The 461,373-nt window shown below is 70.2% G+C and carries 363 protein-coding genes, 3 tRNA genes and 4 pseudogenes (1 of these 370 only partly in view); 200 read left to right on the forward strand and 170 right to left on the reverse strand.

The features are described 5' to 3' along the window. Positions 1–22: 22 nt before the first annotated feature. From sctQ to VZQ01_RS30435, 7 genes are read left to right on the forward strand one after another with little or no spacing between them, the layout of a single operon-like run. Entirely contained in the window at positions 23–1,171 is a 1,149-nt protein-coding gene (sctQ, locus tag VZQ01_RS30405) for a type III secretion system cytoplasmic ring protein SctQ (protein ID WP_223781814.1), read from the forward strand. Between the two features lie 8 nt (positions 1,172–1,179). Continuing rightward, a complete protein-coding gene (locus tag VZQ01_RS30410; RefSeq protein WP_223748238.1) occupies positions 1,180–1,593 on the forward strand; it encodes a flagellar biosynthetic protein FliO in 414 nt (137 codons plus the stop codon). Further along, entirely contained in the window at positions 1,590–2,315 is a 726-nt protein-coding gene (gene sctR / locus VZQ01_RS30415) for a type III secretion system export apparatus subunit SctR (RefSeq protein ID WP_223748239.1), read from the forward strand. The genes VZQ01_RS30410 and sctR overlap by 4 nt, the downstream gene beginning before the upstream one ends. 4 nt (positions 2,316–2,319) lie before the next feature. Continuing rightward, entirely contained in the window at positions 2,320–2,589 is a 270-nt protein-coding gene (locus tag VZQ01_RS30420; RefSeq protein WP_223748240.1) for a flagellar biosynthetic protein FliQ, read from the forward strand. Continuing rightward, entirely contained in the window at positions 2,586–3,380 is a 795-nt protein-coding gene (locus VZQ01_RS30425; protein ID WP_426745363.1) for an EscT/YscT/HrcT family type III secretion system export apparatus protein, read from the forward strand. The genes VZQ01_RS30420 and VZQ01_RS30425 overlap by 4 nt, the downstream gene beginning before the upstream one ends. Continuing rightward, the gene (locus VZQ01_RS30430) at positions 3,377–4,426 is read left to right on the forward strand and encodes an EscU/YscU/HrcU family type III secretion system export apparatus switch protein (RefSeq protein ID WP_426745364.1); all 1,050 of its coding nucleotides are present in this window, start codon (positions 3,377–3,379) and stop codon (positions 4,424–4,426) included. The genes VZQ01_RS30425 and VZQ01_RS30430 overlap by 4 nt, the downstream gene beginning before the upstream one ends. Continuing rightward, a complete protein-coding gene (locus tag VZQ01_RS30435; RefSeq protein ID WP_223748243.1) occupies positions 4,423–6,498 on the forward strand; it encodes a flagellar biosynthesis protein FlhA in 2,076 nt (691 codons plus the stop codon). The genes VZQ01_RS30430 and VZQ01_RS30435 overlap by 4 nt, the downstream gene beginning before the upstream one ends. 7 nt (positions 6,499–6,505) lie before the next feature. Here the strand turns inward: VZQ01_RS30435 and VZQ01_RS30440 are convergent, their stop codons facing one another. The 6 genes from VZQ01_RS30440 to ligA all read right to left on the reverse strand — a co-directional run bounded on the left by VZQ01_RS30440 (position 6,506) and on the right by ligA (position 15,157). Continuing rightward, positions 6,506–6,856 carry an HU family DNA-binding protein gene (locus VZQ01_RS30440; RefSeq protein ID WP_046715538.1) on the reverse strand — a complete coding sequence of 117 codons (351 nt, stop codon included), beginning with the start codon at positions 6,854–6,856 and terminating at the stop codon, positions 6,506–6,508. 125 nt (positions 6,857–6,981) lie between these two features. Then, the gene (locus VZQ01_RS30445; protein ID WP_370640359.1) at positions 6,982–8,370 is read right to left on the reverse strand and encodes a YhjD/YihY/BrkB family envelope integrity protein; all 1,389 of its coding nucleotides are present in this window, start codon (positions 8,368–8,370) and stop codon (positions 6,982–6,984) included. Positions 8,371–8,982: 612 nt separating this feature from the next. Next, entirely contained in the window at positions 8,983–11,838 is a 2,856-nt protein-coding gene (locus VZQ01_RS30450; RefSeq protein ID WP_426745365.1) for an Rne/Rng family ribonuclease, read from the reverse strand. A gap of 553 nt (positions 11,839–12,391) precedes the next feature. Continuing rightward, positions 12,392–12,835: a DUF3052 family protein gene (locus VZQ01_RS30455; RefSeq protein ID WP_046715536.1), complete on the reverse strand. Its 444-nt coding sequence runs from the start codon at positions 12,833–12,835 to the stop codon at positions 12,392–12,394. Then, positions 12,832–13,119 (reverse strand): acylphosphatase, encoded by a 288-nt coding sequence (locus VZQ01_RS30460; protein WP_267699889.1) that lies wholly within the window; start codon positions 13,117–13,119, stop codon positions 12,832–12,834. The genes VZQ01_RS30455 and VZQ01_RS30460 overlap by 4 nt, the downstream gene beginning before the upstream one ends. Before the next feature lie 19 nt (positions 13,120–13,138). Beyond that, positions 13,139–15,157, reverse strand: a complete 2,019-nt coding sequence (gene ligA, locus VZQ01_RS30465) for an NAD-dependent DNA ligase LigA (protein WP_223748246.1) — start codon at positions 15,155–15,157, stop codon at positions 13,139–13,141. A gap of 596 nt (positions 15,158–15,753) precedes the next feature. Between ligA and rho the strand changes: the two genes are divergently transcribed. Both rho and VZQ01_RS30475 read left to right on the forward strand, forming a co-directional pair. Then, positions 15,754–17,388 carry a transcription termination factor Rho gene (gene rho, locus VZQ01_RS30470; protein WP_223748247.1) on the forward strand — a complete coding sequence of 545 codons (1,635 nt, stop codon included), beginning with the start codon at positions 15,754–15,756 and terminating at the stop codon, positions 17,386–17,388. A 27-nt stretch (positions 17,389–17,415) separates the two neighbouring features. After that, positions 17,416–17,727, forward strand: a complete 312-nt coding sequence (locus tag VZQ01_RS30475; RefSeq protein WP_046715533.1) for a hypothetical protein — start codon at positions 17,416–17,418, stop codon at positions 17,725–17,727. 15 nt (positions 17,728–17,742) lie between these two features. Here VZQ01_RS30475 and VZQ01_RS30480 read toward each other — a convergent pair whose 3' ends face one another. The 5 genes from VZQ01_RS30480 to VZQ01_RS30500 form a co-directional block, all read right to left on the reverse strand. After that, a complete protein-coding gene (locus tag VZQ01_RS30480; protein ID WP_223748248.1) occupies positions 17,743–18,987 on the reverse strand; it encodes an AI-2E family transporter in 1,245 nt (414 codons plus the stop codon). 138 nt (positions 18,988–19,125) lie between these two features. Then, a complete protein-coding gene (locus VZQ01_RS30485) occupies positions 19,126–19,581 on the reverse strand; it encodes a hypothetical protein (RefSeq protein WP_223748249.1) in 456 nt (151 codons plus the stop codon). Between the two features lie 15 nt (positions 19,582–19,596). After that, the gene (locus tag VZQ01_RS30490) at positions 19,597–20,388 is read right to left on the reverse strand and encodes a lipase family alpha/beta hydrolase (protein WP_426745366.1); all 792 of its coding nucleotides are present in this window, start codon (positions 20,386–20,388) and stop codon (positions 19,597–19,599) included. Positions 20,389–20,493: 105 nt separating this feature from the next. Then, on the reverse strand, positions 20,494–20,979 hold the full coding sequence (locus VZQ01_RS30495; protein WP_426745367.1) for a hypothetical protein: 486 nt from the start codon (positions 20,977–20,979) through the stop codon (positions 20,494–20,496). Between the two features lie 20 nt (positions 20,980–20,999). After that, positions 21,000–21,737, reverse strand: a complete 738-nt coding sequence (locus tag VZQ01_RS30500; protein ID WP_426749004.1) for a glutamine amidotransferase — start codon at positions 21,735–21,737, stop codon at positions 21,000–21,002. A 106-nt stretch (positions 21,738–21,843) separates the two neighbouring features. Here VZQ01_RS30500 and VZQ01_RS30505 point away from each other — a divergent pair, with 106 nt between their 5' ends. The 3 genes from VZQ01_RS30505 to VZQ01_RS30515 are packed head-to-tail and all read left to right on the forward strand — an operon-like array spanning position 21,844 to position 26,040. After that, complete coding sequence (locus VZQ01_RS30505) at positions 21,844–23,334, forward strand: aldehyde dehydrogenase family protein (protein ID WP_223748252.1); 1,491 nt, start codon at positions 21,844–21,846, stop codon at positions 23,332–23,334. A gap of 31 nt (positions 23,335–23,365) precedes the next feature. Continuing rightward, a complete protein-coding gene (locus VZQ01_RS30510) occupies positions 23,366–24,832 on the forward strand; it encodes a glutamine synthetase family protein (RefSeq protein WP_223748253.1) in 1,467 nt (488 codons plus the stop codon). A gap of 23 nt (positions 24,833–24,855) precedes the next feature. After that, positions 24,856–26,040, forward strand: coding sequence for an iron-containing alcohol dehydrogenase (locus VZQ01_RS30515; RefSeq protein ID WP_141325637.1), 1,185 nt, complete (start codon positions 24,856–24,858; stop codon positions 26,038–26,040). Between the two features lie 167 nt (positions 26,041–26,207). Here VZQ01_RS30515 and VZQ01_RS30520 read toward each other — a convergent pair whose 3' ends face one another. From VZQ01_RS30520 to VZQ01_RS30535, 4 genes are all read right to left on the reverse strand, one after another. Further along, positions 26,208–26,804, reverse strand: a complete 597-nt coding sequence (locus VZQ01_RS30520) for a hypothetical protein (protein ID WP_223748254.1) — start codon at positions 26,802–26,804, stop codon at positions 26,208–26,210. 193 nt (positions 26,805–26,997) lie between these two features. Beyond that, positions 26,998–28,278 carry an Nramp family divalent metal transporter gene (locus VZQ01_RS30525; RefSeq protein WP_426745368.1) on the reverse strand — a complete coding sequence of 427 codons (1,281 nt, stop codon included), beginning with the start codon at positions 28,276–28,278 and terminating at the stop codon, positions 26,998–27,000. Between the two features lie 17 nt (positions 28,279–28,295). Beyond that, positions 28,296–28,790: a hypothetical protein gene (locus tag VZQ01_RS30530; RefSeq protein ID WP_223748256.1), complete on the reverse strand. Its 495-nt coding sequence runs from the start codon at positions 28,788–28,790 to the stop codon at positions 28,296–28,298. Between the two features lie 74 nt (positions 28,791–28,864). Then, complete coding sequence (locus VZQ01_RS30535) at positions 28,865–30,061, reverse strand: macrolide family glycosyltransferase (RefSeq protein ID WP_426745369.1); 1,197 nt, start codon at positions 30,059–30,061, stop codon at positions 28,865–28,867. A gap of 118 nt (positions 30,062–30,179) precedes the next feature. Here VZQ01_RS30535 and VZQ01_RS30540 point away from each other — a divergent pair, with 118 nt between their 5' ends. Continuing rightward, positions 30,180–30,791, forward strand: coding sequence for a TetR/AcrR family transcriptional regulator (locus VZQ01_RS30540; protein ID WP_223748258.1), 612 nt, complete (start codon positions 30,180–30,182; stop codon positions 30,789–30,791). Positions 30,792–30,804: 13 nt separating this feature from the next. Here the strand turns inward: VZQ01_RS30540 and VZQ01_RS30545 are convergent, their stop codons facing one another. Further along, on the reverse strand, positions 30,805–31,455 hold the full coding sequence (locus VZQ01_RS30545; RefSeq protein ID WP_223748259.1) for a hypothetical protein: 651 nt from the start codon (positions 31,453–31,455) through the stop codon (positions 30,805–30,807). A 331-nt stretch (positions 31,456–31,786) separates the two neighbouring features. On the opposite strand from VZQ01_RS30545, the gene VZQ01_RS30550 reads away from it, so the two are divergent. After that, the gene (locus VZQ01_RS30550) at positions 31,787–32,515 is read left to right on the forward strand and encodes an HAD family hydrolase (protein ID WP_426745370.1); all 729 of its coding nucleotides are present in this window, start codon (positions 31,787–31,789) and stop codon (positions 32,513–32,515) included. A 146-nt stretch (positions 32,516–32,661) separates the two neighbouring features. Continuing rightward, on the forward strand, positions 32,662–33,138 hold the full coding sequence (locus VZQ01_RS30555) for a hypothetical protein (RefSeq protein ID WP_426745371.1): 477 nt from the start codon (positions 32,662–32,664) through the stop codon (positions 33,136–33,138). A gap of 58 nt (positions 33,139–33,196) precedes the next feature. Here VZQ01_RS30555 and VZQ01_RS30560 read toward each other — a convergent pair whose 3' ends face one another. The 6 genes from VZQ01_RS30560 to VZQ01_RS30585 form a co-directional block, all read right to left on the reverse strand. Next, the gene (locus tag VZQ01_RS30560; protein ID WP_426745372.1) at positions 33,197–35,041 is read right to left on the reverse strand and encodes an ArnT family glycosyltransferase; all 1,845 of its coding nucleotides are present in this window, start codon (positions 35,039–35,041) and stop codon (positions 33,197–33,199) included. Further along, the gene (locus VZQ01_RS30565) at positions 35,038–35,988 is read right to left on the reverse strand and encodes a hypothetical protein (RefSeq protein ID WP_426745373.1); all 951 of its coding nucleotides are present in this window, start codon (positions 35,986–35,988) and stop codon (positions 35,038–35,040) included. The genes VZQ01_RS30560 and VZQ01_RS30565 overlap by 4 nt, the downstream gene beginning before the upstream one ends. Continuing rightward, the gene (locus VZQ01_RS30570; protein ID WP_046715518.1) at positions 35,975–36,487 is read right to left on the reverse strand and encodes a hypothetical protein; all 513 of its coding nucleotides are present in this window, start codon (positions 36,485–36,487) and stop codon (positions 35,975–35,977) included. The genes VZQ01_RS30565 and VZQ01_RS30570 overlap by 14 nt, the downstream gene beginning before the upstream one ends. A 59-nt stretch (positions 36,488–36,546) precedes the next feature. Continuing rightward, a complete protein-coding gene (locus tag VZQ01_RS30575) occupies positions 36,547–37,515 on the reverse strand; it encodes a CarD family transcriptional regulator (RefSeq protein WP_426745374.1) in 969 nt (322 codons plus the stop codon). 73 nt (positions 37,516–37,588) lie between these two features. Continuing rightward, positions 37,589–37,801 carry a hypothetical protein gene (locus VZQ01_RS30580; RefSeq protein ID WP_046715516.1) on the reverse strand — a complete coding sequence of 71 codons (213 nt, stop codon included), beginning with the start codon at positions 37,799–37,801 and terminating at the stop codon, positions 37,589–37,591. A gap of 87 nt (positions 37,802–37,888) precedes the next feature. Then, the gene (locus VZQ01_RS30585; protein ID WP_426745375.1) at positions 37,889–40,219 is read right to left on the reverse strand and encodes a serine/threonine-protein kinase; all 2,331 of its coding nucleotides are present in this window, start codon (positions 40,217–40,219) and stop codon (positions 37,889–37,891) included. A gap of 175 nt (positions 40,220–40,394) precedes the next feature. Between VZQ01_RS30585 and VZQ01_RS30590 the strand changes: the two genes are divergently transcribed. Together VZQ01_RS30590 and VZQ01_RS30595 are read left to right on the forward strand one after the other, a co-directional pair. Then, a complete protein-coding gene (locus tag VZQ01_RS30590) occupies positions 40,395–41,339 on the forward strand; it encodes a phosphatase domain-containing protein (RefSeq protein WP_426745376.1) in 945 nt (314 codons plus the stop codon). A gap of 217 nt (positions 41,340–41,556) precedes the next feature. Continuing rightward, the gene (locus VZQ01_RS30595; protein WP_408889518.1) at positions 41,557–42,336 is read left to right on the forward strand and encodes a hypothetical protein; all 780 of its coding nucleotides are present in this window, start codon (positions 41,557–41,559) and stop codon (positions 42,334–42,336) included. Between the two features lie 3 nt (positions 42,337–42,339). On the opposite strand, the gene VZQ01_RS30600 is transcribed toward VZQ01_RS30595, so the two are convergent. Continuing rightward, positions 42,340–42,966 carry a hypothetical protein gene (locus VZQ01_RS30600; RefSeq protein ID WP_426745377.1) on the reverse strand — a complete coding sequence of 209 codons (627 nt, stop codon included), beginning with the start codon at positions 42,964–42,966 and terminating at the stop codon, positions 42,340–42,342. A 319-nt stretch (positions 42,967–43,285) separates the two neighbouring features. Here VZQ01_RS30600 and VZQ01_RS30605 point away from each other — a divergent pair, with 319 nt between their 5' ends. Further along, complete coding sequence (locus VZQ01_RS30605) at positions 43,286–45,088, forward strand: acyl-CoA dehydrogenase FadE (protein WP_426745378.1); 1,803 nt, start codon at positions 43,286–43,288, stop codon at positions 45,086–45,088. Positions 45,089–45,101: 13 nt separating this feature from the next. On the opposite strand, the gene VZQ01_RS30610 is transcribed toward VZQ01_RS30605, so the two are convergent. Continuing rightward, on the reverse strand, positions 45,102–45,809 hold the full coding sequence (locus VZQ01_RS30610; protein ID WP_141326194.1) for a PilZ domain-containing protein: 708 nt from the start codon (positions 45,807–45,809) through the stop codon (positions 45,102–45,104). A 264-nt stretch (positions 45,810–46,073) separates the two neighbouring features. On the opposite strand from VZQ01_RS30610, the gene mraZ reads away from it, so the two are divergent. The 19 genes from mraZ to ftsZ all read left to right on the forward strand — a co-directional run bounded on the left by mraZ (position 46,074) and on the right by ftsZ (position 78,854). Further along, entirely contained in the window at positions 46,074–46,526 is a 453-nt protein-coding gene (gene mraZ, locus VZQ01_RS30615) for a division/cell wall cluster transcriptional repressor MraZ (protein WP_046715510.1), read from the forward strand. Between the two features lie 46 nt (positions 46,527–46,572). After that, a complete protein-coding gene (locus VZQ01_RS30620) occupies positions 46,573–46,959 on the forward strand; it encodes an STAS domain-containing protein (protein WP_223748271.1) in 387 nt (128 codons plus the stop codon). 6 nt (positions 46,960–46,965) lie between these two features. Continuing rightward, positions 46,966–47,880, forward strand: coding sequence for a 16S rRNA (cytosine(1402)-N(4))-methyltransferase RsmH (gene rsmH / locus VZQ01_RS30625; RefSeq protein WP_223781833.1), 915 nt, complete (start codon positions 46,966–46,968; stop codon positions 47,878–47,880). After that, positions 47,877–48,281 (forward strand): cell division protein FtsL, encoded by a 405-nt coding sequence (gene ftsL / locus VZQ01_RS30630; RefSeq protein WP_223748273.1) that lies wholly within the window; start codon positions 47,877–47,879, stop codon positions 48,279–48,281. The genes rsmH and ftsL overlap by 4 nt, the downstream gene beginning before the upstream one ends. Further along, positions 48,278–50,299, forward strand: coding sequence for a penicillin-binding transpeptidase domain-containing protein (locus VZQ01_RS30635; protein ID WP_426736463.1), 2,022 nt, complete (start codon positions 48,278–48,280; stop codon positions 50,297–50,299). The genes ftsL and VZQ01_RS30635 overlap by 4 nt, the downstream gene beginning before the upstream one ends. A 54-nt stretch (positions 50,300–50,353) precedes the next feature. Further along, complete coding sequence (locus VZQ01_RS30640; protein WP_223748275.1) at positions 50,354–51,877, forward strand: UDP-N-acetylmuramoyl-L-alanyl-D-glutamate--2,6-diaminopimelate ligase; 1,524 nt, start codon at positions 50,354–50,356, stop codon at positions 51,875–51,877. 32 nt (positions 51,878–51,909) lie between these two features. After that, positions 51,910–53,313, forward strand: coding sequence for a UDP-N-acetylmuramoyl-tripeptide--D-alanyl-D-alanine ligase (locus VZQ01_RS30645; RefSeq protein WP_426745379.1), 1,404 nt, complete (start codon positions 51,910–51,912; stop codon positions 53,311–53,313). After that, on the forward strand, positions 53,313–54,491 hold the full coding sequence (gene mraY, locus VZQ01_RS30650) for a phospho-N-acetylmuramoyl-pentapeptide-transferase (protein WP_046715503.1): 1,179 nt from the start codon (positions 53,313–53,315) through the stop codon (positions 54,489–54,491). The genes VZQ01_RS30645 and mraY overlap by 1 nt, the downstream gene beginning before the upstream one ends. Before the next feature lie 24 nt (positions 54,492–54,515). Beyond that, positions 54,516–55,883, forward strand: coding sequence for a UDP-N-acetylmuramoyl-L-alanine--D-glutamate ligase (murD, locus tag VZQ01_RS30655; protein ID WP_426745380.1), 1,368 nt, complete (start codon positions 54,516–54,518; stop codon positions 55,881–55,883). Between the two features lie 4 nt (positions 55,884–55,887). Further along, positions 55,888–57,051: a putative lipid II flippase FtsW gene (gene ftsW, locus VZQ01_RS30660; RefSeq protein WP_223748279.1), complete on the forward strand. Its 1,164-nt coding sequence runs from the start codon at positions 55,888–55,890 to the stop codon at positions 57,049–57,051. Then, positions 57,048–58,193 (forward strand): undecaprenyldiphospho-muramoylpentapeptide beta-N-acetylglucosaminyltransferase, encoded by a 1,146-nt coding sequence (murG, locus tag VZQ01_RS30665; RefSeq protein ID WP_426745381.1) that lies wholly within the window; start codon positions 57,048–57,050, stop codon positions 58,191–58,193. The genes ftsW and murG overlap by 4 nt, the downstream gene beginning before the upstream one ends. Beyond that, positions 58,190–59,608 (forward strand): UDP-N-acetylmuramate--L-alanine ligase, encoded by a 1,419-nt coding sequence (murC, locus tag VZQ01_RS30670; RefSeq protein ID WP_223748281.1) that lies wholly within the window; start codon positions 58,190–58,192, stop codon positions 59,606–59,608. Before murG ends, murC begins: the two co-directional genes overlap by 4 nt. A gap of 6 nt (positions 59,609–59,614) precedes the next feature. Next, positions 59,615–60,550, forward strand: coding sequence for a UDP-N-acetylmuramate dehydrogenase (gene murB, locus VZQ01_RS30675; RefSeq protein WP_426745382.1), 936 nt, complete (start codon positions 59,615–59,617; stop codon positions 60,548–60,550). Further along, complete coding sequence (locus tag VZQ01_RS30680) at positions 60,547–61,503, forward strand: D-alanine--D-alanine ligase (RefSeq protein WP_426745383.1); 957 nt, start codon at positions 60,547–60,549, stop codon at positions 61,501–61,503. The genes murB and VZQ01_RS30680 overlap by 4 nt, the downstream gene beginning before the upstream one ends. 941 nt (positions 61,504–62,444) lie before the next feature. Beyond that, complete coding sequence (locus VZQ01_RS30685) at positions 62,445–66,293, forward strand: Ig-like domain-containing domain (RefSeq protein WP_426745385.1); 3,849 nt, start codon at positions 62,445–62,447, stop codon at positions 66,291–66,293. Positions 66,294–66,670: 377 nt separating this feature from the next. Further along, positions 66,671–67,525: a cell division protein FtsQ/DivIB gene (locus VZQ01_RS30690; RefSeq protein WP_141326182.1), complete on the forward strand. Its 855-nt coding sequence runs from the start codon at positions 66,671–66,673 to the stop codon at positions 67,523–67,525. A gap of 44 nt (positions 67,526–67,569) precedes the next feature. Beyond that, a complete protein-coding gene (gene ftsA / locus VZQ01_RS30695) occupies positions 67,570–68,802 on the forward strand; it encodes a cell division protein FtsA (RefSeq protein WP_046715495.1) in 1,233 nt (410 codons plus the stop codon). Positions 68,803–69,213: 411 nt separating this feature from the next. Continuing rightward, the gene (gene agmC / locus VZQ01_RS30700) at positions 69,214–77,259 is read left to right on the forward strand and encodes an adventurous gliding motility protein AgmC (RefSeq protein ID WP_426745386.1); all 8,046 of its coding nucleotides are present in this window, start codon (positions 69,214–69,216) and stop codon (positions 77,257–77,259) included. A gap of 371 nt (positions 77,260–77,630) precedes the next feature. Next, positions 77,631–78,854: a cell division protein FtsZ gene (gene ftsZ, locus VZQ01_RS30705; protein WP_046715493.1), complete on the forward strand. Its 1,224-nt coding sequence runs from the start codon at positions 77,631–77,633 to the stop codon at positions 78,852–78,854. Between the two features lie 13 nt (positions 78,855–78,867). On the opposite strand, the gene VZQ01_RS30710 is transcribed toward ftsZ, so the two are convergent. Continuing rightward, positions 78,868–79,215, reverse strand: a complete 348-nt coding sequence (locus tag VZQ01_RS30710; RefSeq protein ID WP_046715492.1) for a hypothetical protein — start codon at positions 79,213–79,215, stop codon at positions 78,868–78,870. 251 nt (positions 79,216–79,466) lie between these two features. Here VZQ01_RS30710 and VZQ01_RS30715 point away from each other — a divergent pair, with 251 nt between their 5' ends. After that, positions 79,467–80,243: an enoyl-CoA hydratase/isomerase family protein gene (locus VZQ01_RS30715; RefSeq protein WP_426745388.1), complete on the forward strand. Its 777-nt coding sequence runs from the start codon at positions 79,467–79,469 to the stop codon at positions 80,241–80,243. A 34-nt stretch (positions 80,244–80,277) separates the two neighbouring features. On the opposite strand, the gene VZQ01_RS30720 is transcribed toward VZQ01_RS30715, so the two are convergent. Then, positions 80,278–80,871 carry a response regulator gene (locus VZQ01_RS30720; protein WP_046715490.1) on the reverse strand — a complete coding sequence of 198 codons (594 nt, stop codon included), beginning with the start codon at positions 80,869–80,871 and terminating at the stop codon, positions 80,278–80,280. Positions 80,872–80,971: 100 nt separating this feature from the next. After that, positions 80,972–82,753: an FHA domain-containing protein gene (locus tag VZQ01_RS30725; RefSeq protein WP_267699914.1), complete on the reverse strand. Its 1,782-nt coding sequence runs from the start codon at positions 82,751–82,753 to the stop codon at positions 80,972–80,974. A gap of 66 nt (positions 82,754–82,819) precedes the next feature. Between VZQ01_RS30725 and VZQ01_RS30730 the strand changes: the two genes are divergently transcribed. After that, on the forward strand, positions 82,820–84,496 hold the full coding sequence (locus tag VZQ01_RS30730) for a rhomboid family intramembrane serine protease (protein WP_426745389.1): 1,677 nt from the start codon (positions 82,820–82,822) through the stop codon (positions 84,494–84,496). Here VZQ01_RS30730 and VZQ01_RS30735 read toward each other — a convergent pair. The 3 genes from VZQ01_RS30735 to VZQ01_RS30745 form a co-directional block, all read right to left on the reverse strand. Then, positions 84,480–85,481: an RNA ligase family protein gene (locus VZQ01_RS30735; protein WP_426745390.1), complete on the reverse strand. Its 1,002-nt coding sequence runs from the start codon at positions 85,479–85,481 to the stop codon at positions 84,480–84,482. The two genes, VZQ01_RS30730 and VZQ01_RS30735, sit on opposite strands and share 17 nt — an antisense overlap. Before the next feature lie 96 nt (positions 85,482–85,577). Continuing rightward, positions 85,578–86,456 carry a hypothetical protein gene (locus tag VZQ01_RS30740; protein WP_426745391.1) on the reverse strand — a complete coding sequence of 293 codons (879 nt, stop codon included), beginning with the start codon at positions 86,454–86,456 and terminating at the stop codon, positions 85,578–85,580. Positions 86,457–86,462: 6 nt separating this feature from the next. Continuing rightward, the gene (locus VZQ01_RS30745) at positions 86,463–87,758 is read right to left on the reverse strand and encodes a hypothetical protein (protein ID WP_426745392.1); all 1,296 of its coding nucleotides are present in this window, start codon (positions 87,756–87,758) and stop codon (positions 86,463–86,465) included. Between the two features lie 433 nt (positions 87,759–88,191). Here VZQ01_RS30745 and VZQ01_RS30750 point away from each other — a divergent pair, with 433 nt between their 5' ends. From VZQ01_RS30750 to VZQ01_RS30765, 4 genes are all read left to right on the forward strand, one after another. Further along, a complete protein-coding gene (locus VZQ01_RS30750; RefSeq protein ID WP_223745201.1) occupies positions 88,192–90,501 on the forward strand; it encodes an ArnT family glycosyltransferase in 2,310 nt (769 codons plus the stop codon). Then, complete coding sequence (locus VZQ01_RS30755; protein ID WP_223745202.1) at positions 90,498–91,415, forward strand: ABC transporter ATP-binding protein; 918 nt, start codon at positions 90,498–90,500, stop codon at positions 91,413–91,415. Before VZQ01_RS30750 ends, VZQ01_RS30755 begins: the two co-directional genes overlap by 4 nt. A gap of 2 nt (positions 91,416–91,417) precedes the next feature. Further along, the gene (locus tag VZQ01_RS30760; RefSeq protein WP_046715484.1) at positions 91,418–92,218 is read left to right on the forward strand and encodes an ABC transporter permease subunit; all 801 of its coding nucleotides are present in this window, start codon (positions 91,418–91,420) and stop codon (positions 92,216–92,218) included. 218 nt (positions 92,219–92,436) lie between these two features. Then, positions 92,437–93,480: an SPFH domain-containing protein gene (locus VZQ01_RS30765; RefSeq protein WP_223745203.1), complete on the forward strand. Its 1,044-nt coding sequence runs from the start codon at positions 92,437–92,439 to the stop codon at positions 93,478–93,480. Positions 93,481–93,601: 121 nt separating this feature from the next. On the opposite strand, the gene VZQ01_RS30770 is transcribed toward VZQ01_RS30765, so the two are convergent. Then, complete coding sequence (locus VZQ01_RS30770) at positions 93,602–95,338, reverse strand: gluzincin family metallopeptidase (protein WP_426745393.1); 1,737 nt, start codon at positions 95,336–95,338, stop codon at positions 93,602–93,604. 30 nt (positions 95,339–95,368) lie between these two features. On the opposite strand from VZQ01_RS30770, the gene epmA reads away from it, so the two are divergent. The 3 genes from epmA to VZQ01_RS30785 are packed head-to-tail and all read left to right on the forward strand — an operon-like array spanning position 95,369 to position 97,802. After that, positions 95,369–96,373, forward strand: a complete 1,005-nt coding sequence (gene epmA / locus VZQ01_RS30775; protein ID WP_223745205.1) for an EF-P lysine aminoacylase EpmA — start codon at positions 95,369–95,371, stop codon at positions 96,371–96,373. Further along, a complete protein-coding gene (locus VZQ01_RS30780; RefSeq protein WP_046715480.1) occupies positions 96,370–97,113 on the forward strand; it encodes a lysophospholipid acyltransferase family protein in 744 nt (247 codons plus the stop codon). The genes epmA and VZQ01_RS30780 overlap by 4 nt, the downstream gene beginning before the upstream one ends. Continuing rightward, positions 97,110–97,802 carry an inorganic pyrophosphatase gene (locus VZQ01_RS30785; protein ID WP_223745206.1) on the forward strand — a complete coding sequence of 231 codons (693 nt, stop codon included), beginning with the start codon at positions 97,110–97,112 and terminating at the stop codon, positions 97,800–97,802. The genes VZQ01_RS30780 and VZQ01_RS30785 overlap by 4 nt, the downstream gene beginning before the upstream one ends. A 53-nt stretch (positions 97,803–97,855) precedes the next feature. Here VZQ01_RS30785 and VZQ01_RS30790 read toward each other — a convergent pair whose 3' ends face one another. Then, complete coding sequence (locus tag VZQ01_RS30790; protein ID WP_426745394.1) at positions 97,856–98,890, reverse strand: hypothetical protein; 1,035 nt, start codon at positions 98,888–98,890, stop codon at positions 97,856–97,858. Between the two features lie 159 nt (positions 98,891–99,049). Between VZQ01_RS30790 and VZQ01_RS30795 the strand changes: the two genes are divergently transcribed. After that, on the forward strand, positions 99,050–99,553 hold the full coding sequence (locus VZQ01_RS30795) for a hypothetical protein (RefSeq protein WP_223745208.1): 504 nt from the start codon (positions 99,050–99,052) through the stop codon (positions 99,551–99,553). A gap of 4 nt (positions 99,554–99,557) precedes the next feature. Here VZQ01_RS30795 and VZQ01_RS30800 read toward each other — a convergent pair whose 3' ends face one another. Continuing rightward, a complete protein-coding gene (locus tag VZQ01_RS30800) occupies positions 99,558–100,412 on the reverse strand; it encodes an energy transducer TonB family protein (protein ID WP_223745209.1) in 855 nt (284 codons plus the stop codon). Between the two features lie 767 nt (positions 100,413–101,179). On the opposite strand from VZQ01_RS30800, the gene VZQ01_RS30805 reads away from it, so the two are divergent. Both VZQ01_RS30805 and VZQ01_RS30810 read left to right on the forward strand, forming a co-directional pair. Further along, positions 101,180–102,625 carry a nicotinate phosphoribosyltransferase gene (locus VZQ01_RS30805; RefSeq protein WP_426745395.1) on the forward strand — a complete coding sequence of 482 codons (1,446 nt, stop codon included), beginning with the start codon at positions 101,180–101,182 and terminating at the stop codon, positions 102,623–102,625. A gap of 9 nt (positions 102,626–102,634) precedes the next feature. Continuing rightward, positions 102,635–103,606 (forward strand): nicotinamidase, encoded by a 972-nt coding sequence (locus VZQ01_RS30810; protein ID WP_426745396.1) that lies wholly within the window; start codon positions 102,635–102,637, stop codon positions 103,604–103,606. Positions 103,607–103,840: 234 nt separating this feature from the next. Here the strand turns inward: VZQ01_RS30810 and VZQ01_RS30815 are convergent, their stop codons facing one another. The 3 genes from VZQ01_RS30815 to VZQ01_RS30825 all read right to left on the reverse strand — a co-directional run bounded on the left by VZQ01_RS30815 (position 103,841) and on the right by VZQ01_RS30825 (position 107,038). Then, a complete protein-coding gene (locus VZQ01_RS30815; protein ID WP_408889536.1) occupies positions 103,841–104,959 on the reverse strand; it encodes a glycerate kinase in 1,119 nt (372 codons plus the stop codon). Positions 104,960–105,202: 243 nt separating this feature from the next. Next, complete coding sequence (locus tag VZQ01_RS30820) at positions 105,203–105,697, reverse strand: YkgJ family cysteine cluster protein (protein ID WP_223745213.1); 495 nt, start codon at positions 105,695–105,697, stop codon at positions 105,203–105,205. A 30-nt stretch (positions 105,698–105,727) separates the two neighbouring features. Next, a complete protein-coding gene (locus VZQ01_RS30825; RefSeq protein WP_223781853.1) occupies positions 105,728–107,038 on the reverse strand; it encodes a class I SAM-dependent rRNA methyltransferase in 1,311 nt (436 codons plus the stop codon). 42 nt (positions 107,039–107,080) lie between these two features. On the opposite strand from VZQ01_RS30825, the gene VZQ01_RS30830 reads away from it, so the two are divergent. Together VZQ01_RS30830 and VZQ01_RS30835 are read left to right on the forward strand one after the other, a co-directional pair. Beyond that, positions 107,081–107,587 (forward strand): hypothetical protein, encoded by a 507-nt coding sequence (locus tag VZQ01_RS30830; RefSeq protein WP_426745397.1) that lies wholly within the window; start codon positions 107,081–107,083, stop codon positions 107,585–107,587. 79 nt (positions 107,588–107,666) lie between these two features. After that, on the forward strand, positions 107,667–108,221 hold the full coding sequence (locus tag VZQ01_RS30835; protein ID WP_408889537.1) for an FxsA family protein: 555 nt from the start codon (positions 107,667–107,669) through the stop codon (positions 108,219–108,221). Positions 108,222–108,230: 9 nt separating this feature from the next. Here the strand turns inward: VZQ01_RS30835 and VZQ01_RS30840 are convergent, their stop codons facing one another. Beyond that, complete coding sequence (locus VZQ01_RS30840; RefSeq protein WP_426745399.1) at positions 108,231–109,334, reverse strand: acyltransferase family protein; 1,104 nt, start codon at positions 109,332–109,334, stop codon at positions 108,231–108,233. Between the two features lie 119 nt (positions 109,335–109,453). On the opposite strand from VZQ01_RS30840, the gene VZQ01_RS30845 reads away from it, so the two are divergent. The 12 genes from VZQ01_RS30845 to VZQ01_RS30900 all read left to right on the forward strand — a co-directional run bounded on the left by VZQ01_RS30845 (position 109,454) and on the right by VZQ01_RS30900 (position 122,569). Next, positions 109,454–110,284 carry a YfiM family protein gene (locus VZQ01_RS30845; protein WP_426745400.1) on the forward strand — a complete coding sequence of 277 codons (831 nt, stop codon included), beginning with the start codon at positions 109,454–109,456 and terminating at the stop codon, positions 110,282–110,284. Between the two features lie 225 nt (positions 110,285–110,509). Beyond that, positions 110,510–111,610: a cytochrome-c peroxidase gene (locus tag VZQ01_RS30850; RefSeq protein ID WP_426745401.1), complete on the forward strand. Its 1,101-nt coding sequence runs from the start codon at positions 110,510–110,512 to the stop codon at positions 111,608–111,610. A 19-nt stretch (positions 111,611–111,629) separates the two neighbouring features. Continuing rightward, entirely contained in the window at positions 111,630–112,028 is a 399-nt protein-coding gene (locus tag VZQ01_RS30855) for a hypothetical protein (RefSeq protein ID WP_046715465.1), read from the forward strand. A 403-nt stretch (positions 112,029–112,431) separates the two neighbouring features. After that, positions 112,432–113,277, forward strand: a complete 846-nt coding sequence (locus VZQ01_RS30860; protein WP_141323812.1) for a c-type cytochrome — start codon at positions 112,432–112,434, stop codon at positions 113,275–113,277. Next, complete coding sequence (locus VZQ01_RS30865; RefSeq protein ID WP_223745220.1) at positions 113,274–113,906, forward strand: respiratory nitrate reductase subunit gamma; 633 nt, start codon at positions 113,274–113,276, stop codon at positions 113,904–113,906. Before VZQ01_RS30860 ends, VZQ01_RS30865 begins: the two co-directional genes overlap by 4 nt. Further along, on the forward strand, positions 113,903–114,526 hold the full coding sequence (locus VZQ01_RS30870; protein ID WP_223745221.1) for a cytochrome c3 family protein: 624 nt from the start codon (positions 113,903–113,905) through the stop codon (positions 114,524–114,526). Before VZQ01_RS30865 ends, VZQ01_RS30870 begins: the two co-directional genes overlap by 4 nt. A gap of 13 nt (positions 114,527–114,539) precedes the next feature. Then, on the forward strand, positions 114,540–117,524 hold the full coding sequence (locus VZQ01_RS30875; protein ID WP_426745402.1) for a TAT-variant-translocated molybdopterin oxidoreductase: 2,985 nt from the start codon (positions 114,540–114,542) through the stop codon (positions 117,522–117,524). Continuing rightward, entirely contained in the window at positions 117,521–119,005 is a 1,485-nt protein-coding gene (gene nrfD / locus VZQ01_RS30880) for an NrfD/PsrC family molybdoenzyme membrane anchor subunit (protein WP_408889542.1), read from the forward strand. Before VZQ01_RS30875 ends, nrfD (VZQ01_RS30880) begins: the two co-directional genes overlap by 4 nt. Further along, entirely contained in the window at positions 119,002–119,523 is a 522-nt protein-coding gene (locus VZQ01_RS30885; protein ID WP_141323807.1) for a DUF3341 domain-containing protein, read from the forward strand. Before nrfD (VZQ01_RS30880) ends, VZQ01_RS30885 begins: the two co-directional genes overlap by 4 nt. Next, a complete protein-coding gene (locus VZQ01_RS30890) occupies positions 119,520–120,092 on the forward strand; it encodes a c-type cytochrome (protein ID WP_223745225.1) in 573 nt (190 codons plus the stop codon). Before VZQ01_RS30885 ends, VZQ01_RS30890 begins: the two co-directional genes overlap by 4 nt. After that, the gene (locus VZQ01_RS30895; protein ID WP_223745226.1) at positions 120,089–121,285 is read left to right on the forward strand and encodes a hypothetical protein; all 1,197 of its coding nucleotides are present in this window, start codon (positions 120,089–120,091) and stop codon (positions 121,283–121,285) included. The genes VZQ01_RS30890 and VZQ01_RS30895 overlap by 4 nt, the downstream gene beginning before the upstream one ends. A 186-nt stretch (positions 121,286–121,471) precedes the next feature. Continuing rightward, positions 121,472–122,569, forward strand: coding sequence for an oxidoreductase (locus VZQ01_RS30900; RefSeq protein WP_426745403.1), 1,098 nt, complete (start codon positions 121,472–121,474; stop codon positions 122,567–122,569). A gap of 51 nt (positions 122,570–122,620) precedes the next feature. On the opposite strand, the gene VZQ01_RS30905 is transcribed toward VZQ01_RS30900, so the two are convergent. Then, entirely contained in the window at positions 122,621–123,751 is a 1,131-nt protein-coding gene (locus VZQ01_RS30905; RefSeq protein WP_267699931.1) for a hypothetical protein, read from the reverse strand. Positions 123,752–124,013: 262 nt separating this feature from the next. Further along, complete coding sequence (locus VZQ01_RS30910) at positions 124,014–124,766, reverse strand: hypothetical protein (protein ID WP_426745404.1); 753 nt, start codon at positions 124,764–124,766, stop codon at positions 124,014–124,016. A gap of 173 nt (positions 124,767–124,939) precedes the next feature. Between VZQ01_RS30910 and VZQ01_RS30915 the strand changes: the two genes are divergently transcribed. Continuing rightward, positions 124,940–126,226: a YecA family protein gene (locus tag VZQ01_RS30915; protein ID WP_223745229.1), complete on the forward strand. Its 1,287-nt coding sequence runs from the start codon at positions 124,940–124,942 to the stop codon at positions 126,224–126,226. Positions 126,227–126,515: 289 nt separating this feature from the next. Here the strand turns inward: VZQ01_RS30915 and VZQ01_RS30920 are convergent, their stop codons facing one another. Further along, entirely contained in the window at positions 126,516–127,130 is a 615-nt protein-coding gene (locus VZQ01_RS30920) for a TetR/AcrR family transcriptional regulator (protein ID WP_223745230.1), read from the reverse strand. A gap of 165 nt (positions 127,131–127,295) precedes the next feature. Here VZQ01_RS30920 and VZQ01_RS30925 point away from each other — a divergent pair, with 165 nt between their 5' ends. Then, positions 127,296–128,528 carry an acetyl-CoA C-acyltransferase gene (locus tag VZQ01_RS30925; protein ID WP_426745405.1) on the forward strand — a complete coding sequence of 411 codons (1,233 nt, stop codon included), beginning with the start codon at positions 127,296–127,298 and terminating at the stop codon, positions 128,526–128,528. Between the two features lie 86 nt (positions 128,529–128,614). On the opposite strand, the gene VZQ01_RS30930 is transcribed toward VZQ01_RS30925, so the two are convergent. After that, positions 128,615–129,199, reverse strand: a complete 585-nt coding sequence (locus VZQ01_RS30930) for an SRPBCC family protein (protein ID WP_426745406.1) — start codon at positions 129,197–129,199, stop codon at positions 128,615–128,617. Between the two features lie 332 nt (positions 129,200–129,531). On the opposite strand from VZQ01_RS30930, the gene VZQ01_RS30935 reads away from it, so the two are divergent. From VZQ01_RS30935 to VZQ01_RS30945, 3 genes are all read left to right on the forward strand, one after another. After that, complete coding sequence (locus VZQ01_RS30935; protein WP_223745233.1) at positions 129,532–129,954, forward strand: YciI family protein; 423 nt, start codon at positions 129,532–129,534, stop codon at positions 129,952–129,954. A gap of 138 nt (positions 129,955–130,092) precedes the next feature. Then, positions 130,093–130,908: a hypothetical protein gene (locus tag VZQ01_RS30940; RefSeq protein WP_426745407.1), complete on the forward strand. Its 816-nt coding sequence runs from the start codon at positions 130,093–130,095 to the stop codon at positions 130,906–130,908. Between the two features lie 291 nt (positions 130,909–131,199). Further along, on the forward strand, positions 131,200–132,168 hold the full coding sequence (locus VZQ01_RS30945; RefSeq protein WP_426745408.1) for a hypothetical protein: 969 nt from the start codon (positions 131,200–131,202) through the stop codon (positions 132,166–132,168). Between the two features lie 79 nt (positions 132,169–132,247). Here VZQ01_RS30945 and VZQ01_RS30950 read toward each other — a convergent pair whose 3' ends face one another. Both VZQ01_RS30950 and VZQ01_RS30955 read right to left on the reverse strand, forming a co-directional pair. Next, positions 132,248–134,011, reverse strand: coding sequence for a DUF885 domain-containing protein (locus tag VZQ01_RS30950; RefSeq protein ID WP_426745409.1), 1,764 nt, complete (start codon positions 134,009–134,011; stop codon positions 132,248–132,250). Between the two features lie 74 nt (positions 134,012–134,085). Further along, positions 134,086–134,787: a sulfite exporter TauE/SafE family protein gene (locus VZQ01_RS30955; RefSeq protein WP_223745237.1), complete on the reverse strand. Its 702-nt coding sequence runs from the start codon at positions 134,785–134,787 to the stop codon at positions 134,086–134,088. 48 nt (positions 134,788–134,835) lie between these two features. Here VZQ01_RS30955 and VZQ01_RS30960 point away from each other — a divergent pair, with 48 nt between their 5' ends. The 8 genes from VZQ01_RS30960 (at position 134,836) to VZQ01_RS30995 (ending at position 144,206) form a co-directional block, all read left to right on the forward strand. After that, positions 134,836–137,343 carry a heavy metal translocating P-type ATPase gene (locus VZQ01_RS30960; RefSeq protein WP_426745410.1) on the forward strand — a complete coding sequence of 836 codons (2,508 nt, stop codon included), beginning with the start codon at positions 134,836–134,838 and terminating at the stop codon, positions 137,341–137,343. After that, complete coding sequence (locus tag VZQ01_RS30965; RefSeq protein WP_046715444.1) at positions 137,340–137,534, forward strand: hypothetical protein; 195 nt, start codon at positions 137,340–137,342, stop codon at positions 137,532–137,534. The genes VZQ01_RS30960 and VZQ01_RS30965 overlap by 4 nt, the downstream gene beginning before the upstream one ends. Positions 137,535–137,538: 4 nt before the next feature. Next, complete coding sequence (gene ccoN / locus VZQ01_RS30970; protein ID WP_223745240.1) at positions 137,539–139,905, forward strand: cytochrome-c oxidase, cbb3-type subunit I; 2,367 nt, start codon at positions 137,539–137,541, stop codon at positions 139,903–139,905. Further along, complete coding sequence (locus VZQ01_RS30975) at positions 139,905–140,084, forward strand: cbb3-type cytochrome oxidase subunit 3 (RefSeq protein WP_074950417.1); 180 nt, start codon at positions 139,905–139,907, stop codon at positions 140,082–140,084. Before ccoN ends, VZQ01_RS30975 begins: the two co-directional genes overlap by 1 nt. Further along, positions 140,077–140,628 carry a cbb3-type cytochrome c oxidase N-terminal domain-containing protein gene (locus VZQ01_RS30980; protein WP_141323792.1) on the forward strand — a complete coding sequence of 184 codons (552 nt, stop codon included), beginning with the start codon at positions 140,077–140,079 and terminating at the stop codon, positions 140,626–140,628. Before VZQ01_RS30975 ends, VZQ01_RS30980 begins: the two co-directional genes overlap by 8 nt. A gap of 28 nt (positions 140,629–140,656) precedes the next feature. Beyond that, a complete protein-coding gene (gene ccoG / locus VZQ01_RS30985) occupies positions 140,657–142,078 on the forward strand; it encodes a cytochrome c oxidase accessory protein CcoG (RefSeq protein WP_426745411.1) in 1,422 nt (473 codons plus the stop codon). Between the two features lie 118 nt (positions 142,079–142,196). Continuing rightward, a complete protein-coding gene (gene hemN, locus VZQ01_RS30990) occupies positions 142,197–143,561 on the forward strand; it encodes an oxygen-independent coproporphyrinogen III oxidase (RefSeq protein WP_223781873.1) in 1,365 nt (454 codons plus the stop codon). A 102-nt stretch (positions 143,562–143,663) separates the two neighbouring features. Next, a complete protein-coding gene (locus VZQ01_RS30995) occupies positions 143,664–144,206 on the forward strand; it encodes a peroxiredoxin family protein (RefSeq protein ID WP_223781874.1) in 543 nt (180 codons plus the stop codon). 63 nt (positions 144,207–144,269) lie between these two features. On the opposite strand, the gene VZQ01_RS31000 is transcribed toward VZQ01_RS30995, so the two are convergent. The 5 genes from VZQ01_RS31000 to VZQ01_RS31020 form a co-directional block, all read right to left on the reverse strand. Then, entirely contained in the window at positions 144,270–144,965 is a 696-nt protein-coding gene (locus VZQ01_RS31000; RefSeq protein ID WP_426745412.1) for a proline and serine-rich protein 1 family protein, read from the reverse strand. Between the two features lie 86 nt (positions 144,966–145,051). Next, the gene (locus tag VZQ01_RS31005; RefSeq protein ID WP_223781876.1) at positions 145,052–145,660 is read right to left on the reverse strand and encodes a 2,3-bisphosphoglycerate-dependent phosphoglycerate mutase; all 609 of its coding nucleotides are present in this window, start codon (positions 145,658–145,660) and stop codon (positions 145,052–145,054) included. A gap of 57 nt (positions 145,661–145,717) precedes the next feature. Further along, positions 145,718–146,428, reverse strand: a complete 711-nt coding sequence (locus VZQ01_RS31010) for an iron-containing redox enzyme family protein (protein ID WP_426745413.1) — start codon at positions 146,426–146,428, stop codon at positions 145,718–145,720. Then, positions 146,398–147,318 carry a GNAT family N-acetyltransferase gene (locus tag VZQ01_RS31015; RefSeq protein WP_426745414.1) on the reverse strand — a complete coding sequence of 307 codons (921 nt, stop codon included), beginning with the start codon at positions 147,316–147,318 and terminating at the stop codon, positions 146,398–146,400. The genes VZQ01_RS31010 and VZQ01_RS31015 overlap by 31 nt, the downstream gene beginning before the upstream one ends. Continuing rightward, on the reverse strand, positions 147,315–148,289 hold the full coding sequence (locus VZQ01_RS31020) for a DUF3419 family protein (protein ID WP_426745416.1): 975 nt from the start codon (positions 148,287–148,289) through the stop codon (positions 147,315–147,317). Before VZQ01_RS31020 ends, VZQ01_RS31015 begins: the two co-directional genes overlap by 4 nt. A gap of 64 nt (positions 148,290–148,353) precedes the next feature. On the opposite strand from VZQ01_RS31020, the gene VZQ01_RS31025 reads away from it, so the two are divergent. From VZQ01_RS31025 to VZQ01_RS31035, 3 genes are all read left to right on the forward strand, one after another. Next, the gene (locus tag VZQ01_RS31025; protein ID WP_426745417.1) at positions 148,354–149,289 is read left to right on the forward strand and encodes a fatty acid desaturase family protein; all 936 of its coding nucleotides are present in this window, start codon (positions 148,354–148,356) and stop codon (positions 149,287–149,289) included. After that, entirely contained in the window at positions 149,282–150,178 is an 897-nt protein-coding gene (locus tag VZQ01_RS31030; RefSeq protein WP_426745418.1) for a phosphatase PAP2 family protein, read from the forward strand. Before VZQ01_RS31025 ends, VZQ01_RS31030 begins: the two co-directional genes overlap by 8 nt. 154 nt (positions 150,179–150,332) lie before the next feature. Then, on the forward strand, positions 150,333–150,731 hold the full coding sequence (locus tag VZQ01_RS31035; RefSeq protein WP_223781881.1) for a hypothetical protein: 399 nt from the start codon (positions 150,333–150,335) through the stop codon (positions 150,729–150,731). On the opposite strand, the gene VZQ01_RS31040 is transcribed toward VZQ01_RS31035, so the two are convergent. Then, positions 150,726–150,965 (reverse strand): hypothetical protein, encoded by a 240-nt coding sequence (locus VZQ01_RS31040; protein WP_426745419.1) that lies wholly within the window; start codon positions 150,963–150,965, stop codon positions 150,726–150,728. The genes VZQ01_RS31035 and VZQ01_RS31040 overlap by 6 nt on opposite strands. A 281-nt stretch (positions 150,966–151,246) precedes the next feature. On the opposite strand from VZQ01_RS31040, the gene VZQ01_RS31045 reads away from it, so the two are divergent. Further along, entirely contained in the window at positions 151,247–152,860 is a 1,614-nt protein-coding gene (locus VZQ01_RS31045) for a flavin monoamine oxidase family protein (protein ID WP_426745420.1), read from the forward strand. A 319-nt stretch (positions 152,861–153,179) separates the two neighbouring features. Here VZQ01_RS31045 and VZQ01_RS31050 read toward each other — a convergent pair whose 3' ends face one another. Next, entirely contained in the window at positions 153,180–154,994 is a 1,815-nt protein-coding gene (locus VZQ01_RS31050; protein ID WP_426745421.1) for a Hint domain-containing protein, read from the reverse strand. Positions 154,995–155,291: 297 nt separating this feature from the next. Here VZQ01_RS31050 and VZQ01_RS31055 point away from each other — a divergent pair, with 297 nt between their 5' ends. Next, complete coding sequence (locus VZQ01_RS31055; protein WP_426745422.1) at positions 155,292–156,209, forward strand: RluA family pseudouridine synthase; 918 nt, start codon at positions 155,292–155,294, stop codon at positions 156,207–156,209. Positions 156,210–156,254: 45 nt separating this feature from the next. Here VZQ01_RS31055 and VZQ01_RS31060 read toward each other — a convergent pair whose 3' ends face one another. Continuing rightward, complete coding sequence (locus tag VZQ01_RS31060) at positions 156,255–156,743, reverse strand: hypothetical protein (protein ID WP_426745423.1); 489 nt, start codon at positions 156,741–156,743, stop codon at positions 156,255–156,257. 229 nt (positions 156,744–156,972) lie between these two features. On the opposite strand from VZQ01_RS31060, the gene VZQ01_RS31065 reads away from it, so the two are divergent. Continuing rightward, positions 156,973–157,638, forward strand: a complete 666-nt coding sequence (locus VZQ01_RS31065) for a cyclase family protein (RefSeq protein WP_223781887.1) — start codon at positions 156,973–156,975, stop codon at positions 157,636–157,638. Positions 157,639–157,648: 10 nt separating this feature from the next. Here VZQ01_RS31065 and VZQ01_RS31070 read toward each other — a convergent pair whose 3' ends face one another. The 4 genes from VZQ01_RS31070 to VZQ01_RS31085 all read right to left on the reverse strand — a co-directional run bounded on the left by VZQ01_RS31070 (position 157,649) and on the right by VZQ01_RS31085 (position 163,702). Further along, complete coding sequence (locus VZQ01_RS31070; RefSeq protein ID WP_426745424.1) at positions 157,649–159,703, reverse strand: hypothetical protein; 2,055 nt, start codon at positions 159,701–159,703, stop codon at positions 157,649–157,651. Then, entirely contained in the window at positions 159,690–160,811 is a 1,122-nt protein-coding gene (locus VZQ01_RS31075; RefSeq protein WP_408889570.1) for a DUF3142 domain-containing protein, read from the reverse strand. The genes VZQ01_RS31070 and VZQ01_RS31075 overlap by 14 nt, the downstream gene beginning before the upstream one ends. Positions 160,812–160,986: 175 nt before the next feature. Next, positions 160,987–161,622: a hypothetical protein gene (locus VZQ01_RS31080; protein ID WP_223781890.1), complete on the reverse strand. Its 636-nt coding sequence runs from the start codon at positions 161,620–161,622 to the stop codon at positions 160,987–160,989. A gap of 64 nt (positions 161,623–161,686) precedes the next feature. After that, positions 161,687–163,702, reverse strand: coding sequence for a YgiQ family radical SAM protein (locus VZQ01_RS31085; protein WP_426745425.1), 2,016 nt, complete (start codon positions 163,700–163,702; stop codon positions 161,687–161,689). Between the two features lie 387 nt (positions 163,703–164,089). Here VZQ01_RS31085 and VZQ01_RS31090 point away from each other — a divergent pair, with 387 nt between their 5' ends. The 3 genes from VZQ01_RS31090 to VZQ01_RS31100 all read left to right on the forward strand — a co-directional run bounded on the left by VZQ01_RS31090 (position 164,090) and on the right by VZQ01_RS31100 (position 169,361). Then, the gene (locus tag VZQ01_RS31090; RefSeq protein ID WP_223781892.1) at positions 164,090–164,719 is read left to right on the forward strand and encodes a hypothetical protein; all 630 of its coding nucleotides are present in this window, start codon (positions 164,090–164,092) and stop codon (positions 164,717–164,719) included. Further along, positions 164,712–165,692 (forward strand): type VI immunity family protein, encoded by a 981-nt coding sequence (locus VZQ01_RS31095; protein WP_426745426.1) that lies wholly within the window; start codon positions 164,712–164,714, stop codon positions 165,690–165,692. Before VZQ01_RS31090 ends, VZQ01_RS31095 begins: the two co-directional genes overlap by 8 nt. A gap of 156 nt (positions 165,693–165,848) precedes the next feature. After that, positions 165,849–169,361, forward strand: coding sequence for an AAA family ATPase (locus tag VZQ01_RS31100; protein WP_426745427.1), 3,513 nt, complete (start codon positions 165,849–165,851; stop codon positions 169,359–169,361). Positions 169,362–169,428: 67 nt separating this feature from the next. Here the strand turns inward: VZQ01_RS31100 and VZQ01_RS31105 are convergent, their stop codons facing one another. From VZQ01_RS31105 to VZQ01_RS31120, 4 genes are all read right to left on the reverse strand, one after another. After that, positions 169,429–169,980: a hypothetical protein gene (locus VZQ01_RS31105; protein ID WP_223745266.1), complete on the reverse strand. Its 552-nt coding sequence runs from the start codon at positions 169,978–169,980 to the stop codon at positions 169,429–169,431. Positions 169,981–170,013: 33 nt separating this feature from the next. Then, the gene (locus VZQ01_RS31110; RefSeq protein WP_426745428.1) at positions 170,014–172,956 is read right to left on the reverse strand and encodes a CHAT domain-containing protein; all 2,943 of its coding nucleotides are present in this window, start codon (positions 172,954–172,956) and stop codon (positions 170,014–170,016) included. Next, entirely contained in the window at positions 172,953–173,528 is a 576-nt protein-coding gene (locus VZQ01_RS31115; RefSeq protein WP_141333011.1) for an RNA polymerase sigma factor, read from the reverse strand. The genes VZQ01_RS31110 and VZQ01_RS31115 overlap by 4 nt, the downstream gene beginning before the upstream one ends. A gap of 192 nt (positions 173,529–173,720) precedes the next feature. Next, a complete protein-coding gene (locus VZQ01_RS31120) occupies positions 173,721–174,905 on the reverse strand; it encodes an alanyl-tRNA editing protein (RefSeq protein WP_408889574.1) in 1,185 nt (394 codons plus the stop codon). A 141-nt stretch (positions 174,906–175,046) separates the two neighbouring features. On the opposite strand from VZQ01_RS31120, the gene VZQ01_RS31125 reads away from it, so the two are divergent. After that, positions 175,047–175,694, forward strand: a complete 648-nt coding sequence (locus VZQ01_RS31125) for a DsbA family protein (protein WP_426745429.1) — start codon at positions 175,047–175,049, stop codon at positions 175,692–175,694. Between the two features lie 7 nt (positions 175,695–175,701). Here VZQ01_RS31125 and VZQ01_RS31130 read toward each other — a convergent pair whose 3' ends face one another. Genes VZQ01_RS31130 through VZQ01_RS31140 form a run of 3 tightly spaced genes read right to left on the reverse strand, consistent with a single transcriptional unit; the run spans position 175,702 to position 178,982 of the window. Continuing rightward, entirely contained in the window at positions 175,702–176,934 is a 1,233-nt protein-coding gene (locus VZQ01_RS31130) for a cytochrome P450 (RefSeq protein ID WP_426745430.1), read from the reverse strand. A gap of 30 nt (positions 176,935–176,964) precedes the next feature. Further along, positions 176,965–178,290 (reverse strand): sensor histidine kinase, encoded by a 1,326-nt coding sequence (locus VZQ01_RS31135; RefSeq protein WP_426745431.1) that lies wholly within the window; start codon positions 178,288–178,290, stop codon positions 176,965–176,967. After that, positions 178,290–178,982 (reverse strand): response regulator, encoded by a 693-nt coding sequence (locus VZQ01_RS31140; protein ID WP_223745272.1) that lies wholly within the window; start codon positions 178,980–178,982, stop codon positions 178,290–178,292. Before VZQ01_RS31140 ends, VZQ01_RS31135 begins: the two co-directional genes overlap by 1 nt. A gap of 109 nt (positions 178,983–179,091) precedes the next feature. On the opposite strand from VZQ01_RS31140, the gene VZQ01_RS31145 reads away from it, so the two are divergent. The 4 genes from VZQ01_RS31145 to VZQ01_RS31160 all read left to right on the forward strand — a co-directional run bounded on the left by VZQ01_RS31145 (position 179,092) and on the right by VZQ01_RS31160 (position 183,033). Further along, on the forward strand, positions 179,092–180,573 hold the full coding sequence (locus VZQ01_RS31145; protein ID WP_223781899.1) for an ABC transporter substrate-binding protein/permease: 1,482 nt from the start codon (positions 179,092–179,094) through the stop codon (positions 180,571–180,573). Beyond that, on the forward strand, positions 180,570–181,397 hold the full coding sequence (locus VZQ01_RS31150) for an amino acid ABC transporter ATP-binding protein (RefSeq protein WP_223781900.1): 828 nt from the start codon (positions 180,570–180,572) through the stop codon (positions 181,395–181,397). The genes VZQ01_RS31145 and VZQ01_RS31150 overlap by 4 nt, the downstream gene beginning before the upstream one ends. Position 181,398: 1 nt before the next feature. Further along, entirely contained in the window at positions 181,399–182,154 is a 756-nt protein-coding gene (locus tag VZQ01_RS31155; protein WP_223781901.1) for an alpha/beta fold hydrolase, read from the forward strand. Positions 182,155–182,229: 75 nt separating this feature from the next. Next, on the forward strand, positions 182,230–183,033 hold the full coding sequence (locus VZQ01_RS31160) for an SGNH/GDSL hydrolase family protein (RefSeq protein ID WP_223745276.1): 804 nt from the start codon (positions 182,230–182,232) through the stop codon (positions 183,031–183,033). 15 nt (positions 183,034–183,048) lie between these two features. Here VZQ01_RS31160 and VZQ01_RS31165 read toward each other — a convergent pair whose 3' ends face one another. Both VZQ01_RS31165 and VZQ01_RS31170 read right to left on the reverse strand, forming a co-directional pair. Then, positions 183,049–183,927: a GspE/PulE/PilB domain-containing protein gene (locus tag VZQ01_RS31165; RefSeq protein ID WP_408889578.1), complete on the reverse strand. Its 879-nt coding sequence runs from the start codon at positions 183,925–183,927 to the stop codon at positions 183,049–183,051. Between the two features lie 73 nt (positions 183,928–184,000). Beyond that, positions 184,001–184,369 (reverse strand): Spx/MgsR family RNA polymerase-binding regulatory protein, encoded by a 369-nt coding sequence (locus tag VZQ01_RS31170; RefSeq protein WP_141328238.1) that lies wholly within the window; start codon positions 184,367–184,369, stop codon positions 184,001–184,003. A gap of 68 nt (positions 184,370–184,437) precedes the next feature. Here VZQ01_RS31170 and VZQ01_RS31175 point away from each other — a divergent pair, with 68 nt between their 5' ends. Continuing rightward, positions 184,438–185,703 carry a right-handed parallel beta-helix repeat-containing protein gene (locus VZQ01_RS31175; RefSeq protein ID WP_267699975.1) on the forward strand — a complete coding sequence of 422 codons (1,266 nt, stop codon included), beginning with the start codon at positions 184,438–184,440 and terminating at the stop codon, positions 185,701–185,703. Between the two features lie 2 nt (positions 185,704–185,705). Here VZQ01_RS31175 and VZQ01_RS31180 read toward each other — a convergent pair whose 3' ends face one another. After that, entirely contained in the window at positions 185,706–186,596 is an 891-nt protein-coding gene (locus VZQ01_RS31180) for a LysR family transcriptional regulator (RefSeq protein ID WP_223745279.1), read from the reverse strand. Between the two features lie 228 nt (positions 186,597–186,824). On the opposite strand from VZQ01_RS31180, the gene VZQ01_RS31185 reads away from it, so the two are divergent. From VZQ01_RS31185 to VZQ01_RS31205, 5 genes are all read left to right on the forward strand, one after another. Beyond that, positions 186,825–187,478: a hypothetical protein gene (locus tag VZQ01_RS31185; protein ID WP_223745280.1), complete on the forward strand. Its 654-nt coding sequence runs from the start codon at positions 186,825–186,827 to the stop codon at positions 187,476–187,478. Between the two features lie 170 nt (positions 187,479–187,648). Beyond that, entirely contained in the window at positions 187,649–188,935 is a 1,287-nt protein-coding gene (locus VZQ01_RS31190) for an SBBP repeat-containing protein (RefSeq protein WP_426745432.1), read from the forward strand. Between the two features lie 155 nt (positions 188,936–189,090). Further along, entirely contained in the window at positions 189,091–189,804 is a 714-nt protein-coding gene (gene rpiA / locus VZQ01_RS31195) for a ribose-5-phosphate isomerase RpiA (RefSeq protein ID WP_426745433.1), read from the forward strand. Between the two features lie 327 nt (positions 189,805–190,131). Then, positions 190,132–191,745 carry a DUF1588 domain-containing protein gene (locus tag VZQ01_RS31200; protein ID WP_426745434.1) on the forward strand — a complete coding sequence of 538 codons (1,614 nt, stop codon included), beginning with the start codon at positions 190,132–190,134 and terminating at the stop codon, positions 191,743–191,745. Positions 191,746–191,750: 5 nt separating this feature from the next. Further along, positions 191,751–193,190 (forward strand): DUF1552 domain-containing protein, encoded by a 1,440-nt coding sequence (locus tag VZQ01_RS31205; RefSeq protein ID WP_426745435.1) that lies wholly within the window; start codon positions 191,751–191,753, stop codon positions 193,188–193,190. Between the two features lie 270 nt (positions 193,191–193,460). Here the strand turns inward: VZQ01_RS31205 and VZQ01_RS31210 are convergent, their stop codons facing one another. Continuing rightward, on the reverse strand, positions 193,461–194,477 hold the full coding sequence (locus tag VZQ01_RS31210) for a metal-dependent hydrolase (protein WP_223745285.1): 1,017 nt from the start codon (positions 194,475–194,477) through the stop codon (positions 193,461–193,463). A gap of 103 nt (positions 194,478–194,580) precedes the next feature. After that, on the reverse strand, positions 194,581–195,888 hold the full coding sequence (locus tag VZQ01_RS31215) for a pectin acetylesterase-family hydrolase (protein WP_223781906.1): 1,308 nt from the start codon (positions 195,886–195,888) through the stop codon (positions 194,581–194,583). 168 nt (positions 195,889–196,056) lie between these two features. Here VZQ01_RS31215 and VZQ01_RS31220 point away from each other — a divergent pair, with 168 nt between their 5' ends. The 3 genes from VZQ01_RS31220 to VZQ01_RS31230 all read left to right on the forward strand — a co-directional run bounded on the left by VZQ01_RS31220 (position 196,057) and on the right by VZQ01_RS31230 (position 199,446). Continuing rightward, complete coding sequence (locus VZQ01_RS31220; RefSeq protein WP_426745436.1) at positions 196,057–196,749, forward strand: hypothetical protein; 693 nt, start codon at positions 196,057–196,059, stop codon at positions 196,747–196,749. Positions 196,750–196,839: 90 nt separating this feature from the next. Then, a complete protein-coding gene (locus VZQ01_RS31225; protein WP_223745288.1) occupies positions 196,840–197,670 on the forward strand; it encodes a sensor histidine kinase in 831 nt (276 codons plus the stop codon). 99 nt (positions 197,671–197,769) lie between these two features. Then, on the forward strand, positions 197,770–199,446 hold the full coding sequence (locus VZQ01_RS31230; protein ID WP_248542061.1) for a sensor histidine kinase: 1,677 nt from the start codon (positions 197,770–197,772) through the stop codon (positions 199,444–199,446). Here VZQ01_RS31230 and VZQ01_RS31235 read toward each other — a convergent pair. Then, a complete protein-coding gene (locus VZQ01_RS31235; protein ID WP_426745437.1) occupies positions 199,409–201,538 on the reverse strand; it encodes an ATP-binding domain-containing protein in 2,130 nt (709 codons plus the stop codon). The genes VZQ01_RS31230 and VZQ01_RS31235 overlap by 38 nt on opposite strands. A 93-nt stretch (positions 201,539–201,631) precedes the next feature. Here VZQ01_RS31235 and VZQ01_RS31240 point away from each other — a divergent pair, with 93 nt between their 5' ends. The 6 genes from VZQ01_RS31240 to VZQ01_RS31265 all read left to right on the forward strand — a co-directional run bounded on the left by VZQ01_RS31240 (position 201,632) and on the right by VZQ01_RS31265 (position 209,725). Beyond that, complete coding sequence (locus VZQ01_RS31240; protein WP_248542062.1) at positions 201,632–202,555, forward strand: spermidine synthase; 924 nt, start codon at positions 201,632–201,634, stop codon at positions 202,553–202,555. Positions 202,556–202,654: 99 nt separating this feature from the next. Continuing rightward, a complete protein-coding gene (locus VZQ01_RS31245) occupies positions 202,655–203,272 on the forward strand; it encodes a gluconate 2-dehydrogenase subunit 3 family protein (RefSeq protein ID WP_426745438.1) in 618 nt (205 codons plus the stop codon). Beyond that, complete coding sequence (locus VZQ01_RS31250; RefSeq protein ID WP_223745293.1) at positions 203,269–204,831, forward strand: GMC family oxidoreductase; 1,563 nt, start codon at positions 203,269–203,271, stop codon at positions 204,829–204,831. Before VZQ01_RS31245 ends, VZQ01_RS31250 begins: the two co-directional genes overlap by 4 nt. A gap of 166 nt (positions 204,832–204,997) precedes the next feature. Continuing rightward, the gene (locus VZQ01_RS31255) at positions 204,998–207,709 is read left to right on the forward strand and encodes a M16 family metallopeptidase (protein ID WP_426745439.1); all 2,712 of its coding nucleotides are present in this window, start codon (positions 204,998–205,000) and stop codon (positions 207,707–207,709) included. A gap of 122 nt (positions 207,710–207,831) precedes the next feature. Next, positions 207,832–208,713, forward strand: coding sequence for a KPN_02809 family neutral zinc metallopeptidase (gene ypfJ / locus VZQ01_RS31260; protein ID WP_426745440.1), 882 nt, complete (start codon positions 207,832–207,834; stop codon positions 208,711–208,713). A gap of 97 nt (positions 208,714–208,810) precedes the next feature. Further along, positions 208,811–209,725 (forward strand): hypothetical protein, encoded by a 915-nt coding sequence (locus VZQ01_RS31265; protein WP_426745441.1) that lies wholly within the window; start codon positions 208,811–208,813, stop codon positions 209,723–209,725. A gap of 16 nt (positions 209,726–209,741) precedes the next feature. On the opposite strand, the gene VZQ01_RS31270 is transcribed toward VZQ01_RS31265, so the two are convergent. The 3 genes from VZQ01_RS31270 to VZQ01_RS31280 are packed head-to-tail and all read right to left on the reverse strand — an operon-like array spanning position 209,742 to position 214,100. Next, positions 209,742–210,077: a hypothetical protein gene (locus VZQ01_RS31270; protein ID WP_223781910.1), complete on the reverse strand. Its 336-nt coding sequence runs from the start codon at positions 210,075–210,077 to the stop codon at positions 209,742–209,744. 23 nt (positions 210,078–210,100) lie between these two features. Continuing rightward, complete coding sequence (locus tag VZQ01_RS31275; protein WP_426745442.1) at positions 210,101–213,658, reverse strand: DUF2135 domain-containing protein; 3,558 nt, start codon at positions 213,656–213,658, stop codon at positions 210,101–210,103. A gap of 58 nt (positions 213,659–213,716) precedes the next feature. Then, the gene (locus VZQ01_RS31280) at positions 213,717–214,100 is read right to left on the reverse strand and encodes a hypothetical protein (RefSeq protein ID WP_223745299.1); all 384 of its coding nucleotides are present in this window, start codon (positions 214,098–214,100) and stop codon (positions 213,717–213,719) included. Between the two features lie 97 nt (positions 214,101–214,197). On the opposite strand from VZQ01_RS31280, the gene VZQ01_RS31285 reads away from it, so the two are divergent. The 5 genes from VZQ01_RS31285 to VZQ01_RS31305 all read left to right on the forward strand — a co-directional run bounded on the left by VZQ01_RS31285 (position 214,198) and on the right by VZQ01_RS31305 (position 219,298). Continuing rightward, complete coding sequence (locus tag VZQ01_RS31285; RefSeq protein WP_141332274.1) at positions 214,198–214,386, forward strand: hypothetical protein; 189 nt, start codon at positions 214,198–214,200, stop codon at positions 214,384–214,386. 534 nt (positions 214,387–214,920) lie between these two features. After that, complete coding sequence (locus VZQ01_RS31290) at positions 214,921–215,289, forward strand: ATP-dependent DNA helicase (RefSeq protein ID WP_426745443.1); 369 nt, start codon at positions 214,921–214,923, stop codon at positions 215,287–215,289. A gap of 80 nt (positions 215,290–215,369) precedes the next feature. Continuing rightward, on the forward strand, positions 215,370–216,689 hold the full coding sequence (locus VZQ01_RS31295) for a DUF418 domain-containing protein (protein WP_426745444.1): 1,320 nt from the start codon (positions 215,370–215,372) through the stop codon (positions 216,687–216,689). 37 nt (positions 216,690–216,726) lie between these two features. Further along, entirely contained in the window at positions 216,727–218,292 is a 1,566-nt protein-coding gene (locus VZQ01_RS31300; protein WP_426745445.1) for a hypothetical protein, read from the forward strand. Positions 218,293–218,329: 37 nt separating this feature from the next. After that, positions 218,330–219,298, forward strand: coding sequence for a hypothetical protein (locus VZQ01_RS31305; RefSeq protein WP_426745446.1), 969 nt, complete (start codon positions 218,330–218,332; stop codon positions 219,296–219,298). 49 nt (positions 219,299–219,347) lie between these two features. Here the strand turns inward: VZQ01_RS31305 and VZQ01_RS31310 are convergent, their stop codons facing one another. Continuing rightward, positions 219,348–219,974, reverse strand: a complete 627-nt coding sequence (locus VZQ01_RS31310) for a LysE family translocator (protein ID WP_046715388.1) — start codon at positions 219,972–219,974, stop codon at positions 219,348–219,350. A 355-nt stretch (positions 219,975–220,329) separates the two neighbouring features. On the opposite strand from VZQ01_RS31310, the gene VZQ01_RS31315 reads away from it, so the two are divergent. Continuing rightward, positions 220,330–220,731, forward strand: a complete 402-nt coding sequence (locus tag VZQ01_RS31315) for a GFA family protein (RefSeq protein ID WP_426745448.1) — start codon at positions 220,330–220,332, stop codon at positions 220,729–220,731. A gap of 52 nt (positions 220,732–220,783) precedes the next feature. On the opposite strand, the gene VZQ01_RS31320 is transcribed toward VZQ01_RS31315, so the two are convergent. Next, positions 220,784–221,347 carry a nuclear transport factor 2 family protein gene (locus VZQ01_RS31320; protein WP_426745449.1) on the reverse strand — a complete coding sequence of 188 codons (564 nt, stop codon included), beginning with the start codon at positions 221,345–221,347 and terminating at the stop codon, positions 220,784–220,786. A 152-nt stretch (positions 221,348–221,499) separates the two neighbouring features. Here VZQ01_RS31320 and VZQ01_RS31325 point away from each other — a divergent pair, with 152 nt between their 5' ends. The 7 genes from VZQ01_RS31325 (at position 221,500) to VZQ01_RS31355 (ending at position 229,712) form a co-directional block, all read left to right on the forward strand. Then, positions 221,500–222,441: a LysR family transcriptional regulator gene (locus VZQ01_RS31325; protein WP_426745450.1), complete on the forward strand. Its 942-nt coding sequence runs from the start codon at positions 221,500–221,502 to the stop codon at positions 222,439–222,441. Between the two features lie 123 nt (positions 222,442–222,564). Then, the gene (locus tag VZQ01_RS31330; RefSeq protein WP_426745451.1) at positions 222,565–224,019 is read left to right on the forward strand and encodes a M28 family metallopeptidase; all 1,455 of its coding nucleotides are present in this window, start codon (positions 222,565–222,567) and stop codon (positions 224,017–224,019) included. Between the two features lie 424 nt (positions 224,020–224,443). Beyond that, positions 224,444–225,004, forward strand: a complete 561-nt coding sequence (locus VZQ01_RS31335; RefSeq protein ID WP_426745452.1) for a gamma-glutamylcyclotransferase — start codon at positions 224,444–224,446, stop codon at positions 225,002–225,004. Between the two features lie 120 nt (positions 225,005–225,124). Beyond that, positions 225,125–226,492: a DNA/RNA non-specific endonuclease gene (locus VZQ01_RS31340; protein ID WP_426745453.1), complete on the forward strand. Its 1,368-nt coding sequence runs from the start codon at positions 225,125–225,127 to the stop codon at positions 226,490–226,492. 216 nt (positions 226,493–226,708) lie between these two features. Further along, on the forward strand, positions 226,709–227,551 hold the full coding sequence (locus VZQ01_RS31345; RefSeq protein ID WP_426745454.1) for a DJ-1/PfpI family protein: 843 nt from the start codon (positions 226,709–226,711) through the stop codon (positions 227,549–227,551). Positions 227,552–227,783: 232 nt separating this feature from the next. Continuing rightward, positions 227,784–228,566: an MbnP family copper-binding protein gene (locus VZQ01_RS31350; RefSeq protein WP_426745455.1), complete on the forward strand. Its 783-nt coding sequence runs from the start codon at positions 227,784–227,786 to the stop codon at positions 228,564–228,566. Between the two features lie 9 nt (positions 228,567–228,575). Continuing rightward, a complete protein-coding gene (locus tag VZQ01_RS31355) occupies positions 228,576–229,712 on the forward strand; it encodes an MbnH family di-heme enzyme (protein ID WP_426745457.1) in 1,137 nt (378 codons plus the stop codon). Positions 229,713–229,736: 24 nt separating this feature from the next. Here VZQ01_RS31355 and VZQ01_RS31360 read toward each other — a convergent pair whose 3' ends face one another. The 3 genes from VZQ01_RS31360 to VZQ01_RS31370 all read right to left on the reverse strand — a co-directional run bounded on the left by VZQ01_RS31360 (position 229,737) and on the right by VZQ01_RS31370 (position 232,475). Beyond that, positions 229,737–230,810: a cytochrome-c peroxidase gene (locus VZQ01_RS31360; RefSeq protein WP_426745458.1), complete on the reverse strand. Its 1,074-nt coding sequence runs from the start codon at positions 230,808–230,810 to the stop codon at positions 229,737–229,739. Continuing rightward, a complete protein-coding gene (locus tag VZQ01_RS31365) occupies positions 230,807–231,883 on the reverse strand; it encodes an MbnP family protein (RefSeq protein ID WP_426745459.1) in 1,077 nt (358 codons plus the stop codon). The genes VZQ01_RS31360 and VZQ01_RS31365 overlap by 4 nt, the downstream gene beginning before the upstream one ends. Positions 231,884–232,046: 163 nt before the next feature. Continuing rightward, positions 232,047–232,475 carry a FixH family protein gene (locus VZQ01_RS31370; RefSeq protein ID WP_426745460.1) on the reverse strand — a complete coding sequence of 143 codons (429 nt, stop codon included), beginning with the start codon at positions 232,473–232,475 and terminating at the stop codon, positions 232,047–232,049. A 211-nt stretch (positions 232,476–232,686) separates the two neighbouring features. Between VZQ01_RS31370 and VZQ01_RS31375 the strand changes: the two genes are divergently transcribed. Then, on the forward strand, positions 232,687–233,289 hold the full coding sequence (locus VZQ01_RS31375; protein ID WP_426745461.1) for a hypothetical protein: 603 nt from the start codon (positions 232,687–232,689) through the stop codon (positions 233,287–233,289). A 55-nt stretch (positions 233,290–233,344) separates the two neighbouring features. Here VZQ01_RS31375 and VZQ01_RS31380 read toward each other — a convergent pair whose 3' ends face one another. The 15 genes from VZQ01_RS31380 to uvrA form a co-directional block, all read right to left on the reverse strand. Continuing rightward, complete coding sequence (locus VZQ01_RS31380; protein ID WP_426745462.1) at positions 233,345–233,761, reverse strand: helix-turn-helix domain-containing protein; 417 nt, start codon at positions 233,759–233,761, stop codon at positions 233,345–233,347. A gap of 19 nt (positions 233,762–233,780) precedes the next feature. Further along, a complete protein-coding gene (locus VZQ01_RS31385; RefSeq protein WP_426745463.1) occupies positions 233,781–234,200 on the reverse strand; it encodes a hypothetical protein in 420 nt (139 codons plus the stop codon). 10 nt (positions 234,201–234,210) lie between these two features. After that, positions 234,211–235,422 (reverse strand): hypothetical protein, encoded by a 1,212-nt coding sequence (locus tag VZQ01_RS31390; protein WP_426745464.1) that lies wholly within the window; start codon positions 235,420–235,422, stop codon positions 234,211–234,213. Continuing rightward, complete coding sequence (locus VZQ01_RS31395) at positions 235,419–236,045, reverse strand: c-type cytochrome (protein WP_426745465.1); 627 nt, start codon at positions 236,043–236,045, stop codon at positions 235,419–235,421. The genes VZQ01_RS31390 and VZQ01_RS31395 overlap by 4 nt, the downstream gene beginning before the upstream one ends. Continuing rightward, positions 236,042–236,575, reverse strand: a complete 534-nt coding sequence (locus tag VZQ01_RS31400; protein WP_426745466.1) for a DUF3341 domain-containing protein — start codon at positions 236,573–236,575, stop codon at positions 236,042–236,044. Before VZQ01_RS31400 ends, VZQ01_RS31395 begins: the two co-directional genes overlap by 4 nt. Continuing rightward, the gene (gene nrfD / locus VZQ01_RS31405) at positions 236,568–238,004 is read right to left on the reverse strand and encodes an NrfD/PsrC family molybdoenzyme membrane anchor subunit (RefSeq protein ID WP_426745467.1); all 1,437 of its coding nucleotides are present in this window, start codon (positions 238,002–238,004) and stop codon (positions 236,568–236,570) included. The genes VZQ01_RS31400 and nrfD (VZQ01_RS31405) overlap by 8 nt, the downstream gene beginning before the upstream one ends. After that, the gene (locus VZQ01_RS31410) at positions 238,001–241,060 is read right to left on the reverse strand and encodes a TAT-variant-translocated molybdopterin oxidoreductase (RefSeq protein WP_426745468.1); all 3,060 of its coding nucleotides are present in this window, start codon (positions 241,058–241,060) and stop codon (positions 238,001–238,003) included. Before VZQ01_RS31410 ends, nrfD (VZQ01_RS31405) begins: the two co-directional genes overlap by 4 nt. Beyond that, positions 241,057–241,719, reverse strand: a complete 663-nt coding sequence (locus VZQ01_RS31415; protein WP_426745470.1) for a cytochrome c3 family protein — start codon at positions 241,717–241,719, stop codon at positions 241,057–241,059. Before VZQ01_RS31415 ends, VZQ01_RS31410 begins: the two co-directional genes overlap by 4 nt. 57 nt (positions 241,720–241,776) lie before the next feature. Next, a complete protein-coding gene (locus tag VZQ01_RS31420) occupies positions 241,777–243,090 on the reverse strand; it encodes a c-type cytochrome (protein ID WP_426745471.1) in 1,314 nt (437 codons plus the stop codon). A 34-nt stretch (positions 243,091–243,124) separates the two neighbouring features. Continuing rightward, positions 243,125–244,585 (reverse strand): c-type cytochrome, encoded by a 1,461-nt coding sequence (locus VZQ01_RS31425; RefSeq protein ID WP_426745472.1) that lies wholly within the window; start codon positions 244,583–244,585, stop codon positions 243,125–243,127. Positions 244,586–244,691: 106 nt separating this feature from the next. Next, positions 244,692–245,345: a hypothetical protein gene (locus VZQ01_RS31430; RefSeq protein WP_426745473.1), complete on the reverse strand. Its 654-nt coding sequence runs from the start codon at positions 245,343–245,345 to the stop codon at positions 244,692–244,694. A 14-nt stretch (positions 245,346–245,359) separates the two neighbouring features. After that, positions 245,360–245,932 carry a response regulator transcription factor gene (locus tag VZQ01_RS31435; RefSeq protein ID WP_426745474.1) on the reverse strand — a complete coding sequence of 191 codons (573 nt, stop codon included), beginning with the start codon at positions 245,930–245,932 and terminating at the stop codon, positions 245,360–245,362. Beyond that, positions 245,929–247,302: an ATP-binding protein gene (locus tag VZQ01_RS31440; protein WP_426745475.1), complete on the reverse strand. Its 1,374-nt coding sequence runs from the start codon at positions 247,300–247,302 to the stop codon at positions 245,929–245,931. Before VZQ01_RS31440 ends, VZQ01_RS31435 begins: the two co-directional genes overlap by 4 nt. Before the next feature lie 412 nt (positions 247,303–247,714). Further along, a complete protein-coding gene (locus VZQ01_RS31445) occupies positions 247,715–248,611 on the reverse strand; it encodes a glycoside hydrolase family protein (RefSeq protein ID WP_426745476.1) in 897 nt (298 codons plus the stop codon). Positions 248,612–248,649: 38 nt separating this feature from the next. Next, positions 248,650–251,193, reverse strand: a complete 2,544-nt coding sequence (gene uvrA, locus VZQ01_RS31450; RefSeq protein WP_426745477.1) for an excinuclease ABC subunit UvrA — start codon at positions 251,191–251,193, stop codon at positions 248,650–248,652. Positions 251,194–251,876: 683 nt separating this feature from the next. Here uvrA and VZQ01_RS31455 point away from each other — a divergent pair. Then, positions 251,877–252,674 carry a transcriptional regulator gene (locus tag VZQ01_RS31455; protein ID WP_426745478.1) on the forward strand — a complete coding sequence of 266 codons (798 nt, stop codon included), beginning with the start codon at positions 251,877–251,879 and terminating at the stop codon, positions 252,672–252,674. Beyond that, a complete protein-coding gene (locus VZQ01_RS31460; protein WP_426745479.1) occupies positions 252,671–255,721 on the forward strand; it encodes a protein kinase domain-containing protein in 3,051 nt (1,016 codons plus the stop codon). Before VZQ01_RS31455 ends, VZQ01_RS31460 begins: the two co-directional genes overlap by 4 nt. Positions 255,722–255,855: 134 nt before the next feature. On the opposite strand, the gene VZQ01_RS31465 is transcribed toward VZQ01_RS31460, so the two are convergent. After that, positions 255,856–258,924 (reverse strand): DEAD/DEAH box helicase, encoded by a 3,069-nt coding sequence (locus VZQ01_RS31465; RefSeq protein WP_426745480.1) that lies wholly within the window; start codon positions 258,922–258,924, stop codon positions 255,856–255,858. A gap of 74 nt (positions 258,925–258,998) precedes the next feature. Further along, on the reverse strand, positions 258,999–260,834 hold the full coding sequence (locus VZQ01_RS31470) for a fibronectin type III domain-containing protein (RefSeq protein WP_426745481.1): 1,836 nt from the start codon (positions 260,832–260,834) through the stop codon (positions 258,999–259,001). A 306-nt stretch (positions 260,835–261,140) separates the two neighbouring features. Between VZQ01_RS31470 and VZQ01_RS31475 the strand changes: the two genes are divergently transcribed. The 4 genes from VZQ01_RS31475 (at position 261,141) to VZQ01_RS31490 (ending at position 271,155) form a co-directional block, all read left to right on the forward strand. Continuing rightward, entirely contained in the window at positions 261,141–261,563 is a 423-nt protein-coding gene (locus VZQ01_RS31475) for a YciI family protein (protein WP_141322932.1), read from the forward strand. A 391-nt stretch (positions 261,564–261,954) separates the two neighbouring features. Continuing rightward, entirely contained in the window at positions 261,955–263,469 is a 1,515-nt protein-coding gene (locus VZQ01_RS31480) for an SDR family oxidoreductase (RefSeq protein ID WP_426745482.1), read from the forward strand. 24 nt (positions 263,470–263,493) lie between these two features. Continuing rightward, positions 263,494–270,048 carry an SDR family NAD(P)-dependent oxidoreductase gene (locus VZQ01_RS31485; RefSeq protein WP_426745483.1) on the forward strand — a complete coding sequence of 2,185 codons (6,555 nt, stop codon included), beginning with the start codon at positions 263,494–263,496 and terminating at the stop codon, positions 270,046–270,048. A 24-nt stretch (positions 270,049–270,072) separates the two neighbouring features. Next, positions 270,073–271,155 carry a fatty acid desaturase family protein gene (locus VZQ01_RS31490; RefSeq protein ID WP_426745484.1) on the forward strand — a complete coding sequence of 361 codons (1,083 nt, stop codon included), beginning with the start codon at positions 270,073–270,075 and terminating at the stop codon, positions 271,153–271,155. Positions 271,156–271,164: 9 nt separating this feature from the next. Here VZQ01_RS31490 and VZQ01_RS31495 read toward each other — a convergent pair. After that, positions 271,165–271,754: pseudogene (locus VZQ01_RS31495) on the reverse strand (DUF6766 family protein). Between the two features lie 105 nt (positions 271,755–271,859). Between VZQ01_RS31495 and VZQ01_RS31500 the strand changes: the two are divergent. Together VZQ01_RS31500 and VZQ01_RS31505 are read left to right on the forward strand one after the other, a co-directional pair. After that, positions 271,860–272,933 carry an NADH:flavin oxidoreductase gene (locus VZQ01_RS31500; RefSeq protein WP_426745485.1) on the forward strand — a complete coding sequence of 358 codons (1,074 nt, stop codon included), beginning with the start codon at positions 271,860–271,862 and terminating at the stop codon, positions 272,931–272,933. Positions 272,934–273,192: 259 nt separating this feature from the next. After that, on the forward strand, positions 273,193–273,951 hold the full coding sequence (locus VZQ01_RS31505) for an outer membrane beta-barrel protein (protein WP_267700009.1): 759 nt from the start codon (positions 273,193–273,195) through the stop codon (positions 273,949–273,951). 74 nt (positions 273,952–274,025) lie between these two features. On the opposite strand, the gene VZQ01_RS31510 is transcribed toward VZQ01_RS31505, so the two are convergent. The 3 genes from VZQ01_RS31510 to VZQ01_RS31520 form a co-directional block, all read right to left on the reverse strand. After that, the gene (locus tag VZQ01_RS31510; protein WP_426745486.1) at positions 274,026–275,372 is read right to left on the reverse strand and encodes an alpha/beta hydrolase family protein; all 1,347 of its coding nucleotides are present in this window, start codon (positions 275,370–275,372) and stop codon (positions 274,026–274,028) included. Positions 275,373–275,608: 236 nt separating this feature from the next. After that, entirely contained in the window at positions 275,609–276,022 is a 414-nt protein-coding gene (locus VZQ01_RS31515; RefSeq protein ID WP_426745487.1) for an SDR family oxidoreductase, read from the reverse strand. Positions 276,023–276,101: 79 nt separating this feature from the next. Continuing rightward, positions 276,102–276,980 (reverse strand): alpha/beta hydrolase family protein, encoded by an 879-nt coding sequence (locus VZQ01_RS31520; RefSeq protein WP_223745324.1) that lies wholly within the window; start codon positions 276,978–276,980, stop codon positions 276,102–276,104. 250 nt (positions 276,981–277,230) lie between these two features. On the opposite strand from VZQ01_RS31520, the gene VZQ01_RS31525 reads away from it, so the two are divergent. Together VZQ01_RS31525 and VZQ01_RS31530 are read left to right on the forward strand one after the other, a co-directional pair. Beyond that, on the forward strand, positions 277,231–278,619 hold the full coding sequence (locus VZQ01_RS31525) for a hypothetical protein (RefSeq protein ID WP_426745488.1): 1,389 nt from the start codon (positions 277,231–277,233) through the stop codon (positions 278,617–278,619). A 172-nt stretch (positions 278,620–278,791) separates the two neighbouring features. After that, positions 278,792–279,022, forward strand: a complete 231-nt coding sequence (locus VZQ01_RS31530) for a hypothetical protein (RefSeq protein ID WP_141322921.1) — start codon at positions 278,792–278,794, stop codon at positions 279,020–279,022. A gap of 216 nt (positions 279,023–279,238) precedes the next feature. On the opposite strand, the gene VZQ01_RS31535 is transcribed toward VZQ01_RS31530, so the two are convergent. The 7 genes from VZQ01_RS31535 to VZQ01_RS31565 all read right to left on the reverse strand — a co-directional run bounded on the left by VZQ01_RS31535 (position 279,239) and on the right by VZQ01_RS31565 (position 288,174). Further along, positions 279,239–279,790, reverse strand: coding sequence for a cell wall protein (locus VZQ01_RS31535; protein WP_426745489.1), 552 nt, complete (start codon positions 279,788–279,790; stop codon positions 279,239–279,241). 682 nt (positions 279,791–280,472) lie between these two features. Further along, positions 280,473–280,549, reverse strand: a tRNA-Asp gene (locus tag VZQ01_RS31540). Between the two features lie 7 nt (positions 280,550–280,556). Beyond that, a tRNA-Val gene (locus VZQ01_RS31545) sits at positions 280,557–280,628 on the reverse strand. Positions 280,629–280,769: 141 nt separating this feature from the next. Next, positions 280,770–284,060 (reverse strand): IPT/TIG domain-containing protein, encoded by a 3,291-nt coding sequence (locus tag VZQ01_RS31550; RefSeq protein WP_426745490.1) that lies wholly within the window; start codon positions 284,058–284,060, stop codon positions 280,770–280,772. A 6-nt stretch (positions 284,061–284,066) separates the two neighbouring features. Next, on the reverse strand, positions 284,067–284,915 hold the full coding sequence (locus tag VZQ01_RS31555; RefSeq protein ID WP_141322919.1) for a sugar ABC transporter permease: 849 nt from the start codon (positions 284,913–284,915) through the stop codon (positions 284,067–284,069). Then, entirely contained in the window at positions 284,915–287,089 is a 2,175-nt protein-coding gene (locus VZQ01_RS31560; protein WP_426745491.1) for an extracellular solute-binding protein, read from the reverse strand. Before VZQ01_RS31560 ends, VZQ01_RS31555 begins: the two co-directional genes overlap by 1 nt. Then, positions 287,086–288,174, reverse strand: a complete 1,089-nt coding sequence (locus VZQ01_RS31565) for an ABC transporter ATP-binding protein (RefSeq protein ID WP_223745330.1) — start codon at positions 288,172–288,174, stop codon at positions 287,086–287,088. The genes VZQ01_RS31560 and VZQ01_RS31565 overlap by 4 nt, the downstream gene beginning before the upstream one ends. A gap of 268 nt (positions 288,175–288,442) precedes the next feature. On the opposite strand from VZQ01_RS31565, the gene VZQ01_RS31570 reads away from it, so the two are divergent. From VZQ01_RS31570 to VZQ01_RS31610, 9 genes are all read left to right on the forward strand, one after another. Beyond that, positions 288,443–290,851 (forward strand): glycogen debranching protein, encoded by a 2,409-nt coding sequence (locus tag VZQ01_RS31570; protein WP_223745331.1) that lies wholly within the window; start codon positions 288,443–288,445, stop codon positions 290,849–290,851. A gap of 39 nt (positions 290,852–290,890) precedes the next feature. Beyond that, on the forward strand, positions 290,891–292,390 hold the full coding sequence (locus tag VZQ01_RS31575; RefSeq protein ID WP_223745332.1) for a carbohydrate porin: 1,500 nt from the start codon (positions 290,891–290,893) through the stop codon (positions 292,388–292,390). Then, positions 292,381–294,858 carry an alpha-amylase family glycosyl hydrolase gene (locus VZQ01_RS31580; RefSeq protein WP_426745492.1) on the forward strand — a complete coding sequence of 826 codons (2,478 nt, stop codon included), beginning with the start codon at positions 292,381–292,383 and terminating at the stop codon, positions 294,856–294,858. Before VZQ01_RS31575 ends, VZQ01_RS31580 begins: the two co-directional genes overlap by 10 nt. A 13-nt stretch (positions 294,859–294,871) precedes the next feature. After that, complete coding sequence (gene hemE, locus VZQ01_RS31585) at positions 294,872–295,918, forward strand: uroporphyrinogen decarboxylase (protein WP_426745494.1); 1,047 nt, start codon at positions 294,872–294,874, stop codon at positions 295,916–295,918. A gap of 245 nt (positions 295,919–296,163) precedes the next feature. Then, positions 296,164–297,654, forward strand: a complete 1,491-nt coding sequence (locus VZQ01_RS31590) for a hypothetical protein (protein ID WP_223745335.1) — start codon at positions 296,164–296,166, stop codon at positions 297,652–297,654. A 203-nt stretch (positions 297,655–297,857) separates the two neighbouring features. After that, positions 297,858–299,159 (forward strand): acetyl-CoA C-acyltransferase FadI, encoded by a 1,302-nt coding sequence (gene fadI, locus VZQ01_RS31595; RefSeq protein WP_223781928.1) that lies wholly within the window; start codon positions 297,858–297,860, stop codon positions 299,157–299,159. Beyond that, on the forward strand, positions 299,159–301,390 hold the full coding sequence (gene fadJ / locus VZQ01_RS31600; RefSeq protein WP_426745495.1) for a fatty acid oxidation complex subunit alpha FadJ: 2,232 nt from the start codon (positions 299,159–299,161) through the stop codon (positions 301,388–301,390). Before fadI ends, fadJ begins: the two co-directional genes overlap by 1 nt. Before the next feature lie 65 nt (positions 301,391–301,455). Then, entirely contained in the window at positions 301,456–302,589 is a 1,134-nt protein-coding gene (locus VZQ01_RS31605; protein ID WP_141322909.1) for a mannosyltransferase family protein, read from the forward strand. After that, a complete protein-coding gene (locus VZQ01_RS31610; RefSeq protein ID WP_223781930.1) occupies positions 302,586–303,257 on the forward strand; it encodes a methyltransferase domain-containing protein in 672 nt (223 codons plus the stop codon). The genes VZQ01_RS31605 and VZQ01_RS31610 overlap by 4 nt, the downstream gene beginning before the upstream one ends. A 234-nt stretch (positions 303,258–303,491) precedes the next feature. Here VZQ01_RS31610 and VZQ01_RS31615 read toward each other — a convergent pair whose 3' ends face one another. After that, a complete protein-coding gene (locus VZQ01_RS31615; protein WP_426745496.1) occupies positions 303,492–304,340 on the reverse strand; it encodes a ChbG/HpnK family deacetylase in 849 nt (282 codons plus the stop codon). A gap of 7 nt (positions 304,341–304,347) precedes the next feature. Continuing rightward, positions 304,348–305,136, reverse strand: coding sequence for a glycosyltransferase family 2 protein (locus VZQ01_RS31620; protein ID WP_141322906.1), 789 nt, complete (start codon positions 305,134–305,136; stop codon positions 304,348–304,350). 522 nt (positions 305,137–305,658) lie between these two features. Between VZQ01_RS31620 and VZQ01_RS31625 the strand changes: the two genes are divergently transcribed. From VZQ01_RS31625 to VZQ01_RS31635, 3 genes are all read left to right on the forward strand, one after another. Further along, complete coding sequence (locus tag VZQ01_RS31625; RefSeq protein WP_408889622.1) at positions 305,659–306,210, forward strand: GGDEF domain-containing protein; 552 nt, start codon at positions 305,659–305,661, stop codon at positions 306,208–306,210. A 168-nt stretch (positions 306,211–306,378) separates the two neighbouring features. After that, on the forward strand, positions 306,379–307,959 hold the full coding sequence (locus VZQ01_RS31630; RefSeq protein ID WP_141322904.1) for an ATP-binding protein: 1,581 nt from the start codon (positions 306,379–306,381) through the stop codon (positions 307,957–307,959). Next, positions 307,956–309,416, forward strand: coding sequence for a sigma-54-dependent transcriptional regulator (locus VZQ01_RS31635; RefSeq protein WP_141322903.1), 1,461 nt, complete (start codon positions 307,956–307,958; stop codon positions 309,414–309,416). Before VZQ01_RS31630 ends, VZQ01_RS31635 begins: the two co-directional genes overlap by 4 nt. A gap of 78 nt (positions 309,417–309,494) precedes the next feature. Here the strand turns inward: VZQ01_RS31635 and VZQ01_RS31640 are convergent, their stop codons facing one another. Next, the gene (locus VZQ01_RS31640) at positions 309,495–310,829 is read right to left on the reverse strand and encodes a replication-associated recombination protein A (protein WP_426745497.1); all 1,335 of its coding nucleotides are present in this window, start codon (positions 310,827–310,829) and stop codon (positions 309,495–309,497) included. A gap of 118 nt (positions 310,830–310,947) precedes the next feature. Between VZQ01_RS31640 and VZQ01_RS31645 the strand changes: the two genes are divergently transcribed. After that, on the forward strand, positions 310,948–311,793 hold the full coding sequence (locus VZQ01_RS31645) for an NAD(+)/NADH kinase (RefSeq protein WP_223745343.1): 846 nt from the start codon (positions 310,948–310,950) through the stop codon (positions 311,791–311,793). A gap of 10 nt (positions 311,794–311,803) precedes the next feature. Beyond that, positions 311,804–312,577: a YdcF family protein gene (locus tag VZQ01_RS31650; RefSeq protein WP_267700027.1), complete on the forward strand. Its 774-nt coding sequence runs from the start codon at positions 311,804–311,806 to the stop codon at positions 312,575–312,577. Positions 312,578–312,581: 4 nt separating this feature from the next. On the opposite strand, the gene VZQ01_RS31655 is transcribed toward VZQ01_RS31650, so the two are convergent. Both VZQ01_RS31655 and VZQ01_RS31660 read right to left on the reverse strand, forming a co-directional pair. Beyond that, positions 312,582–313,640 (reverse strand): 2-oxoglutarate and iron-dependent oxygenase domain-containing protein, encoded by a 1,059-nt coding sequence (locus VZQ01_RS31655; RefSeq protein ID WP_426745498.1) that lies wholly within the window; start codon positions 313,638–313,640, stop codon positions 312,582–312,584. Between the two features lie 227 nt (positions 313,641–313,867). Then, positions 313,868–315,481, reverse strand: coding sequence for a bifunctional metallophosphatase/5'-nucleotidase (locus VZQ01_RS31660; RefSeq protein WP_426745499.1), 1,614 nt, complete (start codon positions 315,479–315,481; stop codon positions 313,868–313,870). 244 nt (positions 315,482–315,725) lie between these two features. Between VZQ01_RS31660 and VZQ01_RS31665 the strand changes: the two genes are divergently transcribed. Beyond that, on the forward strand, positions 315,726–317,621 hold the full coding sequence (locus VZQ01_RS31665) for an alpha-amylase family glycosyl hydrolase (RefSeq protein ID WP_426745500.1): 1,896 nt from the start codon (positions 315,726–315,728) through the stop codon (positions 317,619–317,621). 53 nt (positions 317,622–317,674) lie between these two features. On the opposite strand, the gene VZQ01_RS31670 is transcribed toward VZQ01_RS31665, so the two are convergent. The 7 genes from VZQ01_RS31670 to VZQ01_RS31700 all read right to left on the reverse strand — a co-directional run bounded on the left by VZQ01_RS31670 (position 317,675) and on the right by VZQ01_RS31700 (position 323,552). Further along, positions 317,675–318,421 carry an MBL fold metallo-hydrolase gene (locus VZQ01_RS31670; RefSeq protein WP_223781937.1) on the reverse strand — a complete coding sequence of 249 codons (747 nt, stop codon included), beginning with the start codon at positions 318,419–318,421 and terminating at the stop codon, positions 317,675–317,677. Then, positions 318,418–318,915 carry a pantetheine-phosphate adenylyltransferase gene (coaD, locus tag VZQ01_RS31675; protein WP_426745501.1) on the reverse strand — a complete coding sequence of 166 codons (498 nt, stop codon included), beginning with the start codon at positions 318,913–318,915 and terminating at the stop codon, positions 318,418–318,420. Before coaD ends, VZQ01_RS31670 begins: the two co-directional genes overlap by 4 nt. After that, positions 318,912–320,228 (reverse strand): MFS transporter, encoded by a 1,317-nt coding sequence (locus VZQ01_RS31680; protein WP_426745502.1) that lies wholly within the window; start codon positions 320,226–320,228, stop codon positions 318,912–318,914. Before VZQ01_RS31680 ends, coaD begins: the two co-directional genes overlap by 4 nt. 166 nt (positions 320,229–320,394) lie before the next feature. Further along, entirely contained in the window at positions 320,395–320,991 is a 597-nt protein-coding gene (locus tag VZQ01_RS31685; RefSeq protein WP_223745351.1) for a TetR/AcrR family transcriptional regulator, read from the reverse strand. Between the two features lie 82 nt (positions 320,992–321,073). Next, positions 321,074–321,910, reverse strand: a complete 837-nt coding sequence (locus tag VZQ01_RS31690; protein ID WP_223781940.1) for an alpha/beta fold hydrolase — start codon at positions 321,908–321,910, stop codon at positions 321,074–321,076. Between the two features lie 104 nt (positions 321,911–322,014). After that, positions 322,015–322,569 (reverse strand): adenine phosphoribosyltransferase, encoded by a 555-nt coding sequence (locus tag VZQ01_RS31695; protein WP_223781941.1) that lies wholly within the window; start codon positions 322,567–322,569, stop codon positions 322,015–322,017. Further along, entirely contained in the window at positions 322,566–323,552 is a 987-nt protein-coding gene (locus VZQ01_RS31700; RefSeq protein WP_426745503.1) for a 2-hydroxyacid dehydrogenase, read from the reverse strand. Before VZQ01_RS31700 ends, VZQ01_RS31695 begins: the two co-directional genes overlap by 4 nt. Before the next feature lie 134 nt (positions 323,553–323,686). Here VZQ01_RS31700 and VZQ01_RS31705 point away from each other — a divergent pair, with 134 nt between their 5' ends. From VZQ01_RS31705 to VZQ01_RS31720, 4 genes are all read left to right on the forward strand, one after another. Continuing rightward, positions 323,687–326,959, forward strand: a complete 3,273-nt coding sequence (locus tag VZQ01_RS31705) for a DEAD/DEAH box helicase (RefSeq protein ID WP_408889628.1) — start codon at positions 323,687–323,689, stop codon at positions 326,957–326,959. Between the two features lie 145 nt (positions 326,960–327,104). Next, on the forward strand, positions 327,105–328,844 hold the full coding sequence (recN, locus tag VZQ01_RS31710) for a DNA repair protein RecN (protein WP_223745356.1): 1,740 nt from the start codon (positions 327,105–327,107) through the stop codon (positions 328,842–328,844). A 60-nt stretch (positions 328,845–328,904) separates the two neighbouring features. Continuing rightward, a complete protein-coding gene (locus VZQ01_RS31715) occupies positions 328,905–329,702 on the forward strand; it encodes a Stp1/IreP family PP2C-type Ser/Thr phosphatase (protein WP_046715334.1) in 798 nt (265 codons plus the stop codon). 219 nt (positions 329,703–329,921) lie between these two features. Next, positions 329,922–330,833 carry a M23 family metallopeptidase gene (locus tag VZQ01_RS31720; RefSeq protein ID WP_141322888.1) on the forward strand — a complete coding sequence of 304 codons (912 nt, stop codon included), beginning with the start codon at positions 329,922–329,924 and terminating at the stop codon, positions 330,831–330,833. A gap of 364 nt (positions 330,834–331,197) precedes the next feature. Here the strand turns inward: VZQ01_RS31720 and VZQ01_RS31725 are convergent, their stop codons facing one another. After that, positions 331,198–331,905: a nucleotidyl cyclase domain-containing protein gene (locus VZQ01_RS31725; protein WP_267700037.1), complete on the reverse strand. Its 708-nt coding sequence runs from the start codon at positions 331,903–331,905 to the stop codon at positions 331,198–331,200. Between the two features lie 57 nt (positions 331,906–331,962). Beyond that, complete coding sequence (rlmM, locus tag VZQ01_RS31730; protein WP_426745504.1) at positions 331,963–332,985, reverse strand: 23S rRNA (cytidine(2498)-2'-O)-methyltransferase RlmM; 1,023 nt, start codon at positions 332,983–332,985, stop codon at positions 331,963–331,965. 343 nt (positions 332,986–333,328) lie between these two features. Between rlmM and secA the strand changes: the two genes are divergently transcribed. The 6 genes from secA to VZQ01_RS31760 all read left to right on the forward strand — a co-directional run bounded on the left by secA (position 333,329) and on the right by VZQ01_RS31760 (position 340,874). Beyond that, complete coding sequence (secA, locus tag VZQ01_RS31735; RefSeq protein ID WP_426745505.1) at positions 333,329–336,178, forward strand: preprotein translocase subunit SecA; 2,850 nt, start codon at positions 333,329–333,331, stop codon at positions 336,176–336,178. Between the two features lie 366 nt (positions 336,179–336,544). Continuing rightward, positions 336,545–337,522: a 30S ribosomal protein S2 gene (rpsB, locus tag VZQ01_RS31740; protein WP_370640295.1), complete on the forward strand. Its 978-nt coding sequence runs from the start codon at positions 336,545–336,547 to the stop codon at positions 337,520–337,522. Positions 337,523–337,681: 159 nt separating this feature from the next. Beyond that, positions 337,682–338,335: a translation elongation factor Ts gene (tsf, locus tag VZQ01_RS31745; RefSeq protein WP_223745361.1), complete on the forward strand. Its 654-nt coding sequence runs from the start codon at positions 337,682–337,684 to the stop codon at positions 338,333–338,335. A 215-nt stretch (positions 338,336–338,550) separates the two neighbouring features. After that, positions 338,551–339,303: a UMP kinase gene (gene pyrH, locus VZQ01_RS31750; protein ID WP_223745362.1), complete on the forward strand. Its 753-nt coding sequence runs from the start codon at positions 338,551–338,553 to the stop codon at positions 339,301–339,303. 45 nt (positions 339,304–339,348) lie between these two features. Further along, entirely contained in the window at positions 339,349–339,906 is a 558-nt protein-coding gene (frr, locus tag VZQ01_RS31755) for a ribosome recycling factor (RefSeq protein ID WP_141328206.1), read from the forward strand. Then, positions 339,906–340,874, forward strand: coding sequence for a diguanylate cyclase (locus tag VZQ01_RS31760; RefSeq protein WP_223745363.1), 969 nt, complete (start codon positions 339,906–339,908; stop codon positions 340,872–340,874). The genes frr and VZQ01_RS31760 overlap by 1 nt, the downstream gene beginning before the upstream one ends. On the opposite strand, the gene cyaY is transcribed toward VZQ01_RS31760, so the two are convergent. Beyond that, positions 340,862–341,194 carry an iron donor protein CyaY gene (gene cyaY / locus VZQ01_RS31765; protein ID WP_223745364.1) on the reverse strand — a complete coding sequence of 111 codons (333 nt, stop codon included), beginning with the start codon at positions 341,192–341,194 and terminating at the stop codon, positions 340,862–340,864. The two genes, VZQ01_RS31760 and cyaY, sit on opposite strands and share 13 nt — an antisense overlap. Positions 341,195–341,210: 16 nt before the next feature. Further along, on the reverse strand, positions 341,211–341,705 hold the full coding sequence (locus VZQ01_RS31770; RefSeq protein ID WP_141328200.1) for a SixA phosphatase family protein: 495 nt from the start codon (positions 341,703–341,705) through the stop codon (positions 341,211–341,213). 282 nt (positions 341,706–341,987) lie between these two features. Here VZQ01_RS31770 and VZQ01_RS31775 point away from each other — a divergent pair, with 282 nt between their 5' ends. Next, on the forward strand, positions 341,988–342,572 hold the full coding sequence (locus VZQ01_RS31775; protein WP_426745506.1) for a hypothetical protein: 585 nt from the start codon (positions 341,988–341,990) through the stop codon (positions 342,570–342,572). Positions 342,573–342,588: 16 nt separating this feature from the next. On the opposite strand, the gene VZQ01_RS31780 is transcribed toward VZQ01_RS31775, so the two are convergent. From VZQ01_RS31780 to VZQ01_RS31795, 4 genes are all read right to left on the reverse strand, one after another. Further along, a complete protein-coding gene (locus tag VZQ01_RS31780) occupies positions 342,589–346,368 on the reverse strand; it encodes an FAD-dependent oxidoreductase (RefSeq protein ID WP_426745507.1) in 3,780 nt (1,259 codons plus the stop codon). Positions 346,369–346,774: 406 nt separating this feature from the next. Continuing rightward, complete coding sequence (locus tag VZQ01_RS31785) at positions 346,775–347,605, reverse strand: glycosyltransferase (RefSeq protein WP_223745367.1); 831 nt, start codon at positions 347,603–347,605, stop codon at positions 346,775–346,777. A 409-nt stretch (positions 347,606–348,014) separates the two neighbouring features. After that, positions 348,015–348,851, reverse strand: a complete 837-nt coding sequence (locus tag VZQ01_RS31790; protein WP_223745368.1) for a hypothetical protein — start codon at positions 348,849–348,851, stop codon at positions 348,015–348,017. Further along, the gene (locus VZQ01_RS31795; protein WP_223745369.1) at positions 348,848–351,082 is read right to left on the reverse strand and encodes a glycosyltransferase family 4 protein; all 2,235 of its coding nucleotides are present in this window, start codon (positions 351,080–351,082) and stop codon (positions 348,848–348,850) included. The genes VZQ01_RS31790 and VZQ01_RS31795 overlap by 4 nt, the downstream gene beginning before the upstream one ends. Before the next feature lie 29 nt (positions 351,083–351,111). Here VZQ01_RS31795 and VZQ01_RS31800 point away from each other — a divergent pair, with 29 nt between their 5' ends. The 3 genes from VZQ01_RS31800 to VZQ01_RS31810 all read left to right on the forward strand — a co-directional run bounded on the left by VZQ01_RS31800 (position 351,112) and on the right by VZQ01_RS31810 (position 353,572). Then, positions 351,112–352,215 (forward strand): glycosyltransferase family 4 protein, encoded by a 1,104-nt coding sequence (locus tag VZQ01_RS31800; protein ID WP_223781949.1) that lies wholly within the window; start codon positions 351,112–351,114, stop codon positions 352,213–352,215. A 69-nt stretch (positions 352,216–352,284) separates the two neighbouring features. Next, positions 352,285–352,812, forward strand: a complete 528-nt coding sequence (locus tag VZQ01_RS31805) for a hypothetical protein (RefSeq protein ID WP_426745508.1) — start codon at positions 352,285–352,287, stop codon at positions 352,810–352,812. A gap of 34 nt (positions 352,813–352,846) precedes the next feature. Further along, positions 352,847–353,572, forward strand: coding sequence for a hypothetical protein (locus tag VZQ01_RS31810; protein WP_426745509.1), 726 nt, complete (start codon positions 352,847–352,849; stop codon positions 353,570–353,572). On the opposite strand, the gene ybiA is transcribed toward VZQ01_RS31810, so the two are convergent. The 3 genes from ybiA to gmd all read right to left on the reverse strand — a co-directional run bounded on the left by ybiA (position 353,569) and on the right by gmd (position 356,064). Continuing rightward, positions 353,569–354,078: a riboflavin biosynthesis intermediates N-glycosidase gene (gene ybiA, locus VZQ01_RS31815; RefSeq protein ID WP_223745373.1), complete on the reverse strand. Its 510-nt coding sequence runs from the start codon at positions 354,076–354,078 to the stop codon at positions 353,569–353,571. The genes VZQ01_RS31810 and ybiA overlap by 4 nt on opposite strands. Positions 354,079–354,156: 78 nt before the next feature. Further along, positions 354,157–355,089: a GDP-mannose 4,6-dehydratase gene (locus VZQ01_RS31820; RefSeq protein WP_223745374.1), complete on the reverse strand. Its 933-nt coding sequence runs from the start codon at positions 355,087–355,089 to the stop codon at positions 354,157–354,159. Further along, the gene (gmd, locus tag VZQ01_RS31825; protein WP_223745375.1) at positions 355,090–356,064 is read right to left on the reverse strand and encodes a GDP-mannose 4,6-dehydratase; all 975 of its coding nucleotides are present in this window, start codon (positions 356,062–356,064) and stop codon (positions 355,090–355,092) included. Positions 356,065–356,203: 139 nt separating this feature from the next. Here gmd and VZQ01_RS31830 point away from each other — a divergent pair, with 139 nt between their 5' ends. The 3 genes from VZQ01_RS31830 (at position 356,204) to VZQ01_RS31840 (ending at position 359,950) form a co-directional block, all read left to right on the forward strand. After that, positions 356,204–357,493 carry a myxosortase-dependent phytase-like phosphatase gene (locus VZQ01_RS31830; RefSeq protein ID WP_426745510.1) on the forward strand — a complete coding sequence of 430 codons (1,290 nt, stop codon included), beginning with the start codon at positions 356,204–356,206 and terminating at the stop codon, positions 357,491–357,493. 46 nt (positions 357,494–357,539) lie between these two features. Then, positions 357,540–359,333, forward strand: a complete 1,794-nt coding sequence (locus tag VZQ01_RS31835; protein ID WP_426745511.1) for a bifunctional metallophosphatase/5'-nucleotidase — start codon at positions 357,540–357,542, stop codon at positions 359,331–359,333. Between the two features lie 224 nt (positions 359,334–359,557). Then, positions 359,558–359,950 carry a hypothetical protein gene (locus tag VZQ01_RS31840; protein ID WP_141332656.1) on the forward strand — a complete coding sequence of 131 codons (393 nt, stop codon included), beginning with the start codon at positions 359,558–359,560 and terminating at the stop codon, positions 359,948–359,950. A gap of 366 nt (positions 359,951–360,316) precedes the next feature. Here the strand turns inward: VZQ01_RS31840 and VZQ01_RS31845 are convergent, their stop codons facing one another. From VZQ01_RS31845 to VZQ01_RS31860, 4 genes are all read right to left on the reverse strand, one after another. After that, on the reverse strand, positions 360,317–363,094 hold the full coding sequence (locus VZQ01_RS31845) for an Hsp70 family protein (protein WP_223745378.1): 2,778 nt from the start codon (positions 363,092–363,094) through the stop codon (positions 360,317–360,319). Positions 363,095–363,119: 25 nt separating this feature from the next. Then, positions 363,120–364,982 carry an Hsp70 family protein gene (locus tag VZQ01_RS31850; protein WP_223745379.1) on the reverse strand — a complete coding sequence of 621 codons (1,863 nt, stop codon included), beginning with the start codon at positions 364,980–364,982 and terminating at the stop codon, positions 363,120–363,122. A 61-nt stretch (positions 364,983–365,043) separates the two neighbouring features. Beyond that, positions 365,044–365,652, reverse strand: a complete 609-nt coding sequence (locus VZQ01_RS31855; RefSeq protein WP_426745512.1) for a DUF2760 domain-containing protein — start codon at positions 365,650–365,652, stop codon at positions 365,044–365,046. A gap of 106 nt (positions 365,653–365,758) precedes the next feature. Further along, positions 365,759–365,834, reverse strand: a tRNA-Ala gene (locus VZQ01_RS31860). Positions 365,835–366,027: 193 nt separating this feature from the next. Here VZQ01_RS31860 and VZQ01_RS31865 point away from each other — a divergent pair. From VZQ01_RS31865 to VZQ01_RS31885, 5 genes are all read left to right on the forward strand, one after another. Beyond that, positions 366,028–368,391, forward strand: coding sequence for a tetratricopeptide repeat protein (locus tag VZQ01_RS31865; protein WP_223745381.1), 2,364 nt, complete (start codon positions 366,028–366,030; stop codon positions 368,389–368,391). Between the two features lie 287 nt (positions 368,392–368,678). Then, positions 368,679–369,563, forward strand: coding sequence for a heme o synthase (cyoE, locus tag VZQ01_RS31870; RefSeq protein WP_223745382.1), 885 nt, complete (start codon positions 368,679–368,681; stop codon positions 369,561–369,563). A 31-nt stretch (positions 369,564–369,594) separates the two neighbouring features. After that, complete coding sequence (locus VZQ01_RS31875) at positions 369,595–370,584, forward strand: ABC transporter ATP-binding protein (RefSeq protein WP_223745383.1); 990 nt, start codon at positions 369,595–369,597, stop codon at positions 370,582–370,584. After that, positions 370,581–371,438, forward strand: a complete 858-nt coding sequence (locus VZQ01_RS31880; RefSeq protein ID WP_426745513.1) for an ABC transporter permease — start codon at positions 370,581–370,583, stop codon at positions 371,436–371,438. Before VZQ01_RS31875 ends, VZQ01_RS31880 begins: the two co-directional genes overlap by 4 nt. Positions 371,439–371,521: 83 nt before the next feature. Then, positions 371,522–372,361, forward strand: a complete 840-nt coding sequence (locus VZQ01_RS31885) for a carboxypeptidase regulatory-like domain-containing protein (RefSeq protein ID WP_426745514.1) — start codon at positions 371,522–371,524, stop codon at positions 372,359–372,361. Between the two features lie 117 nt (positions 372,362–372,478). On the opposite strand, the gene VZQ01_RS31890 is transcribed toward VZQ01_RS31885, so the two are convergent. From VZQ01_RS31890 to VZQ01_RS31905, 4 genes are read right to left on the reverse strand one after another with little or no spacing between them, the layout of a single operon-like run. Beyond that, a complete protein-coding gene (locus VZQ01_RS31890; RefSeq protein WP_426745515.1) occupies positions 372,479–374,074 on the reverse strand; it encodes a sensor histidine kinase in 1,596 nt (531 codons plus the stop codon). Next, positions 374,074–374,754 carry a response regulator transcription factor gene (locus VZQ01_RS31895; RefSeq protein WP_046715302.1) on the reverse strand — a complete coding sequence of 227 codons (681 nt, stop codon included), beginning with the start codon at positions 374,752–374,754 and terminating at the stop codon, positions 374,074–374,076. The genes VZQ01_RS31890 and VZQ01_RS31895 overlap by 1 nt, the downstream gene beginning before the upstream one ends. 14 nt (positions 374,755–374,768) lie before the next feature. Then, entirely contained in the window at positions 374,769–375,011 is a 243-nt protein-coding gene (locus tag VZQ01_RS31900; protein WP_408889644.1) for a hypothetical protein, read from the reverse strand. Between the two features lie 36 nt (positions 375,012–375,047). After that, on the reverse strand, positions 375,048–375,563 hold the full coding sequence (locus VZQ01_RS31905; RefSeq protein WP_426745516.1) for a periplasmic heavy metal sensor: 516 nt from the start codon (positions 375,561–375,563) through the stop codon (positions 375,048–375,050). A 351-nt stretch (positions 375,564–375,914) separates the two neighbouring features. Here VZQ01_RS31905 and VZQ01_RS31910 point away from each other — a divergent pair, with 351 nt between their 5' ends. Beyond that, complete coding sequence (locus tag VZQ01_RS31910) at positions 375,915–376,118, forward strand: cold-shock protein (protein ID WP_046715299.1); 204 nt, start codon at positions 375,915–375,917, stop codon at positions 376,116–376,118. A 203-nt stretch (positions 376,119–376,321) separates the two neighbouring features. Next, positions 376,322–376,690, forward strand: coding sequence for a cupin domain-containing protein (locus VZQ01_RS31915; protein WP_267700052.1), 369 nt, complete (start codon positions 376,322–376,324; stop codon positions 376,688–376,690). Positions 376,691–376,699: 9 nt separating this feature from the next. Here the strand turns inward: VZQ01_RS31915 and VZQ01_RS31920 are convergent, their stop codons facing one another. Continuing rightward, entirely contained in the window at positions 376,700–377,128 is a 429-nt protein-coding gene (locus VZQ01_RS31920; protein ID WP_426745517.1) for a hypothetical protein, read from the reverse strand. A 166-nt stretch (positions 377,129–377,294) separates the two neighbouring features. Between VZQ01_RS31920 and VZQ01_RS31925 the strand changes: the two genes are divergently transcribed. After that, positions 377,295–378,428 carry a hypothetical protein gene (locus VZQ01_RS31925; protein WP_223745389.1) on the forward strand — a complete coding sequence of 378 codons (1,134 nt, stop codon included), beginning with the start codon at positions 377,295–377,297 and terminating at the stop codon, positions 378,426–378,428. 21 nt (positions 378,429–378,449) lie between these two features. Here VZQ01_RS31925 and VZQ01_RS31930 read toward each other — a convergent pair whose 3' ends face one another. From VZQ01_RS31930 to VZQ01_RS31940, 3 genes are read right to left on the reverse strand one after another with little or no spacing between them, the layout of a single operon-like run. Then, positions 378,450–379,520 carry a hypothetical protein gene (locus VZQ01_RS31930; RefSeq protein ID WP_426745518.1) on the reverse strand — a complete coding sequence of 357 codons (1,071 nt, stop codon included), beginning with the start codon at positions 379,518–379,520 and terminating at the stop codon, positions 378,450–378,452. A gap of 39 nt (positions 379,521–379,559) precedes the next feature. Then, positions 379,560–380,684 (reverse strand): hypothetical protein, encoded by a 1,125-nt coding sequence (locus tag VZQ01_RS31935; protein ID WP_426745519.1) that lies wholly within the window; start codon positions 380,682–380,684, stop codon positions 379,560–379,562. Between the two features lie 13 nt (positions 380,685–380,697). Beyond that, positions 380,698–381,426, reverse strand: coding sequence for a hypothetical protein (locus VZQ01_RS31940; protein ID WP_426745520.1), 729 nt, complete (start codon positions 381,424–381,426; stop codon positions 380,698–380,700). Positions 381,427–381,575: 149 nt separating this feature from the next. Between VZQ01_RS31940 and VZQ01_RS31945 the strand changes: the two genes are divergently transcribed. Both VZQ01_RS31945 and VZQ01_RS31950 read left to right on the forward strand, forming a co-directional pair. Next, positions 381,576–382,484 carry a hypothetical protein gene (locus VZQ01_RS31945; RefSeq protein WP_426745521.1) on the forward strand — a complete coding sequence of 303 codons (909 nt, stop codon included), beginning with the start codon at positions 381,576–381,578 and terminating at the stop codon, positions 382,482–382,484. Between the two features lie 267 nt (positions 382,485–382,751). After that, entirely contained in the window at positions 382,752–383,108 is a 357-nt protein-coding gene (locus VZQ01_RS31950) for a putative metal-binding motif-containing protein (RefSeq protein WP_426745522.1), read from the forward strand. Between the two features lie 62 nt (positions 383,109–383,170). Here the strand turns inward: VZQ01_RS31950 and VZQ01_RS31955 are convergent, their stop codons facing one another. Further along, the gene (locus VZQ01_RS31955) at positions 383,171–388,276 is read right to left on the reverse strand and encodes a CARDB domain-containing protein (RefSeq protein ID WP_426745523.1); all 5,106 of its coding nucleotides are present in this window, start codon (positions 388,274–388,276) and stop codon (positions 383,171–383,173) included. Positions 388,277–388,516: 240 nt separating this feature from the next. Next, positions 388,517–389,944, reverse strand: coding sequence for a gliding motility protein (locus VZQ01_RS31960; RefSeq protein WP_426745524.1), 1,428 nt, complete (start codon positions 389,942–389,944; stop codon positions 388,517–388,519). Positions 389,945–390,127: 183 nt separating this feature from the next. Here VZQ01_RS31960 and VZQ01_RS31965 point away from each other — a divergent pair, with 183 nt between their 5' ends. The 3 genes from VZQ01_RS31965 (at position 390,128) to VZQ01_RS31975 (ending at position 391,431) form a co-directional block, all read left to right on the forward strand. Then, complete coding sequence (locus VZQ01_RS31965) at positions 390,128–390,409, forward strand: hypothetical protein (protein WP_223745396.1); 282 nt, start codon at positions 390,128–390,130, stop codon at positions 390,407–390,409. A 212-nt stretch (positions 390,410–390,621) separates the two neighbouring features. Then, complete coding sequence (locus tag VZQ01_RS31970) at positions 390,622–390,969, forward strand: hypothetical protein (protein ID WP_223745397.1); 348 nt, start codon at positions 390,622–390,624, stop codon at positions 390,967–390,969. A gap of 129 nt (positions 390,970–391,098) precedes the next feature. After that, positions 391,099–391,431: a hypothetical protein gene (locus VZQ01_RS31975; protein ID WP_267700059.1), complete on the forward strand. Its 333-nt coding sequence runs from the start codon at positions 391,099–391,101 to the stop codon at positions 391,429–391,431. Between the two features lie 17 nt (positions 391,432–391,448). On the opposite strand, the gene VZQ01_RS31980 is transcribed toward VZQ01_RS31975, so the two are convergent. Beyond that, complete coding sequence (locus tag VZQ01_RS31980; RefSeq protein WP_223745399.1) at positions 391,449–392,246, reverse strand: helix-turn-helix transcriptional regulator; 798 nt, start codon at positions 392,244–392,246, stop codon at positions 391,449–391,451. Between the two features lie 235 nt (positions 392,247–392,481). Between VZQ01_RS31980 and VZQ01_RS31985 the strand changes: the two genes are divergently transcribed. The 6 genes from VZQ01_RS31985 to VZQ01_RS32010 all read left to right on the forward strand — a co-directional run bounded on the left by VZQ01_RS31985 (position 392,482) and on the right by VZQ01_RS32010 (position 400,265). After that, positions 392,482–393,198, forward strand: a complete 717-nt coding sequence (locus VZQ01_RS31985; RefSeq protein WP_426745525.1) for a hypothetical protein — start codon at positions 392,482–392,484, stop codon at positions 393,196–393,198. Positions 393,199–393,354: 156 nt separating this feature from the next. Beyond that, on the forward strand, positions 393,355–393,846 hold the full coding sequence (locus VZQ01_RS31990) for a hypothetical protein (RefSeq protein ID WP_426745526.1): 492 nt from the start codon (positions 393,355–393,357) through the stop codon (positions 393,844–393,846). A gap of 87 nt (positions 393,847–393,933) precedes the next feature. Continuing rightward, positions 393,934–395,565: an LVIVD repeat-containing protein gene (locus tag VZQ01_RS31995; RefSeq protein WP_426745527.1), complete on the forward strand. Its 1,632-nt coding sequence runs from the start codon at positions 393,934–393,936 to the stop codon at positions 395,563–395,565. A 228-nt stretch (positions 395,566–395,793) separates the two neighbouring features. Then, complete coding sequence (locus VZQ01_RS32000; RefSeq protein ID WP_426745528.1) at positions 395,794–397,632, forward strand: DUF1549 domain-containing protein; 1,839 nt, start codon at positions 395,794–395,796, stop codon at positions 397,630–397,632. Then, positions 397,632–398,675 (forward strand): hypothetical protein, encoded by a 1,044-nt coding sequence (locus VZQ01_RS32005; RefSeq protein WP_223745404.1) that lies wholly within the window; start codon positions 397,632–397,634, stop codon positions 398,673–398,675. The genes VZQ01_RS32000 and VZQ01_RS32005 overlap by 1 nt, the downstream gene beginning before the upstream one ends. Before the next feature lie 12 nt (positions 398,676–398,687). Beyond that, complete coding sequence (locus tag VZQ01_RS32010) at positions 398,688–400,265, forward strand: DUF1501 domain-containing protein (protein WP_223745405.1); 1,578 nt, start codon at positions 398,688–398,690, stop codon at positions 400,263–400,265. Between the two features lie 252 nt (positions 400,266–400,517). Here the strand turns inward: VZQ01_RS32010 and VZQ01_RS32015 are convergent, their stop codons facing one another. From VZQ01_RS32015 to VZQ01_RS32030, 4 genes are all read right to left on the reverse strand, one after another. Further along, entirely contained in the window at positions 400,518–401,642 is a 1,125-nt protein-coding gene (locus VZQ01_RS32015) for a hypothetical protein (protein WP_426745529.1), read from the reverse strand. A gap of 100 nt (positions 401,643–401,742) precedes the next feature. Further along, the gene (locus tag VZQ01_RS32020) at positions 401,743–403,566 is read right to left on the reverse strand and encodes a bifunctional metallophosphatase/5'-nucleotidase (RefSeq protein ID WP_426745530.1); all 1,824 of its coding nucleotides are present in this window, start codon (positions 403,564–403,566) and stop codon (positions 401,743–401,745) included. A gap of 88 nt (positions 403,567–403,654) precedes the next feature. Then, entirely contained in the window at positions 403,655–406,459 is a 2,805-nt protein-coding gene (locus tag VZQ01_RS32025) for a TonB-dependent receptor (RefSeq protein WP_426745531.1), read from the reverse strand. 29 nt (positions 406,460–406,488) lie between these two features. Beyond that, entirely contained in the window at positions 406,489–407,430 is a 942-nt protein-coding gene (locus VZQ01_RS32030) for a hypothetical protein (RefSeq protein ID WP_223745409.1), read from the reverse strand. Positions 407,431–407,629: 199 nt separating this feature from the next. Between VZQ01_RS32030 and VZQ01_RS32035 the strand changes: the two genes are divergently transcribed. Continuing rightward, complete coding sequence (locus VZQ01_RS32035) at positions 407,630–408,364, forward strand: PaxA (protein WP_223745410.1); 735 nt, start codon at positions 407,630–407,632, stop codon at positions 408,362–408,364. A 25-nt stretch (positions 408,365–408,389) separates the two neighbouring features. Here VZQ01_RS32035 and VZQ01_RS32040 read toward each other — a convergent pair whose 3' ends face one another. Continuing rightward, the gene (locus VZQ01_RS32040; RefSeq protein WP_223745411.1) at positions 408,390–410,141 is read right to left on the reverse strand and encodes an NBR1-Ig-like domain-containing protein; all 1,752 of its coding nucleotides are present in this window, start codon (positions 410,139–410,141) and stop codon (positions 408,390–408,392) included. A 245-nt stretch (positions 410,142–410,386) separates the two neighbouring features. Here VZQ01_RS32040 and VZQ01_RS32045 point away from each other — a divergent pair, with 245 nt between their 5' ends. Next, positions 410,387–411,400: a type IV pilus twitching motility protein PilT gene (locus VZQ01_RS32045; protein WP_248542168.1), complete on the forward strand. Its 1,014-nt coding sequence runs from the start codon at positions 410,387–410,389 to the stop codon at positions 411,398–411,400. Between the two features lie 54 nt (positions 411,401–411,454). On the opposite strand, the gene VZQ01_RS32050 is transcribed toward VZQ01_RS32045, so the two are convergent. Beyond that, complete coding sequence (locus VZQ01_RS32050; protein ID WP_223745412.1) at positions 411,455–411,958, reverse strand: hypothetical protein; 504 nt, start codon at positions 411,956–411,958, stop codon at positions 411,455–411,457. 394 nt (positions 411,959–412,352) lie between these two features. Here VZQ01_RS32050 and VZQ01_RS32055 point away from each other — a divergent pair, with 394 nt between their 5' ends. Continuing rightward, positions 412,353–414,455, forward strand: a complete 2,103-nt coding sequence (locus VZQ01_RS32055; protein WP_426745533.1) for a S8 family peptidase — start codon at positions 412,353–412,355, stop codon at positions 414,453–414,455. 58 nt (positions 414,456–414,513) lie between these two features. Here VZQ01_RS32055 and VZQ01_RS32060 read toward each other — a convergent pair whose 3' ends face one another. The 6 genes and pseudogenes from VZQ01_RS32060 to VZQ01_RS32085 form a co-directional block, all read right to left on the reverse strand. Next, the gene (locus VZQ01_RS32060) at positions 414,514–416,097 is read right to left on the reverse strand and encodes a hypothetical protein (protein WP_223745413.1); all 1,584 of its coding nucleotides are present in this window, start codon (positions 416,095–416,097) and stop codon (positions 414,514–414,516) included. A gap of 100 nt (positions 416,098–416,197) precedes the next feature. Next, on the reverse strand, positions 416,198–417,328 hold the full coding sequence (locus VZQ01_RS32065) for a cysteine desulfurase family protein (RefSeq protein WP_426745534.1): 1,131 nt from the start codon (positions 417,326–417,328) through the stop codon (positions 416,198–416,200). A gap of 139 nt (positions 417,329–417,467) precedes the next feature. Then, positions 417,468–419,132: a hypothetical protein gene (locus VZQ01_RS32070; RefSeq protein WP_426745535.1), complete on the reverse strand. Its 1,665-nt coding sequence runs from the start codon at positions 419,130–419,132 to the stop codon at positions 417,468–417,470. Between the two features lie 310 nt (positions 419,133–419,442). Beyond that, positions 419,443–419,631 (reverse strand): annotated as a pseudogene (locus VZQ01_RS32075) (DUF6531 domain-containing protein); the annotation flags it as partial. 170 nt (positions 419,632–419,801) lie between these two features. Then, positions 419,802–421,259: an FG-GAP repeat domain-containing protein gene (locus VZQ01_RS32080; protein ID WP_426745536.1), complete on the reverse strand. Its 1,458-nt coding sequence runs from the start codon at positions 421,257–421,259 to the stop codon at positions 419,802–419,804. A 232-nt stretch (positions 421,260–421,491) separates the two neighbouring features. Then, entirely contained in the window at positions 421,492–423,627 is a 2,136-nt protein-coding gene (locus tag VZQ01_RS32085; protein WP_426745537.1) for an FG-GAP repeat domain-containing protein, read from the reverse strand. A gap of 446 nt (positions 423,628–424,073) precedes the next feature. Here VZQ01_RS32085 and VZQ01_RS32090 point away from each other — a divergent pair, with 446 nt between their 5' ends. Both VZQ01_RS32090 and VZQ01_RS32095 read left to right on the forward strand, forming a co-directional pair. Further along, positions 424,074–425,249: an NHL repeat-containing protein gene (locus VZQ01_RS32090; protein ID WP_426745538.1), complete on the forward strand. Its 1,176-nt coding sequence runs from the start codon at positions 424,074–424,076 to the stop codon at positions 425,247–425,249. A gap of 36 nt (positions 425,250–425,285) precedes the next feature. Continuing rightward, on the forward strand, positions 425,286–426,476 hold the full coding sequence (locus VZQ01_RS32095; RefSeq protein WP_426745539.1) for a serine hydrolase domain-containing protein: 1,191 nt from the start codon (positions 425,286–425,288) through the stop codon (positions 426,474–426,476). Positions 426,477–426,480: 4 nt separating this feature from the next. Here VZQ01_RS32095 and VZQ01_RS32100 read toward each other — a convergent pair whose 3' ends face one another. The 4 genes from VZQ01_RS32100 to VZQ01_RS32115 all read right to left on the reverse strand — a co-directional run bounded on the left by VZQ01_RS32100 (position 426,481) and on the right by VZQ01_RS32115 (position 433,626). Continuing rightward, entirely contained in the window at positions 426,481–427,140 is a 660-nt protein-coding gene (locus VZQ01_RS32100; protein WP_408889671.1) for a pentapeptide repeat-containing protein, read from the reverse strand. Between the two features lie 386 nt (positions 427,141–427,526). Then, on the reverse strand, positions 427,527–431,399 hold the full coding sequence (locus tag VZQ01_RS32105) for a G8 domain-containing protein (protein ID WP_426745540.1): 3,873 nt from the start codon (positions 431,397–431,399) through the stop codon (positions 427,527–427,529). Positions 431,400–431,503: 104 nt separating this feature from the next. Next, on the reverse strand, positions 431,504–433,015 hold the full coding sequence (locus VZQ01_RS32110) for an ankyrin repeat domain-containing protein (protein ID WP_426745541.1): 1,512 nt from the start codon (positions 433,013–433,015) through the stop codon (positions 431,504–431,506). Continuing rightward, a complete protein-coding gene (locus VZQ01_RS32115) occupies positions 433,012–433,626 on the reverse strand; it encodes a hypothetical protein (RefSeq protein WP_426745542.1) in 615 nt (204 codons plus the stop codon). Before VZQ01_RS32115 ends, VZQ01_RS32110 begins: the two co-directional genes overlap by 4 nt. Before the next feature lie 139 nt (positions 433,627–433,765). Between VZQ01_RS32115 and VZQ01_RS32120 the strand changes: the two genes are divergently transcribed. Continuing rightward, positions 433,766–434,317 (forward strand): hypothetical protein, encoded by a 552-nt coding sequence (locus VZQ01_RS32120; RefSeq protein ID WP_426745543.1) that lies wholly within the window; start codon positions 433,766–433,768, stop codon positions 434,315–434,317. Positions 434,318–434,538: 221 nt separating this feature from the next. On the opposite strand, the gene VZQ01_RS32125 is transcribed toward VZQ01_RS32120, so the two are convergent. Next, entirely contained in the window at positions 434,539–434,988 is a 450-nt protein-coding gene (locus VZQ01_RS32125; RefSeq protein ID WP_426745544.1) for a hypothetical protein, read from the reverse strand. 62 nt (positions 434,989–435,050) lie between these two features. Here VZQ01_RS32125 and VZQ01_RS32130 point away from each other — a divergent pair, with 62 nt between their 5' ends. After that, on the forward strand, positions 435,051–435,731 hold the full coding sequence (locus VZQ01_RS32130) for a class I SAM-dependent methyltransferase (protein ID WP_426749005.1): 681 nt from the start codon (positions 435,051–435,053) through the stop codon (positions 435,729–435,731). An 8-nt stretch (positions 435,732–435,739) separates the two neighbouring features. Here the strand turns inward: VZQ01_RS32130 and VZQ01_RS32135 are convergent, their stop codons facing one another. Then, the gene (locus VZQ01_RS32135; protein WP_426745545.1) at positions 435,740–438,388 is read right to left on the reverse strand and encodes a glycosyltransferase; all 2,649 of its coding nucleotides are present in this window, start codon (positions 438,386–438,388) and stop codon (positions 435,740–435,742) included. A 374-nt stretch (positions 438,389–438,762) separates the two neighbouring features. Then, the gene (locus VZQ01_RS32140) at positions 438,763–439,014 is read right to left on the reverse strand and encodes an SDR family NAD(P)-dependent oxidoreductase (RefSeq protein ID WP_426745546.1); all 252 of its coding nucleotides are present in this window, start codon (positions 439,012–439,014) and stop codon (positions 438,763–438,765) included. Positions 439,015–439,323: 309 nt separating this feature from the next. On the opposite strand from VZQ01_RS32140, the pseudogene VZQ01_RS32145 reads away from it, so the two are divergent. From VZQ01_RS32145 to VZQ01_RS32160, 4 genes and pseudogenes are all read left to right on the forward strand, one after another. Beyond that, positions 439,324–439,368, forward strand: a pseudogene (locus VZQ01_RS32145) (hypothetical protein); the annotation flags it as partial. A 95-nt stretch (positions 439,369–439,463) separates the two neighbouring features. Further along, positions 439,464–439,649 (forward strand): annotated as a pseudogene (locus VZQ01_RS32150) (cupin domain-containing protein); the annotation flags it as partial. Between the two features lie 74 nt (positions 439,650–439,723). Then, on the forward strand, positions 439,724–440,056 hold the full coding sequence (locus VZQ01_RS32155; RefSeq protein ID WP_324289160.1) for a helix-turn-helix domain-containing protein: 333 nt from the start codon (positions 439,724–439,726) through the stop codon (positions 440,054–440,056). Between the two features lie 249 nt (positions 440,057–440,305). Beyond that, positions 440,306–441,508 (forward strand): M57 family metalloprotease, encoded by a 1,203-nt coding sequence (locus VZQ01_RS32160; protein ID WP_426745547.1) that lies wholly within the window; start codon positions 440,306–440,308, stop codon positions 441,506–441,508. A gap of 35 nt (positions 441,509–441,543) precedes the next feature. Here VZQ01_RS32160 and VZQ01_RS32165 read toward each other — a convergent pair whose 3' ends face one another. Further along, positions 441,544–441,855 (reverse strand): hypothetical protein, encoded by a 312-nt coding sequence (locus VZQ01_RS32165; protein ID WP_426745548.1) that lies wholly within the window; start codon positions 441,853–441,855, stop codon positions 441,544–441,546. Between the two features lie 49 nt (positions 441,856–441,904). Beyond that, entirely contained in the window at positions 441,905–442,837 is a 933-nt protein-coding gene (locus tag VZQ01_RS32170; RefSeq protein WP_223781979.1) for an AraC family transcriptional regulator, read from the reverse strand. A 145-nt stretch (positions 442,838–442,982) separates the two neighbouring features. Between VZQ01_RS32170 and VZQ01_RS32175 the strand changes: the two genes are divergently transcribed. Further along, positions 442,983–443,399: a DUF4267 domain-containing protein gene (locus VZQ01_RS32175; protein ID WP_426745549.1), complete on the forward strand. Its 417-nt coding sequence runs from the start codon at positions 442,983–442,985 to the stop codon at positions 443,397–443,399. Positions 443,400–443,424: 25 nt separating this feature from the next. Here the strand turns inward: VZQ01_RS32175 and VZQ01_RS32180 are convergent, their stop codons facing one another. After that, a complete protein-coding gene (locus VZQ01_RS32180; RefSeq protein ID WP_426745550.1) occupies positions 443,425–446,325 on the reverse strand; it encodes a PQQ-dependent sugar dehydrogenase in 2,901 nt (966 codons plus the stop codon). Positions 446,326–446,727: 402 nt separating this feature from the next. On the opposite strand from VZQ01_RS32180, the gene VZQ01_RS32185 reads away from it, so the two are divergent. Then, entirely contained in the window at positions 446,728–447,507 is a 780-nt protein-coding gene (locus tag VZQ01_RS32185; RefSeq protein ID WP_223745433.1) for a DNA/RNA non-specific endonuclease, read from the forward strand. Between the two features lie 27 nt (positions 447,508–447,534). On the opposite strand, the gene VZQ01_RS32190 is transcribed toward VZQ01_RS32185, so the two are convergent. Both VZQ01_RS32190 and VZQ01_RS32195 read right to left on the reverse strand, forming a co-directional pair. Continuing rightward, positions 447,535–448,125, reverse strand: coding sequence for a hypothetical protein (locus VZQ01_RS32190; protein ID WP_223745434.1), 591 nt, complete (start codon positions 448,123–448,125; stop codon positions 447,535–447,537). Between the two features lie 125 nt (positions 448,126–448,250). After that, a complete protein-coding gene (locus VZQ01_RS32195) occupies positions 448,251–449,942 on the reverse strand; it encodes an LVIVD repeat-containing protein (RefSeq protein ID WP_426745551.1) in 1,692 nt (563 codons plus the stop codon). Between the two features lie 574 nt (positions 449,943–450,516). Here VZQ01_RS32195 and VZQ01_RS32200 point away from each other — a divergent pair. The 6 genes from VZQ01_RS32200 to VZQ01_RS32225 all read left to right on the forward strand — a co-directional run bounded on the left by VZQ01_RS32200 (position 450,517) and on the right by VZQ01_RS32225 (position 457,353). Next, on the forward strand, positions 450,517–452,277 hold the full coding sequence (locus tag VZQ01_RS32200) for a chemotaxis protein CheA (RefSeq protein ID WP_426745552.1): 1,761 nt from the start codon (positions 450,517–450,519) through the stop codon (positions 452,275–452,277). A gap of 2 nt (positions 452,278–452,279) precedes the next feature. Next, positions 452,280–453,941: a methyl-accepting chemotaxis protein gene (locus VZQ01_RS32205; protein ID WP_426745553.1), complete on the forward strand. Its 1,662-nt coding sequence runs from the start codon at positions 452,280–452,282 to the stop codon at positions 453,939–453,941. A gap of 15 nt (positions 453,942–453,956) precedes the next feature. After that, the gene (locus VZQ01_RS32210; protein ID WP_426745554.1) at positions 453,957–454,532 is read left to right on the forward strand and encodes a chemotaxis protein CheW; all 576 of its coding nucleotides are present in this window, start codon (positions 453,957–453,959) and stop codon (positions 454,530–454,532) included. Positions 454,533–454,536: 4 nt separating this feature from the next. Then, positions 454,537–455,421, forward strand: coding sequence for a CheR family methyltransferase (locus tag VZQ01_RS32215; protein ID WP_426745555.1), 885 nt, complete (start codon positions 454,537–454,539; stop codon positions 455,419–455,421). A 76-nt stretch (positions 455,422–455,497) separates the two neighbouring features. Next, a complete protein-coding gene (locus VZQ01_RS32220; RefSeq protein WP_426745556.1) occupies positions 455,498–456,634 on the forward strand; it encodes a hypothetical protein in 1,137 nt (378 codons plus the stop codon). Between the two features lie 44 nt (positions 456,635–456,678). Further along, positions 456,679–457,353, forward strand: coding sequence for a DUF2306 domain-containing protein (locus tag VZQ01_RS32225; protein ID WP_223745440.1), 675 nt, complete (start codon positions 456,679–456,681; stop codon positions 457,351–457,353). Positions 457,354–457,380: 27 nt separating this feature from the next. Here the strand turns inward: VZQ01_RS32225 and VZQ01_RS32230 are convergent, their stop codons facing one another. Together VZQ01_RS32230 and VZQ01_RS32235 are read right to left on the reverse strand one after the other, a co-directional pair. After that, on the reverse strand, positions 457,381–457,584 hold the full coding sequence (locus tag VZQ01_RS32230; protein WP_223745441.1) for a YjzC family protein: 204 nt from the start codon (positions 457,582–457,584) through the stop codon (positions 457,381–457,383). Between the two features lie 162 nt (positions 457,585–457,746). Next, the gene (locus VZQ01_RS32235) at positions 457,747–458,577 is read right to left on the reverse strand and encodes a hypothetical protein (RefSeq protein WP_426745558.1); all 831 of its coding nucleotides are present in this window, start codon (positions 458,575–458,577) and stop codon (positions 457,747–457,749) included. 666 nt (positions 458,578–459,243) lie between these two features. Between VZQ01_RS32235 and VZQ01_RS32240 the strand changes: the two genes are divergently transcribed. Further along, complete coding sequence (locus VZQ01_RS32240; protein WP_223745443.1) at positions 459,244–459,729, forward strand: carboxymuconolactone decarboxylase family protein; 486 nt, start codon at positions 459,244–459,246, stop codon at positions 459,727–459,729. Here VZQ01_RS32240 and sigJ read toward each other — a convergent pair. Both sigJ and VZQ01_RS32250 read right to left on the reverse strand, forming a co-directional pair. Continuing rightward, on the reverse strand, positions 459,717–460,613 hold the full coding sequence (sigJ, locus tag VZQ01_RS32245) for an RNA polymerase sigma factor SigJ (RefSeq protein WP_426745559.1): 897 nt from the start codon (positions 460,611–460,613) through the stop codon (positions 459,717–459,719). The two genes, VZQ01_RS32240 and sigJ, sit on opposite strands and share 13 nt — an antisense overlap. A gap of 109 nt (positions 460,614–460,722) precedes the next feature. Then, on the reverse strand, positions 460,723–461,373 hold the 3' portion of the coding sequence (locus VZQ01_RS32250) for a hypothetical protein (RefSeq protein WP_426745560.1). 342 nt of this gene lie beyond the right edge of the window; the window shows 651 of its 993 coding nt (coding positions 343–993); the start codon falls outside the window, past its right edge; it ends in the stop codon at positions 460,723–460,725.

Below are 461,373 nucleotides of genomic sequence, written 5' to 3' on the forward strand. Positions count from 1 at the left end.
CTCCCCCCAAGAGCCTTCTTCGATGAACCTGGACACCGAACCGTCGATTCCACCCGAGCCGCGCAGACTGCGCCGGCTGGGGGCACGCAGGATGAGCCGGGCGCACCTCGTGCTCGCCGCGCGTCCCCGTGTCGCGAACCAGGGGCGTCAGGCCTTGGGGGATGTCTGCGAGGCGCTCGGCCGTGAGCTGGGTTGCTCCGTGACGGCCGAGGCCCGGTTGTTGGACGCGGTGGTCTCTCCGCTCGGTGGGCTGATGCGGCCGGCGGTCTTCGTCCTGTTGGAGCTGTCGGCGGTGGGCGGCGTGGCGGTGCTGGAGTTGGAGCCCGCGCTGGCCATCGCGGCGCTGGAGCGTATCGCGGGCGCGGGTGGCCGGGCGGGTGTGGTGACGGAGCTGTCCCGTCTGGAGGACGCGACGCTGGCGTACCTCGTGCTGGTGGGGCTCTCGGCGGTGCGTGCCCGGTCGGAGCTGTATCCGGTGCTGGCGCCGCGCCTGGTCGCGCTGACGATGCGGGGCGAGGACATCACGGCCCGGCTGCGGGGCCGGCAGCCCCTGGTGGGCGTGGAGCTGCGTGTCACGGTGGGGCAGGTGAGCGCGGGGGCCCGGTTGTTGTTGCCGGCGCCGCTGCTCCAGAGCGTGTTCCTGGAGTACCCGGTGGAGCGCGGCGCGAGTGTCGCGCCCGAGGTGCTCGCCGCATCGCTCGAGCTGAGGTGTCTGGTGGGGCGCATGCCGCTCACGAACCAGGCGCTGGACGCGCTCGCGGTGGGGGACGTGGTGGTCTTCGAGGGTGTGCGCCGTGAGAACGCGCGCCTCCTGGGAGACGGACGGCTGGTGGGCCGTGGCTTCTCGCTCGCGGGGACGTTCCATCCCGAGGGCTTCTGTCTGACGCGCGCGCAGGTCCGTGCGCCCTTCCCGGAGTCGAACATGCAGGCCTCGAATGAACGCAGCAGCGACGCAATGCCCCCGCTCCCCGTGGACGTGGAGGTGGAGCTGACGCGGGTGCTCGTGCCGCTCTCGGAGCTGGCGGCGTTGAAGTCGGGCGTGGTGCTGCCGCTGCACATCAACGCGAGCACGCCGGTGTTGTTGCGCGTGGGCGACCGGGTGGTGGCGCGCGCCGAGCTGGTGGACATCGAGGGCGAGGTTGGTGCCCGCATCCTGGCCCTGCTGCCGTGAGCGCGCCCATGAATGCCCGTCGGTTCTCGTTCTCCCCGCGCGCTCGCTTGCAGGTGGCGACGCTCCTGGTGCTCGCGCTGGCCCTGCTGGGGCCGATGGGAGGGGTGTCCATGGTCTCGGTGGCCCGGTGCGTGCTCCTCGTGGGCGCACTGGGGGGGCTTGGATGGTGGTGGAGACGGAGGGCGAGGGGGACGAGCGCGGCGGGCCTCGAGCGCTTGAAGGTCGTCTCCCGGGCGGGGCTGTCACCGCGGTGTGGTCTCGCGCTGGTGGAGGTGGAGGGGCGCGACTTCCTGGTGACCTTCGGGGATGCGTTCGCGCACGTGCATGCGCTGCCCGAGCGGCGACAGGCGGCTCCGTTCGTCCTGGCGCCGGCCCGTCGGCCCCGTCCGGGACGTGGGATGCGCAGGGGGATGCGGTCATGAGCGGCGGACTGGGGTGGCTCGTGCCGTTGGTCGCCGCGGCGTCCCCGGAAGGGATGCTCGGTCAGCAGTCCTACGCGGGCAGTCCGCTGTCGATGATGGGGATGCTCGCGCTGATGTCGCTCTTGCCGTTCGCGGTGCTGATGCTGACGAGCTTCTCGAAAATCGCGGTGGTGTTGTCGCTGGCGCGCTCGGCCATGGGGACGCAGCAGGCGCCGCCGACGTTGGTGCTGACGGGGCTGGCGGCGGTGCTGACGGGCCACATCATGGCCTCGGTGATGGAGCGGATGTACGACGCGGGGCAGCTCGCCTACCAGGAGCTCGAGTCCGGCTCCGGTGCGCGGATTCTTGACTCGGCCGCTCGGGTAGCCGAGCCCCTGCGCGAGTTCCTGGTGAAGCATGGCAGCGCCGAGGAGCGGGCCCGCTTCGTGGACCTGGCGCGTGAGCTGCGGCCGCCGGAGGAGGCGGAGGCGGTCCAGGAGACGGACCTCTTCGTCATCATCCCCGCCTTCGTCATCACCGAGCTGAAGGAGGCCTTCCAGATTGGCTTCCTCGTCTTCCTCCCGTTCCTGGTGCTCGACATGGTCATCGCCAACGTGTTGCTCGCGCTGGGGATGCAGACGCTGTCGCCCAGCCAGGTGAGCCTGCCCTTCAAGATCCTCCTCTTCGTGGCGGTGGATGGTTGGTCGCTGCTCGCGCGCGGCCTCATCCTCGGATACCGGTGACGCGATGACCCAGGACGTGTTGCTGTCGCTGGGCCGTGAGGCCTTGTTGTTGATGGTGCTCGCGTCGCTGCCGCCCGTCGGGGCCAGCCTGCTGGTGGGCTTCCTGTCGGGGCTGTTCCAGGCGACGACGCAGCTGCAGGAGAGCACCCTGTCGGTGGTACCCAAGCTGTGCGCTGCGGTGTTCGCCCTGGTGCTCGCGGGGCCGTGGATCGCCGCGCAGCTCACGCGCTTCACCCACCAGCTCCTGACGCTCATCGCGGAGGTCTCGGTATGAACCTGGAGCTGGTTCGCTCGTCGCTGGAGGCGCTCGGGCCGGACGCCGCCGTGGTGGCGCTGTGCTGCGCGCGGCTCGTGCCCGTGGCCTTCCTGTGCCCCGTGCTGGGTGGGCAGGTCACGCCGCCGACGGTGCGGTTGGGGCTGGTGCTCTCCCTGGCGTTGTTCCTCCGCGTGGAGGGAGGCGTGGAGTTGCCGGCGCCTGTGACGTCGTCGTGGACGCTGGCGGGCTGGTTGCTGCGGGAGCTGGCCTATGGCGTGTCGGTGGGGATGGTCTCCGCGCTGCCGTTCGACGCGGCGCGGATGGGGGGACGGTTCATCGACCTGTTGAGGGGCACGTCCGCGGAGGCGAGCCTGCCGGTGTCGGGGAGCCGTGAGTCCGCCACGGGCGAAGGGCTGTATCAGCTGCTCGTGGGGCTGGTGATGTCGGGCGCGGTGGCGCCGCTCGTGTTCGGCGCCTGGGTGCGTGGGTTCGGCGTGGTGGGGTTGGGGGCCTTCGTGCCGACGGAGGCCGCGACGCTGCACGTGGTCGTGCTCGCGGGAGGCGCGCTGGCCACGGGCCTGGCGGTGGGCGCGCCGATGGCGGCGGCGATGCTGACGGTGGATTGCTTCCTGGCCATGGCGTCGCGCGCGGCGCCGCAGCTGAACCTGCAGGAGCTGGGAGCGCCGCTGCGCATCCTGGGGGGCGGCGCGGTGTTGTGGTTGGGGACAGGCGTGTTGTGTGAGCGATTGCTGGCGGAAGTCGTCTCCACGGGCGGGGCGCTCTCGGTGTTGGGGGAGCTGGCCCGATGAGTGGGGAGAAGACGGAGCAGCCCTCCGCGAAGCGTCTGCGCGAGGCTCGCCGCAAGGGTCAGATTCCGCGCAGCCGACTGTTGTCCTCCAGCGCGGTGACGTTGGGAGGCGTGCTCGGCTTCATGGCGGGCTCGGCGCCGCAGGTGGCGCGGCTGCGGGACTGGACGTCGCGGTTGTTCCTCGAGCAGCAGGGGGCGGGCGCCTGGGAGGAGGGGCTCTGGATTTTCATGGGCATGAGCGGGCCCGTGCTCGGCGGCGCGCTCATCGCGTCGCTGGGCGTCAGCGTGGCCACCGTGGGGTTCGAGATGAATCCCGAGCACGTGGCGCCCCAGTGGGAGCGTGTCAGCCCCGCGGCTGGGATGAAGCGGCTGTTCAGCGTGAAGCCGTGGCTGGAGCTGGGCAAGGCGCTGGTCGTGGTGGCCGTGGTCGCGATGTTCGTGTGGAGCGAGGTGGAGGAGCTGGGGCCGCAGGTGCTGCGGACCGCGTGGCTCGCGGGCGGCGAGGGGCTGCCGCTCTTGCTGGGGCGCATCGAGGGGCTGGTGCACACCCTGGCCTGGGTGCTGGTGGTGTTGGGAGTGGGGGACTACCTGCTCGCCCGACGGAGCCACTTTCGTGAGCTGCGGATGAGCCGGGAGGAGATCAAGCGCGAGCACAAGGAGAGCGAGGGAGACCCGCGCCACAAGGGACAGCGCAAGGCGTTGCACCGGCAGCTCGCGCAGGGCGGACCGGCTCGGGGCGTGGCCCGGGCCACCGCGGTGGTCGTCAATCCCACGCATCTCGCGGTGGCGCTCCGTTACGACACCCAGGAGTGCGAGGCGCCCTACCTCGTCGCGAAGGCGCGTGAGGAGGAGGCGCTCGCGCTGCGCGAGGAGGCACGTCGGCTCGGCATCCCCGTGGTGCGGGACGTGCCGCTGGCGCGGAGCCTCATCCACTACGACCTGGGGGAGCCCATCCCCGAGGAGCTGTACCAGGCGGCGGCGGTCGTCCTCCGCACGGCGATGGAAGCGCGGGACGCGGACGAATCATCTCGGAGACGGACTTCATGAAGGCCCTGACGTCGTGGTTGTCGAAGGTGAAGAGCTCATCGGACCTGGTGCTCGCGGTGGCGATGGCCGCCGTGCTGGGCGCGCTCATCATCCCCCTGCCGGCGTGGCTGCTGGACGCGGGCCTGGCGCTGAACCTTGCGGCGGGCGTGGCGCTGCTGGTGGCGGCGCTGCGAGCGAAGGACGCGCTGAAGGTGACGTCCTTCCCGACGTTGCTGTTGTTCACCACGCTGTTCCGACTGGCGCTCAATGTCTCGTCCACGCGGCTGGCGCTCGCGGAGGGGCACGCGGGCGACGTCATCCAGGCGTTCGGTGAGTTCGTGGTGCAGGGGGACTACGTGGTCGGCGGCGTGGTGTTCGCCATCCTCTCGCTGGTGCAGTTCCTGGTGGTGGCGAAGGGCGCGGAGCGTGTCGCGGAGGTGTCCGCCCGGTTCACCCTGGACGCGATGCCAGGCAAGCAGATGTCCATCGACGCGGACCTGCGCGCGGGGGCCATCGACCAGGCTCAGGCCCGCAAGCGCCGGAGGGATTTGGAGCGCGAGTCGCAGATGTTCGGCGCGATGGACGGCGCGATGAAGTTCGTGAAGGGCGACGTCATCGCGGGCCTCGTCATCGTCGCGGTGAACCTGCTCGGTGGCTCGCTCATCGGCGTGTTGCAGGGAGGGTTGTCGCTCTCCGAGGCGGCCGCGACGTTCGCGCTCATCGCCATCGGTGACGGGCTCGTGTCGCAGGTACCCTCGCTCTGCATCACCGTGGCGGCGGGGCTCGTCGTCACGCGGGTGGCCTCGGAGCGCGAGGAGGACTCGCTGGGCGCGGAGATCGGCGCGCAGTTCTTCGGCGAGGCCCGGACGCTCTGGGTCGTCGCGGGACTGTGTGGCGTCCTCGCGCTGATGCCGGGCATGCCGCACCTGACGTTCCTGGTGCTGGCGGCGGCCCTGGCGGGACTCGGGTATGCCCTGTCACGCGGCGCGGCCCGTCCGGTGGCGGCGGCAAGCGAGTCGGAGGCGTCGGGCGAGAAGGCGGGGGCTTCCGGGAAGGAAGCGGCTCCGCCGATGAGCGCGGCGCTCCCCGTGGGTGTGTCCCCGCTCACCCTGGACCTCGCGCCGGACCTGACGGTGCTGACGCAGTCCTCCGGGGGCGCGTTCGTGCATGAACAGCTCAACGCGGTTCGGGACGAGCTCTTCTTCGAGCTGGGCATCCGTGTCCCCGGCATCCGCGTGAGGACCCAGGCCGCCTATCTGTCCCCGGGGGAGTATCGAATCCTGGTGGACGAGGTCCCCGCGGGCGGCGGGCAGCTGACCCCGGGCGTGCTCTATGCCCTGGCGCCTCCGGACGAGCTCGCGTTCCTCCAGGTGAAGGCGGAGCCGGCGGTGGAGCCCTCGACGGGGAGGAGCATCAGTCGGATTCCGGAGTCGGGCCGCGGCCCGGTGGAGCTCGCCCAGGTCCAGGTGCTGCGCCCCGAGGCGCTGCTCGCCGAGCACCTGCGCGTTGTGCTGCGGAGCCGGGCGGCGGAGCTGTTGGGGCTCCAGGATGTCCAGGGCCTCCTGGAGGGGCTGGAGCCGCGTGCGCCGATGCTGGTGAAGGAGGCGCTCCAGAAGGTGCCGTTGCCGCTGTTGACGGACGTGCTGCGCAAGCTGCTCCAGGAGGGCGTGAGCATCCGGGACTTGAGGGCCATCCTGGAGGCGCTCGTGTCACCCACCACCGAGGGGGACGCCACCGCGCTCGCCGAGCGCTGCCGACAGGCCCTGCGTCGCTACCTCAGCCACAAGTTCGCGCCCACGGGGCCGCTGTATGCGTACCTGGTGGACCCCGAGGTGGAGGAGATTCTCCGGGCCGCCGGGCCCAGGGGGCTCGCGCCGGACCCGGAGCGGGTGGCGGAAATCCTGGAGGGGGTGCGTCAGGTCGCGACGGGCGGGAAGGCCGTGCTGCTCACCGCGCCGGATGTGCGCAGGTCACTGCGCAGGCTGTGCGAGGGGGCGTTCCCGGACGTGGCGGTGCTCACGTACGGCGAGCTGGATGGCGCCCTGCAGATTCGTCCCATTGGTCGGCTGTCGCCGGTGTCCCATGGGATGTGAGGGTGGGTCAGAGGCCGGTGCCGGTGCTGCCGGGGCCCTTGCTCTCGGGGGACGCCAGGTCCGCCTGGGCCTGCTGGGGGGCGGGGCGGTTGACCCTGTCGCGCAGCTCCTTGCCCGTGCGGAAGAGCAGGCCCCGCTTGGGCTTCACCGGGATGACCTGGCCCGTCTTCGGGTTGCGACCCTGGTAGCCCTGGTAGTTCTTCACGTGGAAGGCACCGAGGCCGCGAATCTCGATGTTCTCGCCGCGACAGAGGGCATCCTTCATCGACTCGAAAATCGTCTCGATGGTGGCCTCAGCCTGCTTCTGCGTCACGCCCCGCTTGGCCACGAGGATGTTGATCAGATCGGACTTGAGCATCGGACGCTCCCGCAAACCCGGTGACCCCTTCGCAACAGGGCACTCTGGCCCGTGGTCGAATCAGGAAAACATAACAGAACGCGCCGGCACTGCAAGCAGGGTGGACTCCCAACCACCTAGAAACTTTACGGATTTCCGCTGGCTGCCATTCGGGGGGGCTCCGAGGGGGCCTCCTGGGCGACTTCAGGCCGCAGGGGCGCCACCAGGTCCGTCCAGCGCGTGCGTCGCAGGCGCTCGACGCCGAGGCAGTCCGCCTCCTGGAAGAAGTGCTCCACCTGCTCGAAGCCGGTGGCCTTGGGGCCATCCCAGGTGTCCGCCCCGCCGGAGATCATCACCCCGTGCACGGCGAGGGTGGTGTCGGCCAGGGTGAGGGAGGCGGGGTCCCTGGCGGGCCTCAAGCCCCCCCGGCGCAGGCGCTCCAGGAGGCCGGCGGTGACCATGCGGTCGACCACCTCGTGGACGAGCGATTCGGGGACGCGAAGCCGGGTCGCCAGCACCCGGGGCGTGGGAGCTGGACCTCCGTCCACCCACGTCAGCGTCGTCTCCTGGGCGATGCGCGAGGCGACCAGCTCATGGGCGCGTGGGTGGGTGCCGAAGGCGAAGAGGGAGTCGCGGAAGGCGGTGTGCTCGACGGCGTAGGCGAGCCGCGCTCCAAAGAGGAGCACGAGCCAGCTGACGTAGACCCAGGCGAGGAAGAGGGGCAGGGCGCTCAGCGAGGCGTAGAGCAGGTTGTAGCGGAAGCTGCGCGCGGCGAACTCGGCGTACACCGACTTGGCCAGGATCCAACCCAGGCCCGCGACGAGCCCTCCCGCCAGGGCGGAGCGGACCCGGACATGGGCGTAGGGGGTCCAGAAGTAGAGCAGCGTCAGGCCCACCACGGCGATGAGGGTGGTGCCGAGCGCGATGAGGACGCTGGCGAAGGGCAGGCTCTGGAGGACGCCGCGCACGGCCCGCGTCCCGGTGAGCGAGGCCGCGAGGAAGACGGGGCCCAACAGGAGCAGGCCCGAGTAGATGAGCAACCGGGTGCCCCAGGGGCGCTGGCGGCGGATGCCCCACAGCTCGTTCACCGCGCCGTCGATGTGGCGCAGCAGGGAGCCCGCGGACAGGAGGATGGCCAGGAAGCCGACGCTGCCGATGGCCACGGAGTTGCTCTGCTCGAGGAGCTGGTTGAGCACCGCGGCGGACTTCTCCTGGACGCCGGGGGCGAGCATCTCCCTCACGACGAAGCGCAGCCGCTCCTCGAAGCGGTCCTGGTGGAACGCGTTGAGCAGGACGAGGCCCACCGTCAGCAGCGGCACCAGCGAGAACATGCTGATGTAGGTGAGCGCGGCGGCGCGGAGTCGGAGGTTCTCTCCGCGAAAGCCCTGGGCCACGGTCCTCGCGGCGAGGAACGTGTCGGTCGCGAAGCGGCCCACCTGGGTTCCCTGCACGGGTTCCCAGACGCGCAGCGCCCAGTCACGGGCACGCTCGCGCGTGCTCCGCCACCACGACGCTGGAGTCGAGGGCGTGGCCAACCTCAGGCGCTCCTGCCCATGCGCTGGTGCACCGCGCGGTGGCTCGGTGGGCGGTGAGGGCGCTGGAGTGGAGCGGAGGTGGGTGTCATCCGAGGCGGAAGCAGACCGGGAGCCGACGACGCTCCGCGACATGGAGTCGTAAGGCTAGCCAAACCTGTACCTCCAGGGCCAGCCCACCTCCCGTGGATAGGCGCCTGTCGCGGCACATTGACCGACATCCAGGAGGCCTCGTGCGAGCCAGGGCCGGACGCAGGCCTCATCGTTGAGAAGAGGGAGGCGCGCGCATCCGTCACGGGACGTCATGCGTGATTCGACGGTGCCTGCTCCCACAAGCGCGATTCTTCCGGCTCCTGGCCGAGGATTGGGGCGACGCGGAGCCTGATGGCTGGCCCCTCCCAGCGGTCCGGACCTGGCACCGGGCCCAGACCACTTCGCACCCATGAAGGGGCGGCAGTTCCAGTCCGTGATGCCAGAGGAGGGTGCTGCCGTTCCAATCCCGAGGGTGAGGAAGTGGGCCACTACGGAGCCCACTCCACTTGGCTTCCATGGGATGGCTGATGCCTGGGTGAGAAGGGCGGTCACCTAAGCGCCGCCCCGCCTCACCTCGCGGAATCAGGTCGAGCTACCGCCCGACGGCTCCGAGCCACCCTGGCCCGATGCCGGAGGCGTCGAGCCACCACTGCTCTCGCCGCCGTTGCCTCCCGCGGAGCCCTGGTTGCCACCGCGCTCGCCACGCTCGCCGCCCCGGTCACCGCGCTCGCCGCCTTGTTCGCCGCGAGGACGGTCACCGCGTTCGCCGCGCTCGCCCCGTGGGCCGCGGTCACCACGCTCACCGCGTTCGCCGCGCTCACCGCCACGGTCGGCACGCTCACCGCGCTCGTTGCGCTCACCACCCCGGTCGCCGCGCTCACCGCCCCGGTCACCACGCTCGCCGCCACCGCGCTCACCGCCCCGGTCACCGCGCTCACCGCCACCACGCTCACCGGCCCGGTCACCACGCTCACCGCGCTCGCCCCGGTCACCACCCCGCTCACCGCGAGGACGGTCTCCGCCACGGTCCGGACGACGGCCGTCACGGCGGTCATCGCGCCGGTCTCCGCCGCCACCACCACCACCACCACCACCCCGGTCCCTGTCGCGATCCCTGCCGCCACCACCGCCCCGGCGGTTCTGGTCCTGCCGCCCGAAGCCGCCGCTGTCCGGCTTGCGCTGCTGCATCGCCAGCTCGCCGTCACCCGAGCCAGGGGACGAGGCCACCTTGTGCTCGGGGCCCGTCGCCGAGCGACCATAGATGTCGTACTGCTCGCGGTGGTAGTTCTGCTGCGCCTTGACCTGGATGGACTTGTTGTAGCGGTCCATCAGGTGCCGCAGCTCGTTGCGCTCCTCGCCCTGGAGCAGGCGCGCGACCTCCGCGTTGCAGTTGATGACCAGCGTGGAGTCCTTGTAGCCCGGCGCCTCCCGGCGAATCTCCCGGAAGATCTCGTACGCCACCGTCGTCGCCGTCTTCACGAAGCCGTTGCCGTCGCAGTACGGGCAGTCCTCGTGCAGCACCCGGCCGATGGACTCTCGCACGCGCTTGCGCGTCATCTCCACCAGGCCCAGCTCGGAGATGCGCAGCACGTTGGTCTTCGCCTTGTCGCGCCCCAGCGCCTCCTGCAGCGCCTTGAAGACCTTGTCCCGGTTCTGCGCCTTCTCCATGTCGATGAAGTCGCAGATGATGATGCCGCCGATGTTGCGCAGCCGGAGCTGGTACACAATCTCCTTGGCCGCCTCGACGTTGATCTTGGTGATGGTCTCCTCGAGGCTCTTCTTGCCGACGTAGCGTCCCGAGTTGACGTCGATGGCCGTGAGCGCCTCGGCCTGGTCGATGATGAGGTAGCCGCCGCTCTTCAGCCACACCTTGCGCTGGGTGGCCCGCTGCAGCTCCTGCTCGATGCCGTACGCGTCGAAGACGGTGTCGTCGCCCTCGTGCAGCGCCACCCGGTCGCGCAGCGCCGGGTCCTGCGCCGTCACGAAGCCCAGGATGCGCTCGTACTCCTCGCGGTCGTCGACGACGAGCTTCTCCACGTCGTGCGCGAACAAGTCGCGCGTGGCGCGCAGGATGAGGTCCAGGTCCGGATGCAACAGACCGGGGCCGCCCCGCTTCTCGTTCTTGCGCACCACCTGGTTCCACACCTCGATGAGGAACCGGATGTCGCTCTCGAGCTTCTCCTGCGGAACGTTCTCCGCCACCGTGCGCACGATGAAGCCCGTGCCGGGCGGACGCAGCCGGTCCACGATTTCTCGCAGCCGCCGGCGCTCCTTCTCGTTGGAGATGCGGCGGCTGATGCCCACGTGGTCCACCGTGGGCATGAACACCAGCTGACGGCCCGGAATCGAGATGTGCGAGGTGAGCCGCGCGCCCTTGGTGCCGATGGGGTCCTTGGAAATCTGGACCACCACCTCCTGGCCCACCTTGAGCAAGTCCTCGATCTTGTCCGTCCGGCGCTGCTTGACCTTCTCCTTGCCGTTGCCGTCGTCATCGCGCTTGTCGCGGCGCTTCTCGTCCTGCTTGTGACGGCCCTTGTCCTTCTCCTTCTCCCGGCCGCGCGGCTCGCGCGCCTCCCGGGCCTCGCGCGGCGTGCGGCGCTCACCGGAGACCTCGGCGGGACGGGCCACGGCCAGCGCGCCCTCCTCACCGGCGGGCGGCGGAATCAGCTCGCTCAGCGCGGTGGCCGCGGCCGGCGGCGGCTCGGGCTGCTGCTGCGCCGCCGCCACACCGTCCTCGGACACCGGCGCCTGGGACGCGGCCTCGGCCGACTCCGACGCGGGGGAGGGGACCTCCTGCACCGCCACTGCCACGGACGCGGTCTCCACCGAGGCCGTCGCGCCCTCCACGGACACCGACACCTCGCTGGCCACCACCGTCACGGAAGGCTCGCTGGCGGACGGCGCGGCCTCGGACGTCGTCGGCGCGGCCTCGGCCACGGCGGACTCCGTCCCGGAAGCCACCTCCACCGACGGCGCGTTCGCCGCCAGCTCCAGGCGGGTGTCCTTCGGCAGGCCCTCGAGGTGCGCGGGAGCCTCGGCCGACAGCTCCTCGACCTCCGCCTCCGCCGCGTGCTCCACGGGGTGGTGGTGCTGCGGACCCCCGTTCCGGGCGGCGGCCTCGGCGGCCTCGGCCTCGGACTCGGTGGGAACGTCGGGCGCGTCCTCGTGCTCGCCCTCGGTCAGCTCGAACTGCGCCCGGGCGAAGTCCGGGTCGTAGACGACGTCGCTGACGTAGAGGAACGCGGCCTTCTCCAGGCCGATGTCCACGAAGGCCGCCTGCATGCCGGGCAGCACCCGGACCACGCGACCCTTGTAGATGTTGCCGACGACGCCCTTGTCCTTCTTACGCTCGAGATAGAACTCCGCGATGTGCCCGTTCTCGACGAGCGCCACGCGGGTCTCCCGACCCGCGGCGTTGATGACGAGGATGCTGCTCATGGACGAATCCTGGACGCGCGCGCGGTAGGGCGGACCTCACCGGACGGGAGGCGGCAAGACGCCGCGCCTGCGTGCACGCTGCGAAAGGAGAGGCGGCCTCCGGAGGCCCTCCAGTCAGGACGTCCTCCCCGGTCTGTCCGGGAACGGCACACGTCACGCTGTCGAGGGCCAAGGGGACCACCGCCTGCTCCTCCGAGTTCAATTGCTCCGCTTTGCCACCGGCACCCTGCCGGGCGGAGCCTTGTCTTCAACCGCGTTCGAGGTCCTCCACCACGCGCGTGCCGCCCGCTCCTTCCTTCCACACCCGGTCGGTGCCCTGCAGTGGGTCACCTTGGGGGGGCGACTTGGAGCCCCGGCGCAGCCGACGCGCCCGGAGGTATCCGGGAACGCAACCCGTCAAAAATTCAAGACTGGGCGTGACCTTCGCCAATGCGGAGCGTCACACAAGCGCCCAGAAACACGGGGAGTTTTTCACGCCCCCGGCACACGTGTAAAGCCGAGAAACGGCATCCATCCACTGTCGGGCAGATGCCGGGTGCCTCCCTGGCAGGTCTCAGGCCTGGGCGGGGGCCTGCTTGCGGCCCTCGGGCTTGTCCAGCCGCCCGCGGGGCCTGCGCACCAGCCTCAGGCCCGTCCAGGTGGCGTCGATGGTGCAGATTTTGTTGTCCACCAGGCCGATGTCGAGCGCCGCCTGGCGCACGAAGTCCTCGGAGAGGGTCGTCTTGACGCCCTCGCCGCCGGGCCAGCAGACCCAGATGCCCCCGGTGAGGGCCATGGCGCGCGCCAGGGCGGGCAGCCGCTGCACCAGCTCCGTCGCGTCCTGGGAGAAGAAGAGGATGACATCCAGGCCCGTCTGCGCGGTGATGAGGAACTCCACCCCGTCCGGCAGCGGATTGAGCTTCTGCACGAAGCCGCGCGGCGGGTTGATGACGGAGACCTTGGACCCGGCCCGGATGCCCAGCATGGCCGGCAGGGATGCCAGCGCGTAGGGCGTCATGATGTGCGCTCCACGATGAAGTGACGGTACTCGCCGGTGGCCTCGCCGTCCGTGCGCTCGACGCCGGTGACGCGCGCCTGCTCGGGACCTCGGTGACACCACCGGATGAACTCCTCCAGCATCTCAGGCTCTCCCTCCGCCACCGCCTCCACCGAGCCCTCCGAGCGGTTCCTCACCCAGCCCGACAGCCCCAGGCGCGTGGCCTCCACGCGGGCGCTCTCCCGGAAGAAGACGCCCTGCACCTTGCCCTGGATGCGCAGGGACACCCGCCTGGAACCGCTCATGAACCGAATGCCTCACCCTCTAGGCGTCCGCTCGCAACAGCCCGAGGAACGCTTCCTCATCCAGGATTCTTACCCCGAGTTCCTGGGCCTTCTTCAGCTTGCTGCCCGCATCGTCGCCGGCCACCACGAAATCGGTCTTGCGCGAGACACTTCCGGCGACCTTCCCACCCCGCCGCTCGACCTCCTCCTTCGCCTGCTCCCGCGTCATACCCGTCATCGAGCCGGTGAGCACCACCGTCTTACCAATGAACGGGCCTCCCGTGGCCACCTGGGGCGGGGCGGGTGCGACCCCGGCGTTGAGCAGCGCGAGGATGGCCTCGCGGTTCTGGGGCTCCTGGAAGAAGGTGTGGATGACCTGTGCCATGACCGCGCCCACGTCCTTGACGCGGGAGACGTCCTCCAGGGACGCGTCGAAGAGCTGCTTGACCTGGGGGAAGGCCTCCGCGAGCGCCTTGGCGGTGGCGTCCCCCACGTGGCGGATGCCCAGCGCGTAGAGGAAGCGGCGCTGGGTGGTCGTCTTGGAGCGCTCGATGGAGGCCAGCAGGTTCTCCGCGCTCTTGTCGCCCATGCGCTCGAGCGTCATCAGCTTGGGCTTGGTGAGCGCGTACAGGTCCGCGAACGTCTTCACGGTGCCGGTGGCCACCAGCTGCGCGGCCAGCTTGTCGCCCAGGCCCTCGATGTCCATGGCGATGCGGCTGGCGAAGTGGCGGATCTTCTCCACCAGCTGCGCGGGGCAGGACGCGCCGGTGCACCGGATGACGGCGCCGTCCTCGTCCTTCACCGCCACCGCGCCGCACACCGGGCAGTGCTTGGGGAACTCGAAGGGCCTGGAGTCCTCGGGGCGCTTGGAGAGCACCGTGGAGACGATCTCCGGAATCACGTCCCCCGCGCGGCGCACGAAGACGGTGTCGCCCTTGCGCACGTCCTTGCGCCGCAGCTCGTCCTCGTTGTGCAGCGTGGCGCGCGCCACGGTGACGCCGCCCACCTTCACGGGCTTCAGGTGCGCCACGGGCGTGAGGGCGCCGGTGCGGCCCACCTGGATGCCGATGTCCTGCACCAGCGTGGACTCCTCCTCGGGCGGGAACTTGTACGCCACCGCCCAGCGCGGGCTCTTGGAGACCTGGCCCAGGCGCTTGCGCTGGTCCTCGTCGTCCACCTTCACCACCATGCCGTCCACCTCGAAGGGCAGCTCGTGGCGGCCCTTCAGTGAGGCGTCATAGGCGGCGCGCACCCCGTCGATGCCCGCCGCGCGCACGTAGCGGTTGATGGGCAGGCCCAGTGACTTCAGGTACTCGAGCTTCTCGATGTGCGTCTTGAAGGCGGGCACGCCCTCGGTGGGGACACACTCGTAGAGGTAGACGGAGAGCGGACGCTGCGCGGTCTCCTTCGGGTCCAGCTGGCGCAGGCTGCCGGCGGCCGCGTTGCGCGGGTTGGCGAAGAGCGGCTCGCCCTCCTCCTCGCGCTTCTCGTTGAGCTTCTGGAAGTCCGCCTTGCGGATGAAGACCTCGCCGCGCACCTCCAGGAGCTCGGGCACCTTCACCCCGTCCTGGGGGAACAGCTCCATGGGCAGGCTGCGGATGGTGCGCAGGTTGCCCGTCACGTCCTCGCCCGTGGTGCCGTCGCCGCGGGTGGCGCCCTGCACGAAGAGGCCCTTCTCGAAGCGCAGGGCGATCGCGAGCCCATCCAGCTTGGGCTCGCAGACGTAGTGGACGGCGGGGATGCCGAGCATCTTGCGGATGCGCTCGTCGAACTCCACCAGCCCCTCGTCCTCGAAGAGGTTGGCGAGCGACAGCATGGGGACGCGGTGGACCACCTGGCCGAACTCGTCCGCGGCCTGGCCGCCCACGCGCTGGGTGGGCGAGTCCGGCGTCTGCAGGGTGGGGTGCTGCTCCTCCAGCCCCTGCAGCTCGCGCATCAGCGTGTCGTACTGGATGTCGCTGATCTCCGGCGAGTCGAGCACGTAGTAGCGGTGGTTGTGGTGGGCCAGCTCACGACGGAGCTCGCGGGCTCGGGCTTCGGCTTTCTGGAAGTCGTCCACGGTGGGCGGTCCTTACCCCAAAACGCCCCCGCGTGAGGGCGTGTCCATGGCGCGCAATCTAGAGCGACACCCCGACATCGCGTCGACTGCCTCCCGCCATGTCCGCCGCGTGCACGGGGCCACACGCCCCGCCACGTAGGCCCCGCCTCATGCCGGCGGTGAGGCGCGCCCGCGTGATGCCCGTCGTGCGGGGCGGGGTGGGGGGGCGTCAGTCCTGCCCGCGCGGGCCCACCCCCAGCGAAGAGACTCGTCGGGTCCTGGCGTGGGGAGCCACGACGCCCCGTGGCGGGTGGGAAATGTCCGCCGCCGGGCTCATGTTGCTCATCAGGAAGAGTCCGGAGGGTGGCCCTCAAGATGCCTTGACAGGCCTGGAGGGGGTCAATAACGTCCCTCGGCGGTTCACTGGCGCAGGAATTTCGACGGCGCCATCTCTTCCCCAAAACCAATCGGCCCGCGCCCGCGCAGTCCCCTCCAGGGATTCCGGTAAGGGTCGCTCCTCACTGGAGAAGGTGCTTCCGAGGCCGAGCGGACATCTCCCCCGGCAATCGAGCGTCCGAGTCCTCGGGCACCCCACACCTCCCCAAGCGTTCCCAGCCATGCGCAAAGCCCGTACTTCGAGAGAGAAGGCCGCCGACGTCGCTGTTCCAGTCGAGGCCGACGACAAGCCCCGTCGCAAGCGCGCGGCGGCGAAGACCGCCGACAGGGAGGAAGCCGAGAAGCCGTCCCGTTCGCGCCGCGCCCCTCGCCGTGACGAGGACACGGGCACCGAGGTGGAGGGCGACGCCGCCGAGGCGAGCGCCGAGCCGCCCCGCCCCGTGCTGACGCCGATCTCCCGTCCGGTCCGCGACGACGACCTCCAGGAGGCTCGCATCTCTGGTGAGGACGAGTCCCCCGCGGCCTCGCTGCCGCCCCCGCCGGAGGCCCCCGAGGCCCCGACCATCACGGAGGTCAGCCGCGACGGCGCTCCCATGCAGGTCATCAAGCTCAATGACCTGAAGCGGATGAAGATCACGGACCTGTCCCGGATGGCCCACGACGTGGGCATCGAGAACTACCAGGGTCTGAAGAAGCAGGACCTCATCTTCGCGCTCCTGGGTGGCATCGCGGACAAGCGCTTCGAGGTCCACGCCGAGGGCGTGATGGAGCTGCTCAGCGACGGCTTCGGCTTCCTGCGCAGCGCGGACAGCGACTACCAGCCCAGCCCGGACGACATCTACGTGTCCCCGTCGCAGGTGCGCCGCTTCAACCTGCGGCCCGGCGACACGGTGACGGGCCCCATCCGCCAGCCCCGCGAGGGCGAGCGCTTCTTCGCGCTCCAGAAGGTGGACAAGGTCAACTTCACGGACCCGATGTCGGACGCGGCGCGCGAGCGCATCCTGTTCGACAACCTCACGCCGCTGTATCCGACGCGCAAGCTCAAGCTGGAGCACGAGTCGTCGGAGATGACCACGCGCATCATCGACATGTTCTGCCCCATCGGCCTGGGCCAGCGCTGCCTCATCGTGGCGCCCCCCAAGGCCGGCAAGACGGTGCTCCTGCAGAACATCGCGCACGCCATCAGCCGCAACCACCCGGACGTCTACCTCATCGTGCTGCTCGTGGACGAGCGACCCGAGGAAGTCACGGACATGGAGCGCAGCGTGCGCGGCGAGGTGGTCTCCTCCACCTTCGACGAGCCCGCCACGCGCCACGTGCAGGTGGCGGAGATGGTCATCGACAAGGCCAAGCGCCTGGTCGAGCAGAAGTACGACGTCTGCATCCTGCTGGACTCGATCACGCGGCTCGCGCGCGCCTACAACACGGTGGTGCCCGCGTCCGGCAAGATCCTCTCCGGCGGCGTGGACGCCAACGCGCTCCACAAGCCCAAGCGCTTCTTCGGCGCCGCGCGCAACATCGAGGAGGGCGGCTCGCTGACCATCATCGGCACCGCGCTCATCGACACCGGCAGCCGCATGGACGAGGTCATCTTCGAGGAGTTCAAGGGCACGGGTAACTCCGAAATCGTCCTGGACCGCAAGCTGATGGAGAAGCGCATCTTCCCCACGCTGGACATCAACAAGTCCGGCACGCGCAAGGAGGAGCTGCTGCTGGGGCCCGGAGACCTGGTCCGCATCACCGCGCTGCGCCAGGTGCTGCACCCGTTCACCCCCATCGACGCGATGGAGTTCGTGCTCAAGCACATGCGCCCGACGGCGACGAACGCCGACTTCCTCGGCTCGATGAACCGCTAGAGGTAGCCATTGGCCCGGGGAGGACCCATGTTGGGTCCCATGCTCGTCCGCCTGCTTCCCCTCCTCGTGGGGGTGACACTCGGAACCGTGGGATGCGATGTGGACCCCCTGGGGCCACTGCTGGACCCGCCGCCGGTGCTGTCCAGCCGCACCTGTTACACAGACGACGATTGCGTCGCGGACGCGTGCTGCGGGCTGGGAACGGCCGTCACGCACGCGGACGAGGGGCCCAACTGCCGCGGCGTGAGCTGCACCAGCGGCTGCCCCGAGGGCTCCATCGACTGCGGGCGCTGCATGCCCATCTGCCGCGGAGACCGCTGCGCCGCCGCCTGTCAGTGAGGCCGTGCCTCTCCCTCAGGCCGCGGGCGTCTGCTGCCCCGGGGTGGCGACGGCCGGCTGCGGCTCGGCGCCCGGCAGCGTCACCACGGCCTGGGGCTGCGCCTTGAGGCGCGCGTAGTCGAAGCACGCCACGAGGATGGCGGTGATGGGCACCGCGAAGAGCGCGCCGATGAGCCCGAAGAGCCGCTCGCCCGCGATGAGCGAGAAGGCCACGATGACCGGGTGGATGCGCGCGGCCTGGCCCATGATTTTCGGGTTGAGGAAGTACGCCTCCACCGCGTGGATGCCGATGATCCACAAGAGGATGGCCACGCCCTTCTGGAAGCCGTCCGCCAGCGCGATGAGGACGATGGGCACCGAGCTCAGGATGGTGCCGAAGATGGGGATGAGGCTGAAGAACGTGGCGATGGTCGCCAGCAGGAACGCGAACTTCACGCCGAAGAGCAGGAGCCCCACGAAGGTCAGCGCGCCGTTGACGACGCAGATGGTGACCTGGCCGCGCACCACGCCGGACAGCGAGCGGTCCAGGCGCTCGGCGAGCTGCCGCGCGTCCTGCGCGTACTCGGGAGGCACCAGCGTGCCGCAGTAGCGGCGGATGGCCTGCCCGTCGATGGAGAAGAAGGCCGCCACCATCAGGATGAAGAACAGCATGAAGACGCCCGCGGCCACGCTGGCGACGATGCGGCGCGACACGTTGACGATGTCGCCCAGGTTCTCCTGCACCAGGGACGCCACGCGCTTCACCGCGTCCCCCATGAGCTGCTCCAAATCCAACGCCAGGCTGAACTGCCCCGCGCCGGCCGCGTCCGCGCCCTCCAGCGCGCGGTTGGACAGCGCCACGGGGATGCCCTGGGCACTCAGCCACGTCTCCGCGCGCTGCGCGAGCACCTGCACCTGCTCGGGCGTCAGCGTGTTGGCCAGCGCCATGAGGTCGCGGCTCACGCGCGCCATCTCCCGGTACAGCTGGGGCACCAGCGCGACGAAGAACAGGTACACGCCGACGAAGAAGCCCGCGTAGATGAGCAGGATGGCCACCCAGTGCGGCACCTGCCGCCCGGCCACCTTCACCCGCGTGATTCGCGACACCAGCGGCTGCACCAGATAGGCGATGAGCGCCGCGCCCGCGAAGGGCATCACCACCGAGCGGAACGTCACCAGGACCAGGGCCACCACGAGCCACAGGGCCCCCAGTACCCACAGGCGATGGCGACGGTCGACGATGGGCGTCGGAGGCGGAGAGTCCACGGGCTGCGGCGACATGTCTCGGGCTTATGGCACCGCCCGCGCGCTGACAAGGCCCGCTCGCCCACGTTCTCGTTCGTGCCCCAAGCAGGGGCTCGCCCGGGTGCCGGGGTGACGGAAAGTTTCCCCCATCCCCGGTCCAACCGGCGGGGCTGCTCAGGCGGAGGGCTGCTGGAGGCGGAGCTTCCGCTCCAGCCGGTCCAGGCACTCGTGCATGTGCTTGCGCTTCACCCGCCCCTCGGTGGCCTCGCCCAGCCCGTGCATCTGCTCCGTCAGCCAGCGCGACAGGAACAGCAGGGCCAGCCTGTCGTCGGGGCCCAGGCCGCGCTCCAGGTAGCGCTGGTGGCGCATGTAGTCGTCATACGCGTCCGTCTCGTGGGACAGCTCCCAGCGCGTCAGCCGCAGGGCCTCCGTGTAGACGGAGGGGGAGGGGCGGGGACGGGGCTCGGTGAACAGGGGCGCGAAGTGGCCTCCGGTGTCCAGGTCCACCTCCTGCACCGGCGGCGGCCAGCGCTGCAGGTCCTGCGCGAGCAGCTTCGCCACCTCCTCCACCAGGTGCTCCAGGAGGGTGACGGGCTTCAGGTCGAAGAGATGGTCCCACCGCGAGGGCATGTCCCCCTCTCTACCTCAAGAGGCGGAGGGCGGCAGCGCGCGCAGCGCCGGGGCGTGCTCGCCATACCCCGCGGCCAGCTCGCGCCGGATGACCTGGTAGACGGACTTGCGGGTGAGCAGCTCCCCATGGCCCGCGTCGGGCAGCTCGTGGTTGAAGACATTGGGCTGCCCGTCGACCTTCAGACGCGCGGAGGTCCACGGCGTCACCTCGTCCGTGCGTGAGTAGAGCGACGACACCCGCACGTTCCGGGGGAACGCGCCGGTGGAGAGCTGGCGCAGGAAGGGGGACACGGGCGTGAGCTGCCACATGCTGCGGCTGAACCAGCCGAGCGTCGCGCATCCCAGGTACGCCAGGGGGCACCCCTGGTGCGGCGTGCCCAGCGTCACGAGGTTCTGCACCCGTTGGTCTCCACCCAGGCGCTTCACGTAGTACGTGCCGATGAGGCCGCCCTTCGAGTGGCCGATGATGCTCAAGGGCCCCATGTGCGGGTAGCGCGCGTACATGCGCTCCACCTTCTCGCGCACCTTCTCGGCCAGCGCGTCGATGCCGTGCGTGTTGAAGCGGTCCAGCGCGCCGCCCAGGTGGATGGACCACACGGCGTAGCCCTCGCGCCGCAGCCGCTGCTCGAGGACCTCGAACACCCGGCGCGTGCTGAAGAAGCCATAGAGCAGCAGCACGGGCCTGGGGCAGTGGGCGAAGTCCGTCCTCCGGACGATGCGGTTGGCGTCCGCGTCCAGGTGGAGCTGGCCGATGAGGCTCTTGAGCCGGCGGCTCCACCGGCGATAGCGCGGCAGGAAACGTTTCATGGCGCACTCGAGCGACGCGCGAGGCGCCGTCCGGGCTCAACCTGTGGATTCCCGCCACCCGATGCAGGCGGTGCGGGGCGCTCGCGAACCGCGAACGCTATCTGCTCAACGTCCCGCGTCCGCGCCTCCCGGGCCCGCGTCGGGAATCCCACCATCCCCCGTCCCCGCGTCCGTGCCACCATCCCCGGGGCCGGTGATGCAGCAGGCGGGCACCTGGTCGAAGTACAGCGCCGACTGCGAGCAGAAGACCCGGATGTCCCGGCGGTGCGCGCCGCAGCCGGTGACGAAGCGCCCGTCCTCGCACACCGGCTCGGGCGCCGTCGCCGGGTCACACGCCGTCAGGCTCAGCGCGCACACGGCCCGTGAGCGATAGAAGCGCGCGTCGCTCCGGTCTCCGGCGACGACGGTGCACGTGGCGCCCCGGTCGCACTGCTGGAAGACGGGGCCGGTGGAGCAGGGGCCCACGGTGCAGGCCGTCTCACAGTTGAGCGCCTCCCCCTCGTCACAGCGAGGCGCCTGGTCGCACGGGTTCCCATCCGAGCAGGAGGTGACGAGGAGGGCGAGCAGGATGGACAGGAGGATGCGTGGCAAGGGAGGCCTCGGGAAGCGGGTCAGGTGAAGCGCTCCAGGAAGTTCATCAGGATTCGGCGCCCGAAGGGAGTGGGAGCAAGGCCCGCCAGCAGCCTCGGCACCTCCTCGCCGGGCGCACGCCCCCGCGCCAGCGCCTCCTTCTCCAGCCCCTCGCGCCGGGCGTCGATGACGGCGCGCAGTGCGTCGGGGCCCGCCTCCGGGTGGAACTGCACGCCCCGGACCTTGGGGCGGAAGGCGAGCGCCTGCGTGGCCGTATTGTCGTTGCCCGCGAGCACCCTCGCGCCCTCGGGCATGCGCGTGACGATGTCCTCGTGCGTGGCCTGGGTGGCGAAGAGCTCCGGCACGCCGTCGAACAGCGCGTCCCGGCGTCCCTCCTCGGTGAGGCGCACCTGCACCGTGCCCGTCTCCCGGCCGCGCGGATTGCGCGCCACCTGTCCGCCGTACGCATGCGCGAGCAACTGGTGACCGAAGCACACGCCGAGCACCGGCGTGCCCGCCTCGGCGGCGCTCAGCATGAAGTCCGCGGCGCGCTCCATCCAGGGCTCGAGCTTCGTCACCGACAGCGGTGAGCCCGTCATCATCACCGCGTCATACGCGCGCGCGTCGCGGGGCAGCGGCGCGTCGCGGTGCACGGGGAGGATGTCGAAGCGATGACCCTCCAGTCCAATGGTGCGCAGGAACCACTGCTCGTAATCACCCACACTGAGGCGCACGGACACGGCCGCCTCGCCGGCTTTCAGCAACAAGACGTTCTTCACCGCCGCAGGTTGCCGCGTCTGGACGTCATTCCTACCCTGTCGTGCCACCTGTGTTCGCTCCTGGCCAATCCGTCTGGAACGCCCCCGTGCGCCCCGAGGAATCCCCATGATTGATGCACGCTCCCTCTCCCCACGGCTTCCCGTCCTGCAGCTGCTCATCGACGGACAGGGTGTGGACCCCATCGAAGGGGGCACCTTCCCGGTGGTGAACCCCGCCACGGGTGAGAAGGTGTGCGACGTGCCCAGCGCCACCGCGGCGGACGTGGACCGCGCGGTGAAGGCCGCCCGGCGCGCGTTCGAGTCCGGCCCGTGGAGCAAGATGTCCGCCCGCGAGCGCGGCAAGCTCATCCGCAAGCTCTCCGACCTGCTCTGGCAGCGGCGCGAGGAGTTCGCGCTCGTCGAGTCGCTCAACAACGGCAAGACCTTCCGCGACGCCATCCGTGGGGACGTGGCGCCGGGCGCCGGCACGCTCGCGTACTTCGCGGACTGGGCGGACAAGGTGCATGGCGAGGTGCTGCCGGTGGACGGGCCCTTCCACACCTACGTGCTCAAGGAGCCGGTGGGCGTGGCGGGCCTGATTGTCCCCTGGAACTATCCCACGTGCATCCTGTGCTGGAAGCTGGGCCCCGCGCTCGCCGCCGGCTGCACCGTGGTGGTGAAGCCCTCCGAGATGACGCCGCTCACGGCGATGAAGCTGGGCGCGCTGGCGCTGGAGGCGGGCTTCCCGCCCGGCGTGCTCAACGTGGTGCCCGGCTACGGAGACCCCGCGGGCGAGGCGCTCGCGCGCCACCCGGACGTGGACAAGATTTCCTTCACCGGCTCGGGGCGCACCGCGCGCCGGCTGATGCAGGCGTCGGCGGGCAGCAACCTGAAGAAGCTGACGCTGGAATTGGGCGGCAAGAGCCCCCAGGTCGTCTTCGCCGACGCCGACATGGACCGCGCGGTGGAGGCGTGCTTCTGGGGCATCTTCGGCAACAAGGGTGAGACGTGCAACGCGGGCAGCCGCGTGCTGGTGCAGGACAGCGTCTACGACGAGTTCGTGGGCCGGCTCGCCGAGCGCGCGAAGAAGCTGCGCGTGGGTGACCCGCTGGACCCGTCCACGGAGATGGGCGCGCAGGTGAGCCAGAAGCAGCTCGACACCATCCTGGGCTACGTGGAGAGCGGGCGTCAGCAGGGCGCGCGGCTGCTCGCGGGCGGCGAGCGCGACACGGAGAGCGCCAAGGCGAAGGGCTGCTTCATGAAGCCCACCGTCTTCGGCGACGTGAAGCCGGACATGAAGATCGCCCAGGAGGAGATCTTCGGCCCGGTGCTCGCGTGCATGCGCTTCAAGGACGACGCGCAGGCGCTGGAGCTGGCCAACGGCACGCTCTACGGGCTGGCCGCGTCGCTGTGGACGCGCGACGTGGCGAAGGCACACGCGCTGGCTCGCAAGGTGAAGAGCGGCGTGGTGTGGATCAACTGCTTCAACGAGTTCGACGATGCCGCGCCGTTCGGCGGCTACAAGGAGTCCGGCTGGGGCCGTGACTTGTCGCACCACGCGCTGGAGGGCTACCTCCAGACGAAGGCGGTGTGGACGAAGCTGCCCACGGACACCTGAGCATTCCCTCACCCCACGAAGGAAGGTCCCGATGCCGACCCGTTCCAAGGCGAAGGTACTCACGCACCCGGCCGTGGCTCGCAGGGCTCGCGCGAAGGAGCGCGGGGGGCCGGTGCGCGGCGCCGCCGTGCCCCGGGACTCGGGTGGCGCGGACTCGATGCGGCGCTGGCTGGACGAGCGCGGCGCGAAGAAGGTGAAGGTCGGCGCCGTCGACATCGATGGCGTCTGGCGCGGCAAGTACATCTCCGTGGACAAGTTCCTCAGCGCCGCCAAGAGCGGGCTGGGCTTCTGTGACGTCGTCTTCGGCTGGGACTTGAGCGACGAACTGCTCGACAACACGCAGGTGACGGGCTGGCACACCGGCTACCCGGACGCGCACGCCACGGTGGACCTGTCCACGGGGCGGATGATTCCGTGGGAGCCGGACACCGCGGCGTTCCTGCTGGACTTCGTCAACCCGGACGGCACCCCGTTCGAGGCGAGCCCGCGGCAGCTGCTGCAGAAGGTCGCGGCGCGCGCGCGGGAGCAGGGCTACCTGCCGCGCTTCGGCGCCGAGTACGAGTTCTTCATCTTCAAGGAGCAGCCGCACACGCTCCGGGAGAAGGGCTTCCAGGAGCTGACGCCGCTGACGCCGGGCATGTTCGGCTACTCGTGGCTGCGCACGTCGCTCAACGCGCCGCTGGTGCACTCGCTCATCGACGGATGCAACGGCTTCGGGCTGGACATCGAGGGCTTCCACACGGAGACGGGCCCCGGCGTGTTCGAGGCGGCCATCCGGTATGACGACGTGGAGCGCTCGGCGGACAAGGCGGCGCTCTTCAAGACGGTGGTGAAGGAGCTGTGCGCGCGCCAGGGCCTGTCCGCGTGCTTCATGGCGAAGGTGAACGCGAAGCTGCCGGGCTGCTCGGGGCACGTGCACCAGTCGCTGTGGGACCCGAAGGGTGAGCGCAACCTCTTCCATGAAGAGGGCGCGCCGCACGGGATGAGCCGGCTGATGCGGCACTACATCGGCGGGCAGATTGCCCTGATGCCGGAGCTGACGGCGCTCTACTGGCCCACCATCAACAGCTACAAGCGCAGCGTGGAGAACACCTGGGCGCCCACCACCGCGGCGTGGGGCCTGGAGAACCGCACCTGCGCGGTGCGCGTCATCGGCGAGAGCGCCAAGGCGATGCGCATCGAGTACCGCCAGCTGGGCGCGGACATGAACGCGTACATCGGCATGGCGGTGAGCCTGGCCGCGGGCCTGTGGGGCATCGAGAACGAAATCGAGCCGCCACCCGCGTGCAACGCCAACGCGTACGCGTCCCACGAGGCCGCGCCCCTGCCGCGCAACCTCAAGGACGCGGTGACGCTGCTGAAGCAGAGCGAGCGCGCCCGGGAGCTGCTGGGCGAGGGCTTCGTGGACCACTTCGTGCGCACGCGCGAATGGGAGGTGCGCCAGTACGAGCGCGCCGTCACCAACTGGGAGCTGGAGCGCTACCTGGAGCTCATCTGATGAGCCCGAGGGAGGAACCCGAGATGAAGCCGTTCGACATCCCCACCGAGCCCCGTGTCACCGAGATGGCGTGGCCCACCCGCATCGTGCTCGGCGCGGGGGCCCTCCAGCGGCTGCCCGCCCAGGCGCAGCGGCTGAAGATGAAGCGCCCGCTGCTGGTGACGGACGCGGGCGTGGTGAAGGCGGGCCTGGTCTCCCGCGTGCTGGAGGTGCTCAAGACGGCGGGCCTGCCGTGCGCGGTCTTCGACAAGGTGGAGCCCAACCCCACGGAGAAGGACGTCTTCGCGGGCCTGGAGGTCTACCGGAAGAACGACTGCGACGGGCTCATCGCCCTGGGCGGAGGCAGCGCGCTGGACGCGGGCAAGCTGGTGCAGCTGCTCACCACGCACGAGCCGCCGCTCAGCCGCTACGACGACGCCAAGGGCGGCGACCAGTACGTGAAGGACGACCTGCCGCCGCTCATCGCCATTCCCACCACCGCGGGCACGGGCTCGGAGGTGGGGCGCTCGGGCGTGGTGACGCTGGAGGACACGGGGCGCAAGACGGTCATCTTCAGTCCGCACCTGCTGCCGGGCGCCGCCATCGTGGACCCGGAGCTGACGCTGGGGCTGCCTCCGGGAGTCACCGCGGCCACGGGCATGGACGCCTTCACGCACTGCCTGGAGGCGTACCTGTCGCAGGGCTTCCATCCGCTGGCGGACGCGGTGGCCATCGACGGCATCCACCGCGTGAGCCGCTCGCTGGTGACGGCGGTGCGCGAGGGGACGAACCTGGCGGCGCGCACGGACATGATGGTGGCCGCGATGCAGGGGGCCATGGCCTTCCAGAAGGGCCTGGGCGCGTGTCACGCGCTGGCGCATGCGCTGACGCCCATCTCCGGCGTGCACCATGGCCTGGCCAACGCGGTGGTGCTGCCGGTGGTGATGGAGTTCAACCGCGCGGCGAGCACGGCCAGGCTGGCCCGCGTGGCGGTGGCGATGGGCGATACGTCCAACGCGCGCGAGGAGGTGCTCGCGAGCAACGCCATCGAGCAGGTGCGCAAGCTCAACGCGGCCATCGGCATCCCCGCGCGGCTGCGGGACGTGGGCGTGCGCGAGGAGGACCTGCCGCTCATCGCGCAGAAGGGCTTCCTGGACGCCTCGCACCTGAGCAATCCGCGCAAGGTGACGGAGGCCGACCTGTTGGCCATGGCCCGCGAGGCTTGGTGATTCAGGGGAGGTGACTCGGGGAGGCCTGCGTCCTCCTCGGGTGATGTGCCCCGGCGCCCGTGTGGCTCGACGTGAGCGATACGCGCCGAGCCGTGCGTCCGGCTCGCGTGGCGCTCAGGCGGTGTGACACGCGTCGAGGAGGTCTCGCGTCCTCCTCGGTGCCGGGCTCAGGTCCCTTCGTCCGCGGCCGCCGGCTGTGCGCCTGCGGTGCCTCCGTCGCCGAGCACCGTGGCGCCCAGGTCCTGGTCCGGCGCGGCGCCGGAGCCCGAGTCCGTCACCTCGCCGTGGGTGCCCACCACCGCGCCGGTGATCTCCGCGGTGCCTTCCTCCGGGACGAAGTCCATCGTCTCCACGAACACGCGTCCCGGCAGCCGCAGGTCCATGGCGCTGATGCGGTCCTGTCCGCGCAGGTCGTAGAGCTGCTGCGCGACGGGGCCCGCGGGGATGCGCTCGTCGGAGAAGAAGATGTAGACCTTGACCTTCCCCTCCTGTGTCGGGACGCGGAAGCTGGTGTTGGCGACGGGCTTGTTCGCGTCGCAGCGGATGGAGCGGTTCTCCCGCGTCAGCGTGAGCTGCCGGATGACGCCCTTCTCCGACACCGTGTAGAGCATGCAGTACGGAAGCTGTCCGGCGGAGGGGATGACCTCCATCGTCGCGGGCCCCGTCTTGCGGACCTGCGCCCGTGTGCCGCGGTCCTCTTTCTTGCCGTTCTGGCAACCCACGCTCATCGCCGCCACTGCCAGCACCATGCTCCAGCGCTTCATGTGTCCCTCCCGGGGCGTGGAAGATCCACCATCCGCGTTCGAAAGCCTACTCCGAGCGTCATGCTCGGGGGATGGGCTGTCGCCCGCCCGCCTGGAGGCCGCGCGACACAAAGACCGTAAGTGCACATCCGTGCGCTTCGACACCGGAGCCCGAACCCTCGTTCATTCCAGTGTCCCGCCGCGCGCACCGCTCTCAGCGGATCCTCAGTTTGCGCAGCGCGTCGACCGCTTCGTCAAACCCTACGATGACGAACAGCACCAGCGTGGCGACGAGCGCGGCGTTGACGAGCCAGCCGTTGCGCAGCGAGCCCACCCAGTCCCGCCGGTTGTTCATCCACAAAAGGGCGGCGGCGAGCAGTGGCATGAACAGCGCCCCCACCACGGCATACGCGAGCTGTGCGCGCTGCAGCGGCGCCCAGAGCATGGGCAGGGGCACGAGCGAGAGCGCCACCAGATACAGCTTCCACGCGCGCGTCGTCCGCAGATCCACGAGGCCCCGGGCCTCTCTGCGCTGGATGCGCAGGAAGTCCGCGAAGAGGTAGGGGACGCCCTCCCAGACGCCCAGCAGGCTGGAGAACACGGCGCCCCAGAAGCCGGCCAGGAACACCCAGTAGCCCACCGGCCCGATGATGGCCTCCAGCCGCGTCGCGAGCACGGTGGCGACCCGCAGGCCCGTGCCCTCCAACTGGAGCGTCGAGCCGATGATGACCATGGCGGCGCCGAACATCCCGGTGAGCGCGTAGCCCACGGCCAGGTCCGTCTGACAGATGCGCAGACCGCGCGGGCCCTCGCGCCCCTTCTCCCGAATCCAGTAGCCGTAGGAGAGCATCGTCACCGTGCCGCCCACGCCGCCCAGCAGCCCCAGCACCCAGGGCGCGCCCTGGTCCGGCAGCGAGGGGACGACGAGTCCGCGCGCGGCGGCGGCCCAGTCCGGCTCCGAGGCGAGCGCGGTGAAGAGCACCGCGCCGAACATCAACGCGATGCAGGCGGCCATCAGCTTCTCGAAGAGCCGGAAGCCGCCCAGGCCCACGAGCGCCAGGCCCACCAACGAATGAATCACGCCCCACAGCCGGCGCGAGGTCTCCGGGTCACTGGCCAGGGGCCACAGCGCATCCCCCGCCGCGCCGCACGCGGAGATGAGGGCGCCACCGGTGAAGAAGCTCCAGCCGAGCAGGTAGATGAAGAAGACGTAGCGCAGGCCCGCGCCCAGGCGGGCCCAGCCCTCCAGCACGGTGGTCCCGGTGGCGAGCTGCCAGCGGGCCACGCCCTCGTTGAGGAAGCCCTTGAGCACCGAGCCCACGGCGGCGGCCCACAAGATGGACACACCCACCGCGGAGCCTCCGAGGCTGGCGGTGAGCAGGTCTCCAGCGCCGACACCCGTGGCGGCGACGAGGATGCCAGGACCGAAGCGCGCGAACAGCCCGGGCTTGTCACTGGCGAGCGGCTGCGCGGAGGACGGTGCGTTGCTTTCCATGGCGGTGGCGCAGGAGGCTACCACCCCCATTCGAGCGACACGTCCACGTCACCCGTGCAACCCAGGAGAGGAGGTCGCGGGCCGTCTCCCCCCGAGCCGAGCTGGCGGAGAATCGTCGCCCACGCATCGAGGAAGGCTCGTGGAGCCAACACCTTCTGGAGCGCGAGGGAGTGAGCGAAACCGGGCTCGGCCAGCTTGTCCTGGAGACGCTGTGCCTGCTGGTGGACCTCGTTCGCCGCGCTGGCGAGCCGCTCGACGCTGAGCTGACGAGGGTGGGCCCGGTAGGGCTCCGGCGTCGCATGACAGTCCTCGACGCGCGCGAGCAGCTCACCCAGGCTCGCGAGGGTGCTCTCCGAGAAGGTGAAGCGGAAGTAGGTGTTGGGGGTCGTCGACAGCTCGGTCATCGCCTCGAGCAGCTCCGCCAGCGAGGACCAGCCGAGCCACAGGTACAGCTCCCGCGGCTCATCCACCAGGTTCACGACCCACTTCGGATGGATGTCCCGCGCGTCCATGCCCACAAGTCTGCCACGACTCGTCGTCGCGCGTGTCGGGAGTCACGGCGACGGCCGGTGGAGCACGTCGCGCCTCACCCACCGAGCGCCTGCTCGATGAGGTCCGCGGCGCGCTTCGCCCCTCCCTCGTCGCGAAGCTCGCGCTGAATCGCGGCGGCCCGCTCGGCGAAGCGGGGCTCCGTGGTGAGTCGCTGGAACGCCTCGCGCAGCGCCGCCGCGGTGGCCTGCTCCGTGTCCAGCCGCAAGCCGACGCCCAGCTCGACGATGCGGTCCGCGTTGGCGAACTGGTCGGTGGCCTGGGGCACGGCCAGCATCGGCTTGCCGCACCACAGCCCCTCCTGCGTGCTGCCCATGCCCGCGTGGGTGAAGAAGACATCCGACTGCTTCAACACCGAGAGCTGCGGCAACCACGCGTGCACCTCGAAGTGGGCGGGGACCTCCCCCAGCTCCGAGCGCTGGACATGTCGACCGATGTTCAGCACCACGTGCCAGTCAGGCAAATCTCCGAACGCCGCCATGCATTGGCGATAGAACGCCGGCTGGTTCGTGAACGTCGACCCCAGCGAGATGAGCAGCACCTTCTTCGCGTGCGCGGGCCTGCTCCACGTCCCCTGGTGGGCGCGCTGCTCGTCCAGACACGGTCCCACGAAGGTGAAGCGCCGCGTGTCCACGCGGTCCGCGTTCGGCTGCATCGCGCGCGGGATGAGCACGAGCGAGCGCGGCGGCAGACCGACGAACAGCGTGGAGTCCGTCTCCGCCACGCCGCAGTCCCTCAGCCACTCGGAGAAGCGACGGTAGTAGTCCGCGCCACCCGGGGCCGCGCGCAGCGCCTCCATCATCGGCGCCATCTCCTCGGTGTAGCCCTCCCACGCGACGAACGTGGGGGAGAGCTGGAGGGCGGGCTTCCCCCAGTTCTCCGCGAGGATGCGCGCCGTGTAGCCCGCGATGTCGTAGAGGAACAGGTCCGGCCGGTCCTGCTCCCAGGCCGCGCGCAGCCTGGGCAACTGCTCCTGCGCGTCCTTCAGGAACACCTCCAGCTGACCAATCGTGTCCTCCGGCCACTGCCGGTCCGCGACGCCTTCTCGCGGCAGCGTCGACGGATAGGGCACCAGCTTCGCGCCCGTCTGTTCGATGGGCTCCGCGAAGGAGGCGTCGTTGGCGTAGCTCACGCGATGGCCCCGGGCCACCAGCTCTCGCAAGACCTCCAGGCTCGGGTTCACATGGCCGTGCGCGGGGATGCTGACCATCGCGATATGGGCGCGTCGCTTCATGGAAGGGCTCCTGGATTGAGACGAGACGGTCCGTCTCGTTTGGCCACCATGAGGCCCGGGGTGCTTGTTGTCAAGACGAGACGTTGCGTATCGCCACCGCCCCGCTAGCGTGTGCCCCATGAGTGAGGCGAAGACGCCGGACACGGGGCGGCGCAGTGAGCGCTCGCACCAGGCCATCCTGAAGGCGGTGGTGGAGCTGGTGGGGGAGCAGGGCTACACGCGGCTGACCATCGAGGCCATCGCCGCGCGGGCGGGGGTGGGCAAGCAGACCATCTATCGCTGGTGGCCGACCAAGGGCGCGCTGGTGCTGGACGCCTTCGCCGCGCTCATCGGGGACGTCGCGCCGCTGCCGGACACGGGCGACGTGGTGGCGGACCTGAAGGGCGTGATTCGGGCCACCGTCGCCGAGCTGGGCTCACCGCGCTTCGAGGTGCCCTCGCGCGCGCTCACCGCGGAGTCGCAGATGGACCCGACGCTGGCGAAGCAGTTCGTGGACACGCTGCTGCGGCCGAACCTGGAGGTCACCAAGGAGCGGCTGCGCGCGGCGCAGAAGGCGGGGCAGGTGGCCCGGGACGTGGACCTGGACGTCGCCGTGGAGCTGTTCTTCGGCCCGCTGTTCCACCGTTGGCTCTTGCGCACCGCGCCGCTCTCCGAGTCCTACGCGGACACGGTGGTGGACTACGCCCTGGCCGCGCTGCGCCCCCGGAAGTCGCCGGGGGGCAGGGGCTGACAGAAGGCGCGGCTCACATGCCCGGGCACTGGCCGGGCTTCATCTCGTTCGCCGTCTGGTGGACCTCGCTGCTGAGCTGCTGCTGCTGGGACGGGTCCATCGCCGTGTAGACGATGACCACGCCATCCGGCGTGTCCTGGACGCTCGCGCTGGAGGGCATCGTCGGCGCGCCCGCCATGCCGGCGCCCCCCGTGCCGCTGTCATCGCGGCCGTACTGCTCCTCGGTGTCGCTGTCGCCCAGGTCCTCGCGCTGCACCTCGTCCAGGACGGAGGTCTCCTGCGCGCGCTGGGTGCTGGCGGCCTGCTCGTGCAGCATGCGGCGGCTGCGCTGCTGCAGCTCCGCCACCTGCGTGGGCTCCGGCGTGCTGAGGACCAGCGCCACGCCCTCGGGCACGTCCTCGGCCCGGGCCACCGCGCCGGGGACGGCCATGGGGCAGTTGGCCTCGGAGACGCCCTTGTGGTGTTTGCCATGGTGCTTGCCGTGGGCGTCGTCGGGCGGCGGCGCGCCCTGTGCCATCGAAGGTGGCGGCTGGGGTGGGGCCGGAGGCTGCGTGCTGGCCTGGGGCTCGGCGCCCTGGGACTGCGAGCCCCGCTTGGAACAGCCGACCGAGAAACACAGCGCCGCGGACACGGCGAGAATCGACGGAAGCCTGAACAGCTGCATGTGGATGTCCCCCTCCGGGCGAGAGCCCGACTCGCGGAAGGTGGACAGGGGGGCGGAGGCCGCCAACGTCGTCCCCACCGCGCCCGGGTCGCCCGCCCCGCCCTGGAGACGGGGGTTCCATCCTCGAGGGGACGCAGCATCGTGCCGGGCGACACCTGGGAGGCCTCAGGTGATGACTCGCGGACGCCAGGACGGTGTTCGACGGGGTTGCTCGTCCGATGAGCAACACGTCGCGCTCCGAGCCGACATCCAGGGGAGGAGGTCCTCCGTCCTGGTTCGTGGAGGAGCCAGGGACTCCGACAGGGGCCCTGCCCGACAGGAAGGATTGTGTATGAGAAGGCTCGCGGTGCTCGACCTGGATGGGACGCTCACCCCGGACACGCTCGGGGCCTTGCTGGTGCGTGAGCTGACGGCGCGCGGTGTCTGTGATGGGACGGTCGTGCGCGAACTCCTGGCGGCGGTCGAACGCCATGACGTGGGCGGACAGGACTTCTTCGACGCCGTCGCGGATGTCTACCGGGGCTGGGAGCGGCTCTTCGCGGGTGTGGCGGTCCCCAGCGTCGAGCGCGCCGCGGAGGATGTCTGGGCCCAGGCGCGAGGTCGCCTGTTCGGGTTCGTCCGGCCGCTGCTCCGGATGCTCGAGGCCGAGGGGTTCCTGGTGGCTCTGGTCTCCGGAGGGCCTATCGAGATGGTCCATCTGGTCGCGGAGGACCTGGGCATCGACGTGTACCGGGGCGCGCAGATGGCCATCCAACGCAATCGCTATACGGGACAGGTGCTCCAGGGGCCTGGCCGCAGCGGGGGCAAGCCGGGCATCCTCCAGGAGCTGGCGTCGCTCCACCGCGCCTCGCTGGAGCGCTCCCTCGCGATGGGCAACTCCCTCTCCGACGGGGAGATCCTCGCGCTGGTGGGCTTCCCCCTGGCGTTCGAGCCCTCACCGGAGCTGGCCGACCTGGCGGTGACTCGCGGGTGGAGCCAGGTCGACCGGCACGATGTGCTGCATGTGCTCCCGGTGCTCCTCGCGGGGGAGCAGGGTGGGGAAGGTGTGCCCAGCGCGTGAGGGGTGTTCCCGGGTTGCTTTTGCATCCGGGTTGGATGTTTGTGCTGGAGGTGAGGAGGCGCTTCGGGTGTGGGTGTGAGGGTTTGCGGTCGTCCTTTGTCCGGTGGTTAGGATGGACTGTTTCCCTTCACCCCGAGGAGCGTCGAATGAAGCGATGGACTCGTGTCTGGATGGCCGTGGTGTCGTTCGTGGTGTTGTCGGCCTGTGGTGGTGTGGATGCGCAGGCTCCGCTGGAGCAGGAACTGGGGGAGCAGGAGGCCCGCATCGATGTCTGTGGTAACGGCCTGTGTTTCCGGCTGGAGCCGCAGTCCTGTCCCGAGGACTGTCCGTACAGTGGCTACTGCGGCGACGGCGTCTGCCAATCATCCTACGAGTCCAGCGCCTGGTGCTCGGATTGCTCGGCGGGCCCAGGGTGTCTGGCGCCGGAGGCCGCGCGGCCAAGTGAGCCGGAGGGGCTCATCGATGTCTGTGGTAACGGCCTGTGCTTCCGGCTGGAGCCGCAGTCCTGTCCCGAGGACTGTCCGTACAGTGGCTACTGCGGCGACGGCGTCTGCCAATCGTCCTACGAGTCCAGCGCCTGGTGCTCGGATTGCTCGGCGGGCCCGGGGTGTCTGACTCCGTAGCGCCCGCGTCACCCGTGAGCGAGGGCCCCGTGGGTCATCACGGGGGCCTCGTCGCGGCTCAGCGAGGCTCGGGCCGCACGTAGACGATGACCTGCGGGGTCTCGTCCAGGTACAGCCCCGTCGCCGGCGTGCGCGTGTTGAACGCCTGCCACGTCTGGAACTCGTACTCGCGGAACTCCTGGTGGTACTGGTACGCGACGATGTCCGCCTCGAAGGGGCTGCCCACCGCGCGCAGGTCCGGCCGGAGCATCCCGTTGCGCTGGTAGTCGCGGAACGAGCCGCCGTGCACCTCATGCAGGAATAGCCGTGCGTTCGGCTTCGCGTGCTCGTTGATCCACGGCAGCACGCCGGTGACGTGGCTGGACCAGAACTGCCGCTGCATCCCCAGCGTCGCCGCGCCGGGCAGCCCTCCGGCCAGCTCCGAGTACGCCGCCGTCCCGTAGGGGAACACGCGCGCCGAGTACACCAGCGCGGGCGCCAGCAGCACCGCGAACACGGGCGCGAGCACGGCGAGCGCGGGCACCGAGGGCTTCTTCTCGCGCAGCCGCTCCAGGAGCGCCGTCGAGCCGCGCGACACCGCCTGTCCCGCGAGCAGGCCCAGGAACACCATGGACGGGAACCAGTGCTTCACCCCGCCGAAGTGCGGCACCTGGGGGTGGCTGATGATGAGGATGGACGTCACCGCGTTCACCCCCACCAGCGCCTCCACCATCGTCACCGGCCGCACCCACGCGCGCGTGCGCTCCCATTGCCCCAGCACCCCCCGGCCCGCGAGCGCGAGGAAGCCCGTCACCATGGGCGCGAAGAGGCTGGTGGGCACCGTGAGCGCCGTCTTCACCAGCACGTACGCGAGCGGGAAGGGGGGCTCGCGCAAGAGCGTGCCCAGGTAGAACCAGGCGTAGTGGTTGTGCTTCGCGTGGAAGGCCAGGTACCACGCGGTGCGGTCCACCGGGTGGTGCCAGAGGTAGGGCCAGTGCAGGTAGAAGATGATGGGGCCGAGCACCGCCATCGCCGCGATGGGGACGAGCGCCCGCGTCACCTGTGCGTTCACCTTCTCCACGCCCTTGAGCAGCCACGTGCCGCCGACGGCCAGCCCCATGAACAACAGCGTGTGGGGGCTGAGCAGGAAGAACTTCCGTTGGAAGCCCTCGCCGCCGCCCAGCGACAGGATGAGCAGCCCGTAGAGCACCGCCACCGAGGCGAACAGGCCGACGAAGCGCAGCAGCCACCCGCGCGCCTGGGGCTCCGTCCCGCTCGCCTCCCACGCGCGCCACAGCGCGAAGGGCGTCAGCACGAAGGGGAGGAACAGCGCGTTGTGCTTGGCCGTCAGCGCCAGGCCGAAGGCCACGCCGCACGCCACGCCCCAGCGCACGTCCTCCAGCGCGCGCCAGAAGCAGTACACGACGAGCAGCCACAGCGCGGCCACCGGCACGTCGAAGCACGCCAGCTCCGCGTTGAAGTACTGGCGCGGCACCAGCATGAACGCGAGCGCGGCGAACAGCCCCGCGGCGCGGCCGTACAGCGCGCTGCCGAACAGGAAGCTCAGCGCGGGCACCAGCGCCGCCAGCGCGAACGCCGGCAGCCGGAACGCGGCGGCCGAGCGCATCCACCCCAGCGTGTCGTGGAAGAGCAGGTGGCTCAGCCCGAACAGCGTCTTCATCAGGACGGGGTGCTCGTGGTTGTAGTCCCACGCGCGGACGATGGCCGCGTCCGTCAGCGCCCGCGTCGGCGACTGGAACAGCTGGCGGAACCAGCCCGCGTACCCCTCCGCCGCGGCGAAGTAGACGCTCTCGTCGCGAGTGAAGCCCACGTGGCCTTCGGTCCACCACAGCGCCACGAAGGCCAGGGCCCACAGCGCCCACGCCCAGCGCTTCTCCTCGCGGGTCGCCGGCCTGCCCGTCATCCCTTCACTCCCACCGCCGGCTCCACCGCCAGCACGTCCAGACACACCTGCCGCCGGTCCGGATTGCGCGAGCGGACCCACACCTTCACCGTGCGCGGCGCGCCCGGGGGCAGCCGCACCTCGGCCTTCTTCATGCCCTCCTGGCCCGGCGCGATCGCCACGTCCAGCAGTCGCTCGCCGCTCGCCGCGTCGTCCACGCCCAGCAGCGCCGTCGTCAGCTGCGCGTCCTTGGGGAAGGCGTACTCGAAGATGATGCCGCCCTCGAGCCGCAGCCCCACGTCGCCGGGCACGCCGTCGAACTCCGCCACCAGCTTCTGGTCTCCCGGCGGCGCGGGCATCCACAGGCAGTGGCGCGGCTCATAGAGGACCTCGTGCCACTCGGCTGCCACGTAGATATTGCCCTGGCCGGGGCAGCGGTGCGCCGAGCCGTTGAAGGGACACGCCTGTCGCGCGCCGTCGTCCGACTCCAGGTACACCCGCGCGCGGGAGACGACGTCGGAGGCCGTGAAGCGGCGCGGCCGGTGGCGCCCGTTCTCGTAGAGCGTCAGCGTCAGCGAGCCCTCGCGCTCGGGTTCCCCCAAAGCGCGGCGCTGGGGCAGGAAGTCCTTCAGGAAGGCCGCCTCGTCCGAGCGCGGCAGCTCCGGCTGTCCCAGCACCCAGACGCGCGGGTGCGCGGACAGGTCGTCGGTGTCCGAGCCCAGGTAGCCGTAGACGGGCAGGCCCGGAGGCACGAACAGGCGCGCGCGCTCCGTCCACCAGGGGAACAGCAGCACCGCGTCACCGGGGCGGGCCTGCGACTGGAGCCGCCGGGCCACCGCGCGATAGCCCTCCTCGGTGGGGAGCTTGCCCGGCAGCCGCAGGTGGAAGAGCAGGCACAGGAGCGCGACGAGCAGCAGGCCCCCCAGCTCCAGGAGGGGCAGCGCGCGTGGGAGGCTAGGACTTCGCAAGACGAATCTTCTGCTCGCTCTTTTCCCGGCAGAAGGTGCAGAAGATGGGCTCACCCTGGGAGAACGACGGCGTCCAGGGCGGATACATCGAGCACCGCGGGTCCAGGCAGTGGTGCAGCTCCCACAGGTGGCCGAGCTGGTGCAGCGCCTGCCGCGCCACGGGCTTGAAGCCCGTCTCCAGGTCCTTGTGCGGCTGCAGCGAGATGATGGAGCGGTCCTTGCCCTGGCGCGCGAAGCCCGGGGTGGGGGCCACGCCGCTGGGCAGCTCGCGCTCCTTGAGCTTGCGCGTGGTGAGCAGCAGCACCTTGTCGTCCTGATAGGCGCGGATGCCCTTCACCTGGTCCAGCAGCTTCTCGGCGTCCAGCGGCTCGCCCAGCCCCGGGGGGATTTCGGCGCTGCCGGAGTGCTCGCTGCCCACGCCGAACGCCGTGTAGAGCGTGCGGTTGAGCTTGGCGAGCTGCTTGTCGTCGAAGGGGTCCAACGTCACGACGCGAATCACGGGGAATCACCTCGGCGCGAAGAGGGCCCGCGTCAGGGCCCCCTGGATGGTGTTGGCGGTCAGTCCTCGCTGTCGGCGGGCTTGGCCTTGGGCGGACGGCCGCGCTTCTTGGGCGCGGCGGGCGCCGCTCCCTCCACTTCGGGCGGCTTCGGCTTGGGAGGACGGCCGCGCTTCTTGGGCGCGGCGGGCTCGGCGCCCTCGGGGGGCGCCTCCGGCTTCGGCTTGGGAGGACGGCCGCGCTTCTTGGGCGCGGCGGGCTCGGCGCCCTCGGCCTCCGCGGGCCTGGCCTTGGGAGGACGGCCGCGCTTCTTGGGCGCGGAGGACTCCTCATCGCCCTTCTCCTCGGACGACTCCTCGCCCTCCTCCTCGGAGGCGCTCTCCTCGTCGGACTCGGACTGCGGCTCCTCGTCGGAGGGCAGGTCCAGGTCTCCGTCGAGCCCCAGCAGGTCTCCGTCGAGCCCCAGGTCGTCCTCGTCGCCCTTCGCGAACTCGGCGGCGGTGCGCTTGGGGCGCTCGCGGCCGGGCGGGAAGAGGACCAGGTCGATGGCGTCCTCCGCGTTGACCTCGGCGGTGCCGAGCGCGGTGGCGACCTCCGACACCAACAGGTGCCGGGCGTTGTCGTACAGCTCACGCTCCTTGGTCGGCAGGGGGCGCAGCTCGCTCAGGACCTGGAGGTCCTTGACCACCTCGGCGAGCCCCAGGATTCCGCCCTGGGTCATGCGCTCCTGGTTGGTGCGTGCGCGCTGCTTCCAGTCCAGGTCGGCCTTGTCGCCGTCGGAGCGCAGGAACGCGAAGAGGTTCTTCACGTCGTCGGGGCTGGCGACCCGGCGCACACCGATGGCCACGACCTTTTGCTGGGGCACCATCAGGAGGGCGTTGTCCTCCTCGCGGCGCATCGTGACGAAGATGAGCTTCTGTCCCGCCACTTCCTTGGTGTCGATGGCGGTGACGCGGCAGACACCCTGATTCGGGTAGACGACCCGGTCGCCGACCGCGAGCTGGTTGAGTGACGCGGACCCTTCAGGCATGTCCCCCTCGCGGGCAGGTAGACGTCAAACGGAGGCCCGGGCTTAGCACCGAGTCGCGCTCGACGCCACGAGATTACCGGTGAACCGACGCCGTGCGTTCGCCCGTCCGCTGAGCCTCCAAAAGGATGCCCAGCAGCTCCTTCTGCCGCGCGTCCAGCGCCGCCTCCACCTGCGCCTGCGTCGGCTCCGCCTCGCTGCTCCCGGGACGCGCGTCCACGCGGCCCGACAGCCCCACCGTCCCGAGCACCACCGCTCCCACCACGGCCACTGCCACCAGCTTCAACATGTTGAGCCCTCCTTGTCGCTCAGGGTAGGGGGAGCGACTGGAGGATCAACTTTTCGGCGACAGGCCGCTGCACGGCTGTAGCAGGGCTCACTGCGCCGTGCGGCCGTGGCGGTGCTCGGCGGGGGCCGTCTGGCCGCCGGTGGGGTGGACCACGGGGATGACCTCCAGGAGGAGGGTGCCGGTGTTGTCGGCCAGGTTGTCGTCCGGGAAGGCGAGCTGGAGCCACGACGCCCCCCTGAGCCGGGTGGGCTGCCCCACCTCCAGGAGCGCCAGGCCGCTGGGCGAGCCCTCGGGACCGGGGCCGGTGCCCACCAGGCCGAGCACCCGGCCCACCGGGCCTCCGCCCAGGCCGCGGGTCCGGGCGGGCTCGGCGGTGTAGCGCAGCACCACGTCGTACGTGGTGCCCGGGTCCAGCGCGCGGAGCACGAAGCGGTCCGCGCGTGACAGCTTCACCGCGTGCTGGCGCGAGTCCAGGCGGAAGGGCGCGAGGCTCGCTCCCCCCAGCTCGCGGATGCACACCTGGAGCCCGCCCCGGTTGTCGTCCCGGCGGGCATCCAGCGCGAAGACGTGGAGCACGGACGCGTGGCGCACCAGCTGCTCGTCGGGGCCGAGCACGCCGAAGGAGTCGTGCGCGGGCAGGTTCGCGTCGCCCTCCAGGAAGTAGCCGGCGTGCTCCACGGACATGGGGCCGCCCAGCGACATGCGCCCCTCGGTGTGCACCAGGTACGTGCGGGCCGGGTCCAGTTGCACGCGGGCGGCGTTGGTGACGGGGACGCGGAAGGCGTGGCTCACCGCGGACAGGCGGATGCCGCCCGGGGCCCAGTCCATCTCCGGTACGGGGGGCGCGTGGTGCGCGCGGGCCGACATGGCGGACGCGGCCGGAGTGTTCATCCGAGGACGAAGCCGCGCGTGCACGGCCAGGGTGGTGCCCCGCTCGGCGCGGACCACCTGGCTCCAGGGCACCATGCCGGGGATGTGGACCTCCAGCAGGTGCTCGGCGTCCGCGGGCAGGTGGGTGAGGAGCGCGGGCGTGAGCGTGTCCAGCGGGCGGCCATCCACGCGGATGTTGGCGCCCGGCGGCGACGAGCTGAGCTCCACGGAGAAGGTGCCGTTGCGCCCCAGCATCATCACCACCAGCGCCACGCCCATGGCCGCGAGCACCGGCGTCCCCAGCGCCATGGCGTTCGGCACGCGAGGGCGGAGCGGCACTGGCGCGTCGGTGGTCGGCGCGGGCTCGGGAGGAGGGGCCTCCGCGGTGGGCGCGTCGGAGGACGGGCCGGGGACGGCGGGGATGGGCTGGGTGGTGCGCTCGCGGCGGCCCTCGGGCGGGCGGGGCGCGGCGGGCGACTCCAGCGGCGTTTCGAGGGGCGCGGACGGCAGCTCCCGGAGGAGGGTGCGGCGCTCGGCGAGCGGGCGCGTCCAGCGGGCCATCTGCCCCAGGAACTCGCGCGGCAGCAGCACGGGGCGACCGTCCGCGACGAGCTCGGTCTCGAACAGGTAGCCCATGAAGTGGGCCAGCGCGCTGGTGGAGACGTCGGGCGTGGCGGTGTGCAGGTAGCGGGTGAGGACCTCCGCGAAGGCCTCGGCGGTGGGGTAGCGCTGCTCGCGCTCCACCGCGAGCGCGGTGAGGAGGATGCGCTCCAGGGCCGGCGGGATGTCCGGCTCCAGCTCGCGCGGCCGGGGGAAGTCGCCCACCGCGATTTTCCGCATCACGTCGGTGACGGAGCCCTCGAAGGGCAGTCGCCCGCACAGCGTCTCGTACAGCAGGGTGCCCGCGGCGAAGATGTCCGCGCGCGCGTCCAGCTCCCGGCCCCGGGCCTGCTCCGGCGCGAAGTAGGCGTACTTGCCCTTGGCGTCGCCCGCGTCGGACTCGTAGCCGCCCGCCATCCGCGCGCGGGCGATGCCGAAGTCCACCAGCTTCACCTGACCCTCGAAGCTGAGCAGCACGTTCTGCGGGCTGACGTCGCGGTGGATGATGTGCAGCGGCCGGCCCCGGTCATCCAGGCGCGTGTGCGCGTATGCCAGCCCCTTGAGCACCTCCACCGTCACCAGCAGGGCGAGCGGCTGCGGGAGCGTGTACAGTCCCTTCTCACGCGCCCGGCGCAGCACGCGCGACAGCGGATGCCCGTCCACCCACTCCATGGCGATGAAGTACTGGCCGTCGACCTCGCCGAAGTCGAAGACCTGCGCGATGTTGCCGTGGCTCAGCCCCGCCGCGATGCGCGCCTCGTTGACGAACATGGAGACGAAGGCGCTCTGGTCCGCGTAGCCGGGGAGGATCTTCTTGATGACCACCGGCTTGGTGACACCCGCCACCGCCGTCATCCGGGCGCGGTAGATCTCCGCCATGCCGCCCGTCGCGATGCGCTCGAGCAACGTGTACTTGCCGAAATCGCGCCCTTCGGACGGGTGCTCCACGTGTCTTCCGGCTCCTCTGGGCGCACCGGGCCGATGTGCTACCCCACCACGACGCCCTTCGATGACCGCGTGAAGCTATCATCAAGGTCTCCGTAAACATTAACACGGGAAAATTCCGTTGAACACGCTTGCTCGATGGTTTGTCCTGCTTGGATTTCTCTGCGCGCCCCGCGTCATGGCGGCGCCCGCGGTGTTGCTGACGCCGGTGTTGGGGCAGCCGGAGCGGGTGATGTTGCAGGGGCGGGTGCTGAAGGAAGCGCCCGGTGACGGCAGCTCGGCGTTGACGCGCAACGTGCGTCGCCTGGCGGCTCGCAACTGGGAGGGCGCGAAGGTGTCGGTGCGCTTCCAGGGGGTGACGGCGACCCTCACCAGCGGGCATGACGGTGGGTTCGAGGTGAACCTCCTGCCGCCCGAGGGCAAGGCCTTCGAGGTGGGGGCGTTCGAGGCGGAGGCGTGGGTGGAGGGCGCCGCCACGTCGGCGCGGGTGGAGGTGGTGCCGGCGGCGACGCCGCTGCTCGTCGTCTCCGACTTCGACGACACGGTGGTGGTGACGCAGGTGACGAAGCCGACGAAGCTGGTGCAGACGGCGCTGCTCAAGGACGCGGACGAGCTGGAGGTGGTGCCGGGCATGTCGGCGCTCTACGGGTGCCTGCGGGGCGGCGTGCCCTCGGCGTTCGCGCTGGTGAGCGGCTCGCCCGTCCAGTACCTGCCGCGCGTGAAGTCGTTCCTGACGCGGCACGGCTTCCCGGCGGGGTTCGGCGTGTACCTGCGGGACCTGGGGCCCGGCTCGCTGTCCGACTACAAGCAGCCCATCATCCGACGGTTGCTCACGCAGTTCCCGCAGCCGGTGGTGCTGGTGGGGGACTCGGGTGAGAAGGACCCGGAGGTCTACGCGCAGATTCGCGAGGAGTTCCCCGGACGCGTGAAGGCCATCTACATCCGTGACGCGGGGCGCACGAAGGACCCCCAGCGCTTCACGGACATGGTGCTCTTCCAGGACGCGCGCCAGGCGGCGGAGCACGCGGTGGGCCTGGGGCTCGCCGACGCGGCCTGTGTCGCGAGCACGCTGCCGAAGCCCGCGCAGACGCCGCCCGCGACGGCCAGCCCGTCACCCCCGTGACGTCTTGCGTTGAGGTCATGACGCGCGGCTGGATTCATGACGCACCGGGATGTCGCATGCGAGTGTTTCAAGGCGGGGAGGTGGGCCGGTCGTCGGAGGTGTCCTCGGGGACGCGGGCGGGGGTGACGTCGTGAGGTTCGGGGCGGTGATGGCGCGCGGATGCATTCATCGAGCGGCGCGAGTCTCGGGGCGACGATGGCTCGGGGGCCTTTTGTGCATGGGGCTCGCGCTCACGGGCTGTCGTGAGGAGAAGCCCGCGCAGCCCCTGCAGTCGCTGAAGCCCGAGCCGCTCCCGTCGCTGACCCCGGGGACTCGGGCCACCGCCGCCGACGACGGGGGCGCGCGGCCCCGGGTCGATGCTCCGGTCTACGGAGAGAAGCTCCCCGCTGGAGCGCTGCGGATGGCGCTCGCGGGTGAGCAGGTGCGCGTGGACGCGGAGACGTTCGAGCCGATGAACCCGGACTCCCTCGCGCGCCTGGCCTCGCGGGTGAAGGGCCGGGACGTGCTGCTCGTGCCGGACGCGGACACGTTCCTGGCGCAGGTGTCGGAGCTGTTCGCGGTGCTGCGGGACTCGGCGGGCTCGGTGTGGCTCGCGCATCCGGACGCGCCCGTCGCCTATCGGTTGGTCCTCCGCGACGAGGAGGGCTTCCGCGAGTGGCTGGCGGAGGTGGCCCCGGGGAAGCTGCGCATCATCCAGCGCGCGGATGGGTTCGAATTGAGCACGAGCGTGGGCAAGCTGCCCGGCCCGGACGCGAACGGCCCGTCGGTGCCGGTGCGCGAGGGGCGTCAGGACCTCGCGATGCTGCGCCGGGGCCTGGGGCTATTGAAGGGGCGCTTCAAGCAGTCCGAGGACATCTGCCTGGTGCCCTCGTTCGGCACCGAGGTGGCGCAGGCGGCCAGGGCGCTCGGAGCCGTGTACACGTCCCCGGGCGAGCCCCTGTTCGAGACGCTGTGCCTCGTCTACCCGACGCCTCGGCGCGCCGGGGACGCGGGCTGAGCCTCAGGGCTCGAAGCCGAACTGGAACAGGTCCGACAGGCCGTTCGCGGTCCACGCCCGCGAGCCGACCCGCAGCGTGTCGTGGAAGCGTCCCATGACCGCGGGCCTGCCATCCGGGGTGACGGCGACGGTGCCCTCATCCAAGCCGGGGCTGCCGCGGTCCTGTCCGCCGGGGAAGGTCCGCACCCAGCGCCACGAGCCGTGGATGCGGTCGAGCTTCGCGACGTAGACGTTGGCGGCGCTCGCCGCATTGCCATCAGGAACTCCCAGGGCCGCCGTATCCGGGCTGAGGCCCTGGTAGCCGCCAATGAGGGTGACGCCGTCGTTCAGGTCCATGGCGATGGCGTCGATGTCGAAGGCGAAGTTCCACGCCCAGCGCTCCTCGCCGTCGCGTGTCCAGGCGGCGACGAAGGCGTCCTGGTCGATGCCGAGGTTGGCGGTGGATGAGTGCTCCCGTGCCGCGAAGGTGAAGGTGTTGGCGAACGTGCCGACCGCCACCACGCGGTTGCCGTGCGTGGCCACGCCGAGCGCGAAGCCGACGGCGCCGTCCAGCCGGCGGCGCCACTGGGGCTGCCCGGTGACGACACCCGCGACGAACAACGCCACCAGCACGCTCGCGCTCGTTCTCATGACAGCCACCCTTCCCTGGAGGCGGAGCGCCTCCGGCCTGGAGTGAGGGGCCATGGGTGGTCATCGTGAGCGGTGTCGACGTCTGCGGGACCCCTGTGACTGTCGCTCACGCCACAGGCACGGGGCCCCGCACGTTCCGCTGCGCGGAAATACCGGACGCGAAGTGCGGAAAGCCGCGGGGAACGGACAGGCCCGCAGCGAGAAAAGGGCTGGCCCGCTTGCTTCTCCCCCTAAGATGGCGCGCTTCATAGCTTGCACGGTGGGCCGTGTGCCCGCCGGCGGAAGGGGTGTTCCTTCCGTTCACCTTGGGAGGTCTTGGATGGCCGCAGTGAATGAGCCCGCCGCGTCGAAGGAAAACCCCACCGGAGGTGCCTTCCTGTTCCAGGAGGTCGGCGCTGCCCGCGTCCTCACGCCGGAGACCTTCACGGAGGAGCAACGGCTCTTCTTCCGCACCGCGCTCCAGTTCAGCCGCGAGCAGGTGGTGCCGCAGTCCGAGCGCATCGAGCACAAGGACAACGCGCTGCTGCGCGAGCTCTTGCGACAGGCGGGCGAGCTGGGCCTGCTGAGCACGGACATCCCCGAGGCCTACGGCGGCACGGGCCTGGACAAGACGACCTCGCTGCTGCTCGCGGAGGCGATGGGCCTCAACGGCTCCTGGTCCGTGACGTTCGGCGCGCACGTGGGCATCGGCACGCTGCCCATCGTCTGGTTCGGCAACGCGGCCCAGAAGGCGAAGTACCTGCCGAAGCTCGCCACGGGCGAGTGGGTGGCGGCGTACGCGCTCACCGAGCAGGGCAGCGGCAGCGACGCGCTGGGCGCGAAGACGAAGGCGGTGCGCTCGCCGGACGGCAAGCACTGGGTCCTCAACGGCTCCAAGCTCTACATCACCAACGCGGCCTTCGCGGACGTGTTCGTCGTCTTCGCCAAGGTGGACGGTGACAAGTTCACCGGCTTCATCGTGGAGAAGGACACCCCGGGCTTCAGCGTGGGCCCCGAGGAGCACAAGATGGGCATCCGTGGCTCGTCCACGTGCCCGCTCTACTTCGAGGACGCGAAGGTGCCCGCGGAGAACCTGCTGGGCGAGGTGGGCCGAGGCCACAAGATTGCCTTCAACATCCTCAACTACGGCCGGCTGAAGCTGGGCGCGGGTGTGCTCGGCAGCATGAAGCTCAACCTGGCCAACGCCCTGCGCTTCACCCAGGAGCGCAAGCAGTTCGGCACGGCCATCGCCGACTTCCCGCTGTCGCGCGAGAAGCTGGCGCGCATGGCGATGCTCGTCCACGCGGTGGAGAGCATGACCTACCGCACTGCGGGCCTGGTCGACGCGCGCCTGGCCTCGCGGGACAAGAGTGCCCCGGACTTCGAGGCGCACCTGCTGGCTGCGGTGGAGGAGTACGCCATCGAGTCCTCCATCATGAAGGTCTACGGCTCGGAGGCCCTGGGCCACCTGCTGGATGACGCCGTGCAACTGCACGGTGGCGCGGGCTTCATCGAGGAGTACCCCATCGAGCGCGCCTACCGCGACGCGCGCGTCAACCGCATCTTCGAGGGCACCAACGAGATCAACCGCATGCTCATCACGGGCATGATCCTCAAGCGCGCGGTGAAGGGTGATTTGCCGCTGTTCTCCGTGGCGAAGAACATCGCGGACGAGCTGTCGCGCGGGGAGCGCCCCCGCGCCCGCACGGAGGACGCGCTGGCGGCGGAGGAGGTCGCCGCGGAGAGCACCAAGCGCCTGGCGCTGCACGCCCTGCGCATCGCCGCGGAGAAGTTCGGCCCGGAGCTGGAGAAGCACCAGGAGGTGCTCGCCGCGCTCTCCGACGTGATGATGGACGCGTTCGCGCTGGACTCGCTCGTCACGCGCACCCGGCAGGTGGCCGCGGGAGGGCAGGTGGACCCGGTGCGGCTGGCGCTGGTGCGCCTGTTCGCGTTCGACAGCGCCCCGCGCGTGTACGAGCGCACCCGCCGCGCCCTGTGCGCCACGCTGGAGGGCGACGCGCTGGACAAGGAGCTGACGCGCCTGCGCACGCTGGACGTCTTCACGCCGTACAACCCGGCCCAGTTGCGTGAGACGGTGGTGACCGCCGTCGAGGCCGCCGGCGGCTACCCCTTCGCGGAGTAGCCTCCCGCCGCCCTCACGGCATCCGCGTCACCGCGTCCATGCCGAAGCTCACCCGCGCCTTCCACGGCGCGGGGGGCAACGAGCTCAAGGCCAAGAGCGCGTCCAGCCGCTCCTGCATGGGCGCGCGCAGCCGGCCGAACGTGGCGCCGAAGCCCGGCGTCGCCTCGGTGGCGTTCTTGCGCGGCGTGGACGCGGTCCACACCACCTCGCCGTGCAACAGCAGCGCGCCGCCCGTCAGGTCCATCTCCAACAGGAACGGCGTGCCCACGCGCACGTGGCGGGGCAGGGCGGGCGCCATCACGTCCAGCCCCACGCCGCCGCGCGAGATGTCGCGCACCAGGAAGGCCGGCGACAGGGGCGTCGCCTCCACCGCGCGCAGGTGCAAGGGCAGCCGGGGGAAGCGGCGCAGCCCCTCCTTCTCCTGCACGGAGAAGATGCGCTGGAGCACCGCGTCCAGCGCGGAGCGGTCCTCGGTGGCGCCGTACCGCACCGTGAGCAGGTAGTCGCGCTCCGGGCGCGGCTCCACCTGCACCACCTCGCCCAGCACCTCCACGGGCCGCAGCGCGCCTCCGGCGTGCAGCTCGAAGGTGAAACGGGTGCCCAGCGGCAGGCTGCGCCGCGTGTGGAGGGTGGCGCCGCCTTGACCCACGCTGCGCGTGTACTCCCCCACCAGGGACTGCGGGCTCTTGTAGGCCACCTTCAGTCGCACGTTCGTGTTCACGCACCCGTCACTCTGCGCCCTTCTCGGGGGGAGCTCAAGTTTACCCCAGCGCCACGGGTAGGGCGCCGCGCCGCGCCAAACACCTGACCTTCCAGGTGTGACGGGTTGTCCGGATGTCGGCGTTGCACTGGCGGCGTGTTCCAACCTGTTGCGCTTTCTTGACCCCCCCCATGTGGGCGCGTATGAATGCCGCCCGGTAGTGGCAAGAAGTGGGAAGGAGTGGAGCTTCATCCCTTGATGGGCTGAAAAGGTGGATCGCCCCCCGTGTTCCGAGGCGTCTATGAGCACCAGATCGACGCGAAGGGGCGGACCAGCCTCCCGGCGAAGCTCCGGGAGACCCTGGTGGGGGCCTACGACGAGCGGCTCATCGTCACGACCGCGCTGGACCGGTGCCTGCACGCCTACCCGGTGCGGGAGTGGGAGGCGCTGGAGACCTCCCTCGCGCGGCGAAATCCCATGGAGCCCGGGGTGAAGACGCTGATGCGCCTGTACGTGGCCAGCGCCCAGGAGTGCCCGCTGGACCGGCTGGGACGGCTGCTCATCCCGCCGTCGCTCCGGACGTACGCGGGGCTGGAGAAGGACGTGGTGTGGGCGGGGATGGTGAAGGTCATTGAGCTTTGGAGCCGCGAGGGCTGGGCGAAGGCCCAGGAAGAGGCCCGCCAGGAGGCGGCCTCCGCGGACGTGATGAAGGTGCTCTCCGAGCTGCGGCAGCCGTAGTCCGGAAAGTCGACAGAGGGCTGAAGTCCCCAGAGGGTGACACCGTATGAATCAGGTTCTGGAGGTGCGGCGAGGAGCGGCGAGCGCGCTGGCGGGTGCCGGGCGCGTGGAGACGCTCATGCTGGAGGGCGAGCTGAGCGAGCAGGACCTGCTGACCCTGTGCGACGAGCTCACCCAGCGCATGCACCGGGGCCTGCGTCAGGTGGTGCTGGACCTGTCCGACGTCGGCCACCTCAACTACAAGGGCGTCAAGCCGCTGATGGCCCGCGCCGAGGCCTTCCGCCGCACCGGTGGAGATTTGAAGCTGTCCGGCCTGTCGCCGTACCTGGCGGCCATCTTCCGGGCCGCCGGCGCGCACGACGCCTTCGAAATCTACCCGCACATGAACGACGCTCGCGCCGCCTTCGGCCTCGCGCGGGCTCCCTTCGTCTGAGTGCTCGTGGGGGCCTTGGAATTCCAGCACCACACCGTCCTGCTGCGTGAAGCGGTGGAGCTGCTGCGACCGGGAGCGGGCAAGGTGATCATCGACGGCACACTCGGGGGTGGTGGCCACACGGAGGCGCTCCTGGCCCAGGGCGCGTCCGTCGTCGGCGTGGACCGCGACCCGGTGGCGCTGGCGGCGGCCACCTCCCGGCTGGGCCCCAACCCCCGCTTCCAGGGCCGCGCCGGCAACTTCGCCGACCTGCCCCGCGTCACCCAGGACCTGCTGCCGGTGGACGGCGTGCTCGTGGACCTGGGCGTGTCCTCGCCCCAGCTGGACGTGGCCGAGCGCGGCTTCTCCTTCAACAAGGACGGCCCGCTGGACATGCGCATGGGCCCGGACGGCCCCACCGCCGCGGAGCTCATCGCCACGCTGGACGAGCGCGAGCTCAAGCACATCCTCGAGGAGTACGGCGAGGAGCCCTTCGCCCGGCCCATCGCCCGCGAGCTCAAGCGCGCGCTGCCCACGCGCACGCTGGAGGCCGCCGAGGTCGTCAAGCGCGCGGTGCCGCGCAAGGCGTGGCCCAACCGCATCCACGTGGCCACCCGGACGTTCCAGGCGCTGCGCATGGCCGTCAACCAGGAGCTGGAGGCGCTGGACGCGCTGCTCTCCGCGTTGCCGGGCCTGCTCAAGGTGGGCGGGCGCGCCGCCGTCATCTCCTTCCACTCGCTGGAGGACCGGAAGGTGAAGGAAGCCTTCCGCGCGCTGGAGGGCCGCTGCACCTGCCCTCCGGGCCTGCCCGTCTGCGTCTGTCAGAGCGTGGGCAACTTCAGCGTGGTGACGAAGAAGGCCGTGTCCGCCTCGGAGGAAGAGGTGGAGGTCAACCCCCGCTCTCGGAGCGCGCACCTGCGCGTGGTGGAGAAAGTGCGATGAGCAAGGCGTCGTCCCAGCGTGGCTCCGTCTCGGTGACGGGCGTGCTGCTGCACCTGCTGCCCGCGGTCCTGCTGTTCACCCTGTTCGCGGCGGTGGGCATCCTCCACGTCACCAGCCGGGTGATGGTGGTGGACATGGGCTACCGGCTGTCGCGCGAGGAGGCCGAGAGCCGCTCGCTGACGCGGGAGAACGACCGGCTCAAGCTGGAGCTGGCCACGCTCAAGGCCCCCGGTCGGCTGGAGCGCGTCGCGCGTGAGCAGCTGGGCATGAGCATGCCCGCCGGCAGCGCGGTGGTGTCGCTGTCCGCGGAGAAGCCCTCTCGCGCCAGCGCCTCCGCCCAGGCGCCCCAGGACCCCAAGCCCGCCGTACGCGTGGCTGGCCGTGGAGGCGCGGGCCGGTGAGGGACTTCAAGGCGACCCGGGCTCCGGAGCCCAACGCGAAGGGGCTGAAGCTGCGGGTGCAGCTCTTGTTCGGCCTCTTCCTGCTCCTCTTGGGAGTCGCCTTCGGTCGCGCCGTGCAGCTGCAGGTCTTCGAGCAGGAGAAGCTGCGGGGGATGGCGCAGGACCAGTACGTCCGCCAGATTGAGATTCCCGCCCGGCGCGGCGACATCTTCGACCGGCGCGGCACGCCGCTCGCCCAGAGCGTGGAGGTGGACTCCGTCTGGGTGGACCCGTCGATGCTGCCCGACGTGCGCCAGGCCTCGAAGCAGCTGGCCAAGGCCCTGAAGGTGGACGCGGACGAGCTGGCCGCGCGCCTGGCCCGCTCCAAGCGCTTCGCCTGGGTCAAGCGCCAGGCCAAGCCCCAGGAGGTCGCCGCGGTGAAGGCGCTGGGCCTGCCCGGCCTGGGCTTCACCAAGGAGCCCAAGCGCTTCTATCCCCAGCGCGAGCTGGGCGCGCACGTGATGGGCCTGGTCGGCATGGACGGCAAGGGCCTGGAGGGCCTGGAGAAGGCCTTCGAGGACGAGCTGTCCGGGCAGAACTCGCGCATGTCCGGCTTCCGCGACGCCAAGGGCCGCAAGCTGCTGGTGCAGGGCGCCACCGACCCCCTGGAGCGCCAGGGCGCCGCCGTCACGCTGACCTTGGACCGCCACCTCCAGTACGTGGCCGAGAAGGCCCTGGCCAAGGCGGTGGAGGAGGCCAAGGCCGTCGCCGGCATGGTGGTGGCGCTGGACCCCAAGACGGGGGAATTGCTCGCGGTGGCCAACCACCCGCGCTTCAACCCCAACACGCCCGAGTCCAGCTCCCGCGGCGGCATGCGCAACCGCGCCGCGCTGGACACCTTCGAGCCCGGCTCCACCACCAAGCCCTTCGTGGTGGCCACCGCGCTGGAGGAGAAGGCGATTACGCCCGACAGCGTCTTTTTCTGCGAGAACGGCGCCTGGCGCGTGGGGCGCCACACCATCAACGACACCCACTCCTACGGGTGGCTGGCGCCGCAGGGCATCCTCCAGGTGTCCTCCAACATCTGCATGGCCAAGATCGCCCAGGTGCTGGGCCGCGAGAAGATGGTCGCCGGCTACCACGCCTTCGGCTTCGCCGAGCGCACGGGGCTGTCGCTGCCCGGCGAGGGCCGGGGCGTCATCCCCTTCCCGAAGGCCGAAGTGTCCCTGGCCACCCAGTCCTTCGGTCAGGGCATGACGGCCACCGCGGTGCAGATCGCCGCCGGCTATGGTGCGCTGGCCAACGATGGCGTGATGATGCGCCCCTACCTGGTGTCGAAGGTGGTGGACCCGGACGGGGTGGTTCTGCTGGAGAACCGTCCCACGGAGGTCCGCCGGGTCGTGTCCAGCAAGGTCGCCCGGCAGGTGGTGGGCATGCTCGAAAGCGTGGTCGTCAAGGGAGGCACCGCGCCCCGGGCGGCCATGGATGAATACCGGGTGGCGGGCAAGACGGGCACCGCCCAGAAGGCGGACCCCGTGGCCCGGGGCTACTCGGACAAGCGTATCGCCTCCTTCGTCGGCATGGTGCCGGCCGAGGATCCTCGCATCGTCATCCTCGTGGTGGTGGACGAACCCAAGACAGACGTGTACGGGGGGCTCGTGGCTGCCCCTGCTTTCAAGGAAATTGCGACCGCCGCCATGGCCCACCTGGCCGTGCCTCCGTCTCGGACGGTGGCACCCGGGACGGCCGTGGCCGCCGCGTCCCCCGCGCCTGGCGCGGCGAAGCCGGTGGCCCGAGCGGCCGTCGAGCCCGCCCGCCCGGCGTTGGAGGAAGCGGTCTCGGAGAGCCCTGAGCCCGGCACGGTGCGTGTGCCGGACGTCCAGGGGGCCGGGGGGCGTGAGGCCGTGGTGAAGCTGCTCGCCGCGGCGTTGGAGCCACAGGTACTGGGAAGTGGTCGTGTGGTGTCTCAAACCCCCGCCGCCGGCTCGCTGGTGGAGAAGGGGGCCCGGGTGACGCTGGAGATGGCGACGCGGCAATGAGGCCGCGCTTGCTCCAGGCCCCGCGCTTGCAATGCGTGTGAAGAAGGGGAAGAGATGAAGCTGACGGATGTCCTCGCAGGGTGTGGTGCCGAGCAGACCTCGGGTGGTCGTTCCGCGGTCGACGTCACCGGTGTGACCCAGGACTCGCGGCATGTGAAGCCCGGCGACTTGTTCGTCGCCATTCCCGGCACCAAGGAGGATGGTGCCCAGTTCATCGGGGAGGCCGTGTCACGCGGAGCCGTGGCGGTGGTCTCCGAGAAGCCGGTGCCCTCCTCGCAGGTGCCCTTCTTCAAGGTGGGCAGCGCGCGCAAGGCGCTGGCCCTCATCGCGGCGAACTTCCATGGCCGTCCGGCCGACAAGCTGACGTTGCTCGCCGTCACCGGCACCAACGGGAAGACGACGACGTCCTTCCTGCTGGAGGCGATGAGCGCGGCGGCCTACGTGTCCACGGGTGTCATCGGCACGCTGGGCTACAAGTTCGGCGGCAAGACGGTGCCGACGGCGAACACGACGCCGGACCCGCTGGAGCTGCACCGCATCTTCAAGGAGATGGTGGACGCGGGCGTGGAGACGGTGGTGATGGAGGTCTCCAGCCACGCGCTCGCGCAGGAGCGCGTGCACGGGCTGACCTTCAAGGCCGCGGGCTTCAGCAACCTGAGCCGCGACCACCTCGACTACCACAAGGACATGGAGGACTACTTCCAGTCCAAGCGGAAGCTCTTCGCGGAGAACCTGTCCGCCTCGGGCGTCGCGGTGGTGAACGGCGACGACACCTACGCCAGCCGCATCTACAACGAGCAGCGCGGCCAGAAGAAGATGGCGTGGAAGTTCAGCCGTCAGGGCAGCGGTGAAATCTCGGCCTCGGACGTCACGTTCTCGCTGGATGGCATCAAGGGCACGCTGAAGACGCCCTCGGGTGACATCGCGCTCAAGAGCAAGCTGTTGGGCCCCCACAACCTGGAGAACATCCTCCTGGCGGTGGGCATCGGCATCGGCGCGGGCTTCTCGCGCAGCGACGTGAAGGTCGGCATCGAGCGGATGACGCCGGTGGAAGGCCGCATGGAGCGCGTGGAGAACTACGGCCCGGGCGGAGCGCCCGCGGTGCTGGTGGACTACGCGCACACGGACGACGCGCTCAAGCGCGCGCTCGAGGCGGCGCGCTCCTTGGCCAAGGGCCGCGTCATCGTGGTCTTCGGCTGCGGTGGGGACCGGGACAAGGGCAAGCGCCCGCTGATGGGGCAGGTGGCCGCGGAGGCCGCCGACGTCGCCGTCATCACCAGCGACAACCCGCGCACGGAGGACCCGGACGACATCATCGCCCAGGTGACGCCGGGCCTGGAGAAGGCGGGGCTGCGCCGCATCTCCGCCGCCAAGGTGAAGTCCGGTGAGAAGGGCTACCTGGTGGAAGCGGACCGCCGCGCCGCCATCGAGCAGGCCATCGGCCTGGCGACCGGGGAGGACGTGGTGCTCATCGCCGGCAAGGGCCATGAGACCTACCAGCAGGTGGGCCAGGAGAAGCACAAGTTCGACGACCGGCAGGTGGCCGCCACGGTGCTGGCCGCCCGCAAACCCAGCTGAGACAAGGCGCGCGAGGCGGGCCCTCACACCCCATGGCAGCTCGATTCAGCGACGAAGAGGTGGTGCAGGCGACCGGGGCGACCCGGCGCCTGGGGCCCGGACCGACCGCCTTCGAAGCGGTCTGCACGGACACGCGGGCACTCACCCCGGGCTGCCTGTTCGTGGCGCTCGTGGGTGAGCGCTTCGACGCGCACGCCTTCGTGGACGCCGCGGCCAGGGGTGGCGCGGCGGGCGCGGTGGTGGGAAGGGGCCGCGCGCTGCCGGCGCTGCCCGAGGGCTTCGTGCTGTACGAGGTGGAGGACACGCTGATGGCGTTGGGGGCCCTGGGCCGCCACCACCGTCAGCGCTTCCGCATCCCCATCTGCGCGGTGGGCGGCTCCAACGGGAAGACGACCACCAAGGAGATGGTGGGCGCCATCCTGGCCACGCGCGGGCCTGCCCTGAAGACGGAGGGCAACTTCAACAACGAGATTGGTGTCCCCCTGACGCTGTTCCGGCTGGAGCCCCAGCACGTGGCGGCCGTCATCGAGGTGGGGATGAACCGCCCGGGTGAAATCGAGCGGCTCACCCGCATGGTGCGCCCCGACGCGGGCGTCATCACCGTCGTCCAGCCCGAGCACCTGGAGGGGCTGGGCAGCCTGCAGGGCGTGGCGGACGCGGAAGGGGAGATGTTCCAGGAGATGGGGCCGGGCACCACCATCGTCGTCAACGCGGACGACGCGCTCATCCCCGCGCAGGCCGAGCGCAGCACGGCGAACCGGCTGACGTTCGGCCGGACGGACGGCGCGGACGTGCGGCTGGTGTCGGTGGAGACGAAGGGCCGCGACGGCATGGTGGCCACGGTGCGTCACCTGGGCCGCGAGTGGCCGGTGCGCCTGGCGTTCATCGGCCCGCACAACGCGCAGAACGCCACGGCGGCCTTCGCGGTGGCGCTGGCGCTGGGCTACACGCCCGAGGAGTGCGTGCGGGGGCTGGAGGCGGCGCGGCCGTACTCGCGGCGGCTCAACGTGCTGGACGGGCAGGGCGGCGTGACGGTCATCGACGATTGCTACAACGCCAACCCCGCGTCCATGGACGCGGCGCTGGAGACCCTGGGCACGCTGGTGCCCTCGGGCGGCCGGGCGGTGGCGGTGCTGGGCGACATGTTGGAGTTGGGCCCGGGCGAGCTGGAGGAGCACGCGCGCCTGGGCGAGCAGGTGTCGGGCAAGGCGGCGCTGGTGGCGTTCTTCGGCCCGCGCTCGGCGGAAGGCTTCAAGCGCGCGGGGCTGGCAGAGGCCGCGGCGCATTTCACGGAGGTGGAGCCGCTGGTGGCGTGGTTGACGCCGCGGCTGCGCCCCCAGGACGTGGTGCTGGTGAAGGCGAGCCGCGGCATGCGGCTGGAGCGGGTGGTGGCCGCGTTGACGGGCACCCCGACGTCCTCCGGAGGAAACCACTAGTGCTGTACCTGCTCTACGAGCTCATCCAGAACACGGAGGCGGGGCGCATCCTCAACTTCTTGCGCTACCCCACCTTCCGCATCATCGCCGCCGGGGTCTTCGCGCTCGTGCTGGGCATGCTCATCGGCCCGCGCCTCATCGCGAGGCTCAGGCTCAAGCAGCACGGCCAGAGCAACGTGCGGGAGGACACGCCGGACTCGCATCAGAAGAAGAAGGGCACGCCCACCATGGGTGGCGCGCTCATCCTCATCTGCATCGCGGCGGGCACCCTGTTGTTCGCGGACCTGAAGAGCCGCGTCGTCTGGGTGGTGCTGCTGCTCACCTTCGGCTACGGCTTCATCGGCTTCCTGGACGACTGGCTCAAGCTGTCCAAGCGCAACTCCAAGGGCCTGGCGGGCCGCAAGAAGATGGTGCTGCAGACCTTCTTCTACCTGGTGGCGGTGTTCGGCCTGCTCACCACGTGGACGCAAGCAGACGGCTCGTTCGGCCCCACGCTGCTCATCAACACGCGGCTGACCTTGCCCTTCATCCCCTCGCACTGGTTCAACCTGGACCTGGGGTGGTTCTACGTCGTGTTCGCGTGGGTGGTGGTGGTGGGCACGTCCAACGCGGTGAACCTCACCGACGGCCTGGATGGCCTGGCCATCGTGCCGACCATCGTCTCCGCGATTACGTTCGCGGTGCTCTGCTACGTGGCGGGCACCACGCTGAGCATCGCCGACTCGGTGACGGTGGGGGGCACCACGAAGCTGGTGGCCACGCCGCTGTACCAGTACCTGGGCATCCTCCAGGTGAAGGGCGGCGCGGAGCTGGCGGTGTTCTGCGCGGCCATCGTCGGCGCGGGCATCTCCTTCCTGTGGTTCAACACCTACCCGGCCTCCGTGTTCATGGGCGACATCGGCTCGCTGGCGCTGGGTGGGGCCCTGGGCGGACTCGCCGTGCTGTCCAAGAACGAGGTCGTCTCCGCCATCATCCACGGCATCTTCTTCGCGGAGGCGCTGAGCGTGATGATTCAGGTGGCCTCGTTCAAGATGACCGGCAAGCGTGTGTTCAAGATGGCGCCGGTGCACCACCACTTCGAGCTCAAGGGCCTGGCCGAGCCGAAGATCATCGTCCGTTTCTGGATCGTCTCCATCCTCTGTGGTGGCGTGGCGCTCCTGTCGCTGAAGCTGCGCTGATTCCCCCAAGGGGTGGTGCCTCCCATGTCGCTCTCGCTGTCCGGGCAGAAGGTGTTGGTGTACGGGCTGGCGAAGAGCGGCGTCGCGGCGCTCCGCCTGTTGTGTCGGCAGGGCGCGAGCGTGACGGCGCTCGACGCTCGCAGCGAGGAAGCCCTGGGCGACGTGGCCCGTGAGGTGAAGGCGCTGGGGGCCGCGCTCGTCACCGTGCCCGCGCCGCCGGGCCTGTTGGAGTCGCAGGCGCTGGTGGTGGTGAGCCCGGGCGTGCCGCTGGCGCTGCCGGAGCTGCGCGCGGCCGCCGCGGCCCGGGTGCCCATCTGGGGCGAGGTGGAGCTGGCGTGGCGTGCGCTCACCGCCGTACCGCTGTTCGGCATCACCGGCACCAACGGCAAGAGCACCACCACGGCGCTCACCGGGGAGCTGTTCGCCAAGGGCGGCCGGCGCACCTTCGTGGGCGGCAACCTGGGGCGGCCCTTCAGCGAGGCGGCGCTCACGCCCTCGGACTGGGACGCGCTGGTGGTGGAGCTGTCCAGCTTCCAGCTCGAGGGCATCCAGTCCCTGCGCCCGCGCGGCGCCGCCATCCTCAACCTCACGCCGGACCACATCGACCGGTACGCGAGCCACCAGGAATACGGCGAGGCCAAGGCGCGCATCTTCCAGCACCAGCGCGACGGCGACTTCGCGGTGGTGAACGCCGACGACGCGGCCGTCATGGGCCTTGCGACCCAGGCCCGCGTGCCGGTGTACGGCTTCAGCGTCACGGGCCGGCCGGTGGTGGACGCGCCGAAGCTCGCGGGGCTCGCGGTGGCGAAGGACGGCGGCTTCCGGCTGGAGTTCCTGGGCGAGTCGTACCGGCTGGACAACCGCGCGCTGCGCGGCGCGCACAACGCGCAGAACGCGATGGCGGCGGCGCTCCTGGCGCGGCTGGGCGGTGTGCCGGCGGACGCGGTGCAGGCGGGGCTGGACAGCTACCCGGGCCTGCCCCACCGGCTGGAGAGCGTGCGGGTGCTGGACGGGGTGGAGTGGGTGAACGACTCGAAGGCCACCAACGTGGACTCGGTGCTGGTGGCGCTGCGCGCCTTCCGGGACGGGGTGTGGCTGATTGCCGGCGGCAAGGGCAAGGGCGCGCCGTACGCGCCCATGGTGGAGGCGGGGCGGGGCAGGGTGAAGGGCGTGCTGACCATCGGCGCGGATTCGGAAGCACTCGCCCGGGCCTACGAGGGGCAGGCGGCGGTGCATGCGTGCGGCACGCTGTCGGCGGCGGTGGCGAAGGCGCGCGAGCTGGCGAAGGCGGGGGACACGGTGCTGCTGTCGCCCGCGTGTGCGTCGTACGATCAGTTCAAGAACTTCGAGGACCGGGGCGACAGCTTCAAGCGCCTGGTCGGAGCGCTGTGACGGCATGAAGACCTCTCCTCCGTCGAACGCTCCCGTGCGGTTCGACCCCATCCTCCTGTGCGCGGTGCTGGCCCTGGTGACGATGGGGCTGGTGATGGTGTACTCGGCGAGCGCGGTGCTGGCGCAGGACAAGCTCGGCGACAGCCTCTACTTCTTCAAGCGGCAGGTGACGGCGGCGGGCATGGGCCTGGTCGCCATGGCCGTGGCGATGAAGGTGGGGTGGCGCAAGCTGGCGCGCTGGGCGTATCCGCTGCTGCTGGCGGCCATCGTCCTGCTGGTGCTGGTGGCCATCCCCGGCATCGGCTCGACGGCGGGCGGCGCGCGCCGCTGGATTCGGCTGCCGGGCTTCAGCCTGCAGCCGGCGGAGGTCGCCAAGTTCGCGTGGGTGGTCTACCTGTCGTACTCGCTGGCGAAGAAGCGCGAGAAGGTGGCGACGTTCTCCGTGGGCTTCCTCCCGCACCTGGCGCTGTGCGGCATCCTGGTGATGCTTTGCATGCTGCAGCCCGACTTCGGCAGCAGCGTGCTGCTGGTCTTCATGCTGTTCGTGCTGCTGTTCGCCGCGGGCGCGAAGCTGAGCTACCTGGTCGGCTCCATCCTGCTCGCGCTGCCCCTGGCGTACGTGGCGATTGCGTCCAGCCCGTACCGCATGAAGCGCATCCTGGCGTTCCTGGACCCTTGGGCCCACCGGCATGACGTGGGCTACCAGGTGGCCGAGTCGCTGATGTCCATCGGCTCCGGCGGCGTGTCCGGCCTGGGCCTGGGCGACGGTCGGCAGAAGCTCTTCTTCCTGCCGGAGGCGCACACCGACTTCATCTTCGCCATCCTCGGCGAGGAGACGGGCCTCATCGGCGTGGGTGTGCTGGTGGTGCTCTACGCCATCGTCCTGTGGCGCGGCGTGCGCGCGAGCCTGGCGGCGGGCGAGTCGTTCGGCACGTACCTGGGGCTGGGCATCTCCTCCATCATCGCCTTCCAGGCCACGGTGAACATGTGCGTGGCCATGGGGCTGCTGCCCACGAAGGGGCTGACGCTGCCGTTCGTCTCGTACGGCGGCTCGTCGCTGGTGGTGCTGATGGGCGCGGCGGGCGTGTTGTTGTCGCTGAGCGCCAGCGCGCAGGGGGCGCCGAGGGGCGCCCGGTCGGGCTCGGAGCTGAGGGAGGTGGCGGCGTGAAGGTGCTCATCGCGGGAGGCGGCACGGGAGGGCATCTGTTCCCGGGCATCGCCCTGGCGGAGGAGGTGGTGACGCGTCACCACGCCAACGAGGTCGTCTTCGTGGGCACCGAGCGGGGCCTGGAGGCGCGGGTGGTGCCGCGCGAGGGCTATCCGCTGGAGCTGGTGAAGGTGCAGGGCCTCAAGGGCAAGGGCTTCTTCTCCCTGCTCAAGGCGCTCATCGCGCTGCCCCTGGCGTTCATCGAGTCCTTCCGCATCCTCGCCCGGCAGAAGCCGGACGTGGTGGTGGGCGTGGGTGGCTACGCGAGCGGGCCGGTGGTGCTGGCCGCGTGGCTGATGGGCATCCCCACCGCCATCCAGGAGCAGAACGCGCTGCCGGGCCTCACCAACAAGGTGCTGGGCAAGGTGGTGCGGGTGGTGTTCATCGCCTTCGAGGAGGCGCGCCAGTTCTTCCCCGAGAAGAAGGTGCAGCTCATCGGCAACCCCATCCGTCGCAAGCTGATGGACAACTACCTGCGCAGCCACGTGGCGCACGAGCACTTCTCGGTGCTCGTCTTCGGCGGCAGCCTGGGCGCGCGGGGCTTGAACCAGCGGATGCTGGAGGCGCTCGACTCGCTGGGGGACTTGAAGGGCGAGCTGCGCTTCGTGCACCAGACGGGCAAGAACGACCTGGAGATGGTGCGCAAGGGCTACCAGGACAAGGGCTTCGACGCGGAGGTGGTGGAGTTCATCGACGACATGTCGAGCGCGTACGCGAAGGCGGACCTGGTCATCTGTCGCGCGGGCGCCACCACGCTGGCGGAGCTGACGGTGTGCAAGAAGGCCAGCATCCTGGTGCCGTTCCCGCATGCGACGGATGACCACCAGACGGTCAACGCGCGGGCGCTGGTGGACGCGGGCGCGGCGCTGATGTTCCAGGAGTCGGAGCTGACGGGCGCGAAGCTGGCGGAGACCCTGCGCGCGCTCAAGGCGCACCCCGAGCGGCTCAAGGGGATGGAGAAGAAGGCGGCGCTGCTCGGCCGTCCGGAGGCGGCCAAGGAGTTGGCCGACGTGTGCGTGGATTTGATGGTGCAGACCTGGGGCCCCAGTGGCCGCGAGCGCGCCACACCCGAAGCGAAGAAGGCGCCCAGGAGCGAGTCGTGACGAGGAACAAGCCCCCCAGTCTCTTCAAGACGCGGCACGCCGCGCAGGTGCACTTCGTGGGCATCGGCGGCATCGGCATGAGCGGCATCGCCGAGGTGCTGCTCAACCTGGGCTACCGGGTGTCCGGCAGCGACTTGAAGGAGAGCGACATCACCCGGCGCCTGACGCGCATGGGCGCCACCATCTTCGAGGGCCACAAGGCCGAGAACCTGGTCCAGGCGGACGTGGTGGTCATCTCCTCGGCGGTGCGCAAGGACAACCCCGAGGTCGTCACCGCGCGCCAGCGCAAGATTCCCGTCATCCCCCGCGCGGAGATGCTCGCGGAGTTGATGCGGCTGAAGTACGCGGTGGCCGTCGCCGGCAGCCACGGCAAGACGACGACGACGTCCATGGTGGCCACGGTGCTGAGCGCCGCGGGCCTGGACCCGACGGCGGTGGTGGGCGGCAAGGTGAACGTGCTCGACTCCAACGCCAAGCTGGGCAAGAGCGAGCTGATGGTGGTGGAGGCGGACGAGTCCGACGGCAGCTTCCTCAAGCTGCACCCGTCCATCTCCATCGTCACCAACATCGACCCGGAGCACATGGACCACTACGGCTCGCTGGAGGTGCTCCAGTCGGCCTTCGTGGAGTTCTGCAACCGGGTGCCCTTCTACGGCCTCAACGTGCTGTGCCTGGACAACCCCAACGTCCAGGCGCTCCTGCCGCGCATCGAGAAGCGCTTCGTCACCTACGGCAGCTCGCACATGGCGGACTACCGCCTGGAGAGCATCACCCTGGATGGGTTCACCACCACGTTCCAGGCGTTCCGCCGGGACGAGGCGCTGGGGGAGTTCCGGGTGCGCATGGTGGGTGCGCACAACGCCTTCAACGCGCTGGCGGTCATCGCGGTGGCGGAGGAGATGGACATCCCGCTGGAGACGGTGCGCACGGCGCTGGCCGAGTTCGGCGGCGTGCAGCGGCGCTTCACGGTGAAGGGCGAGGCGAAGGGCATCACCGTGGTGGACGACTACGGGCACCACCCCACGGAGGTGCTGGCCACGCTCGCGGGCGCCCGGCGCGCCTTCGGTCGCCGGCTGGTGGTGGCCTTCCAGCCGCACCGCTACACGCGCACGCACGACTTGTTCAAGGACTTCACCACCGCGTTCAACGACGCGGACCTGCTCTTCGTGACCAACGTCTACGCCGCCGGTGAGGAGCCGATTCCCGGCGCCACGGGTGACGCGCTGGCGGACGCCATCCGCGCGCACGGCCACCGCGACGTGACGTTCGTCCCCAAGCGCACGGACCTGCCGGCGGCGCTGCTGCCCCGGCTGCGCGAGGGGGACCTGGTGCTGACCTTGGGCGCGGGTGACATCACCCACGTGGGGCCGGACCTGCTCGGCCTGCTGGGCCATGCGGCTCCGACGAAGGGCTAGCGCGATATGGTGGAAGCAGGCGTGAAGACGGCGCTGGCCCTGCGCGCGGAGCGAGTTCCGGACTGTGACGTGAAGGCGGGCGAGCCCCTGGCTCCGCTCATCAGCGTCCGGGTGGGCGGCGCGGCGGAGGCGCTGGTGCGGCCCCGCTCCGGCGATGCGCTGGTGGAGGTGCTGAAGCTGGCGCGTGACGAGGGCGCGCCCTTGAGCATCCTCGGTGGTGGCGCGAACACGCTGGTGGGGGATGGCGGTGTGCCGGGGGTCACGGTGAAGCTGCCCGGGGACCTGTTCCCGGAGCTCATCGACGTGGGGCCGGAGGGTGGGCTCATCACGTTGGGGGCGGGCGCGGCCATCGTGAAGCTGGTGAACGTGATGCGCTCGCAGGGGCTGGTGGGCGCGGAGTTCCTCGCGGGCATCCCCGGGACGCTGGGTGGCGCGGTGGCGATGAACGCGGGCACGAAGAACGGCGAGGCCTTCCGTGTCATCGAGGCCGTCGAGGTCGCGACGCCGGACGGGGTGGGGTGGCTGACGAAGGCGCAGGTGCCGCATGCGTACCGTCACTCGGAGCTGCCTGCTGGAGGGGTGGTGACGCGGGTTCGCTTCCGGTTGCCGCGCGGGGACGTGGCGGCGTCCAAGGTCGCGATGGACGCGGACCTGGGGTACCGCAAGCGCACGCAGCCGTTGAGCCAGCCGAACTTCGGCAGCGTCTTCACCAATCCGCCGGGTGACCATGCCGGGCGGCTCATCGAGCTGGTGGGCCTGAAGGGGCACACGCTCGGGCGGGCGCAGATCTCCACGCTGCACGCCAACTGGATTGTCAACCTGGGCGGGGCGACCGCTCGGGACGTGCTGGGGCTCATCACGCTGATGCAGACGCGCGTGAAGGAGGCCACTGGCGTCGACATGAAACCCGAAGTCAAACGCGTGGGAGTCTTCCTGCCATGACAGTCAATCGCGGCGCCTTCACGAAGGACGAGCTGAAGCACAAGCGCGTGGGCGTGTTGTTCGGCGGCCTGTCGTCCGAGCGCGAGGTGTCCCTGCGCACGGGGGCGGCCGTGTCGGGCGCGCTGCGCTCGCTGGGCTACGACGTGGTGGACATCGACGTGGGCAAGGACCTGCCCGCGCGGCTCGTCGCCGAGAAGGTGGACGTGGCGTGGCTGGCGGTGCACGGCCGCTACGGCGAGGACGGCAGCCTCCAGGGGCTGCTCGAGTCCATGTTCATCCCGTACACGGGCAGCGGTGTGCTCGCGTCAGCGATGGCGATGGACAAGGTGTACGCGAAGCAGATCTTCCTGGCGCATGGCATTCCCACGCCCGCGTATCGCGCGTTCCAGGACGAGGCGTCCGCATTGGCCGCGGGGGACTCGCTGCCGTTCCCCTTCCCGGTGGTGGTGAAGCCCAGCCGCGAGGGCAGCAGCGTGGGCGTGCACATCTGCAAGACGCGGGATGCGTACGATGCCGCGGTGAAGGACGCCGCGAAGTACGCGGGCACGCTCATGGTCGAGCAGTTCGTGAAGGGGCGTGAGGTTCAGGGCGGCGTGCTGGACGACGAGGCGCTGGGCGTCATCGAGGTGCGTGCCGCGCGCGAGTTCTACGACTACGACGCGAAGTACAAGGCGGGGACGGGTACCCAGTATCTCTTCCCCGCGCCGCTCCCCGAGGCACAGTACGCGCGGGTGAACGAGGTGTGCCTGGGCGCGCACCGGGCGCTGGGCTGCGCGGGTGGCTCGCGCTCGGACGTCATCGTCACCGAGAGTGGCGATGTGTTCTTGCTGGAGACCAACACGCTGCCGGGCATGACGGCCACCAGCCTGTTGCCCAAGATTGCGGCGGGACGTGGCATCGACTTCCCGGCGCTGTGCGAGCGGCTGCTCGTGGGTGCATGTCTCAAGGCTTGAGCGGGCGGCTCGCCCCCTGAGTGGGGGCGGCTCGGGATGCCGGTGCTGCTAGCGCCTCGCTGATGCGGGGCGCTGACGCAAGGCGGCTCCTTCAGCTGCACTGCGCGTTGGCGCTCCTTCATGCACGCGGCGACGCGATGGCGGCGCTGCTTGATTCCGCTGATGCGGGGCGCTGACGCAAGGTGGCTCCCTTCAGCTGGGTTGCGCCTGGTCCCTGTGACGAGCGTGAGTTGGCATGACGGTGGAACTGCGCGCACTCGATGCTGAGGGGGGATGCAAGGTGGCCGCGCTCCCGCTGGGCTGTGCGTGGCCTCTGTGGTGAGCGCGAAGCGGCATGACGTTGGTGCTGCGTGCTCTCACTGCTGCGGGGCCTTGATGCGAGGTGGCGCATTTCGACTGGGCTGCGCCTGGCCCCTTTGACGAGCGTGAGTTGGCATGACGGTGGCGCTGCTGCGGGGGGAAGTTGAGGTGAAATGGCCGCCCTTCAACAGGGCTGCGCGTGGTCCCTCCACTGAGCGCTCGGCGACAAGGTGGTGTCACTGCCGCCGATGCGGGCACTGAGTCGAGGTGGTCCCGCCAGTTGGCCTGCGCGTGGGCATTCCTCCGTGTGCGTGGCGACGCCGGACGTCTTGGTGGAACGCGCTGTCCTGTGCGTGGCCCTCATGCCGCGCGCGTGAAGACTTCGGACGATTCGGCCGGCACGTTCGCTTCGGCGCGACCTGTCCACCTCGACCACCCCTGTCGTCCGCCACTGTGTGCCGTGGTGAGAGTGGAGGCGTCGTCGCGTCCTCTTTCCCAGGACTCTCAGTCTCCGCGTAGGCGAGACGTGATGGCAGATGCAACGGAATGTGCGACTTTTTCGGCGCCATCCGTTCTTGAGCAGGGGCTGGATTGGGTCCGCAAAAGTGGCCCGTCGGTTCTTCACCGCGCCCCCACCTCTCATGAACGCGAACGCTCCGTGGAAGCGCAGTGTCCTGCTCATCCTGTCCCTCTGGCTGGGAGTCTCCGCCTGCAAGGATTCCGAGTCCGACGACCCTCCGGTGGACGTCGTCGACTCGGGCTCGGATGCGGGGAGTCCTGACGGAGGTTCACCCGATGCCCATGTCCCGGACGGAGGAGAGGAGCCGACGGACGGAGGCGGGCCCACGTCGGATGGCGTGGGCTTCATCGACTACACACTCCCCATGCAGGACGCGGAGCAGGTGCCTCGCAACACGCGCATCCATGTGGCCTTCGTCGATGCGCTCGACGACACCACCGTGGGACCCGCGAGCCTTGCTGTGACGGAGAACGGTGTGGCGGTGGCGGGCGCCGTCACCCATGACGCCGCCACGCGCTCCCTGGCCTTCGTCCCCGCGCGAACCTTCGCGGCCGACACGCTGGTGACGGTCACGGTCGCGACCGCGCTGCGCACCACGACAGGCAACAGCTTGCCCGGGCCCTATGTCTTCCGCTTCAGCGTGGGCGCGGAGACGGACACGAGGGCACCGACGGTGTCCTCCACCCGACCCACGCATCAGCAGCGGTACGTGGCGGTGGGCTACCCCGTGTACTCGCTCACCTTCGAGGAGCAGATGGACCCGCGGACCCTCAACGCGGAGACGCTCCGCTTCGAGCAGAAGCTGGACGACTCACCAGCCGCGCCGCTCACGGGGGCCATCTCGTACGAGCCCAGCTCCCGAACGGCCTACTTCCGGCTGAACCCGCTGCCCGCGCCGGGCGCCGTCGTCACCGGCACGCTCTCCACCCAGGCGAAGGACCTGGCGGGCAACGCGCTCACGAGCAGCTTCAGCTATTCGTTCACCCTGAGCATCGTCGCGGACAACGGAGCGCCGAGCCTCGCATCGACCTTCCCCGCATACGGGGCGACGGGTGTCCCCGTACGCATCGCCGCCATCGAGGGCATCTTCGCGGAGCCCCTGCGCCCCACCACGGTGAGCGTGGAGCGCTTCTATCTGGAGGAGATGGACGAGATTGGCGCGAAGCCCGTCCGCAAGGTGCCCGGCACCGTGCGCTACGATGACCGACGGATGGCGGCCATCTTCACGCCGACCTCGCCCCTCGCGTACCAGACGCGCTACCGGGTGACCATCGACGACGTGGAGGACCTCGCGGGTAACGGCTACCCGTGGATGGGCTCCAACCCATTCTGGTTCGTCACGGAGCTCCAGCCCGCACCTCCCCAGGTGACGGGCGCGCTGCCCGTCGGGGACGCGCGCTTCGTCTCGCGCGACGGCGCGCTGCGCGTGAGCTTCGACCGTCCGCTGGACCCGGCCTCCGTCAACACCACGACCTTCTCGGTCGCGGGGCATTCGGGCCTGGTGAACTACGAGGCCTCCACCCGCACCGCCGTATTCCGTCCGGTGCCGCCGTTCGCGCCGGCCACCGTCTACACGGCCACGGTGAAGGACGTCCGCACGCCCCAGGGACAGACGCTCGCCGCGCCCTTCACGTACACCCTCCGAACGGTGGACACGCGCACGCAGGTCAGCGGCGCCACGCACGGGCAGCCCGGCGGCCTGGTGTTCGCCACCGGCCCCCTGGGCACGCTGGCCGTCTGGAACGAGGACACCGGCGAGGGCGTCCAGGTGCGCGCGGCGCTCGACTCCGGCGGCGGCTACGGTGCATCACGGCTGCTCGGAGTGAGCACCTCGGCGGCGGTGGTTCCTCAGGTCGCCGTCTGGGACAACCGCTTCGCCATCTCCTGGCCGGATGCGACGGGCATCAACCAGCGCGTGGTCGCCTTCGATGGGACGACGCTCACGACCGCCGGGCCCAACACCACCGGGCGCCTGTTCAGCGCGGCCGGGCGCCTGTTCATGGTCGAGTCGAATCGCATCCGTGCCCTCTCCGGCAACCAGTGGGCGGAGGTCTTCGCCACCGGCACGCTGGGGGCGAACCCCACGTTCCTCCACAACGGCGGCGCCGTGCTGATTGCCTCCACGCCGGGCGCCAACCCCCGCGTCGCCGTCACCTACGACGGCGTCCAGTGGGTGCAGAGCTCCCTCTCGTCCCGCGCGGACGCCGACTACCTCCGCGTGGGAGACACCTTCGTCCGCGCGTGGGTGAGCGACCGGGGCACGGAGTTCTCGCGCTTCGACCGGGCCACGCGGCAGTGGAGCGCCCCGGAGCTCATCTCCACCTCGGACTCGGACGCGGTGAAGCTCGCCACGGACGGACAGGGCATCACCGCCGTCTACGTCCACGCGAACGGCTTCCCGTACGCGGCGGACCGCGTGGGGAGCACGTGGCAGCCGGAGGTCCGGCTCGCGGAGAACTCGGTCAGCACGTTGTGGGGCGTCGCGCGGAGCCACGGCAACTTCGTGGCGCTGTGGACCGCCAGCGTCAGCACGAGCCAGCTGCGCGCCACGTACCAGACGGGCGGCTCCTGGTCCTCGCCGGTGACGGCCACCGTGGTGACGGGGATGAGCCGCGTCCGCGACCTGCGTGTGCAGGGCGACGACCTGCTCGTCCTCACCGAGACGGGCAGCGCCACCGCCAACCATCAGGTGTGGGGCACAGCGCTCACGCTCCAGGGCTGGCGACCCGCGGTCCTGCTGCGCGACTCCACGGCGGGCCGTGCCTCGTTCATTCCCATCGACTCAGGACAGGGCGTGGTCTTCGCGGCGCCCGGACAGCTCACCGTGCGCGCGTACCAAGGGGCGGGCGAGTGGGCCGAGCCCCGGCCGCTCGCGGCGCCCGCCGCCACGGGCACGGTGGGGGTGAGCTCCATCGACTTCCTGCCAGACGGGCGGGGCGTGGCGGCCTGGGAGCAGTTCGACGCCGGGGAGTGGAGCGTCTTCCTCGCCGAATACGACGGGACGTCCTGGGGGCAGCCCGTGCACGTGGCCCGTCCCGCGCGCAAGCCGCGTGTCGCGCGCCACGAGGGCCGCAGTGTCGTCGCCTTTCAGCAGCCGGTGACGGACGGGAAGCTGGACGTGCGGGTGGTCAGCTACGAGGACGACCAGTTGGGCACCGCCGTCCTGCTCGACAGCGTGACGGCCACCCAGCTTCACCTGGACGTGGACCAGAGCGGTGGTGGCTTCCTCGTCGCGTGGGGCATCGCGAACGTGCGCACTTCCTACAGCGCGGATGGCCTGTCGTGGTCGGCGGCGACGACCACCCTTCCCGCGGACACCATCAACAACTGGCAGATCGACCGGCTGGATGTCGACGCGGTGGGCAGCCAGCTCGTGGTGTCCGCGCGCCGGTACATCAACTTCCTCGCGAGGGTGAGCATGGGCGGCATCTTCCAGAACACCTACGGGAGCTCGGCCCACATCGATGACGAGCAGTACGTCGTCCACGGCAACACGCTGATGATGGTGGAGGGACTCTCCGACGAGATTGGCTGGCGGGCCTTCAACGGCGAGACCTGGAACCACACCTTCACCCGCATCCCGGGGCAGGGGGGCTATGCGCTGGTGGGCCCGTCCCCCCAGGGCCTGCGCCTGCACACGGGCAAGGCGTGGTTCCGCTGGGATGGCGCGAACTGGGTGCACGTCGCGGCGAGCAGCCGCCCCGCCAACGCCAACGCGGGCCGCATGGTCTGTGACGACAAGGGCTGTGGCGCGGTGGCGGCGTCGCCCCGGGACTTCGCGGGCGTGCTCGCCCTGTCCTACGCGGTGGGCACCGGCCCGCTCCACGCGGGGGCCACTCCGGGCGAGACCTCTACCGGCGTTCAGTACGACAGCGCGACGCTGGACTTCGAGGCGGGCACCTACCGCCTCACATGGCACCAGCTCGTCGAGGACCGCGTCACCGTGCTCCAGGCCAGCACCCGGCTGTGAGGTCCGCCACCGGGTGGGCCTCCCCCGCCCGCCCGGTGCAGGGACATCGTCCCGAAGTCCAGGAGGCCGGGGCGCCCTCCCGCATGAGCCCGTCCGGTCGGGCCGCGGGAGGGCGGCGAGCGTTTCGAGGCGGGGATGAAAGCTCCGGTACTCGCCGTGAGTTCACCCGCTGACGCTTCCGCGCGCGGGCTTGATAAAAGTCCCCTTGAAATCCAGCCGCTTGAAGATCAAGGTCCGCCGCCCTTCGCCAGGGGCCCGCTTGGGGCGGGAGCCTTGTTTCCTCAGGGGTGTTTCACGCGCTACAGCAACGTGGCTGTTGCCAAAAACTGGCGTGGAGATCCATCCGCGCGCAGCATGCGTGACACCGTTCCCTCACCATGGCCTTCGGACGAAGCAAAAACCGCCGCCGTCAAGACTCCGCCCAGCGAAATGAGGCGGTGAAGAGCGCGGTGCGTTCGAAGGGCCCGGGCGTCGTGAAGGTGCTGGCCCTGACGCTGACGACGGGCCTGTTGGTGTGGGGCGGGGTGGAGACGCGCAAGTGGGCGTTGTCGTCGCCCCGCTTCGAGCTGGCGGCGGTGTCCTTCACCGGCCTGGAGCGCGCCTCGCGCGTGGAGCTCTTGCGGCTGGCGGCGCTGACGAAGGGTCAGAACCTCTGGACGTTGGACACGGGGGCGCTGGAGCGCGCGATGCGCCAGCACCCGTGGGTGAAGAAGGTGGAGGTGACGCGGCGCTTCCCGAACCGGGTCTCGGTGCAGGTGTCCGAGCATGTCCCGGAGGCGCTGGCGGTGTTGGGCGAGCTGTACGTGCTGGACGAGGAGGGCGAGCCCTTCAAGCGGGTGACGCCCGGCGACGGGCTGGACCTGCCGCTGGTGACGGGGGTGGACAGGGACGGGTACGTGGCGGACCCGCAGGTGGCGCGCCAGCGGTTCCAGGCGGCGCTGGAGGTGGCGCGGGCCTACACGAGCGCGTCCCCGGGCAAGCCCGAGCGGCTGTCCGAGGTGCGGATGGAAGGGCGGGAGGTGACACTGGTGGCCGCGTCTGGCCAGGAAGTGCGCCTAGGCGAAGGAGATTCCGAGGTCAAGCTGCAGCGGTTGGCCCGTGTTCGTCGCGAACTGAGCGCGAGGGGGCTTGCAGCGGAGATCATTCACCTGGATAACCGGGCCCGGCCCGGCTGGGTGGCGGTGAAGATTTCGAGCCCCGCGTCCGAGAGGAGCGGGAGCCCGAAGCCGTAAGAGGACGCCCCTTTCACGAGAGTGGGGGGCCTGGGAGGGTTGTCATGGCGAAGCAGAAGTCGGGGGAGATCATTGTCGGCCTCGACATCGGCACGACGAAGATTTGCGCCATCGTCGGTGAGCTGACCGACAGCGGTATCGACATCATCGGTATCGGGACGCATCCGTCGAAGGGGTTGCGCAAGGGCGTGGTGGTCAACATCGAGGCGACCGTCTCCTCCATCCGCCGCGCCATCGAAGAGGCGGAGCTGATGGCGGGCGCGGAGATTTCCCACGTCTACACGGGCATCGCCGGTGGCCACATCAAGGGTTTCAATTCCCAGGGCATCGTGGCGGTGAAGGACAAGGAGGTCCGCGAGGCGGACATCGCGCGCGTCATCGACGCGGCGAAGGCGGTGGCCATCCCCCTGGACCGGGAAGTCATCCACGTGCTGCCCCAGGAGTTCATCATCGATGACCAGGGCGGCATCAAGGAGCCCCTGGGCATGGCGGGCGTGCGCCTGGAGGCCAAGGTCCACATCGTCACGGGCGCCGTGTCCAGCGCGCAGAACATCGTCAAGTGCGCCAACCGCACGGGCCTGAATGTCTCCGACATCGTCCTGCAGCCCCTGGCGAGCGCCGAGGCGGTGCTGGGCGAGGACGAGAAGGAGCTGGGCGTGTGCCTCGTCGACATCGGCGGCGGCACCACCGACATCGCCATCTTCTCCGGCGGCTCCATCGTCCACACGGCGGTGATTGCGCTGGGCGGCAACAACCTCACCAGCGACATCGCCATCGGCCTGCGCACGCCCGCGCACGAGGCCGAGCGCATCAAGCAGAAGTACGGCTGCGCGCTGGCGTCGCTCATCAACAAGGACGACACCATCGAGGTCCCCAGCGTCGGGGGCCGTCAGCCGCGCGTGCTCGGCCGCCAGATCCTCTGCGAGATTCTGGAGCCGCGCGTGGAGGAGATCTTCCAGCTCGTGCACCGCGAGATCCAGAAGTGCGGCTACGAGGACCTGCTCGCTTCGGGCGTGGTGATTACGGGGGGCTCCACGCTGCTGGCGGGCATGCCGGAGCTGGCCGAGGAGGTGCTTGGGCTGCCCGTGCGTCGCGGCATGCCGCGCGGCATCGGCGGGTTGGTGGACGTGGTGAAGAGCCCCATGTACGCCACGGGCGTGGGCCTGGTCGTCTACGGTGCCAAGCACCTGGACCGGCGCATGTTCCGCATCCGCGAGGAGAACGTGTACAAGAAGGTGAAGGGCCGCATGCGCGAGTGGCTCGAGGAAATCTTCTAGCGCCTGGGACGCAGCGCGCGTCCTGTCGTAACGCGAGGGGCTCTTCCGGAAGGAGGGCCCCTCGTCGCTTTCTGGCGGCATGCGTCAGCGGTGCCCCCTTCGTTGACGTGTCAGGGCGGCTGCCCCGCAGGGTCCTGACAGGTCAGCCCGAGGGAGACGTGAGGGGTGGGTCATCCGGTTTCCAGAATCCGGATCCGTGATTCGGATCCGCGGGCCTGGAGGGAGGGGGGCGTCCGAGTGAACCCCCCTGAAACAGGGCGTGGACCGGAAGTGGACGGAGTGTGGCTCCTGGATTGCTATGGGCGTTCACTGCCGCACGGGCCAGTCCCTACACCCCGCGGCCCCGGTCCTATGACTCCCACATCCAAAACTCCCACTTCGCAGGTCGCGGCACGTCGTGGACGCGCTGGCTTGCCCGTCGTCGGTCTGCTGGCGCTCCTGTGTGCCGCGCTGGCGGCGCCCGCGGCTCACGCGGAGCCCGACCGCTTCCACCTCGGTAACGGAACGACGGCGCTGACGGTCAACGTCCCCAACACCGTCATCAACACCTATACCCGGGTGTCGTCGGGGACGGTCCAAGTTGGACAGACCTTCGTCAACGTCGCGTCCACCACCGGGTTCGCGGTGGGCAACCTGGTGATGGTCTACCAGCCGGCCGGGCTCACGGCGCCGGCTTCAGGCAACCAGACGCCCATCGACATGAGCACGGCGGCGAACGCCCCGGTTGGGCGTTGGGAGTTCGCGCGTGTCACTGCGCTGACCGCGACGCGCCTCTCCTTCGCGACTGGGTTCACGGTGTCCTTCGCGTCCAGCAGCACTCTTCCCATCCAGGTCATCCGCGTCCCCGAGTACACCACGGTGACGGTGAATGCCGCAGGCTCGATCGTCGCAGCGCCTTGGGACGGCGCCACGGGCGGCGTGCTCATCTTCCTGGCCACTGGCGCGGTGACGAACAACGGCGCCATCCACGCGGATGGTCGAGGCTTCCGCGGCGGCATCTTCTGGAACGGCTCGGGTGACGGCTGCACTGGCATCAACCAGGCGTATCCGGGTGGCGCGCAGAAGGGTGAGGGCGTGGTGCTGTCGGCCTACGACAACACCGACCCGTTCGTTGCGGGCTCCTCGGGCTACGGCAACGTCGCGAACGGCGCCGGTGGCGGCATCTGCCACAACTCAGGAGGAGGTGGTGGCGGCGGCGCGGGCGCGGGTGGCAAGGGCGGCCGGACGTGGAGCGGTGACGAGCCTCCCTCCCGTGACGTCGGTGGTCGCGGTGGTACCCAGATGATCTACTCGCCCGTGAGCACCCTGCTGTTCGGCGGTGGTGGCGGCGCGGGTCACAGCAACGACGACTTCGGTGGTGGTGGCAGCGCGGCGGGCGGCATCGTGTACATCCGCGCGGCCTCGCTGTCGGGCACGGGCCGTGTCTCGGCCAACGGTGTGGCGGGCGAGAACGCCCGGGACGACGCCAACGACGCCGCGGGTGGCGGTGGCTCCGGCGGCACGGTCTCCGTGCGCACCACCGGAAACCTGATCTGCAACAACAACCTCGTCACGGCCAACGGCGGCAACGGCGGCAGCACCACCTTCGCCGAGCACGGCACGGGTGGTGGTGGCGGTGGTGGTCGCATCCTGTTCCAGGGCGCCAACGTGGCTTGTACGGCGACCGTCACGGGTGGACTTCCGGGGACGCAGCCCACGGCCGGCGCTCCGGACGGGCTGACCTACGGCGCCATCGCGGGCGGCGTGGGTGTCATCACCACGCTCCCTGGCGCTTTCGTGACGCCGGCGGCTCCGGTGGTGGTGACGCCGGCCAACGGCTCCATCACGGGCGTGCGTCCTCCCATCTCCGGCACGGCGACGCCCAACTCGTCCGTCGTCATCTCCGTCGATGGTGTGGTGCTGGCCACCGTCCCGGCGGATGCCTCGGGCAACTTCACGTACACGCCGACCGCGGACCTGGCGGTAGGCAACCACACGGTGAACGCGGTGTCCGTGCTGAACGGCGCGACGAGCGCGGTGAGCAACACGAACACCTTCACCGTGCAGAACGCCCTGCCTCCCCCGGTCATCTCCACGCCGGCCAACGGCGCGGTGCTCCTCGCGTCTCCGACGCAGATCACCGGCACGGCGTCCGGCGGCGCCACGCTGGTCGACCTGACCATCAACGGCACCACGTACACGAACATCCCGGTCTCCGGCGGCAACTGGACCTTCACGGTGCCGGGTACGCTGGCGGACGGTCTCTACAACCTGTCGGCCGTGGCTCGCGACGCGACGCGCACCAGCACGGCGACGACCTCGAGCTTCACGGTGGACACGCAGACGGTGGTCGCCGTCACGACGCCGGCCGAGGGTGCGGTGCTGACGAACCCGGTGGTGACCTACTCCGGCACGGGTGAGCCGGGCGCCACCGTGACGGTGGTGGTGGACGGCACCACGGTGGGCACGGTGACGGTGAGCGCCGGTGGCACGTGGTCGGTGCCGGTGGCGGCGCCGCTGGCCGACGGTCCGCACACGGTGACGGCCACGGCCGAGGACGCGCAGGGCCACACCGCCACGGACACGAACACCTTCACGGTGGACGCGGGCACGTCCGTTGCTGTGACGACGCCCGCCGAGGGCGCGGTGCTGACGAACCCGGTGGTGACGTACTCGGGTACGGGTGAGCCGGGCGCCACGGTGACGGTGGTGGTGGACGGCACGACGGTGGGCACGGTGACGGTGGGCGCGGGCGGCACCTGGTCGGTGCCGGTGGCCACGCCTCTGGCGGACGGGCCGCACACGGTGACGGCCACGGCGCAGGACGTCAGCGGCAACACGGCCACGGACACGAACGCGTTCGTGGTGGACTCCGGCACGTCGGTCGCTGTCACCACGCCCGCCGAGGGCGCGGTGCTGACGAACCCGGTGGTGACGTACTCGGGTACGGGTGAGCCGGGCGCGACGGTGACGGTGGTGGTGGACGGCACCACGGTGGGCACGGTGACGGTGGGCGCGGGCGGCACGTGGTCGGTGCCGGTGGCCACGCCGCTGGCGGACGGGCTGCACACGGTGACGGCCACGGCGACGGACACGAGCGGCAACACGGCGACGGACTCGAACACCTTCACGGTGGATGCGACGACGTCGGTGGCGGTGACGACGCCGGCCGAGGGCGCGGTGCTGACCAACCCCGTGGTGACGTACTCGGGTACGGGTGAGCCGGGCGCGACGGTGACGGTGGTGGTGGACGGCACCACGGTGGGCACGGTGACGGTGGGCGCGGGCGGCACGTGGTCCGTGCCGGTGGCCACGCCGCTGGATGACGGGCCGCACACGGTGACGGCCACGGCGACGGACACGAGCGGCAACACGGCGACGGATACGAACACCTTCACGGTGGACACGGGCACGTCCGTCGCGGTGACGACGCCGGCCGAGGGCGCGGTGCTGACCAACCCGGTGGTGACGTACTCGGGTACGGGCGAGCCTGGCGCCACGGTGACCGTCACGGTCGACGGCACTGTTGTCGGCACGGTGACGGTGGGCGCGGGCGGCACGTGGTCGGTGCCGGTGGCCACGCCGCTGACGGATGGTGCTCACTCCGTGACGGCCACGGCCGAGGACACGAACGGCAACACCGCGACGGACACGAACACCTTCACGGTGGATGCGACGACGTCGGTGGCGGTGACGACGCCGGCCGAGGGGGCGGTGCTGACCAACCCCGTGGTGACGTACTCGGGTACGGCCGAGCCGGGCGCCACGGTGACCGTCACGGTCGATGGCACTGTCATCGACACGGTGACGGCGGGCCCAGATGGCAGCTGGTCGCTGCCGGTGGCCGCGCCGCTGGATGACGGCTCGCACACGGTGAGCGTCACGGCGACGGACACGAGCGGCAACACGGCGACGGACTCGAACACCTTCACGGTGGACACGGGTACCAACGTGGCGGTGACGACGCCCGCCGAGGGCGCGGTGCTCACCACGGGCACGGTGACGTACTCCGGCACGGCCGAGCCGGGCGCCACGGTGACGGTGAGCGTGGACGGCAACACGGTGGGCACGGTGACGGCGGGTCCGGACGGCAGCTGGAGCATCCCGGGCAACTCCTCGCTCAACGACGGCCCGCACACGGTGACGGCCACGGCCGAGGACGCGCAGGGCCACACCGCGACGGACTCGAACACCTTCACGGTGGACACGAGCACCCGCGTGGCCATCACCACGCCCGCCGAGGGCGCGGTGGTGAACACCGCCGAGGTGACGTACACGGGCACGGCCGAGCCGGGCGCCGAGGTGACGGTGACGGTGGATGGCACCGTCGTCGGCACGGTGACGGCGGGGCCGGACGGCAGCTGGAGCGTCCCGGGCAACTCGTCGCTGGCGGATGGTTCGCACACGGTGTCGGTCACCGCGGAGGATGAGCACGGCCACACCGCGACGGACACGCACACCTTCACGGTGAACACCGCCACCACGGTGGCCATCACCACGCCCGCGGAGGGCGCGGTGCTCGACAACGGCGTCGTCACGTACTCCGGTACGGGCGAGCCGGGCGCCACGGTGACGGTGGTGGTGGACGGCAATACGGTGGGCACGGTGACGGTGAGCGCGGGCGGCACTTGGTCGGTGCCGGTCGCCGCGACGCTGGCGGATGGCTCGCACACGGTGACGGCCACGGCCGAGGACGAGGACGGCAACACCGCCACGGACACGCACACCTTCACGGTGGACACGAGCACCCTGGTCGAAATCACCACGCCCGCGGAGGGCGCGGTGCTCGACAACGGCGTCGTCACGTACTCCGGTACGGGCGAGGTCGGCGCCACGGTGACCGTCACGGTCGACGGCACCGTCGTCGGCACGGCGACGGTGGGCGCGGGCGGCACCTGGTCGCTGCCGGTGGCCACGCCGCTGGCGGACGGCTCGCACACGGTGACGGCCACGGCGGAGGACGCGCAGGGCAACACCGCGACGGACACCAACACCTTCACGGTGGACGCGGAGACGTCGGTGGCCATCACCACGCCCGCCGAGGGCGCGGTGCTCACCACGGGCACGGTGACCTACTCGGGCACGGGTGAGCCGGGCGCCACGGTGACGGTCGTGGTGAACGGCACCACGGTGGGCACGGTGACGGTCGGTGTGGACGGCACCTGGTCGGTGCCCGTGTCGACGCCGCTGGCCGACGGGCCCCACTCGGTGACGGCCACGGCGGAGGACGCCAACGGCAACACCGCCACGGACACCCACAGCTTCACGGTGGACACGGTGCCTGACACGCGCATCACCGCGAGCCCGCCCGCGAGCTCCGGCAGCGCCACCGCGGACTTCAGCTTCGAGACCGTGTTGGCCGACCCGAACGCGACGTTCGAGTGCTCCATCGACGGCGGCGCCTTCACCCCCTGCACCAGCCCCACCCAGTACACGAACCTGGCGGACGGGGAGCACACCTTCCAGGTGCGCGCGGTGGACGCGGACGGCGACGTGGACCCCACGCCGGCGACCTTCACGTGGACCATCGGCCTGGACTCGGACGGCGACGGACTGACGGACGCGGACGAAATCGCGCGCGGCACGGACCCGAACAACCCGGACACGGACGGCGACGGCATCTCCGACGGCATCGAGGTGAACGTCGGCGGGACGGACCCGCTGGACGACGACTCGGATGACGACGGCATCCTCGACGGCAACGAGGACAAGAACCACGACGGCATCGTCGACCCGGGCGAGACCGACCCGAACAAGGCGGACACGGACGGCGACGGGCTGCAGGACGGCACGGAGCTGGGCATCACCGAGCCCCAGGGCACGGACACGGACTCGAGCGTGTTCATCCCGGACGCGGACCCGACGACGACGACGGACCCGCTCAACCGGGACACCGACGGCGGCAGCGTGTTCGACGGCAACGAGGACACCAACCACAACGGCCGCGTCGACCCGGGCGAGACGGACCCGAACGTGGCCGCGGACGACCTGGACTCCGACCTGGACGGCGTGCCCGACGCGCGCGAAATCGAGCTGGGCATGGATCCGCATGACGCGGACTCCGACGACGACGGCGTGCCCGACGGCGAGGACGGCCTCACCGACACGGATGGGGACGGCATCATCGACGCGCTCGACCCGGACAGCGACAACGACGGGCTGAACGACGGCACCGAGCGCGGCGTGACGCGCGAGACGGCGGGCCCGGGCACCAACATCGACTCGCCGAACTTCGTGCCGGACGCGGACCCCTCCACCACCACCGACCCGAAGAACCCGGACACGGATGGTGACGGCCTGCGCGATGGCGAGGAGGACAAGAACCACGACGGCCGTCGTGACGCCACGGAGACCGACCCGAACGACGCCGACTCGGATGACGACGAGCTGAGCGACGGCGTGGAGGTGAAGGGCTCCAACGCCACCGACCCGCTCAACCCGGACACGGACGGCGACGGCCTGCGCGATGGCCAGGAGGACGCCAACCACAACGGCGGTCTCGACAACGGTGAGACGAACCCGAACGACGCCGACACCGACCGTGGTGGGGCGAGCGACGGTGACGAGGTCGAGGGCGGCTCCAACCCGCTCGATGGCAACGACGACTTCGTCGTGGTGGGCCGTGGTTGCAGCACGGGCGGGGCGGGCACCTTCGCGCCGCTGGCGCTGCTGCTGCTCGCGCTGCCCCTGTTCGGTCGCCTCCGCCGCTCGTCGCGGGCGGTGGCGGCGGGCGTCGCCGGAGGCCTGGTCCTCGCGGGGACGCTCGCGGCCCAGCCTGCCCACGCGCAGGTGACGCCGCCCCGGGGCGCGTCGCAGTCCATCGACGTGCAGCGCTACAAGCCGGGCCCGGGCGCCGAGGACATCCTCGGTCTGCACAGCGCCCGCGTGCAGCGCCACCTGGGCCTCAACCTGGGCCTGTCGCTGAACTACGCCAGCAAGCCGCTCAACTTCCTGGACCCGCGCTCGGACCGGTTCATCACCGCGGTGGTGAGCCGTCAGGTGGGCATCGACCTGATGGGCGCGGTGGGTCTGTTCGACCGCTTCGAAATCGGCGTGGTGCTGCCGGTGACCATCCAGGGCTCGGACCCGGCGCCGCAGGTGGACGCCTCGCTGGCGGATGGCGTGAGCTCCGGCGGCATCGGTGACCTGCGGCTGGTTCCGAAGGCGCGCATCATCGACGGGGAGGACTTCGGGCTCGCGCTGGCGGTGCCGGTGGTGCTCCCCACGGCGGGCGGCAACGACTTCCTCGGGGGCTCGGGGGTGGCGGTGCAGCCGAAGCTGGTGGCCGAGTACGGGCAGCGGGTCCGCTTCGCCGCCAACGTCGGCGTGGACCTGCGCGAGAAGCAGGTGCTGCGCAACCTGACGGCGGGCAACGCCTTCACCTACGGCCTGGGCACGGAGATTCCCTTCACGCTGGGCCGCGTCCCGCTCGCCGCCGAGGCGACGGTGATTGGCGCCATCGGTCTGGACGAGCAGGACACGGAGGAGAGCCCGCTGGAGCTGCTCGCCGCGCTGAAGTACCGCTCGGCGAAGGGCTTCTCGGCGCACCTCGGCGGTGGCCCGGGCCTGACCCGAGGCTACGGCACGCCCGGCTACCGGTTGCTGGCGGGCTTCAGCTTCAGCCCGCCGCCGTCGCCCACGCCGACGGCGCCGCCTCCGCCGGTGGACACGGACGGCGACGGCCTCTACGACCCGGACGACCGCTGCCCCACGCAGCCCGAGGACAAGGACGGCTTCGAGGACGCGGACGGCTGCCCGGACCCGGACAACGACCAGGACGGCATCCTCGACGGCGACGACCAGTGCATGAACGAGCCGGAGACGAAGAACGGCTTCCAGGACGAGGACGGCTGCCCCGACGTGGCGCCGCCGGTGGACACGGATGGCGACGGCATCTTCGACCCGGATGACCGCTGCCCGAACCAGCCCGAGGACAAGGACGGCTTCCAGGACGAGGACGGCTGCCCGGACCCGGACAACGACAGGGACGGCATCCCGGACGTGGCGGACAAGTGCCCGCTGGAGCCGGAGACCATCAACGGCGTCCAGGACGAGGACGGCTGCCCCGACAAGGGCAAGGTGAAGGTCCAGGTGGATGGCGAGCGCATCCTCATCCTGGAGAAGGTCTACTTCGCCACGGGCAAGGACATCATCCTGCCGCGCAGCTTCCCGCTGCTGAAGCAGGTGGCCGCGGTGCTTCGCGCCAATCCGCAGGTGGAACTGCTGCGGGTGGAGGGCCACACGGATGACCAGGGCAACGACGCGGCCAACCTGGACCTGTCGCGCCGCCGCGCCGCCAACGTCCGCGCGTTCCTGGTGAAGGAGGGCATCGACGCCGGCCGCCTGGAGTCGCAGGGCTTCGGCGAGGCGAAGCCGGTGGACACCAACAAGACGGCGAAGGGCCGCGAGAACAACCGCCGCGTGGAGTTCACCATCCTGCGCGTCGGCAAGGTCGAGGTGGAGCGCGAGAGCCCCTGAGCTGACCTGAGCTGGCGCTGAACCCCGAGGGTGGTCCCGGAATCCTGTCCGGGGCCACCCTCGGTTTTTGTCGTGAGGCGCGTCCTCCACCATGAGTCCTGGGCGCCTGACGGTGCGTGAAGACCCGTCACGCCGGGGTGGGGGACCCGCCAGGGCGCGCCGCCTTTCGCGAGTCAAGGGGCGAAGTGGACCCTCCACGCCACGCTGCTTGCTGCCGACGCCGCTGCGTAAGTGCGCGTCAGGACTCGGTGCCGCCTCATCCCGCTACATGTGCGTAGCGGAATACTTGCCAAAGATCGGGACTTGCTGATGATTGTGGAGGTTGGAGGCCCGCGCGCTGCATCGCGCGACGCCTGCCGAAAGGACCGCGTATGGACCAGTTCGATCAGAACAAGCAGGCCGCCAAGATTCGGGTCGTCGGGGCAGGTGGGGCAGGCTGCAACGCGGTCAACACGATGATCATGTCCAAGCTGGACCGCGTGGACTTCATCGCCGCCAACACCGATATCCAGGCGCTCGCCGCCAGCAAGGCGCCCACGCGGCTGCAGCTGGGGCAGACGCTGACCAAGGGTCTGGGCGCCGGCGCCAACCCGGAGATGGGCCGCGAGGCCGCGCTGGAGTCGAGGGACCAGATTGCCGCGGTGCTCGAGGGCGCCGACATGGTCTTCGTGACGGCGGGCATGGGCGGTGGCACCGGCACGGGCGCCGCGCCCATCATCGCGGACATCGCCAAGAGCCTGGGTTGCCTCACGGTGGGCGTCGTCACCAAGCCCTTCCTCTTCGAGGGCAACAAGCGCCGCAAGCAGGCCGAGCAGGGCATCGTGGAGCTCAAGGCCGCGGTGGACACGCTCATCACGATTCCGAACCAGCGGCTGCTGTCGCTCTCCAACGAGCCGATGCCGCTCCTGGAGACCTTCAAGCGCGCGGACGAGGTGCTGCTGAACGCCGTGCAGGGCATCAGCGACCTCATCCAGTACCACGGCTACATCAACGTCGACTTCGCCGACGTGAAGACCATCATGAGCGACAAGGGTCTGGCGCTCATGGGCACGGGCAACTCGTCCGGTGACAAGCGCGCGCTGACGGCCATGCAGCAGGCCATCTCCAGCCCGCTGCTCGAGGACGTCTCCATCGACGGCGCCACGGGCCTGCTCATCAACATCACGGGCGGCCGGGACATGACGCTCCAGGAGGTCAACGAGGCGTTGACCCTGGTGCACGACGCGGCCGACAGCGAGGCGGAGATCATCTTCGGCTCGCTCATCGACGAGAACATCCAGGACGAGGTGAAGATCACCATCATCGCGACGGGCTTCGTGCACCGCGATGCGCCCAAGGTCCGCAACGTGGCGCCGGTGGTGCAGGTGCCGCTGTCCCGTTCGCCGCAGCAGTCGGTGCTGATTGGCGCGCGCGAGGAGGTGGCCAGCCTGGTCCCCGCGAAGGGCAGCGCGCCGCGTCCGCTCGCTCCGGTGGAGTCCAGCAAGAGCATCAGCAACCGCACGTCCGTGGTGAAGGAGTCGGCGCTGCCTCTGGACGAGGACCAGTTCGACATCCCCACGTTCCTGCGCCGGCAGGGTCAGACGGAGCTGCCGTAGTCCCCGCGAAGGACTAGCGGGCGGGGAGCTGGGCCACGCTGGCCTCGTCCCGCCCGGCCAGCTTGTCCGCGCGAGCGAAGAGCGTGTCCAGCTCTTCGTACAGCGCGTCGATGCGCTCCTGCTTGCGGGGCGCCGGAATCACACCGCTCCCCGACAGCTCCTCCAGTCGCGCGCCGGCCCGCTGCAGCAGCTGCAGGGCCTTGAGCAGCGACAGGCCGCGGCGCGTGCCGTCCTGGGTGAAGAGGGTGCCGCTCTGGGTGAGTGCTTCGAGCGTGCCTCGGACTCCGCGGACGCGGTCCGCGTGACGGCCACGGTAGAGGTCCATCCGCCGCGCGCGACGCGCGCCATGGAGGTCGACCACACCAACACCAGTGCCTGAGGAAGAGGAGGGCTTCACGGTGTGACAAGGTACGCCATGCCCTCCTACAGCCGCAAATTTACTGGATTGTAGGGACCTGTTGCACGGTGTCTCGCCCGTCGAGCGGGCAGGGGAGCAGGGCCCGCGCGACGAGGTGTGGATGCGCGCGGACGGCCGTATTTGCTGAGGCATCCCGGGGCGGAAGCGTGGGAGGTTCGCGCGCGAAATCCGTGTGTGGAGGCGAGTCGAAGCCCATGACGATGGAGAAGTCACCCGGGGTGGAGGTGGAGGACCGGGAGGACGGCGTGCGGGTGCTGACGGTCTCCAACCTGGCCCGCCGCAATGCGCTCAACGACGCGATGCTGGCGCGGCTGGACGCGGCGCTGGAGCCCGCGCCGCACGTGCGCGCCTTGCTGGTGCGAGGCGCGGGCGGGACGTTCTGCGCGGGCTATGACCTGACGCACCTGGGGCCTCCCGGGGAGGACGGGCGGCTCCCGGACGACATCCTGGTGGACTGCCTGCTCAAGCTGGAGCGGCACCCGGCGCCCAGCGTGGCGCTGGTGCGCGGCGCGGCGGTGGGGGCAGGGTTCGACCTGGCGGCCTCGTGTGACTTCCGCGTGGGCGCGCCGGAGACGGTCTTCCTCATGCCTCCGGCGAAGCTGGGCATCGTCTACTCGCCGGAGGGCCTGGCGCGGGCCACGCGGCTGGTGGGGTTGTCGCGAGCCAAGCAGCTGTTCCTCACGGCGCGGAAGCTGGACGCGCGCGAGGCGCTGGACTGGGGGCTGCTGGACGTGTGCGAGGAGGACGCGGAGGCGCGTGCGGACGCGCTGTGCGCGACGCTGGCGGGCCATGCTCCCGGGGCGGTGTCGGGGATGAAGGAGTCCTTCGGGCTCTTGGGTCGCTCGCCGCTCGGGGACTCGGAGCGGGCGCGGCTCCGGGAGCTGCGCGCGAGGGCGTTCGCCAGCGAGGACGCGAAGGAGGGGCGGGCGGCGTTCCTGGAGAAGAGACCGCCCCGCTTCACCGGCCGCTAGAGACTGGAGCGGCCGGCGAGGCGGTGGGGGTGCTTCAGGTGTCGCCGAACAGCTCGCCCATGCGCAGCTGGAGCGCGGAGGCGATCTTGTAGAGCGACGAGATGGACGCCGAGGACTCGGCGCGCTCGATTTGCGACAGCAGGGACACGGACAGGCCCGTGCGCCGCGCGAGCTGCTTGAGGGTGAGCTCCTGCGTCTTGCGGGCGTCGCGGATGGTGCGACCGATGGCGCGGTGGAGATCCGCCTCCGGGTCCTGCGACAGGCCCTTCTTCTGGAGGGCGTTGCGGACGGCGGAGATGAACTGCTCGGGCTCCATGGGCTTCTTGACGTAGTCAGAGGCCTGGGCCTTGAGCGACGCGACGGCCGTGTCCACCGTGGGGTACGCGGTGGCGACGATGACGGCGACGTCGGTGTCGTACTTGCGGATCTGCTCCAGCACCTCGGTCCCCGACATCTGCGGCATCATCATGTCGAGGATGACGAGGTGGAAGTCGGAGCCACGGAGGATCTCCACCGTCTGCGTGGGGTCCGTCGTGGTGACGACCTCGTAGCCTTCGCGGGTCAGCACCAGCTTGAGGTAGTCGCAGTTGTCCTGCTCGTCATCAACCACCAGGATGCGAATCTGCACAGCGTCTCCTCGCTGCAGGTGAACGTCGTCGAGCTGGGGCTCGGGGAGGGGGCGAGCACGCGCAGCCAATGGGGGATGGTCCGCCTCCCTTGAGCTTCTGCTATCGGTTGCTGTCGTACGCCTTCAGGAGATCCGTAACGCCCTTGCGAGAGGGGTGATTCGCCGGGGCGAGCTCCAGGAACTTTCGGTAGTGCTTGGCCCCCTCGTCGATTTCGTTGAGCCGTGCGCGGGTGATTCCCAGCACGAGGTGGCAGTCGGCGTTCGAGTCGTTCACCCTCGCGCACTTCTCCGCGAAGGTGAGCGCCTCGCGGTAGTTCTGCTGCTTGAGGAGCTCGCGCGTCTTGCTCACCAACTCGATGGTGGGGTCTTCGACGTTCGCCTTGTCGGGCTCCTTGGCGTTCGCGGGCGGGGTGTTCGCGGGGGGCTTCTGGGCCTGGGCTGCCGCCTGCGCCGCCGCGGCCTCATCCTGCTGCTTCTTCTCGAGCGCCCCGACCTGCTTCCTCAGCTCCGCGTAGCGGTCCTTGAAGAACTCGGTGCTGGCGGCGGCATCCAGCGACTTCTTGGCGTCCTCGAGCTTGCCCGCGCCCAGTGAGTTCTGCGCGTTCTCGAGTTGAGCCTGCGCATTCTTCTCGGAGTCGACCTTGCCCTGCAGCTGCTTGGCCTCCTTCCGGGACTTGTCGCCCTCGGGAAGCTCCGCCAGGGTGCTCTCGGCCAGCTCCAGGTCCTTGCTGTCGAACGCGGCCCGGGCCTTGTCCATCAGCTCCTTGTAGGTCGGCTTCGCCGGCGCGGCAGGCGTCTCCGGCTGCGCCACCGTCTCCGGCGGCTTGACGTCCTCGGGCGGCTGCTTCACCGGAACCACCGGGGGCGGATCCACGGGCTTCGTGTTCGGCACCACGGCCACGGGGTCGACAGGCTGGGGAGTCCCCCCGCCAAGCTGACCCTGCTTGTACATCCAGAAGATGACGCCGCCACCCAGCAGCAGCGCGACGAGCCCGGCGACCAGCGGCAGCTTCGACATGCCGCCTTCGCTCGCGCCCTGCTCCTCGGCCTCGTCCGCGGCATCACCGGCGGCCAGGAAGCGCAGCTTCACGTGGCCCAGCTCCACCACGTCGCCGCTGTTCAGCGTCGCCTGGGCGTAGCTCTCGCCGTTGACCGTCATCCCGTTGGCGGACTGCATGTCGATGACACGCCACTCGCCGGTGTTCTCGCGCACCAGCTTGGCGTGCGTGCGCGACAGCGAGCGATGATCCAACGTGATGTCGTTGTCGTCCGTCCGGCCGATGCGCAGCTCCGTCCGGATGCACGCGAACTCCTGACCGCGCAGCTCGTCCGGGGTCAACACCACCAGACGCGGCGCGTCCTTGGTGTCGATGTCCTCCAGCTTTCGCGGGCGGTCCGCCTCCACATGATCCAACCGGATGATGGAGGTGGAGTTTCGACGCTTGTCCGCGCCGTCCAGGGACGGAGGAGTGTGGTCGTTCTCCTCCCCGTCGCCGGGCGACTCGTCCTCGGAGCCCTCAGGCTCGTCGGGCTCTGATTCCTGCCGGCGCGCGGGCACCTTGGTCGTGATGGGGCCTACGGCGTTCGCGGCGCCCTCGGCCTGGAGTGCCAGGTCGTAGTCGCCGATCTGGATCAGGTCGCCCTCATTCAGGGGCGACTGACCCGCGATACGCTCGCCGTTGATCCGGGTGCCGTTATAGCTACCCAGGTCCTCCACCACGACATGGCCGTTCAACCGCACCAGTCGTGCGTGACGACGAGACACGTTACGTTCCGTCAGGCGGATGGTGTTTCCCTCCTGACGGCCGATGGTGATCTCGTCGCGCACGAAGGGAACAACGGTCTTGCGCCCCTCGTCGTCTTCGATGATGAGCTTCAGCACGGGTCCGATCCGCGTACAGTCATAGCAGAACGCCCTTTCAAACCACAAGTCATGCATCCCCCTCAAATGACAGGACTTTCTCCCCAGCAGGTGGGGCAGCCGGGCCTGTTGTCCATCGGTCAAGCGGCCGGGCAGGGGGGCGCTCGGGCGTTTCCCTGGGTCACGCTGACCCTGGTGGGGGTCCTTCTGGGGGTCCATGGCGCCCTGGTGATGCGGGGCCCCGTCGACGTGGACGCGCTGGTGCGCTGGGGCGCCAAGGCGGGGCCGCTCGTCCTGGAGGCGGGGCAGGTGTGGCGCCTGGCGACGGCCAACCTGCTGCACCGGGATGCGCTGCACCTGGCCCTCAACGTCGTCGTGCTGGTGGCCGCGGGCGTGGCGCTGGAGAAGGTCTGCCGACGTCGCGACTATGTCGCGCTGCTCGTGGCCGCGGGGCTCACCACCATGGCGAGCTCGCTTGCCTGGTCTGGCGCGGTGAGCGTGGGCGCGTCGGGGCTCGTCTATGGATGCATGGGCGCGCTGCTCGTGCTCGGACGCCGTCACCGATCACACGCCGCCTTCCGCGTGCGTTGGCTCTCCGGGGAGAGCGCGATTCCCACGGTGCTCGTGTTTCTCTGGATGGGCTGGACATCCGTGGGCGTGGACAACGCCGGGCACCTGGGCGGCCTGGTGACGGGGCTGCTCGCCGGAGCGTTCCTGGAGCCGCGCGAGCTGGAGGGCATGACGCGGCCGGGAGTGGCGCGGCCGGTGGTCGGCGTCCTGGCGGCCATCGCGGTGGCGACGGCGGTGGTGGCGGAGCGCTCGGGCTGGCGGATGGAGCGGGATGACGGCTTCGGCGTCGCTGTGATGATGCCCCAAGGATGGAGTGGCGAGGTGGACGGGCAGGGGCGGCGCACGTTCTCCAACGGGCTGCCGGGACTGGGGCGCGCCACGTTCTCCGCGGAGGCCATCGAGGCGGGGGAGCCTGGCGACGGACTCGCGCAGGCGCGGCATTTCAAGGAGGAGACGCTGCCGCTCGGTGTGCCCGGACCCGAGGGACGGACGCTCTCTATCCAGGGCCCCCAGCGCACGCAGATAGGCGGCAGGCTCGCGCTGAGGCTGCGCGCGGAGCTGGACGGGCCGGCGGGAGGAAGGCGGCTCATCGCCTTCTTCGTGCCGCGCGGCGAGTGGGTCTACCGGCTGGTCTTCATCTGGCCCGCGCAGTGGCCCGCGTACCAGGACATCGTGAGCCGGATGGTGGCGGAGCTGCGCTTCGATGAGCCCTCGGTGCTGCGCGAGGCGCGGGGACGGGCGCTCCTGTCTCCAGGCGCCGCGGGACCGCAGCGGGAGCTGGGCGCGGTGCTGCGGCGGCTGGGCGCGTCGAGGCAGGCCATCGTCCCGCTCACGGAGGCGGTGCGCCTGTCGCCCTCACACGTCGGCGCGAGGGTGGAGCTGGCGCGGGCGCTGCTCGATGCCGGGCGCGTGGACGAGGGCTGTCACGCGGCCGACGAGGCGGAGGTCTACGGCCCTTCCGACACGGGCGCGCTCGAGGCGGGCGTGCGCTGCGAGCTGTCGCGGGGCGCGCTCCCCCGGGCGCTGGAGCGACTGGAGCGGGCGCGGCGCGTGGACCCGCAGGATGCGCGCCTGCGTGCCGCGGAGGCCGCGTTGCGCGCGGTGCTGGAGACCTCCGCGCCTCACCCCTCCCAGGAGTCGCCGCGTCCGGGCGGAATCCTGGAAGGGGGGAGCCGACTCACTCCTCGTCCTTGAGGAGGAAGTCGTTGTTGATGACCTTGAACGACAGCCTGCCGCCGCCCAGCGTGGGCGACAGCCGCTCGACGAGCGGCCGGACGACGATGCCTTCCTTGCGGTTCTTCGTCCCGGGGTAGAGGCCCTGGGCCAGTCGCAGGTAGTGCTCCAGACCGTGCTCGAACGTGCGCGCCGCGTCGCCCGTGACGACGTGCTCCACCGGCACCGAGCGCAGCCCGTGCCGCTCGCAGAACGCGAGGTGCTCCGCGTGGCCCAGGAAGTGGCCCGTGCGCGTGTCGTGGACGCTGAAGACGAACAGGTCCACCGCGTCGAGCCCCAGGCGGTTCTTCTGGATGCCCGGTCCGCACAGCTCTCCCTGGATGGCGAAGCCGGGTGGCAGGACGGTGGCCAGCGCGTACTTCTCCGCCACGCGCCACGCCGGGTGCTTGCCGGGCTTCAACGCCCAGTTGCGCGAGCACGCCACCAGCTCACCCTCCAGCGTCCGCAAGAACGTGGACGAGGTGCCGTCCAGCTTCGTCGTCACGTAGAAGTCGAGGCCCCGAAGCTCGTCGAGCACGCCCAGCGCCGACTGCAGTCGAATCTCGTCCGTCTTCGGCACCTGGCCCGGGAAGGGGCCGGCCACGTCGTTCCCGTCGGAGGGCGTGGGCTCGAACTTCACGACGCCCAGCGCATCCTTCACGTCCGTGCCGATGGGCGGCACCTCGCCCCCCAGGATGGAGGTCGGCAGCGCGAGCCCCTGGGACAACACGCCCCTGAGCCTCGCCGTCTTCACGCGGAAGCTCCGGGCCCGGAGGAACTCCGCCCAGGCCTTGCCCTCCGGAAGCTGGCTGTCGATTTCGAAGAAGACGCACGCATCCCCGGGCGCGAACTCGCCCCTCCTCACCACCACGTCCCAGCCCATCACCCGCGCCTTCAGGATGTTGTCGGCTCCGGGGATGTCCTCCAGGTGGTCGATGCGCTGAATCGAGACGAGCTTTCTCTCCATGACGGACCTCCCATCGCGCCGCCACGAGGGGCGGGCTCCCTGGTGACGCCACGTGCCTCGCGGGCTGACAGCCCCGCTGGCACACCGGGGGCCTTGTTACCTCGCGCTGAAGGCCCGCACCACCAGGCTCGCGCCCACCGTCCACGTGTCCCGTCGGAAGAGGCCCGCATCGCCCTGGACGGCGCCGCCGGACAGGCGCAGCGCCACGGGCTGGTCCGCCACGGCGAGGAACACCCGCTCCAGTGACGCGTCCGCGCGCATGCGGAAGGAGGTGCCTCCGTCCACGCCGTGCGTCCATCCCGCGAGCCCCGAGGCGCGGAAGGCCCACAGCCCGTCCTCGCTCTCCAGCCCTCCGTCGAACATCAACGAGGTGAAGGGGGACAGCTCCTGCGAGGTGCCGTCCCGCGAATGGCGCAGCGTGTGGGTCGCGACGGGGCCCACGCCGAACCAGACGCGCTCGGTCTCCGAGCGAATCGGGTCCACCAGGAGCCCCACGCGTCCGGTCTCCAACGTCCACCCCGGTCCCTCCCAGACGCGGCGCTCCAGGTGGGCCGCGCGCAGCGCCACCGTCACGTCGAACGGGAAGGGGATGCGCAGCGGGCGCGCGGTGGGAATCAAGATGAAGCCCTCCTCCAGGTGGCGACGCAGCAGCCCGTCATACGCGGTGAAGGACAGGCCCCGACGCGCGCCGTCCCACAGCTCCACGTCGACCAGTCGATGGTTGTTGAACCACGGGGTGCCCTTGCTCCGGCTGGTGCGGCCGCTGCGCAGACGCACGCTCGCGCGCAGGGACAGGGCCTGGACGCCGTCGTTCATCACGACGCCCGAGCCCACCACCAGCCCTTCGCCCGGGTCGAAGCAGACGGGGAACGGGTCACCGAGCGCGTCGTGTGGAGCACACGGGTCGACGTGGGGCGTGTCCACGCCTGGGGTGGGGGCCATGGTCAGCAGCAAGGTGAGACCGAGCGCGAGCACGGGCTTTCAGTCCCGCGCCTGCTGGGCCTTGGGCGCGGAGCGGCGCGCGGGAGCCCAGAGTGAGAAGCGGAGCCCCGCGGAGGCGGACCACTCCCAGCGCTGCGGCAGGTAGGGGATGTCGTTGCGCCACATCCCGCGCGCATCCACCACCAGCGACAGCGGCTGGTCGTTGATGGCGATGAGGATGAGCTCGTAGCCGGCGGAGACCTTGAGTCGCTCCGGCCGCAACGGGCGCCCGAGGATGGCGCGCGACAGGAGCACCTTCTCCGCTTCCACGCCGAGGCGCAGGTGATGGAAGCCATCCCGGTCCAGCGTGAGGTCCGCCTCCAGCACGGCGCCGGGGACGAGCGAGTTGACGTCGTTCTCGTAGTCGCGCTCGGCGGACGGGCCCGCGCGCACGCGCACGTACGACACCATGTCGCGCGAGTGCCACAAGTCCAGGGTGGCATGCACGCTGCCCCAGGTGAGGAAGCCGCCCTGCAGCTCACCGCGCTCCACCTCCTCCACGCGCAGCGCCTCCAGCCACAGGCCCATGTCGAGGCTGATGTCATACCGGCGCGGCTCGCCGAAGAACGTGGTGATGCGGAACAGCGGGTCATCGCGCTCGACGCTGAAGTCGCAGCGCAAGAGCGTCGAGTCGAGCGTCCGTTGCCCCAACATCACCTCCGTTTCCAGCATGCGCAGCCGGTGCAGATGCCGGTCGTCGGCGAGCTCCAACGCGATGCCGAAGTCCAGACGCACGCGGTCCTCGCGCGGGACGCCTTCCCGCCACAGCGGGCTCCACGCGCCGCCCAACCAGATGCGTCGGTGCAGGTCGAAGTTGAACTGCATCACCCGGCCGCGCTCATCGCGATACCAGCCGGGCGGCGCGTCCGCGATGGAGGGCTCCAGCCGATACTGGCGCAGCACGTGCGCGGGGATGGACGTGTCACGCTCGAGGATGCAGCCGCGAGCGCGCTCCAGCATCCGGTCCGTCTCCCGCCCGTCCATGTCCAGCTCGTGCTGCGGGGCGATGAGGCAGCGTCGCTCGCGGGTATCGCACTGGGCCCTCCAGTACCCCGAGGGAACCGCGGGTGTGGGTGGCAACGTGAGGCACACCACGGGTCGCTCCGGGTCCTGCATGGGCAGTGGGTCGGCCGGAGGCTGGATGGCGGACGCGACGAGGGGCGCACCTTCGTCCGGGGTGCGTTCGAACAGCGGCCCCGTCGCTTCGTCGGGCGCGCGGCCCTGTCCCTCGGAGGGCGGAGGCGTGGGGGCGGGCTCGCTGTCGGGAGGAGGCGTCCCCCCGGATACCGGGGTCACCGGAGGGGCGCCTTCATCGCGGTGGGTCGGCTGCCCGTCCGCGGGCTGAGGCTCGAAGGGGGGCGGCGTGAGGAGGGGAGGCGTGGGCCGCACGGGGGCATCCCTGCCCTGGGGGGGCGGGGGCCCGGCGGGGGGCGCTCCCTCCCACTGAGCGAGCAACAAGGCACAACCCAACGTCACCGCTGACACGAGCATGGAGCCTCCGCGAACCGGACGGAGGCGGCCGTTACAAGGCCCGTGCCCCTGGCCGCTCCCCGGGCTCGCGGCATGTGGGCCTCCCTCTTCCGTGCAGGCTCCTGCACAATGGCGCGCAAGCTCCCGCACGGTGTGCCTCCGGCGGAGGTCGACCGGCGGGGGTGGCGGGGTTATAAGGCCGCGTCCTGCCCGTGACGCGCAGGCAACCGCCCGAAACGACTCAAGGAGCCCATCACCCGTGGCGAGCGACGGCGAACAGCAGGAACAGCAGCAAGCGCAGACCTTCGCCGAGTCCATCCTCGGCAAGGAGCTTCTCTCGGCGCCCTGGATGCGGCGTTGGCTGGCGCTGCCGACCACCTGGCGCGTGGTGACGTCCACGGCCTTCTTCGCGGCCCTGCTCTTCCTTCCGTACCTGGGCGCGGTGGGCCTGTGGGACTGCTGGGAGACGCACTACGGCGAAGTGGCGCGGATGATGATCGTCCGGCGCGACTACGTGTTCCCCTTCTGGGAGAACGCGTGGTTCTTCTCCAAGCCGCCGCTCACCATGTGGATGCAGGCGTTGGGCATGCAGGTGGTGGGCACCGTGCAATCCGGCGGCGCGCTGGGCCTGTACACCGAGTGGGGCATGCGCGTGCCCTTCGTCCTCCTGAGCATCACCGCGGTGACGCTGCTGTCGCTCGCCGTGTCGCGCGTGGTCAGCCGCCGCGCGGGTCTGGCCACCGGCTTCGTGCTGGCCACCATGCCGCTGTACTTCCTGCTCACCCGCCAGACGGTGACGGACACGCCCTTCGTCACCACGTTCGTCTGCGCCATGGCGTGCGCGCTCATCGGTCAGTTGGATGACTCGACGAAGCACCGCGCCGCGTGGTGGTACGGCTTCTACTTCTTCGCGGGCCTGTCCACCCTGGCCAAGGGTCTGCTTGGCGTGGGCCTGCCGGCCGTCATCCTGGTGCTCTACGCGGCGCTGGCCGTCATCCCGTGGGACGGGGCGAGCCTGGATGCGCACCTGCGCTGGCTGACCGACGGCGGCTTCCGCAAGGACGTGCGCGAGGGGCGCCAGCCGATGCCGGTGCTCTGGGGCCAGATGTTCAAGATGAAGCTGGGCACGGGCATCCTGGTGTTCTTCGCGGTGGCCGCGCCCTGGTACGTGGTGATGTCGCTCTTCAAGAGCGTGGACGACGAGGGCAAGCTCTTCTGGTACCGCTTCTTCGTGCACGACCACCTGAACCGCCTCACCGCGGGCGTGCACACCACCACGCCGGGCGGCACGTTCATCTACTTCATCGAGCAGGGCGGCTTCGGCATCTTCCCCTGGGTGGCGCTCCTGCCCGGCGCGTTCTCCGTCGTGGCGAAGCTGAAGCTGCGCTCGGAGAAGAAGTCGGACCACCTGGCGCTCATCACCGTCATCTGGGTGGCCTTCGCCTTCTGGCTCCTGGCCTCCAGCGCCACCAAGTTCCACCACTACGTCTTCCCCGTGCTGCCGGGCCTCGCGGTGCTCATCGCGCTGTTCATCGACCGGCTGTGGGAGGACGGAATCCCCACGCACGCGGTGAGCCTCATCTTCGGCCTGGTCCTCTTCGTGCTCGTGGGCAAGGACCTGGCGGAGAACCCGAAGAACTTCACGGACCTGTTCGTCTACAACTACGAGCGCCCCTATCCCCAGGACCTCGTCACCCGGCCCATCGCCTTCTTCTCGCGCGCGCTGTGGACCGGCGACCTCGTCACGCTGGTGCTGCTGGCCTTCGGCGTCTACCTCTCCTTCGAGGCCTTCTCGCCCAAGACGCGGGAGAAGGTGACGCCGGGCTCGCGCGCGGTCGCGCTGCTGTTGCTCCTGGCGGGCGCGGCCACGCTGACCGCGGTGGCCTCCGGCGCGAAGGTGTCCGCCACGGGCCTCATCGGCGTCGCGGTGGCGGCGGCGGCCGCGTTCCTCGGGTGGCAGTCGCTCAAGTCGGAGCCGGAGGGCCGCTCGTCGCTGCAGCTGATGGCGGGCGTGGTGGCCGTCGTGGGCGTGGTGATGGCGGTGCGCGGGTTCAAGGCGCCGGCCGGTGAGGACTCGCTGCTGCGCTCGCTGTCGGAGCCCGTCAACGTCAAGGGCGCGCTGGGCTTCGTCTTCGCGGTGGCGGGCGCCATGGCGGTGGTGGCCACGCTGATGCGCGCGCGCACCATGCTGTTCGGCACCTTCTGGATGCTGGCCGCGGGCTTCGCGCTCTGGTTCAACTGGAACCACTGGGTGGACCTGTCCCACCACTGGACGCAGCGCGACCTGTTCTGGCGCTACTACGCGCAGCGGCAGGAAGGAGAGCCCATCGTCGCGTACCTGATGAACTGGCGCGGCGAGACGCTCTACTCCAGCAACACCGTGGAGCAGTACCGCAGCGGGGACTACAACGCGAAGCTGCGCTCGCTGGTGGCCCGGCCCGGACGCGAGTGGGTGCTCGCCGAGCAGAAGATGCTCGCCACGCTGCGCAACGCGGTGGGCCCGGACAAGGTCGTCACGCCCGTGGACCGGGACATCAACAACAAGTTCGTGCTGGTGACCATCGATTGAGCGGAATCGACGTCCAGGGGTTGGGCAAGCGCTTCGGCGAGCGCGTCGCCGTGGAGGGGCTCACCTTCCACGTGCGGCCGGGCGAGGTGTTCGGCCTGCTCGGCCCCAATGGCGCCGGGAAGACGACGACGGTGCGCATGCTCACCGGCCTTCTGACTCCCAGCGAGGGTCAGGTGTCCGTGTGGGGCCACCGGGTGGACCGGGACGGCGAGGCGCTGCGCAAGGTGGTGGGACTGCTCACCGAGCAGCCCGGCCTCTACGACCGGCTCACCGCGCGGGAGAACCTGCGCTTCTTCATGAAGCTGCACGAGCTGGACGAGGCCAAGGCGTGGCCTCGCACCCGGCACTATCTGTCGCGCTTCGGGCTGGGCGACCGCGAGCTGGAGCCGGTGGGCGGCTTCTCCAAGGGCATGCGCCAGAAGCTGGCCATCGTCCGCACGCTGGTGCATGACCCGAAGGTCATCTTCCTCGACGAACCCACCAGTGGCCTGGACCCCGAGTCCGCGCGCACGGTGCGCGACGCGGTGGCGGAGCTGGCGGCGGAGGGACGCACGATTGTCCTGTGCTCGCACAACCTGGCGGAGGTGGAGCGGCTGTGCGAGCGCGTCGCGGTGGTGAAGCGGCGGCTGCTCCTGATGGGGCCGGTGCGCGAGCTGCGGCGCGCGGGGCAGGCGCTGGAGGTGCGCGTGGAGGGTGAGGCGGAGCGCTACCGCAACGTGCTCGCGTCGCTGCCCTTCGCGCCCAACGTGCTGACGGAGGGCATGCGGCTGCGCGTCATGCTGGAGGATGACTCGCATGCGCCGGACGTGCTGGCGTGCCTGGTGGGCGCGGGCGCGCGGGTGCACAGCGCGGTGCCGGCGCAGCGGCCCCTGGAAGAGGTGTACCTGGACCTGCTTCGCGAAGGGGGAGTGTAGCCGTGGCATTCCGTCCGCGCCGGGCCCTGGCCGTGTTCTGGAAGGACTTCCTGGACCTGCGCAAGAACGTGGGCCTGCTGGTGTCCATGGCGGTGCTGCCCACCGTGATGGTGGCGGTGCCCATCATCGTGGTGTGGACGTACGTCAACACGCCCAACCAGGCGGACCTGCGCAGCGTGGCGCAGTTCTATGACCCCTCGCTGCCCCTGGGTGCGTCGGCCGCGCGCTTCCTCATCGACAAGACGCTCACCGACTGGTTCGGCCTGTTCCTGGTGATGCCCATCTTCGTGCCCATCCTCATCGCGTCGCAGAGCGTGGCGGGGGAGAAGGAGCGCAGGACGCTGGAGCCGCTGCTCGCCTCGCCGGTGACGGCCGCGGAGCTGGTGGCGGGCAAGAGCCTGGCGTCGCTGGTGCCCGCGGTGGTGATTACGTGGGTGGCCTTCATCCTGTTCTGCGTGGGCGTGGACCTGGTCGCGTGGCCGCTCGTGCAGGGGCCGCTGATGCCCAACGCGCTGTGGACCTTCGGCGTGCTGGTGATTGCGCCCCTGTTCGCCTTCTTCGGCAACGGCGTCGCGGTGCTCATCTCCGCCCGGGTGAGCGAAGCCCGCATGGCGCAGCAGATCTCCGCGCTCGTGGTCCTGCCGCTCGTCGGCATGGTGGGCGGGCAGGTGGCCGGCGTCCTGAAGGCGGGCTTCATGTACTACGCGCTCCAGGGCGCGGTGGTGCTGGTGCTCGACCTGGTGTTGCTGTGGGCGAGCATCCGCCTGCTGGACCGGGAGCGCCTGGTCAGCCGCTGGGGCTGAAATAAGGGCCGGAACGCCGCCGTTGACCGGGCATCAGACACAGGGCCGCCCGGTGGGCGAGCGGCTAGGCAATGGCCAGTGAAACTGGCATGTTGCAGGCAGGGCAGCCGGTCGGAAAGCGGGCGCGCTTTCGTCGCGGGGGCCATGTTCTTAGAGAGGGTCGGGTGGTGGCGCGGATTTGCCGGCCGCCACGGCGGCCACGGAGGCGCTGACTAGCAATGGGTATCTTCGACACCATCAAGGGTGAGGCGAAGCGCAACTTCATCGCTCGCGCGGACACGGCGAAGGGGGAGATCATCTACAAGTATCCGGAGAACAACATCCGGATGCTGACCCAGCTGACCGTGGACGCCGACGAGGTCGCCCTCTTCGTCAAGGACGGCAAGGTGGAGGGGAAGCTGGGGGCGGGCCGCCACCAGCTCGACTCGAACAACATCCCCTTCCTGTCGCGCCTGCTGGAGAAGTTCACCGGCGGCAACCTGTTCGTCGCGGAGGTCTTCTTCGTCTCCGTCCGTGAGTTCCCGGGCATCAAGTTCGGCGGTCCCATCGGCGACGTGCGCGACCCGGAGACGGGCCTGGGCATCGGCACCATGGTGTACGGCGACTTCTCCATCCGCGTGACGGACCCGGAGAAGCTCGTGGTGGGCCTGGTGGGCATGGGCCGCTCCAACAACGAGGCGTTGCTGGGCTGGTTCAAGAACCAGGTGCTCAAGGTGACGCGCGACCGCATCGCCGAGCTGCTGGTGAAGAAGCGCTGGCCGCTGCTCGACGTGACGAGCGGTGCGTACACGGAGGAGATCGAGACGGAGGTCATCGCCGGCCTCAAGCCGCACGTGGACGACTACGGGCTCACCGTGGTGCGGATGGGCAACTTCCACGTCAGCATCAAGGAGGAGGACGAGGCGACGCTGAAGAAGCTGGGCAAGGACGTGGCGTACTCGCGCCTCGCCGGCGGCTTCCAGCAGTACGCGCAGGGTCAGGCGATGCTCGGCGCGGCCGAGGGCATGGCCAAGGGCGGCGAGAGCAGCGGCAACGCGCTGGGCGGCATGGGCATGGGCATGGGCTTCGGCATGGCCCAGCAGTTCATGAACAACCAGCAGCAACAGCAGCAGCGTCCTGCGGAGCCCGCGCAGCAGGCGGCCCCGGCCGACACGCGCAGCCCCGCGCAGCGCCTGAAGGAGATCAAGGAGCTGAAGGACGCGGGCGTGCTCTCGGATGACGAGTACAACGCCAAGCGCGCGGAGCTGATGAAGCTCCTGTAGTCCTCAGCGTCGCTGACGCGACACCGGGCCTCCGTCCTCCGCTGTGAGGGCGGGGGCCCTTGTCGTTGATGGGGCCCACATGACGAAGGCCTCTGCCCCTCGCGAGGCAGGGCCCGTCGCGTCACTGCCCGGGGCCAGCGGCGGGCATCGAGGAGGCGGCGCCCTGCGGCGTCGCATCCTGGGCCGTGGGAGCAGGCGTGCCCTCGGGCCCGGGTGCGCTGACGGTGTCCTCTGACTTCATGTCCAACCGGATGGGCACCTGCAGCGTGGTGCCCAGGCGAAGCAGCAGCACGTCCGGCTCGATGCCCGGCTCGCCGATGGCCTGGGCCACCTCGCGCGCGGACAGCGCGTTGCCCTTCGCCCACAGCGTCTTCAGGAACTCACCCGCCTCCGGCGAGTGCCACCACGACGGACCGAAGCGCGCCTTGAGCTGGGCCTGAATCTGCCCCGCCAGGAACCACGCGCGGAAGCTGTCCGCGGACTGGAAGAAGTCCTCCTGGTCGACGAGGTAGCGCGCCGTGTCCTCGGCCGTCATCGGGATGTCGTCCGTGCGCGACATGATCTCCCGGTACAGCTCCCTCGGGTCCACGTCCGCGCGCCGGTGCAGCTCCAACTGGTACAGCAGCCGGCCCGCCGCGTGACGGATGAGGTACAGCTTGTGCGCGCTCGACGTCGCCAGGTACTTCGCGCGCTCCTCGCCGCTCAGGCCCGCGTGCTCCTCCAGCCACACCGGGTCCTCCAACAGGTCCTCGAAGAGCGACGAGTACGCCTCGCCCACCGTGGGGTTGCCCAGCCGCGCCAGCTCGAAGCGCGTCTCCGCGGTGAAGGCCGCGTGCAGCGCATGCCCGAACTCGTGCAGCACCCTCGCCTGGTGCAGCACCCCCGAGCCGGGCTTGAACGACACCCGCACGTCCTCCGGCACGCGCACCGCCAGCGCCAGGGGCCGCGAGTTCTTCTTCGGCAAGTCGCGCTCGTCGATCTCCACGTTCTTCTGCGTGGACAGGTCCAGCTTCATCCCCGCCAGCGTCTCGTGCGCCTTCTTCAGCGACACGCCCTTGGGGAACGCGTCCTCCACCTCGCGCGAGCGGAACAGCCGCGGGATGTCCGCGCGGGTGATGTCCTTGAAGGCCAGGTTCAGCTCGCGCTGCGCCAGCCGCTCCATGACGACGCGGTACGGCCCCTGCGTGGCCTGCAGGATCTCCTCCGCCAGCACGCTCAGCTTGCCCAGGTCCGCCTGCCTTAGCTCGCTGCCGAAGGCCTCGTACGAGGGGAAGCCCAGCTCCTTCACCCGCTTCTCGGCCTCCTCCTCCTTGCGCCGCAAGGTCTGGTTGAGCCGCTCCAGCGCGGGCGTCGCCGCCGCGTAGAGCGCCTTGCGCCGATTGCCGCTGCGCTCGTTGGCGAGCAGCCGCTCCAAATCCCGGTAGCGCAGCTCCTTGCCGTCCAGGTTGAAGGTGAGCGACGCCTCCAGGTTGGCGGACGCGTCGTTGTGCTCGGCGAGCGCGTGCGACAGGTACTCGCCCGCGAAGTGCGAGTGCAGCGCGGTGAGGGCGCGCACCTCGCGCGGGTCCTGGGTGAGCTGGCGCAGCCGGTCCAGCTTCCGGAGGTTGTCGAGCGTGAAGAGGTCCTCCTGCCCCGCGTACGTCCCGGAGACGTCCACGTGGCGGCCCTCGGTCCAGAACACCCACACCAGGCGGTGCTGGGCCTCGAGCAGCGTCTCCGCGCGTGAGGCCAGGGCTCGGACGTCCGCCGTCAGCAGCTGCTCCTCCGTCGGAGGCGGCCGGTTGTCGGCGGGAGGCGCCTTGTGGCAGGCGCTCAGGCAGCAGGCGACTGCGAGGAGGAGGGGAATCCTTGGGTGCATGTGGGGCCTCATGTTACTTCCGGCCCGCCCATGCCCAACCTTTCTCAATGGCGGGCCGCCCGCGGACGCCAGGCCCTCTACTCCGCCCTGCGACGTTTCTTCGCGGCACAAGGCTACCTGGAAGTCGAGACCCCGCTGCTCATCCCCACCCCCGGGATGGAGCCGCACATCAACGCCTTCGAGGCCCGCTTCGTCCCGGAGACGAACGTGGGCGTCGAGCGCCCGCTCTACCTCCACACCAGCCCCGAGTACGCGATGAAGCGCCTGCTCGCCGACGGGGCCGGCCCCCTGTTCCAGCTCTGCAAGGTGTTCCGCAACGGCGAGGTCTCCACCACGCACAACCCGGAATTCACGATGCTGGAGTTCTACCGGCCCCAGGCGGACTACCACGCCATCATGGCGGACCTGGAGGGGGCGCTGGCGGAGGCGGGGCGCTCGGCCACGGAGGGTGAGCCAGGCGCGGACCCGGCCTTCTTCACGCGCACCCCCTACGAGCGGCTCACCGTGCGCGACGCCGTGCTGCGCGCCACCGGGGTGGACATCCGCGTGCACTCGGACGGGCCCTCGCTCAAGCGGGCGGCGGAGGCCATCGGCGTGCGGACGGGCGACGCGGAGAGCTTCGACGACGTGTTCTTCCACCTGTTCCTGCAGCGGGTGGAGACGGGGCTGGGGTTCGACCGGCCGACGTTCCTCATCGAGTACCCGGCGTCGATGGCGGCCTTGTCACGGCTCAAGCCCGGGGACGCGGCGGTGGCGGAGCGGGTGGAGCTGTACGCGAAGGGGCTGGAGCTGGCGAACGGGTTCAGCGAGCTGACGGACCCGGCCGAGCAGCGCGCCCGCCTGCTCGAGGAACAGGACCTGCGACGCAGACTGGGACGTTCCGTGTATGCTCTGGACGAGCGGTTCCTCGACGCGGTAGGTCGAATGCCACCCTCGGCGGGCATCGCCGTGGGGCTCGACAGAATCCTGATGCTGCTGCTCGGGGTCCAGCGCATCTCGGATGTGCTCCTGTTCCCCGCCCACGAGTTCGTGTGATTCGAGACATCGTCCGGACAGCGTTCGCGGGTGTTTCAGCAGTGGGGCTGACGGGCGCTGCGTCGTCGGCGATATCGGCGCTGTCGGTGGCCGGCGCGCATCGGGAGGCGGACAAGCTCCTGAAGCTCTGGGCGCAGGGCGTGCTGGCGTCGGCGGGCGTGCGTCACGAGGCGGTGGGCCTGGAGCACATTCCGACGGAGGGCCACGTCGTCTTCGTGTGCAACCACCAGTCGCACTACGACGCGCCGCTGGGGTTGGCCTACCTGGAGAAGCACACGCGCTTCGTGGCCAAGGCGGAGCTGTTCAAGATTCCGGTGTTCGGCTCGGCGCTGCGGCTGGCGGGCAACATCCCCGTGGTGCGCAGCGGCAGCAGTCAAGACAGGGCCCGGCTGGAGGAGGCCGTGACGGCGCTGCGCGAGCGGGTGAGCGTGCTCTTCTACGCCGAGGGCACGCGCAGTGAGGACGGCCGGCTGCGGCCGTTCAAGAAGGGGGCCGCGACGCTCGCCATCCAGGCGGGCGTGCCGGTGGTGCCCATGGCCGTGTCAGGGACCCGGCTCATCCTTCCCAAGGGAGGACGGGCCGTGCGGTGGGGACAGCGCGTGGCATTGGCGGTGGGAGCGCCCATCACCACGCAAGGCCTGACGATTCAGGACCGCGAGGCGCTCACGCGCCAGCTGGAGGACGCGGTCGCGCAACTCTACTCCGAGGCGTGTCGACGCTCGGGAGACGTACCTACATGAAGAAGCCCGCACCTCAGAAGTCGTTCGCATCTCATCCCTGGCACGGAATCACCCCTGGCAACGACGCTCCGGAGGTCGTCACCGCGTACATCGAAATCGTCCCCACGGACGCGGTGAAGTACGAGCTGGACAAGGAGTCGGGCATCCTGATGTTGGACCGCCCGCAGCGCTTCAGCAGCCAGTGCCCCACGCTGTACGGCTTCATCCCGCAGACGTTCTGCGACGAGCTGGTGGCGAAGCGCTGCGCCGAGCGCACGGGCATGCGCGACATCAAGGGCGACGGCGACCCGATTGATATCTGCGTGCTGACGGAGAAGGTGGTCAGCAACGGCAACCTCCTGGTGCGCGCGGTGCCGGTGGGCGGCTTCCGGATGGTCGACGGCGACGAGGCGGACGACAAGATCATCGCCGTGCTCGAGTCCGACCTGGTCTACGGCGAGCTGCAGCACATCGCGCAGCTGCCGCGCCCGCTGCTCGACCGCCTCAAGCACTACTTCCTCACCTACAAGCAGATTCCCGGCGAGGGCAAGCGCAGCGTCGAGATCGCGGAGGTGTATGACCGCCCCGAGGCGCTCGAGGTCATCCGCCGCAGCATGAAGGACTACGACCGCGTCTACGGCAACGCGCCCACCACGCCCGTGCGCAGCCGCGCGCGGCGTCCGGTGGCGCGCAAGAGCCGCGCGTCCTGACGGTGCCTCACCGGGGAGCGGGGCGGTGTCGTCCGCTCCTCGGTGATTGGGACTCAGGGCTGGTTCGGGTCCGTGCCGATGCCCTGGTACGGGTTGAAGGTGTACGTCCGGGAGAACTGTGACGACGGGCTGAAGTAGTGCGCGGCGAGCTTCGCCGGGTCCGTGGCGATTTCTCCTCGCAGCACCGGGCCGTCATTCCCGTCGTCCCAGCCCCACGGCGCGTTGGCGGAGTTGGACGAGCAGTTGCCCGCGACGAGCCCGCAGCCGCCGCTGGTGTCGCCGCGGAAGGTGCCCCAGCCGGAGAAGAGCGTGGAGAGCTCGCGGCGCTGCCAGAGCCCCTCGCCGCCGTACAAGTCGAGCAGCTTGTAGCGCACGTCCGCGGCGGTGGCGGACGCGGGCTGCTCGGCGAGCGTGAGGGAGGGGAAGTACTTCACGCCGTCACCGACGATGTCGTAGGCCGGCCACGCCTTGAGGCCATGGCCCTTGGCCTCCTGCGCGGTGATGGGATGGAGCACGCCCTCGAAGGACGCGAGCGACAGCGTGCCGTCCACGCTCTCCGCGCCCGAGCCGAGCGGGCTGCCGGTGGGAACGAAGGAGAAGAAGTCCTTGTGCGCCACCGTCACCGCGCCCACGAGCGCGCCGTACTCGCTGCCGTCGCGCTGGACGATGAGCAGCACACCCTCGCCGTCGTTCTCGTGCTCGCTGTCGAAGATGTTGTCGGACCAGTCGCGCGGGTGGAAGAACAGGTAGAGCAGGTACCAGTGCGAGCTGGTCTCGACGACGGACTGGTACGCGTGCGCGGACAACAGCCGCGAGCCCGTGTTGTCCCAGTTGTTCGTCCCGCTCCAGTCCCCGTCGAAGTCCACGCGCGTGAGGAAGTCCGACTTGCCGCCCAGCGAGTGGGAGCCCGTCACGTCCACGTCCTGGTAGTGGATGGGCGCCCACCGCTTCGTGAGCGCCGCGCGCGCCGCCGTCGAGCCGACCCCGTCAAGCAGCGCCCGCTGCGCCTCGCCGAACGGGTCGTCCTCGGAGTACCCCTCGCCGCAGCCCGCGAGCAGCCCCAGGGACACGGTGACGAGGGTGGACACCAGCACTTCGGAAACACGACGAAGAGGTGACGGCATGCCGGCCTGCCTTTCTGGAAGGCGTCACTCCACGTCATCTTGGATAAATTGTGAACACTGCTTTACTTGAAAAACGCGTCAAGGCCGGGTGGGGTGGAACGGCACCATCCGGAGGTCGTCGTGATGCGGATTCGTTCGTGGGGGTTGTTGTCGCTGTTGGGGCTGTCGACGTTGGCGGGGGCGCGTGGGCTTCCGGGAGCATTCGTTCCGGGCAAGGAGCACGGGCCGTTCGTGGACGTGGTGGAGTACCTGAGCTCCGAGGAGGATTTCCGCGCCTGGTTCCAGCTGCGCGCCAACCTGCGCAAGAACTTCGATGACATCTGCGGGGACACGTTCTGCGAGGGGGACTACAGCAACATCGAGACGGTGGTGTTCCGCTGTTCGGTGGGGCAGCGCTCGGGAGTCATCGGTCAGTGCCTCTGGGTGTTCGGCGGCAGCTACGAGCACATCGATGCCAGGTCGGGGGCCATCACCACGGAGGCGCGCACGTGGGCCTGCACGAGCCCGTTGGTGCCGGGCACGACGATGGCGGCGCTGTTGAAGGCGCTGTCTGGCCCGGAGCCGATGGACGCGCCGCTGCCCGGCACGAGCACCACGCTCTACGACGGGTTGATCGACTGTCTCTAGCGGCTCAGCGCAGCTCGACGAGCCGCACGCGCTTGTAGATGCGCTTGTCCAGGGGCAGGCGCGTGTCGATGAAGCCGAGCGCCTCGTCGAACTCGAAGGTGAAGATGGGGATGGGCGGGCTGATGGAGAGGATCAGCTCGAACTCCCAGAGGCTGGTGATTCGCTCGCGCTTGCCCACGGCCTCGGCGGGAGGGGGCGGGAGCTTCTGGGCGGCGGCGCGGACGTCCTTCATCGCCTCGTTGTCCACCTCGGGCTGGTGGCTGGGCTCCACGAGCTCGACGTCGAGCAGGCGTCCTTGAGGGTCCTGCACGACGCGGATGAGGGCGCGGCGCGTGGCCCGGAACTCCTCGCGCATCTTCTCGCGCAGCTCCTGGCGCATGCGCAGCGTGGGGTCTCCGACCTGGCTCGCGGGGCGGCGACGGTCCTCCTCGAGGGGCTTGTTCGCGGCGAAGGCACCGGTGGCGCCGTAGTTGGCGGCGCGCTCGCCCCACACGCGGCCGTACGCGCGGCTGCGCTCCATGCCCATGTCGAAGTAGCCCTGGAGGCCATGCTCCTTCACGGCGCGGTCCGCGTCCCAGAGGCCCAGCAGTGTCTTGCCCAGCTGGCTGAAGTAGGGATGCACCAGCCCCCGGTCCACCTTGCCCCGGCCGACGCCCTCGGCGACCAGCTCCTCGACGAGCGCCTGGGGGGAGGTGGGCTCACGGGCGCCTCGGAGCTCGCGCTCCTGGGGCGCTTGTTCCTCGCTGCGCCACGCGGAGACGCGCTGGGTCCGGGCCGCGAGCAGCAGGCGTGCTCCCTCGCGCCGCGCGTCGGTGGGCGCCGCGCGCGGGATGTCACCGTGTGGAGCCTGTCGCGGCACGTCGGAAGACTCAGCTGACTGAGTGTTCTCGCTGGGGGCCTGCGCCATGAGGGGCGCGTCGGCCGGAGGTGGACGGTTCGTGATGGCTCGCGTGTCGGCCAGCTCCCCGCTCGGGCTGTCCTCGCGAGGCTGGGCGGACAGGGCACCCGAAGTATCGGGGCGCGGCGCGTCCGCGGTCAGGGTGTTCGCGTCGCGCTGGGGCGCGGCTCGGACGATGCCTTCCTTCGGGGGGGGAGTAGCGCGTGCGACGGCGCCGTCGGTTCGGTCGGAATCCGCTGGAGGGGCCTCAGGTGCTCGTGCGGTCTTGTCGGGCCGAGGAGGGCTGGTTTCGGACCTCCGTGGGGCCGCGCCGCTGTCACCGCTTCGGGCGCCGCCAATGGATGCGTTGGGGAGAGGCGCGCGGGCGTTCGCAACGGCATCGCCGTCATCGACCCGGCGGTCCTCCGGTGGCGTATTCGGGGGGACTGGAGGCGGGGCGGGCGGTGAGCGCACCTCCACCTCGACCCACTCCAGCGCGGGGCGCGGGGGCTGGGGCGCACGAGGCCCTCGGAGGGCGCCCTCCGGAACGCTGTCGACGCCCAGCCACAGGAGCCCATGCAGGGCGAGGCTGGCGACGAGCGCGGGGAGGAGGCGTCGGGAGGGGGCCGGCGACATGGGTTCCAGGTTTAATCACGCCTGCCCGGTGTGCTTGGGAAAGCGCGGTGGAAGGGTAGGAAACCCATCATGGCGCGCGTAGTCTCCTGTGACATCGGAGGAAGGTACCCAGGATGGCGACCTCGCTGCTCGCGACGGATGGCTACAAGTTCAGCATGGCGGAGGCCGGTTGGCCGTTGCGCCGGGAGACGTTCTATTACTCACACCGCAAGGGTGGCCTCCAGGTCATGCCGCTGGACCTGGCCGCCTACGTGCGTGCCCTCCTGCCCAAGCCCAAGCCCGAGGACTACGACTTTCTCGCGAAGTACGACTACGAGATGGGCGTGGGCTTCAAGGCGGCCATCCTCCGCAAGGAGAAGCTCTCCGTCCGCGCCATCCCCCAGGGCGCGTGCTTCTTCCCCCGCGAGCCCATCCTCACCGTCACCGGTCCCTCCGCGCTCGTCTCGTGGGTGGAGCCGCTGCTGCTCCAGCTCAACTTCCGCATCCAGGTGGCCACCCAGGCCCTGACGGACCGCGAGGGACTGGCGCGCGCGCTCGCCCGCGTCACCTGCGACGAGCAGAAGGCGATTGCCCTGGAGACGCTCGACGCGGTGGGCGTCAAGCCGGTGCCCATCACCGTGGACTCGGAGGGCTACCTGCAGCGCGTGCGCGCCACCGTGAAGGAGCTCATCGACGCGGTGGAGGACCCGGCCCGCATCTTCGAGGTGGGCCTGCGCGCGGCCACCTGCCAGCAGCAGCACGAGCTGGCCCTGCGGGCCTGCAAGGACGTGGGGGTGACGCGCACCAGCAACGTGGAGGGCGCGCGCAAGCTGGGGATGATTCCCGTGGGCACCATGGGCCACGAGCACATCCAGCGCTTCGGTTCGGACGATGCCGCCTTCCGCGCCATGCGCGAGCGCCGTCCGCAGCGCTCCAGCTACCTGCTGGACACCTTCGACACGCTCACCTCCGGCATCCCCGCCGCCTTCCAGCTCATCCGCGAGGAGCCGGGCGCGGGGGACTCCATCCGCTTCGACTCGGGCAACAAGAAGCTCCAGTACCTGTACGCGGTGACGCGCGCGCGCGACATCGGCATCAAGCCCGTCAACATCCTCGAGGACGGCCTGGACGCCGAGGCCACGCGCGAGTTCGAGGACCTGCGTCGACAGGTGGGCTGGGAGCCGGGCTCGCAGTTCTACGGCTACGGAGGTCACATCGTCGCGCGGACCATGGAGTGTCCGTTCACGCGCGACAAGGTGGCCGCCATCTACAAGCTGTCGCAGACGGGCCCGCAGCCGGTGATGAAGTTCGGCAACGAGCTGGCCGAGGGCAAGCAGAGCATCCCGGGCACGCCGGTCCTGTTCCGCCGCCGCCATGGCTCCGGGCCCATCGGGCTGGTGGGACAGGAGGGCGAGCCCGTGCCGGATGGGTACTTCCCGCTGATGGAGGCCGAGCCCGAGACGCCTTCGCTGGTGGGGGCGCTGGAGGTGAACTCGGAGCCCGCGAAGATTGCCCAGACGCAGGCCACGCGCGCGCTCGTCGAGGAGCTCACGCGCAAGCACTTCCCCAAGGGACGCTGAGGACGACCCATGACGCTGCCGATTCCCCGGTTCCACGACGACGCTCGCGCCGGACAGCTCTACCTGGAGCGCACCGGAGAGGTCGCCGAGGAGGCCCTGCGCTACGCGGCCGAGCACCGCGTGCGTCCGGCGAGCGAGGACCGCGTGCGCATCGCGGCCTTCGGCATCGACGTGCAGGTGGCCTTCTGCACGCCCGGCGCCAGCCTCTTCGTCCCGGGCGCGGTGGAGGACACCCAGCGCACGCTGCGCTGGCTCTACGCGAACCTGGGGCGGGTGACGGAGCTGGTGTTCTCGCTCGACACGCACCGCGTCTTTCAAATCTTCCATCCCGCGTGGTGGCGTGACGCGGAGGGCAAGCCCCCGCCGCCGCTCACGTCCATCACCGCCGCGGACGTGCGCGCGGGCCGCTGGCGCGCCACGCGCTTCGAGGCGGAGAGCCTGGAGTACTGCGAGCGACTGGAGGCGAGAGGTCGCTACGTGCACACCATCTGGCCGTACCACGCGCTGCTGGGCGGACTGAGCCACGCGCTGGTGCCCGCGTTCTACGAGGCGAGCGCGTTCCACGCCCTGGTGCGCGACACGCCCACGCACTTCGAGCTGAAGGGCGAGCACCCGCTGACCGAGAACTACTCGGTGCTGTCGCCGGACGTGACGGAGGTGAAGGGCCAGCGCGTGGGGGAGTTCAACACGCGCCTGTTCGAGCGGCTCATGACGTTCGACCGCGTCTACGTGTTCGGCCAGGCCAAGTCGCACTGCGTGCTGTCCACCCTGCGCGACCTGCGCGAGCACATCGAGCGCACGGACCGCTCGCGGATGGGGCGCGTGCACATCCTGGTGGATGCGATGAGCCCGGTGCCCGCGCCGCCGCTGAATCCGCTGCCTCCCGCGCTCGACTTCCCGCGCATGGCGGATGCGGCCATCGAGGAGCTTCGCGCGGCGGGCATGCGCGTGGTGCGCACGGCGGACCCGCTGGAGGACTGAGCCGCGAATCCGGTGGGGTACCCCACATCCGGTCCCGCGTGCGTCGGGCCCACGCCAGTCGCCTGGGCCCGTCACGCGCGTCCGAGGTGCCCCCCGGCCTGGTCGCGTGCGTGAGCCTCCGCGCGCCGCCTTGAGGCGCGCATCCGGTGGGGTACCCCACATCCGGTCCCGCGTGCGTCGGGCCCACGCCAGTCGCCTGGGCCCGTCACGCGAGTCCGAGGTTCCGCCCCGGCCTCAGCGCGTCGTCTTGAGTCGCGCCGCCGTCCAGCGCGCCACGGCTTCCTGGAGCACCTCCGCCGCCGTTGCGCCGGGACGCGCCTGGGTGCTCAGGTCCACCACCGTGTGGAACAGGTCCAGCTCCACGCCTTCATCGCGGCGCACCGAGCCCGCGAAGAGCTCCACCGGCGTGCCGTGCTCACGCGCCAGTCGCGCCAGTCCCCCGGGGCCCTTGCCCAGCGACGTCTGCCGGTCGAAGCGTCCCTCGCCCGTGAGCACCACCTCCGCGAGCAGCACGCGCCGCTCCAGCCCCAGTGCCCGCGCCACCAGCTCGTACCCGGGCACCAGCCGCGCGCCCGCGAGCGCCACCAGCCCGAAGCCGAAGCCTCCCGCCGCGCCCGTGCCCGGCCAGCCCGCGGACAAATCCCCCACCACGCGCGAGTAGTGCGCGAGCGCCGCCTCCAACTCCTCCACGCCCTGCGCGTCGGCACCCTTCTGCGGACCGAACAACCGCGCCGCTCCATCCGCGCCCAGCAGCGGCGACGTGACGTCCGTGGCGCCCATCAGCTCCACCTTGCCCAGCCGGGGATGGCGTCCACTCGCGTCCACCCGCGCGAGCGCCGAGAGCGCCGCGCCACCGGGCGGAAGCGGATGTCCGTTCGCATCCAGGAACCGATAGCCCAGCGCCGTGAGCGCGCCCGTGCCGCCGTCCGTCGTCGCGCTGCCACCGAGTCCGATGATGAGCCGCTCGCAGCCCGAGTCCAGCGCGGCCCGCATCAGCTCACCCGCGCCGTACGTCGACGCCTTCCTCGCGCTGACGGGAGTGGGCTCCAGGTGCGCCAGCCCGGAGGCCGCGGCCATCTCCACCACCGCCGTGCGCCCGTCCTCGAGCAGCGCCCACGCGGCCTCCATCGGCTTGCCCAGGGGACAATGCACCCGGCACACGCGGCGCTCGCCACGCGTCCCCGACAGCAACGCCTCCACGGTGCCAGGGCCGCCATCCGCCAGCGGCGCCAGGTCCAGCACCACCTCGGGCGACACCTCCCGCACGCCCCGGGCCATCGCCTCCGCGGCCTCCGACGCCGTGAGGGTGCCCTTGTACTCCTGCGGTGCGACGAGCCAACGCGGCGGTATCACGACGAGGACGCTCCACCGGCCACCGGGTGGTCTCCGTTCCCCCTCGTCCTCGCAGTCAGACTTCTCCGCACGCCCACGCCTCCGCAGCCGGATTGCCGGCGCAATCATGGCCTCGTCGGCGGGCGAGTTCACACTGATACATGCGTCATGTGTCTGTGAACTTCTGGAATTGCCTCAATAGCTTGAATCCAAGAGTGGGATTCAATGCAGACCCGGAGCGGTGGGGTGGGTAGGGATGACCCGTCAGGGTGTCTTGGTTGACGCCCGGGCGAGGGCCTCGGCGTGCCACTCGAGCAGGGGCCGGGGCGCGCGCAGCGAGGGCTCGCGCTGCTGGGAGACGCGCTCGAGCCGCTCCAGCAACGCCCCCACGGTTTCTGCGGGCTGGCGGGCGGGGCCGCGGATGCGCTCGCAGAAGAACGTGCGGCAGCCGAAGGGCCGGTCCGCGTACACGGTGCAGCGCTTGCCGGCCGCGTCCAGGTAGGGACAGCCGCCGTCCTCGCGCGCGGGCGGCAGGGGGCGGCCCTGGGTGAGCAGCTCCCACTCGGGCAGCCACAGCCAGGGCTGGCGGCCCGTGCGGGACAGCTGGCAGCACTCACCGCTGGCGGGGCAGGAGAAGGGGCCGTAGGCGGCGTCGGCCTGGCGGAAGATGGCGCGCACTTCCTTGAGCGCGCGCTCCTTCTGGTGGGAGCCCCGCGTGGTGGGCGCTTCCTCCTCGTCATCCCAGTCCCGGCTCCGCATGTCCTCGCCCTCTGGCCGCGCGCCGGGCGCTCACATCGCGCGCAGCACGTAGCACTTCAGGTAGCGGGTCTCCCGCAGGTTCACGAGCACGGGGTGGTCCTTGCCCGCGCCGCGCCGCTCGATGATCTGCATGCGCCGCTTCGCGTCCGCGGCGGCGGAGGCGAGCATGTCCTCGAAGGCCTGCTCGTCCACGTGGTACGTGCAGCTCGCGGTGATGAGGTGCCCGCCGGGCCTGAGCAGCTGCATGGCGCGCAGGTTGATCTCCTTGTACCCGCGCACCGCGGCGGCGAAGGCGTCCTTGTTCTTCGCGAACGACGGCGGGTCCAGGACGATGGTGTCGAACTTCCTGCCGTCGTCCACCGCGTCGCGCAGGAAGTCGAACGCGTTGGCGGCCACCACATCCACATTGGAGAGCTTGTTCGCCTGGGCGTTCTCACGCAGCTGGGCCGCGGCCTGGTCGGAAATCTCCACCGCCGTGACGCTCTGGGCCCGCGTGGCGAGCTGGAGCGCGAAGCCACCCACGTACGAGAAGCAGTCCAGCGCCTCGCCCGCGGCGTACTGCGCCGCCATGACGTGGTTCTCCTTCTGGTCCAGGAACGCGCCCGTCTTCTGGCCCTCCAGCAGGTCCGCGCGCACGCGCACCATGCCCTCGTCGAAGGAGATGGGGCCCGGGGGCAATTCGCCGCGCAGCAGGCCCTTCTCCGGCGTCAGGCCCTCCAGGTTGCGCACGCCCACGTCCGAGCGGTTGACGATGCCGCGCGGCTTGAACTGCGCCTCGAGCAGGTCCGCGATGAGCGCCTTGCGCTGCTCGGTGGCGGGCACCAGGAACTGCACGCTCAGGTAGTCGCCGTACCGGTCGACCACCAGGCCCGGGATGCCGTCCGCCTCGCCGTGCACCAGCCGGTACGTCGTCTCGCCCGGCAGCGCGCTCTTGCGCAGGGCCTGGGCGGACAGGAGGCGCTGGCGGAAGAAGTCCTCGTCCACCGCGACGTCGTCGAAGCTCAGCCAGCGCAGCGAGATTTTCGACTGGCGCGAGTAGAACGCCTTGCCGATGAACCAGCCGCGCCCGTCGGTGACGCGGACGATTTCGCCGCCCTGCAGGCCCGGGTCGCCGTTGAGGTCGGCGCGGTAGATCCACGGGTGGCCCGCTTGCCAGCGCTCGACGCCCCGGCGCAGCAGGGAGACCTGGGGCAGGCCATCCGGGCCCAGCTCGGGCGAGGTGCGGTCCGGGGCCACCTTTTCGGGGCGGTGGTGGGGGCGGCCTCGGCCCTGTCCGGACGGCGGGGAGGAGGGTCTGCCGCCGCGATGGGGGCCGGAGGGGGGCTTGGAAGAGGTGGGCATGGCGTTGGGCGGCGTATACTCGCAACCCGCGTGAGATACGAGTTGCTCCTACAGACGAAGACGCCGGGCACGCCCTACGAGGCGGCGCGGGTGGATGGCCTCCTCTCCGAGCGGCGGGTGAGCGCCCGTCCGGACGGCAACCGGCTCTGGCATCTCGAGCACGGGGACGTGGAGGTGGGCGAGCTGCGCGAGGGCGGACGGGTGGTGGCCACCGAGCTGCGCATCCCCCTGTCCGAGCGCACGGAGCTGGTGCGCGAGGTGGTGGCCGAGGCCGCTGGCATCGCCAGCGCGGCCGGCGCGCGGCTGGTGGACCCCCAGCTGGGGCGCTCGCTCGCGGCCACGGATGACCACGTGGTGGTGGACCAGTACCTGCGCACGGTCCGCTACGAGGGCTCCATGTCCGTGGGCTCCATGTCGTTCACCCCGGCCACGAGCGAGAGCTCGCGCGGCTTCCAGCCCGGCGCCAGGTTCTTCCTCATCGCCATCGGCGCCTTCTTCTTCCTGTACCTGCTGGTGGACTCGATGATTGGGAGCCTCGGCGGCAGGTAGACAGCGGGCGAGGGGAGGGGCGCCGCCCCTGCCGTCGGGTTGTCCAGCACGAGGGGCCGCTCGGCGTTAGGTTGGGGGCGTGTTCAAGTACTTCCTGCTCGCACTGATTCTCCCCTTCGTGGAGCTGTACCTGCTGGTCGCCATCGGCCGGGAGGTGGGCTTCCTTCCGACGCTCTCCGTCGTGCTCCTGACGGGGCTCGTGGGCTCCTGGCTCGCGCGCCGCGAGGGGAGCCGGGTGATGCGTCGGTGGCGCGACGCGCTCGCCATGCGGCAGGTGCCGGAGGAGGGCCTGTTCAGCGGCGCGCTGGTGATGCTCGGCGGCCTGCTCCTGCTGGTGCCGGGCTTCCTCACCGACGTGGTGGGCCTGTCGCTGCTCCTGCCTCCGGTGCGCCGGTTCGTCACGGCGCGCCTGCGCCGCGCGGTCGAGCGCCGCATGCGGGACGGCTCGTTCCAGGTCACCACCATTGGCGGCATGGGGTTCCCCGGTCCGTTCCCGGGGGAGCCCAGGGGCGGCACGCCGTTCCCCGAGTCCTGGTCCGACACGGCGCCCAAGGGACCTCCCGGCCGCATCCGCTCCGGCGCGTCACGCGCGGAGGTGGACGCGGAGTTCACCGAGGACGAGCCCAGGCACTGAGGCCGGCGTTCAGGCCCGCGGGCTCATGCGCGTGCCGCTCAGGCTCGCGTTGAGCGTGGTGGAGCCGGCGCGCCACGGACGGGCCTGCTCCGTCAGCCAGCGGCCCAGCCACGCCACCACCGCGCACGCCACGAGCAGCGCCACGCCGATGCCCACCGCGGCGGGGACTCCGAGCCGGGGCCCGATGCGGCCCGCGAGGCCCGCGATGTCCGCCCAGCCGTACACCACCGGCAGGTGCAGCACGTAGATCCACAAGGACAGCCGCCCGAACGGCGCCAGCAGCTTGCTCAACCGGACGGGCGCGAGGTTGACGGCGCCCAGCACCAGGAGCCCCTGACCCACGCGGTACGCCACCAGCCACGCGCTCGCGGGCGTCCAGTCCGCGGTCGTCATCCGCGTCAGCCCGAGCATCCCCGCGCCGAGCGCCAGCAGCGCCAGGCCCTGCGGCCAGCCCGGACGCAGCAGGTGCAGCGCGTACGCCGCGAACGCACCCGCGAAGAAGTAGCCCGCCCACGGGAAGAAGGGGAAGCGGCTGCCCGCGGCGCTGCCCAGGAATTGCTGCACCGCGCCCGGCAGACCCACGCCCAGCTTCCACACGGTGGCGCTCACCAGCGGGATGCCCACCGCGAGCACGAGCAGGACCAGCGGCCGGCCGCCCTGCGCGGGCACGAGCGCGAGCAGCACCGAGCCCACCAGCAACGCGAAGCCGATGCACTGGAGCGCGTCGAAGGTGAGGACGTGCGACACCATCGCGTCCGTCCAGCCCAGGTCCCGCACGGCGTGCCACCCGGGCCAGTGCAGGAAGTAGCCCAGGAACAGCAGCAACAGCGAGCGGCGCACCCGACGCCCGAGCGTGTCGCGCGCGGCGTTGGGCTTGGTCCCCAGCGCGGCCACCACCGCCCAGCCGCTCACCAGCAGGAACAGGGGCGCGGTGACGCCGCGGAAGGCCCAGTAGTGCTGCACCCACGGCAGCAGGCGCGCCTCGGCCGAGAGCAGCGCGTCCAGCGTGTGTCCCAGCACCATCGCGAGGACCGCCAGACCGCGCGCCCCGTCGAGCCCGGGGTGCCGGTTCGATTGCTGCTGGAAGGTGAACGAGGGGCCGAGTCGGTTCACGCGACCCGGAGCATAGGACGATGTGCTGGACTCGTCTCGAAAACGCACCACCGGCGAGGTCATCCCCACACCCAGGGACAGGCCACCTGGACGGTCCGTGGGGTGCTACATCCCTGCTCATGAAGCTTTCCAACCGGAGCGGGTTCGCCCCCTGTCTCGTCGCGCTGCTGGCAAGCCCCGTCGCGAGCGCCGCGTCGGGGGATGACTGGCTGGGCCCGGACAAGCCCAAGCACTTCGCGGCCTGCTTCGTCCTCGCGGGCGTGGGCTACGGCGCGGGCGCGCTACTCTTCGAGCCGCCGGAGGCGCGGCTCTGGACGGGCGCGGGGCTCGCGATGGGCGTGGGCGTGGGCAAGGAGCTGTACGACCTGGGGCGGGGCACCACCTTCTCGTTCAAGGACCTGGCCTGGGACGCCGCGGGGACGGCGACGGGCCTGGGCGTGTCGTGGCTCGTGGACCGGCTCCTCTTCGGCCCCACGCCCAGCCCCCAGGCGCGGGGCTCGCTACGGGCCGCTCCGCCCGTCGTGCTCGTCCTCGGGACGCGACGGGGACAAGAGGTCCTGGTCGGGACGCGCGCGGGCCTCGACGAGGCGCAGGAGGGGCTCTCGCTCCAGCAGCGGCTCCACCGTCATCAAGGCGCTGCCCTGCTCGGCGTGGCCCCCCGTGATGAGCACGGTGACCTTGCCGCGAGGACACTGGCGCAGACAGCCGGTGGGCATGACGCGGACTTCATCGGCGAGCCCCCGGTCGGCGAGCGAGCGCTGGAGCCAGCGCGGCAGCTCGATGCCGCCCCCGCTGCGCGCGCCGCGCATCAGGCACTTGCGGCAGATGAGGACATCGACGTCCCGGTTCGCGTCTCCACCGTCTTCATCCCGCATCCATCCTCCGAGTCGTCGAGCCGGGGCGCTCCGGGCTTGCCGCACCCGGTGGACGCCCCGCTGCGTGGGCGCTGAAGCGAAAGCGGCCCGTCAAAGCTGTCGCTCCCGGGAGGTAGCGGCCAGGGCGCGGCCTCGCACCCAGGGGCTCCTCGTCCGAGGAGCAGGGGAGCGGCGGAGCGCAGGCGTCTGACGGGCTGATGGACGCGGGAAGCGCGGGCGGGGTGCGTCACAAAGACGCGGGCCCCGGCCGGAGGCGGGGCTGATAGCGTGCCGGGCCGTCCACACCCCCTGGAGTGCGTCATGTCCCGAACCCGCTTCGTCACCCTGCTCACGCTGACCTCCCTGGGCGCGTTGTCGGGCTGTGAGCGCAAGCAGGAGCCCGTCGCGCCGCCCACGACGGCGAGCGCGCCGAAGCCGCCGGGCCCCAAGCCGATGACGCCCGAGCAGCTCTCGCACTTCTTCCGCCCGACGCCGCCGGCCAAGGACGCGAAACCCGTGCCCCAGGACACCGAGGCCCAGGTGGCGCTGGGCCGCATGCTCTTCTTCGAGCCCCGGCTGTCGAAGAACCACGACGTCTCCTGCAACACCTGCCACGGCCTGGACACCTACGGCGTGGACAACAAGGCGCTGTCGGACGGGCACCGCGGGCAGAAGGGCTCGCGCAACTCGCCCACCGTCTACAACGCGGCGGGGCACATCGCGCAGTTCTGGGACGGGCGCGCGGACACGCTGGAGGCGCAGGCGTCCGGCCCCATCCTGAACCCGGTGGAGATGGCCATGCCGGACGAGCGCCGCGTGGTGGCCACGCTCTCCTCCATGCCGGAGTACGTGACGCGCTTCCGTGACGCGTTCCCCGGCGACAAGAAGCCCGTGTCGCTGGCGAACGCGGCGCGCGCCATCGCGGCCTTCGAGCGGGGGTTGACCACGCCGTCGCGCTTCGACCAGTACCTCGCCGGCCAGCACTCGGCGCTGAGCGAGGCGGAGCAGCGCGGCCTGCACCTCTTCGTGGTGACGGGCTGCACCACGTGCCACAACGGCCCGGCGGTGGGCGGCACGTCGTTCCAGAAGCTGGGGCTCATCGAGGACTACCCGGGCCTGAAGGACGCGGGGCGCTTCGACGCGACGAAGAACGAGGACGACCGGGGCAAGTTCCGCGTGCCCACGCTGCGCAACGTGGAGCGCACCGGTCCGTACCTGCACGACGGCAGCGTGGAGGAGCTGCCGACGATGGTGCGGCTGATGGCGAAGCACCAGCTGGCGCGGACGCTGACGGACGCGGAGGTGGATGACCTGGTGGCCTTCCTCAAGAGCCTCACCGGGGAGCTGCCGCCGCGCGAGCACATCGCCGCGCCGCCCCTGCCGCCCAGCACGAAGAAGACTCCCGAGCCGGACCCTTCCTGAGCTAAACCCCGAGAGACCCATGGACCGAATGTTCTTCTATGCCCACTCCGGGCTCCGCTATCTGGTGTTGCTCGCGGGCGTGCTGGCCATCGCCTACTTCGCCTTCGGGCTCGCCACGAAGCGCCCGTTCGACAAGGGAGGCCGCATCCTCGGCTCCTCCTTCGCGGGCCTGCTGCACCTCCAGGTGCTGCTCGGCATCCTCGTGCTGGTGACGCGCTTCTACTACCCGGCGCTCATCGGCCACATCGTGATGATGGTGCTCGCGGCCGGCTCCGCGCAGGCGCTGCTCTCGGTGAATCGCCGGCGTCCCCAGCCGGGCTACGCGCTGCCGCTGGCGGGCGTGGGGCTCGCGGTGCTCTTCATCATCGGTGGCATCATGGCCATCGGCCGCGGCGTGTTCACCACCACCGCGATGTGATTTGTCGCTCCAGGCGGGTGGAGCCTCGTGCTCCCCGCGTGGGCCCGGGCCTCGAGGCGTGTCTCGCCTCGGGGCCTTCGTGTTTCAGCAGGGCGGGGGCATGGACTCCATCTCGCGAGTGTCTCGCGGGGAGCCGAGCGCAAGGTTCGCCGCCGTGAGGCCCTCTTCGTCATGAAGTGCGCCGCGCGCGTGCTGGCGCGGGCACCGCGAGCCCTCTCGGGATGCCTGCTGGCAAACAGTGCGTCGGCGTGTGTCGCCGCGCGCAAATGCTGCGCACCGCTCGCTTGATTTCCGGAGCTTCGCGCCGCCGTGGGGCGTGGATCATCCTGGCCTTCGCGTTGCACTGACGTCCCCGCGTGCCGGGCAATGAGCCCGGCCTCCCCGCGAGGAGGGGCACGCAGCAATGCGGACACGTGAGCTGGGAGGACGGCCGCGACAGGAGCGAACGCTCGTCCCCATCATTCCGCTCCTGGCCCTGTTGGCGGCGCCGGCCGCGCTGGCGCAGGGCGCCGCGCGCCAGGGCGCTCAGCTCTTCACCCAGCGGTGCGCCACGTGCCACTCGATGGGCGAGGGCGACCGGATTGGCCCCGACCTCCACGGCGTGCTGGAGCGCCGCGACGAGGCCTGGGTGACGCGCTTCATCAAGAGCCCCGGCGCGCTCATCGACTCGGGCGACCCGGTGGCCACCGAGCTGCTCGCGAAGTTCAACGGCGTGCGCATGCCGGACCAGGCGCTCTCCGACGCGGAGCGCGACAGCCTCTACGCCTTCATCCGCGACTGCACGCAGAAGGGGAAGGGCGGCTGCAAGCCCTCGCCCGCGGAGAAGATGGGCACGGACGCCACGCCGGAGGAGATTGCCCGGGGCCGCCGGCTCTTCGAGGGCGCGGAGTCGCTGAAGAACGGCGGCGCGGCCTGCATCGGCTGCCACGACGTGCGCGGGCTGGGCGTGGCGGGCGGCGGCACGCTGGGCCCCAACCTCACCTTCGCCTTCGCGCGGATGGGCGAGAAGGGCATGCGTCCGGCGCTGGCGAAGCTGGAGGGGCCGATGATGGGGCCGCTCTACGCGAAGGCGCCGCTCGACGAGGAGGAACAGTACGCCCTCAAGGCGTACCTCGCGGACGTGTCCCGCGATGGCAGCCGTCCCCGGGGGGACCGTGACTTCTTCTACCTGGGGCTCGTCGGCATGGCCGCGGTCCTGGGCTTCATCGGAGTGATGTTCTCGGCTCCGTCCACGCGAGGTCAGTCGTGAGCGACGCGTTCCTCTTCAACGCCCTGCCGTACGCGGCGGCCGGGGTGGCCCTGGCGGGCACCATCTGGAGGGTCACCGCGCGCGAGCCCGCGCCGCCCACCACGCCCTGGACGTCCGCGGGGCGCGCGGTGCTGGCGGGGGTCGCCATCGTCGCGTTCTTCCATCTCTTGGGGCTGGCCGCGCCTCGCGCGATGCAGGCCTTCAACGCCTCTCCCGCGCGCCTGTTCACGCTGGAGTCGCTGCAGCTCATCGGCGCGATGCTGCTGGCCTGGGGGCTCGCGTCGCTGGGGCTTCGCAAGGCGAAGGCGGGGCAGTGGACGCCCGCGCTCACCCTGGGCCTGCTCTTCGCGCACGTGCTCACCGCCGTGTACATCGCGGTGGCGCTGCGCTGGGGCACCGCCTGGTACCTGCACATCGGTGTGCCGTACGTGCGCTCGCTGATGACGTTCCAGCCGGACGCGACGCGGATGCTCACGGCGCCGACCGTCTACCAGGTGCACGTGCTGCTGGGCTTCGTGCTGCTGGCGCTGGCGCCCTTCATCCGGATGAACCGCGCGACGGTGCCCCAGCGCGCGGAGGAGTCGGTGGAGCCGGGCCTGCTCGGCACGCCTCGGGAGGAGACGCCATGAGCCGCGCATCCATCCGCGGGCTCGGCCAGGCCGGCGCGCTCCTCGCGCTGGGACTGGGCGGGTGCAGCGGGCCGGTGAACAACCAGCAGGGCCACATGCCAGCGCAGCCGGTGGCCTTCTCGCACGCGGTCCACGCGGGCCAGTACGAGCTGGACTGTCAGTACTGCCACGTGGGCGCCGAGCAGAGCCGTCACGCGGGCGTGCCGTCCGCCAGCGTCTGCATGAACTGCCACACGCAGGTGAAGAAGGACTCGCCCGAAATCCAGAAGGTCGCCGCCGCGGTGGCAGCCAACGCGCCCATCCAGTGGGTGCGCGTGCACCGGCTGCCGGACCACGCCTTCTTCAACCACGCCAGCCACGTCACCGCGGGCCTGAAGTGCCAGACCTGCCACGGCGCGGTGGAGCAGATGGTGCGCGTGGAGCAGGTGGAGCCCATGACGATGGGCTGGTGTCTGGACTGTCACCGCAAGACGGGCGCGCAAGGACTGACGGCGCCCATCGCTTCCGCGCCGCGCAAGGGGGAGCTGTTGGCCCTCATGTCCGGTGAGCCGCTTCCCGAGCCCTCGAAGACCCCTCGCACCCTCCAGCCGCCCTCGGACTGCTCGAGCTGCCACCGCTGAGGACCCCCGCGCCATGTCCGACAAACTTCCCCAGTACTGGCAGAGCCTGGCCGAGCGCGCGACGGATGCCTCGTGGCTCGACACGCAGCGCAACGAGTTCGCCGAGGAGCTTCCGGTGGGCGTCGCCGCCGCGCCTCCGGATGCGAGCAGCCGTCGTGACTTCTTCAAGATGATGGGCCTGAGCGCCGCGGCGGCCATGGTGGCCTGCCAGCGCGCGCCGGTGCAGAAGCTCATCCCCTACGTGTCGCGGCCGGACGAGGTGACGCCGGGCACGGCGCTCTGGTACGCGTCCACGTGCGACGCGTGCCCCGCGCGCTGCGGTCTGTTGCTCAAGACGCGCGACGGTCGCCCCATCAAGGTCGAGGGCAACGACGAGCACCCCGTGTCCCGCGGCGGTGTGTGCGCCGTGGGCCAGGCCTCCGTGCTCTCGCTCTACGACGCGAGCCGCGCCCGCTTCCCCTCGCGCGCCAGCAGCCGCGTGTCGTGGACGGACCTGGACGCCGAGGTGAAGAAGGGCCTCGCCAGGGCGACCGAGGACGGCAAGGCCATCCGGCTGGTGCTGCCCTGGGTGATGGGGCCCACGGCGGAGGCCGCGGTGGCGCGCTTCCTCGCCGCGCACCCGACGGCGCGCACGGTGCGCTACGAGCCCCTGGGCGAGCTGTCGTCGCTGGGGGAGGCGTACCGCGTCACGCACGGCGCCCGCGTGGTGCCGGACTACCGCTTCGACAAGGCGGAGGTCATCGCCAGCTTCGGCGCGGACTTCCTGGGCACCTGGGTGTCGCCGGTGGCCTTCACGCGGCAGTACGTGGAGGCGCGCGACGCGGCCGCGCGCAAGGCGATGGCGCGCCACTTCCAGGTGGAGCCGGTGATGACGCTCACCGGCGCGGCGGCGGACCGTCGCTTCGTGGTGGCGCCGTCCGACGTGACGCTGGCCCTGGGCGACGTGGTGCGCAGGCTGGCGGTGAAGGCGGGCCGAGAGGTGCCGGGGCTGAAGTCGCTGCCTGCCTCCAGGCTGGAGCCTGCCTCGCTGGATGAGCTGGCCGAGGCGCTGTGGGCCCACCGCACCGAGTCGCTGGTGGTGTGTGGTGGCGACGAGGTGGCGGGCCAGGTGCTGGCCGCGACGGCGAACGTGCTGCTCGGCAACGAGGGCACCACGGTGCTTCCCCGGGACGGCGTGGCGCTGGACGAGAAGGCGCTGTCGTACGGCGAGCTGCTCGCGGAGCTGGAGGCCGGGAGCGTGGGCGCGGTGGTCTTCCTCGGCGTCAACCCGGCGCACACCGACGCGCGCGGTGACTCGCTGGGGGCCCTTTTGAAGAACGTGCCCCTCACGGTGGCGCTGAACGACCGGCTGGACGAGACGGCGGTGCTGACGCGGCTGCACGCTCCGGCCTCCACGGCGCTGGAGGCGTGGGGCGACGCGGAGCCTCGCCGGGGCGTGGTGTCGCTGCGGCAGCCCGCGGTGTCGCCGCTGCACGACACGCGCGACGCGGTGGAGTCCCTGCTGACGTGGGCCGGCGCGGCCCAGGCCCACCACGACTTCCTGCGCGCGCGCTGGGAGGCGGAGGTCTTCCCGATGGCCGGCGTGACAGGGACGGACTTCGCCCACTTCTGGGATGACTCGGTCCGCCGGGGTGTCGTGACGCTGTCGTCAGTGCCCGCGGCGCCGCTGACCTTCCGTGAGGAGGGCGTGGCGAAGGTGCTCGCCGGCGTGGCGCGTCCCTCGGTGGAGTGGGAGCTGGTGCTGTTCCCCTCGGTCGGTCTGCGCGACGGCGCGATGGCGAACAACGCGTGGCTCCACGAGGTGCCGGACCCCATCACCAAGGCGACCTGGGGCAACCCCGCGCTCATCTCACCCGCGCGCGCCAAGGAACTGGGCCTGTCCGACGGCGACGTGGTGAAGGTGAGCGTGGGCGGCAGGTCGGTCTCGCTGCCCGTGCTGATTCAAGCCGGCACGCACCCCAGCGCGCTGGGGCTCGCGGTGGGCTACGGCCGCACGCGGGCCGGGCGCATCGGCGATGGAGTGGGGGAGCGCGTCTACCCGCTGGCCGCGGTGGTGGACGGGCGCGTGCGCCGCTCGGTGCCGGGGGCGACGGTGGCGGCCACGGGGGAGCGGCAGCAGCTGGCGCTCACCCAGACGCACTCGAGCCTGGAGGGACGGCCTCACGTGCGCGAGGCGGAGCTGGCCGCGTTCCTGGCCAACCCGCGCGCGGGCAACGAGGGACACGGCGGCCACGGCGGTGGCAACGGCGGACACTCGCTCTCGATGTGGTCCGGCCACGAGTACAAGGGCCACCGCTGGGCGCTGGCGGTGGACCTGAGCGCGTGCACGGGGTGCTCGGCGTGCGTGGTGTCCTGCCAGGCGGAGAACAACATCCCGAGCGTGGGGCGCGACGAGGTGCTGCGCCAGCGCGAGATGCACTGGATGCGCATCGACCGGTACTACCAGGGCGACGCGGCGAATCCGCGGGTCGTGCACCAGCCGATGATGTGCCAGCACTGCGAGAACGCGCCGTGCGAGACGGTGTGCCCGGTGCTCGCGACGGTGCACTCGTCGGAGGGGCTCAACCAGCAGGTCTACAACCGCTGCGTCGGCACCCGCTACTGCGCCAACAACTGCCCCACCAAGGTGCGGCGCTTCAACTGGTTCGACTACCCGCACGACGAGCCCCTGGAGCGCATGGTGCTCAACCCGGACGTGGTGGTGCGCAGCCGCGGCGTCATGGAGAAGTGCTCCTTGTGCGTGCAGCGCATCCAGGAGGGCAAGGCGACGGCGAACCGCGAGGGCCGGCCACTCCGGGACGGCGACATCCAGACGGCGTGTCAGCAGAGCTGCCCGGCGAAGGCCATCCACTTCGGGGACCTGAATGACCCGGAGAGCCGGGTGGCGAAGCTGGCGAAGGACGGGCGGGCGTTCCGGTTGCTGGAGGAGCTGAACATCGGGCCGTCCATCACCTACCTCACGAAGATCCGGAACACCGGGTCGGGAAGCGGAACATGAGCAACCAGCATCTGTCCCCGCTGCGCGTGCCGCTGGTCAGCGAGCCGCGCACCCTGGGTCAGCTCACCGAGGAAATCTGCGCGCCCATGGAGCGCGCGCCCACGTGGAAGTGGTGGGCGGCGTTCGCCATCGCGGTGTCCGTCCTGGGCACCGGCGCGGGAATCGTGGCGTACCAGGTGGGCACGGGCATCGGCGTGTGGGGCTTGAACAAGACCATCGGCTGGGCGTTCGACATCACCAACTTCGTCTTCTGGGTGGGCATCGGCCACGCCGGCACGCTCATCTCCGCCATCCTCTTCCTCTTCCGGCAGAAGTGGCGCACCAGCATCAACCGCGCGGCGGAGGCGATGACCCTGTTCGCCGTCATGTGCGCGGCGCTCTTCCCCGTCATCCACATGGGCCGCCCGTGGCTGGCCTTCTGGGTGCTGCCGTATCCGAACACGCGCGGCAGCCTGTGGGTGAACTTCCGCTCGCCGCTGCTCTGGGACGTGTTCGCCATCTCCACGTACTTCACCGTGTCGGCGGTGTTCTGGTACGTGGGCCTGATTCCGGACCTGGCCACGGTGCGCGACAGGCTGAAGGCGGGCGTGAAGAAGGCCGTCTTCAAGGTGCTGTCGCTGGGGTGGACGGGCTCGCACCGCACGTGGAGCCGCTACGAGACGGTGTACCTGCTGCTCGCGGGCCTGGCGACGCCGCTGGTGCTCAGCGTGCACACCATCGTGTCGATGGACTTCGCCACATCGGTGATTCCCGGCTGGCACACCACCATCTTCCCGCCGTACTTCGTGGCGGGCGCGGTGTTCAGCGGCTTCGCGATGGTGCTGACGCTGATGATCATCACCCGGGTGGTGCTGGGCTACGAGCACCTCATTACCATTCGCCACCTGGAGAACATGACCAAGGTCATCATCGTCACCGGTGGCCTCGTCTCGCTGGCGTACGCGACGGAGTTCTTCATCGCCTGGTACTCGGGCAACCCGTACGAGCGCTTCGCCTTCATGAACCGCGCCTTCGGCCCCTACGCCTGGGCCTACTGGATCATGGTGACGTGCAACGTGGTGTCGCCGCACCTGTTCTGGTTCAAGAAGATCCGCACCTCGCCCGCGGCCATCTTCGCGCTGTCCCTGGTCATCAACGTGGGCATGTGGTTCGAGCGCTTCGTCATCATCGTCACCAGCCTGCACCGCGACTTCCTGCCGAGCAGCTGGTCCATGTACACGCCGACGATGGTGGAGGTGGGGACCTTCATCGGGACCTTCGGCCTCTTCTTCACGCTGTTCCTGCTCTTCGTCCGCGTGCTGCCCATCATCTCGATTGGCGAGGTGAAGAGCGTGCTCGGCTTCGCCAGGAGCGAGCCCGGACACGGGGAGGCCCACCCTCCGTCGCGTCCCGCCGCCGCGCACGAGGCGCCGACGGAAGACACCTCGGGCCGGCACACGCCGCCGCTCGCCATCGCCACCCGGAAGGATGTCCCCGTATGAGTGCCCCGGTTCTCATCGGCTACTTCGAGAAGGAGGAGCAGGTCCTGGAGGCCACCCGCGCGGTGCGCGAGGCGGGCCATGACCTGCGGGACGTGTACACGCCGTACGCGGTGCACGGCCTGGATGACGCGATGGGGCTCAAGCCCAGTCGGCTCACGTGGGTGTGCTTCGGCGCGGGGCTGACGGGCGCCACGCTGGCGATGTCGCTCCAGCTCTACACCAGCGTGGTGAGCTGGCCGCTGAACGTGGGGGGCAAGCCCTTCAACTCGTTCCCCGCGTTCATCCCGGTGACGTTCGAGCTCACGGTGCTGTTCGCCGCGCTGACCACGGTGGCGGCGTTCCTGGTCCGCACGAAGCTGTTTCCGGGGAACAAGCGGCCGACGTTGCCTCGGGTGACGGATGACCGGTTCGCCATCGTCGTGGCGCCGCGTCAGACGCCGGAGTCGCTGGAGGCGGCGGAGGACTTGATGCGACGCCACGGTGCGGTGGCCACGGATGTGAGGGAGGTGCCGTCGTGAAGCGGACCTGGGTGGGCGCGGCGACGCTGGGGGTGTTGTCCCTGGCGGGGTGCGAGCAGGACGAGACGCGCCCCAATTACGAGTACGCCCCGGACATGGTGTCCTCGGTGCCGTACGACAGCTTCGCGAGCAACCCGAACACGGCGGACGGCAAGACGCTGCTGACGCCGGCGAAGGGCACGGTGCCTCGCGGGCATGTGCCGCTGAAGCTGACGGCCGGGACGGAAGCGGCGGAGAAGGCGGGCCGCGAGCTGCGCAATCCGTATCCGGCGTCGCCGGAGGTGCTGGCGCGAGGGCAGACCGCGTTCCAGCGCTATTGCACGCCGTGCCACGGCTCGGGGGGATTGGGGGATGGGCCGGTGACGGCGCGCTTCCCGGTGCCGCCGTCGTTGCTGGCGGAGCACGCGATGGCGCTCCCGGACGGTCGCATCTTCCACATCATCACGCATGGGCAGGGCTTGATGCCGGCCCATGGTTCCCAGGTGGCGCCGGAGGACCGGTGGAAGCTGGTCCACTACCTCCGCTCGCTGCAGAACCCCGCGCGCACGGCGCGCAAGGAGACGCCATGAGCGCCCCCGTTCAGGCCCACGGCCCCGAGTCGCAGGGCGGCTTCGCCGTCTCGCCCGTCTTCCACCGCGCCGCGCAGGTGGCGGCGGGGGCGGGGTTGGGGGTGTTGGTGCTCGGCCTGGTGCAGGCCCGGGAGCGGGCGCTGACGAGCCTGCTGACCAATGGCTTCTATTTCCTGTGCCTCGGGTTGGGCGGCGCGGTGTTCCTGGCGCTGATGTACGTGGCGAACGCGGGGTGGTTCACCGTGTTCAAGCGCATCCCCGAGGCGTTCGCGTCGTACGTGCCCTGGGGCGCGGCGACGATGCTGGCGCTGTTGCCCTTCGCGACGACGCTGTACCCGTGGGCGAAGCCGGGGGTGATGGAGACGGACCACCTGCTGCATCAGAAGGAGGCGTTCCTCAACGTCCCGTTCTTCGCGATTCGCATGGCGGTGATGCTGGCGCTGTGGGTGGCCTTCACGTGGATGCTGCGGCGCAACTCGCTGCGGCAGGATGCTCAGCCTGGCGAGGCGCTCACGCGGCGCAACGTGACGGTGTCGGCGGTGTTTTTGGTGTTGTTCTCGCTGACCTTCTGCCTGGCGGCGTTCGACTGGCTGATGAGCCTGGAGCCGCACTGGTTCAGCACCATCTACGCGCTCTACAACGTGGCGGGGCTCTTGAGCTCCAGCGTTTGCGCCATCACGGTGGTGGCGGTGTTGTTGAACAGGGCGGGGGCGCTGCCGCAGCTCAACGCGAGTCACCTGCATGACTTGGGGAAGCTGATGTTCGGCTTCGCCACGCTGTGGGCGTACCTGTGGTTCTCGCAGTTCCTGCTCATCTGGTACGCGAACATCCCCGAGGAGACGGTGTACTTCATCGCGCGGATGCACGGTGGGTGGGAGGTGCCGTTCTACGCGAACGTGGTGTTGAACTGGGCGCTGCCGTTCGTGTTGCTCCTGCCGCGCCCGGCGAAGATGAACCCGTCGCACCTGTTGCGTGTCGCCGGGGTGTTGTTGGTGGGGCGGTGGTTGGATTTGTACCTGATGGTGGCGCCGGCGCATCAGCCTCACGGTCCGGTGCTGGGCCTGTATGAGCTGGCGGGGCTGGTGGGCGTGGCGGCGCTGTTCACGCTGGCCGTCACGCGCGCGGTGCGCACGTCGCCGATGTTGCCGGTGGGAGACCCGTACCTGGTGGAGAGCCTGCATCACCACACGTGATGGGCTGAGTGAATCAAGTCCGCGAACACGGCCCCTGGGGACTGGCCCCGCTCCTTCCGGAACCTTGGGGCCCGTGTGACCGCGGCGGCGAGGCCATCCGCTTCCTCCTCAGGCGGATGGCCTCGTTTTTTGTGGGTGACCTCTGCCCTGATGAGGGGCACATGATGTGCTTCAATCCCGGTCGCCATGAGTGAGCCCGCGCGTTCCCAGCCTCCGCTCCGCGTCGCCCTGTTGGGTTACGGCTTCGCGGGCAAGTCCTTCCATGCGCCGCTGCTTCGCACGGTGGAGGGGCTCTCGCTGCACGTCATCGCGTCCAGCCGGCCCGAGGCCGTGCATGCGGACCTTCCGGGCGTGACGGTGCTCACCTCGGCCATCGAGGCGGCCACGCATCCGGACGTGGACCTGGTCGTGGTGGCCACGCCGAACGAGCAACACGTCCCGCTCGCCCAGGCGGCCCTTCGCGCGGGCAAGCACGTGGTCGTCGACAAGCCGATGGCGGTGACGCTGGAGGAGACGCGCTCGCTCGCGGCGCTGGCGCATTCACAGGGGCGCCTGTTGTCCGCGTTCCACAACCGACGCTGGGACAGCGACTTCCTCGAACTGAGAGCGCTGCTCGCCGAAGGCACGCTGGGCCGGGTGACGCACGTCGAGTCCCGGTTCGACCGCTTCCGGCCCGAGGTGCGCCAGCGCTGGCGCGAGCAGCCCGTCCCCGGCGCGGGCATCTGGTTCGACCTGGGCCCGCACCTGGTGGACCAGGCGTTGCAACTGTTCGGATTGCCGGACACCGTGCACGGCCTGCTGGCCATCCACCGTGACAACGCCACCGTGGATGACTGGTGTCAGGTGACGCTCCAGTACCCCCAGCGCCACGTCGTGCTCCAGGCGTCGATGCTCATCGCGGGCGGAATGCCTCGCTTCGCGGTGCACGGGACGAAGGGCTCCTGGCTCAAGCACGGCATGGACACCCAGGCCGACCGGCTCATCGCTGGCGAACTGCCGGGCGCGAAGGACTGGGGCGAGGATGTCTGGCCCGGGCGTCTCATCCTGGGGCCCACGGGCGCGTCACGAGGAACGACGGCTCCTCGGGGTGACTATCGCCAGTTCTACGCGGGCATTCGGGACGCCGTGCGTGGCTCCGCACCCAATCCGGTGACGCCCACGCAGGTGGTAGCCGTGGCAGCCGTGCTGGAGGCGGGGGTTCTCTCCTCACGCCGGGGTCATGCGCATCGCTTGGCGCTGACCACGGAGGAGGTCGCTTCGTTCCTTGGCGACGCTCCTCCGTGAGGAGGTCAGGCCCTCGCGTGGATTGAGGGCCCGTGAAGTGGCGGCTCGTCGTCAGTTGCTCTGGGCGAAGACCTCCGCGGCGACATCCTGGAAAAGGAGGAAGGGTTTGACCTTCTGCTCGAACTTCTCCTTTGCCTTGGCAATCTTTACTTGCACGCTCTCGCTGAATCCTTCAGGCGCTGTTGTCAGCGCTTTCTTGACGGCCGCTGGCGTTTCTTCGTTGTTGAGGTGGCGATTGAGCGCTATCTCGTAGTTGTTCAGGATCTCCGAGATCTGATTCATGATGATGGAGAAGCGCTGATACTTTGAGTAGAGCATGGAGATGGCTCGGCGCTGTCGCTCCATCTTTTGCCTTCGCTGTGTGGCCTCGTCAGAGGCATCCGTGTCCTCCGGTCCCTTGAAGTTCTTCAGGTCAGAGTATTGAACGGAGAATGAAGAGAGCTCGTTGAGGAAATCCTTGTTTGCTTCGCGGAACGCGCGAAACATCATGACCCGCGCGACAAGGTCATCATAGGCTCTCCGGGTGTATTCGATGAAACGAGCTTTCTCCTTGAACTTGTCTCCGTTCTGTTCGCCGAAAAGGGTCCCGACCAGCTTGAAGACGGCGATTCCGCCAAGCCCTCCAGCGGCGATCCATCCCCCGGTCTTCTGACGTGAGTCACTCCCGGATGCTGCCACCGCCACGCCGGCACCGCTGGTGACCGCTCCGGCAAGGATTCCCCAATCTTCAAGAGTATCCCATGCGTTTCGGAAATCCTTGTCGGACCAGAGATTTGAGAGGCGTGCGAGGTCATTGCTGATATCGAGCGCTGAGACGATGAAGTCAACAGTGTTGGCGCTCCCCGCGATGAGGGTGATGATTCTCATTCCACCCTTGTACTTGGCATCCACCAGTTCTTCCTGTGCGCGCCTCCCCGCTTCGTCTGCTGCCTTGATTTGATTGGCGAGGGTGGGCGCGTCGATCTTGAGAGGGGTCGAGGGTGGAGTGGCTGGGGATGCTTGCTTGATCTCGATGTTCTGGATCTCTGATTTCGTATCTTGGAAGGTCTTCTCAAGCTCTCTGTAGGTAGGCGACGTGGGCGTCGTGCCAGCCTGGTTCAGGGCCGTGCCTTCGTTGATTGCGAAGGTCAGTGTTGGACTAAGCAAGACGGCGAATGCAAGGACGCGTCGTATCGATTGCATGAGGCCCCCTCGTGGCTGCTGCTTGTTGCGGCGCCTGCTCCCGAATGTGTGCGCAGGAGTGTTCAGTATAGCGCATGAGTTGGAAGGGCGCGCGATGAGCTGAAGAGGGTGGAGTGTGGGTGATGTGTGATTCGGGTGGGGTTGCACGGACTCGTGCTGGTTCTCTTTGTCGTGTCCGCGGCGGAGGACATGGCTGTATTCAGCCTGCTGGAGATCGAGTCGTCATACTCAATTTTTCAGCTCTTTCGTTTTGAGCAGCAATTCAATGTATTCCAGAGATAAAGGCGCGCAGGTCCGCGATGAGGGCAGGGGCCTCCACTCGCCGCGCCGGAGCGAGCGTGCCGGAGGGCGCGTCTTGCTGACCCGGGAGTGAGCGGGGCGCGCCCCAGGTCCTGCCTCCGTCGCGCGTGGCATAGCTGAACCACAGCGTGCGTGGCGGCTCCTCCTGTCGCTCCAGCGACGCCGTGCCGATGAGCACGCCCCGTCCGCGCGAGTCGAGGTCCAGGTCATGCGGCGAGAGGTACTCGCCGTTCCAGGTGGGCTGGTTCAGCTCGCGCGGAAAGGGGAGGGTGGCGCACGTCGAGGTGGCGAAGTCATTGCTCGTCACCACCACGGTGAACGACTGCCCCGGGTCTCCTATCTGCCGCTGGGTGACGACGACGAGCTTGCGGCTCTTGGATGCGAGATAGAGCCCGACCTCGTTCTCCTCGTGTTGAGGCAGGACCGCGCGCCAGCCCTTCGGACCCTTGAGGAAGAGGACGGTTCCGCTCGCGGCCGCGGCGGCTTCGCTGGGCTCCCTCAGGTAGCGCAGTGTGCCGATGAGGAGGTCGTCCCGCGACTCGACGCCCTGGAGACCTGACTCGGCCGCGTCCTCGACGAGCTTCGCGGTGAGGGGGACCGTCTTCGCGCAGCCAGGCCCTGCCTTCGGCGTGGACCCGGGTTCCCGCGCCTGGCCCAGGGCCGACAGGAGGACGACCGTCGATGCCACCGCGATGAACAGCCCCTGCTTCCCCATGTGTGTCACCTCACCGAGCATCAGAGAGGACCCGGCCCGGTGTTGTCGAGACGTCCAAGGTCCTGGCTCGGTTCCCGACAGGGCGTCGCCAGCAGGCTGCCCGGGGCGGGGGCCTCCTGCTACGGTGCGCGCGGATTCCACCGCTCGCCCCCGCGAGCCGAGAGGCGCAGCCCTTGAGTCAGAAGAAGCCCGGCCGAAACGACCCGTGTCCCTGTGGCAGTGGCAAGAAGTACAAGGTCTGCCACGCCAGTGAGGACCGCGCCCGCGCCGCGCCGCCTGTTGCCCCCACCTCGGGGCAGACCGCTGTCCGGAAGGAGCTCGAGAACCCGGACGTGAGCTACCTGGCCGTCGCGCTGGACCGGTTCGGGAAGCTGCTCGCGGAGTGGGGGCCCGGGCCCGGGCTGCGCTTCGACGCGGAGGCGTTCGACAAGCACGTGGGCCAGGAGCTCGCGCGCATCTCCGAGGTGGAGACGCTGGACGCCAACCAGGCCCACCGGGAGCTGCTCGTGGGCACCGTGAAGGCCCTGGCCACGAAGTCGTTCCTGGACCGGCTCGCGGCCGTGCTGCGTGCGCGCAGCGAGGAGCCCGGACTCCCGGCCGAGGACCAGCGCGCGCTGCGAGCCTGCGCCGTCATCGCGGGCGCCTCGAAGGCGTCCAGCCGCCTGCGCCCCGAGAACAACCCCATCCTCGACGTGGTCTTCGACGTGCAGTTCCGCGAGTGGAGCACGCGCCACAAGGAGTGGCTGGCCAAGTACGAGCTGCTCGCGAGCGGGATGTCGGAGGGCTCGCTGTCGGAGGAGGCGCGCAAGGCGCTCCAGCAGGCCCGCGACGGCGACGTGGACGCGCTGGTGGACTACGTGAAGGAGGACCCCGGGCTCGCCGAGCGCATCGCCCGCGAGGCCAAGGAGCGCGCGGCGCGCGTGGAGGCGAAGCTGCGTGAGCCCTCGACTCCGCCCGTGTTCGCGCCCGAGGAGGAGCTCTGGCTCACCTGTGTCCTCTGGGAGCCGATGCAGGCCCTGAAGGGACTGCCCCAGGGCGCGGAGCCGGCGCAGCGCCGCGAGGCCGTGACGGCGCTGCTGCGCGGCGTGAAGGGCGCGCTGGACGAGGACTTCCTCGTGGGGATGCTGAACCGCATGCGCCAGAAGTCCCAGGACGCCGCGGTCGACGAGGCCCTGCGTGCCTTCTACGCGGACGCAGCCATCGCCTTCGAGGCCGAGCCCGCGCGCATGTCGCTGGCCGCGCTCCTCACCGCGAGGCAGGAGGCTCAAGGGCGCTCGGCGGAGGAGATGGTGGCGCTCGCGGACCTCAAGGCGCTCACCACCTGGACGCCCGAGAGCTTCGAGCCCTACCGGCAGCTGCTCCTCCAGATGAACCTGCCCGCGTCGGCCGAGCGCATCCAGCGCTGCCAGGAATGGCTGAAGACACACCCGGTGGCGCTGCGTGCCGCCACCCCGGAGTGACGCGCGGCCCCACCCCGTGATGCCTCGAGCGTCGCGACCTTGAGTCAGGGTCGCGACAAGCGCTGAAGCGGCTTGGCGCCAGGGTGACCCCCGACGACGCAGCCGGTCGTCTCCCCGCGTTCGCGGAAGATACCGTCGCGTGCTCTCTTCCGCGGGCGTCAACTGCCCGGTCACAACGCCCCCGCTTCGTGAGGACGTTCTTCTCCAGGGCCTGCGAGTCCTTGGCGGACACGCGCTGTTCGTCCGGGAGAAGTGCCCGCGGTTCGTCAGCCTCCAGAGCCCGCGGCTCCTACTTCTTCGGGTCGCTCTTCTCCGCGACCCGCGAGTCCTCCGCCGACAGCATCGCCACGCGGCGGGCCGCCTTGAGCACCTCATCCGAGATGGGGCTGCCCGCCGTCGCCTTCGCCAGGGTCAGCGCGCCCACGCACAGCGCATACGTCGCCAGGGCCCGCTCCCGCGCGGTGGCGCGCTCGTCCGAGGACAGGTGCGGTGTGAAGCTCTCCACCGTCAGGTTCAGCTCCTCCGCCAGCGCCTGCTTCAGCTCCGCCTCGCCGCGCACCACGTCCGACAGCACGGCGGGCAGGGCACACGGCGGCACCGGCGCGTCCCGGTGGGCCCGCGAGAGGTAGCGGCGCACCAGGTGGTTGAGCCACTCGGCGCCCTTCAGGTCCTCCAGCCCCTGCGGCCAGTCCACCCGCTGGCGACTCATGATGCGCTGGAGCGACTCGATGAGCAGCGCCTGCTTCGAGCCGAAGTGCGCATAGAAGCCGCCCACCGTCAGCCCGGCCGCGCGCATCACGGTGTCCACACTCGTCGTCAGGAAGCCCTTCTGGCGGAACAGCCCTCCAGCGGCCTCCAGGATTCGCTCATGCGTGGACTGCTTCTGCTCCGGGGGATGCGGCATCCGACTCTCACCTCGCTGTATACCATTATACACGTCATGGGGTGCGCGCCGCCTCCCATCCAGCTCCGTCCGCTTCCTCGTCACCTCCGGGTTGCGACCATATTATGTCCATAATATTGTTGAGACAGGGTGGCGCGACGTCGCCCGTGAATGGAGGGCTGGTCGATGGATGCCTACATCTTGGATGCGGTCCGGACTCCGCGTGCCCGGGCGAGGCCCGGGAAGGGAGCGCTCAGCGGGCTGCACCCGCAGGAGCTGTTGGCCCAGACGCTGAAGCAGTTGCCGCTGCGCACCGGCGTGGACGTCTCGGACGTGGACGACGTGGTGGTGGGGGCGGTGTCGCAAATCGAGGCGCAGGGCGCGAACATCGCGCGCAACGCGGTGCTCGCCGCCGGCTGGCCCCTCTCCATTCCGGGCTTCAGCCTCAACCGCTTCTGTGGCTCCGGCCTCCAGTCGATGTCTGTGGCGGCCATGGGCGTGGCCTCCGGGGCCCAGCGCCTGGTGGTGGCGGGCGGCGTCGAGCAGATGAGCCGCTACGGCCTCAACGCGGACGGGGGCGGCACGGACGGCGGCAACGTCGACCTGCGTCGGCGCTTCTTCCAGGTGCCCCAGGGCATCTCCGCGGACCTCATCGCCACGCTGGAGGGCTTCACGCGCGAGGAGCTGGATGCCTTCGGCCTGCGCTCGCAGCAGCTCGCGGCGCGCGCCCAGGCCGAGGGGCGCTTCCTGCGGAGCCTGTTCCCGGTGAAGGACCCGCACACGGGCGAGGTGCTGCTCATGGCGGATGACCACCCGCGCCCGGACACGACGGCCCAGAAGCTGGCCGCGCTCGCGCCCGCCTTCACGCAGCTCGGCGCGCGCGTCGAGGGCCCGAACGGTGAGACGCTCGACGAGCTGGCGCTCCAGGCCTACCCGCGCGCGGGCGCCGTGCGGCACCTGCACACGGCGGGCACCGCGAGCGGAATCGCGGACGGCGCGGGCGCCATCCTGGTGGCGTCGAAGGACTACTTGCGCGCGCACGGCCTGAAGCCGAGGGCGCGGATCCGCTCGGTGTCCGCCGTGGGGAGCGACCCGGTGCTGATGCTGACCGGGCCGGCGCTGGCGTCGCGCAAGGCGCTGGACGCCGCGGGGCTGAAGGCGCGGGACATCGACCTCTGGGAGGTCAACGAGGCCTTCGCCGCGGTGGTGCTACAGACGGCGCGGGCGCTGGAGATTGATATCGACCGCGTCAACGTCAACGGCGGCGCCATCGCCCTGGGCCATCCGCTGGGCGCGACGGGGAGCATCCTGGTCGGCACCGCCCTGGACGAGTTGGAGCGCACGGGGAAGTCGCTCGCGCTGGTGACGTTGTGCACCAGTGGCGGGCAGGCGGTGGCGGCGGTGCTGGAGCGCGGCTGAGCCGAGCTGTCCCAACAGCATCATCAGCATCATCGAGGTGTCCTCCCCAGGGAACGGCCCTGGGGACGCGTGGGGAAGGAGCGGCTTTAGTGGGCGAGCGCGGGCGAGGCCTCGCTGCGCGCGGACTGGGTGGACTTGCGCGCCAGCTCCTTCGCCGCCGTCTCCAGGTCCGCCAGGCCCTTCTCCTGCTGTCCGCCGACGAAGGACTCCATGAAGCCGAAGGCCGTCATCGCCTTGCCCATGAAGGTGTTGGGGCCGGACATGCTCCACGTGACGAGCGTGCCCTTCTCACCGGGGCGCAGCGTGAAGTCCGCGCGGTTGACGGCGGCGAAGGGCTCGATGAACTCCAGGCGGATGGTGACGAGCTCGCCGGGCTTGCTCTCCAGAATCGTCATCTTGCCCGAGCCGATGTTGCGGTTGCCCTGGTAGGCATAGGTGGCGCCCACGCCCTCCGCGGGGCCCTCGTAGCTGCGCGTCATGTTGGGGTCGACGTTCTCGTAGGGCGACCACTGCCGCCACTCGGAGAAGTTGTTGATGAGCGCGTGGATGGCCTCCGGCGGCGCCTGGATCTCTCGGCTGCGCGCGATGAGGAACGAGTCCGGACGGGTGGCGATGAAGGCAACCAGTCCGACGATGAGCATGACGATAGCGATGCCAATGATCTTGGCCATGTGAGTTCTCCCTGGGGGGTGGGTTGGAATCCCGGCTTCAAAAGGGCGACGAACGGCCTTTCGGGGGATCGACACGACCCTCGTTTTTCCCGCGCTGGACGGCGCAACCTCCTGGCATTGCTGGGGAATCCCGGCGTGCGAAAATGCCCGGATAATTCACGCGGCGCCCACGCCCTCCGCGCGCTCACCGGGTGGCATACCTGGGGCGTGGGTGGGCAACACAGGTGTGTCGATCTCGACATGTCTCATTCGTCGCGCAGATGGAGCCACGGCTCGACACCCGCGAGAGCGGGCGAGGAGGCGTGGCGTGTGCACCGCAGAAAGGCGCGACGATGCGATTCATCCTGTTGTTGAAGGCCCGCCTGGAGACGGAGTCGGGAGGCCCGGCGAGTCGAGCGCTCATCACCGCGATGGACCGCTACAACGATGAGCTGGTGCGGGCGGGGGTGTTGCTCGACGCGGCGGGACTTCATCCCTCGTCACGCGGCGCGCTTATCGACTTCTCACAAGGCAAGCGGACGGTGACGACCGGGCCCTTCGCCTCGTCCGACGCGCTGATTGCCGGGTTCTGGATGATTCAGGTGAAGACGCGCGAGGAGGCGCTGGAGTGGGCACGCCGGTGTCCCCTCCTGCCCGGAAGCGACGATGCGCAAATCGAGCTGCGGCAGGTGCTCGAGCCCTCCGAGCTGGCGGAGCTGGCGCGCGAGCCGGTGGCGCAGGACGCATGGCCCCGCGCGGCGGGCTCACGCTCCTGAGTCGAGCGGCTCTCAGGGGGCGAGGTGGCCGGAAGTACGCTCCGGCAGCGGGGGCATCACGGTGCGGTGGAGGTGGGCGCGCCCCTCATGTCCTTCGCGGCGAAACGTGCTCCACTGCCGTCAGAGCGAGGTGGGCACATGAAGGTGGTGGCACTCGTGGAGGCCGCGCCGGACATGCAGTCTGCGGCCAAGGCGCTGGCGGCGGTGACGGGCATGGCGCTGGCGGAGGCGCGGATGCGGTTGGCGCCGGAAGCGCCGGCGTTGCTGGCGCGGCTCGCGCCCGAGGCGGCGGAGACGCTCGTGGAGGCGCTTCGTAGCGAGGGGCTCGCGGTGCTCGCGGTGGACGAGCAGGGGCTGGGGCGTGAGTGGCTCGCGGCGCGACGGGTGACGTTCGGCGAGGACGCGGTGACGTTCAGCGCGCGCTCCGGTGAAGCGCAGTCCTGGCGCTGGCGTGACGTGGCGGTGGTGCTGCGAGGCGCGAGTTCCGTGCGCACGCGCAGCGAGCACAAGGAGCAGCCCAGCAAGATGGAGGTGGCCAAGGCCTACGGGCTGGCCATCGCCTCACATGGGCTGATGCTGCCGCGCACGGGGGCGAAGACAGTGCGGCAGGAGTCGGAGGAGACGACGCAGGTCATCTACGTCTTCTCTCGCGACGGCCAGGGGGCGCTGCTGAGCGAGCACGACATGGAGTTCTCCTGCCTGGGCCCGGGGATGCAACCCTCGCGCATCGCGAACATGACGGTGCTGATGCGGAGGTTGTGCGAGCGGGCACCGGAGGCCTTCCACGACGAGCGGCTCCTGCGGCTGGGACGACGTCCGCTTCCCTTCGTGGTGGGCGATTCGACGCAGACGTCGACGAACAATGTGTCGGTGCGGACGGTGAGCTCGCTGCCCGGCATGGACGTGCTCGCCGAGGTGCTGCGTCAGGCCGCGGCCCTGCGCCTGCTGGAGTGACGACCTCCTGTTGGAGACCTTCGGCGCCGGCCCTGGGAGTCCCGATGAGAGACCCGGGCCGCGACAGGTGCTCGAGCCCACCGAGGTGTCGCTCGCGGGGACCCGGGGATTCTCCGCGTCGGCGGGTGGGCTCGTCCGTGTGTTTCTTGTTCACTGCTCGTGGTAGATTCGTGAGCTTGAATGAGCCGGCCCTTGGGGGGCTGGAGAAGCGAGGGGGAGATGAGTGATTGGCGCGTGAAGTTGTCACCACAGGCACGGGTGTACGTCCCGCCGCGGGAGGCCCGAGCTCAGGTGTCGTCCGAGGTCCCGGTGAAGACGGGCGGTGTGCGAGGGCCCGTGGATGAATTCGTGGGCACTCCGGGCGCGAGGGGAAGGAGCAGGGCCCATCTGCTGGACGGTGGGACCTCCAGCGTCGCGATGACGCACCTGCTCCAGGCGCAGACGCCCACGCCCGAGCCGACGCGTCCGACCTGGGACCCCGAGGCAGGGCAAGCCTTCCTGAATGACGGAGAGACGTGGAGCCCGGTCGACGTGCCGTATGAGCGATACGCGTGGCTGGGGGAGGTGCGGCGCCAGGACGACTCCGTCTACCTCATCGAGCCGGACGCGCAGGCGGTGCGCGAGGATGACAACGCCAACTGGTGCGCGACGCTGGCGTGGGACTTCCTGGGGGCCGCCGTGCCGGGGTGGTCCTCGCAGGCGACACGGGACGGCGCGGCGGCGGACTACGAGAAGACCTCTTCCGAGGCCGTCTGGGCGCAGGTCGTGGGGCAGCAGGTTCCCGAGGCAGGCCTCGCGGTGAGCCTGCCGGTATCCTCCACCGGAGAGTCGCTGGACTTCAAGGCGGTGGAGACCTTCACCTCCGAGACGGATACCTCGATGGACTCCCCGCCGACGCTGACCTCGTTGGCGGACATTCCCGTGGGGGAGTCCCGCGCCATCGTCATGCGCCCGTTGAACGGCGACGGGACGTCGAACGGCGACGCGACGGGGCACTGGGTCATCGTGGAGCGCGTCTCCGAGGACGAGTACCGCATCCACCAGTCCGCGCCCGGCAACTGGGTCATGGCGGGCATGTCGGCGCCGCAGGGAGGCACCTTCACCCAGACCTTCACCGGCCCGGATGCCGCCCAGCAGGTGAGCGACTGCGTGCAGCGACAGAGCAAATTCGCCTCGGAGAACCAGGGTTCGAGCCGCTACGGGCTTGTCGTCCTGGAGCCCACGCCGCCCCCGGAGCGTCGTAGCGAGTCGGTGGCGTGAAGCGTGGGGGCTGGGACCTCCCAGCCCCGTCACGCGTCACCTGCTGCAGCGCCTCGAGTGCCGCTGGCCCTCGAGGGCGCTACTCCTCGCCGAGCAGCAACTGGCGGACGATGGGCACGGGCGGGTAGCCGTAGGACACCACCTCGTCGTGGAAGCGCAGGAGCGAGAAGTCCTTGCCCCACTTCACGCGCGCCTCCTCGCGCAGGTCCATCAGCATCTTCTTGCCCAGCGCATAGACCAGGTACGTGGGGTCGGACGTCCCCCGGCGCGCCTCGCGCTCCGCGTTCGTCCTGGTCATGAACGCCTCCTCCTCGAACAGGCGCACCGCCTGCTCGTACGTCATGCCGCGCGTGTGCAGGGACAGGCCCGCCACGTAGCGCGCGAGCCGCTGGAGGTAGAGCGCCAGCTGGTTCAGCCGCAGCTTGTCCGCGCCCTGCCCCGAGCGTCCGCCGTAGCCCTCGTCGAGCATCATCTGCTCGGTGTACAGGCCCCAGCCCTCGGAGAAGGACGCGGAGCCGAGCAGCCGCCGCACCTTGGACTCCACCCGGTTGGTCCACAGGAACTGCACGTAGTGCCCGGGATAGGCCTCGTGGATGGACACGAGCGGCAGCGCGTGGTGGTTGTAGAAGCTCATGTGCTGCTCGGTCTGCTCGGCGCTCCACGTCGGGTCTGGCGGCGTGACGTAGTAGTACGCCTCCGTCGCGCGCTGCTCGAACGGGCCCGGCGTGCTCATGCTCGCGAAGGACAGCGAGCGGTTGAAGGACGGCGTCTCCGCCACCTGCGCGCGGACCTCGCTGGGCACGGTGATGATGCGCTCGCGGATGAGGAACGCGCGGATGTCCTCCAGCGTCGCGGTGGTGGTGGGCACCAGCTCCGCGGGAGTGGGGTGCTCCTTGCTCAGCTCCCGGTACACGTCCATGGGCGCCTTGCCCGGACCGAGCCGGCCCGCCACCTCGCGGAACCGGGCCTGGGTGCGCTGCATCTCCGCGTGCCCCCACGCGAGCAGCGAGTCGATGCTCTCCGTCACGCCCTCCTCGTAGAGGAGCTTCTGGCGGTAGGTGTCCTCGCCAATCGCGAAGTCACCCTTCGAGCGCGGCAGCAGGTCCTCGCGCAGGAAGCGGATGTACGCGTCGATGGCCGCGAGACACCGCGCCTGCTCCCGCTGAAATGCCTGGTTGAGCGCAGCGTCCTTCACGGGCGCGAAGGCCTGGGGCAGCGTCTGCGCGTAGAGCGCGCGAGTGCCCTGCGACTGCTGGATGGCGATGTCGGTCCAGATTCGCGGCGGGTTGTTCAGCGCGGCCTGGGCGGCCGAGAACAGCTCCGGCACCTTCGTCATGCGGCCCACCGCCGAGCGCATCCGCTCCTCCAGCGGCGCGAAGTCGCGGTTAATGAGCTGGAACACCGCGTTGGACGCCTGTCCCAGCGCCGCGTTGGGGTTGCGCTCCCACGAGCGCACCCCCTCGTAGTCCAGGATGCGCGCGCGGAAGTGGTTCTCCAGGATGTCGTAGTCGGCGCGGTCCTGCGCGGGCAGCGCGCGGCGGTCCACGGTCTTCGGCAGCGCCGCGAGCCGGTCCTTCAGATAGGCCAGGTGCGACGCGCGCTCCTCGGCGGTGAAGCCCCGCAGCTCGCCGTCATACGTGTGCACGCCGGCCGAGGTCGCCGACAGGGGGAAGCGGCGGAACTGCTCGTCGAAGTGCGCGTCGACGAAGCTCCGCAGCGCCACCTGCGCGGGCGCGAGCGTGGGCGCGGCCTGTGTCGACGGCGCCTCCGCGGTGGCGGTGCGCGACGTGGTGCAGCCCGTGGACAACAGCAGCAACGCGGCGAGGAGGCGTGGCGCGGTCATGTCAGCTCGGCGGAAGAGAGGGGAGGTGAGCCTCGCCGAGCCAGGGGCCCACGACAAGCGCGGGACGGCGACCCTCAGTGGCAGTGCGGCGACGTGTCCACCGCGCGCATGACGAGCACCGCCGCCGCGATGAGCGGCATTGCCCGACGAAGCAGGAAATCCGAGAGCCGCGGCCGACGACTCCACAGGCTCGACTGGAGCTGTGCGCCGAGCAGCGCGGGAATCCCGCCCAGCGCGAAGGCGCCCATCACCAGCGCGCCACCGCTGAACGAGCCGCTCGCGAGCGCCACCGCGAACACGCCGTAGAGCAGGCCGCAGGGGAGCAGCGGGGTCACCGCACCCATTGCGCCCGCTCGCGCCGTCGACGAAAACTTTGCGCTCCATCGCGCGATGGTGCCCGTGAGCCGCGCGAGCCCAGGCAGAGGAGGCAGGCGCTTTCCCACCTCCAGCGCGGAGGCCACCAGCGCGGCGGCCATCAGCCAGGGGAGATACGGGCGGGTGGACACGGCGAGCACGCTCGTGACGCCGCCGCCCAGCGCGCCCAGCAGGCCTCCCACGAGCGCATACGCGGCCAGGCGCGCGCCCTGGTAGGCGAGCAGGGCTCGACGTCGCTCAGGGCCCTGGAGGGCGGGCAGGCCCGCGCACGCCAGCGGTCCACACATGAGGAAGCAGTGCACGCTCCCCGTCAGGCCCACCGTGAGTGCTCCCAGCGCACCCGCCACCAGCGTGGGAGTGGGAGTCAGCGCCGTCAGCAGCAGCGAGGTGTCGAGGGCCATGCACGACTCCTTCGCAACAGGCATGCCGTTCGCAAGGTGACAGCCTGCATGGCTGATCCCGCGCAAACCCGGCCCGACGAGGCCCTCTGCCTCCACTGTGGCAGCCGCGTTCCGGAGGGCGCCAGCTCGCGCGAGTTCTGCTGCGCGGGCTGTGAGGCGGTCCATGGCCTGTTGGTGTCGCAGGGGCTGACCCGCTACTACCAGCTCACGGGTGGCAAGACGTCGCCGGCGGCGGAGCCCGCGCGGGGGCGGGGGCTTGCGTGGTTGGAGCCGCTGGTGACGAAGGCGGAGGCGGCGCCGGGCGCGCTGTGCTCGCTCGAGCTGGACGTGCAAGGCATCCACTGCGCGGCCTGCGTGTGGTTGATGAACGAGCTGTTCCGTCGGCAGCCTGGAGGCGCGGGCTTCACGGTGGACCCGGCGCTGGGCAAGGCGCGGATGCAGTGGCGGCGCGGCGCCTTCGATGTGGCGGGCTTCCTGCGCGCGGTGGAGGGCTTCGGCTACCTGTTCGGGCCCAGTCGCAAGCGGCCCGCGCCAGCGAGCCTGGATTTGCCCATCCGGCTGGGCATCTGCGTCGCGCTGACGATGAACGTGATGTTGTTCTCGGTGAGCTTCTACGTGGGGCTCACGCCCGAGGACGGCGAGGTCTTCGGGCTCTTCACGCGGCTGAGCCTGTGGCTGTCCACGGTGGTGGTGCTGGTGGGCGGCTGGCCGTTCTTCCGCTCGGCATGGCAGGGGCTGCGTCGGGGCGTGCCGCACCTGGACCTGCCGATCGCGTTGGGCATCCTGCTGGTGTTCGGCACGTCGCTGGTGCAGGCGCGCGGCGGGCGGGGAGACCTGGCGTACTTCGACACGCTCAACACCTTCGTGACGCTGATGCTGGTGGGGCGCTGGCTCCAGCAGCGCGTGTTGGAGCGCAACCGCCGCTTCCTGCTCGAGGACGATGGGGCCGAGGGGCTCTTCGTCCGTCGACAGGAAGCGGACCAGCTCGTCACCGTGCGGGTGTCGCAGGTGGAGGAGCGGGATCTGCTCGTCATCGCGCCGGGCGACCTGGTGCCGGTCGACGCGGAGTTGCTCGATGCCCGCGCGCGGGTCTCCACGGATTGGATGACGGGAGAGCCCGACGAGCGCGAGGTGCTCGCGGGGCAGCCGCTGCCGGCGGGCGCGTTCAACGCGGGGCGCGAGGCGGTGCGGGCGCTGGCGACGCAGTCGTTCCAGGACTCGCCGCTGGTGGCGCTGCTGCGGCGTCCTCCGGAGGGCTCGGGGCGGAGCGCGGGGCACACGCGCTTCTGGGAGTCGGTGTCGCGGCGCTGGGTGGTGACGGTGCTGGCCGTGTCGGCGCTGGGGCTCGCGCTGTGGTGGCCGTCGGGGCCGGACAAGGCGCTCGAGGTGGCGGTGGCGCTGCTGGTGGTGACGTGTCCTTGCGCCATCGGCATCGCCACGCCGCTGGCGTACGAGTTGGTGCAGGCGCGGCTGCGTCGAGAGGGCTTCTTCATCCGCGCCACGGACCTGTTGGACCGGCTGCCGCGTGTGCGTCAGGTGCTGTTCGACAAGACGGGGACGCTGACGCTCGGTCGGATGGAGCTGGTGGACCGGAGCGTGGTGGAGTCGCTCGACGACGAGGCGCGGGATGTGGCCTTCAACCTGGCCTCGCGCAGCAACCACCCGGTGAGCCGGTGTCTGGCGGAGGCGCTGTCGCGCACGGGCGCCCGCTTCGTCCCTGATGCCCGCGTCACCGAGCACCCGGGACAGGGGCTCGAGTGGGTGCGAGACGGCGTGTCATGGCGGCTGGGGCGCGCGGACTGGCGCGCCGCGCGTGGCGGTGAGGTGTCGGAGGTGGCTGGCCTCGCGCCGCTGACCACGCAGTCGGTCAGTGTTGCTGCCGGGACCACTCCGGCGCCGGCCTCGGTGGGTGGTGCACGTGGCACGGTGCTCTTTCGCGACAACACGCGCGTCGCCGCCTTCCCCTTGCGCGAAGCGCTGCGCCCCGACGCCCGCCGCGAGGTCTCCGCGCTCCAGGCCGAGGGCCACGCGGTGTGGCTCATCTCCGGCGACGCCCCCGCGCGGGTGCGCGAGCTGGCGACCTCGATCGGGGTCCCCGAAGCGCAGGCGCTCGGCGGCCTGCGTCCGGAGGACAAAGCGTGCACGGTGTCGCGGCTGGGCTCGACGGACTCGCTGTACCTGGGTGACGGCGTCAACGACAGCCTCGCCTTCGAGCGGGCCCTGTGCGCGGGTACGCCCGCCATCGACCGTCCGGTGATGCCGGGCAAGAGCGACTTCTTCCTGGTGGGCGAGGGCCTCGCGTCCCTGCGTGAGGCCCTGCGCCTGTCGCGCGAGCTGCACCAGGTGGTGCGCCGGCTGCTCACGCTGGCCATCGGCTACAACGTGGTGGCCGTCGCCGTGTGCCTGGTGGGCTGGATGACGCCCCTGCGCGCCGCGGTGGCGATGCCCGCCACCAGCCTGGCCACCGTCCTGTTCACCGTGTGGAGCCTGTCCGCGCCCCGTGCACCCCGGCGCGACGCGGCGGGCCTCCCTCGCCCCACGGAGGTGCCCGCATGAACGTGCTCGTGCTCCAGGTCTTCGTGAGCCTGATGCTCGTGGCCAGCTCGGTGCTGCTGTTCGTCTACAGCATGCGCCACCGCGACCACGAGCAGGCGGACCGGCTCGCGCTCTTCCCGCTCGAGGAGGACAGCGCCCGCCCCGCGCGGCCGTCCGACGAGCGGACCTCGCCTTCGGCTTCCCAGGAGTGAATCCGTGCAACAACAGCGAATCGTCTACGACGACACCACGGTCCGCCGCTTCATCATCGCGGCGGTCATCTTCGGCATCGTGGGCATGGCGGTGGGAGCGCTGGTGGCCAGCCAGCTCGCGTGGTGGCAGGCCAACCTGGGCATCCCCTACCTGACGTACTCCCGCCTGCGCCCCCTGCACACCAACGCGGTCATCTTCGCGTTCGTGGGCAACATGATGTTCGCCGGCGTCTACTACTCCACGCAGCGCCTCTTGAAGGCGCGCATGGCGTCGGACCTGCTCTCCAACATCCACTTCTGGGGCTGGCAGCTCATCATCGTCGCCGCGGCGATAACCCTTCCCCTGGGCATCAGCACCTCCAAGGAGTACGCGGAGCTGGAGTGGCCCATCGACCTCGGCATCACCCTCATCTGGGTGGTGTTCGCCATCAACTTCTTCTGGACGCTGGCGAAGCGAAACGAGAAGAACCTCTACGTCGCCATCTGGTTCTACATCGCCACCATCATCACCGTGGCGGTGCTGCACATCGTCAACAGCCTGGCGCTGCCCCTGGATGGCCTCAAGAGCTACTCGGTCTTCTCCGGCGTGCAGGACGCGCTGGTGCAGTGGTGGTACGGCCACAACGCCGTCGCCTTCTTCCTGACCACGCCCATCCTGGGCATCATGTATTACTTCCTGCCCAAGGCGGCGGAGCGGCCGGTGTACTCGTACCGGCTGTCCATCATCCACTTCTGGGCCCTGGTCTTCATCTACATCTGGGCCGGCCCGCACCACCTGCTCTACACCGCGCTGCCGGACTGGGCGCAGTCGCTGGGCATGGTCTTCAGCGTGATGCTCTGGGCGCCGTCGTGGGGCGGCATGCTCAACGGCCTGCTGACGCTCAAGGGCGCCTGGTACAAGCTGCGCGATGACCCCGTCCTGAAGTTCCTCATCGCGGCCGTGACGTTCTACGGCATGGCGACGTTCGAGGGACCGCTGCTCTCCATCAAGTCGGTGAGCGCGCTGGGCCACTACACGGACTGGATTGTCGGCCACGTGCACGGCGGCGCGCTCGGGTGGAACGGCTTCATGGCGGCCGGCATGTTCTACTGGCTGGTGCCCCGGCTGTACGGCACGAAGCTGCACTCGACGCGCTCGGCGGACGCGCACTTCTGGCTCGCGACGGTAGGCATCCTCCTCTACATCGTGTCGATGTGGGTCAGCGGCATCAGCCAGGGCCTCATGTGGCGCGCCACCAATCCGGACGGCACGCTGATGTACCCGAACTTCGTGGAGACGCTGCTGGCCATCCGGCCCATGTACATCGTCCGCTTCGTCGGCGGCTCCATGTACCTGGTGGGCTTCTGCATGATGGCGTGGAACCTCTGGAAGACGGCCCGCTCGGGCAAGGCCGTCGACGGCGAGACCACGGTGGTGGTGGGCGAGGAGCCGCACCACGCGGGAGCCCCCGTGCCCGTCCCGACGGCGCCGGCCTGGGTGCAGGTCATCACCGGTCGTCCGCTCATCTTCGCCATCGCCATCCTCACGGTGACGATGTTCCTGGGCTGGGCGAAGCCGGTGCGCGCGCTGGTGTTGATGGGCGGCATCATCGTGCTGGGTGAGCTGGCCTGGATCGTCACCCGCAGGGACCGCGAGGCGGGCCGTCCGTCCTGGTTCGCGCTCATCGAGGGGCGCCCGCTGGCCTTCACCGTGCTCACGCTCATCGCCATCCTCATCGGCGGCGTGGCGGAGCTGCTCCCCACCATCCTCATCCAGCAGGCGGTGCCCGCGCACGGCGAGGCGCAGAAGCCGTACTCGCCGCTGGAGCTCCAGGGGCGCGACCTCTACGTCCGCGAGGGTTGCTACACGTGCCACTCGCAGATGATTCGCCCCTTCGTGGCGGAGACGCAGCGCTACGGCGACGTGTCGCGCGCGGAGGAGTTCATCTACGACCACCCGTTCCAGTGGGGCAGCAAGCGCACGGGGCCTGATCTGCACCGCGTGGGTGGCCGCTACCCGAACCTCTGGCACTACACGCACCTGATGGACCCGCGCGCGACCAGCCCCGGCTCGAACATGCCGGCGTACCCGTGGCTCGCGGAGAACTCCATCAAGGTGAAGGACGCGCCCAGGAAGCTGACGCTGATGCAGAAGCTGGGCGTGCCGTACACGAACGCGGAGGTGGACGCGGCCGAGTCGCGGCAGAAGGCGCAGGGTGAGGCCATCGCCGCGGACCTGGCCACTCAGGGGGTCCAGGTGGCGTGGGACTCGGAGATGGTGGCCCTGGTGGCCTACCTCCAGCGCCTGGGCCGTGGACCGCAGGACGTGCCCGCGCCGTCGGATGTCGCGCCCACCGCGTCGGCGGCGGGCGTTCAGGAAGGGAGCCGCTGATGTACAAGCAATTCTACCAGGGGATGACGCTGGAAGAGCTGCCGCTCTTCGCGCTCGTCCTGTTCATCGCCGTCTTCCTGGGCGTGTGCGCCTGGGTCTTCGGGGCGCGCCGCAGCCAGGACTTCGACGCGCTGTCGCAGCTGCCGTTGTCGGAGCGCGGGGAGGGCGGCCATGAGTGACGAGAAGTCGCCGGTGCTCCACGTCTATGACGGCATCGAGGAGCACGACAACCAGCTGCCCAACTGGTGGCTGGCCATCCTGTGGACCACGCTCGTCTTCGGCGCGGGGTACTGGTTCTGGTACCACGTCGCCGAGGTGAGCCCCGGCCAGCTGGGCGAGTACGCCGCCGAGTCCGCGGAGCACGCCCAGCGCATGGCGAGCAACACGCCCGCCTCCGACGAGCTGCTGCTGGCGCTGGTGAAGGACCCGACGTCGCTGGAGAACGGCAAGGGCGTGTTCCAGGCCAACTGCGCCGCGTGCCACGGCGCGCAGGGGCAGGGGCTCATCGGCCCCAACCTCACGGACGGCTTCTGGCTGCACGGCGGCTCGCCCATGGCCATCCACAAGGTGGTGGCCGACGGCGCCGTGGCCAAGGGCATGCCCGCGTGGGAGCGCACGCTGGGGGCCGAGCGCGTCAAGGCCGTCACCGCGTACCTGCTGACGCTCAAGGGCACGAACGCGCCGGGGGGAAAGGCCCCGCAGGGCGAGCCGGAGACGCCGTAGTCCTCTCGCTCCACCAGGAACCCACATCATGGCGACAGCACCTCAGCGAGACGGCCCTCCGCGCATCGACCAGTTGTCGTCCATCCACGCGGATGGCTCGCGCAAGGCCATCCATCCCTCGGACGTGAGCGGGCGCTTCATCACGCGCAGGCGGGTGATGTTCGCGGTGCTGCTCGGCATCTACGTGGCGCTCCCCCTGGTGGACGTGGGGGGACATCCCGCCGTCCACCTGGATGTGGCGGCGCGGCGCTTCTACCTCTTCGGCGCCACGTACAACGCGCAGGACTTCTGGCGCGTGCTCTTCCTGGGCACGGCGCTGGGGTTCGGCCTGCTGTTCGTCACCGCGTGGCTGGGCCGCGCGTGGTGTGGCTGGGCGTGTCCGCAGACGGTGTTCCTGGAGGGCCTCTACCGTCCCATCGAGCGGCTCTTCGACGGGCCCCGCGAGCGACGGCTCAAGCAGGAGACCTCGCCGTGGACGCCTCTGCGCGTGGCGCGCGCGACGGCGAAGCACGGGGCCTACGTGGGCGTGTCGCTCCTCGTCGCGCACGCGGCGCTCAGCCTCTTCGTGTCCGCGGGCGGGCTGGTGTCCATGGTGTCCAGCGGCCCGGCCACGTCCCCGGTGGCCTTCACCTGGGCCATGGCCGTCACCGGCGCGCTGTACTTCAACTTCGCGTGGTTCCGCGAGCAGCTCTGCGTCGTGGTGTGCCCCTACGGCCGGCTCCAGTCGGCGATGCAGGACCGGGACTCGCTCATCGTCGGCTATGACACGCGGCGGGGCGAACCCCGGGGGCGGATGGTGAAGGTGCTCCCCGCGCACGCCGCGCCGCCCCGGGGCGACTGCGTGGACTGCCGCAGGTGCGTCACCGCGTGCCCCACGGGCATCGACATCCGCCACGGCCTGCAGATGGAGTGTCTGGCGTGCGCGCAGTGCATCGACGCGTGCGACGAGGTGATGGACCGGATTGGCCGGCCGCGCGGGCTCATCCGCTACGACTCGCTCAAGGGCCTGGCGGGCGAGCCCCGCCGCATCCTGCGCCCCCGGCTCGCGCTGTATGGCCTCCTGTTCGTCGCCTCCGTGGTGGGCCTGGTGTGGACGCTCGCCCGCCGTGTGCCGTTCGAGGCGAACCTGCTGCGCTTCCAGGGGATGCCCTACCTCGTCGAGGAGGGGCAGGTGCGCAACCAGTTCGAGCTGCACCTGGTGAACAAGAACCCGGAGCCCACCACCTTCACGCTGTCCATCCAGGCGCCGCCGTCCGCGCGAGGCGTGATTCCGCAGTCCCAGGTGAAGCTCGGCTCGCTGGAGAGCTTCCGGGTGCCGCTGTTCATCCTGGCGCCCCAGGGCAGCACCGAGGTGCCGTTCAACTTCATCGTCGAGGTGGCCGACTCCGCGTCGGGCGAGGTGAAGCGGATGGAGGCGCGCTTCCTGGGACCGCCGTCCAAGGCCCACTGAGGCGGCGGACGAAAATCGTGCGCGTCACCCGGGGGCCTCCGCGGATTGTGCGCGGGGCCCGCCGTTCTCAGGGCGCGCGACGTGGCACGCGCCTTGGATTGGGACGAGGGGCATGGACATGCTTCCAGGAGTCCCCCGTCCGTCGCCGGAGCTGCTGGGCCGGTACAACGTCTCCGGGCCGCGCTACACCAGCTATCCCACCGCGCCGGAGTGGCGGCCGGACTTCGGGCCGGAGGCGCTGGAGGCCCGGCTGCGGGTCGCCGGAGCGCAGGACGAAGCCTCGCCCCTGTCGCTGTATGTCCACCTGCCGTTCTGCCACAGCCTGTGCTGGTACTGCGGCTGCAACGTGGTCATCAGCAAGGACTCGAGCGCGGCGGACCGGTACCTGGACCACCTGGTGATGGAGCTGTACCTGGTGGCCGAGCAGCTGGGCCCCCGTCGCGCGCTGTCGCAGATCCACTGGGGCGGCGGCACGCCCACGTTCCTCACCGAGCAGCAGCTGGAGCGGCTGTGGACGGAGCTGATGCGCCGCTTCACGCTCCTGCCGGACGCGGAGGTCGCCATCGAGGTGCACCCGTCCGTGACGACGTCGGGCCAGGTGTCGCTGCTCCGGCAGCTCGGCTTCAACCGGCTGTCCATGGGACTGCAGGACTTCGACCCGCGCGTGCAGGAGGTGACGAACCGGCTGCAGACACCCGAGCGCACGCGGGCGCTGCTGGACCACGCGCGGGAGCTGGGCTTCACCGGCGTGAACTTCGACCTCATCTACGGCCTGCCGTACCAGGAGCCGGAGGGCTGGGCGCGCACGCTGGAGACGGTGCTGGCGATGCGTCCGGACCGGCTGGCCGTCTACTCCTTCGCCTTCATGCCGGACGTGCTCAAGCACCAGAAGCGGATGCCCGCGGACGCGCTCCCCAGCGCCGAGGTGAAGATGGAGCTGTTCCGCGCGGCCTACGCGGGCTTCGTGGGCGCGGGCTACCAGGCCATCGGCATGGACCACTTCGCGGTGCCCGAGGACGAGCTGGCGCGCGCCCTCTCCGAGCGACGGCTGGGGCGCAACTTCCAGGGCTACACGGTGAAGGCCGCCTCGGACGTGGTGGCGCTGGGCAGCACGGGCATCAGCGACGTGGCGGGCGCGTATGCGCAGAACGTCCGTGCGCTGCCCGCCTACTACGAGCGCATCTCCCACGGCCGACTGGCCACGGAGCGCGGGCTCTTGTTGACCGAGGACGACCGCAAGCGCCGCGCCGTCATCACCCAGCTGATGTGCAACGCGTGGGTGGACCTGGGCGAAGAGGGCGTGCGCGACTTCGCGCCGGAGCTGGAGCGCCTCGGGACGTTCGAGGAGGACGGGCTGCTGGTGCGCTCGGGCTCCCAGCTGGAGCTGACCGCGCTGGGGCGGCTGTTCGTGCGCAACGTGGCCATGGTGTTCGATGCCCGGCTCGCCCGGGCCGAGCGACCGCGCTTCTCCCGGACGGTGTAGGAGGGCGGGCAGGCGGGCCTCGCGGGCGTCCGCTCCCCTGGCGTGCTCGCCGGGCAATGACCACCTCATCCTGGCGCCCTCGCGCGCGATGGGGAGGTGGGCATGGCGGGCCTGGAGCGAAGGACGGTTCGACGGGGCCTGAAGGGCGCATGCCTCGTGGGCGCGCTCCTGGCCGCGACGCTGGCGAGCGCCGCGCTGAAGCAGGGCGAGGTGGTGCCGGCGTTCTCCGCCGAGGACCTGCGGGGTGAGAAGCACAGCAGCCAGGAGTGGCGCGGCCGGCGCACGTTGCTGGTGGTCCTCACCGACAAGGACGGCGGCGAGGCGATGCGGCGCTGGTTCGATGAAGCCGCCGCGCTTGGCGTCCCCGACTCGGTCCACCGCGCCTCGCTGCTCTCCTTCAAGCTGCCCTTCTTCGTGGGCCTGGGGACGGTGCGCGAGAAGGCCCGGAAGAAGGTCCCGGAGGCGGTCTGGTCCGACACCTGGCTCGACAAGAATGGAGACATGGGCAAGCGGCTGTCGTTGCCGTCCAGTCGCATGCCGTATGCCTTCGCGCTGGATGAGCAGGGGCGGGTGCTCGCCGCCGTGCACGGCGAGGTGGACTCCCCGGAGGCGAAGGCGCTGCTGGAGCTGCTCACGCGGCCCTAGAAAGACGAAGGGCGCCGCGGTGGGATTCCCCGCGACGCCCCGGTGCCTCTTGGATGCTTCGGCTCAGCGCGCGGACAGGATGTCCTGGGCGCGCTTCTTCTCGGTGGAGAACGTGAAGGCGTTGAAGAGCAGGTAGTTGTTCTCCGTGTCGAGGATGCGCGGCTTCACGATGCGCAGGACGTTGAGCTTGTCGTCGCTGAACTGCATGCGCTCCATCAGCCGCAGCACCTGGGAGACCAGCAGGTAGTTGTCCTGGAGTCCCATCTGGAGGACGCGGAGCTTGTCGTCGGTGAACGTCTCCCGGGAGATGGCGTCGTACCAGCGCTGGAAGGCGCTGTCGCTCATCGGCCGGACCATCGGCTCCGGCGGCGGGGGCGGCGGGCGCGGCATCACCGTGGCGAGCAGCGGGGCCTCCTCGACGTGGCGGGCCACGCCGTCGAGCACGTCCTGGGCCTTGCGCACCTTGGCGCGGGTGTCACGGTCGGCCCGGTCCTCGATGTCCTCGAGCAGCTTCTCCAGGCGCGCCAGCTTCTGCGCCAGCTCCTCGCGGCCCACCACCACCAGCGTGCCGGTGTGGTTCTGCGGCGGGTAGTTCTGCCCCGGGTTGTGGCGCGGCGGGTAGTTCGGCGGCTGCGGCTGCGGCTGGGGCTGCGGCATCGGCCGGCCCGGCGGGGGCGGACGGAACTTCTCGGCGGCCGCGTCTTGCGCGAAGGAGGTGGAGGCGGACAGCAGGGCGACTGCGAGCGCGAGGGCCTTCATCGGGGCTTCCTTGTTCGTGTACTCAACATCTCGGACGAGCCGTCCCTCTTCGCATTCATTCCGCCCTGTCGACAAGGCCCCCACCCTCAGGGAGAGGGGGTTCGTTTGGACAGCACCGTTCCCTCGGGGGACAGCTCGTAGAGGAGGGGAACCCCGGTCGCCAGCTCCAGCCCCACCACCTGCTCGCCGGTGAGCTGGTCCAGCTTCATGACCAGGGAGCGGTTGGAGTTGCCGTGCGCGACGACGAGGACGTTCTTGCCCAGGCGCAGGTCGCCGCCGATGGCGCGCTCGTAGAAGGGCAGCACCCGGCGGGCGGTCATCTCCAGGGACTCGCCGTTGGGCGGCGGCACGTCGTAGGAGCGCCGCCAGAGCTTCACCTGGGCCTCTCCGAAGCGCTGGGCCGCGTCCGCCTTGTTGAGGCCCTGCAGGTCGCCATAGTTGCGCTCGTTGAGGGCCGCGTCGCGGATGATGGGGGGGCGCTGGCCCAGGGCCTCCAGGATGAGCGCCAGCGTCTCCTGGGCGCGGGTGAGCCCGGACGTGTAGGCGACGTCGAAGGTGAGTCCCTGGAGCGAGCGCGCGGCGGAGCGCGCCTCCTCGCGGCCCTTCTCGGTGAGGGGCACGTCCACGAAGCCCGTGAAGCGGTTCTCGTGGTTCCATAGGGACTGGCCATGACGGACGAGGGCGAGGAGGGGCATGGCCTCCTGCTAGCCCAACCCGGGCGTCACGGCCAGGGTGGACGCGGGCGGGCCGTGTCACGTCCGACGACGGCGGGCCCGGTAAAGGTCGTCGTAGAGGCCGAGGAAGAGGTGTCCTCCGAGCAGGAGCCCCTGCTGGATGTCCCGCCGGGCCGAGGCGTCGCTCGCGAAGGGCGCGTCGAGCTGGCGGTAGAACCCGTCCGCGTGCTCCTCGTCGAGCGTCGCGTGCGTGGGGTAGTGCACCACCTGGTCCGCCGCGAGCCACCCGCGCGCCACGATGCCCTGCCCCAGCTCCAGGGAGATGCCGCTGAACAGGTCCTCGATGATGCCGAACACCGCGAGCCCGGTGTGCGTGGACTCGAAGGCGGCGATGCCCGTCAGCGCGACGTTGAACTTGCGCACCTCCGGCCAGGACGTGTCGTCGTGGAGCCCGTCGAGCGAGGCCCCGAGTCGCTCGAGCAACAGGCGGAACGTGTGCTCGTGGCCGTGGGAGAGCGTGCCCCGTCCGTGCTCGTCGAAGACGTTCTCCACCAGCGGCAGGCGCAGCTCGGGACGGGGGAGCCGGCTGGCGAGCATGGCCATGGGCCGCGTGAAGTGCGCCACCGCCGCGAAGAACTGACGCTGCGTCTCGACGAAGTCCCCTCGCTCGAAGGTGCCGTCCCGCAGCGCGCGCAGGTACGCGGAAGACTCCCGCGCGTTCCACTCGGCCTTCAGCGCGCCGACGTGGTGGCGCAGGTTCAGATTTCGGAGGAGGGAAGGTGCACCCATGCCGGGGACCCTTTAAGTCGGGTGAGGTCGAGAGAGTAGACGGTGCACGCCGCGTCAGGGGAGACCCCTTGTCCTCGCAGCCAGCGGACGTGGTCCTCCAGACGCTCGTCGATGACGAAGCAGGCGAGTGACTGGGGGCTGTTCGCGGTGAGCTCCTCGCCGCAGGTCTTGAGATAGTGCCCCCATCCCCGGGTCCACGCCGAGGGCGGCGCGGCCAGGTGCACGAGCGGCCAGGGGGCTTGCGTCGACATCAACTGGAGGTCCTTGCTCCCGGAGGTGGTGCACCACCCCGCGCCCTCGAGCCGGCGGGTCGGTGCGGGGCCGAGCACCAGCCCCTCACCCCGTGGACACCCGGGCGCGTCCGCCAGTTCCAACGTGGCCAGGCGCGCGGGCGGCGTGAAGTAGAGCGCGAGCCGGCTCTGGGGGCGTCCCATCCGCAGCGGGTTCCAGCCGCGCGCGGTGCGCATGACGTCGCCCCGCGCGCCTCGCATGGCGGCGCCGTAGAGGAACCGGATGCCGCGCAGGGCGGGGATGCGGAACAGGTGGGTGAGCCCCCGGAGGATGAGCCCTCGGGCCAGCCCCGAGCCGCGCGCGTGGGGCGCCACCTTGAGGTCGCAGATGTAGAACCCGGGCAGGGCGCGGGTGCCACGGTGGACCTGTCTCAGGACTCCCGTCACCGAGCCGAGCAGCGCCTCTCCGCGCAGGGCGAGCAGGAAGTACGCCTCCCCCATGGACGAGAAGAAGGGGTGGTACTCGCGGCCGTGGTCGATGAAGAAGTGGTCCGCGCCGTCGGCGATGGGGTACTCGATTCCGCGCTCCAACTGGCGCAGCCGGTCGACATAGGGCCCGAGCGTGTCGGGCCGGAGCACCACGTAGCGGATGCCGCTCATGTGCCCGACGCCCGTCGGAAGCCGACCTCGACGCGCTCGTAGAACAGGCTGCGGTCCCGGGCCTGGAGCCGCGCGCCGAGCGCGTCGTCGAACTCGAAGGCAGGGGCGAAGAAGCGCCTCAGGTCGCGTTGGTTGTTGAGCTGGCGCAGCAGCACGGCGCAGCCGGGGCGGGCCTCCTGGGACAGCAGCGTGGCCCACTGCTCGACGAGCGTGTCATCGGACCAGTCGAAGATGTTGGACAGGGAGATGACGTCGAAGCGGCCCAGGTCGGGCACGTCCGGCAGCGAGCCTTGCACCAGGCAGACCTGGAGCGGCGCGGTGGCGCGCAGGTAGCCGGGCGCGTCGCCGGGGCGGTAGGCGCCGAGCAGCACGTGCTGCAGATACGGATTGCGGCAGGCGTCCTCGCGTCGCAGGCCCCGCTCGAACAGCGCCTGGAAGTAGCCGGGGTAGGAGCCGGGGCGGGCGTGCTGGGTGGCCGCGGGGCCGAACATGGCGTGCAGGAGCGGGTCGGCGAACGCGAGCTGGAAGGCCACGGGCCAGTAGTGCGACGCGAACCAGCCGGCGCGCAAGGCTTCGCGCTCCGACTCGGGGACGCCGGGGTCGAAGAACGTGTTGAGCTCGCGGCGGGGCGCGACGAACTCCTCCACGAAGAGGCGCAGCGTGCGGAACAGCCCCTCGAACTCGCCGCGCTGATTCAGCCCCGCGGCGTCGTTGGAGAGCACGTTGAAGTGCTGGGGCGCGGCGGTGCCCAGGCAGCGCGCCTTCTCCTTCACGTGCTCCAACTGCCTCGGGTTGAAGTCGAAGCCCACCAGCTCGAGCGTGGGGTTGTCCTTCGCCAGCGTCAGCAGGGTGCAGCCGCCGGAGGCGACGGTGAGGAGCGAGCGGGCCCGGGTGTGCTCGATGAGCGCCTGCTCCAGCGCCGGGTCTTCGCGGACGACGGCGAACTTCAGACGGGGGAGAGGTGCGCTCAAGGCCGGGTGGGGGGGCGAGGGTTGCTTCGACTCGGAGCGGGATTGTAAGTCATCAGGACGCGCCATGCCCACGCCCTCCGCAGTGCTGTCCCCCGAGTCCCTGCGCGAGCTGGAGCGGGTCGACGCCCGTCATCTGCCCCGGCTCGTCCTGTTCCTCCTGCTCCAGGGCGTGTCTGCGTGGCTCGTCGTCCTGCTGGCGAGGGACGGTGACTCGGTGGCGAGCTGGCTCGTCCGGCTGCCGCTCTACCTGGTCTCGGCCGCCGCGCTGCATGGCATCAGCCTGTTCACCCACGAGGCGGTGCATGGTGGGCTGTCCTCGCGGCCCTGGCTGAATCGACTGGGCGGGATGCTGTGTGCCTGGCCCGTGCTCCAGAACTTCGCGGCCTACAAGGTGTTGCACCTGCGGCACCACCGCGATTTGGGCGGTGGCCTGGACCCCGACCACTACGCGAACTACACGGGGCGGCGCTGGCTGGAGCTGGCGATGCACCTGGGCCGGCTGCTGCTCGGCTACCCCGCGTACATCACGATGATTCCCATCCTGGGCTTCAAGCACGGCACGCCGTCCGAGCGGCGATGGATTGCGTTCGAGGTCGCCGTGGTGCTCGTGGCGGGTGTTCTCGCGGCACGCTTCGTGCCGTGGCAGGTGTTGCTGCATGCGTGGGTGCTGCCCATGGTCATCATCAACACGCTGGTCAACATCCGGGGCATGAGCCAGCACACCTTCCTGACGGAGAATACGCATCCGGTCCGGGGCTCGCGGACCATCCTCTCCAATCCGGTGACGCGCTTCTTCATGTGCAACGAGAACTACCACCTGGAGCATCACCTGTATCCGCGGGTGCCCTGGTACAACCTGCCCGCGCTGCACCAGTCCCTGCGGGCCGGGCTCGTCGCGCAGGGCGCGCCCTTCATCCCGTCGTACTTCTCGTTCGTCCGCGGCGTGCTGAGTGGCTCGCTGATGCGCGAGGCCCGGCGCGCCGCGTCCCCGGATGTCTGAGCGTCCCTTCCTGCACGAGGGGTTGCTCGCGGGCTTCGGGGGCGTGCTGTCGTGTGGGCTCCTCGTCGTCGCGGGAGCGGGCTCGGCGGTCTTCCTCCAGGTGCTCGGCGCGACGCTCCTGTTCATCCTCGCGGTGGTGGGGCTCGCGCGTCTGGAGCGCTGGGGACACGCCTTCCGCGTCCGATTGCTGTGCGCCTATGCGGCGACGTTCTTCTTCTATGCGTCGGTGAAGGACACCCTCCCGGCGCTCGGGCTTCCGACGAGGGATGCCGTGTTGTTCGGCCTGGACGCGTGGGTGTTCGGTGGGAGCACGCCGTCGGTGTGGCTGCAGCGCTGGAGCTCGCCGGCCGTGAACGACGTGTTCAGCGCGAGCTACCTGTCGTTCCACGTCTACCTGCACCTGTCCATGGCGTGGGCGGTGGTGGGCTCGCGGGAGCGCGCGGAGGCGTTCTTCGGTCAGGTCTTCTCCGCCTACGTGCCGGGGCTCGTGGGCTACTACCTGGTGCCCGCGGTGGGACCCGTGGCGGCGTATCCCGAGCTGTTCACCGTGCCCGTGGAGGGAGGGTGGGTGACCTGGCTGAACGCGGCCGTCGTGGCCCATGGCTCGTCCACCTACGACCTGTTCCCGAGCCTGCACGTGTACATCACGCTGGTGTTGCTCGCGCACGACAGGCTCGCGCATCCGTGGCGCTTCCGGGGGATGTTGCCGGTGGCGGTGTTGCTCTTCGTCTCCACGCTGGTGCTGCGCTACCACTACGCGGTCGACCTGCTCGCGGGCGTCGTGTGGTTCGTCGCCTTCCGCGCGCTGTATCCGCGACTGCTTCGTGGGTGGGAGTCCTGGCGGCGCGGGAGCACAGTGGAGCCTGCGGTGCTGATTCCGCCGGAGTGACGGAGGGGCGTGCGTCGTGCTGTCACGCGGGCGGCGGCGCATTGACGAAATGTCTCGCGCGGCCCGGGCGTTGAGCCCGCAACCCCCTGGAATCTCGTAGGGGGTGGCTTGGAACGGCATGTGAAGAGGAGGGGAGGCAACAGGAGGAAGCCCCATGGCCCGGTGTCGCCCGTCCAGTTCCCGCCCGACTCTCCCCACCTTCACGTTCCTGGAGCACAGCGCGCGCGGGATGCTGCGTCAGGAGGTCCTGGACTTCATCCTCGACTACGGCCTGCGGGTCCGCGCGGCGGGGGCGACGCACGTCACGGTGCTGGAGCGAGACCTCTCGCGGGCCCTGCGCGACTCGTCTCTCGCGCGGCAGGCGCGTGGCTGGATTGTGTTGGTGAGCGACGACGAGCGCCTCCTCACCTGTTACCGCCGCGCGGATGCGAGCAGCTTCCTTCGGCGCAAGTCGAAGCACCGGCTCAACGGTGGGCGGCCTCACCGCGACACTGGCTGGCGCAACGCGGAAGGCCGACGCGGGGTGGGGCGCGCGAGCCACGCCGGGTCATGAGGACGTGGCTGTCGCGCGGGGGATGGCGATGGCCTGGCCCCTCAGGGTGATGACCTGGGCAGCGATGCGAGCGCGCTCGACACTGTCAATCAGGTAGCGGGGACTTGCTCCCGCCGCGGGCGGGAACAGGCACTGGATGACGTCGTAACCGATGTGTCTGGCGATGAAGGTCTCCAGGACGTGGGCGTGCCGCTCGACCAACCCGGTCAGGGGCGGCCACCCGAGTGCTCGCAACCGCAGGATGTCCTCGTCGTCCTCCCGCGCCCGTCGTCGAATTCGCGGAAGTACAGCCACGAACAAGGCACCTGGCGGTCGGCGATTCTGCAAAGCATGGGTCCCCTGGGCATGAGGCTGTCCGCGTGCGGGCGGCTTTAGCGGGGTTGGGCGCGTCGGAAAAGGGCGCGCTGCTTCACATTCGGGATGTCCGGTGAAGGGCACGCCGGAGGTCGGCGCTGCGCCAGAAGGCGGGCTCCGGAAGGAGAGGGCAGTCGTCCTCGCACCTCCTGGAGCCCCGCATGCCCCGCACCGCGCTCTTCGATTCGTTCCGCCAGACCACCCGGAAGGCACTCGCCGCTTCCATCACGCGACGCGAGGTCACCCGTCCGTTCGAGGCCCGGCGCGGCGTGGACCGCCGCTCCGTGTTGAAGGGGCTGACGGTCCTGGGGCTGGGGTTCGCCGTCGGGAGCGCGCGGGCGCAGGAGGCGCATGCGCTCCCATCGCCGCGGGTGGGAATTGTCGGCGCGGGGCTCGCCGGGCTCGCGTGTGCCTACGAGCTGCGGCGCGCGGGCGTCATTGCCACGGTGCACGAGGCGAGTGAGCGCACCGGTGGCCGGGTGTACTCGATGGGCGGCGCGTTCGGCGGGCCCGTCACGTTCCCGGGACAGGTCGTCGAGCGGGGAGGCGAGTTCATCGACTCCGGACATGCGACGATGCTGGGCTACGCGCGCCAGTTCCATCTGGAGCGAGAGGACCTCGCGCGGTTCCACGGCGAGGTGACGTACTTCTTCGGAGGGCAGCGGTACGCGGAGTCCGCCATCCTGGCGGAGTACTGCCCGCTCATCGCCGCCATCCGCCAGGACCTGTCACGGCTCTCCGACGCGCCCACGGCCGCGCGACATACGCCCGTGGACCGCGCCTTCGACGTGATGGACCTGATGACCTATCTGGAGTCCCGCGACGCGGGGCCCCTGATATCGGCCGCCATCATCGCCGCATACGAAGCGGAGTATGGACGGACGGCGGACACGCTGAGCTGTCTCAACCTGCTGTTCCTGATTGGGACGGAGCAGTGTCGCCGCTTCGAGCCCTATGGCGAGAGCGACGAGCGCTACCGGCTGCTCGGCGGCAATCAGCAGATTCCTCGCGAGCTGGCCGCGCGCCTGCCCGGTCAGGTCCGCTGGGGCGAGCGACTGGAGGCCGTACGCAGGACGCCCGCGGGAGCGCTGGCCCTGTCGCTGCGGCGGGACTCCTGGAGCTTCACCGCGACCTATGACGTCGTGGTGCTCGCCGTGCCCTTCACCACCCTGCGGCGCGTGGCGCTGGATGGCTCGCTGGGGCTGCCGCCCTGGAAGACGAAGGTCATCCAGGAGCTGGGCTACGGCACCAATGCGAAGCTGATGGTGGGCTACCAGGGGCCGGTGTGGCGCGCGGGCGGGGGCAGCGGCGCGACGTACTCGGACCTGATGCACCACCAGGCGACGTGGGAGACGAACCCGAGCCGGGCCACGGCCAGGGACGCGGTGCTGACGGACTACGCGAGCGGAGCGCGCGGCGCGGCGATGGACCCGGGCAACGTGGCGCTGGAGGCCGAGCGCTTCGTGGCGGCGATGAACCGGGTGGTGCCGGGCACCGCGAGCGCGGTGAAGCGCGGCGTGGACCGGCGCATCCTCGCGCACCTGGAGCACTGGCCGAGCTCCCCCTTCACGCTGGGCAGCTACACGGCCTACGGACCGGGACAGTTCACGAGCCTGGCGGGCTACGAGGCACCCCCCGTGGGCCACCTGTTCTTCGCGGGCGAGCACACCAGCTCGTTCTACGAAGCCCAGGGCTACATGGAGGGCGCGGCGGCTTCGGGAAGGAGCACCGCGGCGGCCATCCTGGTGGCGGCGCGAATCGCGGCCCTCGGCTGACGCGCACTGGCGAAGGTGGAGCACCGCTGCCTCCGCTTCGCGCGCCCTGGGCCTCCGGCGACACGCTTGAACGAAGGCGCGCTCCCAGCGCATTCACGGACTCAGCGAGGACTCACGCCGAGGGCGAAACGCTTGAGCGAAGGCGCGCTCCCAGCGCGTTTACGGGCTCGGCGAGGACTCGCGCCGAGGGCGACACGTTTGGACGAAGGCGCGCTCCCAGCGCGTTCACGGGCTCCGCGAGGACTCGCGCCGAGGGCGACAACCCGGCCGTCATGGCCGAAGAGGCGCCCCCAGCGCGGCACAGCACATCGGGGGTGGACTACGGCGTGGCCGACGCGCGGCGCGGCGAGGTCAGCTCGCGCTGCATGGTGTCGTCGCCCACGAGCACGCCATCGGCGAACAGGGTCCGCTCGTTGGGGCCGAGCGACTCGAGCTCCTCGGCCGTGCCCAGCTTGAGGTTGTAGACCTTGCCGTCGTACGGCACGCGCTCGGTGGCGGTGATGAAGGCCGTGCCGGACTCGGTGCGCACCTGGTCCTTCACCTGGACCTTGTCCGCGGGCACCACGAGCCCGGAGGTGAGCAGCACCGGGTGCTTCTCCGTCAGCCGCACGTCGTGGCCCTGGTCATCGCGCAGCCGCACCAGCGGCTTGGGCTCCCGCCCGAAGATGAAGTCCTGCACCGTCAGCACCCGGCCGCTCGCGTTGGCGCGGACCTTGTCGCCCACCTTCAGCGTCTCGATGGGGGCCCGCGTCCCGTCCGCGAGCGTCACCTTCGTGCCCTCCGCCATGCAGCTGTTGAGCACGTTGAGGTTGAAGGGGTTGGTGGGCAGCGCCGTGCTCGTGAAGGTCGTCAGGCGCGGCACCGCGGCGGCGCCGCCACACGTCGCCATCGAGTAGAGGGTCATCGACATCACCACGGGCTCGTTGACGATCTTCTCCATCGTGCAGCCCGTGCCACCGTTGGCCGTGGTGTTCTGCGAGAGGTTGACCAGCCGCTGGATGCTCGCCGTCTTCCCATTGATGGCGAACAGGTCCGACAGGTCCGCGAGCGTCGTGCAGGTGCCGCCCGAGTCCGTCTTGATGAGGCGCATCCGCGTCGTCGTCGGGCCGTTCTTCATCGCCTGGATGGTGCACGGCTGCGACATCGCGCCCGCGTCGAACGTGAGCTGCGTGGGGACGTAGATGTTGGTGATGTCGAAGGTCTGCCCCGTCTGGAACGGGAAGTAGGCCGCGGGGTCTCCCGTCCAGGGGTTGCCCGTCTTGCGCAGCGCCAGCCCCACCGGGGTCTGGGGGTATGGCGCCAGCGTGCCCTGGGCGTTGGTCACCATGGCGTAGTCACAGTCCGCGCCGCCGCGCAGCTGGCACGTGGTGAGGTTGATGTTCGAGCGGGGCTCGTTGCTCGCGAAGCGGGGGTGGTCCATCGTGAAGCTCACCGGCTCGGGCGCCAGCGTCGTGTCCAGGCTCGAGAACGAGACGTGCTCCTCGCCCGTCTGGTCGTTGTGCGCCACCATCAGCGACTCCACGACGACCTTGCTCTCCGGCGCCATCGACGGCCGCACCGACACCGCCGTGTCGTCGAACGTCTTGCCGTCGTTGTGCTCCTCGTTGGCGCTCTTGGCCAGCACCGTCAGCTTCTTGCCGGACAAGTCACTGTCGTACGCCGTCACGTCCGTGAAGACGTGCGTCGCGCCGCCCGCGCACGTGGCATAGGGGTTGAGGATCAACGAGGGCCGGTGGTCCTGCGCCTTGTCCGCCTGCTGCACCTTGCCACCGCCCACCGTGCGCGAGTCGTTCACGTGGATGAAGTGGTCGCAGTCCCAGTCGGTGGGCTTGGGGCGCGGGCCTCCCCGCACTGCCTTGGCCCGGGCGATCTCCAGTGTCTTCAGCGCGCGCGCGAAGTCGCGGGCCACCGTCGGCCCCGGCGTGTCCTGACCGCCCTGGGTGGCCTGCGCGGCGGCGGCCTCCTGGAGCCGGTGGCGCGCGTACTCGTACTGGTCGTCATCGGCCAGGTCCAGCATCACGAAGTCCTCGTGAGGCGGACGCTTCTGGAAGGCCGCCATCACGACCTCTCGCTGCTCCTCGATGCTCCTGGGCTTGGGCGTGGGCTTGATGACCCACGGGCATCCGGGCAGCAAAGACAGGCATCCTGCGAGAACGACGAGACGTGTCGCGATGCGACTGTGCGTCAAATCCATGAGCTCCCCCTCAGAGCGGGCCTGGTTCGAGCCCGGACAAACACTGTCATACGCTCCGTGTCGGAAAGTCAACGAATGACAAGTCATCGGCCTCGCTGGTCAGCCGCGACCCGGCCTGTCACATCGCGAGCCTTTCCGGGTGTGACACGCGCGGCGGGCGGAGCGTAGGGGGACTCCAGGGGTAGGTGGCGCCACGTGGGCGTTGACTCCCCGCGGCGCATGAGGGACGGGGTGGACATGGCGCAGCAGAAACTCCTCGTCCCGCATGAGGTCGCGGGAGAGCGGCTGGACCGTTTCGTCTCCAAGCACGTGCCCGGCTTCTCGCTGGAGCGCGCCCGCGCCCTCATCGCGTCGGGCGGGGTGCGCATCCGCGGCAAGAAGTGTCAGCCCACGCGCAAGCTGTGGGGCGGCGAGGAAATCGAGCTGGAGCGTCCCGAGCCCAAGGCCCCCACGCGCCCGCCCGTCGAGGGGCCCGCGCTGACGGTGCTCCACGACGACGCGGCCCTGGTCATCATCGACAAGCCGCCCGGCCTCGTGGTGGAGCCCGAGGGGCGCGCGACCTCCGTGGTGGACCTGCTCGCGAGCCAGCGCCCACCCTTCGACGTGGAGGGACAGGCGCTGCCCGGTGTGGTGCACCGGTTGGACCGGGAGACCAGCGGGTGTCTGGCCTTCGCGCGCACGGACACCGCGGCGGCGGCGCTCCTGCGCGCCTTCCAGCAGAAGCAGGTGGACAAGCGCTACCGGACGCTCGTCCTGGGCCACCCGCCGGAGCAGGGGCGCCTGGAGGGGCCCTACACGAGAGACCCGAAGGACCCGCGCCGCTTCACCACCCGGGTGCACTCCGCGCGCAGGGCGGCGCTCTCCTTCGAGGTGCGCGAGCGCTTCGCGGGGGCCGCGCTTCTGGAGGTGGACCTGGACACGGGGCGCACGCACCAGATTCGCGTGCAGCTCTCCGAGGCGGGCTTCCCGGTGTTGGGGGACTCGCTCTACGGCACCGAGGCCGCCCGCGAGCACCCCGCGGCGAAGGCCCTGGGCCGACAGGCGCTCCATGCATTCCAGCTGGAGCTGCCGGGCCCGTTGAACGGGGAGCTGGTGCGAGTCCAGGCCGCGCTTCCGGCGGACTTCCAGCGCGCCCTGGAGCTCTTGCGTCGCTGACGCGCCGGGCCCCCACGTTCGACGGGGAGCCCGGACCGTCGGGGCCTACTTCGCGTCCACCACGAGGACCATCCAGCGGTCCGTGGAGTGGTCGATGCGGACGTTGGCGGCGCCCGCCTCCTGGAGCTGCTGCACGATGCCTTCCAGGAAGGTCAGGTGCTCCTTGGGCGCGTCCACGAAGACGTTCTTGGAGCCGTTGCCCTTGGCCTTCGGCTTCTTGGCCGGGGCGGCGGCGCCGTTGAGGGCCTCCGGGTTGGCGGCGGCCTTGAGCTGCAGGGCGGCGTCATCGACGGTGGGCTCGGGCGTGCTGTCCACCTCGGCCTCGGGCTCCTCGGCCGCCACCGGGGCGGCGGCGGCCACCTCCTCCTCGGCCTCCGCGCGCAGCTGGTTGAAGGTCTTCAGGTTGATGGTCGCCCCGAACTTCGTCTTGAAGGACTCCAGCGCGTCCTTGCTGCTGATGTCCGGCTGCTGGCGGAAGAGGGTGAGCAGGAACGCGTGTCGCTCCTGGGTCTGCTCCTGGGACGTCCTCGGCATCTTCTGTGCTCCTGTGAACCGTGAAGGGCGGCGCACCCTAGCCGACCCCTCCCGAGGAGAAAAGGTGGTCGGATGTCCCTGCGTGGACGCTCGACGCGGACCTTCGCGCCTTCGGCTGTCTCGTTATTCACGAGGTGCGGGTGGCGGCTCGTCCGGCCTCGGGGCGAGCAGGGGGCCGGGCCCCGTGGCCGTCGGCGCGGCGCGCGGGGGATGGCCAGGATTCAGAGTCATGGAGACCGCTGCCGAGACGAGCCGCTCCGCCCCCGCGTCGCCGTGGGTGGACATCTCCGTGCCGCTGCGCGACGGCATGGTGCACTGGCCGGACAACCCCGAGGTGCGCATCACCCGCTCGCAGGACTTGGACAAGGGGGACGACGCCAACGTGTCGGACCTGTCCTTCGGCGCGCACTCGGGCACCCACGTCGACGCACCCGTGCACTTCGTCAAGGGCGCCGAGGGCGTGGACGCGCTGTCCTTCGACCGGCTGATGGGCGTGGCCCGCGTGCTGGAGATTCGCGACGCGCGCGCCATCCAGGTGGAGGAACTGAAGGCGCACGCAATCCAGCCGGGGGAGCGGCTGCTCTTCAAGACGGCGAACTCCGCGCGGCGGTGGCCCTCCCAGCCCTTCCAGCCGGACTTCGTGTACCTGTCGCTCGAGGGCGCGCGCTACCTGGCGGAGCTGGGGGTGCGCACGGTGGGCATCGACTACCTGTCCATCGGCAGCCCGGACGAGGGCGTTCCCACGCACCGCGCCCTGCTGGACGCGGGCATCTGCATCATCGAGGGGCTCGACTTGTCCCAGGTGCATGAGGGGACGTACGAGCTGGTGTGTCTGCCGCTGCGAATCGCGGGGGGCGACGGGGCTCCGGCGCGCGCCATCCTCCGCGCGCGCTGAAGTGCCCGGTTCAGGCGGAGGGGGCGCGGCGCCTGCGGCGCAGGAAGAAGGCGAAGCCCATCACCGTCGGCAGCAGCATGCCCCCGCCGACCATCAGCTTGACCCGGTGCCGCTGGGGCAGGGCCTGGGCGTAGAAGGGGCGCTCGGCGCGGACCTTCGCGAAGTTCGGCTCCAGGCACGACGCCCCGAAGGACCACTGCACGTCGTCGATGCGCGCGCCGTTGCGGATGTACGTCCGGTACAGGCGCTCGAACATCGCCGGGTCCCGGTTGGCGACGTGGAGCGCGGCGTGGCACAGCATCATCGCGTAGGCCTGACTGCGCGGCGGCAGCAGCTCCGCGCCGCGCTGGGCCAGCCGCGCCGCCACGTGCCGGTAGTGGAAGCGCTCGGTGAGGGGCGGGCCGTGGAGGGCCGAGAGCCGCTGCTCCTGCGCGCCCATGAGCGACGCGCGGGGGAACATCGCGCGGGCCCGCTGCTCGTCCTCGGTGGCGTCCCCTTCCTCGTCGTCCCGGTCATAGCGGGAGACGTCGTAGTTGCCGTCGACCCAGCCCCAGTCCGGCGCGGCCTCGGTCCCCAGCAGGCGCATGCCCTCGGAGCGCGCGAGCCTGGCCGCCGCGAAGAGCGCCTCGGCCCGGTCCAGGTCGTCCCACGCGCTGTCGGCGCGGCGCAGCGCCTCCACGTACCGACGCGCCGCGTCCTCCACCGCGGTGCCGCGGAAGGCCTCCAGGGCCTCGTCGTGCCGGCCCTCTCGCAGGAGTCGCCGCGCGAGCAGCAGGTGCAGCCGCTCGGGCATCCCGAGCGACGTGTTGCCGTCCCCGACGCTGTCGGGTGACTCCGGCTCCGACTCCGGCACCAGGTCGCAGTGGCTCTTCTCCGTGCGCGGGTGGGTGGCCGCGAAGCGCTGGAGCTCCTCCAGGCTCAACGTCCGCTCCGCGACGTAGGCGACGTCCGGCCAGGAGCAGCCCGCCCACAGTCGCTCGGCGGCGCGGGTGAACTGGCCCTGCGTCAGCGCGAGCACGCCGCGCTCTCCCTCCGCGCGGCACAGGGGGCGGTTGGTGTCGTCCAGGTACCAGTCATGCCACCACTCCCGCTCGGGAAGCCCGCGCACGGCCTCGGCCAGGTACGTCTCCGCGGAGGACGCGTCGCCCCGGCGCAGCGCGAGCTTGGCCTTCACCCAGGAGGCCAGCGGGGTCTGCTCGGAGGCGACGAAGCGCTCGGCCAGGTCGAAGCGGCCCGCGCGCCAGGCGCCCGCGGCCAGCCGGTCCGCGCCCGCGAGGTCCGGCACCGCGGCCAGCGCGTCCAGCACCGCGCCGAGCCCTCCGGCCGAGGGCTCCTCGGACCAAGCGGACTCGCGGCCGCGCGTCCACACGAAGGTGGCCATGAGCCGCTGCGCCAGCGGGTCCTTCAGCGCGACCTGGAGGCGCTCGGGGTTTCGCGCGAGGGCTCGCGCGACGAAGAGTAGCGACACCTCCGCTCCGCCGCTGCCGTGCGCGGCCTGCTCCGCGTACAGGTGGATGGCGCCCACGTCGTCGCCGCGCTGGAGCAGCACGCGCGCCTGCATGCCCAGACTGGAGACCGCGAGGCCCAGCGGGTCGTCGAAGCCCTCGCGGACCAGCTGCCGGGTGAGCTCGAAGCCGTACTTCGCGTCGTCCTCGAAGCCGGCGCCCGCGTTGCGGCCCAGCATGTACGCGGCGAAGGTGGAGAAGCGGCGTCGCTCCGCGGCGGGCAGCGCGAGCACCTCGAGGAAGCGCGCCCGCGCCGTCACGGCGTCTCCGGCGGTGAAGGCCTTGGCGCCGGCCTCGTACAGCGCGGTCTCCCGGGCCCCGCCGCCCTGACGCGCGTCGGGGGGCTCGTCGTGGAACTCGTTCACCGCGAACACGTCCGAGGGCTTCGGCAGGAGCCGGTGGACCTCCAGCGCGAAGAGCCCACCGGGCAGCTCGCCGAGCGTGAGCGCGCGGTCGGCGAGGAGGCGGTCCTGGAAGCCGGGGCCGCAGGCCTCCGCGGAGCGGACGGGCGTCAGGGCGACCAGGATGACCACGGCGGACAGCAGGCTACGGAGCCACAAGGGACACCTCGCTTCCCCGCACGAAGCCGACGACGCGTCGCTCGCCGGCGCGCAGGCGGGGAGGCTTGCGCGCCACGAGTGAGCTCCCCCGCGGGGCATAGCCGCCCACGCCGTCGAGGACCTCCAGGTTTCCAGTAAGGGTGAGCCGGGCCGGGGCCTCGCCGTCCAGGCGGCCCGTGTTCTCGAGGACGATGTCGAGCGTGCCTCCGCCCGCGTCCACCAGCCGGGGCTCGACCTGGAGCGTCAGCGGCTCCTGTCGGAGGACGGCGGTCAGCGTGGACGGGCTCCAGGCCTCCGAATCACCCGCGTGGCCCCAGCGGAACCACACGAGCCCCTTCACGCCCTGCACCGGTCGCGCGCGCAGCTCCGCGAGGAAGCGCGAGACCTCACGAGGCTCGGAGACCAGGGGCGTGCCGTCGCGCAGGCGCACGCGGTAGGTGGGCAGCGCGACGTGGAAGGGTCTGCGCGTGGCCTGGGACCAGCGCTCGATGAAGCCGCGCGCCTCCTCGGGGGTGAAGAGGGTGGGGGCGCGGATGGCGTGCACTTGGACGACGACGTCGTCGGGGATGGATGTCAGGCGCTCCAGCTCGGGCGCGCCGGCCCAGGTGGGCAAGGCGGTGATGGACAGGGACAGCTCGCCGAGCAGTCGCCGCTCACGCGCGAGCCAGTCCGCGTATGCGGGCAGGGCGGTGGTGGCGCAGTCATGGTCCAGCTCCACGCCGCGCACGCGCACGCCGCGCGCCTTCCAGTCGCGGGCGATGGCGGCGACCTCCTCCAGGGAGATGCCGTCGAGGGGCGCGGTGCCATCCACGCGCATCACCGCCACGACGTCGCGCCCCGTCCTCGCGAGGGCCGCGACATCCACCGCGATGGAGACGGGGGCGCGTGTGTCGCCGGAGCGCTCCCTCGCGAGCACGCGCAGCGCGCCCAGCTCCGGGGGCATCCGCGTGAGGGACTCGACGAGCGACGGGCTCCAGTCCCGCTGCCACACGTAGGCCGCGTGCCCGAGCGGCGGCGGGGGCGCGCGGGTGCAGCCAAGCATGAGGCACAGCCCCATGAACGCGAAGCTCGCGAGTCGGCGCGACGAAGACAGAAACGGGGTGCGCATGGTGAGACGACACGCATCGCGGGAGTGGATGCGACGTCAATGGTGCCACAACCGGGGCGTGCAAGCTCTGCGCGCGTGCGCACCGGTTTTGTCTCGCGTCGTGAGACTGCGTGGAGCCCCAGGGATTCGTAGCCACGCGAGCGAGGAGGCGAGCACTCCGCTTGGGACGGGGCCGTCAGTTGGGCGGCGGCGGCGGGTTGCTGTGGTCGCAGTGCAGGAGGGAGGGCGGGTCGAAGCAGGTGAGCCGCTGGTCGTTCAGCGTGCAGACGCCTCGGGGCGTGTTGGTGCAGCGCACCTCCGTGCGGCTGGCCTTGCAGTCGAAGCCGCACGCAATCGCCTCGGAGGCGTTGAGGCAGCGGGCCGCGGGCATGGCCTGCGCGTACTCATGGATGACGCTGTCGGGCGGGTCCCAGCAGACCAGCCTGCCGAAGTGCGTGTCGCAGAGCCCGTAGGGCGTGGAGTTGCACGCCACCTCGCCATTGAAGATGCGGCAGTTGAAGCCGCAGTCGACCTTGCCGCGCACCGCCTTGCACTCGGGGCGCACCGGCGTGCGGGGCGGATGCTGGATGGCCACCCGTGGCGGGTCCCAGCAGTGGACCTCGTCGCGGAGGACCTGACACGTCCCATAGGGCGTCTGGGCACAGCCCGCCTTCGAGCCGCTGGTCCTGCACTGGAAGCCGCATAGCTCGCGCCCCTGGGCGGTGATGCACTGGGGTCTGGGCTGTTCCGGGGGCGGCTTGGGCTCGGGCGTGACCTGGGGCGGCGTCGGCGGCGCCGCGGTCAACAGCAACAGGGCAATCAAGGGGAGCATGTGGCCCCCCCGACGAACGTCACCGCAGTTTATTCAAACGGTCGGCTGGACGGCCGCTTTTCGCTCAGCGGGCCCTGGAGCCGTGGGGGCGTGGGCCACCGGGACGGCGCGGACCTCGGGGCGCGGGGGCCTGGGACTCACGCGGCGCGTCGTCCAGCTCGCGCCCATCCCGCTCCTCGGTGCGCTGACGTCGGGCGGCCTCGGCGGGTGTCTCCGGCGGGACGAGCGCGTGCGGGCCACGGCCGATGAGGTCCGTGCGGCCCGCCTGCTTCAGGGCCTCGCGGGCCAGGGGCCAGTGCTCGGGGTTCCAGTAGAGGAGCAGCGCCTTCTGGAGGCGCTTCTCGCGCAGACCCTGGGCCGTGTAGACGGGCTCCATCTTCAGCGGGTCGATGCCGGTGAAGTACATGGCCGTCGCCATGGCCATGGGGGTGGGGATGAAGTCCTGCACCTGACGGGGGCGCTTGCCGTTCTTCTTCAGCCATAGCGCCAGGTCCACCATGTCCTCCAGGGTGGAGCCCGGGTGCCCGCTGATGAAGTAGGGGATGTCGTACTGCTCCTTGCCGGCCTCCTCGCTGGCGCAGGCGAACATCTGCTGGAAGCGCTCGAAGCTCTCGATGCCGGGCTTCTTCATCTTCTCCAGCACGCGCGGCGAGACGTGCTCGGGCGCCACGGAGAGCTGGCCGCCCACGTGGTGCGCGGCGAGCTCCTTGACGTACTCGGGGGAGCGCTCGGCCAGGTCGTACCGCACGCCGCTGGCGATGAAGACGTGCTTGACGCCGTCCTCCTCGCGCACGTCCTTCATCAGGCTGATGAGCGGGCCGTGGTCCGTCTGGAGGTTCTCGCACACGCCCGGGTGCACGCAGGACAGCTTGCGGCAGCGCTTCTCGATGTCCTCGCTCTTGCACTTGAGCTTGTACATGTTGGCGGTGGGGCCGCCGAGGTCCGTAATCGTCCCGCGGAAGTCACCCATGCGGCGCAGGGCGCGCACCTCGCGCAGGACGCTCTCCGCGGAGCGGCTCTGGATGACGCGGCCCTCGTGCTCGGTGATGGAGCAGAAGGTGCAGCCGCCGAAGCAGCCGCGCATGAGGACGATGGAGTGCTTCACCGTCTCGTACGCGGGGATGCCCTCGCTCTTGTAGATGGGGTGGGGGACGCGGTTGAAGGGCAGGTCGTACAGCTCGTCCATCGCCACCGTGGCCTTGCCGGCGGCGGTGTCACCCACGCCGTCCTCGAGCGGGAGGGCGGGGGCGTTCATGAAGATGGCGCGGTTGCCGTGGCGCTGCGCGAGGGGGCGCGCGTTGCCGGGGTTGGTCTCCATCTGGAAGTCGCGGCTCATGACCGCGAAGGCCTGCTTGTCGGAGACGACGGCCTCGTAGGGTGGGAGGACGACCGTCTTGCGGTCGGCGGCGCGGCGGGCGGGGTCGGCCTCGTGGGCGCGCATCTCCTCGTCGTTGATGAGGTAGGCGGTGCCGCGCACGTCGCGGATGTCCTGGATGCGCTCGCCGTTTCGCATCCGGTCGGCGACCTCCATGATGGGGCGCTCGCCCATGCCGAAGACGAGCAGGTCGGCCTTGGCGTCGAAGAGGATGGAGCGGCGGACCTTCTCGCTCCAGTAGTCGAAGTGGGCGATGCGGCGCAGGCTGGCCTCGATGCCGCCGAGGACGATGGGGACGTCGGGGTAGGCCTCGCGGCAGCGCTGGGCGTAGACGATGGTGGCGCGGTCGGGCCGGCAGTTGGTGCGGCCGCCGGGGCTGTACTGGTCGGCGGAGCGGTTCTTCTTCTGCGCGGTGAGCCGGTTGAGCATGGAGTCGAGGTTGCCGGCGGCGACCCCGAAGAACATGCGCGGCGGGCCCAGGGCCTTGAAGGGCTCGGCCGAGTGCCAGTCGGGCTGGGGGATGAGGCCCACCTTGAAGCCCCGGCCTTCCAGGAAGCGGGCGATGAGCACCGGGCCGAACGCCGGGTGGTCCACGTACGCGTCTCCCGTCACGATGATGATGTCGCACTGTTCCCAGCCCCGGGCCTGCATGTCGGCGCGGGTGATGGGCAGGAAGGGATGGGCGTAACGCGTCGTCTGGGCCATGGCGGTGGGGCGGCGTCGGCGGGGGGCTTCTCTCCTAAACACCCCCGGGCGCCCGAAGCAAACAGGGCGGGGCGTGGGTGTACACCCAAGAGGGGTGGAGGGCCTACACCCTTGCTGGGTGGGGGATGGGGCGAGGCCTCAGTGGCGCTTCTGGGAGAGGCCGTTCCTGAACCCGGCGCACGGCCACCCGGGAAAACACGGTAAAGGGGGCGCTCGGCGTGGTCCCCTTGGAGTGGGAGCGTTCTGACAATGAGCCTGAGGGCTTGGGGTGTGATGTTCCTGCTGGTCGTAGCGTGTGCGACTCCGCCTCGGAGCGGTGTAGGGCCGTCGGGTGCCGAGGGTGTGACTCGCTATGAGCAGAGCCTGGACTCGGCGACGAGCGGCTGCATGCGGAATCCCGCCTGCTACTCCCAAACGGGAAGCGAGGCCATCCTTCCAGGCGTCGGACGTTCTGTTACCGCGGCCAGAGGGGTGGGCACGGCGCTGCGGATATTGGACGCCGCTGAACTGGCGCGAATCGAGCAGCTCTTGGTCCAGTGCTCCAAGGCGGCGGACCAGGAAGTCAACGAGCGCGAATACGGACCCGGGAAGAAGCCGGATGATGCGGAGTGTGAGCGGGTGGTCCGATACATCGATGGCAAGCCGCTCAGGCGCCGCATGGAACTGGGGACGATGAAACACGCAGCGGCATTTGCCTGCGTTCGGCGTGAGCTGTCGCGACTCTTCCCCGATAATGTCTCGGTGGAGCCTCGTTATGGGTTCGATGCAAGGACGGGGCGCCCTGTCCTGACGGAACGATGGGTGGGCTCACTCCGTCCGGATGTCGTGATTCATTTCGCGAAGGAGCCCAGTCGCGTCCAGTGTGTCTACGACTTCAAGTTCCCTTGCACGAAGGCCAGCAAGAGCAATCCGCTTGCCAGCCCCGAGCTTCTCCAGCAGTTGGAACGGTACGAGGCACTGGGTGGACACTGCCCACCGGCCATCATCACGCCTCAACTCGGAGTCAGCCGTGACTGAGGCCTACCCACGCATTCGTCTGGTCGACTCGGATGCCGAAGATACGCGTCTACTGGCCCGGGACGTGGTGCGCATCGTGTTCTACCTGCCTCATGACCATGTGGAACTGGGGGCCGGGGTCGAACAGACACTGACCCTCTACCGGCATGCGGTGGGGGATATGCTCACGCGTGCCTGGGACTCGGATGGGGAGTCGTTTCCCCTGACGGAAGCAGGATGGGGAGAGGTCCAGGCTTCGCTGCGGCCCAGTGCCTCCTTTCGCTTCATCGAAGAGCTTGCCGAAGACTCCGACTCGTTCCAGCGGATGACCCGACTTCAGGCGGAGTGTTCCTGGACCCTCACGGGTGATGATTTCGATGGGTACTCACTCCGCTATCTGGCTCGGCTCCCGTCGAAGACACCGCTGGAGGGAAGTGTCAGCGTGCTGAGCGCCACGTTGCCCACGGAGTACCTGGAACTGCATGGCCCAGGACGCGTGAGGGACCTGGCCATGTCGTTGGCCTCGGTCCTGCCTCTTACCTCGGGTCATGCGGGGCTCGCGCTGGAGTTCGCAGGCGCGCGATGGAAGGTCCTGCCTTTCGTCCGTGAAGAGCTTCTTCGATATCCAGGAGTGGATGTCCCCAGGGTGGATGCTCACCTGTCCGTGGGGCAGCATGTGGAGGGCGTGCACTGGCTGAACTTCCTGGGCGCCTCGTTGCTTCAGGCTGTTGGAGGTCGCGAGTCGCTTCGAGGTCGCCTCCAGTCACCGGGGACCACGGTTCGAGAAGTGGGGAACGCAGGAACCGTCGTGGTGACCCTCGGCACGGGCCCTGAGTCGGGGGACCTCTCGAAGGGCGACGACCTGCCCGCGTATCGCGAACTCGCGCGTGTGCTGGAGCCTGTCCTGGAGCCCTTCAGGCCGGGATACGCACTCGCGTGGCGTGGCTTTTCGGAAGACGAAGTCCACTGCTGGTGGCGACGTTTTCTCGACTGACTCCCCTCGGCGCCCCGCGCCTGGCCGGCTGCTGGGAGCCAGCCGTACGTGAGCGCACAGCCTCGCCCCTGGGGCTTGCATTGACGTGGATCCACGCCTCCCCTACCTTCGCGCGCCCGTACCCGGCCTGGGCCGAGGGGCCCGGGGCCCGCCGCCATGACGCACCGGACGCACAACGAGGTCTCCGAAGGGCGCCCCGCGCCGCAAAAGGAAGACTCCGTCCGAGAGCTTCACGTCGAGTACGACGACGCGCCCGTCCCACCTCCGTCCTCCCGCACTGTCCCCGAGGACATCCCGCGCTCGCCCAATCCGCTGCTGGCCCTCTCCCGCGCCAGGTCCCAGCGCCCCAAGCCTCCCGCTCCGCGCCCGGACGCCCCTTCACCCGAGGAGCCACCCGCACGCGACGTCGCCGCGCCCTCCGATGTCACCGCGTCCGAGCGCCAGGTCATCCAGGCCGCCGTCGCCACCGGGAAGCGCCGCGAGGCCTGGCGCCCTCCCGAATACCTCCCCGAGGACCTGAGCGACGCGCTCCTCTCCGAGCGCAGCCAGTACCGCGCCAAGCTGCTCCAGGACGCGCGTCAGGTCTCCCTGCAGGGCCCCGGCGTGTTGTCCCTCGTCCCCGTGCCCGCGGCGGACCCGGACTGGTCCGGTGGCTCGCTGCTCGGTTTCCTCGGCGAGGAGTGCGTCTTCGGCGGAGACGTCGTCCACCTCGACTTCGAGTCCGGCCGCGTCTTCGCCGCCCCCGACCACGGTGACGACGTGGACCGCCGCGCCCTCGCCGCCGACCGCTGGTGCTATCGGCCCTATGACTTCGCCGAGGCCCTCTGCACCGCCGCATCCGCGTACGAGGACCGTCAACCCGCCCTCCATCAGGCCCTGCGCCGCGCCAGCGGAGACGAGCCCGCGCCCACCCCGCGTCCCCAGGACGCCGAGCTTCTCCCGACCGACCGCCTCTGGGCCCAGCCCTGGGGCTGCATCTGGGGACCTCCCGGCACCGGCAAGACGACCGCCGTCGCCGACCTCATCGCCCGCGCCCTGCGCGCCTTCCCCAACGAGCGCATCCTCGCGGTGGCCCCCACCAACCGCGCCGCCGATGAGCTCGTCCTGCGCGTCAGCGCCCTCCTGGAGCGCCAGCCCATCCCCCTGCGCCCCCTGGCGCGCAGCATCTTCCGCGGCGGCACCGGCGCCAGCGACGCCCTGGCGAAGCTGCCCACCGTCACCCTCGAGGACACCAAGGGCGGCAAGCTGCGCGCGAGCATCGAGGAGCGCGAGCGCGAGCTGTACCTCCAGCGCGTCCGAGGCGGCCCCGCGCACGAGCTCGCCAAGCTCCAGGCTGAGCTGCGAGGCCTGCGCGGCAAGATGAAGGACCCCACCTTCAAGGAGGCGGAGAAGGGCGACTGTCCCCTCATGGTCCTCACCGTCCACCGCGCCCTGCGGCTGGTGTCGGAGCTCGAGGGCAAGTGCACCTTCGCGCGACTCGTGGTGGACGAGGCCGGCATGGTGACCCGCGCCGCCACCGCGCTCATGGCCCCCCTGGCCGAGCGCGTGACGCTCGCCGGAGACCCCAAGCAGATCGGCCCCGTCAGCCGCGCCGCCGAGGGCGCCGGACGCGGCTCCCAGAAGTGGCTGCGCGCCAGCGGCCTGTCCCACCTGGAGGACGCGGTGCGCGACGCCGCGCGCCCGGACGTGCTGCTCTTGCGCACCCAGCACCGCATGCACCCGGACATCGCCCGCGTCGTCAGCCACTTCTGCTACGGCGGCGCGCTCGAGGACGGTGACATCGTCAAGGCCCGCGCCGAGAAGGCCCCACCCGTGCCCGCGTTCGCCGGGACACGCGCGGGCTGGGTGGTGCTCGATGGCCTCAGCCGCGACGCGAAGCGCCTGACGCACGGCCGCGGCGAGACGGGCTCCGGCTACCAGCGCGAGCTGTCCGCCGAGCTCGCCGTGTCGCTCGCGCGCGAGGCCGTGCGCGCCGGCCTCAGCGTCCTGTGTGTCACGCCCTATCGCGCGCAGGCCTCGCTCCTGCGCAGGCTCGGCAACTCCGCGGGCTTCCGGGGCGACGCGTTCAGCGCCTCCACCATCCACCGACAGCAGGGCACCCAGTACGACGTGGTGCTCGTGGACACCGTGGCCGGAGGCCGGCCCTTCCCGCCGCACACGCTGGTGCCCATGCTCAACGTGGCCGCCAGCCGCGCGCGCGACTATCTGCTGGTGCTCGCCTCGCGCGACGAGGCCCGGGGCGCCACCATCCCCCAGCGCTTCCTCTCGCTCCTGCCGCGCCTGCGCGTCCTCCCCGGCTCGCCGCTCCGACTGGAGGCGCTGCCCCTGCCGCGCGAGGCACCCCCGCCGCCGCCACCGCCCCCCGCCGCGCCCACCAGCCTCGGCGGGGAAATCGAGGGCTCGCGCCCCACGCGGCCCCTGTTCACCCAGGAGCAGGTGTCCCTCTTCGAGCGGCGCTTCGATGACGGCCACCACCTGGTGCGCGGCGTCGCGGGCAGCGGCAAGACGTTCGTCCTGGCCCACTGGGTGGCGCGCTATCTGCTGGAGCACGAGGACACCCAGGTGCTCGTCTCGTTCTTCAACCGCGCGCTCTCGCCCCTGGTGGAGAAGTTGTTGGTGGAGGCGATTGCCCAGCGCGCCGGCCGCGAGCGGGTGCGCGCGCTCCGGGCCCGCGTGACGGTGAAGCACGTGGGCGCGCTGCGCCGCGTGGAGCCCGGGTCCTTCGACGGCGTCTTCGTCGACGAGGCCCAGGACATGGACGCCCGCGCGCTCGCCATGCTCCACGCCCTGGTCCGCCCGCGCACGTCGCAGGACGGCAAGGGGGTGCGCTGCCTCCAGTTGTTCATGGACGACTCGCAGAACGTCTACGGCCAGGTGCCCATCGACGCGCTCAAGGAGCAGCTCCCGGAGGGGCTGTCCTTCCGGGGCCGCACCCGCATCCTCAAGGAGACCTTCCGCGCCACGCGCGACATCCTCGACGTGGCCTTCAACGTGGTGCTGGACCCGCTGCGCCAGCACGGCACCAGCGACCCGGGCATGCGCGAGTACATGAAGGCCGGGGAGCTCGCGCGCGAGGGGCTCCTGTGGCTCCCCGAGGAGACGCTGGAGGGCCTCTACCGCGTGCAGTCCACCGAGCGCGGCGGCGTGCTGCCCCAGGTGCGCGGCTTCGCCTCCGGCGCGAGCGAGGCCCGTCAGGTGGCCAAGGAAGTGGCGCGGCTCATCCGCGACGAGGGCGTGCACCCCGGCGACATCCTCGTCGTCGCGCCCGTCATGCCGTCGCAGTACACGGAGGCCCTCAACCGGGCCGGTGTGCCCGCGCACGCCTACGGTGGCAAGGGCGGCCGCGACGTGACGGACTTCCGCGTCAGCGGCGTGGACCACGTGCGCGCCACCACCGTGTTCTCCTGCAAGGGCCACGAGTGCCCCGTCGTCTTCTTCGCGGGCCTGGACGCGCTGGACACCGTGGAGAACTGGATGGCCGGCGCCAAGGAGCGCAACGCGCGGGAGAACGAGCGCATCCGCCGCGCCATGTTCTACGTGGGCGCCACGCGCGCGATGAAGCGCCAGTACCTCACCGGCGTGAAGGGCGCGCGCTTCCTGCGCGTCGCCGCGTCCTACGTGGAGACGCTCTCGGGCCTGGCCCCCACCGAGGGTGGCAGGTCCGCCTGAAACGACGAAGGCCCCGGCGCCGCACCTTCGCGACACCGGAGCCTCCTGTCCTCAGCGCCTCACGTGATTACTGATTCACGCGTCCGGGGGCCGCCGTCCGCTTGACGGTCGGGATGCCCACCTCGAGCGTGGACCAGTAGGTCAGCGCGGCCAGCCGCTTCACCTTCTCGACCAGCTGCTGGTGGCCCGTGGGGTCGCCGCCGCCGCCCGACGCGCCACCCGGGTCTCCGTCATGCAGGTCGGCGACGCTCAGGCAGCCCTCCTTGTCCGTCTGGGGGACACAGTCGGTGAGCAGCTCCACGTCGCCGACGTAGAGCGGTCCTCCCGACTGCATCGCGGAGGTGTCGCCGTCCGTGGTGGCCTTCTCGGACGAGGTCTCCCCCTGGGCGCCCCGCGTCGAGGACGGGTCGCGGTTGGACTGGGCGACGATTTCGTTGCGGCTGACGTCCACCACGTAGGTGGTGAGCCGCTGGGGGTTGGCCCGGTCGCGGAGGATGACGCGGACGAGCGCGCCCTTGGGCGCCTTGCGCTGAATCTGCTCGGTCGACGGAACCGTCTCGATGTGGCGGCACGCCGCGACGCCGAGCAGCAGGGGGACCAACAGGAGGACTTTCTTCATGGGTTTTCGAGACTCTGGGATGAGACGAGGCAACTACTCGAAGAGGAGCACCTGGCGGACCCAGGCGCTTCCCCGACTGCGGAGCCAGTCCTGACGTGCATCGCGAAGGACGCGGGCCGCGGGCAGCCCCTCGCGAATGCGCGCCAGCACCGGCTCGAAGAAGTCCGACGCCTCGGCGTCGGGAATCTCCTGCGTGGCGGCGAGCACGGCCCGGGCCCCGGACTCGACGAACGCCACCGGCAGGCCGAACGTTTCATGGAAGTACGCCTTGCTGTGCGCGGCATGACACGCCGCCAGCAGCACCACGGGCCGGCCCTGCAGCCGCTCACCGTGCAGGTCCGACGCCGTCAGCGCGTAGCGGCCGCCCTGCGCCTCCGGAGAAAGCACGAGCAGCGAGCCATCCGCGGCGCTCGGGTCGACGACGCCGTGCGCGTGAATCTGCACCTCCGTGGCCTCGCGCATCGCTCGCAGCACCTGCGACGGCGTGGCGGAGGCGCCTCGCAGCGTGGCCAGCGTCGCGTCCTCGTCCTCCGAGGGGCGCCAGGCGCGCAGCGAGGGCAGGCGCAGCTCCGCGGGGGCATGCACGTCCGCCACCACCAGCCGGCGCGAGGGCTGTCCGGTGGGCTCGTCGGGGGTCGCTCCGACACGGTAGGCCCAGGCGATGTCCGGCGGCAGCAGGTCCGGCTTGCCGAGCACCGGCGGCCGCGCGAGCACGTCCACGTGGGGGCAGTCGCGCAGGGCCTGTGCGAGGCGCTCGGGGACCAGCCCCTCCACGCGCTCCAGCCGCTCACGGCGCTGGGTGTCGAAGTGGCCGACCCAACGCCCCGACGCGTCGCGGGCCACCAGGGCCGTGCGCTCGTCGTCCACGGTGACGCCCAGCGCGCAGCGCTCGGGCAGGGGCAGGGCGCGCTCCTCGGCGAAGAGGGCCATGGCCCGCTCCAGCTCCTCGTGCCGGGAGGCGTCGAGGATGAGGGACGTGAAGCTGTACACGCGCGCCTTGCGGGCGTTGACGTCCGAGCCCACGAGCGGCGCCGCTTCCTCGATGGCCTGACGCAGCAGCGCCTGTCCCCGACGGCGGTCCTGCTCGACGAAGAAGCGGCCCTCGATGTGGCGCAGCATCGCGCCCTCGCCCGCGGTCTCCAGTCGGGCCGGTGAGGCTCGCAGCGCCTCCAGGCCCCGGCTCAGCACCTCGGTGTCCTCGGCGCGGCGGGCCTGCGTGTGGGCCAGGTCCGCGATGGCGAAGGCGCGCGCCAGGGAGGGCGGGTTGCCGCAGCGCGCGGCGCGGTCCAGCTGCTCCCGGGCGCCGTTGAAGTCGAGCGTGCGGTGGAAGGCGAGCGCGAGGTTGACGTAGGCCGACTCGTGGTCCGCGCAGCGCTCGGGCAGCCGCTGGATGTTCTCCTCCAGGTAGGCGCGCGCCAGCGACAGGTCTCCGTGGAAGAGGGCCACCTGGCCCAACTCCTGGAGCAGCCGCCACTCCTTGGTCCACTCGTGCCCCGCGCGCGCCCGGGCGAGCGCGAGCAGGCCGTGCGCACGGGACTCGACGGGGCGGTGGAGCTGCCGCTCCACGAGGGCCAGGTTCCGCTCGAGCTCCAGACAGCGGTAGTTGAAGCGCGCGCCGTCAGGACAGGTGCGCAGGGCCTCGGTCAGCCGCGTGCGCGCCTGGGGAATCTGTCCGCGCTGGATGTCGGCGCGCGCCTGGCGCTCCTCGGCGAGCAGCGCGAACCACGGGTCTCTCGTGGCCAGCGCGAGCTCGCGGTACTCACGCTCGTGCTGCCGCAGGTCCTTGGGGAAGAGCAGGGCGCCCAGGAGCAGGTCGTCCTGCCGGGCCTCGCGCAGCTTCACGAGGAAGGTGTCGAGCTGCGCCGGGGACAGCTCGTTGCGCGTCAGCCGCACGTAGTCCGCGACGAAGGGCGCGCGCGCGGAGAAGTCCGAGCGGGCCGCGCGCTGGAGGGCGTCCTCCAGGTGGGTTCCGCCGTCCACGGCGTCGAGCTGGCGGGCCAGGGGTCGCAGCGACTCGACGCGCTCGGGGGAGGTGGCGGTGCGCAGCGCATCGTAGAAGCACAGGCGGGACAGGCCGGGGTGCTGCTCCACCTGGGCCTGGGCGAGCACGGGGCCGCCGGACACCATCTGGTCGCAGTCCTGCTTGGTGCCCTTCCAGCCCTTGCGCTGGGTGTCCTCTTGACGGCGCAGGTTGGCGGCGCGCTCGGCGGCCTCCTGGCTCCAGCCCGGCTCCTGCTGCGCGGCCACCTGCTCGAAGGCCTCGGCGGCTTGCAGGGACAGGCCCAGCTTCTCGAGCGCGAGGCCGCGGTTCCACAGCGCCTGGGGATGGCCGGGCTTCGCCTTCAGCGCGCGGTCCACCAGGGCGAGGGCCTCTTCGTGGGCGCCGCGCTGGAGGGCGAGCGCCGCGCGGTCCGAGTCCAGGTCGGGGGAGGCGGGCAGCTTGTCGAGGAAGGCGGCGGCCTGGGCGGGGTCTCCGCGCAGCAGGTAGGCGGAGGCGATGCCTCGCTCGTCACCGACCTCCTCCAGCTTCGCCAGCTCGCGCAGGGACAGCGCGCGGGGCGAATTGCCGCCGCTGCGCATCACCTCGTAGGGGCGATGGCGGTCGGCGCCCGGATGGGTGAGGCGGGCCTCGAGCGTGCGGCCCGGGTCCTGCCCCAGCCACAGCTCGGGGGAAGTGGGGGACGAGTCGGTCCGCGTCACGAGAACCCACGCCGCCAGGCCCGCGGCCAGCGCCAGCGGCACCACCATCATCCAGTTCCTGCGCCGCTTGAGCTGGGGAGGTGGGGGGACGAAGGCCAGTGTGGAGTCCCCGGGTTCGTGCAGGGCGTCGTCGGCGAGGAGCTCGAGCGCGAGCAGTTCCTTCATCCGTGTCTCGCACGCGGTGCAGCCGGTCAGGTGGTGGCGGAAGTTCTCCGCGTCCGCCGGGGCCAGCTCACCGTCGATGAAGGACTCCAGTCTGTCGCACTGCTCGGTCATGGTCTGGCCCTGCCTTCACTCGAGGCGGCGCTAGGGGTCAGCAGCCCCCGCAGAGCCTGCCGCGCCTCGCTGAGCCACCGTCCCACCGTTCCCTCGGGCGCATCCAACCGCTGAGCGATGGCCCGGTATCGAAGTCCCGCCACGTGGAGCCGGTAGGCCTCCTGGAGATGGGGAGGCCGCAGCTTGTCGATGGCCCGCTGGAAGTCCTCGCGGCTGACCTGCTCCCACTGCTCCAGGGCGGCGGGTTCGCCGGAGGACTCCGTGTCCTGCACCACACGCAGCGCGGGGGCCCCCAGGACCTCGGTGCGTCTGCGACGACAATGGTCCAGGAAGCGGTTGCTCAGCGTGGTGCTGAGCCACACGCTGACGGCGCCTGGGTTCTCCGCCACCAGCCGGTCGAAGTTCCGGTAGGCGCGCTCGAGGGTCTCTTGCACCAGGTCCTCCGGGTCGATTCCACCCCCGGAGCACAGGCGTCGGGCAAGGCGAAGCAGCCCCGGTCGTCGCGAGCGTGCGAAAGCATCGAACTGGCGGTGCTGCCCGTCGTCCATCGTGGCGCGAACCCCTACACCCATCTTCTCATGTCGTTCCACCGGTGGAGCGCCCCCTCCGTACGATGTGAACGCGTCCGAGGAAATCCCTTCGGGTGGAGTGATTCGTGACGCGATGCGTTGCGGGTGGGTGCGGGTGGAAAAGACTCATGTCCAGGGAGGGGGAGGGTGATTTCCGCTCCCACGGTCCGCCCCGGAGGTGGGGTGGGGCCTGCTTCAGCCCCGCAGGGACGCCACGAGCGCCGCCCAATCCGTGCTCGCCGGAAGCCGTCCCTCGGCGTGCTCCGGGCGTCCACCCCCGCGTCCTCCCGCGGCCTCCGCCGCCCGCTTGAGGAACGCGCCGCAGCCGAACGTGGACGCACTGCCCCGCGCGATGAGCACGGCCAGCCCCTCGGGCGCGCGGCCCGCGAGGAACACCACCGCCTCCGGCCGGGACGTGAGCCTCGCCGCCACGGCGCGCAGTTGCTCCGGCCCCGCGCCGTCGAGCACCGCCACCACCTGCTTGTCCGCCGAGGCCTCCAGCGCCTGCGCCAGCTCCACGGCCGTGTGCTCCGCCAGCCGCGCTCGCGCCGCGCCCAACGCCTCGCGGGCCTCGGTCAACTCACGCCGCAGCTTCTCCACCACCGTGGGCACCTCGGCCGGTCCACACGTGAACGCCCGGCTCATCGCGCGCAGCACCCCCGCCTCCTCCCACAGCTCGCGCCGCGCACGCGGCCCCGCCGAGAAGAGGACCCGCCCCTTGCCCTTGTAGCGCTCCACGCCCAGCACCCGCACCATCCCCACCTGTCCCGTGCGCGTGCAGTGCGTCCCGCCACACGGCGACACATCGAAGTCCCCCACCTGGATGACGCGGATGTTGTCCGTCACCTTGGGCGCACGCCGCAGCGGCAGCGCCGCCAGCTCCTCCGGCGTGGGGAAGAAGGCCCGGATGGGCAGGTCCGCGTCGATGATGGCGTTGACGTGCGCCTCCGCCTTCGCCACGAGCTGCTCGTCCAGCGTGTCCTGGTCCGTGTCGATGGTGCACGTGGCCCCCAGTCGCGACGACACCGTGGCCGCGCCCGCGATGTCCAAGAGCGCCCGCGACAACATGTGCTGCCCCGTGTGCAGCGACATGTGCACGCGCCGCCGCTCCGAATCCACCACGCCCTCCAGCGCCTCACCGGGCGCGGGCAGCACGCCCTCCACCAGGTGATGCACCACCCCCGCGTCGTCCACCTGCACGTCGCGCACGGGCAGCCCCCCGAGCACGCCCTGGTCCCCCATCTGCCCACCGGCCTCCGGATAGAAGGCCGTGCGGTCCAGCACCACCGAGGGCGCGCCATTCCACGCGCCATGACCCACCACCCGCGCGGTGAATCGATGGAGGAAGGGGTCCGCGTAATCGAGGCGCTCGGTCGTCATGGTGCGCGGGAAATAACACGGCGCTGAAACTCCCGCGCCGCTCGCGTCACTCCTTGCGTGCGAGGGCATCGCCCCTCGTCACGCCAGGCCTCCAGGCAGGACGCCGGGCGTGCCGCATCCATCCCACTCCAGAGGTCCACCATGAAGCTCCGCGCTCCCGCCCTCCTGGCGGCCGCCGTCGTGTTCTCTTCGCTCAACCCCGCCCTCGCCGGTGACGAGCCCACCCCCGACTGCGACAAGCAGCCCAAGACCGCCCGCGCCCAGCCCAAGCTCATCTCCGCCACCCCTCGCTCGGAGGCCCCCGCGCTGGGGCCCCGCGACGCCCAGGTGACGGTGGAGGTGTGGAGCGACTTCCAGTGCCCCTTCTGCCAGCGCGGCGCGTCCACCGTCGAGGGGCTGCGCGAGCGCTACGGCGACAAGATCCGCATCGTCTTCCGCCACATGCCGCTGCCCCGCCACGAGAACGCGAGGCTCGCCGCCGCCGCCGCCATGGCCGCCCACGAGCAGGGCAGGTTCTGGCAGATGCACGACGTGCTCTTCGACAACCAGGGCGCCCTGGACCGCGCCTCGCTGGAGAAGTACGCCAAGGCGCTCGGGCTGGACGTCGCGAGCTTCAAGCGCGCGCTCGACACCAAGGCCTGGGACAACTACGTGGAGGCCGACCGCCTGGAGGCCCAGCGCCGAGGCATCGTCGGCACGCCCACCTTCTTCATCAACGGCACCGGCGTGACGGGCGCGCAGTCGCTCGACACCTTCGCCACGCACATCGACGCCGCGCTCAAGCGCTGAAACAACCTCAGGCCGGGTCCCACTCGACGAGCAGCTGCCGCGGGCCCCGGTGCAGGAAGTTGGGCAGGTAGCGGACGGCCTCTCCCGGCGCCAGTCGCAGCCCGGGCAGCCGCTTCAACAGCAGCTCCATCGCCAGTCGCACCTCCATCCGCGCCAGCGGCGCGCCGATGCAATAGTGGATGCCCATCCCGAACCCCAGGTGCTTGCCCACGTCCGGACGGCGGAGCACCCCCTCGCCGGGCGCGTGGAACACCGTCTCGTCCCGGTTCCCCGACGCATAGAGCACCAGCAGCCGCGCGCCCTCGGGCACCTCCACGCCGCCCAGCGTCACCCGGCGGCGCGTGGTGCGCATCATCCCCTGCACCGGCGCGTCCAGCCGCAGCGTCTCCTCGATGGCCCGGGGGATGCGGCCCGGGTCGTCCCGCAGCTCGCGCAGCCGCTCCGGCGCGCGCAGCACCCACACGAGCAGGTTGCCCAGCAGGTTCGACGTCGTCTCGTGCCCGGCGAAGTGCAGCATGGAGATGAGGCTGATGAGCTCCACGTCGCTCAACGGCGGCGTGTCCTCGTACCGCGCCTCGATGAGCGCGCTGATGAGGTCATCGGTGGGCGCGCGTCGCCGCGCGGCGATGTGCTCCGCCAGGTACTTCTGGATGGAGACGAGCCCCCTGGCGCACTCCACCTGGCGCTCCACGGGCGCGTTGCCCGCGGACATCACCACCAGGTCCTCCGTCCACTGCTTCAGCCGCGTCACGTCCGAGTCCGGCAGCCCCATGATGGCGCCGACCACGCGCGCGGGCAGCGGGTAGCCCAGCCTCTCCACCAGGTCCGCCTTCCCCTCGTGGGCGAAGCCGTCCAGCAGCTCCGTCGCGATCGCGGACACCCGCGCCTCCATCGCGCTCAGCCGATGCGGCGCCAGGGCCTTGTTGACGATGACCCGCATGCGCGTGTGCTTGGGCGGGTCGTCATCCACCAGCGCGGGGACCTGGGGGTAGCCCTCCGCCAGCACCGCGAGCACCTCCGGCGCGGGCGGCACGGGGTTGCGGAAGGCGTTGGCCGACAGGAAGTCGTCCGGGTTGAGCACCACCGCCTTGATGTCCTCGTAGCGGGAGACGACCCACAGGTGCATCTGTTCGCTGAAGTGGACGGGAGCCTCGTGGCGCAGGCGCTCGTAGAGCGGATACGGGTCCTCCACGTAGCGAGGCTCGAAGCGGCTGGCGAAGGCGGGCGGCGAGGAGGACATGGTGCTCTCGAGGGACAGTCGCGTGCGGGCTCAGGCCGTGTCCGGATGCGACTTCGGCGGGGTGGGGACTCCGCCTGACAGTCCGGGCAGGTGCATGGCGAGCGGAGGGATGCGTGGGAGGCGGACGGTGAAGCGCGTGCCCGTCTGGGGCGAGGTCTCCACGTCGATGCGTCCCTGGTGCGAGGTGATGATGCCGTGCACCACGGCCAGCCCCATGCCCGTGCCTTCACCGGCGGGCTTGGTGGTGAAGAAGGGCTGGAACAGCCGCGCGCGCACCTCGGGCGTCATGCCGTGCCCGGAGTCCTGGACGCACAGGACGGCCTCGTCGGCCTCCATGCGCGTGCTCAGGAAGATGCGTCCGCCCGAGGGCATCGCCTGCGCGGCGTTCATCAGGAGGTTGACCACCACCTGCGCCAGCTGCCCCGGACGTCCGAGCAGGCGCGGCAAATCCCCCAGCGTCACCTCCACCTCGCAGCGCGACTGCACCTGCGTGCGGGTGATGCGCAGCGCGACGGCGATCTCCTCGTTGAGGTCGTACTCCTCCAGCGCGCCCGGGTCTCCCCTCGCGAAGCGCCGCAGGTCCGCGACGATGGCCACGACCCGCCGGATGCCGTCCGCGGTGGCGGGCAGCACGTCGTCCACGTACTCCTGCAGCTCCGGCGGCAGGTTCTCGCACGCGCGCAGGTCCATGAGCAGCGCGTTCACGTTGCTCTTCACGTAGCTCATGGGGTTGTTGATTTCGTGCGCCACGCCCGCGGCCAGCATGCCCAGGCTGGACAGCCGCTCCTGCTCACGGGCGCGCCGGTGGGCCATCTCCAACTGCTCGTGGGCCAGGGCCAGCTCGTCGTGCTGGCGCGCCAGCTCGCGCAGCGTCGAGTGCGTGAGGAAGACGCGGCCCTCGGAGAGCGCGTACGTGAGCACCGACAGCAGCACGAAGCTGGCGGCGACCTCGGGCGCGGCCCCGTCCGACAGCGCCGCGCCGGCCACCAGCACCAGCATCAACCCCAGCCGGCGCCGGGCGCCCGAGTCCGCGAAGCGGTCCACCCACAGCGCGTTGAGCGGCAGGTACAGCCACACGGGCAGCGCCCAGTCGCTCACCACGCCGTAGAACACGGTGCCCACCATGTTCAGCGTGAAGCGCGTGGCCTCGGCGGCCTGGGTGTGCCGCGAGAAGAACCCCCGCGCGAGCACCACGTTGGCCCCCGTCACCCCCGCGAAGGCCACCGTCACGACGAGGACCTCGTGCCAGCGCCCCCAGAGGCTGACGATGAGCAGGCCGTGGATGAGGAGGCACGCCAGCAGGGTGAAGCGCTTGAGGCGGCTGTTCACCCAATCCGCGTCGACCTCCGGGGCCATCACGCCTCGCCCAGCCCCGGTCGAACACTCGGCGCGCTCTGGGCGCGCATGGGCAGCTCCAGGCGCAGCCGCTGCGGCCCGCCCACCTCCGCCACGAAGGACAGCCGGCCACCGAAGCGCTCCAGCAAGCCCCCCACCACCTTCAGGCTGTCGTCGGCCAAGAGGCCCGCGAAGCGCTCGATGATGGACACGGCCTGCTCGGCGGGGAACGACGGGTCCGCCACCTGGACCTTCAGGACCAGCGCGGCGTCCGTGGGGCTCACCTCCGCGCTGACACCCAGGGGCGCGGCGCGGAACGGGGCGTAGAGCTGGGCCATCGTCTCGCGGTGGCGCAGCAGGCCCGACAGGTACGTCACCAGCTCCGCGTCATCCCAGGGCTTGCTGATGAACCGGCAGATTTCGCCCTCGTTCACCGACGCCACCACCGACTTGAAGTCGGCGTAGCCGGAGATGATGAGCCGCAGCGCCAGCGGGTGGCTGCGTTTGATGCGCTGGAGCAGCTCGCTGCCCGTCATCCCCGGCATCCGGAAGTCCGTCAGGACGATGTCCGGGCTGAAGGTCTTCAGCCGCTCGAGCGCCTCTTCTCCGTTGAACGCGAGCTGGACGTCGAAACCCTCGCGCCGCAGCAGCCGCCTCAAGGCGTGCGCCACCTGCGGCTCGTCGTCCACCACCAGCACCTTGTATGCTTCCATGACGCCTTGGCTCCTCTGTCGCGACACTCTAGTACGCAGTCCCGGAGAAAGTGTCAGGACCTGAATACTGGGTCACACCTGCACCTGCTACAGAGTGGGAGTCCCTGAAATGGATGTGAGCGGTGTGTGGAGGAGGGGCGGGGCGCTGCTCGTGTTCGCGGTGGTGTTGACGTCCTGCGTCCAGCGGGAGGAGCCCGGACTGGAGCGGGTGCGGAGGGCAGGCGAGCTTCGCTGGGGCGCGGACGCGCAGGGCGGCGAGCCGTACGCCATGGAGGACCCGGACGTGCCCGGGCGCATGCGCGGCTTCGAGGTGGAGCTGGCGGACGCGCTGGCGCGGGAGCTGGGCGTGCGCGCGCGCTTCGTGCAGAACGACTGGTCCAGCCTCATCCCCTCCCTGGAGCGGGGCTCGTTCGACGTGGCGCTCAACGGCATTGAAGTCACCCCGGCGCGCAGCGGACGCATCCTCTTCACCCGGCCGTACTTCATCTTCCAGCTGCGGCTCCTGGCCCGGCGGCAGGACGACAGCGTCACGGGGCTTTCGTCCTTGCGTGGCAGGAGGGTGGGGACGCTCGCCAACTCGCAGGCGTGGGACCTGCTCCAGCGCGAGGGCATCCAGGCGGTGCCGTACGAAGGCGTGGAGGAGCCCTACATCGACCTGGAGCAGGGGCGGGTGGACGCGGTGCTGATGGACGACCTCATCGCCCAGCGCTACGGCCAGCCGAGGCCCCAACTGCGCGTGGTGGGCGACGTGGGCGAGGGCTACTACGCCATCGCGGTGCGGCCCGGGGACGAGGACCTGCGCGCGGCGCTGGACGTGGCGCTGGGGCACGTGGCGCGCTCGGGGGAGCTGCGGCGCATCTTCGCCCGGTGGAACATCGACAGCGCCCAGCAGCAGAAGATGGTGGAGTGGACCGACGCGCAGACGCGCGAGGTGCTGTCGCAGACGAGCACGGCGAAGCTCGGCTGGGGCCAGGGCCTGATGTTCCTCCAGGCGGCGCTGGTGACGCTGGTGGTGTCCGTGGGCGCCATGGCGCTCGCGGTGCCGCTGGGCGTGGGGCTGGCGCTGGTGCGCCTGTACGGGCCCCGGTGGCTGTCGGGGATGGCGTCCTTCTACGTGGAGGTGTTCCGTGGAACCCCGGTGCTGTTGCAACTCTATGTCCTGTACTACGGGCTCGCGGGCGTGCTGCGGCTGGACGCGCTGAGCGCGGCGGTGCTGGGGCTGGGGCTGAACTACGCGGCCTACGAGGCGGAGGTGTACCGGGCGGGGGTGCTGGCGGTGCCCCGGGGGCAGATGGAGGCGGCGCTGGCGCTGGGCATGTCCACGCCGCTGGCGCTGCGCCGGGTGGTGTTCCCGCAGGCCTTCCGGGTGGCGCTGCCGAGCGTCACCAACGACTTCATCGCGCTGCTCAAGGACAGTTCGCTGGTGTCCGTCATCTCCGTCGTGGAGCTCACCAAGCGGATGACGATTACCGCGGTGGATGTTCGCAGTTGGTTGTTGCCCGGGGCGCTGTGCGCGGCGCTCTACCTGGCGATGAGCTACCCTCTGTCCCTCCTGGCGAGGCGGTTGGAAGCGAGGTTGGCGCGCGGATGATTGAAGTGAAGGACCTGTGCAAGCGGTACGAGGGGCGCATGGTGCTGGATGGCATCAGCGCGGCCTTCGCGCCGGGTGAGGTGGTGGCGCTGGTGGGCCCCTCGGGCGGCGGCAAGAGCACGCTCTTGCGGTGCCTGAACGGGCTGGAGCCCTTCGACGCGGGCAGCATCCGGGTGGGGGACGACGTGCTCGGCCCCAGTGCGTCGCGAGCGAGCGGCGCCGCCGTCTCCAACATCCGCCGCCGCGTGGGCTTCGTCTTCCAGCAGTGGCACCTGTTCGCGCACCGCACCGCGCTGGGCAACGTCATCGAGGCGCCCCGACACGTGCGGGGCCTGGACGCGAGGAGCGCCACGGAGCTGGGGCGCGCGCTGCTCGCGAAGGTCGGCCTGTCCCACCGCGAGGAGGCCTACCCGTCCGAGCTGTCCGGCGGTGAGCAGCAGCGGGTGGCCATCGCCCGCGCGCTCGCGATGGAGCCCGAGGCGCTGCTCCTGGACGAGCCCACCAGCGCGTTGGACCCGGAGCGCGTGGGCGAGCTGGTGGCGCTGTTGTCGCGGCTTCGCGAGGACGGGCTCACGCTGGTGGCGGTGACGCACGAGATGCGCTTCGCGCGCGAGCTGGCCTCGCGCGTCCTGGTGCTGCACGGCGGGCGCATCCTGGAGGAGGGCCCTCCCGCGCAGGTGCTGGAGCGGCCCCGACATGAGCGCACCCGGACCTTCCTGGGGCTGGCGCGGGAGCAGCCCGCCCCGGAGCCGGAGGTGTCCACGCTGGAGGCGGGCAGAAGCGGCGTCGTCACGCTGTTCCCCGCCGCGACCGCGAGGGAATGAGATGCGCTCGGACGTGCAGCTGACAGAGGTGGGGCAAGGCGAGGGGCCGAGGGTGCTCCTGCTGCCCGGCCTGGGGGCGAGAGGCTCCGGCTTCCGCGCGCTCGCCCAGGCGCTGTCACCCCTCTGTCGTCCCGTCCTCGTCGAGTATCCGGAAGGAGCGCATGCGGCGGTGGGCGCGGGCGCGCTCGCGCGACAGGTGGCGCACGCGGCGGGCCCGGTGGACGCGGTGGTGGCCAGCTCCTTCGGTGGGATGGTGGCCGCGCACCTGGCGGCGGCGGGCGTCGCTCGCGGCGTGGCCTTCCTGGGCGCCTTCACGCGCACCACCCACCTGGGGGTGCGTGGCTTGCTCATCGGGATGATGGGCCCCATCGCCGTGTGGGCGCGGCCCGGCGTGGTCGCCGCGGGGCTGGCCGCGTGGAAGCCGGTTCCCTTCGGGCAGGTGGCGGAGGTGGTCCCCACGACGGTGGTGGAGCGCGGCACCACGTGGCATCGCGCGCTCGCCATCCAACGCGAGGCCCACCCGCCCGAGCTGCGACGGCTGGACGTCTCCTGCCTCTGCATCCAGGGGGACAGGGACGTGCTGGTGCCCCCCTCCACCGTGGAGCGACTGCTGCAATCGCTTCCGCCAGGGACGCCGCACCACATGCTGAAGGGAGCGGGGCATGTGCCCTACTTCACCCACCCGGAGGCCTGCGCGGAGCTGCTGGCGCCGTGGCTCGCGAGGTTGACGTCCACCCCGAAGGTGTCGGCGGCGTGAGTCGGGCGGTGGGCCCGGGAGGCGTCGTGAAAGGGAGTGTACCTGACGGCGGTGTGCCGCTAGCGTGCGGCCCGAATGCGGAAGCGCTTCACGGGTTGGTTCGTCGTCCTCGTCGTGTTCTCCACCGGGCTCTCCTGGGCTGCTCCCTCCGGACCGGATGCGGGCCCCGCGTCCGAGGCCGTGCTCGCGGCGCCAGCGTCGCCTGCTGACGCGGCGGCTCCCGCGGCCGAGCGTCCGCGCTCCGTGCTGCTGCTCGGTGACAGCCTCATCGCCACGGGCTTCGGGGACTACCTGCTCGCCCGGCTGGAGGCGCATCCGACGATTCGCGCGTCGCGCCGCGCCCGCTCCTCCACGGGGCTGGCCCGACCGGACTTCTTCGACTGGATGGCCGTGGGCGAGGAGGAGGTGAAGCGCCACCAGCCGGACGTGGTGGTGGTCATCCTCGGGGGCAACGATGGCCAGTCCCTGCTGGAGCGTGATGGCAAGAAGCCCGTCCACTGGGGCAAGCCCGAGTGGGAGGATGCGTACCGTCAGCGCATCGACTCCTTCGCGAGCGTGCTCGCCGCGCCGGGACGGAAGATCATCTGGCTGGAGCTGCCGGCGACGGGGCTCAAGCGCTTCGAGCAGAAGCTGGGCCTCATCCGGGGCCTCCAGCGCGAGGTCATCGGCTCCCGCGCGGACGCGCGCTACGTCGACACGCGCCCGTACTTCACGGACGCCAAGGGCAAGGCCCTGCTCCAGGCGCGCGTCGAGGGCTTCAGGAAGCCGATGAAGCTGCGCATGAGCGACGGCGTGCACTTCACCATCGCGGGCGGGCGCTACTTCGCGAGCAAGGTGTACCCCGAGGTGCTCGACGCGCTGGGCCTGCTCCAGGGGTAGCGCGCCGAACCCTCGTCAGTGCGAGTGGTGTGACGAGCCGGACTCACCGGAGATGGAGGAGCCTCCGCCGGGAATCAGCCGGCGCACCGCGCGCAGGAGCAGCTGCTCGTCGCGGGGATTGGCGAGGAAGCCCCGCGCGCCGAGCTTCCGCGCCCGCTCGAAGCCCTCGTCGTCCGACGTGCCGTGGACGATGAGCGCGCCCTCGATGTGGACCTCGTCGGCCAGCAGTCCCTCCATGGCCTGCAGGGGCGCGAGCACCACGTCGTTGGCGCTGGTGTGGAGGACCTCCAGTGGGGTCGCGACCCGGGCCTGGAAGCCGCTGCGCGCCAGCTGCCGCGAGATGAGCACGGCGGTGACGGGAGGCCAGCCGTAGAGCAGCAGGTGCCCACCGGGGGCGGGCGCGGGCGTGGCGGCGGGCTCGGCGGGCTCCTCGAAGCCGTACAGCTCGGAGAGCGCGCGGGTGATGGCGGGGTCGGAGGCCACGTAGGCCTCGACGCGCGGCTTGCCGGTGACGGCGCGCACGGCGTCCACGGCCTCCAGCGACACGGGGGCGGGCAGGGCGATGTGGAGCACCTCGCGCTCGCCCTGCTCCATGGGCACCAGCTCCACGCGCAGGGGCACCGCGCGATACTGCCGGGCGATGCGCGCGGGCAGCAGGTCCGCCATGCCGCGCTCGGGAGGTTGCAGGTCCAGGTCCACCGCGCCCACGCCGAGCTGCGCCGACAGGCCGCGCAGCACGTCCGCCTCGGTGCACACGCCCTCGCGCACCAGCGCGCGTCCCAGGGGGACATGCGTCTCGTGGTGGTGGACCAGCCCCACCCGGAGCTGGGCGCGGTTGAGCACCCCCATCTCCAGGAGGATTTCTCCGAGCGGACGCCTGGTGCTGGATTCCATGGAGAGGAATCTTCACGCGCGGCCGCGCTTCGCGAGGGACGGGCGCACGTCCGCCCGCCCGGCTGCTCGGCCCTCAACCTCGCTGGGAGAACACGCGCTCCCAGGCCTCCTCCTGGAAGCCCACCAGAACCGCCGAGGGTGTGACGAGCACCGGCCGCTTCACCAGCTTGCCATCGGCGGCGAGCCAGGCCCGCACGTCCGCCTCGCTCGCCGCGTCCACCTTCGCCTTGCCGAGCGCCCGGTAGCTCAGGCCGCTGGTGTTGAGCCACTTGCGCACGGGCAGGCCGCTCTTCGCAATCCACGCGTCCAGCTCGGCGAGGGTGGGGGGCTCGTCCACGATGGGGCGCACGCGAGGGGAGAGGCCCTTCGCCTCCAGCCACTTCAGCGCCTTCTTGCAGGTGGAACAGCCCGAATAGGAGAGCACGAGGAGGTCGTTCGCCATGGCGCGGGCTTCTATCAGCCCGGGCGCGGTTTGCGGCGCGCCTCGGCGCCGTGCTAGCGCGCGAAGCCATGCACCTGTCCGCCTCCGAGTCCGTGAAGCGCCTCTTGTGGGCCGTGGTCCTGGGGTTGTCCTTCGCCGCGTGTTCCTCCACGCCCGAGAAGCCCGGCGTGGTGCCCGGCGGTGAGGACGGAGGGACTCCGGGTGGCGGTGACGGAGGGCCCGTCATCGTGGTCCCTGAAGACGGCGGCACCGTGGTGACGGGGACCCTGGCGGGCACGCTCACCGAGGCGGGCTCTCCCTACCGCGTCGTCGGGGACGCAGAGGGCGTCGTCACCATCCCCAAGGGCCAGGTGCTCACGGTGGAGCCGGGCGTCATCCTCGACTTCAAGGGGCGCCCCGACGTCACGCAAGCCGACGTGGACCCCGGCGCGGCCGACAGCGTGATGAACCACCACGAGGGCCGCGTGGAGGTGCGCGTGTACGGCGGCATCCAGGTGCGCGGCACGGCGGACAAGCCCGTGCTCTTCACCTCCACCAATCCCCACGGCTGGTGGGGGATGAACTTCTTCGGAGACGGCTCGGTGGGCGACGGCGACCCCGTCTTCGAGCACATGGTCTTCGAGAAGGTGAAGAAGAACGACTACAACGGCAACCGCGACCGGACGCGCGGCGCGCTGTGGGCCTACTACCCGGGGCCGGTGACGATTCGCCACGCGGTGTTCCGCGACAACGAGGTGTCCGCCAAGTGCGGCGCGCTGGATTTGATGTTCACCGTGGGCTCGCGCGTGGAGGACTCCCTCTTCGAGAACAACCGCACCCGGGACGTGGACCGCTTCGCGCAGGACGGCACGTCCTCCATGGCGGGCGGCGGGGCGATGTGCGTGACGCACGGGCGTGACTCGGTGGTGCGCGGCAACACCTTCCGCGACAACGTCCTGGAGGCCTACCGGGGCGCCACCGACAGCTCGCTCGCGCAGCGCCCGCTGCTCGCGTGGCCCAACGCGCAGGGCATCTACGACCTGGGCGGCGGCGGGGCACTGCACTACTTCCAGCCGAACAACGACCTGGTGGAGGGCAACGTCTTCGTGGGGAACACCGTGACGCGCGGACCGGCGGCGGCCGTCTACCTGGAGGACGTGGGCACGCGCGGGCTCACCCTGCGCGGCAACCGGTTCGTCGGCAACCGCGCGGGCGCGGGCGCGGTGGTGGTGTGCAACCGCGGCAGCGGCGGCGTGGAGCTGGTGGTGACGGACGACAACGTCTTCAGCGACAACCTGGTGGACGGCCGCGCGGCGACGAACGTGTCGGGCGACTGCACCACGGCGACGAAGTAGCGCTACTGCGGCGGCTCGGTGCCGGTGAGCGCCTTCACCACGCGGCGCGCGGCGCGGCCCAGCCTCACGCCCGCGCGGTGGTGGAGCTTGGGGAGGAAGGCGTGCGTGGAGCCGCTTGCGGGCTTGAGCAGCTTGAGCTCTCCGCGCCGCAGCTCCTTCGACGCGAGGTGCTCGGGCAGCCACCCGTAGCCCAGGCCCTCCAGGATGGCCGCCTTCTTCGCCGCGAAGTCGTTGAGGTGCACCGTGGAGCGCAGCTCCAGCGACACCGTGCTCAACTGCAGCCGGGGGTCCGAGCCACGCACCGTGAGCAGCAGGTGCTCGGACAGCTCTTCCTCACTGATGACGCCGCGACGCCGCCTCGCCAGCGGATGGGAGCGGTGGGCCACGAGCATCGCCTCCAGCTCCGGCAACGCGTAGCTCTTCAGCCCCGGCAGCGCGGGCGGCAGCACCGACACCATGAGGTCCGCGTCGTCCCGCGTGAAGGCCGCCTCCACGCCCGCGAGGAACTCCGACGACACGTGGAAGCGCGTGCCCGCGCCCTCCGCCCTCAGCGCCTTCACTACGCGTAACAGCGGCTCGGCCGGGAAGACGCCGTCGAAGACGATTCGCAACGTGGGCTCCCACCCCGCGCGTATCTCCGCACATGTCGCCTCGAGGTCGCGCTCAACTGCCAACAACTTGCGGCAGTGCTCCAGCACCCGCTCGCCCGCGGCCGTCAACCGGGTGCGGTAGCCCCGCCGGTCCAACAGCTCCAGCTCCGTCTGTCCCTCGAGCGTCCGCAGGGTGTAGAGCACTGCCGTGTGCCCTTTTCCGAGCGCCTGGGCCGCCGCCGCGAAGGTGCCGTGTCGTGCCAATGCGTCCAGTGCCCGGGCCTGTTCGAGGGTGACGTTCATGCCCCGCATTGTGCACGTCCCTGACAGTCATCGCTGACCCACCGTCACAACTGTCACCCTGACGCAACGCGGCTTACTTGTGAGATGCGGCTTGTTCTAGATTCAACGCTCCACTCGACGGAGGGGTTTATGACGGGAAGGCTGAGTTGGGCCCTGGCGGCAGCGGTTGCACTGGGTTCGGCGGGCGCGAGCGCGCAGGAAGTCGCGACGTACAGTGCGCCGACAGGTTTGGAAGTCACCGTCGGACTCGGGTTCCAGGCAGGCGTGGGGTATGTCTACAAGAATGGTCTGCGGCTGAATCAGACCATCGGTGATGTGAAGCTCAGCGACGCGGCCAACGGCGCGGTGCCCGTGGTGGCGGAGGTGGGCTACCGGGTGACGCCGAACTGGTTCATCGGCGCCTACGGCAGCTACACGCACATCTTGACCAAGGAGAATCCGTACTCCTGCTTCGAGGGCTGGGAGTGCGCCGCCTCGCAGCTTCGCTTCGGTCCGCAGGTCCAGTATCACTTCTCGCCCACGGCCTCGTTCGACCCGTTCGTCGGACTGGGCTTCGGCATGGTCATCCTGCGCAACGAGAACTCCGGCCCCACGCAGGTGCAGGGACCCCAGGGCCCGCTCGCGGCGAACCTGAAGCTGAAGAGCAGCACGCGGGGCCCCGAGTTCGCCAACGTCACGGTGGGTGGCAAGTGGCGCTTGGGTCACTCCCTGTCGTTCGGCCCGTTCCTGACGGCGACCGTCGGGCGCTACACGACGCGCTCGGGCGACACCACGCTGACGCTGCCCTCGCCGCTGCCCACCACGACGTCGCCGCTCGGCTACGCGGACGACGGCCCGTACGGGTCGGTCATGCTGGGTGTCCGAGGCAGCTGGAACATCTGAGCTTGTGAAGTGGGGGGCACGCGTCGGCGCGCCCCCGCAAGGACGCGGAGTGCACAACGCTCCGCGTCGCACCTTTCGGACAGGAGGTGCGGAGTCCTTTGCGAGATGCGCCAGGGCCTTCCCCCGCGCCAGAGTACGGGGCGGAACCTTCATCTCGAGAGGAGTCGCCCATGGTTCGGAAGTGGTGGTGTGGCGCAGGTGCGGTCGCGAGCGCGGTGGCCATCCTGGGAGCACCGCTGGCGAGTGCCCAGGCCCTGAACGCACCCGTCTGGCAACGACAGTTCGGAAGCGCCGCGGATGAGCAGGCGCTGGCCGTGGCCTCGGTCGGTGACGCCGTCTATGTCGCGGGGCACACCGGCGGGCAGTTCGGCGAAGCGCCGGCGGCGGGCGGACAGGACGTGTTCGTCGTGAAGCAGGGCACGGACGGCAAGGTGCACTGGGTGCATCAGGTGGGCACGGCGATGAATGACCGGGCGCTCGCGGTGACGGCGGACGCGGCGGGCAACGTCTATGTCGCCGGCTACACCTGGGGCAGCTTCCTGCCGTACGTGAACAAGGGCGGCACGGACTTCTTCGTGCTGAAGCTCAGCGCATCGGGCGTGCTCCAGTGGGTATGGCAGGACGGCACGCAGACGGATGACTTCGCCACGGGCCTGGCCGTCACGCGCACGTCGGGACAGGACGGCCTCTTCCTCGCGGGCTATTCGCTGGGCCGCATCGACGGCACGCCGACGCCGGGCAACTACGACGTGGTGGTGGCGAAGCTCGACACCGGCGGCAATCCGTACTGGATGCGCCAGTTCGGCAGCTCGCGCGGCGACGTGGCCCTGGGCGTGGCGGTGAGCTCGCGCGAGGAGATCTACCTGGCCGGCTACACGCAGGGCAGCCTCGACGGCGTCACGTCCACGAACAACACGGTGGACCTGTTCCTGGCGAAGTACGACGTGGCGGGGAACCAGGCGTGGGTGCGGCAGCTCGGCTCGAACAGTGACGACTACGCCACGGGGGTCGCCGTGGATGCGTCCGGCGCGGCCTACGTCTCCGGCTACACCTTCGGCGCGCTCGACGGGAATGTCCGCGTGGGCACCTACGACGCCGTGCTGGTGAAGTACGACGAGGCGGGCGACAAGCAGTGGACGCGGCAGCTGGGCACCACCACGACGGACTACGCACAGGGCGTGGCGGTGGGGGCTGACGGTCGCGTGCACCTGGTGGGGCACACGTCGGGCGCGCTGGACGGCAACGTCGTGCTGGGTGGCAGCGACGTGTTCGTCAGCTCGTACGACACCGCGGGCAAGCCCCTGGGCACGCGGCAGGTGGGCTCGAGCGCCTCCGACCGGGGCCAGGCGGTGACGGTGGGCGCCGACGGCGGCGTGTACGTCGTGGGCTACTCCTGGGGCAGCCTGCCCGGGAACGTCAACGCGGGCGGCTTCGACGCCACCGTGTTCCGCTTCTAGCCCCATCCGCTCACCACCCGCCAGGTGAGCGCTCGGTGCGGGCCCGTGCGGGCTGCCTCCCACCCTGTCCCCGTGCGGGGTGGGAAGCAGGTTGTCCCTGATGGGCGCGAGGGGGCGTTGTACGTTTCTCTCGCGAGGTGAGGAAGGAGCGGGTGATGGCGGACGACGCGGCCGAGCAGACGGCGCGCTACAAGCGCGAGGCGGCGGAAGCGGCGGTGGAGCGCTTCTTCCATGCGGGCATGCGGGTGGGCCTGGGCTCGGGCAGCACCGCGGCCTTCGTGGTGCGCGCGCTGGCGGCGCGGCGTGAGCGCGGGCTGCTGCTCGATGTGCTCGGCGTCCCCACCTCGCTCGCCACCGAGGCGCTCGCGCGGGAGCTGCGGGTGCCGCTCACCACGCTGGACGCGCAGCCGGTGCTGGACGTCACCCTCGACGGCGCGGACGAAGTCGCTCCGGAGCTGTCCGTCATCAAGGGCGGCGGCGGAGCGCTGCTGCGCGAGAAGATTGTCGCGCAGGCCAGCCGCCGCGTCGTCATCGTCGCGGACGTGGCGAAGCTGTCACCGAGGCTCGGCACGCACTGGCCCGTGCCGGTGGAGGTGCTGCCCTTCGGCTGGCGCTCGCAGTGGCTGTTCCTGGAGTCGCTCGGCGCGCGCGTGACACCGCGCACTCGCGCGGACGGCAGTCCCTTCCACACGGACCAGGGCAACCTCGTGCTCGACTGCGCCTTTGGTCCCATCGACACGCCCGCGTCACTCGCCGCGCGCCTGGACTCGCGCGCGGGCGTCGTGGGGCATGGCCTGTTCCTCAACCTCGTCACGGACCTCGTCGTCGCGGGCCCCTCGGGCGTCGAGCACCGCGTGCGTCCAGGTTGAGTCAATCCCTGTCGCCCGCGCGCGGCGTGCTCGTCCGCTCGGAGCACGAGCCACCCGGTGCGCCGCGTGTGGGTGGTCAGGTGTCGCGTGGGTCCACTCCCACTCCATGCGCGCAGGCTTTGCGCGTGTGGAGCGCGATGTGGACGTAGGCCACTGTCGGGCGAGCGGGAGTGTTTCTCGCGGGCTTGGAAGAGCGTGGAGCGCGGCCCTCACTGAACTCACCAAAAAGTCCGGAGGACGCGACAGGGCGCGCGGTTAGACTCCGCTGCGTTCCGGCGCTTCAAGAGGGGGTTTCCAGGGGCTGCTGGCTCAGAGGGTGCCTTTCGTATGCGAATCATCCGTTACTGCCTCCCCGCGGCGCTGTTGTTGGTGACCGCCTCCTGCTCAGGCAACTCATCCGGCGGAGACCCTCCAGAGGTCACGGAGGCAGCCCCCGCGCGCGTGCGCCGCATCACCCGCGCCGAGTACGACAACAGCGTCTACTCCATCGTGAAGAACCCCTCGCCGGTGCCCATGGCGCAGCTGTTCGCGCCCGAGGACACGCTGTTGGGCTTCACCACGCATGACCGGTTGCAGGTCACGCCGCTGCTCGCGGACCAGCTCGACAGCGCGGCGGAGCGCAACTGGGGGCCCGTCGCCGCCAACAACCTGGCCAGCGAGTACGAGTGCGCCGCGGGGAAGGACGAGGAGGACTGTGCCCGCGCGTTCATCCGCGCGCTGGGAGCCCGCGCCTTCCGGCGCCCCGTGGTGGCCGAGGAGGAGACGGACCTGCTCGAGCTGTGGAAGGCGGTCCGCAAGGACACGAGCCCCAAGGCCGCGGCCGAGTATGTCATCCAGGCCGTGCTGACGTCGGCGTCCTTCCTGTACCGCACGGAGCTGGGTGAGTCCGGCGCGCCCGCCAACCAGGTCGTGTGGCTGACGCAGCAGGAGATCGCCTCCGCGATTTCGTTCGCCATCACCGGCTCGCCGCCGGACGTGGAGCTGACGGCCGCCGCCGCCGCGGGCGTGCTCAAGTCCGCGGACGTGCGCGAGTCGCACGCGCGCCGCCTGCTGAAGACGAAGCAGTCCCAGCAGTACCTGCAGCGCTTCGTCATCGAGTGGCTGGGCCTGTCCGGCCTGGAGAGCCTGAACAAGAACAACCAGGTGTTCCCGGACTTCAGCGTGGCGTTCAAGGACTCAAGCCGCCGGGAGACCTTGACGTTCATCGACCACGTGCTCGCCAACGAGGAGGCGTCCATCAAGACGCTGCTCGGCGCCGACTACACGTTCGCGGACGGGCGCATGTCGCTGTTCTACGGCACGACGCTGACGCCGGATGGCACCATCGGCCGCGTGCCGCTGCCGGCCAACCGCGTGGGCATCCTCACGCACGCCAGCGTGCTGACGACGTACGCGCTGTTCGACTCCAGCTCGCCCATCCGCCGCGGCAAGTTCGTCCTCACGCGCCTTTTGTGCCGCGAGGTGCCGCCGCCGCCGCCGTCCATCATCATCATCCCGCCCGCGGTGGACCCCACCGCCACGACGCGCGCCCGCTTCGCCGCGCACACCAACAACCCGGCCTGCGCGGGCTGCCACCGCGACCTGGACCCCATCGGCTTCGGCATGGAGGACTACGACGGCCTGGGCAAGTACCGCACGGAGGAGAACGGCCTGCCGGTGGACGCGAATGGCTCGGTCGTCACCGAGGACGGGACGCACCCGTTCACCGGCGGCGCCGCGCTCGCGCGCTTCCTGTCGGAGAGCCCGGACGTGGCCAACTGCGTGCCGCTGCAGCTGTTCCGCTACGTCATGGGCCGCGACGAGGACACCGTCGATGCCAGGACGCTGGAGGACATGCGCAGGAGCTTCCGCGCGGACCCGAAGCTGAAGCTGGGCGACGCGCTCGTGGCGCTCGTCCGCTCCCCCTATTTCGTCCACCGGCGCACCACTTCCCCCGAGTAGCCACCATGCTCCGCAATCTCTCCCGACGCTCCCTGCTCCAGGCCCTGGCGGGCTCGACGGCGGCGCTGCCCCTGGCCAACCTGCTCGGCACCACGGACGCGTACGCCCAGGCCACCACGCCGCCTTTGCGCTTCATCGCCATCTTCACCGCCCACGGGTGCCTTCCGGAGTACTGGAACCCGCAGGGTGGGGAGACGGACTTCACGCTCGACTTCCCCAACTCCATGCTGCAGCCGCTCCAGGCCCACCGCTCCAAGCTGCTGGTGCTGGACGGCCTGGACTACCAGGTGCTCTACGAGCACGGCCTGACGGGCCACGAGGGCGGTCCGCTCACGTTCCTCACCGGCAGCAAGGTCAACACCGCCAGCGGTGACGACCTGCCGGAGAACGCCTCGCTGGACCAGGTGCTGGCGGCGCAGATTGGTGGCGCCACGCGCTTCCGCTCCATCCAGCTCAACGCCTGGGAGCAGTTCGGGGGCCAGCACGTCTACAACAGCATCAGCTTCACGCCGAACGGGGGCCGCGTGCCCTTCGAGCGAGACCCGGCGGGCGTCTACCAGCGCCTGTTCGGCAACGCGCCGTCGCCCTCGCAGGACCCGGGCGAGGCGGCGCAGAACACCGCGCGTCGCAAGAGCCTCCTGGACTACCTCATCAAGGACGCCACCCGGTTGAGCAAGCGGCTGGCGGGCGCGGAGAAGCAGAAGCTGGAGACGCACCTGGAGTCGCTGCGCGACATCGAGCGACGGCTGGGCACGCTGAGCACCACGCCCACGCCGGCGCAGCAGGAGCCGCTGCCGGCGGAGGCCGCGTGCAGTGGCGGCACGGCGCCCCCGGCGTTCGACCTGGGCCAGCTCGGCAACCTCGACAACATGCCGACGCTGACCAAGCTGCACCTGGACCTCATCGTCCGGGCCTTCGCGTGTGACCTGACGCGCGTGGCGACGCTGACGATTCCTGGTCCGTCGATGCCCTGGCTCGGCATCCACGAGGACACGCACAACGACCTGGCGCACCGCCTGGACGTGACGGACGAGCCCTTGCGCTCGGACATCCGCGGGAAGATGGTGAAGGTGCAGCGCTGGTATGCCGAGCAGGTGGCGTACCTGATGAACGGCCTGGCCTCGGTGCAGGAGGGTAGCGGCACGGCGCTGGACAACACGCTCATCCTCTGGGGCAACGAGCTGGGGGATGCGTCCGGGCACATGAACGTGCGCGTGCCCACGGTGCTCGCGGGCGGCGCGGGCGGGAAGTTCCGCATGGGCCGCTTCCTGCGGCTGCGTCCGGCGGGCTCCAACCCGCTGAGCAACTGGGGCGGGCCGGGCACGCCGCTGCCGGGCGCCGTCGCGCACAACAAGCTGCTGGTGTCCATCGCCCAGGCCTTCGGGGTGAACGTGAACACCTTCGGCCATCAGGACTTCAAGGGGCCCCTTTCCGGGCTGACCTGACGGTCCCTCCTCGCGGCGGGAAGCACCACCCCGCCGCGAGGCTCTTTCCGGGAGCGAGCGTGCCGCCTCGGTGCGCGAGTCGCGGCCTCCTTCGCCCGGGCGCATGCCTCCGCTGCTTCAACCGGGGCGAGTCACTCGCGCCGCTTCCGCGCGCGAGTCGCGGCCTCCTTCGTCCGAGCATGTGACTGCGCTGCTTCAGTCGGGGCGGGCCACTTGCGCCGCTTCCGCGCGCGAGTCGTGGCCTCCTTCCCCCGAGCGCATGACTCCGCCTCAGTCGGGGCGTGCCTCGCGCGCATCCTCACCACGCCACCGCCGCAAGAGCTCGGACGCGCTCCCTCCGCGCTCCAGCCGCGCGTCCGTCACCTGTCCACCCGCGTCCACGCGCACCACGAACGTGAGCGTCGGCTCGCCGCGCAGGTGGTAGCGCAGGTCGGCGATGCGCACCTCGCGCCCGCCCTCCACCGGCACCACCGTCACCACGGGGAAGCGCGCCCACGCCAGCGCCTCGCGCACGGTGGGGATGGCCTTCAGGTCCGCGGGCAGCACCTCCACCGGCGCCTCCACCCGGCGGTCCTCGCGCGGCTCCCCGAACAGCGACAGCTCCCCCGCCGCGAGCACGTCGCCCGGGAGCCGGGCCACGTACCGCCACGTGCGGAACGACAGCGGGGCAGGGAAGACGCGCACCGCCTGGGCCTCGGGATAGGCCCGGTCCACGCGCCCCGTCAGCACGCCCCACGACACCACCCTCGCGCCGACATACGCCATGGAGCACGCGAGCCCCACCAGCACCGCCTTGCGCCACACCGCCCGCCGCCGCCAGGCCACCACCGCGCCCACGACGAGCGGCAGCGTCACCCACGGGTCCACCACCACCGTCCAGTCCAGGCTCAGCCGCGCGTCCGAGAAGGGCAGCAGCACCCGGGTGCCCCAGCCCGTCCACAAATCCGGCAGCAGGTGCGCGAACACCACCGACACCAGGCTGGTGACCAGCACGGGCGTCCACCGCGCGCCCCGGAACACCGCCCGCGCCACCAGCGTGGCCCCCAGGGCGACGACGGGCGTGAAGAGCAGCGAGTGGGACAACCCCCGGTGCGCGTGCAGCGCCACCGTCACCGCGTCGCCCCGCGCCAGCAGCGTGTCCAGGTCCGGCAGCTCCGCGGCCAGCACGCTCGCCAGCAGCACCGCCCGGTCCGTGGGCGTCGACCGCTCGGGGGCGCCGGGACGCACGTCGGGGCGGCGCAGCGCGCCGATGGCCAGTCCGAGCAGCCCGTGGGTGAGGTTGTCCATGGCGCCTTGGGCCTCTAGCGCCTTTGTCCCTCCAAACACCAGCGGCGGGACGTGGAGTCGCCTCCGCCGCCCCGCCGCCAGTCACCTCACGCCTCGGAAGGGATTACCCGCCGAGCGCGCCGTTGATGAGCGGCGCGACGATGCCCATGCCCGGGTCCTCGGCGTTGTAGCCGTTGGGCGGCTCGTAGATGCGCACGCGCTGGTTGTTGCCCACGAAGCGCTGCAGGAACACGTCCATGCCCACGAACTCGCTGCGGCACGTCCACGACTGCCACGGCGCGGAGATGTACTCGTACCACTTCTTCTTCTCCATCTGCTGGCAGGCGTGCGCGCCGATGAAGGTGATGATGGTGCTGCAGTGGCTGGAGTTGATGGCGCGCTCGTGCGGGATGAAGTAGCTGAAGTTGTTGTACTTGCTCAGCTCCGTCACCAGCGCCGCCTCGTCCGTCTTCCAGTACGCGTGCACGGACTCCTTGTCGTTCGGCGTGTGGAAGCGCTCATAGGAGAAGCGCGAGTAGTTGTAGTCCCGCGTGTAGCCCGTGTACGCCAGCTGGTCATTCGGGAACTCGGTGGCCACCATGCGGTTGATGGTGCCGAAGTCGTTCTGGCTGAACGACGCGGGCAGCAGGCCGAACACGGAGTTCAGGTTCCACGACTCGCGAATCTTGTCGTGCAGGGCGCGCGACTTGAAGTTGGCGTTGGGCGCCAGGAAGATGGGGCCGGAGTCGTTGAGCAGGTAGCCCCGCGCCGGGTTGATGATGCGCCGCGCGAAGTAGTAGCCCGCCGACGTCGCCGTGCCGCCCGCGCTGTAGCCCGTCATCAGGAACTTCTGCACGTTGGGGAACTGCGTCTTCGCGTAGTTCGCCACCGCCAGCGTGTTGGTGTAGCCGTTGTGGTGCCACGTGAGCGGCGGGTTCGCGCCCGTCTGGTCCACGTACGTCTTCACGTTGTTGCCGATGTGCACGTCGCCGGTGCAGTACGGCACGTAGACGATGTTCCAGCCGTTCGTCACCAGGTTCGTCTTGCTGCGGCCCGGCAGGCCCGGGTCCGCGCCGTTGACGAGCGGCGAGACGTACTTCGCCGTGAACTGGGTGATGTAGTCGTCGGCGATGCCGTTGGGGTTCGCCGCGCCCAACAGGCCCGCGCGGCCGCTACAGGTGTCGTAGTCCCAGCACGCGCCGCCGCCCTCGAGCAGCATCAGCAGGTTGGGCGAGTTCGTCTTGTGGATGAAGAACTTGAACTGGGAGCCATTGCCACACTTCGTCCCAGGCAGCTCCACCTTCTGCCAGTTGTAGTTGTTGCCGCCATCCACCAGCACGCTGACGATGGATGAGACGATGACTTCCGAGCGGGCGGCGCTGGGGACCATCAGCGCAGCGACAGCGAGGCACGCCACGAGTACGCGCTTCATGCAGGCTCCTCCGGGTTTGGGGGGAAGTCCGGTCTATAGCCCACGTTGACACCCGAGTCAGTCTTGAATGTGTTGTTTCATGTTTCGAGCATCCGCCTGGTTTGTGATGCATTGCGGCATGACAAGCGTTGGTTGCCATGTGTGCGAGGTGCGCGGTATTCGGGCGTCATGTCCGACAAAGCGGGGTCGAAGCGGATGGGCTGGCTGGCGGGGCTCGCGGGGGTGGCGCTGGCGGCCGCGCTCGTGTTCTCCCTCTGGGAAGAGGCGCCTTTGCCTCCGCCCGAGCCGGAAGCCCCCGTCGCCGCGCCCACCCCTCCGCCCGCGCCGCCCACCCCCGCGCCGGAGCCGGTGAAGCCGCCAGGAATGACAAGCAGCGTCATTCCCCCGGCGCTCCAGGCCCCCGAGCCGGAGGATGAGCAGCCCAAGCCCTATCCCCTGGATTTGGAGGCGCTGCGCGCGAGGCTGCCCGACAACCTGTACTGGGAGCTGGGCGCGCCGACGAAGGACCCGGAGCTCATCCGCAAGCGCGAGGAGGAGACGCGGCGGTGGAACGAGCTCTTCGGCCGCGTGCAGGCGGGTGACGCCACGGAGGCGGAAATCCAGCAGTACTACGAACGACGACGCAAGGTGTCAGAGGACATGCTGCTCTTCGCCACGACGGTGCTGGAGGAGCAGGGGGACGAGCTGCCGGACCGCGACCGGGGCCTGTACGAGCTGAGCATCAACATGCACCGCACCCGGCTGTCGGAGTACCCGCGCCAGGAGGCCGACGCGCTCGCCCACCGCCGCGCGCAGGAGGCGCGTCGCCAGCAGTGGCGCCAGCAACAGCAGCAGCAGCAGGGGGAGCAGACACCTCCCTGACGCGGGCGTGTTGGGTAGTGGAAGCTTGCGGGCTGGCGCGTGCGGGGGGCGGATTGGAGCCATGGCCCCCCTGGCGCTAGGACTTGGCGCATGGCGGTGGAGACGAGTCGGACGGGAGCGCCCGGCGCGGGCGAGCCCGAGGCGGGCTCTCCGGAGCAGGTGCACCGGTCCGCGGGGGAGCTGGAGGAGCGCGTGGCGGAGCGCACGGCGGCGCTGGAGGCCGCGCTGCGGGTTCGCGACGAGTTCCTGTCCGTGGCCTCGCACGAGCTGCGCGCGCCGCTGACCTCGCTGCGGCTCTACGTGGACGGGCTGGTGCGCTCCGCGCAGGTGGGGGCGCTCACGCCCGACGACGTGCCCCGGAGGCTGGGGCGTGTCCAGGACCAGTGCCGCCGGTTGGACCGGCTCATCGCCACGCTGCTGGACGTGTCGCAATTGTCCACGCAGCGGCCCGTGTTGGATTTGGAGGAGGTGGACCTGGGCGCGCTGGTGCGCGGCACGGTGGAGCGCATGGAGGAGGACGTGCGGCGGGCGGGCTGTGACTTGTACGTGCGGGCCCCGCCGGGCGTGGTGGGCGCGTGGGACCGCACGCGGGTGGAGCAGGTCTTCACCAACCTGCTCACCAATGCCCTCAGGCACGCGGCGGGGACGCCCATCGAGGTGGTGCTCACCACGGAGGGCGGCTTCGCGCTCCTGTGGGTGCGCGACGGGGGCCCGGGCATCCGCGAGGAGGACCAGGCGCGGCTGTTCCAGCGCTTCACCCGACTGGACTCGCGGCGGCCGGGCTTCGGTCTGGGGCTCTGGATTTCCCGGCAGTTGGTGGAGCTTCACGGAGGGCGCGTGTCCGTGGAGAGCACGCCGGGCAAGGGGGCTTGTTTCAGCGTCCGCCTGCCGCTTCCCGCGCCGCCCTTGGACAGGCCCTGAAACTTGCACTCCGGGGCCTTGGAGTGTTGTCTGACGAGCAGACGCGTGGGAGGAGCCGGTGGGCCGGGACGAGGGAAGTGTTAAGCGGGAGCAGGGGCCTTGACCCGCATCCGCACCGAGCGCGTGGAACACCATTTGACCGCAGAGGGGCCTGCCAGCGACGACACCGCCCTGTGGGACCAGTTCCCGGAGAGCGTCGCCATCTGTTCCCTGGAAGGGGTGTGCCTCTACGCCAACCCGGCGCTGGAGCGCGCCTTCGGTGGCCGGCGCGAGGAGCTCTTCGGCCGCATGCCCTGGGAGGCGTACCCGGAGGTGCTGCGCGAGCAGCTCCAGGAGCGCTTCGACCGGGTGGCGGCCACGGGCGAGCCGGAGGAGTTCGAGTGGCACTTCGCGAGCCGTGAGCGCTGGTTCGTGCTGCGCCTGTTCCGGGGCCGGGGCCGCGTCTACGTCTTCTCGCGGGAGAACACGTCGGAGAAGAAGCAGGAGGCCATCCTCCGCGGGCTCTACGACGAGACGCGCCGGGCGCAGCGGCACGCGGCCTTCCTGGCGCAGGCCAGCGAGGTGCTCACCTCGTCGCTGGAGCACGACGAAATCCTCCAGCGCCTCACGCACCTGGCCGTGCCGCCGCTGGCGGACGGGTGCAGCGTGGACGTGCCCATGCCGGACGGGAGCGTGCGGCGGGTGGCCATGGCGCACGTGCGGCCGGAGATGGTGGAGGCCACCCGCGCGTACCACGCGCGCTACCCCATCCTGATGGACGCGCCCCACGGCGTGGGCAAGGTGCTGCGCACGGGCACCACGGAGTACGTGGCGGAGCTGCGGCCGGAAATCGTCGCGCGGGCGTTCCAGGACGAAGCGCACGGGCGGGCCACGCTGGCCCTGGGCATGTCGGCGTACATCATCGTTCCGTTGATGAGCCGGGGGCGGGTGCTGGGCGCGCTCTCGCTGGTGAACACGGAGAAGGGCCGGCGCTACACGCAGGCGGACGTGCGGCTGGCGGAGGACCTGGCCCGGCGCGCGGCCACGTCGCTGGACAACGGCCGGCTCTACACGGAGGCGCACGAGGCGGTGCGGGCGCGCGACTCGTTCCTGTCCGTGGCCTCGCACGAGCTGAACACGCCGCTCACCTCGCTGACCCTCAACGTGCAGGCGCTCCGGCGGCAACTGGAGGCGCACCCGGCGAGCGTCGGGGACGTGGCGTCCGAGTCCATCTCCAGCAAGGTGCTGTCCGTGCAGCGGCAGCTGTCGCGCATGTCCGGGCTGGTGCGGGAGCTGCTGGACGTCTCGCGAATCACGGCGGGCAAGCTGCGGCTGGAGCGCGAGGAGATGGACCTGGCGGCGCTCGTGCGAGAGCTGGTGCCGCGCTACGCGGAGGAGCTGGCCCGGGCGGGGTGCGCGCTCCGGCTGGAGACGCCTCCGACGGCGACGGGCTCGTGGGACAAGCTGCGCGTGGAGCAGGTCATCCAGAACCTGCTGTCCAACGCCATCAAGTATGGCCGGGGCCGCCCCATCGACGTGCAGGTGGGCGTGGACGAGCAGCGCGCCTGGCTGCTCGTGCGCGACGAGGGCGTGGGCATCGCGGTGGAGGCGCAGTCGCGGCTGTTCCAGCGCTTCGAGCGGCTCGCCAGCGAGCGCCACTACGGCGGGCTGGGGCTGGGCCTCTGGATCGTCCGGCAGATCGTCGACGCCATGGACGGCCGCATCCTGGTGCGCAGCGCGGCCGGCCAGGGCTCCACCTTCACCGTGGAACTGCCGCGTCGACCTCCCGCGGGATGAGGTGCGAGCGCGCGCCCGACGACACCACCCAGAGCTGGTGGGACGTGCGGGTGATGGCCACGTGCAGGCGGCGGCGCGTCTCGTCGTCCACGGGCCAGGCCCTGGCGGTGACGTCCGGGAGGATGACGTAGTCGAACTCCAGGCCCTTCACGCTGCCCACGTCCGTGACGTCCACGCCGGGCTCGAAGGAGAACTCCCCGTCCTTCACCCGGCGCGCCCAGGACTGGTCCGCGACGACGCGGTACACGGCGTCCGCGGACTCGGGGCTGCTGGCGATGACGCCCACGGAGGCGTGGGGCTCGCGCGCGACGAGGTCCCTCAAGGCCTCGCCGATGAAGAGCTGCGCCTGGGCCTCCACGGGGAAGTGGTGGAAGCCCACCGGCGCGCCCGGGCGCTGGGGCCGCGACGCGGACTCCGCCTTGGCCTGGGTGCCGAGCACGCGCCGGGCCAGCTCCACCACGGGCGCGGGGCAGCGATAGGAGACCTGCAGCCGGCACGTGGCGGCGTCGCGGATGCCCAGCTCGTCCAGCGCCTCCGGCCAGCCCGCGAAGCCCGCGTCCGTCTGCTGCAGCTCGTCGCCCGCGAGCGTGCAGCTCCTGCCCTTGCCCAGCAGCCGCCGCACCACGAACAGCTCGAACAGGGAGAAGTCCTCCGCCTCGTCGAGGACGACGTGGGCCAGGCGCTCCAGGCCGAGCGGGCCCTGCTGGGCCTTGAGGAACATGAGGATGGGCAGGTCCTCCAGGTCCACCGTGCCCGCGAGCGCGTAGGGCGTGTCCTCCTCGATGGCCTTGCCGTCCACGGTGATGAGCCGGTCCGGGTCCGTGATGTCCTTGAGCTCCTTCGACAGCGGCGTGGAGCGCTGCAGGCGCGTGTGCTCGAGCACCTCGTCGATGGCGGTGAAGGGCAGCTCGCCCTTCGCCGCGCGCACCACCTCCTCCAGGAAGCGCCGGTCCAGGTAGGCGTCCGCGAGCCTGCGGTGCAGTCGCTCCAGCGTGGTGCCCGCCTCCGTCTTCGGCGCGCCGATGCGCGCCAGCAGCGCGCGGCGCAGGGCGGGGTGGCGCTTGAGGCGCGCGGCCAGGGGCGGGGTCTCCGGGCTCAGCTTGATGCCCGGCAGGTCGAACGCCGAGCGCGCCGCGGCCAGCAGCCACGCGTCCCGCGTCTCCACCGTGACGCGCCCCAGGCCCAGCGGCGCCAACAGCCGCCGCGACAGCCGCGCCAGGCCCTCCTCGGGGACGATGAGCTTCATGCGCGACTGCGGGAAGCGCTCCGCGTCGTCGAAGGCGATCTTCGCCAGCCGGTGCAGCGCCACCGTCGTCTTGCCGCTGCCCGCGCTGCCCAGCACCAGCAGGGGCTGGCCCGCCTCCACCGTGACGGCCTCGTACTGCTCGGCGTCCAGCAGCGCCGTGACGCCGAAGACGTCCTCGACGCGCCGGGCGCCCTTGCCGGTGCCCAGGGCGCCGGGACGTGCCGCCGTGCCCGCGCCTCCCGCCTGGAGCGAGGTGAAGTCGCGCCCCACCGAGCGCCACGTGCCGTCGGCGGCGCGCTCCAGCACGCGCGCGCCGGAGATGATGCGCGTGAGCACGCCCTTCTCGATGACGACGAGCCGGCGCACCTCGACGGTGCCCTCGGACAGCCGCTCACCGAACTGCTCCTCGAACGCGTCGCCCTCCTCGTACGAATAGAAGACGCGGGCGATGGGGGCGAAGCGCCAGTCGATGACCCGCACGCCCGCGCCCACGTCCGCGAAGGTGGTGCGCCCGAGCAGGTAGTCGCGCGGTCCCGCCTCGCCGACGAGCCGCAGGTGCGCGAAGTAGGGCGCCTGGGCGTCGGGCAGGTTCGCGGACTCCTGCCGGTCCAGCAGGGCGCGCGTCTGGTCCATCTGGAAGAACAGGTGGGGCAGGTCCGCCTCGGCGGCGGTGGCCGCGTCCTCGCGCAGGGCCTGGAGCTGCGCGACGAGCAGGCGGTTCTCCTGCGTGCGTCCGGCCTTCTGCCGCGCCGCCTCGAGCGCCTGTTGGACGCGCGACAGGAGCGCCTCCTCCTCGGCGATGAGGGCCTGGTCGGCTTCGGCGAGAGCGTGCGGGGCGTGCGTCATGGGCGGCAAGGTGAACCTGGGGGTACTGGCGCGTCAACCCGTTGGTTTTCCTGACGGAAGTGCTACTTTGAATCGTGAGAGCAAGGAGCGGGCATGCGGCGGTTCACCCCTCGGCTGGTGCTGCTGGTGCTGGCCTTCCTGTCGTGCTCGTCCTCCAGTCCGCGCACGGAGCTGCACCGCGGCCAGTCACCCTTCACGCTCATCACCGTGACGGAGGACCGGGAGGGCCGGCGCTATCTCCAGTTCGATGACTCCGGCGCGCTGCAGAGCGTGGTGTGGCCCGGGCAGCCGAAGAAGCTGGAGCTGGCGTACACGCGCGTGTCCATGGTGGCGCTGGCCTTCGTACCCAAGCCCCAGCGCGTGCTCGTGGTGGGCCTGGGCGGCGGCGCGATGCCCATGTTCCTGCGCGCGGTGCTGCCCGAGGCGCACATCGACGTGGTGGACATCGACCCGGACGTGGTGGACGTGGCCAGGCGCTTCTTCGGCTTCCGTGAGGACGCGCGCCTGAAGGCCCACGTGGCGGACGGCCGGACCTTCATCGAGGCGAAGCGGCCCGCGTACGACCTCATCTTCCTGGACGCCTACGGCCCCGACAGCATCCCCGAGCACCTGGGTACCGTGGAGTTCCTCGCCGCCGTGCGGGCGAGGCTGACGGCGCGTGGCGCGGTGGTGGGCAACGTCTGGGAATACCCGCCGAACCCCTTGTTCCCCTCGATGCTCCGCACGTGGCAGGCGGGCTTCACCCAGCTCTACACCTTCAGGGTGGCCAACGCCGCCAATCGCATCTTCGTGGGCGTGCCCTACGCCGAGAAGCAGCCGCGACAGGCATTGGAGACGATTGCCAACAAGGTCGAGAAGGCGCAGGGCGTGCCCTTCGACCTGAGCGCATTGGTGGTGGAAGGTTATGACGACGCCACCACGCGCAAGGAATTGACGGGGCAGGTGTTGAGGGATGCGCCCGCTCCCGCCGCTCCGCCGCCTGCTCCTGAGTCGAAGCCTTCGCCTCCCGCGCCGTGACCCCTGGGACACGTGAGTGATTGCGTCGCGGCGGGGGCCGCGCGCTAGAGTCCCGTCCGTCTCGTCACGCCCCTGTACCCGTGTCGTCCCGGAGGATGAATGTCCCCGTCTCCTGTGGGGCCGCCCTCGTTTTCGCGCCGAGGGTTGCTCAAGCGAGGGTTGTTCGGAGGCGCGCTGCTCGCGCTGGGGGGCGGCGGTTTCCTGTGGACGCGTGAGGGATTGTCATTGCCCCTTCCGCCCGAGGGCCTGAAGGTGCTCGGCGCGCGCGAGTACGCCACGCTCCAGGCCATGGCCCGCCGCGCCTTCCAACCGCGAGACGGCTGGCCGGACGCGGACACGGTGCGCGTGGCCTTCCTGGTGGATGGGCTGCTGGCGGGGTTGGACCCGGCCGTCGCGAACGAGGTGAAGGCGGTGGTGGGTCTGTTCGACAACGCGCTCGCGGGGCTGCTCTTCACCGGACGCGTCACGCCGTTCTCGCGGCTCGGTCCCGAGGCGCAGGATGCCGTGCTCGAGTCCTGGAGGACGTCGCGGCTGGTGTTCCGCCGCGGTGGCTACCACGCGCTGCGCGGGCTCCTTTACGCCGCCTACTACTCGCACCCGGCCGCCATGGCCGCCACGGGCTACGCGGCGCCGGAGGGCTTCCACGTCGCGGACGCGCCGGTGTGGCGTGGGCCCGAGGATGGACCCTTCGCGGGCTCGGGAGGGGGCACGCCATGACGGGACGCATCCGGACGGGAGCTGAGCTGACCGGGGACCAGGCGCTCACGTGTGATGTCTGCGTGGTGGGCAGCGGCGCGGGCGGCGGAGTGCTCGGGTTGGAGTTGGCCCGGCGCGGGCTGGACGTGGTGATGCTGGAGGAGGGCGGCTACCACACCCGTCGCGACTTCGACCTGAAGGAGGCCAAGGCCTACGCGACCTTCTACCAGGAGGGTGGCAACCGGGCGACGGACGACCTGTCCATCGGCATCTACCAGGGGCGCACCGTGGGCGGCGGCACCGCCGTCAACTGGTGCGCATGCTTCCGCACGCCGCCCGAGATTCTGGAGCACTGGCGCGACGCGCACGGCGTGAAGGGCCTGGACGCGGCCACGCTCGCGCCGCACTGGGACTGGCTGGAGGATCGGCTGAACATCCGTGACTGGCCCATCGAGCAGGCCAATCGCAACAACCGCATCCTCTGGGACGGGCTGGGCGCGCTCGGGTATGGCCGAGGCACGGTGAAGCGCAACGTGCGCGCGTGCGCGTCGCTGGGCGCGTGTGGACTGGGCTGTCCCACGGACGCCAAGCAGTCCACGCTGGTGACGCTCATCCCGGAGGCGGTGGAGCGGGGCATGCGGCTGTACGCCAACGTCAGCGCGCGGCGACTGGAGACGAACGGCGGCCGGGTGACGGCCGTGCACGGGGACATCCTCGACCCGAGGACGAACCGGCCCACGGGCAGGCGGCTCACCGTGAAGGCGAAGGTGACGGCGGTGTGCGGTGGGGCCATCAACTCGCCGGGCCTGCTGCTGCGCAGCGGGCTCACCGGACGAGGACGGGTGGGCAAGCGGCTGTTCCTGCATCCGGTGGTCGTGTCCAACGCGCGCTTCCGCGAGCGCGTGGAGGCGTACTCGGGCGCGCCGCTCACCGTGTACTCGCGGCAGTTCATCGACCGGGGGCAGGGGCGGATGGGGTGGCTCCTGGAGGTCCCCCCGCTGTTGCCGCTCCTGAGCGCGGTGGCGCTCAACGGCTTCGGCGCGGGGCACCAGGACTTGATGGCGGGCCTGCCCCACGCCAACGCGCTCATCTCCATCTGCCTGGATGGCGTCCAGCCCGGGGACGAGGGCGGCACCGTGGCCCTGCGCGGCGCGGGCGAGTACTCGCGCTTCAAGGTGGACTATCCCCTCACGGCGCTGCACTGGGAGGCCTTCCGAGAGGCGCTCAAGGTCGCCGCGCGCATCCAGTTCGCCGCCGGGGCGGAGGTGGTGCTCAGCCCGCACTCGAAGCCGGTGGTGATGCGGAGCGAGCAGGACATCCCGCTGCTCGATGACGCGCCCTACGCCCCGCTCGAGTGCTCGGTGCTCAGCGCCCACCAGATGGGAGGGTGCGCCATGGGGGGGAGCCCCGAGACGAGCGTGGTGGACAGCACGCTGCGCTACTGGGACTGTGACAACCTCTTCGTCGTGGATGGCTCGGTCTTCCCCACCGCGCTAGGGGTCAACCCGATGGAGAGCATCCTCGGCGTCGCGCATTGGGGCAGCCAGCACGTCGCCGCCGCGGTGAGTGGCTCCGCGTGACAGTGATTCCAGACCGGGCGCTGATGGCGCTCCAGGCTGCCTTTGGTCTATGGACCTGGGGCTGGCGCCCGGAGGGGGCGCGGTGTGTCCGTCCCGCAGTCGCGCGAGTCCGCTTCATATGAGCTCACAAATCCAGGTTGGGAATCCTCCGCGTGGGCGGAGGGTGGTGTCGGCTGTCGTGGGGTTGCTCTGCGTCGTGCTGGGCGCGTGCTCCACGCTGCCGCAGCGCGGACAGGTGGTGATGCGGGACGTGTCCTTCCCGCTGCGCGACTTCCGCATGCCGTCGGGGCTTCGCGTGGTGGTGGAGCAGGACCCGCGAGCGCCCGTGGTGGCGATGGTGGCCCTGGTGGGCGTGGGCGGCTCCGGCGACCCGATGGGCAAGGAGGGCCTGGCGCACGTGGTGGAGCACCTGGCCTTCCGCGCGCGCCATGGGGGAAGCCCCTCGGTGTCGACCCGGCTGGAGGACGCGGCGGCCGGCTATTCGAATGCCTTCACCAGCATGGACCACACCGTGTACCAGACGGTGGCGCCCAAGGAGTCGCTGGACCAGCTCGTGAAGATGGAGGGGCAGCGGCTGTCCGCGCCCCTCTCGGGCCTCACCCCCGAGATGTTCGCGGTGGAGCGGGAGGTGGTGCGCAACGAGCTGCGCCAGCGCAACGAGACGGGCTTCGTGGGCCAGGTCTTCAGCTGGGTGCACGCGTCCGTCTATGCGCCGGAGCACCCGTACTCGCGGCCCGTCATCGGCACGCATGATTCGCTGACGGCCCTGTCGCTGGCGGACGCGCAGCGCTTCACGCGCGCCCACTACCGGCCGGACAACACGACGCTGGTCATCGCCGGCGACGTGGACCTGGCGAGGGTGGAGGCGGTGCTGCTCGACAACCTCCCCCCGGAGTGGGTGGGCACCGGGGCCCCGCTGGCGGTGGACTCGCGCATGCCCCCCGTGTCCGAGCCGCCCCTGCGCGCCGCGCCCGCGCAGATGCCCGAGTACCAGGCCGCCGTCGGCTCTCCGGAGCTGTACATCTCCTGGGTGCTGCCGCGCTCCTTCGACGAGGCGAGCGCCATCCACGACTTCGTGCGGGTGAACCTGGGCCGCAGCCTGGGGGGCTCCATGCGGCGGGACGGGGACATCGCCGGGTTCTCCACGATGCTGCTGCCCGGCACGCGCGCGTCGCTGCTGGTGGTGAGGGTGGTGCTCACCCAGGGCAGCCACCCTCGCAGGTCCGCGGACAACATGCTGGACGAGGTCCAGTGGACGTGGAGCCAGGAGGCCGGCCAGGCGGGGGCGGTGCTCGGCCGCGAGTACGACTTCCAGGCCCTGCGCCGCAACGTCATCACCGGCATGGTGCTGGAGTCCGAGGAGCTGCTGTCGCGCACCGTGCGCCGCGCGGAGCTGACGCACTTCATGCTGGATGCGCGCGGGTACACGCGCTCGCAGCGGGCGCTGATGACGCTCGACGGCGGCAAGGTGACGGACTTCGCCTACAAGTGGCTCCAGCGCGAGCGCGCGCGCGTCATCCTCGTGCGGCCCGGTGAGTCGGGCGGCGCGGTGGTGGCCGCGCCGGTGTCGCTGCCGGAGGAGCCGCCGGCGAGCGCCCAGTCGGAGCGCGTCTCCCAGGCGGCCCAGGCCGCGCTGTCCGCGCCGGTGCGGACGCTGAAGCTCGACAACGGGATGGAGGTGCTGCTCGCGCCCCGGCCGGGCCTGCCCGTGGTGCGCGTGGGCGCGGTGCTGGGCGGAGGGCGCACGTACGGGCCCAAGGCGGGCGTGGCGGAGATGGCGGAGTATGGCTCCTTCCGCGAGTCCTGGTTCGAGGGCAACGCGAGCCACTGGGGTCTGCACGTCCACGGCGGCATGCACCGGGACCACCAGCGCTTCGAGGTGGCCGGGACGTCCGGCAACGTCGGCAACATGCTCGCGATGCTGGCCGAGCAGCTCTCCTCCACGCGGACCTCGTATGACGCGTGGCGGTTCCTCCAGGAGCAGCTGGTGCCGTGGCGCAAGACGTTGGACTCCCACCCGGAGGAGCGCGCGCAGCGGGACCTGATGCAGCTGCTCTACGAGCCGCACCCCTACTCGCGCCACGCCACGGGCGAGGAGCTGTCCCGCGTGTCGGAGGAGGACATGACCGCCTGGATCCGCGACGTCTACCGTCCGGCCAACACGGTGGTGGTCATCGCGGGTGAGTTCGACGTGGCGACGGTGGAGCCGCTGGTGCGCGAGTACCTGGGCGGCTGGAAGCACGGGCCGGCCTCGCCGGTGGAGGTGCCCGCCGCGCCGGGGCTGCCGTCGCCCGCCGCGAAGCCCCGGACGCTCGTGACGTCCCGCCCCGGCGCGACGCAGGGCCACCTGCAGCTGGCGTGTCGGCTGCCCACGGCCACGCCGGAGGCGGCGGCGCGCTACGACGTGATGGCGGAGCTGGTGGGCCGGCGCATCTTCGACCAGGTGCGCGCGCGCCAGGGCGCGTCGTATGGCTTCAGCGCCAGCACCTGGCTGGGACGCGGTGGCGCCTCGCACCTGCTGGTGGAGGGACTGGTGGACGCGCAGCGCATGGCGGAGGGCGCGAAGGCCGTGCAGGACACGCTCGCGTCGTTCGCCCAGGGCGTGGACGAGGCGGAGCTGGCGCGCGCCAGGAAGCGCCTGCTGTCCCGCGACGCGGTGTCGTTCGTCTCCTCGGAGTCGTGGGTCCAGTCGCTCCTGGACGCGCGCGTGCGCGGCTTCCCCGCGGAGTCGCTGGCCCAGCGCCCCGCGCACCTCCAGGCGGTGACGGCCGAGCAGGTGAAGCAGGAGTTCGACGGCTGCGTGAAGCGTCTGGTGGTGGGCGTCGTCGCGGACAAGAGCCGCGTCCTGCCGATGCTCCAGGCCCTGTCGTCACCCTGACGGGCGGCGTGCTCCCTCGCCTGGTGTCCGTCCACCCAGGCGAGGCAGGCGGGGCCCTGCGTCCTCCCGCTCCGACGCTGACTACCTTGCCTGGACAGGAAGACATCCGCGAGGGGGCAGGCATGCAGTGGCAGGGAGGACGTCGCAGCTCCAATGTGGAGGACCGGCGGGGGGCGGGGTTGGGACGCCCGCTCGCGGTGGGCGGCGGGGCGGCGTCGCTGGTGGTGGCGCTGCTGGTGATGCTGCTCGGGGGAGACCCGTCGGTCGTCACCACGCCGAGCGGTGGACGCGGGCCGTCCAGCGACTACGGCACGGGCGGCTCGGGCGAACCCGATGACCCGCGGCAGGCCGAGCTCAAGGACTTCGTCTCCGTCATCCTGGCGGACACGGAGGACACCTGGCCCGGCCTCCTGGAGCCCCACGGCGTCGAGTACGTGGACCCGCGCCTGGTGCTCTTCACCGGCGCGGTGCGCTCGGCCTGCGGGTTCCAGCAGAGCGCGGTGGGGCCCTTCTACTGTCCGCCGGACCAGCGCGTGTACCTGGACCTGGACTTCTTCGACGAGCTGGACCGCCGCTTCGGTGCGCCCGGCGACTTCGCGCAGGCCTACGTGGTGGCGCACGAGGTGGGGCACCACGTGCAGAACCTGCTGGGCATCTCCCGTCAGGTGCAGGCCGCGCGGCAGCGCGCGTCGCCGGAGGATGGCAACGCGCTGTCGGTGCTCCAGGAGCTCCAGGCGGACTGCTTCGCCGGCATCTGGGCGCACCATGCCCAGCGCGAGCGCCAGATTCTGGAGGCGGGTGACGTGGAGGAGGGCCTGGGCGCCGCGTCCGCCATCGGCGACGACACGCTTCAGCGCCGCGCCCAGGGGCACGTCGTCCCCGAGTCGTTCACCCACGGCTCGTCCGCGCAGCGCGTCGAGTGGTTCAAGCGCGGCCTGACGCAGGGCACCCTGGAGGCGTGTGACACCTTCGGGGCCCAATCCGTTCCACGCCGTCGTCGCTGAAGCGCCGCCACGGGGCTGATTGACAATCAGACCCCGGCTCGCGGTTGAATGCCCTCCGCGCGGTGGCCGGTCCGCGTCCATCGACGCGGGAGCGGGCGTGTTCCCATTCAAGACGTTGTGGTGTCTGGGGGTGCTTGCGGGGCTCGTCTGGGCGCCCGCCGCCGAGGCGCGCTTCGGCAAGAAAAACACCCCGAGCGACTCGAAGTCGAGCACGCACGACTCCAGCGCGGACCCGGACACGCACGAGGCCTCGGCCATCGGCACCGAGGACGACGATGACGACGGGAAGAAGCCCCGCTCGCGCGACGCGTTCACCGACGATGACTGTTGCTCGGACGAAGGAGACGACGAATCGGGCGGCATCGTGGCGAGCCTGCTCAGCGGGCTGTTCCAGGGCGCCGCCCGGACCATCGCCAACACGGGGACGCACCTGTCGGAGCGGCTCGACCCGGAGACGTCCCAGCCCCTCCTGGCGGGGCGACGGCACGCGGTGCCGCTGTCCTTCCGGCTGAGCGCGCAGCGACTGGTGATGCTCGACGACGTGCGCGGGGTGGACCTGCTCGCGGGGCTGGAAGGCCAGCGCTTCGGGGTGGAGACCCGCATGATGTGGCTGAAGCAGCCCACGGATGACGGCACGCCGGGCGAGGACGACCTCATGCTCGTGTCGGCGCACCTGACGTATGCCTTCGTGGTGCACGACGCGCTCCGCTTGCGCGCGGAGGGCGGCCTGAGCACGGCCCACGCCCCGGACATCACCCTGGCGGGCCCGAGCGTGGCGCTGTCCTTCGAGGCATGTCTGTTCTCCCCGCTGGACTTCGAGGCGCGCGCGCAGCTGACGCCGCTGCCGTTCCTCCAGGTCGACGCCACGGTGGGCCTGGCCCTGCACCTGGGCAGCCTGATGCTGCGCGGCGGCTGGCGCGGCCTGTACCTGGATGACCTGGGGACTGTGGACGGCGTGGCCCACGTGGACAGGATGCACGGCCCCTACTTCGGCGGCGGCTTCACCTTCTGACGGGGACGGCGGGTCGCTAGCGGTGGCCCCGCATCTTCCACCACAGGATTCCCATGAAGCTCTCCGGAGGAGGCTCCGGAGGTGTCATCGGCTCGTCCTCCTCGCGCGTGCGTCGCGCGGGGGGAGGCGGAGGGCGGTGCACGGTGGGCAGGGGCTCCGGGCTGTGCAGCCCGCGCGAGGCGCGATCCAGCGCCTCGGCGAAGGAGCGTCGGGCCACGTCGTTGGATTCGACGCGCTGGGGCCCCGAGACGCGCTCGAGGGCGCGGACGCGGAGGATGGCGTCGGCGCCCTCGACGCGGCGCAGGCCTCCGACGCGACCGATGGGGCCTCGGGGTTTGCGATGGTGACTCATGCCGGACCTCGCGGGGGGAGACGTCAGGGTGGGGGCTGGGTGGCGATGGTCGCCGTCTTCCGGGAGATGAACTCCTCGCGGCGCAGCAGCAGCTTCGCATCCTTCTTCGGGAGGATGCGCAGCTGGAAGCGGCGCTGCGTCGGCTCGTCGACGGAGAACACGTTCCTGTCGCTCACCAGCAGCACGGCCGTGGGCACGGCGAGCTTGGGCGCGCGGTGTCCGTAGAAGTGCACCACGACATGATAGGGCCCTGGCACCAGCTTGCGCGCGTGGTACAGCTCCGGCCCCAGTCCATCGGTGATGTCCCAGTAGAGCTGGCCTCCGAGCCGCGTCTGCTTGTGCTGGTAGTAGCAGCGCTCGCCGTCGGGCTCGATGACCCACAGGTCGATGTCCGTCTGGTCCGAGTTCCAGTGGGTGGTGAGCTGATAGCCGATGGGCGCGCGGGAGAAGGCGTCGCTGTACATGCCCGACGTCCCGGGGCTCCCAAGCTCGGCGAGGCGCGCGCGCAGCTCCTGGACGATGGGCTCCGCGCGCGGGTGTCGCGCCAGCGCGGAGAGCATCCGGCCGTAGTGGTACGTCGCGACCAGGCTCAGCTCACCGGGGTGCCGCGGGAAGGGGCGGGCGAGCAGGATTTCGTAGTTGCGCGCGGCCTCGGCGTAGCGGCCGGCGGCGTCCAGCGCGAGCGCCTCTTCCAGGTAGGCCTGTCCCTCGAAGGTGCGGCTGAGCCGCAGGTGCTCGAACAGCTCCGTCGCCGCGGCGTACTGGCCCAGGGCGAGCAGGCCGTAGCCCACCAGTCGCAGCGCCTCCGGGTCCTTGGGGCGCAGCTCCACGGGGGACGAGAGGGCCCGCACGGCGCCTCCGGTGTCACCCGCGAAGGCGCGCTCCCGGGCGATGCCTTCGTACAGCGTCACATCGTCCCGGTTCTCCCGACGCGCCTTGCGGTACGTGAGCTCCGCGGTGAGGCGGGCCTCGCCGCCCGCGTAGGGCTCGTCGCGCAACGGCTGGCGCGGATGGGTGGGCGCGAGGGCCGCGCGCTGCCGCGTCAGGGCGTCCACCACGGCGCGCCCCGACTTGGGGACGGCGTCCAGGTCCAGCCCCACGAGCGCATCCCGGCGCTGGTCCTGCTCGCGCTTGCGCAGGAGCTCCAGGTCGGTCAGCTCCACGCGCTCGTCGCTCAGGGCGAAGCGCGTGTACTCGGCCGCCGTCTCGAGCACGAGCATGGACGCGCGCGCGTTGGCCAGGTGGTAGTGCTGGCTGAGCGCCACCACCATCCGGTCCAGCCGCACGTCGTCCAGCGCGACGAGTCGGGCGACGAAGAGGTCCGCCCAGGCGCGAGGCGCGAACGCGCTGTTCGTGTCGCGAGGCAGGGGCACCTCGAGCGTCTTCTCCTCCTCGCCCGCGCGGGTGGACACCACGAGCGCCGCGGCCCCGGGCTCCGTCAGCCGCCCGGCCACGAGCAGCTCCTGGCCCGGGAACACCAGGTGCGGGCGGCCCGCGATGACCAGGTCCTTCACCGGCGCGCCCTTCACCTCCACGCGGGAGAGCACGACGGGACTGGCCCGGTGCGCCGTCGCCGCGGCATCCACCTGGGCTCCGGAGAGCACCGACACGCCCCGGCCTCCGCTGGCCCGGGCGAGCGCGTCGAACAGCTCCGTGTTCACCGCGGCCTCACCGAAGCGGTACGTCACCCACCGCAGCGACTCGGCGCTGGTGTGCCGGGAGATGAGGGACTCGACGGTGCTCGGGCCCCACGTGACGTTGCCGTCCGACAGCAGGAGGGCCGTCACGCGCGTGCCGGGCCGGGCGGGCTTGAGCCAGTCAGCGCCGGCACGGTCCAGCTCCGCCAGCATCCCGTCCACGTGCGACGCACCCTCCAGGTACACGCGCTCCAGCTCGGAGAACGTCTCCCGACGGCGGGCGGCGTCGTTCGTCCGCCAGCCCGTGCCGTGCAGCCAGCGGGGGCGCACGTCGAAGAGGAGCACCGCGTACTCCTTCAGCGTGGTGTCCTTCTCCAGGAGCGCGCGCAGGGTGGCGGCCTGGAGCGCCCAGGCGTTCCCGTCCTCGGTGGAGAGGGAGGTGTCCACCACCAGGACGGCGCGCCCGGTGGGCGGGCCCTCGGCCGTCGACGTCAGCTTCGCGGGCAGACGGACGCGGGCATGGAAGGCCTGGCCGGGAAGGCCCGCGTCGTCCTTGCCCACGAGCACGTCCGCGTCGGCGTCCTTCGGCGCGAGCGCGACGGACAGCGCTCCGTCACCCTTCAGCTGGGGCCAGTCATGCACCCGCCACGCGCCGAGCATTCGAGCGCTGCCCTTGGCGTCGGGAGCAACGAGCTCCTGCCGCACCTGCGTCGGGTCCACGTGGACGCGCGCGGACACCTGCACGTCCTTGCCCGCGCCGACGGGGAGGGGCCACGTGTAGCGCAGGTGCTGGCCGTCGTGGATGAGCGTCTGCTCGTAGGCGATGATCACGCGCTTGAGCGAGCGGGGCGGCAGCGGGAAGACGCGCGCGCTGAACGTGGAGGCGCCCGCCCACTCGAGCAGCGCGGGGTCGACGTTGTCGCGGACGATGTCCTCGTAGACCTCGCGGGCGCGCTTCTGCTCGACGACGCGGGCCTCCTGCACCTCGCCCCATGAGCGCTTCGCGCCCTTCGGACTGGGAGGCGCGGCGGCGGTGAGGCGCTCCAGGTCGGCGGTGCCGTCGCCCAGCGCGGGCAGCAGGTCCGAGGACTGGAAGAGGGAAGGGGCGTTCACCGCGACGGCGCCCGAGTAGAGCGCGAAGCCCGCGACGGACGCGCCTCCGGGCAGCGGATAGTAGAAGGTGCCTTCGAGCGCGTGGGGCGTGTCGTTCTCGAAGAGGTGGTCCACCACCGTGCGCGCGCGGGCGCCCTGGATGTACGTGACGACGCGAATCGCGCGGGTCTTCAGCGGCTGGTAGCGGCCGGACTCGTCACGCACCAGGACCTTGGCCGCGCGAGGCGCCGCGTCCACCTTGGGCAACACGGGCGTGGGCAGGTTCGTGGGCGGTGGAGCGCCGTCAGCCCGCTCCTTCTTGGAAGGCTCCTGCGTGAGCTCGCCACCGCCACCGCTGCTCCCGCGGATGACCTGCATGGCTTCACGCGACCGGATGACGGCCTGACGGGCCACGGCGTCCGCTGTTCGCCTTTCGAGGGAGAGGGCTTCCTGGGCCTCTCGGGGCGCGGGTGCGGCGGCGGGAGGCGGGATGGCCGCTCGGAGCGACTGTGGCCTGGGCGGCGCGCCTCCGGGCGCGCCTTCGAGCAGCTCTCCGGTGGTGTCTGGAGGCAAGCCACTCTCGGCCCGCAGGTGGTTCAGCAGGCGCTCCATCGCCTCGTCGTCGAGGAGCGTGGGGTTGGCCAGGGCGTCGCGAAGCTCCGTGACGTCCACCTCACCCGGCTCGATGACACCGGGCACCGTCGCGGGCGCGGTGAGGCCCGCCTTGGCGAAGCTGTCGGGAGTCGTCGCGGGCTGGGGAGCCGAGGGCGGGGCCGTGGAGGCCTTGCGCTCACAACCCACCATGGCGAGGCACAGCAACAGGGCGGCGGCCGACAGTCGCGAGACGCGCATGTCGGGGGACGTTAGCCCAACACCGTGTCACGCGTGGAGGACGCCCTCCGGACGTGTGTCAGTCGAGATACCCCCAGCGGTCCTCCTCGAAGACGTAGTAGGGGCGGCCGAAGGGAAGCCGGTCCGTCCAGCCGAGCACGTGGCGCTGCTGCGTCACGTCATAGGTGAAGCCGAAGTGCGGGCCGTCGAACTTCGCCCGGGGCAGCTCGGGCAGCAGGTCGGGGACGAGCTCGGACAGCGCCTCGGGGAGCCGGCCACGTCGCGCCTCGAACTCGCGACACGCGGCGATGAGCCGCTCGGCGTTCTGCTGGGCCCGCTCACTCCCCGCGCGGTCGGGCCGGAGGGTGACGTACACCGTCGCCGCCAGGGAGACGGTGTTCTGGACGAGCCGCGAGGCGTGGTCCTTCCACTGTCGCAAGGTGCTTCCCAGGTGTGTGCCCATGCCGCCGCCTCCGCTGTGCCGCGCATCATCGCCCGGCGCGCCGTCTTCGTGCGCGGCACTGCCTATCTTTTTCGCGAGGACGACCCAGGAGGACGTGATGCCGGACATCGATGAGCGCCAACGCGCGGGCGACCCCTCGGAGGGCAGGACGGCGCGGGAGACGGGCTACGAGGAGGAGGTGCCCGGGCACACGCCCGGGGTGGCGGAAGGTGATGATGACGAGGCACCCCACCGGGAGCATCCCTTCCCGGACCCGGACAAGACGCCCGGCTGCGCGGAGGGCTGAGCAGCCATTGCCTGCACGATAGGCCCGGTACGGCATCACGTCAGGCGTCTGTCCTGTGTCTTCGCGGCACGAGGTCGCCGAGACTCCGGCGTTTTCGTGCGGGGTGCATGAGGAGTTGAGGCTGAAGCACCTCGGCGCGGTCATCGCGCAACGAGGGCCGACTGCCAGTCACGCGAGGTTGCGGAGGTGCTCAGGCTCCTGCGCGCGCCGGGCGCGAAGGTGCACCGAAGCACCTCGGCGGGCTCCTCGCACGGGGAGGACAGACGGCTGGCGACCCGGTGGTCCTCCGACGCCTCCGTGCGAGATGTGCGGCGATGAGGGCGATGCCTCTCGCGTCGTCCCTCACCGTGAGGAGGTGGATGTATGCGAGGCCGCCGCCAGGACGCAGCGTGGCGCTGTTTCCCATGCCGTCCCGAGTGGCGCCTGGACTCCGTGTGTGCCCTGCCCGGTGCGGGGGACGGAACCTGAATAGACCCGAGGGAGGCGCGTCAGAAGGTACAGAGCGCGGCGCAACCCGCTGCGAAGGAGGTCGTCATGAACAGCAAGCTGATGCGAGTCCTGGTGGTGTGCTCCCTCACGATGGGTTCTCCCGTCCTCGCGCAGTCGGTTCATGGTGCCTCCCCCGTCGCGACGCAGAAGGTGACGGAGTGGGCGGAGGGGCAGCGCAACGTCTCGCGCGCGGACCGTGAGCGTCAGGCCCGACTGGAGCGTGAGCGTGAGGAGCGTGAGCGGCAGGCGCGGTTGGAGCGTGAGCGTCAGGAGCGTGAGCGTCTGGCCCGGCTGGAGCGCGAGCGTCAGGAGCGTGAGCGTCTGGCCCGGCTGGAGCGTGAGCGTCGGGAGCGCGTCGAGTGCGAGCGCCGCGGGTATGGCTGGTGCGCGTCGAACTCGCCGCGCCGGGGGTAGTCGACCTCGGGTCGAGCTGGATGGTGCTCACGTAGCAAGTCCCGGTTGACGACGAACGGGCTCGGGCATCTGCTTGAGCGATGTCCGAGCCCGTTGTCGTTTCCTCGCCGCCCCCCGCCGAGGCTCGCCCGGTGGACGTCGGTGAGCGCGTCACGCTGTTGGATGCCCTGCGAGGCTTTGCCCTCTGCGGTGTGTTCGTCTCCAACAGCGCGGCCTGGTTCAGTGGTCGGGTGTTGATGCCGCCCCAGGAGGCGCGAGCGCTGACGGCGCCGCTCTTCGAGACCGTCATCAACAACCTCTACCTGTTCTTCGTGAACCAGAAGTTCGTGACGCTGTTCTCGTTCCTCTTCGGCCTGGGCTTCAGCATCCAGATGTCCCGCGCGGAGAAGCGGGGCGACTCCATCACCCGGCTCTATGCCCGGCGCCTGCTGGTGCTCCTGGGCCTGGGTCTGTTCCATCAGTACGTCATCTGGGTGGGCGACATCCTGCACACCTACGCGCTGGTGGGCTTCCTGCTCCTGTTGTTCCGCAACGCCTCCAACAGGACGGTGCTCATCTGGGCCGTGCTGTGCATGGCGGTGATACCCAGCACCGTCCAGCTGCTCTCACACCACATCCCGATATGGCTCCACGGCGCGGAGGCCGCGAAGGCCGCGGCGACGGCCACGCGCGCGGCGGAGCTGGCGGCGCGCACGCGCCTGCTGGAGGCGTACTCGAGTGACTCGCTCTGGACGGCGATGCTCGGCGGCATGCTCTTCAACGTGGAGACCTTCCTTCAACCCAACCGCCTCGTCTGGATGAGCTTCGCGCTGGGCCGCTTCCTCTTCGGGCTGCTGGCGGGGCGGCTCTTGCTGCTCCAGGACATCGAGGGCAACCGGCCCGTGCACCACCGCCTGTTGTTCTGGGGGCTCTTCCTCGGCGTCATCGGCAACGGCCTGGGGCTGGTGCTCTGGCGGCTGCGCTCGCTGGGGTTGATGGACCAGATGAGCCGTGACACGTCGATCCTGCTCAACCAGGTGCAGGAGCTCGGCTGCCTCTTCCTGGGCGCGGCCTACGTCGCCATCTTCGCGCTCCTGTCCCGGCGTGGCTGGGTCCAGCGCGTCTTCGCCGTGCTGATGCCCGTGGGCCGCATGGCGCTCACGAACTACCTGATGCAGTCGGTCGTCAGTGTCTTCATCTACAACGGCTGGGGATTGGGGCTCATCACGAAGCTGCCGCCGTCACGCGTCATCTTCCTGTCGCTCGGCATCTTCGCGCTCCAGATTGTCCTCAGCCACCTGTGGCTCTCGCGCTTCCGCTTCGGGCCAGTGGAGTGGCTGTGGCGCTCGCTCACGTATGGCCGTGCCCAGCCCCTCCGGCTGCAAGCGGGCAAGGGGGAGGTGGGGACAGCGGTGTCGTGAACCGCTAGCGTGGGCCCACAAACGGGGAGGTCGTGCCATGACGCTGAAGACACGAGGCGTGGTGCTGATGGGGTCCGCCGTGGGGCTCGTCGCTTGTGGAGGCCCGGGGACGGAAGCCCCGCCACCGCCAGCCGAGACAGCGGGAGTCGTCACCTCCGCCGTGGTGCCAGCGTGCACGGGAACCAACGCCTGGACGACGCTGGGGCATGATGCCCGCCGCTCCTCCACCTCCGACGGCTGTGCGTGGCATCCCTTGCGCAAGCTCTGGGAGTACGCACCGACCGCCGGCGTGGGGCGCACGGTGCAGGGCGTCGAGCGCGTGGTGGCGAACACCGGCGGCGTCTACCTGACGTGGAACTCCAATCCCAACTACGTCGGCTCCGGCGGCAGCCCCGCGCTGGACAAGCTCGCCGTGGACACCGGCGCCAACGTGTGGAGCGTGGACCGCCAGCTCAATGACAACCGGGGCCACTGGCCGACGATGTTCACCTACGAGAAGAACGTGGGCGGCGGTGTCTACGAGGCGAAGGAGGGCATCGTCCGCAACGACGACGGCATCCGGACCTGGAGCCAGCAGTTCGGCGCCAACTACTACTCCGGAGGCACCATCCCCTATGCCGAGTACGAGCAGGCACCCAACGACAGCTGGGGCCAGTCGCTGTCGGACGGCACGCGCCTGTGGGTCTACAACCAGCTCCACTACCACGGCCCCAAGCTGGGCCTGCGCTCCTTCGACAAGCGCGGCAACCTGCTCCTGGAGCTGAACACCTACGGCTACTACGGCGGCACGCGCGTCTTCCCGCAGCACCAGTGGGACACGGCCGAGGATCGGCTGGGCTCCGTCGCCGCGGACGGCGGCTTCATCTACCTGGCCGCCCTCTACAACTTCCAGTGCTCCACCAACTGCTCCGCCACCGAGCCCCGTCCCTTCGCCACGGGCCTGTATGGCTGGGATGTCGCCACGGGCACGGCGCGCTGGCCCCGCGTGGCGCTGGAGCCCGCCAGCCACATCAGCGTGTCGGGCAATCGCATCTATCTGCTGGAGCGGGACCCGGCCACCGGCACCGTGACGTTCAACATCCGCAACGCGGGCTACAACGGCGCCAGCCTCTTCCGCTCCGCGCCGCTCCCCGCCTCGCACCTCACCGGCTTCCAGGCGCCGGTGCTCGTGGCCGGACGGGCCATCTTCGCGGCGCAGGAGACCTCCGGCTCCAACCTGGGCACCGTCCTGTACTCCTTCGACGCGCTCTCCGGCGGCACGCCCCTGACGACCACGCTGACGGGGGTGTATGACGTCGTCGTCCCGTTCTACGGGCGAGACCTGCTGGATTTTTCCACCACGCCCTTCGCGGGCAGGCGCAGCACGAGCATCGCGGCGGCGTCGGGGACGAAGGACGACTCGGGCGTGAGCATCCCCACGCTGGTCATCACCTCGCGCACCGGGCTGCATGTCGTCGCCGTCTCCACGTTGTCGACCTTGTGGAGCGCCACCAAGCTGTCGCTGGTGGGCACGTCGGACGGGGGCGCGCTGCGGGACCCGGTCATCGTGAAGGACCGTGTCTACGTGGTGGACCGGAACAAGGTATACGCGTTGGGGCTATAGCCGAGGCGCTGACGCCCAGGCTGGAGTGAGAGGAAGCATGATGCGAGGGTGGCTGTTGCTGGGGCTCTGTGTCTCCACGCAGGCGTGGGCGCAGGACTATCGGGCGTGCAAGGAGCTGTTCGTGTCCCCGCTGGCGGCGAAGGTCGAGTCGACCAACGCCAGCGGCTCCGCGTGGGACGAAGGCTCCTCGGCGGACCCGGAGCTGACCGCGATGGCGGTCGACGTGGAGGGCGCCTCGCCCGTCGTCATCGGCCCGAAGCAGGAGGACGCCAGCGTCCTCCTGTGGAACAGCCTCTTCCTGGAGGAGACGCGCTCGGGGGCCTGGCTCCCGGTGGGCGTGGGCGGCTCACTGCACCTGCTGCTCACCGACTCGGACGAGGGGCCCTCGGACTTCATCGGGGCCTTCTCCGTCACCGTCCCCGAGTCCCTGGCGCAGACGGGCACCGCGTTCATCCTCACCTCGTCCACGGGCACGCAGCAGATGCCGCTGACGCTGCGAGTCTCCGCGACGGATGGCAAGCGCACCTGCGCGGGCCTGGAGAAGGCCGGGCCCGTGCGCTACGAGCTGCCCGCGCCCATGTTCACCGCGCGGGTGGACAACGGCCTCTTCGAGAAGATTCGGGGCGCGCAGCGCTGCAAGGCCGGGAGCACCCAGCGCGAGTGCAAGCCGGAGAGCTACGACGTGCTCTACACGCCGGAGCTCCTGGAGGACACCTGGGTGACGCTCGTGTCCGGAGGCCCCTTCGCTGGTACCCCGGGGAAGTTCTTCGCGGTGGCGTTCGGCATCGAGCCCGCGCGCCGTCAGGTGGCCTACGTGGGCCGCTGCGACGCGGCGAAGAAGGCCCCCGCGCTGGGGGAGACCCTGGCCTGCGTCCTGGGCAACAAGGCCACCCTCATCAGCCTGGAGAAGGGCAAGCCCAAGACGCGCGCGGCCACCGCGCGGGAGCTGGAGGCGCTGAAGGAGCCGCCCGCGGACGCGCCCGCCGAGTCGACGCCGTCGCCCTGAGAGGACGTCCGGCACGGCGCCCCGGGGCCGAGGGCGCCGTGCGTGGGCCTCAGGCCGGCGGACGCATCGTGATGAGCACCACGCCGATGCCGATGAGCGCCAGGCCCGACAGCCGCTCCCGCCAGACCTGGGCGCGCGGTGAGCTGGAGACGCGGCCTCCGGCGACGCCCAGCCAGGCGTACCCGGCCAGCACCGGCACCTCCACCACGATGCAGGAGACGCCGTACACGGTGAACTGCAGCCCCGCGTGAGGGCCCGGCTGGACGAACTGCGGCAGCAGCGAGCCGAAGAACAGGATGGACTTGGGGTTGGCGAGCTGCTTGGCGAAGCCCTGCACGAAGGCGCCCTGCCACAGGGGCGGCTTGGGGCGCTCGGCCAGCGTGAGGCTCTGCTTCGCGGCCCACAACGTGCTCACGCCCAGGTAGACGAGGTAGGCGGCGCCCGCGTAGCGGATGGCGTTGAAGGCGATTCGCGAGGTGGCCAGCGCGGCGCCCAGGCCCGCCACGGAGACGAGGAAGTACACGGCGTTGCCGGCCTGGATGCCCAGCGTCGCGCTCATCCCCGCCCGGAAGCCCCGCGACATCGCTTGCGAGACCACCAGCAAGACGGCGGGTCCCGGAGTGATGGCGAAGAGCGCCATCGTCAGCGTGAAGGTGGCCCAGAGCGTGAGGTCCATGAGGTCGGGTGCGCGCGGCCGGAGAGTAGCTCCGGACTGTCCGTGCCGGGGCACGGACGCGGTGGGGTGGGCGCGCATGACGAGCGCTCGGGCGCCCGGTCCTCCGTCGGATGTCGGACGTGCCGCCCCGGGCCTCGTCGACGGTATGCGACGCTCGCGCGGCGGGTCGTTGGCGTGACGACGTCCCGGATGTCGCCCTCGTGGAGGAGGGCGCGGTCGGGCGAAATCCGGCCGTGGCCCGGGCGCCGTCTCGTGCTCTGCTTCTCCGGAACGGAAAAGCCCCCACGAGAGGGGGCTGGCGGCGGGGCTCTCGGGAGGGAGGGGCTCGTGGCTGGGGCCATGAGGAGCGTCACTCGTGAAGAAGACGTACGTCGGCGGCTGTCACTGTGGAGCGGTCCGGTACGAAGCGGATGTCGACCTGAGCCAGGGCACCTACAAGTGCAACTGCTCCATCTGCACCAAGGCGCGGCTGTGGCAATCCGTCATCGGCCCCGAGGACTTCCGGCTCCTGGCCGGTGAGTCCGCGCTCACCGAGTACCAGTCCCGCACCAGGCAGCTCCATCACCTGTTCTGCAAGCACTGCGGCGTGCACGCGTTCGGCTGGGGCGACGACACGGAGCTGGGCAAGTACTACACCATCAAGGTCAACTGCCTGGACGACGTGGACGTGGACGAGCTGATGCGCTCGCCCATCACCTACGTCAACGGACGCGACGACGACTTCACGAAGCCCCCGGCCGAGGTCCGTCACCTCTGAGCCGAGCCCGTCGCCCAGCCTCAGAGCGCCACGCGCGGTGTCGCCGCGGCGCTCATCGCGCATCTCCCGTGGGGGTGCCGAGCTCCTCTTCGTAGCGGAACTCGAAGGTCCTCCGGGCGAAGCGCCACTGGCCGTCCTGCTTCACGAGCTGGTCGGAGTAGGTGCCCACCACCCGCAGGTCCTTGCCCGTCTGCCTGACGCGGAGGACCTCGTCCAGGGTGGAGCGCGCGGTGGCCCGCTCGGGGCCCTGCACGTGGACGACGATGGGCGTGACGCTCATGACGCGCAGCTCGACGCGCGCGGTATTGCCCGTCATGCCCTCTCGGATGGCGTTGCGTCCCTCGAACGTCCAGCCCATGGGCGGCGCGGCCTTCACCTCCCAGACCGCGTCCTCGGTGAAGAGCGACTCCATGGTCTGCCAGTCCTGATGGTTGGCCGCGTCCGCGAAGCGCTCGATGAGCGAGCGCACCGCGAGGTGCTCGACGGGATACGCCTCGACGTTCGATGTGCTCGGAGACGTGGACCGGGAAGCCAAGGGGCCGCCCGTCGTCGAGCCCGCGCAGCCGAGCAGGGTGACGAGGAGCGCCGCGAGTGACGTGCGCAGGTGACGATTCATGGTGTCCATCCATCCTTCGGGTCGGTGTTCCTCCCGGCGCGCGAGCCAGACCCGGACCTCGCGGCGGGGTGTTCCGTCACGCGAAGATGCGAGCTGGCTTCGATTCAGTCGAACGCGTTGTTCCGGAGGCAGTGTTAAGGCAGGCTGAATCGATGCCGAGCCCGCTCGTGGAGACACGTCACCTCTTGTTGCTCGCCGCGATCGAGGAGCTGGGCAGCCTCAACGCCGCCGCACGCAAGCTCCACCTGTCTGCCTCCGCGTTGAGCCAGCAACTGCGGGAGCTGGAGGACCGGCTCGGGGGGCCGCTGTTCCATCGTCAGTGGCGACGGCTGGAGCCGACCTCCGCGGGCAGGCGTCTCACCGAGGCCGCGCGCTCGGTGCTGAGCGAGCTCGTCCGGGCCGAGGCGGAGACGCGGGAGCTGTTGAGCGGCGCCAGCGGCACGCTCCGGGTGGCGACCGCGTGTCTGCAGTCCTACCGTTGGCTGCCGGAGCTCCTGCGCGGCTTCTCCCGGGACTGGCCCGGGCTGGAGGTCACCATCGTCGCCGAGGCGGGGGAGGCGCCCACCGAGTGGTTGCTGTCGCGCAGGCTCGACGTCGCGCTCGTGGCCGGTGAGGCCCGGCCCGGTCCCCGCATCCAGGTGGAGCCGCTCTTCCGGGACGAGCTGGTCGCCGTGGTGGGCCGGGAGCATGCGTGGGCCACCTCGCGTCGCAAGGAGGTGGAGGTCCGGGCCCTCGCGGAGGAGCACGTCTGGGTCGATGAGGGCGCGCTCGCGGCGCACACGCCGCTGGGCCGGGCGCTCGCGAAGGCGGGCAACCTCTCGCCACGCAAGGCGACGCTCATCCCCATGACGGGGGGCGTGGCACTGGAGATGGTCCGCGCCAACCTGGGCGTCACCGTGCTGCCCCAGTGGGCCGTGGCGCCGTGGCTCTCGGAGGGGGGGCTGCACGCGGTGCGAGTCGGCCCTCGGGGCCTCTGGCTGGACTGGGCGGTGGCGACCCGGGCAGGGGAGCGGGAGCCGGCGCTGAGCGCCTTCGTGGACGCCCTGCGCGCCCACCACCCTGGTCCCCGGGGCCGGATGATCCGCCGCCGCTGAAACATGTGTTGATACAACCCTCTGAAATCACGGTGAAGTGAGGTCTCCTCGCAACCTGGAGGCACACTGTGGCGATAATCCCGAGGCGCGCCATTCACGCTCTCCATCGGGATCCCCCAAACCATGGCCTCGAAGATCAGCGACACGCCTCGCCCCCTGCCCACCGCGTCGTCGCGAGCCCCGGCCGCGAAGGCCCCTCCGCCGCCCGAGAACAAGGCGAAGGCGCCCGACTTGAGCTGGAACAAGGACCGCTTCGAGACCGGCTCCACCCAGCCGCTGCCCCGCCTCCCCGCGCCCCAGCTGCCGGCTCCGCTGCCGCAGCTGCCGGCCCCGGTGCCCCAGCCGCTGCCGCAGCTGCCGGCGCCCGTGCCCCCGCCTCCGTGCCAGGGCCCGGTGGAGCCCACGCCGGAGACGCCCACCGAGCCCACGCCGAACGTGGCGGACTCGGACCCGATGACGCACATCGCGTACCTGGCCTCGGACGAGCTGCAGGGGCGTGACAGCCCGTCGCCCGGGCTCGACGCGGCCTCCGCCTACGTGCAGGCCCACGTCGAGAAGTACGGCCTCGTGGGCCCCAACGTGAACAGCCCCGAGAACCCGTTCCAGCAGCGCTTCGACGTGTTCTCGTTCCTGGGCAACACGGACGAGAACCACGTGCACGGCGGCGAGGAGCACAAGGCGCACAAGGAGTTCGGCCACAAGCTCTTCGAGGAGGGCTTCTACCTGGAGGAGGGCATGCCCCAGGAGACGCTGGCCATGCTCAACAAGAAGTACGAGAGCGCGATGAAGGCCGAGGGCCAGCCGCTCACGCCGGCGCGCAACGGCGGCCTGCGCGGCGTCGAGGAGCTGCGCGCGCTGGCGACGGAGTCCGGGCAGGCGGTCAACACCATGGCGCTCCTGCCGGGCTCGGGTCCGCACAAGGACGAGGTCATCGTGGTGATGGCCCACCTGGACCACGTGGGAACGGACCGTCGGGGCAACGTCCACAACGGCGCGGACGACAACGCGTCCGGCAGCGCGGTGTTGATGGCGGCGGTGCCGGAGCTGGCCGAGGCCGCCAAGCGCGGCGAGCTGGACCGCTCCGTGCTCTTCATCTGGACGGGCGCGGAGGAGAAGGGCCTGGTCGGCTCGCAGTACTTCGTGGACCACCCGATTCCGGGCCTGGGCACCGAGCAGATCACCGGCGTCATCAACGTGGACATGGTGGGCCGCTGGGATGACCAGCGCCTGTCCGTCGTCGACACGGACCGTCGCGGGCAGGCGAACTACTTCCGCGACGTGGTGGAGCAGGCCAACGCGCAGCTGCCGGACCCGTTCGACCGCATCAACCGTGACATCAACATGTACCGGGACCGTCAGGACGGCGCCGTCTTCGGCCGCAAGGGCGAGGACGTGCTCTTCCTCTTCGAGGGCCTGTCCAACCCGAAGGGCGGCGGCGACCTCATCCCCGAGTACCACGAGCCCGAGGACGACATCGACCTCATCCTCCGCGACAACGGTGGCGAGAAGCCCCGTCGCGTGAAGGACCTGATGGTCAACGTCATCGAGCTCGCCGCGAACCGCACGACCGAGGAGTAGCCCTCCTTGCCTCGTCCCGGAGGGCGTCGTCGCTGACGCCCTCCGCACGGTGGCGCACTCGCCCAGTGGTGCTCCGGAATGCGTCGTCGCTGACGCCCTCCGCCCGGTAGTGCGCTCGCCCAGTGGTGCTCCGGAATGCGTCGTCGCTGACGCCCTCGCCCGGTCGCGCGCTCGCCAGGTGTGGCCCAGGAAGGCGTCGTCGCTGATGCCCTCGCCCGGTGGCGCGCTCGCCAAGTGTAGCCCCGGAATGCGTCGTCGCTGACGCCCTCCGCCCGGTAGTGCGCTCGCCCGGTGTTGCGCCGGAATGCGTCGTCGCTGCGGGCCCACGACCCTGGCGCTCACCCCACCAGGCTTCGCGCCCGACGCCCCGGCCCACACCCACGGGGGCTTGTCCCGGGGCCTCGCCCCGTCGAGACTCGACACCATGCCCGCCGCCACGCCCTCGCCGCGCTCCTGGTTCGCCTACTCCGTCGACCTGTCCCCGGTGACGGCGCGTGAGCGCCTGTCGGGGCTGCCGGCCCTGCCCTCGCTGCCGGACGGAGAGTTGGTCGAGGCACTGGACGTGGACCTCGTCTACGACGTGCCCTCGCTGGCCTGGGGCGGCAAGGTGGCCCGGCTGGTGGATGCCCCGGGCAAGAAGCTCCCCGGCGTGCTGCGCCGCCTCTCCCCGGAGGCCTGGGACGCGGTGAGCCGGCTGGAGTCGGTGATCGCCGAGGCCTCCACCTCCCGCCCCGTCAAGGTGCGCACCGCCACCGGCGCGCTGCTCTCCGCCCACGCCTTCACGCCCCCACCCAGGGCCACCCCCGCCCCCCAGGGCCCCATCAGCGAGGCCTTCCTCGTCACGCTGGCCCTGGCCGCCGAGCGCGCGGGGCTCGCCGCCGACTACGTCGAGCGCCTCCAGGCCGAGGCGCAAATCGTCGGCACGCTCCAGCAGGCGAAGGCGGACGCACGCACCGTCCAGGCGTCCCAGGGCAAGAAGCCCTAGTCACGACTTCGTGACAGAAATGTGGGCCCATGACGCAACCGGGCACCGTGTCAGGCCGACGATAGAGATGCCGGGCCTCACTCCGCGCCAGCCCCTGGTCGGCCCAAGGAAGTCACCCCCATGACGACGCTGCGACCCACTTCTCGTGCCAGCACCCCGTCGCCCTCGGTGTCCACCGAGTCCGCGCCCGTCAATGGCCTCAAGGCCCAGGACACCAGCGCCTGGGCTCGCTCCAGCGCCCGCGAGGTCTCCATCACCGAGCTGCAGACCAAGTTCGGCTGGACGGACCAGAGCTGGGAGGCGGGCCTGCTGAAGGCCGCGGACCAGGCGGGCACCAAGACGCGCGGGGGCAACGGCAAGGTCTCCGCGGCCGAAATCCAGGCCTACCTCACCGCCCCCACCGACGGTCGCTACCTCACCTCCACCGCGCTCCAGCAGGGCCGCGCCGCGCTCGACACGAAGCTCACCGAGGCCGGCGGCTCCGTGAAGGTGGATGCCTTCGATTCGAAGTGGCAGGACGGGCTCGCGAAGCGGGCCGACCTGCTGGGGGGCAACGGCGACGGCAAGGTCAGCCAGGAAGAGCTCGCGGCCTACATCACGAAGTCCAAGGCCAACCAGGTGGACGGCACGAAGTGGGTGCCCGACCAGCAGATGGCCGCCTTCCAGAGCCGCGTCGCGGAGGCCGCTGGTGAGGTGGACCCGCTGCGCCCCAAGGGTGGCGCGGGCAAGGGCCTGGAGATGGTGAAGCAGTACTCGCGGCTGATGCTGGACGAGGGCAAGAACCTGCCCACCTTCGTCAGCCACATGCTCTCCGCCGCGGACATCCACGAGACGCCCGTGGAGGTGAACCGCAACAAGAGCACCTTCGTGAGAGACCCGTCGCTGCCGCTCACGGGCATCACCGACTCGGACTACAACAACACCGGCTTCGACCGCGGACACATGAAGCCCGCGGAGGACTCGCCCACGCAGGAGGCGATGAACGAAAGCCACCAGATGACCAACATCGCGCCCCAGTACGGCAACCACAACCAGCAGGTGTGGCGCACGTTGGAGAAGGCCATCCACGGCCTGGTGGAACAGACGGGCGGCAAGGCCTACATCGTGACGGGCAACCTGTTCCTGGACGACAAGGGCAAGCCCCTGCCGAAGGACCAGGTGGACACCACGGGCGCGAAGGACCGGAAGATCGCCGTCCCCACGCACAACTTCAAGACGGTGCTGCTGGAGCTGCCCAACGGCAACCTGACGATGTTCGCGTACATGGTGCCGAACCTGAAGGACGGCCCCTCGAAGAAGGAAGCCATCGTGCCGCTGCTGGAGGACGCGCGCGTGCCGGTGGACCGCATCGAGCAGCTGCTCGGCCAGGACCTGTACGCCCAGCTCCCCAAGGGCATCCAGAACCAGTTGGAGAAGGACTCGAAGGCCCCCGGTGCGTTCCAGCTCGAGGGCAGCAAGTACGAGTCCATGACGCTCTTGACCCACTGAGCCTCTTTCGCCGGCGCGGGCTCACCCCGAGACGGCCCTTCGCACCGCCAGACGTCGCGGCTGGCGCGGGGTGGACTCGCCTCGCTCCGAAATGGCCCACGAGCATGATGCAAGTGAATGGCGGATGACGCTTGTCGTTGTCGCCTGCGGCAACAAGACGCAGCAGGTGTCTTGCCTGGTTCGGCAAGATGAAGCGCCATGAAACCACTTCATGCCGTGCTTCCAGCCCTCTGGTTGGCCTCTGCTGCGATCGCCGCCGAACCCACGGCGCCCCAGGCTCGGCCGAAGCTTCCCATCTCCGTGGCTTTCGTGCTCGCGGCCGGCGCCGAGGTGGTCGACTTCACGGGGCCCTGGGGGGTGTTCGAATATGTGACGGTGCCTGGCGGCTCGGGAAGTCCGTACAAGCTCTTCACGGTGGCGGACGCGACGCGTCCGTTGAAGGTCTCGGGCGGGCTCACCGTGGTGCCTGATTTCAGTTTTGCCAATGCCCCCATGCCCGACGTGGTCGTCGTCCCTGCCATCGAGGGGAATCCCTCGCCCGCGATGCTGGCCTGGCTCAAGAAGGTCGGCGCTCGCGCGGAGTTGACGATGTCTGTTTGCACCGGCGCCTTCGTGCTCGCGGCGGCGGGCATCCTCGACGGCAAGCAGGCAACCACACATCATTCGGCCCTGGGGCTGCTCGCGGCCAACCACCCGACCATCGCGGTCAAGCGCGGCGCCCGCTTCGTGGACTCCGGCAAGGTCGCGACCGCGGGTGGGCTCACCTCGGGCATCGACCTGGCGCTGCATGTGGTGGGGCGCACCTTCGGGCGCGAGGTCGCGGAAGCGACTGCCAAACAGCTCGAGTACCAGGGGACTGGCTGGAAGGACCCCGCGAGCAACGCGGCCTTCGCGAAGCGGCCCGTGTCCACGGCGGAGCACCCGCTGTGCCCGGTTTGTGAAATGGAGGTGGACCCGAAGCGTGCGCCGTCGCTCGACCATGAAGGACAGCACTATGGGTTCTGTTCGGAGGGCTGCAAGACGGCGTTCCAGAAGGCGCCGAAGTTCTTCGAGTGGTGAGCACGGACGCTCGAGTTGTTGATGTAGGCGTGGCGCGCAGGCTCTCGGCAGCAGGAATCCAGACGTCCCCAAGCGCTGTGACAACTTGCCACGTTTCCGGCCTGGCGGGATTGGGGTACGCGGAATCCATCCTCGGTCCACGGAGTCCGCCATGTCTGTCCGTTCTGCTGCACGTCTCCTGCCATTCGCACTGTTGGGCGCCCTGGGGTGTGGCGAGGATGAAGCACCTCGCGTGGACATCGTCATCCCCTTCGAGGCGCGTGTGGGAAGCGAGTCCTTCTCCTGTGAGCGGACCTATACCGGGCTGGGGTCGACGCGGACGACGTATGAGCCCTTCGAGTTCCGGCTGTTCGTCCACGACATCCGGCTCGTCACGTCGAGCGGAGCCGAGGTGCCGTTGGAGCTGACGCAGGATGGGCAGTGGCAGCATGAGGGCACGGCGCTTCTCGACTTCGCGGACAAGTCGGGGCTGTGCACGCAGGGGACCGCGGCGACGAACCGACGCATCGTGGGCACAGCTCCGGGAGGCTCGTACACGGGGCTCCGCTTCAAGCTGGGAGTGCCGGAGAGCATGAACCACCTGGACGTGTCCACGGCGCCTGCTCCGCTGGGCGACACGAGCCTCCACTGGAACTGGCGCACCGGCTACCTCTTCGTTCGCATCGAGGGACGCACGACGGGGCTGCCAGGGGGGCACTTCACGCATCTGGGCAGCACCGACTGCGCCCCTCCCCCGGAAGGCCAGACGAATGGCTCGGCGGGTTGTACTTACGGCAACCGGCCTGAGATCGCCCTGGACTCCCTGGACTTCAAGACGGGCAAGGTGGTGTTGGACCTGGCCACGCTCTTCGAGGGCGCCAATCTGGACGTGAACGCGGCAGTGCCCAACACCTCCATGGGCTGCATGTCGCACCAGACCGACCCCGACTGCAGGGAGATCTTCGCTCACCTGGGGTTGCGGCATCAGTCGCAGCTCGCGGCCCCGGGCCCCCAGACGTTCATCCGAGCGGAGTAGGGAGGCGGCATGATGCGACGGACCGCTGGATTCGCGGGAGTGTTCGCGGTGATGTGGTTGGGCACCGGGTGTGGCGAGGAGGCTCGCGGAGCCGCGCCCTATGACTGGCGGTTGCCGGCGGGATTCCCCACGCCCCGGGTGCCCGCGGACAACCCCATGACGGAGGTGAAGGTGGCGCTGGGGCGGCGCCTCTTCTACGACGTCCGACTGTCCCAGAATGGCACCCAGTCCTGTGGCTCCTGCCATGAGCAGGCGCGGGCCTTCACGGACGGTCGCGTGTCTCCCGTGGGCAGCACCGGACAGGTCCATCGCCGCAACGCGCAGGGGCTGGCCAACATCGTCTACGCCACCAGCCTCACCTGGGCCAACCCCGCGCTCACCTCACTGGAATCCCAGGCGCTGGTGCCTTTGTTCGGGACGGAGCCGGTGGAGCTCGGCTTCGCCGACCGCGAGCAGGAGCTCATCGAGCGGCTGCGCTCGGACGCGGCCTTGGAAGCGGAGTTCCGGCGGGCCTTCCCGGACGAGCAGACCCCCGTGTCGCTGGCCACGCTGATACGGGCGCTGGCCGCGTTCCAGCGGTCCATCATCTCGGGGAGCTCGCCGTATGATCGCTTCGTGTACGGCAAGCAGGTGGACGCCATGACGCGACAGCAGAAGCGAGGCCTGGAGCTGTTCCTGTCGGAGAGGATGGAGTGCGACCACTGTCACTCCGGCTTCAACTTCCAGGACGCGACCGTGCACGAGTCGACCGTGGAGCCCATCCTGCCGTTCCACAACACGGGGCTCTACAACGAGGACGGCAGGGGCACGTACCCGGCGGCGGACCAGGGGGCCATCGAGCTGACGGGGCGCCCCGAGGACATGGGCCGCTTCCGCGCCCCCTCCCTGCGCAACGTGAGCGTCACCGCGCCCTACATGCATGACGGCAGCATGGCCACGTTGTCGGAGGTTCTGGACCACTACGCGGCGGGCGGGCATGCGCGCCTGCGCAATGGCGGTGAGGCCAGCCCGCTCCAGAGTGGCTTCGTGCGGGGCTTCACGCTGACGGCGGAGGAGAAGCAGGACGTCCTGGCGTTCCTCGAGTCGCTCACCGACACGGACTTCCTGACGGACCCGCGCTTCTCGGACCCGTTCTCCGCGCCCTGACGCTCCGACTGACGCCCGCCTCCCTCAGGGGGGCGGCGCGAGCTCCGCGGCGGAGAGGAACGCTTCATCCGTCAGCGTGTGGAGGAAGGCGACGATGGCGGCCTTGTCCGCGTCGTCCAGGGGCAGGCCGGGCCGCTGCCCCACCCGCTGGAACGCGGCGTCGAGCGTGGTGGAGACCACCATTCCACCGCGGTAGTGCTCCAGGACGGCCTCCAGGGTCGCCAGTCGTCCATCATGCATGTAGGGCGCGGTGATGGCGATGTTGCGCAGGGTGGGCGTCTTGAAGTGCCCCTCGTCCTCGGGGCGCTGGGACACGCGAGCCCGGCCCCGTGTCTCCGCCTCGTCCTCGCCGAAGGCCTCGTCCGTATCCAGCCCGTTGTTGTGGTAGGCGTTGTCCGTGAAGAGCTCCGAGGCGTGGCAGGGAGCGCAGTGGCGCTGCACCAGCTCCAGGCCCTGGAGCTCCTGGTCGCTCAGGCGCGCACCCGGCTCACCCCTGCGCCACTGGTCATAGCGGGAGTCCGCGGACACGAGGGTTCGTTGGAACTGGGCCAGCGAGCGCAGCAGGTTGCTCAGGCTGAGGCCTCCGGTACCGAAGGCGGCCTCGAAGCGCTCGACGACCTCTGGCTGCTCCTCCAGCCGCGCCATCATGAGCGGCAACTGTACGTTGCCCATCTCGTCCGGGTGCGTGAGCGGCGCCAGGGACAGCGACTCCAGGTTCTTGGAGCCCCCATCCCAGAACAACCCGTCCATCCAGGCCAGGTTGATGAGCGCCGGGGCGTGCCGCACCAAGGGGCGCCCGCTGACGCCGCGCCGGGTGAGGGCCGCGTCGTCCGCGAAGGCCCGCCCCTGCTCGTGGCAGGTGGCGCAGGAGACCTGGCCGTTGGAGGACAGCCGCGGCGAATGGAACAGCCACCGCCCCAGGGCGACGCCCTCGGGGGTGAGCGGGTTGTCCGGGCGGGAGGGGATGGAGGTCATCCCCACCGGGAGGTGTCGCGGGAAGGGCCCTTCCTCGACGGGCGAGGAAGGGCTCTGGCCACACGCGCCCAGCAGCAGGGCCAGCAACGGCGCGGCCAGGCTCCGGGGCGCGGCGGGGGTCATCGGTTCGGGTTCTCGACCGACACCACGGAGAACATGCTCGCGTAGTTGTCGGACAGCGTGGCGCTCGCGCCGGCCTGGGTGGCGCCGATGCTGGGCGTGGTGCCCGGGTTGAGCGAGGTGAGCAGCTTCGCCACGTCGGCCTTCAGGTTCACCGCCAGGCGCTTCTGGGAGTTGACGGTCACGGCCGAGGCGAACGGGAGCTCGACGGTGCGGTAGTTGGCGTTGGTGCCGGTGTCCCAGGTGAAGTTGTTCTGCGTGCCGGAGGCCGGCTTGAAGGTGCCGTGCGCCTTGGTGAAGATGTAGCTGGTGAACCACATCCAGCTCACGGACGTCATGTTCTTCAGGAGGTGCAGCTCACCGGCGTGACGGCTCAGGTCGTCGTTGTACGTGGGGTCCACGCCGATGGAGAAGCGGATGCCGGTATAGTGACCGGCCGGCACCGCGCGGGCCAGGATGCTCTCTCGACGGTTGGCGGGCAGTGACACCGGATCCACCGTGCCCTCCACCCCCTGCGAGTTGATGACCTCCATGAGGTGGTAGCTGTCGGTCAGGGCCGTGGTGGAGCCGTCCTGCTTGAGCAGCGTGACGTTGGAGAGCCAGTAGCGGACCTGGGAGAAGCTGACGGAGTCGCCGCCGGCCGTGGTGTACGTCTCGCCCAGGGCGAGCGGCGAGGCGCCGAACACGAAGGCGGCGTTCAGCTCCAGGCTGCCGTCGGTCGCGGCCAGCTTGGCGCGCAGGGTCTCGAGCTCCGAGCGCGCGGCGTTGAGCTGGTTGTAGACGCCCTCCCAGTCCTGGGAGGCCAGCAGCGCACGGGCCTCGGTGAGCTGGGCGGAGATGTCCGCGAGCTGCGCGGCCATGGCCTGGTTCTGCGCCTGGGTCGCGCTGGAGTCCTGCGCCTGCTGCGCGAGCTGCGCCTTGAGCTGGGTGATCTCCGCCTCGAGCACGCCGACCTGCTGCTCCAACTGGCGGCGCTGGTTCTCGGCCTCCTGGACCTGCGCGTCGGTGGGGCCGTCATCACCGCAGGCCGGCAGCGCCAGCAGGGCGAACGTGGTGAGGGCGAGCGCCCTGCCCATGGCAGGGAATAGGAAACGGAGGGTGGGCATTTTCATGGCACGACAATCTGCCCGGGCGGGAGTGCGTTGGGACTGTGGCGTTTTGCCGCGCGGCAACTTGCCGCCTGCTGTCCAGCCCCCTCGTGCTGGCCGGGCGTCACCGCTGGGCCACCCCGCACGGAGCTCAACGTCCCAGCTTGAGCGTCACCTTCGCCGTGTCCTGGGTGGGGCCCTCGAGCGTGAATCGCAGCTCCCAGGTCCCAGGCATGAACAGGTCCAGGTCCGTCACCTCGAACAGGCCTTCTCCCTGGGGGGTGACGCGGGGCGTCTCGGAGATGCCATGCCCCATGCTCGGCATCCAGGGCTCCACGTGCAACGTGCCCTTCGACATCGGCTTGCCCGTGGCGGAATCCGTCACGCGCACCGTGAAGCGCTGGGGCCCACGCTTCAGCTTGTCCGATGAGGCGAGCACCTTGATGTGCCATCTGCCAGACACGCTCTGCGTGGTTCCCACGGTGGCCTCGGTGGCCACGGCCTCCGCCGGCTGAGCGGGGGGCAAAGTCGCCTGCGCGGGCGCGGCCTGCAACAGCGCCCACATCACCAGTTCCTTCATGTCGTCTCCCAGACGCTGGAGTCACCAGGGTCGCGCGTCACGCTATCGGCAAAGGATGGCGGGTCCGTGTGGCAAGTTGTCACAGGTGTCCCTCCGCGCGTGGCTTGGAGGCTGCGACAATTCACCGCGTGAGCCGTGGTTTCACCTGGGCCAAGGTCCGAGGATGGATGGCCGCACCGAACCGTCCGCGCCACGCCCGACGGCACGCGCGATGCTGGTCTTGCTGACGCTGTTGGAGGGACTGGGCGTCACCCTCTTCGTGCTCGGTTGTGGCGCGATTCTCTGCGTGGTGGGGGGCACGCTCCTGGACAGGTGGCGCGGTGAGCACGTGGCCACGCAGCTCCCGCTGCCACCCGTCTACGGGCGGCTGCCAGCCTTCTCCTTGCCCGATGAGCAGGGGGTCCCCTTCGAGGATGCGCACCTGCATGGCCGCATCACCCTGGTCCAGTTCTCCAGCGGCGCGAGCCCACGCCCCGCGGTCGAGTTCACCCCCGTGCTCCAGGTCCAGACCTCGCTGGCCAACGTGGGGGTCGGCGCGCAGGTCGTCCTGGTGGTGAACGACCCGGTGCCCCAGTCCTCCGAGGGCGCGCTCCCGAGGGGGTGGCGTCGTGTCTGGGGCGGCGCCGCGCTGGAGTCCGCGGCGCGCGCCCTGGGGCGGGCCCACCTGCCCGCGGACGCGGGGCGGCTGCTCGTCCTGGTCGACCCCGCGGGCGCGGTGCGAGGTATCTACGCGTCCTCCGCCGATGCGCCGGAGACCGCCCGAAAGGTCGAGGAGGACGCCCGCTGCCTGCGGACCTGTGGACCCTTTCGCTGAGTGATGCCTCGCTCCTCGGCTCGGGGCCTTGCGCCGGGGAAGGGCCCGGTGCCGCTCAGAGCTCGGCCGCTGGCGCGTGGAGGGCGTGCTTCCACGCGTCCGCGGGGCGCGCGGCGGGCCGGCGCCCACGAGAAAAGCCCAGCCGCACCAGGGCGCGCTGCATCGTCGCGATGCTGACCGCCTCGTCGAATTGCCTGGCGTAGGCGACGGTCAGCTCCTGGGACGTCCAGTCCGGGTGCTGCTCCACCAGGCGCTGGACCCGCTCCAGCTTCGCGTCCGAGATGAGGGGAGGGCGGCCCCCGCCATGCGGGCGGGGCGCCACCGAGCCGGTCTGCCGGTAGTCGCGGATGAGCCGCTTCACCGTCGCGCTCCCTACCTGGAACTGACGGGCGATGGTGTCCAGGGGCACCTGCCTGGCGCGCCAGGCATCCACGATGCGTTGTCTGAGGTCGATGGAGATGGGAGCTGACATGCGCGTGAGGAGAAGGGGGTCACTTCGTCGGCGCGACTTCGGGGGGCGGAGGCGCCACGGGCCCTCGGGCAGGCAGCGGCCCGAGCCGTCCTCGCTCCAGCACCCGCTCCATGGCCCGCTCGATGGGCACCTGGACGACGCCCGCTTTCGCGTCGAGCCACCGGTACCGGCCCAGCGCCTCCGCCTCCTCGGCGCGCAGCTGGGCCAGCGCCGGCGTGGGGGCGCTGCGCAGGCGCTGTTGCTCGGCGTCCATGGACCAGGAGATGACCTGGACCACCACCACCAGCACGACGATGGCGCCTCCCGCGGCGAGCATCAGCGGCCTCCCCGCGGTGCCGCGGCCGGCGTCGGGGCCCCCCGCTCGTCCGGCGTGCCAGGGCGCTCCCGCGGTGGTCTCCACGACGGGGCCGGGCAGCTCCACTCCAGAATGGGTCGTCATCGAGTGCTCCTCACGGCTGGTCCAGCGCCGCGGCCTCCGCAAGCCGCGGGTCGCGCAGGGGGTAGAGGGGGTCCTTCGTCGCCCGCCAGGCCAGCCAGGCGCACAGCACGCCCACCGGGCCCATCAGCCCGGCGGCGTCAATCCAGGTGAAGCGGGCTCCCTCCCGGTCGAGGGTCGGCATCACCAGCCAGTACAGGTCGATGTAGTGGCCCACGAGCACCACCACCGCGCCCAGCGACAGGCCCCACCACAGCTTCTTCATCGTGCGCGAAATCAGCAGGACGAAGGGGAGGGCGAAGTGCAGCAGCACCAGCGCCATGGACACGTCCCGCCAGCTCCCCACCGCACGCTCGCGGAAGAAGAGGGTCTCCTCCGGGATGTTCGCGTACCAGATGAGGAAGTACTGGCTGAAGCCGATATAGGCCCAGAACACCGTGAAGCCGAAGAGCAGCTTGCCCACGTCGTAGCGGTGCTGCTCGTTGCTGACGCGGCGGATGAGCCCGCTGCGGTGAAGGGCCACCGTCATCAAGGCGAGCACCGCGATGCCGCTCACCGTGCTGCCCGCGAAGACGTAGGCGCCGAACATCGTCGAGTACCACTTGGGGTTCAGGCTCATCAGCCAGTCGACGCCGGAGAACGTCAGGCTCAGCCCGAAGAGGACCGTGGCGGGGGCGCTGGCGCGCTGCAGCGTCAGGGTCAGCGCCGGGTCGCCGGAAACGTCCTGCTGCAGGCTGCGGCTGCGGAAGAACCACGACAGCCCTGTCCAGATGGCGAAGTAGACGGCGGCGCGGAGGAAGAACGCCGGCGCGTTCAGGTACGCGGCCTTCTGGGCCACCAGGGAGTCCGTCGCCGCCTCCGGCCCCATCCACGCGGAGTAGAGGTGCCCCGACATCGCCGCGATGGGAGCGAACAACACCAGCAGCAGCGGCAGCACGCCCGCCAGCCACTCCATCTGCCGGCGCGGCCCCACGGACCAGCCCGCCTTCACCAGGTGCTGGATGATGACGAAGAACAGCCCGCCGAGTCCCATCGTCAACACGAACTCGAAGCCGACCAGGTACGAGAAGGCGAAGCGCCGTGCATCCGCCACCCACGCCACGGCGCACGCCGCCAGCCCGAGCGCCGCCAGCCCGAACCCCGCCGCCCGCAGTCGCGCGCGGGCGCCATCGCCCACCCGCTCCGCGTCCACCCACTCCACTTCCCCCAAGGGCACTGTCCTCATGGCTTCCTTCCTCCTTGCTTGAGCTGCGCCCTCGCCGCGACCGGGACGTCCTCCTCCCGGCTGTTGCGGGCCTGCTCCAGGACGCGGACCCAGGCGACGATGGCCCACCGGTCCTCTACCCCGAGCTGCGTCGCGTACGCGGGCATGTTCCGGATGCCGTGGGTGATGACGTTGAACAGCTCCCCGTCCGGCAGCGCGCTGACGCGCGCGTCCGTCAGGTCCGGCGGGCTGGGATAGCCGCGCTGCACGGCCATGCCGCGCCCGCGTCCGGTGGCGTCATGGCAAGGCGTGCAGTGGATGTCGAAGCGCTCCCGCCCCCGCGCGAGCAGGGCCCGGTCCAGCGTGACGGGCGCCACCTGCACGTACCCCTCCCCGTCGCGCCCCGTCTCGAGGGGCGTCCCCCGGGGCAGCTCACCCCGGGCCACCGTGCCCTCCACGGGCGGGCGCATGGCTCGGCCATCCTCGAAGAAGGCGCTCTCGCCCTCGGGCTTGTACCGGGGCTGGAACTCCATGTGGGGAACCAGGTGGAAGATGACCGGCGACTCGGCGCTCTCCTGTCCCCGGCAGGCGCCCAGCGCGGCGGCGCTCACGCCGAGCGGGACGAGCCAGCGTGCGTGTCTCATGGGAGGACCTCCTTCAGGTCCTGGACGCCGTGGCGCTCCAGGAGCGCCCGCGTCTGGTCGGGATGGAAGCGCGGGTCCGCCGTCTCCACGCAGATGAAGAAGAGGTCATCGGTGGCGCGGCCGAACTCGGGGTGCTGCATGACGGGGTCGAAGAACCGCGGCAGGCGACACAGGGCCCAGAGGCCGAAGAACGTGCCGAAGGCAGCCAGCAGGATGGTCAGCTCGAAGGTGACGGGCACGGCGAACTCCAGGGCGAAGAAGGGCTTGCCCCCGATGACGAGCGGGTAGTCCACCGCGCTCGTCCACCACTGGAGCGCCAGGCCCCCGCCGCCGCCCAGCAGCCCCATCACCAGCACGATGAAGGGCAGCCGGCTCTGCGCGACGCCCATCGCCTTCTCCAGCCCGTGGACGGGGAACGGCGTGTGAGCGTCGAAGCGCGTGTAGCCGCCGTCCCGCAGGGCCGCGCAGGCGAGGAACAGCTCCGAGGGCGTCCGGCAGTACCCCACCACGGCATGGGCGCGCTCAGCCATGGGCGGGCTCCGCGTCGCGCGTCGCTACCGGTCCGCTGGCGTGGGCGCCATGCGCGCCCTCCTCGTGCCCGGGGTGCGGATGGGCGGCCGGCATGACGCCCTTGACCTCGGAGATGGCAATCATTGGCAGGTACCGCAAGAACAGCAGGAACAGCGTGAAGAACAGTCCGAACGTGCCCACGAAGAACGAGACATCCCAGACGGATGGCCGGAAGTAGCTCCACGACGACGGGAGGAAGTCATTGGCGAGGCTGGTCACGATGATGACGAACCGCTCGAACCACATACCCACGTTGACCAGCACGCAGATGGCGAACATCGCCGGGACGCTGGTGCGTATCTTCTTGAACCAGAACAACTGGGGGATGAGGACGTTGCACGTAATCATCGTCCAGTAGGCCCAGGAGTAGGCGCCGAACGCCCGGTTGACGAACGTGAACTTCTCGTAGGGGTTTCCGGAGTACCAGGCGATGAAGAACTCCATCCCATACGCGTACCCGACGAGGGTCCCCGTCGCCATGATGATCTTGTTCATGTTCTCCAGGTGGCGCAGCGTCAGCAGGTGCTCCAGCCCGAAGGCCTTTCGCGCCAGGACCATCAGCGTCACCACCATGGCGAACCCGCTGAAGATGGCGCCCGCGACGAAGTAGGGCGGGAAGATGGTCGTGTGCCAGCCCGGTACGACGGAGACCGCGAAGTCGAAGCTGACGATGGTGTGCACCGACAGCACCAGCGGTGTCGACAGGCCCGCCAGCAGCAGGTACGCGCGCTCGTAGTGGACCCAGTGGCGGGCGGAGCCGCGCCACCCCAGCGCGAGCACGCCGTACACGAAGTACCTCACCTTCGACGTCGCGCGGTCCCTCAGCGTCGCCAGGTCCGGCACCAGGCCCATGAACCAGAACAGCAGGGACACCGTGCCGTAGGTGGAGACGGCGAACACGTCCCAGAGCAGCGGACTGCGGAAGTTCGGCCAGACGTCCATCTGGTTGGGCAGCGGGAACATCCAATGGGCGGCGAGCCAGGGGCGTCCCGTGTGGAACAGCGGGTAGAGCAGCGCCGCCATCACCGCGAAGAGGGTCATCGCCTCCGCGGCCCGGTTGACGCTGGTGCGCCACTTCTGACGGAAGAGGAACAGGATGGCGGAGATGAGCGTGCCGGCGTGGCCGATGCCAATCCAGAACACGAAGCCGGTGATGTCCCACGCCCAGCCGACCGTGGTGTTCAGGCCCCAGATGCCCGTGCCCTCGTACACGAGCCGCCCCAGCGAGCCCGCGAGGATGAGCACGACGCTCAGGGCCACGCCGAGCAGCACCGCCCAGGTGCGCGACGTCTTCTTCTCGATGATGTTCGCCACGTCCTGGGTGACGCTCTGAAACGACGCGTCTCCCAGGACGAGCGGGGCGCGGACGCCCGGATGCTCTGCGCTCATGCCTGCTCCAGTGCGGGGTTCGGGTTGCGGATGCGGGCCAGGTAGGACAGCCGCGGGCGCACGTTGAGCTCCTCGAGCATCCGGTAGTTCCGGGCATCGCTGGCGCGCAGGCTCACCTGGCTCTTGGCGTCATTGAGGTCGCCGAAGGTGATGGCTTGCGTCGGACAGCCCTGCTGACACGCGGTCTGGATGCGCCCGTCGGCGACCTTGTCCTTGCCCGCCTTGTGCGCCTCCACCTTGGCGTGGTTGATGCGCTGCACGCAGAAGGTGCACTTCTCCATCACGCCCCGCCCGCGGACCGTCACGTCCGGGTTGAGCTGCATGCGCGTCTTCTCCGACAGGTTCGACTGGTAGTGCAGGAAGTTGAAGCGCCGGACCTTGTACGGACAGTTGTTGGCGCAGTACCGCGTGCCGATGCACCGGTTGTAGACCATGTCGTTGAGGCCCTCGGGGCTGTGCACGGTGGCCCCCACCGGGCAGACGGCCTCGCAGGGGGCCGTCTCGCAGTGGTGGCAGGTCACCGGCTGCATCGCGACGGAGCGCGGCGCGTCCGCGTCGTCACCCTCGAAGTAGCGGTCGATGCGCAGCCAGTGCATCTCGCGCGAGTTCGCCACGCCCTCGCGGCCGACGAGCGGGATGTTGTTCTCCGCCTGGCAGCTCGTGATGCAGGCCCCGCAGCCCACGCAGGCCGTCAGGTCGATGACCATGCCCCATTTCTGTTCGCGGTACGCGTGGTTGGCGTAGATGCTCTCCAGGTCGTGGACCTCGGCCATCGCGTCGACGAAGTGGGGCTTGTGCTTCAACGTCTCGAGCGTCCCCTCCCGCACGAGCGGGCGCCCCTCCATGGCGTGGTGCTCCTGCGTCAGCGCGACGGCGCGACGGCCGGCGGCTCGCGTGAGCTTGACCCGCACGACGCCCGCGCCCGTCGGGGAGCGCAGGGGGTAGGTGTCCACGCCCGAGCCGCTCCCCACCTTGCCCACCACCCGCCGGCCCTGGCCGAACGTCAGGTGCAGGGTCCCCAACGCCTGTCCGGGGGCGAGCAGGGCGGGCACCTGCACGGCGTGTCCCGCGGAGTCCAGCGTGAGCAGGTCCCCGTCCTTCACGCCGAGCCGCGCCGCGTCGCCAGGCGCGATGCGCGCGACGTTGTCCCAGGTGGACTTGGTCATCGGCTCGGGCGTCTCCTGCAGCCATCCGTTGTTCGCCGTGGCGCCATCCCAGGCATGGAAGTCCGGCTGGAGGTCGACCTCGAAGGTACCGTCCTCCGGGGCCGGGGGCGCCCAGGCCGCCACCGCCGCGGCCAGCGCGTCGCCGGTGGGGGTCACGGGCTCGGGCGGCAGCGCGGAGCCCGCCAGCAGGCCGTCATGCAGCGCCTGCCGCCAGCCCTGTTCCGCGTCGGCGCCCAGCAGCGCCTCCCAGGTCGCGCGGACGAAGTCGTGCGCCGTGGTGGCGCGCCCCTGGAAGGCCTCCAGGACCTCGCAGTGCGTCCTGCCTCCATGGAGCGGCGCGATGAGCGGCTGGACGACGGAGGCCGTGCCGTCCGAGGCCCGCAGGTCGCCCCAGGACTCCAGCGGGTGGGCGCCGTTGATGTGCAGCGTGCTCCGGGCCGCCGTCTCGTCCCGGTCCAGCCCCACGTGGATGCGCTGGGGCACGGCGAGGAACGCCGCCTCCAGGCCGATGGACGGCGGCGCGTGGAAGAGCGGATTGCCTCCCAACACGAGCAGCGTCCGCGTCTTCCCTTTGCGCAGCAACCGCGCCAGCGCGCCCAGGCCGCGGCCATCCGTCGTCCTCGGGGTGAAGGGCGTGACGTAGTCGACGGTCTGCCCCACCGCGCCGAGGGCGTGGTTGAGCAGGTGCGTGACGGCGTGGACGACGGCGGGCTGGTGAGGCCCGGCGATGAGCACCGCGCGCCCGCGATGCGCCGCCAGGTCCTTGGCGAGCTCCTGGACCCACGGCCGCTTGCCGAAGTCCGCCATCCCGATGGGCGCCACCGCGGCGCGCACCGCCGCGGGCACCGCCACCCCCAACTGCGCGAGCTCCCGGGCCAGCGCGAAGACGAAGGCGCCCACCTGGGACGGTCGGAGCGCCAGCCGGTGGTCGGCCGTCGCCGCCGTGGTGTTCAGCGACGCGCCCACCACGTAGAGGCGGTTCATCCGCAGCGCGGACAGGTCCGTGTGGGCCTGCTGTTCGCCGTGCCCGTGCGCTTCGCCGCCGTGGCCCTTCTTCTCCGCGTGGACGTCCAGCCTGCGGCCCGCCATGAAGTCGCGGGCCTGTCGGATGGGGCTGTAGTCCCGCCCGAAGAGGTCCGCGTCCAGCGCGACCACCCGCTCGGCCCGGTCGAGCCGCAGCACGGGCTCCAGCGGGCGGCCGAACGCCAGGGCCAGGCCCTCGCGGACCGCGTCGTAGCTCACCGGCGTGTACTGGAAGAGGGAGGCCTGGGGGTAGCGGGCCTGGAACGCGTCGAGCGCGCGGCGCAGGGAGGGGGAGCGGTGGTCCTCCACCAGCACCGCGACGGACGCGCCCTCGTCCGTGTCCGCGGCCGCTCCGGCCTGCTTCAGGGCCTGCGCGGCCTGCTCCCAGGTGGACTCCTGACCTTCCTGGAGCGGCGCGGGGCTTCGGTCCGGGTCGTAGAGCCCCAGCACGGCGGCCTGGAGCTGGGGCAGCGTGCCGCCCAGGCTCGCCGGGTGGTCGGGGTTGCCTTCGAGCTTGGTGGGCCGGTTCTCATGGCTCTCCACCAGGACGCCCACGGCCGTCCCGAAGGCGGGCAGCGTCGTCGCGAAGTAGCGGGGGATGCCCGGGATGACGTGCTCGGGCGCCTTCGCGTAGGGGAGGATCTTCTCCACGGGGCGGCGGCAGCCGGCGAGCCCGGCCAGCGCGGTGGTGGCGCCCATCAGATACAGGAACGACCTGCGGTCGACGCCGCCGAGCTCGGACGCGCCCGGGGGGAACTCGCGTGCCAACTGCTCCTCGAACTCCGGACGCTGGAGCCGCTCGTCTTCGCTGCGCCAGTAGTGCTTCCCGGGGGAGGCGTCGAGGACCGGCAAGGGAAATCGCTTCATCGATGGCACCCCGAGCAGTGGGTCGGCGGGTTGGCGTTGCGGCCGGTCAGCAGGCTCACCGCGCCCCGCGGCCCATGGGCCGCCACGGCGTCGGGCCGCCAGGTCATCTGGGTGAGCGTCCCGGGCTTGCGGATGGCCGTGCCGGGGTCCCGGTGACAGTCCAGGCACCAGCTCATGCTCAGCGGCTGGTCCTGCCGCACACGGTCCATCTGGTCGATGCGGCCGTGGCACGTCGAGCAGCCGACGCCGGCGCTCAGGTGCGCGCCATGGTCGAAGAAGACGTAGTCAGGCAGGTTGTGGACGCGTACCCAGGGGATGGGCTGTCCCGTCTGGGCGCTCTCTTGGACCGGCAGCAGCTTGACGCTGTCCGTCTTCACCTTCGCGTGGCAGTTCATGCAGACCTGGGTGGGCGGGACGGCCGCGAAGGCCGACTGCTCAACGGTGAAGTGGCAGTAGCGGCAGTCCATCCCCAGCTCCCCCGCGTGCAGCTTGTGGCTGAAGTCGACGGGTTGGACGGGGGCGTAGCCCACCTGTGTGTGTTTGTTGGTGCCGTAATACCAGACACCCGCCGCGCTGGCGGTCACCAGGGGCCCCATCACTCCGAACACGAGGATGGGGAGGACCCGGTTGGCCGAGCGCGGAAAGAGAAAGCGAGCCATGGGGCTTGGACCTCGGGGGTTACCGTGGGGCATCAATCGACAGCGGGGCTGGGCGCGTCACGGGCTGGCCGCCGCGCCCGCCTCGAGCATGTAGTCGGCGATCTGCCCGAGCCGCTGATCTCCCAGTGAGGCGAAGGGCGGCATCTGGGGGGCGTCCGGCCGCTTCTTGCCCGGCGCGCGCGCCCAGGTGACGATGCCCTGGGGGTTGTCCGCGTAGAGCCGGGCGATCTCCGTGAGCGACGGGCCCACGAGCTGACGGTCCACGCTGTGGCAGGCGGCGCACGTGGTCTGGAAGAGCTCCTGCCCCTGGCTCACGCCGCTGGCCTCGCGCTGGCGCCCGGTGCGCAGGTCGTGCGCCGCCTGGGCGGAGTCGTCCACCCATTGCCGCGTCACGGCCTGCATCTGCGCGCGGTGCTCCTTGAGCGCCACGCTGCGGTACAGGTGGCGGCCCACCACCATGCAGAGCACGGTCAGCGACAGGTACCCGACGATGAACGGCAGCCGCCGGCCATGCGGCTCCGCCACGGACAGCTCCCGCCACATCATCCAGACGGCGGGGATGGCCAGCGTGGCCCCCACCAGGAGGGTGGTGAGCACGGAGGTGTGGAAGCCCTTCGAGGGGAGCGTGAAGAGCACCAGCGGTCCCACCACGAACTGGGCCAGGGAGACGACGAACGCGACCGAATAGAATGTCCGCCGCAGCGAGGGGCGCGACATCCGCTCGAAGGTCGTCTCGACGGGGAAGCTCGCCCGGCCGAAGTACCAGACTCCGAACAGGCTCGTGAGGATGAGCGACGCGCACAGGAAGTGGAAGTAGCGGGGGAAGACGTTGGGCAGCGCGAGCGCGCCGAGCAAGCCGCGCACCCCCGTCCAGTGCTCGGGGAACATCATCAGGTTGACGTTCGCGAGGAACACCAGCGGGATGCCCAGGAACAGCGCCACCGCGATGCCCATGATGGAGATGTGCACGCCCTTCTGCGCGGCCAGCCGATCCCAGGTGTACTTGTGCAGATACAGCAGGAGGAACGTCGCCGCGATGACGGGCACCAGGAGGATCCACGCGGTGCCGGTGAGCGCGTTCGCTGTGTAGAAGTGGATGGTGTACAGCACGTTGATGAGCAGCAGCGGCGCGACGCCCAGCACCACCGCCAGGCTCTTGTTCACCGTCACCGTCGTCGCGAGCGCGCGCGCCAGCGCGTCGTAGTCCTTGTCGCGCAGGCCGCGCAGCTGGAAGCCGAACACGAGGATGGAGCCGCCCACCATCAGGTTCACGAAGAGGATGTGCGCGAGGAACGCGACGACGAGCAGGACCTCCAGCAACGTCTGGTTCGCTGGCAGCGGGAGGGGGATGTCTCGGGGAATCGGGGTCATGGTCTGAAGGGTCCTTGGCGTCTGGAGGGGCGCGTCACCGCTCGGTCGCCAGCAGCCCACCCTCTTGCCGGGTGGGGCGCGGGGGCGCCGTCACTCCCGTGACCTGGGCACCTTCGATGATGTCTCGACGCGTCTGGAGGCTCACGAGCCACGCGGCCAGCGCCTGCTTCTCCCGCTCATTGCCGGGAAAGGGCGGCATGAACGGCCGGACGTTGTGCATCGCGCCGATGTAGTTGGCGATGTCCTCGCGGTCCCAGGACTCCGCGTACCCGGAAGGGTCGCGGTTGCTGTACATGCCGTCCAGGATTTCGCGGATGCCATTGACGCCGTCGACGGTGTGGCAGCGCGTGCAGGCCAGGTTGAAGACCTCGCGACCGGCCTCCAGTTCGTTGTCGCTCGTGATGGCGCGCACCGGCGTATACGTGGCATGTGCCAGCAGACCGTCGCGCTGGAGCAGGGGGTAGTCCTCCTCGCGCAAGCCGTTGGAGTACAGGTAGCCCGCGATGGCATACGGCTTGCGGACGAACTCACGCACGCGCTCGAAGGTTCCGATGAGGACGATGGAGAGCAGGGCGGGGACCACGTAGGCCCACCGCTGGAGGCCCTGGGGGCGAAGCGTCCCCCACAGCATCACCAACGCAATCACCCCGGACACGCCGCCGAGCACCCACAGCGCAGACTGGGCCCAGCCCTCCAGCGCCTGCGTGAGCAGCGCCACGGGGAGGTTGCCGCGCATCGACGAGGGGACGACCCGGGCATACCACCAGCCGCCCGCGATGCAGGGCAGCGTCCAGAACAACGTCCACGCGGACACCACCCGGACCGCCTGGGCGCGGAAGGCCGAGGCCTTCGGCGTCGCCCACAGGAGCACCACCAGCCCGAAGCCGCCCGCCATGAGCAGGGCCAGGGGCGTGCGGAAGGCGAGCTGCGGGAGGTACATCGGGTTGAACATGCCGCTGAACAGCGTGCGGTCGCTGCGCCAGGAGCCCGGGTCCATCATGAAGCCGAGGATGGAGACGATGAGCGCCATGGTGACCCACGACGCGACGGACAGCGCCGTGCCCAGCTTGACGTGGGCCTGCTTGCGCGCGCCGGTCCACTTCTTCCACGTCAGGTAGTACGCCAGGATGAGGATGACCTCGGTGACGAACACCAGCCATTCGGTGAACCAGGTCCAGAAGAAGACGCGGATGAGGCTCCCGATGGCATACGGATTCACCAGCGACGCGGACAGCCAGATGCCCACACCCGTGAGCGCGCCCACCGTCGTGGTGATGATGAAGAAGCACGACAGGATGCGGTAGGCCAGGGCGTCCCAGGCGGCGTCACCTGTCGCCACGGCCTTTCGCTCGAGGTACGCCACGAGCGGGATGCCCCCCACCGCCATCCCATGGTTGATGACCACGTGCAGCACCGCGATGAGCGCGATGAGCATGCGGTTGTTGAGGAAGTCGAGGTGGAACACGGGCAGGTCCATGCCCACCGTTTGAATCAAATCAGGCGTTGTTTCAGCGTGGCCAAGCGTCGCGTGACACTTCGCCGCACGGCCGCGGTGCCGTGGAAGGGGCAGGCCTTACCGGCGTGCCCCTTCCTGGCAGGTGTCAGGCGGGTACGCGGATGAAGTCGACGTACTCGCCGTGAGTCAGACAGTGGCCGTGGACGCGGAGCCACTCTCCGGGCCGCGCGTCGGCCGGGAGCGCGACCAGGTAGATGGTGTTCTCCCCACGGTCCTGGGCGGGGTCCGAGCCTTCCAGCGCGGCGTAGCGCCCGCTGTCGCTGGCCTGGGCGAGCGGCCAGTCCGAGTACCGCGACTCCACCTCCTGGGTCTGCTCCTCGGTGGCGCGGCGCAGGCGGATCCAGTCGTACCAGTGCCCGGTGGGCAGCTCGGGGCTCGCGGCGGCGTTCGGGTGGCGGGCGTACCCGCGCGACGGATCACCCCACATCAGCGCGAGCATGCCGGATGGCGTCTGCTCGAAGCGGGGCACGTAGGGCAGGTGCTTGCCCAGGTGCTGGGTAATGCCGTCAGGGGCGTTGATCTTCCGCATGTAGCCGGTGGGGATGGCGCCCGCCGCGCCTCGCCGCTGGTTGAAGTCCACCGCGTCCCAGTCCTCCGGTCGGGCCTGGGGCAGCCCGTCGGTGGCCCCGAGGCCGGGCGGGGCGCGGACGCAGCCGACCGTGGAGGGGACCATCAGGGCGAGCCCCACCAGTCCGGTCTGTTGCAGGAAGGCACGTCTGGATTCACGACGGGTCTGCATGCTGCACGCTCCTCTCAGCGCGGCCCTGGCCGCTTGCTCAGCTTTCGTTGCAACGAACGGCGGTGAAGACCCAGCAACTCCGCCGCCTGGGTGATGTTGCCGTCACACTCCGTGAGAACCCGGTCGATGTGCTCCCATTCCACGCGGTCCAGCGAGGGAATCAGGGTGGGCGGCGGCTCGATGGCGGGCGCGCCGTCATGGTTGAAGGCGGCGATGATTTCGTCGAGGTCGGCGGGCTTGGTGAGGTAGTTGACGGCGCCGGAGCGGACCGCGTCGAGCGCGGTCGCGATGCTGCCGTACCCGGTCAACACCACGATGCGAGTGGTCGAGTCCATCGCGTGGAGCTTGCGCACGACATGCAGGCCGGACATGCGAGGCATGCGCAGGTCGACGATGGCGTACTCCGGTGTCTCCCGCTCGGCCAGACGGAGGGCCTCGTCTCCGGAGGCGGCGCCCGTCGCCTGGAAGCCGCGCTCGTGCAGCGCGCGCACCAGGCGCTCTCGGAACGTATCTTCATCGTCGACCACGAGGATCGTGCGCCGCTCGACGTCCGGGACCTGGCCGTCGCGAATGGGAATGCTCGTCATGTCTCACACCGAAGCGCGTCACGCGCCAGACAGAGTTCCACCTCCAGGCCGCCACCCGACCGCTCGTGGAACACGAGATGGCCTCCCGTCCGCTCCGCGAATGCACGGGCCAGGTAGACGCCCAGCCCCAGCCCGCCCTGGTCCACCTTGGATGTGACGAAGGGCTCGCCCAGTCGCGCGCGGACCTCCGGCGTCAGCCCGGGCCCTCGGTCGAGCACCCGGAAGCAGAGCCGTTCCCCCGCCTCGATGTGCAGCTCGACCACCGCCTCGCCGTGGAGGTCTTCCTGGGCGTCGAAGGCGTTGCGGATCAGGTTGTGCAACATCTGTGTCAACGTCTTCATTGGCGCAACGATGGCCGCGCCGGGGCTGGCCGAGTCGCGATAGACGATGCGCAGGAGCGTCGTGCGCCAGGCTGGCATCCACCGCAGCAACTCATCCACGACCTGTGCTGGCGTCATGCGCACCGGCATCTCCCCCACGGATTCCCCCGCCCGGGCGGAGAGGTCCGCGAGGATGGCGCGACAGCGCGCCACCTCGCGGCACACGAGCTCGGCGTCCGCGACGAGCGGGGCACTGGTGGGTATGCGTTGGAGTCCGGCGGACAGCTCCTTCGCCGCGAGGACGATGGTCGCCAGCGGTGAGCCCAGCTCATGTGCGGCGTTGGCCGAGAAGCTGGAGAGGGTCGCAAGGCGCTCGTTCTGGGCCGCCAGGTTCGCCACCTCCGCCAGGCGCCGGTCCCGGTCGCGAATGGCCCGGGAGACACGCCCGACGAAGTGGGCGACGAAGATGGCCGAGAGCACATAGGCGAGCCACATGCCCAGCAGATGCGTCGACCAGGGGTTGTGCTCGGGATGCGGCAGATGCCCCATGGGGAGCAAGAAGAGGCTGGCATAGCCCACGACCGTGAAGGCGACCATGGCCCAGGTCAGGCGCGGCCCGAGCAGCAGCGCAGCCAGCGCGACGTGCACGATGAAGAACGCAGTGAAGGGGTTGCTGCTGCCGCCCGTGCTCGCCAGCATGACGGTCAGGACCACCACGTCGACCGTGAGGACCAGCGGCAGGCGCCAGGTGTACAGCCCGGGCTGCCCCCAGAGCGCGAGCGCGGCATTGCTCGCGGCCGTGAACCCGACGAGCCCATAGAGCAATCCGTAGGGCAGGTCTACTTGCGCGACGAGCGTCACGAACGACAACACGAGCAACTGCCCACTCACCGCCCCCCAGCGCAGCCTCAGCAGCCACTCGAGTCCGAGCTGTTGGTCGGTCTCCGCCCCTGACGTGCCAGGGTGCTTGCGCTCGGTTCGGAGGGGGGGGCTTGGTGTCGACTGCGGAGTGACGGAGAGCGGTCGGCTGGAGGAATTGATGGCCTGCATCGTGTTGCTCGCCTCGCGCTCCTTGCGTGTGGTGTGTTCAAGCGACCGGGCGGCGGAGGCGACGTGGGCCCTGGGTGTCTTCAGGCTGTCTGGACTTTCCCGAGCGCTGCCTGGGGCTGTTCTGGAGGCGATGTGATTCCAGGGGGGTGAGCTGGGTGTTGTTTGTGTTGCGGTTGAAAATCGTGCGCGATGCTATCGGACATGGGTCTCTGAATGATGTGGCAAGTTGCCACATGCGGACCGCGAGCCGAGCGCCTTTACCTTGTCGCGACGATTTGCCGCGGTGCGCATGGCTTTACAAGGAGGCAACACGATGCGTCTCCCGTTTCTCATGCGTGAGGCGCCATGATGACGAAGTCCTTCGTGCTCCACGCGACCGTGACGACGGCCCTGTCTCCAGGGCCGAGGCGGCTCACTGCACGGGCAGCGAGAGGTAGTGCTGGCCCAGTTCGTTGAGCACGCCGTTGGGGCCCAGCAGGCTCGCGAAGCACGGGTCGTTGGTCCACCGGCCCGTGAACCAGGCGTAGCGGAACACGTCCGCGCGCCGCTCGCACACGGCGACCATCTCCGTCATCTGCGCCTTCTGCTTCGCCACGGAGTCGATCTGCGCGCCGTCCCGCTGCTGGTGGCAGTTGGCGAACTCGGTGACCCAGAACGGCTTGCCGTACTTCGTCAGCCGGTTGAGCTGCCCGTCGAGCCCGTAGTCGTACCAGTGGAACGCCAGGTAATCGATGCGCGGCTCCCGGTTGCCGTTCTCCGCGCGATACGCGGCGTAGAAGGCATCCAGCCAGACCACCGGGTCCGAGTAGCCGGCGAGCGTCCCCCAGTTCATCCCCGGGCCCACCAGCTTCACGCCGGTGTTGGCGGCGACGCTCTCGTAGCGGGGCCACAGCCGGGCGGCGGCCTGCGGCGACATGTTGGCCTGGTCCGTCAGGTTGGGCTCGTTGAGCAGCAGCAGGTATTGGATGTGGGGATTGGCGCGCAGCATCTGCTCGATGCGCGCGGCGTCGAAGTTCCCGTTCCACAGCATGGGGATGAAGTCCATCCCGTAGCGGGTGCGGAAGTCGGTGGGCACGTTGGCGTGCGGCTGGGGGCTCCAGTTGTACCACCAGCTCACGCCCGGGGAGACGGCGGCCAGGTCCTCGGGCGTGGCCAGGTCGAAGGCGAGGCCGCGCTTGACGCTCTTGGTGAGCGGCTGCGTTCCCGCGTCCGTCTCCGTGGAGGGCCGGCCCGGCTTGATGGGGTCGGCCGGGTCGCAGCCTGGCAGCAGGACGAACGCGATGCAGATCGGCGCGAGCCAGCGTCTCATGAACCGTCACCTCCGCCCGTCAGGGCGCTTGGGGACGGTCATCCTAGTGTGAGGAACGGCGCCGTGCGGCTCGTCGATGACCGGGCGAGCTTCGCGGGAGGGCCCGCCGCGACGATGCTCCCACCTTCGTCTCCCGCCCCCGGCCCCATGTCGATGACCCAGTCGCTGGCGGAGACGACACGCATGTCGTGCTCCACCAGGATGACGGTGTTGCCCGCGTCGACCAGCCCTTCGAGCTGCGTCATCAGCTTGTCCACGTCCGCCGCGTGCAGGCCCGTGGTGGGCTCGTCCAGGACGTAGAGCGTGTGGCCCCGCTGTGGCCGCTGCAGCTCGGTGGCCAGCTTGATGCGCTGGGCCTCGCCGCCGGACAGCTCCGTGGCCGGCTGACCCAGGCGCAGGTACCCCAGGCCCACCTCGCGCAGCACGCCGAGCGCGCGGGCCACGTGGGGCTCCTCGGTGAAGAAGGCGTGCGCGGCGTCCACCGTCATGCCCAGCACCTCGGCGATGTTCTTGCCGCGGTAGCGGATCTCCAGCGTCTTCGCGTTGTAGCGGGCACCGTGGCAGGTGGGGCAGGGCGCATAGACGCTGGGGAGGAACAACAGCTCCACGCTCACGAAGCCCTCGCCCTCGCACGTCTCGCAGCGGCCCTTGGCCACGTTGAAGGAGAAGCGGCCCGCGTCGTACTTGCGCGAGCGCGCGGTGGGCGTGGCGGCGAAGAGCTTGCGCACGTGGTCGAACAGGCCTGTGTACGTCGCCAGGTTGGAGCGCGGCGTGCGGCCGATGGGCTTCTGGTCCACGCGCACCATTCGGTGCAGCCCCTCCATCCCCTCGACGATGCGGCCGCCCGTGGTCTTCACCTCGGAGCGCTCCAGGGGCTCGCCCTCCTCGTCCTCCTCGGGCGGCGCGTGGCCCAGGTGCGTGGCGACCAGCTCCACCAGCACCTGGCTCACCAGGCTCGACTTGCCGGAGCCGGAGATGCCCGTCACGGTGGTGAAGACACCCAGCGGGAAGTCGGCGTCCAGCCCGTGCAGGTTGTTGCGCGACACGTCCTTCAACCGCAGCCAGCCCTGGGGCTCGCGGGGCGCGTGCGTGCGCGCGGTCTGCTCGCCGAAGAGGTAGCGCCGCGTCTGGGAGCCCTCCACCCGCTGGAGACCGTCGAGCGGACCGCTGTAGAGGATTTCGCCGCCCTTCTCGCCGGCGGCGGGGCCCACGTCCACCACCCAGTCCGCGTGACGGATGACGTCCACCTCGTGCTCCACCACGAACAGCGAGTTGCCCGAGCCCTTCAGCGCATCGAGCGCGCGCAGCAGGGCCTGGGTGTCCGCCGGATGCAGGCCCGCGGAGGGCTCGTCGAGCACGTACACCACGCCGAACAGGTTGGAGCGCACCTGGGTGGCCAGCCGCAGTCGCTGGAGCTCTCCCGGCGAGAGCGTGGGTGTGGCGCGCTCCAGGGAGAGATAGCCCAGCCCCAGCTCCATCAGGACGTGCAGGCGCTCCACCAGGTCCTTCGCGATGCGCTCGGTGACGAGCGCCTTCTCCGGGTGCTCGCGGGTGAGCTTCTTCAAGCCCGGCGCGGTGCCGTCGACGAAGGGGCGCAGGAGTGTGTCGACGCGCTTGAGCGGCAGTCGGGACAGCTCGCCGTAGTCCAGGCCCGCGAAGGTGACGGAGAGGGACTCGGGACGCAGCCGCTTGCCGTGGCAGACGCGGCACTCGCCGCTCTCCATGTACTGGGACACGCGCTTCTTGATGAGCGGGCTCTGCGTCGTGGCGAAGGCCTGGAGCACGTAGCGCCGCGCGCTGCTGAAGGTCCCCATGTAGCTGGGGGGCGACTTGCGCTTGAGGGCCTGGCGCGTCTCGGCTGGCGTGAAGCCCGCGTAGACGGGGACGGTGGGCTGCTCGTCCGTGAAGAGAATCCAGTCGCGGTCCTTCTTGGGGAGCTCGCGCCAGGGGCGGTCCACGTCGTAGCCGAGCGTCACCAGGATGTCGCGCAGGTTCTGTCCGTGCCACGCGGGAGGCCAGCCGGCGATGGCCCGCTCGCGGATGGTGAGCGAGTCGTCGGGGACGAGCGAGCGCTCGGTGACTTCGTACACGCGGCCCAGGCCGTGGCAGTTCGGACAGGCGCCCGCGGGCGTGTTGGAGGAGAACGCGTCCGAGTCCAGGTGGGGCTGGCCCGGCGGGTACGTGCCGGCGCGCGAGTACAGGAGGCGCAGGGAGTTTGACAGCGTCGTCACGCTGCCCACGGACGAGCGCGTCGTCGGCGCGCCCCGGTGTTGCTGGAGGGCCACCGCGGGCGGGAGGCCCTCGATGGCGTCCACCTCCGGGATGCCCGCCTGGTCGATGAGCCGGCGGGCGTACGGGGCCACGGACTCGAAGTAGCGTCGCTGGGCTTCCGCGTAGAGCGTGCCGAAGGCGAGCGAGGACTTGCCCGAGCCGGAGACGCCGGTGAAGACCACCAGGGCGTCGCGGGGCATCTCCACGTCCACGTTCTTGAGGTTGTGCTCCCGAGCACCTCGGACGCGGACGAAGCCTGTCGGGCGGTCGCTGGACGTGCCTGCATGGGAGGGACGGCGGGGTCGGCTCATGAAGTGGGCTCCTGCCGGGTGTCCTACCCAATCTGGTGTCGGGAGGGCGCAACGAACAGCGGGCGAGCGACGAAGCGTCGAGCGATGGACCCGAGCGCGCGGTGCATGAGGCCCCTGGCGACGGAGGGCCCCGCGAGGGAGTCGTCAGACGGGGAGGTCCAGTTCGGCCCTGCCGCGCGAGGCGCGAGCGCTGGTCCCGAGCTGTGGTGCGTGGGGCTCCCCGGAGACGAGCGGCCGCGCGAGGAAGTCGTCAGACGGAGGCGAAGACCCGATTGGTAGCTCGGAGCGAAGCACCTCGTGAAGTGCTGCTCGTGGGAACTCACTTCTGGGGGGCGGCTCGCCTTCCTGCCCTCTTTGGAGTTGCGAGACGTTTCTCCTGGAGTGTGGGTCGTTTCATTCGTGGGACGCGAGGGGGACCCAGGCCCGCTGAGAAAGAGCGAGTGGGCACGCCACGTTCGGCGGGCCGGAGCCTCCGTGGTAATTTCCGGAGGCGTGGGTTCCCTGTTCATCCTTCGTGCGCCAGGTGTGAATGGGCGAGGCCCTGGCTCCGTCGACTCGCGGCTTTGATGACAGGAGTGCTTGGAATGCATGGGGCTGACGCCGAGCTGTTCGATGCGGTGTTGCGGTCCGCTGGCGAGTCGTCCGCCGCAAGGCTTCGCGAATCACCAGGAGCCCGGGAGGCCGTGGCGCGCGCTGTCTCCGAGGCAGTCGCCCTCGGTGACGCCGCGCCCGAGTCTCGTTCCTTCGCGCGACATCTCGGTGCGCAGCTCGCGCGCGCCACGGACCCGGGGCTCACGTTGCAGCGGTTGCACAGCCGGGACCTCGCACTCGCGCTCGCGTGCGCGGAGGGTGTGCCCGCGGCCCGTGCGCTGCTGGAGCAGGAGGTCCTCCGCGAGCTGCACGTCCCCTTGTCGCGCATCCACCCCTCGCCCGTGTTCGTGGACGAGGTGCTTCAGGTGCTGCGCGCCAACCTCCTGATGCCTCGCGCGGACGCACCGTCGCGGCTGCTCGGCTACGCGGGCTCGGGTCCGTTGCTGCACTGGGTGAGCATCTCCGCGGTGCGGCTCGCCCTGCGGATGCGCAAGGCGCTCGGAGACGAGTCGCTGGTCGACGCCGAGGTGCTCGCCGCGCATCCCGCGCCCGGTGGACTGGAGCTGGGCTTCGTCCGCGAGGAGGCCCGAGGGCACGTGCGCGCGGCCTTCATCCGCGCGGTGGCGTCGCTGGATGACGAGGACCGGGAGTTGTTGCGGCTGCACTTCGTCGAGCGACTGTCGCTCGAGCGCATGGGGGCGTTGTTCAGCCTGCACAAATCCACGCTCTCCCGTCGGCTCTCCGCGGTGCAGGCCCTGTTGGAGAAGCGCACGCGCCGCGCGCTCACCGAGCGACTGTCCCTGCCCGAGCCGGAGGTGGACAGCCTGATGCGCGCCATCCAGGGCCGGTTGGACTTGAGCCTCTCGGGCCTGCTGGAGGGACGGCCGTGAGCTGTCCCGACGAGAACACGCTCTCCGATTACGCGAGGGGTGCGCTGGACCCCGAGAGCACGACGAGCCTGCGCGAGCACGTCGCGGGGTGCTCGGAGTGTCGGAGCGTGCTCGCCGCGCTGAGCGGGCTGCAGTCGCCTGAGCCATCGGTGGGAACGGGCGCGCGCGTGGGGCGCTACGTGGTGCTGGGGCTCCTGGGGGAGGGAGGCATGGGCCGCGTCCACGCCGCCTACGACCCGGAGCTGGACCGCAAGGTCGCGCTCAAGCTGCTGAACCTCACGAGGCTCGGAGAGGGCTCTCTCGGTCAGGCACGGCAGCGACTGGAGCGCGAGGCCCGCACGATGGCCCGGCTGTCGCATCCCCACGTCGCCCACCTGCACGACGTGGGCGAGTTCCAGGGGCAGCTCTTCCTGGTGATGGAGCTGGTCGAGGGCGGCACCCTGCGCCGGTGGCTCGCGGAGACGCCGCGCACGCGCCGGGAGATTCTCGAGCGCTTCATCCAGGCCGCCGATGGGCTCGCGGCCACGCATGCGCTGGGCATCACCCATCGCGACTTCAAGCCCGACAACGTCCTGCTCACGCGTGACGCGCAGGTGCGCATCACCGACTTCGGCCTGTCCAACGCGGCGGCGCTGGAGCCCTCTCGGGAGGACGGCCCCGTCGTCACCGGCGGCGAGTCGCTCACCGTCACGGGCGTGTTCCTGGGGACCCCCGGGTATGCGTCGCCGGAGCAGCTCCGTGGCGAGCGCGGGGATGCGCGCTCGGACCAGTTCTCCTTCTGCGTCGCGCTCTACGAAGCGCTCAACGGACAGCGTCCCTTCGCCGGCAACACGCGCGAGGAGTTGCTGGCGTCCATGCAGCGCATGGAGGTGCGTCCCGAGAAGCGCGGCGTGCCCTCGTGGCTCGCGGCCGTGGTCCGACGCGGGCTCGCGGTGGACCCGGCGCGACGCTTCGAGTCCATGGAGGTCCTGCGGGCCCGCCTCGCGCGCGAGGTCGGCGCCTGGAAACGCAGCGCCGCCGTGGCCGTGCTCGCGGGTGGACTGGTGGGCCTGGGGTTCCTCGTGTTGGGGCCTGCCTCGAAGGACTCCAGCGAGCTCTGCCATGGTAGCGAGAGGCACCTCGTGGGCGTCTGGGACGCGTCGGTGCGGGAGGCCGTGCATCAGTCCTTCCTGAAGACAGGGGACGTCTCCGCGGAGGCCTCGTTCCAGGCCGTGGCGTCCTCGCTGGACCGGTGGACCCGGGATTGGACACACGCGCATCAATCCGCGTGCGAGGCGACGCGGGTCTTCGGCGAGCAGTCGGAGGCGGCGCTGGGATTGCGGATGACGTGTCTGGACCAGCGCCTGGACGAACTGTCGCGCTTGACGGTGGCGCTCCAGGGCGCGGACGCGCGGACGGTGGAGCGTGGCTTCGGTCTCGGGACGTCGCTTGGCGGCGTGGTCCACTGCGCGGACGTGCGCACGTTGCAGGAGGCGGTCTCCCTTCCCCAGGACCCGAAGGCTCGCGCGGAGGTGGACGCGGTGCGTGTGGAGCTGGCGCGTGCGAACGCGGAGCTGCTCGCGGGCCATACCCCGGAGGCGCTCAAGCTGGTGTTGCCCGCCCGGGAGCGCGCGCTCGCGACGCGTCACCGGCCACTCGAAGCGGAGGCACATCTGCTCTGTGCGCTCCTGCAAGAGGACGCGGGTGCGTTCGACGAGGCTCGGAAGTCCCTGGCCCAGGGCTCGCTGGCGGCCGAGGCGGGGCGACACCTGGGCGTGCTCGGGCGGGTGCTCAAGTCCCAGGCGTGGTTGCACGGGTACAGCCTGGGGCGCACGCAAGAGGCCTGGCCCTACTTCCATCGCGCGAGGGCCGTGGCGGAGTCCCTGAGGGACGCAGAGCTGGATGCGCTGCTGAACCACGTGCAGGCGGAGCTGCTGGAGCAGGAAGGACGCTTCGCGGAAGCCGAGCCGCTGCTGCGAGCCTCCCTGGAGGCCGCCAGCTCGAAGGGGCGGACGCATGCGCACGCGGAGCTGAGCGGGCGGCTGGGGCTGCTCACCCGGAAGCAGGGGCGCTTCATGGAGGCGAGACACTGGCAGCAGGAGTCGGTGCGGCTCCACGAGGCGTACTTCGGACCGACGCACCGGGACACCGGACGCGCCCTGGTGAACCTGGGTGGGACGCTGGCGATGCTGGGGGAGCTGTCCCAGGCGGAGGCCGTCCTCCACCGCGCGCTCGACATCCTCCGTCACACGTTGGGGGATGCGAACCTCTCGGTGGCCCGGGCCTGGTCGAACCTGGCGCTCGTCCATTTCGAATGGGGGCATGGCGCCCAGGCGCGCGAGGCCGCGGAGGAGAGCTGGTCGGTGGCCCAGAAGAGCGTGGCCGCCAACAGCCCGGTGTTGATGGGCATGGCGTCGAACCGGCTCGGGGTTTTGGGTGAGCAGGGCGAGCGCACACGGGAGCTCGCACACGCGCGAGGCCTCCTGGCGCATCGCGAGAAAGTCTACGGTGTCGCTCATCCGGAGGTGGCCCTGGACCTCCACGAGGTGGGCCGGCTGCTGCGTCTCTCGGGACTCCAGGAGGAAGCGCGAGGTGTCCATGCGCGTGGGGTCGCGCTCCAGCAGCCACTCGTCGCGAAGGACGAGGTGGACGCAACGGGGCTGCGAGCCCTCGCGGACGCGCTCCTCTTCCTGGGCCAGGTGGACGAGGCGAAGCGCCACGTGGAGCACGCGCTCGTGCGCATGGAGAAGGACCTGGGCCCGGTGTCCTCCGAGCGCATCGAGGCGCTGCTCGTCCTGGGGGACGTCCAGCTCGCGAGGGGTGAACCCGCGGAGGCGCTCCCTCCGCTGCGCACGGCGCTGGAGGCGCTCACGCGGCGACAGGTGGTCTCCGCGCGAGTGCCCAGGGTGCGTCGCCGTCTGGCGCGAGCGCTCCGCCTGACGGGCGCGGCGGAGGAGGGCTGCGAGCAGGCGCGGCGCGCGTGGGAGGAGCTGGGCGCCTGGAGCAAGGCCTACGCCCAGGAGACGCGCGAGGCGCGGGCCGAGCTGGGGCACTGTCGCGGAGGGTAGCGGGCGCCCTCCCAAGAGCGGGTCGCGCCACCAGGTCGAGCCCCACGTCGCGGTCGACCGCCTTCGTGAGCGACGCGGCCGATGCTTCCGCGCCAATGTGTCGCGAGCCTCGAATGGAGCCGAGGCCCACCACCTCAGTCGAGCAGCTGCATCAGGTCCGCGCGGGTGATGGCGGCGCCGCCACCGGAGGCGCCTCCCAGCGCGGACTCGAAGAGCGCGCGCTTCTTGTCCTGGAGCGTGAGGATCTTCTCCTCCACCGTCCCCTGGGACACCAGCCGGTACACCATGACGGGTCGCTGCTGGCCGATGCGATGCGCGCGGTCCGCGGCCTGGTTCTCCACGGAGGGGTTCCACCACGGGTCCACCAGGAACACGTGGTCCGCCGCCGTGAGGTTCAAGCCCGTGGCGCCCGCCTTGAGGGAGATGAGCATCACCGGCGGGCCCTTCGGGTCCTGGAAGGCCTCCGCCACCGCGCCTCGGTTGGACGTGCCGCCGTCCAGGCGGATGAAGCCGATGTCCGCCTCCCGCAGCGCCGGCTCGATGAGGTCCAGCATCGACGTCCACTGCGAGAAGACGAGCGCCTTGTGCCCGTCCTCCACCGCCGTGGCGAGCGCCTCCACCAGCGCCTGGACCTTCGACGACGACTTCGCGTGCTGACCCGGGACGAGCGCCGGATGGCACGCGGCCTGCCGCAAGCGCAGCAGCGCCTCCAGCGCCTTGAGCACGCTGCCGCCGGCCTCCAGCTGCGATACCACCTCTTCCCGAGTGGCCGAGTACACCGCGTCATAGACGGCGCGCTCGTGCTCGCTCAGGGTGACGTGGCGGACGGACTCGGTGCGCGGCGGCAGCTCCGGCGCCACGTCCCGCTTGAGCCTGCGCAGCACGAAGGGCCGGATGCGCGCGCGAAGCCGCTCGGCCGCGCCCTTGAGGTTGTCCGAGACGGGCCGCGCCCAGCGCTCCTCGAAGTCCTTGCGCCCCCCGAGCAGGCCCCGGTTGGTGAAGTGCATCAGGCTCCACAGCTCCTCGAGCCGGTTCTCGATGGGCGTGCCGCTGAGCGCGAGCCGGAAGTTCGACTCCAGATCGTACGCCGCGCGCGCCACCTGGCTGTCGGGGTTCTTGATGGCCTGCGCCTCGTCGAGCACCACCATGTCCCACGTCTTCGCGCCCAGCACCTCCGCGTCCAGCCGCAGCAGCGCATACGTGGTGAGCGTCACGTCGGCCGTCTCGTCCAGGGAGCGGCCGGGGCCGTGGTACACGGACACCTTCAGCGACGGCCGGAAGCGCCGCACCTCCGCGTGCCAGTTGGGCAGCACGCTGGTGGGCGCCACGACGAGCGTGCCCTTCCCGAGCATGCAGAGGGTCTGCAGCGTCTTGCCCAGACCCATGTCGTCCGCGAGCACGCCGCCCAGTCCCGCCTGCCGCAGGAAGGTGAGCCAGCTCACGCCGTGCAGCTGGTACGGGCGCAGCTTCGCGGTGAGGTCCTGGGGAAGGTGGGGCTCGGGCAGCTTCTCGAAGCCCTTCACCAGCGGCGCCAGCTTCTCCAGGCCGGGCGGGGGCGGGTGCTCCAGCGCCTCGCACAGGTCCGTGAGCTGGGGGATGGCGTGGTTGGCGATGCGGCCATTCGAGTCGCGCGCCGCCAGCAGGTCCGTCACGCGCTGCCCATGCGACTTCAGCCACTGGGTGGGCAGGGGCGCCCAGCCTCCGCCCTCCAGCGGCACCAGGCCCAGGCCCTCTTCGTAGGCCTTCATCACCGCGGCCGCGTCCACCATGCGCGGCGCGTCCGGGCCCGCGCCCTCCACCTCGAAGTTGAACGAGACGCCGACGCTCGGCGCGCCCACCTCCGTGGTGCCCGTCTGCACGCCGAGCACGGGCTTGAGCTTCACGTCCGGGCTGACGAAGCGCGCCGCGTCGCCGGTGAGCCCGCCGCGCCAGCGCCGCAGCTTGTCGGCGAGCTGCACGGCCTCCTTGCCCTGCACCGCCACGCGCCGGCCGGGGACCATGTTCAACTCGTCGCGCAGGCCGTGGATGAGCTTCTGCTCGGCGCCCTCGTCGCGCACGGGCACCGCGCCGCTCAGGTACACCATGCGCCCGTTGTCGATGCGCACCGTGGGCGGCGAGCCGTACACGAGCGTGGGCAACACCGAGAGCCCGCCTTCGAGCGGGTCCAGCTCCAGGGAGATGCGCGGCTTGAGCGTGCGGTCGATGGCCGGCAGCCGCTTGCTCTTCACGTCCACCGGCAGGCGCCTGGCCAGCTCCGGCAGCACCTTGCCGGTGAGCTCGCCCATCTGGTCTGGCGAGAAGGCGCGCTCCTGCGGCAGCTTCTCCAGCCGTGAACCGGAGAGGGACTGCTCGCCGAGCCGGAACAGCACGCCGCCGCCCACCGCGATGCCGGGGCTGATGACCTCGGTGACGCGCGGGTCCCTGTCCACCTTCATCACGGTCTGCTCGCCCCGGTCCTCCACCGTGACGCGGGGCAGGAGCAGCTCGCTGGAGACGGACATCAACATCCCGTCGAAGAGGATGGTGCGCGCGGGCTCCAGCGCTCGCAGCAGCGCATCCAGTCGCTCCGGCGGGAGCGCGCCGCGCGTGGGCCTGGCGAGCAGCGCGTCCACCACGCGGTCGCACGGCTCCACCTGGATGCGCGCGGCCTCCACGGGGTTCGTCAGCAGCGAGGACAGGCTGCGCGCCAGCAGCCGCGCGGTGTTGTCCGGACGGACCACCAGCCGCTCCAACTGGAGGCCCCCGTCCACGCGCTTGAAGCGGTACACCAGCCGCTCCGGCTTGGCCGTCGCTCCAGGCCGCGCACCGGGCGCTGGGGCCGTCGTGGGACGAGCGGGCGCGGCGGGCGCCGAGGGCCGCGCGGACGCCATGGGTCGCGCGGGCGCGGCGGGACGTGCGGGAGCCGCGGGACGGGGCGGAGCGCCCTTCTGCGCGGCGTGGTGGAGGAAGAGGGCGGCGGCGACCACGTGCTCGCACGGGTCATGCTTCCCCCGGCAGTCGCACTCCCAGATTTCGTCCTCGGGATAGAGGACCGTCGTCACGGGGGCGGGGCGGCCGGTGGCGCGCATGCGCAGCACCGTCTCCTCCTCGCCGACGGACTGCACCGAGACGGCGCCGGCGCGGGCCAGGCCCATGCCGGCGGACCAGGTCTCCGGGCGCGCTTCCTCCTGGATGGTTTCGAGCAGGTCGGCGGTCGCGGACATACGGGGACCGCCTCCCTAGCGCCGTGGCGGACCCGGCGCAATCCTCGCCTGCGCCGGGTCCGTGGGAGACGGGCCTACGGGTAGGTGTCCAGGTACGCGCGGTGGCTGTTGGAGAACTCGAAGTTGGTGAACTGGTCCCAGTTGATGGACCAGGTCATCAGGCCCTTGAAGCCGGGGTAGCCCGCGGGATTCCTCAACACGTAGGTGCCGCCGAAGGACTGGCCCTTGAGCAGGTAGTCGAGCGCCTTGTGCACGTTGGCCGGCGTGGTGTACCCGCCGCCCGCCGCCTGCGGTGACGACGGCAGGCCGATGAGCACCTGGTCCGCGCGCAGCCCCGGGAACATCGCGCTGGTGTTGCCGCCCACGGGGAAGCCCTGAATCATCATCTCCGCCATGGCCACGTGGAAGTCCGGCGTGCTCTGCGCGTAGGCCCGGCCGTCGAGCGCCATGACGGTGCCGGTGTTGTAGTGCTGCACGTGCAGGTAGTTCAGCCTGTCGCGCAGCGCGTGGATGACGGGCAGGTACGCGCCCCAGGGACCGCCGTACGCGGACATGCCGCCCTGCACGTAGGCCGTCTCGGGCGCCATGGTGAGGATGAAGCCCGTGCCGTTCTGGTTGAGCAGCTGGCGCGTGGCCTGGATGATGTTGACGATGCGCGGCGTCGTCGGGTTGCGGAAGTCGGTGTCCCCGCCGTTGAGCGACAGCGAGCTGCCCTCCAGGTCCAGGTCCAATCCGTCGAAGCCGTACGTGGTGATGAGGTTCTGCATCGTGGTGACGAAGTTCTGCCGCGCGGTGGCGTCGTCCAGGTGCACCGTGCCGTTCGCCCCGCCGATGGAGATGAGCACCTTGCGGCCCTGGCTCTTGAGCAGCGCGATGTCCGCCTTGAAGTCCGCGACGCTCGAGTTGTACGGCGTGAAGGCCATGTTGCCGGAGCCCGCGCCGCCCACGGGCTCGGCGAAGGCGACCTGGATGACGTTGAACTTCGCGGAGATGTCGCGAAGGCGGATGTTCGTCGAGCCGTTGTCGAAGTTGTGCCAGTAGCCCACGATGAGCTTGTTGCCCGTGGGCTGCGTGCCCGTCGTCGTCGCGGACACGCTGTTGCTCGCCGCCGAGCGGTTGCCCGCCGCGTCGCGCGCCTTCGCGGTGAAGATGTAGGTCGTGTTCGCGTTGAGGCCCGTCACCGTGACGCTGGTGGCGCCCGTGGTGGTGGCCGAGGCGCTGCCGCCGCCGTTGACGAAGACCTCGTAGCCGGTGACGGCCACGTTGTCCGTGGACGCGCTCCAGCTCAGCGACACGCTGCTGTTGCTCACGCCGGTGGAGCGCAGGCTGCCGGGCGTGGACGGCGGCACGGTGTCGACCGGCGGGCGAGGAGAGGTCGTCACGCTGTGCGCGCTGCTCGCGGCCGAGCGGTTGCCCGCGGCGTCGCGGGCCTTCACGGTGAAGGTGTACGTGGTGTTCTCCGCGAGGCCCGTCACCGTGACGCTGGTGGCGCCCGACGTGGTGGCCGACGCGGCCGTGCCTCCGTTGGTGAAGACCTCGTAGCCGGTGACGCCCACGTTGTCCGTGGACGTGCCCCAGGACAGCGACACGCTCTCATGGGTCTTCGCCGTGGACGTGAGCGAAGGTGGGGCCGAGGGCGCCTGGGTGTCCGGCGGTGGATTCCCCGTACGCTCCAGCCAGAGGGCGGGAACGTTCGGCGGCTCCCAGCCGACGAGCGACGTGTGGGACTGCCGGCAGTCGTAGCCCTTGCCGGAATAGGAGACGATGTCGCCCACCGTGTACGGCGTGTTGGGCGCCCATGCGCCCCGGTCCGCCGCCAGCACGTGCGCGGGGAGCAGGAGGCACAGCAGGGTGGTGAGGGCCACGAAGGCGGTGAGGCCCGCCCGGTGGAGGAGACCTGGAAGCTGCATGGCATCTGCCTTTCAGCTGGGGGAAGAGGCGCCCGTAGGCACCCCCTGGCAGAGAGAGGCGGCTCCCATTTTTCGGGTCAAACCTCGATTCCGGCTTCCGGCGACCCTCGCGCCGCCCCGCCCGCGCGGACGCCCATTTCCGTCCCTATTTTCGAAAGAAGGTCCTAAGAGGCGAGTCATTCCAGGGGGTTGGCGGCGGTCCTCAAAATAAATCGAGGCCGTGTCGATCTCCCGCGCGCCTGTTCGACGAAGCAATGAAGCCGGAGGACAACCGGCGCGGAACCTCGGAACGACAAGGAGCACGCAATGCGATTCATGGTGATTGTGAAGGCGGACAAGAACTCGGAAGCCGGAGTGATGCCGGACGAGAAGCTGATGACCGAGATGGGGAAGTACAACGAGGAGCTGGTGAAGGCCGGGGTGCTGCTCGCCGGCGAGGGGCTCCACCCCAGCTCGAAGGGCGTGCGTGTTCGCTTCAACGGCACCTCGCGCACGGTGATTGACGGGCCCTTCGCGGAGACGAAGGAGCTGGTGGCCGGCTTCTGGCTCTTCCAGGTGAAGTCCAAGGAGGAGGCCATCGAGTGGGTGAAGCGCTGCCCGAACCCGATGCTGGGCGAGTCCGAGATCGAAATCCGCCAGGTCTTCGAGATGGAGGACTTCGGCGAGGCGATGACGCCGGAGCTGCGGGCCCAGGAAGAGCGGTTGCGTGAGGCGACCGCCAAGAATTGAGCGCCTCGCCCCACCACCACACCCCAAGGCACGGGGCCCCGGGAACCTCGCGGGCCCGTGCAAGTCTTTTGTCGCCCGCACGGCCATTCGACGATGGCTGTGTTTCAGTGTGTCTGGATTGTCCATGAGGCCATGTATGGCCATGGACGAGCGAACGCTCGCTTGAGAGCGCATGCGTGGGTTCACCCGCATGCCCCTCGTGGGCGCGGCCCGCATTGCGGGAAGAAACCCGGGCAGCGTCAATTCATTCCCATGCACGGACACCACGAACGTCCGTTCATGGTTGTCATTGTTTCACGCTCCGTGGGTCCGGACACGCAATGTCAGACCCCTCATGCACAACGCACGTGTCTCATTCATCCATGCGTTGTCAGAATCGTGAGGGTTCAGCATGTCTCCGTCATCCCCGCAGGGCATTCCTTCTTCCGCTCAGGTCCTGGAGCGGATTCGTCAGTGCGCGGCGTCCGTCACGCGGTATCCGCTCGACATCCTCACGGCGGAGGCCTCGCTCGAGGACGAGCTGGGCATCGACTCGGTGAAGCTCGCGGAGATCGCCGCCGTCGTGGCGCGCGAGTTCAACCTCTCCGCGGACCGGCTGCCCAGGGGCGCGAAGGCGCGCACGCTCGGGGCCATCGCGGAGGGCGTCGCCTCGTTGCTCGCGGAGTCCGCGCCCGTCGTGGCGCCTCCCGTCGCAGCGGAGGCGACGCCCAGGGCGTCGGTCGCGGCTCGCGTCCAGGCGGCCGCCACGCCGCGGCCCGTGGAGGGCGCGTCGGTGGACCTGGAGTCGAAGGTCCGCGCCGTGTTCGCGCGGGTGACGCGCTATCCGGAGGAGCTGCTGACGCTCGACGCCGACCTGGAGGACGAGCTGGGCATCGACTCCGTCAAGCAGGCGGAGGTGGTGGCCGTGCTCATCAAGGAGCTCGGCTGGGAGGTGGCGCCCAAGCCGTCCCAGCGCCTGCGCACCCTCTCCGCCATCTGCGAGGCCATCCGCTCCCAGCAGGGCGCGGCGGCGGTGACGAGCCCTCCCGTGGAGCAGGCGCCTGTGCGGGTCGCACCGCCGTCCAGGCGCCAGCCGCCGCTGCCGTTCGAGGGCAAGGTCGCGCTCGTCACGGGCTCGGGGAAGGGCATCGGCAAGGTCATCGCCATGCGCCTGGCCGGCGCGGGGGCCACGGTGGTGGTCAACTCGTTCCACTCGCGGGACGACGGGGAGCGGACCGCGCAGGAGATCCTCGCGGCGGGCGGCAAGGCGCTGCACCTGTGGGGCTCCGTCGCGCACGAGGAGCACCTGGAGCGGCTGTTCTCCGCCATCGGCGAGCGGCTCGGCGGGCTGGACTTCCTGGTGTGCAACGCGTCCAACGGGCTCATCGGTCCGTTCGACCGGATTGCGCCCCGGGACTGGGACAAGGCGTTCCGCACCTGCGTCACCGGGACGTACGAGTGCGCCATGCGGGCCCGCCCGCTGATGGCGCGGCGCGGGGGCGGGGCCATCGTCACGATGTCGACGTCCATGTCCCAGCGGTACATGCACGACCTGGGGTGCCAGGGCGTGGTGAAGGCCGCGGTCGAGTCGCTCACCCGGTATCTGGCGGCGGAGCTGGCCCCCGAGGGCATCCGCACCAACTGCGTGTCCGCGGGCCCGGTGCACGGCGAGCTGCTGGGGATGTTCCCGGATGCGCCCGGGCGGGTGGCGCGCTGGGAGGCCGCGACGCCGGGAGGACAGCTCTGCACCGCGGACGACGTGGCGGACGTGACGGAGCTCTTGCTGGGCTCCAGGACGCAGCGGGTGAACGGCGCGGTCTGGGTCGTGGACGGTGGGCTCTCCGGAACGGTGGATGGCCTGCTGCCCTCGAGGCCCGCGCGAACCCACGGACACGATGACCGGGCACAGCTCGCCCTGGATGCCTGAACCCTTTCGCTCGGGAGACCTGCCATGGGTTACTTCGCCGTCCCGTACGTCATCCACTTCGATGACACGATGGCCTACGGGAGCCATCACTTCCTCACCAACTTCAAGTTCCAGTGCGCGGGCCGTGAGCACCTGCTCTTCAGCCCGCACTTCTTCGAGGTGCCGGAGTTCCGGCGCGACTTCGACCGGGTGCTCCTGCTCACCTACGAGGGGTACTCGCGCAACCTCTCGCCCGCGAACCTGGGGGACAGCCTCGTGGTGCTGACCACGTTCGAGGAGCGGGGCGAGGTCGGCGTGCGCTTCTGCTTCCGGACGCTGAAGCGGGACGGGACGCCCGTGGCGTGCGGCTACCAGACGGTCCTCTGCGCGGACAGGGCCACCGGCGCCCTGTGCGCCTTCCCGGATTCGTTCCGCCCCTGCTTCGAGTCGCTGTCGAACATGTTCGAGCCCGCGTCCGCGCAGAGCTTCCGCGAGCGCGTGCTCAAGGGCGGCTCCGCCATCCAGGAGCTGTTCTCCGAGCCGGTGCGTGCGCTGGCCCGGCGTCTGCTGGAGGACCCGGCCTCGCTGGGGACCTCCAGGCTGGTCGACGTCGATGCCCTGGTGGCGAGCGCTCCGGTCGCGGTGGAGCCGGCGCGGAGCCCCACGCTCCAGTTGCCGACGGGGGCCACCGCGTTCCTCTTCGCGGGGCAGGGGTCCTTCGAGCCGGAGTTGTTCGCGCGGCTCAAGTCCCTGCAGCCCGAGCTCCGCGACGAGCTCATGTCCGTCGTGGACGTGGCCCGAGGACACGGGTTCGACGTGCGCCCGTTGGTGGAGGCGCGGGACGCGGCCGAGGTGCGTCACGCACTGGAGCAGGAGCCGCGGCTCGACCAGCTCGGCATCTTCCTGTCCGGTGTGCTCGGCGCGCGGTGGTTGATGCGCGAGGGCACGGCGCCGGGCGTCTTCGTCGGGCACAGCTTCGGGGAGATTGCCGCGATGACGGCGGCGGGGGCGATGGACCTGCGCTCCGGCGCGGAGGTCGTGTGCCTGCGGGTCCTCGCGCTCGAGACGGTGCCGGAGGACCTGGGGACACTCGCCGCCGTGGCACTGGGCGAGGCGGACACGGCGCGTGCGCTGGTCGAGAGTGGCGTCACGGGGGTGACGGTGGCGGGGCGCAACCACGCCAAGCAGACGGTGGTGGCGGGGGCCCGTTGGGAGCTGGAGCGACTGCGAGCCCACCTGGAGCAGCGAGGGCAGGGCTTCACCTTCGTGTCGAGCCGGTACCCCTTCCACCATCCAGGCCTCCGGCCCGCGGCGGAGGCGTTTCGGGTCGCGCTGTCGCGGGTCGAGATGAAGACGCCGCGGGGGCTCATCTACTCGCCCATCGAGCGGCGCGTGTACGCGGGAGCTCCGGACGAGCTGGCGGAGGCGCTGGCGGCGCACCTGCTCAAGCCGTTCGACTTCCTCGGCGCGGTGGAGCGGCTGTCGAGCGCGGGGTGCACGCGCTTCCTGGACTGCGGCACGGACGGACGGCTGGCGCGCATCGTCCAGCGCATCCCGGTTCCGACGGGGCCGCTCGACGTGCGCGCCATCTCCGCGCTGCTGCCGCCTCGCTCCGAGCCGGTGGCGTCGGCTCCCGTGAAGAGCGAGCCGCCGAAGGCGGATGCGACCATTGCCATCGTGTCGCTCGGCTGCATGTTGCCGGGAGGTGCGAAGGACCCCGAATCCTTCTGGCGCAACATCCGGCAGGGCATCAGTGGAATCGTGGACCCTGGGGCCCGCGAGCCGTCGCTGGTGACGGACTTCATCGGGCCGGTGGGCACGCCGGACCGGGCCTACACGTTGCTCACGGGGGCCGTGCGTGACGAGGACCTGGTGGCGCCGGAGGGGGCGGACCCGGAGCGCTTCCGGCGTTATGTCCGCGAGCAGAAGCTGCTGGCCATCGCGCTGGCCCAGTCCATGGAGGGCCTCGGGGCGCATGCTCCGGAGCGCATCCAGTGTCTGCTCGGCTCCACGGCGGAGGGCTCCTCCGAGTACGACGCCGCGCTGAGTCTGGAGGCGGGCGAGGCGCTGCTGCGCGCGAAGGGGATGCATGGCGCGGACGTTGCCCTGCTGTCCCGGGCCGCGCGCGAGGTGATGGGCGTCGAGGCCCGCTCGTCGGAGCTGGCACCGCATCCCACGCTCCAGGCGGTGGTGACGGACGTGGTGGGGCGCGGTGTCTCCACGGTGCTTCTGGATGCGGCCTGCGCGTCCTCGCTCTACGCCATCGCGTTGGGGATGAAGACGCTCCAGCGAGGGGAGGCGGACCTGGTGCTGGCGGGAGGAGTCTTCTCTCCGGGGCCTGGCAACAACTGCCTCTTCTCGCAGTTCAACGGGCTGTCGGCGACGGGGAGCAGGCCGTTTGACGCGAGCGCGGATGGCGTCATCTTCGGTGAGGGCGCGGGGGTGGTGGGGCTGATGCGCCTGTCGGATGCGCTCGCGCGGGGCCTGCCTGTTCGCGCTGTCATCCGAGGCACGGGGTTGTCGAGCGATGGCCGCAGCAGCTCCGCGAATGTCCCTCGCGTGGAGGGACAGGTGGCGGCGATGACCGCCTGTTATGCGGCGGCGGAGGTGGACCCGGCCTCCATCCAGTACCTGGAGGCGCACGGCACCGCGACGCCCGCGGGAGACGCCACCGAGCTGAAGTCGATCGGCCGGGTCTTCGCGGGCAAGCGCGCGGGCATCCAACTGGCGAGCGTGAAGGCGCTCATCGGACACGTGGGCTGGGCGGCCGGCGCCGCGTCGGTCATCAAGCTGTGCAAGGCGCTGGAGCACCGGTTGTTCCCGAGGCAGGCGAACTTCGAGCGGCCTGGCGACGCGCTGCGCGCGCTCGGCGCGGACTTCGAGGTGAGTCAGCGTGAGCAGCCCTGGCCGGAGAACGGGGCGAATCCCCGGCGGGCCGCGACGAACGGCTTCGGCTTCGGGGGGACGAACGCGCACCTGGTGCTCGAGGAGTACCGAGGCGATGCGTCGCCCGTGTCGACGCGGTCCGGGTCGATGAGCGAGCTGGTGGTCGTCGCCGCGGAGGGCGTGTACCCGGATGCGCGAGGGACGCCGCGAGTGGGCGTGCCGTCGGAGGTGGGGACGCGCTTCGAGGTCGGAGCGTTCCGTCTGCCCTCCTCGTTGAGGTTGTTGCCGGACATCGCCGAGGACATGGACCTGACGCAGGGGCTCGCGCTCACGGCGGCGAGCGCGCTCGTGGAGAAGCTGGGTGGCTTCGACGGGCTGCGCTCGGGAACGGCCATCGTGCTGGGGCTCGAGGGAAAGACGCGCAGGGGCGTGGAGGCCATCCAGCGGGTGCTGGCCGCGTCGACGCGGCGTGGGCTTCGCGAGCTCGTCCTGGGCACTCCCGAGCGCGCGGCGCTGCTCCCGTTGGCGGAGGCGCTGCATGACACGGTGCTGGGGAGTGTGCGGCCGTCGGGGCCCTACACGCTCCAGGGGATGATGGCGAACGTCACGCCGGGGCGGGTGGCGGGGGCGCTGGATACGAAGGGGCCCAACTTCGTCATCGACGCGGGAGCGGCCTCGTTGGCCGAGGCGCTGAAGGCCGCGAGGGACGTGCTGGAGACGGGCTTCGAGCTGGTCCTCGTCGGGAGCGCGAACGTGCTCCGACCGGGCGCAGTGGATGCGGCGAGCGCGTCGGAGGGGGTGATGTTGCTGGCGGTCACCACCGCCGAGAAGGCCGCACAGCGAGGGCTGAAGGTGATGTGCGGCTTGCGCCTGTCCTCGTCGGAGCCTGTACGAGAGGACGCCGTGACGCGACTGTCAGCGCATTCGGCGAGCGAGGGGCTCGCGGTGCTGCGCGCGGTGCAGGCGGCGAGTGAGGGACGCGCGGGGACGCTGTGCTTCCACCCGGACGCGGCGAAGGGCACGCGTCTGTCGGTGGAGCTCATCCCTCCGCAGGCACGTGTCACCGGAGCGCGAACTCATGTCATGGAGAACCCGCGCATCGAGGGCGCTCAGCACGAAGCGGTGACCTCGACAGCAAGGACCTCGCACCCAGCCGCCGCGATGTCGACCTCCAAGGTGGGTGAGACGGTAGCGAGGGCTCAAGCCGTGAGCGCGAGAGTGGATGCGTCCGCGCCCCAGGCAGAGGCGAGTGGCTTCGACCTCCGTGCGTTCATCGGCTACCACGCCCCTGTGCTCGTCGAGCATCCAGCGCGAGTGACGCGGACCTCGGTGCTCACGGGGCGACGGGTCCTGTTCATCGCGGGAGACGAAACCCTGGCACATGAGCTGGAGGACCAGGCGCGCCGGCTCGGTGTGTCGGACCACCTCATCCTCTTCGCGGGCCCCGCGACGAGCACGAAGGGCAGGGTGCGCGGCATCGACCTGTCGAGCGAGGAGATCGCCGAGGCGGGACTGGAGGCCCTCGGCTTCGAGCCCCAGCTCATCCTCGCCGTCACGCGTGTCCACGGTGGCGACGAGCCCCAGGTCGTCGAGCAGACCGCCCTGCGCCACGAGGCACTCGAGCTGCTGTTCCTCGCGGCCCGTCGCTCCTACGAGAAGCTCGTCGCCGGAGAAGTCGAGCTGGCGAGTCTCTGCATGGGCGGGCTGGGACCTCGGCGTGTCCTGCATCCCGTGACGGGGCTGTTCGCGGGGATGCTCAAGTCCATCGCGAGGGAAGTCCCGGCCAGGAACGTCCGGGCCATCTCGACCACGAGCACCCTGCTGCCCGAGTCCCTGGACCAGGCGCTCCTCGAGCTGGGCTCGGAGGAGGACGAGGAAGGCCCGTCGGTCGAGGTCTGCTTCGACGGCGAGACGCGCTGCGTGCGCAGGCTGCGCCCCACCTCGTCACCGTCCTCGGGACCGGCCCTGCTCGACTCGAGCTCCGTGGTCCTGCTGACAGGCGGCGGCCGTGGCGTCACGGCGGTGCTTGCGGGCGCGCTGTTGAAGCGCTACGGCTGCACGGTGGTCCTCCTGGGCCGGAGCGACCCGGAGGCGGCGCCCGAGAGAATCCTCGTCGCGACGGACGAGCAACTCCCCGCGCTGGAGCGGGAGTTCTACACCCACGAGCTGGCCACGACGTGGGGCGTCCGGATGCCGGAGCTGCGCGCGCGCTTCGAGCGTCACCTGGCCGCCCGCGAGCTTCGCTCCACGCTCATGGGGCTCGCCCGGCTGCCAGGGCGGACCGTCTACCGCGTCGCGGATGTCACCCGTCCCCAGGACGTGGCGAAGGTCATGGACGAGCTCGTCCGCGAGTTCGGCCGACTGGACCTCGTGGTCCACGGCGCGGGCACGCAGACCTCCAAGAAGCTCAACCGCCGCCGGCTCGCGGAGCTGCGAACGAACCTGGACACCAAGCTGCTCGGGCTGCACCACCTGCACGCGGCCTGCGCCAGTCGCTTCGGACGCACGGTGCCCTTCCACGTGCTCACGTCCGCCTTCAGCTTCATCGGCAATGACGGACAGGCGGACTACGGCGCGGCGAACGAGGCGCTGGACCGGCTCTGCGCCTGGGTGGACGACGTCAACCCCCGCGCACACTGGTGCAGCGTGGGGTGGCTCGCCTGGGATGGCATCGGGATGACCCGGGGCTCCGAGTACCGGGTGCTCGGCGCCAGCCGCAAGCTCCGAGGCATCCGTGCCGAGGAGGGCGAGGCCCTGTTCCTCCAGCTCGTGGACGGCCAGCCGCGCGAGGCCATCAACGTGCAGCTCACCCAGAACGAGCGCGAGTTCTACGGCCTGCGACTCCTCCCCGAAGGCTCCGCGGGGGCCACCACGCCGCGCCCCGTCGTCCGCGAGGTGCGGGTCGACGCCGCGAGCGTGCCGTGCCTGGAGGACCACCTGGTGCGCGGCACGCCCACGCTCCCGGGGGCCTGGGCGTTGGACCTGATGCTCCGGGCCGCGGTGGGAGACCGGCTGCCGGAGCTGAACACCGTCACCATCGAGGACGTCCGCTTCTCACGCTTCATCCGCGTGCGGCCCGGCGGCCACCAGGCCCTGCGCGCCGAGTGCACACCGTGGGTCGATGAACCCGGGGTGCATGGTGTGCGGGTGCGGCTGTTGGGGGACATCGTCCACGCCTCCGGCGTGGTGCTCGAGCGTGACCTCGTCTACGCGGAGGCGCGCTTCACGCTGACCCGGCAGCCACCCCAGGGCGTGCCGGGACTCGACGCGGCGGCGCCCTCGGGGCGAGGCATCCTGGTCGAGGACCCTCATTGCGCCCCGGGCGGTCCCATCGAGCTGCGCAAGATGTTCGACTGCCTGGAGGACATCCGCCTGGAGCCCGCGGCGCGCTTCGCGAAGCTCGGCCTGCCGACGCGGCGGGAGGAGGCGGGGGCCACCGTGCCCGCGCTCGTCCTGGACGCGGCGCTGCGCTTGAGCGCGATGCACGTGCACGGTGTGTCGAACGACGTCTTCGCGCCCATCCAGTTCCAGCGCGCGACGTTCGACCGGGAGCTGGTGGACGGGCGGAGCCGCGCGCCGCTCCAGCTCTCCCTCAAGGCCCTGCGCCCGCGACTGGAAGGTGACGTCCTCCAGTGCGGCACCGTCGCGGCGGTCGATGAAGCGGGGCGCCTGCGGATGCTGCTCGAGGGCGGCCTCGCGCGCCCCATGGCCTGAAACCCTTTCCACGGAATGGACCCCATGAGCTCCTCCACACCGTCGCCGGTTGCCCTGCCGTTCGATGACCCCAAGCCGCTCCGCGCGGAGCTGCGCCGGGTGATGCCCGCCGAATCCTTCGAACCTCAACCCCACCGGGGTGTCATCGCACTGGCCCTGGTGCCGGTGATGCTGGCCTCCATGTGGCTGCTCGCCTGGGGCGGGCTGCCCTGGTGGGCCTGCCTCCCGCTCTCCTTCGTGTTGGGACAGATGGTCACCACCGTGGGGCTCGCGGCCCACGAGGCGCTGCACCACGCCGTCTTCAGGAGCCGGCGCTGGGAGGATGTCATCGGCTGGGTCGGCTTCGGCCCGTTCCTCGTCACCCCGGGCAACTGGCGCGCGTGGCATGTGCAGGCGCATCACAGCGCCGCGAACATCCACCAGAGAGACCCGGACATCCTCCCGCGACAGCCGGACCTGGGCACGCAGCGCTTCGCGCGGATGTTCCACGCGATTTCACCGGGCTCCGGCACCTGGCTGAGCTACGTCAGCTTCAGCGTGTTCTTCACCGCGCAGGGGCAGGCCTTCCTGTGGCACCACATCGACCAGCCCCACCTGCGCCACGTGCGCATGAACCGCGCGAAGGAGCGCATCCTCACGGTGCTCCTGGTGCTCGGCTGGGGGGCGCTGGGCTGGGCCATGGGGCCGCGCGGAGCCTTCTTCGCGCTCGTGTTCCCCCTCGTCGTCGCCAACATCACGTTGATGGTCTACATCGCCACCAACCACTGGCTGCAGCCGGCGTCCGAGGAGCACGACAACCCCTTCGTGAACACCGCGAGCGTCAAGACGCACCCGGTGATGGACTGGGCCCACCTCAACTTCAGCTATCACCAGGAGCACCACATCTTCCCGGCGATGAGCCCCCGCTTCGCGCCGCTGTTGCGCAAGCGACTGCGGGAGCTGAGCCCGGAGGCCTCCACCGTCTATCCCCACGTCCAGGCGCTGCGCGCGCTGTACGCGCGTCCCGCGCTGTACTCGCCCACCGAGGCGGGGACCTGGGTGGGGCCCCACGGGACACCCACGGTGACGAGCGGCGAGCTGCGAAGCCGCCTCGAATCCTCCGCCTGACGAGGAGCGCTACTTCCCGGTCCGGGCGTGGGGCGCGTTGACGGGCTTGGACTCGGGGCTGCCCTTCTCCCGCAGCCAGATGGACAGCAGGACGAGGGCCGCGACGGAGAGGAACTCGCTCTGCCATTTCTGGAAGGACTCGAACCAGAACCGGGAGGACACCATGTACTGGAGCACGGTGATGGCCGCCTCACCGTGCGCCAGGGCCTCTTCGTTGCGGGCCGCGGCGCCGGGGAGCCCTCCTGGGGCTCCAAATCCTTGTCCTCCTCCTTCTTGCCGCCGTTCAGGTCCTTCGACTCACCGGAGCCCTGCTGCTTGAGGAAGGCCGCCAGGATGACGAAGGCGCCCATCTGGAAGAACTCGCTCTCCCGGTTCTCGAACGTGGCCTCCAGGAAGTCGCCCGAGCGCAGGTACTCGCCGAACCGCGCCTCGGGTTGGCCATGCTGGCGCTGCTCCTCGTTGTGATGGAGGAAGCCGGAGACGGCCTGCCCCACCCAGCACAGGAGGAACGCGGCGAGCAGGACGAGCGACAGCCCATTGTTGGACAGGAATGCGCGCGGGCCTCTCTTCGGAGACCCCGATTGAGTGGTATCCGCCATCTCCCGAAGTCTGGACACGAAATGTCGGGGTGCAGCCGCCTCGGGAAGGCGACTGTCCGCCTCCCCGGTCCCCCACCGGCTTGGAACCCTCCGGAGACACGAGACATGGCAGGACTGTTCGACCCCCTGGTGCTGCGAGAAGGCGTCGTCGCGCGCAATCGCGTCTGGCTGGCGCCGCTCACCAACAAGCAGAGCCAAGCCGACGGAACCCTCTCCGACGCGGAGCTCCACTTCCTGGAGCGTCGTGCTCAAGGTGGCTTCGGGCTGGTGGAGACCTGCGCGGCGCACGTCCAGCAGGATGGCAAGGCCTGGTCCGGCGAGCTGGGCGTGCACGACGACGCGATGTTGCCGGGCCTGCGCCGGCTCGCCGAGAAGGTCCACCAGGGCGGCGCGCTGTTGTCCGCGCAGCTCTTCCACGGAGGTCTGCGCGCGGACCCCACCGTGAGCGGGCTGCCGCGCTGGAGCGCGAGCGCGCACGGCGGCGCGGACGAGTGCCGTGAGGGCACGGAAGGTGAGATTGAAGCCGTCATCGCCTCCTTCGCGAATGCGGCCCGGCGCTGCGCCCAGGCGGGCTTCGACGCGGTGGAGTTGCACGGCGCGCATGGCTATCTGCTGTCGCAATTCCTGAGCACCACCTACAACCGCCGCGCGGACCGCTGGGGTGGCTCGCTGGAGAACCGCTCGCGCCTCATCCGTCAGACCTTGGCCGCGGTGCGAAAGGCGGCCCCCTCGCTGGTGCTCGCGGTGCGCCTGTCACCCGAGGACTTCGGCCAGGCGCGCGGGTTGGACCTGGATGAGAGCCTGGAGGTCGCGCGGATGCTCACGGACGAGGGTATGGACATCCTCCACCTGTCGCTCTGGCGCGCGGGGCTCAACACCACCAAGCGCCCCCAGGAGCACGCCACGGAGCTGTTCCGCCGGGCCGTGCCCGCGCGCGTGAAGATGGTCGTCGCCGGCGCCATCTGGACGAAGGAGGACGCGGAGGCGCAGCTGTCGCGCGGCGCGGACGCGGTGGCCCTGGGCCGCTCCGCCATCGCCAACCACGACTGGCCCGAGCGCATCCATCGCGGTGCGCCCATCCACCAGCCGCCCCTCTCCGTGGACCTGCTGCGGGCCGAGGGCGTCTCCCCGGGCTTCATCGACTATCTGCGGGGCTGGAAGAACTTCGTCGCGACCTGATGCGTTGAAGCTGCATGGGCCACGACGCGGAAAAAGGGCGGTTCACTCCGGGAGTGTGCCTGCCGCGTCAAGTCTCTTGGCCGTGAAACGAAGTCTCGCGATGTGAGGCGTGTGGACTGGAAAAATGCCTGGGTCTCCTGAAACCCGGCCTTTTATGTCCCGTCCGTTTTAAATAAGTGACGCCTCCGGGCGTCTCTACACGCGTCCGACACCTCGACGGTGTGGGGCAACTCACATCACTTTTCGCGGGACCACCTTCATGACCAGCCGCACCCAGATGATGCTGTGCTCGATGTCCTTCGCTCTCATCGCCGCCCCCGCGTTCGCGCAGGATGACGCCGCGGAGGGCTACTCCGAAGAGGGTTATGTCCGCGAGGACTCGTCCGCCGGTGAGGGCAAGGGCTTCGCGCTCGGCCTGCGCGCGGGCTTCGCCGTTCCGTACGGCGACCTGGCGGGGAACCCGAACGGCGAGGGTGATGGCGCTCCGGTGGGTGACCTAGTCTCGAGCGTGATTCCGCTGGAGCTCAACGCGGGCTACTTCTTCAACAAGAACTTCTACCTGGGCGCCTTCTTCCAGTACGGCCTGGGCTCGCTCAACACCGAGGAGGTGGCTGGTGAGGAGGACCCCTGCAGCGTCGACGGCGTGAGCTGCAGCGCCAGCCAGCTGCGCTTCGGTGTCAACGCGGCCTATCACTTCGACGCGACGCCGCTGGTGGACCCCTGGGTGGGCGTGGGCATCGGCTACGAAATCCTGAACACGAAGATCTCGCTCGAGCTGCTGGGTGAGGAGCTGTCCGTCAAGACGTCCGTGAAGGGCTTCGAGTTCGTCTCCGCGCAGGGCGGCGTCGACTTCCGCATCTCGCCGAAGTTCTCGGTGGGCCCCTACATCACGGCGACGGTTGGCCAGTACTCGTCGGCGTCCCTCTCCGACGGTGAGGACGAGGAGTCGCAGGACATCGAGGAGAAGGCCATCCACGGGTGGATCAACGGCGGCGTGCGCGCGCAGTTCCGGTTCTAATCACCGCTTCGCGCCGTGGCTGTCCATGACGTCGGGCCAGGTTCGCTCCTGGCCCGACGTCGTCGTTCCAGGGCTCAGATGTATTCGTCGAACCAGTCGAACATGCGGTGATTGGCGACGGCCTGCGCGGCCTCCTGGCAGTGCAACAGGCCGGTGTCCTCCTCGGTGAAGAGCAGGTAGTCCTTGGGGCAGGTCAGCGCGTCGAAGAGCAGCTTCCCCTGGCCGCCGGAGTACGCCTCCGCGGTGCCGTCCATGACGAGCGTGCGGCAGCGGATGCGCTCGACGACGGGCCGGTTGGTGAAGGTCCTCAGCTTGAACATCAGGTCCGAGGGGGAGCTGGCGCCGTGCTTGTGCATGGCGTCGCGCATGTACCAGCGGTACAGGAACACCTGGGTCATGAGCTGGTACATGGCCGCGTCGAAGGCGGCCGGGTCCGTGTCGAGCAGCGCCATCAGCTCCGGGAAGTAGCCGTTGAAGTTGTCGAACTGCGACTGGCCCCAGTCGAGCACGCCCGGGTTGGGGATGAGCAGCTTGATGCGCCGCTCGAAGGCGGCCGCGCGCGGCACCAGGGCGCCGCCCATGCTCCAGCCGAGCAGGGCAATCCTGCGGGAGTCCACCCCGGAGATTCGCACCGCGAAGTCCACCACGGGCGTGATGACCTTCTCCCAGTCCGGGCGGAACGGCAGGTTCTGCTCGCGGATGGCCATGCCCTGGCCGGGGGCGTGGACGAGCAGGCAGTGGTAGCCACGCTCCAGCGCGGCGTCCACCACATACTTGGACTCCTCCGGCCAGGCGTCGCGGCCCTGCTGGAAGATGAGGAGCGGCGCGGGTCCCCGCGTGCCCCGCGCCCGGAAGAGGTAGCCGGGCAGGGTGGTGTTCTCGTAGGGGATGCGCACGGGGGTGCCCGGCATCTTCAGCAGGACGAGCGCCTTGTTGTACGCGTCCACCGCGCGGCGCCCCGTCTGCAGCACGCTCGGGTGGCTGGGCTCGGGGTGGTGGATGAGCGCGGCGCGGTAGTAGTTGGCCGCGCGCAGGTAGGCGTGGCCGGCGCTCGTCTTGTGGTGACGGGCAAGGCTCGCCTCGGCCATGCCGCGCAGGCGGTCCGCGGTGCTCACCCACTCGGTGGGCCAGCTCCAGTCATCGCTCACGTCGATGCGCGTCGCGGTGTCCAGCACCTCGCCGATGTCCGCCTGGGCGCTGTAGGTCGCGGCCAGGAAGTGCAGCAGCTGGTTCTGCATGACGGGGTCGTCTTCCAGCAACCCCAGCTCGTACCAGGGCCGCTGGGGCTCCTCGGCCGGGGGCGTCGTGCCCGGCGTGGAGGCCGGCGCCGCCAGGGCGGAAGGCGCGCGCAGCAGCGCGAGCCCGCCGGTGAGCCCCAGGCCCACGTGCAGCAGGGAACGTCGATTCAGGGTGAAACCCATGGTGTGCAATCTCCTGTGAGGGATTGCAGGCTCGAACACCGTGGCCCTTTATTTCTGTCATCGCCCGGTGGAAATCACAGACATGATTCCCGCGCGGAGAGGTGAAGACAGACGGAGGGCGAGGCGCGGGCGGCGCGAGGTGACACGTCGGCGTCGACAGGGCCCGGGCGCGCGGCTCTCGAGCACGGGAGGCTAGGGCATGGCTCGCCCGTGCCTCCCGGAGGGTGTGGGTTCAATCAGCTGATTGAATCGTGCGATTGGAGGTGCCGGTTGTCAAGGTCCGCCGGCGGGCGCACCAGGGTCCACTCCACGCCCGCGCCGCGCACCAGCCGCTCGGCGGCCATCAGGCGCTCGTCCCCCATGACTTCGATGGCCTGGCTCGACAGGAGCACGATGCGGCGCACGCTCCGGGACACGGCGAGCGACACGAACTCCGCGGGGATGGGCTGCTCATGGGGCGCCATGAGGTACAGGCGCGAGGACGCGCCGAGCGCGGCCTCCCAGGTGCTCGAATCCGTCCAATCGAAGCGGATGTCGGAGTGCCGGGAGGCGGCCCTCACGGTGTGGCCCTGGCCGCGCAGCAGCCGGGTGACTCGTCGTCCGGTGGTGCCGCTCGCGCCCAGGATGAGGATGCTCGGGGAGGAGGTCATGGCGTGAGGCATACACAGCCGCGCCTCGCCTCGGGACGCGCGAGGCGGGCGCGGATGGATTACTCAACAGAGCGCACGCTCAGGGCGTGGTGAACTGGGTCAACCAGTTCAGGTTGGGACGCAGGGACCAGGGCTGGCTGCCCGAGCGCCAGGTGGAGTCGAGCAGGAGCCCCACGCAGCTGCCCGTGCGCATGTAGCAGTGGTCGGCGTTGAGGTCGCCCACCTGGCTGTCCTTGATGATGTACCAGCCGCTGCCGTTGCTCTGCAGGCAGGACGTGGCCAGCGGGCAGGAGTAGCCCGTCGTGTCCGTGTTCTGCGCGCGCACCTGGGCCTCCGTCGGGCCGACGAAGACGTCCTGCTCGCCGTTGATGATGCGCAGGCGGCTGCTGGGCAGTGCGCGGTTGCCATTGGCGACGCAGGAGGACAGGTTGTAGATGGAGTACTGGACGCCGGCGCCCAGGCCATACGCGGCCTGCACGCGCGAGTCGTGGTTCTTGGCGAGGATGGCCATGACGGAGCCCTGGCTGAAGCCCGCCACCACGATTCCCTTCGAGCAGTCCGCCTTGGCGCGCGAGCACAGCGTGCCCACCGCGCTGGTGGACCGGCTGCCGTCGAAGATGCAGCGCGAGCGGGCCGTCAGCGTGGAGCACGAGCCGAACGTGGCGTTGTCGTACTCGACGGTGGCCGCGACATAGCCGCGCTGCGCCATCTCCTCCACCGCCGCCAGCGCCGAGGAGTGGTCATAGTTCTCCGTGGTGCCCACCGTGTAGATGAACACAGGGTACTTGCCCGAGGCCGCGGGCTCCTGGCCGCGCAGGTTGTACGTGGAGCCACACAGCGACGTGCCACCACCCCGGTATGTCGCCGAGAAACTGCTCAACGTCTGTGCCCCCGCGGCGGAGGACCAGGCCAGGGCCAGCAGCAATCCAAGACGGAAGCTCAGCTCGCTCTTCTTCATGACTTCTCCTCGTGGTTGTCGACAGTCATGGGAGCGCCGCGCAAGCCAGGCGCGGGCGTCCCATCCGGAATCAAAGCGGCGCATCCGGAGTCGTGTCTATCTTATTTTTCTATCTGTTCAGTTATTTCATGATTTGTTCCGCTTCGCGAAACATGGCTGGGATTGTTTCGCGAAGCGAAAGCGCGCGAGCGCGGTGGATTCCGCACCGCGAAAGGACAAGGCCTGTCGCGCGTGATAGAGGCGGCGCGCCATGTCTCCTTCGCTCTTGCTGCTGTCCCTGTTGTCGACCGTGCCCCAGGTGTCCGAGTCAACCCCGGAGGCGTCCTCGTGGCAGGCCCGTCTGTCCTTCCTGGCGAGTGACCCGAACGTGGACCGTTCGGGCTCCACGACCAGCTGGAACGCGGCGCTGGATGCGCGCTCGCCCGAGCTGACGGCGGGGCTGCGCGCGGAGGCGGAGCTGTCGTTCTTCGTGAACGCCAACAGCGCGCAGGGCGTGAGCTTCGCGGACAATGGGAGCAACTTCCGGCTGCGCTACCGTCCCGCCGCCTGGGCCGCTGACGAGAGCCTGGCGCTGAGTGTCTTTCCGCTGAGCTCCACGCGGGTGTACCTGGGCTCCGTCTACCCGGTGACGTGGGGGCGGGACGTCTTTCCCTCCGGTGACAGCAGCAGCGAGCCCGCGGTGGAGCTGCGGCTCGTGCGTCAGCGCTGGGCGGCCTTCGTGGCGCTCAAGTCCGCGGAGTTGACGACGTGGGAGCTGGAGCGGGCGCGGCACTACGCGGTGCTCGCGGGCGGACAGGTCGAGCTCGCGCCCGGGCTGCGGGTGGAGCTGGAGGGGATGTACGTCGACCGGGGGGACAGTCCCGGGCTGGCCACCATGGGGCGTGAGCTGTCGGTCATCCTGCGAGGTGGCTCCGCTCGGGTGTTCTGGAGCCGGGGCGAGCCCATCGGCGACAACGTGGACCTGTCGCTCTTCCGGGGGGACCCCACCTTCTTCGAGCGGTTCTTCACGCCCTCGGCGTCCTCGACGGGGGTCTCCGCGTCGCTCTCGCTCGAGGGCAGCCTGATCTCCCAGGACCTGGAGGACCCGGCCGGAGGCTTCGGCAAGCTCGCCGAGACGTCCCAGGCGGCGGCCCTGGACGGGCGGCTGCGGCTGGGAGCGTGGCGTGTCCATGCCCTTGCCTGGTTCCGGACGGCGAGCTTCCTCCAACTGGATGGGCCGGGCTTGCCTCCGTTCATGGCCTTCGCGCACGAGGCGGACCCTCGCGCCGAGGTCTCCGGCTCGTTGGGCGTGGACTACCATCTGGCGGACTGGGGCCTGACGCCAGGCCTGCTGGCGCGTGTCACCTTGCCGGCGGCGTTCCGCTCCTCGTGGGGGACTGTCCCGGACAGGCTCCTCGTCCTCCAGGGGCGCAACCAGCTCTCCCTGCTGCCCGCCGACGGGGACCGCGGCACCATCTTCACCCTGAAGGCCACGGCGAGATGGGACCTGGGACGCGTGGCTGGTGTCGTGGGCGAAATCTCCTATATGAATGACCCCAACCAGACGGAGTTCCGAGACGACGTGACGGGGGTGGCGCAGCCCGTCTTCATCAAGGCGAGCGCGTGGGGTGCCACGGTGATGCTCCAGGCCCGCTTCTGACAGGCTTGCGAGCCAGGCGCGGTGCGCACGAATGGCCGATGCACTGTGTTCTCTGAAAACGAGACACAAGAAATGGTTTCGTGGCGCAAGGAGTGGTCAGCCTTCACCCAGGTTCGCTGGCGCTCCGCGCCGTCGACATGTTCCAATGCGAAGCATGCGAAGACTCATTTGCATGCTGTGGGCGGTCCCGCTGCTGGTGCTGGCGGGATGTGGCAGTGACTCGGACTCGTGCGACGACAACACGTCGCCGGAGACCTACAAGGACGCCAGGCGGGTGACGTGTTCTGGCACGGCGGACGCGGACGTCGCCTGTTGTGGCTACCTGGGTGGCGCGTGCAACTACACGCTGTGCCGCAAGAGCGTGTGCGGGGAGTGGATCGAAGAGTCCTTCTCCTGTCCCTGAGCCTGGAGCTGGGTTGATGCTCGTTTCCGGGGCCGGGCCCCCGGGGATGGGCGGTCGATCGTGTCTGTCTTGGCTGTGGTTGGGAAGTCGCCGTGGGTGTCCCCCGGGACTGTGCCCGGTGGTGTGAGGCCCCGCGCTTCCTTCGGAGCGTCTCGACTCGCGAAGCGAGGGACGCATTCCTCCGGGTGAGCACGGGGCCTTCGTGCGTCCGTGCGACTAATTGCGACGCTTGTTCGCCAGGAACTCCTCGGCCCAGCGCTTCACCGTGTCCGCCGCGTCGCCGTCAGACGCGCGCAGGGCCGCGGCCAGCGTGGCAGGATTGGTGGAGTCGTCGCCCTGGGCGGCCGTCTGGCCCTTCTTGCGAACCCAGACGCGCGGGCCCGCGGGAGCGGCGGGAGCGGCCGCGGGCGTGGGCTTCTCCTCACGCGACTCCGAGCGACGGCGGCGCGACAGGATGACATCCGGCAGCGAGTGCGGCGCGGCATGCTCCACCCAGGCGGAGTGCAGCCGGCCCGTCGCGATCATCTGGCGACGCTTCTGGTAGTGCGCGGAGCAGTAGCCGAGCGTACGGACTGGCTGGCGACAGCCGATGACGGCGCAGGCGACGGGCTGCTCGACGACGGCCTCGACCTTGGGAGGAGGCTGGGGCGCGACAGGGGTCTTGGGGGCCGCGCGCGGCGTGGTGATGGGTTGCCCGCTCATGCGCTCGGACAGGCGGCGCAGCGAGGCCACCAGCGAGGCGAACGACTCCTGCACGGCGCCCTGCACGATGGACTGGAAGGCCTCATCCAGGGACGGCGTCGCCGAGGGAGCGCCGCGCGCGGGCTGAGAGCGGGTGTTTCGGGGGGAGGGGGAAACGCGACGGGCTCTAGGCATGTCGTGGCTGGCGTAGCACGGCTCAGGTGGTTCGACTATACGTGAATGTTCTCCGCTCACTGGCGGGCACTCCGGGCGAGCCGTCGAGCTGACTTCACGCTGCTCGAGCGTGCTGAGCACTGCAGTCGAAGCGCCGTCACGGTACACGCGGGTATCGATGTAACGCGGACGCTCGCGTTTCAATGCCTATGCAGTGGCGACGTCGCTGTCCCGATTGACGGCGAACACCGAGGCCACGGCCACTGTCGGCGGCTGCGCGCATGACTCGTCCCGTGGCTGCATGGGCAGTCGCCGTGGTGGCGGGCAGCCTGCGGGCCTTCGTTCGAACGTGGGGGGCGTGATGCGCCTGGTGCTGGGATGGGTCGTCGTGAGCGTGCTGCTCGTCGCCGGAGTCGACCGGCTCGCGAGCCATCGTGGAGCCGCTGGCGGTTCGTCGTCGAGCTGCCCCACCACCGCGCCCGTGCTGCCCGGGCGTCAGGGATCCATCGACGTGGATGGAGCGGAGTGCGTCGCGATGTCGGGAGCCCAAAAAGGTGAAGGCCCCCAAGCCACTAGGACTTGGGGGCCTTCTTTTTGGCGAGGAGTACGGGACTTGAACCCGTGGCCTCCGGCGTGACAGGCCGGCGTTCTAACCAACTGAACTAACTCCCCACAACTATGGGCGGAACAGGGATTGAACCTGTGACCCTCGCCTTGTAAGGGCGACGCTCTGCCGCTGAGCTATCCGCCCGAGGGCGTGTTCCGCGTTGCGACGGGGGGGCTTTTATAAAGGGCTCCCTCCACTGTCAAGCATACGTTTCGAAGGCCCTGATCATTCCGTCACCGACCGCGCGGAGCGTGAAATCGCCCGTGCGGTCGGTGAGTCATCCGCCTAGGGAGCGCTCACGACGCCCACGTCCGCGGCCTGGAAGCCGTTGCCGCTGCCATCCCGGTCATTCCGGTCGCCGAAGCAGTAGGAACCGCCGTTGAGGGCGTAGCGGTAGGCGTAGACGGTGCCGGCGGGGAGGTTGCCCGGCAGCTCAGCGGAGAACTGGTCGTTGTTGCCGCCGCCCTCCTCGCTGAGGAACGGGGCGGCAATCCAGGTCCAGCCCCCCACGCCCGGGTCCTGCTGGGCATCGCCGTAGCCCAGGTGCGCCACCAGGCCGACGCCCGCGCCGCTCTCGGTCGTGACGCCGGCCTTGTAGACCTGCCCATAGATGGTCGTGGGGTTGGGGCCCACGGTCACCGAGAAGGGCCACTGGAGGTTGCAGTACTCGATGTCCTGGTGGTTGCCGACGGTGAGGGCGTGCTGCTGACCCGGGGTGTACCCGCCCACGTCGCTGCCGTCCTTGTCGCAGTACGTCCACGCCGTACCGTCCGTGGAGTAGCGCAGGCTGACCGCACGGCTGCCCGTGTAGGCCGGGTGGATGCTGGTGGAGAACTCGTCGGTATCCGCCTCACCCTCGGCCTCGCGGGCGTACGCCGCGGCCTTCCAGGAGAAGGCCGCGGGAGTCGCGGAGGCGTCCACGTCCGCGTTGCCCAGGCCCACCTGCACCTGGAGCCCAGCGCCCGCACCCGCGCCGTTGGTGACGCCCGCCAGGCGCACCCGGCCCGTCACGGTGACGGCCGCGCCGCTGCCCACCGTCGTCCCGCTCACGCTCTGCAGCCGGCAGAAGTCCGCCGCCGCCGGCGCCTGCACCGTCAGCGTGCCGGCCTGCTCGAGCGAGAAGCCGTTGCCCAGCCCGTCCGCGTCGCAGTAGCGGTACGCGCCGCCATTCACATTGAAGCGGATGGCGAACTTGTAGCGGCCCACCGTGCCCGGGTTGGGCAGCGCGGCCTTCCACTCGTCGTTGTTTCCGTTCCCGGACTCACGGTTGAAGCTCGTCCCCGTGGTGGTCCACTGCCAGCTCGCCGCCGTCGGCTCGTCCGTCTCCGGGCCGTAGCCGACCTCGCCCTGGATGCCCGCGCCGCCGCCCGTGCCCGGAGTGACGCCCTCCATGTAGACCTGGGCGTAGATGTCGATGGGCGCCTGGCCCACCTGGTACACCTCGTTGGGGGGAGGCTCGTTGGACTCGCCGCCCAGCTTGCACCAGCCCACGGAGATGTCCTGCGCCGCGCTCACGGTGAGCGTGCCCGTCTTCTCCGGGTCGAAGCCCGTGGCCCCGCCGCTGTTGCCGTCCGAGTCGCACAGCAGGTACGCGCCGTCGTTCACCTTGAAGCGGTAGGCGAAGCGATAGCTGCCCTCGGCGCCCGGGTTGGGCAGCGTGGTCTCGAACTGGTCGTTGTTGCCGGACTCGTCCTTGTAGGCGGCCGTCGTCGTCCAGTTCCACTGCGCGGACGTGGCCGGGTTCTCACCGGCGGGGCCCCAGCCCAGCTGCCCCACGATTCCCGCGCCGGCGCCCGCGCCCTGCGTCACGCCCTGCACGAACACCTGCGCCAGCACCTTGCGGGTGCCCGCGGCGCCCGACGCGTACGTCACCGTCTCCGGGGTCTGATTGTCCGCAGGGCCCAGCTTGCAGAAGCCGATGACCTTGGGCACCACCACCTCGCCGGTGACGGTGAGCTGGCCCAGCTTGTCCAGCTCGAACTCCTGGCCGCCGTCATCCACGCCGTTGCCGTCGCACACGCGCACCGGGCCGCCGTTGCCGCTGAAGCGCACCGCGTAGCGGTACTCGCCGTTGGTGCCCGGGTTGGGCAGCGTGGCCTTCCACTCGTCGTTGACCTGGAAGTTGTCCTTGTTGAACGCGAGTGCCGTGGACCAGTTCCACAGCTGCGAGGTGCGCGGGTCCTCGCCCGCCGGCCCCCAGCCGAGCTGACCGGACAGGCCCGGGCCCGCGCCCACCTTGTCCGTCACCCCTGCCATGTAGACCTGCGCGTAGACGGTCTTGAAGCCCGACGTCTGCGTGGTCTGGTAGTTGATGACCTCCGGGTCCTTCTGGTCCTCGCCAATCTTGCACCAGCCCACCGGCGGCTTCGGCGCCTCGGTGCCCACGGTGAGCGTGCCCAGCTTGGCCAGGCTGAACGTCAGCTCGCCCTCGGTGCTGTCGTTGACGCCGTCCGCGTCACAGACACGCCAGGCGTTCTCACTGATGCTGAAGCGGAAGGCGAGCTTGTACTGGCCCTCGGTGCCGGGGTTGGGCAGCTCCGCCTCCCACTCGTCGTTGTTGCCGTGCTCGGCCTTGTAGACGGCCGGAATCCACGTCCACGCCGCGGAGTCGCGCGGGTCGGTGTCCACCGGGCCGTAGCCCAGCTGCGCCACCAGCCCCGAGCCCGCGCCGGCGCCCTGGGTGATGCCCGCCGCGTACACCTGGCCCTGCACCTTGAGCAGCGTGGTGTCCGTGGGGCGGTAGAACAGCTCCGGGTTGGCGCGGTTCCCGTCCGGGCCCAGCTTGCAGTAGTCCACGCGCGGCCGGGAGATGAACACCCGGCGCAGCATGTTCTCCGCCACGCCGTTGGCCATGCCGTCGCCGTCCGCCATCACCCACGTGGTGCCGCCGTCGATGGAGAAGCGAATCGTGATGACCCACTCGCGGCTCTCCCCGCCGATGGCCGGCTGGAGCAGCACGTTGCCCTTGTAGATGTCCGCCTCGCCGCTGTCGGAGTCGCCCTCGTACGTGGCCTCCTCCCAGGTGTAGCTGTCCTGCTGGAGCAGCGCGGAGTCCGCGGGCGCGAAGCCCACCTGCGCGCGCACCCCGCCGCCCTGGCCCACGCCGCGCGTCAGGCCCGCCACGGTGATGGCGCCGCGCACCAGCACGCCCACCGGCTGGCCGCCGCTGACGGCCTCCGTGTTGCCGTTGATGACCTCCGCCTGGTCGATGTTCCTGCCCGGCGGACCCTCGTAGGTGAAGCCCTTCACCAGCACGCCGTAGGCGCCGTCGGGGTTCACCACCCGCACGTCCACCTGGGCGGTGGTCGCCGTGGGCGAGTAGCCATAGATGCGGAACGCGTTGACCACCACCACGCGCAGGGCTTCCTGCTCGCCGAGGTAGAGCTTCGCGCCGTCCTTGAAGCCGGACCCGTAGACATTGATGAGCGTGTTGCCCGCGATGGGACCGCCCGAGGGGGTGATTTCCCTCACGGTGGGCGCGGTCTGCTCGGAGGGCTGGTTGCCCTCCTTGTCATCACCACAGGCCACGGCGAGCAACGGCAACACGAGAAGAAGGGACCGCAGACAACGGGACATCGGCCATCACCCCTTGACGCCGCCGGCGGTCAACCCGCCGACGAGGTGCTTCTGGAGAGCGAAGAACAACGCCATGACCGGCGCGGACACCACGAGCGCGCAGGCGGCGAACTTGCCCCACTCCACCTTGTACTCGCCCACGTACCGCTGGAGGGCGACGGGCAGGGTGAAGCGGGTCGGGTCGTTTATCAGCGTGGCGGCGAGGACGAACTCGTTCCACGCCGTCATGAAGGAGAACAGCGCCGTCACGGCCAGCGCGGGCCGGGCCAGCGGCAGCACCACACGGAGGAACACCTGGAGGGGCGAGGCCCCGTCCATCACCGCCGCTTCCTCCAGCTCGCGCGGCAGCGTGTCGAAATAGCCCTTCAACATCCAGATGCAGAAGGGCAGGGCGGTGGTGGCGTACACCAGCACCAGCCCGGTGAGGCTGTCGAGCAGCCGCAGCTTCTGCAGGATGCTGTAGATGGGCACCAGCATCAGCGTCGCCGGGAACATCTGGGTGATGAGCAGCGCCTGCATGCCGCCCTCCTTCCCCGGGAAGCGGAAGCGCGACAGCGCGTACGCCGCTGTCACCGCCAGCGTCAGCCCCACCACCGTCGTCGCGCCGGACACGATGATGCTGGAGAGCACCTGCCGGCCGAACACCCACCGGCCCTGCACGTCGGTGCTCAGCAGCACCTCGCGGAAGTGGTCGAACGTCACCGCGTCCGGGAAGGGGTTGGCCGTGAGCGACAGGCCGTCCGACGGGGACAGCGCCATCTTCACCACCCAGAGGACCGGGTAGAGCGTCACCATGCACATCAGGCTCAGCCCGGCGTGGATGAAGGCCATCTTCAGGCCCGAGGGCTTCTTCATCACGCCGCCTCCTCGGTGCGCATCAGCCGCTTGGTGAAGACCGACCAGCCCAGGAGCACCACGAAGATGAGCACCGAGTACGCGGCGGCGAAGCCGTACTGCTCGTTGCGCTGGAAGGCCCAGCGGAACGCCTCGGAGACCAGGATGTCGGTGGCGCCGCCCGGCTCGCCTCCGGACACCAGGTAGATGATGTTGAACATGTTGAACGTCCACACGCTGCCCAGGATGACCGCGGGCAGCATGGCGGGCTTGAGCAGCGGCAGGGTGATGTGCCGGAACTGCGTCCAGCGGCTGGCCCCGTCCACCTCCGCGGCCTCGTAGAGCTCCGGGGGAATCGACTGCAGCGCGCCCAGCGCCACCACCATCATGAAGGGGAAGCCCAGCCACGTGTTGGTGGCCACGTTGGCCGCGAACGCGGTGGAGAAGCGCGTGAACCAGCTCACCGGCTCCAGCCCCAGCGCCACGAGCAGCCCGTTGATGGCCCCGAACTGCTGGTGGAACATGCCCTTCCACATCAGCGCGGTGATGTAGTTGGGCACCGCCCACGGGATGATGAGCAGCACCCGGTACACGCCGCGCAGCTTGAGCAGCGGGTCCTTGAGCAGGAGCGCCAGCCCCAGGCCGATGCTCACGTGCAGCACCACGTTCACCGCCGCCCACAGCAGCGTCACCACCAGCGTGAAGTAGAACGAGAGCGGCTCGGTGATGCTGTAGCCACGGCTGGCCAGGATGTCGACGAAGTTGGCCAGGCCCACGAAGGTGTACTGGCCCGCGTCGTGGTGGAACAGCGACAGGCCCAGGCCCACCGAGAACGGGATGAACACCAGCACCAGCAGGCCCACCGCCGCGGGCGCCACGTACCTCGCCGCGCGGGCCACGTCCGGGTAGCGCTGCCGGAAGGTCATCCCCGGCGCGGGCCGGCGCAGCACCCACGCGGTGCCACCCAGCGCCATGACCCCCGCGAGCCCCAGCCAGGGCACGGGGTTGGCCTCGGGGGGACGCTCGCGGTGCAGCGCGCGGTACCGGCGGTCCGCCAGCGCGCCCGCGTCCTCGGGCTGGGCGCCGCCCTGGAGCACCGCGCGCAGGGTGAGCTTCATCGGCTCCCACACCCGGGCCATCTCCAGCGTGTTGGGCATGGGCGTGGCGTTCACCGCCGCCTCGCGGAACGAGGAGATGAGCGTGTCGTCCTTCACCGCCTGGAGCTGGTATGCCTGCACGTCCGCCGGGATCTGCCGGCCCACCGTGGTGCGCACCCGAGACGCCTCGCCCAGCGACAGGAAGCGCGCCAGCTGGTGCGCCCGCGGCGCCTGCTCCGTGCGGGCCGAGACGAACGCGGCCTCCACGCCGAGGAAGGGACGCAGGGGCGTGCCCGTCTCGCTCACCGTGGGCAGCGCCACCACGCGGTAGGACACCGACGGGGCAATCTCCCCCGCGAACCAGGGGCCGCTGATGATCATCGCCGCGCGGCCGTCGTTGAAGAGCGTCTTCACCAGCGCCCCGCTCACCTCCTGGGGCATCAGCTTCTCGTCCTGGAGCTTCTTCACGAACGCCAGCGAGCGCGCCATGCCCGGCGTGTCGAAGCTCGCCTTGCCCGTGTCGTCGAAGAGCTTGCCGTCGAAGCCGAAGAGGAAGGGCGCGTGGAAGTAGAAGTCCCCGCTCTCGTACGCCAGGCCGAAGCGCCCTTGCGCGGGGTTGGACAGCGTGGGCAACAGCGCCAGCAGCTCCGCCGTCGTCGCGGGCGGCCGGGGCACGAGCTTCGTGTTGACGTAGAGCGCCAGCGACTTGAGCGACATCGGATAGCCGAACACCTGGCCATCCACCTCCAGCGCCTCCACCGTGTTGGAGAAGTAGTCCTCGCGCTGGAAGGCGCCCGCCGTGGGCGCCACCAGGTTCTGCGAGTGGAAGTTGCGCAGCCGCTCGTGGTTGAAGATGAAGACGTCCGGGCCGGCGCCATGGGGGATGGCGTTGGTCAGCTTGGCCGCGTACGCGTCATAGGGCAGGGCGAGCAGGTCCACCCGCACGCCCGTCTGCTTCGTGAAGAGGTTCGTCGCCTCCAGCAGCGCCGTCTCTTCGCCGCCCCGGTACGCGTGCCACAGCTTGAGGGGCGCCGGGCCCTCCGCCGCGTGCGCGCACCAGGCCGCCGCGAGGAGCACCAGGGCGCAGAGTCTCCTCAAGACGCCACCTCCAGCGTCTCGCGCTGGGTGGGGTGGCGCAGGGCCTTGGCGCCGTCCTCGCTGAAGACATGCAGCGCGTCGGCGACGGGCGCGAGCGCCACCTTGTCTCCCACAGAGACGTGGGTGCCCTTGTCGAAGCGCGCGGCCACGTGCCCCGCCTCCGTCGTGACGAAGGCGTAACCGTCGAACCCCAGCCGCTCCACCGCGTCCACCGTCCCGGACAGGGGCCCCAGCGCCGCCACGCGCAGGTCCTGGGGCCGCAGGCCCACCAGCACCCGCTCACCGCCCTGGGGTAGATCCTGAGGACTCAGCAGGGTGAAGCCCTTGCCCACGAGGCTTCCGCCGTCGCGCCGGGCCTCCAGGAAGTTCATCGACGGCGAGCCCAGGAAGCCCGCCACGAACCGGTTGGCCGGGCGGTTGTAGAGCTCCAGCGGCGGCCCCACCTGCTGCAACACGCCGCCGTTGAAGACGGCCACCCGGGTGGCCAGCGTCATCGCCTCCACCTGGTCGTGCGTGACGTAGATCATCGTCGCGCCCAGCCGGCGGTGCAGCCGCGCCAGCTCCCCGCGCATCTGCACGCGCAGCGCCGTGTCCAGGTTGGACAGGGGCTCGTCGAAGAGGAACACCTGGGGCCGCCGGACGATGGCGCGTCCCATGGCCACGCGCTGACGTTGACCACCCGACAGGGCCTTGGGCTTGCGCTCCAGCAGGTGCCCCAATTCCAGCATCGAGGCGACCTCCGCCACCCGCGAGTCGATCTCCGCCTGGGGGAGCTTGCGCAGCGTCAGGCCGAAGGCCAGGTTCTCGCGCACCGTCATGTGCGGGTAGAGCGCGTACGACTGGAACACCATCGCCACGTCGCGGTCTCTCGGCGGCACGTCGTTGACCCGCTTGCCGCCGATGCTCACCTCGCCCGCGTCCACCTGCTCCAGCCCTGCGATGAGCCGCAGGAGCGTCGTCTTCCCGCAGCCGGACGGGCCCACCATGACCAGGAACTCGCCCTGTCCCACCTGAAGGTCCACGCCCTTCACGATGAGGTTGGAGCCAAACGACTTCTTGATGCCGTTCAGGGTGACTTCGGACAAGACGCTCTCGGAAAAATGGGGGGAGAACGGCCGCGCACATTACCCGGAGCCTCGCGCTTTCCCCAAACCTCCCCGGTTGGGCGCAGTGCGTTATTCTCGACGGAAGTCATCCGGAAGTTTCCGGTGTCCGTAGCAATGCCTGGAGGGGGACGGGGCGGGGATGGCCGCCTTGTCAGCCCTGGAAGTCGCTTGTTATGGAAGCCGGCACCTGGTTCGTCGAGGTCTACCCCACCGCATGAGCACTCCCCGCTGGTCCCTTCCGAGGGGCATGACCCTGGTCTCGCTGCTGTTCGCCCTCGGGTGCAGCGAGAGCGATTACGTCCGGCTGTATCACAGCGAGGCACGTGCCCCGAGCTACACGGTGGAGGACGTGGAGTCCCTGAAGCACATGGGCGCTACCTTCGTGGATCAGGGGGTCAACTTCGCCCTGTACTCGGAGAACGCGACGCGCATCGAGCTGCTCCTGTTCGACGACCCGGAGGTGAACTCGCCCTCGCGCACGTATCAGCTCACCCGTTACGGCGACGTGTGGAACGTCTACGTGGAGGGCGTGGGCCTGGGCCAGCACTACGGCTTCAGGGCCTGGGGTCCCAACTGGGAGTTCGATCCGCGCTGGTTCCCCGGCTCCATCCACGGCTTCCGCGCGGACGCGGACGTGTATGGTAACCGCTTCAACCCGAACAAGCTGCTCACGGACCCGTACTCGAAGGCGCTGCACCGCGACCACGACTGGAGCAAGGGCAGCACCGCCAGTGGCCCCGCGCGCAACGAGGTGACGTACGCGGCCTCCGCCAAGAGCGTGCTGGTGCAGAGCGGCTACCAGTGGGGCGAGCTGGAGCGGCAGTACCGCGCCAACCGCGAGGACGAGCAGTGGGCGGGCCACAAGTGGCAGGACCTCATCGTCTACGAGGTCCACGCCAAGGGCTTCACCGCGGACCCCGCCAGCGGCGTGCGCTTCCCGGGCACCTACCGGGGCATGGGCGAGAAGGCCGACTACTTCAAGGACCTGGGCATCACCGCCGTGGAGCTGCTCCCCATCCACGAGAAGCCGCTGGATGGCGGCTACTGGGGCTACCAGACCATCAACTTCTTCGCGCCGGAGGTCTCCTACGCCGCGCACAAGCTGCCCCACCAGGTCATCGACGAGTTCAAGTGGATGGTGGAGGAGCTGCACAAGCGCGACATCGAGGTCATCGTCGACGTCGTCTACAACCACACCGGCGAGGGCGGGCTGTGGCGCGAGAAGCTGGAGTCCGACGACGTGCTGCCCGGTGAGCCGCTGGACTCGCTGGACCCGGCGGAGGTCGCGGGCCTGTACTCGTTCCGCGGCATCGACAACCAGGCGTACTACGGGCTCAACGGCGACCGGCGCACGTACTGGAACAACACGGGCGTGGGAAACCAGACGCGGCCCAACCACCGCCCCATGCGCAAGCTCATCATCGACAGCCTGCGCTTCTACGTCGAAGAGCTGCACGTGGACGGCTTCCGCTTCGACCTGGCGCCCATCCTCGGCGAGAGAGACCAGGACTACAACCGCTGGGACGACCCGAAGAACACGGTGCTGCAGGAGATCATCGACGACCCGGTGCTCCAGAAGTACAACACCCGCATCATCGCGGAGCCGTGGAGCGCGGGCGGCTGGTACTGCATGCCGATGGGCGAGTTCCCCAACTCGCTCACCCAGCCGGGCAACGGCTGGTACGAGTGGAACGGCCGCTTCCGCGACTGGTGGCGCGCGTTCATCAACCGCGACGACTGGAAGCTCAACTCCAACGAGGGCTCGCTGTGCGGGCGCCCCGGCTCCGCGGACGGCGCGTTCCTGATGTACGGCAGCAAGGAGTGGTACGTGCGCAACGGGCGCCGGCCGTACCACTCGATGAACTTCATCACCGTGCACGACGGCTTCACGCTCTACGACCTGTTCGCCTACGAGGTGAAGCAGAACAAGTGCGGCCCGCTGAACCCGGTGTGCTGCGACACGCCCAACAGCCCCTTCTGCGACAAGGTCAGCGGCGAGGACCACAACCGCTCTCGCAACTGGGGCCCCATCGGCGACGCGCGCGCGGAGAGCATGCGCCGGCAGATGATGCGCAACGCCTTCATGGCGATGATGGTCAGCCACGGCACGCCGATGATTCTCGGCGGCGACGAGTGGATGCGCACGCAGCTGGGCAACAACAACGCCTACTCCACGCGCGCGGACAACCCCTTCAACTGGTACCAGTGGGGCGCGTACCTCGCGCGCGACGAGCGCCACCGGATGTACGAGTTCGTCAAGGCCGCCATCCGCCTGCGCAAGGAGCACGCCTACGCCTTCGCGCCGCCCGACTACGAGAAGGGCTCGCCGCTGGTGTGGAAGAGCGCACAGAACAGCGAGGAGGTGGGCTGGGACACCAAGCAGCTGATGATGCACTACCCGGACACGACGCACGGCCCGGAGCTGGTGGTGCTCATCAACATGGAGCCGCGCGCGGTGGAGTTCACCCTGCCGCCCGGGCGTCAGTGGAAGCGGCTCATCGACACGCAGGCGTACTTCGACAGCCCCGAGTACCTGTCCGCCACGGGCCTGGACCCGAGGGCCACGGGCAACTCGTGGCTGGACGCGCCGTCCCCGGTGACGGGGGCGACCTACGGGGTGCCGGAGCGGACCATCGTCGTCCTGCGCGCGGAGTAGGGGCAGGCAGGCGAGGTGCGCTATAAGCGGGGCCCGTCCATGCGAGTCCTGCCAGCGCGCCTCGGCGCCCTCCTGTTGCTCCTCATCCCGCTCGTCACCCTGGCCGACGCCACGAGGGACCGCTTCGGCGCCGCGGGCTACTTCCGCATCATGACCCGCCCGGACTTCTCGGGCGGCTCCGGCCAGCTGGGCTACTACTGGCTCTACGGCCGGCTCCTCAACGAGAGCCCCTACGGTGAGCTCAACCTGCGCCTGGACGTGCTCCAGGCCGCGCCGGGCTCCGACGAGGTCTGGGCGGAGGTGCACTCGCGCTTCTCCGGCACCTCGTTCCGCTCCGCGGACCCGGGCAACGGCTCGTTCCTCAACTTCCGCGCCGACTACCTCTTCGTGCGCGCGGGCAACATCCTGCTGGACCGCGTGACGTGGCAGCTGGGCACGCTCGAGGACCGCTGGAATGACTTGCACATCTACGACCAGCGCCCGGCGACGCTGCTCTGGGACACGGTGGGCCTGTCCGGCACGTACCAGGGCGACCGCTACGACGTGCTGCTCGCGGTGGGTGACAGCGGCTACACGCTCAGGCCCCAGAAGTACAACACGGTGCTCACCGGCGCCGCGTCCTTCCGCTACCGGCTGATTCCCGGGCACCTGGAGGTCGGCCTGCGCGGCCAGCTGGGCTACGAGCCCAAGGTGCGGGGCAACCGCAACGCGCTCTACCGCTCGGAGTACGTCAACTACGAGGACTACGTGCGCCGGGAGGTGGTGCAGCGCTACTTCGAGGCCAACCCGGGCCTGGAGGACTACCTGGTGCCGGACCTGGCGCCCAGGAGCGCGCTGTCCTACCGCGCCATCGGCTACGTGGGCTTCGGCGGGCTGGGGCCGCTCATCTGGGACAACCTCTACCTCACGTTCGAGAAGAAGCACCCGGAGCAGGGCTACACGGAGCGCTACCGCAACCGCGACTGGACGGTGTTCATCGCGGACCAGACCGACGAGCGCTACGAGGCGTCGCTCGGCAACGAGGCGTACATCAAGCTCATCCCCGACAAGCTCGAGGCGCTGTGGGGCGTGTGGCTGGGCTACGCCTACAACAACGACAACGCCATCAAGCCGGGCGACGACGACCGCATCATCGCGTCCACGGTGGTGCGGCTGCAGTACTTCCTCACCGAGCGCGTGCACCTCCTGATGGAGACGAGCATCGCGCGCGAGAAGAGCCAGAACGGCAACGCGTACCGCAACCACGTGGACTCGGTGTTCACCAGCACGCGCGGCATCCCCGACGCGCGCGGCCTGGAGTTCGGCGACAGCGACACGCGCGACACGTGGCAGGGCAAGGTGGGCGTGGTGCTCAACCCCACCGGCCGCGGCATCTACGCGCGCCCCAGCCTGCGGCTGCTGTACGGCTTGCAGTACTCGTCGCAGCACGCGGCGTTCGGCAACTCGTTCGTGGACAGCCTGAACCAGTACAACCAGTACGTCGGCCCCGAGCGCCACTGGCACTCGGTGGTCGCCATCGAGGCCGAAGGATGGTTCTGAGACAGCGGTGGTTGTGGTGCCTCGTCCTCGCGCTGGCGGCCTCGGGCTGTCTGAAGCGGCAGGGGCCTCCGGTGCTGGCGCCGGAAGGGACGGTGGTGGCGGTGGCGTACATCCGCGACGACGCGCGGCGCGGCGCGGTGTCCAACGTGCCGGAGGGCGTGCGTCAGCGCGTGGCGGAGGTGCTGGCCAAGAGAAACCTCCAGGCGCGCGAGGTTCCCTACGACGAGTACGCCGCCGAGTTCGCGAAGGTGACGGACACGCAGCGCCGCTTCGCGATGCTCAAGGCCCGCGCCGGGGACGCGCCACTGCTGCTCCTGGTGGAGACGCGGGTGACGTTCTTCGGGCAGGTGGGCGGGCGCTTCTCGTGGGACGTGTACGTGAAGACCACGGCCAACCGCGCCACGTCCGCGCTGGAGGCCACGAGCGACTCGGCGGACTACGGCGCCGCGCTCCAGTTCGACCAGCAGCGCGAGGATGACGCGCAGCTGGAGGTGGCCCGGCAGATTGCGGGACAGGCGGGCGCGCTGTTCGACTCGTTCCTCGCCTCGCCCATGCTGGTGCCGTCCACGGACGGTGGCCCGGGGCTGGTGCCCGGCCTGTCGGCGCCGGCCGGAGAGGGCATCGAGCCGGGCACGAGCACGCCCACCGAGCCGCCTCCTCCGCCCAAGCCCGCGCCCCAGCCGTACCGGGGCCAGTGGGCGCCGCCGGAAGGCGACGCCATCTACTTCGTGATGGTGGACCGCTTCGCCAACGGGGACGTGAAGAACGACGGGGTGGTGGATGCGAAGGACGCGCAGGCCTTTCACGGCGGAGACCTGCGTGGCGTCATCGACCGACTGGACGGGCTCAAGGCGCTCGGTGTCCGCACGGTGTGGCTTTCACCCGTCTTCCAGATGCGGACCGACAAGTTCTACGGGTACGGCGCCTTCCACGGCTACTGGGTGGAGGACTTCGGCCGGGTGGAGCCGCGCTTCGGTGACGAGGCCCTGCTGAAGGAGCTGTCCGCGGAGCTTCGCCGCCGCGACATGCGGCTGGTGCTGGACGTGGTGCTCAACCACGTGGGGCCGGAGACGCGGCTCACGCGCGAGCAGCCGACGTGGTTCCACGGGCTGGGGCCCATCGAGAACTGGAACGACTCGCGCGAGCTGGTGATGCGCGACGTGCACGGGCTGCCGGACCTGGCGGTGGAGCAGGAGGAGGTCTACCAGCACCTGCTCTCGCACTCGCTGAAGTGGGTGGACGCGGTGAAGCCCGCGGGCTTCCGGCTGGACGCCGTCAAGCACCTGCCCATGGACTTCTGGGCCCGCTACAACGATGACCTGCGCGCGCACGCGGGCAAGGACTTCCTGCTGCTGGGCGAGCTGCTCGACGGCGACCCGGTGCTGCTGGCGCGGGTGATGAAGGAGGGCCGCTTCGGGACGATGTTCGACTTCCCGCTGGCCTTCGCGCTGGTGGATGTCTTCTGCCGGGGGCGCTCTCCTTCGCACCTGGGCGCCATCCTGTTCAACGACCGGTTCCAGCCTTCTCCCCAGTCGCTGGTGACGCTCCTGGACAACCACGACCTGCCCCGGGTGATGAGCGAGTGTGGCGGGGATGTGGAGAAGGTGAAGCGGGCGCTCGCGGTGCAGCTTACGGCGCGCGGCGTGCCGGCGCTGACGTATGGCATCGAAGAGGGGCTCACTGGCGCGAAGGAGCCGGAGAACCGGGGCGACATGCGCTTCACCGCGGACCATCCGCTGCGCGCGTGGATTGCCCGGTTGTTGGAAGCGCGTCGAGGCAGTGAGGCCCTCCAGCGTGGCGAGACGATGGTGCTCGCCGCCCGGGAGGACTTCTTCGCCTACGTCCGCGTGACGCCGGATGACGCGTTCTTCGTCGGCATCAACTCCGGAACCGAGCGGCGTGTCGCGTTCCTGCCCTCGGGGCTCGGGGATGGGCACGGCATCGAGCCGCTGACGGGAAAGCGCTCCATGCTGGGGCGGCTCGCGGAGTCGGCCTATTGGCACGTCGAGGTGAAGCCGGGCGAGGTGTCGCTGGTGCGGCTCAAGGCGGCCACGCCGGGCGGCCACGCGGCGCTGGTGGAGATGGCTCGGACCGGGTGGAAGGGGGAGGGGCCTCGACGCACCGTGGTGCTCCAGACGGGAGACGCGGCGGTGAGGGTGGTGGGCGGAGGCCCGGAGCTGGGAGGCTGGAAGCCCGAGCGCTCGCTGCGCCCGGAAGCCGGCGCCGTCACTCTGTCGCTGCCCGAGGGCGGGGTCTTCGAGTACAAGCTCGTGCGAGAGGACGGCCCGGGGAAGTTCTCCTGGGAGGGCGGCCCCAACCGCCTGCTTTTCGTCCCGGAGCTGAAGACGGAGGAGGGCCCCGTGCAGGTGCCCGTGGCGTGGGAGCAGCGCTCCGTGAAGGGGCCGCCTTTCCTCCGCTTCTGTCCGCCGTTGTTGGCGATGTCGACCTCCAAGCTGTGCACCGACTGACCGAGAGCCCGAAGTGAACGACCGACTCCTCCGCGCCGCGCGCCGCCAGCCCACCGACACCACGCCCGTGTGGCTCATGCGCCAGGCCGGCCGCTACCTGCCCGAGTACCGGGCCATCCGCGGCAACATCGCCTTCCTGGACCTGTGCAAGCACCCGGACCTGGCCGCCGAAGTCACCGTGCAGCCGGTGACGCGGCTGGGCGTGGACGCGGCCATCATCTTCTCTGACATCCTCATCCCCGTGGAGGCCATGGGCATCCACCTGGAGCTGGGGGACAAGGGGCCGCACTTCCCGACGCCCGTGCGCACCGCGGCGGACATCGACAGGCTGGGCGTGCCGGACCCCGTGGAGGGCACGGGCTTCGTGGCGGAGGCCATCCGCCGCACGCGCAAGGCGCTCAACGACTCGGTGCCCGTCATCGGCTTCGCGGGCGCGCCCTTCACGCTGGCCGCGTACATGGTGGAGGGCGGCGGCTCCAAGAGCTACATCCTCATCAAGCGGCTGATGTTCGAGCAGCCGGAGCTGGCGCACCGCCTGTTCGGCAAGCTCACCGACACGCTCATCCCGTACCTCAAGATGCAGGTCGAGGCGGGGGCGAGCATCGTTCAAATCTTCGACTCGTGGGGCGGCGAGCTGTCGCCGTGGGACTACGAGCGCTTCTGTCTGCCGTACCTGACGCGCATGGTGTCCGAGCTGAAGGCCACGGGCGTGCCCGTCATCGTCTTCGGCGTGGGCATGTCCACGCACCTGCCGCTGCTCAAGCGCACGGGCGCGGACGTGGTGGGCCTGGACTGGACGCTGCCCATGGACGAGGGCCGCAAGGTGCTGGGCCCGGACGTCGCGGTGCAGGGCAACCTGGACCCCCTGCACCTGTTCCTGCCGCGCGACGAGCTGGAGGGCCGCGTGAAGGACATCCTCCTGCGCGCGGGCCCCACGGGGCACATCTTCAACCTGGGCCACGGCATCCTCCCGCCCACGGACCCGGAGGCCGCGAAGTTCGCCGTCGAGGCCGTGCACCGCCTGGGCACGGCGCTGCGTCAGGGCACGCTCAAGCCGTAGCGGTTTCCCGCAGGTCGGCGTGGCTCCTCCACGCGCGCGGGCGTAACCGGACACGCCACAGTCCGCTCGGACTGTGGCGTGGAATGTCTCGCCGCGAGGTCCTCGAGCGGCGCGTCATCCTCTGACGGACGGGAGGGCATGGCGGTTGCTCAGTGGCCGGCCGCGGCGCGCCCTTCCTTCTTCTCGACCTGGAGTTCTCCGACGTGGCCTGGCGCGGCCGAACCCGCCACACCCCGAGGAGCTCCATGTCTTCGCCTCATCCCCGAGTCCACTTCAGCACCGTCTTCAGCATGCTCGCCCTCCTGGCTGTCACCTGGGGCGGCGCCGCGCGCGCGCAGACCTTCACCCACGGCATCGCGGACAACTTCGCCGCGCCGACCGAGGCGGTGTCGCCCAGCACGGGCATGCTCAACTACATCGCCGCGAACTACACCTATCCCGGCTCGCGTCCGTTCGACGACATGAGCATCGACCGGTGGTTCGCCACCACCTTCACCAACCTGCGCCGGCTGGGCCCCATCTGTGGCGCCACGCTGCGCATGGTGGTGCGCAACGGTGACACCAACGACTCCATGGGCCTGCTCTTCATGGGGCCCGCGGGCACGCAGCTGGCCACGGGCTGGGGCGCGTCGCTGGCGAGCCTGGGCATCCCGCTCTACGGCTCCGGCACCGTCTCGCTGAACCTGGCCGCGCTGCCCGGCGGCGTGAACCTCATCCCCACCCTCAACGCGCAGGGCTTCGTGGACGTCTTCGCCCAGGATGACTCGGCGGTGGACTTCGTCACGCTCGTCGTCACGCAGTGCCGCGTGGACGTGTACTCGAAGGACAACGGCGGCGACTTCGGCAACACGCCGACGGTGGACCCCATCTGGGTGAGCCCGGACATCCGCGTGTGCCAGAACGCCGGCTGCGTGGGCCACCAGAACCCGGAGTTCGGCCAGACGAACTACGTCTACGTCACGCTGCGCAACAACGGCCCGCTCGTACCCGTGGGCAACACGGCCAGCGGCACGCTGCACGTCTACTACACGGGCTCGGGTGGCGCGGCGCTGTGGCCCATGGACTGGGCGCCCATCGGCTCCATCTCCGTGGCGGGCATCGCCCCGGGCGCCAACGTGGAGGTGATGGTGCCGTGGAACGGCGTGCCGGCGCCGGGCCACTACTGCCTGCTGACGCGCTGGGTGTCCTCGCAGGACCCGATGACGCTGGTGGAGGCGACCAACTCCAACACGCTCAACAACACGCGCTGGAACAACAACCTGGCGTGGAAGAACGTCAACGTCGTCAACCTGTCGCCCTTCGCGCCCGTGCGTGACTTCGACTTCCGCGTGCGCAACCTGCTGCGCGACAGGCCGAGCCTGGCGCACCTGGAGATCCGCAACGGCGACGTGGACCTGCCGTCCTTCCTGGAGCGTGGACAGGTGCTCGTCACGCTGCCCTCCGAGCTGTGGGACCGCTGGGGCCACGAGGGCCAGGGCTTCGAGGTGGTGGGCGAGCAGACCGTGCGCATCGTCAATCCGCAGGGCGCCCGGCTGGACGGCCTGTGGCTGGACCCGGACGGCGCGCACCACGTCAACGTGCGCTTCGTCTCGCAGGGCACCGCCGTGGAGCAGGGCCGCTTCGCCGTCGAGGTGGTGCAGCACTCGGCCAGCCCCGAGCAGCCCGACAAGGTCGAGGAGGCGGGCGGTGTCCGCTTCGACATCGTCCTGGGACCGCAGGCCGACGGAAAGAAGTAGCGAAGGCGTGTCCCTCGCGTGAGTGAGGGACGACCGAAGCACACGGGGCGGAGGCCTCACCCCCTCCGCCCCGTGGCTCCCTCGCTGGAGGAGGGAGCGCGCCAAGTGCTCGCGGATTGACTCTTGAATCAACAGAGGGTTGACGCGCCGCATCAGCGCTCATTAGAAGTGCCCCACTCGACGTCCAGGAGGGTGAGGCACACATGGCAAGCCAGAAGCGCAACAGTCACCGGAGGGTGGCCATCGTCCGGGGGCTGCGGACGCCGTTCGTGAAGGCGGGCACGGTGTTCTCCGGGCTCACCGCGCTGGACCTGGGACGGATGGTGGTCCAGGAGCTGGTGCAGCGCTCGGACCTGGACCCGAACGTCATCGACCAGCTCGTCTTCGGGCAGGTGATTCCGACGCTGACGGGGCCGTCCATCGCGCGCGAGGTGGTCATCGCGGCGGGGCTGCCGCTCAAGATTGAAGCGGCCACGGTGACGCGCGCGTGCGCGACGTCCATCCAGGCGCTGACGACGGCGGGCAACGCGATTGCGCTGGGCTACTCGGACGTGGCCATCGCCGGGGGCACCGAGGCGATGTCGGACCCGCCGGTGTTCACCAGCCGGCCCCTGGCGCACGCGCTGGCGGCGGCGTCCAAGGGGCGCTCGCTGGGCGAGAAGCTCAAGCCCTTCCAGAAGCTCAAGGCGCAAGATTTGGTGCCCGTGCCGCCCGCCATCGCCGAGTACTCCACGGGCCTGTCCATGGGGGAGAGCGCGGAGAAGATGGCGAAGGAGAACGGCATCTCCCGCGAGGAGCAGGACCGCATCGCGCTTTCGTCGCACAAGAACGCGGCGGCGGCGTGGAAGGACGGCCGCTTCGACGACGAGGTGATGCACGTGTCGGTGCCGCCGAAGTACGAGCAGACGGCCACGCGCGACAACATCATCCGCGAGGACACCAGCCTGGAGGCGCTGGGCAAGCTCAAGCCGGTGTTCGACCGGAAGTACGGCACGGTGACGGCGGGCAACGCGTCGCCGCTGACGGACGGCGCGGCGGCGCTGTTGCTCATGAGCGAGGAGCGGGCGCGGGAGCTGGGCTACGAGCCCCTGGGCTACCTGCGCTCGTATGCGTACGCGGCCACGGACCCGGGCGACCAGCTGTTGCAGGGCCCGGTGTACGCGGTGCCCACGGCGCTGGCGCGCGCGGGGCTGAAGCTGTCGGACATCGACCTCGTCGAGATGCACGAGGCGTTCGCCGCGCAGGTGGCGAGCAACCTCCAGGCGCTGGCGTCGAAGAGCTTCGCGAAGAAGGCGGGCTGGGCGGAGCCGGTGGGGGAGGTGGACCGCGAGCGGCTGAACGTGACGGGCGGCTCCATCGCCATCGGTCATCCCTTCGGGGCGACGGGGGCGCGCATCGTCACGCAGGCCCTCAACGAGCTGAAGCGTCGGAACAAGAACACGGTGATGTGCACCGTCTGCGCCGCCGGCGGCCTGGGCGCCGTGGTGGTCCTGGAGCGTGCGTGATGGCCATCCAACTCGAAGAGCTTCAGGCGAAGCAGGGCTTCTCCCTCCAGGTCGAGGACGGCGTCGCCGTCGTCACGTTCGACCTGCCGGACTCCGCCGTGAACACGCTGAGCCCGGAGGTGGGCGCGGCGTTCTCCCGGCTGCTGGACGAGGCGGAGCGCGAGGCCGACGTGAAGGCCCTGGTGTTCATCTCCGGCAAGAAGGACAGCTTCGTCGCCGGGGCGAAGATTGACTACCTCCAGACGCTGAAGACGGCGGAGGAGGCCACCGCGATGAGCCAGCAGGGGCAGGCGGGGTTCGACCGGCTGGAGGCCTTCCCCAAGCCTGTCGTGGCTGCCATCCACGGCGCGTGTCTGGGCGGCGGGCTGGAGTGGGCGCTGGCGTGCCACTACCGCATCGCCACGGACAGCCCGAAGACGACGCTCGGCCTGCCGGAGGTGCAGCTGGGCCTGCTTCCGGGCGCGGGCGGGACGCAGCGGCTGCCCGCGCTCATCGGCGCGCAGGCGGCGCTGGACCTCATCCTCACGGGCAAGAACGTGAAGCCGGCGAAGGCTCGCAAGCTGGGCATCGTCGACGAGGTGGTGCCGGTGCCCATCCTGCGCGCCATCGCGGTGCAGCGCGCGAGGGAGCTGGCGGCGGGCACGCTCAAGCCGGTGCGCGCGCACGGCCAGGGCCTGAAGTCGGTGGGGAAGAAGAAGGGGCTCGCGGGCTTCTTCCAGGGACTGGCGAACAAGGAGCTGTGGGCGGAGGTGGCGTTCGAGGACAACCCGCTGGGGCGCAAGGTCCTGTTCGATGCGGCCCGGAAGCAGCTGCTCAAGAAGACGCGCGGCAAGTACCCCGCTCCGGAGAAGGCCCTGCGGGTGGTGCGCACGGGCCTGGAGTCCGGGCGCGAGGCGGGGCTCGCGGCCGAGGCGAAGGCGTTCGGCGAGCTGGTGATGTCGGACGTCTCCAAGCGGCTGGTGGAGGTGTTCTTCGCGACGACGGCGCTGAAGAAGGAGAACGGCACGTCGGACGCGAGCGTGAAGCCGCGCGAGGTGAAGAAGGTCGCGGTGCTGGGCGGCGGGCTGATGGGCGGCGGCATCGCCTACGTGGCCGGCGTGCTGCAGGGCGCGCAGGTGCGGGTGAAGGACAAGGACGACGCGGGTGTGGCGCGCGCGCTCAAGCAGGTGCAGGGCATCCTGGATGAGCGCGTGAAGAAGCGCTCGCTCACCTGGCGCGAGGCGGCGGCGAAGCAGGCGCGAATCACCGCGGGCACCGACTACAGCGGCTTCAAGTCGGCGGACCTGGTCATCGAGGCGGTGTTCGAGGACCTGAAGCTCAAGCACCGCATCCTCGCGGAGGTGGAGGCCGTCACCGGGCCCGACGCCATCTTCGCGTCCAACACCTCCAGCATCCCGATTACCGAGCTGGCCAAGGGCAGCAAGCGGCCCGCCCAGGTCATCGGCATGCATTACTTCAGCCCGGTCAACAAGATGCCGCTGTTGGAGATCATCACCCACGCGGGCACGGCGGACCAGGTGACGGCCACGTGCGTGGAGGTGGGGCGCAAGCAGGGCAAGACGGTCATCGTCGTCAACGACGGGCCGGGCTTCTACACCTCGCGCATCCTCGCGCCGTACCTGAACGAGGCGGCGTACCTGCTGGCCGAGGGCGCGGACATCGCCGCCCTGGACAAGGCGCTGGTGGAGTTCGGCTTCCCGGTGGGGCCGATGACGCTGCTGGACGAGGTGGGCATCGACGTGGCCCACAAGGTCAGCCCCATGATGGAGGCGGCCTTCGGCAAGCGCATGGTGGCGCCCAAGGCGCTGGATGGCGTGGTGGCCGACGGCCGACTGGGCCGCAAGAGCCAGAAGGGCTTCTACCTCTACGAGAACGGGAAGAAGAAAGAGGTGGACCCCACCGTCTATGGCCTGTTGCCGCACGGCAAGGAGCGCAAGGGCTTCGACGCCTCGGAGATGGCGGAGCGGTTGGTGCTGCAGATGGTGAACGAGGCCATCCGGTGCCTGGGCGAGGGCATCCTCCGCAGCGCGCGCGACGGCGACGTGGGGGCCATCTTCGGCCTGGGCTTCCCGCCGTTCCTCGGCGGTCCGTTCCACTACGCGGACGCGCGGGGGCTCTCGGAGGTGCTGCGCAAGCTGGAGCACTACCAGGACAAGCTGGGTGAGCGCTTCACGCCCGCGCCGCTCCTGGTGGAGATGGTCAAGGAAGGCAAGACGTTCTACCCGCGCTGAGGCGTGGGTTCCCGCCGCTCCGGTGCTTGACCGGGGCGGCGTTCTGGGACCAGCCTGCCGGCCGAATGGCCCGCTCCGCGTCTCGCACCATCGCCCTGGTCGTCCTGGTCGCCGTCCTGCTCTGCAGCGCCGCCGCCGCGGCCGGGGCGTGGCGCTACTTCCACAAGAATCCGCAGAACCCCGTCGTGCGGCTCGACGAGTACGTCACCATGGGCTGGGTGGCGTGGGATTCGAGCTGGTACATGCGCATCGCGCAGGACGGCTACCAGTACACGCCGGGCGAGCAGAGCTCGGTGGCCTTCTTCCCGCTCTACCCGCTGCTCATCCGCGCGGTGGAGACCCTGGGGCCCAACGTTTATCAGGCGGGGGTGCTCATCACGCTGCTGTGTGGCCCGCTGGCGCTGGTGATGTTCACGCGCTGGGCCAGGCTGCTCGCGGACGAGGACACCGCGCTCAAGGCGGGCCTCTTGATGGCGATGTACCCGTTCACGATGTACTTCTACGGGGCCATGTATTCGGACGCGCTGTTCGTCCTGCTGGTGGTGACGTCCTTCGTGCTCCTGGAGAAGGGGCACCTGGGGCCGGCGGTGCTGGTGGCGGCGGTGGCCACGGCGGCACGGCCCGTGGCGCCCGCGGTGGTGCTGGGACTCCTGGTTCGCAGGCTCGAGTGGAAGCACGCGCGGGGCGAGAAGTGGACCGCGGTGGACTTCCTGCCGGTGCTCTCGGGGGTGGGGTTCGGCTGCTACATGCTCTACCTGTGGCACCAGTTCGGAGACCCGTTCGCCTTCGTGAAGGTGCAGGGCGCGGCGGGGTGGGCGCAGACGCCGGGGTGGAGGACGTGGCTGAAGGTGTCGTGGTTCGAGCACGTGGTGCTCAACCCCACCGACAAGCGCGAGGCGTTCCGGCTGGCGGCACACGCGTTCTTCACGCTTCTGGCGCTCGCGCTGGTGTGGCCCACGCGCAAGCTGCTCGGGTGGGGGTACGCCGTCTACGTGCTGGCCATCGTCGGGCTGCCCGCGTGGTCCACGAAGGACTTCATGGGGATGGGGCGGTATCTGCTGTCGTCGTTCCCCGTGTTCCTGACGGGGGCGATGCTCTTGCGTGAGCGGCCGCGCGTGCTCCAGGGGGCGCTGGCGGTGGGCGCGGTGTCGTTGCTCGTGTTGTCGTGGGCGTTCGGCGCGGACTACTACATCTCATGAGCACGCTCCTCGACGAGGCCCTCGCGTTGTACTCCCGGCTGCCCGCGGCCGAGCGGTTCCATGTGCATGCGCGTGCGTCCTCGGCGCCGCTGCTCGCGGTGGTGGAGCGCATGCCCGCCGGTGGCACGGTGGCGGACATCGGCTGTGGACACGGGTTGTTGTCCGCGCTCTTGGCGCTGTCGGACCCGAAGCGCGAGGTGCACGCGGTGGATCCGGACCCGCGCAAGGTGGGGTGGGCGCGCGAGGCGCTCGCGGGGCTGCCGCGGGTGAAGCTCGCGGAGGGGACGTTGGAGGAGGTGCTGGCGCCCGCGCTGCCGGGGACGTGCGAGGCGGCGGTGGTGTGCGACGTGCTCTACCTGTTGCCCGAGGAGAAGTGGCCCGGCTTCCTGCGCACGGCGCGCGGGCTGCTGCGCCCTGGCGGCCGCTTGTTGTTGAAGGAGGTGGAGGGGGATGGCTCCTGGAAGCACCGCAAGGCGCTGGCGCAGGAGTGGGTGATGGTGTCGCTCCTGGGGCGCACGAAGGCGAGCGGAGGAATGGTGCTCAAGCCTCGCTCGGCGATGCGAGCGCTCTTGGAGGACGCGGGCTTCACGGTGCGCGAGGTGGTGGACCTGGGACGTGGCTACACCACACCGCACGTGCTCTACGTCGCGGAGGCGAGTGCTCCGTAGTCGCTGGGGCCTCACGGTGCGCGCGGTGGTGGCGTCGTGGCGTCGGGCGCCACTACGTCCTGTGGGCGCTACGTCCGCAGAGGCGGAGTCCCCTCGGCGGGCACAGGGGCGAGGTGAATACGCCGAGCCGTAGAGCGCCATCGCACCGAGGCGCGTGTTGCTCATGCGAGGTGGCTGCAACGCGCGCAACCATGCGCAGCGGAGGCGCGGGGCATCCACGCCATCGCACGTGCTCTACGTCGCGGAAGCGAGCGTCCCGTAGGAGTGGAGCTGGATGCCTCGCTCGGCGAGCTGCGCCTTCACGCGGGCACTCGTGAGCGCCTCCAGCTCCGCCTGCCAGCCGTAGGTCCACGCCGGGTCCTCGGGCACCTGCGGTGTGCCCTCGCCAGGGTGACAGCCCACCTCGAAGTCTCCCGCCGGCATCGCGTCCAGCACCGCCAGCAGCGCGGCCTCATCCAACCGGCCCGCCTCGAACACGCCGCCCGCGCTCACCCTACGCACGCCGTGCCGAGCCCGGGGCGCCGTGCGCGCCAGCACCGTGAGCAGCGTCGCCTTCAGCGCGGGGCCCGGCGTGCGCAGCCACCGCGCGCGGGGCAGGGCGTCCGGCCAGCGCACGGGGAGCCGCTCCCGCGCGGCCATCGCCTCGACCATCGGCCGGATGCCGGGCAGCAGGTGCAGGTGCTGGTGTCCATCCAGGTGGTCCACCACCACGCCCAGCTCCCGCGCGCGCCGAAGCTGCGACTCCAGCTCCAGCTCCACCTCCGCGCGCCGCACCTTGCCCGTCAGCCACGCCTTCGCGAACTCCGCCCAGCTCGCACGCAGCCGCCCGTCAGGCGCCACCGTGGGGACCCGGTGGGCGCCCGCCGCGGGCTCCAGCCGCGTCGACAGCGCCAGGTGCAACCCCACCGCGAGCCCTTGCCCGCGCGCACGCGCCGCGGCCTCGGGCGCGGTCGGCCCCATGGCGAGCAGCGTGGCGCTGGTGACGATTCCCTCGCGGTTCGCGCGGAGGATGCCCGCGTCCAGGGACGGGTGCAGCCCCAGGTCATCCGCGTTGACGATGAGGCGCCGGGGCCGCGTGCTCACGGACGACTCAGCCCCGCGCCGAGCGGCTGTTCGCGGTGCGCAGCGGCTGCACCGACGGCGGCAGGCGCACCGGCTGCGACGGCGGCGCGGGCGTGCGCGTCTCCGGGTAGAGCTTCACCAGCTCCTTCACCATCTTCACGATGACCGACGGCGAGGCCAGCGTGGACACGCCACGCGTGCGCGGGAAGTAGTCCACGCCCATCTGGAACACGCGGAAGCCCTTGCGGATGGCCTTCACCACCAGCTCCGCGTCGATGAACGAGCCCTGGCTCTTCAGCTCCATCGACTCCAGCACCCGCCGGTGCATCACCTTGAAGCTGAAGTTGACGTCCTTGATCTGGATGTCGAACAGCGCCCGGATGAGCATGTTGTAGACGAACGAGTAGACGATGCGCTTGGGGCCCTCGCTCGTGCGGTCGAACCGGAAGGCGCAGATCATGTCCGCCTCCAGGTAGTCCATCAGGTGCAGCGAGCGCTCCAGCTCCCGCAGGTCCCACGGCAGGTCGATGTCCGAGTAGACGACGATGTCCTTGGTCGACGCCGCCAGCCCCGTGCGCATCGCCCCACCCAGCTTCAGGTTCACCGGATGGTTGATGACCCGCAGCTGCGGAATCCGCTTCGCCATCCCTTCCGCAATCTCCTGCGTGCGGTCCGTCGACGCGTCGTTGACCACGATGATCTCGAAGTCGTCCGTCAGCTGCGGCAGCGCCTCCAGCGCCCGACTCACCGCCCGCTCCACGTAGTCCTCCTCGTTCCATGCGGGGAGGAAGAGGCTGATGCTGGGGTACTTGGCCACGACGGACCTCGATGCTCGGAGAAGGGGATTCCGGGCGGCTCGGTAGCAAGGCCCGGGTCCTAAATCAATCAGGGGGCTCCCACTCGCGAACACCCCTGTGCTACCGTGGAATCACCATTTTACGGGGACACTGTGACCTCTAGGCCTCATACCCTGCTGGTGGTGGATGAAGCGGAGTCAACCCTGGCCCGCCTCGCGAGGGCCCTCGGTCCGGAGGACTACTGCCTCCGTCTGATTTCCCCGGGCCCGGAGGTGGGCCGGCTGGCGAGGGAGGTGGACCTGGTGGTGTGGGTGGGCGGAAGACAGGTCACCGGTGACTGGCTCGACAAGCTGCTGGGCCAGGAGGGCCCGCCAGGTCCTCCGGTGATGGTTCTGACCCCCCGGGAACCTCGCGAGTCTTGGCTGGAGGCGCTCACCCGCGGCGCCGAGGTCATGTTCGACCCATGGGATGTGGAAGAATTACGGGCGCGGGTGGCCCGGTGCCTGACGGTCCACGCCCGATTTTCGCAACTATCCAACCAGGTGGGTGAGCTGCAGCGGCTGTCCTCGACGGACGGGCTGACGGGGGTCCACAACCACCGCCACTTCCAGGAGCGGCTGCGCGAGGAGTTCCGCCGGGCCCAGCGCTACGACGACCCGCTGTCGCTCATCCTCATGGACCTGGACCACTTCAAGCAGGTCAACGACAGGCATGGCCACACCACGGGGGACGGCGTCCTGAGAGAGGTGGCGGCGGCGCTCCAGCAGAGCGTGCGGGAGACGGACCTGGTGGCCCGCTACGGAGGCGAGGAGTTCGCCGTCCTGCTGCCGCGCACCCACCTGACGGGCGCGCTCACCGTGGCGGAGCGTGTGCGCAAGGATTTGGCGACCCTGCAGGTAGGGCCCCAGGGCTCGCTCCGGGTGACGGCGTCGCTGGGCCTCTCCAGCTTCCCCCACCGCACCGTCCTCAGCCCCGAGCAGCTGCTGCTCACCGCCGACGAGGCCCTCTACCGGGCCAAGGCGGAGGGCAGGGACAGGGTCTGTCTCCACTCTCAAATGCCCCTGTTGCCGCCCAATCCCTCGCAGGGCGAGTGACCTGGGTCAAAGACCCTGGGGTGTTGTTGACCCATAAGGATGGGGGGAGTCTAGGATGACCCCGCTCCTCGATTGTCGGGGAGTCGAATCATCCCGTGATTCCATGGGTTTGCGACGCCCCACCGGCTGGCAGACACATTGCAAATGTCATGGGACGGAAAGAATCCCATGGGCCCCCTCGCCGCACAGATTACTCAGACGGAAGCAGCGCCGCGCGGGCGGCTGCTGCTCGTGGACGACGAGGAGAACATCCTCAAGTCCATCCGGCGGGTGCTGCGCCGGGGGGACTGGGACATCGAGACGGCGACGGACGCGGAGCAGGCGCTGCGCACGGTGGAGGCGTTCCGCCCCGAGGTCGTCATCTCCGACTTCCGGATGCCGGGCATGAACGGGGTGGAGTTCCTCACCCGGGTGAAGCAGCAGGAGCCGCGCGCCCAGCGCATCATGCTCACCGGCCAGGCGGACCAGCAGGCGATTGAGGAGGCCATCAACCGCTCGGAGATCTTCCGCTTCATCTCCAAGCCCTGGAACGACAGCCACCTGGTGCTGACGGTGAAGAGCGCGTTCGAGCAGTACGCGCTGCAGGCGGAGAACGAGCGGCTGTACCGGGTGACGACGGCGCAGAACGCGGAGCTGAAGCTGCTCAACGCGGACCTGGAGGAGCGCGTCGCCCAGCGCACGCGGATGCTCAGCCAGGCCAAGCGCGAGTGGGAGCTGTCGTTCGACTGCATGGAGACGCCGCTGTGCGTGGTGCGCGGGCGCGACTTCGCGGTGCGGCGGGCGAACCTGGCGTACGCGCACGTGGCGGGGCGCTCCATCGAGCAGATTCCGTCCGACATGGCCTGCTACCGGTATCTCTTCGGTCGCAACGAGCCGTGCACGGGCTGCCCGCTGCCGGCGGCGATGGAGAGCGGCAAGGGCGCGCGCGGAGAGGTGCAGCAGGGGGGCAGGACGTACGTGGTGGCCGCCTACCCCATGGCGGGGGACGAGCGGGTGGTGTGCACCTATCGCGACGTCACCGAGGAGCAGGCGATGACGCGCCGGCTCATCGAGACGGAGAAGATGGCGGCGGTGGGGCAGCTGGCGGGGGGCGTGGCGCATGAAATCAACAATCCGCTGGGGGGCATCCTGGCCTTCGCCCAGCTCATGTCCCGCGACGCGGGCCGCAGCGACGCGGACCTGGAGTCCCTGGGGCTGATTGAAGAGAGCGCGCTGCGGTGCAAGCGCATCGTCGAGAGCCTGCTGAAGTTCAGCCGACACAGCCGCGTGGAGGACCGGCGGCTGTTCGACTTGTCGCGGTGCGTGGAGGACGCGGCGGTGCTCTTCCGGGCGCAGCTGAAGACGACGCCGCGCGCGGAGCTGTCGCTCGATTTGAAGGACGGGCTTCCGAAGGTTTATGGCGACCCGGGCACGCTCGCGCAGGTGGTGTTGAACCTGCTGCAGAACGGCCTGCAGGCGCTTCCAGAGCGTGTAGGCCAGCTCAAGCTGGAGACGGGCCGTGAGGGTGACCGCTGCTTCTTCGCGGTGACCGACACGGGGTGCGGCATCGAGGAGAAGCACCTGCCGCGCATCTTCGAGCCCTCCTTCACCACCAAACCCCCCGGTGAAGGCACCGGGCTGGGCCTGTCCATCGCGTACCGCATCGTCCAGGACCACGGGGGCAGCTTCCACGTCGACACCCAGGTGGGCGCCGGCTCCCGTTTCACCGTCTTCCTGCCCATTCCCCTGCAGCTCGAGAGGTTGCCGTGAACCAAGTCAAGCGCGCCAAAGTCCTCGTCGTGGATGACGATTCGGTCGTCCTCAAGGCCGTGACGCAGATTCTCCAGCGCGAGGGCCACCCGGTGGTGGCCATTGATGACGCGGTGGAAGGTCTGACGGCGGCCAAGGACCCGACCATCGACGTCGTCGTCCTGGACATCAAGATGCCGAACCTGTCCGGCATGGACCTGCTCCGCGGCATCAAGGCCGAGCGTCCGGACGTGGAGGTCATCATGATGACGGCCTTCGCCACCGTGGAGACGGCGGTGGAGGCGGTGAAGGCGGGCGCGTACGACTACCTCACCAAGCCGTTCGAGAACATCGACGAGGTGAGCCTCACGGTGGCCAAGGCGGCCGAGCGCAAGGCGCTCAAGGACCGCACCCGCGCGCTGGAAGAGGCGCTCACCGTGCGCAGCCAGTTCGAGGACCTCATCGGCCAGTCGCCGCAGATGCGCTCGGTGTTCAAGCTGGTGGAGACGGTGAGCCACTCCACGGCCACGGTGCTCATCCAGGGTGAGAGCGGCACGGGCAAGGAGCTGGTGGCGCGCGCCATCCACTACCGCAGCTCGCGCAAGGACAAGCCGTTCGTCGCGGTGAACTGCTCGGCGCTGACGGAGACGCTGCTGGAGAGCGAGCTGTTCGGCCACGTGAAGGGCAGCTTCACGGGCGCCACGGGCAACAAGAAGGGCCTGTTCGAGGCGGCCGACGGCGGCACCATCTTCCTGGACGAGATTGGCGACGTGCCGCCGGCGACCCAGGTGCGTCTGCTCCGCGTCCTCCAGGAGGGCGAGGTCAAGCGGGTGGGCGCCAACGAGCCGGTGAAGGTGGACGTGCGCGTCATCGCGGCCACGCACGTGGACCTGTCGCGGGCGAAGGAGCAGGGCAAGTTCCGCGAGGACCTGTTCTACCGGCTCAACGTCATCACCATCGACCTGCCGCCGCTGCGGGACCGTCCGCAGGACGTGCCGCTGCTGGCGCACCACTTCCTGAAGCTGTACGCGTCCAAGGCGGACAAGAAGGTGACGGGCATCTCCCCGCGCGCGATGGAGGCCCTGACCTGCAACCGTTGGACGGGCAACGTGCGCGAGCTGGAGAACGTCATCGAGCGCGCGGTGGTGCTGACGGGCAATGACGTCATCGACGTGGAGGATTTGCCGCCCGGCTTCCAGTCGGCGCCTCAGGCCGACTCGGCGGTGGAGGTGTTCAGCCTGGCGCACCTGCCGTACGCGCAGGCCAAGCGTCTGGCGATGCGGGCGTTCGAGCGGCGCTACCTGTCGGCGCTCCTGGAGAAGAACAACCAGAACGTCTCCAGCGCGGCGCGCGCCGCGGGCGTGGACCGCTCCAACTTCCGCCGGCTGCTCAAGCAGTACGAGGTGGCGGGCCGCTCCATGAAGCCGCGCGTCCTCAAGGACGACGAGGGCGCTGAGCCGCTCGAGGCCGCGTCGTAGTCGCGACGGGACGAACTGGATGAACTCCTGGCGCTGGTGAGGGACTCCCTCACCGGCGCCTGTTCGTTACGAGAGGCCTCACCCTTCGTCTTCGCCCGGTTCGCGTGTCCTCTCCGCGAGCTGGCGCTGGATGTCCTCGTACCGCTCCGCCAGTCGCGCCTCCTCGCCGTTGCGAGTCGGCGTGTAGAAGCTCCGTGAGCGCAGCTCGTCGGGCAGGTAGTCCTCGGGGACGTAGTTGCCCTCGAAGTTGTGCGGGTACTTGTAGCCGCCGCCGTAGCCCAGCGACTTCATCAGCTTCGTGGGCGCGTTGCGCAGGTGCATCGGCACGGGCAGCGCGCCCTCCTTCGTCACGGCCTCGCGCGCGGACGTGTACGCCGTCAGCACCGCGTTCGACTTGGGCGCCAGCGCCAGGTACGTGACGGCCTGCGTGAGCGGCAGCGTGCCCTCCGGCAGGCCCACCAACTGGAACGCCCTCAGCGCGTCCACCGCCACGCTCAGCGCGCGCGGGTCCGCGTTGCCGATGTCCTCCGACGCGAAGATGACCATGCGCCGGAACAGGAAGATGGGGTCCTCGCCCGCCTCCAGCATCCGCGCCATCCAGTACAGCGCCCCATCCACGTCACTGCCGCGCATCGATTTGATGAAGGCGCTGATGACGTTGTAGTGCTCCTCGCCGCCCTTGTCGTACAGCAGCGTCTTCTGTTGGAGCGCCTCCTCTGCGGCCTTGCGGTCCACGTGCGCCCCCGCATGCGCCGCGGCCACCTCCAGCCCCGTCAACGCCTTGCGCGCATCCCCGCCCGCCGACGCCGCCAGGAACTCCAGCGCGTCGTCGTCCGCCGTCACCCGTCCTCCCAACCCGCGCGTGTCCAAGAGCGCCCGACGCAGGAGCGCCACCAGCTCCTCGTCCTCCAACCCGCGCAGCGTGACGACCCGGCAGCGCGACAGGAGCGCCGCGTTCACCTCGAACGAGGGGTTCTCCGTCGTGGCGCCGATGAGCGTCACCGTGCCCTTCTCCACGTGGGGCAGCAGCGCGTCCTGCTGCGCCTTGTTGAAGCGGTGGATTTCGTCGATGAACAGGAACGTCCGCTGGCGATGCAGGTTCCAGCGCTCCTGCGCCCGCGCCACCGTCTCGCGGATGTCCTTCACCCCCGCGAGCACCGCCGACACCGAATCGAACGCGGCGCCCGTCGAGCGCGCCACCAGCCAGGCGAGCGTCGTCTTGCCCGTGCCGGGAGGCCCCCAGAGGATGAGGCTCGGGACTTGGTCCGCCTCCAGCGCCCGACGCAGGAACCGGCCCTCGCCCGTGAGGTGCTCCTGACCGACGAACTCATCCAGGGCGCGCGGCCGCATGCGCTCGGCGAGGGGCGCCCGGCGGGCCTGCTCCTTCTGTCCCGCGTGTTCGAAGAGGTCCATGGACCCCTCAAAGCTAGCGCCCCGGAGGCGGGCACGCCGGGGCGTCTGTCCGGTGGGCGGGACCTTCGACAATTCAGGGGAGCGCCCGGGCGCCTGGCTGGATTATGAAGCAGGCTGCGTGCAGACCCTCGTCATCGTCGCGAAGAAGGACAACCCCGAGGCGGTGGCCCTGGCGTCCCGCATCCGCGAGACCTACCCGCACCTCACCATCCTGGGAGACCGCTCCCTGGCCCACGAGCTGGGCTGGCCCCGGGTGGAGGACCGCGAGCTGGCGGCGCGCGCGGACCTCACGGTGGTGCTCGGCGGGGACGGCACCCTCATCTACGCGGCGCGGCTGCTCGGCGGACGCGGGGTGCCCATCCTCGGCGTCAACCTGGGCAGCCTGGGCTTCATGACGGAGGTCCCCGTCGAGGAGCTGTTCACCACGCTGGAGGAAGTGCTCGCGGGCCGCTTCCAGGTGGACTCCCGCATGAAGCTCACCTGCCGGCTGATTCGCGGCGGACGCGTGCTCATCGAGGACGAAATCCTCAACGACGTGGTCATCAACAAGGGCGCGCTGGCGCGCATCGCCGACCACGAGACCTCCATCGATGGCGTGCCCATCACCACGTACAAGGCGGACGGCGTCATCCTCGCCACGCCCACGGGCTCCACCGCGTACTCGCTGTCCGCCGGCGGCCCCATCGTCCATCCGTCCGTGGACTGCACGGTGCTCTCGCCCATCTGCTCGCACGCGCTCACCCAGCGCTCCATCGTCGTGCCCGCCGACCGCACCATCCGCATCACCCTGCGCAGCGAGACGGCCGACACGTACCTGACGCTGGACGGCCAGACGGGCCACGGCCTGCAGGGCGGTGACTGCATCGAGGTGGTGCGCTCGGCCAACCGGGTCAACCTGGTGCGAAACCCGCGCGTGGCCTACTTCTCCATCCTCCGGCAGAAGCTCCACTGGGGCGAGCGCTGACGGACACTCCGTGTTCCTGTTCCTCTCGAAGGTGCTGGACCTGTTCCTGGCGCCGCTCACCTGGGCGCTGCTGCTCATCCTCGTGAGCCGGCTGCCCCGGCTGCGCCCCGCGCTCGCCCGAGGGCTCCTCGTCGCGGGGCTCGGGGTGCTCTACGTCTTCTCCACCGAGGCGATGTCCACGCTCTTGACGTACCAGGTGGAGGAGGGGGCCCACGACACGTTCCAGCCCGGCGAGCCCTACGACGCCGTCATCGTCCTGGGCGGAGGACTGGACCCCTCCGCGATGGAGCGCTCGGGGCGGCTCGAGTTCAACGCCGCGCCGGAGCGCATCCTCCGGGGCTATGACTTGATGCGCGAGGGACACGCCCGCTTCGTGCTCATCTCCGGCGGCTCGCTGGACCCGCGCCCCACGGCGGTGGTGGAGGCGGACGTGCTCTCGCGCATGCTCCAGGACTGGGGCATCCCCGCCGAGCGCATCGTCACCGAGGGCCAGAGCCGCAACACGCGCGAGAACGCGGTGGAGTCCGCGCGCATCATCCAGGAGCGCGGCTGGAAGCGGCTGCTGCTGGTGACGAGCGCGGCCCACATGCCCCGGGCGCAGGGGTGCTTCGCCGCGGTGGGCCTGCGCCCGGACACGCTGCCGGTGGACGCGAGGATGCCGGCCTTCCGCATGGGCCGGCTCGGGTGGCTGCCCCGCGCCGGAGCGCTGTCGCAGAGCACGGACGTGCTCCGGGAGCTCGCGGGGCGCGTCGTCTACCGGCTCCGGGGTTGGACTTCGCCCTGACGTGTCAGCCCGCGGCGAGTCGTCGAGGCACCTCTTCCACGGGGGCGGTGCGCTGGACGGCCTCCTCCCGCAGCCACGCGAGCGTCGTCAGCCGGTCCTCGTCGAGGATGCGCTGGGTGGTGACGCGGTCCGGGTAGCAGCGCATGAACATGTGCGTGAAGTGCGTGCCGTAGTGGATGAACTCGTCGCGCGTGGGGTCCTTCAGCGGGCGGACGCAGGCCTCGAAGTGGGGCTCGTGGAAGTACGCCATCGCGAAGCGCTCGTGTGAGGCGAGCACCACCTTGTGCGGCGTCGACAGCAGATAGCCCCGCGTGAGGAACTGCAGGATGTCTCCGGGGAACACCGTCAGCACGTCGGGGACGGGCTTCACGAAGGTCCACGGCTCGTCGTGCTCGTACATGCCCGCGGAACTCTCGCCCTGCAGCCAGTTGCGCTTGCGCGGCTCGCCCTCGACGGGCGGGCGGACCCACAGGCCGCCCACGTCGTCCTGCGCGGCGATGACGAGCATGCCGTAGTCCGTGTGCGCGCCGATGCCTCGCGTCGTTGCGGGAGAGCGTGCGGGAAAGCGCAGCACGCGCATGTGATGCCAGCCGTCCTTCGTCAGCGCGGTGAGCGCGTCGATGTCCAGGCCCAGTCCCAGCGCGGTGAGCCGCAGGAGCCGCTCGCCCGCGGAGCCGAGCTCCTCGGTGTGCGCCGTCATGCCCAGCCGATAGGCCTCGTCCGGCCAGGGCGCCGGGCCATGGCAGGGCCAGCCGGAGTGCACGCGCGCGTCGGTGAGGGGCACGTCCTTGCAGACGGTGAAGACCTCCGAGTAGTCGGCCTCGCCCGCGGTCAGCTCCTCGCCGGAGGCGACGTAGCCCGAGTACGTCGAGTCACTCACGCAGCGCTGCTTCTCCTCCAAGGGCTGGCGGAAGAAGCGCCGGCTCAGCTCGAAGGCGTGACGGGCCTTGTCCGCCTGCGCGGGGCTCATGCGAATCTGGAAGATGCCGTCGCGTCGCCAGGCTCGAATCATCGCGAGCCCGAGCGCGACATCGGCTTCACTTCCACTCACGACGTGCGGCAAACGGAATGTCTCCAACTCGGCCATGGGCGCTCCCGGGTGGGGGTGGGCTGGGGGCGCTCCCGGAAACAAGCTGGCCGAGTCGGAAGATGCGACGGGGGCGCTCCGCCGGCGCGCGAGTGGAGCAATCCCTCGCGTTCATCGCCAGACACGGGGCCAAATCCACCCAGGTTTCGGGGGGTCAGATTGTCGGGAAGTGGATGCGAGGGCGCGCGAATTCCGCCCGGGGTTTATTTCAGGGGAGGCGAGGGTCGGCGCGCGTCGTGTGAGAGCGTCGCGCCATCCAGCCGGACGATGCGGCCCTCGGCCTTCGCGCGCGGCGCGGGCTTGCCCGAGTGCAGCGCCTGCGCGAGCAGGTCCAGCGGCGTGCGCCCGTCCTTCATCGCGGGCGTGGAGGGCAGCCCCTTGAGCATGTCGTAGCCGTCCTTCCCGCTGGTGAGGAAGCTCAGCGTGGCGAGCCGGTACGTGGCCGTGTCGTCGAGCGGCTTGCCGTTCACCTTCACGTCGACGACGCGCGAGCCCGGCGGCTTGCGTGCGTCGAAGGTGAAGCGCATGCCGGAGACCTGGAGGAAGCGGCCGGGGCGCGCGTCCTCGCGGCTCAGGCTGACGCCGTTCTCCAGCGCGGCGCGCAGCGTGGCGCCGGGAATCTCCACCACCACCAGCTCGTCGGTGTAGGGCATCAGCGCGTGCAGGTCCCTGCGCGTGAGCGTGCCGGCGGGGAGGATGGTGTCGGCGCGCAGCGCGCCCCCGTTGACGAAGGCCACCTCGGCGCCGGCCGCCTCGCGGAAGATGTCCGCGACGAGCGAGCCCAGGTTCGTCTCGCGCGAGCGCACCTGCGTGCCGCGGGCGTCGAGCGCCACGGGCGTCCTGCCCACCGGCTCCGCGAGCCTGGCGAACAGCGCCTCGTAGGGCTTCATGGCCGCGTTGAACTCCGCGTCCTCGGGCACCTTCTTCGTGACGGGCAGCCGCGCCCAGGACAGCTTGCGCACCTTGCCCGTGGCCGTGTCCACGTCCAGCGTGAGCCGGCCCAGCTCCAGCGCGTCCGCGGGCACCTTGAAGATGGGCGTGCCGGTGGTGCGGTCATTGGCGCCCACGTGGTCATGCCCTCCGAGGATGGCGTCGACCTTCACGCACCTCGCCAGCTTCCGGTCCTGCGCCAGCTCCAGGTGCGTCAGGCCCACCACCACCTGCGCCCCCTCCTCGCGCAGCTTCGCCACCGCCTCCCGCGCCGCCTGGCAGAAGTCGGTGAACAGCGTGTCGGGCCCGGCCTTCGTCGAAGTCTTCGTCTCCGGCAGCACCACGCCGAACAGGCCCACGCGGACGCCACCCAGCTCCCGCACCTCGTACGCCTTGACGCCCTCGAACAGCGCGCCCGTCTTCGCGTCGACGACGTTGGCGCCCAGCCAGGTGAAGCGCGACTGGCGGATGCGCTCCTTCAGCACGTCGTCGCCGAAGTCGAACTCGTGGTTGCCCAGCACCGCCACGTCCAGCCCGAGCGCGTTCCACGCGTCCACCATGTGCCGGCCCTTGAGTGCCTTGCCGTCCACCTCCAGCAGCGACTCCACCGACGGGGACAGCGTGTCGCCGCCCAGGAGCGTCAGCACGTGCGGGGCAGGCGACTCGCTCAGCACCCGCTTGCGCAGCGTGGCCACCCGCGCGAGGCCGCCCCGGCCCCCGTGCTCCTGCTGGGGCTGCACCTGGTACACGTCCGCCAGGTGGAGCAACGTCAGGCGCGTGGTGCCCGCGGGCGCCGCGCCCCGGCCGAGGCCCGGGGCCAGCGTCAGGAGCAGCGCGAGCGGCAGGAGCAGGGCCCCACGTCGGGCCAGCGCTGTCGTCGTCGTCATCGCGAGTCGTTCTCCAGGGGCGCCCGCACGGCGCCGGGCTCGCCGGAGTAGCGCACTCACGCGACGAACGCGAGCACACCCGCCTTCACCTCAGGCCCCTGAGTCACGACCATCCCAGGACAGCCAGGAAAACCGCCGCAGTGTGTCATGGGTGAAAGTTACAGAAATCTGATGAAGCCGGTTTGCCCGTACTTCACTGCGATTGCTAGGACCCGCCCTGAACAACCCTAGGGAGGTCGTCACCATGCGACACAACACGTGGAGCGCGCTGCTGTTGGCCGGCTTGTTGGGCTGCGGCGAGAGCGCGCTCGAGAATCAGCAGCGCTCCGGCGAGGAGACAGCGGAGGTCGTTCAGCGGCTCGGCCCGTCGAGTCGTCCGGGCATGGGGGCCACCGTCTACTCGGGTGGCGTGACGTTCCGCACGTGGGCGCCGCTGGCGCAGAAGGTCTTCGTCGCGGGCGACTTCAGCGGCTGGGGATGGGTGGAGCTGGGCGGCGAGGGTAACGGCAACTTCTCCGGCGACGTGGCGGGCGCGGTGAAGGGCCAGAAGTACAAGTTCGTCACGCGCAACGCGTGGGGCAACGACGCGTGGCGCGCGGACCCGCGCTCGGCGTGGCAGGAGAACTCCACGGGCGCCAGCATCATCTACGACCAGGGCGAGTACTGGTGGAACGCGCAGCAGTACAGCACGCCGGGCTTCAACGAGATGGTCATCTACGAGATGCACGTGGGCACGTTCCACGACTCTCCGGGCTGGGGGCCGGGCAACTGGACCAGCGCCATCGCGAAGCTCGACTACCTGCGGGATTTGGGCATCAACATGGTGAAGGTGATGCCGGCGTACGAGTTCGCCGGCGACTTCTCCTGGGGCTACAACGTGGCCTTCCCGTTCGCGCCGGAGAGCGCGTACGGCTCGCCCAACGACATGAAGCGCTTCGTGGACGAGGCGCACTACCGGGGCATCGGCGTCATCTTCGACGTGGTGCACAACCACTGGGGACCGAGCGACCTGCCCATGTGGTGCTTCAGCGGTGACTGCCTGGGCAACGGCGGTGAGTACTTCTTCACCGACAACCGCAAGTCCACGCCGTGGGGAGACACGCGCCCGGACTACGGCCGCGCCGAGGTGCGCGCGTACATCCGCGACTCGATGATGAACCTGCTCGACAACTTCCGCGGCGACGGCCTGCGCTGGGACGCGACGAAGTACATGCGCACCATCGACGGCTCGGGCGACATCTCGTCGGCGTGGCAGGTGTTCCGCTCGGTCAACCGGGAGATCAACGCGAACAAGCCCTGGAAGATCTCCATCGCGGAGGACTTCGGTGGCGGAGACTCCATCACCAACGACGCGACGAGCGATTTCGCGGGCGGCGCGGGCTTCGACGCGCAGTGGACCGCGGAGTTCGTGCACCCCATCCGCGCGGCGGTCATCGAGCAGAACGACGCCAACCGGAACATGAACGCGGTGCGGGACGCGATCACCCAGCGCTTCAGCGGGCGCTCGCACGCGCGCATCATCTACTCGGAGAGCCACGACGAGGTGGCCAACGGCCATGCCCGCGTGCCGGAGGAGATCTGGCCGGGCAACGCGGGGAGCTGGGCGGCGAAGAAGCGCTCCACGCTGGCCGCGGGCATCACCATGACGTCGCCGGGCATCCCGATGATCTTCCAGGGCCAGGAGATTCTGGAGGATGGCTTCTTCGCGGACGGAGATCCGGTGGACTGGGGCAAGCTCTCCACCTACGGCGGCATCCACAACCTGTACCGCGACCTCATCCGCCTGCGCCGCAATTGGAGCAACAACACGCGCGGCCTGCGCGGCGGCAACGTCAACGTCCACCACGTGAACAACTCCGGCAAGGTGATTGCCTACCACCGGTGGGAGAACGGCGGCCCGGGCGATGACGTCATCATCGTGGCCAACTTCAGCGGGACGTACTTCCCCAGCTACAACATCGGCTTCCCGCGCACGGGCACCTGGTACCTGCGCTTCAACAGCGACTGGAACGGGTACTCGGGTGACTTCGGCAACACCGCGTCGGCGAACACCACGGCGTACAGCGGGGCCAAGGACGGCATGGGCAACAACGCGTCCTTCGCGATTGGTCCCTACTCGCTGCTCGTCTTCTCGCAGTAACGCGTGAAGGAGGCACCCGGGCGCCCGGCTTGAATCGGGCGCCCGGAGGCTCCTCACACGGTGTAGCGGCGGCCCTGCTGGAGCGGCTCGATGACGCTCGCGGCCGTGTCGAAGTCGTCCGGGTAGTGGATGAGGCGCATGCGGGCGCGCAGTCCCTCCGGCAGCGCGGCGAGCTTCTCGTAGGGTGTGTGCACGCCGTAGTTCGTCTCGTGGATGACCAGGTCCGCGCGCGACAGCCAGTCGATGAGGCCCTCGTCGAAGGCGGTGTCCGCGCTGTAGCCCAGGCACCGGCCTCCGGCGTGGATGCGCAGCGCGGTGGTGGGCACGTGGTGGTACGTCATCCGCGCCTCGATGAGGAAGGGCCCGTGGCGCACGGCCGACTCGGTGGAGAGGGGCGTGTGCTCGAAGTAGTCCTCGAAGTGCTTGGGGTTGGGGGCCTCGCCGCGCTTCTCGATGAGGCACTCCATGCCCGCGGCCAGGTGGCCTTCCCACAGGCGCTCGGCGACGTCCGGGTGCGCGAGCAGCTCCAGCTTCTTTCGCAGGATGAAGAAGGAGAAGTAGCCCAGGCCCTCCAGGCCCGAGGAGTGGTCCGCGTGCAGGTGGGTGAGGGCCACGGCGCTGACGCGGTCCACGTCCAGCGGGACGCCGGACGTCAGTGACGCCTCGCGCATCATCTTCCGGATGGGGTGGGGACAGTCGATGAGGAGGACCTGGTCCTCGACCTCCACGGCCAGGCACGAGGAGTAGTGGAGCGCGGAGAAGGCGTCACCGACACCCAGGGGGATGAAAGTCATGCTCATGGCTGGCTCGGGTGGGACGGGTGGAGACGCTCGCGCAGCTTCGCCGCGACGGCGGGAGGACAGAAGTCGGAAACGTCCTCGCCCCGGAGCACGCGCGCCTTGAGGCCGCTGCTGCTCACCTCGGCGAGGTGTGCTTCCGCGGGGAGTAAGAGGGTGGCGAGCTCGGGCGCGAGCACGCGGTTGTTGTGCGCGAGCTCCGTCTCGAACTGGGCGTCGGTCGCGCCCCGGACGCCGCGGAGCAGGACGCTGGCGCCGATGGCCCGCGCGTAGTCGACGATGAGCCCCTCGGTCCACGCCACGGTGACATTGGGGTGGGGGGCCACGGCCTCGCGCACCAGTGCGACGCGCTCGTCGGGGGACAGGAGCGTGTTCTTCGCGGGGTTGATGGCGACGATGACGACGACGTGGCCGAACAGTCGCGCGGCCTGCCGGACGACGGACAGGTGCCCGGCGGTGACGGGGTCGAAGCTGCCTGCGTAGACGGCGATGGTCATGGCGACACCTCGGGTGTTCCGGGCGTGAGCGCTTGTGACTTCGGGAAGGCGATGGTGACGAAGAGGGTGCCCGCGACGCAGAGGGCCGCGGCCAGGAGGAAGTGGCCCGTGTAGCCGAGGGCCTGTGCGCTGAAGCCGCTGAGGGCCGCAGCGGCGCCGGTGGCGAGCACGACGAGCGAGGCCTGCACGGTGTAGTCGGTGGCGGCGTGGTCGGGACGGCAGACGTCCATCATCGCGGTGAAGACGGCGGCGGTGGCCATGCCGCTGGCCACGTGCTCCACGGCGCAGACGGCGGTGAGCCAGGGCAGGCCCGACACGGTGCCGCTGGAGACGAGCGCGTACAGGAGCACGGCGGTGGCCTGGATGACGCCGAACAGGAGCAGGGCCCGCTTGCGTCCGAGCTTCACCACGAGGCTGCCGCCGAGGAGCGCGCCCACCAGGCCCGCGGTGAAGCCCACGATTCCGAGCAACCACGCGATGTCCGTGAGCGTCAGGCCCCGGTCGACCAGGAAGGTGCGCAGCATGCCCGTGGCCAGCGCTTCACCGGCCTTGTAGACGACGAGCAGGGCGAGCCACGTCCCCGCGCCCGGGCGCCGCACCCACCAGCCGAGGCCCAGGCTCACGCGGGGCGGGGGCTCGGAGGGGGGCTCGCGATAGAGGGCCACGGGGATGGTGGCGACGAGCAGCATGAGGCCGAGGGCCACGAGGGTGGGGCGCCAGCCCGCGGCATCGAAGACCGCGAGCATCACGCCGCCGCCCAGGATCATGCCCACGCGGTAGGCGGCTACCTGCACGCCGTTGCCCCAGCCGCGCTCGGAAGGGGAGAGCAGCGTCACCGCGAGTCCATCGGTCGCCACGTCCTGCGTGGCCGCGAGCAGGTTGACGCCGAGCACCGCGGCGAACAGGACCTGCGTGCTCACGGTGGTGTCGGGCAGCGCGAGCGAGAGCAGCAGGCCCGCGCTCAGGCACTGGAGCGGGAGGATGTAGCCGCGCCTGAGGCCCCAGCGCGCCGAGCCGTGCCGGTCCATGTACGGCGCCCACAGGAACTTCAGCGCCCATGGGAGCGCGAGCAGGTGCGACAGGCCGATGGCGGGCAGCGACAGGCCCTGGTGGCGCAGCAGCACCGGGAGCGCCTGGGTGAAGAAGCCGAAGGGCAGGCCCTGCGAGAGGTAGAGGCTCGACAGGAGCCCGAGCTTCGTCACCGTGCCCAGGTCGGGGCTCGCGACGAGGCTCGCTCCAGGGAGCATCGTCGAAGGGGTGAGCGTGTCTTCGCGTTGTCCGCGCCCGCTGGGCGGGGTTGGGAGGGCGCTCATGCGAGCCTCCGCGCGGACATGGCATCGCGCGACGTCGTGTCGCGGCAGCCTGTCGCCGCGATGCGCCGAGCGAGGGCCGCGACGGGCGTGGGCCCCGTGGCATGGGTGTCGTCGCATCGCGCAACGCCGGGTTCCCGGCCACCGGTCCAGTGTGGGAGGAGCGGGCTCATGCCTCCTCCCCATCCAGCACACCCGCGGCCATGCGCTTCACGGTGTTCGCGGCCGTACCCGCGGGCACCAGGCCCGGCGCGCTCGCCGAGAGCACGAAGTAGCCCTGCACCGCCGCGAAGAGCCCCGCCGCCAGGGCCCGCGCCTTGCGCTTGCCCACGCTCGCCGCGACCAGCGACTCCAACTGCTCCAGGTCCGCGCGCACCACCTGCTCATAGGCCGCGCGGACCTCGGGCTGACGGATGGCCTCCGCGCTGATGGTGACCCAGCCCGCGACCGCGCTCGTGTCCGCGTCGGGCCCCAGCGAGAGGAACGCGTCCACGAACGCGTCCACGCGGCCCCGGGTGTCCTCGGGCGCGAGCTTCGCGAGCTTCGCGGCCACCCGCGCACGGCCCCGCGCCGCGAGCTGCTCCACCAGGACGAGCAGAATCTCCTGCTTGTCGCTGAAGTGGTAGTGCACCAGCCCCGGGCTCAGCCCCGCCGCCTTCGCGATTTCGTTGACCGAGGCCCGCTCGTAGCCCCGCTCGGACATCACGCGCAAAAGGCCGGCGACGATTTGCTGGCGGCGCTCCTCGGTGTTGGACGGACGGGGCATGGTGGCCTTGTTTATTGGTTGTTTGACCAACTTATAAACAGGCGAGCGGAAGTCGTCAACCCGTCCTCGGGATGGAGTGGGCTCACCGTGGGGTGGAGAGGTCCCCCGTCTGGACCGCGGTGTGTCGCCCCGAGACGAGGGCCTGGATTCCCGTCGCCACCAGCGCCGGCACCTCCAGCGAGGGCAGGTGGCTGACGGCGGGGAGCTTCATGACGTGGAACCAGGGGTGCCGCACTGCGAAGGCCACCTGCGTCTCCAGGTAGTCGTGCGCGTCCGGTTGCGCGTACAGGTGCAACGTGGGCGTGGGCGGATTCAGTCCCGCGAGCGCGCGCAGGGGCGAGCCCTCCCGGGCATAGGCCGCCGCGATTTCGCGCGCCGCGCGGGCCCACATCTCCTCGGAGAACTCGAGCATGTCCTCGTGGATGACGCGCAGCACGTCCTCGTGCTCCACGCCGCGCGTCCACTCCTTGAACAGCGCGTCGCGCGTGCGTCCCCAGCGCTCCGACATGAGGCCGCGCAGCGTCGCGAGGAAGGGCGGTGGCGGCTCGGTGACAATCCAGTCCAGCAGGACGAGCTGGGGAACCCGCTCCGCGCCCAGCTCCCGGCGCAGCTCCAGTCCGAAGAAGCCCGCGTGGGACACCGTCACCGGCACCACCTGCTTCGCGCCGCTGGCCTCCACCACGGCCTTCAGGTCCTCGAGCACCGTGCCGCTGTCGAAGTCGCCCTCGCCTTGCTCGGAGTCGCCGTGGCCCCGCAGGTCGACACAGAGGATGCGGTGTCGCGCGGAGCAAAGGGGGACCAGGGGCGCGAAGACCTCCCGGCGCGTGCACCAGCCGGGGATGAAGAGCAGCGTGGGCTCGCCCTCGCCGACGTCGTCGAAGCGGATGCGGGCATCGCCGGTGGAGCGCACCTCGGGCATGTCTCCCCCTGTGGAACGAGGCTTCTCGTCAGAGGGTGGACACCTGAACGGAGCGTCGCAGCAGGCGAGCGGGGAAGGGGCGGGGGCCCGGGTCGGCCCTTGCCTCAGAACGTCAGCAGGCTCGTCACGGGCGTGGGCGCCAGGCGTTTGCCACCGTCGAGGAAGCCCAGGTGGATGAGGAAGCTGAAGCCGACCAGCTCTCCACCCAGCCGCTTCACGAGCCGCCCCGTGGCCTCCGCCGTGCCGCCCGTGGCGAGGACGTCATCCACCACCAGCACGCGCTCACCCGGGGCCAGGGCGTCCTCGTGTATCTCCAGGCCGTCCGCGCCGTACTCCAGCGAGTAGCGCTCGACGACGGAGCGATAGGGCAGCTTGCCCGGCTTGCGCGCGGGGACGAAGCCCGCGCCCAGCGCGAGGGCCATGGGCGCGCCCAGCAGGAAGCCCCGCGCCTCGACGCCCACCACCTTGGAGATGTGTTGTCCCCGGAAGGGCGCGGACATGGCGTTGATGACGCGGCCGAACAGCCTCGGGTCGGCCAGCACGGGGGTGATGTCCTTGAAGACGATGCCGGGCTTGGGGAAGTCCGGCACGTCGCGCAGACGGGCCTTCAGGTCATCGACGAGGGTGGTGTCGGCGAGGCTCGCGGCGGGCAGGGTCATGGGAAGAGCTCGGGGTTGACGCAGTGAGGAGGCCGCTGTCCGTCCAGCGCGGCCAACAGGTTGTCCACCGCCATGGAGGCCATGCGCCCCCGGGTGGCGTGCGTGGCGCTGGCGATGTGGGGCGCCAGCAGGACGTTGGGCAGGCCCAGCAGCGGACTGTCCTGGGGCAGCGGCTCGGGGTCCGTCACGTCCAGGGCCGCGCCGCCCAGGCGGCCCTCGCGCAGGGCCTCGACGAGCGCGTCCGGGTCCACCACGCCGCCACGCGCGGTGTTGACGAGCAGCGCCCCGGGCTTCATCGCCGCCAGCTCCGCGCGCCCCACCCAGTGCCGCGTCTGGGGCGTCAGCGGCACGTGTAGGGTGAGGATGTCCGCTTCGGAGAGCAGCGTGGCCTTGTCCACGCGCCGGGCCCCCGTCTCCTGCTCCAGCGCGGGCCTGGGCTCGCGGCCCACATAGAGGATGCGCATCCCGAAGCCCCTCGCGCGCCGGGCCACCGCCGAGCCGATGGCCCCGGGGCCGACGATGCCCAGCGTGGCGCCGTACACATCCGTCCCCAACAGGAGGGTGGGGCTCCAGGTGCGCCAGTGCCCCGCCCGGACATGGGCGTCCGCCTCCGCCACGCGCCGGGCGAGGCCCAGAATCAGCGCGAAGGCGAAGTCCGCGGACGTCTCCGTGAGGGCGCCGGGGGTGTTACCCACCACCACCCGCCGTTGCGTACAGGCCGGTACATCGATGTTGTCGTAGCCGACGGCCACGTTGCTGACCGCCCGCAGGCTGGGGGCCTGGGCAAGCAGGCGAGCGTCCACCCGGTCCGTCAGCAGGGTGACGAGCCCCTGGGAGCGGGCCGCCTCGGCGAGCAGGGTGTCACGGGAGGGTGGCAGCTCCTGGGGCCAGACGTGGAGGTCCACGAGCCTGCCCAGTCGCCCGAGGGCCTCCCCGGGGAACTGGCGGGTCACGAAGACACGGGGGCGGACGGTCCGGGTCATGGCGAACGTTGATGCTCTCATAGCCTGATGCCGGTGGCTGCTTCCGCTGGCGGACTCATCCACATTTCCCGCGAGCGGGAGCCCCCTTGCTGTGCTAGTGGCAGGGGTTCCCCGGCGCTAGGAGCCTGGGGCCTGTGCCAGCCGTGCAATCCACCGCCGACATCCGAGACGCCCTCCCTCCTCAGGACACCCAGTGGCTCAGGGCCCTGAAGGCCGAAGTCCAACCCACCATCTTCAAGAAGGGCCGGGAGGTGGCGGAGTCGCGCCGCGTCTTCGGGCTCCAGCGCGAAGGGGACCACATCCGCGCGCAGGTCGCCGGTTCCACCGGCGAGCGCTATGAAGTCGTGATTGCGCTGGGGGACGGCAAGGCCACGTCCACCTGCACCTGTCAGTCGTGGAACGCGGATGGCCCCCACTGCAAGCACGTCGTCGCCGCGGCGCTCATCTATGCCGCGCGCTTCCGTCCTCCGCCTCGCCCGCAGCCGGTGGCGCCCCAGCCCGTGGAGCAGCAGCCACAGGCCACCGCGTCCGGCGCCAGCAACGAGGTCGTGGACAACGAGGTCCCCATCGAGCCGGACTCGCCTCCGGTGGACGCCGCGAACCTGCCGGCGCTCGCCAAGGTGGAGAGCTGGCTGGGCCTGTCCTCGCAGCCGGACTACGAGTTCTTCTACCGGCTGACGGCGGCGAACACGAACGCCGGTACCCGTCAGTGGGTGGTGGACGTGCGTCGTCAGGACGCGCAGACCAAGGGCCCCATCCACGTCAAGCGCACGCTGCAGACGGGCGGGCGGCTGTCCCCGGCCGACGAGCGCGTCTTCATGGCGCTCTCCCGCCACGAGCACCGCTACGACTCGCGCCTGGTGCTCTCCGACGAGGACCTGAGCGAGGTGATGGACATCCTGCGCCAGCGCCGGGTCATCTACCGGGGCACCGCGCTCATCAACACGGAGACACCCGTGCGCCCGCAGATCCGGCTGGAGTCCCGGCCGGACGGCGCCACGGCGCGCATCGAGCTGCTGTTCCCGGACGGGGGCAGCTTCTCGCTCAAGGACGTCATCATCCTGTCGGGGCGGCGCACCTGGGTCATCCAGGCGCAGAACCTCCACCCGGTGGAGCCGGACTTCCCGCCGCGCCTTTTGCGCAAGTGGCTGCTCGAGCCCAACATGTCCTTCCCCTCGGGACAGCTGGACCGCGTGCTGACCTTCTTCGCCGCGCACCTGCCGCGCTTCCGCATGTCGCTGAAGGCGGACGACATCGAGGTCGACGAGGCGGTCGAGCCGCACTTCGTGCTGACGCTCGAGGGCAACCCGGAGAAGGTGAAGGTTCAGCTGGCCGCGCGCTACGGGCAGACCACGGCGCCGGTGTCCCCCACGGCCACGCACCTGGGCTACGCCAGCGGCGTGGGCGGGGACAGCCGCAAGCTGTACCGCCGCCGCGAGGACCTGGAGCGCGCCGCGGGCAAGCAGTTGCTCGATTTGGGCCTGCGCTTCGAGCCGCAGTCGCAGGCGTTCGACGCGACGGGTGACGTGGCGCTGGAGTTCTGGGCGCGGGGCCTGGCGTCCTTGCCGGCGGAGTGGGAGCGCTTCGGCGTGCAGGCGCCCAAGGTGCGGCTGCGTCCCAAGCTCAAGCCGCGCATCCGCGTGGGCATGAGCGGCGTGCAGTGGTTCGACCTGGACGCCGAGTTCGTCACCGACGACCAGGCGGTGGACCTGGGCGCGGTGCGCATGTGGCTGGACTCGGGGCGGCGCTTCGTGCCGCTCAAGGACGGCACCTTCGCGGAGGCGGACGCCGTCGAGCTCAAGCGCGTGGCGGACCTCCTGGAGGAGGCGGGCGCCATGCCGGGCCGCTCGCGCACGCGGCTGCCGCTGCACCAGGCGGTGGCGTTGGACCTGCTCGCGGACCTGGGGGAGTTCACCGAGGTGGAGGCGAAGGCGCGCCAGGCGATGCTGGAGCTGCGCGAGACGGCGGGCGTGCCGAAGGTGGCGGTGCCCGACGGGCTGCAGGCGACGCTGCGTCACTACCAGGAGGCGGGCCTGTCCTGGCTCTGGTTCCTGCGCCGCCACGGCCTGTCCGGCATCCTCGCGGACGACATGGGTCTGGGAAAGACGGTCCAGTCGCTCAGCCTCTTGCAGAAGATGGCCAACGAGGAGGGCCGCAAGCCGTCGCTCGTGGTGGCGCCCACCAGCGTGCTCGCCAACTGGGAGCGCGAGGCGGAGCGCTTCACGCCGGGCCTCAAGGCCATGGTGTGGCACGGGCAGGACCGCAAGGAGCGCGCCGAGGACCTGAAGGGCATGGACCTGGTGCTCACGTCCTACGCGCTGGTGCGACGCGACTTGGACCAGCTGTCCCAGGTGGGCTTCCGCTTCGTCATCCTGGACGAGGCGCAGAACATCAAGAACGCGGACAGCGCCACGGCGCAGGCGTGCAAGTCGCTGCCGAGCGACACGCGCCTGGCGCTCACCGGTACGCCGCTGGAGAACCGGCTGTCGGAGCTGTGGAGCATCTTCGACTTCCTGATGCCGGGCTTCTTGGGCAGCGCGGACAGCTTCGGAGACCGCTACGAGCAGCCCATCCAGGTGGCCAACGACGCGTCGGCCCGGGACAGGCTGCGCCGCCGCATCCAGCCCTTCATCCTGCGCCGCTTGAAGACGGAGGTGGCCAAGGACCTGCCGCCGAAGACGGAGAGCGTCGCGTGGTGCGAGATGGAGCCCGGCCAGGCCGCGCTCTATCGGGAGGTGATGGAGGAGAGCAAACGCAAGGTCAGCGAGAGCATCGAGAAGGTCGGCTTCAAGCGCAGCCGCGTGTCGATTCTGGCCGCGCTGATGCGCCTGCGGCAGGTGTGTTGTGATCCACGCCTGCTCAAGCTGCCTCCCGGGACGCTCTTGCCGCCCAGCGCGAAGGTGGAGCGCTTCCTGGAGCTGGTGGAGGACCTGGTGGCGGAAGGCCACCGCGCCCTGGTGTTCAGCCAGTTCACGGAGATGCTGGAGCTGCTCAAGCAGGAGGCGGACAAGAAGGGTCTGCGCTACCTCTACCTGGACGGTCGCACCAAGGACCGCATGGGCAAGGTGGACGAGTACAACCGCCCGGACGGACCGCCCCTGTTCTTCATCTCGCTGAAGGCGGGCGGCACCGGCCTCAACCTCACGGCGGCCGACTACGTCATCCACTTCGACCCGTGGTGGAACCCCGCCGTCGAGGACCAGGCCACGGACCGTACGCACCGCATCGGCCAGACGCGCGCGGTCATCAGCTACAAGCTGATTACCCGCGGCACGGTGGAGGAGAAGATCCTCTCCCTGCAGCGTCGCAAGCGCGACCTCGCCGCGGGCGTCCTCGGTGGGGAGGGCGACGAGATGGCCCGCACGCTCACCGAGCAGGACATCCAGGAGCTCTTCACCGAGACCTGAGTCGGAACAAAGGGTTGGGGCTCCAACGGGCCCCGCCCTCACCCGCCCTCCGTCCGTCCGGTTGGGCTGAATGCCTGTGCAGTGTCAGGGGGACCTGTTAGGGTGTTCAGTGCCAGGGCCGTCGTACGGACATTGGAGGGCGCGCGTGCTGCTGGGTCTGCGGATTTCGAACGTGGCGGTGATCGAGGAGGTGGAGGTGGCGTTCGGAGCCGGCCTCACCGTCCTCACGGGTGAGACAGGTGCGGGCAAGTCCATCCTCGTGGATTCATTGGGCTTGCTGCTGGGAGGGCGGGCGGACGCGGATGTCATCCGCGCCGGCTGCGAGGAGGCGTCCGTGGAGGGCGTCTTCGCGCGGACGCCAGTCCTGGGCACACGCCTGGAGGAGCTGGGCCTGCCGGACCTCGGGGACGAGGTGCTGGTGCGCCGGGTGCTGGGGCGCACCGGGAGGGGCAAGGTCTACGTCAACGGCGCGCTGGTGACGGTGGGCGTGCTCGGGAAGCTGACGCGGGGGGCGGTGGACCTCGCCGGACAGCACGAGCACGTGAGCCTCTTCGACTCCGGCCTGCACCGGGTGCTCCTGGACAGGTACGGGGAGATGGAGGCGCCGCTGGCGACCTACTTCGGGGAGTACCAGGCGCTGCGGGAGGTGGACGCGCGCATGGAGGCCCTGGGCGGGGACGAGGCGAAGGTGCGCGAGCGCGCGGAGTTCCTGCGCTTCCAGCTCGATGAAATCTCGCGCCTGGACCCGGAGGCGGGCGAGGACACGCGGCTGGACGCCGAGCGCAAGCGCCTGTCGAGCGCGGAGAAGCTCAAGCGCCACGGGGCGGAGGCGGAGCTGCTGGTGGCCGGCGACGAGTCCTCGGCGCTGGAGACGGTGGGCCGCGCGCTGGGGCTGGTGCACGACGCGGTGAAGTGCGACGCGACGCTTGCGCCCGTGGCGCAGTCGTTGAGCACGGCGCTGTCGGAGCTGGAGGAGGCGCAGCGGCGGCTCAACCGGTACGTGGAGGGCCTGGAGTCGGACCCGTCGCGCCTGCGGGACGTGGAGGAGCGGCTGGATGGCCTGAAGCGGCTGTGCCGCAAGCACGGCGCCACGCTGGACGGCGTGCTCAAGAAGCGCGGCGAAATCGAGGCCGAGCTGGGCACGCTGGAGAACCGCCAGGAGGTGCTGGAGGAGCTGGCCTCGGAGCGCCGCAAGGTGGAGGAGCGCGCGCGCAAGGCGGCCCTGGCGCTGTCGCGGGCCCGCACGAAGAGCGCGGTGGAGTTCTCCGCGCAGGTGCGCGAGGGCCTGGGGCACCTGGCCATGGGCAAGGCGGCCTTCGAGGTGCGCGTGACGCCTGGAGAGGTGCTGCGTCCGGACGGCCTGGACGACGTGGAGTTCTTCTTCAGCGCCAACCCCGGCGAGCCCGCCCGGCCCCTGGCGAAGGTGGCCTCGGGCGGCGAGGCGAGCCGACTGCTGCTGGCCCTGAAGCGGGCCCTGGCGGACAGCGACGCGTGCGGCTCGTACGTGCTGGACGAGGCGGACGCGGGCGTCAGCGGCGCGATTGCCGACGTCGTCGGGCGGATGATCAAGGAGGTGAGCGGCCACCGTCAGGTGCTCTGCATCACCCACCTGCCGCAGGTGGCGGCCTACGCGGACGCGCACCTGCTCATCCGCAAGGCGGTGAAGGGCGAGCGGACCGTCTCCCAGGTGACGGTCCTGGCGGCGGGCAGCGAACGGACGCGGGAGCTGGCCCGGATGATGTCCGGCGTGGAGGTGACGCGTGAGGCGCTGGGGGCGGCGGAGGCCCTGGTGCGCTCGGCCCACCGTTCCCTGGGGGCGCCCAGGACCCGCCGGGAGTCCGGACCCGAGGGGGGACCCCGGGGACGCCTCAGGCGGACGGCTTGACGCGCTGCAAGGTCATCCGTGTCCTTGCCCCATCCTTGGGTCTCACATAGCATCCTTGGTGTGTCCAACACCGCAGGGCAGACCGCGGCCTCCCGCCTCAAAGTCGTTTCCGCTGGCCTGACGGACGTCGGGCGGAAGCGTAACCACAACGAGGACAGCTTCCTCATCGACGATGAGCTCCAGCTCTACGTCGTGGCGGACGGCATGGGCGGTCACGCGGGAGGTGGTACCGCGTCGCGCATCGCCGTCGAGACCATCGACAAGGAGCTGCGCCGGGCACGGGAAGGAAAGGACAACCCCTTCCTCTCCGTGCCGCACCTCCAGGACTCACCGATTCCGGAGGCGCTGCGCACGGCCGTGGAGAAGGCATGTCTCGCCATCTACACGGCGGCGCAGGAGGACCCACGCCTGTCCGGCATGGGCACCACCGTCATCTCCCTGGTGGTCCGCGAGGAGCACGCCTTCTTCGCGCACGTGGGAGACAGCCGCGCCTACCTCATCCGGGGTGACCTCATCCAGCAGATCTCCGAGGACCACTCGCTGGTCAACGAGCAGATCAAGGCCGGGATGATCACGCCGGAGGAGGCCAAGCACTCCCGCTACAAGAACATCATCACCCGCTCCGTCGGCTTCGAGGAGGAGGTGCAGGTGGACGTCATGGGGCTCGTCTCCGAGCCCAACGACGTGTTCCTGCTGTGTTCGGACGGTTTGGCCAACATGCTCGAGGACAAGGAGATCCACGAGGTGGTGGCCCAGGCGAAGTCCTTCGAGGACATCCCCAAGCGCCTCATCGACTTCGCCAACGAGCGCGGCGGCGACGACAACATCACCGTCATCCTGGTGCGGGTCGCCGCCTGACGGCGACTCACGAAGTGGTGGCCGGCAAACACCTCGTCAGGTCACTGTTGACCTTGACACTCTTGGAAGCTGAATGGTAGCTGCCCAAACGTTTCCAATCCTGACAGACGCCGTCAGGTGACGGAGCTGGAGGGGTGTGGCGGTGGGGGGAGGTGTTGAGCGCCGGGGAGCGACTTAGCTTCTGGCGCCGGATGTCCCACGCAAGCAGGGAGCTGTCCCGTGGCGAAAAAGTCCTTCACGTTGATGGTGATCCCGGACCACGACGCGCCGGTGAAGCGGTACACCATCCAGCGCTCGTTCCTCATGCAGGTGGGGATGGGGCTGATGTTGGTCGTGGGACTGGGCGCGGGCGCGAGCATCCACTACTTCCAGGTCGCCGCGGACGCCTCGGAGAACCGCATCCTCCGGGATGAGAACCTGACGTTGCGCTCGCAGCTCAAGTCGGTGCGTGAGCGCATCGAGCACATCGGTTCGACGCTGGACCGGGTGGAGCGCTTCGACCAGAAGCTGCGCGCGATGACGCTGCTGTCGGACCCGCAGCGCAACCTGGCGATGGGCCCCACGGAGCCCGAAGCGCGGGTGCCGACGACGGACACCCAGTTCACCCAGCTGACGACGACGGAGACGCCCAAGCTGCTGATGGGCCGGCTGGACAAGCTGAGCGCGGAGGCCACCCGGCAGGAGCAGAGCCTCCAGGAGCTGCAGGCGTACTTCCAGGACCAGAAGTCGCTGCTTGCCTCCACGCCGTCGGTGTGGCCGGCGCGCGGTTGGGTGACGAGCGACTTCGGTCAGCGCGTGGACCCGTACACGGCGGACCGGGTGATGCACTCGGGCCTCGACATCGCGGCCCCGCACGGCAAGGAAGTGTACGCGCCGTCGGACGGCACGGTGGTGTTCGCGGGCCTGGAGGGTGGCTACGGCAACGTCATCGTCGTGGACCACGGCTACGGCATCAAGACGCGCTACGGCCACCTGGCGAAGATGCTGGTGAAGGCCGGTGACCGGGTGAAGCGCGGCGCGCTCATCGCCGCGGTCGGCAACACGGGCCGTTCCACCGGACCGCACCTGCACTACGAGGTCCGCGTCAACGGCATCCCGCAGAACCCGCGCAAGTTCATCCTCGAGGAGTAGGCCGAGGCGCGCAGGGCCCCGGGCGGCTTGTTCGGGGCAGGTGGTTTGGGAGCACGTGACACGCGCGGGACGCCGGACCCTGGCAGGTCTGCCCCGGTGACAGGTGCTCCGAAGCGCGGTCCTCGGAAGGCGGGCTTACGAGAGTCCCCATGAGACCGCGAAGCCCGGTGGAGGCACCGGGCCGCTCCTTCCTCCAGATTCGACTCGGAGCCCGTGTGCCGGATGGGAATGCGGCGCCAGAAGCGACGCGTCCGTCCCGTGAGCGGCAGGTGGCCTCTCTGGGGATGGACGCGTCCAGACGAGTTCGACTCCGAGGCCGTGCTCCCGATGTGCGGCGTGGCGCCGCAGCGACGCGTCCCTCCCGTCAGAGGAACGTCGCCTGCCCGGGGATGGAGGCGTCCAGGCGCAGCCGGCGACGCTGGAGCCCCTCGGCCCTGCCGCTGCGCTGCATGACGTGCGCGCGCTCCAGCTCGGCCCAGATGAGGGGCCCGAGCACCTGCCAGTGAGAGGGCGCGTCCACCGTCACCTCCAGCAGGCTCACCGTCCACTCCGGCACCTCGGCGTCGGGCGTACCTTCGGGCAGCACGCGACGTACGTCCTGGACCAGTCGCTCGTGGGTGGGGCCCGCAAGGTCCTCCTTCACGGTGAGCTGCGAGGTGGGGACGAGGAGCGCCGCGAAGGCATCCGGGTGCAGGCGAATCACCTTTGCGCCCGGGTACTGCGCACCGAGCGACTCCACGGTGGTGCGCAGAATCGCGTCGCCGACGCCGAAGCCGAAGCGCGCGTTGTGCGAAATCATGCCCTTCACGTCGGCGATGACGGCCCCCACTCGCCAGCCGTCGTGGTGGGCGTGGGTGGACAGGTCGTACTCCTCCTTCAGGAGGCTGCCCTGGGTGAGGGCGGGCACCTGGAGCGCGCCCGTCTTCGCGTCCGGATGGCCGCGCCGGGCCTGCTCGGCCTGGAGCAGGGCCTCGACGGCGGCCTGCACGGGGGCCTGGGGCGAGCGGGTCAGCACCCAGGGATACAAGGCGATGAGGGCGGTGGCGGTGGCGTCGTCGAGCGGATAGGGCATCTCAGGCGCTTCTCTAGCGCGTCGCGCGCCCTCGCGCAGGCGCTTCCCGCTCGACTGTCAGCGAAGGCGGTGGGCTGTCACCGTGACCTCGTCCCGGTCATGGTAGAGCTGGCGGACGGTGAGGCCCTCCCAGCCGCCCTCCTCGACGAGCGTGTGCCGCACGCGCACGAGGACCGGGTTCTTGTCCTTCATGGGCAGCTTGATGTTGGCCACCAGATGGCTCGCCCAGCCCCGGCGCCCCCACTTGGCGAGCAGCTGCGCCACCTCCAGCGGGCGCCAGGCCATGTCGCAGAAGAGCCAGTCGGCGGGCTCCTCGGGCGCGTAGGCGAAGGCGCTCTCCTGCACGTGCTTCACCCGGCCATGGGACGCCAGCTCAGGCATCAGCTTCGCGGGGTCCACCGCCACCACCCGCGCGCCCCGGGACACCAGTCGCTGCGTCCACCCACCTGGCGCCGCGCCCAGGTCCACGCAGACGTCGCCGCGCCCGGGCTCGAAGGCCAGCCCGTCCAGCGCCTCCTCCAGCTTCATGGCCGCCCGCGAAGGGGACTCGACCTCGCGGCGCATGCGCCGGCGTCCACCCGGGGCCAGCGACAGTGCCTCCCGCGCGAAGATGCTGCCCACCACCGTCACGCCATCCGGGGCGACGCAGAGCGCGACGAGCCGCGCGCCCGCCTCCTTCGCCCGGGCCCCATCCTCGAGCAACCGCTCCGAGGGGAGCCGCGCCTTCACCGCCGCCTCCAGTGCCTCTGCCGTCGTCGCCAGGGGATTGCCCCGAGGGCTGTCGGGCGTGAAGGACTGGAGAAGCCACGGCCCCGTCCCAGGCAGGGCGCCGATGGACCGGGCCGCCGCCTCCGCCAGGACCTCGGGCGCGCCAGGGGGCAGGGAGGCGACCACCTGGTAGCCCGCCCGCGCGAAGGCCGGAGGAGGGCTCGGGCTCCGCTCGCTCTCCACCAGGGCGTCTCCCAGGAGCCGGGGCGCCGCTCCCGCCCAGGCGAGCTCCTCGAAGAGGTGCGACTCGAAGCCCGCCCGGCACGTCCACAGCCAGCGCCCGGCCACCGGCGGCTGCGTCTGTGCGGGCATGGAGGGAATCCGCGCCCTCGGTGGGGCGGGGGGCGGCGTGGGGCGCGCTGGGGCGGCCTGGGCCTTCGAGGAGGAGGGCTTCCTGGAGGGCGGAGGGCCGGGGCGGCGCGCGGGGGGCTTGGAGGAAGCGCCCCGGACAGGCCGGCGGCGGGGATTTCGTGAAGGGGACATTGCGTGGGCTCGGTTCCGCTTTACTCTGAACCGATGCGCGCTGGGCAACCGGCCGAGAGGAAGTTTACGGAGGCGCGCGTGGTTTCCCACCAGCCCTCCCTTACATCTCCAGGGATTTCCCTTCACTCGCCGCCGTCCTTCGAGGATTCTCCGGCCGCGAGAGAGTCAACGAATGATCGAATGGACGCTGAAGAAGCTCATCGGGACCAAGAATGAGCGCGAGCTCAAGAAGGCCCGCGAGAAGGTCATCCGCATCAACGAGCTGGAAAGCCGGATGCGGGCCCTCAAGGACGAGGACTTTCCCGCCGAGACGGCTCGGCTGAAGCAGGAGATCCAGAACGGACGGTCGCTCGACAGCATGCTGTTCGAGGCCTTCGCGCTCATCCGCGAGGGCTCGCGCCGGGTCATCGGCCAGCGCCACTACGACGTGCAGCTCATCGGCGGCATGTTCCTCCACGAGGGGTGCATCGCGGAGATGCGCACCGGTGAAGGCAAGACGCTGACGGCCACGCTGCCCAGCTACCTCAACGCCCTGTCCGGGCGCGGGGTGCACGTCGTGACGGTGAACGACTACCTCGCCCGCCGCGACGCGGAGTGGATGGGGCGGGTCTACAAGTTCATGGGCATGACGACCGGCTGCGTGCTCCACGAGCTGTCCGACAAGCAGCGCCAGGAGGCGTACCGCTCGGACATCACGTACGGGCAGAACAACGAGTTCGGCTTCGACTACCTGCGCGACAACATGAAGTTCCGCTTGCAGGACTACGTCCAGCGCGAGCTGAACTACGCCATCGTCGACGAGGTGGACTCCATCCTCATCGACGAGGCCCGCACGCCGCTCATCATCTCCGGTCCCACCGAGGACAGCACGGACAAGTACTACCGGGTGGACCAGGTCATCCCCGGCCTCGTCCCGGACCAGGACTTCACCCTGGACGAGAAGCACCGCTCCGTGTCGCTGACGGACGACGGCATCGACAAGCTCCAGAAGCGGCTGGGCGTCTCCAACCTGTACGACCCGGGTGAGATTGAAACCCTCCACCACGTCGAGCAGGGCCTGCGCGCGCACACGCTCTACAAGCGCGACAAGGACTACGTGGTGAAGGACGGCGAGGTCGTCATCGTCGACGAGTTCACCGGCCGCCAGATGCCGGGCCGCCGCTGGTCCGACGGCCTCCACCAGGCGATTGAAGCCAAGGAGGGCGTGAAGATCGAGAACGAGAACCAGACGCTGGCGACCGTCTCGTTCCAGAACTACTTCCGCATGTACTCCAAGCTGTCCGGCATGACGGGCACCGCGGACACGGAGGCGGAGGAGTTCGCGAAGATCTACAGCCTGGACGTGCGCGTCATCCCCACCAACCGCGCCAACATCCGCAAGGACCAGCAGGACGTGGTCTACAAGACGGAGCGCGAGAAGTTCGAGGCGGTGGCCGCGCAGATTGAAGAGCTGCACAAGGTGGGGCAGCCGGTGCTGGTGGGCACGGTCTCCATCGCGAAGAGCGAGGTGGTGTCCAACTTCCTGAAGAAGCGGGGCGTCCCCCACAACGTGCTCAACGCCAAGCAGCACCAGCGCGAGGCGGACATCGTCGCGCAGGCGGGCCGCAAGGGCGCGGTCACCATCTCCACCAACATGGCCGGCCGCGGCACGGACATCCTCCTGGGCGGCAACGCGGAGGTGCTGGCGAAGGCGGCCGTGGGCCCCCCGCCGGAGGCCCCTCCGCCCGTGGCCCCGCAGGCCCCCGTCGAGGGCGCGGTCGCCCAGCCGGACCCGCAGGCCGCGTACCAGCAGGCCCTGGCCGAGTGGGAGCAGAAGCTCGCCGACACGCAGGCGAAGCTGGAGGCGGAGACCAAGAAGGAGCGCGAGGAGGTGATGGCGGCCGGCGGCCTGTTCATCATCGGCACCGAGCGCCACGAGTCGCGCCGCGTGGACAACCAGCTGCGCGGCCGCGCCGGTCGTCAGGGTGACCCGGGTGGCAGCCGGTTCTTCCTCTCCCTCGAGGATGACCTGATGCGCATCTTCGGCTCCGAGCGCATCCAGGGGCTGATGGAGCGGCTGGGCATGGAGGAGGGCGAGGTCATCGAGCACATCTGGCTCACCCGCGCCATCGAGGGGGCCCAGAAGCGCGTCGAGGGACACAACTTCGACATCCGCAAGAACCTGCTCGAGTACGACGACGTGATGAACCAGCAGCGGCGCACCATCTACAAGCTGCGTCGTCAGGTGCTGGCCGCGGGCGCGGGCCTGCCGCTCGTCGAGTTCACCGAGGACCCGAAGACGCGGGTGAAGAGCCGCTCCGAGCGGATGGTGAGCTGGGCGGACTTCAAGGAGATGGTGCTGGACGCGGTGGAGGACGTCATCGTCTCCACGGTGGACACGTACGCGCCGACGAAGAGCTCGGACGGGTGGGACCTGGCCTCCCTCACCAGGACGGTGAAGGAGACGTTCGACCTGGACATGAACTTCGACAACGTCGGCAACCGCGACGAGCTCCAGGACCACATCTACCGGGCGGCGGAGAAGGTCTTCCGCCAGCGCGACGAGGAGTTCGGCGAGAACTTCCTGCGCTTCCTCCAGTACAACTACCTGGCGACCATCGACCGGCTCTGGAAGGAGCACCTGCTGGGCATGGACCACCTGCGCCAGGGCATCGGCCTGCGTGGCTACGGCCAGAAGGACCCGAAGCAGGAGTACAAGCGCGAGGGCTACCAGGGCTTCATCCAGACCCTGGCCTCCATCAAGGCGCAGTTCGTCTCCCAGCTCATGCGCGTGCAGCCGCGCTCGGCCACCAGCGCCGAGGAAGAGGCCGTCCGCATCCAGCGGCAGCTGGCCCAGCAGCAGCGCAAGGCGGTGGAGGGGCGCGGCACGGCGGAGGGCAAGCTGGACGAGGCCTCCGTCGCCCAGGCGGCCCGTCCTCCGGCGGCCCAGCAGGGCCCCCGCGTGGGCCGCAATGATCCCTGCCCCTGCGGCAGCGGCCGCAAGTACAAGAAGTGCCACGGCGCGGCGGAGGCCAACGTCTAGGCCGCCTGTCGCTCCCACGGTGTCCCACGCGCCGGCGCGGCGCCGCCCCGAGGTCCGGGCGGTGGTCCGCGCCGGTGGTGTTTAGGGGACACGGAGGGCGCCTGGAGGGTGGGGGAGGGGGCCTTCCGCCTGCTTCCCGGCACGGACGGTGAGGCGAAGCTTGCGCCGCCCGGAAGGGTTCTGTTAAGGACGCCCCGCCTCGTAGTCTGGGGTGGGGGTATCTACCCCGAGTCGTACCCACTTCACACACGCCCGTGCCGGTCGCCGGTGCAACCGTGGGTGAGCCCCTCCGGAAGGAGCGGCCCTCTCCCGGATGTCACGGCCGGAGCTTCGCATCGGGTGTGGCGGATGAACCGGAGAAACAACATGTCGATCGACACGCAGGAAACGCAGAACCAGCAGCAGGCCATGGCCGCCGCCGGCGGCATCACGATGCGGCAGCTCCTGGAGGCCGGCGTCCACTTCGGCCACCAGACCAAGCGCTGGAACCCGAAGATGAAGCCGTACATCTTCGGTGCCCGCAACGGCATCTACATCATCGACCTCCAGAAGACCGTCACCATGGCCCGCTCGGCCTTCCGCTTCGTGGCGGACGTGACGGCCCGCGGTGGCTCGGTGCTCTTCGTCGGCACCAAGAAGCAGGCGCAGGACGTCATCCGCGAGGAGGCCTCGCGCGCCGGTCAGTTCTTCGTCACCAGCCGCTGGCTGGGTGGCACGCTGACCAACTTCAAGACCATCAAGCAGGGCATCGACCGGCTCAAGACGCTGGAGAAGATGGCCGAGGACGGCACCTTCGAGCGCCTGCCCAAGAAGGAAGTCGCCTCGCTGGAGCGCGAGCGCGAGAAGCTCGAGAAGAACCTGGGCGGCGTGAAGGAGATGTCCAAGCTGCCCCGCTGCGTCTTCATCATCGACCCGAAGAAGGAGCACATCGCCATCCACGAGGCGACCCGCCTGGGCATCCCCGTGATTGGCTTGGTCGACACGAACTGCGATCCGGACGGCATCGACTTCGTGATTCCCGGCAACGACGACGCCATCCGCTCCATCAAGCTCTTCACGTCGAAGATCGCCGAGGCCTGCATCGAGGGCGCGGCCCGCTACCGTGCCTCGGGCGCGGCGGAGCGCGACGAGCAGGAGGAGCGCGAGGGCCGTGACGACCGCCGTGAGCGTGATGACCGCCGTGGCCCGCGCCGCAATGACCGCGGCGGCGACCGCCGTGGTGGCGACCGTGACCGTGGCGGCGAGCGCCGTGGCCCCCTCGTCGAGATGAAGGGCGCGCCGGCCGTCGCCGAGCAGCCCGCGACCGAGGGCGGCGAGGCCGCGGGCGAGACGGCGGCGGAGTAATCCCCCCGTTTCACTCCAGTGTCTTCGTGGCGGCCGGGTGGCGGAGCAGAACGCCTGTCACCCGGCCGTCCGTGTTTCCCGTCGTACGCCGTACCCCTTGAACATCAATGCTCCGCCCGGCGCATGGCGCCCACGTGGTGGCGGAGGCAGGAGAAGAACATGGCCGAAGTGACCGCCCAGATGGTGAAGGACCTCCGCGAGCGGACCGGCGCGGGCCTGATGGACTGCAAGAAGGCGCTGGCCGAGTCCGGCGGCGACTTCACGAAGGCCGAGGAGTGGCTGCGCAAGAAGGGCATCTCCCGCGCCGCCGGCAAGGAAGGCCGCGTCGCCGCCGAAGGTCTGGTGGGCACCTACGTGCACGGCGGTCGCATCGGCGTGCTGGTGGAGGTCAACTGTGAGACCGACTTCGTCGCGCGCAACCCGGACTTCCAGGACCTGGTGAAGGAGGTGGCCATGCAGATCGCCGCCGCCAACCCCAAGTTCGTCCGCCGCGAGGAAGTGCCCTCCGAGAACCTCGAGAAGGAGCGCGAGATCGAGCGCGAGCTGCTCAAGCAGCAGGGCAAGCCCGAGGCGATGCTCGAGAAGATCCTCGTCGGGAAGATGGAGAAGTACTACACGCAGGTCTGCCTCGTGGACCAGCTGTGGGTGAAGGACGACAAGAAGAAGGTCGGCGAGATGATCACCGAGCGCGCCGCGAAGATTGGCGAGAAGGTCTCCGTGCGCCGCTTCGTCCGCTTCGAGGTGGGTGAGGGCATCGAGAAGAAGAAGGACGACCTCGCCGCCGAAGTGGCCAAGACGCTGGGCCAGGGCTGATTCCCCAGGGCCTCGCTCGGAGGTCCTCCTGGTTGGCCCCGAGGGCCGCGACCCTTCCGACTCCCTGCTGGGGAGCCGGGGGACGCGGCCCTCCTCTTTTGGTGGCGCCTGGAGGGGTCCAGGGGGCCCTCGGGGCGTTGGCCGTGGACGGTGTGGCCGCCTTGTCCGACTCGGGCGTTGATATGCCGCAATCCGGGGGATAGAAGCGGACGCGCATGTCCTCCGACACGACCCAACCGCTCCGATACAAGCGCATTCTCCTCAAGCTCTCGGGCGAGGCCCTGATGGGAGAGGGGAAGTACGGCATCCACCCACCCACACTCAGCGCCATCGCCGATGAGGTCATCGAGCTGGCGCAAGCGGGCGTGGAGGTGGCCCTGGTGATTGGCGGAGGCAACATCTTCCGCGGCGTCGCCGGGGCGACGGAGGGCATGGACCGGGCCAGCGCGGACTACATGGGCATGCTGGCCACGTGCATCAACTCCATGGCCATGCAGGACGCGCTGGAGAAGAAGGGCCTGCACACGCGCGTGCTGTCCGCCATCAAGATGGAGCAGATCGCCGAGCCCTACATCCGCCGGCGCGCGGTGCGCCACCTGGAGAAGGGCCGCGTGGTGATTTTCGCCGCGGGCACGGGCAACCCGTACTTCACCACGGACACGGCCGCGTCGCTGCGCGCCATGGAAATCAACGCCCAGGTCATCCTCAAGGCGACCAAGGTGGACGGCATCTACAGCGCGGACCCGAAGAAGGACCCCACCGCGCGCCGCTACCGCTCGCTGACGTACATGGATGTGTTGAAGCAGAACCTCAATGTGATGGACTCCACGGCCATCTCGCTGTGCATGGACAACAAGCTGCCCATCATCGTCTTCGACCTCACCGTGCCGGGGAACATCCGCCGCGCGGTGCTGGGCGGCGGTGAGATTGGTACCGTCGTGGGCGGCAGTGAGACGGTCTGGGCCTGACGTCACGCACTCATCCCGATTCCAGAGTTCAAGGAGAACACGCAAATGAGCGACGACCTCGTCAAAGAGCTGAAGGAGCGCATCAACAAGACGCTCGAGGACCTCAAGCGCGAGCTGACCAAGGTGCGCACCGGGCGCGCCAACATCGCCATCCTCGACAACGTCCGCGTGGACTACTACGGCACGCCCACGCCCCTGTCCGGCGTGGCCAGCGTCAACGCCCCGGAGCCCCGGCTCATCACCATCAAGCCGTGGGAGAAGAGCGTCCTGAAGGACATCGAGAAGGCCCTGCGCGAGGCCAACCTCGGCATCAACCCCATGAACGACGGGGAGATGATCCGCCTGCCCTTCCCGCCGCTCACCGAGGAGCGCCGCAAGGAGATCGCCAAGCAGGTGAAGACCAAGGGTGAGGACCACAAGGTCGCCATCCGCAACATCCGCCGCGACACGAACGAAGTCCTCAAGACGCAGCTGAAGGACAAGAAGATCACCGAGGACGACCAGAAGCGAATCACGGAGAAGGTCCAGAAGGAGACCGACGACGGCGTCAAGCAGGTCGACTCCATCGTCCAGGCGAAGGAGAAGGAGGTCATGTCGGTCTGATGGCCTTCGTGCTCCTGGCCGAGCCCGCCGCTCCGGTGGCGGGTGTGTTGCGCCGGTACCTCGAGGGCGCCGGCCACGAGGTGGCGTGGGTGGCCAGCGTCGACGAGGCGCTGCGCGCCGCCCGGGAGCGTCCGCCCTCCGTGCTCCTGGCCTCCGGCACGGGAGCGCTGGACGGCGAGGCGCTGTGCCGGGGCGTGCGCGCCCAGGGCCTCACGGCGCCCGTGCTGCTCATGTACCCGCCGGACGAGGAGCACGCCGACGAGCGCGCCCTGCAGTCGGGCGCGGACGGCAGCCTGGTGGGCCCCCTCAAGCGCGCCACGGTGCTGACGTGCGTGTCGCTGCTGGTGCAGCGCGAGGAGGCCCGGCGCGCGCCCCAGGCCGCTCCGGCGCCCGTGACTCCGGCGCCGGTGGAGCCTCCAGCGCCGCGCACGCCGCAGGCCCCCGTGGGGGCGACGTCAGCGGACTTCGAGTTCCTCAAGCGGCTGATGTTCATGGAGGTGAAGCGCAGCCGCCGCTACCGCTACCCCATCGCCCTGCTGATGGTGGAGCTGGACCGCTTCCAGGAGCGGGCCTCATCGCTGGCGCCGGCCGCGCGCAAGGGCGCCCTGGCGGAGACGCTGGGCCTGCTGGTGGCGGGGGTGCGCGACATCGACGTGGCGGTGCCCTTCGCGGACAGCCGCTTCGTCGTCTTCCTGCCGCACACGCCCCGTTCGGGAGCCCGGGTGGTGGCCGAGCGCCTGCGCGAGAAGCTCAAGGGCGTCACCTCGCTGCCCGCGGGCACGGCCTCGGTCGGTGTCTCCGTGTCGGAGCCTCCGGCGGGGAAGGGCGCGGGGCCGGGCGCTCCCGTCCAGCAGATCAGCTTCGGCGGGATGCTGAAGGACGCGGGAGACGCGCTGCGACGCGCGCAGGCGGCGGGAGGCGACTGGGTGGAGGTGGCCAGCGACGCCAGCCGGAATCAGGACGGGTAGACGAAGTCCACGTCGCTGATGTGGTGCACCACGTCGGCGACGAACCGGAACAGCTCCAGGCCCCGGCCCTTGTCGTCCAGCCAGGTGCCGGTGGCCTCGTCGTGGCTGAAGTGGATGCCCTGGCCCTGACCCGCCACCCAGATCTGCTTCACGGCGCGCTGGGTGTTGACGATGCACTTCTCCCGGGAGCGGGCCGTCAGGGTGAGCATGTCACCCGTGCTCTCGGCTTCCAGCACGTCCGGGTCGATGGCGTCCGCCGCGGCGAGCATCCGCTTGAACACGGCGGCGACGAGCTGGTTGTAGCGTGCTTCGTCCATCATGGCCGACCGGGGGCCCTCACTGGATGACGTCGAGGACCGGGTGGCCGGGGGCCGCGTAGAACAGGAGCTTGTACTGCGCGTTCTCACCCTCGGCACGCTCCAGGGCGATGACAGTGCCCGGGTTGACGGGCTTGGGGAACGACTGCATCCCGAGCAGGTGAGCGGCCAGCGCGCCCATGGTCGGCTGGTGGCCGACGAGGACCAGGTTCTCGCCCTCGTGCTCCTTGATGAGCGAGTCCACCGTGCCCACGGGCATGTCCGGCAGCAGGCTCTTGTGCACCTGCAGCAGCCCCTCGTACTTCATCGCCATGGAGAGGATCTGCGCCGTCTGCACCGTGCGAACCAGCGAGCTGGTCAGGATGAGGCTGATGGGCCCCATGCGCTCGGACAACGATGCGAAGTGTGCCGCCGTGTTCGCTCGCGCCTTCGCCGTGAGCCAGCGTGCTTCATCGCCGAGACCCTCGGGGATCTCCGCGTCCGCATCGCCGTGCCTAACCAGGAAAATCCTCAAAGTCCCTCCACCGGAGCAACCGGACCGCGGTTCGTACACGACCGCCGCCGGGTTGGTCAAAGGTAATGCGGCGATTGTTCAGTGGCCTGAACAACCTTCAACGTGACAGACAGGAGGGGGCCGCCCTCCTCCGCACGCGTCCGCGCAGCATACACGCGGGGGCTGACGAGCCGTCTCTTCAGGGAAGGAGTCCGGATGCGCAAGGCGCTGTGGGTCCTGGCGGGGGCGCTGGCCCTCTCGGGATGTAAGAAGGATGGGGCCGCGGGTAGTGAGGCACCCGGGGTGGAGGATGCGGGCGCCGCCGGGCTGGACGCCCTGGAGGCGGCCGAGGTCGGCGCGGCCTATGTCGTGACGCCCGAGAAGCTGACGGCCTACGTGGCCTACCAGCGGCGGATGCTGGAGGTGTACGGCTCGCAGGTGAAGGGGCTGCAGGGGCTGGGGGTGCTGGTGGATGCGGGCACGCCGGAGGCGATGGCGGAGGTGCGCGCGGGCCTCAAGGTGGTGGAGGCCAAGGCCAAGGCGGAGGCGGAGGCCCGGGCGTCCGCGGGGCTGAGCGTGGCGGACATCAACGGGCTGGCCCAGGTGGTGACGGCCGTCATCGGTCAGCGGCAGCTGGGGCGCACGCTCCAGTACGAGGACGAGCTGCGCAAGCTGGAGGAGCTCCAGCAGAAGCTGCCGCAGGAGCAGCGCGAGGAGCTGGCCGCGCAGGTGGCCTCCATGCGCCGCCAGGTGGAGTCCTTCCAGAAGCTCACCGACGTGCGCCGCGAGTACGGCGACGCCAACGTGGACGTGGTGCTCACGCGCGAGGACGAGCTGATGAAGAACTACCAGGAGATGCTGCGCGTCTTCACCGGCACACGACGGTGAAGACGCGCGAGGCCCCTCACACGCGCTTGAGGTGCGGGGCCTTCTTGAGCAGCTGCGCCAGGTACAGGTCGGCGACCTTCTCCATCACCGTGTTGCCGCGCAGCCGCTGGTTCAGGTTGACGAAGTCGACCTGGTCCAGGCGCTGGTCCTGGTTGTAGCAGGAGAAGACCCACGTCTCCTTGCCGGTGCGCGGGTCCACGTGCCGCTGGAGGCACTGGGCGCAGATCTCCTTCATCATGCACTGCATCGGCGAGTTGATGGAGCCGATGGCCTCGTGGTCCGGCTTCAGGTACGGCTGGAGCACGCCGTGGCGGGCCTCGGCGACCGCGCGCATCATCCGGTCCGAGCCGATGGCGATGATGCGGTCCACCTCCGAGAGCGGGATGAGCGAGGGCGCGGCGAGCTTGCCCTCGGCGTAGGCCAGCATGGCCTGCACCACGTTGCCTCGGAAGGCCGAGTCCTGCGGGCGCCGGGGTTCGATCGTCTCCCCGGTGTCCACGGACCACACAATCTGGTCCGTGCCCGCCTCGATTTCGTCCTGCTTGAAGGAGTCCGACTTGAGCCGGTAGCCGGCGAAGTAGACGACGCGGCAGCCCGCGGCCTTGAGCGAGCGGGCGATGGAGAAGAGCACCGCGTTGCCCAGGCCGCCGCCCACGAGCACCACCGTCTCGTTGTGGCCAATCTCCGTGGGCGCGCCCGTGGGGCCCATCAGCACCACGCTCTCGCCCGGGGTGAGCGCGGAGCACAGGCGCGAGGACGAGCCCATCTCCAGCACGATGGTGCCCATCAGCCCCTTCTCCTTGTCCACCCACGCGCCGGTGAGGGCCAGGCCCTCCATGGTGAGGCGCATGCCGTCCACCACGGGCGCGTTCCGCTCGAAGTTCTGGAGCCGGTAGAACTGGCCGGGCTGGAAGTGGCTGGCCGCGAAGGGCGCCTTCACCACCACCTCCACGATGGTCGGCGTGAGGCGCTTGACGGCGACGATGGTGGCGTTGAACGCGGCGTCCAGCTTCGCGAAGTGCGCGGCGCGCTGCTCGTCACGGCGGGCCTGGGCCACCTCGTCGTCGAAGTCGAGCGCGGCCACCTCCTTCGCGTACAGGCGGGCCACCTCACCGTAGCCGTCCTTCGCGCTGGCCATGGCCTTCACCACGTTGCCCGCGTAGGTGGGGTGGTTGTCGCCGTAGAAGGAGATGAAGTGGCCGTCCTTCGCGTACGACGTGAAGAAGCCCACCTTGGCGTCCAGGTCCTCGCTGGCCTCCACGCGCTCGAGCGTGAAGCCGTCCGCCGTCTCCACCAGGGAGTGGCCCTGGAAGTAGTCGCCGCCCTCGTCGAGCTGGAAGGTGCCCGGATACTCGCGCTCGTACGTGACATTGGGCGAGGTGCCGGCGGCCACGCACACCGTGCGCGCGGGCAGCTCGAAGAACTGGCCGCTGCCCTTGAGCTTGCCGTCGACGGTCACCATGCGCTCGAAGCGCAGCGCGCGCACCGCGCCTGTCGCGTCCGGAATGGCCTCCACGGGGCTCATCCGCTCGATGAAGCGGATGCCCTCCTCCAGCGCCTTCGTCACCTCCTCGTGGTTGAGGCGGTAGGCGGGGGACTCGGTGAGGCTGCGGCGGTAGGCCAGGCTGACGCCGCCCCAGGCGCGCACCAGCTTGATGAAGTCGGGCGTGCCGCCCTCGGCCTTCGCGCGCTCACGCTCGGCGCGCACCGCGCGGCCGTGCTCCAGGAAGGTCTGGTAGGTGGCGCGCTCCTCGGCGTCCAGCCGCGCGAAGACGGCCTCCTCGCCCAGCTCCGCGGCGAGCTTCTCGTGGCGCGCGAGCGCCTTCTCCACCTGCACCGGGTAGTACGCCATCAGCTCCGTGGCGGTGTCGACGCCGGTGAGGCCGCCGCCGATGACGATGGCGGGCAGTTGCACCTGGAGGTTGGCCAGCGAGTCCTTCTTGAAGGCGCCGGTGAGCTGCAGCGCCATGAGGAAGTCGCTCGCCTTGCGGATGCCCCGGATGAGGTTGTTCTTCATCCCGATGATGGTGGGGCGCCCGGCGCCGGCGGCGATGGCGACGTGGTCGAAGCCCAGCTCCCACGCGTCCTCGATGGTGAGCGTGCCACCGAAGCGCACGCCGCCGTGGATGCGGAAGCCCTCGCGCCGGGCCAGCGTCAGGTGGATGAGCGTGAGGAAGTTCTTGTCCCAGCGCACGGTGATTCCGTACTCGGACACGCCGCCGAAGCCCTCGAGCACGCGCTCGTCCAGCTCGCGCGTCAGCGAGCGCCAGTCGCGGATGGGCGTGAGCGCGTGGCCGTTGCGGCCCACCAGCTCGTCGGAGAACGGTTCAATCTTGAGGCCGTCCACGCCCGTGACGCCGAAGCCCTCGTTGAGCAGGTAGTGCGACAGCGTGTAGCCGGCGGGGCCCAGGCCCACGACCATGACGTTGCGGCCCACGTAGGGCAGCGCGTACGGCCGGCGCACGTTGAGCGGGTTCCAGCGCGTGAGCAGGCCGTAGATTTCGAAGCCCCAGGGCAGGTCCAGCACGTCCGTCAGCGCGGCCGTCTCCGCCAGGGGGATGTTCACCGGCTCCTGCTTCTGGAAGATGCAGGCCTTCATGCAGTCGTTGCAGATGCGGTGGCCGGTGCCCGGGCACATCGGGTTGTCCAGCGTCACCATGGCCAGCGCCGCCAGCGAGTTGCCCTCGCGCTTGAGCAGGTGGGCCTCGGAGATGCGCTCGTCCAGGGGGCAGCCCGTGAGGGGGATGCCCAGGGGGTTCTTCTTGTAGCTGTGACCCTCGGCGACCTTGTCCTTGGCGGGGAAGCCCGTGGAGCAGGAGTCCTTCTGGCGCTCGTGGCAGAGCACGCAGTAGTCCACCTCGTTCATCACGTCGCGCTGGGTGCCCCGGCGGTCGGTGAGCTTGAAGCCGTCGCGGTGGCGCAGGTGGTGCTCCAGGCCCTCGGTGGCCTCGGGCAGCTCGGCGTCCGGACGCTGCAGATGCACCAGCTGGTCGAACACCAGCGGCTTGGGCACGCGGTGGGTGGGCCACGCGTGGAACTGGTCCTTGGTCTCCGGGTGCAGCGCGCGCGCGTACGTCCAGCGGTCCGCCAGCGACAGCAGGGCGCGCACGGCCTGCAGCTCCGCGGCGTCATCGCCCTGGGTGACCAGGCTGGAGCCGAACGCCTCGCGGCCCTCCGGGGTCGCCACGAGCGCTGCGCGCAGGGCCGTCCAGCGCTCGCGCAGGGCAGGGGCCTTCTCCTGCTGCTCGGCGGGGAGGTTGCCGGAGAACAGGCGCTCGAGCTCCATCAGGCTGAGGACGGACTCGGCGAGCCCGCGCTCGAAGTCGCCGGTGGAGAGCGCCTCCGGGAAGCCCAGCTGGAGCATCCGCCGCATGCGGCCGTCCAGCGAGGGGAACTCGGCCAGCGTCGGGCGGTCCGGGGCGCCCTTCTTGAAGACGCGGCGGGTGATGAACTCGCGCTTGAAGTCGAAGAGGGGCAGCTCCCCCTTGAGGTGGCCCATCAGCCTGTCGAGCTCGGACTCGACGCGGAAGAGCCGGGCGACGAAGCGCGACATGTGGCGGGCCACGCGCACCAGCAGGTCGGACTCGGCGGGGCCGGTGAGGCTCTTGCCCTGGGACTTGCGATAGGCGTCGAACGCCTGGAACAGCTCCGGCTCGTCCTCGGCGAGCCGTGCGTCGAAGCTCTGGGCCAGCCGGCGCAGGCCGCGCGGGCGGTAGAGGTCCTCGAAGGTGAAGCCCGGCAGGCCCAGTTGGAGGGAGGGGCCAGGGTCATTGGGCAGGTCGGTCAGGGCGCGCATATCACTGAAGGTGTAGGAGGAACCCGGAGCAACGGCTCGCGTGCGGGGCCTATTTCGCGGTGAGCCGCCCGGAAAGCAAGCGGCCTCGCGACGCCGCGTGAAACCGGGCGATGGGAGCAAGTGGCTTCCCTGGGGTTGTAACGCGAAGGGCGGACATCAGCCGCCCTCCATCTGCTGGCCTCCGGGACAGGTCGGGGCCGTCGGCAGGATGCGCCAGGGCCCGCGCGGCCCGCACCGGGACGCTCGTGGGTTGGAATGAGGCCAATGGGTTGGCCCGACGAGGGGCGGGTGGCTCGGACGGCCCGCCGGCCGCTCGCCCTTCGGGAGAGGGTGCTCCGTACCCCTCCGACATGTCGCCCTGGGGAGGGCGTATCGCACCCGGGGCCCGGCCATTCCGCTGCGGCTGTCACCGGGTATCAGTGGGGGGCAGGTTCGCGGGGAGTGGTTCGCGCGAGCCCGGAGCGGGGAGGGTGAGGTGGTCCAGTCGGCGGCGGAGCTTGAACAGCCCCCAGAACATGCGGGCCGCGTCGAGCCCGGGGATGACCTTGGAGCCGCCGAAGTCCTCCCAGTCGATGGGGACCTCCAGGCAGCGGGCGCCCTGGCGCTTGAGGAGGGCGAGCAGCTCCACGTCGAGCAGCCAGCGCTCCTCGCGCAGCACGTCGAGGAGCGGGTGCAGCACGCGGGCGCGGATGAGCTTCACGCCACATTGCGTGTCGTAGAAGTGCAGGCCGAAGTTCATGTCCGTCAGCGTGGCGAAGATGCGGCCCTGCAGGTGCCGGCCCAGGTTTCGCACCACGCGGCGGCCGGCCATGAGGATGCGTGAGCCGGCGAGGACATCCACGGCCTGGGCTTCGGGGGCGTCGGAAAGGCGGACCAGTCGGAAGAGCTCGTCCGCGCTGATGGCGCCGTCCGCGTCCAGGAACGCGAGCCAGGTGGAGTCAGTGGAGGCATGGCGCCAGCCGAGCCGGATGGCGGAGCCCTTGCCGCCATTGCGAGGCGCGGCGACGTAGGTGAAGCGGTGGTGCGAGCCCTCGGCGGAGAGCCGGGCCTGGGCCTGCTCGACGCTGGCTCGCTGAAGGGTGGCGTGCTCGGGCGCGCTGCCGTCGTCGACGACGAGGAACTCCACCCGTGGCGTCGGCTGCCCGAGGGCGACGTGGGTGAGTGACGCCACGAAGCGAGGCAGGCGCTGCCCCTCGTTGTACGCGGGGATGACGACGCTGATGGACGGAGCTCCCACGCGCCGGTTTGAGCACGGTGGGGCAGGGGCGTCAACGCGAGGGGGCGGGCGTGTGGGCCGGTACTTCAGGAGGCCCTCCGGACTCCGTGCTTGGGCGAAGCGGGAATCGCAACGGGGTTGCTGTATCGGTCATGGCCTCCGGACGGGCCGTCGCGCGACGCCGATGGAGGCTCCTCGCCCGGTGAGCGAGGTGCACCGGGTTGGCGCGGATGCTGCTTCGAGTCACCCGAGGCGCGCCGTGGCTCCACCGCACCGCGGGGAGTGGCGGGGCCTGGCGCCGCACTGTGTCCTGGCGGCGCCGCTTGGACCGGAGGGCTCGGCGCGCTCTGGGAGCCGCCAGGAGCGCGGTGACATCGCATGGGGCGGCGAGGCTTCGCGCTGCCCCAGGAACCCAATGGAGCGCGGTGCTCTATCGGCGTCGCTTGGGGCGACGGGACTTCGCGCCATCCTTGGGGCGAGCCGACTTGTCGGTCGGTGGCGTCTGCTCCTTCGCCGACGTCACGGTCTCCGTCCTGGTGGTGCGAGGCTTGGGCAGTACCTCCGCGGCATCGCGCGGCGTGCTCCGTGCGCCATGCCCGTCCTGCGACGACGTCGCCTCACGACCCTGTTTCGCTTCGTGACTCCGCGAGGTCGAAGTCCCCTTCTGCTGCATGACCTTGTCCGCGCCTGGCCCCTCGTCGGTGTGCGCCGTTCCGGCGGCGCGCGGAGGCCGTGGAGCAGGCGGCTCGACGCTCGTCGGCGCGTGTGACCCCTGTCTCTCCGTTCTGGACGTGCTCCTCGTCAGCGAGGGGCGTGGCGCCGTTTCCGGAGTACCCGACGTCACTGGGCCTCGCGACTCCTCGACCGGGGTGCTCGCCTGTCGCGCGCGCAGTTGCTCCACCTCGCGGCGCAGTCGGAGGACCTCCGCGGAGAGCTGGGCGTACGAGTCACGCACGTGCCCGTTGAACACGCGCTGCCGTCCCAGGGCCTCGTTGATGAACACCTGGCACGACTTGCGGAACGCCCACTTCGCCACCACGACGAGCTGCCCCACGCCGCCCCGGTGCGTCTGCAGCGGCAGCGCGCGCGTCGCGTCGGCGTTCTCCTCGAGCGCGTGCAGGTTGAACGTCAGCGGCTCCAGCCGGGGCTCCACGCCCTCGGCGGGCACCTCCACCGGCTCGGAGGTGGGCAGCCCGCGCGTTCGCAGGCGCTCCTCGATGCGGGCCAGCAGCTCCCGCGCGGGAATGTCGCGTCCCAGCAGCTTCATCGGTGCTTCTCCTCGAGGATGCGTTGCAGCTCGTCCCGGTAGGTGGCCACCACCTGCGGCCATCCCTGCTTCTTCACGTACGCCAGCCCCTTCGCCCCCAGCGCCTTGCGCGCCTCGCCCACCTCGCGCAGCCCCTGGATGAACGACGCCAGGTCCGTATAGGCGCGCCCCGCGCCGCTGCGCTCCACCTGTCCCACCAGCACGTCCGAGCGCCCGTTCACCAACACCGGCGTGCCTTGCGCGAACGCCTCCAGCGTCAGGAGCGACAGGCTCTCGTAGCGCGACGGCACCACCACCGCCAGCGCTCCGGCCAGCGCGTCGTGCTTGTCCTGCTCGGGGATGCGCCCCAGATAGCGCACGCCATCGCCCTCCAGGGACATGTGCGCGTCCCCCGCGAGCACCAGGTCCGGCGCGTCCGCGTACCGGTGCTTCAAGGCCTGATGGAACTCGAGCAGCTCGGGGACACCCTTGCCCGGCTCCTGACGGCCCACGTACAGGAGGTAGTCGCGGTGCACGCCGTGCTTCTGTCGGAAGCGCGCCCCGTCCGCCGAGGGCCGCTCCACGCCCACGCCCACCACGCGTGTCCTCGCGTGGTTCGGGAAGTACTTCTCGATGATGGTCAGCTCCTCCGGCGTCAGGCACAGCAGCGCGCGAGGAAGCTCGAAGACGTCGCGGTACGCATCGAAGCGGATGGGCGCCTCGTCATGCGTGGTGGGCACGAGCAGCGAGCGGTCCGCCACCAGCGGCATGCCCCACACCGTGGGCGCATACAGGTACGTGAAGAACAGGTAGCCGTCATACGCGTCGCGCGTGGAGGCCAGGTGGTGGAGCAGCCCCGGTGCCAGGGGGCCCTGCTCGGCCACCCACTGCTCCTCGCGCAGCCGCTCGTTGCTCTTGTCGAAGAGCTTGCGCGACAGCCCGTTGAAGCCCCGGATGTTGCGCACGCGCGTGACGGGGAAGCGCAGCACGTCCACGCCGCGCACCCGGTCCGGTCCCGCGGGGAAGTGATTCTCCCAGGACAGGTGGTTCTTCGCGCACGTGGTCAGCACCGTGAGGTCCCAGTGCGGCGTGAGCCGCTCGGCCACCTGCGCGGCCAGCATCTCCGCGCCGCCCGTCACCTCGCCGTACCGCTGCACCACCACCGCCACCCGGGGCCGCTTCGGCGCCGCCCGACGGACTCGCGGCGCCGGCAGGTAGGGCTCCAGCGCTCGGGACAGCGCGCGCTGCACCGAGGGCGCGGAGAAGTGCTCCAGCCTTCGACGCTGGCCCGCGATGACGGGCTCACGCAGGGAGAGGTCCTCGCTCAGGTCCACCGCCAGCTCCGCGAGGAAGGCGAAGCGCTTCTGGTCGAACGCGATGCCCGCGCCGCCCAGCGTCTCCGGCACCGCGGCGGCGCCGTACGCCAGCACGGGCACGTCCGACGCCATGGCCTCGATGAGCGGAACCCCGAAGCCCTCGTGCTCGCTCATCGACACGAACACGGACGCGGAGCGGTACGCGGCCACCAGCTCCGCGTGGCTCAGCCGCCCCAGGAAGCTCACCCCGCTCAGCCCCTTGGCCTGCTTCTCGAGCGAGCGGAAGTAGCGGCTGCCCGGCTCATAGCCGCCGACCATCAACAGCCGCGCCTGGGGCCGCAGCCGCAATACCTCGCGGTGCAGGGCGATGAGGTCCTCGAAGCGCTTGTGCGGCATCACCCGGCTGACACCGAGCAGCACCGGCCCCGGGCCCGCCAGCCTGCTCAGGAGCTTCGCGTCGGCGCGGTCGGGCCCGAAGCGCTCCGGCTCGATGAGCAGCGGCACCGTGTGGACGTTGCGATAGCCCGCGACGCGCAGCTCCGCGGCGTTGTAGTCCGACACGCCGATGGCCACGTCCACGAAGGGCGCCATGGCGGCCAGCTGCGCGCGTCCGGCGAGCAGCGCGTTCTCCAGCGACAGGCCCGTGTAGAAGCGCGCGGGGCTGATGTTGTGGAAGACGAGCCCCTTGCGACAGGGCAGGTGCATCAGGCGACTGCTCAGCGGCGAGGCGATGCCGTGGTGGTACAGCACCAGGTCATCCGGCGCCGGCTTCAGCTCGGAGGCGGGGCTCGCCAGCCCTTCCAGACCCGCGCCCACCTCGTCGGCGTACAGGCCGCCCCATACGCCCAGTCGGCGCAGGAGGAGCTGGAGGTGCAGCGCGGCCTGCCCGGTGGCGTCGCCGGGCACGAAGCTCGCTATCAACTGGTGGATCGCCATGCGCGCCCTGCCTATCACACGGCCGTGCTATGAGGCGCCCCGTGTCCATCGGCTCCATCGCTTTCGACGCCACGCTCTGGGATGAGCCCACCACCGGCATCGGCCTGTACACCCGCTGTCTCGCTGGCGCGCTCGAGGCCCGAGGCGTCTCGCTGGAGAAGCTGGGCGCGCGCGACTCCGGCGACCATCCGAGGGGCAACGGCGGCCGCACCGCCTGGACGCTCGCCCGGCTGCCCAAGCTGCTCGAGCGCTCGCGGCCCGCGCTCTACCACGCGCTGGGCAACTTCAACCTGCCCCTGACGCGCGTGCCCGGCACCGCCTACGTGCTCACGGTGCTGGACCTGATTCCGCTCATCATGCCGGACACCGTGTCCGCGAAGTTCCGGTGGCAGTTCCGGCTGTGGTTGTCGCGCAGCCTGCTGCTGGCGGACCAGGTGCTGTGCATCAGCGCGCGCACGCGCGATGACCTGCTGGAGCGCTTCCCCGAGGTCGCCTCGCGCGCGGTGGTGGTCCCCATCGGCGTGGACCACGTGAGCGCGCCCGTGCTGGATGCGACGAGCGCGGACTACCTGCGCTCGCTCGCGCTGCCCAGGGACTACGTGCTGTACGCGGGCTCGCTCGATGTCCGCAAGAACGTGGACCTGGTGCTGGATGCGATGGAGCGGCTGCGCGCGCAGGGGCGGCCCGCGTCGCTCGTGCTCGCGGGGCAGAGCTGGTTCGGCTCCGGCCGCGTGGAGTCCCGCATCGCGCGGCTGCGCGCGGAAGGGCACGACATCCGTCCGCTCGGCTATCAGGCCGAGCCCGTGTTCTACGAGCTGATGCGGCGCGCGGCGCTGTTCGTCTTCCCCTCGCGCTACGAGGGCTTCGGCCTGCCTCCGTTGGAGGCGATGCGGTTGGGCACCCCCGCCATCGTCTCGACGGCGGGCTCGCTGCCGGAGGTCTGCGGCGACGCGGCGCTGGCGGTGCGCCCGGACGACGCGGAGGGGCTCGCCGAGTCCATCCACCGGCTCCTGCGCTCCCCCGAGGAGCGGCGGGCCTTCGCGGAGCGGGGCCGCGCGCGGGCCGCGGAGTTCACCTGGAAACGGACGGCCGAGGGGACGCTGGCGGCCTACGAGGCCGCGCTCCGACGCTGAGGCTCGCAAGCGTGTGTCGGGTCGGCGGGCAATCGGGCTCCGCCGAGGAGTCGTGACGGGAGGATGCGGATGCGGAAGCTCATGTGGAGTGGCCTCGTGTTGAGCGGTCTTCTCATCGGCTGTGCGAGCAAGCCCGCGCGGCAGGAGCCCGCGGAGCCGTCGGTGCCGCAGGACGCGGTGGCCATTCCGGAGACGGAGACGCCCGCGGAAGAGGGGGCGTCCCCGGCGAATCGGACCGACGCCACGCCGCTCGTGGTGAAGGCGGACCCTCAGCCTCAGGACCCCATCAACATCGAGAACGCGAAGCTCGAAGGCAACGTGCTGACGCTCAACGTCGCGCACGGGGGCGGCTGCGCCGAGCACACGTACGAGCTGGCCTGGGACGGGCAGCTCCAGTCGAAGGCCGGGGCCACGCCGGTGGCGAACCTGGTCCTGATTCACGATGGCCATGGGGACCGCTGCAAGGCCATGAAGTTCGCCGAGCTCCGCTTCGACGTGAGCCCCATCGCCCAGGCGCAGTCCGGCCAGAGCAACACGCGCGGCACGGTGGACCTGTCGCTGCTCGGCGTGTCCGCGCCCGTGCCGTACTCGTTCTGAGCGGGAGCGCCGGCCTGATGCGCGTGGATGCGACATGAAGCTCACCGAGGCCCTGGCGCTGTTGGAGCGCTGCTTCGGCGGCGTGGCGGAAGGCGCGCCCCGGCTCGTCGAGGCCGAGGACGCGCGCTTCGTCGAGCGTCCGAGCGCGGTGTGGCTGGAGTACCGCTGGTACGTGTCCCAGCGCGGCCTCGCCGAGGTGTTCCTCAAGTCGGAGCGGGTGCCCGTCGAGGCCCGCGCCGACGCGGAGGCCACGGTGATTCGGGTGCACCTGCTCGGCGCCGCTGAAGGGCTGGCGGAGCGCGCGGCGGGGTTGCTCGTGGGCGGGCGGCCCGCGCCCGAGCGCCTCATGGGCCTGTTCGACGATGACGGCCTGCGCCGCGAGTGTGTCGCCTTCGCGCGCACGAGCGTCACGGTGGAGCACTGGGACACGCCGGGCCCGCGCAAGCTGCTGGACGAGGCCCGCTTCCACGCGCTCGCGGAGCGACTGCGGGACACCGCCTCGACACCGGAGGAGCGACACGAGTCGGTGCAGCGTCTCGCCGACGAGCGCAGCCCTCGCGTGGTGGAGGAACTGCTCGGACTGCTCTCGCGTCAGCCCTCGTTGATGGCGCTGCGCGTGTTGTCCGAGTGGGGCGAGGCGCGCGCCAGGGCTCCGTTGAGAGCGGCCCTGGACGCGGTGCGCTCCGACAATCCCGCGGACCTGTGGACCCTCACCGCCCTGGACAGGCGGCTGGAGGCCTGGGCCCATGTGGAGCGCTAGCGAGCCACCACACCCTGCGCGATGAGGTCATCCCTCAGGCGCGTCAGCACCTTGCCCAGCAGGTTCAGCCCACGCCACTGGGACGGGTCCATGATGCGCGCGTCATCCATGCCGAGCCCCACGCCCCAGATGCGGTCCATGGGACTGGCCTCCACCAGCTCCGTGCCCTGGCTCGCGAGCAGCACCTCCAGCAGCGCGGCGTTCTGCGTGAACTTCGCGCGGTTGCCCTCGTAGATGATGCGCTCGCGCTCCTTCACCCACGTCTCCTCCACGAAGCCGCGCACCTTGCGGCCCAGCGCCTTCTGCGACTTGGGAGACGCGGACGCCATGATGCGCGCGAGCATCTCTTCATCCGCGAAGAGGCGCGCCTTGCCCGCCATCATGTACTGCTCCATGCAGTTGTAGCGGGCCCCCTCCACCAGGAACTCACAGGGATGCCACTGCGAGAACGGGGACTCCTGGGTCCAGAAGAAGGTGAACCTGTCCTGCCGCCGCGTGCCTGCCATGCCGAGCCTCCTGGTTCGTGTTGATTTTACACCAACGACCAGGGGCCCGGCATCCTGACAGGCGTCTCGGGGGAGGACTCAGGCGCGCTGGGCGCCGGGCACCTTGGGACCGAGCACGTCGCGCAGCGCGTCCGTCACGGTCAGCTTGGGCGCCCAACCCAGCGCGCGCAGCTTGTCGGGCGAGCCGACGAGGCTGGGGATGTCGGAGGGGCGCAGGCGCGCCGGATCCAACTCGATGCGCGCGTCCACGCCGGCCAGCAGGAGCATCTCCTCCAGCAGGCTGCGGATGGTGCGGCCCTCGCCGGAGCAGATGTTGTACGCCTGCCCGGGCTCGCCCTTGTCGAGCAGCAGCCGGTAGGCCTCCACCACGTCACGCACGTGCGAGAAGTCCCGCACCGCGTCCAGGTTGCCCGTGCGCAGCACCGGGTCCACCGTGCCCAGGCCGATGGCGCGAATCTGCGAGGCGAACGAGGGCACGACGAAGGTCGGGTCCTGCCCCGCGCCCAGGTGATTGAAGGGCCGGGCCATCATCACCTCCAGCCCGTAGCTGCGGTGGAACTGCACGCCGGCCAGCTCCGCCGCGGACTTGGAGGCCGCGTAGGGGCTCAGCGGCACGGCGGGCGTGCTCTCGGGGGCGCGCGTGCCCTCCGGCACCGGGCCGTACACCTCGCCCGAGCCCACGAGCACCACGCGCGTCTTCGGCGCGTTCTCGCGCAGCGCCGTCAGGAGGTTCACCACCCCCATCGTGTTCACCGCGAACACGCGCGAGGGGTTGTGGTGGCTCTTGGCCACCGAGCTGAAGCCGGCCAGGTGGATGACGCCTTCGGGCCGGGCCTCGGCGACGGCCGCCTTCACGGCGGCCTCGTTGGCCACGTCGAAATGCAGGGCGCTGCTGCTCACACCCTCGCCGCGGGGCCCGTGGGCCTCCACCACCTCATCGCCGCAGGCGCGCAACAGCGCGCACAGATGCCTGCCGACGAACCCATCCGCTCCCGTGACGAGAATGCGCATCTACCGCTGCCCCGCCTTCACGCGCTCCAGGTCCGCGTCCACCATCATCTCCACCAGCTGCTTGAAGCGCACCTTGGGCTCCCAGCCCAGCTCCTTCTTGGCCTTGGCCGGGTCACCGATGAGCAGGTCCACCTCGGCCGGGCGCACGAAGGCCGGGTCGATGAAGACGTGCTTCTGCCAGTCCAGGCCCACGCGCGCGAAGGCGATCTCCACCAGCTCCCGCACCGTGTGCGTCTCGTTGGTGGCCACCACGTAGTCGGCCGGCTTCTCCTGCTGGAGCATCAGCCACATGGCCTCCACGTAGTCACCCGCGAAGCCCCAGTCGCGCTTGGCGTCCAGGTTGCCCATGGGCAGCTTCTCCTGGAGGCCGTGCTTGATGCGCGCCACGTTGTACGTGACCTTGCGCGTGACGAACTCCAGGCCCCGGCGCGGCGACTCGTGGTTGAAGAGGATGCCGCTGACCGCGAACAGGCCGAACGACTCGCGGTAGTTCACGGTGATGTGGTGGCCGTACGCCTTGGCCACGCCGTACGGGCTGCGCGGGTAGAAGGGCGTGTCCTCCGTCTGGGGGACCTCCAGCACCTTGCCGAACATCTCGCTCGAGGACGCCTGGTAGAAGCGCACCTGCGGGCGCGTGTGGCGGATGGCCTCCAGCATCTTCGTCACGCCCAGCGCGGTGAACTCACCGGTGAGCACCGGCTGGTTCCAGCTGGTGGGCACGAACGACTGCGCCGCCAGGTTGTAGACCTCGTCCGGCTTGACCAGGTTCAGCAGCGCCGCGAGCGAGAACTGGTCCAGCAGGTCACCCTGGTGGAGCTGGATCTTCCCGTGCAGGTGCTGGATGCGCTCGAACTTCTCCTCGGAGGAGCGGCGCACCATTCCGTGCACCTCGTAGCCCTTCGAAAGGAGCAGCTCCGCCAGATAGCTGCCGTCCTGCCCCGTGATGCCCGTAATGAGTGCGCGCTTGGTCGCCATGGTCTTTTCGCTGTTGGCTGGAAGACGCACTTTGTACTCGACACGGTTGGCTGGAGCCAACCGTTCCCGAAGCCTTCGCACTTGAAAGGCATCCTCCGCGTGCGAAGTTACGGCGGACCCACCTGCCTGGAGCCCGGTCATGCGCCACCCTCTCATCCTCGCCCTGGCGGCGTTCCTCAGTGGAGCGGCCGCCTCCGCCCAGCCCGTGCGGGTGTCCCCTGTCCGTCAGACGACGCCGGACCCCGGGGCCAGCGGGGCGAACCTGCGCGACGTCGCCATCTGGGTGGGCAGCGCGGACGGGGGCGCCGACAGCCTGCTCTTGACGGCGTATGACAATGCCAACTCCGGACTCTTCACCTTCGGGTTGAATGGTCAACAGGTGGAGTCGGACTTCGATGGGCCCACGCTGGGCATCTCCCTGCGTGACGGCTTCCGTCTGGGCAACGACACCCTGTCGCTCGCGGTGACGGCGAACAGCGTCAACGGGTTGTCGGCCTACCGGGTGGATGGGCGGCGGGCGACGAACAAGGTGGAGCGCATCAACGTGGCGCCGCTCGTCAACAACAGCACGCAGTTCAACAGCGTGGCGCTCTATCGCAGCCCCTCCTCCGGTCGGTTCTATGTGTTCGCGGGCAACCCGTCCGGTTCGCTCCTGCAGTTCGAATTGTCCGGTGAGGACGGTGGGATGTCGGCCACGCTGGCGCGCGACGCGCTGGATGTGGGCGGCGCCATCACCGGGCTCGTGGCGGACGAGGAGCTGGGCTACGTGTACGTGGTCCAGTCCGGCGTGGCCATCTGGCGCTACAACGCGGAGCCCAACGGGGGGACCAGTCGCACCGAGGTGGCCTCGCTGACGGGCACGGGCCGCAACCTGTCGGGCTCCGTCAGCCGGCTCGCGCTCTACCGTGGCGCCAATGCGCAGGGCTACCTGCTGGCGGCGGACACGACCTCCAACTCGTTCGGCGTGCTGGACCGCCGCACGTACGCGTTCCTGGGCTCGTTCCAGATGGTGGCGGGGGATGGCGGCATCGGCGCGGTGGAGTCGCCGTTCGCGCTGGCCGTGTCCGCGCAGCCGGTGGGTCCCGAGTTCCTCGATGGCCTGTTCGTCGCGCAGGACTCCGACAACAGCAACCAGCAGAACCTGAAGCTGGTGGGTTGGGACAAGGTGGCGCAGGCCTTCACGCCGCCCTTGCGCATCGACACGCGTCCCTCGCAGGGGGACGGCGGCACGGATGGCGGCTCCGACGCGGGCTCGGACGGCGGTGGAGGTGGGGGCGGTGGGCCCGGGCCGGGCATCCCGGGAGGGGGGGGCTTCCCCGAGGCGGACGACGGGTCGGGTTGCTCGTGCGCCACCGCGTCGGTGCCTGGCAGCGTGGTGCTCGGGCTGCTGGCCCTGGGCCTGTCGGTGCGACGTCGCCGCGAGCGCTGAAGCGCGGTTGAATCACGGCGCGCGGCGGGGTGAAGTGCGGACGCTCATGCGTTCACCGCGTCCCTTCCTCGTCGCGCTCGCGACCTGTGCCGCCGCCTGCGCCGGCACGCCCGCCACCCCGACGCCCGCCGCGTCCCCGGCCGAGCCCGTGCGGCTCACCCTGGTGGGCCTCAACGACTTCCATGGCAACGTGGAGCCGCACCGCACGCGGCTCTCCGACGGGCGCGTGGTGGAGGAGGGCGGCGCGGCCACCCTCGCCGCATACGTCGCCCGACTGCGCGCGGACAATCCGGGCGGCGTGCTGCTGCTGGATGGTGGCGACCTCTTCCAGGGGACGCTGGCCTCCAACCTCACCGAGGGCGCCGTGGTGGTGGACGTCTACAACCACCTGGGCTTCACGGCGGCGGCCATCGGCAACCACGAGTTCGACTACGGCCCGGTGGGCGCCTCGCCCATGGCGTTGACTCCGGGGGAGGATCCGCTCGGCGCGCTGAAGGCCCGGGTGAAGCAGGCGCGCTTCCCCATGCTGTCCGCCAATCTCCGTGACGCGGCCACGGGCAGGACGCCCGCGTGGCTCGGCAACGACGGCACGCACCTGCTCACCGTGAAGGGCGTGCGCGTGGGCGTGCTGGGGCTCACCACGGAGTCCACGCCGAGCGCCACCAACCCCGCCAACGTCGGCTCGCTGCGCTTCCTGCCCCTGGCGTCCTCGGCGCTGGAAGCGTCGCGCTCCCTGCGCGCGCGCGGCGCGGACGTGGTGGTGGCGGTGGCGCACGCGGGCGGGCACTGCCCGGACCTGTCGAACCCGCGCGACACCGCGAGCTGCGAGCGCGGCGACGCGGAGATTGTCGACATGCTGGCCGCGCTGCCACCGGGCACGCTGGACGCGGTGGTCGCGGGGCACACGCACCAGGTGATGGGCCACTTCATCCAGGGCGTGCCCGTCATCGAGACGACGGGGCTGGCGCGCTCGGTGGGCGTGGTGGAGCTGTTCGTCGACCCCGTCCGCCGACGCGTGGAGCCGTCGCTCACCCGCATCCAGGCGGCGATTCCCCTGTGCTCGCAGGTGGACGCGGTCCATGGGGACTGTGATGGCCGGCGGCTGCGCGAGCGCGCCGAGGTGACGCTGGTGCCGTCGAGGTTCCTGGGCGCCGAGGTGCGCCCGGATTCGGACGTGGAGGCGCTGCTCGCGCCCACGCTGGCGCAGGTGGACGCGGCGCAGCGGCGGCAAGCGGGTGTGTCCTGTGCGTCGCCGCTGGTCCGGGGCTTCACGGAGGAGGGGGCACTGGGCAACGTCGTCGCGGACGCGCTGCGCGAGGCGGTGGGCGCGGACGCCGCGGTGATGAACCCCGGTGGCATCCGCGCGGACCTGCCGGGTGGGGTGCTGTCCTTCGGCCACGTCTACCAGGCGCTGCCCTTCGACAACACGGTGGCGGTGCTGACGCTCACCGGTACGGAGCTGGAGCTCCTGTTGAAGCTGGCGCACGGCGTGGACCGGGGCGCGGTGTTCGCGGTGTCCGGGCTGGAGCTGACGCTGGCGCGCTGCCCGGGGCCGGGGCGGCTCTTGTCCGTCACGCTGGAGGGCGGAAAGCCCCTGGTCGCCGAGAAGCGCTACCGGGTGGCGGTGCCGGACTTCCTCGCGCGGGGTGGGGACGGGGTGGAGGGCGTGACGCGGCCGCTGCCTCCCGAGCGCGCGGAGCTGGCCCCGTTCCAGGGAATGGACCTGCGCGAGGCGTTGATCGCCTACGGCCGCTCCCATGGGGGTGTCCTGCCCACGCCCACTCTGGGGCGGGTGCGCTACAGCGGTGTCGCGGAGGCGTGTCCCACCGCCTCGCGTTGAGGGAGCCAGGGCTGAAAATTCGCCCGGGGGTTGATCCGCTGGGAGTGAACGGGGCCGTCCAACCCTTGGAAACTTCGATGAAAACGCTCCCGGGCCGAATTTTCGGCCTGGGATCAGTTTTCAACGGAGGGAAGGCACCTTACTCTATGGCTCGCGAGTGCCCGTGCCGAGGTGGCCCCATCAGGGACTGCGTGCGAGGGCCCCCGAGAGCGGGAGGGACTGACATGCTCTACAAAGTGACCCCGATGATGACGCCTCCGCCGGAGAAGGCGAAGCCGCGTGAACCGGGGCAGCCGCAGCCGCGCAAGCGGCGCAAGTCCGCCGTCTACGACGCGGATGGTCACGAGGTCCTCATCTCGTTGATGTGCATCAAGTGCCGTACGCTCAAGCCGCTGGCCCAGTTCGGGCTGCGGAAGATGGCGGACGGTGCCATCCGGAACCAGCCCTGGTGCCGCACGTGCCGCTCGGGCGCGGGGACCAAGAAGCCCAAGGCGGGCAAGGGTGAGGCCGCCGCGCCTTCGGAGCCGACGCCGGTGCTCCAGGTCGTCGAGCGCGCCGCGCCCAAGGCCGTCGCCGAGCCCGCCTCGTCCGACGTGCTCCCGGACATCCGGGGCTGATCGCCCCGTCGAGGCTCCAGCGAGGACTCCCACGAGGTCGCGTGCCCCGCACCGACCCGTGAGGGAGTCCTTTCGGCTCGCATGGGCCACGCGCAGCGTCGATGCCTCGAAGAGGGACGCCCACGCGGTCGTGTGCATGGCACCGACCTGTCAGGGCGAGCGCATGGGCTGATCGTCTCGTCGATGCCTCGGAGAGACGCCCACGAGGTCGCGTGCGCCGCACCGGCCTTCGAGGGAGCGCAGGGACTGCTCATTCGACCGACGCCTGAAAGGGGCCTCCCACGAGGGTTCGTGTCCCGCGTCACCTCGTGAGGGCGCCCGCCGGCTCGCACGGGGCAGGGTGCCCCGTGGAGGCCGCCGCTGCGCTCAGGACAGTCGGAGTCCCGCGGGCAGCGTGTCGCCGAGCGCGCGCGCCTCGTCCGCCGCCTCCAGCGCGACGACTTCACGCACCATGCGCACCCACGTCTCGGACGCCTTGGCCGCGACGAGCGCCTGGGCCGCGCGCTCGCGCAAGCCCGGGTCCACGTCCCGCGTCCTGTCTCCGGTGAGCCGCGCGAGCTGCGCCGCCGCGAACGGCGCACCGTCGATCTTGCGCAGGTCCAGCTCCAGCAGGAGCGTCAGCCACGCCTCGGCCGTCTCCACGTCCACGACCTTGTGGCTGCTGCCGTAGAGCGGCACCCGCGCGCCCAGCCGTCCCAGGGACCACGCCCACGGGCCACCGGACTTCGCCTCGGCCTTCAGCCGCTCGGCGATCCACCGGCCCACCTCCGCCTTGTCCCCGGGCGACAGGTGCTCCAGCGAGGCGGCCGTGCGCACCATCTCCTCCAACCCCTCGGGCTGGATGCCCTTGAGCTTCCCGGCGGCGGGCGCGTTCGGGGGCACCTTCCGCGACAGGTGCGGCTGCAGGTACGCGTAGAGCTTCTGCTGCTGCGCCTCCGTCAGCCCACCGGCGATGCGCCGCCACATCACCCAGAACTCCGTCCACACCGCCTTGTCCGTGTGGTGCTGCACCAGCGCGTCGAACAGGCTGAAGGTCTGCTCCGCGCGCCAGCCGTCCAGCGGATACCCGAAGCCCGGGCGCAGCGTGAAGCCCGTGAGGCTGTAGAAGACGCGCTCGTGGTCCTCGGTGCGTCGTCGCTTGCTCGCGCCCGCGTACAGCGTGCTCCACATCTCGCGCAGCACCGGCACCCGCCACGTCTCGCGCGGCCCCAGCGCCTTCTCCAACGTCCGCCCCAGCTGCTTCACGTCCTTGGGCCCCAACGGCAGTGGCTTGTTCCCGTAGACGCGCTCGATGTTGTCCTTGGCCTCCACGAAGCGCGCGGGCATGGACTCGGTGACGGTCAGCTCGTGCGAGCCCCCCGTGCCGCGCAGCTCGAACTCCAACCTCCACCGCTCGTCCGCGACGTCGGAGACGCAGTACAGCTCCAGCGTGCCAATCTCCGTCAGCGCCGCCTGCAGGTGTACCGGCACCTCCGCCACCTTGCCCGCCGCCCCCTTGAGCAGTGTGTGGATGGGCGGCAGCGGCTTCAGGTCCTCCGCCAGGGGCACCAAATCCCCGGGCTTGTCGATGCGGTCGCTCGTCGTCGAGTAGAGCTGGAACTGCACGGGCCTGCCGAGGGTGAGCGTGAAGGGGCGCTCGCCCAGGTCCACCTTCTGTCCCTCCTCGAAGCCGCGAGGGATGAGGCACAGGGCGGGCTGCTCCGCGCTGTCCGCGGGACGCTGCAACCCCACGTAGTACGCGCGCGCCGCGCCACCGCCAATGCGCAGGCCATGCCCACGCCGCACCAGCCCGTAGTACGCCGCGCCCCGCGCCACCGCGAGCTCCAGGGACTCGTGGCGCAACAGCGAGATGCGCGGCGCGTCCGGCCACCACCCCGAGACGGCCTCCACCAGCCGCTCCGAAATCCAGGGCGAGTTGAAGACGCCGCCATTGAGCAGGATGGCGTCGGGGCGGGGGAGGGCGCCTTCGAAAGCAGGCGTCTCGCCCAGCGCCGCGAAGCCCGCCGCCGCGTGCTGCGCGAGGAACGCCGCCAGGTGCCGCGTCACCGCCGCGTCCTGCACGTACGGCAGGCCCAGCTCCTGGAGCGCCATGCGCGCGGCCCGGCGAGGCCGCTCCGTGGGCGGCGTGCGCGGGAAGAAGCCATCCAGCACCAGCGCGTGGGCCTCCTCGCGAGACAGCTCCGAGGACAGCGTTCCACCCAACAGCCGGCTGCCCTCGCCCACCAGCGACACGCCGTACTTCTCCGGAGGCGCCTTGCCGAGCAGCGCCTCCTTCGCGGTGCGCGCGGCCTGGATGGCCTGCGTCCACTGCGTGGCGGACAACCGCCGCCCGTCCGAAAAGAGCTTCTCCTCCACGCGCCGGGCCAGCGCCGCGTCCATGTTGTCGCCACCCAGCATCAGGTGGTCGCCCACGGCGAGTCGCCGCAGCATGGGGCCCTCGGGCGACACGCCCGCGTGCACCAGCGTGAAGTCCGTGGTGCCGCCGCCCACGTCCACCACCAGCACCAGCCGGACGTGGGAGAGCGTCTGCTCCAGGTCCGAGCGGTGGCGCGCGGTGTAGTCGTAGAAGGCCGCCTGGGGCTCCTCCAACAACGTGAACTTCTCCAGCCCCGCCTTGCGAGCCGCGCTCACCGTGAGCGCGCGCGCGGCCTCGTCGAACGAGGCGGGGACCGTAATCACCACCTCCTGCCGCGACAGCGGCGCTTCCGGGTGCGCGAAGTCCCACGCTCGCGCCAGGTGCGTGAGCAGGAGCGCGCTGGCGTCCACGGGGGACAGCTTCGCCACGTCGGCGGGCGCGCCCCACGGGAGGATGGGCGCGGAGCGGTCCACACCCGGGTGGCACAGCCAGCTCTTCGCGCTGGCAATCAGCCGGCCCGGCACGCGCGAGCCCTGCCAGCGCGCCAGCTCTCCCACCACCCACGGCCCGCCGTCGTCACCCCAGGGCAGGCGCAGCGACTCGGCGCTCAGCTCGTGGCCCGCGGGCACGTACACGGTGGAGGGAAGCAGCGCGCGCGGCGCCACCTCCCCCTGTCGGACGAGCTGCGAGACGGGGAAGTCCTCCACGGGCGCGCTCGCGCCCCGGGCGGGGTCCACGGACGCCACCGCGCAGTGGGTGGTGCCCAGGTCGATGCCGACGATTCGCATACACCTCCGGTTGCCGGTCGGCGTTCTACTCCTTCATGCGGACGTTGAGCTCCAGCTTCCAACGCCCGTCGCCACCTTTCTCCAGGCACCGCAGCTCCAACGTCCCCACCTCCGTCACCGCCGCCTGCAGATTGACGGGCGTCAGGTCGCCGAAGGCCGCGGGCTGTCCGGGCATGGTGGTCTCGATGGGGGCCAGCTCCTCCATCTCCCCCTTCGCCAGCTCGTCCGCCACGTCCTCCACCATCGTGCCGACGCGGTCGTCGCGCCGCATCGAGGAGGAGAAGAAGCGGAAGCTCGTGGGCTCCCCCGTGACGAGCCCGAACTCCTGCGGCGGCACGTCCGCCTGCGTGCCCTCCTCCATGCCGAAGGGCGCCACGCACAGCGCCTTCACCGGAGGCTCGAAGCCCGGCACCGCCGGCATCGACGACTCCACGCCCACGTAGTACGCGCGCGCCGTGCCGCCGCGGATGCGCAGGCCGTTCCCCTGCCGCACCCAGCCGTAGTACGCCGCGCCGCGCGCCACCGACAGGTCCAGGTCCGCGCCCTCCAGCTCCTTCGCCGGCTCGCCGCCGTCCGCCCTCAACCACAGGTTGAGCACCTCCATGACGCGCGCCTTGAGCGGCCCGGCCTTGAAGACGCCACCGTTGAAGAGCACCGCCGTCGGGTGCAGGAAGGACTTGTCGCCGACGTCCACCGGCGCGTCGTGGCTGGACTTCAGCGCCTGCGCCTGCCGGGTGAGGAACGCCGCCAGGTGCCGCGACACGCCCGCGTCCTGCGCGTAGGGCAGCGCCATCTGCGCCAGGCCCGTGCGCCGCGCCGTGCGAGGCAGCTCCGACAGCGGCGTCACCGGGAAGAAGCCGTCGGTGAGGACCCGGTCCAGCTCCTCGCGCGTCAGCTCCGTGCGCAGCGTGCCGCCGATGAGCGACGAGCCCCGGCTGGGGATGGAGATGGGCACCTTGTCCAGCGAGGTGTCCGCGTACAGCGTCTCCTTCGCCTGCCGGCATCCATGGGTGAGGGCGTTGAACTGCCACGGGTCCAGCTTCTTGCCCTCGGCCGCCAGGCGCTGGTTGAGCGTGTGCGCCAGCGCCAGGTCCATGTTGTCGCCGCCCAGCAGGATGTGGTCGCCCACCGCCACGCGCAAAAGCTCCACCTCGCCGTCCCGGTCCTTCACGGTGATGACGGAGAAGTCGGACGTGCCGCCGCCCACGTCCACCACCAGGATGACCTCGCCGGGCTTCACCTGCTGGCGGAACGTCTCGCCCATCGCCTCCAGCCACGCGTACAGCGCGGCCTGCGGCTCCTCCAACAAGGTGAGGTGCTCGATTCCCGCCGCCTTGGCCGCCTCCAGCGTCAGCTCGCGCGCCGCCGCGTCGAACGAGGCGGGGACGGTGACGATGACGTCCTGACGGGCCAGCTGGTTGTCGGCCTCCTCGCGCCCCGCGGCGAAGGTGGAGTCCCACGCCTCCTTGAGGTGGCGCAGGAACCGGGCGGACGCATCCAGCGGGGACACGCGCTGCACGTCCTCCGGCGCCTGCCAGGGCAACAGCGGCGAGCGCCGGTCCACGCCCGGGTGCGACAGCCAGCTCTTGGGCGAGGACACCAGCCGCGTGGGCACCTTGGCCCCGTGCGAGCGCGCCAGCTCTCCAATGACCGAGGACGCGTCCGGGTTCCACGGCAGCGCGAGGCTCCCTGGTGGGAACTCCTGCGCCGCGGGCAGGTACAAGAAGGAGGGCAGCAGCGGACGGGCCTCGAGGGTGCCGGGCGCCGTCAGTTGCGGGATGGGCAGCATGGACTGCGAGCGGCCCCGAGGCTTGCCGTCCTCGAGGTTGAAGTACGACACCGCCGAGTGGGTGGTGCCAAGGTCGATGCCGATGGAATAGCGGGCCATATCGGGCTTGAACTCCTGGGGGACTCCCTTTTGTCCGGTCTGCCTGTCCGCCGGGTGACGCTCAGGCGAGCTCGACTTCCGCCGGGGCAAGCACTCGCGGGTCCATGGCGGTGCTCACCGCCGGGAACTTCACTTCCGTCATCACCCAACCATGGTGGCGCAGCGTCCCGTGGTGGGGCGGGGTGCCCGTCACGTTCCCGGTGAGGCGGATGCGCTGGGCGTCGAAGCCCGCGGGCACCGTCACCGACGCGCCCTCCGACTCGGGCAGCACCGGCTTCACCGTGAAGTACTGGCCGAGCACCTTGCGGCACCCCTCATGGACGGTGCGGCACGCGGCCCCCACCTCTGCGTCCGAGTAGGCGGCCACGTTCTCCTGGAGGAAGTCCACCAGCCGACCCTCCCGCTGCAGCATCGCCAGCAGCGTCAGGGCGCTGGCGTGCTCGCGCTCGGGCGGCAGGGCAGGGGGCAGCTCGGGGGGCTTCACCGCCGGGGGCGTGGCGGCGGGCGTGGCCTCACCGGAGGGGAGCAGGTTCAGCTGCCCCTCGTCGTAGGCCCGGCTGGCCGGCAGAACCGCGCGGGCGAAGTCTCCGGAGACGAGGCAGCGCCAGAAGCAGAGCCAGGCGAGCCAGAACCGCGCGAAGAACGACAGGGAGGCGGACGGGTCAGTCATCGGCTCCGGATAACAAAGCCCGCCTGCTTTGCAATTCGGCAGTTGCTCGAAAAGCCCCAAATGCAAAGGGCCTCACGGTTTCCCGTGAGGCCCTTCGTTTGCTGCATGGTGGAGGTGGACGGGATCGAACCGACGACCTTCGCATTGCGAACGCGACGCTCTCCCAACTGAGCTACACCCCCACAAATGGCCCTGCGTGCTGCGCCCCGGCGTTTTGGGCCGCCGAAGGTGAACGGGCTAGTACCGGACCCCTTCCCTGCTGTCAAGCGCAAGCCTTCAGGTCTCATCCGTGCGATTGACGTGCCGCGCAGCGGATGCCATAAAAACCCCTCTTCTCAGGCGTACCCTTTCCGCCCGGTGTCCCTCCCCCCGGTAATGTCTACCTCCCCTTCGAAGACGTTGAGCCCGGCCGAGCTCGCGAAGCTCGAACACGCGTTCGCTTCCGACCCCTCGTCCGCCGCCTACAAGCCTCTAGCCGAAGCGTACCTGAGCATGGGTCGCTTCATGGAGGCGATGGTCGTCTGCAAGAAGGGCGTCAAGGCGCATCCGAACGCCGCCGACCCTCGCTTGTTGCTCGCCCGTGTGTACGCGGAGCAGGGCAAGGACAAGAAGGCCCTGGAGGAGGCGCTCGGCGCGCTCCAGGTCCAGCCCGAGGACAAGGGCGCGTTGCGCATGGCCGGCGCCCTGCAGCTGAAGACGGGCGAAGCCGAGCCCGGCAAGGCGAACCTCCTCAAGGCGTACAGCGTGGACCCGGGAGACCCGGACACCGTCACGCTGCTGCAGCAGCACAAGATCGACCCGCCGCGGCCGGCCGCGCCCCAGGCGCCCGTCGCCGCGCCGCCGGTGCTCGCGCCCAGCGCCACGCAGCAGTCCGCCGCGTCGCTGGCCAGCGGTGTCGCCGCCACGGCCGAGCCTGTCTCCGCGCCCAAGCCCGCGGCCACGCCGCGCGCGCCCTCGGGCTCCTCGGCCCCGGTGCGTGCCGAGTCGCCCGCGCAGCGTCCGGCCCCCGCCCAGCCCCGCCGCCCCCAGCCGGTGGTGGTGGATGAGGTGGAGGACGACGACGAGGACGACTCGCCCCGCGGCCGTCGCAATTCGTCTCAGGGTGGGGGACGCGGCAAGTGGGTGACGGTGGCGCTGCTGGGCGCCCTGGTCCTCTTCATCCCCGGCTACATGATGTACACGCGGCACACGCGCAACGTGGCCCGGGAGCTGAAGAAGCACCTGGAGGCGTCCGCGGAGCTGCTCAAGCGCGACTCCTTCGACAGCTACAAGAAGGCGTGTGAGGCGGCCGACAAGGCGCTGGAGGTGAACTCCGACTCCGGCCTGGCCCACGGCTACCTGGCGTACGCCTACGCCATCCGTTGGGGTGAGCACGGCGGCGGTGACGACGCGCGCCGCCGCGCCGAGGAGCACCTGGCCGCGGGCATGAAGGCGGGCGACGTCAGCTCGCACCTCATCGCCGCGGAGGCGCTGGTGCAGACCTACGGCGGCAAGGGCAAGGAGGCCCTGGGCAAGCTGGAGGAGACGGTGAAGGGCCTGGACGCCCAGGGGCGCTCCAGCTCGCTGCTCTACCTGACGCTCGGCCTCATCCAGATGAACGCGGGTGACCTGGACCGCGGCCGCGACTCGCTGGAGCGCGCCCAGGTGCTCGCGCCCGACGACCCGCGCATCTACTCGGGCCTGGGCGCGGTGTACCGCCGGCTGGGCCAGGACAACACGGCCTGGAAGAACTACGACCTGGCCCTGCGCTACGAGAAGGACCACCCGGAGTCGCTCCTGGGCCGCTCCCTCCTGATGCTCGACCAGGACTCGCCCAACTACCCCCTGGTCCAGTCCATGCTGAAGAAGCTGCTGGACGCCGAGCCCCCGCCCTCGCCCCGTCAGCTGGCCGCCGCGCACCTGGCCCGCTCGCTCCTGGTCAGCCGCGTCTCCGCGTCGCTGCCCAACGAGAAGCCGGACATGCAGCAGAAGCTGGTGGAGGCCACGGGCGTGCCGCTGGACGCCCAGAAGGCGCGCGCGGAGATGCTCAAGAGCGAGGAGACGGGCTTCACGCTCGACAAGCAGAACCCGGACCTGCACCTCATCAAGGGCCGCCGGCTCTTGACCGAGGGCAGCTTCGACCAGGCCGCCGAGGAGATCCGCAAGGCCATCCGCGTGGACGGCTCGCGCGCGCAGTTCCACGTCGAGCTGGCCAAGGCCCTGATGGGCAAGCAGGGCGGCGAGAAGGAGGCCGCCGAGGCGCTCCAGACGGCCCTCAAGACGATGGGCGACAGCCCCAAGCTGGTCGTCATGCTGGGCAACGCCTACCGCCGCCAGGGCAAGCTGGATGAGGCCCTCAAGCAGTACGAGCGCGCGGTGAAGGACCCCAAGGCGAAGAACCCCGAGGCCCGCCTGGCCATGGGTGCCATCTACCGCGAGCGCTCCGATTGGACGAACGCGCAGACGCAGCTGGAGAAGGCGAGCCAGGAGTTCGTCGGCCAGCCCGAGCGCTCGGCCATCGCGCTCACGGAGCTGGCGCGCGTCTACCAGGGCAAGGGCGACGCGGCGAAGGCGGACGAGACGTACCAGCGCGCCCTCAACGCCGACGAGGCCTTCTCCCCGGCGTACTACTTCTACGCCACGCTGCTCTCCAAGGACGCCAAGCAGGGGCCCAAGGCGAAGATGCTGGCGCAGGAGTACCTCAAGCGCGAGCCGAGCGGCGAGCACGCCACCGCGGCGCGCACCCTCACCGGGGGCTGAGCAGGTCGGACAAGTGGGGCTGATGCGCGCGGCCAGCAGGGCGCGCACGGCCCCGGCCCCCCGGGTTGATGGCCCCCGCGAGTGGGGCTATGCCCCGGGTGTTTGCCTTCCCGAACCCTTCAAGACACGAGGACGCGAGCCCGAGCCACGGTGTGGCGCCGGGCGGGCGGCCGTTCGTGGCCGGCGCGTCGTGGTGACGTGTCCTTGCCCACCCCCCGGTGGTGCCTGTATGGGAGGGCGGTTCCCGCGTCGGCAGCGTCCCTGTCACGCTCTCCCCTGGAGTCCGCTTGAGCGCGCGTGCCGAGTCCGTGTCGACGACCGCGTCCGACCTGATCTCCCTGATGAAGCCCCGGCTCTCCAGCCTGGTCCTCATCACCACGGCCGGCGGCATGTGGCTGGCCCCAGGTCCCCTGTCCACGGGCCATGCCCTGGTGACGCTGCTGGCCACGGCCGGCACGGTGGGCGCGGCCAACGCGCTCAACTGCTACTGGGAGCGCCACAGCGACAAGTTCATGGCGCGCACGCAGAACCGGCCGCTGCCCTCCGGACGCATGGAGCCGGCGGTGGCGCTGTGGTTCGGCATCTCCCTGGCGGCGGTGTCCCTGCCGGCGCTGGCCCTGGGCGCCAACCTCCTGACGGCGGCGCTGGGCCTGCTCGCGCTGCTCAGCTACGTGCTGGCGTACACGCCGCTCAAGGCGCGCACCTCGGCGGCCATGCTGGTGGGCGCCGTCCCCGGCGCGCTGCCCCCGCTGATGGGGTGGACGGCGGTGACGGACCGCATCGACGCGGGCGGCTTCGCGCTCTTCGCCATCCTCTTCCTGTGGCAGATGCCGCACTTCATCGCCATCGCCCTGTTCCGCAAGGAGGAGTACGCGGCGGCGGGCCTCAAGTCCGTGCCGATTGAGCGCGGCGACGAGTCCAGCCGCGCGCAGATCGTCCTCTACCTGGTGGCGCTGGTGCCCATGACGCTGCTGCCCTTCCAGCTCCACATCGCCGGCTCCTGGTACCTGGCGGCCGCGGTGGGCCTGGGGCTGAGCTTCCTGGGAGTGGGGGCGTGGGGGTTCTTCCGCCGGCTGGGGAAGCCCTGGGCGCGCCAGACGTTCATCTTCTCGTTGATCTACCTCACCGGATTGTTCGCGGCGCTGAGCCTGGACCGCGTTCCCCGCGGCTAGGCGCGCGGGGCAGCCGGCGGAAAGCCCGCCCATGCCTGATACCTCGGTTCACACCCCTCCACCCGCGCTGCTCCACCTCGAGGGGCTGACCCGACGCTTCAAGGACCGCGTGGCCGTGGACGGCCTCACGCTGTCGGTGCGGCCCGGCGAAATCCTGGGCCTGTTGGGCCCCAACGGCGCCGGCAAGTCCACCACCTTCCAGATCCTGGCGGGCCTGCTCGCGCCCGACGCGGGGCAGGTGCGCTTCGCCGGCCGCGAGCTGTCCCTGAGCGACCCGGCGCTGCGCCGGCAGATGGGCATCATCTTCCAGCGCGGCAGCCTGGATGACCTGCTCACCGCGCGAGAGAACCTGATGCTCGGGGCCCGGCTGTACGGGCTGACGGGCGAGCGGGCCCGCGAGCGCGTGGAGTCCATGCTGGGGCTCATCGGCCTGTTGGACCGGGGCGACGAGCGGGTGGGCACGTGGTCCGGGGGCATGCGCCGCCGGCTGGAGCTGGCCCGGGCGCTGGTGCACCAGCCCCGCGTGGTGTTGATGGACGAGCCCACGCAGGGCCTGGACGAGGCCGCCTTCCGCACCTTCTGGGCGCACCTGAAGCGGCTGCGCGACGCGGAGGGGCTGACGGTGCTGCTCACCACGCACCGGGCCGACGAGGCCGAGGTCTGCGACAGGCTGGCGGTGCTCGACGCGGGGAAGCTGGTCGCGTGTGACACGCCGGCCGCGCTGGCCGCGCGCATGGGCGGGGACCTCCTCACGGTGGAGGCGCCCGAGCCGGAGACGCTGGCCCGGGAGGTCCGCGAGAAGCTGGGCGTGGACGCGAAGGTGGTGGAGGGGCGGGTGCAGGTGGAGGCCCGGCAGGGCCACGCGCTGGTGCCCCGGTTGGTGGAGTCCTTCCCGGCGGGGCGGATGACGTCCGTCGCGCTGCGCCGCCCCACGTTGGCGGATGTGTTCCTGCAGCTCACCGGGCGCGCGCTGGGCGCCGACGTGCCGGCCGTGGAGGCCGCGCCGAGGAGACGCCGATGAACGCCGAGGTTTCCACCGCGCAGCCGCCCCCCGTGGCCAAGGACGCGCGGGCACCGGGCGCGCCGGGCACGCTGGCGCTGCAGTGGGCGACGGTGCGGGTGCTGATGGCGCGCGACGTGGTGCGCTTCTTCCGTCAGCCCAGCCGCGTGGTGGGCGCGCTGGCGCAGCCCATCCTGTTCTGGTTCGTCATCGGCTCGGGCTTCGCGGGCTCGTTCCGCGTGGAGGGAGCGCAGGGGCTGGGCTACCAGCAGTTCTTCTTCCCGGGCGTCGTCACCATGGTGCTGTTGTTCAGCGCCATCTTCGCCACGATTACGGTCATCGAGGACCGCCGCGAGGGCTTCCTCCAGGCGGTGCTCGCGGGGCCAGGCTCCCGGCTGGCGGTGGTGCTGGGCAAGGCGCTGGGCTCGTCCGCGATTGCCCTGATGCAGGCGTCCTTGTTCCTGCTGCTGGCGCCGCTCGCCGGCGTGAGCGCGGCCACCCTGGACCTGCCGCTGCTCGTGGCGGTGATGGTGCTGTCGGCGCTGGCGCTGACGGGCATGGGCATGTCGCTGGCGTGGTGGGTTCGCTCGAGCGCGGGCTACCACGCGGTGATGAGCATCGTGATGCTGCCCATGTGGGTGCTGTCCGGGGCCATGTTCCCGCTGAAGGGCGCGGACACCTGGCTGTCGTGGGTGATGGTGCTCAACCCGATGCGCTTCTCCGTGGAGGGCGTGCGGCGCGCGCTGTACGGCGCCGAGGCGTCCGTGGCGGTGGGCTCGCCCCTGTCCGGCGCGGGCTGGGAGGTGCCGGTGCTGCTGGCGTTCGCGGCGGTGTTCCTGGGGCTGGCGGCGGCGAGCGTCAGCCGGCGCGAATAGCGCGGACGGGCCGTTGGACAGGTCCGCGTCCTTTGACTACGAGGGAGCGCGGACGAAGTACCGGTTCACCGAGGAGATTGCACATGACGCTGCGCACGCTCGGCCTGTCGATGCTGGGAGCCGCGGGGCTGTTGGCCCTGCCCGCTTGCAAGAAGGAGGAGGCCCCGGCCACGCCTCCGCCCGCCGCGCCCGCCCAGGCGGCTCGCGCGCCCGAGGAGAAGGCGCCGCACGCCGCCACGCCCATCCAGGCGCCGGGGCAGACGACGAACGTCCCCGTGGGCAAGGGCGAGGTGAAGGGCACGGTGACCTTCACGGGCACGGCGCCCGTCGCGGCGGACCTGCCGCCCAGCGCGGACCCTGCCTGTGAGGGGCGGGCGTCGAAGGACGAGGCGGTGCTGGTGAAGGACGGCAAGCTGCGCAACGTGCTGGTGCGCGTGCGAGGCGCCGTGCCGGGGGCCTCCACGGTGCCGAGCGAGCCGGTGGTGGTGGACCAGTCGAAGTGCACCTACGTGCCGCGGGTGCAGGGCGCGGTGGCGGGGCAGCCCGTCGTCTTCAAGAACAGCGACGGCACGCTGCACAACGTGCGCGGCGTGGTGGGCACCAAGTCGGCCTTCAACGTGGCCCAGCCGCCCTCGGGCGCGCCGGTGCAGAAGTCCGTGCCCGCCGCGGATGACGTGCTGAAGCTCAAGTGTGACGTGCACCCGTGGATGACCGCGTTCGTGGTGAGCAACCCGAACCCGTTCTTCGCCACCACGGGAGAGGACGGCACCTTCGCCATCCAGGGCCTGCCCGCGGGCACGTACACCCTGGAGGCGTGGCACGAGACGCTCGGCACCAAGAGCGCCGAAGTCACGGTGAAGGACGACGCGCCGGCCACCGTCGCCTTCGCGTTCACCGCCGAGGACGCGTCCGCGAAGAAGTAGGGGTGGCAGGGGCGCCTTCCGTGAGACGGAAGGCCCCTCGCGGCGCGGGCCTCGCGCACGACGCAGGGTCCGCTTCGATGGAAAGGGCTCCTCGCCACGTTCGCGAGGAGGCCCCGCCTACGCCGCGGGCTGCTCCAGCGAGCCCGGCGGCCCCGCCTTCTTCACCGTGAAGCCCACGCGCGCGCCGCCACCCTCGCGGTTCTCCGCGAACGTCTCGCCACCGTGGGCCTTCGCGATGCGCTGCACCAGCGCGAGCCCCAGGCCCAGTGAGCCCGCCTCGCGGGCCTCGCCGCCCCGGTCCTTCCGGTAGAAGGGCTGGAAGATGCGCTCCTCCTCACCCTGGAGGAGCCCCGGACCCCGGTCCTCCACGCAGAAGCACATGTCCTCCTCGCGCTCCTCCACCCGCAGCGTGCTCGCGCCGCCGCCGTGCTTGCGCGCGTTGTCCAGCAGGTTGACTAGCGCGCGCCCCAGCAGCGTCGCGTCGCCCACCAGCACCGCCTCCGGTAGCTCCGAGTCGAGCAGCTCGGGCGGCAGCCCCGCGCGCTCCAGCGCCTGACTCGCCAGCGTGCGCCCATCCAGTACCCGGGGCGTGAGCTGTCCGAAGTCCAGCCGCGAGCTCGCCAGCAGCTCGCCCACCAGCGCGTCCAGCTCCACCACCTCGCGGTCCACCTGGTCCAGCGTCTTGGGATTCCCGCCGCCGTCGCGCAACAGCTCCGTCAGCACGCGCATCCGCGCCAGCGGCGTGCGCAGCTCGTGCGACACCGCCGCGAGCAGCTCGCGCTGGTCCGCCACCTGCTTCTCGATGCGCCCCGCCATGTCGTTGAAGGCGACCGCCAGCACGGTGAACTCACCCGTCGCGTGGGGGAGGACCTCGGCGCGAGCGTCGAGCCGTCCGGCGCCCAGCGCCTTGGTGGCCTGCACCAGCGCATCCACGGGCTTGGCCAGCCTGCGCGCCATCTTCCCCGAGGCCATCCACAGCATGAGGCACGCGGCGACCAGCGGGAGGATCAACTTCATCTTGTTCTTGGCGCGCTCGCTCCCGTAGCACAGCCGCACCTGCCCCAGCGTGGTGTCTCCGCGCACCACCGGGAGGGACATCTCGGTGCTGTTGCACAGCCCTCCGGCCAGCACGAGCAGCTTGCCCGACGCGTCCTTCAGCTCCACGTCGATGTCCAGGTCCCGCGCCACCGACTGCGCCAGCGCCTCCCTGCGCGCGGGCTCGTCCCAGACCTCCTCGAAGCGGTGGCTCGCGAAGTTCTTGAGCCGGACCATCTCCTGCTTCCAGGTGGTGCCTCCGACGATGTTGAACACCAGGCCCACGACCAGGCCCGTCAGGGAGATGGTCAACCCGAACCACATGAACAGGCGCCGGTGCAGCCGGGAACGCACGAAGTGGCCCAACCGGCTCATGCGCCAGTGACTCCAGCGCGCCTGATGGTGTCGCCGCCACCGCTCGATGTGCTCGTGCCGGGGATGCTTCCCCCAACCCCCGGGACGTCGTCCCCAGCCCGGACGCTTGTCCGACGAGGAGTCGTCGTTCGCCCACTGTCCACCCTGTCCCTGGGCCCGTGCCTCCTCCACCTCGCGGTGGAGCCAGCGTGAGAACTCCTCGGCCTCCTCGCAGCTCAAGTCCCACGGGCCGCAGTCGTCGCGGCGCCAGGGGGAGGAGCGCCTCGGCTCGCCCTTGCCACCCTTGTCGTCCCGGTGGCCCATCAGAGGCCCTCTTTGGCGAAGACGTAGCCCACGCCGCGCACCGTCTTGATGAGCCGCGTGCCGATGTCGCCCAGCTTCTGCCTCAAGTGGGAGATGTGCACGTCGACCGTGCGCTCGCCCACCACCGTGTCGCTGCGCCCCGCCTCACCCAGCAGCGCGTCCCGGGGGATGACGCGGCCCGCGCGGCGCACCAGCGCCACCAGCAGGTCGAACTCCAGCCCCGTCAGGTCCACCAGCTTGCCCTCCGCTCGCACCTCGCGCCCGGCCACGTCGATGGACAATCCGCCCGCCTCCAACCGGTCCGCCACCGCCGACGGCTGCGAGCGCCGCAGCACCGCCCTCAAGCGCGCCAGCAGCTCCCGGGGACTGAAGGGCTTGGGAAGATAATCGTCCGCGCCCAGCTCCAACCCCACCACGCGGTCCGTCTCGTCACCCTTCGCGGTGAGCATGACGACGGGGATGCGGCTCTTGGCGCGGATGCGCTTGCACACCTCGAGGCCGTCCATGCCCGGCATCATCACGTCCAGCAGCACCGCGTCGTAGGCACTGGCCTCCAGCGCGGCGAGCCCCCGCCCCCCATCCGGGGCATGCGTCACACTGACGCCGTTCTGCCCGAGGTACTGCGCGAGCAGTTCATACATGCGGGTGTCATCGTCGATGAGCAGGACGCGTGTGGACATGGACGGAGTCGATACTAACGCGGCCCGGGCGCTGGAGCCTGGGTCGTGGTGGAGGACGGCGAGCCGGCGGTCGCGGTGGCGTCCGGGGGGCACTCGGGCCCGTTGGCCGCAGGCGCGCGACGTCCCCAGCGCTCCGCGCCCCTGTCGCCGGGACAGGGACCGTGGTGGCGCGAGAGGCTCTGGAAGCCGGAGATGAAGCCTCCGATGACTCCCAGGGTGAGGACGACGATGAGGATGCCGCGGCGGGGTCGCATCATGAACATGGGGTTCCTCGATTCGTGTGTGAGAGGGTTTCAGACCATCGGGTGGTCATCGCCTCGCCAGCCCTGGTGCCCGCCGCAGCGGCGCCCGTGCCACCCGGGGCCCGCGCCGTGGCCATGGCCCCAGCCGTGCTCGAGCACGTCCGCCAGCTCACGGCGCTGGCGCGGGTCCAGTGCCTCGTGCACCTGCGACAGCGCGCCCTGGAGCGTCTTGCGCGCGTTGTCCACCGCGACGTCGTGGCGGGCGAAGAGCTCCCGCAGCGCGGCGCCGTCGAAGTGCTCCCCCCTGAGCGCGGTGCCAATCGCGGCGCGGCTGGGGCGCACCTCGTCACGCAGCTTGTCGAAGGCCTCGGTGAGCTCCTCGGTCGCCTGGACGATGACCTTCTCCTGGCCCGGAGAGGTCTCCAGCCGCTCGAACAGCCAGCGCAGGCGCATCCGCCAGCCGAAGCGACCTCCCCGCCGAGGTCCATGGTGGCGCCAGCCTCGGCCACCCCGCACGGTGTAGATGAGGCCGGCCAGACAGGCCGAGCCGAACAGAAATCCGAACATGAAGGTCCTGCTCCTTCCCAGCGGAGCGGGCCGGGATGGCGCGCCTCCGTCTTGGATGGGCAGGAAGGTAGAGGGCGGGTGTGAAGCCAACGCCCGGGGCCCCGTGAAGAAACGTGAAGGGATTTCGCACCGTCCCGGGATGAAGGGGCGAATGTGGCCTGTTGACCTCTGGAGCGATTTTCAGCCCCTGGGACTGTCCTCTGGCCGACGACCGCCTGCCCGCTGGGTGGGGGTCGGGTGGACAAAACGGTCCTTGAGGTAGATTCTCGCTTCAGTGTCGGAGCGATGTCCGCCCCGCACTGGCGGTCCGGCTGGTCCCGGGTCGCCGTCTAGCAGAAAGAAGAAGGTCACATGGCATTCGGTACTGTGAAGTGGTTCAACGACGCCAAGGGTTTCGGCTTCATCGCGCAGGACAGCGGTGAGGACGTGTTCTGCCACCACACCGCCATCAACATGGATGGCTTCCGCACCCTGCAGGAGGGGCAGAAGGTGGAGTTCGAGGTGACCCGTGGCCCCAAGGGGCTGCAGGCCCAGAACGTCCGCGCGGCGGGCTAATCGCGTCATCCTGGCCACCCTTGAGTGAGCCCGAGGCCCGGTCTTCCCTAGGGGAGGCTGGGCCTTCGTCTTTGCGGGCTCAGGGCCGCGGGGCAGGCGGGCGTGGGCGCCAGCCGCGTCGGGCCGGGCGTCGGGGCTTACCTTCGACGGGAACGCGCGGCGCATCCGCCGCCAGACGCCCGAGGGCGAAGGGGACGCGAGCCATGGGGGATACCAGCGTGAAGAAGGTGGAGAGCCGGCACTCGCCCCGGGGAGAGATGGGGCAGAAGTACCTGGCCTCCGGCGTGCGGCTGTCCATGCGGCTGTGGGAGGACGAGCCGCCAGGGGAGCCCAAGCCCGCCGCGCCGCGTGACTACGAGACGGTGGGCTTCGTGCTGAAGGGCCGCGCGGAGCTGCACCTGGAAGGGCAGCTCATCCTGCTCAACCCCGGTGACTCGTGGCTCGTGCCGCGCGGCGCCAGCCACACATACAAAATCCTGGAGACGTTCTCCGCGGTGGAGGCCACCAGCCCTCCGGCCGCCGTGCATGGCCGCGACGAGGGCGCGCACGAGCAGAAGCCCGCGAAGGCGTGACGGAGGGGCTCAGGGGCCTGGCGGGGCCTCCTCGAGGGGCACCGCCGCCTCCAGCGCCACATCCGAGGTCGCCCGCGCGGCGTCGCCGCACTGGATGGTGCCCTTCACCCAGTGCCGCCGGTTCACGGGCGAATCCGTGACGATGATGGACGTACTGGAGCTCTTCCCGACGAAAAGGAGCGGCCCTCCCTGGCTCCCCGTGTCGAAGGACCAGTCGTACTCGCGCCCCCCACAGAGCTCCGCGGCCCGCCGGTGGAAGTAGCCTTGCAGCGTGCCCAGGTGTGTCTGCGGATTGCCGCGCACCTCAATCTGGATGACGCCCGGGGCCACCTCCATGTCGTGATAGCCGCCCGAGCCCGTCATCGGCTGGTAGGGCGTGACGCAGCCCGCGCAGAGCAGCGGCACGCAGGCGGTGAGGACTCGGCGCGAGAGGGTCATCCCCTGTCTATTCGGAAGCAGCCTCGCTTCCTGGTCGTGCACCGCTTCGTCGGAGGTGCTGCTCCAGGAGGGAGAGGATGCGCGTGAAGGTCCTCGCGCCGTAGCGGTTCCAAGGATTGTATCCTCGCGCCGAGGCGGGGTCCCCCAACCGCCACCTGGAGACCCCATGCATCCGAAGAGGCGTCATCGATGGTCTGCTCGCTGCGCGGTGCTCGGCTTGGGCGTCGCGCTCATCGTCGCGCCGGGCTGCTCGAGCGACGACTCGCCCGGCGTGGATGTCCCAAACCCGCTGACCAATCCCAAGGACGGTCCGCCGGCCGGCAACCCGAACGCGGAGGCCACCTGCGGCGTGCCCGCGGAGGCGGGGCTCGCGGATGTCTCCAGGCCCACCACCGTGGTCGGCACGGGCACGCCCGCGAGCTGCACGAGCGCCGCGTTCATCGACGCCGTGGCCAAGGGCGGCGTCATCACCTTCGACTGTGGGCCGGAGCCGGTGACGCTCACGCTCGACCGGACGGCGAAGGTCTTCAACGACAAGGGGCCGGACATCGTCATCGACGGAAAGGGATTGGTGACGCTCAGCGGCGCGGGCCGGCACCGCATCCTGTACATGAACACCTGTGACAGGAATCAGGTCTGGACCACCGCGCACTGCGACAACCAGGACCACCCCCGGCTGACGCTCCAGAACCTCACCTTCATCGACGCCAGCTCCAAGAGCGAGACGGAGTTCGACGGCGGCGGCGCGGTCTGGGTTCGCGGTGGCCGCGTGAAGGTCATCAACTCCCGCTTCTTCAACAACGCGTGCGCGGACGTGGGCCCCGACGTGGGCGGCGCCGCGCTCCGTGTGTTCGACCAGTACAATGACTTGCCCGTGTACGTGGTGAACACGACCTTCGGAGGCAAGGCGGGCTATGGCGGGGCCTGCTCGAACGGCGGCGGCATCAGCAGCATCGGCGTGTCATGGACCGTCATCAACAGCCTGTTCTCCCACAACCGGGCCATCGGCAACGGCGCCAATCCCTCGCGTCCGGGGACACCGGGTGGCGGCAGCGGCGGCGCCATCTACAACGACGGCAACAGGATGACGCTGTCCCTGTGCGGCACGCGAATCGAGCACAACGAGGTCAACGCGCACGGCAGCGCCATCTTCTTCGTCAGCAATGACCACTCGGGGGACATCCGCATCGACCGCTCGGTCATCCAGAACAACCTGGGCGGCTCCTGGTACGTGACGCACCCCCAGATTTCGAATCACTCGGACACGCCCATCACCGTCACCAACTCCACGATTCAGTGACGGACCGGCCGTGACGGGGCACTAATAGACATAGGGCACCTGCTGGGCCCAGGTGCTCTTGCCGTAGTGCCGGTGCAGATGGCGGAAGGCGGCCATGGCTTCGGGGGTGTTCTGGTTGCAGACCCGCTTGCTGGCGCGCACGGCGCGGTACAGGGCGATGGGCGAGCGAGGGTCCTTCGGGTGCTCCTTGGCCCAGGCGAGCGCGACCTTCGAGAAGTACACCACGGCGCTCCCCGCCTCGACAATCCGTTGCCATTCCGAGACCGCCGTCACGCGCTCCTCCTCACTCACGAAGGAGAACGGTGTCGCCTGCACCGGGTACAGTGTGCACCACCAGTTGTCCTTCCCGGAGGTGAAGGTGGTGAGGCCGGGGTGCCAGATGCGCCTCGGGTCGGTCACCAGGGTGACCGAGAGCACGGGCAGCCCCATCACGAGCAGCCGCGCCTCGAACATCCGCTCCTCGACGGTCGTCCTGCCGAGCATCGCGCGCAGCTCGCTCCGGGCGGTGGGCTCCGACTCGGCCAGCATTGTCGCCAGGGCCTGGAGGGTCTCATCATCGCCCAGGATGGCGGCTCGCACGAAGGCGGTCCATCGCAGTTGCTGGCGATGGGCCGGGGGCACCCGCTCGTCAGAGCTCAGCGCGACCAGGCGACGCGCGGTGATGGGCGTGTTGAGGAGGGAGAGCGCCGCGTAGCTGAAGGCCGCGGGCTGCTCCATGCGACCGTCGGCCAGGGTGGGGCGGGTCCACGGTGCTTCCTCGGCGACGCGCTCCAGGGCGATGCCCAGGAAGGCCTCCCAGCTCGTGGCGAGCAGGAGCCGCTCAGCGTGGACGAACTTGTTGCTCGTGGGGCGTGCCCGCACCTGCTCGAGTGGCACGGCGGCCAGGCGCTCGCGTGCCGCGTCCAGCAATCGCTGCTCCCGCAGCAGCCTCACGCTGTGCAGCGCGAGGGTCAGCCCTTGGGGGGCGGAGAGGGGCACCCGGGCCGCCGCGACGAGCAGCGCGCCCACCTCCGGAGAGTCTCCCCGCGCCTTGAGCATCGCGGCGACGAGCCAGGGGGCGAGGTGGGACTGCTTCCATCTCGCGAGCGCCACGACATAGGCCTCCCGCTTCTGCTGCTCCTGCTCCGGGGGTCAGGTCTCGGCGGCCTGCTGCATGACGTGAATCCACTGGAGCAGCTCCTGGGTGGGCGCGGGGCTCGACGGACACTTGCGACCCGGCTCGAACGACAGGTCGAAGTCGCCCAGCTCCGCCGCGAGCGCGGACCCCGTGCCGGGCTGGAGCACGAGCGTCGGCAGCGTGCAGGCCCACGCCTCGCGTTGCGTGCGGGAGCGGACGAGGCTGCGCAGGCGCCGGGTCTGCGCATGGACGGCGCGCAGTCGGGGCCTCGCGAGGATGCGGGTGATGGTCGCATCCGCCTCGTCGAGGCGAGCCATGAAGCGGGCTTGCTCCTCGGGCTGTCCGCTGCCCCAGGGGCTGTGCTCCTTGAGGGCCCGGCGCACCTGCGTGCGGGCCACGAGATACGCGGCGCGGGCCCGGTAGGGGGTGTCGCGGTGTCCCTCGATGGCCTGGAACGCGGCGAGGGCCTCGTCGAAGCGGCTGCAATACAGGTGCGAGGCGGCGACCTGGTAGTCGCGCTCGGCCTGCCGGCGGGCCTGCACCGACGCGGAGGGTTTAACGGGGCGCCCGACGTCATCGAGGTCCCCGGCGCTCAGCGCGGGCAGGGGCTGGCAGGAGCCCGCGAAGATTGCGTTCTGGGCGTCGACCCACTCGAGCAGCAGCGCCGGGTGCTTTCGCCACAGCCGGGACAAGGTCCCCACGGTCTCCGCGGCGCGCTCGAACGCGTCGCCGTGGATGTGACGTTCCTCCTCCGGGATGTCGGAGCGGGGGGATGTGAGTCTCGCGGAGTCCAGGCCGAGGGAGTGCAGGGCCAGCGACCTGGCCTCGTTCCAGACCCCCTGCTCCTTCGAGGTGTCACCGCGCTCCAGCTCGCCTTCCATGCGCTTCCAGGTGTCCACCACCGCGCGCTGTTCCTCGGGTGTGGTGGGCACCCCCATCATCCAACGCCACGCATAGGCGAGGTGCATGGGGTGGTGTGTGCCCGCGAGCATCTCCAGGTGCCCCGCGGCGAAGCGCTCGAAGGGGGCGTCGGGATGCGAGTACATGCTGGCCTGATCACCCCCGGGACCACATGCCTCGGCCGGAGCGGCGGGCCACAACAGGAGGAGCCACAGGCAGAGCGCGAGGAGGGGCTTCATGGCGTCAGGTCCTTCAGGGCCTGGGCGAGCGACTCCGACGTCCAGGGGCGGGGGTTGAAGAGGTAGAGCGTGTCCACGCCGGAGGGCGCGCGGTGTCGCTCGTCGAGCGCGAGGCCCACGCTTCGGCCACACGGCGCCGCGCCGCCGCGCGCGAACCGGGCGCGCCACGTGGGCCCCTCCGGGCCCATGCGGAACAGCTGGGGGACGACCTCGTCCACGGGGCCTGCTCCAACCAGCTCCCCTGCGTGCACCACGAGGCGAGCCCGGTGATGGACAAGGGACGCGAGGCGCCCAGCAGCTCGCGCGTCTGGCGCAGCAACACCAGATACGCCGCCTGCTCCGACTCGCGGGCGTCGAAGTCGATCTGGAGCATGGACACGTCCCGGGCGCGGGCCAGGTCGACCAGGCGCTGGGCCACCCCGCGCAGCTGGGCGGGCGAGTAGTGCGCCAGTGAGGCGCCGTCGCGCATCTCCAGGCGGATGGTGCCGCGAGGGCGCTTGCCGGCCGGAAGCCGGATGGGCTGTTGGCGCGAGTGGGTGCGCCATCGCGACGCGCGCAGCTCCAGCGTCGCCAGGAGGACGGACACCTCGACGGAGGGATTCGCGAGGAAGCTCAAGTCCTCGGGGCGCTCCCACGCCCACAGGACGACGCGGGGGGCGAGTGGGGGCGCCGGCTGGAGCGGACACGACACGGCCAGGCCCAGGAGCAGGAGCAGGGCGGCGAGACTGCCACGGCGTGGCATTGAGGCCTCATGCGGGATGGGGGAATGACGGGCGAGCGTGGCCACGGGACCGCGCCCCTCACGATAAAGCAATGCCAGTGCCAGACGGCGGCGAGGCTCGTGGCGGGCGGGGCTATCGAAAACACCCGCGCACGCTTGATGATGGTGTCATGCCCAGGTCTCTGGAATGCCGCGTCACGTTGCTGGTCGCCCTGTCCATGCTGGTGCCAGGGTGGGCCGTCGCGGCGTCCCCGACCGTGGGGAGCGCGCCGGTGACGCTCCGCTGGAAGGTGCCGCCGTCGTCGCTCGGCTATTCGTACACGATGGACACGATGTCCCCGAAGTCGAGCACCATGAAGGTGGACATCTCCGGCGTGCGGCTGCGGGGCGAGCCCGCCGGCAAGCGCAAGAAGCTGTTCGAGATGGCGCAGCCGACCCAGTCCGCCATGGCGCTCGTGCTGTCTCCGAAGCCCTCGGGTGACGTGGCCGCGCGGGTGGTGGTGACGAAGATGGAGATTCCCAGGACGAAGCGCGCGTCGAAGGAGTCCAAGGAGCTGGCCCGGCAGCTGAAGGCCATGGAGGGCGGCGTGCAGATTCGGGCCACCCTCACGCCCTCGGGACTGGTCACCAGCGACTTGAAGCGCGAGCACCGCAACCTGGTGGCCTTCATGGTGGAGCTGCCGTCGCGCCCGGTGTCCGTGGGCGACGTGTGGACCCACAGCGCCGACCTGGTCGACATGGGGAAGAACTGGAACGGCGAGAGTGACGCCATCAACCGCGTGGAGCTGGTGTCCCTGGAGCGCGAGGCCGAGGGCACCACGGTGGCCGTCATCGACTTCACCGTCGCGGAGCGCCACGCCGGCCGCTACGAGAACCCCGCGCTGGCCAAACCCATCCCCGCCACCATGGAGATGTCCTATGTGGGGCGCGGCGAGTTCCTCGTCGAGGAGGGCCGCTGGCGCCGCGTCGCGGGGGAGATGGCCACCCTTGCCAAGGGCGTGGTCTCCGTGGACTCCGCGCAGCGCTTCGTCATGGTGCCGCTGGAGCCCATCCCGCAGGAAGTCCTCGCGGCCCAGTAGCGCGCCTCGGCGCTCCTTCCACACCGGGTCATTTGGAACTGGGGGACTGACACCTGGCTCGGGTGTCACGGCTCACCCGTGTTTCATTGTCGATGCTTGGGTTACGGTCACCGGCCCTCCCATGTCTTGATTCCCCCACGGATACCCCGGTTTCGGGAGGAAGGCCGAGGTGTGTCAGGAGTGGCGCTCTTGAAAGGCAGACAGTGGCAGCAGGACCCCCAGGGTTCCGCTGGTGTCGGGCGGCCTTGTTGGCATTGGGGATGGGTTGTGGCGAGACGCTGCCCATCGACGCGTCGGAGTCGGAGTCGCGGACCCAGCGCGGTTCGCTCGCGGGCGGGCAGTCGGTGGCGCGGGTCGCGCCGGGGGCGTACCACTCGCTACCAGGACGGGGACGGCTACGGGCACGGTGGCCATTGGCAGTACGCGTGCAACCGTCCGGGGGGCTACACGAACAACGGCATCGACTGCCACGACAGCAATGCGGCCATCAACCCGGGCCAGCCGGAGTCCTGCCTGGATACCATCGACAACAACTGCGATGGGTACATCGCCCCGTACTGCGGCGGGCCGACGAACCCCAATCCCAACCCGTGCAATGGCGACCCCTTGTGCCATGAGCCCTGAGTGAGACCCTCCGCCGGGCATCCCGTGTCGTGGGATGCCCGGCGGTGCTTCAAGGCCGCGGGCTACGGGGTGACGATGAGCCCGGTGACGCGGGTGTTGTTGTCCTCACGCAGCTCGTGCAGTGACTCGGTGGCATCCACGAATGCGCCCAGGTGGTAGGCGCCGGCCAGTCCCATCGCGCCGGGCGGGAGGTTGGCCGACACGGTCAGCGGCTGGGTGCTGCAGCTGTTCGGGTTCAGCGAGTTGAGGTTCGCGACCCCGAGGAGGGCCTGATCCGGCGCGGGCTGCACCGAGTCCGGGGTGAGCACCGTGCCGAGCGAGGTGTAGAGGTGCACGCTGCTCGGGTCGCTGGGCTGGGTGCCCTGGTTGCAGACCGTCACCGTGGCGGTGAAGGAGTTCCCCATCCGGACGAAGGAGGGACCCGTCAGCGCGGTGACCACCAGGTCCGCCTTGTTGCCGACGCCCACGAGCCCCTTGATGAAGATGTTGTTGTCCTCGCGCAGCTCCTGGACGTTCGCGTCCTCGTCGACGATGGCGCCCACGTAGTAGGCGCCCTCGGTGTTGTAGGCGTCCGGAGGCAGATGGGGCGTGAGCTGGGTGGACACCGTGGTGCAGTTCCCAGGGAGGAGCGAGGGCACGGGGACGTAGCCCAGCGGCGACTGGTCCATCGGCGGATAGGGCGGCGAGTTGGCGCCCATCGCCGTCAGCGCGTCGTCCATGGACAGGTACAGCTGCACGTGGCTCGGCGTGCTGCCCTCCGTGCCCTGGTTGCACACCGTCACGGTGCCCGTCACGTTCTGCGCAGGGGGCCCATCCAACCGGAAGCTCGGCGGCACGCTCATGCCGGTGATGACGAGGTCCGCCTTGCTGCCGATGCCGACGAGGCCATGGATGAACGTGTTGTTGTCCTCGCGCAGCTCCTGGACGTTCTCGTACTCGTCGACGATGGCGCCGATGAAGTACGCGCCGTCATGGCCCTGCGCGTCCGGAGGCCGGTTGGGCCAGATGTCCGTGGTGATGGTGGTGCAGTGGCCGGAGGCCAGGTTCGGCACCCAGGCGCTGCCCGCGTACATCTGGTCGGTGACGGGGTAGGGCGGCATGCTGGGGCCCATGGAGGTCAGCTGGTCGTCCATGGAGATGTAGAACCGGACCTCCGTGGAGTCGCTCAGGGAGGTACCCTGGTTGCAGACCGTCACCGAGGCCGTCGGGGTCGGCGAGGAGGGGCCGCTGGTGCGCAGGCTGGGCGGCACCACCATGCCGGTGATGACCAGGTCGGCCCTGTTGCCGACACCGACGAGGCCGTGGATGAACGCGTTGTTGTCCTCGCGCAGCTCCTGCTCGTCTTCCTGCTCATCGACAATGCCGCCGACGTAGTACGCGCCCTCGAGGCCCTGCGCCGCCGGAGGCATCACGGAGGAGAGCGGGACGCTCACGGTGGCGCAGCGTCCGGCGAAGAGCGAAGGCACCGGGGCCATTCCGAGCGGCGCCTGGTCCATGACGGGGTAGGGCGGCGTGTTGGGTCCCATGGCGGTCAGCGTGTCATCCATGGAGAGATAGAGCCGGACCTGCGTCGACCCGCTGTCCTGCGTGCCCTGGTTGCACACCGTCACCGAGGCCGACACGGAAGAAGAAGGACCGTTCCGGAGGCTCGGCGGCGCCACCATGCCGGTGATGACCAGGTCGGACCCGTTGCCGACGCCGACGAGGCCATGGATGAACGCGTTGTTGTCCTCGCGCAGCTCCTGGACGTTCGCGTCCTCGTCGACGATGGCGCCCACGTAGTACGCGCCGTTGTTGCCCTGCGCGTCCGGAGGCGGCTGGGGCGCGAGCTGGGTGGACACCGTGGCGCAGTGTCCGGGGAAGAGCGAGGGCACGGGGACGAAGCCCAGCGGTGACTGGTCCATGGGCGGATAGGGCGGCGCGTTGGGCCCCATCGCCGTCAGCACGTCATCCATGGACAGGTACAGCCGCACCTGCGTCGACGTGCTGTCCTGCGTGCCCTGGTTGCAGACCGTCACCGTGCCCGTCGCGGGCTGTGACGAAGGAGACCAGCCGGTGCGGAGGCTGGGCGGCACCTTCATGGCGGTGACGACGAGGTCCGGCTTGCCGCCGATGCCGACGAGGCCGTGGATGAACGCGTTGTTGTCCTCGCGCAGCTCCTGGACGTTCTCGTACTCGTCGACGATGGCGCCGAAGAAGAACGCGCCGTCCTGGCCCTGTGCATCCAGAGGCCGGTTGGGCCAGATGTCGGCGGAGGCGGTGATGCACTGGGTGGGGTAGAGGTTCGGCACCCAGGCGCTGCCCGCGTACACCTGGTCCATGACAGGGTAGGGCGGCATGCCGGGGCCCATGGGCGTCAGCTGGTCGTCCATGGAGATGTAGAGCCGGACCTCCGTGGAGTCGCTGTGGGAGGTGCCCTGGTTGCAGACGGTGACCTTCGCCTTCGGGGGCTGCGAGGAGGGGTAGCCGCTGGTGTTCAGGCTGGGCGGCACCACCATGTGGGTGATGACCAGGTCGGACTTGTTCCCGAAGCCGACGAGGCCGTGGATGAACGCGTTGTTGTCCTCGCGCAGCTCCTGCTCGTCGTCCTGCTCGTCGACGATGCCGCCGACGTAGTACGCGCCCTCGAGGCCCTGGGCCGCCGGAGGCAGCGAGGCCGCGAGCGGGGTGGACAGGGTGGCGCAGCGTCCGGGGTAGAGCGAGGGCACGGTGGCGAAGCCCAGCGTGGACTGGTCCATCGGCGGATAGGGCGGCGGATTGGGCCCCATGGCCGTCAGCGTGTCATCGACGGACAGGTACAGCCGGACCTGCGTCGACCCGCTGTCCTGCGTGCCCTGGTTGCACACCGTCACCGAGCCTGTCTGGGGTTGCGGGGACGGGTAGCTCTGGGAGCGGAGGCTCGGCGGCACCACCATGCCGGTGATGACCAGGTCGGACCCGTTGCCGACGCCGACGAGGCCGTGGACGAACGTGTTGTTGTCCTCGCGCAGCTCCTGGACGTTCGCGTCCTCGTCGACGATGGCGCCCACGTAGAAGGTGCTGTCCGTGTAGGAGGCATCCGGAGGCAGCTGGGGCATGAGCTGGGTGGACACCGTGGCGCAGCGCCCGGGGAAGAGCGAGGGCACGGGGACGAAGCCCAGCGGCGCCTGGTCCATGACGGGGTAGGGCGGCATGTTGGGTCCCATGGCGGTCAGCGTGTCATCCATGGAGAGGTAGAGCCGGACCTGCGTCGAACCGCTGTCCTGCGTGCCCTGGTTGCACACCGTCACCGTGCCCGTCGCGGGCTGCGACGAAGGATACCAGCCGGTGCGGAGGCTGGGCGGCACCTTCATGGCGGTGACGACGAGGTCCGGCTTGTCGCCGATGCCGACGAGGCCGTGGATGAACGTGTTGTTGTCCTCGCGCAGCTCCTGGACGTTCTCGTACTCGTCGACGATGGCGCCGATGAAGAACGCGCCGTCCTGGCCCTGCGCGCCCGGAGGCCGGTTGCCCCAGATGTCGGCAGAGGCGGTGATGCACTGGGTGGGGTAGAGGTTCGGCACCCAGGCGCTGCCTGCGTACACCTGGTCGGTGACGGGATAGGGCGGCATGCCGGAGCCCATGGAGGTCAGCTGGTCGTCCATGGAGATGTAGAGCCGGACCTCCGTGGCGTCGCTGTGGGAGGTACCCTGGTTGCAGACGGTGACCTTCGCCTTCGGGGCCGACGAGGAGGGGTAGCTGTTGCCGCGCAGGCTGGGTGGCACCTCCATGCGGGTGATGACCAGGTCCGCCTGGACTCCGAAGCCGACGAGGCCGTGGATGAACGCGTTGTTGTCCTCGCGCAGCTCCTGCTCGTCTTCCTGCTCATCGACGATGCCGCCGACGTAGTACGCGCCCTCGAGGCCCTGCGCCGCCGGAGGCAGCGCGGGCGAGAGGTTCGTGGAGACGGTGGTGCACTGTGAGGGGAAGAGCGAGAGCACCGGAGCATGTCCGAGCGGCGCCTGGTCCGTGACGGGCTGCGGCGGCGCGTTGGGGCCCATGGCGGTCAGCACGTCGTCCATGGAGAGATAGAGCCGGACCTGCGTCGGCCCGCTGGGCTGCGTGCCCTGGTTGCACACCGTCACGGAGCCCTTGGGCTGCTGCGACGAAGGATATCCGCTGTTGTGCAGACTGGGCGGCACCACCATGGCGGTGATGACCAGGTCGGACCCGTTGCCGGCGCCGACGAGGCCGTGGATGAACGTGTTGTTGTCCTCGCGCAGCTCCTGGACGTTCGCGTCCTCATCGACGATGGCGCCCACGTAGTACGCGCCGTTGTTGCCCTGCGCGTCCGGAGGCAGCTGGGGCGTGAGCTGGGTGGACACCGTGGCGCAGCGCCCGGCGAACAGCGAGGGCACGGGGACGAAGCCCAGCGGCGACTGGTCCATGGGCGGATTGGGCGGCGCGTTGGGGCCCATCGCCGTCAGCACGTCGTCCATGGACAGGTACAGCCGCACCTGCGTCGACCCGCTGTCCTGCGTGCCCTGGTTGCAGACCGTCACCGTGCCCGTCACGGGCTGCGACGAAGGATGCCAGCCGATGTGGAGGCTGGGCGGCACCTTCATGGCGGTGATGACGAGGTCCGACTTGTCGCCGAAGCCGACCAGGCCGTGGATGAACGCGTTGTTGTCCTCGCGCGTCTCCGCCACGTTCTCGAACTCATCGACGAGGGCGCCGAAGTAGTAGGCCCCCTGGAGGCCATTGGCGTCCGGCGGCAGGTGGGGCCAGAGGTCCGCGGTGAGCGTGGCGCACTGACTGGGATACAGGTCCGGCACCCAGGCGTTGCCCACCTGCGCCTGGTCCGTAACGGGGACAGGTGGCGCGCTGGGCCCCCGGGACGTCAGCACGTCGTCCATGGAGATGTAGAAGCCCACCTCCGTGGAGTCGCTGTGGGAGGTGCCCTGGTTGCAGACGGTGACCTTCGCCTTCGGCGCCTGCGAGTAGGGATAGTTGCTGGCGCGGAAGCTCGGCGGCACCACCATGTCGGTGATGACCAGGTCCGGTCCATTCACCAGGGAACCCGTGCTGGCGCCCAGGTGGGTCGCTGGTGACGCCCCATCACCGCCGGAACAGCCGGTGCTCCCTGTGACCATCAAACCCAGCATCAGCAGACCGCTGCTGGCGGTCGTTCTCCATGCTGCCCTCTTCATGTCGTCTCCCTTTGCCGCGACGGATGGGGTGCCCCGAGGCCTTCCAGGGCGTGTCTCCCATTACGTGCGCGGCGTCTAAGGTGAAAAGACAGAAAACCATGGAGAACAGGGCCGGTGCCAGGACCCGCTAGAAGTCGCGAACCGAGTCCATCACCGCCACGAGCGCGTCGCGGTCCAGGGGGACGACGGACGCGTCACCGGCGGCCCTCAGCTTCCCATCCACGGCGTCGAGGATGCCCATCAGCGCGTCGTGGATGTGCTCTCGCTCCACGGTGAAGATGAAGGCGTGGCGCGCATCCAGCGTGTTGAAGCCCTCGGTGTAGTCCTTGACGATGGGGGTGAGCGCGGAGACGAGCGCGGACGGTGAGCCGCCGTGCTGGGGCGTGGCCGCGAGCGCGGCCGAGCGCGCCTGGCGATACAGCGCCGCCGCCTTCTTCGCCTTGGCCGGGGGATGTTGTCCTCGCCGTCCCAGTGGCGGAAGGGATTGTCCAGGTTCTCCGCCAGCCACTCGGGCTTGCGCGGCTGTCGCACCGACACATCCACGCCCCGCTGCGCGGCGGCCTTGTAGGCCTTCTTCACGCTGGCGGCGACGTCGGCGGGGAGGCTGGTGAGCCACAGCCGCCCCAGGTCGGGGAAGCGCTCCGGCCCGGGGAACTCCTCGGGGGACATCCCGAACACCTCGTTGAACATGAGCACGCGAAGCCCGGTGAGCGCGCCCAACTCCGCCGTGTCGCGCAGGTTTCCCGGAGCGCCCGTGGCCCGCAGCTCCGTGAGCTTGGGGAAGCGGCGGACGATGCTCCCGGCATCCAGCTCCCGGAAGGAATGCACGTGCAGCTCGTCCAGGGCATCCAGCCCGGACCAGACCCAGGAGGTGTCCTTCGTGTGCAGGTGCAGCCAGCGCCCGTCCGCCTCGGCGTGGATCCTCAGCCCGGGCGAGGCTTCTCCGAGCAGCGACAGCGTCTCCAGCTCGTCGTTGAGATACACCTCCTGGACCCCCGTGACGTCCAGCACGAATCGGCTCAGCCGCGCCCCGCGCACGTCCACCACGCGCTGGCCGTGGTTCGTCACCTGGGACTCGTAGACGAAGGGCCTGCGCCGGATGAAGTCGAACAATCCTGTGACAGGTGCATCCGCGTTGACCGACGTCAGGATGGGCAGCGCCTCGAACACCGCCAGGTTGGAGACGGCGCGGAGCCGGTCCGTGTCGAGCCGCTGCGTCGTGCGGCGCAGCTCCAGGCCGCCCAGCGTCACCAGCTCGCTGCGGTCCTCCTTGGCGATGGTCTGCTTGAAGAGGTCCCGGGTGGCCTGGGGAATGGTCTCCCAACGATGCTGGCTGAAGATGTGGCGGCCCGTGGGCCAGTGGCTGTAGCTGACGCTCTTCTCCGTGAGCAGCGGCGGCCGGTTGCCCACGTGGACGAAGCCATGCGGCACGTCGATGGGCGCCCAGACGTGGACGTGGTGCTCCTTCCAGAAGAAGAAGTTGACGACGATGGGCTTCATCGCCGCCACCGCCGCCGCGTCCGGGAGCTCGGGCCCCACCCAATCCAGGGACAGCACACAGGCCAGCTCGTCCTTCCCCTCCTGCTTCAACGCCGTGACCTGCACCGCGGTGTAGGCCGCGAGCCGAGGGGTGTAGACGACGAAGATGTCACCGACGGTGGGCTTCATGTGCGAGCGAATCCGAGGACAGGGTGGAGTGGCCCCAGTGTAGGTCGCGCCCTCGCTTGAAACAGTCCGCGCGGCCACGGTTCACCCGTGTTTCACGGCCCTCTCCGGGTAGACGGGGCGGACCCGGACTCGATATCGTTGTTACTGCAACTTCGACACAGTTCTCACGACAAGGGGCCCCGGATGACGCTGTCTCGTTGGGTGATTGGATTCTCCGCGTTGCTGCTCGGCGCTTGTGGTGGACCGGCCGAGATGGAGGAGGGTGTTGCTCCGGAGACCACGGCCTCGGTGGCGCAGCGCTCCGAGCCGCCGGGAGGGGGGCGCCAGGGCTTCCACCGGACGTACTACCACGACGCCGCGAAGACGCGGTGGGCGGGGGCGTTGCATGGGGACTGCTTGGGTTACATCACCCAGTCCGGCGTGGTGACGTCGTACTACGACGAGTACGCCTTCCTCTGTGAATGAGTGGTCGCGGCTCCGCCCTCGGGGCCGCTGGGCTCCGGGGGGCGGGTCCTCGACGTCGTGGTGCCTCGGAAAACTGAGAGGGGCGAGCGGGGGCCGTGGATTTCCACGTGGCCGGACGCGAGGCCACGTGACGTTCGTGGTGCGCTCCGGACGAGGGCAGCGGCCTCCGGCCGGAGTTCGTTGCTGGCGTCTGTCTTGCTTTCGCGACGCGCATGACGTCGAGCAAGGGTCTCTCGAGGGTGCCGGGCAGGTCTGTTCCGGGATGGACGTGGCTCGTGGCGGTGGTGTTCCTGGCCGGCTGTCGTGGCCCCGAAGGCGAGCCGCCCCCGTCCTCCCACTCCCCCTTGTCGTTGAAGGGTGACCAGGTCCTGGGGCCGGAGTGCGAGGGCGTGGAGCTCACCTGTCCGGAGGGCTACGCCTGTGCCTGGTTCGACCTGGGTGCGGGCCGTGACATCCGCTGCGTCCAGTCCCCGGCCATCTGCGACCTGTTCACGTGCAGCAGCGGCGAGTGCATGGTGCTGGAGAGCCATCCGCTCCAGATTCGCTGCAGCGGCTCCTGACGGCGCGTCCCCGGCTCCAGGTGGGTCGAGCGCAGCTTCCTCGAAGTCCCGTCCGTCGCCAGCCCTCTGGTGCTCGACACCACGCGTCCACCAGCCCCGGTCTACAGTGCGCGGGTGACAGGAGCGGACATGCTGGAGCTGCAGGAGCGGTTCATCGAAGCACTGTTGGAGTCCGTCCCCGAGCCCTGGGAGCGCGTCGAGGTGCACTACGAGCGCTACGCGTGGGGCGGGGACACCTCTGAAATCTACGTGGCCAATGGCTTCCTTCACGAACAGCGCTCCGACGTGGACCTGACGCTGGAGGCGTTGGAGGCGCTGCGCACCTTGCAGGAGCACACCCCCGCGGGGCAGCGCGAGGCGTGGACCTGGCTGCTCTTCCGCCTCGACGCGGAGGGCAGGTACCACTTCGACTATCGCTATGGCGTGCCGCCCCTGGTGGCCCAGGAGATGGCGGCGCAGTGAGGAAGGCCCGCCCTCGCTCATCGCGGGGCGGGAAGGTCCTCCTCCTGGAGCAACAGGCGGGGCGCTCGGGGCAGGGCGCGGGCCTTCGCGAGCAGCTCGGTGCGGCTGCGCGCATCCAGCCGCTTGTGGAGGGCCTTGCTGTAGTCATGCACCGTCGCGGGGCTGAGCCCCAGCCGCTCGGCCACCTCCTTCTCGCCGAGGCCCGCCTGGAACAGCGCCAGGACCTGTTGGAGCCGCCGGGGGAGTCGCAGGGCCTGGGCGCTGCGCCACAGGAGCCCCAGCTCGCCGTGGAGCAGGTGGATGAGCTGGCGCTCCCGCGCGTCGAACGGACCCGAGGAGGACTCCCTGAAGAGGAAGACGAAGTGCATGGCCCGGTGCTCGGGGACGTGGAGCGCCGACAGCAGATAGTGATTGAGCCGGGCGGGGCGGTAGTGCTCGTTGAAGATGGTGGACGCATACCAGCTCCGGTCGCTCGCGAGCTCCTGCCTCGGCGCCGTGAAGGTGTCCTCGCCGAGCTGCGCGATTCTGGCGTCGGAAGGGTCCAGCGCGGCCTCGTGACGCTCGCAGACCTGCATCCAGACGCGGCGGTCGGACGCCGTGGCCCACCCCAGGTCCACGCTGCCCTGGTGTCGTGACGCATCCAGGAGCGCTGCCTCCGGAGTCTCCGCCGCCATGCCGACCTGGGCGCCCACGAGCGTGCTCGTCCCGGCGACCAGGTGACGCCTCCACGCCAGCGTGTCGTGACTCAGCTGCCCCAGCTCATCGAGCAGGCGGAAGGCGTTGCGTGCGTCGCGCCACGTGACGAGGTCCGACATGCTCCCGAGGCTATCCCCTGTTCAGGGGAATGGTCATCTCCTCGGCAGCCCCTATCCTGTGTGAACCGAGGCGCTGGATTCCCGAAGGACGGGGCCTGTCTCTTGGTTTCTCGACATTCGTCAAAGCCCTCGCGGGATGGACCCTTGCGCCGACGCATCGTCTCGCGGGTCTCCATCCTTTGTTGTGTCCACCCAGGAGAGACTCATGCATCTGGTTCGTTGGTGTCTTTGTGTTGTGTCTGTGTTTGCCGCGGCCTGTGGGAGCGTCGAGGGCGCCTCCGAGGCCGTGGGGCCGCCGGAGGTCGTGGAGGCGCAGTCGGCGGAGCTGCGCGCCTGTTCGACGTCGCTCGACTGCCGCGCGAACTGTGTCTGCACCAACGGCGTCTGCTCCGGAGGGGGCTTCGGTCCGCCTCCTCCCGCGGGTTACTGCGACGTGCCGCCGGTGCGCGCCTGCACGACGGGGGCGGACTGCGCGTCGGGCTGCTCCTGCTCGAACAACGTCTGCGTCGACAACGGCAAGTTCAGCCCGCCCGCCAATTGCCTGGTCGCGCCGCCGGATGCGTACGAGAGCGATAACTCCCACACCACGGCCTCGTCCTACGTGGGGACGCCGCAGCTCGGGCACACGTTCCACAAGGCGCAGGACGCGGACTGGGTGCTCGGGGCCACCAACGTCCACCAGCTCCTGACAGTGGAGGTCTACAACCTGCGCAACGTCGGCCCGCTCCGCGTGGATGTGCATGCCTACGACTACGCCAACCGCGCGCTGGGGGCCCTGCTGACCAGCACCCAGACGACGGTCTGCTCCGACTTCACGCCTGCCTGCATGATGTTCCGGGCCTCGGTCAACGTGGCGCCGGGCGTCTACGCCGTGAAGGTCACCGACACGCGCACCGTCCCTGCGGGCTCCGACTGGCGGCCCACCCCGACGTATGACTTGAAGATGTACTGAGCAGCGCCATCGAGGGCGGAATCCTCCCAGGAACGTGGGATTGTTCCGCCCTCGTGCGCGCGTGCAGACTCCGCGTGCCTTCGACGCTCATCGGTACGCGTGGGAGCGTCGGTGTGTGTGTCATTGACCATTCGATGAGGATGGGAGGGTGCCTGCATGCGGATGCGATTCGATGTGCCCCTGGCGGGGGTGGTCTTCCTGGTGGCGACGTTGACGGCGTGTGGCGGCGACGCCCCGACCGGGGACGAGCTCGTGCTGGAGAGCAGCGAGGCGGCGGTGTCCTGTCAGGTGACGCAGCAGTGCACGAACACCGCGGTGTCGTGCAGCTCCGCGAGCGGCATCTGTGCCTCGGGGGCGGACAATGGGGGCTGGGTGCAGTGCGATGGCGTGCGGACCTGGTGTCCCGCCGTCACCGCCTGCACCTGTCAGCCCGAGAGGCACTCGGTCGCTGGGGGCGGCACCCACCCCAGGTGTGCCGGGGCCTATCTCAGGGCCAGTGACAGTGCCCGGGCGGCCGCGGCGGCGCAGTGTCCCCGGGGTGTCTGCAACGCGGTGGAGGAGCGAGGCGAGTGCTTCGCGACACGAGAGTCCGCCTCGGCGGAGGTGTTCTTGACCTTCTCGTGCATGGGACCGCCGAACTGTCAGTAATAAATTCCCTGAGGGGGGATGAGGGGCCGTGACGTTCCTCCCGGAAGGCCGCCGCTGTCACGTGGCGGCCTTCCGGGAGGCCCTCACATGACGCCGTCACTCCGCGCCCTTCTGTCCACCTGTCTCCTGCTGTCGTCGCCGGGCCTCTCCGGCTGCGACGACGACTCCGACCCGAGGCCGCCCGCGGACGCCGGCACCCCCGACGCCGGCTCCGACGCCTGGGATGGCACCTACACCGAGCTCGAGGAGCACGGAGACTTCAAGGACCCGGGCCCCTATGCCCCGTGCACCGTCGATACCCGGGACGCGGGGGGCCTGGCCTGCACGGAGCTGTCTCGCTTCGATCTCTCCGGCTGCGACCTGGGCACGCTCACCGACGTCGAGCCTGGGGCCATCTACCTCGCGCCGATGCGGGACGGGCGGCACGTGCCGGACGGAGGCTACCGACTGACCGACATCGGGGGCATCCGGTTCACCGAGGATGGCGGCACCATGTTCGCCCAGCCCCTGGCCGTGAAGGACACGGGCCCCGGGCGCTTCCACGTCCGCGGCGCCTCGGCCAACGGGCTCGCCACCGTCACCTATCTGGGCTGTGAGCAGAAGTCGCCCGACCTCATCACCGGCTGCTTCGCCTACTGCTACCGCAACCGGTTCGCCCGCGCGGGTACCTTCGAGGCCCACCGGGTCTCCCACTGGGGCGGTGAGCCCGAGTCCTCCGGCGGCCTCGCGCTGCACGGCGAGGGGTACACCCCCCTGGGCCACCCCCTGGACCTCTACGTCACCAAGGGGCACGCCTATGTCGTCTCCATCCCCAAGCAGGTCCGGCTGGGCGGCCTCTCGGTCTTCGACGTCAGCAACCCCGCGGCCCCCGTCCTCAAGACCACCCTCTCCCTGCCCCACGACAACTACTGGAACGCCGTCTGGGCCAAGGGCGATGCCCTGTACGTGGCCAGCAACGACTCGGGGACGCTCGTCTATGACATCTCCGAGCCCGCCAACCCCCGCTTCGTCCGGAGCTTCACGACGGGCGCCACGGGCACGCACACGGTGCTCGTCGACGGCGACCGGCTCTACTCCATGGCCCCCAGCCTCGGCACGTTCGTACACGACATCTCCGATCCGCTGGCGCCCGAGCTGCGGACCGTCATCGCCTCGCCGGAGGTGGCCACGCTGGGCGGTCCCCATGACGCCTTCGTGTACGAGAACCGCCTCTACGTCAGCGAGTCGTATCGCGGCTACTTCGTGATGGACGTCACGAACCTGGACGACGTCCGCGAGCTGGGCGGGTACGTCCGTCCGGACTTCAGCTTCGCGCACCACAGCGCGGTGGGCACCTTCGCCGGCCGCACCCTCGCGTTCGAGGGCGGTGAGTTCCAGCACTCCCACCTGCGCGTGCTCGACGTCACCGACCCGGCGCGCATCGTGAAGATCGGCGAGTTCCGCACCCACCGGCCCTTCACCTCCATCCACAACATCCTCCTGCGCGGCAACCTGCTCTACGTCGCCTGGTACCACGACGGCGTGCGCGTGCTGGACGTGTCCAACCCCACCAGGCCCCGGCAGGTGGCGCACTACAACTCCTTCCGAGACTCGGACCCGGACCGCACCGACAGCCCCTTCGAGGGACTGCTCGGCATCCGCGTCCCCGGCGACGGGTATGTGTACGCGGCGGACTCCTCGCGAGGCCTGCTCGTCTTCCGCGAGCTCCCCCAGCCGTAGCGACTTCGTCCCCTCGGAGTGCGCGAGACACACCTCCACGCACTCCGGGGAGCGCGGGCCCGGAGCCCCAGGTGTGGTGGGGAGTCCACCTCAGCGGGGGCCCGGCTCACGTCCGGGGGGGCCGGAAAGACAATCAGGTGTGGAGGGCAGTCCACCCCTCATTCTCGCTGAATGACAGACAGGGTTCTGCTGTGTGTCGTTGCGACAATCGATGCTACCGTCGCACGCATGCACTGGCACCTGCACCTGAAGAGCGCGGCCCTCGCGGGCGTGCTGTTCGCGATGTCCGGGCTCATCGTGTCCGACGCGCATGCGCAGCAATGTGAGCCCGAGCCGACGGCCCCGGAGGACCCTCCCGAAGACCCGATGAGCGACACGCGCGTGCTGCGGCGCATCGTGCTCGGTCTCACCGGGACCACCCCGACCCTGGAGCAGTACGAGGCCATGGAGGCGGCGGCGACGCCCGCGGCCCGCGCGACGCTCCTGCGCTCCACGCTCGACGAGGTGCTCGCCTCCCCGAAGTTCTACGAGCGCATGGTCCGCTTCGGGCACGAGTGGATTACCGTGGGAGCCTACACCACCGGCGCCCAGGGGGACGCGTACCAGGGCGACATGTCCGGGCACCTGCACCGCTGTGACGCCAACAGCCTGCACCCGGGCGCGTACTACGCGGTCAACGAGTTCGAGACCGGCAGCCCGAATCAGCAGTGCCAGGACAAGGATGGCGCCGGCAACCCCGCCGTCCCGGAGGTGCACACCGTCGAGCCCTGGTGGGCTCCGGGCACCACCGTCCAGGTGCTGGGCAAGGCGGGCGGTGACACCAAGACCGTCACCGACACCCGCACCGGCAAGGTGCTGGACTGCGGCGTCGCCTCCGGCGGCTATTACGACCCGGCGCTGAACCGGGGCTGTGGCTGCGGACCGAACCTCATCTGGTGCTCGCCGCTCGCGGGCCTCGGGTCCGGGGGCACCGGCAGCCTCAACGGTCAGCGTCGCCACCCCTACGAGGAGCCCGCGCGCCTGTTCGCGCACCTGGCGTGGCATGACCGCCCGCTGTCGGACCTGGTCGTCGGCAACTACACCGTCGGCACCAACTGGCTCCGGGCGCTGTACGTCCGCTTCGGCCGGCAGATGGGCAACACCGTGGTGGACCAGAACACCACCTGGTGGCGCCCGGACGTGGGCAACGAGCCGCGTGACCCGATGCACCCCACGCCGAATGATCCGCAGGCGTGGCGGGAGTTCGTCGTCGAGCAGCTCGAGCCCTTCCACCTCTCGCTCACCCCCGACAAGTCGCGCTCCGGCAGCATGGAGCGCACCTACCGCTTCGACCCGCGCACGACGACGGAGGCGCCCCTGGGGCTGCCCGCCGCGGGCGTGCTCACGATGATGGGCTCCATGTCCTCGTTCCCGCGCGAGCGGGTCCGGGCGGCGCGCTTCCTCGAAATCTTCGCCTGCCAGAACTTCTCGCCGCCCCCCGCGGACGTGCACTTCCCGCCGCTGGAGATCGACCCGGCCACGGGCGGCACGTGCCTGCACTGCCACAAGACGCTGGACCCCGCGGCCATCGCCTTCAAGCGCTGGGACTTCACGCCGTTCTCCAGCTACTACGTCCCCTGGCCCTTCATCGGCGGCATGGGCAACCAGCGCGTCACCGCGGAGTGGCTGTCCGGCAAGTACCCGCACACCGGCAACGCGCCGGGCCTGCGGTGGAAAAACGCCTTCCTGCCCAACACGGTGCTCACGCCCGTCACGCCCGAGGAGCTCAAGGCGAACCCGGAGGCGGTGCTGCTGGACACGATGCCGGAGTCGTACACGCTGCTGGGCCAGCACGGCGACGGCACCATGGGCCCCCTGGGCTTCGGCAAGCTGCTGGTGCGCTCGGGTGAGTTCGACCGCTGCGCGGCGCGCAAGCTCTACGCGATGTTCATCGGCCGGGAGCTGAACCCGGCCACGGAGAAGGGCTTCATCGACAAGCTCGCGCGCGAGTTCGTCGCGGGGGAGCGCAAGCTGCGCCCCTTCATCCGCTACCTGTTCGAGCAGTCCGAGCTGCGGAGGGGCCTGTGATGCGCACGCCGACTTCTTTCGTGTGCGCCGCCGCGCTGGCGGTGCTCGCGCTCAACCTGGGCGCCTGCTTCGGTGACAGCTCGTACCGACAGGGCAGCTCGGATGAGCCGGACTCGGGGACCTGCGCCGCGGCGAGCGACAACGACGCGGTCCGCCTCGCGCTCGCGCCCGCGTGCGAGGGCTGCCACATCAACGGCAACAAGCCCTTCTTCGCCTCGCTCGCCGCGTTCGAGAGCGGGCTGGTCTACGACGAGCGCTTCGTGAAGCGCGGCGACCCGGAGGGCAGCCTGCTCATCAAGATGCTCAAGGGCAACGCCCCGGGCAGCTACGCGCAGATGCCGCCGGGCCAGCCCTACGAGCAGCTGGTCGCCAATGGCCGCGTCACCATGACCATCGCCCAGGTGGAGGACTGGATTCGGGACCTGAAGGCGCCGCCCGAGCCGATGGACACGCCGTCCCCCAAGGAGTTCCAGGTCCGCCGGCTGGCCGCGGACGAGATGGTGGTGAGCCTGATGGACCAGCTGGGCCTGACGCTCGAGGACTTCGTGAGCACGAGCAACCCCGACTGGCGCAACCGGGCCTACGTGGTGAACTGGAACAAGTTCTTCGTGTGGCCCGGGGACTGGGCCCCCGGCATCTCCGGCGAGTACGTCTCCGACTCGCGCGCGCCGGAGCGCTACGAGGCCCTGGGCGGCGGCAACTCCCTGGAGTACCGCAAGAAGAACCCGATGTTCGGCCCCTCCGCCGGTCAGGCGCTGGTGCAGATGTCCCAGGCCTGGTGCGGGCGCGCGGTGGACAAGCAGAACAACAAGGCGGTGCTGCGCTACGTGACGCTCGCGGACACGTCCACCCAGAACCCGGACGCGGTGCGGAAGAACCTGCGCAACCTCTACCTCCGCATGCTCGGGCAGCCGCCCACGGACGCGGAGCTGAAGGAGCTGTACGAGCAGGTCTACCTCCCGCTGGAGGCGCAGAACACGCGCCTGGCCTGGGTGGGCACCTGCGCGGCGCTCATCCGTCACCCGCTGTGGATTACCTACTGAGCCGAGGACCCCATGCTGAACACCTCTCGACGCACGTTGCTCAAGTGGGCCCTGGGCGCAAGCCAGCTGGCGCTCCTGGAGAAGGCGGGGCTGCTCGGCTCCGGCACCGCGCACGCCGCGGACGCGGATGTCCCCTCGCGGCTCGTGGTGCTCTATGTCCCGGGCGGCTTCCGTCCGGCGTACTACTTCACGCCGATGGAGGACGCGGAGATTCCGCTCTGCGTCCCGGCGCCCGCGGGCTTCAGCAGCGAGCCCGTCTTCTTCGATGCCAGCAAGGTGGTGGACCTGGCGGCCCCCAACGGCCCGTACAAGCCCTTGCGGACCTGGCAGTCGTGGGACCCGGCGAACCCCGCCGCCCGCGGCTCGTTCAGCCCGCTGATGTATGGCTATCAGCACTATGCGCTGCACGAGCAGCTGAGCGTGCTGCACGGCATCGACCAGGGCACCAATGACCACGCGAGCGCCTTCATCTCCGCGATGTGCGGCGTGGCGGGCGCGGACTACCGGGCGCCGGCGGTGCACTCGGTCATCGCCAACCACCTGTACGAGCGGCACCGGGAGAGCCGGCCGCTGCCGTTCGTGGTGGTGGCGGGCGAGCGCGGCATGCCGTCCGGCATGGGCCTGCCGTCGCACGCGGGGCCCGTGGGGGTGCCGTCCATCGACGCGCTCAAGCCGATGCTCTCCGGCAAGGCGGCGGACAACGCCTGGTGGAACGGGCTGGAGGCGCGCACCGAGGGGCCGGAGCTGAACGCGAAGGGCGAGCCCACCGGGGCCCAGCTGAAGACGACCACGGTGGAGCGCTACTCGCTGGGGCAGGCCAGGCGCCGGCTGGGCCGCTCGACGGCGAAGGTGGACAACTACCTGGAGGGGCTGCACGGCTCGCTGAACAGCGTCTCGCGCGTGCTGGCGACGGACGTGGTGTCGGTGCTGGAGAAGACCAAGGGCATCGACGCGCTGAAGACGAACCGGCCCTCGTACCTGTCGAGCTATCTGAGCGAGTCCTTCACGTACACGTTCGGCAACGCGAACTTCCACCTGGTGGGGTTGGACCCGCGGATGGACATGGCGCTGCGCCTGCTCAAGTCGGACCTGGCCACGTCGGTGCACGTGTCGCTCAGGCTCGACTTCGACACGCACAACGGCGGCGGGCATGCCTACAGCTGCGCGCATGGCCGCGGGTTGATGGACTGCGTGGCGCGCTTCCTGGGCGAGATGAAGGCCACGCCCGCGCCGGGCAAGCCGGGCAAGACGCTGCTCGACGACACGCTGGTGCTGGTGATGAGCGAGTTCGGGCGGAGCTGGGCGTCACGCGGCAGTGACGGCAGCTACAGCCTGCCGGACGACCACCACCCGTACACCTCGGTGGTCTTCGCCGGTGGCAACGTGGCCCACAACCGGCAGGTGGGCACGTACACGACGCGCGGGCTCGGCACCCCGGTGGACATCATCGAGGAGACGGGACAGACGCAGAAGCGCGTGCCCCGCTCCGCGGACGTCGTCACCACGGCCCTGCGCATCATGGGCATGCAGACGCACCAGTTCTTCATCCCCGGCGGCTACGGCGAGGTGGTGGGGCTGCGCAAGGGATAGGCCGCCGCGGCCTCCACGTGGCCCAGGAGCGCCTGGGCGAGCGCGGGGACGAACCCGGTGGTGTCGGGCCAGGGCGTCCATCAGCGCGTCGGGCCAGACGAGGCCTGACGCGGTGGAGCCCATGATGAGCAGGATGGCGGGCGCGTCTTCTGGCCCGCGTGACTCGACCCACAGCGAGACTCCCTCGGCGACCTGGACGAAGCGTTCCATGGCGGGAGCATCGCAGGTCGCCGGGGAGCAAGCCCAGACAACTCACCCGCCGCAGCGGTTGAAGTTCTGGTCGACGTAGTAGAGGCAGCAGCCGGCGTAGGCGCCCAGGCACGTCTGGGTGCCGAGGGCCTGGGTGGCCCACTGCGAGGCGGTGGCGTACGTGCCCGCGCAGGCGTCACCGCACAGGGTGTTGGAGATGGAGGAGATGGTGCCGTCCAGGTTGTAGCAGGTGGTGGCGTGGGCGCGGGCGTAGACGGTGCACGGCTCCTGCGCGGGCGGCGGGGTGGAGGACGACGTGCTCCAGATGGTGCTGAGGTACACGCGGTCGGAGCTCTGGTCGATGCCGGCCCAGCGCGAGCGCGGGCCCGTGTCCCAGGTGACCATCATGTAGTGGCGGGCCTGGAGGGTGGTGCTGTAGTTCACCTTCCATTCACAGCCATCCCAGGGCCAGAAGCCGCAGGACTTGAACTTCGTATAGAAGTACGCGGTGGAGTCGAAGCCGGCCGCGAGGCCCACGGCGCGGAAGTAGACGGTGTTGTCCTTCGCGCCGCTGTACGAGCCGTACCAGTAGTCGGTGATACAGGTGCGGCCCTGGGTGGCGGTGGTCGCACAGAAGTTGCTCGTGAACCACTGCTTGTCGCCGACCCAGTCCCAGGTGTCGTTGAGGCTCGCGGCGGAAGGGCCGCGCTCGGTGTTCAGGGCGGAAGGGCCCTCGGCGAGCGGGGCATTGGCGGCGGCGCGGCCCTCGCTCCGGGCGGCCTCGCGCTCCTGGAGGTGGCGCGCCATGGCGACGCGGCCCTGGGCGGCGACGAGGGCGGCGGGGACGTCCTCGCGGGTAGCTCCGGGCACGAGCGCGAGGTAGACGTCCGCCAGCTCCTGGCCCTGGGTGGAGCCTGTCTTCATGGCCTCACGGAGGTGGGCGGCGTCGAGGTCCATGTGGCCCGATTCGGCGACGAAGACCTCGCCCGGGGCGGACTCGATGAAGCGCACGCTGCGGGTGTTGCTGAGCTTGAGCTCGTGCAGGACGGTGCCCTGCTCGGTGGCCTCGGGCGCGGGGGCCTCGGCGGGAGGCGCCTCGGTGCCCTGGGGACCGCAGGCGGCGAGCAGCAGTGTGCACAGAGCGGAAGACAGCATGGCCCGCGAGCGCGGGGCGGGGTGGCTCGACATGTCGGGGGACTCCTCGTTCAGGGCTGCAGCCACCTGAACGGGGGGCGTGAAAAGCCTTCGGTGGGGCGCCGCTGACGTCGCGGCGCCCTCCCTCACGCCCTCAGTCCCGGCCCGAGGCCTTCACGGCGCAGTCCGCCGCCGCGCTCTTGCGCAGGATGCGTCCGGGCGTCGGCGCCACCAGCGGCTTGCCCCGCTTCCTCCAGTGCTCCACGAGCGCGTCGCGCAGCGTCAGCGCCTGCTGCTCGCCCAGGTTGACGCTCCCGGGCGGCAGCGTCTTGAGCACCTCGTCCATCCCGCTGCCACCCCGCGCGAGGAAGTCCGGCATGGCCACCTGGAAGAGCTTGTTGGACTCGAGGGGCTTCCCGTTCGCCTTCGTGACGGAGACCATCCGCGTCACGCCGTTGCACTGCTCCAGGTTCACCTTCAGCCCCGCCACCTGGAGCGTGCCTCCCTTGCGCGAGTAGGCCCCCTCCAGGAGCTTCGTCAGCTGGGCCCCGGTCAGGGTGACGACCGAGAGCGTGTTGTCGAACGGGAGCACCTCGAAGACGGCCCCGTACGTCAGCTCGCCCTCGGGCAGGTCCGCGCGCAGCCCGCCGCTGTTGATGACGGCGATGCCCGTCATGCCCAGCTGGTTCAGCGCGTCCGCCAGCACGTTGCCCAGCGGGCTCTCCGCGTCGTAGTCGCGCGTCAGCTTCGCCGGCACGTTGACGCCCAGCGGGCGCTTCTGCATCTCCTCCACCTTCGCGAGCGCCCCGGCCAGCTGCGTCCCCAGCGCCGCATCCGCCACCACCGGCTGCCCACGGAACGTCGTCGGCACCAGCTCCACCTTGTTGCGGTCCTTCAGCTTGCGCTCGTCACACGTCCCGAGCGTCGCCTCCACCCGCTCGCACACCGGCACGGAGCCCTGCAGCGTCGTGAGTTCGGTCAGCACCTTGCGCGTCGTCGGGTCCACGAACAGCTCCACCAGGCCGAACGCCCGGCCCCGGCCCGACGTCTCGATGACCGGCGTGCCCCGCACGAAGTGCCCCACCGGCTGATGGGTGTGCCCGGCCACCACCGCGTCCAGCGTGCCCTCGGGCAGGGCCTCCAGCATCTCGATGATCTCGCTGTCGCCCCGGTCGCACGACGAGATGTCCCGAGGGTCGTCCTGCCGCTTGCACACCGCGCCCGCGTGCGCAATCGCGATGACCACCTCCGCCCCGCGCGCACGCAAATCGTTGGCCGCCGCGAGCGCCGAGGACGCCAGCGGCGCGAAGCGCAGGCTCGCCACATTCACGGGGTTGGTGACCTCCGGCGTGTGCGGCGTCGCCAGCCCCACGATGCCCACCTTCACCCCGCGCCGCTCCACCAGCAGCGTGCCCGTGTTCCCCAGCCACGTGGGGCTCACGCCCGTCTGCGCGTCGGTGACGTTCACCCCGAGAATCGGGAAGCGCGCCTGGGTGATGCGCGCCTTGAGCGCGCCGAACGGGTCATCCCCCTCCATCGCCACCGAGCGCGGCCCCACCGGGCCGTAGTCGAACTCGTGGTTGCCCAGCGCGGAGGCCACGTACCCGAGCGTGTTCATCGCGTCGATGACCACCGCGCCCTCGGTCAGGTTGGACGCGAGCGTGCCCTGGAACAGATCGCCACCATCCAGCAGCAGCACCCCGTCCGGGTTCTCCGCGCGCAGGATGGACAGGTAGCCCGCGAACGTGGCGAGCCCTCCCTGCTCCACGGCCGTGCCGTCCGCCAGGCTCCCGCGCGACGGCATCACCCAGCCGTGCAAGTCATTGGTGCCCACCACGCTCAGGCGCACCGGCTCGGGCGCGACCTTGACGGCGGCGGGGGCCGTGGGGGGAGCCTCCGGCGCGGGCGGATGCGAGGCGCAGGAGACGACGAGGGCCGACAGGAGCCCGAGGCGGAGCGGACGGAGGGCGGAAGTCACACGCCCCTCTAGAACGCGGCCCCGTCTGATTCAAGGGCCCTCGCCTCCCAGCATGGAAGCGAGGGCCCCGTGTGGTGCGGCGATGTGGCTAGTTGCGCACGCGCAAGAGCAGCTCGGCCTGCATCGGGCTGCGGCGGCCCGTGGCGGTGCCGAACCGGTTGTTGGTGGCGCGCCACTGTTCCTGCACGAAGGTCACGTCGCTGTTGTTGAGGACGTTGAAGAAGATGAGCGTGAGCTCCATCTTCGTCTCCTTCGTCTTGATGACGCGGTTCAGGTCGTAGCGGGCCTGGACGTCGAACAGGAACTGGCTCGGCTGACGCAGCTCGGAGATGGCCGCCGGGTCATTGAAGTCCGGGATGCCCGTGCTGGTGTTGTACGAGTGACCGGTGCCGCGGTCCGAGCGCACCACGCGCTGACGGTCCACGGAGCCTTCCTGGAACATCCACATGGGCGCGCCCGTGCGGTAGTTGAAGCGCACGCCGAAGTCGAGGCCGAACTGGGTGGTGTACCCGATGGCGCCCTTGAGCGTGTGGCGGATGTCCTCGGGGGACGGGCCCTCGAAGAAGTGCTTGAAGCGCGGGTTGGCGCCGTAGCCGTCGAAGTAGTCACCCACCGTGCCGTTGCTGAACGCCAGGGTGTAGCTGGCCAGCAGGTCCCACGGGCCCGTGCGGCCCTGCGCCCACAGGTCCATGCCGCGGTAGTCGCGCCACGCGTCGTCCGGGTTGTGGATCTTCACCACCGTGTGGTTGATGCCGTCCGCGTAGTCCACCACGCGCGTGCCGGACGGGTCCCAGATGCGGTTGACCTCCTCGTCCACCCACATGTTGGAGTACTTGCGGTAGGTGAGGTCCATGCCGATGACCGCGCCCTCGTTGATGGCGTGGTGCAGGCCGAGCGCCAGCTCGTCCACGTGCGGCGGCGTGTGGTTGGTCTTGTCGAAGAAGCGGCCCGATGCCCCGCCCGCCACGCTGCACTGCGGGTTGCCCACGGTGTCCGGCGTACAGTCCGCGAACGCGCCGTTGGCGAACGTGGAGCGCACCTGGAGCAGCTCCGGGTTGGCGTGCTGCGCGATGAACACGTCGCCCACTTCGTTGGAGCGGCCGTAGTGCGCCTTGATGAGCGTGGTGCGGTTGCCGAACGGGTCCACCGTCGCGGACAGACGCGGGCCGATGCCCACCAGGTTGGTGATGAACTGGTTGTTGTCACCGTACAGCCGGCCCACGTCCGCGCGCAGACCCGCCACCAGCGTCAGGTAGCGGTTGACGTTCCAGCGGTCCTGGACGAACGCGCCGGAGATGAGCGTCCCGGCCTCGGTGGTCAGCGGGCCGCGCACGCCCTCGCTGTTGTAGAAGTCGATGCGCTCGTTGCAGAAGGCGAACGTCTCCGGGTCGTCCGGGTTGCACTCGCCGTTGCGGTCGTTGAAGCGCTGGTTGCCAATCACCTGCGCCGTCTTGTCGCCGCTCAGGTAGCTCAACTGGAAGCCCGCCTTCATCTGGTGGTTCTTCACCTTGAAGAGCAGCGTCGGGTCGAACTGGTAGCGCATGCGCTTCTCGGTGACCAGGTTGCCCACCTCGTTGCGCAGCGCGCCGGCGTTGCGGTACGTGGTGCTGTTGTAGATGTGGGCGATGTCCTGCGAGTCCTCGTTCATCGGCCCGTTCCAGATGTCCTTGTAGGTGAGGCCCGTCTGGAGCTGGAAGAGGACGTTGTCGGAGATGTTGCGGTCGTAGTTGACGATGGCGAAGAAGCCGCCGCGGTCGACCTGCGTCTCCGCCTCCGGCGTCACGAACGTGGTGGAGACCTGGTTGGTGATGGTGTTGTTGTCGTAGTTGAACGCCAGGGACAGGCGGTCCTTCGTCGTGGGCTGCCAGGTGAGCTTCAGACGGGCCAGGCGCGTCTGGGTGTCGGACGTGCGGCTCTCCTCGCCCAGCGGCGTGTCACGCTTGGAGAAGTTCCACTGACCGGAGATATAGAACCACAGCTTGTCCTTGATGATGGGACCGCCCACGCCCACCAGCGGGCTGTAGAAGGCCGTCTCGGAGAGCGGCACCTCGTTCTGGGTGTAGTTGGCCACGTTGGGGTTCTGGTTGGCCGCGCCCCGGTACTTCGCGTTGGCCCACGCCGGCGACAGAATCATCGTCACGTCGTAGGTGAACTTGTTGGAGCCGCTCTTGCTGACGACGTTCTGGATGAGGCCCAGCGAGTTGTACTGCGCGTCCAGACCGCCGGTCATGACCTCGAAGTTCTCCACCGCGTAGAAGCTCATCGGGGAGCTGATGCTGCCGTCCACCACGTCGGACGTGTCCATGCCGTCGATGAAGAACTTGCCGTAGCGCGACAGGCCGGCGCGCAGGCTGGGCGCGTTGCCGTTGCCCACGCCGGCGACCAGCTGCGGCATGGCCTGCACCTGGGTGAAGACGGGCGAGGTGGCCGCCTTCTCCGCGGTCATCACCGCGCCCATCTGCGCGGAGTCCGGGTTGATGATGGGGTTGACCTTCTCCACGATTTCGTAGGTGGCCACCGCCGCCTGCTCGGTGAACACCTCCAGCTTCACGTCCACCTGCGTGGCCTGGCCCAGCAGGACGGTGATGCCCGCCTTCTTGATGGGGGCGAAGCCTGGGACGTTCACCTCGAGGACGTAGCCCTCGCCCGGGGGCAGGGTGTCGAACTCGAAGCGGCCGTCCTCGCCGCTGGTGCGCGACTGGGGCTGCTGCAGCGCGGGGCCCGTGACGGTGAGCGGCACCTCGGCGAGCGGCGCGCCCGTCGGGTCATACACATAGCCGGCCATGCGGCCGTAGTTCTGGCCGGCGGCGAGCGCGGGGGAAGGGAGGCTCGCGACCAGCGCGAGCAGCAGCAGCGCGAGCGCGCCACCGGCACGGCAAACAAGCGTCTTCATGGAGGGGCTCGGGACAGGGGAAGGGGCGCTCACAGGGAGCTCCCGACGGCGAAGAGCACGCCGGAGTACCGGGTGAGGGTGCTGATGTTCAGCTCCGTCTCAGCGCACACGTCCGTGCACAGGCCGGTGTAGCTGGAGGCGGGCTTCGCGGTGGTCGCGGTGAAGGTGCGCAGGCGCACCACCGGGGACCAGCCCTCCTCGCCCGGGAGCGCGGAGAACAGGTACACGGGCGTCTCCGACGTGGGCGCGCCCGTCGGCGGGCTCACCAGCACGCCGTCCATCACCTTCAGGTTGCCCTGGTCATCCACGGGGATTTCGCCGCCGTCCAGGTACGCCAGCTGCAGGCCGCGGTACCAGCCGCCCTGGGACGTGAAGGCGGAGTCGGCGCGCAGCGGGTTGAGGTTCGCGGACACGTCGATGATGGCGCGCAGCGCAATCGTCGTGTCGCCCGCGCCGCCGCCGAAGTTCCCCTTGGTGAGGGAGGCCGCGTCCTTGATGGCGTTGCACTGCTCGGAGGACGTGCCGTTCCAGCGCGTCACCTTCACCAGTGGGACCACCGGCGGCGTCGTGTTGCCCGTGACGGTCAGCGGCAGGTTCGTGAAGACGGGCCACTGCACCGTCTCCGGGTAGTTGTCGGTGCGGACGTCGAAGTCCGCCTTGCCGGTGACACAGCCCTCGGCGAACTCATAGGAGGTGTTCACCGCGCGCGCGGCGGGCACGTACGGCCGGCCGTCCGCGTCCACGGGGACGCCCGCGTTGGTGATGACGCCCCGGTCGTCCTTGCGCTCGGTGGCGACCTGTCCCAGGTTGTAGAAGGGCACGTTGGTGCCCCGCACCCGGGCCGTCGTGGGCCGGTAGTTGCCGCTGGTCGGCCGGAACTTGGTGTCGAGCGTCGAGGCATCGATGACGCCCTGGTAACGGTCGCCGACCTCATCGGTCGACTCACCACAGGACACACTCAGGGCTGCCACGAGCCCGAGCGCGCACTTCATTTTTGTCTGCACGGAAAATACCTCTGGGGATGGGGACGAGGTGGCGGCCCTCTAGCACGAGTGGCCGGTCCAGAGGTATCAGTTGCGTGCCGTCTCCATGACACTCACACGATTCTGCTGATGCAGCAGGATTACATCCCGACGACTCTTGTCGGGCTTGTGGTAAGGCGTGCCCGGCATGTTCGCGCAGCAGACCGACCCTCATTCCTCACGCATCCTCGGCTTCGCCGCCTTCTCCGTCGCGGTCCACGTCGGAGTCGTGGCCGCGCTGGTGTTGTTCGTGAAGCCCATGGTCCTCGAGACGGAGGAGCCCATCGACGTGGTGCTCAACCTCGTCAAGGCCCCGCCTCCGCCCCCTCCGCCTCCTCCACCCCCCGCGGCGCGCAAGACGACGCCCCGCACGGAGGTGAAGAAGCCCAAGACGGAGCTGCGTCAACCGGTTGAGGTCAAACCCGTTGTCGAGCAGAAGCCGGTCGAGGTGGAGCCGGAGCCCGAGCCGGAGCCCGCGGCGCCAGAGGAAGGCGGCGTGGAGGGTGGGGTGGAGGGCGGTGTCGCCGGAGGCGTGGTGGGTGGGGTGGTGGGCGGCGTCGTGGGCGGTGCCGTGGGTGGCACGGGGCCGGCCGAGCCGGTGAAGCCCAAGAACGTCCCGCCCTTCGTCATCCAGCGGGACGTGGTGCGGCAGACGGCGCCGCGCCTGTCGGAGGTCTTCAAGCAGGGCCACCGGGGGCAGACGCTGCAGGGCATCTACAAGGTCTGCGTGGCCACCAATGGCAGCGTCTATGAGGTCACGCCGGTGAAGTCCGTGCCCGGCGCGGATGAGGACATCATCAAGGGGCTCAAGTCGGGCTGGGAGTACAAGCCCCAGAAGGTCCCCGTGTGCTTCCTCTACAACATCCCCATCACCATCCAGTAGGCGCGGGGCCCCTGGCGCGCGGGCCTCAGGGGACGTCGACCGTGAAGGACAGCGGTGGGCCGAAGGCCTGACCGTCGCGGTGCAGCCTCCAGCGGTAGGTGGTGCGTCCCGGTGACGTCGGCGCGGTGTGAGTGAAGACGAACGTCTTCCGCTGCCCCAGGTGGATGGCTTCCCCCGGGGAGAGTCCCAGGTCCGCGGTCTGGTCGAGCGACGTGGCGCGCAAGCCGCCGCGGTCGCTCCAGGCCGTGGTGCCGGTGTTCTCCAGCGTCACCGTTCCCTGGAACGGCTGGCCGGCCTGGACCTCGAGCGCCCCTTCGGTGGTGACGACGCGTGCGTCCAGCGCGGGCGTGTCCAGGAAGGCGCCGAGCAATTGCTGGCGGAAGGGGAGGAAGGCCGTCGTCAGGGACGGGGACAGGGGGTAGTGCGAGTCCGGTCCGGGCGTCGGCAGTGGGGACAGGATGTCCTGTGTCTGGACGAAGCGCAGGAAGGCGAGAGGGAAGACGCCCGGGGCTCCCCCCAGCTCCGTGCCCCGGCTGAGGTCGTGGCAGCCGCCGCAGGACAGCGCCTGGGCGCGGGCCACCAGGTGACGGGGCGTCAGCGGGCTGCCGATGCGCAGCAGCTCGGCCTGGAGCGCGTCGGTGAAAGGGGTGGGCGCGGCGGTCTTGTCGAACTCGGCGAGGAAGTCGTCCACGCTGCCGAAGGACGGCATGGAGCTGCTCTGCGCGGCGTTGAAGACGTCCGGGACGGCGTAGTTGAAGCGGTTGAAGTCATCCACCGCGAGGGCCTCCACCTGGGTGACGAAGAAGTCCCGGAAGGCCACCGCGAGGGGGTGGGTATTCTGGAGGTTGAAGAAGTCTCCCCGGGGCGTCGACTTCACCGTGGTGGGGAGGAATCGCAAGGTGCAGCCCGTGGCGTCGCACTGCCGCTTCAGCTTGAACTCGCGCAGCATCCACGGGTTGGGCGCGCCGATGCCCGCCTGCATGAACATGTTGACGCGCACCTGCCCGAGGCCCGCGGGGTTGTCCCCATAGTGTTGGGGGTGGATGACGGGCGGGATTCCCGGGGCCAGGCCCTCGAAGAAGAGCGCGTCCAAGAGCGCCCGCCGCTCGGCGGCGTCCTCCAGGGTGGAGAGTGCTGCCCACGCCTGGGCTACCGGACGGCAACCCTCCAGCCCCAGCTCGGGTGAGGGATTGGGGAGCGCGCCCTCCAGGATGAAGCGGTTGCGGGAGCGCACCTGCGGGGCCGGGACGAACCGCGCGAAGGACATGCGGTACTCGCCGCAGTGGGCGCCGTCCACCGGGGCCAGGTCGAAGCGGTTGAAGAGGCCCACGAGCACATACCGGTCGAGCGCGGCCGTCGTGGTGCTCGCCTCGGTGCCCTCGAGGGTCCGGCAGGGATAGGGCGCGCCGTTGACGGTGTTCCCGTCGTCGGAGCAATGGGGACCTCCGGGAAGGTCCGGCTGGCCGGGCGCGGGGTTCTGCGTGTCCCAGAGCTGGCGGAAGAGCTGCTCCGCGGTGAAGCCCGTACCCCCGGCCTGCCGCACGAGCTGCTCGAACACGCGGCGCGCGGTGATGGGCGACACGGTGGCGTGGTCGGAGATGGCCAGCGAGCGCAGCGGGTCCAGCGTCGTCGCGGTGAGGGATGCGCGATGGGCGAGCGGACTGGTGTGGAGTCCTCCGCGCTCGGAGTGCAGGGATTGGGCGAGCACGGGCGTGGCTTTGAGCAGGAGGAGGCCCGCCACGAGGGCAGGTGAAGTGAGGCGTTGAAGGCTTCTCATGCGAGGGGCTCCAGGGGAGGGCGGGGTGTCTGGGTCATCATTCGGGAAGGGCGAGGCCTTGAAATCTTCCCCAACCCAGGCGGGTCAGCGCTGACAAGGGCGTCTGGCGCGCACCGATGCCCACCGTGGGCAGGGTTTGCGGGTTCGCCTAGAGTCAAAGCCTTCCACATCCGAGAGGTCTTCACCTGGACCTGGCAACACTGAACAAGCTCCTGACGGTTGGCGTACAGAACGGCGCTTCGGACATCCACTTCAGGCCCGGCGACCCGCCCATCTACCGGGTGAACGGCGTGTTGCGCCCGCTGAAGATGGAGAAGCTCCACGCGGACCACACCCGCCAGGTGGCCATCCACGTCATCTCCGACCCGGCCATCAAGCCGCAGATCGACCAGTTGCAGGAGTGCGACGCCTCGTACAGCCTCCCGGGGGTCGCGCGCTTCCGCGTCAACATCTACCGGCAGCGCGGCTCGCTGGCGTGCATCCTGCGCATCATCCCGGATGAGATTCCCACCATCGACGGGCTGGGCCTGCCGCAGGTGCTCAAGAAGATCGCAGGCAACGAGCGCGGGCTGGTGCTGGTGACGGGCGCGACGGGCTCGGGCAAGAGCTCCACGCTGGCGTCGATGATCGACCACATCAACCGCACGGAGAACCTGCACGTCCTCACCATCGAGGACCCCATCGAGTTCATCTACAAGAACATCAAGTCCTCCATCTCCCAGCGGGAGATCGGCCCGGACACCAAGGGCTTCGCCATCGCCCTGCGCGCGGCGCTGCGCCAGGACCCGGACGTCATCCTGGTGGGCGAGATGCGCGACACGGAGACCATCGACATCGCGCTGAAGGCCTCGGAGACGGGCCACCTGGTGCTCTCCACGGTGCACACCACGGACGCCTCGCGCACCATCAACCGCCTGGTGTCGGTGTTCCCCGCCGAGGAGCAGACCATGGTGCGCATGCGCCTGGCGGACTGCCTCAAGGGGACCATCTCCCAGCGCCTGTTGCCCCGCGCCAGCGGCAAGGGCCGCACGGTGGCGCTGGAGATCATGGTGCAGACCAAGACGGTGGAGCAGTACATCCGGGATGACCGCGCCAGCGAGCTCAAGGATGTCATCGAGAAGGGCCGCGACATGTTCGGCATGCAGTCCTTCGACCAGCACCTGACGCAGCTGTACCGCGAGGGCATCATCACCCTGGAGACGGCGCAGAGCGCGGCCTCCAACCCCGCCGACTTCCAGCGGGCGCTCGAGTTCGATTGACGGCCGTGCGCGGCAGCGCCCGGAGCGGGGTGGCTCCGGGCGCTGGAGTGGACCTCAGGGCGCGGTCCAGATGGCGGCGATGCCTTCGTTCTCGGAGGCGCCACCCGTCGTGTCGACGAAGAGGGACCGGATGGGCTTGCTCGACTGGAAGCCCACGAACTCGAAGGTGTGGGTGTTCGTGTCGAGGGCCGCGTCCTCGATGACCTCCTGGGTGGCGTCCGTGAAGGTCAACGTCACCTTGTGCACCGCCCGATGGTTGGTGAGCAGCTCCAGTCCCACCGCCGAGACGGGCCTGAGGAAGGCCAGCTCGAAGTCGTCCTCGCCGTTGACGATGAGGGTGGGCTTCACGGGGAGGGGGTTGGTGTTGTTGTGGTTCCAGCCGGGCCCGACGAAGCAGAGCCAGTTGTTCGTGCTGGCGCGGGGCGCCAGGACGTTGACGGTGGGCGCGCTGGCGCCCCACGGCAGGTCGACCCCCGGCGGCGTCCGCACGCAACTGGAGGCGGCGCCCGACGGATGGTCGGGGTACGCGTCGAACGCATTCACGGGGAATGGCAGCAAGGTGGTCGCGGTGAAGTCCGCCTGCTGGGGTGTCTCGTGGATCGGACTGCGAGAGAATCGGTGCCGCGACAAGGTGCTGGATGCATGTTCTCCCGAGTTCCGAGGTGACAGTGTGTCTCCTCGCCGTATCGAAGGTGGCGCTCCTGGCCGCCGTGGAACAGACCCGGGAGGCCTCACGCCGAAGCACGGCTTGACCGGGGCGCCGCCCCTCGGGGGGCGCGACGTGAGGGATGGGCGGATGGCTGTGATTGGACGCGACCTGGGACGTGCCATGCCCCGTTCGGGGTGAGGGGCCCTGCTCTGGATGATAAGGATTTTCACCCTGGCGCGGGGTTGACCCACGTCGTGTCCGTCTGGCTTGGTATCTCTTCCATCCCCTCTCAGTGGAGGTCGAGTGACGAACCTGGCACGCGTGTGTCTTGTCCCGCTGATGCTGACATCCCTCTTGTGGAGCGCCTGTGGCGCCGAACCCGCCGCGCCCCCGGAGGCGCCGCCGTCCCCGAGCGCCGCGAAGCGACGCTTCGTCCCGGGGCAGGCCATCGTGAAGCTCAAGGACTCGGTCCGGGGCCTCTCCGGTGACGCGCTCCCCACCGTGCGAGGGTTCCGCTCCACGCACGTCCAGGCGCTCTCGAGCGGCGCGGTGGTGATGTCATTGGAGCCGGAGGCGGGGCGCCCGGCGGCGTCCATCGCGGAGGAGGAGGCGCGCACGCTGGAGGCCATCGCCGCGCTGCGCGAGGACCCGGGCGTGGAGTACGCGCACGAGAACCTGTACCTGGAGTTCTTCGCCACGCCGTCGGACCCGCTCTACCCGCTGCAGTGGAACGCCCCGGCCATCGGCCTGCCCTCGGCGTGGAACACCGTCACGGGCAACGTGAAGATCGCCGTGCTGGACACGGGCCGGCTGGACCACCCCGACCTGCAGGGCGCGTGGACCCCGGGCTATGACTTCGGCGAGGGGGACGCGGACCCCTACGACACGAACACCTACCACCACGGCGTCCACGTGGCGGGCATCCTCGCGGCGCGCGCGAACAACGGCGTGGGCGGGGCGGGCATCTGCTGGGGCTGTCAGCTCATGCCCGTCAAGGTCTCCAACACGGGCAACGGCGTCACCCTGGCCACCGTGGACGAGGCCATCCGGTACGCGGCGGACCACGGCGCGCGCGTCATCAACATGAGCTTCGGCACGGCGTATGACGCCGGCAATCCCTCCGCCATCTATCCCTGCTCGAACTATCCCGACATCCAGAGCGCGGTGAGCTACGCCGTCTCCAGGAACGTGGTGGTGGTGGCCGCTGCGGGCAATGACGGCGTGCAGGGCTTCCAGGCCGCGAACGTCACGCCGGCCTCCTGCAACGGCGTGCTCGCCGTGGGCGCCACCACGAAGACGAACACGCGGGCGGCGTGGAGCAACGGGGGCTCCCGGGTGGACCTGATGGCGCCGGGCGGCACCGCCAGCTCCGGCTTCTTCGGCGAGGGCATCGGCTGTCCCGCCAATGACCCGAACACGTGGGACCCGTACTCGGGCACGGACCAGATTGTCGCGCCCTGGGTTATCGGCAAGCCGCACGGCGCGCTGCTGACAGGGGATTACTGCCACCGCTACCTGAGCGGGACGTCCATGGCGGCCCCGCACGTGGCGGGCCTCGCGGCGCTCATCCTGTCGCAGAAGCCGTCCATGACCCCCGCGCAGGTCGCCGCGCGCCTCAGGAGCACGGCGACGCTGGTTCCGGGCTGTGGCTCCCACTGCGGCTCCGGCCTCATCAACGCGGCCGCGGCCGTCTACACGAACCTGCCGCCGCTCCCCCAGCAGGGCACCTGGTACAACGCCTCGCGCCCGGGCAACGGGCTGGACATCCAGCACACCGCGCCCGACGCGCTCTACGTCACCTGGTACACGTACACCGCCTCGGGCACCCCCATCTGGTACGTGAGCCACCTGCAGGCCGAGCCCGGCGAGTGGCGGGGAGCTTTGCTGCGCGCGTCGTGGAATGGCTCGAGCGCGACGCTGACGACGGTGGGCGGCATGCGCTTCACGCACAGCGCCGGAGCGTGGACCTTCCACTGGAGCCTGGGGGCGCTGTCGGGCAGCGAGCCGGTGCAGTTCTTCGCGTTCGCCAGCGGCACGCCGGTGATGAACCTGACGGGGGCCTGGTATCAGGCGACCGAGTCCGGCTGGGGCGCCACGGTCCACAGCATGGGCAACACCCACTTCGCCAACGTCACCGTCTATCAGGGCAGCACGCCCGTGTGGGTGCAGGGCGTGGCGACCAGCCCGTATACGACGCTGTCGTTCCCGCTGACATATGTCACCGGCACGAACCTCTGCCCGGGCTGCGGCGGCACGCCGTCCACGTCGTCCATCCCCGTGGGCACGCTCTCCGTCTCCGGCTCGGTGGGAGCGCCCGGCGCCGTGTCCTCGTCCCTGTCGCTGAGCTTCCCGGGTGGGACGTGGAACCGCCCGTCGTTCACCTTCAGCCGGCTGACGGGGCCGTAGTCCCTGTGACACCTCCGCTCCGGAGGGACGGTGCCTTCCGGAGCGGGGCGTGTGGGCGCTACGGCCTGCAGTGGGATTGCAGGTCCAGGCCCAGGTCGAGGTAGGCGCGCGCGCCGCTCTTCCAGAACTTGCGCATCACGTGCTCCGCCTGGGGCATGGTGCGCGTGGTGCCCGAGCCGCAGACCTCCGTCTTGATGATGGGCGCGTAGGCCTCGAAGACGGCCTGGTCGAGGAACGCGCTGCCGTCCCCGGCGGACATGTGGCAGGTGCGGCAGTAGGGCTTCACGACGCCGTTGTAGAGCGCCAGTCCCTTCTGCTTCGTCTGCTTCCACTGAGGGGGCACGTAGGTGTCATTGGCCATCGCCGTCACGTCGCTCACCGCCTTGGGTGCGTACATGCCGGTGATGAAGTCGGTGATGGCCGCCGTGGGCGAGGTCCTGGTGATGAGGTCGTTGAGGGAGCGCAGCGCGTTGGCCTGCTCGGCGTAGGTGAAGCCCGGGGCGTTGGAGTACCGGAAGCTGAAGACGTCGAAGGGCAGGAACTTCGCCTGGCCGGACACGGAGTTGTTGACCGGGTTGTACGTCGCCCGGATGCCATGGCACGTCAGGCAGTTGCCGGGCACGAAGGTGTTGTCGGCCGCGTTGTCGAGCTGCGCCTTGGGGGCCAGCGCGCCCTGGGCGTCGTACACCATGAACTGGACGCTGTTGGCGGTGTTCGCGGGCGGGGTGAAGACCATGGCCACGGTGGCGAACTCGTTCGTCCGGCTCACCGCGTCCGCGAGCGCGATGGCGGAGCTGCCGCCGAAGACGGGCACGCCGTTGAGCTGCTCGGCGTAGTTGCTCACGTAGCAGGCGACGCCATTGGGCTGCGACGGCACGGGGAAGGAGCGGCAGTGCATCTCCCGGCCAATCCCCAGGTCGCCGTCGTTGTAGTAGGTCGCGGTGACCTCGCTGTTGGGGAAGCCGAACTTCGTGCGGAAGGCGGCGAGCGTCGCGGGCGCCTGGATCTGCGCGTAGTACTGCAGCGTCTCCGCCTCCTCCGCGGCCGCGCTCGGGAGGTTGCTCTGCTTCTTGCCCAGGAACACCGTGCGCGCGCCCGGGGCCGCGTCGACGGGGCTGTTGCGGGTGGAGACCAGCGCGGAGCGGTTGAGGCCCACGCCCTGGCACTCGGTGCCGAGCACGTTCCAGGGCTCGTTGACGTTGGCGGCGAAGCAGTCCGGGTAGGTGATGTCGTCGAAGGTGTAGAGCGTGGTGTCGCCGTCGGGGTCCTTGGCCACCGCGCGCACCTTCACCAGGCCGCCGGTGGACCAGCGCAGCGAGAAGCCGATGTGCGGCACCGGCGCGGCGGTGACGCTCCAGTGGAAGAGCGGGTCGGTGCTGTTGAACGAGGTGGGGGTGGTGACCGTCGTCGCCGTGGCGAACTGGGTCCAGTTGGAGTCCAGGGTCGGGTCCAGGCCTGGATTGTTCATGACCTGGAGCGAGATGGGGATGTTGGGTTCGGGGTAGTAGCCCTCGAACCGGAAGGTCTCGCCAATCACCGGGTCCCCGGTGGTGGTGCCGTTGTGCGGGCCGGTCATGCAGGCCGTGGCGGCCACCAACGAGAGACACACGAGCGCGAGACGCCGGGATGGAATCGGCGACATGGACGGAAGCTCCTTCTCGGGGAAGGTGCCCGGAATGGGCTCGTCCCTTGTCCCTGAACGGAGCTGGCCCGGAATTCCCCTCACCGGCGCGTGCGGGACTTCATGTGCTCCCGGTGGACGTCGCGGGGCGGAGCTCCGACAGGGCCGAGCTCCAGGCCTCCAGCGCGGCGTCGAGGTCCTCTTCGGAGGTCTGGAGTGCCAGGCTGAAGCGCAGGGCGGAGTCCGCGCGCCATGGCGCCCCGGGGAACGCGGCGGCCACCACGGGAGAGGCCACCACGCGCGCCTGCTGACACGCGGAGGTCCTCGCCACGCACAGGCCGCGCAGGTCGAGCGCGGTCTCCATCCTGCGTGCCTCCACGCCAGGCACCGAGACATCCAGGATGGGGCCCACCCAGTCGGGCCCCGTGTTGTGGACGAGGTCCGGGCAGCTTCGCTGGAGCCCCGCGAGCAGCCGCTCCGCCTGGGCCCTCGCTCGCGGCAGTCCTTCGCGCAGGGCAGGGGCGCGGACGCGGCAGGCCGCGCCCATGCCGATGGCGGCAATCCAGGGCGGTGTCCCGGGGGCTTCGGGGAAGCGCGGCTCGCGTCGGCCCGCGGGAGCGAAGGCCAGCTCGCGAGGCACGCGCAGCACCGCGACACCCGGAGGTCCTCCGAGCTTCTGGGAGGCGCAGGCGAGGAAGACGCGAGGCGCGAGCAGGGGGCGGAGGTCTCTCCAGGCCGCCGCCTGCACCGCGTCCACCACCCACCAGGCGCTGGGAGCCAGCGCCAGCAGCGGCGCGAGGTCGGGGGCGGTGCCCAACTCCTGGTTCATCGCGGACAGGGCCACCACGGCGGCGCCCTCGAGCAGCGGAGCGGCGACGGTGGGCGTCAGGCTTCCGCCCGGCTGGGACAGCCAGCGCACCTCACGGCCGGAGGACTCGGCTTCTTCGACGACGTTTCGTACGGCGGGGTGCTCCAGGCGACTGGAGACGAGGGGGCCCGAGCAGAGGGACAGGGCCGAGCGCAAGGCGCGTCCCAGCGCGGCCGAGCCGCTGGCTTCCCACCGCAGCTCGGCGTGGAGGCAGCCCAGGTAGCTGGACACCTCGATGCGGGCCTGGTCCAGCGCGGCGCGGGCCTTGCGTCCCGCCGCGTGCACGGAGGAGGGGTTGCTTGCGCCCTCGCGCATCGCGCTCAGCATGGCTTCCAGTGCGGCTTCATGCACGGGCGTGGAGGCCGCGTGGTCCAGGTACGTCATGCCGTGACTCTATCGCGCCGCCCCGCCGTCAACGCCAGCCGCGCTCCTTCACGAGGATGGACAGGCGCTCATGGTCACGAGGCGAGGTCGCCAGTCGGACGGTGGCCCCCTTCGATTCGAGGAGGATGTTCATGTCTTCTCATGCGCCCGCGCGGTAGGACCGTCCCGGTTCCAGGCCGGGCAGGTGCTTCACCGTCGCGGGAAGCTCCCTGGCACCCGGGCTCGTGCGGAGCGGGATGCTGTCGCCAGGGAGTGGCTCGAATGAGAGGGATTGAAGCCCCTGGGCGTGGGTCATCCAATGGATGAGCGCGTCGAAGGTCCGGAAGACCAGTCGCTCCCCGGGACGCTGGGACCAGGCCTCGGAGGGGAGGGCCCACACGTCCTCGGTGAGCTGGAGGGTGCCGGGAGACAGTCTGGGAAAAGGCTGGGTGGCCCCTGGCAACTGGTCCGGTGAAGGCTTGCTCCGCCAGGTCGTGTGAAGCCAGTCGGAGAAGGCCAGGGAGAGCAGCTGCGTGCCCGCCCAGCTCAGGTAGTCAGGGGTGCTGGGCTCCAGCGTGCCCCGGTCCGCCGAGATTCCGAGCATGGAGGGCCGCTCGGGATGGGTCGACTCGTCGGTGATGGCGAAGCCGACGCCCTGAGGGTCTTCGTAGGCGAGCCGGAACTGTCTGGGGAGGTCCTCGAGGTCGAGCCGGAACGTGTCGCTCCAGGAGCGGTACTCGGTCAGCAGCCGCTTCACTTCCTTGCGGCCCTTGGCGAGCTCCGGCTCACCGAGGAACCCGGCGAAGAGCGGAGACCAGCCCACCGGTTCCCAGAAGGCGCGGAGCGTGGCGGGCTCCTTGTCGCCCAGCTCCACGTCCCTGCGAGACGACGCGAAGTCCTTCAGCCGGGTGGCGAGCAGTTGGTGCAACCCGGTCGCCTCCTGACGGATGGTCAGGGCCTCCTCAGAGACGGCAGGGGTCTTCGCGGGGCGCTTGCTCCGAGGGGCCCGTGTGGAGGGCGCGGGTGCTTCAGGTGGGGGGCCCGCCCAGGGGTCCTTGTTCGGAGCAACCTTCTGCCGGACACGAGCCTTGTGGGCCTTGAGCCATTCCAGCATCTGGGGGCCGTGTTGCGCCTCCACGAGCACGCTGAGCGTGGGGGAGGGGGGATGCCGGGATATCCAGACATGCATCCCGTCGATGATGCCGAAGGCATGATGGCGCGGCGCTTCCCGCGGGGACGACTGGGAGGTGAAGGCTCGCAGTCCTGGCAGGGTGGGGTGCTCGGGCTCCAGCTCCTTGCCTCCGTCTGTCATGAAGGTGAAGCCGGAGCCGGGAGGGCCCAGGGTGGGGAGCTGCTCCGTGGGCACCGAGAGGGCGAAGTCGACGTAGTGGGCGAACGAGCGGAAGACGAAGTTCGTCAAGGCCTGGGGAGGCGGCGGCTTGCCGTGGAGGTGGCGTGGGTCGTGGCCCAATCCCCAGACGCCATCGCCCAACTCCCAGAGGCCGGTGAAGAGCGGTGCGAAGGGGGCGGGTCCTTTCAACGGGGGACCGGGCAGCACCAGGGCCCTGCGCAGCGACATCACCCTCAGGATGGTGGCATGGACCACGGCATCCACATAGCTGGGGCACGACATCACCGGCGTGGGTGACTCCGGTCGCACTTCGAAGACAGGAGGGTCTTCGGCGTCGGAGGTCTCGTCCGCATAGGCGAGGGCCGAGGTGAAGGCATAGACGATGCAAAGCTTGCGGGGCAGCCTGCTCCAGGGCGGCCCCTCGTCGGCCCTGCGGGGTGGATTCGAGGCGGAGCGCGCGACCCGAGCGTGCATGGATGACCCGCTTGAGCGGGCCCGTGGAGCTGTACTCGAAGCGCAATCGGGCCTGGGGACTGAGCCCCAGGGTCTCCAATCGGTAGCGCGTGGACTTGGGGCGGCGCCTGAAGTGCAAGACCCACTGGGGATGCGGGCCGCCGTAGTGCTGGAGCTCCAGGTCGTCTCGGGTGCCCCGCAGCTCCATCTGATGCGCAGGGCTGAGCAGCTTGCCACAGGTGTCGAAGCTGCCTTTCGAGTCCTCGAGCGGGTGTTCGACCCCCTGCGGGTCGAGATAGGCGAACCCCTCCAATGTCTGACGGAGCTCGTGTTGGAAGCCATGGCGCCACCCGGGGCCCAGCGGCGCCTCGGCGGTCTGGGTGATGAGCGCGGTGCTATAGAACCGCTCGAAGACGAGCGGAAGCGTGCCTGGGATGGCGAAGTCGAGCCAGGTGTTGAAGAGAACCCCTGACGCGACGTCCACAGGGTGTCCGACCGAGACGCGTCCACTGGCGCTCATGGGGCCTCGCGCAGGTTCGACTGCCTTTGCGGGTGACTATTCTTCCTTTCCCTTGTCGTTGTCCAGGCGGGCCCCTGCCTGGGACTGTCGAGATGAGTCTTTCGCCGGAGGGGCAACAAGCCGAAGCCGGGGCCCGCATGGGCCCCGGCTCCAGGTGTCCCGCGTCTGGTTCAGTAGTTGGCCCAGGGGTTGGAAATCACGTACATGCGCATGTCGCGGTGGGCGCAGAACGTGCGGCGCGCGACCAGGTGCTTGGGCTGTCCGGCGACGGCGCGGACCAGCAGGTAGCTGGCGTTGCTGCCGCCGTTGTTCGCGAGCGGCCAGTCACCGATGAAGGGCGCGGCCGGGGTGAAGTTGTGGTTGGACCAGTTCCAGGAGAAGCCGCTGCCGGCCCAGTCCTCGGTGATGGCCCAGGAAGCCGTCGGCCCCCCCTGGATGAAGAACCACTCGTCCCGTCCATCCACGGAGTCGAGGTTGCCCGTCAGGAGCGCGTCCTGGGGGCCCTGCGGATAGCCCACGCCACCGATGTGGTTGGCGCCGTACGTGCTCCAGCCCCACGCGAATTCGCCGTTGACGTAGTGGAAGGTCGTCGCCCAGCTGGCGAGCCCCAGCAGCTCCTCCTTGCCGTCACCGTTGGTGTCGCCGCCGTTGCGCAGGTGGTGGCGGTAGCCGTACATGCCATGCGCCGTGTTGCCCTGGGTGCTCCAGAGCCAATCCCAGCCCGTGCCCGCCGCGTTGAGGCGGAAGAGGGTGATCCACCCGCTCGCGCTCACGCCGACAAGCTCATCCTTCTGGGCGGGAGCCGCCAGGTCGAAGTTGCCGGAGACGAGGTAACCGCCCCCGTTGGAGTGGGCGAAGAGCTGGTCGGACGTGCTGCCGTAGCTGCTCCAGCCCCAGTTCCAGGTGCCGTTGTCGAAGTGGAACAGCGTGACCCAGGAGGCGACTCCCAGGGCCTCGTCCTTGCCGTCCCCGTCGAAGTCACCGATGACCAGGTTGTTGCGATAGTCGTAGATGCCGCCGCCCGCGCTGGGGGAGCCGTTGTTGCTCCAGCCCCACTGCCAGTCGCCGTTGCGGTAGTGGAACATCGTCATCCAGCCATTGGTGTCCACGCCGAGCAGGTCCTCGGTGCCGTCGCCATCGAAGTCACCGACATAGTGCTTCGCAAAGGCGGCGACGCCGCCCTGGCTCGTCGCCGTCCAGACCTTGTTCCAGCCGGGGCTCTGGCCGTTGACGGCGACCGTGGTGGTGCTCTGGTCGATGAGCTGGCCCATGATGTTCTGGATGGAGAGCGTCACCGTGACGCTCTGGCCCGGCGCGAGTCCGGAGGGGATGATGCCGCTCAGGGACACGGTCGCCGAGCCGGAGATGGGCTGGAAGGCGCCCACGGCGATGCCATTCCAGGAGGCCTGGAGGTTCTGCACGGTGAAGGCGCCGGACTGTGACAGGGTCATCCGGTACATCCCCGTCGCGAGCCCGGACGAGGTGCCGCTGTAGTTGACGAAGTTCTGGCCGGAGTTCGCCAGCGTTCCCGCGCAGAACGTCACCACCGCGGCGTGGGAGACCGTGGGCAGCACGAGCGCGAGCACGAGCGTGCACAGCCTGAGCAGGGGAGGGGCGGACCTTTGCATGAAGAGCCTCGAGGGGAAGTCCCGCGCGGGGTTGCGCGGGGCTCGCGACACGAAGCACTCCATGTGCCATGGGACGTGGACTCGGATTGCGGAACGAGGGGCGCCCCGTGCTGTCACCTCCGGGGACACACGACCCTCGGCCGCTGTGGCGAGGCCCGCTACACGAAGGCGGATGACACACGCCGCCGCACGGCGGGGTGGACGTTCGAGTCCACCACGCCAGGCAGGAGGATTACTGCTGCCCGGCTCGGCCCATGGGCAGCTCGCCCGGACGCACGCCGGGTCGGCTCACCACGCTCGTGAGCCCGGTTCTCGAGGACGTGACGGTGTAGTCCCCCCCCGCCGCGGGAGTGCTCGTGCGAGGCCGGTAGACCGCGAAGTCCGTCTTCCCATCGCCGTCGTAGTCGCCCGTGACGGGGACGTCACCGACCCCTCCGAGGAACTTCACATGGGATGTCCCCGTGGAGCTGTGGATGACGGTGAAGTAGCCCCCTCCGTCATTCGCCGGCCAGCGTGGGGTGTAGACCGCCAGGTCGCTGAACCCGTCGCCGTCGTAGTCGCCCACGATGGGGAGGTCCCCCACCTGTCCCATCGTGTCCCAATCCCATATCGCGGATTGACTCTTCCTCACGGTGAACCAGCCGCCCCAGCCCGAGCCGTCCTTGGCCTTGTGCAGGGCGTAGTCGTCCTTGCCGTCGTGATCGAAGTCACCGACGACCGGCGTGTCGTCGGGCTCGCCCATGAGGAACGTCCGAGGGGGGCCGCCGGTCAGGCTCGAGTGCCAGACGAACTGGCCATACATCCACTGGGACGTTTCGGATTGGAACTGCGGGGTCGCGAAGCGCTCGTAGACCGCGATGTCCGTGATGCCATCTCCGTCGTAGTCCGCGGCGAGCGGAATGGCGCCGGGCTTGCCCAGGTCGAACCAGCTCCAGTGCTGCCCCCGGCTCCGCCACACCGTGAAGTACCCGGGCGTCCCGGCGTCCGGGGCCGGGGTGTAGACGACGTAGTCCGTGATGCCATCTCCGTCGTAGTCACCCGTGAGCGAGACATCTCCAGGCATTCCGCCCGCGAAGCGCATGAGCCGTGGCAGCGAGCTGGCCTGGACGGTGAGCATGCCCGCCTGGGGCAGGATGGGCGATGGCCAGTACCACGTGAAGTCGGACGTCCCATCTCCGTCGAAGTCGTCCTTGCGCCGCTGCTGGGGAAGGTCCGTGTAGACGTGGACCTCCCAGGGGCCGAAGGTGTCCGTCCAGCCATTCAGGGGGGTGCTGTAGGGGATGGGGCCGCGCTGCTCGAAGAGGACGCGGGCTGGCGTCCCGGCGTTCCAGCCCACTGGCACGATATTGCCGGTGACCGGGGTCGGCGTGCTGTTGGCGACGATGACGGTGCGGCGGTGCCCGACCTTGCGCTGGATGCCCACGAGCCCGGTGGGGAGCGTCACGGCCCCTCGGATGTCGGAAACCAGGGCGGGCTCCAGGAAGCGAAGCTGGGCCGCGACCTTCTTGATGTCCCACCAGAGCTGTGAGTCCCGCGGGATGACATCCGTTCCCCACCAGAAGATGCCGCGCGCGCGCTGGATGATGGAGGAATAGGCCATGTAGCGGGTCTCCGTGTAGTTGGGGCGCCGGCCTAACTTGTCGTTCACTTCGTCCCAATCACAGCACTCCGCAATCCCTTGCCCTTGGAGCACCATCAGGATGGGCCCCTTGGGCGTATAGGGGGCCACGAAGTCATCGTCGTAGAGCGCGCGCATGGCCTCGGCGGTCTCCGCGGGTGCATTCAGGGGCGCCAGGGGAAATGGCGGGGAGGTACCGTCAGGCAGGAGGGGGACGGGATACCGGTCCTGTCCCCAGGCGTTCGCGGCGGCCATCCATTTGCGATACTGCGCGGGTGGGAAGCCTGGCACGTCCGCCCACGGCGGGACTCCCACGGACGCGTTGGTTGCGGCGACCTCCGTGTAATAGACGGGATGGGCAGGATCCCGGCTGTTGACGAACTGGCGGAAGCTCACCGCGGCGTCGAAGGTGGGGAGGCGCGCTCTCAGCGCGGCGGTCGCGCCCGCGTCGATGACGCCGTCGGTTCGCACGAGCTGTCCGCCGCCCTCCATGTTCCAGCCCATCTCGTCCATGGAGTCGTAGCCGAGGAGCGCTGGCTTGTTCTTCAGCTCCTGGATCTTGAGGTCCAGGTCGCTGCCGACATGGTGTTGGGCATCCTTCTCCCGCACCCAGTGCCGCTCGCTGCCTGCCTCCTCGAGACGCTTCCAATTCCAGGCCTTGCCGAGGACGTGCACGCCATGCTGTTCGAACTTGTCCAGGTCGGCGGCGGTCAGGTCGGGGAGTTCGTGGATGATGGTGTTGAAGCCCACGCGCCCCAATTCCCCCTGCGCGAGGTCTGACTTGTTGATGTTGGGTCTGTCTCTAGCAGGGCCGCCATCTGGCGTGCTGGCCGTGGTGGGATAGTCGAAGACCCCGATCACGAAGAAGCGTTTGCCTTCGTGAATCCAGAAGGGTCCTTCAGGAGGGATTTCGGAGGGGTCCTCGGGGTCGGTGGTATTGCAGATGGGGCGGGGATCGGCGGGGACGCACGCGGGGTCCGCGGCGGAGAGCTGGGGCAGGACCACGCCCAGTGCGGCGAGCCCTCCCGCCAGCAGCAATCTGCGACTTCGGGAAGGTTCTCTTGGGTTGGGGCGCATGGCCGCGTCTTACACCGAGGCTGTGTTCTGGGGATGCAATGATTTGCATTGCGTCACACCCGCCTTCCAGGCAGGCTCCACTCCAGGGCCGGTGATGGTGTCAGTGCAGGGGGATTTCCTTGTTCAAGTCTCTTCGTTCCTGGGCGGTAGCCCTGTTTATCCTGAATATTGCGTGTTCGTCCTCGGAGCCGGAGCCCTCCGGACCCCGACCGGGCGACTTCGTGGAGGGGTGGCCCCAGAAGATCGACGACCAGCCGGTGCAGTTCGTTCCCCTGGCCTCCGGGGGCGTCGTCGGGAGAGGTCAGCCGTACGTCAACTCAAGGAACGTCCGAGGTTGGGTCGACCTCGTCCGCTACACCGTGGGTGAGGCGGGGCTTTCGCAGACGGTCCTGCTCGACGGGGCAGTGTCGACACAGGGAGCCATTGGTCGGGATGCCCAGGATCGTATCTTGACCGCCGTCGGCAGTGTCGAGGGGGCCTTCTTGCTGAAGGTGTGCCGGCTCCTTGCGAGCGAGGGGACGCGCGACCCCACGTTTGGTGACGGCGGATGCGTGTCATTCACGGACATGCGCTATGGAAATGTCGACAACATCATCGCGCTCCCCTCTGGCTCCATCCTGTTGAGCACGAGTGGCGGGGGGGCCGAACTCGTCCAGTTGACCGCGAGTGGCGCTCGAGACAGCAGCTTTGGGACCGACGGCATCCTGGGGGACTTTGACAGCGTGAACTCGATCTCGGCCCAGTCCGATGGTCGCATCCTGGTTTCATTGGGGCCGATCGGGGCGGGCACCCCCGACAAACTCATCCGCCTGCTTCCCTCGGGTGCCCTCGATACGAGCTTCGGGCAGGGCGGTGAGATTCCCGGTGTGGGGCTGGCCCTTCATGTCGGCGCCGACGACACGTTCATCGCCCGGAACCTTGAGAGTCTCTTCGCGTATCGCGCCGACGGCACGCCAGACGTGACGTTCGGAACCAACGGGGCCGTGAACATCAAGGAGGTCACGGGGACCACGGCCAGTCCATTCCGTATTCGAGCATTCACCCGGGATGCAGCGGGCCGTGTCTATGTCACCGCTGGATTCGGTACGGAGGAGAGCGGTTTCGGCGGGCTGCTCGTGCGTCTGACGCCTTCGGGCGCCCTGGACCCGGAGTTCCAGGTGAAGACTGGAGATGGGACCCGCATCTACTCGGCAGGGGCCGCGCTCGCCATCGCGGCGGATGGAAAGCTCTGGACCATGCTCTGTCTCGTGGGGGCCAATCCGGTGCCACCGAGCCTCGTGTTGCTCCATCCCTGAGGTGACACCGCCGGTGTGGGGCGGTGTTCCTTGTGCATGAACATCCACTCCCGGAGTACGGACCTTCCCCGTGGTGCCTCACTCGCGCACCACGGGGGCTGTTCGAGACAGAGACTCTCCTCCCTCCTCCTGCTCCTCGCACTGACCGGTACCGTCACGGCGTGCAATGACGACGAGGAGCCCTCGACGCTGCACGCGGACCTCCAGGCCCTGATGGAGGACTCCGTCACCCATGGGCTGACTCCTGGCATTGCGTTGGCCGTCGCCTCCGACGAGGGGTCGACCTGGTCGGGCGCCGCCGGTGTCAGTGACGCCCCGGGCCAGCAGCCCATGTCCGCGCAGCACCGCTTTCGCGCGGGCAGCATCATGAAGACCTTCGTCGCCACCGCGGTGCTCCAGTCCGTCGAGCAGGGCAAGCTCACCCTGGAGGACACGCTGACGCAGCACCTGCCCGCGAGCGTGACGGCGCGCATCGCGAACGCCTCCTCCATCACCGTGGCCATGCTGCTCGCGCACCGCTCGGGCATCCCCGAGTGGGTCACCGAAGAGACGAACCTGGCCATCGTCATGGACCCGGAGCACGTCTGGTCGCTCGAGGAGATTCTCGGCATCTCCGGCGCGCAGTCCCCGGCGTTCCCTCCCGGCTCCCAATATGGCTACTCCAACACGAACTACGTGCTCCTCGGCGAAATCCTCTCCGCCGTGGAGGGCCGCGGCTGGCGCGAGGTCGTCCGCGAGCGGGTCATCGAGCGCGCGGGCCTTTCCCACACCCGTGCGCCCGAGCCCGCAGACCTGTCCTGCCCCGCGCCCTGCGCACGCGGCTACGTCCCCATGGATGAGGAGATGGCCGACCTCACCGTCGTCGACCCCTCCATGGCCGGGGCCTCGGGTGGCCACGCGCTGGAGACCACCGTCGCCGACCTGCTCACCTTCTGGAAGAAGCTGCGCGCGGGCGCCCTCTTCGAGCGCGAGCAGACGCTGGAGTCCATGCTCGCGTTCCAGTCCGCGCCCGAGCCCGAGTCACGTCTGGTGGGCTACGGGCTCGGCGTGATGCGGCTCGAGTCCCAGGGCGTCGTCGCCCTCGGCCACCTGGGCACCACCGCGGGCTACCAGAGCTTCATGCTCTACCTCCCCCAGACACGTCGCTACCTCACGGGGAGCATCAACGTGATGGGAGACCTGGCCGCGGTGCTCGAGCCCCTCCTGGAGCGCGCGGGCCGCCCCTGAGTCCCTACCGGGCCTTCCTCGGCGCGCGCTTGGGTGCCTCGTCGTGGAAGCCCGCCACCAACATGCCCAGGTTCCGCGCGAGCGCGACCGCCGTCTCCACCGGCACCCTCACGTCCTTGAGCTTGTTGTGCTGTGGGTCCAGGAACGTCCCCACCGTCTCCCGGAAGTCCACGCGCGCGAGCATGCAGCCCCGGAAGTTGCTGCCGCTCAGGTCGGTGCCGGTGAAGTCCGAGTCCGTCAGGTCCGAATCATAGAAGTTCGACTCCCGCGCGATGCAGCGCAGGAAGTCCGTCTTCCGCAGGCTCAGCCCGACGAACGAGCAATACGACAGGCCACACTCCACGAACCCCAACTCAGGGTTCGACGCGAGGTTGCTCCAGTCGATGCCCATCAGCTTCGAGCCCTCGAAGCGCACGTCCCGGAGCGCGGTGGAGGGCAGCTGCGCCCGCGTGAGGTTGCTGCCGCGCACCGCGCAGTTCTCCAGCCGCGAGCCCTTCCACCGGCTCTCCTGGAGCTGACAGTTCTCGAACGTGCAGCGATAGAACTCCTTGTCGGTCAGCACCACGCCCTGCAGGTCGAGCCCCACGAAGGTCTCGTTCGCGAACGACTCCTCGCGCACGAGCCGCTCCACCACCTCCGTGTCCATCCCGCGCTCCGTCGTCATGTCCGCTGTCTCCTCGACCCGCCACCACACGCGAGCCTGGAGCGTGCCCCGCCCACACGCGGAGCACCTCCTCGACGAGCCGGGCGGGGCGCGCGTTCATCATGCACGCTCCCTCCAAGGGCGACGACGGGATTGATGACCCCCTTCCCACCGCGCGCGAGGTGACGCGCGACATGGCCAGACACCCCTCGGAAAACAGCCGGGGAGGGCCTCCTGGTGGCCGCGCTGTCGGTCCTCGCGAGCGCGGGGTGGCCGGCGGTGCATCCCGGGACTTCCCCTCGCACGGCGACGCCCCACCGTGCGCGACAAGGCCCTTCCCGGGGCACCCCCCACGTCCGATTTCGTGACGCGCAAGGCGAAGAAACCCGCGCGTCACCCGGTCCGGCTCAGTCCCGGGTGACGCCGGGCGCGGGCACGGCGCGAATCCAGTCGATGTCGAACGGGTTTCCCACGCTGCTCACCGGGTCCAGGCGCAGGTCGGTGATGGTGCCCGTCCAGGCGACATGTCCCGCCACCTCGAAGGTGAGCGTCTGGTACGCGCCATTGCCGGTGTAGACGGTGCTCGTCGCGCGCGTGCCGGAGAAGCCGGGCAGGGTGGCCGTGGCGAAGAGGAGCTCCAGCGTGGTGTTCTGCGTCGCGCGCATCCGCACCTGGACCTTCGCCACGCGGCTGGCGCGGAAGTGATAGGCGGTGTTCACCACCTGCGCGTCGCCGGTGCCCGAGCCCGTCCCGGTCAGCACGCCCCCCGTGACGGCGAGCCCGGCGACGTTCGCGGATGCGCTCCAGCCCTCGACGTCCCCCGCCGCGTTGAACTCGGCGCCCAGGTCTCCCGCGTCGAACGGGTGGCGACCCGCGACGATTTCGGCGGCGTCCGACATCTGGTCCCCGTCCGTGTCGAGCGGCGGCACCGCGAAGTCCGTGCTCCAGTGGATGACGAAGTTCTGCGCCCTCCCGGTGGCCACCGCCTTGATGTACAGGTCCCCGCCCTGCTGCACGAAGTACGCGGAGTTGGCCGAGGCCCGCAGGTTGGCCAGCGAGGTGCGCGAGCCGAAGCCCGCTTGCGACGACGCGACACCCAGGCCCCCCAGCTTCCCGAAGTCCTTGAACCGGGCGACGTAGGTGTCGCCCACGCTGGCGTCCTCCATGTTCATCGCCACCGTCCTCACGGAGGGCAGGGACGCATAGGCATACGTGTACTCGAAGCCCTCGTTCACCAGGAACGGGAGCTGGTGCCACTCCCGATAGCCGTGGATGTAATAGACGTGCGCGGTGGGCGTCCCCACCTTCTCCCGGGTGACGGCGACGTCGGGCGTCTGCTCGAAGGACACGCCATAGGTGAGTCGCGACAGCACGAAGCGGTGGTCGCTGCGGTACGCGTTCTCCCAGTTCGCGGGACGGAACTCGTCGCCCACGCGCATGAAGGGATGGCTGGAGACGATGGTGGTGTTCGGCTTGCCGCTGATGCCGCCCGTGAGGTCGCGCAGCGCGATGGACCAGAAGCGCGGGTGCTCGTTGTCGTTGGCGTCGGTGTTCGCCTTGGGCGGCAGGTCGTAGTTGCCCAGGCTGATGCGCGGCGTCCCCGCCGGCGACACCGTGTTCCCGGTGAACAGGTGGTTGGGGTGCTTGATGGCGGCGCCGGTGTTGATGAGGAGGTTGGCGTTGGCCGCGTTCCAGCCGACGAAGTGCGAGTCCCGGACCTGGCCCGCGCCGTCGTACACCCGGTAGGCATGCTGCGCTCCGGTGTAGAGCGACTCACCGGAGTTCGCCACGAACAGGCTCTGGTCGATGATGCTGTAGCTGGCCATCATCGCCGCGGTGTGGTTGTCGACGAAGATGTTGTTGCGGAAGACCAGGTTGTCGGACGGGCCGCCCGCGCCGATGCCGGTGTAGATGGCCAGGTCATTCGCGTACCAGGTGCTGTCCTCGATGAGGTGGAGCGCCGGGTCATCCCAGCCGAGGTTGGGCTGGATGGCGTGGGTGGGGGACAGCCCGTCGAAGATGTCGAACCCGGAGCCGGTGCTGTGCGCGCTGTTGCCCTTGAACGAAATCATCGGCAGCCGCCAGGGCTCCAGGCTGCTGAAGCGCCCATCGGTCGCGGACTGCCCCATGGGCTTCTTGGGGAAGGCGAACCAGAACCCCGTGCCCTCCGTCCCCGCGGCGACGTTGTCCTCGAACGTGTTCTGCGGGTTGGTGATCCAATAGCTGGCGGGCGTGCGGTTCTGGAGCTGTACGAACTCGTTGTCGGAGGGCGTCAGCTGGTCGCCGGGCGCGGGGCGCCGGGTGAGCAGCGTCACGTTCTTCTTGATGACGTTGAAGCGCTCGCTGCCGTCCTCCAGGAACACGCCGTGCCCGACGTGGTCATGGAAGAAGTTGTTCTCCACCAGCGTGCTCTCCGTGCCGTGGATGGTGATGGCCCGGTTGTAGGACTGGTGGATGCTGGAGTTCTTGAAGTACTGGCCCGCCCCCGCTGCTCCGAGCATGTGCCAGTGGAACGGATAGCGGCCGAGCAGCTTCTTCTGGCCCATGTTGTACAGCTCGACGCCGCTGATGTACGCGGCCGCGTCGGTCATGACCATGACATGGCCCCCGTGTCGGGTGGCCGTGGAGGCGGCATCCCCCTGGACCTTGAGGTTGTGGGTGAGCAGGCCCACCTGCGCGCGCAGATCCGCCGTCCACGTGCGCGAGCCCTGGGTATAGGTCATCACCACGCCGGTATGCGCGAAGGTGAGCGGGCTCGACAGCGCCACCCGGGTGTTCCCCTCCGACAGGCCGGTGATGGTCCGCTTCTCCGCCTCGTTCGGGTTCAGGTGGCTGGAGACCACGACCAGGGTGTCTCCCACGCGCCAGTCCACCGCTTGCTTGAGGAGGAGGGAGGTGCTCCCCGCGGCTGCGTTCGCGCCGAGCTGGGACCAGCTCACGCGCTCCTCGCCGTGGAGCCGGATGACGCCGGAGCTCATGGCGCCGAGGAACTTGTTGCCCATGCCCATGACGTCGGGGTCGGCCGGCGCGCCGACGAGCGTGAACACGCCCGCGTTCGGGAAGGGCGTCAGCTCCTGACCCACCTCGAGCTTCGCGCCGCTGCCCATCACCATCACGTAGCGCGTGGTGACGTCGAAGCCCTGGTTCTGGACGCCGAGCAGCTCCCCTCCGACGGTGATGGACGTCGTGCTGACGGAGCCCCGGAGGCACACGGCGCTGCCGGCCCCCACGGTGGCGGTGTCGTTCGGTCCAGGCACCGCGCCGCCCCAGACCTGCGGGTCCCTCCAGTCGTGGACCAGCTCCATCCGCAGGTCATCCACCAGCGCCGTGTGGTCGCCGCCCGCCGTGTCCAGGCCCGCCAGGCTCACCACGGTGGCCCCCGCGGCGAGGTAGATGGGCATGGACACCTGCTCGACGTACTGCGTCGCCGTCAGGCGGAACGCGCCGACCTGGGTGCCGGCCACGCTGACGAGGAGGTTCTTCGCGGGAGGCATCGTGGGGCTGTTGGCGCGCGCCGCGGCCCTGACGCGCAGGCGGTAGTGGCCCGTGATGGGGATGTTGACCGACGTCGACGCGGAGGAGTCTCCCTGGAGGAAGAGCACCTGGCTCCCTTCGGGCGCGTTGGGATTGGAGACCGTGAAGGCGCTGCCGTTACGGGCCAGGCCCGCGCCCGGGTTGATGGACCACGGGCCTCCCGTGGGGGTGTAGGCGTAGCCGGGCGAGGCGGGCAGGGCGGGGGACTCGAAGCCGCTGATGACGATGTCCCGCACACGCGTCGCCGTGAGGTCGTCCACGAAGGCGGTGCTGTCGGTGCCCTGCGGATTGGTGCCGTGCATCGCCACCGTGTGCGCGCCCGAGCCCAGCAGCACCGGGCCCGTGGTGAAGCGCTGGTACGTGCTGCCCGCGGGCGTGACGCCCAGCACCGTGGCGCCGTTGACTCGCAGCTCCACCCGCTGCGTGCTCGGGATGTTGCCGCGCTGCGCGGCGGCGAAGCTGAAGACGTAGTAGCCGGCGGGGATGTTGACCGCCCGCGAGGCTGAGGCCACGCCCTGCAGCAGCAGCACCTGGGCGCCCTGCGGCGCGCTGGGGTTGCCCGACGTGAAGGCGGTGCCGTTGCGCGTGAGGCCCGCGCCATCGACGAACGTCCAGCCCGAGCCCGCCGGGGCGTACTGGTAGCCCGGCGAGGCCGCGAGCGCCGGGATTTCGAACGTCCCATTGGGGAAGGTGAAGACGGTGGAGGACGCGGAGCTCAGCGTCGCGGCGAACGCCTGCGCGGACATGCAGGCCACTGCCAGGATAAGCAGTGATGTGAAGCTATTCCGTTTTGTCGGCATGGGCGGGTCTATGTCGCCCATTGCCAGGGAGCGTCAATCGCACACCGGTCTCACGTTCCCCAGAGCCAGGGGTTGTAGCGTTCCCGCTCGATGAGAGGCGTTGTGGTCCGAACGGCCCTACCCAGGTCCTCCAGGTTTCGCAGGGGGCTGCCCTCCGGGTGAAGGGACTTCGGCTGCTTGCGCTCTGGCACCAGTCCTGCCGCGAAGAGCTCGGCGCCCAGGGCCGGGGACTGCCGCGCGCGCTCGTGGAAGTGCCCCGGGTCCAGGAGCTCCTGTGCGTGGATGAGGACGCCTGCGGCGCGGAGGGCCTGGACGACGCGGAGGGTGTCCTCCTCGGTGCAGGGGGCGCGAGGCCGCAGCGCGTCTTCGTAGAGCCCCGTGCCGCCGCGCGGAGGCCGGTTCCACCGGGCCCCGCGCTGGAGGAGCAGGGAGACGATGTCCGGCAGGCAGATGCCCGCCGCGTGCTGCAAGGGAGGCCGGGTGCTGTCGCTCTTGTCGATGTCCGCTCCCGCTTCCACCAGGCGCCGCACGAGCGTGGTGTCCACGGGCTCATTGCCTTGCATCGAGGTCAGCAGGGGCGTGGCCGCGCTGGCCCCCGCGAGATTGACGTCCGCGCCAGCCGCGAGCAGGGCCTCCGTGAGGTCCCCATCGCGGGCCTGCACGGCCTTGATGAGGGCGGTGTCCGACCAGGGCAGCGTGTCGTTGGGATTGGCGCCCGTCTTCAGCAGGTGCTTCACCACCGAGCGCATCCGCTTCTCGACGAGCTGGGAGAGCGGAGGCGGCGCGGCGCCCTTCTTCACCAGGGCGAGCAGGGCCTTCTCGTCGTCCTCTCGCAGGGCCACCTCCACGGCGGGCAGGGGCGTGATGGTGACGCGTGAGCCGGGGCGCATCGACACGTCGGCGCCGGCGGGCACGGCCATGTTGAGGTTGAGGCCTCCCCGGGGAGAGAGCCCGGACGCCTCGATGGCGCGGACCATGGGCACGCTCTTCTGGTCCATGGCGAGGCTCAGCGCGTCCGCGAGCACGCGCTGCTGGATGCGCCCCTTCGCGCGCTGGCCCAGCTGTTCGACCTTCCGCACCTGCTCCTTGGCCACGGCCGCCAGGAAGTCCGCTTCCACGAGGCACGCCTCGTCACCGCGCGAGCCCGCCTTCACCAGCAGCTTCTCCGCGCGAGCCGCACCCGTGGAGCGCGCGAAGCACCGCGCGGACCAGCCGAAGGGAGGCCAGGCGCTGTTGTCGTGTCGGGGGACTCGCAGCAGCGGGTCCGCGCCCGCCTTCAGCAGCATCCGGACGAGGGCGACGTCGTCCTTCTCCCCCGACACCATCAGCGGGGTCATGTGGGGGTAGCCATTCGTGACATGGCCCGTGATGTTGACCGCCGACTTGTTGTCGAGCAGGTCCTTCATCCGCGCCGCATCCCCGTCGAGCGCCGCCTGCATCACCGGCGTGTCCTCGATGAAGCGGGCCTGGGACAGGTACTTGGGACGCGCGTCGGCGAAGCCGCCGAGCAGGAGCACGACGAGCGTCACGGGCGTGAGCCGCTGGACATGGACGAGGCTCATCGGGCGCAGTCCTCCGGGCAGTTGCAGACCTGTTCGAACTTCCCGCACACGCCATCGCCGCAGCGCACGCAGACCGACTCCAGGGTGGTTCCCTCGATGGGGTCGCACCTGGGGCCGACGTGGTGCTCCAGGGCGCCACAGCGCGGCACGAGGCCGGGGCAGCACGCCACGCTGGCGCCCAGGACGCCCTCCTCCGCGCACTCCGCCTTGTTCGGATACATCGGCTGGGTCCTGCAGAACCTCACGCCGTCGCAATACGCCGCGAGCTCGCAGTCCTTGGGGAAGTCGTCGCAGCGCTCCACGGACAGGCCTTCGCACCAGACGTCCTCGGTGGGCCGGCGCAGCTCGTCTCCTGGTGGCATCCGCTGGGGGATTCGAGGGTCGCGATAGGGGCCGGTGAGCGGCTTCGTGACGGGGGGCGGGTCCTTCGGCGCCTCGGCCTTCGGCACGGCCACCTCGGGGATGGGGAGGCCGTCCGGGGGCCTGTCCTGGTGCAGCACGACGAAGGCCGCCGAGCCACCCACGAGCAGACAGGCGATGACGAAGAGCAGGTTCTTCGCGACGCCCCGCTTCCGGGAGTCGGGCGGCGGCTGGGGTGCGGCTGGGGCCATCCGGCCATTCAACCCAAAGACAGAGGCTCTTGGATAGTCACGGGTGACTCATGTCTCCCGAGGGGTGTCATCCCCAGTGTCACGGTTTGCGTATAACCTCGTGCCCATTGCAGCCCGAGGGGGCGAGGAGTCGTGCGACGTGAACGGTCCGGACAGTGGGATGGCCATTGGCGTGATGCTGGGCATGTTGTTCCTGGTGGTCGTGGGGGGCGCTGTCGGGATGGGGGGCGCCCTGCTCATCAAGAAGCTCTTCAACCTGTCGATGGCCGCGTCGGTCGGAATCGGGCTGGTGCTGGTGGTGGTGGGCGGCGTGGGGCTGTTCGCGGTGGTGTTCGATGACCTGACCGCGTCCTGGTGGGCCGCGCGCACCGCGAAGCCCGTGCACTTCATCGTCCCCAAGGGCTTCAGCGGCCCGCTGTATGTGTTCTTCGACGCGAACGGGCCCGCCGTCAACGAGGTGAAGGGCCGGCTCGAGGTGCCGCTCAGCGGCGCCAGGTCCCTGCGGGTGAAGGCGGGGGCGGGGCTGGAGAACCACTACGCCGACTTCGAGGCCCGTGACACCGACGGCAAGACGGTCCCCGTGTTCCTCGATTCGGGGGGTGTCCAGTACGGCCTCGAGTACCGCGGTTTCTGGTTGGGGGACCAGAGGGGGCGGACCTTCGGCGAGGCCCCCACCGAGATGCCGAAGTAGCGGGCGCCTTTTCGGGCGAAGCAAATCACGTGGGTGCGTTCAGGGAGTCACCCTGCACCCTCCTGGCTCCGTTCGTTCTCGTGTGGCCGGCCTGTTCTCGCTGTCCGCGCTGTTGATGGTGCTGGTGCTGGGGCTGAGCCGTCGTCGCCGGGACGGGCCGGCGCGCGGTTGAAGTCGGCCGTGTGTCCTCGTGTTCGCGGCTGGCCGGAGCCTGGGGCGTCTCAGCGCAGCTCCTGGGCGAACTGTTCGCGATAGCGGCCCTGGAGTGTCTTCAGCGCCTCCTGCATGCCGGCGGCGCGGTACTGCTCCGCGAGCAGTCGCCACGCCTCGGTGTGCAGGGGCTCCAGCGTGACCACGCGCTCCAGGTGGGTCCGCGCCTCCTCGCGGGCGCCGGACATGGAGGCCATCCAGCCCAGGATGAAGTGCGCCTGCACCGCCTCGTCATACGCGGCGACCGCCTTCCGGCACGATGTCTTCGCGGGCCCCAGCCTGCCTGCGCGCAGGTTCATCTCGCAGTCGAGCACGTGCCGCACGGCCGCGCGTGGAAACTCCCGCTTCAGCCAGGCAAGGCGCGTCGGTGCTTTCACCGCGGGCCCCTTGTCCAGGGCCGCCTCCACGTCCTTCGCCGCGCGGATGAGCTCACCCTCCCGCTCCACGGCGACGCCGCTCACGGAAGGGTCCACCGGAGAACATCGACGTCTGTCGTCGGAGGTTCGAGGGCCGCGACTCGAGGATCTCCTATGTCGTCAATGACGGCACGAGCCTCGCTGGAGTGCCCACCGGGTCGGTGACGCTGGTCTACAGCTTCGACGCCATGGTCCACTTCGACAGTGACGTGGTGCGGGCCTACCTGCGCGAGTTCACCCGCGTCCTGGCGCCGGGTGCGCATGCGTTCATCCATCACTCGAACTACACCGCGAACCCCACCGGGCGGTGGATGGACAGCCCGAGCATCCGCAACTTCATGAGCAAGGACCTCTTCGCGCACTACGCGCACAAGGAGGGGTTGCGGGTCCTCTCGCAGCAGGTGCTGACCTGGGATGGCATTGCGGAGCTGGATTGCCTGACGCTGCTGCGCAAGCCGAACCCGCTCGGGGACGTCAGGGGGACGTACACGAAGCGGGACGGGATGCTCTTCGTGCTCGCGGGGGCCCACGAGTCGGCGACCGTCACCCTGGAGCGCCCGGGGACGGTGAGCGTGAATGCACACGCCCACGAATGGTGTGGGCGGCTGGTGGTGCGACAGGGAGCGCGAGTCCTCGCGACGTTCGAGGTGCACGACCCCCAGCCGCGGTCGAAGCTGTGTGTCTTCGAGGCCGAGGCCGGGGAGGTCGTGTTCCACGCCGAGGACCGGGGCGGCGGCCGGGGCGAGGCCTGGGTGCGCGGCCTGGATGTCCGGTGGCGCAAGCCCTGAGCGTGGGCTCAGTGGCCCGCCGGCACGCTCCTGCTTCCGAGCGGGAGCCTCGCGCGGCGCTGCTGCTGCCCCTGGCTGGACAGCACGGCCATGATGACCGTGGCCAGATGGGGCAATGACAGCACCAGGAGCTGGAGTTCCCAGAACCACAGGCCCCGGCTGGTCAGCCCGTGGACCGCGTAGACGCCGGCCGCCGCCCCCAGCAGCAGGACGAGCAGCGCCAGCTCCTCCTGCGCCTCGGAGAGGGCCATCCACAGTCCATGGCGGTCCGCGTTCTTCGGCGTGCGGATGAACGGCAGGGTGCTCGTGAAGAACCCATACACCACCGCCTTGGCGATGGTGTGCGAGAGCGCCATCCCGGCCAGCGCCGCGGCCAGCGCGTCCCGGAAGTCGACGCAGAGCGCGCGCCGGTAGAGGAAGAAGGTCTTGCCGACCTTGAACAGGAACAGCGCCAGCGGCGGAATCGTGAAGATGAGCATGGGCGGCGCCACCCGGTGCGGCACCACCACCATCACCACCGACCAGACGAGCGCGCCGAGCGTGTAGAAGAGGTTCAGCCCGTCCGCGAGCCACGGCAGCCAGCCGGCGAGGAAGTGATAGCGCTGGCCCGCCGTCAGCTCGCTGCTGCCACCCCACAGCAGCATGACGGCGTGCCGCTTGATGATCTGCACGGCGCCATACGCCCAGCGGAAGCGCTGCTTCTTGTAGTCGACCAGCGTGTCGGGCATCAGTCCCCTGCCGTAGCTCTGATGCGCATAGGCGGCCGAGTAGCCCTTCTCGAACACGCGCAGGCCCAGCTCCGCGTCCTCGCAGATGCACCACTCGGCCCAGCCCAGCTCCTCCAGCACCGAGCGGCGCGTCATCGTCATCGTGCCGTGCTGGATGATGGCGTCGCGGTCATTCCGGGTGACCATCCCGATGTGGAAGAAGCCCCGGTACTCGCTGTAGCACAGCCGCTTGAAGGCGCTCTCGTCGTGGTCCCGGTAGTCCTGGGGTGACTGCACCACGGCGATTCGCGGGTCGGCGAAGTGGGGCACCATGTGCTTGAGCCAGTCGCGCTCGACGCGGTAGTCCGAGTCGATGACGGCGATGACCTCGGCGTCCGGGGCCGTGTGCCGGATCAGGTGGTTCAACGCGCCGCCCTTGAACCCGGCCAGCGGGGCGACATGGAAGAACCGGAAGCGCCTGCCGAGCCGCGCGCAGTGCGCCTCGATGGGCCTCCACACCGCCGGGTCCTTCGTGTTGTTGTCGATGACCAGGACCTCGTAGTCGGGGTAGTCCATGGCGGCGAGCGCGTCGAGCGTCTGGCGGACCATCTCCGGCGGCTCGTTGTAGCAGGGCACGTGCACCGACACCTTCGGCCGGTAGGCCCGGTCCGCCCTCACGGGGATGAACTCCCTGCGGCGCTTGGGGACCCAGACGGTCTCCGCCAGCTCGTGGGCCTCGGTGAGCAGGACGAGGAGGACGCCGAACGTGCTCAGGAGCAGCAGCAGGCTGACGGCCTGGCCGACCCCGTGGAGGTAGCGCTGGCTGTAGTCATGGCCCATCCAGACCAGCGCCGTGCTGAAGCAGTAGGCCGTGACGGTCAGGAAGGTGCGGCCGCGTTGTCGCAGGGCCGAGCCGTCGATGAGCAGCAGCACCAGGGTGACGAGCGCGAGGATGGCCGAGGCGAGCGCCAGGGAGCGCCACTTCGGGACGGCCACCACGGGGCCCACGAAGTTGAACTTCTGCTGACGGAAGGCATCGAACACGCCCCAGTAGGGGCCGGCGGCTCCTTCGATGCTGTCCTTCCAGGGTTGGTCGTAGGCCTCGATGACGAAGTAGTCGTAGCCGTGTCGATTGAGCAGGTCGACCATGGTGCGCAGGAAGACGGCCTGGTCGACGCCGGAGGGGACCGCGCTGCCGCGCACGCCGCCGTTGCTCGGCCAGCCGACCTCCCCCAGCAGCAGGGGCTTGTCCGGGAACATCTCCCGCAGCAGGCTCACGCGCTCGAGCACGTAGCCCGGAGCGGCCTGCATCGACACGTCCTCCCAGTAGGGCAGGACGTGGCTCGAGACGAGGTCGACATGCTCGGCCAGCCGCGGAATCCCCCGCCAGACATGCCACTGCTCGCTGGTCGTCACGGGGACGGTGACGGCCGCGCGCACCCGGTCGAGGTAGGCGACGAGCTCGTCGAAGGTGACGTCCAGGCGATAGATGGATTCGTTGCCCACCACCACGCGCACGATGTTCGGGTGGGCGCGGGTCAGCGAGATGGCCTTCTCAAGCTCCCGCTCGTTGCGCTCCAAATCGTCGGAGATCCAGACGCCCAGCGTCACCCGCAGGCCGAGCTCCTCGGCCAGCCTCGGGACCTCCGCCTGGGAGCCCTGGACGGTGTAGATGCGGATGTGGTCGGTCCACTGGCTCAGCTGCACCAGGTCCGCGCGCAGCTCGGCCTCGGTGGGGTACCGGCCCTTCCTCGGGTTCTCGCCGAGCCGGTAGGGCGAGTACGTGAAGCCGGAGATGCGCTCCGGCCAGTCCGGCGCGGATACGGGGCGGTTGTTCAACGCCCAGAATCCTGTGAACAGCGCGGCGACGGCCACGAAGATGAGCACGTGGATGCCGAAGCCGCGCCATGACCTGGGGCGGGTCCCACTGAGCCATTCCGAGAGCCTCAAAGCGTCTCCTCTCTCCGTGAGTCCCCTGGCGCCCGCGGCGGAGCGGTGAGGCTCCTGGCGCATGGCCAGACAGGTGGGGTTCGAGTCCTGGAGGACTCATTGAGAGAGTTTGTGTCCTGCCTGCAACTCCAACCAGTTGACCTTGGTGCAATCCGTCCCGGTCCTCCTGGGGCGATGCGGGAGAGGTGGCGGGCCAGGTGTCTCGGCGGCCGGATGTCTGTTTCATGAAACACGGGCGGGGACCGGCCCGCAGCCCGGTTACGCCGAGCGGGCCAGGGCCAGGGCCACCGCGTCGGGGCCTGCGGGGAAACGGAGCGCCCCTGAAGTGTCGTTCACGGCGCGCCAGACGGCCTCCTCCACGTCGGACTCGCGCGTCACGGCGGTCGGCTGCCCGAGCCGGCGTTGTTGACGAGCACGTCGATGGGGCCGGCCGTCTCCAGCGCCGCGGCGATGCTCCCGGGCTTCGTCACGTCGAGCGGCACCACCCGCAGCCGCTCCGAGGCCGGGAGGAGGTCCTGCCGCGGTGTCCGCATGGTGGCGACCACGTTCCAGCCCAGGCCGAGGAAGTGGCGCGCGGTCTCGAGCCCGTAGCCGGAGGAGCACCCCGTGATGAGCACCGTCTTCATGAGCGAGCCTCCTGATGGCATCCACCCGTGACTTCGTACATTGCCGTCATGTCGACTCCCTGCCGCGGTTCGCGGCGTCGATGAACCCAAGGTACGCGCGGCCTCCCGGACGCTCCACCACACGGCGTCCGGATTTCTTTTGCTAGAGTCCAGTCCATGAGCGCCCCGCTGTCGGAAGTCATCGCGCTGCTCCAGCCCAGGGCAGTCTTCTCGAAGGGCATCAGCGGCGCCGGCGCCTGGGGCGTCCGCTAATCGGACTTCGGCCCGCCGAGCTTCCGCGCCGTGCTGGAAGGAAGCTGTCGGCTCGCCGTGGACGGACAGTCGCCCATCACGCTCCAGGAGGGCGACTTCGTCCTGCTGCCGGCGACGCCGGGCTTCACCATCTCCGGGTTCGAGCCGGTGATGGCCGAGCGTGTGGACCCCAAGGTCGCCGTGTCTCCCGGGGCGAGGTGCGCCATGGCAGACGGGGAGGGCGCCCGGACGTGCGTCTGCTCGGTGGTTGCTTCGTCTTCGATTCACCGGACGGGGCCCTGGTGGTGTCACTGCTCCCGGCCGTGGTGCACGTGCGCGGCGTGGAGCGGCTCTCCATGCTGGTGCGGCTCGTCGGGGATGAGACAGGCGAGCAGCGCTCGGGGCGAGAGCTCGTGCTGACGCGGCTGGTGGAGCTGCTGCTCATCGAAGCGCTGCGCGCGACGACACGCCTCCGGGGTTGCTCCGCGGACTGGCGGACGCGCGGCTCGCGCCCGCGATACGGCAGATGCACCGTCACCTGTCACGCCCTTGGACCGTGGCGCAGCTCGCGAAGAGCGCGGCGCTCTCCCGCTCGGCGTTCTTCGACCGCTTCTCGCACACCGTGGGGCTGGCGCCCATGGAGTACCTGCTCGGTTGGCGGATGGCCGTCGCGCGGGGGCTGCTGCGTGGCCGGGAGCTGAGCATCCACGAGGTGGCCGAGCGCGTGGGCTACAGCTCGGCGAGCACCTTCACCACGGCCTTCAGTCGCCATGTGGGCCAGTCTCCGGGGCGCTACGCGCGCGCGAGCTGACGTGGGGGGCGTCCGCTCTCGGACCGCGATACCGATACATTGTGAAGTCGAGGAAGCTGGCTGCGTGGCGTCGTGACGCCGTGAGCGCCAGTCGACACGTGGACACCCGGCTCACGCGATTTCGTCGCGGCGGGCGTGGGGAGAGGGATAGGGCGATGGCGGCCTGCTCGCGAGAAGGCTCGAGCAGCCGCATGTTTCAGTCGCCCAGCCTTCACGAAGAGTTGCCCCGTGTCTCCAACCCCCAAGTCCTTGAAGTCTCTCGTTTTCGCAATCGCCGCGAGCAGTGTCCTGTCGTGGGGCTGTGGCGAGCAGCCCGCACCCACGCAGGAGATTGTCGACAACCTGATTCAGGCGGGCTTCCCCGCCAATGACATCCAGGTCGTCGGTGAGACGGTCTTTGTCGGCAGGGACGCGGAGGTCACCCTGGAGGCCTCGCGCGAGCTGTCGACGGCCTCCGACTCCTCCGAGGAGCAGTACCGCACGACGAACCTCGTCGGCGCGGCCGTGACGAGGATTTGCGTCAACGGCCCCGCCTTCACCGGGGTGTTCAGCACGGCGCTGGACCTGGCCATCCAGAACTACAACGAGCGCTCCCCACGCTTCACGATGGCGCGCGCGCCGAGCACCGGCTGCAGCTTCACCATCCAGGCCAACCTCGACCCGAACATGAACGGCGGCGTCGCGGGGTTCCCGGCCAATGGCCTGCCATTCGGCTCCATCACCATCGGTGGACGGCTCAGCCAGTACGGTGTCGACGTCATCGAGCACGTCATCACGCACGAGCTCGGGCACACCCTCGGCTTCCGCCACACGGACTTCTACAACCGGACCATCAGCTGCGGGACGGGGGGCAACGAGGGCGATGGCGGAGTCGGCGCCATCCACATCCCTGGCACGCCGACCACCGCGTCGGTGGGGGGCTCCATCATGAACTCGTGCTTCCGCTCGGCGGAGACGGGCGAGTTCACGGGCAGCGACGTCACGGCGCTGCTCGCGCTGTACCCGCAGGCCGCGGGCACGCGGCTGTCCTTCCGCACCGCCACGGGGAACTTCCTGGTCGCGGAGAATGGGGGCGGCACGTTCGTGGGCGCCGACCGGACGGCCATCGGTGACTGGGAGCGCTTCGGCTACGTGGACCTGAACGGCGGCGAGATGCTCAACAACGACCTCATCAACCTGCGCGCGGCCAACGGCCAGTTCGTGGTGGCGGAGAACGGTGGTGGCGGCGTGGTCAACGCGAACCGCGCGACGGCCCAGGGCTGGGAGACCTTCCGCTTCATCAACCTGGAGGGCAGGAGCCGCTTCCAGGCCGGGGACCGCGTGGCCCTCCAGGCCTCCAATGGCCAGTACGTGGTGGCGGAGAACGGCGGCGGCGGTAATGCCTCGGGCGCGGTCAACGCCAACCGCTCCGCCATCGGCGCGTGGGAGACGTTCGTCCTCTTCATCCAGTGACGACCGAGGGCTCCCGCGCGGCCCCGCGGGAGGCCTCACTCCATCTTGACGTACAGCTCGCCGCTCATGCCGATGGCTCCGGGCTGGAGGGACCAGCCCGAGTGCTCGGGCATGAGGAAGAGCGTGCGGTTGCCCTCGGGCGTGCGCGCCGCGCCAATCAGGAGGTCGCGGCGTGTGCGCTGCGCCCCGGCGAGCGGGAGCACGTCGTGCTTCACGCTCCAGGTCCCCGTGTCCGACTCGGTGCCGAAGGTCATCGCCCCCGCGGGCCCCGAGCCCCCCACGTCCTTGAACTGGAAGGAGTGGTCGGGTTTGAAGACGTAGTCCGAGCGGGACGTCACCGCTCGCATCGTGGTGCCACCGGCGAAGGTGTTGACCCATCGGCGCCGAACTCGCGCGTCATCCCTGGGCGGTCCGCCGGTACTCGCCAGGAGGTACGCCCATGTGTCGGCGGAACGCGCGGTTGAAGGCGAACTCCGATTCATAGCCGACCCGGCTGGCGATGGCCGCGAGCCCCTCCTGGCCCTGTCGCAGCTGGCGCGACGCCTCCTGCATCCGCAGCTGGGTGAGGTACTCCAGGGGCGCCATTCCCACCGCGTGGGTGAAGCGACGCGCCAGCGTGGCCCGTGACGTGCCGGCGCGCTTCGCGAGCTCGTCCACCGTCCAGCTCCGTCCAGGTTCCGCGTGCATCCAGCCCAGCGTGCTCGCGAGCGTCCTGTCCCCGAGCGCGCCCAGCCAGCCCGCGCCGCCGGGAGGCTGTGTCTCGGCCCAGGCGCGCAGCACCTGGACCAGCAGGATGTCGAGCAGCCGGGACACCACGAGCGACGAGCCGCGCTCGCCCCGCGAGGCCTCGCTGTCGAGCAGGGCCACGGTGGGCAGCAGCGCCCGTGCCTCCTCGGACGCGCCCCGCAGATGCACCCGCTCGGGGAGCAGGCGGAGCACGGGGTGCGCGCCCGGGTCGTCGAACGCGAAGGAGCCGCAGAGCAGGCGGGACTCCACGCCGGAGCCTCCCAGCACATAGGCGGAGGCGTCCTCGCTCCGGGTCTCAAGCCAGGTCTCCAGCGCCATCTTCGGACTGCGCGGCGAGTCCGCGAGCGCGTGTCCGTCTCCGCGCGGCAGCAGCACGACATCTCCGGGGCCCAGGGGGAGCGTCTCGCCTCCCTGGACGAGGACGGAGGTGCCCGCGACGACCAGGTGCAGGGTGGCCGTCCGCGTGGGCGCCATGCGCAGCCCCCAGGGGGCCCGCGCGACGGTGCGGCAGTAGAGCCGTCCCCTCAGCCGCGTGTGTTCCAGGATCTGCCCGAGCAGGTCGGAGCCAGGGGTGGGGTCCATGCCTCCAGTATAGCCGTGGGCTGCCCGAGGCGCTCAGGTGATGAGCGTTCCAGACAAAGAATCGAGACGGCCGGAGATGGCGACCTCGAGCCCCGGGCGGCAGATTGTCCGCATGAACACACGGCTCGAAGCACGAGGAGATGCCATGGATACGACGTCAGCGCCTTTGTCCTGGAGGCTCGGTTCCCCCACGGCCCTGTTCACGCTGCTCCTGGGGGGCTTCATGCTCTACCTCAGCGTGGGCGGCCTGCTGAACCCGGTGGAGGCCGCTCGTGGCTTCGGGTTGCCCCTGACGGACACGGAGGCGATTGCGTGGATGAGCGTCAAGGCCGGGCGGGACTTCGGCATCGCGCTGGCGCTCTTCGGCCTGGTGGCCGCGCGTCAGCGCAAGGCGGCGGGCATCTTCGTGGTCGCCTCCATCGTGATGCCCGTCACGGATGCCTTGACGGTGATGGGGCAGGGCGTGTCGTTCGCCTATGCGTTCGCCGTCCACGGCTCCGCCGCCCTCTACGGCATCTGCCTGGGCTGGGCGCTGCTGCGCCCCGGGAAGGCTCGCGGTTGAGCGGGCCTCCCCGGGACGTGGGCCTTCAGCCTCCCGTCACCGGGCAGGTCGCGGGCTCGACGTAGAAGCCCTCCCACGAGCCGCCGTCGGTGGGGTTGCAGATGCCACCGTTGCCGCCGTTGCCGCTCTGGATGGGCGCGGCGAGCGTGTTCTCCTTCCAGTTGCGCGCGGTGCCCGTCGAGGACTCGAAGCCGTAGCGATTGCGGCCACCGAAGGTGCCGCACGCGTGGCGGGTGAACGCCTCCGCGGTGCCGAGCGTGGCGTTCACCGTGAGCTGGTCCGCCACCACCGCCACGTAGGCGCCGCTCGCCCCCTTGAGCTTGTACTTCGTGCCGCTGGTGACGAGCTCGAAGACCTCGCCCCCGGCCTGCGTCGTGCTGATGGCGGCCACCTTGCCCGCCCCATCCACGGTGAGCCACTTGTCGCTGCGCTCGCTCTGGATGCGCACGCAGCCCGCGCTGCCGCTCTCGAGGGTGCACGTCGCGCTGCAGCCATCACCGGACTGGGTGTTGCCGTCGTCGCACTGCTCGCCGCTCTCGAGGACGCCGTTGCCGCACACCGGGCTCGTGGTGCCACCCGAGCAGGCCACCGGCTCCAGATAGAACCCCTCCCACGTGCCGCCATCCGCCGGGTTGCAGGCGCCGCCGTTGCCACCGTCGCCGCTCTGGATGGGCCCATCCGGCGTCGTCTCCTTCCAGTGGGGCGCCGTCCCCACCGAGGCCTGGAAGCCGACGCGCGTGCGCCCGCCATAGCCACAGGGGTGCTGCGTGAACGACTCCCCGCTGGTGAAGTTGCCGGTCATCGACAGCTGGTTGTCCACCACCGTCATGAACGTGTCACCCGTCCCCTTGAGCTTGAACCGTGAGCCCACCGGGACCAACTGGAAGATCTGCCCGCCCGTCTGCGCCGTGCTGCTGGCCACGACCTTCCCAGCGCCATCCACCGCGAGCCACTTGTCGCTGCGCTCGCTCTGGATGCGGTAGCAGCTGCCGCTCGCGGTCTCCGTGAACGTGGCCGTGAAGCTGACCGCGCTGGCCGGCGTGGTGAAGGCGTGGGACTGCGCGCCGCCGTCCGACCACGACGAGAACGCCCAGAGCTTCCCGTTCGCGAACTGCGGGGACTCGACGCCCACCGAGCGGAGCACGCCGACCACGCCCGTCGTGGCGTGGGGCGAGGGGACGGGACGGCCGTCCATCAACACCTGCAGCCCGCCAGGCACGCTGCTCACCGTGATGGGGACGGTGACGGGGTGCACGTCGCGATACGTCGTGTGGGTGAGGCCAATCGAATCCCGCACCGTGAGCCACACCCGGTACCAGACGTTCGCCGAGCTCTCGCCGATGTTCGGGATGGGCCAGTCGCCGCTCGCGATGCCGGTGGTGTCGGGCATGGCGGGATGCGTGTGGGTGTCGTGGTGGAACACGATGCTCCACGTCATGGCGCTCGGCGGCAGCGCGCCATCCTCCTCGTCGCTGGCCGAGCCGGAGAACACCAGGTTCGTGGCGGCGATGTAGGTCGTCCCCACGGCCGGCGTGACAATCGTGGCCACCGGCGGCTTGTTGGACGTCACCGTCAGCACGGCCTCCGTGCTGGTGGCCGTCCCAATCCCGTTGGTGATGACCACGCGCAAGCGCGCGTTGTTGTCGGTGAGCTGCGCGGCGCTCAGCGTATAGGTCGCCGACGTGGCGCCTAAGATGGCCACGCCGTTGCGCTGCCACTGGTAGGTGAGGGGCTGCTCGCCGCTCGCCGACACCGTGAAGCTCGCCGGGGTGCCCACGGAGACCAGGAGGTCCGCCGGCTGCTGCGCGATGGTCGGCGGCAGCGCGGCCGTGTACGCGATGCGGCCCACCTGCCCCGTGCCCCGCGCCAGATAGTAGAGCGCGCCGTCGGGACCCACATCGAGGTCCACCGGGCCCGAGACGCCCGTCGCGAACAGGGAGACGGCGCCGGTGGTCGGGTGGATGCGCGAAATCCAGTCGTTGGTGTAGTCCGCGAAGAAGTACTGCCCCAGGTATGCACCGGGGAACGCGGAGACGCGCGGGTTGTAGAAGGCTCCCCCGGCGATGCAGTTGCCGGCGGCCGTGCCGGGGCCATGCGGGTACGCGTAGAACGGCTGCGTGAGCCCCGGGCGGTTCGTGAAATAGCCCTCCGTCATCGGCCAGCCGTAGTTGGCCCCGGCCTGGCCGCGGTTGATCTCCTCCCAGCCGCCTTCACCCACGTCGTTGATGAACAAAAGCCCCGTGCCGGGCTGGAAGTCGAAGGTGAACGGATTGCGCAGCCCCATGGCCCAGGTCGCCTTCGCGAGCCCGGTGGCCGTCGCGTGGAACGGGTTGTCCGCGGGGATGGTGCCGTCCGAGTTGAAGCGCAGCATCTTCCCCAGCGGCGTGTTCAGGCTCTGCGAGTTGGAGGAGACCGCGTTCTCGCCCACGGAGACGTAGAGCTTGTCGTCAGGCCCGAAGCGCACCGCGCCGCCGTTGTGGTTGGCGGCGTCGAGCGTCGGGAGGTCGGCGAGCACCAGCTCGCTGCCGGGCACCACCACGTTGCCGTTGGCGGTGAAGCGGCTGACCCGGTTGTGGATGGTGCCGTCCACCGACGTGTAATAGACATACAGATAGTTGTTGCTCTCGAAGTTGGGGTCGAACGCGACGCCCATCAGGCCCCGCTCGTTGCCGGTGTCCACGGCGAGCGTCATGAACGGCGTCGCCAGCAGCTGGCCGTTCTGGACCACGCGCAGCGCTCCGCTCTTCTCCGAGATGAACAGGCGCCCGTCGGGCGCGAAGGTCATCGTGGTCGGACCCCTCAGGCCGGTGACGAAGACCGAGTCGGCGAAGTTGGCATCCTGGATGACGGCGCCCGCCCTCGAGCCCGCGAGCTCCGAGGGCTCCGTCGGCGGCGTCGAACAACCCGTGATGAGCAGAAGCGCCACGCCCACGAGCGTGAGCGGCCTGGGCCACCCTGGGCCTGTGCACTTGCTTGCCTGTGTTTGCATTGTTGTCTCTCCCGGTCGAACAGGTTCACGCCGCTGGGGGCCGCGTGGAGGGGGAATGATTCTTTCTCGTTTTACATTGAAAGCATGTTCGCAAGGGCGATGACGTGACATGCACGTGAGCGGTGCGTGGGCCCGCACACCTCGGCCTACCGCGCTGTCGCGTGCTGTTGGAGCCTTGAACCTGCGGCGGAAGTCGTGAGCGTCGGGTGCCAACGAGCGCTGGAGGAGGGGCGGCGCGGTTCTTCTCAGTTTTTTGGAAGTTCACGCATTTCGGTTCTATGTCTCCTGGTCAACACGCTGCCCGATGTCACGCAGGTCGGCCCAGAGGGAGCCAAGAGGATGCGCATCCTGAGCAAGCTTTCCGTTGCGGTGGTGTCTGTCTTGTGGCTCGGCGGCTGTGGAGACCCCGGCCTGGAGCTGGGCGGGGATGACGTCGTCGGCCAGCTGGAGCAGGACTTCGGTGGGCCTGGTGGCCTGATGGCCTTCTTCGACAGCCACACCGAGGAGCAGATACGTGGGGCGCTGGCGCCGTACGGCGTCGGCTACGTGCGCCACGGGGACGTCACCGGGGCGGCCATCCGGGACTGTCCGAAGTACTTCCCGTCGAGTGACCGGAACCTCTGGCACGACTTCGATGGCGAGTATTACTTCCTGGACACCGCGGGCCGTCCGAGCCGGGCGTACAAGAACCTGCCGGCCATCGTCGCGGCGCCGCGCATCGACGCCTGTCAGACGAGCGTGGGGCAGTGGGGCGATGCGGAGAACCCCAGCAATGACTACGACGGGGGGCACCTCATCGGCTCGCAGCTGGGGGGCTGGGGTGGCCGGGCGAACCTGGTGCCGCAGGATGCCAACTTCAATCGCGGCAACTGGCTGCAGCTCGAGAACAAGATGGCCAAGTGCGGGAGCCTGCCGAGCGGCCGGCTGCGCTACACCATCGGCGCGAGCTATCCGAACACCACGGCGCTGATTCCCAACACCCTGACGATGGAGATCAGGAACCAGACGTCGGGCGCGAGCGTGGCGCTGTCCTTCTCCAACACGGATGGAGGGGGCTCGGGAGGCACGGCCTCGCGGACCCGGGGCGTGGACTGGCTGACCGGCCAGGGCTGCAACTGAGACAGGTCCGACAGCGCGCGCCCCGGCTCAGTCCGCGCCGTAGTTCCTGCGGAACGCATCCGCGAGCCACTGGGCGACGAGCGCCCGGTGGGGCGCGAGCTCCAGCTCCAGGGACTTCTCGCGCGCCTGCTCGTGCACCCGCGCCATCACTCCGTCGCAGTCCCGCTCCTCCACCAGTCGGCCTCCCTCGAAGAGGAGCTCCTGGGCGCGCTTGCGCCCCCAGGCGGGGTGGAGCCCTTCGTGGAAGGGCGCGCGTCGGTTGAAGCCGTCCACCAGCAACAGGCCCCCGGTGAAGGCCACGGGGGCACGCAGGCGCGTGTAGACGACCCGCTCGTGCGTCTCGCTGGAATAGGTCGCGAGCTGCCCGGACAGCGCCGGGCCGTGGCCCTCCCGGACGGCCTGTTCCTCCTGGGCGGACAAGCCGATGCGCAGCTCCTCCAGCAGCAGCCGCTTGTCCGCGACGCGGTAGCGGCAGAGGAAGCCCCGCTGACAGGCCGTCGACATGGCCCAGGGCCTCAGCCCGTGGGCGGAGGGCTCGAACAGGTCCGTGCCCTGGATGCCCGCGAGCTCGAAGACGTGCTTGCGGTACTCGACGGTGTCGTGGAGCTGCGCGGTCATGGCGGTACCTTCGCTGACGGAGTCGGGCCGCAGCGTACCCCACCCGTCCGTCGCGGCCGCCGATGTCTGGGATATCGGCGCGCCTCGCCTCCGGCCCCCGGGCTCACCCCGGAGGCCAGCAAGGCTCACAGCTCGTTGAAGATCATCAGCCCGCGCGAGGACTCGGCGGTGTAGACGTAGCCGTCGCCCGGCAGGCGCACGCCGAAGAGCCCCTCGAAGATGCTGTCGGCCCGGCGCGGGTCCGCCTCCCGGAAGACGTGGTGGTGCGCCACCTCGCGCATCTGGGTGGGATTGGAGACGTCCACCACGCGCAGGCCCTCGTGGTACCAGGCGATGTACAGCAGGTTGCCGCGCAGGATGAGGTTGTGCATGGAGGTCACCCGCCGCAGCTTGTAGGTGCCGATCTTCGCGATGTTCGCGGGGTCGCTGACGTCGAGCGCGCGCACGTGGGAGGCGTTGAACTCGCCGCCCTCGAAGGCGATGGTCTTCCCGCCGAAGGTGCCCACCGCGTTGTGGTGCGAGAAGCCGTCCGGACGGGTGAAGCGGCCCAGCTCGCGGATGTCCTCCAGGTTGGAGAGGTCGTGGATGGCGTAGCCGTCGAAGGAGTCGCTCAGGTAGAGCCGCCCCTCGTAGACGAACGCGTCATGGGGGCCTCCCGGGATGACGGCGCGCAGCACCGGGTCGAAGGGGTCGGTCAGCTCGTAGATGAAGGTCCCGGAGATGGGGTCCATGGCGTAGAGGAAGTTGCCCTCGACCAGCACCGTGTGCGCGCCTCCTGAGCCACCGGTGGCCACGCTGCGCACGAAGAGCGGCTCGGCGGGCCGGGAGATGTCGTAGACGATGAAGCCCGAGGCGCTGCTCGCGATGTAGAGCGCGTCGCCCTTGGCCCACACGCTGTTCCAGAAGTTGTCCCCGGGCAGGCTGATGGCGGCGGTCTGCACCGGGCTGCGCGGGTTGCTCACGTCGAACACGGCGAGTCCCCCCTGCTCCTCCCGGAAGGAGGTGGAGACGACGTAGGCGTGGCCCTTGGCGACGTGGACGTCCACGGTGTGGCCCGTGGGGACCGCGCGCTCGGACAACAGCTCGAGCCCGCCCGAGGACTCGGGCTCGGCGTCCTGCAGCGCCACGCGGTGGGCCTCGAAGGTGCCGCCGAAGGAGAACCTGCCGCGGGAGCAATATGCGAAGCAGCCGGTGAGGATGTTGGGCGCCTTCGTCTCGCAGCCCGTCAGGTTGATGACGGTCTGGGTCCGGGCCTGCTGGCCCTGCAGGACGAAGCGGTCTCCCTCCATGTCGAGCTTGAGCAGGGGGTTGTCATACAGGGTGCTCGTCCCGCCATCCTCCTTCAGGTGGAAGCCGGTCCCGGCCGGGACGATGCGGGTGCCGCCGTCCGCCAGCAGTCGCTCACCCCGCAGCTCGGCCTGGTAGATGCCCGCCTGGGGGAGCGCGCCCAGCGTCGTCAGGTCACATGGCGACAAGTCGAAGAGGTCGGCGCGGTCCAACTCGTTGCAGATGGTGGCGGGGACGGTCCTCGGGTCGTACTTGCAGGTGGCCAGCAGGCCCTTGTCTTCGATGTCGCCCGTCTCCTCGAGCGGGACGTAGGTGCCATCCCAGACATAGGGGCCCGCGTCGCCACCCGCGTCCGGCCCGGCGTCGGGGTCCTCGGAGGGACCCGCGTCGTGTCCCGAGTCGGAGCCCGAATCGAGGCCCGCGTCCTGGCCCGCGTCGGGCGGGGAGGGTGTGTCCTCGTCGCAACCCGCCAGCGATGCGAGACACAACGTCGAGAGAAGGAGCCCTAGGGTGCGATAGGTGCGTGTCACGGAAGGACCTCGGGATGGGGAGAACCGAGGAGTGTGCCCGTCCACGGGGTGGCTCAGGGCGCCGTTGTCCCAGGGCTCGGGAGTGTTTGCGCCACGAAGGGGACTCCGGCCGCAGGGCGCGCCAAGCCCGGGTTCGAGGCCACCCTGGCCGGCGACTTGCACAGCGGGCATTTTCCGCGCGGACCCGCGAAGGTGCGTATTGGCCACTGATTCCAGCCGGGCCGTGATTCTCGCGAGCCCTTGGAGGCTGTCGCGCCTGGAGTGGAGTGAATCCAGGCGTGCCGTAGGTCTCGTGTCGACATGGCGTGTCTGGGATTGGCGGGTCCGATACACCCCGGTCAAGGTCGTAAACACCCCTCAATGACTCATCATTGTTCGTGCTCGTCGGGGTTGGCATGAATTGATTCGAGACATTGAGACTTTTATCAACGCGCGATAGCGTCGTGTCCGATTCGTGACACTGGCGTTCGACGTCCATCCGCATGACCTCCGACATGATGTGTTGCTTCGAGGCGCTCCCCGGCCCGGGGGCCCGGTTGATGGGGACGCACGTCCAGCTGGAGAGGTGTGAGACGTGAGCACCGAGATGAAGGGTCCCCCTCCAGGCCTGGGTGCGGAGTGGCAGCAGGTGTTGGCCATCTTCTCCGAGGAAGCGGAGGAGCTGCTCTCCTCGATGGAGGAGACCCTCATCGCGCTGGAGGCCCGCCCGGACGACGAGCACCTGCGAGCGCTCTTCCGACTGGCCCACAACCTCAAGGGGAGCGGCAGCTCGCTCGGCTTCCAGTCGCTGACGGACTACGTGCACGGGGCCGAGGACCTCATCCAGGCCCTGCTCGACCAACGCCTCACGGTGGGCGAGCCCTGGGTCTCCTTGTTGTTGAGCTCGGTGGACCACCTGCGGGAGCTGACGCGGGCCGCGCTGGCGGGCGTGGACCAGCTGGGGCCCGTGCACCGGGCGCAGCTGGCGCGGCTGCTCGAGGGCGGGGCCACCGGCAAGTCGAGCGACACGAGCCCTCCTCCCACGGTGGTCGTCCCGTTCGAGAACGTCCCGCTCCGGAGTGAGGCCCGCGTGGCGGCGCGGGGCCGTTCGCTGCGCATGGACGTGGAGCGGCTGGACCGCATCGTCACCCTCGCGGCGGAGCTGTCCATCGCGCGGGGGCGCATGACGCAGTTCCTCATGGAGGCGGAGGCCTCCGGCGCGAGCTGGGACGAGGCGCTCACCCAGCAGCGGGAGATGGACCCGCTCTTCCAGGAGCTGCAGGAAGAGGTGATGCGCGTGCGCATGGTCCCCGTCGGCCCGCTGTTCCGGCAGCACCTGCGCACCGTCCGCGACCTGGCCCGGGCGCAGGGGAAGCTGGCGCTGCTGGAGCTGGAGGGCGAGGACGTCACGTTGGACACGGCGGTGCTGGAGGCCTTGCGCGACCCGTTGCTCCACCTGCTGCGCAACGCCCTGGACCACGGCATCGAGACCCCGGCGGAGCGGCAGGCGGCGGGCAAGGAGGCGTGTGGGCTGCTGCGCCTGCGGGCCGTCCACGAGGCGGGGGGCGTCGTCGTGGAGCTGTCGGATGATGGCCGGGGCATCCAGCGCGAGCGCGTGCGCGAGCGCGCCCGGGAGCGGGGCCTGGTGGCCAGCCCGGAGCGGCTGCGCGACGAGGAGGTGGACCGGCTCATCTTCGAGCCCGGGTTCTCCACCGCGAGGACGGTGACGGAGCTGTCGGGGCGCGGGGTGGGGATGGACGTGGTCCGCCGCGACGTGGAGGCCATGCGCGGCACGGTGGCCGTGCGGACCCGGGAGGGCCACGGCACCACGATGACGCTGCGCCTGCCCCTCACGCTCGCCGTCATCCAGGGGTTCGCCATGGGCGTGGGCGACCAGGTCTACGTGGTCCCCATCGAGCTGGTGCAGGAGTGCCTGGAGCTGCCCGCCTCCCAACGCACGGGCGAGGAGGCCGGCATGCTGGCCCTGCGGGGGCAGCCCTTGCCCTACCTGCGCCTGCGCAGCGTCTTCGGCCTGGGCGGCGCGGCGCCGGGCCGGGAGAACGTCGTCGTGCTCCGCCACCCGGACGGCATCGTCGGGCTGGCGGTGGACCACCTGCAGGGCGAGGGTCAGCGCGTCATCCGGCCCCTGGGGCGGCTGTTCCAGGACGCCCCCGGCATCTCCGGGTCCAGCATCCTGGGGGATGGCCGGGTGGGCCTCATCCTGGACACCTCCACGCTGGTGCGCCGGGCCATCCGCCGCGCCGCCGAGACCCCCGAGTCCCCCTTCACCGAGGCCGCGCTCATCCCGGGCGCCGACGCTCGCGCGCCTTCCGCCTCCCGCGCTTCGGAGCCCTGAACGTGTTCGACAACCTGAGCATCACCCGCAAATTGTTGCTGGCCTTCACGTCGATGGTGGTCATCCTCATCGGCATCGTGATGGCCACGTACTCGACGCTCAACCGCACCGCGGTCGCGGACGTGGAGAGCAAGCAGATCACCGAGGTGCTCATGGCCGTGCGGACCCTGGAGGGCGACCTCGCGGACCTGGAGACGGGCCAGCGCGGCTTCCTCATCACCGGCGACGAGCGCTTCCTGGAGCCCTACACCGCGGCGCGCGTCAGCTTCGCGCAGAACCTCAACCACATCCGGGAGCTGACCACGGACAACTCCCGGCAGCAGGAGCGGCTCCAGGAGGTCCGGGACCTGGTCCAGCAGTGGCAGGGCCAGCACCTGGAGTCCACCATCGCCCGGCGGCGCGAGGTCCTCGCGGGCAAGTCGGACCTGAACGCCCTCTTCGAGGAGGTGAAGGGCGCGCGCGGCAAGGAGATGGCGGACCGGATGCGCACGCTGCTCACCGAGGTGGCCACCGAGGAGGGCTCGCTGCAGGCGAAGCGCTCGGAGGATGTCGCCCGGCTGGTGGAGCTCTTGTACGACACCCTCGTCTTCGGCGGCGCGCTGGGCGTGGTGCTCGCGGGGCTGCTGTCCTTCATCCTCACGCGGAGCATCGTCCGCCCGCTGACCGAGGCCGTGCAGGTGACCGACCAGGTCACCGGCGGCGACTTGACGGCGACCATCTCCGTGCGTGGCAGGGACGAGACGGGGCAGATGATGACGGGCATGCGGGAGATGATCCACCGGCTGTCAGGGGTCATCAGCGAGGTGCGCGGCGCGGCGGGCTCGCTGTCCTCCGCGTCCACCCATGTGGCCGCCGCCTCGCAGGGGCTGTCCCAGGGGACGAGCACGCAGGCGGCCTCGGTGGAGGAGACCACCGCGAGCCTGGAGCAGCTCAACCTCACCATCAGCCAGAACGCGGAGAACAGCCGGCAGATGGAGCAGATGGCGGTCAAGGGCGCGCGGGACGCGGAGGAGAGCGGGCGCGCGGTGAAGGAGACGGTGGAGGCGATGAACGCCATCGCCGAGCGCATCTCCATCGTCGAGGAGATTGCCTACCAGACGAACCTGCTCGCGCTGAACGCCGCGGTGGAGGCCGCGCGCGCCGGGGAGCATGGCCGGGGCTTCTCGGTGGTGGCCACGGAGGTGCGCAAGCTGGCCGAGCGCAGCCAGAAGTCCGCGAAGGAGATTGGCGCGCTGGCCAGCTCCAGCGTCCGGGTCGCCGAGCGCAGCGGACAGCTGCTGGCGGAGCTGGTGCCGGCCATCCGCCGCACGGCGGAGCTGGTGCAGCAGGTGACGACGGTGTCGAAGGAGCAGGCCATCGGCGTGTCGCAGATGAACCGCGCGATGGTGCAGGTGGACCAGGTCACCCAGCGCAACGCGTCCGCGGCGGAGGAGCTGTCCTCCACGGCCGAGGAGATGGCGACGCAGGCCGAGTCGCTCTTGCAGATGATGACCTTCTTCCGCCTCGCGGATGGCTCGGGGTATGTGGGGCGTGGGATGTCGCCGCCGAAGCCGCCCGCGCCGCGTCCGCCCTCGTCGCCGGCGAGGTCGCTGTTCGCGGCGGCGCAGGGGCCGCTGCCCGCGTCACCGGCGCCTGGGTCCAACCAGGACTTCCAGCGGTTCTAGGGGCGCGCCCGAGCCATGAGCGACTCCATGGAGAAGTCCGGCCGGTCCAACTACCTGAGCTTCATGCTCGCGGGCGAGGAGTACGGCGTCGGCATCCTGCGGGTGCGGGAGATCATCGAGCACCGCCCCATCACCCGGGTGCCGGGCATGCCCGCGGCGGTGCAGGGGGTCATCAACCTGCGAGGCAGCGTGGTGCCGGTGGTGGACCTGGCGGTGAAGTTCGGCCTGCCGCCGAGGCCCATCACCCGGTGGACGTGCTTCGTCATCGTCGAGGTGTCGCTCGACGGGCGGCAGGGCGCCATGGGGCTCCTGGCGGACTCGGTGAGCGAGGTCCTGGAGCTGGGGCCGGAGGACATCGAGCAGCCGCCCGCGTTCGGCACGCGCGTGCGGCTGGACTTCCTCGTGGGCCTGGGGCGGCACGAGGACACGTTCATCATGCTGCTGGACCTGGACCGGCTGTTGTCCGTGGCGGAGCTGCTCAGCCTGGAGACCGCCTCCGCCGAGCAGGCCGCCGGGGGCGAGCCGTTGAGCACGCCGGTCTCCGTTGTCGCGGTAGAGCCTGTCCCGGACGAGGCCCCCGGCAACGGCTGACGCGATGAGCGACTTCACGCGTCCACCCGCCGCGCCCCCGGTGTTGACGTCGCGGGAGCTCGCCCTGTTCCAGGCGCTGGTGGAGCGTGAGGCGGGCATCCACCTGTCGCAGGCCAAGGATGCGCTGGTGGCGAACCGGCTCTCGCGGCGGCTCCGGGAGCTGGGGCTGACGTCGTTCGGCGCGTATTACACGTACGTCACCGAGCGGGGGCACGAGGCCGAGAAGGTGCGGATGCTGGACAGCCTCTGCACCCATGAGACGGCGTTCTTCCGTGAGCCCCAGCACTTCGAGCTCTTGCGCGAGCGCATCTTCCCGGACTGGATTGCGCAGGCCCAGGCGGGTCGTCGGGCGCGGAGCCTGCGGGTCTGGAGCGCGGCGTGCTCCACGGGAGAGGAGCCCTATTCGCTCGCGATGAGCTTGTTGGAGGCCTTCCCGCGAGGCTCGGGGTGGAGCCTGGAGGTGCTGGCGACGGACCTGTCCACGTGGGCGCTGGCGCGGACGCAGGAGGGGCTGTGGGGGCTGGAGCGGGCGGCCACGATTCCGCAGCCGCTGCTCCGGGCGTACATGCTCAAGGGGGTGCGGACGCAGGAGGGCATGATGAAGGCGGGGCCGGAGCTGCGGGCGCTGATGCGTTACGCGCGCGTCAACCTGAACGCGCCCGGCGAGTGGCCTCCGGGGCCGTTCGACCTCATCTTCTGTCGCAACGTGCTCATCTACTTCGGCGCGGAGGCGCGAAGCCGGGTGATTGGCGGAATGGTCCAGCGGCTCGCGCCCACGGGGTACTTCTTCCTGGGGCACGCGGAGAGCCTGATTGGCGTCGACGTGGATGTCCGCTCCGTGAGCGCGAACGTGTACACGCCTCGGGGCTGGGTGACAGCGCGGTATTGAAGCGCGCTGCTCGGGATGTGCTCCGGCGGGCCTTGAGGCAGGATGTCGGCGTGGTCGTCCTGTCCGAGGTCTTCCGATGAAGCGTCTTCCCATGCGTCTCGTGCTGCTCCCGCTCCTGGCCATTCTGCTCACTGGGAGGGCAGGGGCGGAGGGGTTGGAGGTGCGCACGCTCACGGTCCTCCCCAAGCCGGAGGCGGAGAGCGTCTTCCCGGTGGGGGATCTCCAGATGGCGTTCGTCACGCACGAGAAGCCGGAGGTGGCCGCCAACATCAACGACGCTTTGTTCATCGGTCGGTTCAAGGCGTTGACGCCCACGAAGGTGGAGGCGCGGCTGCCGGCCGACGGACTGGACCTGTCGGGGCTCTCCGAGCAGGGCTTCACTGTGACGCGGAACGATGGGCGCCTGCTCACGATTCGCTTCGATGTCGAGGGCTGCGGGGCCTACTGCGAGACTTACGGCGTGGCGTACAGCTTCGACGTGCGCACGGGACGTCAGCTGAATCCACGGGAGTTGTTCACCCCCGCGGGCGTGCGGGCCCTGGTCCTGCGCATGAACAAGGAGAAGCTGCGGCTCTACCGGGAGCAGGTTGCGAAGTATGAGCGGGAGCTGAAGGCGTCGAGCAAGAAGAAGGCCGCGAGCGACACGGTGGCGGACCTGGAGGAGCGCCTCGCGTTCAATCGCGAGTGCCTGGAGGGCGTCGAGGCGAACGCGGAGGAGGAGCGCACGAGGAACACGTTCCACGAGCGCTGGGAGTTCACCGGTGCGGAAGCGCGGATGACCGCGGAGCGGTGCAGCAACCACGCGTCACGTGCGCTCGATGACGTCGACAGCGTGAGCCTGGCCCTGCCGTATGCCACCCTGCGTCCGCATCTGACGGCCTACGGCAAGCACGTGCTGCTGGGCGAAGGGCAAGGGGTGTCCGGTGAAGTCTTCGGGCAGGTGCTGCGGGGGCGAATCGGCAAGCTGCCCATCGTCATGATGTTGGAGCGGCAGAGGGACGACTCGGTCTCCGGCGTGTACTTCTACGAGAAGCACCGCAAGCCCATCGAGCTGGACGGCCGGGTGGAGGGCGGGAAGCTCGAACTGCAGGAAAGGGATGCGGAGGGTAACCCGGCGGCGAGCCTGCGGCTGGAGGTGGGGAAGAACCTGCTGCGAGGCGAGTGGGTGGGCAAGCAGACGCTGCGGATGGAGCTGCGAGCGCCCTCTCTTTAGGGGGAGATGCAATCGGGAGGGGGCGTGGTCCGTAGCCGTGGGCGATGGATTCTCGCGCGACGCCGCTCCATGTCGAACCCCGGGGCTCCACGATGACACGCAAGGCCCGTTGGTTCCTCTTCGGCTTCCTCTGCGTGGCCGTGGGCCTGTATCCCATCAGCTACTTCCTCGCGGGTTCGAGCTTCGGGATTCGCGGCTCGAAGGACGAGGCGTTGCTGATGGACGTCGTCTGGAACGCGGCCTTCTACATCCACGTCGGGATGGGTGGGCTCGCTCTGGCGGTCGGTTGGACGCAGTTCGTCGCGAGGTTGCGGGGCAAGTACCCGGGTGTGCACCGGCTCCTCGGGAAGGTCTATGTCGGGGCGGTCATGTTGAGCGGGCTCGCGGCCGTGTACATCGGCTTCTTCGCCACGGGAGGCATTGTCGCCGCGTCGGGCTTCGTCAGCCTGGGCGTCATCTGGCTGGCGACGACGGCCAGTGCCTGGTGGTTCATCAGGAACCGGCGGGTCGAGGAGCACCGGCTCATGATGACGTACAGCTTCGCGGCCTGTTTCGCGGCGGTCACGCTGAGGTTGTGGATGCCCGTGCTGGTCCACTCGCTGGGCGATTTCGTCACGGCCTACCGAATCGTCGCGTGGCTCTGCTGGGTCCCCAACCTCGGCGTGGCCTGCCTCATGTCACGCAGGCAGCTTCCGACGCGTGAACTCGTGGCGTCGTGACGCTGGCTACGTGGAAGTCACGTGAGGTTACAGGATTCGCGCGAGCTTCCAGTACGCCCCCTTGTTGGAGGACCTGATGGGCGGGAACGTCGCGTTCACGTTGAGCTGGATGACGCGCTCCTCGCTGGTCGGTGCTGGCGTGGTCGTGTTGTCCGTATATCCATCGAAGATGTAGCTGCCCCTGGTCGGGCACGTCTCGCCTGTCTTGAATCGCTGTCCCACGGTCGCCATGTTGGTCTCCCCGTCCGTCCTCGGTAGACGGCTTGTCGTGCCGATTGGCACCGCGTGAGACTTTGAGTCCATGGACGGGCGCGAGCCATACCTCCCAAGTGGTAGGTAAAACAGCCCCGTTGCCGTGAGCTTCTCACGGCACGGGTGGACGTCTGTGGCGCGCTACTCCCGCAGCACGGTCAGCCCCAGGTCGGTCAGCACATAGAGCATGGCCGGTGCCACGGTGGGGTCGTAGACGAGTTGGAGCACCTGTCGCCCGGTCACGGTCTCCACGCGCGTGAGCGTCGCCCCGTCCTCCTCGATGCGCCACAGGCCCTGGTCCTGCGTGCCCACGTAGACGATGCCGCCGTCCGTGGCCGCGAGCGCCGTCACGTTGGAGGAGGGCAGGGTGGTGATGCGCGTGTAGTTCGCGCTGGAGCGGTCCGTCTGCTCCATGCGCCACAGGCCGAAGTCACGGCTGCCCACCCAGGTCGTCCCCGCCTTCGTGCGAGCGATGGCGCGCCAGTGGTCGAAGGACTCCAGGCTGTTGAGTTGCGCGTTGTGCCCCTTGTAGCTCCAGGGCACCGGCCCTTCCCAGGTGAGCTCCCGGTCGAAGTCCGCGAGCACACCGTTCGGCTGGAGGATGCCCACCAGCCAGTCATTGGCCACCAGCACCTCACCGTCAGGTCCGATTCCGAGCCCCCAGTTGAACCCCGCCTGGAGTGACTGGGACACGCTGCCGTCCGCGCGCGGCGTCTCGAGATACCAGGCCGCGTGGCGGTGGCTGTTGTACGTGAGGTCTCGAATCAACGTCACGCCGTGGTTGGTGCCGATGTAGACATCACCCCGGTCCCTGCCGCGCATCACCCGCTGGCAGGCGAGCACCGAGCGGTCCTCGTCGTAGTGGAAGTCGTTGGTGTTGCGGATGCCGAGCTGCTGCTGTCCGCCCGAGACACCCGCGCTGCGCCACAGGTGCTCCTCCAGCACCACCGTGCCGTCGGACTCCACGCGCACCGCGTCCAGGTCGCCCTTCTGGTACTCCGCGAAGCGCTCCTCGGTGTGGTGCGGCTCCCCAGGTCCGGGGATGTAGGCGTGAGGTTTGTCCGGTACCTCCGGCTGTAATTCGTACGTGTGGTAACCCACGTAGGCGCGCCCCGCCTCACCCCCGCAGATGACGGTGGAGCCGAGCGCCTTCTTGTCCCGCCCGAAGCCCCCGGCGGCCTGTCCCACGCCACGCGTCCATGTGGGCGCCGTGTCGCCAGGACGCAGCACGCCAATCTCGTCGCCCTTCAAGAGCCAGATGTTGTGGCCCTCGTCGACGCCGATGCTCCGCACCCCCGCGCCGACACCGAACGCCGTCGCGTAGTCCTTCACCGCGTCCGTGGGCCAGGGGCCCGGACCCGAGGGGGCGTCCTTGTCCGAGGACTCGCCACATGCGCCGAGGAACACCGCCATGCCCACCGCCGTTGCCCATCGCCATCCACCGTGCATCCGCCCTCCCTGACTCTCGCCGTCACGGGAATCCCAGCAATGCGTGTGCCCGGCGGGGATGGGAAAACTTCTTCTCAGCGTGGCGACTCCAGGTTCATCACATCCGGGTGGGACAGGGCCCGCGGACTCCGGCTGTCACAGGCGAAACAGCCGCACGTCTTTTGCGCGCACCCATCAGGAGACCCCTCGATGCAGACCCCCCGAAACGACACGTCACACCCGCGTCCCCGTTTGGACATCGCCCGGCTCGCCCCCGCGCCCTACCGCGCCTTCCTCGCCGTGGATGCGGCGCTGCGCGAGAGCCCGTTGGCTCCGAACCTCCGTGAGCTGGTGAAGATTCGCGCCTCGCAGCACAACGGCTGCGTCCTGTGCGTGGACATGCACGTGCGTGAAGCGCGCCACCTGGGAGAATCCGACGAGCGCCTCCACCAGGTCGTAGTCTGGCGCGAGTCCCTGCTCTTCAGTGACGCGGAGCGCGCCGCGCTCGCCTACACCGAGGCCGCGACCCAGCTGGGGCCCGAGGGTGTACCGGACGCGGTGTGGGACGCGGCGCGGGCGGCGTTCGACGACGCGTCACTCGCGGCGCTGGTCGCGCAGGTGGCGCTCATCAACGCGCTCAATCGCATCGGCGTCCCCCTGCGCACGCCGCCTGGGGCCGTGACTCACGCGAGGTGAATGGCGTCGCGCTCGAGCCGCTGGAGCTTGTCGGGGTTGAGCACCCGGTAGATGGCGCGGATGTGCTCGCCGTCCACCTCGAGCATCGTCGCATGGAAGAGCACCCCGTCGCGGAAGGTGAGCGCGGCGGGCTGCCCGTTGAGCGACACGATGCGGTGCTCCATCGTGCCGCGCAGCTTCTGTCTCAGCCCGAGCAACATCCGGATGATGCGTTCGGCGCCCTCGATGCGCTTGCGCGCCGCGTAGGCCTTGCCGCCTCCGTCACTGGTGAACGTCACGCCCGGGGCGAGCATCGAGACCAGCGCCGCCTGGTCTCCCGTACCGAGCGCGGAGAGGAAGCGCTGCAGGAGCTGCTCCTTCATCCCGGGAGGTGAAGGGAAGCGCGGACGTCCTTCCCGCACCCGCTCGCGCGCCCGGTGCACCAGCTGCCGCACCGCCGGCTCGTTGCGCCCCAGCACCCGCGCCAGCGTCTCGTACTCCTCACCGAAGACCTCGCGCAGCAGGAAGGCCACGCGCTCCTCGGGCTTCAGCGACTCGAGCAACACCAGCAGCGCGACCGACAGGTCCGAGGCGCGCTCCGCGGCCTGTTCCGGAGTGGGCGCCTCGGTCAGCACGGGCTCTGGCAGCCAGGGGCCATCGTAGGCGGCGCGCTCGGTGGCGGCGCGGCGCAGCCGGTCGATCGCCAGCCGGCTCACCACGGTGATCAGCCATGCCTCCGCGCTCTGGATGTCCCGCGAGCCCTCCTGGTGCCAGCGCAGGTAGGCGTCCTGCACCACGTCCTCGGCGGGGGCCAGCTCACCGAGCATCCGGTACGCGAGCCCCAGCAGCCGCGGGCGGTGGCGCTGCAGGTCCTCGGCAGTCGGAGGGGGAGGGGGCGAGGTCATGGTCATCCTGGAGCGTAGGACGCATGAGCCTCCTACCCCGTGACAGGCCGCGCCGCACCGTCCAGGTGCCCGCCTCGTGCATGCGCCGCGAGGCGGGCTGAGGGGGCAGTTACTCCTGGGCGGAGTAGTACTTCGCCGGGCCGGCGAGCCACACGGTGGTGCCCTCCGTGCGCTCCAGCAGCTCGTCCGCCAGCTTGTTCCAGTCCTCGTAGGGGCCCACGGGCTCCAGGCTGGAGGGCATGAAGCCGAGGAACTTCTGGTGCCCCACGGCGAGGACGGTGGCGGTCGGCACGCGATACGGCCCCTCATCGGGGATGCCGAACAGGCCCCACGCCTTCCAGGTGCGGCTCAGCGCGTCGTAGCGCAGCGGCGCGCAGCTCGTCTCGGCGATGGCCTTGGCGTCGTCCTCGCTCTCCCCCGAGCAGACCTGGAGGCTGTCACCGAGCTTCACGCTCTCGAGAGGGCAGGAGACCTGGAGGGCGTGCTTGCAGTGGCCGATGGGGCGGGGCGCGCCGCGCTCGCTCCAGTAGGCCTGGACGAAGGCCGCCGAGCCGTGCGGGTCTTCCCACGGGATGGACTCGCCCAGGCCATCGAGGAACACCCAGGGCACGCGCGTGGCGTCCGCGACCGCGTTGGCCAGCGGCTCCTTCTTCGTGTCGAAGAGGGGCTCGGTGCGGAAGGGGACGAACCCCACGAAGCCCTCCGCCCCCAGGGCCGCCACGGTGCCCGCGCCGTCAGTCGAAATGCCGCCCTTCGTCGA

Source organism: Myxococcus faecalis, assembly GCF_050039385.1.
GTDB classification, from domain to species: Bacteria; Myxococcota; Myxococcia; order Myxococcales; family Myxococcaceae; genus Myxococcus; species Myxococcus fulvus.

Bases quoted from the DNA above. Each gene is read 5' to 3' on its own strand.
- VZQ01_RS30860 (WP_141323812.1), top strand. From the start codon at position 112,432: ATGCGGACACGTGAGCTGGGAGGACGGCCGCGACAGGAGCGAACGCTC.
- VZQ01_RS31415 (WP_426745470.1), bottom strand. From the start codon at position 241,719: ATGGCTCGCTTTCTCTTTCCGCGCTCGGCCAACCGGGTCCTCCCCATC.
- VZQ01_RS31110 (WP_426745428.1), bottom strand. From the start codon at position 172,956: ATGACCGAGCAGTGCGACAGACTGGAGTCCTTCATCGACGGTGAGCTG.
- secA (WP_426745505.1), top strand. From the start codon at position 333,329: ATGATCGAATGGACGCTGAAGAAGCTCATCGGGACCAAGAATGAGCGC.
- VZQ01_RS31590 (WP_223745335.1), top strand. From the start codon at position 296,164: ATGTCTTCGCCTCATCCCCGAGTCCACTTCAGCACCGTCTTCAGCATG.
- VZQ01_RS30870 (WP_223745221.1), top strand. From the start codon at position 113,903: ATGAGCCGCGCATCCATCCGCGGGCTCGGCCAGGCCGGCGCGCTCCTC.
- VZQ01_RS31780 (WP_426745507.1), bottom strand. From the start codon at position 346,368: ATGCGCGCCCTGACCGACCTGCCCAATGACCCTGGCCCCTCCCTCCAA.
- VZQ01_RS30545 (WP_223748259.1), bottom strand. From the start codon at position 31,455: ATGCAGCTGTTCAGGCTTCCGTCGATTCTCGCCGTGTCCGCGGCGCTG.
- VZQ01_RS30850 (WP_426745401.1), top strand. From the start codon at position 110,510: ATGTCCCGAACCCGCTTCGTCACCCTGCTCACGCTGACCTCCCTGGGC.
- VZQ01_RS31390 (WP_426745464.1), bottom strand. From the start codon at position 235,422: ATGAGGACAGTGCCCTTGGGGGAAGTGGAGTGGGTGGACGCGGAGCGG.
- VZQ01_RS32095 (WP_426745539.1), top strand. From the start codon at position 425,286: ATGAACATCCACTCCCGGAGTACGGACCTTCCCCGTGGTGCCTCACTC.
- VZQ01_RS30560 (WP_426745372.1), bottom strand. From the start codon at position 35,041: ATGACGGGCAGGCCGGCGACCCGCGAGGAGAAGCGCTGGGCGTGGGCG.
- VZQ01_RS31580 (WP_426745492.1), top strand. From the start codon at position 292,381: ATGGTTCTGAGACAGCGGTGGTTGTGGTGCCTCGTCCTCGCGCTGGCG.
- VZQ01_RS31330 (WP_426745451.1), top strand. From the start codon at position 222,565: ATGGCCTCGAAGATCAGCGACACGCCTCGCCCCCTGCCCACCGCGTCG.
- VZQ01_RS30535 (WP_426745369.1), bottom strand. From the start codon at position 30,061: ATGAAGCGACGCGCCCATATCGCGATGGTCAGCATCCCCGCGCACGGC.
- VZQ01_RS31360 (WP_426745458.1), bottom strand. From the start codon at position 230,810: ATGACCCCCGCCGCGCCCCGGAGCCTGGCCGCGCCGTTGCTGGCCCTG.
- VZQ01_RS31325 (WP_426745450.1), top strand. From the start codon at position 221,500: ATGCCGAGCCCGCTCGTGGAGACACGTCACCTCTTGTTGCTCGCCGCG.
- VZQ01_RS30600 (WP_426745377.1), bottom strand. From the start codon at position 42,966: ATGAGAACGAGCGCGAGCGTGCTGGTGGCGTTGTTCGTCGCGGGTGTC.
- VZQ01_RS30680 (WP_426745383.1), top strand. From the start codon at position 60,547: ATGACAGTCAATCGCGGCGCCTTCACGAAGGACGAGCTGAAGCACAAG.
- VZQ01_RS31900 (WP_408889644.1), bottom strand. From the start codon at position 375,011: ATGATGCGACCCCGCCGCGGCATCCTCATCGTCGTCCTCACCCTGGGA.
- VZQ01_RS30685 (WP_426745385.1), top strand. From the start codon at position 62,445: ATGAACGCGAACGCTCCGTGGAAGCGCAGTGTCCTGCTCATCCTGTCC.
- VZQ01_RS31905 (WP_426745516.1), bottom strand. From the start codon at position 375,563: ATGTTCGGATTTCTGTTCGGCTCGGCCTGTCTGGCCGGCCTCATCTAC.
- VZQ01_RS30690 (WP_141326182.1), top strand. From the start codon at position 66,671: ATGGCCTTCGGACGAAGCAAAAACCGCCGCCGTCAAGACTCCGCCCAG.
- VZQ01_RS31030 (WP_426745418.1), top strand. From the start codon at position 149,282: ATGTCTGAGCGTCCCTTCCTGCACGAGGGGTTGCTCGCGGGCTTCGGG.
- murB (WP_426745382.1), top strand. From the start codon at position 59,615: ATGGTGGAAGCAGGCGTGAAGACGGCGCTGGCCCTGCGCGCGGAGCGA.
- VZQ01_RS32225 (WP_223745440.1), top strand. From the start codon at position 456,679: ATGGATTCTCGCGCGACGCCGCTCCATGTCGAACCCCGGGGCTCCACG.
- VZQ01_RS31935 (WP_426745519.1), bottom strand. From the start codon at position 380,684: ATGAAGCCCCTCCTCGCGCTCTGCCTGTGGCTCCTCCTGTTGTGGCCC.
- VZQ01_RS31555 (WP_141322919.1), bottom strand. From the start codon at position 284,915: ATGAAGAAGCCCTCGGGCCTGAAGATGGCCTTCATCCACGCCGGGCTG.
- VZQ01_RS31855 (WP_426745512.1), bottom strand. From the start codon at position 365,652: ATGACTGACCCGTCCGCCTCCCTGTCGTTCTTCGCGCGGTTCTGGCTC.
- VZQ01_RS30575 (WP_426745374.1), bottom strand. From the start codon at position 37,515: ATGCCTGAAGGGTCCGCGTCACTCAACCAGCTCGCGGTCGGCGACCGG.
- rlmM (WP_426745504.1), bottom strand. From the start codon at position 332,985: ATGCCCGCACAGACGCAGCCGCCGGTGGCCGGGCGCTGGCTGTGGACG.
- VZQ01_RS31920 (WP_426745517.1), bottom strand. From the start codon at position 377,128: ATGACCCTCTCGCGCCGAGTCCTCACCGCCTGCGTGCCGCTGCTCTGC.
- VZQ01_RS31380 (WP_426745462.1), bottom strand. From the start codon at position 233,761: ATGTCAGCTCCCATCTCCATCGACCTCAGACAACGCATCGTGGATGCC.
- VZQ01_RS31355 (WP_426745457.1), top strand. From the start codon at position 228,576: ATGATGCGACGGACCGCTGGATTCGCGGGAGTGTTCGCGGTGATGTGG.
- VZQ01_RS30875 (WP_426745402.1), top strand. From the start codon at position 114,540: ATGTCCGACAAACTTCCCCAGTACTGGCAGAGCCTGGCCGAGCGCGCG.
- VZQ01_RS31660 (WP_426745499.1), bottom strand. From the start codon at position 315,481: ATGACGACGACGACAGCGCTGGCCCGACGTGGGGCCCTGCTCCTGCCG.
- VZQ01_RS30490 (WP_426745366.1), bottom strand. From the start codon at position 20,388: ATGAAACGTTTCCTGCCGCGCTATCGCCGGTGGAGCCGCCGGCTCAAG.
- VZQ01_RS30450 (WP_426745365.1), bottom strand. From the start codon at position 11,838: ATGAGCAGCATCCTCGTCATCAACGCCGCGGGTCGGGAGACCCGCGTG.
- murD (WP_426745380.1), top strand. From the start codon at position 54,516: ATGTCGCTCTCGCTGTCCGGGCAGAAGGTGTTGGTGTACGGGCTGGCG.
- VZQ01_RS30935 (WP_223745233.1), top strand. From the start codon at position 129,532: ATGCGATTCATCCTGTTGTTGAAGGCCCGCCTGGAGACGGAGTCGGGA.
- VZQ01_RS30435 (WP_223748243.1), top strand. From the start codon at position 4,423: ATGAAGGCCCTGACGTCGTGGTTGTCGAAGGTGAAGAGCTCATCGGAC.
- VZQ01_RS31150 (WP_223781900.1), top strand. From the start codon at position 180,570: ATGATTGAAGTGAAGGACCTGTGCAAGCGGTACGAGGGGCGCATGGTG.
- VZQ01_RS30975 (WP_074950417.1), top strand. From the start codon at position 139,905: ATGTACAAGCAATTCTACCAGGGGATGACGCTGGAAGAGCTGCCGCTC.
- VZQ01_RS31795 (WP_223745369.1), bottom strand. From the start codon at position 351,082: ATGGCGATCCACCAGTTGATAGCGAGCTTCGTGCCCGGCGACGCCACC.
- VZQ01_RS30805 (WP_426745395.1), top strand. From the start codon at position 101,180: ATGGCGACCTCGCTGCTCGCGACGGATGGCTACAAGTTCAGCATGGCG.
- VZQ01_RS31760 (WP_223745363.1), top strand. From the start codon at position 339,906: ATGGCCTTCGTGCTCCTGGCCGAGCCCGCCGCTCCGGTGGCGGGTGTG.
- VZQ01_RS31320 (WP_426745449.1), bottom strand. From the start codon at position 221,347: ATGAATCGTCACCTGCGCACGTCACTCGCGGCGCTCCTCGTCACCCTG.
- VZQ01_RS30950 (WP_426745409.1), bottom strand. From the start codon at position 134,011: ATGACCGCGCCACGCCTCCTCGCCGCGTTGCTGCTGTTGTCCACGGGC.
- VZQ01_RS30730 (WP_426745389.1), top strand. From the start codon at position 82,820: ATGACAGGACTTTCTCCCCAGCAGGTGGGGCAGCCGGGCCTGTTGTCC.
- VZQ01_RS31290 (WP_426745443.1), top strand. From the start codon at position 214,921: ATGAACAGCAAGCTGATGCGAGTCCTGGTGGTGTGCTCCCTCACGATG.
- VZQ01_RS31665 (WP_426745500.1), top strand. From the start codon at position 315,726: ATGCGACACAACACGTGGAGCGCGCTGCTGTTGGCCGGCTTGTTGGGC.
- VZQ01_RS31420 (WP_426745471.1), bottom strand. From the start codon at position 243,090: ATGACCCCGATTCCCCGAGACATCCCCCTCCCGCTGCCAGCGAACCAG.
- VZQ01_RS31385 (WP_426745463.1), bottom strand. From the start codon at position 234,200: ATGACGACCCATTCTGGAGTGGAGCTGCCCGGCCCCGTCGTGGAGACC.
- VZQ01_RS31530 (WP_141322921.1), top strand. From the start codon at position 278,792: ATGCTGTGGGCGGTCCCGCTGCTGGTGCTGGCGGGATGTGGCAGTGAC.
- fadI (WP_223781928.1), top strand. From the start codon at position 297,858: ATGGCAAGCCAGAAGCGCAACAGTCACCGGAGGGTGGCCATCGTCCGG.
- sctQ (WP_223781814.1), top strand. From the start codon at position 23: ATGAACCTGGACACCGAACCGTCGATTCCACCCGAGCCGCGCAGACTG.
- VZQ01_RS30925 (WP_426745405.1), top strand. From the start codon at position 127,296: ATGGATGCCTACATCTTGGATGCGGTCCGGACTCCGCGTGCCCGGGCG.
- VZQ01_RS32110 (WP_426745541.1), bottom strand. From the start codon at position 433,015: ATGAGCCTCGTCCATGTCCAGCGGCTCACGCCCGTGACGCTCGTCGTG.
- VZQ01_RS31340 (WP_426745453.1), top strand. From the start codon at position 225,125: ATGACGACGCTGCGACCCACTTCTCGTGCCAGCACCCCGTCGCCCTCG.
- VZQ01_RS30605 (WP_426745378.1), top strand. From the start codon at position 43,286: ATGGCCGCAGTGAATGAGCCCGCCGCGTCGAAGGAAAACCCCACCGGA.
- VZQ01_RS31210 (WP_223745285.1), bottom strand. From the start codon at position 194,477: ATGGACAACCTCACCCACGGGCTGCTCGGACTGGCCATCGGCGCGCTG.
- VZQ01_RS31605 (WP_141322909.1), top strand. From the start codon at position 301,456: ATGGCCCGCTCCGCGTCTCGCACCATCGCCCTGGTCGTCCTGGTCGCC.
- VZQ01_RS31885 (WP_426745514.1), top strand. From the start codon at position 371,522: ATGACGCTGCGCACGCTCGGCCTGTCGATGCTGGGAGCCGCGGGGCTG.
- VZQ01_RS31915 (WP_267700052.1), top strand. From the start codon at position 376,322: ATGGGGGATACCAGCGTGAAGAAGGTGGAGAGCCGGCACTCGCCCCGG.
- VZQ01_RS31480 (WP_426745482.1), top strand. From the start codon at position 261,955: ATGTCTCCGTCATCCCCGCAGGGCATTCCTTCTTCCGCTCAGGTCCTG.
- VZQ01_RS31890 (WP_426745515.1), bottom strand. From the start codon at position 374,074: ATGGGCCACCGGGACGACAAGGGTGGCAAGGGCGAGCCGAGGCGCTCC.
- VZQ01_RS31130 (WP_426745430.1), bottom strand. From the start codon at position 176,934: ATGTCCTCCTCGCCGCCCGCCTTCGCCAGCCGCTTCGAGCCTCGCTAC.
- cyaY (WP_223745364.1), bottom strand. From the start codon at position 341,194: ATGATGGACGAAGCACGCTACAACCAGCTCGTCGCCGCCGTGTTCAAG.
- VZQ01_RS30910 (WP_426745404.1), bottom strand. From the start codon at position 124,766: ATGGGGAAGCAGGGGCTGTTCATCGCGGTGGCATCGACGGTCGTCCTC.
- VZQ01_RS30590 (WP_426745376.1), top strand. From the start codon at position 40,395: ATGGCGGCGCCCGCGGTGTTGCTGACGCCGGTGTTGGGGCAGCCGGAG.
- VZQ01_RS31805 (WP_426745508.1), top strand. From the start codon at position 352,285: ATGCGGAAGCTCATGTGGAGTGGCCTCGTGTTGAGCGGTCTTCTCATC.
- VZQ01_RS31490 (WP_426745484.1), top strand. From the start codon at position 270,073: ATGAGCTCCTCCACACCGTCGCCGGTTGCCCTGCCGTTCGATGACCCC.
- VZQ01_RS31190 (WP_426745432.1), top strand. From the start codon at position 187,649: ATGGTTCGGAAGTGGTGGTGTGGCGCAGGTGCGGTCGCGAGCGCGGTG.
- VZQ01_RS32040 (WP_223745411.1), bottom strand. From the start codon at position 410,141: ATGAGAAGCCTTCAACGCCTCACTTCACCTGCCCTCGTGGCGGGCCTC.
- VZQ01_RS32080 (WP_426745536.1), bottom strand. From the start codon at position 421,259: ATGCAAAGGTCCGCCCCTCCCCTGCTCAGGCTGTGCACGCTCGTGCTC.
- VZQ01_RS31960 (WP_426745524.1), bottom strand. From the start codon at position 389,944: ATGAAGCCCACCGTCGGTGACATCTTCGTCGTCTACACCCCTCGGCTC.
- VZQ01_RS31180 (WP_223745279.1), bottom strand. From the start codon at position 186,596: ATGAACGTCACCCTCGAACAGGCCCGGGCACTGGACGCATTGGCACGA.
- VZQ01_RS31145 (WP_223781899.1), top strand. From the start codon at position 179,092: ATGGATGTGAGCGGTGTGTGGAGGAGGGGCGGGGCGCTGCTCGTGTTC.
- VZQ01_RS31680 (WP_426745502.1), bottom strand. From the start codon at position 320,228: ATGAGCGCCCTCCCAACCCCGCCCAGCGGGCGCGGACAACGCGAAGAC.
- VZQ01_RS32015 (WP_426745529.1), bottom strand. From the start codon at position 401,642: ATGTCGAGCCACCCCGCCCCGCGCTCGCGGGCCATGCTGTCTTCCGCT.
- VZQ01_RS31570 (WP_223745331.1), top strand. From the start codon at position 288,443: ATGACCCTGGTCTCGCTGCTGTTCGCCCTCGGGTGCAGCGAGAGCGAT.
- VZQ01_RS31445 (WP_426745476.1), bottom strand. From the start codon at position 248,611: ATGAGACGCTGGCTCGCGCCGATCTGCATCGCGTTCGTCCTGCTGCCA.
- VZQ01_RS31235 (WP_426745437.1), bottom strand. From the start codon at position 201,538: ATGACGCACGCCCCGCACGCTCTCGCCGAAGCCGACCAGGCCCTCATC.
- VZQ01_RS31410 (WP_426745468.1), bottom strand. From the start codon at position 241,060: ATGAAGCGATTTCCCTTGCCGGTCCTCGACGCCTCCCCCGGGAAGCAC.
- VZQ01_RS31505 (WP_267700009.1), top strand. From the start codon at position 273,193: ATGACCAGCCGCACCCAGATGATGCTGTGCTCGATGTCCTTCGCTCTC.
- VZQ01_RS32105 (WP_426745540.1), bottom strand. From the start codon at position 431,399: ATGTCCGCGCAGGCGTTCGCCGCGACGCTGAGCTCCGCGTCCTCCACC.
- VZQ01_RS31630 (WP_141322904.1), top strand. From the start codon at position 306,379: ATGGGCCCCCTCGCCGCACAGATTACTCAGACGGAAGCAGCGCCGCGC.
- VZQ01_RS32215 (WP_426745555.1), top strand. From the start codon at position 454,537: ATGAGCGACTTCACGCGTCCACCCGCCGCGCCCCCGGTGTTGACGTCG.
- VZQ01_RS30505 (WP_223748252.1), top strand. From the start codon at position 21,844: ATGATTGATGCACGCTCCCTCTCCCCACGGCTTCCCGTCCTGCAGCTG.
- VZQ01_RS32170 (WP_223781979.1), bottom strand. From the start codon at position 442,837: ATGGACCCCACCCCTGGCTCCGACCTGCTCGGGCAGATCCTGGAACAC.
- ypfJ (WP_426745440.1), top strand. From the start codon at position 207,832: ATGCAGTGGCAGGGAGGACGTCGCAGCTCCAATGTGGAGGACCGGCGG.
- VZQ01_RS32220 (WP_426745556.1), top strand. From the start codon at position 455,498: ATGAAGCGTCTTCCCATGCGTCTCGTGCTGCTCCCGCTCCTGGCCATT.
- VZQ01_RS31225 (WP_223745288.1), top strand. From the start codon at position 196,840: ATGGCGGTGGAGACGAGTCGGACGGGAGCGCCCGGCGCGGGCGAGCCC.
- VZQ01_RS32185 (WP_223745433.1), top strand. From the start codon at position 446,728: ATGCGCATCCTGAGCAAGCTTTCCGTTGCGGTGGTGTCTGTCTTGTGG.
- VZQ01_RS31440 (WP_426745475.1), bottom strand. From the start codon at position 247,302: ATGCAGGCCATCAATTCCTCCAGCCGACCGCTCTCCGTCACTCCGCAG.
- VZQ01_RS30550 (WP_426745370.1), top strand. From the start codon at position 31,787: ATGAGAAGGCTCGCGGTGCTCGACCTGGATGGGACGCTCACCCCGGAC.
- VZQ01_RS31105 (WP_223745266.1), bottom strand. From the start codon at position 169,980: ATGAAGAAAGTCCTCCTGTTGGTCCCCCTGCTGCTCGGCGTCGCGGCG.
- VZQ01_RS32140 (WP_426745546.1), bottom strand. From the start codon at position 439,014: ATGAAGACGGTGCTCATCACGGGGTGCTCCTCCGGCTACGGGCTCGAG.
- VZQ01_RS31175 (WP_267699975.1), top strand. From the start codon at position 184,438: ATGCACCTGTCCGCCTCCGAGTCCGTGAAGCGCCTCTTGTGGGCCGTG.
- VZQ01_RS31250 (WP_223745293.1), top strand. From the start codon at position 203,269: ATGACGGGACGCATCCGGACGGGAGCTGAGCTGACCGGGGACCAGGCG.
- VZQ01_RS31700 (WP_426745503.1), bottom strand. From the start codon at position 323,552: ATGACCCGGACCGTCCGCCCCCGTGTCTTCGTGACCCGCCAGTTCCCC.
- VZQ01_RS30515 (WP_141325637.1), top strand. From the start codon at position 24,856: ATGAAGCCGTTCGACATCCCCACCGAGCCCCGTGTCACCGAGATGGCG.
- ftsL (WP_223748273.1), top strand. From the start codon at position 47,877: ATGAGCAAGGCGTCGTCCCAGCGTGGCTCCGTCTCGGTGACGGGCGTG.
- VZQ01_RS31695 (WP_223781941.1), bottom strand. From the start codon at position 322,569: ATGACCCTGCCCGCCGCGAGCCTCGCCGACACCACCCTCGTCGATGAC.
- VZQ01_RS30580 (WP_046715516.1), bottom strand. From the start codon at position 37,801: ATGTTGAAGCTGGTGGCAGTGGCCGTGGTGGGAGCGGTGGTGCTCGGG.
- VZQ01_RS31275 (WP_426745442.1), bottom strand. From the start codon at position 213,658: ATGCGCGTCTCGCGACTGTCGGCCGCCGCCCTGTTGCTGTGCCTCGCC.
- VZQ01_RS31295 (WP_426745444.1), top strand. From the start codon at position 215,370: ATGTCCGAGCCCGTTGTCGTTTCCTCGCCGCCCCCCGCCGAGGCTCGC.
- VZQ01_RS31205 (WP_426745435.1), top strand. From the start codon at position 191,751: ATGCTCCGCAATCTCTCCCGACGCTCCCTGCTCCAGGCCCTGGCGGGC.
- VZQ01_RS31465 (WP_426745480.1), bottom strand. From the start codon at position 258,924: ATGTCCGCGACCGCCGACCTGCTCGAAACCATCCAGGAGGAAGCGCGC.
- VZQ01_RS30900 (WP_426745403.1), top strand. From the start codon at position 121,472: ATGAGTGAGCCCGCGCGTTCCCAGCCTCCGCTCCGCGTCGCCCTGTTG.
- VZQ01_RS30715 (WP_426745388.1), top strand. From the start codon at position 79,467: ATGACGATGGAGAAGTCACCCGGGGTGGAGGTGGAGGACCGGGAGGAC.
- VZQ01_RS30820 (WP_223745213.1), bottom strand. From the start codon at position 105,697: ATGCGGAGCCGGGACTGGGATGACGAGGAGGAAGCGCCCACCACGCGG.
- VZQ01_RS31575 (WP_223745332.1), top strand. From the start codon at position 290,891: ATGCGAGTCCTGCCAGCGCGCCTCGGCGCCCTCCTGTTGCTCCTCATC.
- VZQ01_RS31970 (WP_223745397.1), top strand. From the start codon at position 390,622: ATGACGTCGAGCAAGGGTCTCTCGAGGGTGCCGGGCAGGTCTGTTCCG.
- VZQ01_RS30995 (WP_223781874.1), top strand. From the start codon at position 143,664: ATGGCGGGCCTGGAGCGAAGGACGGTTCGACGGGGCCTGAAGGGCGCA.
- VZQ01_RS30980 (WP_141323792.1), top strand. From the start codon at position 140,077: ATGAGTGACGAGAAGTCGCCGGTGCTCCACGTCTATGACGGCATCGAG.
- pyrH (WP_223745362.1), top strand. From the start codon at position 338,551: ATGTCCTCCGACACGACCCAACCGCTCCGATACAAGCGCATTCTCCTC.
- VZQ01_RS32165 (WP_426745548.1), bottom strand. From the start codon at position 441,855: ATGCGAGCGGTGACGTCCCGCTCGGACTACGTCTTCAAACCCGACCAC.
- VZQ01_RS31980 (WP_223745399.1), bottom strand. From the start codon at position 392,246: ATGTCGGACCTCGTCACGTGGCGCGACGCACGCAACGCCTTCCGCCTG.
- rho (WP_223748247.1), top strand. From the start codon at position 15,754: ATGCGCAAAGCCCGTACTTCGAGAGAGAAGGCCGCCGACGTCGCTGTT.
- VZQ01_RS30440 (WP_046715538.1), bottom strand. From the start codon at position 6,856: ATGCTCAAGTCCGATCTGATCAACATCCTCGTGGCCAAGCGGGGCGTG.
- VZQ01_RS31075 (WP_408889570.1), bottom strand. From the start codon at position 160,811: ATGCGCACCCCGTTTCTGTCTTCGTCGCGCCGACTCGCGAGCTTCGCG.
- VZQ01_RS31470 (WP_426745481.1), bottom strand. From the start codon at position 260,834: ATGCAGCTTCCAGGTCTCCTCCACCGGGCGGGCCTCACCGCCTTCGTG.
- VZQ01_RS31015 (WP_426745414.1), bottom strand. From the start codon at position 147,318: ATGAGCGGCATCCGCTACGTGGTGCTCCGGCCCGACACGCTCGGGCCC.
- hemN (WP_223781873.1), top strand. From the start codon at position 142,197: ATGCTTCCAGGAGTCCCCCGTCCGTCGCCGGAGCTGCTGGGCCGGTAC.
- VZQ01_RS30425 (WP_426745363.1), top strand. From the start codon at position 2,586: ATGAACCTGGAGCTGGTTCGCTCGTCGCTGGAGGCGCTCGGGCCGGAC.
- VZQ01_RS31790 (WP_223745368.1), bottom strand. From the start codon at position 348,851: ATGAAGCTGCTGGGACGCGACATTCCCGCGCGGGAGCTGCTGGCCCGC.
- VZQ01_RS31525 (WP_426745488.1), top strand. From the start codon at position 277,231: ATGTCTCCTTCGCTCTTGCTGCTGTCCCTGTTGTCGACCGTGCCCCAG.
- VZQ01_RS31475 (WP_141322932.1), top strand. From the start codon at position 261,141: ATGCGATTCATGGTGATTGTGAAGGCGGACAAGAACTCGGAAGCCGGA.
- VZQ01_RS31895 (WP_046715302.1), bottom strand. From the start codon at position 374,754: ATGTCCACACGCGTCCTGCTCATCGACGATGACACCCGCATGTATGAA.
- VZQ01_RS31080 (WP_223781890.1), bottom strand. From the start codon at position 161,622: ATGCTCCCCTTGATTGCCCTGTTGCTGTTGACCGCGGCGCCGCCGACG.
- VZQ01_RS31155 (WP_223781901.1), top strand. From the start codon at position 181,399: ATGCGCTCGGACGTGCAGCTGACAGAGGTGGGGCAAGGCGAGGGGCCG.
- VZQ01_RS30420 (WP_223748240.1), top strand. From the start codon at position 2,320: ATGACCCAGGACGTGTTGCTGTCGCTGGGCCGTGAGGCCTTGTTGTTG.
- ybiA (WP_223745373.1), bottom strand. From the start codon at position 354,078: ATGGCAGGCACGCGGCGGCAGGACAGGTTCACCTTCTTCTGGACCCAG.
- VZQ01_RS31305 (WP_426745446.1), top strand. From the start codon at position 218,330: ATGATGCGAGGGTGGCTGTTGCTGGGGCTCTGTGTCTCCACGCAGGCG.
- VZQ01_RS31910 (WP_046715299.1), top strand. From the start codon at position 375,915: ATGGCATTCGGTACTGTGAAGTGGTTCAACGACGCCAAGGGTTTCGGC.
- VZQ01_RS32005 (WP_223745404.1), top strand. From the start codon at position 397,632: ATGCGCACGCCGACTTCTTTCGTGTGCGCCGCCGCGCTGGCGGTGCTC.
- VZQ01_RS31240 (WP_248542062.1), top strand. From the start codon at position 201,632: ATGCGGCGGTTCACCCCTCGGCTGGTGCTGCTGGTGCTGGCCTTCCTG.
- VZQ01_RS30430 (WP_426745364.1), top strand. From the start codon at position 3,377: ATGAGTGGGGAGAAGACGGAGCAGCCCTCCGCGAAGCGTCTGCGCGAG.
- VZQ01_RS31025 (WP_426745417.1), top strand. From the start codon at position 148,354: ATGCCCACGCCCTCCGCAGTGCTGTCCCCCGAGTCCCTGCGCGAGCTG.
- VZQ01_RS30475 (WP_046715533.1), top strand. From the start codon at position 17,416: ATGTTGGGTCCCATGCTCGTCCGCCTGCTTCCCCTCCTCGTGGGGGTG.
- VZQ01_RS31430 (WP_426745473.1), bottom strand. From the start codon at position 245,345: ATGCAGACCCGTCGTGAATCCAGACGTGCCTTCCTGCAACAGACCGGA.
- VZQ01_RS31500 (WP_426745485.1), top strand. From the start codon at position 271,860: ATGGCAGGACTGTTCGACCCCCTGGTGCTGCGAGAAGGCGTCGTCGCG.
- VZQ01_RS31370 (WP_426745460.1), bottom strand. From the start codon at position 232,475: ATGAAGGAACTGGTGATGTGGGCGCTGTTGCAGGCCGCGCCCGCGCAG.
- VZQ01_RS30960 (WP_426745410.1), top strand. From the start codon at position 134,836: ATGGCTGATCCCGCGCAAACCCGGCCCGACGAGGCCCTCTGCCTCCAC.
- ftsA (WP_046715495.1), top strand. From the start codon at position 67,570: ATGGCGAAGCAGAAGTCGGGGGAGATCATTGTCGGCCTCGACATCGGC.
- sctR (WP_223748239.1), top strand. From the start codon at position 1,590: ATGAGCGGCGGACTGGGGTGGCTCGTGCCGTTGGTCGCCGCGGCGTCC.
- VZQ01_RS30940 (WP_426745407.1), top strand. From the start codon at position 130,093: ATGAAGGTGGTGGCACTCGTGGAGGCCGCGCCGGACATGCAGTCTGCG.
- frr (WP_141328206.1), top strand. From the start codon at position 339,349: ATGAGCGACGACCTCGTCAAAGAGCTGAAGGAGCGCATCAACAAGACG.
- sigJ (WP_426745559.1), bottom strand. From the start codon at position 460,613: ATGACCTCGCCCCCTCCCCCTCCGACTGCCGAGGACCTGCAGCGCCAC.
- VZQ01_RS31120 (WP_408889574.1), bottom strand. From the start codon at position 174,905: ATGACGACCGAGCGCCTCGATTACGCGGACCCCTTCCTCCATCGATTC.
- VZQ01_RS30620 (WP_223748271.1), top strand. From the start codon at position 46,573: ATGAATCAGGTTCTGGAGGTGCGGCGAGGAGCGGCGAGCGCGCTGGCG.
- VZQ01_RS31690 (WP_223781940.1), bottom strand. From the start codon at position 321,910: ATGCCCGAGGTGCGCTCCACCGGCGATGCCCGCATCCGCTTCGACGAC.
- VZQ01_RS31165 (WP_408889578.1), bottom strand. From the start codon at position 183,927: ATGGAATCCAGCACCAGGCGTCCGCTCGGAGAAATCCTCCTGGAGATG.
- VZQ01_RS31520 (WP_223745324.1), bottom strand. From the start codon at position 276,980: ATGAAGAAGAGCGAGCTGAGCTTCCGTCTTGGATTGCTGCTGGCCCTG.
- VZQ01_RS30530 (WP_223748256.1), bottom strand. From the start codon at position 28,790: ATGGACGCGCGGGACATCCATCCGAAGTGGGTCGTGAACCTGGTGGAT.
- VZQ01_RS31090 (WP_223781892.1), top strand. From the start codon at position 164,090: ATGCGGAATCCCGCCTGCTACTCCCAAACGGGAAGCGAGGCCATCCTT.
- VZQ01_RS30795 (WP_223745208.1), top strand. From the start codon at position 99,050: ATGCGGATTCGTTCGTGGGGGTTGTTGTCGCTGTTGGGGCTGTCGACG.
- VZQ01_RS31880 (WP_426745513.1), top strand. From the start codon at position 370,581: ATGAACGCCGAGGTTTCCACCGCGCAGCCGCCCCCCGTGGCCAAGGAC.
- VZQ01_RS32010 (WP_223745405.1), top strand. From the start codon at position 398,688: ATGCTGAACACCTCTCGACGCACGTTGCTCAAGTGGGCCCTGGGCGCA.
- VZQ01_RS31245 (WP_426745438.1), top strand. From the start codon at position 202,655: ATGTCCCCGTCTCCTGTGGGGCCGCCCTCGTTTTCGCGCCGAGGGTTG.
- VZQ01_RS30525 (WP_426745368.1), bottom strand. From the start codon at position 28,278: ATGGAAAGCAACGCACCGTCCTCCGCGCAGCCGCTCGCCAGTGACAAG.
- gmd (WP_223745375.1), bottom strand. From the start codon at position 356,064: ATGGCGACCAAGCGCGCACTCATTACGGGCATCACGGGGCAGGACGGC.
- VZQ01_RS31280 (WP_223745299.1), bottom strand. From the start codon at position 214,100: ATGGGCACACACCTGGGAAGCACCTTGCGACAGTGGAAGGACCACGCC.
- VZQ01_RS31670 (WP_223781937.1), bottom strand. From the start codon at position 318,421: ATGAGCATGACTTTCATCCCCCTGGGTGTCGGTGACGCCTTCTCCGCG.
- VZQ01_RS31100 (WP_426745427.1), top strand. From the start codon at position 165,849: ATGACGCACCGGACGCACAACGAGGTCTCCGAAGGGCGCCCCGCGCCG.
- VZQ01_RS31685 (WP_223745351.1), bottom strand. From the start codon at position 320,991: ATGCCCCGTCCGTCCAACACCGAGGAGCGCCGCCAGCAAATCGTCGCC.
- VZQ01_RS32175 (WP_426745549.1), top strand. From the start codon at position 442,983: ATGGATACGACGTCAGCGCCTTTGTCCTGGAGGCTCGGTTCCCCCACG.
- VZQ01_RS30955 (WP_223745237.1), bottom strand. From the start codon at position 134,787: ATGGCCCTCGACACCTCGCTGCTGCTGACGGCGCTGACTCCCACTCCC.
- VZQ01_RS30510 (WP_223748253.1), top strand. From the start codon at position 23,366: ATGCCGACCCGTTCCAAGGCGAAGGTACTCACGCACCCGGCCGTGGCT.
- VZQ01_RS31875 (WP_223745383.1), top strand. From the start codon at position 369,595: ATGCCTGATACCTCGGTTCACACCCCTCCACCCGCGCTGCTCCACCTC.
- VZQ01_RS31310 (WP_046715388.1), bottom strand. From the start codon at position 219,974: ATGGACCTCACGCTCTGGGCCACCTTCACGCTGACGATGGCGCTCTTC.
- VZQ01_RS31515 (WP_426745487.1), bottom strand. From the start codon at position 276,022: ATGACCTCCTCCCCGAGCATCCTCATCCTGGGCGCGAGCGGCACCACC.
- VZQ01_RS32070 (WP_426745535.1), bottom strand. From the start codon at position 419,132: ATGCACGCTCGGGTCGCGCGCTCCGCCTCGAATCCACCCCGCAGGGCC.
- VZQ01_RS30640 (WP_223748275.1), top strand. From the start codon at position 50,354: ATGAAGCTGACGGATGTCCTCGCAGGGTGTGGTGCCGAGCAGACCTCG.
- rpsB (WP_370640295.1), top strand. From the start codon at position 336,545: ATGTCGATCGACACGCAGGAAACGCAGAACCAGCAGCAGGCCATGGCC.
- tsf (WP_223745361.1), top strand. From the start codon at position 337,682: ATGGCCGAAGTGACCGCCCAGATGGTGAAGGACCTCCGCGAGCGGACC.
- VZQ01_RS31365 (WP_426745459.1), bottom strand. From the start codon at position 231,883: ATGGGCAGGGCGCTCGCCCTCACCACGTTCGCCCTGCTGGCGCTGCCG.
- VZQ01_RS32190 (WP_223745434.1), bottom strand. From the start codon at position 448,125: ATGACCGCGCAGCTCCACGACACCGTCGAGTACCGCAAGCACGTCTTC.
- VZQ01_RS31725 (WP_267700037.1), bottom strand. From the start codon at position 331,905: ATGCCCTATCCGCTCGACGACGCCACCGCCACCGCCCTCATCGCCTTG.
- ftsW (WP_223748279.1), top strand. From the start codon at position 55,888: ATGAAGACCTCTCCTCCGTCGAACGCTCCCGTGCGGTTCGACCCCATC.
- VZQ01_RS31485 (WP_426745483.1), top strand. From the start codon at position 263,494: ATGGGTTACTTCGCCGTCCCGTACGTCATCCACTTCGATGACACGATG.
- VZQ01_RS30770 (WP_426745393.1), bottom strand. From the start codon at position 95,338: ATGCACCCAAGGATTCCCCTCCTCCTCGCAGTCGCCTGCTGCCTGAGC.
- VZQ01_RS30455 (WP_046715536.1), bottom strand. From the start codon at position 12,835: ATGACGCCCTACGCGCTGGCATCCCTGCCGGCCATGCTGGGCATCCGG.
- VZQ01_RS31610 (WP_223781930.1), top strand. From the start codon at position 302,586: ATGAGCACGCTCCTCGACGAGGCCCTCGCGTTGTACTCCCGGCTGCCC.
- epmA (WP_223745205.1), top strand. From the start codon at position 95,369: ATGCCCAACCTTTCTCAATGGCGGGCCGCCCGCGGACGCCAGGCCCTC.
- VZQ01_RS31270 (WP_223781910.1), bottom strand. From the start codon at position 210,077: ATGAGTCACCATCGCAAACCCCGAGGCCCCATCGGTCGCGTCGGAGGC.
- VZQ01_RS30555 (WP_426745371.1), top strand. From the start codon at position 32,662: ATGAAGCGATGGACTCGTGTCTGGATGGCCGTGGTGTCGTTCGTGGTG.
- VZQ01_RS32035 (WP_223745410.1), top strand. From the start codon at position 407,630: ATGTTCGCGCAGCAGACCGACCCTCATTCCTCACGCATCCTCGGCTTC.
- VZQ01_RS30645 (WP_426745379.1), top strand. From the start codon at position 51,910: ATGGCAGCTCGATTCAGCGACGAAGAGGTGGTGCAGGCGACCGGGGCG.
- VZQ01_RS30410 (WP_223748238.1), top strand. From the start codon at position 1,180: ATGAATGCCCGTCGGTTCTCGTTCTCCCCGCGCGCTCGCTTGCAGGTG.
- VZQ01_RS31400 (WP_426745466.1), bottom strand. From the start codon at position 236,575: ATGGCTGAGCGCGCCCATGCCGTGGTGGGGTACTGCCGGACGCCCTCG.
- VZQ01_RS31840 (WP_141332656.1), top strand. From the start codon at position 359,558: ATGCTCTACAAAGTGACCCCGATGATGACGCCTCCGCCGGAGAAGGCG.
- VZQ01_RS30845 (WP_426745400.1), top strand. From the start codon at position 109,454: ATGAAGCTTTCCAACCGGAGCGGGTTCGCCCCCTGTCTCGTCGCGCTG.
- VZQ01_RS30895 (WP_223745226.1), top strand. From the start codon at position 120,089: ATGAGCGCCCCCGTTCAGGCCCACGGCCCCGAGTCGCAGGGCGGCTTC.
- VZQ01_RS31945 (WP_426745521.1), top strand. From the start codon at position 381,576: ATGCCCAGGTCTCTGGAATGCCGCGTCACGTTGCTGGTCGCCCTGTCC.
- uvrA (WP_426745477.1), bottom strand. From the start codon at position 251,193: ATGAGCCGACCCCGCCGTCCCTCCCATGCAGGCACGTCCAGCGACCGC.
- VZQ01_RS31955 (WP_426745523.1), bottom strand. From the start codon at position 388,276: ATGAAGAGGGCAGCATGGAGAACGACCGCCAGCAGCGGTCTGCTGATG.
- VZQ01_RS31850 (WP_223745379.1), bottom strand. From the start codon at position 364,982: ATGGCCCGCTATTCCATCGGCATCGACCTTGGCACCACCCACTCGGCG.
- VZQ01_RS31845 (WP_223745378.1), bottom strand. From the start codon at position 363,094: ATGCGAATCGTCGGCATCGACCTGGGCACCACCCACTGCGCGGTGGCG.
- VZQ01_RS30855 (WP_046715465.1), top strand. From the start codon at position 111,630: ATGGACCGAATGTTCTTCTATGCCCACTCCGGGCTCCGCTATCTGGTG.
- VZQ01_RS31820 (WP_223745374.1), bottom strand. From the start codon at position 355,089: ATGCGCATTCTCGTCACGGGAGCGGATGGGTTCGTCGGCAGGCATCTG.
- VZQ01_RS31940 (WP_426745520.1), bottom strand. From the start codon at position 381,426: ATGCCACGCCGTGGCAGTCTCGCCGCCCTGCTCCTGCTCCTGGGCCTG.
- nrfD (WP_426745467.1), bottom strand. From the start codon at position 238,004: ATGAGCGCAGAGCATCCGGGCGTCCGCGCCCCGCTCGTCCTGGGAGAC.
- VZQ01_RS30485 (WP_223748249.1), bottom strand. From the start codon at position 19,581: ATGCCCTCGCGGTGGGACCATCTCTTCGACCTGAAGCCCGTCACCCTC.
- VZQ01_RS31640 (WP_426745497.1), bottom strand. From the start codon at position 310,829: ATGGACCTCTTCGAACACGCGGGACAGAAGGAGCAGGCCCGCCGGGCG.
- VZQ01_RS30480 (WP_223748248.1), bottom strand. From the start codon at position 18,987: ATGTCGCCGCAGCCCGTGGACTCTCCGCCTCCGACGCCCATCGTCGAC.
- VZQ01_RS31995 (WP_426745527.1), top strand. From the start codon at position 393,934: ATGACGCCGTCACTCCGCGCCCTTCTGTCCACCTGTCTCCTGCTGTCG.
- coaD (WP_426745501.1), bottom strand. From the start codon at position 318,915: ATGACCATCGCCGTCTACGCAGGCAGCTTCGACCCCGTCACCGCCGGG.
- VZQ01_RS31975 (WP_267700059.1), top strand. From the start codon at position 391,099: ATGCTGGAGCTGCAGGAGCGGTTCATCGAAGCACTGTTGGAGTCCGTC.
- VZQ01_RS31010 (WP_426745413.1), bottom strand. From the start codon at position 146,428: ATGGGTGCACCTTCCCTCCTCCGAAATCTGAACCTGCGCCACCACGTC.
- VZQ01_RS31045 (WP_426745420.1), top strand. From the start codon at position 151,247: ATGCCCCGCACCGCGCTCTTCGATTCGTTCCGCCAGACCACCCGGAAG.
- VZQ01_RS30905 (WP_267699931.1), bottom strand. From the start codon at position 123,751: ATGCAATCGATACGACGCGTCCTTGCATTCGCCGTCTTGCTTAGTCCA.
- VZQ01_RS31035 (WP_223781881.1), top strand. From the start codon at position 150,333: ATGGCCCGGTGTCGCCCGTCCAGTTCCCGCCCGACTCTCCCCACCTTC.
- VZQ01_RS31800 (WP_223781949.1), top strand. From the start codon at position 351,112: ATGAGGCGCCCCGTGTCCATCGGCTCCATCGCTTTCGACGCCACGCTC.
- VZQ01_RS31865 (WP_223745381.1), top strand. From the start codon at position 366,028: ATGTCTACCTCCCCTTCGAAGACGTTGAGCCCGGCCGAGCTCGCGAAG.
- rpiA (WP_426745433.1), top strand. From the start codon at position 189,091: ATGGCGGACGACGCGGCCGAGCAGACGGCGCGCTACAAGCGCGAGGCG.
- VZQ01_RS32230 (WP_223745441.1), bottom strand. From the start codon at position 457,584: ATGGCGACCGTGGGACAGCGATTCAAGACAGGCGAGACGTGCCCGACC.
- VZQ01_RS30735 (WP_426745390.1), bottom strand. From the start codon at position 85,481: ATGGAGAGAAAGCTCGTCTCGATTCAGCGCATCGACCACCTGGAGGAC.
- VZQ01_RS31160 (WP_223745276.1), top strand. From the start codon at position 182,230: ATGCGGAAGCGCTTCACGGGTTGGTTCGTCGTCCTCGTCGTGTTCTCC.
- VZQ01_RS31055 (WP_426745422.1), top strand. From the start codon at position 155,292: ATGGCGCAGCAGAAACTCCTCGTCCCGCATGAGGTCGCGGGAGAGCGG.
- VZQ01_RS30825 (WP_223781853.1), bottom strand. From the start codon at position 107,038: ATGCCCACCTCTTCCAAGCCCCCCTCCGGCCCCCATCGCGGCGGCAGA.
- VZQ01_RS30540 (WP_223748258.1), top strand. From the start codon at position 30,180: ATGAGTGAGGCGAAGACGCCGGACACGGGGCGGCGCAGTGAGCGCTCG.
- VZQ01_RS30810 (WP_426745396.1), top strand. From the start codon at position 102,635: ATGACGCTGCCGATTCCCCGGTTCCACGACGACGCTCGCGCCGGACAG.
- VZQ01_RS31135 (WP_426745431.1), bottom strand. From the start codon at position 178,290: ATGGCCCCGGAGGTCGACGCGGATTGGGTGAACAGCCGCCTCAAGCGC.
- VZQ01_RS31005 (WP_223781876.1), bottom strand. From the start codon at position 145,660: ATGCCCCTCCTCGCCCTCGTCCGTCATGGCCAGTCCCTATGGAACCAC.
- VZQ01_RS32060 (WP_223745413.1), bottom strand. From the start codon at position 416,097: ATGTCGCCGATTCCATCCCGGCGTCTCGCGCTCGTGTGTCTCTCGTTG.
- ftsZ (WP_046715493.1), top strand. From the start codon at position 77,631: ATGGACCAGTTCGATCAGAACAAGCAGGCCGCCAAGATTCGGGTCGTC.
- VZQ01_RS31550 (WP_426745490.1), bottom strand. From the start codon at position 284,060: ATGTCCCGTTGTCTGCGGTCCCTTCTTCTCGTGTTGCCGTTGCTCGCC.
- VZQ01_RS31220 (WP_426745436.1), top strand. From the start codon at position 196,057: ATGTCCGACAAAGCGGGGTCGAAGCGGATGGGCTGGCTGGCGGGGCTC.
- VZQ01_RS32240 (WP_223745443.1), top strand. From the start codon at position 459,244: ATGCAGACCCCCCGAAACGACACGTCACACCCGCGTCCCCGTTTGGAC.
- VZQ01_RS31085 (WP_426745425.1), bottom strand. From the start codon at position 163,702: ATGGCCCAGACGACGCGTTACGCCCATCCCTTCCTGCCCATCACCCGC.
- VZQ01_RS31965 (WP_223745396.1), top strand. From the start codon at position 390,128: ATGACGCTGTCTCGTTGGGTGATTGGATTCTCCGCGTTGCTGCTCGGC.
- VZQ01_RS31200 (WP_426745434.1), top strand. From the start codon at position 190,132: ATGCGAATCATCCGTTACTGCCTCCCCGCGGCGCTGTTGTTGGTGACC.
- VZQ01_RS31000 (WP_426745412.1), bottom strand. From the start codon at position 144,965: ATGAAGGCCCTCGCGCTCGCAGTCGCCCTGCTGTCCGCCTCCACCTCC.
- VZQ01_RS31215 (WP_223781906.1), bottom strand. From the start codon at position 195,888: ATGAAGCGCGTACTCGTGGCGTGCCTCGCTGTCGCTGCGCTGATGGTC.
- VZQ01_RS30520 (WP_223748254.1), bottom strand. From the start codon at position 26,804: ATGAAGCGCTGGAGCATGGTGCTGGCAGTGGCGGCGATGAGCGTGGGT.
- VZQ01_RS31170 (WP_141328238.1), bottom strand. From the start codon at position 184,369: ATGGCGAACGACCTCCTCGTGCTCTCCTATTCGGGCTGTTCCACCTGC.
- VZQ01_RS32210 (WP_426745554.1), top strand. From the start codon at position 453,957: ATGAGCGACTCCATGGAGAAGTCCGGCCGGTCCAACTACCTGAGCTTC.
- VZQ01_RS31510 (WP_426745486.1), bottom strand. From the start codon at position 275,372: ATGGGTTTCACCCTGAATCGACGTTCCCTGCTGCACGTGGGCCTGGGG.
- VZQ01_RS31395 (WP_426745465.1), bottom strand. From the start codon at position 236,045: ATGAGACACGCACGCTGGCTCGTCCCGCTCGGCGTGAGCGCCGCCGCG.
- fadJ (WP_426745495.1), top strand. From the start codon at position 299,159: ATGGCCATCCAACTCGAAGAGCTTCAGGCGAAGCAGGGCTTCTCCCTC.
- ccoG (WP_426745411.1), top strand. From the start codon at position 140,657: ATGGCGACAGCACCTCAGCGAGACGGCCCTCCGCGCATCGACCAGTTG.
- VZQ01_RS30765 (WP_223745203.1), top strand. From the start codon at position 92,437: ATGGGTATCTTCGACACCATCAAGGGTGAGGCGAAGCGCAACTTCATC.
- VZQ01_RS31990 (WP_426745526.1), top strand. From the start codon at position 393,355: ATGCGGATGCGATTCGATGTGCCCCTGGCGGGGGTGGTCTTCCTGGTG.
- VZQ01_RS30965 (WP_046715444.1), top strand. From the start codon at position 137,340: ATGAACGTGCTCGTGCTCCAGGTCTTCGTGAGCCTGATGCTCGTGGCC.
- VZQ01_RS32025 (WP_426745531.1), bottom strand. From the start codon at position 406,459: ATGAAGACGCTTGTTTGCCGTGCCGGTGGCGCGCTCGCGCTGCTGCTG.
- VZQ01_RS32115 (WP_426745542.1), bottom strand. From the start codon at position 433,626: ATGGCCCCAGCCGCACCCCAGCCGCCGCCCGACTCCCGGAAGCGGGGC.
- VZQ01_RS31115 (WP_141333011.1), bottom strand. From the start codon at position 173,528: ATGGGTGTAGGGGTTCGCGCCACGATGGACGACGGGCAGCACCGCCAG.
- VZQ01_RS31810 (WP_426745509.1), top strand. From the start codon at position 352,847: ATGAAGCTCACCGAGGCCCTGGCGCTGTTGGAGCGCTGCTTCGGCGGC.
- VZQ01_RS30595 (WP_408889518.1), top strand. From the start codon at position 41,557: ATGGGGCTCGCGCTCACGGGCTGTCGTGAGGAGAAGCCCGCGCAGCCC.
- VZQ01_RS31830 (WP_426745510.1), top strand. From the start codon at position 356,204: ATGCGCCACCCTCTCATCCTCGCCCTGGCGGCGTTCCTCAGTGGAGCG.
- VZQ01_RS31925 (WP_223745389.1), top strand. From the start codon at position 377,295: ATGCATCCGAAGAGGCGTCATCGATGGTCTGCTCGCTGCGCGGTGCTC.
- VZQ01_RS31300 (WP_426745445.1), top strand. From the start codon at position 216,727: ATGACGCTGAAGACACGAGGCGTGGTGCTGATGGGGTCCGCCGTGGGG.
- VZQ01_RS30460 (WP_267699889.1), bottom strand. From the start codon at position 13,119: ATGAGCGGTTCCAGGCGGGTGTCCCTGCGCATCCAGGGCAAGGTGCAG.
- VZQ01_RS31125 (WP_426745429.1), top strand. From the start codon at position 175,047: ATGAAGCTCCGCGCTCCCGCCCTCCTGGCGGCCGCCGTCGTGTTCTCT.
- VZQ01_RS30785 (WP_223745206.1), top strand. From the start codon at position 97,110: ATGAAGAAGCCCGCACCTCAGAAGTCGTTCGCATCTCATCCCTGGCAC.
- VZQ01_RS32065 (WP_426745534.1), bottom strand. From the start codon at position 417,328: ATGACGTACCTGGACCACGCGGCCTCCACGCCCGTGCATGAAGCCGCA.
- VZQ01_RS31140 (WP_223745272.1), bottom strand. From the start codon at position 178,982: ATGGAAGCATACAAGGTGCTGGTGGTGGACGACGAGCCGCAGGTGGCG.
- VZQ01_RS32000 (WP_426745528.1), top strand. From the start codon at position 395,794: ATGCACTGGCACCTGCACCTGAAGAGCGCGGCCCTCGCGGGCGTGCTG.
- nrfD (WP_408889542.1), top strand. From the start codon at position 117,521: ATGAGCAACCAGCATCTGTCCCCGCTGCGCGTGCCGCTGGTCAGCGAG.
- VZQ01_RS32100 (WP_408889671.1), bottom strand. From the start codon at position 427,140: ATGACGACGGAGCGCGGGATGGACACGGAGGTGGTGGAGCGGCTCGTG.
- VZQ01_RS31335 (WP_426745452.1), top strand. From the start codon at position 224,444: ATGCCCGCCGCCACGCCCTCGCCGCGCTCCTGGTTCGCCTACTCCGTC.
- VZQ01_RS31375 (WP_426745461.1), top strand. From the start codon at position 232,687: ATGCTGGTCTTGCTGACGCTGTTGGAGGGACTGGGCGTCACCCTCTTC.
- VZQ01_RS31435 (WP_426745474.1), bottom strand. From the start codon at position 245,932: ATGACGAGCATTCCCATTCGCGACGGCCAGGTCCCGGACGTCGAGCGG.
- VZQ01_RS30920 (WP_223745230.1), bottom strand. From the start codon at position 127,130: ATGCCGCATCCCCCGGAGCAGAAGCAGTCCACGCATGAGCGAATCCTG.
- VZQ01_RS31835 (WP_426745511.1), top strand. From the start codon at position 357,540: ATGCGTTCACCGCGTCCCTTCCTCGTCGCGCTCGCGACCTGTGCCGCC.
- VZQ01_RS30885 (WP_141323807.1), top strand. From the start codon at position 119,002: ATGAGTGCCCCGGTTCTCATCGGCTACTTCGAGAAGGAGGAGCAGGTC.
- VZQ01_RS31285 (WP_141332274.1), top strand. From the start codon at position 214,198: ATGCCGGACATCGATGAGCGCCAACGCGCGGGCGACCCCTCGGAGGGC.
- VZQ01_RS31065 (WP_223781887.1), top strand. From the start codon at position 156,973: ATGGAGACCGCTGCCGAGACGAGCCGCTCCGCCCCCGCGTCGCCGTGG.
- VZQ01_RS30930 (WP_426745406.1), bottom strand. From the start codon at position 129,199: ATGGCCAAGATCATTGGCATCGCTATCGTCATGCTCATCGTCGGACTG.
- VZQ01_RS31060 (WP_426745423.1), bottom strand. From the start codon at position 156,743: ATGCCGAGGACGTCCCAGGAGCAGACCCAGGAGCGACACGCGTTCCTG.